Genomic DNA, 453,640 nt, shown 5'->3' on the forward strand with positions numbered 1-453,640 from the left:
TGCGCATTCTCGTCACCAATGACGACGGCATCAACGCCCCCGGCCTTGTCGCGCTGGAAGCCATTGCTGCCGAATTGTCGGACGATGTCTGGGTCGTGGCACCGGCGGAGGAACAGTCGGGCGCCGGCCACAGCCTGACGCTGTCGCAGCCGGTGCGCGTCCGCCAGATCAGCCCGCGCCGTTTTGCGGTGCGCGGCACGCCGACCGATTGCGTCATGCTGGCGCTGGGCGCGGTGATGAAGGACGCGCGGCCTGACCTCATCCTGTCGGGCGTCAACCGCGGCGGCAATCTGGCCGAGGACGTCACCTATTCGGGCACCGTCTCCGCGGCGATGGAAGGCTGCCTTGCCGGCATCCGCTCGATCGCGCTCAGCCAGGTGATGGCCGATTATGCCGAAGGGCGGGAGGATTTCACCACCGCCACCGCGCATGGCGCCGCGATCATCCGCCATATCCAGGGCATCGACTGGCCGGCGGGGGTGCTCATCAACATCAACTTCCCGCCGGTCGCCGCCGATGCCGTGCGCGGCGTGCGCGTCACCGAACAGGGGTTCCGCGATTACGGCAACATCCATCTGGTGGAACGCATCGATCCACGCGGCTTTCCCTATTACTGGCATGGTTTTGGCCGCGAAATGCCGGCGCCCGGGCATGAGACCGACCTGAAGGCGATGCACGAGGCATGCATTTCGGTGACGCCGCTGCATCTCGACATGACGCATTATCCGACGATGGCGGCGCTGAAGACGGCGCTCGGCCCGATGGCGACCTGACATGCGGGTGCGCGGCCCCGCCATCGCGGTGCTGGCGCTGCTCGTCGCCGGCTGCGCGACGACGCCGAAAAAGCCGGCCCCTGCGCGCGCCGCCGTGGCGGCGCCGGCCACAAAGCCGGCGCCGCCACGGTCGCGCTGGCAGGCGCGCAAGGTCGTCCCCGATGCCGAAACAACGCCGCAGGGCCGCGTCCATGTCGTCAAGCCGGGCGAAACCGGCATCGCCATCGCCATCGCCTATGGCGTGAAATGGGACCGGATTGTCGCGCTCAACAAGCTCAAGCCGCCCTATGTGCTGGAAGTCGGCGACCGGCTGCGGCTGCCCTCGGCGCGGCAGGTCGCGGCGCAGACGCCAGAGGAGCGGGCACGGGCCTTCAGCCTCGATATCGACGATCTCATCACCGGCAGCGAGCCGGCGATCGAAGGCCAGCTGGTCGCCGCCGCGCCGCCCGCGCCGCGCCCGCCGCGCAGCAGCGCCCCGCGTCCGTCGCCGGCCGCGCCGCGCGCTGCGCCCCGCGCCAATCCCAATCCGTCGGCGCCGGCTGTGGCGATCGGCGACGCGCCGCCCTTCCGCTGGCCGGTCGATGGCCGGGTGCTGTCTGCGTTCGGGGCCAAGCCCGGCGGCCGCTTCAACGACGGTGTCAATCTCAAGGCGTCGGCCGGCGCCCCGGTGCGCGCCGCCGCCGATGGCGTGGTGGCCTATGCAGGCGACGCCATTCCGGGCTTCGGCAACCTTGTCCTCATCAAGCACGCCGGCGGCTGGGTGACGGCCTATGGCCATGCCGAAGCGGTGCTGGTGGCGCGCGGTGCCAGGGTTTCGACCGGCGACGTCATCGCCCGCGCCGGATCGACCGGCGCCGTCAGCGAGCCTCAGGTCCATTTCGAAATCCGCCGCGGCCGCACCCCGGTCAACCCGGCGCGGGTGATCGGGGGGCAATAGGCTCGTCCCCGCGCCCGGGGGTGACGCCCGGTGACAGGCGGCCCGCGCTCGCGTAAGGCGCTGCGATGACCCTCACCCTCGAATCCGCGCCGCGCGTCGGCATGGTCTCGCTCGGCTGCCCCAAGGCGCTGGTCGATTCCGAACGCATCCTCACCCAGTTGCGCGCCGATGGCTATGCGCTGTCGGGGGATTATGCCGGCGCCGATGTCGTCATCGTCAACACCTGCGGCTTTCTCGACAGCGCCAAGGCCGAAAGCCTCGATGCCATCGGCGAGGCCATGGCCGAAAACGGCCAGGTCATCGTCACCGGCTGCATGGGCAACGAGGCGGACAGCATCCGCGCCCGCTTCCCGGGCGTCCTCGCCGTCACCGGCCCCCAGCAATATGCCGATGTCGTCGCCGCCGTCCGCACCGCCGCGCCGCCGGCGCGGTCGGCCTATCTCGACCTCATTCCCGATGCCGGGCTGAAGCTGACGCCGCGCCACTACAGCTATCTCAAGATCTCCGAAGGCTGCGACCACCGCTGCGCCTTCTGCATCATCCCCAGCATCCGCGGCGATCTCGCCAGTCGCCCGCCGGCGGCGATCCTGCGCGAAGCGGCGGCGCTGGTGGCGGGCGGAACGAAGGAACTGCTCGTCATCGCGCAGGACACCTCGGCCTATGGCGTCGACCTGCGCCATGAAGTCTCGTCGCTCGGCGGCCGCCCGCTGCGCGCCCATATCACCGACCTGGCGCGCGAACTGGGCCAGCTCGGCGCCTGGGTGCGGCTGCACTATATCTACCCCTATCCGCACGTCGACCAACTGATCGGGCTGATGGCGCAGGGGCTGGTGCTGCCTTATCTCGACATTCCCTTTCAGCACGCCAGCCCCGCTGTGCTGCGCGCCATGCGCCGCCCGGCCAACGACGCCAAGGTGCTGGATCGCATCCGCAAATGGCGCGGGCAGGTGCCCGATCTGGCGCTGCGCAGCACATTCGTCGTGGGCTTTCCCGGCGAAACCGAGGCCGATTTCCAGTATCTGCTCGATTGGCTCGCCGAAGCGCAAATCGATCGTGCCGGCTGCTTCAAATATGAAGCGGTCGCCGGCGCTGCGGCCAATGCGCTGCCCGGCGCCGTCCCGGAAGATGTGAAGGAGGCGCGCTGGCACCGCTTCATGGCGGCGCAATCGGCGCTGTCGGAAGCGCGACTGGCGGCCAAGGTCGGCCGCGATCTCGATGTGCTGATCGACGCCGTCGATGACGACGGCGGCGCTTCGGGCCGCAGCAAATATGACGCGCCGGAAATCGACGGCGAAGTCCATCTCCGCGATGCCGGCGGGCTTGCCGTCGGCGACATCGTCCGCGTCCGCATCGAGGAAACGGACGAGGCGGACCTGTTCGGCGTGCCGCTGGAAACCGCGCAGGCCGATTGATCGCGCCAATTAATCGGGAACATCTTCGGCCCTCGTCCGTTCCTTCATAGCCGGCGCACCAGCGCTGCCAAGTGGAGGATAACATGAGCCAATTCGTTGCGTCTGCGGTATTCGACAATGAGTCGGAAGCCGATCTCGCCGTCCGTGACCTGCGCAATGCCGGTGTCCCCGACAGCGCCCTTTCGATTATCGCTCAGCATGAGGGCAAGACCACCACAACCGATGGAACCGGCGAAGTCGAAGGCGATGGCAGCGTCATTCGCGGCCTGCTTGGCGGCGGTGCGCTCGGTGCCGGTCTTGCTGTTGCTGCGCTCGCCATTCCCGGCGTCGGTCCGCTCGCCGCTGCCGGCGCGATCGCCGCCTATGCCACCCCCGGCGCAATGGCTGCCGGCGCGGCACTCGGTGCCGTCGCCGGTGGCCTGAACGAAGGCCTGCAGAAGCACGGCGTCAGCTCCGACGATGCGACCTATTATGACGAGCGTATCGGCGGCGGCGGCACCCTTGTCGCAGTCGACGAGACGGCCACCGGCGTCAGCGCCGATCAGGTTCGCGAGATCCTGTACCGCAACGGTGGCCATAGCTCGGCTCAGTCGCGGATGGCGCCGGCTTACTAAGCCGACCACCTTTCGAACGGAATGCGCGGCGCGCAACCGTCGCGCATGTCTGCGTCCCGCACCGGCCAATCGCGTGCCGGCGGGATTGCAGGTGACGCCGTGGCCGCCGGTCCGCTAAACCATCGCGATGACCGATTTTGCCGCGCTGCTGATCCCCGACGATGGCGGACCCGCCACCGACCTGACCTTGGCCACCGCCGGCGGCTTCCGGTCGTGGCTGGGCAGCGCCGGGACCCGCACGCGGTCGCTGCTTGCAGCGCAGGGGTTCACGGCAAAGCCCGACACGCTTGCCATCCTGCCCGGCGACGATCCCGCCGACTGGTCGGCTATTGCCGGGATCGAGGCCGACCATGGCCCCTTCGCGCTGGCCGCCGCCGCCGCCGCCTTGCCCGGCGGCCGTTACCGACTGCGGACCACCGGCGATATGGGTGCGGTCGCCTTTCTCGGCTGGCTGCTCGCCCAGCACCGGTTCGAACGCTATCGCAAGGCCGGCGGCGACACCGCCCCGCGCGTGCTGCTGACCGGCGACATCGGCCGCATTACCGCCGCCGTGCGCCTCGCCGAGGCAACGGCGCTGGTGCGCGACCTCGTCGACACGCCGGCGTCGGACCTGGGGCCGGCGGCGCTCGCCGATGCGGTGATCGCCGAAGGCCGGCGCTGCAATGCCCGTGTCGACGTCATCACCGGAGAGGCCTTGCTCGGCGCCAATTTCCCCGCCGTCCATGCCGTCGGCCGTGCCGCATCACAGGCGCCGCGGATCATCGATCTTCATTGGGGCAATGCCGATCACCCGCGGCTGACGTTGGTCGGCAAGGGCGTCACCTTCGATTCGGGCGGGCTCAACATCAAGCCCGGCGGCGGCATGGCGCTGATGAAGAAGGACATGGGCGGTGCCGCCCATGCGCTGGCGCTGGCGCGGCTGGTGATGCAGGCCGATCTGCCGGTGCGGCTGCGGCTGATCGTCCCGGCGGTCGAAAACGCCATCGCCGGCAACGCCATGCGCCCCGGCGACATATTGGCGACGCGCGCCGGCAAGACCATCGAAGTGACCAACACCGATGCCGAGGGCAGGTTGATCCTCGCCGACGCGCTGACCCTGGCGGGGGAGGACAGTCCCGACCTGATCATCGATTTCGCCACCCTCACCGGCGCCGCGCGGGTGGCGCTGGGGCCGCAGCTGCCGGCGCTCTTCACCAACGACGAACGCCTCGCCGCCGATTTCGCCGCCGCGGCGGCAGCGGCGGGGGATCCGATCTGGCGGCTGCCGCTGTGGCCGGGGTACCGCGACATGCTGAAATCGTCGGTCGCCGACATGGTCAACGCCCCCGATGGCGGCTTTGCCGGTGCAGTAACGGCCGCGCTGTTCCTCGAAGCCTTTGTGGGCGAGGGGCAGCGCTGGGCGCATTTCGACACCTTCGCCTGGAACCCCGCACCGCGGCCGGGACGGCCGAAAGGCGGCGAGGCGCTGGGCCTTCGCGCCGCCTGGGCGCTGGTTCAGAAACGATTTCTTGAAAAAGAGTTTCCGGCTTGATGCAACCGACGACCCTTGCCAATGCTTTAAACGTTATGGGAGTGAACGTCATTCCCATAGGGTCGAGTGGTTCAAGGGAAATTCAAAGTGGACATGGTGTCGGGAGGACGCGACAGTCTGGGTCAATGGCGTCGGGCGTTGCTTCGTTATGTGCGTTCGGGACAGCCGGATCTGACCAACCGTCAGATGGCGTTGTTGCTGGTCGTGGGTCTGGAAGGTGGCTTGCATACCGTGCGTGGACTTGCGGCACGGCTGGGCGTTTCCAAGCCAGTGGTGACGCGCGCGCTCAACAGCCTGACAGGCCTCGGCCTCGTCTTGCGGCGCGTCGACGAGCGCGACCGACGCAGTGTCTTCATCGACCTGACGCCCAATGGCGAGGAGTTCCTGTCGGACTTCGCCGGCGTCATCGTCCATGACGACGAAGAGCCCAGCTGAGGGCGCAATCGTCGCATTGCGCAGGGCCGATCTGCGCGGACCACGCCCGCGGCTTGATCGGCGGCGCCATATCGTCACCGCCGACTTCGCCGATATCGCACTGGCGGGAACGGTTGCATCGGCCTGGTATGTCGATCCGGTGACGATGACCTGCATCGTCCCGCGCACCGCGCTGCGCAGCGCCGGCGATGCGGCGGCGGGCGCGGTCAGCGAATTGCTGTTCGGCGAGGACTTCGACCTGTTTGACACGGTCGGTGACTGGGGCCATGGCCGCAGCGCCCATGATCATTATACTGGCTGGGTGCCGATGGCGGCACTCGGCGACAAGGTCGGGACTGCCGCCCACAGCGTCACGGCGCGCGCGGCGCCGCTGTTCGCCGCCGCCGACATCAAGGCCGCGGTGCTTGCCGAACTGCCCTTCGGCGCGCGGGTCGACGGGGAATGGCAGGCCGATTTCCTTGCCCTGGCCAGCGGCGGCTATTTGCACCGTCGTCACCTCGCCCCGCCGCCTGCCACCCCGATCGCCGTCGCCCATGGCTTTGCCGGTGCCCCCTATCTGTGGGGCGGCCGCACCCCGTTCGGAATCGACTGTTCGGGGCTGGTGCAGGCGTCGCTCGCTGCGTGCGGGATCGCCGCACCGCGCGATTCGGACCAGCAGCGTGACACGCTGGGGCGCGCGGTCGCCTTTGCCGATCGCCAGGGCGGCGACCTTGTCTTCTTTCCCGGCCATGTCGGTATCCTGGTGGACGCCGATACGTTGTTCCACGCCAATGCCTATTGGATGACGACCCGCGCCGAACCGCTGGCCGATGTCATCGCCCGGCTGTCCGCCGCCGGCGTGGCACAGCCGGTGACGGCGGTGCGCCGGCTGTAGGCGCCGCCGCCGCGTCAGCCGGTCGGAATGGTGCCGCCGTCGATCACATGCTCCGTCCCGGTGATGCTCGCGGCGCGGTCGGAGGCGAGAAAGGCGATCAGGCTGGCGACCTCGTCGGGGCGGGACGGCCGGCCGATCGGGATGCCGCCGATCGATTCCATGATCATCCGCTTGCCGTGCGCAATGTCGCCGCCGGCCAGCCGCGCCGCCAGTGCGACCGACGCCTCGGTCTCGATCCAGCCGGGGGAAACGCGCACGACGCGCACGCCCATCGGCGCCACCTCCTTCGACAATGCCTTGCTGTAGGTGGAAAGCGCCGCCTTCGCCGCGGCATAGGCGGTCGTCGCCTCCGGCAGCGGCAGGCGATGCTGGATGGACGTGACATGGATGACGACGCCGGCGCCGCGCGCCGCCATTTCGGGCACCAGCGCGCGGTCGATCCGCACTGCCGGCATCAGGTTGAGGTCGAACGCGCGTTGCCAATCGGCATCGGCGAGCGCCGCATGGCCGCCCGCCGGCGCCGCGCGAGATCTTCGCACCGCTCGTGCTGCCGTTCCTGCAGCGCTTCCCCGCCGTCGCGATCGACCTGGTGACCGAAGGCCGGCTGGTCGATATCGTCGGCGACGGCTTCGATTTCGGCATCCGCAGCCGCGACCTGGTGCCCAGCGACATGATCGCCGTGCCGCTGGGGCCGCCGCGCCGCCACGTCGTCGTCGCCGCGCCTGCCTATGTCGCGGCGCACGGCCGGCCGCTGGTGCCGCCCGATCTCCACGCGCATGAATGTATCCGCATCCGGCTGCCCAATGGCGCGCTGCTCCACTGGCGCTTCGAAAAGGACGGTCGCCCGCTGCAGATCGACGTCCCCGGCCGGCTGACGCTCGACGAAGCAAGCCTGTCACGGATCGCGGTCCTCGACGCAGCGGGCATCGGCTTTTTCATGGAATCGGATGTCCGCGACGATCTCGCCGCCGGCCGCCTCGAACCGGTGCTCGCAGACTGGCTGCCCCGTCAGTCCCCGCTCTGCCTCTATTACCCCGGCCGCCGCCACCCCTCCGCCGCCTTCACCGCCTTCGTCGACATGGCGCGCGCTGCTGCGAAAGCCGCAGCCTGACCAGATCGCCGGGGACATCGCCGGGGCATTATGAAATATAACCAAATGAGTTATATTGTCGCAATGCGCGCGATCGCAAGGTTCAGTCCGCCGTATAGGCCAGCGCCGCTTCGGCGAGGTCGGCGAAAGCTCGGCGAACGGCGCCTGGATTTTCGATCCAGGGAAAGTGTCCGGCCCCAGCAATGGCGACGCGGCGCACGTGCGGACCTTTAAAGCGGGCATCATCCCAGCCCGATTGCCCAACGATGCGATCGTCGCTGCCGGCAAGGATCATTGTCGGCAGGCGGGCGGGCCACCAGTTTGCAACATAAGCACTGTCGAAGTTTGTGTCAGACCATTCCACCGCTTCCCGATTGTAAGGCATGCGCGCGAGAAGATTGCGACCCATCTCGAGGCCGGCCTTGTTGAAATTCCATTCGGCCGAAGCGACGCACAAAGCTCGCAGGTGCTCGGTAGTCGGCTGCGCGCTATAGGCATGGAGGGCGGCATCAAATGCCGGCAACGGTTCGCTGGCAACAGTGGCCTCGTAATGCGACCGCCAGTTGGCATCGGGCGCTGTGCTCAACAGGACGAGACCAGCCAGGCGCCTTTCGAGCGCCGGTGTCGACAGCAAGTACATTCCGCCCGTCGAGTGGCCGGCAAAAATCGGGTTAGGCAATGCATCCGCCGCCTCCAGCAGCACCTGCGGCCAGGCAGCGAATGGATCGCCCGCTTCAACATGGTTGGATCCATCGCCGGGCAGATCGACCGCCCAGCAGCTACCCGGCACGTCAAGTGCGTCGATCAGCTCGTGCAGGCTTTCCGATCCGAGCCCTGGACCGCCCGGCAGAAACAACCAGTTGAGGCGTCCCGGTCGTTCCGTTCGACGCCGCAATCGGACGCGCGACGGCGTGTAGCGTGTTTCCATGGCACATCTCTGCAAAGCGGCAATGATGCCTCAGTCCATCCTCCGCCAACGACCAGCCACACCGATGCGGCAAGCCCCATTCGGTGTGACGTTCGAGACCTTCGCCCTGATTGCCGGATCGCCTTACCTGGGTTTGACGAACTTCAGCGTCATGCGGTCGCTCTCGCCGATCGCGGCATATTTGGCCTTGTCGGTGTCGCCTTCGGCATAGTTGGGGGGCAGGGTCCAGACGCCCTTGGGGTAATCCTTGGTGTCCTTGGCGTTGGCGTTGACTTCCGACGCGCCGACATATTTGAAGCCGGCGTCCTCGGCGAGTTTGCGGACATAGGATGTCTTCATATAGCCGCTGGTCTTCATCAGATCGTCGCTCTTGTCCTCCGGCAACCGGTGCTCGACGATGCCGAGGACGCCGCCGGGCTTCAACGCCTTGTAGAACGCCTTGAAGGCGTCGGGGGCAAAGCCCGCCATCTGCCAGTTGTGGACATTGCGGAAGGTCAGCACCGCATCGGCGGAGCCGGCCGGCGCGATGTCATAGCTGTCCTTGCCGAAGGCGGTGACCTTGGCATTGCCATAGACGGCGGGCGCGGCAGCGAGCTTGTCCTTGAACCGCTGCACGCCGGCGGCCGCACCGGCGCTGGCGGCGGGGTTGTTGTGGGCGGCGATATACTGGCCCTTGCCGGCCAGCGCCGGCGCCAGGACGTCGGTGTACCAGCCACCCGCGGGCGAGATTTCGACCACCGTCATCGTCGGCACGATGCCGAAAAAGCCGAGCGTTTCGGCCGGATGGCGATAGACGTCGCGCGCCTTGGCTTCGGCCGTCCGGTGTGCCCCGGCGATGGCGGCGTCGAACGGTGCCGCGACGGCGGGGGCGGCGATCGCTGCGCCGGCAAGGCTCAACATGGCGAAAACGCGATTGGCTGACATGGTCACTCTCCCGATGAACTGGCCGTCACATAGCCGTTCGCGGCGGCCATCGCAAAGCATGGCTGGCGTTGCAGCGACGCCAAAAAGGACTAGGTCCGCCGCATGGATTTCGAAACGACCCTGTGGCTGCTCGGCGCCGGGCTGGTGCTGGCGCTGGTCGCGCTGGCGGGTGATTGGGCGCGGCGCCGGCAGCCGCTGGCCTGGCACGCCCATCTGCCGTGGAACGCCATCATCTTCATCGGCCTGGCGGTGGTGCTGTTCGGCGGCGTCCATCTGGTCGGGCTGCTGAAAGCCTGATCGCCTGCCAAACTATTGCAGGAACGGCGCCGCGACCTCGGGCGGCACGCGCACCGCCCGGCCGCTGGCCTGGTCGATCAACGCCCAGATCGTCAGCGCCCGGACGCGCAGCCGGCCATCGGCGCCGGTGATCTCCACCAGCCGGTCGAAGCGGGCGCCGCGCGGCGTGCCGACCCAGGTCGCCAGCGTCACCGTCTCGCCGGCAAGGGTGGGGCCCAGATAATCGATCTCGTGCCGGGTGACGACCCAGATGTACCGGGCGATATCGGCCGGCCGCGCCACCGCCTGCCAATGCCCGGTCGCGATATCCTGCACCCAGCGCAGGTAGACGGCGTTGTTGACATGGCCCAGCGCGTCGATGTCGGCGGCGGTCGCCGTCACCGTGCCGAAATGGGCGGTCCGGTCAGCCGGCGGCGGCATCACCGGCCAGCCCGAACTGCTGCAGGATGAAGGCATATTCCTCGGCGGTTTCCTCCAGCGCCGAAAACCGCCCGGACTTGCCGCCATGGCCGGCGCCCATGTTGGTCTTCAGCAGCAGCGGGTTGCTGCCGGTGCCGGTGGCACGCAGCCGGGCGACCCATTTCGCCGGCTCCCAATAGGTGACGCGCGGGTCGTTGAGCCCGGCGGTGACCAGCAGCGCCGGATAGGCCTGCGGCCGGACATTGTCATAGGGGCTATAGCTGCGGATCAGGTCGAACGCCGCCTTGTCGGTGATCGGGTTGCCCCATTCCGGCCATTCGCCGGGCGTCAGCGGCAGCGTGTCGTCGAGCATGGTGTTGAGCACGTCGACGAACGGCACATCGGCGACAACGGCACGCCACAACCCGGGGTCCGAATTGATGACGGCGCCCATCAGCTCGCCGCCGGCCGACCCGCCGCTGGCCGAAATCCGGCCTTCGCGCGCCAGCCCCTGGTCGATCAGTCCGCGCGCCACATCGACGAAGTCGTTGAAGGCGTTGGTGCGCTTCTCCAGCTTGCCGTCGAGATACCATTGATAGCCCAGGTCGTCGCCGCCGCGGATATGGGCGATGGCATAGGCGACGCCGCGGTCGAGCAGGCTGAGCCGGCTCGATGAGAACGCCGGCGGAATGGCGATGCCATAGGCGCCATAGCCGTAAAGATGCAGCTTGCCGCTGCCGTCGCGCGGCCAGTCGCGGCGATGGACCAGCGATACCGGGATCTGCGCACCGTCGCGGGCGATGACCGTCAGCCGTTCCGTGGTGTAAAGCCCGACATCGTAACCCGACGGCACCTCCTGCACCTTGCGGGTGACCAGCGTTCCGGTCGCGGTGTCGTAATCATAGACCGTGGCCGGCGTGACCATCGACGTATAGCTCAGCCGCAACAGCGGCGCGTCGGGCTCGGGGTTGCTGCCCAGGCTGGCGGCAAAGGCTGTTTCGGGAAAGGCGATCGCTTCGTCGCGGCCGTCGTTCCACAACAACCGGATCTGGTCGAGCCCGTCGCGCCGCCCCGTGACGGCGATGAAGCTGGTGAACGCCGACGCACCGCGCAGATAGTCGCGGTCCGACGCCGCGACCAGTTCGTGCCAGTCGCCGGGTGCCGCGATGCGCGCGGTGGCAAGGCGGAAATTGGGGTGGGTGTCGTTGGCGCGGATGACCAGGCTGTCGCCGCGCACATCGACTTCATATTGCACCCCCGGCTGGCGGGCGCGGACCAGCAGCGGCGGCGTTTCCGGCGCGTCCGTCGGCACCAGCCGGATTTCGCTGGTGACATGGTCGCTGGTGGCGATGACGAACCAGGCGCCGTCCTGGCTGCGGCCGACACCGACGCCGAAGCCGATATCGAGCACTTCCTCGTACAGCGTCGCATCCTCGGCCTCGCTGCCCAGCCGGTGCAGGCGAACGCGGAACCGGCGCCACTGGTCGTTAACTTCGGTCCAGGCCAGGCCGTGCGAATCGGCGGTCCACACCGGGGAGCCGACGCTGCGGTCGGTCACTGTCGCGATATCGGCGCCGCTGGCGAGGTCGCGGACCTTGAGGACAAAGCGTTCGTCCCCGGCGGTATCGACCGCATAGGCGAGGCGCCGGCCATCGGGGCTGACGGCGAGGCCGCCGAGGCGGAAATAGGCGTGGCCATCGGCCAGCGCGACCTCGTCGAGGATCAGCGCCGGCGCGCCGCCTGCCACCGGGCGCCGCCACCATTGGCGATATTGCGCGCCGGCGGCGAACGCCCACCAATATTCGTAATCGCCGTCCTTCACCGGCACGCTGGCGTCATCGGGTTTGACCCGGCCCTTCAGCTCCTCGAAAATCGTCGCGGTCAGCCCGGCCAGCGGCGCCATATGCGCTTCGAACCAGTCATTTTCGGCGGTGACATAGGCGAGGATGTCGGGGTCGCTGACCACCGGATAGCCGGGGTCCTTCAGCCAGAAAAACGGGTCCGCGATCGTCACGCCGTGCCAGGTGGCGCTGTGCGGACGCTGGTCGGCGACGGGCGGCGTTGCGGCTGGAGTCATCACGGGGCTTTCGGCAATGCTGGCGCCAGCCTGTCGGCCGGCTTATGCTCGGGCCAGCAAATAGGGTGGATAGACCGAATGTCCAATATCAAGGACCGTCTCGATGCACTGGCGGCACAGCTCGCCGCCGACCGGCTGACCGGCTTCGTCGTGCCGCTGACCGACGAGCATATGAGCGAATATGTCGGCGCCTATGCCCAGCGGCTCGAATGGCTGACCGGCTTCGGCGGCTCGGCGGGGTCGGCGGCGGTGCTCGGCAGCAAGGCAGCGATCTTCACCGATGGCCGCTACACGTTGCAGGTGCGCGAACAGGTGCCGGGCGACCTGTTCGAATATCAGGACGTCCCCAGGACCAGCGCGGCGCAATGGCTGGCCGAACATTCCGCGGCCGGCGACCGCATCGGCTATGATCCCTGGCTGCACACGCGCGGTTGGGTGGATGCGACGCGCCGGCTGCTCGCCGACAAGGGCGCCGAACTCGTCGCCGTCGCTGCCAACCCCATCGATCGCATCTGGGATGGCCGGCCGGCGCAGAGCCTCGCCCGGCTCGAAGTCCAGGCCGACGAACATGCCGGGCAGACGGCGGCCGACAAGCGTGCCGAGATCGGCCGCGCCCTGGCGGCGCGCGGCGCCGATGCCGTGGTCGTCGCGGCGCTCGATTCGATCGCCTGGCTGCTCAACATCCGCGGCCGCGACGTCAGCCGGACGCCGGTCGCGCTGGCCTTCGCCATCGTCCATGCCGATGCCGGCGTCGACCTGTTCATTGCGCCCGAAAAACTGTCGGAGGCGGTCCGCGCGCACCTGGGTCCCGATGTGCGGGTGCGGCCGCGCGCCGATTTCGCGCCGGCGCTCGCCGGCTTCGGCGGCCGGACGGTGGTCGCCGACCCCGCCAGTTGCGTCGCTGCGATCTTTGCCGCGCTTGCCGACGGCGGTGCCACCATCATCGAGGCGCGCGACCCGACCCTGCTTGCCAAGGCGGTCAAGAATCCGGTCGAAATCGCCGGCACCGTGGCAGCGCACCGCCGCGACGGCGCGGCGCTGACGCGCTTCCTCCACTGGTTCGACGGCGAAGCGCCCAAGGGCGGGCTGACCGAGATGTCGGCCGCGGCCAAGCTCAAGCAGTTCCGCGAACAGACCAATGTGCTGGAGGACCTGAGCTTCGACACGATTTCGGGGGCAGGGCCCAACGCCGCCATCCCGCACTATCGCGTGTCGGAGGAGAGCAGCCGGCCGATTGTCATGGACTCGATCTATCTGGTCGATTCGGGCGGCCAATATCGCGATGGCACCACCGATGTGACGCGGACGATGATCGTCGGCACCCCGACCGCCGAAATGAAGGACCGCTTCACCCGCGTGCTGAAGGGCCATATCGCGCTGGCGCGGGCGATTTTCCCGGCCGGCACCCGCGGCGTGCAGCTCGATGCGCTGGCGCGGCAATATCTGTGGGAGGCGGGCCTCGACTATGCCCATGGCACCGGCCATGGCGTCGGCAGCTATCTGTCGGTCCATGAAGGCCCGCAGCGCATCGCCGCGGCGTGGAGCAGCCAGCCCGGCAATGACGAGCCGCTGCTTGCCGGCATGATCCTGTCGAACGAGCCCGGATATTACAAGTCGGGCGAATATGGCATCCGCATCGAAAATCTGGTGCTAGTCGAGGAACGCCGGGTGCCGGGGGCGGAAAAGGATCTGCTCGGTTTCCGCGAACTGACGCTGGCGCCGATCGACCGCAACCTGATCGACACGGCGCTGCTGACAGCGGCGGAGCGGCAATGGGTCGACTTGTACCACGCCCGGGTCCGTGCCGAGATCGGACCGCAGCTCGACGACGCCGCCCGCGCCTGGTTGGCCGGCGCGACGGCGCCGCTTTGATGATGGCGCGACGGCGCCGCTTTGATGATGGCGCGACGGCGCCGCTTTTATAATGGCGCGACGGCGCCGCTTTTATAATGGCGCGACGGCGCCGCTCTGATGATGGCTGCGACGGCGCCGCATTGATGTTGGCTGCGACGCAAGGCCCGGCTTCGCGCGCCGCCCGACTATGCTAACGATGGCGAAACGGTTGATCGAGGAGTGACGCGATGCACAAGCCCCTGTTCGCTGCGGTGGTGATCGCCGCCGCCGGCCTGATTTCGGCGGCGGCGCCGCAATCGGCCTTCGACTTCAAGATGACGACGATCGACGGCAAGCCGATGCCGTTCAGCCAGTACAAGGGCAAGGTGCTGCTCGTCGTCAACACCGCGAGCATGTGCGGATATACGCCGCAATATGAAGGGCTGCAGGCGCTGCAGGACAAGTACAAGGGCCAGGGCTTCACCGTCATCGGCGTGCCGTCGAGCGACTTCGACCAGGAGCTGGGGTCCGACAAGGAGATCAAGAGCTTCTGCGAATCGAAGTTCGGTATCAAGTTCCCGATGTCGACCAAGTCGGCGGTCACCGGCGACAAGGCCGCGCCCTTCTATCGCTGGGCGGCGGCAACGCTGGGCGCCGACAAGGCGCCGAAGTGGAATTTCCACAAATATCTCGTCGGCCGCGATGGCAAGCTGATCGCCGCCTATCCGTCCAAGGTTGCACCGGGGTCGCCGGAACTGACCGGCGCCGTCACCCAGGCGATCGCCGCCAAAAGCTAGGGCCGGATCCCGGCAGCTAGGACTTGTCGACCGGCGGCGGTTCGCTCGTCGCACGGTCGCGGGCCTTGCGGCGTTGCAGATTGGCCCGCAGCGCCGCGGCGAGGCGCTCCTGCCGCGCCGCTTCGGCGCCCGATTGCGGATCTTTGGTCATCCGCCTCGCATAACCCGGGCTCGACATTCTTGACAGCCCCGTCCCCCTCCCCCATAGGCGCGGACCTTCGCCGGAATGCTGTCGTAGCTCAGTGGTAGAGCGCATCCTTGGTAAGGCTGAGGTCGGGAGTTCAATCCTCCCCGACAGCACCACCGGCGAAGCACCTGGCCCCGGCCCGCGCGACATGCGTGGGCAACACCGGCTTCGGCTCGTCGCATCGGCCGTGATTTTCCAACGATTTTGCTCGTCTCTGCCATCCGACAGCCTAGAATGGATGTGGTGGTAAATAGTCCCGGGGGGGACATGACGATGATACGACGCTGGCCCGCGGTGGCCGCACGGCAATGGCAGGCTCGCATCGGCTGGCAGGTCGGCTGCAATTTCACGCCGTCCTGCGCGATCAACCAGATCGAGATGTGGCAGGAAGCCAGTTTCGACCTGGCGGTGATCGAGCGGGAGCTCGATCTGGCCGCCGGCCTCGGCATGAACGCGGTCCGCGTCTACCTCCACGATCTGTTGTGGCTCGAGGATGCCGAAGGCTTTCTGCGCCGTATCGAGATCTTCCTGGCAGCCGCCTGGCGGCGCGGCATCCGCACGCTGCTGGTGCTGTTCGACAGCTGCTGGAACCAGGAACCGACGCTGGGCCCGCAGCAGGCGCCGCTGCCCGGCGTTCACAACAGCGGCTGGGTGCAGTCCCCCGGCCCGGCCGTGCTCGCCGATGCCAGCCAGCATCCGCGGCTGCAGGCCTATGTCGAAGCCGTCGTCGGGCGCTTTGCCGATGACGATCGGGTGCTGGCCTGGGACATCTGGAACGAACCCGACAATGGCCCCGACGTGGCGCTGTGCGATCCCGAAACACTCGCTGCAAAGGCGGCGCTGGTATTGCCGCTGCTGTCGCACGCCTTCGATTGGGCGCGCAGCCAGCGCCCGACGCAGCCGTTGACGAGCGGCATCTGGCTGGGGGACTGGTCATCGCGGCACCTGCTGTCCGACATCCAGGCCGTGCAGGTGGCGCGGTCGGACGTCATTTCCTTTCACAACTATGGCGACGCCGCCGATTTCGTCCGCCGCATTCGCTGGTTGCGCGCCTTCCGGCGCCCCTTGCTGTGCACCGAGTTCATGGCCCGGCCGACCGGCAGCACCTTTGAAGCGATCCTGCCCATCGCGCTCAAATACGGCGTCGCGGCATTCTGCTGGGGGCTGGTGAAAGGCAAGACGCAGACGCATCTGCCGTGGGACAGCTGGGCCACCCCCTATCTCGATGGCCCCCCCGGGCCCTGGTTCCACGACATTTTCGAAGCCGATGGCACGGCGCACGACCCCGCCGAGGTCGAGTTCATCCGCATGCTCACGGCAGTCGGGACCGCGCCGGCCGATCCGGCCCAGCTGGCCGCCTGAGCCGGCAGCCCGACGACGATACGCAGCACATCATTGGCGCGGCCGCAGCTTCAGCTCGGGTTCTGCAACCGGAACATGGTGTTCATGGCATCGGTGATCCCGGCGCGCAGCACGGCGTTGCGGGCATCATAGACGCGCGTCAGGCAGGCGACATCGCGGCCACAGGCCGACCGCTGGGCCAGGAATTGCATCGCATCGTCATGGCGGGCGCCGTTGGATCCCATCATCATCGGCACCCGCGAATAGGCGTACCACAGCCCGCCCATTTCGGAATCGCGGCTGGACAGCGCCGGCGTGGCGCAGACGGTGACCTCGTCGGGCGTGCGCGCCTTGCCGCAATCGAAGCTGGCGGCAGCGGCAGGGCCTGCCGCCACGCCGACGGCGACCACAAGGATTCGCAGGAACTGCGGACAAGTCATGGTTGGCGACCTTTCGACGGTGGGTTCCATGGTCGCCGAACCTCGCATCGTCACGCCCCCGATACAAGCAGTCCGATGATCTTGGCCGGCCTTTCCCGCCGCCAGTGGCAAGCATCGGCGCTGCTGCGGCAGTTGCGAAGGGCGGTTGATGCTGGCGGCTGGCGGCGAAGCGGAGTAAGACAGGGCAATATCGTTTTCACAAAGGTGCTGCCATGGGCTCGTTCAGCCTCGTTCACTGGGTCGTCCTTATCCTTGTCGTCATCCTGCTGTTCGGCCGCGGCCGCATTTCCGACCTGATGGGTGACTTCGCCAAGGGCATCAACAGCTTCAAGAAGGGGCTCGCCGACGGTGACACCCCGGCCAGTACCCCGACGACCGCACCGCCACCGCAGGTGACCAACACCGGCACCACCCCGGTGCAGCCAGTTGCCGACGAGGTTCGGCGCTAGGCGCATTCGCGCCGGGACAGCGACGTGTTTGGCATCGATTCCTCGGAACTGGCGGTCATCGCGCTGGTGGCGCTGCTCGTCATCGGCCCCAAGGACCTGCCGCGTGTCATGCGCATGGTCGGCGGCTGGGTCGCCAGGGGCCGGGCGATGACGCGCCATGTCCGCGCCGGCTTCGACACGATGATGCGCGAGGCCGAGCTCGAGGAAATGCAAAAGGCCTGGGCGGCGCAGAACGAGGCCATCATGAAGGCAACCGCGCTGCCTGACCCGATCGGCAATTCGATGGCCGGCATCGACCCGGCAAGCTGGGCGCTGCCCGACCCGATGGCCGCCGACGTGGCAGCGCTGCCGGCGCCGGCAGCGGCGGAAACCGTCACGCCGACGGTCGTCGAGCCTGTCGTTGTCGAGCCGGTGATCGCGGCCGACGCGCCGGTGAAAAAACCGCGCGCGCCGCGCAAGAAGAAAACGCCGGCGGCCGAGGCATGAGCGACGATGCCGATATCGAGGCGAGCAAGGCCCCGCTGCTCGATCATCTGATCGAACTGCGCGGCCGGCTGCTGAAGTCGCTGGCGGCGTTCGTCATCTGCTTCGGCATCGCCTTCACCCAGTCATCGCGGATCTTCGGCTTTCTGGTCCAGCCACTGGTCAAGGCCTATGGCGACGGCGTCGTCGGCAAGCTGATCTATACCAAGCTGTACGAGGCGTTTTTCGTCGAGGTGAAAGTCGCGGCCTTCGCTGCGTTCTGCATGGCCTTCCCGATCATTGCCAACCAGCTTTGGGCGTTCGTCGCCCCCGGCCTTTACCGCCGCGAAAAAAAGGCCTTCCTGCCCTTTCTGCTGGCCACGCCGGTGCTGTTCACCATGGGGGCCGCACTCGCCTATTATGTCGTGATGCCGGTGGCGTTCCGCTTTTTCCTGGGTTTTCAGTCGTCGTCCGCCGTCACCGGGATCAGCCAGGAAGCCTTGCCGGCGATGGGCGAATATCTCGACCTGGTGATGAACATGATCCTGGGCTTCGGCGTCGCGTTCCTGCTGCCGGTGCTGCTGATGCTCCTGGAACGCGCCGGCATCGTCACGCGGCTGCAACTGAAGGCCGGACGCCGCTATGCGATCGTCGGTGCCTTTGCGGTGTCGGCGGTGCTGACACCGCCCGATGTCTGGTCGCAGTTCGCCCTGGCGATCCCGATGATGCTGCTTTACGAAATCTCGATCATCGGCATCTGGCTGACGGAACGGCAGCGCGAACGCGACAAGGTGCGCGACGAAATTCCCGCCTGAAGCTGAAAGGCCTGAACGACGGCCAGACGGTACAGACAAAGGGCCGCATGTCGCCTTCCCGGCAGCATGCGACCCTTTGGCGTCAGCCTGGGTGGCGGACTTAGTTCTTCACGTCTTCGGCGGTCTTGGTGACGGCCTTGCCGGCCGAGCTGACGTCCTTGCCGGCACCGCTGACGGTGTTGCAGGCGGCCAGCGCGAGCGTTGCAGCAACGATGATCGAGACATTGATGGCGCGCATGATGGTTCCTGACTCTGCGGTTTCGCGCATGCATAACCGCGGGGCGGGGCAACGGTTCCATGACGTTTGCGACATGTGCCGGGTGACAGGCCGACCGGACGCTGGCATCACGGCTTCGTGGATTTTGGCCTTCCCCGACGCGACCCCCCGGCCGAGCTGGTGCCGCTGCTGCCGGCCGGGCTGGCGCCGGACCTGCTGGCAGCGGCAGTCGCGGCCTGGACGTCGGCGCCGTTCCTGAAGGGTCTGCTGCGCGGTCGGCGCCAGCTGCTCGCCGACATGGCGACCATCGGCGCCGATGCCGTGCTCGATGCGGCCTTCGCCGTGGCGCGCGACGCCGATCGCCCGGTCGCCGAACGCCTGCGCCGCGCCCGCGGCGATGTGGCGCTGGTCGTGGCGATCGCCGACCTGGCGGGGCGCTGGCCGCTGGAGCGTGTCACCGCGGCGTTGTCGGACTTTGCCGATCTGGCGATCGACACCGCGATCGGCGCGGCGCTGGCCGAACGCGGTGCCGCCAATGCCGGGCTGTCGGCGCTGGCGCTCGGCAAGCTGGGCAGCCACGAGCTCAACTATTCGTCGGATGTCGACCTGATCCTGGTCCACGACCCCGACGTGCTGCCGCGCCGCGCCCATGAGGAACCGGGCGAAGCGGCGGTGCGGATCGCGCGGCGGGCGGTGGCCCTCCTCGCCGACCAGACCCCCGATGGCTATGTGGCGCGTGTCGACCTGCGGCTGCGCCCGGCCAGCGAAATCACCCCGATCAGCCTGTCGGTGGCGGCCGCCGAACATTATTACCAGTCCGAAGCGCTGACCTGGGAACGGGTGGCCTTCATCCGGGCGCGCGCCGCCGGCGGCGATATCGCGTTGGGGCAGGGGCTGCTCGACGCTATCCGGCCGTTCGTCTGGCGGCGCAGCCTCGACTGGACGGCAGTGGGCGACATCCAGGCGGTATCGCTGCGCATCCGCGACCATTTCGAAGCCGGGCAGGTGATCGGCCCCGGGTTCGACGTCAAGCGCGGCCGCGGCGGCATCCGCGAGATCGAATTCTTCGCCCAGATCCACCAGCTGATCTGGGGCGGACGCAACCTGGCGCTGCGCTGCCCGGCAACGCTCGACGGGCTGGCGGCGCTGGCGGCGGCCGGGCATGTCGAAGCCGGCGAAGCGGCGCAGCTGGCGGAAAGCTATCGCTATCTGCGCACGCTCGAACATCGGCTGCAGATGCGGCGCGACGAACAGACCCATGCCGTGCCGCGACTCGCCGCCGACCGCACCGCCGTCGCGCTGCTCAGCGGCGCGCGCGACTGGGCGACGGTGGAACGCCGGCTCGGCACCGCCACCGCACCGGTCGCTGCGGCCTATGACCGGCTGATCGCGGCGGCCGTCCCCGACACCGCGGCCGTGCCCGCCGATGTCGCCCGCTGGGCAAAGCGCCACCAGCCGGCGATCGCCGGGCAGATCGTGCCGCTGGTGACGCGCTGGCGCGGCGGCACCCTGCGGGCGTTGCGCAGCGCCCCGGCGCGAGCAGCCTTCGAAGCAGTGCTGCCCGAACTGCTCGCCGGCATCGCCGGCGCCGCGGATCCCGCCATGGCGGCGTCGCGGCTCGACGGGTTTCTGGCGGCACTGCCGCAGGGGGCGCAGTTCTTTGCGCTGCTGGAAGCCAATCCCCGCCTTGTCGGGCTGTTGTCGCACCTGCTCGGCGTGGCGCCGGTGCTGGCCGATGCGCTGGCGCGGGATCCGGCGCTGTTCGATGTCATGCTGGCCCCCGATGCCTTTGCGCCGCTGCCCGATGTGGCGGCGCTGACCGCCGAGCTGGCGGGCTTTGCGGCGCCGGCGCCGGCGCTGGAGGATATCCTCGACCGGGTCCGGCGCTGGACCGGGGAGCGGCGGTTCCAGCTCGGCGCGCAACTGGTCGAAGGCCGCGCCGACCCGCTGGCGGTGGCGCGATCGCTGTCGGACCTCGCCGATGCGGCGCTGGCGGTCATCGTGCCGGCGGTCGCCGCCGACTTCGCGCGCCAGCACGGCCGGGTGCCGGGGGGCGAACCGGTGATCCTGGCGCTGGGGCGCTATGGCGGGCGGGCGCTCACCCACGCATCCGACCTCGACCTTGTCTATCTGTTCACCGGCAGCCACGAAACGGTCTCCGATGGCGACCGGCCGCTGCCGGCGACGCTGTATTTCAACCGGTTGGCGGCGCGGCTGACGGCGGCGCTGTCGGTGCCGACGGCGGCAGGGGCGCTGTACGAAGTCGATACCAGGCTGCGGCCCTGGGGAGCAAAGGGCATGCTGGCGCTGTCGGTGGACAGTTTCGCGCGCTATCAGGCCGAAGACGCCGATGACTGGGAACATATGGCGCTGACCCGGGCGCGGCCGGTCGGCGGCGGCGCGTCGGATACGGCCGCGGCGGCGATCGCGGCGACGCTGGCGCGGCCGCGCGAGGGCGAGGCGCTGCGCCGCGCGGTGCTGGCGATGCGCGCCGATATCGCCGCCGCCAAGCCGGCCAAGGGCGCCTTCGATGTCAAGCTGGCGCCGGGCGGCCTCGTCGACCTGGAATTCGTCGTGCATTTCCTGCAGCTGCGCGACCGCAGCGCCTTCGGCCCCGACGTGTCGGCGGCGATCGCCGTGCTGACCGCCGCGGGGCAGCTGCCCGACGGGCTGGCGGCGGCGCACGACCTGCTGACGCGGTTCCTGGTGCTGCTGCGGCTGGTGGCGCCGGGCGCATCGGTGCCCGCATCCTTTTCGCCCGCGGTGGAGGCGATGCTCGCCCGTGCCATGACGCCGGGCGGGGGCGCGGCATCCTTCGCCGATCTCGTGGCGCAGCTGGCACAGGCCAAGGCGCTGGTGCGACAGGCATTCCAGACCATCCTCAATACGAAAGGCCGTTGACATGACGCTTCCGGACATTGGCGATCCTGCCCCCGATTTCACCCTGGCCGGCGACACCGGGCCGATTCGGCTTGCCGACTTCGCCGGCCGCAAGCTGGTGCTGTATTTCTACCCCAAGGACGACACGCCCGGCTGCACGACCGAAGGCAAGGATTTTTCGGCCCTGCACGATGCGTTCGCGGCCACCGATACCGGCGTCGTCGGAGTCTCGCGCGAACCGGTGGCATCGAAGGCGAAGTTTCGCGCCAAGCATGGCCTGACCATCGCCCTGGGTGCCGATGACGATGGCGCGGTGACCGAAGCCTATGGCGTGTGGGTCGAAAAGAGCATGTACGGCAAGAAATACATGGGGATCGAGCGCACGACCCTGCTCATCAACCGCGGCGGCCGGGTGGCGCGGGTGTGGCGCAAGGTCAAGGTTCCGGGCCATGCCGCCGAGGTGCTGGCAGCGGCGCAGGCGCTTGACTGACGCCGGCGCGGCCCGTCGCTGGGGCCGCCACAGCCGCGATTGCGGCGATTCGAGGGCGGCCCATACGACCGAAAGTCGTTTTGGTTGCGTTCAAAAACACGTTTTTTTCGGCTCGTCGTGCGACGGCAACAGTTGGCCGGTCTTTGTCCGCCAACGGGTTGTTTGTCCCTGCCCGGTCTGTTTGTTTGCGGCGTGGCCGATGCTCAAAAGGTAGCGGTCGCACCGAAGGTCTTGGCGAAGTTCGGCGCCTTCGGATCGCATCATCGTCGTGAATGACTGTTATCGGGGGTTCGGCACGTGGCGAGACGGAATGGGGCCTTTCACCGGGTCAGCGTCAGCCTTGTGCGCCTGCTTCCGCCGCATGAGTTCACTTGGCACAGGCACGATGTTCAGGCCGACGGCCCGGGACGTGACCTGACAATCAAGGTGGGGACGCGAGCGCAGATTATGGCAATTGGGTCAGCAGTACTTGTCGCCGGCTGGTTGGGAGCGGCGACGTCGTCCCTGCTCTCCGGCAATGACGCCGTGGTCGCCGCCAAACAGGCCGAAGTCGCCCGCCTGCACAAGCAGGTGGTGGCAATGAAGGCGGAAACCGCCGCCTTGAAGGGCGATGTCGCCGCCCGCGCCGAAGCGCTCGAATCGCGGCAGGCATTCCTCACCGCCCTGCTTTCGAACAAGGGTGACCTTGGCCAGCTCGCCCGGATGCTGCCGCGCCAATCGCGGACATCGGGCCCCAGCAATCTCGACATGGTCCGCGACCTCGTCGCACCCCAGGCGGCCAAGCGCGGCAAGCGCGGCACGGTCCTGGCGGCGCTTCCCGCCCCCGACACCAACAGGATGGTCGAACCGTTCCGCCAGCTGGAAAGCCAGCAGCTGGCATTGGTCGACAAGGCCACCGGCGCTGCCCAGGCCAAGCTGCAGGACACCCAGGCCCTGATCCGCCGCCTCGGCCTCGATCCGTCGCGCTTCGTCGCGTCGAGCGACTGGAACGGCGCCACCAGCGCCGTCGGCGGCCCCTATATTCCGGTCAGCGCCGATGCCGAACCGCGCTTCAAGGACCTGTTCCTCAGCTGGAAGAAGCTCAACGCCATGCAATCGGCCGTGGCGGCGATCCCGGCCTATATGCCGGTCAAGGACTATCGCTACACCTCGGGCTTCGGCGTGCGCTACGATCCGTTCAACGGCGGCGCCGCGATGCACGCCGGCACCGACATGGCCGGCGCGCAAGGGGAACCGATCTATGCCGCCGCCAGCGGCATGGTGCGCCAGGCCGGCCGTGCCAATGGCTATGGCAACCTTGTCGAACTGTCGCACGGCAAGGGCATCGACACCCGCTACGGCCATCTTTCGGCGATTCTGGTCAAGCCCGGCGAGCGCGTGGTCCAGGGCCAGCTGATCGGGCGCATGGGGTCGACCGGTCGCTCCACCGGCACCCATCTCCATTATGAAGTCCGCATCGATGGCCGTGCCGTCAACCCGCGCCCGTTCCTCGAAGCGTCGAGCTATGTGCTCGCCGCGCAGAATTCCGGCACCGCCGTCGGCGGCGACGTCGGCCCGGTGCTCGAAGACGATGTCGTCACCGCATCGAACGACGGCCCGCGGATGACGCCGATCCGGTCTTTCCGCTGACGTCTTGCCGCCGGTTGCGGGCGCGCCACGGCGCGCCTACATTGGCGTGATGGATACCGCCCCCCGCCTGATGCCTGCTGCCGCCGCCCGCGTTGCGGTGATCGCGGCGCGACAGGGCAAGCCGGGGCTGAAGTTGCGCCTTGCCGTCGATGGCGGCGGCTGCGCCGGCTTCCAGTACAAGTTCGGGCTCGAATCGGACGCCGCCGCCGATGACCTGGCGGTCGAAACCGATGGCGTCACCATGTTGATCGACCCCGACACGCTGCCCTTCGTCGCCGGTGCCGAAGTCGATTATGTCGAAAAGATCGGCGCGGCCGCCTTCGAAGTGCGTAATCCCAATGCGGCGAGCGGCTGCGGCTGCGGGTCCAGCTTTTCGGTTTGAGGCGGCGCCGATCGCGCCTATGTTCGTTACGCCCCTGCATGGAGCGCGGACATGGCCGACATGGATTTCCCTGCAATCGCCGCGGAACAATGGCTCCACAGCGCGTCGGGCCTGCGCATCTTCACCCGGCATTGGCCGGCATCGGGCGCGGCTCGGGCGACGCTGGTGCTGTGCCATGGCGTCGCGACCATCAGGACCGGCTGGCGGGGCTGATCTGCGAAAGCATCGCGTTCCGCGTTTTTGCGCCCAACTTTGCGCTCAAGCTGCTGGAAGGCGCCAGCCATTTCGTTCCGCACGCGCATGTGCTGCGGCTCAAGATGGCGGATTTCTCGCGCGATCCGCAATGGGTCGCGGCGCTCGAGGCCGACCCGCTGACGCATGACGAGGTCCAGCCGGTCCAGACCGTCGCCGCCCTGGCGCGCGCCGGCGAACGGTTCGAGCGCGAATTCGGGCGCATAACCTTGCCCGTCCTCATCCTCCACGGCACCGCCGACAAGGCGACACGCCCCGACGGCAGCCAGCAGTTCTTCGACGAAGCCGGCTCGGCTGACAAAACGCTCAAACTCTACGAAGGCCATTACCACGACCTGCTCAACGATCTGGGCCGCGAGGCGGTGATGGCCGATATCCTCGGCTGGATCGACGCCCGCCTGCCGCGCTGAACGCCGCCGCGCTGACCCCTGCCGGGCAATCGCCCTTTCCGGCGACGCATGGTTGCGGCTAAGGTCCGCCGATGCGGATCGCCACTTTCAACATCAACGGCACCAACGCCCGGTTGCCGCGCCTGCTCGAATGGCTTGCGGAGGCGGCGCCGGATGTCGCCTGCCTGCAGGAAATCAAGATGCAGACCGAAAATTTCCCGGTCGATGTGCTGCGCGAGGCCGGTTACCATTGCCTTGTCCATGGCCAGAAGGGCTTCAACGGCGTGGCGATCCTCAGCCGCGAACCCGCGACCGAGACCCGGCGCGGCCTGCCCGGCGACGACAGCGACGAACAGGCGCGCTATCTGGAGGCAGACGTCGGCGGCATCCGGGTCGCGTCGATCTATCTGCCCAACGGCAACCCACAGCCGGGCCCCAAGTTCGATTACAAGCTGGCGTGGATGGCACGGCTGCAGGCCCATGCCGCGACGCTGCTCGCGACCGGCCAGCCCGTCGTGCTCGCCGGCGACTATAATGTCGTGCCCAACGACGACGACATCTGGTCGCCAGTGGCGCTGGCCGGCGACGCGCTGATGCAGCCCGAATCCCGCGCCGCCTATCGCGCGCTGCTGTGGGACGGCTGGACCGACGCGGTGCGGTGCCTGCACCCGCGCGGCGGTGTCTGGAGCTTCTGGGATTACCAGGCCGGCGCCTGGCCGCGCAACCATGGCTTTCGCATCGACCATCTGCTGCTCTCGCCGGCCGCCGCCGACCGGCTTGCCGACGCCGGGGTCGATCGCGCGGTGCGCGGCGCCGAAAAGGCCAGCGACCATGCCCCGGCCTGGGTGGTGCTGCGCTGACGGTGGCTACAGGCCGCGTTCGAAGACGCGGTAGGTGCGGGTGACCTTGCTATCGATGGCATCGGCGATCGATCGCATCGGGCCATTGTCATCGAGAATCCAGCCGATCTCGCCTTCGGTGGCGCCGAACTTGGCCACTGCGTCGCGCCGGATATATTCGATCATCTGGAACGCCATCAGCGACGCGACCCGGTGGCCCTGCAGGGTCTTGCGGATCCCCATCAACGGCACGCGGATGGTCCGCACCTTGGGCGCCCGCAGCCGCCACAACAGCTTCGCCCAGCCGAACGGAAACAGGTCGCCGCCCAGGTCGCGGGTCAATTCGTTGATATCGGGCAGCGAGATCATGAAGCCGACCGGCACGCCATCATATTCGGCGATGCGGATCAGGTCCTCGAAGACGATCGGCTTCAGCTTCTTGCCGACAAAGGCGACTTCGGCCGGCGTCAGCGGCACAAAGCCCCAATTGGTCGACCAGGCATCGTTCAAAATGTCGAGGATCAGCGCCGCTTCCTCGGCAAAGCGCGCCTTGTCGACCCTGCGGGTGACCAGCCGCGAATTGCGCTCGCTGGCAGCGACGATGCGCTGCACCATCTCGGGGAAAGGCTGGTCGATGCGCAACCCCCAGGTGTGAAGGTCCTTGATCCCGACATAGCCGTGCGCTTCGATCAGCCGGCGATAATAGGGCAAATGATGGCCCATCATCACCGTCGGCGCCCGGCTGAACCCTTCGACCAGCAGGCCCGGTTCGTCCCAGATCGACAGGCTGAACGGCCCCTGGGCGCGCGTCATGCCGCGGCTGCGCAGCCAGTCCTCGGCGGTCTGCAGCAAAAGATCGGCGACGGCCTGGTCGTCGATGGTTTCGAACATGCCCCAATGGCCGGTGCCGGCGCCGACATGCTCCTGCACCAGCCGGTCGACCTGGGCGGAAATGCGCCCCACCACCTTGCCGTCGCGGTGCGCCAGCCACAGCTGCGCCTTGCCATGTTCGAACCAGGGGTTGCCCTTGATCCCGCCGATGAGGGCATGGACTTCGGACCGCAGCGGCGGCACGAAATGCGGGTCGCCGGCGTAAAGCCGATAGGGCAGGTCCACGAACGCCTTGCGATCGGCGGCGGTCGCCACGGTGGTGATGGACAGCCCGCCGGGCATATGTCGCGCTCCAATGCGTTGAAACAGCCTGTGTAGCGCTGCAATGCGGCCGATTCGCGGCGTTATTCCTCGGTGCGGATCAGCACTGCCTCGCCGATCAGCAGGAACAGCAGGAACGGCGCCCACGCCGCCATCAATGGCGGCACCGTGCCGAAATTGCCCATCGCCAGCATGAAATTGTCGGCGACGAAAAAGGCAAAGCCCAGGAACATGCCGATGACGGCACGGACAAACAGCCGGCCCGATCGCGCCAGGCCGAAGGCGGCGACGGCACCCAGCAGCGGCATCAGCACGGTCGACAATGGCCCCGAAATCTTGTGCCAGGCCGCCGCGACGAGCGGATCGACCGGCTTGCCGGCGGCGCGCTGCTCGGCGATCTGCGGCCACAGCTCCCACAAGGGCACGAAGGCGGGGTTGATCGACGCGGTGGTGAATTGGCGCGGCACGACGCTGCTTTCGAAAAACAGCGTCGGCTCCACCGTCCGGCGACCGCTGCCGACATCGAACGACGTGACATCGGTCAATTGCCAGCCATTGGCGACGGGCCGCGCCGTCCCGGCCATGACGACACGGATCAGCCGGTCGTCGAGGCGATCATAGATTGTCACGCTCGACAACACGGTGTTGGCGCCGACGCCGCGCACGGTTTCGGCATGAAACAGGTCGTTGCCGCCGCGCACCCAGCTTTCGGTGGTCAGCAGCTTTTCGGGGGGCACCCTGGCATAGTCATTTTCCTGCCAGACCTTCAGGGTGCGGGTGGCGCGGGTGGTGACGGTTTCGTTGAAGGCGAAATTGGCGACCGCGACGCCGAACGCGGCGATCAGCAGCGGCAGCAGGATCTGGTGGGCCGACAGCCCCGCCGCCTTGAAGATCACCACCTCGCTGTTCTGGTTGAGCGTCGCCAGCGTGATCAGTGTCGCCAGCAGCACCGAAAAGGGCAGGAACAGCTGGATCAGCTGCGGCACGCGCAGCGACACATAGGTCCACAGCTCGGCCTCGCCATTGCCGGCAGCCGCCAGGATCTTGCCCGATTCGCCCAGAAGATCGAGCGATTCGAGGATGATGATCAGCCCGATCAGGAACGCCGCGGCGCGAATGATGAACATCCGCGCCGTGTACCAGGCGATGGTGCGGGAGGGGAAAAGCGCCATCAGCCGGCCGACAGGGCGTTGTCGCGCACATCGTCGCGGCGCAGCAATTTGCCGACGAGGCCGGACAGCGCCGCGGTGATCTTGCCCGACCAGCGGTCGAGCGCGCCGATCGGCTGGCCGCCCGGCACATAGGCAAGGGTGCGGTAGAGCCAGAGCGCCAGCGCCGTGAAGCCCAGGAACGGCACCCATTGCGCCAGCGCCGGGTCGATGCGGCCAAGGCTGCCCATGCGCTCGCCATATTCGGTGACCTTGTGGAAGGTGACGAGCATGATGATGCTGAGGAACACTCCCAGCGCCGAGGTCGAACGTTTCGGCGGCACCCCCAGCGCGACCGCAAGGAAGGGCAGGGTGAACATCACCACGCACTGCACCAGCCGGCGGTTGAAGGTGGCGCTGGCGTCGCGGCGCACCTCGGGGCTGGCGCTGGAATCCAGCAGGGTGCGGCCCAGTTCGGGCAGGGTGCGTTCCAGATTGCCTTCGCCGCGCTGGCGGAAATTGGTCATCGTCGGCAGGTTGACCGGCAGGTCGTGCTGGTCGAACGACAGCACCCGCGGCACGCCGCCGCCGGCGGGGGCGTGGACCAGCGTGCCGTTCTTCAGCCGTAGCAGGATGACGTCGGGGTCGTCGGTCGACAGGAAGGTGCCGCGCGCGGCGGTGACGGCGAGCACCTGCCCGTCCTTGCCGGCGGCACGGACGAACAGCCCGCGCAGATCGGCCCCCTGGCGCTTGCTCTCCTCGACCCGCAGCGTCATGCCCTTGCCCAGGCTGGCGAATTCGCCGACCTTGATCGACGCGCCAAGCGCACCCGATCGCAATTCGAAGCGCAGGTTTTCATAGGCGTAGCGCGACACCGGCTGCAGGAAGCCGACAATGCCAAAATTGATCAGCGCGAAGACGGTGGCGAACAGCATCGGCACCCGCAGCAGCCGGTTATAGCTGATGCCGACGGCGCGCAGCGCATCAAGCTCCGACGTCGTCGCCAGTTTGCGAAAGGCGAGGAGGATGCCCATCATCACGCCGATGGGGATGCCCAGCGACAGATATTCCGGCAGCAGGTTGCCGAGCATCCGCCAGACGACGCTGACCGGACCGCCCTCGTTCATCACGAAGTCGAACAGCCGCAACATGCGGTCGAGCAGCAGCAGCATCGCGGCGATGACCAGCGACGCCAGCAGGGGCACGATGATCAGCCGGACGAGATAACGGTCAAAGCGCGAAAGTGCGATCAAGGCGTGAAATGGTCCAGTCCCTTGATGTCGACACTGCCGCGCCCAAGTTTCGCCGCAAGCCTTCACCATGTTGCACGCACGCGTTGGCACGCTATGCCTGTCGCACGTTCGGCCAATCTATAGCCCGGTGAAGAGCCAAGGTCATGATGAAATTACTGGGGGGTGCGGCAACCGCCGCTGCCCTCGTCTTTGGCGCAGCAACGCCTTCGGCTGCCCAGACGCAGGTGCTCGGCACCGACGTGGCCGCCTGCGCGCCCGGCGCCGCCGGCCCGGCGGCGCTGGTCCGCGTGTCGGGGCTGAAGGACCGTGAAGGGCGGCTGCGGCTGCAATATTATTCGGACGACCCCAAGACCTTTCTCGCCAGCGGCGCCTTCATCCGTCGCCAGGAAGTGCCGATGACTCCCTATGGCGACATGGTGCTGTGCATCACCGTGCCGGCGCCCGGCGCCTATGCCTTTGTCGTCCTTCATGATCGCGACGAGGACGGCAAGCTGTCGATCTGGTCGGACGGCGTCGGTTTTTCCAACAACATCAAGCTGGCGCTGGCCAAGCCCAAGCTGGCGCCGATCCTGTACACCGTCGGACCCGGGGTAACGCCGATCCACATCATCATGAACTATCGCCGCGGCCTTTCGGTGCGGCCGTTGGCGCAATAGCGCCGCCACCGCAAAGGCGCCTAAGGACGTCGATGGCACTCCCCCGTCGCCCCACCGCCGCCGTTCCCCATGGCCGCCTGGCGCGGCTGGCCCGCTTCGGCGGCATGGCCGGCGGTATCGCCGGCGGCATGATCGCCGAAGGGGCGCGGCAATGGGCCACAGGGCAGAAGCCGACGGTGGCCGGGCTGCTGCTGACGCCGGCCAACGCCCTGCGCGTCACCCAGCAGCTGGCCAATTTGCGCGGCGCGGCGATGAAGATGGGGCAGCTACTGTCGATGGACAGCGGCGACTTCCTGCCGCCCGAGCTCGCCGAGATCATGGGTGCCCTGCGCGCCGACGCGACGCCGATGCCGCCGGCGCAGCTGCAGGCGGTGCTGGCCAAAAGCTGGGGCAAGGACTGGCGGCGGCAGTTCGAACGCTTCGACGTGCGGCCGATCGCGGCGGCCTCCATCGGCCAGGTCCACCGGGCGCGGACCCGCGATGGCCGCGACCTTGCCATCAAGGTGCAATATCCCGGCGTGCGCGACAGCATCGACAGCGATGTCGACAATGTCGCGACATTGATCCGCATGTCCGGCCTGGTGCCGGCGACGCTCGACGTGGCGCCGATGCTGGCGGAAGCCAAGCGCCAGCTCCACGAGGAAGCCGATTATGCCCGGGAAGGCGAATGTCTCGCCGAATTCGGCCGCCTGCTCGCCGACGCGCCGGATTATCGCGTGCCGCGCTTCCATGCCGACTTGTCGGGGCGCGACGTGCTGGCGATGGACTTCGTCGCCGGCGTGGCGATCGAGACGCTGGTCGACGCCCCGCAGGCCGAGCGCGACCGCGTGATGACGCTGATGATCGCGCTGTGCCTGCGCGAAATGTTCGAATTCCGGCTGATGCAGACCGACCCCAACTTCGCCAATTATCGCCACGATCCGGCGACCGGCCGGCTGGTGCTGCTCGATTTCGGCGCGACGCGGGCGTTTTCGGCGGCCATGATCGGCGACTATGCGGCGTTGCTGCGCGCCGGGATGGATGGCGACGCGGCCGGCGCACGCGACGCGATGCTGGCGATCGGGCTGTTCGACACTGCCGTTCCGGCCAAGCACCAGGCGGCGATCGCGACGATGTTCGACACCGCGTTCGCACCGCTGCGCGCCGACGGCCTGTTCGATTTCACCGACAATCGCATCGCCGCATCGGTGCGCGACGAAGGCATCGGCATCGCCGCCGACCGCGATTTCTGGCACATCCCGCCCATCGATGCGCTGTTCCTGCAACGCAAGTTCGCCGGGCTGTTCCTGCTCGGCAGCCGGCTCGGCGCCAAGGTCGACATGGCGGCGCTGCTGGCGCCCTACCGGCCGGCGTAGCCGCGATTCTGCGCCGCTGCGAGCCGCGGAGCCTGTCCTACACGAACCAGATCGGATATAGACGCAGTGTTCGTGCAACGCTCATCCGCACGCGCAATCGTCATCCCCGCGAAGGCGGGGATCCATCTCCCGATTGCGGAAGCCGGACCCCGCCGTCACATTCGTCAGAGGGAGCAGGATGAAGACCGCAATAGCGCCCAGCGTTGACCAGCCGCAAACCGCGCAGCCGACTGCCGACCAAAGTCCGACCCCCGATTCGGTGTGACTTTCGAGACTTTCTAAATTCCTGTTAACCTTTGCCCGCCGGTCAGTGCGGCGGAACCGCCTTCAGATAGGCCGCGATCGCCGCCCGGTCTTCCGGCGTCAGCTTCGCCATGTTGCGCTGGACCGCCGCCATCGACCCGCCGACCGAATCATATTCGGGGGTAAAGCCGGTTTCCAGATAATCGGCGATTTCGGCCGCCGACCAGCTGCCGATGCCGGCCGTGCCCGGTGTGATGTTGGGCACTTTGCCCGGCCCGTCGAGGCTGGCGGCGCCGGCGAGCCAGCGGCCGCGGTCAAGCCCGCCAAGCCCGCCGAGACCACGTGCCGTATGGCATTCGCCGCAATGGCCCGGGCCTTCGACCAGATACCGGCCGGCGCGCGCCGCGGCGGGTGCGCCGGCGGGAAGGGCGATCACCGGTTCGGCATCGCCCATGAAGGCCCGTTTCCACAGGCCGATCCCGCGGCGAATGTTGAACGGAAACGACAGGTCATTGGCATGGGCGTCGGTCGTCATGGGCGGCAGCGTCTTCATGAAGGCGAACAGGTCGGCGATGTCGCCGGGGGTCATCCGCTGGTACGATGCATAGGGGAAGGCCGGGTAAAGATGGCGACCGGCCGGATCGACGCCGCGCTGCATGGCATTGGCAAAATCGGCCAGCCGCCATCGGCCGATGCCATGGACCGGATCGGGGGAGATATTGGGCGCGTAAAAGGTCCCGAACGGCGTTTTCAGCGGCGCCCCGCCGCCGAGGCGGAGCTGGGCATCGCCGGTCGCCTTGGCTTCGGCATGGCACGACGCACAGCCGCCGGCCCAGAAGATCCGCTGGCCACGCGCCGCCACGCCGCTGGTTTCCGCGGCGATGCGGTCGGCCGGCAGGCGCTGCGGCGCCGTCGCCCACCAGAGCCCGGCGCCGATGACGGCAAGCACGGCGACAAGGATGGCGATCAACCGCACCGCGACGATCCCGCGCTATTTCTTGACGCGGAACGCCTCGTGGCAGCTTTTGCAATTGGCGGTGACAAGGCCGAACTGCTGGCCAAAGGCTTCCTTGGTGGTGACCTTGGCGGCGATGGCGTTGCCGGTGTCCTTTTCGAACTTGGCGAGCGCTGCCTTGAATTCTGCGGGCTTTTCCCAGATCGCCGGCGAGGCTTCGGACTTGGGCGTGATGCTGCCCTTGGGGAAATAATTGCCGAACTTGGTGGCGACGTCGTGCATGCCGACAAAGATCGCCTGCGCCTTGGCAGCGTCGAAGGGGATCTCCCCCTTCAGGATCTGCCCGCCGGCCTTGGCGTCCTTGCCGTTCTGCTCCATCAACTTCGAGCGCATCGCGGCCGCATCGTCCGCCGCAGCGGCCCAGCCGACCGAGGGGGCGACGAGCATGACGGCTGCGCAGGCGGCGACCAGCATCTTGGGACGAACCATGGCAAATCACTCCGGCAGTTGTGGCAACGGCCGATAATTGAACCCAGATTCGCCGCCGGCGCAACCGGCAAAGCGCGACTATTCGGCCGCCTGGGCAAAGAGGCCGGTCATCGTCGCGGCTTCGTCGAACCGGTCGAGGACGATTTCCAGCTGGTCGGCACTATGTTCGGCACACAGCGAACAGCGCAGCAGGAAGACGCCGACCGGCGTCGCCGGCGGGCGCGACATATTGACGTAGACGCCGAGGCCGATCATCGCCGCCCACATGCGCACGGTGGTTTCCTGGTCGGGCATCAGCACCGACACGATGGCGCTTTCGGGGGTTTCGGTCGCGAGGCGGAAGCCGCGTGCCTTCAGCCCGCCGTGCAGCTTGCGAGTCATGTCCCACAGCCGTGCGCGCTTGTCGCCGGCGTGCATCAGCTTGCGGATGGAGGTCGCGGCGCAGGCGACGACGGCCGGCGGCAACGACGCGGTGAAGGTATAGGGGCGGCAGACGAGGCGCAGGATCTCGAACTTGGGATGGTTCGACACGCAGAAGCCGCCGACCGTGCCGACCGATTTGGAAAAGGTGCCGACGACGAAATCGACATCATCGGCAACGCCGGCGGCTTCATAGACGCCGCGGCCGTTCTCGCCGAAAAAGCCCATGCCATGGGCTTCGTCGACGAGGACCATGCAATTGTGCGCCTTGGCGATGGCGACCAGTTCCTTCAGCGGCGCGATATCGCCGAGCATCGAATAGACGCCTTCGAGGATGACCAGCTTGCCGGCTTCGGGTGGCAGCCGGCGCAGGCGCTTTTCCAGGTCCTCGGCACTATTGTGCTTGAAGCGAACGATATCGGCATTGCCCAGATAGCAGCCGTCATAGATCGAGGCATGGCTGTCGGCATCGAGGATGACGAAGTCGCCCTTGCCGGCGAGCGTCGAGACCATGCCGAGATTGGCCTGATAGCCGGTCGAGAACACCATGGCATGGTCCATGCCGTAGAAATCCTTGAGCGCGTCCTCGCATTCCCTGTGGCCCTGGTAGGTGCCGTTGAGAACACGGCTGCCGGTGGTGCCGGCGCCGAAACGGGTCAGGGCGTCCTTGCCGGCAGCGATGACATCGGGGTCGAAGGTCATCCCCATGTAATTATAGGTGCCGAGCAGGATGGTGTCCTTGCCGTCGATGACCGCGACGGTCGGCGACTTGACCTCCTCCATGACGATCGCGAACGGGTCGCGGATGCCCGACGACAACAGGCCGGCGCGCTCGTTGATCAGCGGATCGAACTTGGAGAAGAGGTCGGTCACTTGGCGACCAGTTTCGTCACCGCGTCGGCGACCTGGCCGATGGTTTCAAGGTCGGGGAGCATGTTGAGCGGCATCACGATATCCCATTCGTCCTCCATGCTGGCGACAAGGTCCATCACCGTCAGCGAGTCCATCTCAAGGTCGCCGGCGAACGTCGTCGTTTCGGCAAGCGGCGCCTTCTTGAGGTTGAGCGGTTCGATAAGTTCGATGATGCGGGCGTAGACCTGCGCGCGGCTTGTCATGAAGACTCCTTTGATCGGCGGGCTTTGCCTTAACAAAATGTCCAAAGCGGGGCCAGTTCACACCCGGGTTCAAAGCCACGCTTTTGCACGAAAGCCGGCGACCGTGTCCGCAACGCCTTCGGCCAGGCCGATTTCCGGGCGCCACACTCCGGCCAGCGCGGCGTTGCCGCCACGCGCCACCCAATCGGGATGGGCGATGTATCGCGCCCGGTCGCGCGTCAATTTGGCGGACAGGCCGATCCGGGCGGCGACATGCAGCATCGACACCGGCAACGGGATGACCCGGACCCGCCGCCCGAGGGCGCCGCCGATGGCCTGGGCGAAATCGGCATGCGAATGACCGTTGGCAGCGCCATCGTCGATTTCCAGCAATCGGTGCGACGGGCCACCGCCGGCCAGCGCCAGCAGCGCGCCCGCCAGATCGTCGACGTGGAGCAGCGAGATCCGCCCCGGCGGCGCGATGTAGAGCCCGCGCGCCGCCAGCTTGTAGATGTCGCGCATTTCGGCATCGGCCGGCCCATAGACGCCCGGCGGGCGGACGATGACCCAGTCCAGCGCGCTCGCCATGACCAATTGTTCCGCGGCGGCCTTGGAGGCGCCATACATGGAAAGCTGCGCTTCGCGCGCCGCCAGGCTGGAGACATGGACGAACCGGCGCACGCCCGCCGCCTGCGCCGCCGCCAGCACCGTTGCCGTGCCGGCGACATTGGCGGCGTCGAAGACTTCGCGGGTCGGGGCACTGACGACGCCGGCGATATGGATGACGGCGCTGGCACCGTCACACAGGGCGGCAAGGGCGGCGGTGTCGGCAAGATCACCCGCGATCCAGCCAATGTCGGGCCTGGCGGGCCGGGGTGTGCGGGTCAGCGCGCGAACGGGGGTGTTGGCGAGGGCGAGCACCCGCTGGCCGACAAAGCCGGTGGCACCGGTAATGGCAATGGTCATGGCAATCGTGATGCCGTCACATCACGACCATGCCCGGTCGTCAGGCCGCCACGTCGAACGGCTGGATCTCGCCCGACAGATATTGCATCCGCGCCTTCGATCGGCTCAGCTTGCCCGATGAAGTCTTGGGCAGGGTCCGCGGCGGCACCAGTTCGACGACACACGACATGCCGGTGATGGCGCGCACCTTGGTGCGGATCGCTTCGCGCAAATTGTTGCGTTCCTCGACATCCGACGTCCGGCATTGCACCAGCACCGCCGGCGATTCCTCGCCCGATGGCGTGGTGATGGCAAAGGCGGCAATGTCACCGGCCTTGAAGCCCGGCAGTTGCTCGATCGCCCATTCGATGTCCTGCGGCCAATGGTTCTTGCCATTGATGATGATCATGTCCTTGGCGCGCCCGACGAGGAAGATCGACCCCGCGGACAGATAGCCCATGTCGCCGGTATCGAGCCAGCCATCGGGCGAAAGCGCCGCCGCCGTCGCTTCGGGATCGCGGAAATAGCCGGCCATGACGCCGAGGCCGCGGACGTAGATGCGGCCGATCCGGCGGTCGGGCAGCACAGCGCCTTCCTCGTCGCGGACTTCGATGGTCAGGCCGGGCACGGCCTTGCCGCAGTTGACGATGGCGCGATAGCGCGTCGGGCGGCGCGGCTTGTCCTTCAGGCCCGGGCGGGCATCGCTGCCGCCGGACAGGATGCGTTCGTCGATGAGATCGGACACGATGCCTTCGCCAAGCGGCATGATCGTCACCGCCAGCGTGGCTTCGGCGAGGCCATAGCTCGGCAGGAAGGCGCTGGCCTTGAAGCCGGCGGCGGCAAAGACGTCGACAAAGGCCTGCATGACTTCGGGGCGGATCATGTCGGCGCCATTGCCGGCAACGCGCCAGCGGGACAGGTCGAAACGCGCCGCGACGTCGATCGACGGCGAAATCCGGCGGGCGCAGATGTCGTAACCGAACGTCGGCGAATAGCTCAGCGTGTTGTGCGGGTTGCGGCTGATCAGCGTCAGCCAGCTGAGCGGACGGCGGGCAAAATCCTCGGTGGCGAGATAATCGACCGAAATCTGGTTGGCGAGCGGCGCCAGCATGCAGCCGACCAGCCCCATGTCATGATACCAGGGCAGCCACGAGACGACACGGTCGCCATGGCCGGCTTCCATGCAATGGGCATGGCCGGCGAGGTTGGCCAGCAACGCCTCGTGGGTCACCGATACGCCGTGCGGGAAGCGGGTGCTGCCGCTGGAATATTGCAGATAGGCGATATCGGTCGACCGCGCCTGGGGCAGCGGCGCATCGGGCGCCGTCTCGGCGAAATACACCGCCCAGTCAGCGGCGGTGCAAAGCCCCTGCGCCGCCTGTTCGACCATCGGGAACAGCCCTTCGGGCGACAGGACCAGGCGCGGGTCGCAGCTGCGCAGCTGGGTGGCAATCTGGTCGACATAGGCGTCGCGGCCGCCGAAACTTGTCGGCAACGGCAGCGGCACCGGCAGCGCGCCGGCGTAAATGGCGGCAAAGAAGGCGGCGGCAAAGCCTGGGCCGGTTTCGGCGATCAGCGCAACGCGGTCGCCGGGCGCGACGCCGTCGGCGATCAGCCGCAGCGCCTGGCGGCGCGCATCGGCAGCGATGGCGCGATAGGGATAGGCATGGACGAGATCGGCGCGGGCATCGTGAAAATTCATGCCCTTGTCGCCCAAGGCCGCATAGTCGAGGGCTTCGCCAAGGGTGGCAAAGGACGCCCGCTTGTAGGGCAGGGCATCGAAGGTCGGCGTCGCTTTCAGTTCCAGGCTCTTGTCCAAGCCCTGTCTCCCTTTGTCCCCGTCGGCGCACCGAAACGGCGGACGACGGATTTATGAATCGTCTCTGCCCCAGCCGGGCGTTTAAATTCCGGCCCGATCATGGCACAAACAAGGCATGACGAAAGAAAGCCACGACGGCGACGGCGAAAAACGCCCGCAGCGGCAAAAGCGACGCGAATATGCGCCGCGCGAACCCCGGCCCATCGATGCGGCGCAGTTGCAGGACATGGCGCTGGGCTATGCCGCGCGCTATGCGACGACGGCGGCCAAGCTGCGCCGCTATCTGGTACGCAAGCTGGGGGAACGGCTGTGGACGCCCGCCGACCCACCCGACATCGAGGCGCTGGTGCTGCGGCTGACCAGCCTCGGCTATGTCGACGACCGCGCCTATGCGGCGGCCAAGCAACGCGATCTAACGGCGCGCGGCTTCGGCGCCGGCCGGGTGCGGGGTGCGCTGTCGGCCGCCGGCGTGTCCAGGGATGATGCAGGTGCCGTGATGGCGCCGGAGGACGGAGCGCCCTGGGACCCCTATGCGCCGGCGATTGCCTTTGCCCGCCGCCGGCGCTTCGGACCATTCGCGCGCGACGGCGCCGGAACCGATCCGGCACGGCGGCAGCGGGAGATGGCGGCGATGGCGCGCGCCGGCCATGACTTCGGCGTGGCGCGGCGGGTGTTGGCGGCCGTGGATGCCGAAGCCGCCGCGGCGTTGACACAGGATGATTGAACGCTCGCTGGCGGCGGTCACATGAAAACGCCGCCGGGGTTGCCCCCGGCGGCGTGCTTCAGCCTTGCGCATTCAGCCGCGCGTCTCAGGCGTCCACGGTCGGCGGCGGCAGCGCCTTGGTGGACCGGAGCCGCTTGGCGCGCGGCGGTTTCTTCGCCGCCGGGACGATCTCGAACGCCAGGTCGTTGTCCTTCAGATGGACGCGGACTTCGCCGCCATGGACCAGCTTGCCGAACAGCAGTTCCTCGGCGAGCGGCTGCTTGATCTTTTCCTGGATCAGGCGGCCCATCGGGCGGGCACCGTACAGCTTGTCATAGCCGCGCTCGGTCAGCCAGCTCTTGGCTTCGTCGGTCAGGCCGATGTGGACGTCGCGCTCGGCAAGCTGGACCTCAAGCTCGAGGACGAACTTGTCGATGACGCGGGCGACAACTTCGGGCGGCAGGTAATCGAACGCCACGACCGCATCGAGACGGTTGCGGAATTCGGGGGTGAACATCCGCTTGATCGCCTCCTCGTCCTCCCCGACGCGCTGGGTGGAGCCGAACCCGACCCCTTCACGCGCCATGTCGGCGGCGCCGGCATTGGTCGTCATGATGAGGATGGTGTTGCGGAAATCGACCGTTTTGCCGTGGTGGTCGGTCAGCTTGCCATTGTCCATGACCTGCAACAGGATGTTGAACAGATCGGGGTGCGCCTTCTCGATCTCGTCGAGCAGCAGCACCGAATGCGGCTGCTGGTCGACGGCATCGGTGAGCAAGCCGCCCTGGTCGAAGCCGACATAGCCCGGGGGCGCACCGATCAGCCGCGAGACCGAGTGGCGCTCCATATATTCGGACATGTCGAAGCGCGTCAGCGGAATGCCGAGGATGGCGGCAAGCTGTTTGGCGACTTCGGTCTTGCCGACCCCGGTGGGGCCCGAGAACAGATAGCTGCCGATCGGCTTGTTGGGCTCGCGAAGGCCCGCGCGGCTGAGCTTGATCGCGCTCGCCACCCGTTCGATCGCCTTGTCCTGGCCAAAGACAACGCGCTTGAGATCGGCCTCGAGCGTGCCAAGCGCCTTCTTGTCGTCGGTCGAAACCGACTTCGGCGGGATGCGCGCCATCGTGGCGATCACCGCCTCGACCTCGCGGACGCCGATGGTCTTCTTGCGCTTGTTTTCGGGCACCAGCATCTGCGATGCGCCAGTCTCGTCGATGACGTCGATCGCCTTGTCGGGCAGCTTGCGGTCGTTGATGTAGCGCGCCGAAAGCTCGACCGCCGCCTTGATGGCTTCGGGCGTGTATTTCAGCTTGTGGTGTTCCTCATAGGACGGCCGCAGCCCCATCAGGATCTTGACGGTGTCCTCGATCGACGGCTCGTTGACGTCGATCTTCTGGAACCGGCGCAGCAGGGCGCGATCCTTCTCGAAGTGGTTGCGGAACTCCTTGTAGGTCGTCGAGCCGATGCAGCGGATGGCGCCCGAGGACAGCGCCGGCTTGAGCAGGTTCGATGCGTCCATGGCGCCGCCCGACGTCGCTCCGGCACCGATGACGGTGTGGATTTCGTCGATGAACAGCACGGCATGGGGCAGCTTTTCCAGCTCGTTGACGACGTTCTTCAGCCGTTCCTCAAAGTCACCGCGATAGCGCGTGCCGGCGAGCAGCGCGCCCATGTCGAGCGAGTAGATGACGGCGGGCAGCAGCACGTCGGGCACCGAGCCTTCGATGATCTTGCGCGCCAGGCCCTCGGCGATCGCCGTCTTGCCGACGCCGGGATCGCCGACATAGAGCGGGTTGTTCTTCGACCGGCGGCACAGGATCTGGATGGTGCGATCGACCTCGGCGTGACGGCCGATCAGCGGGTCGATCTTGCCGGTCTTGGCCTTTTCGTTGAGGTTGACGGTGAACTGCTTCAGCGCGGATTCGGCCTTGGCCTTGTCGCCCTTTTCGGATTTTTCCGACTTTTCGGCCTTTTCCGCCTTCTCGCCCTCGTCCCCGCCCGATCCCTTGACGGCGCGCGCTTCCGACTGGCCCGATTTGGCGATGCCATGGCTGATGAAGCTGACGGCGTCGAGGCGCGTCATGTCCTGCTGCTGCAGGAAGAAAACCGCATGGCTTTCGCGCTCGGAAAACAGCGCGACGAGGACATTGGCGCCGGTGACTTCCTCGCGCCCGGACGACTGGACGTGGAGGATGGCGCGCTGGACGACGCGCTGGAAGCCGGCGGTGGGCGACGGATCGACGCTGGCATCGGCCTTCAGCGCCGAAAGCTCGCTGTCGAGATAGCGTGCCAGCTGGCCCTGCAACTCGTCGACGTCGACGTTGCACGCCTTCAGCACGGCAAGACCGTGGGTATCGCTGGTCAGTGCCAGCAGCAGATGTTCGAGCGTGGCATATTCGTGGGTGCGGCGCGCGGCTTCGGCCAGCGCGTTGTGCAGCGTTTTTTCCAGCTCGCGGGTGAAAGAGGGCATGCCTGTCTCCGCTTGCGCACCGGGCGAAAGGCCCGGCGTCTTGAAGGGAATGTCACCCCGACCGTGCCAAACATCAAGGGGGCAATCAAAATGCCGCCGCCTGTGACATCACGGCACGGCGGCTGGCCGGTTAACGGCGGCTGCCAACCATCGAAAATCGGGTGTCGGGAGCGCTGCCGTTGCGGTATGGCCGCTCGGCAGATCGATGGGGACGACGATGATGATGCGCTGGATGCCGATGACAGCCGTGCTGATGGTTGCTGCGCCCGCGCTGGCGCAAGCGCCTGCCGCGGCGACAACGCCTTCGGCATCAACGGCGATGACTCCGGCGAAAATGCCGCCGGGCTATCTCGCCGGCAAGCCGCCGGTCGACATTCTGAAGCTGTTGCCGGCGCCGCCCGCTGCCGGCAGCGCCCAGGACATCGCCGATCGCACCGCCTATGCCGCCAGTGCAAAGGGCATCGGCGGCGCCGACTGGAAGGCGGCGACGGCCGAGATCAACCCGACAAGCCCCGAATTCATGGCGGCCCTGTCCTGTGCGGTCGGCACGAAATTGTCGCTGCAGGCGACGCCGGCAACGATGGCGATGGTCGCGCGCGCCGGGGTCGACCTGATCGGGCCGATGACCGTTGCCAAGCAGCATTATGCCCGGCCAAGGCCGTTCACGACCGACAAGGGCCAGGCATGCGATCCGGTGGCAGCCGATGGCGTCGGGGCGCGGCTGGGCTGGTCCTATCCCAGCGGCCATAGCGGCATCGGCTGGCTATGGGCGCTGGTCCTGTCCGATGCCGCGCCGGCGCGCGCGCCGGCGATCCGCAGCTTCGGACAGGCCACGGGTGACCTGCGGATCGCCTGCCGCGTCCACTGGCTCAGCGATGTCGAAAATGGCCGCATCCTCGCGACGACGGTCTATCAGCGCATCGCCGCCGAACCCGAATATCAGGCCGATCGGGAGCGCGCCGCGGCGGAGCTTGCCAAGGCACCCCGCCTCGATTGCGCCGGCCGCTGACGGCGACGGTCAATCGGCCAGGCGCACGCAGTCCCGGCCAGCGTTCTTGGCGTCGTACAATGCTGCATCGGCGGCCGACATCAAGGCTTCGCTGTCGTCGGTGATCGAGGTGGCGATGCCCACGCTGACGGTCAGATAGCCGAGCGGAGACCGGGGGTGAGCGACGTCGAGTGCCGTCACGGCGGCGCGGATACGCTCACCCAGTTCCAGCGCGGCTGCTGGGTCGCCCAGCCGCGTCAGCATGGCAAATTCCTCGCCGCCGATCCGGGCCACGGCGCTGCCCGGCGGCACCGCCGACCGGATCGCGCCGGCAAGGCGCCGCAAGGCGGTATCGCCCGCGCCATGGCCCAGGCTGTCGTTATAACCCTTGAACCAGTCGGCATCGATCATCATCACCGTGACCGGCAGCGGCTCACCACTCCGCGTGACGCCGGCGAGCGCGCGTTCGAAGCTGCGGCGATTGCCGAGCAACGTCAGCGGATCGGTCAGGCTGAGCCCGGCGGCGTGTTTGTGGGCGGCGACCAGGTCGGCAATGGACCGGCGATGGCGCATCTGGATCATCGCCATTCGCCAGCAATAAAGCAGGACCGCCGACATGCCGAGGGCCGGGCCGACCGGATCGCCGCGCAACCGTTCGGTCAGCACCGCGGCAAGGGTGGCGATGGGGATGATTGCCGGTGCGATGATCCCCACTGGCGCGGCCAGTTGCGTCAGGCCGCCCGGCAGCGATGCGGGTGGCACGCCGCGGAACAGGAAAAAGGCCAGCATCGGCAAGGCGCCGAACACCAGCCACGGCGAACCCGATGGCACCTGCCAGGTGACGAGGAAGAGATGATTGACCAGCAGCCCCGATGCCACATAAGTCAGCAGCATCGCTGCCACCGGACCGAACAGACCGCCGCCGGGGCGGTCCCGTTGCAGCAGCGCCACCAGCGTGGCGAGCACCGCCAGCGCGAGCGCCTGCAATTCCCGAATGGCATGGGTTTCGTTGACGGCCAGGGACGGCAGATCGGTCAGCGGGTTGCCGAGCATCAACAGGCTGACGGCGGCGAGATAGACCGCCGCCTGGGCGATATCCAGCCGCCATATCCGGCGATCGGCCTCGTCATCGATTCCGCAGGTCAGCATCAGCAGCAGCGGCACGCCGCGCGCCATGAACAGCACGCTGTCGATCAGCGCGTGACCCGAATCCGCTGCCACGATATCCTGCAGCACGAAGATTGCGACATAGGCGAGCGCCCAGAACAGCATCGCCGTCGCCAACAGCCACCACAAGGCACGGTTCTGCCGCTGCACGCGCGCCTGGCATGCGGCATAATGCCCGACCAGCAATGCCTGGCCGCCAAGCGCAACCACTGTGACCAGCACTTCATCGGGCCAGACAGAGCCTGCCACCAGTTGCACAAGAACAAGCAACAGCGACGCAGCGAGCCACGGCCCGACGCCGGCAAGAGCCGTTGGCGCGCACCATCCGAAACCGCTGGGAAGCGGTGGCAGGAGCCTGTTCGTCTTCACCTCAACCTTGCCGAATTGCCCCGTTGGCTCATGGCCACCCACCCCAAGCGGAGACGACGTAGCAGCGTCGCAGTTCCGCAACAATGGCACTCCTAATGCAACATAGTTAACAAGTGGAAACCTGCGTCAACGTGACGAGTGCGGCACGAGTCCTCGGTGTTGCGGCCTAGTATTGCGGTGCGGAGGCGCCATATCGAGGACGCAATCTGGCGCTATGGCGTCGCCGAGGCGTGATCTAGCCCGTTGTTTGGAAGCCCATGACGATCCAGTCCCCAAACCATGCCGCAACATTTGCACCGCAGTTGCGGGTCGCCGAGGATACGGCGATGATCCGTGCGGCGGCGCAAGTGACGCGTGACCTCGCCGCGGCGCGACCGGCGATCTATTGGGCCGATTTTCTCGGTTCGGCGCTGCTGGGCTATACCGGACTGGCGCTGGCCATGACGGCATCGGGCTGGCTGGCGGTGCTGGCCGGCGTCGTGGCGGTGCTCGCCTTGTATCGCGCCGGCCTTTTCACGCACGAGATCGCCCATCTGCGTCCAGGCGCCGTGCCGGGCTTCCGCACCGCCTGGAACTTCATCATCGGCGTGCCGCTGCTGGTGCCGTCGTTCATGTACGAGAATGTCCACAGCATCCACCACACGCGCATCCGTTATGGCACGGCCGAGGACCCTGAATATCTGCCCCTGGCGCTGATGAAGCCGTGGACGGTGCCGATGTTCGCCATCGTGGCGGTGCTGGCGCCGATCGCGCTGCTGCTGCGGTTCGGCATTCTTGCGCCGCTGTCGCTGGTCATTCCGCCGCTGCGCCGGATGCTGGTCGCGCGCTATTCGTCGCTGTCGATCAACCCCGAGTTTCGCCGACGGGCGCCGGAGGGGGCCTTTGCCCGCCATTGGGCAATCTGGGAAACCGCCGCCAGCCTTTGGGCAATGACGCTGCTCGCCCTGGTGGTCACCGGCGTGGTCCCGCTGCGGGAATTTGCCATTGCACTGGCCGTCGTATCGGCGGTTACGGTGCTCAACCAGGTCCGCACACTCGTTGCGCATCTTTGGGAAAATGACGGCGAGCAGCTGACAGTGACCGGCCAGTATCTGGACAGTGTCAACGTGCCGCCGCCGGGGCTCTTGCCTGCCCTTTGGGCCCCCGTCGGCCTGCGCTACCACGCGCTGCACCATTTGCTGCCCGGCGTGCCCTATCATGCGCTCGGCGAGGCGCATCGGCGGATCCAGGCGGCGGTACCCGCCGATTCGCCTTACCATGTGGCCAGCTACCCGGGCCTGACCGGGTTGGTGGTGCGGCTGGTCAGGGGCGGGCGCCGCCCCTGAGGCGGCTTACGCCGCGGCGTTGAAGGGCTTGTCCTTGTCGGGCCGCAGGTCGCCCGGCAGGCCGAGGACGCGCTCGGCGATGATGTTGCGCAAGATCTCGTCGGTGCCCCCGGCGATGCGCAGCCCGGCCGCGCCAAGGTAACTGCCCTGCAGCTTGGCGAGTTCGGGGTCGCCATCGGCGCCGGTGACAAAGCCGTCCCCGCCCGCGAGGTCGAGCGCGAAGCTCGCCATTTCCTGCATCGTCTTGGCGACGACGACCTTGGAAATGCTCTGCTCCGGCCCCGGCATCTGGCCGCGCGACAGGGCGGACAGGGCGCGCATCTGGGTCAGCTTGATGCCCTGGTCGTTGATATAGCTTTGCGCGATGCGTTGACGGACGTCACCCGCTTCGATGGCGGGACCGCCGACCGGCGCTTCGACACCGCGGGCGAGCTTCATCAGTGTTTCGTAACCCGGCGCATGGCGCGGCTTGCCGCCGACGGCGAGGCGTTCGTGCATGAGGGTGGTGAGCGCGACCTTCCAGCCGTTGCCGACATCGCCGAGCCGGTGCGTGTCCTTGACGCGGACGCCGGTGAAGAACACCTCGTTGAAGTCGCTGCCGCCCGACATCTGCTTGATGCCGCGCACCTCGACGCCGGGCGCCTTCATGTCGACGATGAACATCGTCAGGCCCTTGTGCTTGGGAACGCTCGGATCGGTGCGGGTGACGACGATGCCATAATCGCTGGCATGGGCGAAGCTGGTCCACACCTTCTGGCCGTCGATCACCCATTCGTCGCCATCCTGGACGGCACGGGTGCGGATGCCGGCAAGGTCGGACCCGGCCGAAGGTTCGGAGAACAGCTGGCACCAGACTTCATCGCCGACCAGCGCCTTGGGCACATAGCGTTCGGCAATTTCGGCCGAGCCATGGGTGAAGACCGTCGGAATGCACATGCCGAGCCCGATCGAATACAGGCCGGAGGGGGCGTGGAAGCGGCTTTCCTCCTGGCCGTAGATGATCGACTGCATCGGCCCCAGCCCCTGGCCGCCGAAGGCCTTTGGCCACGTGATGCCGGTATAGCCGGCGGCGAACTTCTTCGCCTGCCAGGCCTTGGAGCGCTGGATGAACTCATCGAGCTTCCACGCCGTTTCGGGGGGCTCCCGATATTCGGCGGCGTTGTCTTCCAGCCAGGCGCGCGCCTTGGCGCGATATTCGGCTTCTTGCGGAGTGTCGTTGAAGTCCATGAGTCGATCCTTCGAGGCGATGGCAGGAGTGTGCCCGGTGTCGGCCGGCGTTACGCTGCGGCGCGGTTACGCAGTTCGAGCGCGCGGACGAGCCGGTCCGCCCACCAGCCGCGCGCGGCGAGCGACGCGGTGAGGGCGCGGGCGCGGCGATAGTAGAATTGGCAATCGCTTTCCCAGGTGAAGCCGATGCCACCGTGCAGCTGGACGGTTTCCTCCGCCGTGAAGCTGAGCGCGTCGAGGCTGGCGACGCGGGCGGCGGCGGCGGCCTGACGGAGTTCGGCACCATCGGAGCCGATCATCGCGACACCATGGAGCGCGTGGGCGCGGGCGAGTTCGATCTTGATGAACATGTCGGCGCACTTGTGCTTGACGCCCTGGTAGCGTCCAATGGTCTGGCCGAAGGCGATGCGCGTCTTGGCATATTCGACCGTCATGTCCATCGCCGCCGAAGCGGTGCCGATCGCTTCATAGGCGAGGATGACGGCGGCGCGGTCGAGCCATGCCTGGTAGGCGGCAGGGTCGCCCAGGGGTTCGGCGGGGGTATTGGCGAGGGTCAGCCGGCCGTGGCGGCGGACCAGGTCGAGGGTTTCGACGGGTTCGACAAGGGCGTCGTTGAGGTCGACGATCCACAATGACGGGCCATCGGGGCCGGCGGCAGCGACGATGGCGAGATGCGCGCCGGGCAGGTCAGGGACCGGGGCCTTGCTGCCGGTCAGCGTGTGGCCGCTGGCGGTGGTGGCGACGGTGGCGGGGGTGACCGCGCCGGGCTCGTTCCAGGCGGGGACGGCGATCAGGCTGCCATCGGCGATGCCGGGGAAATATTTTGCCTGCTGCGCCTCGGTGCCGGCGATCAACAGCGCTTCGGTGGCGAGGAGGGTGGACACCAGTGGCACGACGGCAAGCGCGGCCCCTGCTGCTTCGGCGAGCTGGCAGCTTTCCTCGGCGCTCATCCCCAGGCCGCCATGCGCCTCGGGAACGCGCGCCGCGGTCCAGCCTAGATTGGCGATTTCGGCCCAGAGGCCGGCATCGAAATCAGGAGCGCCGGAGGCCATGGCCTTTCGCGCCGGCGCCGTGCCGGCCTTGTCGGCAAACAGCTTTTTCGCCTGTTCGCCAAGTGCCTTGGCATCGTCGGAAAAATCGAAATTCACGTCGCCGCTCCCCAAATGGTTGGCGGCAACTTACCTTAACGTCAACCGCAGACAACCCGCGCCTTTTAGGGGGTGCCGAGGCGAAACCGCGCGAGATGGTCGTAATGGGGGCGGCACGCATCGCGGATGATGGCAGCGTCGCCCGACACGCCGGGCAGGGGCGGCTCGCTGGCTTCGAAGCCTGTGGTTTCAAACACGCGCCCATACCAATGGCTGGCCCAGATGCCATCGCTGGCGCGGCCACCGGGTGCCCAGTGCAGCATGGCGGGGTCGAAAGCGATGCCCAGCGCCGCACACAGGGCCGTCAGCGTGCCGCGCGGGTCGCGCAGGACATCGGCGGAATCGATGACGGGGGGCGGCGACCCGCGCCGGTCGGCCTCGCGGTCGAACCAGGCGCGCTGCCGGGCATAGCCGAGCGCCTCGGCAGTGATGGTCTCGCGCTTGGCGGCATAGCTGCTGATGACCCGTTCGGGGGCCCGAATGAGAAAGGCGTGGGTGAAGCCGGGTAGGTCCGACGCGGCGGCCGGGCCGACCATGTGATGGACCATATGCTTCTGGTACCAGATCGGCGCCGAAGCCGGCCCGGCGAGCGTGGCGGCGACGCTGGTCCAGTCGCAGTCCATGTCGGCGATGATGTCGGCAGCCATTGGGTGGTCGTCGCCGGTCGCCTGCAGATAGGCGCCGTAAAAGGGCTCATCGCTGACGATCGTGTCGGCGCGCGCGCCGAAGCTGCGCATCATCGCCGTCGACAGGTTGCGCGGGCCGGACCACATGGCGATGCGCACCGTCACGCGCCACTGTCCTTCAGCGCGTTGTACAGATCGATCAGCCTGGCCGTCACCGGGCCCGGCAGCGGATGCGGCATCGATCGCCCGTCGATGGCGGCGACCGGCGTCAGGCCGCCGAAGGTGCCGGTGACAAAGGCCTCGCTGGCAGCGAGAAGATCGTCGGGGGCAAAATCGCCCTCGGTCACCGCCATCCCCGCTGCCCTCGCCACCGCCAGCACATTGGCGCGGGTGATGCCGTTGAAACAGAACGCCCCGGACGACGTGCGCAGTTCGCCGTCCACGACCCAGAAGAAGTTGGTGGCGTTGCAGCTGGCGATGTTCCCGGCCGGATCGCGCATCAGCGCTTCATCGGCGCCGGCGGCAATGGCTTCGTTGAGGGCGAGGATGAGCGGCAGGCGGCTGTGCGAATTGATCCGCATGTCGAACATGTCGGGCGGCGTGCAGCGGATACCGGCGGTGTGCAGCCGCAGCCCGGTGGTGCGCAGCGCCGGCGCGGGTTGCTTGTATTCGGCCAGGATGACGATCGTCGGCCGGCCCAGCGCATTGCGCGGATCCTGGTTGGCGGCCTTTTTTTCGCCGCGCGTGACCATCAGGCGCAGATGCGCGCCATCCTCCATGCCGTTCGCCGCGCAGGTTTCGGCGAGCGCCGCTGCAAATTCGGCGCGGGTCAATTGCATGTCGAGCCCGATCGCGGCGGCACTGGCGAACAGCCGGTCGAGATGGGCATCGAGGAACAACAGGCGGCCATGGTGGAGACGCAAGCCTTCCCAGACGCCATCGCCCAGGACGAACCCTGCGTCGAACACCGAGACCAGCGCCGCGGCGCGGTGCACCAGCGCGCCGTTGAGCCAGATCAGGAGGTTGTCGTTGCGCGGATCGGCGGCAAAATCCTGCGAGCCCGTCACCTGCACCTCATCGCTTGAACAGTTCGTCGGCGGCGGCACGGAAGCTGGCTGCCGCGGTGCGCTTGGCCCTCGCTCGCGCCAGTTCGGCCTCGAGCGCGGCGATGCGGTCGTCGAGCTCGGCGACCGACAGCTTGTCGAGGTCTTCGCGGGCCAGGTCCGCCAGGGTGTCGGCCTTGCGGCGCGGCAGGTCGGGGTCTTCGAACATGCAGCAGACGTTGACCGGCGCGGCGGGCAAGTCAATATCCGCGCATGACCATTCCCGCCACCATGACCGCCATCGACCCCAGCGCCGCGGGAGGCCCGGAGGTTTTGCAGCCCGTTACCCGGCCGGTGCCGACGCCGGAGCCGGGGCAGGTGCTCGTCAAGGTCGCTGCTGCCGGGGTCAACCGTCCCGATGTGCTGCAGCGCCAGGGGCTGTACCCGATGCCGCCGGGGGCACCGACGATCCCGGGGCTGGAGATTGCCGGGACGATCGTGGCGCTGGGGACCGATGTGACGCGCTGGCGGGTCGGCGATGCGGTCTGTGCGCTGGTGGCCGGCGGCGGCTATGCCGAATATTGCACGGCGCCGGCGGGCCAGTGCCTGGCGGTGCCGTCGGGCATGGCGCTGACCGATGCCGCCGGGCTGCCGGAAACCTGGTTCACCGTCTGGTCGAATGTCATGGACCGTGGCCATGCGCGCCCCGGTGAGACGCTGCTGGTGCATGGTGGCACGAGCGGCATTGGCGTGACAGCAATCCAGCTCGGCACGGCTCTGGGGATGACGGTGATCGTCACGGCGGGGAGCGGTGAAAAATGCGCCGCGGCGCTGGCGCTGGGCGCGGCGCACGCGATCGACTACAAGGCGCAGGATTTCGTCGCCGAAGTGGCGCGGATCACGGATGGGCGCGGCGTCGACCTGGTGCTCGACATGGTCGGCGGCGATTATGTGCCGCGCAATCTGCAGTGCCTCGCCGACGATGGCCGCCATGTCAGCATCGCCTTCCAGCGCGGCCCGCGCGCCGATCTCGACCTGGTGGCGGTGATGCGCAAGCGGCTGACGCTGACCGGATCGATGCTGCGGCCGCGTTCGGTGGCATTCAAGACCGCGATCGCCGAGACGCTGGAAGGCGTTATCTGGCCGGAGTTCGAGGCCGGGCGGATCGTGCCGGTGACCGACAAGGTCTTCCCGCTCGTCGAGGCAGCGGAAGCACATCGCCGGATGGAGGCGGGGACGCATGTGGGAAAGATCGTGCTGAGCGTCTGAGCGGCTGGCCTCCCCTCTCAACCGAGAGGCGATTTGGGCGGCCGCCGCCGGTAGAGCAGTGGCAACCAACGAGGGACCGCTCATGCTCAACCGGCTCGACGACTATCCCGTCCACCAGACGCCCGAGCCGCTGGCGGTGCTGGCGACGAGCGATCGCAATGCCTATGACCGGACCTGGTTCAACGGCTATGCGCCCGACGGCAGCTATTATTTCGGGCTGGGCATGGCGGTGTATCCGCACCGCGGCATCCTCGATTGCGCCTTCAGCACGGTGCGGCCGGGCCAGCGGCAGCATTGCTTTTATGGATCGCGGCGGGCGCCGGTGGAGCGCACCGAAATGGCGGTAGGGCCGTTCCGCATCGAAGTCGTCGAGCCGATGCGGCGGACGCGGGTCATCCTCGACGACAATGAGACCGGCATCGCCTGCGACCTGACCTTTTCCGCCCGGACGGCGGCCATCGAGGAAGCGCGGCAGACATTGTGGCAGAACGGCCGCCGGGTCATGGACGCGACGCGGTTTGACCAGTTCGGGCGATGGAGCGGCGTGGTGCGGACGCCCGATGGCGAGTGCCGCGTCGACGAAGCGGTGTGCCGGGGCACCAAGGACCGCAGCTGGGGCGTGCGCCGGGTGGGCGAGCCCGAAACCGGCGGTGCGCCGGCCATGCCCGGCGGCATCATGTTCCTGTGGGCGCCGCTGGTCTGGGACGACCATGTCACCCATGCGATCTTCTTCGACGGGCCGCAGGGGCAGGCGCTGGTGCGCGAAGGGATCGTCGCGCCGCTCTATGCCGCCGAGGCCGATATTCCCGGTACCGAGGATGGCCGCGACCAGCGGATGGCGACGGCGCGGCACAGGGTGGCCTATGTGCCGGGCACCCGGCTGGCACGCAGCGCCGAGATCGACCTGGTCGGGCATGACGGAGCCGTGCGCACGATCGCGCTGGAACCCCTTCTGCGCTTCCAGATGAAGGGGCTGGGCTATGGCCATCCGGTCTGGGGGCAGGGGATGTGGAAGGGCGAACTGGCGATCGGTGGGGAGAGCTTCGACGTCGCGGCGCTCGATTTGCTGGCGCCCGAAAATCTCCACGTCCAGCAGGTGGTGCGTGCCACCGACGGGGCGCGGACCGGGGTCGGCGTGCTCGAGCAAGTGGTGTTCGGGCCCTATGCGCCGGCAGGGTTTGCGTCGTTCCTGGACGGGGCGAAATAGGTCACAGCCAATAGCCGAAGCTGTCGTGGTCGGCGGCCTGTTCGCAGGCGCCCTGGGTCATCTTGAGGAACAGCGCATCGGCGCGGGGGGTGCGCTCGACGGACAGCGCCGAAAACACCCCCATGAGGATGCCGTGGAGGGTGAAGCGGCGATAATCGCGCCAGCAGGCGTCCCAGCCATAGCCGGTGACGCCGCGGCGCAGCAGCTCGGCATGGTAGAAGCGCACCAGTTCGGCTTCGTGCGCGCGCCGATCGGCCGGGGACAGGCCGGCCGAAAGGAAATAGGCGACATCGGTCAGGCCGGGGCCGGCGGTGACGGTCTGCCAGTCGAGCGTCGCCATGCGGCGACTGCCGTTGACGTCGAACATGATGTTGTCGAGGCGGAAATCGGCGTGCTGGACCGTGACCGGGGCGTCGTTGCCGGTGCGCATCGCGATGATGGCAGCGGGCAGGCGTTCGACCATGGCCAGATGTTCGGGCGGCAGCAGGCTTGAAAAACGCTCGCGGAACAGCCCGATGATGGTCGGCAGCATGGCATCGACCATCCCCGCCAGCGCCGCCGGGCGCACCGCCAGCCAGTCGAGCCCAGGCAGCGCCGGATCGCCCCAGCGCGGCCCATGGAGCGCGGCGGCCTCGGCCATGGCCGTGCGGGCGTCGTCGAGGCTGCATCCGGCAAGCTGGTCCCCCTGCCGGGCCGGCGCAAGGTCGGCGAGCAGCAGCACGAAATCGTCGCTGACAGGGTCGATCAGCGCCGCATAGGCGTGGGGGGTGTGGATGGCGACGCTGGCGGCGAGCTCACGGTAGAAGCTGACTTCGCGCAGATACAGAAGATGGTCGCTGCCCGATTTGCGGCTGACGGGATCATGCGCGGGGAATTTGCCGATGATGGCGGCGGGGGCTTCGGGCGGTGCATCGGCATAGTCGAGGGTGAAACGGTAGCTGTCCGCCACCAGTCCGTTGCCGACGGGGGCGCGGGTGAAGCTGGTGACGCGCCCGTGGGGCAAGGTGCCGGCGGTGCGGAGGGCGGTGGTCAGCCAGGCGGGGTCGATGGTGTCGGCGGTGCGCAAGTCCATCGGGGCATGATGGACCGGCGTCGCGGGCGGGGTTACCCGGTGCTTTGGGCAGGGTTATTGCGCCATTGCCGTGATGAGGCTGTGCCACTGCGTCAGCGCCGGGGCGATGGCGGCGAGTGGAATGCGCTCGTTGAGGCCATGGGCGAACTGGTCCTCGGGCTTCATGAACAGCGCGCTGACGCCATAGGAGGGAATACCGACGGCGCGGTAATAGACGCTGTCGCTGGCGCCGGCGTCCATTGCCGGGACCGGCACGATGCCCGGATGGGCGGCGGCGACGGCGCGAGTGACGGCGGCCATGACATCGGGTCGCAGCGGCGATGCGGGCGTCGATACCCATTCCTGCGCGGTTTCGACCTTGACCGCGGGGTCGGCGACGATGGTTTCGATTGTCTTGCGGGTCGCTTCGACACTGGTGCCCGGAAAAATGCGGCAGTTGACGGTCAGCGCCGCCTTTTGCGGCAAGGCGTTGGGGGCATGGCCGCCGGTCATCATCGTCGGGACGCAAGTGGTGGCGATCTGGCCGATGCTGGCCGGGTCGGCGCGCAGCGTCGCGATGGCGGCGGCATCGCCGGGGTTGCGGGCGAAGGCGACCATGGCGTTGCCGATGGCGCCGCCCTGTTTCTGCCCCTCGGCGGTCAGCGAGGCGCGGGTGATCTCGTTGATCTGCGGGGCAAAGCGATAGGCATCGACGCGGCTAGCCGCCGCCGCCAGCTGGGCGATCGCATTGGGGCTGGTCGGGCGGCTGCTGTGGCCGCCGGGGTTGGTGACGGTCAGCCGGTAGTCGGCATAGGTTTTCTCGGCCGCCGACAGTGAATAGCCGCTGGCGGCGCCGCCGGCATCGAGGCCGCCGCCGCCATCGCTGTTGAGCATCAGCGCGACACCGGCGGCCTTGGCCTCGGCGGCCTGTTTTTCCGCAGTGAGGCCGTCGGTCTCCTCGTCTCCTGACAGGAACAGGTGGATGTCGCGGTTCGGCCGGAAGCCTTCGCGCTTCATTGCTGCAAGGGTGGCAACGACCATCGACACGTCGAACTTGTTGTCACCCACGCCGCGGCCGAACAGATAACCCCCGTCTTCGGTGGCCGTGAAGGGGTCGCGCGCCCAGTCCTTGGGATCGGCTTCGACGACGTCCATGTGCCCGGTTATGGCGATCGGCGGACGGGTGCCGTTGCCTTTCCAGGCAAGATGGAGGTTGGCGGTTTCGCCGACAGGCGTGATGCGGATGTCCGCCGGCGCAAAACCCGCGGCGACCAGCTGCGATTTCAGGAAGTCGGCATAGGCCGGGACCTTGCCACGGCCCTTGACCGTATCGAACGCGACGCCCCGGGCGAGGAGCGCCCGAGCGTCGGCAACGGTCGCAGGGGCACCATGGGCAGGCGCGGCGGCAGCCAGCACCGCCGCGAGGACAATCGGGCGCAAGTCAGATACGGACGCGAACGGTCTGGCCCGGCGTGCCGGGGAAGTCCCGGAACAGCGCTTCGGCGAGGAGCGGCACGGCGTTGGTGGCGGCGCTGCGATCGTCATTGGCGGCGAGTTCCTTGGTGGCGCGGCCCTCCCAGATCTGGGTATTGTCGCTGCGGCGCTGGATGCGGACCGACAGGGTGGTGGTGCGCAGCGCCGGGTTGCGGCGGCTGCCGCCGACCGGCACCGCGACATTGGCGCCAAGGCCAGCGTTGTTGCCGATCGGCACGCCGACCCCGCCGCCCACCGTCACGCCGGGGCGGGTGACATTGCCCTGGGCATCGGCCTGGGTGATGTCCACCGTCGCGATATAATCGACCTGCGCGGCGGGCATCCCGGTCGAATAGCCAAGCCGGCGCATCTGGATGGCGACGGTTTCGGCGTGGGTGCGAAATTCCAGGTTGTTGGCCATGGCCGGATCGATCGCGACGACCGCGAGCGTGCCGCGGGTGATTGGCTGGTTGGTATGGAAGCGGGTGACGTCGGCATAAAGATTGTTGGAGCAGGCAGCGAGCGCCAGCATCGCCGCGGCGACGGGCACGGCGGCAAATTTCAAAGTCTTCATGGTTGTTCCCCCCGATAGCGGTGCGACATTATGTGCTCCAAACTACCAGACTGACGCGCGGTAGCAAGCCGTGGCCGTCACGATACCTGGCCGAGCGCATCGAAACGCGCGTCCTGCCATTCGCCGCTGGCGAGAACGGCGGCAAGCGTGTCCACGGCAATGCCGATATCGGCAAAGCGCGTGTAGAGCGCGGGAAAGCCGAAGCGCATCCGGTCCGGCGGCCGGCAATCGCCGATGACGCCATGGGCGATCAGCGCGGCCATGACCCTGCGTGCTTGCGGGTGGCGCAGGACGACCTGGGCGCCATGACGGAGCCGATGCGGCATTTCGACGGCAACGCCGGGGCAGCGCGCCGCGGCAAGGCGGGCGAAGCATTGCGCCAGCGCCGCCGACTTGGCTTCGGCTGCCGCCATGTCGACACCGGCGAAGGTGGCGACGCCGGCGGCAAGTGCCGCCATGGCAAGGACAGGCGGGGTGCCGGCAAGCAGTCGGCGGATGCCGGGGGCCGGCGACCAGTCGGCGGCGAACGCAAATGGCGCGGCATGGCCCATCCAGCCCTGCAGCGGCGGCTGCAGCGCCGCGTGGTGGCGGGCCGCGGCGAAGGCAAATGCCGGTGCACCGGGGCCGCCGTTCAGATATTTGTAGCCGCAACCCACCGCGAAATCGGCGTTGTCAGCATCGAGCGCGACCGCCAGCGCGCCGGCGGAATGGCTGAGATCCCACAGGATCAGCGCGCCTGCGGCATGGGCGGCGGCCGTCAAGGCCGCCATGTCATGGACGGCGCCGGTGCTGAAGTGAACATGGCTGAGGACGACGAGTGCGGTGTCGCCATCGATCGCGGCGGCGACATCGCCGCGTGGCACTGCCTCGCACCGCGCGCCGGTGGTGCGCGCCAGGCCATCGAGGATGTAGCGATCGGTGGGGAAATCACCGGCCTCGACGAGAATTTTCCGGCGGCCGGGGCGCAGCATCAGCGCGGCGCCGGCGAGCTTGTAGAGATTGACCGAAACCGAATCGCAGGCGATCACGCAGTCCGGCGGGGCGCCGATGATCGGGGCAATAGCGGCGCCGATGGTGGCGGGCAGGTCGATCCAGGCCTCGTCGTTCCAGCTGCGGATCAGCCCCGTGCCCCATTGGCGGGTGACGGCGTCGGCGAGCAGCGCCGGGGTCGCAGCCGGCAGCGGGCCGAGCGAGTTGCCATCCAGATAGACGATGCCGGCGGGCAGGGCGAAACGGGTGCGAAAGGGCGCGAGCGAGTCGGCGGCGTCGAGTGCCGACAGCATGGTTTCGTCGGCCGCTGCCGCCGGTTCGGCCGGCATCATGACCTGCTGGTGCGGGCAATGACGACGGCGGCGAGCGCGAGCAGCAGGATGGCGCCGGCTTCGAAGACGATGTTTTCGGGTGCCATGGTCTTGCCCTGCAGCACGATCAGCCGGGCGAGCGCGGTGATGGCGATGAAGATCGGATAGACGAACGGCGATTCCTTGCCGCCATAGAACACCGCGATCATGCCGATGACCTCGGTATAGAGGAACATCAGCAGGATATCGGCGAGGTTGACCGACCGCAGAGCGACGACGCGCTCGACTTCGAACGCGGCGGCGGCGAGCGTCATCACGGCGATGACGATCAGCAGCGTGCGTTCGATGGCGCGAAAGCCGCGCAGCGCCGAGGCGCGGGTGGCGGGATCGAGGCCTTCCTCATCCTTGCCGCCATGGTCGCCGCGGGGGGTGGGAGCATCGGCCATGGCCCACCTTATCAGGCGCCGTGCAGATGGCCAGTGGCGGGTTGCACGGGCGCGGCGCGCGGGTTACACTGTCAAGGCACAGCCGCTCCGGAAAGGGGCGGCTGTTTCCATTTTGAAACGTGAAGGTTGACCATGGCCGCTCCCACCCACCCGCTGATGCCGCACGCGACCGCTGCCTGGCTGGTCGACAATTCGGCGCTGACCTTCGAACAGATCGCCACATTCTGCGGGCTGCATATCCTCGAAGTCCAGGCGATTGCCGACGATACCGCAGCCACCAAGCTTGCGGGGCGCGACCCGGTGCGCAACGGCGAGCTGAGCCAGGGCGAGCTCGACCGCGGCCAGGCCAACCCGGATTATGCGCTGAAGCTGTCGCGCCAGCCCGAACAGTCGCGCCGCACCACCGGCCCGCGCTACACGCCGGTATCGAAACGGCAGGACAAGCCCGACGGCATCCTGTGGATCATCAAGAACCATCCCGAGATCACCGACAACCAGATTTCCAAGCTGATCGGCACGACCAAGACGACGATTGCCGCCATCCGCGACAAGAGCCACTGGAACTATGCCAATCTGCAGGCGCGCGACCCGGTGACGCTGGGCCTGGCAGGCCAGCGCGAAATGGACGCGCTGGTGGCGACGGCGGCGAAGAAGGCCGGCATCGACACCTCGCCCGATCTCGGCAAGCTGGGCGAGGACCGCGCCGCGCTGATCGAGCAGCTGCAGGCGGAACGGACCGCGGCCGAATATGTCAAGGAACATGGCGAGCCGGTCCAGCATGGCGGAACCGCGCTCGAACAGGGCGAGGCGCTGTTCCGGCGGTAACTGCGGCGATGCGGCACACGGCGTCTGCCGCGCGACCGTAGTTCTACCGGCTCGACTCGACGCACAGGGCCGGCCTAGGCCTGCCCGATGGCGAGAGGCGACGATTTGCACGATCACGCGGCGCCCGCCCGGGTGCCATGTGCCGGGTGCCGGGATGGCGCGGGTTTTTCCGCCCCGATCGCCATGGCGTTTCAGCCGATCGTCGACCTCGCGCTGGAACGCGTCCATGCCTATGAAGCGCTGGTCCGCGGGCCCGACAACGAAAGCGCGCAGAGCGTGCTTTCCAAGGTCAGCGAAGCCAATCGCTACGCCTTCGACCAGAAATGCCGGGTTGCCGCGATCGAGGGTGCCGTGGCAGCCGGCATTCTCGAAACCGATGCGCGCCTGTCGATCAACTTCCTGCCCAACGCGGTCTATTCGCCGCTGGCCTGCATCCAGCTGACCCTCGCGACGGCGCGGGCCAACGACTTCCCCACCGATCGGCTGATTTTCGAATTCACCGAGAACGAGCGCATGCCCGACCCGCGCCATGTGGCGGAGATCGTCCAAGCCTATCGCAAGATGGGCTTCGCCACCGCGCTCGACGATTTCGGCGCGGGCTTTGCCGGCCTCTCGCTGCTGGCCGCGATCCAGCCCGATATCATCAAGCTCGACCGGCAGTTGATCTGCGGGATCGACGCCAGCGCCGCAAAGCGCACCATCGTCGGGAATGTCGTGCGCATGAGCGGGGAACTGGGCGTGACGGTCATCGGCGAAGGCGTCGAGACGCCGGGCGAACTCGCGGTGCTCCGGCACCTCGGCGTTCGCTACGTGCAGGGATATCTGCTGGCCCGGCCGGCGTTCGCCGCCATCGTGCCGGTGTCCTTTCCCGTCGCGATCGCACCTGAAGACCCTTCGCCGGAATTGTCCATTTCCGTTCCCGGCATCGGCTGAAGCAGCAAATTGGGCGGTGCGCCGTAACGACGCCGGCCTGGAAAGACATGGGAAAACAGATGCAGAGCTTCGATGCGATTTCAACCGCCGCCTTGCACGGGATGGACGACGCCGGCCTCGACGCCTTGTCCTATGGCGTGATCGGGCTGGATCGCAACGGCCTTGTCGTCGTTTACAACGCCACCGAAGCGGCGCTTGCCGGATTGTCCCGGTCGCGGGTCGTCGGCGGGCAGTTTTTCGACAATATCGCCCAGTGCATGAACAATTTCATGGTGGCACAGCGTTTCGAGGACGAGCCCGAACTCGACGCCGTCATCGACTTCGTGCTGACGCTGCGGATGAAGCCGACCCCGGTCAAGCTGCGGCTGTTGCAAACCCGCGACGTCCCGTTGCGCTACGTCCTGGTCGAGCGTGACCTTGCCGGTCGTTGATGGCTGACATGGCCGACACGGATCTCGAGGATGCGCTGGAGCTGCTTTACGCATGCCCGGTCGGGATCGTGCAGGCCACGCTCGACGGCGGCATCGTCATGGTCAATCCGATGGCGATGAACCTGCTCCTGCCGATCTCCGCAGACGGCATCGTCGTCAACCTGTTCACCGTGCTCAACCGCTATTCACCGGAATTGCGCAGCAAGATCAGGGAGTTCACCGACCGACAGGGGACATTGTGCGAGAACCTTCGCATTTTCGTCAATGCGGCCGGCAAGAACGGCGCTGCCGATGCGCATGTGCTGTCGTGTACGCTCATCAAGATCAATGATCGCAAGATGATTGCCACGCTGTCGGACGTGTCGCAGCAGGTCGTCCAGGAAGGGCGGCTGCGGCAGGCCGAAACCTGGTTCGCCACCCTGATCGATTCGGTCAACGACTTTGCCGTCATCTCGCTCGATCGCCATGGCATCATCGACGGCGTCAACCCGGCCGCGGCCCTGCTGACCGGCGCCAGCCAGGAAGTGATGATCGGCCAGCGGCTCGACCGGTTCGACACGCCGGAACAGGGTGGATCGACCTATAGCGCGCTGGAGCAGATGGCGATCGCGCAGCGCGACGGCTGGCATCTCGACGAAGGCTGGCGCCAACGGGCGAATGGCGAGCGCTTCTGGTGTCAACGCCTGCTGGCGGCGCGCAGCGAGGACATGGTCCGGGGCGAGCGGATCGTTTCAGGCTATACCGTCGTCCTGCGCGACGTGACCCGCGGCGATTCCGACAGCGCGCGACTGAAGGAGATGCTGACCACCGACCACCTTACCGGGGCGTGCAATCGGGCGCACTTTTTCGAACTGGCCGAGCGGCAGCGAAGCCGGCGCAACCTCAACGAAGCGCCGCTTTCGATCATCGTTCTCGACATCGATTGCTTCAAGCAGATCAACGACAATCATGGCCATGCCGCCGGCGACACCACGCTGAAGCTGCTGACCCGATTGTGCCGCTCCCTGCTGCGCGCCACCGATACCTTTGCGCGCATGGGCGGCGAGGAGTTCGTCGTGCTGCTGCCGGGCATGGACCTGGACGGCTCCGTCCGCACGGCGGAACGGCTCCGCATCGCGATCGCCGCCATGCCGGTGCAACTTGGCGACGCGGTCATCAACATCACCGCCAGCTTCGGGTGCGCCGTCATGGACGGCAACGGCATTTCGCTCGCCGAGGCGCTCGAGGTGGCTGACCGTTGCCTGTACCGCGCCAAGCGCGGCGGCCGCAATCGCGTCGAGCCGGCGCTATCCTCGCCTGTATCGTCGCCGGTTGCGGTGACGTCGCCGGTGCCACGCGCCAGGCGTCGCCGGGCCGCCGATCTGACACCGCCGTGATTGTCGTCGCGGTCGGTCAGAACAGCGCCGCCACGACGGCGATGGCGCGTTCGGCTTCGCCGCGATCGGGGGTTTCGCTGTCGATGCCATAGCCCCACATGTCGCTGTCGCCGACATATTGGACAACGATGCCGTCGTTGCGCGGCAAGATCGAGACCGAGCGATAATAGAGGCCGTAACGGACCTCCGGTTGCGGCGCCAGCCAGGCGATCTGGCCGCGGACCGGGACGATGCTGTCATCGCGCATCAGCGCGCGGGCGCCGTAACCGGTGCAGTTGACCACCACCGGCTGCGACAGCCGGGCAAAGTCGGCGGGCGTTTCGAAATGCGCCTGCTCGATATGACCCCCTTCGATGAGGAAATCCTGCATCAACCGCTGGCCGAGCGCGGCGACGTTGAACTGCATCGACGTGCCGTGGCGGACGGTGTCGACCGGAAACGGATGCTGGGCGCGGGACAGGCTGCGGAACGGCGGCACGATATCGGCGATGCGCTCGCCATATTCGGCAAAGTGAATGGCGCCGGCGGGTCGCGGCGGGCGCGGGAGGCCGGGCGACAGCAGCGTGTAGCGGTCAGACCACACCACCGGATCGCCGGGGAGCCCGACATAGCTTTGGTGGATGGGGAAGCTGGCACGAGCCATCGCCTCCCACAGCGCCGGAAATTGCGCGGTGACGGCGTTGGCATCGGCGATGCGCGAATCGGGGGACCAGGTGCCGGTGGCGCGGGCGGAGCGGGTCTGCGGCAGGCGTTCCCGGGCATAGATGGTGACGCGGGCGCCGGCGCGCTGCAGCGTCAGCGCCGTGGTGATGCCGATGGCGCCGCAGCCGATGACGGCGATGTCCCGGCGGCCATCCGCCATGGCATTGCGCGCGGCAATGGCGGCGGCGCCCCAGGACAGCGACCAGCCGCTGCCGCCATGGCCATAATTGTGGACGACGCGCTTGCCCCCGATGGTTTCGATATCCATGCGCGGCCCGGCGGCGCGAAACGGGCGCAGGCAGACGGTGATATGGGTGATGCGGTCGGGGTCCATCCGCAGCGGCGCCAGCGGCTGCGGTGCGAAGCCGGGCGCGGCGGCAAGCCTGGGCGTCGCCGCGACGCAGCCCGACAGGCCAAGGCCGCCGATGCCGGCCATGAGCGTGCGGCGGCTGGTGATCATTCGCGGTCTCCGCTGAAGGGCAAGGCGAGTTCGGTGGGCGGTTCGCGATCGAGCAGGCCGGCGGCCTTCAGATCGGCGATGCCGGGCAGGTCGCGCCGGCTGGTCAGGTTGAAATGGACGAGAAAACCCGGCGTGGTGGCATATTGCAGCGGCCGGCCCGGGGTTTCGCGGCGGCCGGCGGGGCGGATCCAGCCCGCCTCAAGCAGCACGTCGATGGTGCCGGCGGAGACCGCGACGCCGCGGATTTCCTCGATTTCAGGGCGGGTGACGGGTTCGTGATAGGCGATGATGGCGAGTGTTTCGACCGCGGCGCGCGACAGTTTGCGCACCTGCTCGCGCGCCGGCCGCAGATGATGGGCAAGGTCGGCCGCGGTCTGGAACTGCCAGCGGCCGCCGCGTTCGACGAGGTTTATGCCGCCCGGCGCATAGCTGTCCGCCAGTTCGGCGAGCAGGGCGGGCAGGTCGCCGCGCTGGCCGACATGGGCGGCAATGTCGGCGAGGGTGAGCGGGGCGGCGGCAGCGAAGATCACTGCTTCGAGCGCGCGCAGGGTTTCGAAGTCGGTCACGGGCGCGCTGGCGATCCCCGCGTTGTCTGCAATGGGGCCGCCAGGGCCGTTCATCGCGCGCGCACCAATATCGGCGCGAAGGCGGCCCCCTGGCTGAGGCTGGCCTTGCCGAGCCGCGTCAGTTCCAGCGCGGCGACAAAGCTGCTGGCAAGCACCGAGCGGGCATAGCTTTCGTCGGAGAGGTCGTCGGGAAGGAAGCGCGACAATTCGGTCCAGTCGAGGCTGGCGCCGAGCAGGCGTTCAAGGCGTTCGATGGCTTCGTCGAGCGCCATGACCGGGCGGCGACGGACGACATGGACGTTGGCGTTGCTGCGCGCCTTGATGGCGCCATAGGCCGTGACGAGGTCGAAGTAGCTGGTATCGTAGCGCGCGATGGTTTCGCGCGTCAGACCTTCGGGGTTGGCGCGGGTGAACGTGTCCCAGCCGCGCTGCGGGCGGGCGAGGAGGCGGGCGCCCGCGTCGCGCATGGCATCGAGGCGCTGCAACTGGAACTGCAGCTTCAGCGCCAGGTCGTGCGGGTCGGGTTCCGCCTCGGGATCGGGGGGCAGCAGCAGCGCCGATTTGAGATAGGCGAGCCAGGCCGCCATGACGAGATAATCGGCGGCGAGTTCGAGGCTGAGCGCGCGGGCGTCGCGGATGAAGGCGAGATACTGGTCGACCAGCGCCAGAATGGAGATCTGCGCGAGATCGACCTTCTGGCTGCGGGCGAGGGCGAGCAGCAGGTCGAGCGGGCCTTCCCAGCTGCCGAGTTGCAGGACGAGCGTGCTGGCGCCGCTGCGGTGGGGAGCGTCGAAGGCGTCCGCCTCGGTCACGCAAGCGCCAGCAGGCGATCGCGGGCGTCGGCCCATTGGGCGGCAGGCGTGGCGTCGCCGGAGGCTATGCTGGCCATGGCGGCGTCGAGCCGGGCCCGGGCAGCCGCGCCGATCTCGGGAACCGCCTCGCAGACGGAGCGCATCTCGGCGAAGTCGCCGGAGCAATGGAGGGCGATGTCGCAGCCGGCGTCGAGGCAGGCGAGGGCGCGGGCGCCGAAGTCTGCGAGCGCATTGCTGCCCGCCGGATAGCCACCGGCGCTGGGGGCGCCAAGCGCCTTCATGCCGATATCGTCGGACATCAACAGATTCTGGAAGCCGATGTCGGTGCGGATGAGGTCGATGACGATCGGCGACAGGGTGGCGCAGCGATCGGGGTCGAGCGCGGTGTAGGTGACATGCGCGGTCATCGCCATCGGGGCCCAGTTCAGCGTCCGGAAGGGCCGGAAATCGCGCTCCAGTTCGGCGCGGCTCGCGGTGACGACGGGAAGTTCCAGATGGCTGTCGGCGGCGGCGCGGCCATGGCCCGGGATGTGCTTGACGACGCCGCAGACGCCGCCCTGCGCCAGGCCGTCGAGCGTCATGCGGCCGAGCGCCGCCACCTGCATCGGATCGGCGCCATAGGCACGGTCGCCGATGATGTCATGGCCGCCGGGATCGCGGACATCGAGCAGCGGCAGGCAATCGACGGTGATGCCGAGGTCGCGGAGCAGTGCGGCGAGCGACAGGGCGTTGAGGCGAGCAGCTTCCATCGCAGTGACCGGCGCCTTGTCGTACAACTGCGCAAAGACGTCGCCGGCGGGATATTCCGGCCAGTGCGGCGGGCGCAGGCGCGCGACCCGGCCGCCTTCCTGGTCGATCAGGATGGGCAGGGCGCGGCCGGCGAGATCGGTCAGGCTGGCGGTCAGCGCGCGGACCTGGTCCGGGGTGTCGATATTGCGTTTGAACAGGATATAGCCGGCCGGGTCGGCAGCGCGGAACAGCGCCGTTTCGTCGGGTGTGAGGGCGAGGCCTTCGAGGCCGAGGAAGGTCGGTTGCAAGGCGTTACTCCACGGCGGCGCAGGCGTCGCCGGCTGCCTTCAGCTTTGCGCAGGTGGCAGCGGTGTCGCCGCTGGCGGCCCGCAGGCGATACAGTGTCTTGCCGCCGCTTTCGACGGTGACGATGCGCTTGCCGGCCAGACCATGTTTGCCGGCGAGGCTGGCCCAGGCGGCGTTCGCCTTGTCCTCGCTCGAAAAGGCGCCGAGCTGGACGGTGCCGGCCTTGCCCGGATTCGCCTTGGCGGCATCGGGCCTGGCCGGTTCGGATCTTGCAGGGTCGGGCCGCGGCGCTTCGGCCCTTGGCGCGGCGGCGGCGGGGCGTGTCGGCGTCGGCGCCGGGCCTGGTGCCTGACCTGGCGCGGGCTTGGCCACCGGCGCTGGCGGCTTGACGGTCACCACCGATGCGGCGGGCGGCGTCGCGGTGCGCGGCGTCGCCGGCGCGATGATCGGGGGAATCGGATCGCTGACGCCTTCGGGGACCAGTTCGCGCGGCGCGCCGGTGGCACCGGGCGTTCCGGGACGCGGCAGCGGGGTTTCCGCCGCCAGATTGGGGTCGATATTGCTGCCCGTGTCGATGCCTTCGCCGGCCGTGTACATGCTGCCGTCGAGGCCATCGATCTTCATGCCGGCGGGGTCGGTGGGGGGGATCTTGTACGGTCCCGGCTCCGCCGTGATGACCGGTGCCTGTTCGGCATTCATATAGCCCTGGGTCGAACCGCCGTCCTTTTTCGACATCAGCAGGATAAGGCCGACCGCAGCGACCGTGGCGAGCGCCAGCACGATGAACAATGTCCAGAACAGCGATCGCCGGCTGACCACGGTGCGGGCCGCCGGTTGGGCTTCGGCGAGCCAGGGCGCGTCGTCATCATCGGCGCGGCGGGCCATCAGTGCAGCTCGTCGGCGGCTTCGACGCCCATCACCGCCAGGCCGTTGCGGATGACCTGGCCGACGGCATCGGCGAGGTGGAGGCGCGCGGCGGTCAATGCCGGGGCGTCGGCGCGGACGAAACGGCGCGCGGCGTCGTCATTGCCCATGTTCCACTGGGTGTGGAAGACAGCGGCGAGATCGCCGAGGTAAAAGGCGATGCGGTGCGGCTCGCGTGCGTCGGCCGCTTGTTCGACGATGCGCGGCCACAGCGCCGCGGTCTTGACCAGCGCCAGGTCGGCATCGTCGAGCAGGGCGAGGTCGGGCGGCGGCAGGTCGATGCCGGCCTCCTTCGCCTTGCGGCCGAGCGAGGCGATGCGGGCATGGGCGTACTGGACGTAGAAAACCGGATTGTCGCGCGATTGCTCGACGACCTTGGCAAAGTCGAAATCGAGTTGGGAATCGCTGCGCTTGGTCAGCATGATGAAGCGCACGACGTCCTTGCCGACCTCCTCCACCACATCGGCCAGCGTGACGAAATTGCCCGACCGCTTCGACATCTTCACCGGCTCGCCGGCGCGCAGCAGCTTGACCATCTGGACGATCTTGATGTCGAGCGGTACCTTGTTGTCGCTGAGTGCCCGCACCGCGGCCTGCATGCGTTTGACATAGCCGCCATGGTCGGCGCCGAACATGTCGACCAGCGCCGAATAGCCCCGCTCCAGCTTGTCCCAGTGATAGGCGACGTCGCCGGCGAAATAGGTCCAGCTGCCGTCCGATTTCTTCAGCGCGCGGTCGGTGTCGTCGCCGAACTGGCTGGCGCGGAACAAGGTCTGCGGGCGCGGTTCCCAATCATCGGCGGCCTCGCCCTTGGGCGCTTCGAGGACGCCTTCATAAATCAGCCCCTTGGCGTCGAGCGTGTCGAGCGCCTGCTGGACCCGGTCGCCCAAGGACGCTTCGGAAAAGAACACGTCCTGCTTGATGCCGAGCAGCAGCAGGTCGTCGCGGATGCGGTCCATCATCAGCGCGACGGTGCGGCTGCGGAACGCCGGCAGCCATTCGGCCTCGGGCGCGCCGACATAGCGCGGGCCGAAATCGGCGGCGAGCGCCTCGCCAACGGGGACCAGGTAATCGCCGGGGTAGAAGCCTTCGGGAATGGCGATGGTTTCGCCGAGCGCCTCACGATAGCGCAGGTGCGCCGATCGAGCGAGCGTGTCGACCTGGCCGCCGGCATCGTTGATATAATATTCGCGGGTCACGTCGAAACCGGCGAACTCCAGCGTCGCTGCCAGCGCATCGCCGACCACGGCGCCGCGACAATGGCCCATGTGCATGGGGCCGGTGGGGTTGGCCGATACATATTCGACATTGACCCGGTGGCCGCCGCCCATCGTCGACCGGCCATAATCGGCGCCGGCAGCGTGGATGGCGGTGATTTCGGCACGCCAGACATCGGGGCTGAGCCGCAGGTTGAGAAAGCCGGGCCCTGCCACCTCGGCCTGTGCGACGTCATCGAGACGGTTGAGCTTGAGCGCCAGCAGCATGGCGATATCGCGCGGTTTCATGCCGGCGGGCTTCGCCAGCACCATCGCCGCGTTCGTGGCGAGATCGCCATGGCTCGGGTCGCGGGGTGGTTCGACGGCGACGGCGCGCGTGTCGAGACCCGCCGGAAGGTCACCTTCCGCCATCAACGTGGCGAGGGCGGTGGCGACATGGGCAGCAAAACGCGGATAGAGGTTCAAGGCGGGGTCCGGTGCGGGAGGTTGCAAGTCCCTCCTACTGCCCGGCGCGGCTGGCGTCATCCCCCATGCTGTCTCGCACATGCAACAAAGCCGCCGCCCGCCCGTTGGCACGTTCATGTATGACTTCAACTCCTACCATCTGTTGCTTGCGGCGATCGGGACGGTGACGATCATCGCCTATTGGGTTCCGCGCTTTGTTTCGGGGCGCGAGCCGGCAGCGTCGGCGCTGCTGATCGGGCTGGGGCTTGCCGTGTTCGGACTTGTCCCGGGAATGCCGAAGGCCATTGACCCGATCAGCAACCCGGTGCCGTGGGAGCATATCAGCGAGGTCTGCGTCATCGTCGGCCTTTTCGGCGTCGGATTGAAGATCGACAACCTCCGCGGCTGGCGGCACTGGCGCCCAACGGCGCGACTGCTCGTGGTGGCCATGCCGCTGTCCATCGCCGCGGTGGCCGGTTTGGGATGGGCAATCGGCGGGATGACGTTCGCCGGGGCGTTGCTTCTGGGCGCGGTGCTGGCCCCCACCGACCCGGTGCTCGCCGGCGATGTGCAGGTCGGGCCACCGCGCGAGGGCGGCGAGCATCCGGTGCGCTTTGCACTGACAACCGAGGCGGGCCTCAATGACGGACTGGCCTTTCCTTTTGTCCACCTGGCGCTGACACTCGCGGTGGCGGGGGCGGTGACGCCGGACCTGATCGGCGAGTGGCTGTGGCGCGATGTCGTCTATCGGATCGTCGTCGGCGCCGGCTGCGGGGTCGCGCTGGGCTGGCTGCTGGGCCGCATATTGTTCATCCTGCCGCGGGAGAATTCGCTCGCCAAGACCGAAGCCGGGGTCATCGCGCTGGCCGGTGTGCTGGCGGCCTATGGCCTGACCGAGCTGGCCGAGGGCTATGGTTTCATCGCGGCCTTTCTTGCTGGCCTGACGTTGCGCCAAGCCGAAGCCGCGCACGAATTCCACGTCCGAATGCACGGTTTTTCGGAGAACATCGAGCATGCGCTGACCGCGCTGCTGCTCATCGGGCTGGGCGCTGCGCTTCCGTCGCTGCTGCCGGCGCTGGGCTGGACCGAGGCGGCGATCGGCCTCGCGCTGGTGTTCGTCGTGCGCCCGCTCGCAGCGTGGGTGGCGCTGAAGGGTGCGATGCACAAGACTCGCGAGCGCTCGGTCGTGGCATTCTATGGGGTGCGCGGTGTCGGCTCGATCTACTATCTTGCCTATGCCGGATCGCACATGCAGCTGCTCAACGAAGCGCAGCTTTGGGCGATCGTTGCCTTCACGGTCCTGCTGTCGACGATCGTCCACGGCTTCACCGCCGGCCTGGCCGTGGAGCGGGTGACCGGTGAGGCGCCGCCGGGAGGCGACACGGCGGCAGAGACCTGAGCCCGGACGTCGCCCGCAGTCCCCGATCAGGCGACCGTCTGCTCGATTGCCCCGAAGATCGAATGGTGGCGGTCATCGAGCATCTCGATCCGCACGACATCGCCCGGGGCCAGGAAGGGCGTTGCCGGCGCGCCGTTTTCGATCGTTTCGACCATGCGGACTTCGGCGATGCAGCTGTAGCCAGCGCCGCCGCTGGCGACGGGCTGGCCCGGGCCGCCATCGGGACCGCGGTTGGAAACGGTGCCTGAGCCGATGATGCTGCCGGCGGTGATGCTGCGCGTCTTGGCCAGATGCGCGATCAGCGTGCCGAAATCGAAGGTCATGTCGATGCCGGCATCGGCGCGGCCGAACGGCTGCCCGTTGAGATCGACACTGAGCACGCCGTGGAGCTTGCCGTCGCGCCAGCGGTCCCCAAGCGCGTCGGGGGTGACGAACACCGGCGACAAGGCGGAGGCGGGTTTCGACTGGACGAAGCCGAAGCCCTTGGCGAGTTCATCGGGGATGAGGCCGCGCAGCGACACGTCGTTGACGAGGCCGACAAGGCGGATGGCAGCCAGTGCCTGGTCGCGGCTTGCGCCTTGCGGCACATCGCCGGTGACGACAACGACTTCGGCCTCCAGGTCCAACCCCCAGCCGGCATCCTGGAACGGGATCGGGTCGCGGGGAGCGAGGAAGCGGTCGCTGCCGCCCTGGTACATCAGCGGGTCGGTCCAGAAGCTGGCAGGCAGTTCGGCGCCGCGCGCCTTCCGCACCAGTTCGACATGGTTCACATAAGCGCTGCCATCGGCCCATTGATAGGCGCGCGGCAGTGGCGCGGCGACATCGCGTTCGTGGAAGCGGCTGTGCGGGACAGCGTCATGCGCCAGGCTTTCGGCGACACCGCGCAGGATCGGTTCGGCATGATGCCAGTCGTCGAGTGCCGCCTGCAGGGTCGGGAACATTGGCGGCGGCGCCGCGCACCAGGCGAGATCGTCGGAGACGACGACGAGACGGCCATCCCGGCCGTGGCGGAGCGAGGCGAGTTTCATGCGGACAGTGGTGAACCTGCCACACGCTGCGCGCAAGACCCTGAAACGCCGGCGGCGGGCCCGATGGACCCGCCGCCTTCGACTTTCGAGACGCCAGGCTTAGGCGACGAGCGCGCGCTTGCGGCGGCGCATCGCGACGCCGACCAGCGAGAAGCCGGCGATGAGCATGGCCCAGCTGGCCGGTTCCGGAACGATCTCGGCGGCCGGGATCGGGTTCGGCTCGGCCGAGAACTGGCCGCCGGTGACGGCGCGGAAGCTGCGCAGCGCGCCGTTGGCAGCGGTGAACGCCGTCGGTGCAATGGCGGTGAGCGATGTGGCGCGATCAAGCTGCGCCATGGCGTCGATCGTCAGGAAGTCCGACGTGAAGCTGATGTCCGAGCCGTTGATGCCGGACGCGAAGCTGGCGCCCGAAGAGCCAAAACGGTTGGTCACCACATTGCCACCGGAGAAGGTGCCCGACAGCAGGTTGGAGCCCGCCGCATAGGTGGTGGTGATGAGGCCCGGCCCCGAGATGGTGATGTCGGAAGTCGAAACGAAGCTGAAGCTGCCGCTGAGACCCGGCTGGATATAGGCGTTGCCGAGGACCAGAACCGGGCTGTCCTTCGCCACGACAGCGTTCATCGTGTAAACGGCACTGATGTTGTTGACCATCGGCGCGATCAACGAGTTGATGAAGCTGAAGTTCACCACGACGCCACCCGGAACGGTCGCGTTGGGAGTCGACGTCGTATAATAGACGGCGTCGTTGGCGCGGTCGGCTGCCGTCCCCGAATTGATCCAACGGACATTGGTACCACCAGCCGAGCTGAACGTCGCGAAGGTGGTAAGCACGGCGGCTGCCGGCGTGGCGACCGAAAGACCGACGAGCGCAGCGAGCAACGGAAGATGCTTCATGATGACCGGTCCTTAATAATCGGCTAATATTTGGACAGTGCAAATATAGAATTGGAACAACCCAACTGTCCCAATACCAAGCAAGAACCATGCCAACTTACGAATTATCTTAAGTAGCTGATTGTTAATAGGGCGATGTGCTAATAAGGCGTTAAGCGTGTAAAGCCAGCCGACACTTTAGGTGGCATGGTCTTTTTTCAGGCGGCAAGCGTCGCTTCGGAGATCGCGAAAAGGGTGGCAGCGCCGCGGGTCACCGGTGCGGAGAGCGCGCCGACCTGGGGAAGCAACTGCTCGGCAAAAAAGCGGGCGGTGGTGATCTTGGCGGCGAGGAACGCGGCATCGCCGATGCCCGCATCGCGCTGCTTTTGTGCAGCCAGCGCCTGCTTGGCCAGCAGCCAGCCGCCGAGCGTCAACCCCATCATCCGCAAATAGGGGGTGGCCCCGGCGGCAACATCGTCGGCGTTGTTGGCGGCGGCGAGCCAGAGCGTGGCGGCCCTGGTCGCGGTGAGCGCATCGTCGAGCCAGGGCGCGAGGCCGGCAAGCTCCGCATTGGCGTTGAGGTCATGAAGCGTGTCGCCGATCTGGGCGAACAGCTCCTGCCAATGGGTGCCGCCGTCCATGCCGAGCTTGCGGCCGACAAGATCGAGTGCCTGGATGCCGTTGGTGCCTTCGTAGATCGGCGCAATGCGCGCGTCGCGCAGAAACTGGGCGGCGCCGGTTTCCTCGACATAGCCCATGCCGCCGAACACCTGCAGCGCCAGCGAGGCGACTTCCACGCCGACATCGGTCGCCCAGGCCTTGGAAATGGGGGTGAGCAGGTCGGCGAGGCCCGTTGCGGCGGCGTCGCCGGCGTGGCCGCGGTCGACGGCGGCGGCATTGAGATAGACCAGCGCGCGGGTGGCTTCGGTCAGTGCCCGGCAGGTCATCAGCGTGCGGCGGACATCGGCGTGATCGATGATGCGCACGGCCTCGCGGGACCCGCCGAACTTTGCCGACTGGACGCGCTGGCGGGCGAAGGCGACGGCATGCTGGGTGGCCGCCTCGGCAATGGCGACACCCTGCAGGCCGACCTGGACCCGGGCGTTGTTCATCATCGTGAACATGGCGCGCATCCCGGCACCTTCGGCGCCGACGAGATAGCCGACGCAGTTGTCGTTGTCGCCGAAGCTCATCGTGCAGGTCGGCGAGGCGTGGATGCCGAGCTTGTGTTCGAGCCCGGTGCAGATGAGGTCGTTGCGCGCCCCGTCGGGGAGGATCTTGGGGCACAGGAACAGGCTTATGCCCTTGGTGCCGGCCGGCGCATCGGGCAGGCGGGCAAGGACCAGGTGGACGATATTGTCGGCCGCGTCATGTTCGCCCCAGGTGATGTAGATCTTGGTGCCCTTGATGCGATAGCTGCCGTCGGCATGCGGCACGGCGCGAGTCTTCAGCGCGCCGACGTCGGACCCGGCGGAAGGCTCGGTCAGGTTCATCGTTCCGGTCCATTCGCCGCTGACGAGCCTGGCGAGATAGCGGTCCTGCAATTCGGGGCTGGCATGGGCCGCGAGCGCCTCGATGGCGCCCTGGCTGAGCATCATGCACAGGGCGAACGCCATGTTGGCGCTGGTCAATTGTTCCTGCACGGCGACAGCGACCGCGAAGGGCAGCCCCTGGCCGCCATGCGCCTCGGCGACGCCGAGCCCGGCCCAGCCACCCGCGACGTAGAGCCCATAGGCATCGGCAAAGCCCGGCGGCAGGGTGACGACGCCATCGGCCAGGCGGGCGCCGGCCTTGTCCCCGACGGCGTTGAGCGGTGCAAAGACGTTCGAGGCGAGCTTGCCCGATTCGGCGAGGATGGCATCGACCATGTCGGGCGTGGCGTTGGCGTAGGGCGGCAGCGCCGCGAGTCCCGGCACATCGGCGATGACGTCGAGCACGAAACGCTGTTCGGCAGCGGGGGCGGTATAGGTCATGGGCCAGGCCTTGGGGTTGTGACCGTCCCGCTATAGACGGGGGACATGACCGACAAAAGCCGCATCCGCCCTGCCGACGCCGCCGGCATTGCCGCGGCTGTCGCGGTGCTGCGCGCCGGGGGCATCGTCGCGGTGCCGACCGAAACCGTCTATGGCCTGGCAGGCCGGGCGTCGGACGCCGACGCGGTGGCGCGCATCTATGCCGCCAAGGGGCGACCGGGGTTCAACCCGTTGATCGTGCATGTCGCGGGGGTGGCGCAGGCCGAAACGCTGGTGGTTGTCGACGCGGTGGCGCGGGCGTTGATGGCGGAATATTGGCCGGGGCCGCTGACGCTGGTCCTGCCGCTGCGCGACGGCGCCGATGTGGCGGCGCCGGTGACGGCGGGGCTGGGCACGCTGGCGGTGCGCTGCCCGGCGCATCCGGTGATGCAGGCGCTTATCGCAGCGGTCGGACCGCTGGCAGCGCCATCCGCCAATGCATCGGGACGGATTTCCCCGACGCGGGCGGAGCATGTGGCGGGGTCGCTGGGGGACAGCGTCGGGCTGATCCTGGATGGCGGGCCGGCGCATGCGGGGGTGGAATCGACGATCGCGATGGTGGCGGATGGCGTGGTGCGCGTACTGCGCCCGGGTGCCGTGCTGTTGCCGCCGTCCGGCGCCGGGACCGACGCTGCGCGCGCGCCGGCCTTGCCGTCTCGCCATAATCCTCCGGCCTCGGGCGAGGTCGTGGCGCCGGGAATGCTGGCCTCGCATTATGCGCCGCGGCAACCCGTAAGGCTGGAGGCGGTGACGGCACTGCCCGGCGAGTTTCACATCGGCTTCGGGGCGGTAGCAGGGGACGTCAGCCTGTCGCCGGCAGGCGATGTGGTGGAGGCGGCGGCGCGGCTGTTCGAGCTGCTTCATGCCGCCGAAGCCAGCGGGCGCGCGGCGATTGCCGTGGCGCCGGTGCCGATGTCGGGGCTGGGGGTGGCGATCAATGACCGGCTGCAGCGGGCTGCGGCACCGAAATAGCTTGCGAATGGTTCGCAATAGCATATTCTGCCGGGGCTTCGGCCTTTGGGAGAATGGCGATGTACCTGGAATTTCGCGGCAACGAGGATGAGCCGCATTGGGGCCGGAACGGCCGGGTCGGCGCGCTGGCGCCGGGCGAACAGCGGATTTTATGGGCGGTGCGCCGGCTGGCGTTGATGCGGCCGCTGGGCGCGGCGCGGTGCCAGGCGGTGCACGTCGCCCTGCAACGCGATTTCGGCGACACCGGTCTGGGGATCGAACATCTGCTGCGCTGCTGGCTTGTCGGTCTGGCACGACACGCGACTCGGCGGGTGGTGCTCGGGGAACCGGCCTGTCCGATGTTGCTGCCCGACGAGGCACGCTTGTTGCTGGTGCTCCGCATGGCGGCGAGCGATCCGGACGTGGCGCGGGGTGGGCTGGAGGCGCTGGCCGGCACGCGCGGCGGCGCGGCGTTGCTGCCCCTGTTCGCCGGCGTTGCCCAGTTGATCCGGCGCTAGCGGAAAAATTTGGAATGACCCTTGCAAAAATTCGCTCAAGATATATCTTTGAGCCAATTCGGAAGCAAAGGGAGTTCGATATGCACAGCAACAGACATGAATGCGGACGTCACGGTGGGCGCCGGGCGCAACGGTTCGGCGGCCGGTTCGAGGCCTTCGCGCGCGAAATGGGCGAACAGATCGCCGGCGAGTTCGGCGGCGGGCGGCGGGGCGGGGGCCCGGGCGGCTTCGGCCGTGGTCGCGGCCGCGTCTTCGACAGCGCCGAACTCCGCCTCGTATTGCTGGCGATGATCGCCGAAGCGCCGCGCCATGGTTATGACCTGATCAAGGCGATCGAGGCCCGCAGCGGCGGCGTCTATGCGCCGTCGCCGGGCATGGTTTACCCGACCCTGACGCTGATCGCCGACGAAGGCCTTGTCGATGAAGTCGCCGACGGCAGTCGCAAGCGCTTTACCGTGACCGACGCTGGGCGTGCCGTGATCGACGCCGAGGCGGCGGTGATCGCCGACGCGATGGCGCGGCTGGAGGCGCTCGCCAAGCTGCGCGCGCCGACCGATGCGGCGCCGATCCGCCGGGCCATGCGCAACCTGCACAGCGCCGTCCACGGCCGACTGTCTGCAGACGGCGTCGACCGCGAGATCCAGTTGCAGGTCGCCGCAATCCTCGACGAAGCGGCCGGGCGGATCGAACGCCTGTAGGCGTTGGCGTGTTTTCTGACCCGGCGGATGGGACAGCTGACGGGAAAACACCCTAAGGCAGCGGATCGGGCTCGGATCCCGCCGGCTTTGGCACCGTCGGCGGCGCCTCTGTCGGGCTGGCCGCTGATGGCGGCGGTGGTGACGCAGGCGCCGCAAGCGGCGGCGGCGTCGGCAGTTTCGGGGCCGGCGGTGCGTCGGCTGTCGTTTCGGCGCGCGGCGGTGACGGTTCGGCGGCCGGCGGCACGGGCCTGACCAGCGGCGGCATCGCACTGGCGGGCAGGGGCATGACCGGCGGCCGGGCCTTTGCAGCCTCGGCCGCAGCGGCAGCGTCGATGGCGGCGGCTTCGGCGGCGGCCTTGGCGGCGCGTGCGGCGCGCGCGGCCTCGGCCTTGGCGGCTTCGGCAACCGGATCCAGCCCCAGCGATTCCATCGCCGCTTCGCCGTCGCGCTCGCGCAGCGCGAGAACCGCCATGATGGCCGCATCGGCGATGACTTCCAGCCCCAGGAACACGCCGATCAGCCCGGCCGACACCGTCGACCAGTTGAACATGACGATGAGGCCGAGGACAATCGAAACGGCACCCGACGCGATGATGTAGAGGAAATATCTGGACCGCCGCATCGAAAGGCCGGTCACCAGCTTGGCAGCGCCGCTGCCGAAGAACACCAGCGCCAGGATGAACACCAGCGATACCGGACCGACGGTGGTGGGGTCGCCGAACTTCATCGACACCCCGGCATAAACGAACAGCGCGCCGGTGACGGCAGGGACGATGATGAGCCGCAGCAGCCGCCGCGAGCGGAAGGCGATCGAGATGAACTGGATCGCGCCGGCGGCGAGCAGCAACCAGGGAATGATGCCGGCGGCGGCGGTGACGATGGTCACGGGGTTGAAGACGATGAACAGCCCGATGGCGCCGAGGATGCCGGCGAGGGTGGTTTGCAATCGCCAGTTCATGGCCGTGCCCTCCGGTTTATTGTGCAAGCACCTTGGCGCGCAGCCGCGCATGTTCCTCGGCAGTCAGGCTGCCGCCGGCCTTGAGGCGATCGAGCTTCTCGAGCTCGTCGGCGGCGCTGAACCCCACGAACGATCGGATCGAATCACGCGCCTCCACGGCGGCGTGGCGGCTGCGCCCGGCCATGCCGGCGCTCTGCGTCAGCAGATAGGCGAAAACGCCGAGATAGGGCAGGAACACCAGGAAGATGATCCACAGCACCTTGGCAAAACCGCCGATGTCATCCCGGCTGAAAAGGTCGCCGATCACTGTAATGAGCAGCCAGAACCACATGATGATGAAGAACACCATCAGCGCGCCGAAGAAGAAGGTTGCGATCGCCATTTGATGTCCCCCCGCGAGCCAAACAGCGATTGACGGCGATTTGGTTTCGCAGTTCTAACATTTGGGTCGATGCGAGGCAAATTGGAAAGGCGGACGCGGTGCGGGCATATTGCGCGACCGGGCGCCGGGGCATAGCGTCGGTCGCAACGGGGAGACGAACATGCGGCGATTGATCCTGGCCTTGCTGTTGGGTGCGGCACCGGCGGTGGCGTCCGCGCCGGCGCTGCCGGTGCGCGTCCTTGCCAATGGCGTTATCTATGACGGGTCGGGCGGCGCGCCCTATCCGGGATGGGTGGCGATATCGGGGGACCGGATCAGCGCGATCGGCCGCGGCGCGCCGCCTGCCGGCACGGCGGAGACCATCGACGTCAAGGGCCAGGCGATCGCGCCGGGGTTCGTCAACATGCTCAGCTGGGCGACCGAATCGCTGATCGCCGATGGCCGCGGGCAGAGCGACATCCGCCAGGGGGTGACGCTCGAGGTGATGGGCGAGGGCAATTCGATGGGGCCGCTCAACTCCGAGATGAAGGCGCGGATGGCGGCGCGGCAGGACGACATCAAGTTTCCGGTCAACTGGAACAGCCTGGGCGAATATCTGGCGATGCTGGAAAAGAAGGGCATTGCCCCCAATGTCGCCAGCTTCGTCGGCGCGACGACGGTGCGCGTCAATGAACTCGGCGAGAAGGACATCGACCCGACTCCCGAACAGCTGGACCGCATGCGCGGGCTGGTCCGTGCCGCGATGAACGAAGGCGCGCTCGGCGTCGGCTCGTCGCTGATCTACGCGCCGGCGGCCTATGCCGAGACCCCCGAACTGATCGCACTGGCCACCGAGAGCGCCAGGTGCGGCGGCATGTACATCAGCCACATGCGATCCGAAGGCGATCGCATCGAACCCGCGGTCGACGAACTGATCGAAATTGCCCGCAAGTCCGGCGGCCCGGCCGAAATCTATCACATGAAGATGTCGGGCCGGCAGAACTGGGGCAAGATGGACAGCATCATCGGCAAGATCGAGGCAGCGCGAAAGGACGGCGTCCGCATTACCGCCGACATGTACAACTACACCGCCGGGGCGACCGGGCTCGATGCCGCCATGCCGCTGTGGGTGCAGGATGGCGGGCTGGAAGCGTGGATCGAACGGTTGAAGGACCCGGCGATCCGTGCCCGGGTGAAGGCCGAAATGCTCGACGACAATGCACCAAGGGAAAATCTTGCACGGCGCGCCGGCAGCCCGGACAATGTGCTCTTGCTGGGGTTCCGGAACCCAAAGCTGAAGCCGCTGACCGGCAAGACACTGGGCGACGTCGCCAAACTGCGCGGCACCTCGCCGGAGGACACCGCCATCGACCTCGTCATCGAGGATGGCAGCCGGGTCGGCACCGCCTATTTCCTGATGGACGAAGCCAATGTGAAGCGTCAGGTCGGGCTGCCGTGGATGAGTTTCGGGTCCGACGCGGCGGCGCCTTCGGCCGAAGGCGTGTTCCTGCTGTCGAACGATCATCCGCGCGCCTATGGCAATGTCGCACGGCTGCTCGGCAAATATGTGCGCGAGGAAAAGGCGGCGACATTGCCCGATGCGATCCGCCGGCTGACGTCGCTGCCGACAACCAACCTCGGCATCAGGGACCGCGGCTTGCTCAAGCCCGGCTATTTCGCCGATGTCGTGGTGTTCGATCCGGCGACGATCGGGGACCATGCGACCTACCCCAAGCCCGCCCAATATGCGACCGGGGTGAACCAGGTGTTCGTCAACGGCACCCAGGTGTTGAAGGACGGTGAACCGACCGGCGCGGCGGCAGGGCGGTTCGTCAAGGGGCCGGGTGCCGGCAAATGCCCGGCATGAAGGCGTTGCTGGCGCAGGCCGCAGAGCTTGCCGCGCTGTTGAAGGCGCGGCGGCAGACAGTGGCGGTGGCGGAAAGTTCGACCGGCGGGCTGATCTCGGCGGCGCTGCTCGCGGTGCCGGGGGCGTCGGCCTATTATCTCGGGGGCGGGGTGATCTACACGCCACGGGCGCGGCACCGGCTGCTCGGGTTGCGCCGCGAGGATGTGCGCGGGCTGACCTCGGCGAGCGAGCCCTATGCGGCGCTGCTGGCGGAGACGGTGCGCCGCCAGTTCAGCGCGACCTGGGGGATTTCCGAAACCGGCGCATCGGGGCCGACCGGCAACCCCTATGGCGACGCTGCCGGCCACAGTTGCTTCGCCGTCGCCGGGACGTCGGTGGTGGCCCGGACGCTGGAAACCGGCCGGCCTGAGCGCTTCGACAACATGCTGGCGTTCGCCGCCGCCGCGCTGGCGCTGCTGGCGGAACAGGTGGCAGCGCAGGACTGACGCCCGAGTTGCATGGCGGGGCGGCATCCGGCACATGCGTCGGCATGATCCGCACCCTTGCCGCCCGCGTCGAGCGTTTTCCCGTCCGCGGCAGCTTCGTGATTGCGCGCGGCGCCAAGACGCATGTCGATGTTGCGGTCGCCGTGGTCGGCGATGGTCGGCAGGAAGGACGTGGCGAGGCCACCGCAATCTACTATCGCGGCGAAACGGCGGAAACGGTCGTCGCCGCCATCAATGCGCGGGCGGACGCTGTCGCGGCCGGCGCCGGCCGCGCCGACCTGCTCGGGCTGATGCCGCATGGCGCGGCGCGCAACGCGCTCGACGCGGCGCTGTGGGACCTGGAGGCCAAGGCGTCGGGCCAGCGCGTCTGGCAGCGGCTGGACCTGCCGCAGCCGCGGCCGTTGTTGACGGCGTTCACGATCAGCCTGGGCGAACCGGGTGCCATGGCCGCTGCCGCTGCATCCGCAGGGGGGCGCGAACTGCTCAAGATCAAGCTGGGCGGCGATGGCGGGCCCGATGCCGATGTCGAACGCATGGCGGCGGTGCGGGCGGCGGCGCCCGATGCGCGGCTGATCGTCGACGCCAATGAAGCCTGGGGCGGGACCGATATCGCGCGGACGGCGGCGGCGCTCGCGGGCCTTGGGGTCGAGCTCATCGAACAGCCGGTGCCGGCCGGGCAGGATGCGCTGCTCGATGGCGTGCGCTCGCCGGTGCCGCTGGCAGCGGACGAAAGCTGCCACGATCGCGCCAGCCTCGATGCCATCATCGGGCGCTACACCTATATCAACATCAAGCTCGACAAGGCCGGCGGGCTGACCGAGGCCCATGCGCTGGCGCATGCTGCGCGCCAGCGCGGGCTGGGGGTGATGACCGGCTGCATGTTGTCGACGTCGCTCGGCATTGCACCGGCATTCTATGTCGCGATGCAGGGTCAATATGCCGATCTCGACGGGCCGTTGCTGATCGAGGACCGGCCCGCCGGGCTGCGCTTCGAGGACAGCGATGTGTGGCCGCCCGAGCCGGAACTCTGGGGCTAGCAGGTCCGCCGACAAGAATTTACGCGCGCGCCGCCAGCTTGCGTTCCCAGGCGATGGCATCGGCGACGATGCGGTCGAGGTCGTCGAGTTTGGGCTCCCAGCCGAGCCGCGCCCGGATCGCGCTGGTATCGGCGACCAGCCGGGCCACGTCACCGGGGCGACGGGGCGCCGGCACGCGGCGCATCCGGCTGTTGGTGAAGCGATCGACGGCGTCGAGCACCTCCAGCACCGAGGCGCCATGGCCATAGCCGACGTTGAAGGTCAGGCTTTCGGCCGGGTCGGCGACCAGTGCGTCGAGCGCCACCAGATGCGCCGCGGCGAGATCGGTGATGTGGATATAGTCGCGTACGCCGGTTCCATCGGGGGTGGCGAAGTCATTGCCCGTCACGCTGATATGGTCGCGCTTGCCGGTCACGACTTCGGCGGCGATCTTGATGAGATGGGTCGCCTGTTTCGATACCTGCCCCGACCGGCCGGCAGGGTCGGCGCCGGCGACGTTGAAATAGCGCAGGACCGCGACATTGGCGGCGCCGGTGGCGGCAAGGTCGGCGAGTGCGCGCTCGGTCATCGCCTTGCTGGCGGCATAGGGGTTGACCGGCGCCATCGGCAGGCTTTCCGACAGCATGTCGAGGTCGAGCGCGCCATAGACCGTCGCGGTCGACGAGAACAGCAGATGGCGGACCCCGGCAGCCGTCGCGGCCGCAAAGAAGCGCACCGCCCGGCCGACATTGATGTCGTAATACAACAGCGGCTTTTCGACCGATTCGGGAACCGAGATCACCCCGGCGCAGTGGATGGCGGCGGTGATGCCGTGTTCGGCGACCAGCGCCTCGACCAGCGCGGTGTCGCCGCAATCGCCTTCGACGAATTTCGCGCCTTCGGGCACCAGCCATCGGTTGCCGGTGGAAAGATTGTCGAGAACCAGCACGTCGTCGCCGCGATCGAGCAGGGCGAGGGTGATGTGCGAGCCGATATAGCCGGCGCCGCCAGTCAGGAGGATCATGGTGTCATTCGGCCCCGTAAACGCTGATCGATTCGAAAAGAGCGGTGAGCCCCGCGCGTTCCGCCAGGGTCAATTCGGGACGCCAGATTTCGAACAAAAGGATAACGCGCATGGCGTCGCTGTCGTTCCACGCCTCATGCTCGATGCTGTCGTCGAAGATCAGCATCTTGCCGGCCTCGACATTGCGGGTCGTGTTGCCGACGCGCAACCGGCAATCGGGGGGCACGATCAGCGGCAAGTGACAGATCAGCCGCGTGTTGAGCATGCCGGTGTGCGGCGCGATATGGGTTCCCGGCGCCAGCAGGGAGAACAGCACCATCGGTGATCGCCCGGCGATCACCGGGATCGGCAGGTCGGCGATCGCCGCCATCGTTGCCGGGCAGCGCGCTGCGTTGGCGGCGACCGGCAGGCCGTGCTGGATGAGGTGGAAGGCGCTCCAGCGCGGATCGTCGAGCAGGCTGTGAGCCTTGGCCGGCCGGTCCCTTGGTGCTTCGACATAGGGCGCCGTGCCCGCACGATCGGCAAGCACCGCTTCAGCCTCGGTGCGGATCGCGGGAAATGCCGCTTCCAGCGCCGCCACCCAGGCAAAATCGGCGGGGTCATAAAAGGCCTGCTGCGGCAGGCCGGGAAAGTAGAAGCTGGTCGGTTCCTGCAGATAGGGGCGGGTCGCGCCGGCGACGATCGCCAGGCTTTCGGCAAAGCGTGGCCCGGCCGCGTCGCCATCGACCCCGGCGGCGGCGAGCGCCGCGTGCATTGCCGCAGTAAAGCGCCCGGCGATGGCAACGCGCTCGGCTTCTGCACGCTGCAGGCGCGCGACCAGATCGGCGGGCAGCTGCCCGATGCCGGCCGCTGCTGCCAGCGCCCGATCGTACCAGGCCGACGCGGCGCGATCATCGCCGTCGCGGGTGAAGATTTCCCCCTGCATGACCAGCGCATAGGGGTTGGCCGGATCAGCCGCGAGGACCTGCGCCAGCGCCGCGCGCGCCGCGGTCCGGTCGTCCTGCATGTCGCAGGACTGGGCCAGGAACAGCCAGATCTGCGGTGTCGCCCGGCCGCTGGCGGCGATCGCGTCGAACGCCGACCGCGCCGCAGCGGCATCGCCGCGCCGCAGCGCGTCGATCCCGCGATGGGCGATGGCTTCCAGCTGAGCCTTGGCGGGATCGGTCATGATGGGGGTGTAGAGCATCGGCAGTCGGCCGCAAGGTTGGTGACCATGGGGCGCGGCGCATTCGCCGCTTTGCGCAGCCTCGTCGCCCGCCTATCTTGCCGTCATGGCCAGCCGCCCCGATACTATTCCCAACCGCCGCGGCATCATCGATCGCCGGGCGCTGGTTGATCAGCTTGCAGAGGCAATGCCGGGCGCGCAGGGGTATGAGGCGCGGCGGGCCGTGCTGGCGACGACGCTGCGCGCGGCCCTGGCGCAAGGCCGGGCGGAACTCCATCGCCGTCTCCACAACACGCCGGCCAAGGGCCTGGAACTGGCGAGCGCCCAGGCGTTTCTGGTCGACCAGCTGTTGCGCATCCTGTTCGATTCGGTGGTCACCGACCTCTATCCGGCGACCAATCGCACGTCGTCGGAACGGCTGGCGCTGGTTGCCGTCGGTGGTTATGGCCGCGGCCAGATGGCGCCGCACAGCGACATCGACCTTTTGTTCCTGACGCCCTGGAAGCAGACGGCGTGGGGCGAGCAAGTCATCGAAACCATGCTCTACATGCTGTGGGACCTGGGATTGAAGGTCGGCCACGCCACGCGCTCGCTCGACGACATGATCAACATGTCGCGTGCCGATGTCACCATCCGCACCGCGCTGCTCGAATCGCGATTCGTCTGGGGTGACCAGAAATTGTACGAGGAAGGCGCTGCGCGGTTCCGCCGCGAAGTCGTCGCCGGCACGGCGCGTGCCTTCACGGCCGAAAAACTGGTGGAACGTGACGAACGCCACAAGCGGATGGGGGACAGCCGCTATGTCGTCGAACCCAATCTGAAGGAAGGCAAGGGCGGGCTGCGTGACCTTCACACGCTGTTCTGGATCGGAAAATATGCCTATCAGGTCGATACCATCGCCGAGCTGGTCGACAAGGGCCTGTTGACCGCCAACGAATTGCGCCAGTTCCGCCGCGCCGAGAGTTTTCTATGGGCGGTGCGCATCAACCTCCACGATATCGCGGGCCGGCCGGAGGAACGCCTGACCTTCGATGTCCAGCGGGAACTGGCCTCGCGGCTGCGCTATGCCGATCGCGGCGGCATGTCGGCGGTCGAGCGTTTCATGCGGCATTATTTTCTGGTGGCGAAGACGGTCGGCGACCTGACAGGGCTGTTCCTCGCCCATCTCGATGAAAGCTTCGCCAAGTCGAACTGGTTGCCGACGCTGACGCGGCGACCGTCGCGGTTGAACGGTTTCACCCTGCGCCGCAGCCAGATCGGCGTGCCGAGCGATGATTTCTTTCGCCAGGATCCGGTGCGGCTGGTCGAGATGTTCGCGCTCGCCGATCGCGAAAAGCTCGGCATTCACCCGCAGGCGATGCGTCAGGCCTCGCGCGACGCCGGGCTGATCAACGAGACCACCCGCCGCAGCCGCGCCGCCAACGCGCTGTTCCTACAGGTGCTGACCAGCCCCAACGACCCGGAGACTGTGCTGCGCTGGATGAACGAAGCCGGCATCTTCGGGCGTTTCGTTCCCGATTTCGGCCGGGTCGTGGCGCAGATGCAATATGACATGTATCATCATTATACGGTCGACGAACACACCATCCGCGCCATCGGCCTGCTGGCCCAGATCGAATCGGGCAAGCTGCTCGCCGAACACAAATTGTCGAGCGCGATCATCAAGCAGATCGCCTCGCGCCGCGTGCTCTATGTCGCGGTCCTGCTCCACGACATCGCCAAGGGGCGCGGCGGCGACCATAGCGAATTGGGCGGGGATATCGCCGACCGGCTGTGCCCGCGGCTGGGCCTGGGCGCTGCCGAAACCGAAACCGTCGCCTGGCTGGTGCGCAACCATCTGCTGATGTCGCGCACCGCGTTCAAGCGCGACCTTGCCGATTTCAAGACCATCCTCGATTTCGTCGAAAGCGTCGCCAGCCCGGAACGGTTGCGGCTGTTGCTGCTGCTCACCGTCGTCGATATCCGCGCCGTCGGGCCGGGGGTGTGGAACAACTGGAAGGGCCAACTGCTCCGCGACCTTTACGAGGCATCGGAGGAAGTGCTGCGGCTCGGCCACAAGCAGAAGGGCCGGACCGAGCGCATCGCGGTCAAGCAGGCGCGGCTGCGGGCGGCGCTGGGCTGGGATGATGCGACCTTCGGTCGTTACACGCGGCGCTTTGCCGACAGCTACTGGATTGCCGAAACCCCCGAGGCGCTCGCCGGCAATGCTGCGCTGGTCGCCGATGCCGATGCCCGCAGCCTGCCGCTGGCCATTGCGACCCTTCCCGACCCGTCGTCGGGGACCACTTTGGTCTCCATCTACGCTGCCGACCATCCCGGGCTGTTCTACCGCATCGCCGGCGCCATTTCGCTTGCCGGTGCCAATATTCTCGATGCCCGCATCCACACGACGCGCGACGGCCAGGCGATCGACAATTTCGTCGTCGCCGATCCGCTGGGCCGGCCGTTCGCCGAACCGTCGCAGCTGGCGCGGCTGACGCGCAGCATCGAAGATGTGCTGACAGGAAAGGTCCGGCTCGCCGACCGTCTGGCAGCGCGGCCGCTGGCCCGGCGCCGCGCCGAAGTGTTCAAGGTCGAACCCAATATCATCATCGACAACAAGGCTTCGAATCGCTACACGGTCATCGAGGTCGGCGCGGCCGATCGCCCCGCCTTGCTTTATGCGCTGACGCACGCGCTCTTCCAGAGCCGCGTCACCATCCATTCGGCGCATATCGCCACCTATGGCGAGCGCGCCACCGATACCTTCTACATCACCGACCTGACGGGCCAGAAGATCGACAGCGCATCGCGGCTGAAGGCGCTGGAACGGCGGCTCGTTGCCGTTGCCAGCAGCGCCAGCGCCCGGGTCGACAGCGTCGACGAACTGCAGGCGGCGGAATAGGTTATTGCGGAGTCGCGGGCGCCGTTTCGGACGGCGTGTCGGCCGAGATGGGGTCGGCCGATGTCGTCGCGCCCTCCTGCGTGCCCTTGGGCGACAGCAGGAACACCCAGACCATGGCAGCAATTGCCAATGCCAGCGACGCCATCAGCACGTAGCGGACGGTTCCCGTCACGCCGCCGCGGGCGCGATTGGTGGTAATGATCTTGGGCTTGTCGGCCATTGCGGGTCCTTTTGCAGCGGATATGCCTGTCAAACCCGCCAGATGCGGCATCGTTCCAGTTGGCAAACATTGACGGCCCGGACGCAACACCGCTTATACCCGGCGGCGGGAGATCACATATGACGACACCGAGCCTCGACGACTGGCAGAAAATGGCCGCCAAGGAGGTCAAGGGTGCCGACCTGACCTGGCCGACGCCAGAGGGGATCGACGTCAAGCCGCTGTATACCGCCGCCGACGTCGTGACCGACCCCGGCCTGCCCGGCCATGCGCCGTTCACCCGCGGCGTCCGTGCCACCATGTACGCCGGCCGGCCATGGACGATCCGCCAATATGCCGGGTTCAGCACCGCCGAGGCGTCGAACGCCTTCTACCGCCGCAACCTTGCCGGCGGCCAGAAGGGGCTGAGTGTCGCCTTCGACCTGGCCACCCACCGCGGCTATGACAGCGACCACCCGCGGGTTTCGGGCGATGTCGGCAAGGCCGGCGTCGCTATCGACAGTGTCGAGGACATGAAGCTGCTGTTCGACGGCATTCCGCTCGACCAGATGAGTGTCAGCATGACCATGAACGGCGCGGTGCTGCCGTGCCTGGCCTTTTACATCGTGGCGGCCGAGGAGGCCGGCGTCGCCCAGGAAAAGCTCGACGGCACCATCCAGAACGACATTCTGAAGGAGTTCATGGTCCGCAACACCTATATCTACCCGCCGGCGCCATCGATGCGGATCATCGCCGACATCATCGAATATACCTCGCAAAACATGCCCAAGTTCAACAGCATCAGCATTTCGGGTTATCATATGCTCGAAGCCGGGGCGACAGCGGTGCAGGAACTGGCGTTCACCCTCGCCGATGGCAAGGAATATGTCCGCGCCGCGCTGGCCAAGGGGCTGGCGGTCGACGACTTTGCCGGGCGGCTGAGCTTCTTCTTCGGCATCGGCATGAACTTCTTCATGGAAATCGCCAAGCTGCGCGCCGCGCGGACCTTGTGGGCGACGATCATGGCCGATTTCGGCGCGTCCCCACGCAGCCAGATGCTGCGCACCCATTGCCAGACGAGCGGGGTCAGCCTGCAGGAACAGGACCCCTATAACAACGTCATCCGCACCACGGTCGAAGCGATGGCCGCGGCGCTCGGCGGCACCCAGTCGCTCCACACCAATGCGCTCGATGAAGCGATTGCGCTGCCGACCGATTTTTCGGCGCGCATCGCCCGCAACACGCAGCTGGTGCTGCAGGAAGAAACCGGCATTACCCGCGTCGTCGATCCGCTGGGCGGCAGCTATTATGTCGAAGCGTTGACCGATGCGCTGGTGAAGGGCGCGCAGGCGCTGATCGACGAAGTCGAGTCATTGGGCGGCATGACGCGTGCGGTCGAAAGCGGCATGCCCAAGCTGGAAATCGAAAAGGCGGCGGCGGCCAAGCAGGCGCGGGTCGACATGGGCGAGGACGTCATCGTCGGCGTCAACAAATATCGGCCGGCCAGCGAGGAAAAGCTCGACATTCTCGATGTCGACAATGTCGCCGTCCGCGCCAGCCAGATCGAGCGGCTGGAGGCGATCCGCGCCCGCCGCGACCCCGCCGCGGTCGATGCGGCGCTGGCGGCGTTGCGCGACGGTGCAGCGGGCGACGCCAATCTGCTGGCCCTCGCCGTCGTCGCGGCGCGGGCAAGGGCAACGCTGGGCGAGATCAGCAGTGCGCTTGAGGATGTGTTCGGGCGCCACGCCGCGGTCGTGAAGATGGTCAAGGGCGTCTATGCCGATGCCTATAAGGGCGATCCCGCCTATATCCGCGTTGCCGAGGGCGTGGAGGCGTTCGAACGCCGCAAGGGCCGTGCGCCGCGCGTGCTGATCGTCAAGATGGGGCAGGACGGGCATGACCGCGGCGCCAAGGTCGTCGGCACGGCGCTGGCCGACCTGGGGTTCGACGCCACCGTTGGCCCGCTGTTCCAGACTCCCGAGGAAGCGCGCGACCTGGCATTGCAGCTCGATGTCGACATCGTCGCCGCCTCTTCGCTCGCCGCCGGGCACAAGACGCTGGTGCCGGCGCTCATCAGCGCGCTGAAGGACGCCGGCCGCGGCGATATCCGCGTCATCGCCGGCGGCGTCATTCCGGCGCAGGATTATGATTTCCTGCGCGACATCGGCACGGCGGCGATCTTTGGCCCCGGCACCAACATCGTCGAAAGCGCTGCCGAGCTGCTGCGGTTGCTGGGGCATAACCTGCCGCCGGCGGGCACGTCGCTCGCAGCAGAATAGGCAGGGGCTGAGCCCCTGCCCGGAGGCAAGCGCCATGGCAGAGTTCGACATCGACCATATCGAAGCCCTGTTGCAGGCCGCGGCGGCCGAGCGCGACACGCTGAGCTATGCCGGGCTGTTGCAGTCGCTCGGCCATGGCTTCACCCGGCCGAAAATGCGGGCGCTGTGCGTGGTGCTCGATGCCATCGATGCGCGCGCCGAGGCCGCGGGTCAGCCCGAGCTGGCGGCGCTGGTGGTGCGGGAAAGCGACCAGCTGCCGGGGCAGGGCTGGTGGATCGGCCGGAGCGATTATGCGGGTGCCTGGGAAGGCGCGCCGGCGCGGAAATATCTGCTCGTCGTCCAGCGCCGCGCCTTCGATTACTGGCAGGCGCGGGGTGCCCCTAAGGACGTCCTGTAACCTGCGGGCCCATCGGCGGCGGCGGGAATTCGAGCGCCGGGACCGCCGCACCGGGTGTGCCGGCGGTCAGGCTGGCGTACAGCGGCGGGCCGAGCGGGCCATAGGTGAGGGCTTCGACCGCCAGCAGCGTCGCGACCATGGTGCCGACGCCCCAACCCCAGGCGGGGTGGACGCGGCCGGTGCGGCGCAGGTCGGCGATGATGCCGGCCACCGGGAACAACAGCGTTGCGACAAAGGTCGCCTCGAACGCAAAGGGCGCCAGCAACGGCACCGGCAGCAGCCGCCCGAACGCCGGGCCGAGCAGCATCGACATGCCGCAGAAATGCAGCCGCCGGTGCCATTGCGTCTGCCGGCGCTTGACGATCGCGGCTGCCGACAACCCGGCAAAGGTGAAAAGGGTCAGCGGATCGAAAACGAGAAATTGCAACGGCACGAAGAAGAACGGCACCTGCCCTCGCCGCACCATGGCGAGGGTGACGAGGCAGCCGAGGACGAGCATGGCGACGATCCAGCCCGCCGCCACCCAGCCGAGCCGGCGGTGCAGCGCCCTGTTGCCGCGGCTGGCGAGAACGGTCTGCGAAACGTATATCCCGACCCAGCCCATGAATACGATGGCGTGGGCGTGCAGCAGCGGCGGCGCATTGAAGCTAGATCGCCCCATCGCCGCCTGCAGCGAAAAGCCGGCGACGACGACCGCCGCCATGGCGAATGCCGAAATGACAAAAAACCGATCGTCATTGCCGGCTGTCGCGCGCGGCACCCCCGCCATGGTCGCCATGTTTTCCGAAACCCCCGCTGCGGAATGAACGCCTCATACGTTAATATTGGCTTTCCGGCAATGGCGGGTGACGCGCCAGAAACCGGCCGGCCCGGCCTGTTCGGATGCCTTGGCTATATCATCGGCTTTGACGACATGGACGACGCCGAAGCCGGGCCGCTGCTCGTCGAACTCTACCAATGGCAAAGCCAGCAGCAGTTCCAGTATCGCCACCGCTGGCAGAAGGACATGCTGGTGATGTGGGACAATCGATCGCTGCTGCACGCAGCGACCGGCGGCTATGCGGGGCATGCGCGGCGGCTGCACCGCACCACCATCGCCGCGGCCTGCGTTTTCTCCTAGCTGTCGATCACGTCCGCGTCGGGCCGGTCGTCGCCCTTGGCGGTTTCCTCGTGCCAGACGCCATTTTCGTCTTCCCAGCTGATCGGCACGGTTTCCCCGCCCTGGTGCTGGCGTTCCGCGGCGCTGCGGGCGGCGGCGAGCGCATCGGCATGGCTGGCATAGGTTTCCGCCATCACGTCACCCAGCTTGTAGGTCCAGCCGCCATCGTGCTCGACGATCTGATAATGGATTTTGGTCATGGGTTTCTCCAGCTATGCTGCCACTGTATCGCACCGCGGCCTAGACTTGGAGCCTGTATATGTCGATCGTCGAATCCATCGCCGGGCGGAGCCGGGACCTTGGCGGCTTTTCGGTCTCGCGCGTCCTGCCCGCTCCGCAGCGGCGCAGCCTGGGGCCGTTCGTGTTTTTCGACGAGATGGGGCCGGCCGATTTTGCCGCCGGCCAGGGCATCGATGTCCGGCCGCACCCGCATATCGGTCTTGCCACCGTCACCTATCTGTTCGCCGGCGGCCTGTCGCATCGGGACAGCCTGGGCACCGTCATCGATATCGCGCCCGGCGCGGTCAACTGGATGACGGCAGGGCGCGGCATCGTCCATTCGGAACGCACGCCCGAAGCGCTGCGCACCGCCGGCCACCATATGCACGGCATCCAGTCGTGGGTGGCGCTGCCGGTTGCCGATGCCGAAGCGGAGCCGGCGTTTGTCCACCACCCGGCGGAATCGCTTCCCGTCGTCACCTTGCCCGGCGCGCGGTTGACGATCATCGCCGGCACCATGTTCGGCGCCAGCTCCCCGGTGCGTTTTCCGCATCCGATCATCTATGCCGAACTTCACCTCGATGCCGGCGCCAGCGTCGATCTCGACCCGGAATGGGGTGAGGTCGGGGTGTTCCCGGTCTCGGGCGATGCCCGCATCGGCGCTGCCGCGCTCACTCGCGGCAGTCTGGCCGTGGTCGACGGGGCATCGACGCTGTCCGCCGACACGCCGCTTCATGCGATGATCCTGGGGGGCGCCGCCTATCCGGAACCACGCCACATCGTCTGGAATTTCGTCAGCCATTCGAAGGACCGCATCACCCAGGCCGAACATGACTGGCGTGCCGACCGTTTTCCCCATGTCCCCGGCGAAACCGAGTTCATCCCGCTGCCGGAGGCACCGGCCCAGCCGCAACCGCCGGTCAACTATCCCTGAGCGTCCGCCGCGCGCAGCATCCGCCGCACCGCGGGGCGCAGCGCCAGCAGCAGCAGCGCCCCGCCGGCGATGATGCCGGCGTGCAGCAGCCAGAACCGTCCCGGCGTCCAGACCTCGTACAGGCCGCCGATCCGCCCGCTGACGGTCGCGCCGACGAACACCGCCATCGAATTGATGCCGATCATCATCGCGTTGAGCGACTTGGGCGCTGCCCGCGCGTAGAGCCCGACGGCAATCGGCGTGAAGAACACCCAGCCCCAGTTCGACAGCAGGTGAAAGCCGATCGCCCAGAGCAGCGGCACCGGCGCGGCGCCGAAGACGCTGCCCGATGCCGCCAGCCAGACCATGCCGCTGCCGAAGATCAGGCAGCCGATCGCCATCTTGGTGATGGCATCGGGTTCGCCTCCGCGCGCGGCCTGGCGTCGCCACAGCCACAAGGTGGGCGGCAGCAGCAGCCCCGGCGCAATGGCATCGAGGGCCTGAAACCAGGGGATCGGCACCTGCCAGCCAGCAACCGACATTTCGACATGATCGCGAACCCAGAGGTTATAGACGTTCCAGACCTGCGACTGGGCGATCCAGAACGCCGCCTGAACGAGCATGAGCAGCAACAGCAGGCGCACGGCCTACCATTCCGACCCCGTCAACGGCGGACGCGCCGCGCGCGCGACCCGCGGCGGATCCGGCGGCAGATGGCGGCCGCCGAGCGCATAGACGACCAGTCCGGCGAGCATGCCGAACCCTGCCAGGGCAAAGGCCAGGTGCCAGCCGAATTGCTGCCCCATCCAGCCGCAGACGATGGGCGCCGCGAACGCCCCGCAGTTGAGCGCGAAATAGTAAAGCTGCAGCCCGTCATCGCGCCGCCGGTCGTCGGGGCCGTACAGGGCCCCGACCTGCGAGAACAGGTTGGAATTGGCGCAGCCGGTGCCAAGCATCAGCAGCAGCAGCGCCAGCAGGAAACTGGCATCGAACGCCATGCAGAAATGCCCGGCGGTCATCAACAGGCAGCCGAGCATGATCGTGCGCCGCCGCCCCAGCAGCCGGTCGCCGATCAGCCCGCCGAACACCGGCGTGAAGCGCACCAGCCCGGCCCAGAGCCCGAACATCTGCACCGCAAAGGCCTGGGTCGACAATGGCCCGGTCACGCTTTCGATGGCGCGGCGGGTGGCATCGAGCCCAAGCACATGTTCGGCGTGGCCGGGAAGCAGCAGCTGGCCGACCATGTACAGCGTCAGCAATGCCTGCATGCCGTAAAGCGAGAAGGCTTCCCAGAATTGGGTCCCCGAAAGCCAGGCCAGGCCGCGTGGCTGGCCCAGAATATCGTCGTGTCGAGCGGGCAGCGCCGCGGTGGCGGTCATCCGGCACGGTCGCGTGCGGCGGCCTGGCGCGTCGGCACGAAGGGAGCGGGTCGGCCGGTGGCCAGCGCGGGGAGGGACATCGGTGCCGAATAGACGCTGTTTGTGCGCCGCTGCGCAACCCCCGGGATGACAACGCGGCGTCGCAATCGTTGCCCGGGGCAGTGGCCATCGCACGCGGCCGCCGCTACACTTGTGCCATGTTCATTCGCCTGACTCCCGACATTGCTGTCGCCGCTCAGATCGCGCCTGAAGATTGTGCCGCTGCAGCGGCGCAAGGCTATGTCGCGATCATCAGCAACCGCCCTGACGACGAAGTGCCGGGCCAGCCCAGTGCCGCCAAGATCGGCGCCGCCGCTGCAGAAGCAGGTTTGCGGTTCGCCCATATTCCGGTTGGCCCGGCCGGCATCGACGAGGCGGATATCGCCGCGATGGCGGCGGAACTGGCGGCGGGCGGGCCGGTGCTTGCCTATTGCCGGTCGGGAACGCGATCGACCAATTTGTGGGCGTTGGCGGCGGCGTCACGCGGCGGCGATGCCGATGCCATCGTCGCGGCAGCCGCTGCCGGCGGATATGATGTGTCGGGCATGGCGCCATTCCTGCGCAGCCTGGCGGCGCGGGCCTGACCCAATGGTGTGGACGTCGCTTTTCGGCATCGTCACCCTTGTCCTGCTGGCGCGCGCGCTCGGTTTCGGCGCGTCGCCGCTGCTCGCCGATGATGGCGATGCCCGGCGCATCGCTGCGGACGCCATCCATGGCTTCGCCCCCGCCGATGCCGTTGTGGCGCGCGATGGCCGCGGCGCGCTGGTTGCCGGGCAGGACGGCCGGGTCGCACTGGTACGGCCGCTGGGCGACCGCTGGGTGGTGCGGATCGTCAACGGCGCCGCGGCGGCGGTGACCGACGGCCGGCTGCGCGTGACCCCGGCGGAAACGATGTTTCCGCCCGCCGACCTCGATCTCGGCCCCGCCGCGGCTGCCTGGGCGCAACGCCTGTGACCTTTCCCGATCCCGTCCAGCTGGCGATCCCGGTGTTCATCATCGCGATCATTCTGGAGATGTTTTCCATCCGGTCCGGCGCGCGCGGCGCCTATGACTGGCGCGACACCGCGACCTCGCTGGTCATGGGCTTCGGCAACACCTTTGCCGCGGTGCTGTTCGGCGCGGGCGTTGTTGCCATGGGAGTCTGGCTGTACCAATTCCGGCTGTTCGACATCCCGCTGACCTGGTGGAGCCTGGCGCTGTGCCTGATCGGCGAAGACTTCAACTATTACTGGTTTCATCGCACCGCGCACCGGATTCGCTGGTTCTGGGCCAGCCATGTCATTCATCATTCGTCGCAGCACTATAATCTGTCGACGGCGCTGCGGCAGACCTGGACGGGGCAGATCTCGCTGAGTTTCCTGTTCCGCTTGCCGCTGTTCCTGCTCGGCTTTCCGCCGGCGATGATCCTGTTCTGCGGCGGGGTGAACCTCGTCTACCAGTTCTTCATCCATACCGAGACGGTACGGCGCCTGCCGTTCGGCCTCGAATGGCTGCTCAACACGCCGTCGCACCACCGCGCCCATCATGGCACCAATCCGCGCTACCTCGATCGCAATTTCGGCGGGATCTCGATCGTCTGGGACCGGTTGTTCGGCACCTTTGAAGCGGAGCGCGACGACGAGCCGGTGCGCTATGGCATCGTCAAGAACCTGGCCAGTTTCAACCCCTTGTGGGTGGCGGTGCATGAATGGGTGGCGATCGGCCGGGATGTTGCCACCGCACCCGACTGGCGGTCGCGCTGGCTGGCCGTCGCCGGGCCGCCGGGGGCGCTTTCGGGGGATACGGCGGAGCATATCCGGGAAAATTGGCAACGCCAGCACCCCGAATGGCGTTCGGCGCCCGAAGTCCCGGCCGCCGGAGGTGCCGCGCCGACGTGATCAGCCGAAGGGCGCTGTTCCGCGGCGCCGGCGGCGTCGCCCTGGTCGGGGCGGGCGCAGGTGTGGTGCGCGCTTTCGACCAGGGTCTCCTCCCCGGCCAGGGCGGTGCCGGGCTGGCGGCGTGGGACGACTGGCGGCTGCGGCGATACCAAGGGCCATTGGCACTGGTATCCGCCGGCCTGCTGGCCGCGAGCCCGCACAATACGCAGCCCTGGCATTTCGCCGTCGGCCGGCTGGGTGTCGACGTCTTCGAAGTCCCCGACCGCGATCTTGGCGCCATGGATCCCTTCGGACGGGAACGGTTGGCGGGGCTCGGCGGCGCCATCCACAATATGGCGCTGGCGGCGAGCAGCGTCGGTCGCATGGCGCGGGTCGCGCTGCTGCCCGATGCCGACAATATGCGCCATGTGGCGCGGATCGAGCTTGGTCCCGAAGGCGCGCGCACGGCGCCGCATCCGTTGCTCGACGCCGTTGCCGCGCGTCACACCCACCGCGGGCCGTGGACCAGGACAGCGCTGACCGATGCCGAGCTGGCGCGGGTACGCGCCTTTCCGACGCCGCCCGGACTGATGATCCCGATCTTCGCTGCGGCCTCGCCGCGGGGGCAGGCGTTTGCGGCGCAAACGCTGGAGGCGACCGCGGCGATCGTGGGCGACGCCGAAATGCTGGCCGATGGCCATGCCTGGTTCCGCCACAGCCGCCGCGACCTCGATCGGTTGAAGGACGGGCTCGGGCTCGCCACCGCTGGCCTGTCGCCGGGGCTGGCGTTTGCAGCCGCCATGCTGCCGCCGCAATCCGCCGCCGAATCGGCCCGTTACTGGCTGGCGGCCACCCGTGACACGGCCCTGCCGACCGCATCGGCCTTCGGGATGATCACCGTCGCCGACCCTTGGGACCGCCGCACGGCGTTGATGGCCGGCATGGCGTGGCAACGGCTGCACCTGCAGGCGACCGCAATGGGGCTGGTGGCGCAGCCGCTCAACCAACTGCCCGAAATGATCGACCGCGAACGCCAACTGCGCCGCGCACCGGGGTTCGCGCGCGCCGCCGGCCGCCTGCTCGATGACCCGATGCAGCGGCCGACCTTTGCGTTTCGGCTTGGCCGCGCCGCGGCGCCGGCGCCGGCAAGCGTGCGCCGCCAGGTCAGTGCGGTGATCGGGACGCCGGCCCGCATCGGCTATGACGTCGACCGGGCGCGTGCGGAATCGGCAGCGCAGGAACGCAGCCTGGCAGATCGGTTGCGGCGGCCCTAGACGACGACCGCCACCAACGGCTCAGCGCATCGTCGCCTTGCGGGTCAGGAAGTCGGGGATGCCTTCGGGGCCGAAACCGATGACGGTTTCGCCGTCGTCCTGGTTGCGGCGGTCCTCCCGGCGCGGGATTTCGCGGCTGCCGCGATAGGCGCGAATCGGATCGGCGACCGGCGCGCGGGGGGTGCGGGTGTCGACGCGCGGGGCCTCGACCCGCGGCGCGGGCGCGCGCGAGGGCCGGGCAGGCTCGGCGGCGCGCGGCGGCGCAACCGGGGCAGGGGCAGCCGATTCGGCCGCCGTGCCATTTGCATCGCTCTCGCGCTTGCGGCCGCGCCCGCCCCGGCGGCGGCGCTTGGGGGCGTCCGTGGCTTCGGCAGGGGTCGCTGTCTCGACAATATCGGCTTCGGGCGCCGCCACGACCGGAACCGCGATCTCGACAACCGTCCCCGGTGCCTCGGCCGCCGGTGGCCCGCCGTAGCGCTGGATCTTCTGCCGGATCAGCTTTTCGACTTCGGCGAGGTTGTCCGCTTCGGCTTCGGTGGCCAGTGTATAGGCAATGCCGGTGCGGCCGGCGCGGCCGGTGCGGCCGATGCGGTGGACATAATCCTCGGCATGATGCGGCACGTCATAGTTGACGACATGGCTGACACCCGGAATATCGAGGCCGCGAGCCGCAACGTCCGACGCGACGATGATGTTGATATCGCCCGATTTGAAGCGATCGAGCTCCTTGATCCGGTCCGACTGGTCCATGTCGCCATGGATCTGGCTGACGGCCATTCCCGACCGGCGCAGGCTGTCGACCAGTTCCTTGATGTCGCGCTTGCGGTTGCAGAAGATGATCGCGTTGCGCACCTCCGGGTCGGCGAGCAGCGTGCGAAGCGTCTCGCGCTTGCCGCGCGCCGTGGTTTCGACGACATATTGGGTGATCGAGACGTTGGTCGACGCCGGGCGCGCCACCTCGATCAGCCGCGGACTGTCCATGAAGCGGTCGGCGAGCTTCTTGATCGGCGGCGGCATGGTCGCCGAAAACAGCAGCGTCTGGCGCGGGCTGGGCAGCTTGGTGCAGATTTCCTCGATGTCAGGGATGAAGCCCATGTCGAGCATGCGGTCGGCTTCGTCGATGACGAGCAGGCTGCACTGGTTGAGCATGATCTTGCCACGGCCGAACAGGTCCATCAGCCGGCCCGGTGTCGCGATCAGCACGTCGACGCCCTTTTCCAGCGCCGCCAGCTGGTCGCCCATGCTGACGCCGCCGATGAGCAGCGCCATGCTGAGCTTGTGATATTTCCCGTATTTGTCGAAATTTTCGCTGACCTGCTGGGCCAGTTCGCGCGTCGGTTCAAGAATCAGCGAGCGCGGCATGCGGGCCCGGCTGCGGCCTTCGGCGAGAATATCGATCATCGGCAGCACGAACGACGCCGTCTTGCCGGTGCCGGTCTGGGCAACGCCGATGATGTCGCGGCCCATCAGGACCGGCGGGATCGCCTGGCGCTGGATGGGAGTCGGGTCGTTATAGCCGCTGTCAGCAACCGCACGGAGCAGTTCCTCCGACAGGCCGAGATCTGCAAAGCTCATCTGGTTCCCTGGCACCGGCGTCGGACACCCCGGGCGCTGGTTACCCGGCCCCTTGCGCGATAATGGACGCGAAAGTCAATCGAAAGCATGTGGCGTGCCGCTTGTTTGCGGGCATCTTCGCCAAAAACATGGGCGGAGCTTTCGCTCAGGTCCGTACGCGGCGGAGCTTGCGCTCCGCGCTCAAAAAAAGGGCGGAGCTTGCGCTCCGCCCAGTGCCATCAGGGTCCGGACCGGGCCCCAAACAGCGATCTGTCAGAATTTGAAGCCGATGGCCGCGCCATAGCGGCGGGGTTCCAGCGTGAAGATGTTGGTGAACAGGCCCGACGACTGGTCGGTGACGTACAGGCCGGTGGTGGCGCTGTTGTTGGTCAGGTTCTGCACATAGGCACGCAGATACCATCTGTCGTCGCGACCATTGACCTGCAGCTGGGCGTTGACGACTTCATAGCCCGGGATGCGGTTGACGAAGCCGTTGAAGATGCTGCCATAGCTTTCACCGGTATAGGCGAGGTCGGCGCGCGGGATGACCGTCATGCCGTTGCCGAGTTCGAACGTATATTGCGCGCCGGCCGAAAACTTGAACTGCGGCGCCTGCGGCAGTTCGTTGCCGCGGATATTGACTTCGACCCCGGCGTTGAGGACCTGGACCCCGGCGGCCGCAGCGTTGCCGGCCAGTGCCGAACAGATGCCGAAGGCACCGGTCGCGCCGTTGATGCCGCTGTCCGTGCCGAACGATGTCGGCGCCTGCAGGCCGAGCGTGGCGTTGACCGCCGCCACATAACCATTGGCACCTGCGGCGTTGCCGGCGACCGTGGGTATAACGGCGCAGTTCGACCCGTTGGTGATATCCTTGATGATGACAGCGTCGGCGCGACCACCCGACGGGTCGCGCGGGTTCGAAATGAACTTGTCCTCGCTGACCTTGGTGTGGAGGTAGCTGGCGTTGAAGTTCACCGCCAGGGCCCGGGTCGGCTGGATGACGAATTCACCCTCCAGCCCGTAGACGTTGGCGTTGACATTGTCGTTGACCGAAGTCCGGGCGACAATGCGGCTCAGCTGGAGCGCCTGGTACTTGTAGTAAAAGGCGGTGATGTTGGCGCGCAGCGTGCCGTCGAGGAACGTGTTCTTCGAACCGATTTCGAAGGCATCGATGAATTCGGGAGCGAATCCTTCGGCGACTTCAAAGATCGGCTGCAACGGCGGATTGATGCCGCCCGATTTATAGCCACGTGAATAGGAGGCATAGATCAGGCTTTCGTCGCTGATCTTGAAGTCGACCACGAAGCGACCGGTAAACTCGCCGAAGCTGACATCGCGTTCCTGCCAGAGCTGGTTGCCCGGCCGACCGGGATCGGCGTCGAAGGTGCCGACGAAGGGCGAATCGAACGCATTGGCAGTCCCGAACGGCACGAAGAAGCTGGCCAGCGTCGAACGGGCGCGGACATATTTCTTGTCGTTGTTGTAGCGCAGGCCGGCAGTGACCTTGATGCTGTCGTTGACGTTGAAGTAGGCCTCACCGAAGATCCCGTAGGATTTCAGCGTGGTTTCGTCGGTGTGGTTGCGGAAAAACGGCGTGCCGAGGTAGCCGGCGGGCAGGTTGCTGCCGAGTGCCGTTGCGCCGCCGAGCACGCCCGCCACGTAATCGATGCCGAAGCCGTTCACATAATAGCTGTTTTCCGGCAGCTTGCTGTCGAGATAGATGCCGCCGAGCAGGAAGTTGAAGGCGCCATCGAACTGGCTGGTGAAGATGCCTTCCACCGACCAGGTGCGACGTTCCTCGTTGGAGCGGTCGAAGTTGAGCGGCACGGCGCCGCAGACCTTCTGGCCGCCGTTGGGGCCGAAGGCGCCGGTGCCCGACGGTTCGGCGACCGACGTGCAATAAGGGCCATTGACGCCGCTGGGGTAAAGGGTCGGCGCGATGCGGTTGAAGACGGGAAGCGCGGTGGCAAGGCCGCCAAGCGCGGTCAGGCCGGGCTTGAAGAAGTTCGCGTCCTGCACGCCGAGGTTATAGTCGACGCTGCTGTCCACCGACGTCTTTTGGTAAAGGCCGGTGACCTGGAGCTTGCCGGGGCCGAAATCATGCTCGATTCGGGCCTGATATTGCTGCTCCATCGCCTTGTAGGTCGGTGTATAGGCCGTGCGAACTTCACGAACGTCGGTGGGTTCCTGGAAGTTGGAATAGGCATCCGGCCCGTAAAGGCTGCCGAGGCCGACCGATGACAGACCGGCGCCGAGCGCGGCGCCGCCCTGGATGCGCAGGAATTCGCGCGACGACAGCACGCCGACAAAGGTCGAATTGTTGTTGAGCTTGCCGTTTTCGAGCCGGCCAGGAAGGCAGCCCAGAACGCCGGTCGGGTCGCGCTGGCAGAGCTGTTTCTGAATGCGCGACCGGTCGTCGTCCTCCTTGAAATAATAGCCCATCAGGTCGATCCGGGTGTTTTCGGTCGGTTCCCACCGCACCGAACCGCGGATGCCGTACATGTCGCGGCCATCGATCCGGGTGTCGTTGTAGAGGTTCTTGGTATAGCCGTCGCGCTTCAGGTAAAATCCGGCGAGCCGGACGCCGAGGGTTTCGGTCAGCGGCACGTTGACCATGCCGCGCAGCCGCAGCGAATTGAAGGTGCCGTAATCGACTTCGCCGGCGGCGCCGATCTTGTTCAGGTCGGGCTTTGCGGTGACGAAGTTGATGACGCCCGATGTGGCATTGCGGCCGAACAGCGTGCCCTGCGGCCCGCGCAGCACTTCAACGCGCTCCATGTCGAAGAACTCGGCTTCGAACAGGCGGGTGCCGATCAGCGGGCTGCCGTTGACGTGAATGGCGGTGGCGCTGTCGCAGGTGACGCCGACGCAAAGGTCGCCGATGCCGCGGATGGTGAAGCTGGAACCGGTGAAATTGCCCTTGGTGAAGGTGATGTTGGGCAGGGTCAGCTGAAGGTCGGAACTGTTCTGGATCTGCTGGCGCTGCAGGGCTTCGGCGCCGAAGGCGGACACGGCGATCGGCACATCCTGCAGGCTCTGCGCCGTCCGTTGGGCGGTGACGACGATTTCCTCGATCCCGGTATTCGTCGCAGGTGCGGCAGCGGTCGCCTGGGCGAAGGCGGGCATCGCCATCAGGCCGAGAACGGAAACGCCGCCGACGAAGCCGGCACGCAGAGCAGTACAAGTGCGCATGTGGTTCTCCCCGAGTTGGTCCATGCCCACCCTGTGATCGGGCGGTGTCATGGCGCGAACACCGGATCGATGTTCGCTTGCCGACTATTTGGGGTCGGAAAAATTGCTTTGTCCAGCGCCGTTGCAAGATTGCGTGCTGCGCACTTACGCAAGGTTAAAGGCGTTGCATTGTTGCAACACTTATGCCGAAATAATCGGCTTCTCCCTCTTGTTATTGCTAGCGGCGGCGGGACTTTGGTCGACTCTTTTGCCCGACCGGCCGAACCGCGATGATGCTTGCGATCGGGCATTCTCCGCCCGACCGCGCGCCGATCGCGTCCCGTCCGGCGCACAACTGGCCGGCCTTTCCGCGGCGATAATAAAAGCCCTGGTAAAAACTCAGCGCCGGGCATTCGCGCGCCAGAAACAGCCGATACCGCCGGCCGTTCTTCATCGACAGTTCGATGGCGCGGTCACCGAACAGCTGTGCGCCGGCCAGGCCATCGACCGAAATGCAGCGATCGCGCCCGGCGCGGGGCGGAAATGGCCGCGTCGTCACCGGAATACCGGGCGCGATGGGAATGCGTGCCCAGGGTGTCTCGGGAGCAGGCGACAGGTCGGCGGGCGGTGGTGGAGCAGCAGGCGCGCCGAATGCCGCAGCCCCATTGGCCAGCGCAAGGGCGCAGACCGCCCCGGCGACCGTTCGGCGCAGGCAGGAATTATGAAGCAACATTGTTGAATTGCGTGGCGTTTGCCGATTGAACATGGGCTGAACCTGCGGTGTCGCGGCAGCGCGGTCAATCGGCACGTCGCCTGCCAGGACGATTCGGCGTCTTTCACCAGCGGAGGTTTTCGGGCAGGGGGCCGACATGTCGCAACGGATCCCCGAAACGGCCGCGATCGCCGCGCTGAAGGAGGCCGCCGGCCCCGGCAACTGGACGGCCGACCCCGAATTGCTGGCGCCGCACCTGCGCGACTGGCGGGGCCGGTACCAGGGCGCGACGCCGCTGATGCTGATGCCGCGATCGACGGCGCAGGTGGCAGCGATCGTGCGCGCTGCCGGCACGGCAAGGGTCGCACTGGTGCCGCAGGGCGGCAACACCGGGCTGGTCGGGGGCGGGATTCCGCCTGCCGATGGCAGTTCCATGCTGGTCAGCCTGGCGCGGATGAACCGGGTCCGCGCCATCGATCCCGACGGGCTGACGATGACCGTCGATGCCGGTGTCGTCCTGGAGGCGGTGCATATGGCGGCCGCGCAGGTCGGTTGCGCCTTTCCGCTGTCGCTGGCGGCAAAGGGCAGCGCCACCGTTGGCGGGTTGGTCGCCACCAATGCCGGCGGCGTCCAGGTGCTGCGCCACGGGACGATGCGCGCGCTGGTGGTCGGCATCGAGGCGGTGATGCCCGATGGCGGCATTCTCGACCAGCTGACCGGCCTTGCCAAGGACAACAGCGGCTATGACATCAAGCAGCTGCTGATCGGCGGGGAGGGCACGCTCGGCATCGTGACGGCTGCGGCGTTGCGGCTGGTGCCGGCGCCGGAGCATCGTGCCGTGGCCTGGGCCGGGGTGCCGGACCCGGCAGCGGCACTGGCGTTGCTGGTGCGGTTGCGCCAGGCGACCGGCGGCCAGGTCGAAAGTTTCGAGCTTGTTCCCGACATCGGGTTGCAACTGGTGCTGGCCCACATCCCCGGTGTGCGCGCGCCGCTGGCCGGCCGTCACCCCTGGCATGTCCTGATCGAACTCGCCGGTCCGGCGCCGCTCGATGCGCTGCTGGCCGAAACGCTTGCCGACGCCGGTGTGGCCGACGCGGTGATTGCGGCCTCGGCGGCGCAGGCGGCGGCGCTGTGGCGCCTGCGCGAGGCGCTGCCCGAGGCCGAGCGTCTTGAAGGACCCGCGGTGCACCATGATATTGCCGTGACGGTGGCATCCATGCCGGCGTTCGCGCTGGCCGCGGCCGCACAGGTGGAGGCAGAATTTGCCGGCGCACGGGTGATCGCCTTCGGGCACCTCGGCGACGGCAACCTCCATTTCAACGTGCGGCCGCCCAAAGGCTGCGACCAGGCGGCATGGCTGGAACCGCGGCGGGCGGCGATCACGGCGCGGGTCCATGCGCTGGTCGCGGCGGCCGGCGGGTCGATTTCGGCCGAACACGGCATCGGCGTGCTCAAGCGCGACGATCTTGCCCGCTTCGGCAACCCCGCCAAGCTGGCGGCGATGCGGGCCATCAAGGCCGCACTCGATCCGCTCGGCATAATGAACCCCGGCCGGGTTGTCTGACGCCTGCCGATCGCGTGCCGGATCTGCGACTTGCGCCGCGATGGAACCGCCCGTAGAGGTGCCGCCACCTGTTTTCCGATGGTTTGAGAAAGACGCTTTTCATGGCCAGCACGCCTGCCAACCAGCCCGACCAGAGCCTGCCGCTGTTTTACCGGTCGCTGGTGCCATTGTCGTCGCAGGCGCATGCCGATTTCGGGCTCAAGCCGCGCGAGAACCTGGGTTTCACCCGGGGCTCCCACGCCATTCCGGTCACCGTCGACGAATTCGCCATTTGCCAGCGCAGCTTCCCGATCGTCTTCGGCATCGGCGAAGCCGCGGCGCCGCTGGCCCTTGTCGGGCTGCAGGAGGGGCAGAATCTGTACCTCGGCGCGGACGACCAGTGGGATGCGAATGCTTATGTGCCCGCGTTCGTGCGCCGTTACCCCTTCATGCTGGCGCGGTTGCAGCCCGATTCCGAAGACCTGTCGCTGTGCTTCGACGACAGCTCGGGGCAGCTTGCGGCGGGCGCCGGCGAACCGATGTTCGTCAATGGCGAACTCAGCGAGACGACCCGGAACTGCCTGAATTTCTGCGAACAGTTCGAACAGGCCGTGATGCGCACGCGCGCCTTCATCGATGAACTGGCCAAATTGAACCTGCTGATGGACGGCGAAGTCACCATCCAGCGCGAGGGGCTGACCGAGCCGGCGGTATATCGCGGCTTCCGCATGGTCGACGAAAGCAAGTTGCAGAACCTGCGCGGCGACCAGGCGCGCAAGCTGGTCCAGAACGGGATGATGGGCCTGATCTATGCCCATCTGTTTTCGCTGGCGCTGATCTCCCCGCTGTTTGAACGCCAGTTCGCGGCGTCGACCCAGGCCTAAGGGCTGCGCGCAGCCGGTCCTGCGGCGCGCACCGCGCGGGGGCGCTACACCGCGGTTGCCATCGTCCTTCATTGGCTGACCGCGGTCATCGTGATCGGCAATCTGGCCGGCGGGCTGACGCTCGCCCGGTTTTTCGATAGTCCCGACCCGGCGATGGTGGCGTGGGGACGCACCATCATCGGCCTGCACAAGTCGCTCGGGCTGACGGTGATCGCGCTGACGCTGGTGCGCATCGCCTGGCGTCTGGGCCATGCGCGGCCGCCGCTGCCCGGGCACATGACGTCACTGGAACGCATGCTGGCGCGCGCGACGCACCTGTTGTTTTACGTCCTGCTGCTGGCGCTGCCGATCAGCGGCTGGGCGATGATGTCGACCGGCAGAACGGTGCGGCCGACCAGGGTCTTCGGCCTTGTCAGCATACCGCCGCTGCCCGTGACGCAACAACTCGGGGCCATGTTCGGCGATGGCCATGAACTGCTCGGATGGGCGATGCTGGCGACCATCGTCCTGCACATATCGGCGGCGGTGAAACACCAGTTTTTCGATCGCGACGAGCTGCTTGCCCGCATGCTGCCGTGAGGACGCCCTGCGGTGCGGCGTCCCGGCGCCGTCACCTTAACCTATGGTCATCAACGGTTTTTGTCCCGGCGGGTCGTTGACACGATATAGTGTCACATTTACCAAGATCCCCTCGTTGCGCTTTCATTTGCAAAGGTGGATTCATGATCGTTCGTCGCGTGGCCGTTGCCGGCCTTTTGGCCGGGGCCGCCGCCCCCGTCCTGGCCCAGGGTGCCGCAGCGCCGGCGGCCGACCTTCATGCCGATGTATCGCCCGACATCATCGTCACCGCGCCGTTCTCGCGTGATCGTGCGACCGTGCTGTCAGGAATCACCGTCCTGCAGGGCACCGAGCTGACCCGTCAGCTGCGCCCGACGATCGGCGATACGCTGTCGCGCCAGCCTGGTGTCAGTTCGACGAGCTTCGGCCCCAACGCCTCGCGGCCGATCCTGCGCGGCTTCCAGGGGGAGCGCGTCCGCATCCTCACCGATGGCATCGGCAGTTTCGACGTGTCGAACACATCGGTGGACCATGCCGTCATCATCAACCCGCAGTTCGCCGACCGGATCGAGATCCTGCGCGGACCCGCGTCGCTGCTCTACGGGTCCTCGGCGATCGGCGGTGTCGTCAATGTCATCGACAAGCGCATCCCGCGGGAGGTGCCGACCGAAGCCGTCCACCTCGACGTGCTCGGTACTTATGGCTCGGCCGCCAATGAACGCTCGACCGCCGGCGTCATCGAGGTGCCGATTGCCGACCATATCGTGGTTCACGCCGACGCCAGCTACAGCAAGACGGATGATCTCAAGATCGGCAATTTCGTCCTGTCGGCGCCGGCCCGGGCGGAAGCGCTGGCCAGCGCCGACCCGGCGGCCCAATCGCTGGCGTCGCTGAAGGACCGGCTGCCCAACACATCGTCGCGAACCTGGAACGTCGGCGCCGGTGCGGCCTATATCGACGAGAATGGCAGCCTGGGCATCGGCTATGGGCATTATGACAGCCTTTACGGCGTGCCGACGCGCTTCGATCTCGCCACGGGCGAGGGGGAAGCTGTCCGGCTCAAGGTCAGGCAGGACCGCTTCGACGTGCGCAGCGAGATCAACGTCGGCGGTGATGTCGTCGACGCGATCAAGGTGCGCGCCGGCTATGCCAAGTATCAGCATTCCGAACTGGAGGATGACGGCAGCATCGGAACCACCTTCTACAATCAGGGGCTGGAGGGCCGGGTCGAAGTCAGCCAGGCGCGGCGCAACATCGGATCGGGCACCTGGCGCGGCGGCACCGGTGTCCAGCTGTTCACGCGCGACTTCGACGTCATCGGCGACGAAGCCTTTATTCCGCGCAACAAGACCGTCCAGCTCGGGGTGTTCACCCTGCAGGAGTTCGATTTCGGGGCGTTGAAGGCTGAAGTGGCGGGGCGTTACGAGAATGCCAACGTCAAGGCGTCGGTCGGTGATTTCCGCGGCGCGCCGGTGTTCGTCAACCGCAGCTTCGACCTGTTCTCGGGCTCGGTCGGTGCCAGCTATGGCCTGTTCGGTGACTGGCGGCTGGGGGTGAACCTGTCGCATACCGAACGCGGCCCGGCCGCCGAGGAACTGCTCGCCAATGGTCCGCACGCCGGTACCCAGGCCTATGAGGTCGGCAACCCCGATTTCGTCAAGGAACGCGCCAACGGCGCCGAACTGATCCTGCGCGGCAAAGGCGAGGGCTATCGGTTCGAAGCGTCGGTATATTTCAACCGCTTCAACAACTATATCTACGAAACCCAGACCGGGATGATCGAAGACGACCTGCCGGTGTTCGAATTCCGGCAGGCGTCGGCGCGCTATCTGGGGGCCGAGGCACAGGGCGACATCACGATTGCCCGATTCGGCGAGACCGATCTGAAGGTCGATGCGCTTGCCGATTATACCGACGCGCGCTTGCTCGGCGGGCTGGGGCCGGTGCCGCGCATCCCCCCGTTCCGGGTGCTGGGCGGCGTCGGCCTTGCGAACGATCGCTGGGATGCGCGCGCCGAAGTGGAACACAGCAGCCGCCAGGCCAAGGTGGCGGCGTTCGAAACCGAAACCGCAGGCTTCACCATGGTCAACGCGGCTTTCAGCTTCAGGCCGTTCGCGACGCGCAAGGACACATCGATCGTCGTTTCGGCCAACAATATCTTCGATGTCGACGCGCGCCGGCACGCGTCCTTCCTGAAGGATTTTGCGCCCCTGGCAGGGCGCGACATCCGGGTGTCGTTGCGTTTCACCATCTGATCGGTGCGTCACCGCGCCCTGGGCAGAAAAATCTGCGCAGGGCGCGGCGCAGACCTTGCAACGCAACAATCCTCGCCTATTTCAGCAACACGAGCCGGCCCCTTTCCCCCTCGGGGTCCGCTCCTGTGATGACCGCTTCCCCCCTTGCGGTCATCTTCCCTGAACCTTCGCCGCCCTGCACATGCAGGGCGGCGATTTTTCATTCGGCGGCTTCGCGCCGCGGCGGATCGAGCCGCAGGATCGGTGCCGTGGCCACGATCAGCCGCGCGAGCCCGTGCATGGCCTCGGCAACGCGGCCGAAGCCGGGACCGGGGTGGAGGCTGGCGCCGTCCATGTAAAGGCTGCGGTCGATTTCGATCTGGATGGCGTGAACTCCGGCCGTCAGGTCGCCGTGGGTTTGAGTGGTGTGGCCGCCGGCGTAGGGGGTGTTGCGCGCCACCCGCCAGCCGAAACTGCCGAAATGCCGCTCGACAAGCCGCACCAGCGCCGGCGCCGCCGTCGTGCCGTGGCGATCGCCGAGAACGATTTGCGGTGGGCGGATACCGACGGGGGTCGGCATCGAATGACAGTCGATCAGGATGGCGTGGCCGTGGCGCCGCCGCGCACGATCAAGGCAATCGGCGATTGCCCGGTGCCAGGGCAGGTGCAGGCTGGTGACGCGCCGGGCAGCGTCGGCGGGCGCGAGTTTGCGCCCATATATGTCCTGGCCATGGGCGGCCAGACGCGGCACCACGCCCAGGCCGGCGGTCACCCGGTCGGTGATCCGCACCGGAATGGCCAGCGGCGCATCGAACATCGCCGGATCAAGCTCATCTGCGGCACGGTTGAGGTCGAGATAGGTGCGGGCAAAGCGCGCACGCAGCACCGGGGCGCAGGCGATGCCATCGAGCAACTGGTCGACAAGCCCGTCCTCGGTGCGGCGCAGCTGCATAAGCGATAAACGGGCAGCGGCGAGAAACGCTGGCGGATAGTCACGCCCCGAATGTGGCGACGCCAGAACCAGCGGCGATCGCCCGTCGCAATGGCCGGTGACGCTGAACCCCGGTTGGAGCGAATCGTTCATCGTCAACGTGTAATCGCTGCGAACGAATCGCGAAAGCGGCGTAACGTGCAAAAAGACTGATGTTCGGGGGTTGTCAGCGGCGGGATCGCGGATTACCAGCCTCCACAGCGTGGGCGCGTAGCTCAGTGGTAGAGCACTGTGTTGACATCGCAGGGGTCACAAGTTCAATCCTTGTCGTGCCCACCATTTCATTCACAGCGATGAAACAGAAAAGGCGGAGCCGGGTGGCTCCGCCTTTTTGATTGCAATGGGGCCAGCGGTCGCGCTGGCCCTTGTGCTGTCTTAATCCCGCGGGGGCGTGCCGCCGGTGCCGCTCGGCGTCGTGCCGGCGGTGCCATTGTTGCCAGGGCCCGAATTGCTGTTGCCCGGACCGGTGTTGAGATCACCAGCCATGCCCTGGTTCGCCATTGTGCCTGACGCCGGCATGCCATCGCCCGTTGTCGAACCCGCTGCGCCCGTCGACGGGGCCATCGGATCGCTGCTCGACGCCGACATGCTGTCGTTTGGCATCGTCGTCGTGCCGTCGGCTCCCGTCATGCCGGCCGTGCCTGCCGTGCCTGCCGTACCATCGGTCGCGGCACCTTCGCGTGACTGGCCGCAGGCCGCCACAGCCAGCAGGGCAGGGACAGCAAGATAGAAGGACATATTGCGCATTACAGTTACTCCACCAGGTGATACTCGCCGGATTAACGCGCCTCTTTGAAAATGGATGCGTGGTGAACAGCGGTATTTCAGCGTGTCCAATTCACGTCGTGCAATCAATCGCGTTCACTATATCGAATGTTATACAGCAATTTGGGTGTATACGCCCTGTAAGGATAAGAGGTTTGTCATCTAATCGACCCGTTGCGCCGGCATAAATATTGCCGGACTGGCTTTGCGGGCGGAGATTTCGTTGGCATGACGCATCGATAATAATGTTCTTGCTGTATATTTGACGGCTGAACCGACGGAACATTTGCTGTCTCGACAGGTTCTGAAATCGCGATGGCGATCGGCAAGTCCTGTCGCTCATGTCGATAATCATCTGTCGCTGTGAAACATTACGGAGATGCACCATGTTCATGCATAATAAGAAGCTACAATATACGGTACGCGTTTCGGAGCCGAACCCGGTCCTGGCTTCGCTTCTGCTTGAACAATTCGGCGGTCCGGACGGTGAACTGGCGGCAGCCATGCAGTATTTCAGCCAGGGCCTGGGCGAAGACGACCCGGGCCGCAAGGACATGTTGCTCGATATTGCTACCGAGGAACTCAGCCATCTTGAAGTCATCGGTTCGATTGTCGCGATGCTCAACAAAAATGTGAAGGCGCGGCTGTCGGAGGCAGCGATGTCGGAAGCGGAACTCTACCTTTCGCTCACGGCCGGCGGCAACAGCCACACCCAGTCGATCCTTTATGGCGGCGGCCCCGCCTTCACCAACTCGTCGGGCGTGCCGTGGACGTCGGCTTATGTCGACAGCCGCGGCGAACCGACCGCCGACCTGCGTTCGAACATCGCCGCCGAAAGCCGCGCCAAGATCGTCTATGAACGTCTGATCGCGATCACCGACGATCCTGGCATCAAGGAAGCCCTGGGTTTTCTGATGACCCGCGAAATCGCGCACCAGAAGTCGTTCGAAAAGGCGCTTTACGCCATTGCCGACAATTTTCCGGTCGGCAAGCTGCCCGGCATCGAGCGATTCAGCAACATGTATGTCAACACATCCCAGGGCGACGGCGATATGTCGGGCCCGTGGAATAGCGGGGACCAGTGGGAACGCCAGGACCCGCAGTCCGATTCGCTGCCGCTGGATGGCGGTGACGGGACGGCGACCATCGGCATGGCCGAGGACGACGTGGCGATTTACGAAAGCATGGCCGCACGGACCATGTCCGATCCGACGGCGGATCCGATAACCGGGGCCGATCTTGGCGCCGGCCCGGGCGCCGGCAAGACCAGCGACGCCGACATGGGCGGCGCTGCCGACATCCTCGACGCATCGAACATGGCCGATGCGATGACGGTCCGTCGGTGATGATGGACGGCGGGGGCATCTGCGCCCCCGCCATCGCTGCCTGCTGGGTCGGCCGGGCCCAGACGCTGCATCCCCGCCCCGGCCTATTCTGGAAGGATGAACAATGTCCCGCCTTGTCACTTTTGCCTTCGCCGGCCTGATCGCCACTTCGGCCGCCCAAGCGGCACCGACCACGGACGCCGGCAGCTATGTCGCCCAGGCCGGCGCCAGCGACCTCTACGAAAAGACCTCGAGCCAGCTTGTTCTCGCCAATGCCCAACGCGCGGATGTGCGCCGCTTTGCCCAGATGATGATCGACGACCATGGCAAGACCACGCAGCAGGTCGTGGCGGCTGCCAAGCAGGATCGGGTCACAGCCGGTCCGCCGGCGATGACTGCCGAACAGACCCAGATGATCAAGGACCTGCGCGCTGCGACCGGGGCGCAGCGCGAAAGCCTGTATGTCCAGCAGCAGGTCAAGGCGCACCAGCAGGCGTTGGACCTGCACCGCAGCTTCGCGAACGGCGGCAGCACCCCGATGCTGAAAAAGGTTGCAGGCGGCGCCGTGCCCATCATTCAAAAGCACGTCGAGATGGTGACAAACCTGGCCGCAGCCCCCGCCGTGACGCGTTGACACGACCCGGGCCCGGATAGTTCGGGAACCGGGCCCGGCTGAGTCTCGTTCGGCTTTTACGTCCTGACCGGAAAGTACGTTCCCCCGCATGTCGCCAATTTTTGCCGGCTTCCTTGCCAGCCTGATCGCAGGCCTTGCGACCGGTGTCGGCGCATTGCCGGTGCTGGCGATGCGCGGCGTCGATGCGGCGCGCCAGTCGCTGCTGCTCGGCTTTGCCGCGGGCGCAATGCTCGCAGCGTCGGTTTTCTCGCTGATCCTGCCCGGTTTCGAGCAGGCGCGCGTGATGGGCTCCGATATTGCCGATGCCACGCTGACGATGGCGGCGGCCGTGTTGATCGGCGGCTTTGCCATGTCGCAACTCGGCGCCCTGCTGCCGCAGATGGATTCCGGGCGGTTGGCGCCCGTTGCCGGGACATCGCAGCGCGCGCGCAGCGTCTGGCTGTTTGTCGCCGCGATCACCTTTCACAATATTCCCGAAGGCGCCGCCGTGGGCGTGGCCTTTGGCGGGGACAGCCTGCGGGCGGGTCTCCCCACTGCCATCGGCATCGGCATCCAGAACATGCCCGAAGGGCTTGCCGTTGCCGGCGCCCTGGTGGCGCTCGGCTACACCAGGCTGCGGGCGGTGCAGGTCGCCTTGGCAACGGGCCTTGTCGAGCCGATCGCGGGCCTTGCCGGTGCGCTCGTCGTCGCGGCGGCAACGTCGCTGTTGCCTTGGGGCCTGGGGATCGCGGCGGGCGCCATGTTGTTCATCGTCCTGTCCGAGATCGTGCCCGACCTCGACCTTGGCGTGCGTGTCGGGCAGCGCGGCGCGACCGCAGCGCTGGCGATCGGCTTGGCGCTGATGACATTTCTCGACACCGCGATCGTCTGACCCGGCGGCTGATCGCTGCCGTCAGGCTTTGGCCTCGAACAACCGTTTGAACCGGCGCGGCTGGCATCGCAGATATTGGTCCGGGGCGGCGACGGTTGCGCCGAGCTCGGCGGCGGCGTGCCAGGGCCAGCGCGGATCGTAGAGCATGGCGCGGGCGAGGGCGACCATGTCGGCATCGCCGCCGGCAATGATCGCTTCGGCATGTTCGGGGGCGGAGATCAGCCCGACCGCCACCACCGGCATCGCTGTCGCGTCCTTGACAGCGCGCGCCAGCGGCACCTGATAGCCGGGGCCGACAGGGATTGCCTGACGCGGGTCGAGCCCGCCGCTCGACACGTGGATGGCGGCGCAGCCGCGTGCTTCGAGCGCCTGCGCGAAGGCGATTGTCGATTCGATGTCCCAGCCGCCGGCGACCCAGTCGGTGCCGGAAACACGCATGGTCACGGGCTTGTCGGGGGCAAAGGCATCGCGCACCGCGTCATAAACCGCGAGCGGGAAGCGCATGCGGTTCGCCAGGCTGCCGCCATAGGCATCGTCGCGCCGGTTCGACAGCGGGGACAGGAACTGGTGCAGCAGATAGCCATGGGCGCCGTGCAACTGGATCGCATCGAGGCCCAGCCGGTCGGCCCGCCGCGCGGCGTCGGCAAAGGCGCGGGTGATTCGGGCCAGGCCATCGGCATCGAGCGCCAGCGGCGCCGTGTGATGGGCTTCGAAGGGCAGGGCCGACGGCGCCAGTGTCTGCCAGCCGTTGGCGGCGTCGGGGCCGATCTGGCCGCCACCATGCCAGGGCAAGTCACTCGATGCCTTTCGCCCGGCATGGCCGAGCTGGATGGCGATCGGCATGTCGGAATAGCGCCGCACGCCGTCGAGCACGCGCGCCATCGCGGCTTCGGTGGCGTCGTCCCACAGCCCGACATCGCCATAGGAGATTCGGCCCTCGGGCTCGACGGCAGTGGCCTCGATGGTCAGCAGCCCGGCGCCAGACAGGGCAAGACCGCCGAGATGCATGAGGTGCCAGTCGGTCATCGCGCCGTCGATCGCGGAATATTGGCACATCGGCGCGATGACGATGCGGTTGGGCAAGGTCGTGCCGCCGATGGTGATAGGCTCGAAAAGACGGGGTCCGCTCATGCTTCCGCTCCTTGGGCCGGTTCGGCTTTCGACGCCATCGCATTCGACTCGACGCCTGTTGTCGCGGCATCGGCGGCGGCGCGCTCGGCCAGCAGGCCATGGATCTGTGCCACCACGGCAGCGCCTTCGCCGACGGCGGCGGCAACGCGCTTCGTCGATCCGGCGCGCACATCGCCGATGGCAAACACGCCGGGCAGGCTGGTTTCCAGCGATCGGGGCCCGGCGCCGGTGATGACAAAGCCCTTGCCGTCGGTCTGGGCGCAGCCCTGCAGCCAGCCGGTATTGGGATCGGCGCCGATGAACAGGAACAGGTGGCGCATGGGGCGGGTGACGCTGGTGCTGTCGGCGATGTGCCGGAAGGTTGCCGATTGCAGACCCGCGGCGCTGTCCCCGCCCAGCGCCGCGACCTCGGCGCCGACATGGATTTCCACATTTGGCAGCGCGGCGATGCGATCGATGAGATATTGCGACATGGTTTCGGACAGATTGCGCCGAACGATCAGATGCAGGCGGTTGACCTGCGGCGCCAGGAACACCACCGCCTGGCCGGCGGAATTGCCGCCGCCGACCAGCGCCACATCCTCACCCGCACAAAGCCGCGCCTCGACCTGCGACACCCAATAGGAAACCCCGGCGCCTTCGAACATGGCCAGATTGGCGATGTCCGGCCGCCGATAGCGCGCACCGGAGGCGATGACGACGGTCCGGCTCCGCAGCTTGCGCCCTTCCGCCAGATCCAGCGCCAGCGGCAGGCCCGTGCAGTCGAGCGATTCGACGGCAACCGGAATGGCGATCTCGGCACCGAATTTCATCGCCTGGTTGAACGCGCGTCCCGCCAGCGCCTGCCCCGAGATGCCGGTCGGGAAGCCCAGATAATTCTCGATCCGCGCCGATGCCCCCGCCTGGCCGCCCAAGGCGCGTTCATCGAGAACCATCACCGAAAGGCCTTCCGATGCCGCATAGACCGCGGTGGCAAGCCCGGCGGGCCCGGCGCCGACGATGACGATGTCGTAAAGCTTGTCGGGATCGAGCGTCGGCGTCATCCCGAGGCAGGCCGCGACCTCCGCGTCGCTGGGTGTGCGCAGCAGATCGCCATTGGGGCAGACGACCAGCGGCAGTTCCTCGGTCGCGACGCCGAGCCGTTCGACCAGGGCCCGGCCTTCGGCGTCGGTGGCGACATCGAGCACCATGTTGGGATAGCCGCTGCGGGTCAGGAAGCCCTGCAGACGCACGACGGCCGCGCTGCCGGGGGCACCGATGATGATCGTGCCGGCGCCGCCTTCGGCGATCAAATTGACCCGGCGCAGGATGAGCGCGCGCATCAGCAGTTCGCCGACATCGGCCGATCCGACCATGAGCGCGCGCAGATGCGCCGCATCGAACGGCAACGCCGTGCATCCCTCGTCGCCGGCGTGGCCCGCGGCGATCGACGCGCGCCCGGCAAGCTGGTTGACCTCTCCGGTGAACTGGCCGACGTGATGGGTCGTCACCGGGGCGAGCCGGTCGAGCCCGTCGCGGCGCACGACATCGATGCTGCCGGCAAGGACGAGCCACGTCGGTGCATCCTGCTCGCCGATGTCATAGACCGATTCGCCCGGTGCGAAGCGTTGTTCGGCGCCGCTGGCAAAGCGCTGCGCAATGGCCATCTGGCCGGCATCGAGCACGGGAAACATCTGGTGTTCGCGTGGGCCGGTCATGGTGATATCGCTTTCTGCGCCGGTAAAGTGCCGGGTTGCGGTGGACGTTCCTACAGGACGGCGGCGCCGGCAATTATCCGTTGGTTTGGGTAGGATGGGCCAGTGACGCTGACGATGTTCGGGATCCGCAATTGCGACACGGTCAAAAAGGCGCGCGCCTGGCTCGATTCTGCCGGTGTCGCCCACGATTATCATGACTTCAAAAAGGCGGGTGTCGATGTGCCGACCCTGTCGGGTTGGGTCGCGGCGCTGGGCTGGGAAGCGGTCCTCAATCGGGCCGGCACGACCTTTCGCGGCCTGCCCGATGCCGACAAGGCGGGGATCGATGCCGCCAAGGCGATTACGTTGATGACCGCGCAGCCATCGATGATCAAACGGCCGGTCCTGATCGGCGCCGGACTGCTGCTGGTCGGGTTCAAACCCGAGCTTTATGCCGCGACATTTCCAAAATCCTGAAAAGACACTTCGACATTATCCGGTTTTTTCGCAGCCGCGATCGCGGCTAGAAACAGCGGCAAGCGAGATGGTTCGCGCCGCCACAGCGGGAAGGGAATTCGACAATGACGAAGGTTCTGGTCCTTTATTATTCGAGCTATGGTCACATCGAGACGATGGCCAATGCCGTCGCCGAAGGCGCTCGCGCCACCGGCGCCACCGTCGACATCAAGCGCGTCCCCGAGACCGCGCCCGAAGACGTCGCCCGCGCCGCCTATTTCAAGCTCGACCAGGCAGCGCCGGTTGCCACCGTTGCCGAACTGGAAAATTACGACGCCATCATCATCGGCGCGCCCACCCGCTTCGGGCGCATGCCGTCGCAGATGGCGGCATTCCTCGACCAGGCCGGCGGCCTGTGGGCGCGCGGCGCGCTCAACGGAAAGGTCGGCGGGGCTTTCACCTCGTCGGCATCGCAGCATGGCGGCAATGAAGTGACGCTCTTCTCGATCATCACCAACCTGCTGCATTTCGGCATGACCATCATCGGCCTGCCCTACAGCCATCAGGGCCAGATGGGCGTCGACGAGATCCGCGGCGGGTCGCCCTATGGTGCCACCACGGTCGCCGGCGGCAGCGGCGAACGCCAGCCGAGCGAAGCCGAGCTCGACGGCGCCCGCCACCAGGGCGAACTGATCGCCAAGGCGGCTGTCAAGCTGGTTGCCTGACACGTCCGACGCGGCGGCCCGGCGGGACTATGCGTCCTTCTGGGCCGCTGTTCGCGCAAAGAAGATGGTGACATGCACGCCCTCGCCGGGCTTCGACACGACATCGAGCACGGCCTTGGCATTTTCCCGCAGCGACCGGACGATGACCGCGCCCAGCTTGCCGTCGGTCGGCCAGCTGGTGCCGTCCGGCAGCCCGACGCCATCATCGGATACCACGACTCGGCAGCCGGTCTTGTCGGCGACGCTGGTCAGGCTGATGACGCCGCCCTTGCGCCCGACAAAGGCGTGTTTGAGGGCGTTGGTCATCAGCTCGTTGACCACCAGCCCCGCTGGCATGGCGACGTTGATCGACACCGGCCAGCTGTCGACCTTCAGTTCCAGCCGCAGTCCCTCGATGGCATGCGCCGCCATGACCGACGATGCGACCTGGCTGAGATAGACGCCGAGATCGACGGTTTCCGCCATGCCTTCGCCCGACAGCGCCTTGTACAGCAGCGCCAGGGCGCTGACCCGGCCGGCCAGCCGCTCGAAGCGGGCGCCGGTCTCGTCGTCGGGGATGCTGCGTGCCTCCATGCGGATCAGCGTGGTGATGATCTGCAGGTTGTTCTTAACCCGGTGCTGCAATTCCATCAGCAGCGCCGCCTTTTCGCGCAGTTCCTTGCGCGGGTCGATCGCGCCGCCGATGGTGCGGCGGGCCGCGAGTGCGACCAGGCGGAACAGCGGCGTGCCGTCCTCATCCTCGATGCTGTTCGACCAGGCATCGACTTCGATCGTGCGCTCCGGATCGGAGATGATGAACGAACCGATATAGTCGTCGCCATCATCGATCGCCTCGCCGAGGTCGGTCGGCTGGCCGGGGCCGGCGGCGACGCCGGGCAGCAGCGTCCAGTCGCCGCCGATGACATCGGCGGCCGTCAGTCCGGTCAACGCCTCGAATTCCAGATTGGCGTAAGTGATGGTTTCCGATGGATGGAGTTCGGATACGGCGATCGCGACCGGAACATGGTCCAGAAATTGCTTGAACCGTTCGTCCTCGAGCGCTTGCACCAGATCGGGTGTGGCGAGGATTTCGGTGATCGGGTCGGACTGGGTTTCTGGTTTCATCGGGACGTGCCTTGCTGCTCTTGTCGCTGGCCAAAGCGCCGCAGGTCGAGGCGCGCGACCATTTCGCCGGCCGAATCGTTCGGGCCGGGCTTGTCGTTATCGCCTAGTGCCGACAAAGGGCACTTCGGACAAGCGCGGGAGCGATCGCAATGCATTGGCTGGTAAAGTCGGAGCCGTTCAAATATTCCTGGGACATGCTGGTCCGCGACGGATCGACGACATGGGATGGCGTGCGCAACAACCAGGCCGCGATCTACCTGCGCACGATGGCCCTGGGCGAGGAGCTGTTCTTTTACCATAGCAACGAAGGCCTTGCCGTGGTCGGCGTCGCGCGCGTTTCGGGTGAACATTTCATCGATCCGACCGACCCGAAAGGGCGGTTTCCGGCGGTAACCATCGCTCCCGTGCGCGCCCTGGCACGCCCGGTGACCCTGGCAGCGATGAAGGCAGAGCCGCGGCTGGCGGAGATGGCGATGTTCCGCCAGTTCCGGCTGTCGGTGGCGCCGGTGACCGATGCCGAATGGGAGGTCATCCTGGCGATGGGCGGCGGCTGAAAGCCCGGCACCGGGCCGCGTGACGCTTGCCCTCTGCGACGCATGGGCGCAGGGGAGCGCCATGTCGACAACCTTCACCCTGGACACCGCCACCAGCCGCGCCCATCCGGTGCCCGAACCTGTCCGCCGGCTGACAGTGCCGGCCATCGCCAAACGCAAGGGCGGCGAACCAATCGTCATGCTGACCGCCTATACCGCGCGCATGGCGCAGTTGCTCGACAAGCATTGCGACATGCTGCTGGTCGGCGATTCGCTGGGGCAGGTGATCTATGGCCTCGATACCACCGTCAAGGTGACGCTGGACATGATGATCGCCCATGGTGCCGCGGTCGTGCGCGGCTCGTATCGGGCGGTCGTCGTCGTTGACATGCCGTTCGGCAGCTATGAAGCGTCGCCGCAACACGCCTTCGAAAGTGCGGCGCGGGTGATGAAGGAAACCGGTGCCGCCGCGGTGAAGCTGGAAGGCGGCGTTGCCATGGCGGAAACGGTGACGTTCCTGGCGCGCCGCGGCATCCCCGTTGTCGGCCATGTCGGGCTGACGCCGCAGGCGGTCAACGCGCTGGGTGGCTATGGTGCGCGTGGGCGCAGCGAAACCGAGGCCGCCACCATCCTGGCCGATGCGACGGCGATTGCCGATGCCGGCGCCTTCGCACTGGTCGTCGAAGGCGTCGTCGAAACGCTGGGCCGGCGGATCACCGAAACGGTCCGCTGCCCGACCATCGGCATCGGCGCCTCGCTGGCCTGTGACGGACAGGTGCTGGTCGTCGATGACATGCTCGGCATGTTCGAACGCGTGCCGCGCTTCGTCGAGCGCTTCGACGACCTGGCGGTGCGGATCGACGCCGCCGCTGCCTCCTATGCCGCCGCGGTGCGCGAGCGGCGGTTTCCGACCGAGAAACAACTTTATCTCTGATCGGTCATCGGGCATTCAGCCCGGCGACTTTAGCGGTTCCGCAACGAGCGGCGCACGCAACGCATTATCTGGAGCTTGCCGACCTTGGCCGTGACCCCCAGCAATCCCGACGATGCCTTTCTGCGCGAAGTCGACGAAGGCGTGCGCCGTGACCAGGTGGCGTCGCTTTGGCAGCGCTATGGCATCGTCTCCATCGTCGTCGTCGTCGTGCTGCTGGCAGCGCTTGCCGGCTGGCTGTGGTGGCGTGACCAGTCTGCGGGCAAGGCCGGGGTGGCCGGGGAAGAATTTGCACGTGCCGTCGAGCAGCTCGATGTCGGCGAAGGCGCCCGCGCGCGGCCGGTGCTCGATCGGCTGGCAACCGATGGTCCTGCCGGCTATGCGCCGCTGGCGCGCATGGTCCAGGCCTCGGATGCCGTCGCCAGCGGCGATACCGCGCGTGCCGTGAAGCTGCTCGATGCCGTGGCCGCCGACAGCAAGGTCGGCCAGCCGCTGCGCGATGCGGCGCTGATCAAGTCCGTCCGGCTGGGTTTCGACGGCTTGCCGCCGGCAACGGTCGTCGATCGGTTGAAGGGTCTTGCCGTTCCCGGCAACCCGTGGTTCGGCATCGCTGCCGAAATGACGGCGATCGCACAGCTGAAGGCGGGCAAGCCCGACGCCGCCAAGCCGCTGTTGACGGCGATCGTCCTCGACGAGAGCAATTCGCCGAGCATGCGGGGCCGCGCCGCCCAGTTGGCTTTGTCGCTGGGTGTCGACCAGCGCACGCTCAAGCTCGATGCGGCCGCGCCGTCCGCTGCGTCGGCATCAACCCCTGCGGCATCCCCGCAACCTGCACCATAAGGGCCGTTGCTTGAAACACCCCACACCCGCTTTCGCACTCATGCTCGCGCTGGCGCTCGGCGTGTCGGGCTGCGGTGTCTTCAAGAAGACCCAGCCCAAGTCGCAGACGGTCGGCGAACGTATCCCGGTGCTCAATTTCGAAACCCGGGCCCAGGCGGAAGCCGAACTCGCCGACCTCGTCGTCGTGTTGCCGACGCAGGAAGCCAATGCCGAATGGAGCCAGCCCGGCGGGTCGGCATCGAAGGCCAACGGACATCCGGCATTGCCGGAACGGATCAACACCGCCTGGACCGTCTCGATCGGCCAGGGCAGCACCGGCACGCGCCGGCTCAACGCCGGGCCAGTGGTGTCGGGCGGCCGTATCTTCACGATGGACACCGGCGGTGATGTCCGTGCCTTCGATGCGCGCACCGGGGCGCTGGCCTGGCAGGCGCGGATCACGCTGCCCGGCCGCAACAGCAATTCGGCCTTCGGTGGCGGCGTTTCGGTGGCCGATGGCCGGGTGTTCGCCACCACCGGCTATGGCATCATCGCGGCCTATGACACCGCCACCGGCAAGGAGCTTTGGCAGCAGAAGCTGGCCGAGCCGCTGCGCGGCGCACCATCGGTCTATGCCAACCGCGTCTATGCGCTGACCATCGACAACCAGCTATTCTCGCTTCAGGCGGACACCGGCGAAACCGCCTGGACCGTGTCCGGCACGGTGGAGGTCGCAGGGCTGCTCGGCGCGGCTGCGCCCGCCGTGGCGCAGGACACCGTCGTCGTCGGCTTTTCCAGCGGCGAGCTCAATGCGCTGCGCGCCGAAAACGGCCGCACCGTCTGGGCGGATGCGCTGGCTCGCACCGGGCGTTCGACGGCGATGGCGGCACTGTCGGACATCGACGCTTCGCCGGTCATCGACCGCGGCCGCGTCTATGCCATCGGCCATGGCGGCCGCATGGCGGCGCTGGAACTCGCCACCGGGCAGCGGGTGTGGGAACGCAATTTTGCCGGCACCTCCACGCCCTGGGTGGCCGGCGAGTTCGTCTATATCGTCACGCTGGAGGGGGAGGTCATCTGCATGACCCGCCGCGACGGTAAGGTGCGCTGGGTCCGCTCGCTCGACCGCTACAAGAAGCCCAAGAAGAAGACCGATCCGATCCAATGGTCGGGGCCGGTCCTTGCCGGCGACCGGCTGTTCGTTGTCGGTTCCAACCAGCAGATGGTCACGATTTCGCCGTACACGGGCGAGGTGACATCGACGACCAAACTCAAATCGGCCGCTTATCTGCCGCCGATCGTCGCCGACAACAGCCTCTATCTGCTCACCGACGACGGCAAGCTGACGGCCTGGCGCTGAGGGCCGCGCACGCCGTCATGGCGGACGCCGCCCGGTCCTGCTAAGGCCCGCCGCATGTCCAGCACCCACAGCCTGCCGCGGGTGGCCATCGTCGGTCGCCCCAATGTCGGCAAATCCACCCTGTTCAACCGTCTCGTCGGGCGCAAGCTCGCGCTTGTCGACGACACCCCCGGCGTCACCCGCGACCGCCGGGAGGGCGAGGCCAGGCTTTTCGACCTGCGCTTCACTATCGTCGATACGGCAGGGTTCGAGGATGCCGACGCCGCCAGCCTGGCCGGGCGCATGCGGCAGCAGACCGATCTTGCCGTCGGCGACGCCTGTGTGGCGTTGCTGGTCTTCGATGCCCGCGCCGGAATCACCCCGCTCGACAAGCATTTTGCCGATTGGCTGCGCCGCCGCGGCACGCCGCTGATCCTCGTCGCCAACAAGGCGGAAGGCCGGGCAGGGGAGCTGGGAGTCGCCGAAAGCTACCGCCTCGGCCTTGGTGACCCCATTCAGATTTCCGCCGAACATGGCGAGGGCATGGCCGATTTGTTCGAAGCCCTTGCCCCGCACATCGACGCACCGGTGGTCGAGTCCGATGACGACGTGCCGCCCGAGATGCCGGAAATACCCGATATTCCCGAAGGTCCGCTGAAGATGGCTATCGTCGGCCGTCCCAACGCCGGCAAATCGACGCTGATCAACACCTTGATCGGCGAAGCGCGGCTGGTTGTTGGCCCCGAAGCCGGCATCACCCGCGATTCCATTGCCATTCCCTGGGAGTATCACGGCCTTTCGGTCCGGCTCGTCGACACCGCGGGGTTGCGCAAGCGCGCCAAGGTCAGCGACAAGCTGGAAAAGATGTCCGCCGCCGATACCAAGCTGGCGGTCGATTTCGCCGAAGTCGTCGTGCTGCTGCTCGACGCGACGCTGGGGCTGGAGGCGCAGGACCTGCGGATCGCCGACATGGTGCTGTCCGAAGGCCGGGCGCTGGTCATCGCGCTGAACAAATGGGACGTGGCGCAGGACCAGTCGTCGCTGTTCCAGGGGGTGCGCAAGGCGCTCGACGATGGCCTGTCGCAGATCCGCGGCGTGCCGCTGGTGGCGCTGTCGGGACAGACCGGCAAGGGCCTCGACATCCTGATGAAGGCGGTCACCGAAACCCGCACCAAATGGTCTCGGCGGGTCTCGACCTCGCAACTCAACCGCTGGTTCGAAAGCGCGCTCGACCGCAACCCGCCGCCCGCCGCCGGCGGCACGCGCATCAAGCTCCGCTATGTTACCCAGGTGGCGGCGCGGCCGCCGAGCTTCATCATCTTCGGCAACCGCACCGACGATTTGCCCGCCAGCTATGGCCGCTATCTCGTCAACAGCCTGCGCGACGATCTCGATTTCGAAGGCGTGCCGATCCGGCTGAGTTTCCGGGGCGGCAAGAATCCGTTCGAAGGCCGGCCCCGGAAATAATCGCTGTGCTGACGCTCTACAGCTATTGGCGGTCGTCGGCGGCCTGGCGCGTGCGGCTGGCGCTGGCATGGAAGGGGCTGCCCGCCACCACCATCCCCATCGACCTGCGCGCCGGCGAGCAGTCGGCGCCCGATTATCTGGCGCGCAATCCACAGGGGTTGCTGCCCCTGCTGGTTGATGGCGACACCGCGCTCGGCCAGAGCCTGGCGATCATCGAATATCTCGACGAGGTCCACCCCGCACCGCCGTTGCTGCCCGCCGACGCCCTGGGCCGGGCGCGCGTGCGTGCTGCCGCGCTGATCGTCGCTGCCGATATCCACCCGGTCAACAATCTGCGCATCCAGACCTATCTGAAGGCGCTGGGTCACGACAGCCGCGCCGTCGATGGCTGGGCGCGCCACTGGATCGCCGACGGCTTCGACGCGCTCGATGCCTTTGCGGTGGCCCATGGCGGGCGGTTCCTCCATGGCGATGCGCTGTCGATCGCCGATCTTTGCCTGGTACCGCAGCTGTACAATGCCCGCCGCGTCGCGACCGATCTGAGGCGTTGGCCGCGCCTCCTCGCCATCGAAGCGGCAGTCAACAGCCTCGATTTTGCCGCGCCCGCCCATCCCGACAACCAGCCCGACGCGAGCCCTGCCTGATGTTCTTCCTGTCCGACAATGCCGCCTCGCCCTGCCCCGAAGTGCTCGATGCCGTGGTCGCAGCGGCGCCGGCGGCTGCCGCCGGCTATGATGGCGATGCCGTCTCGGCACAACTCGACGCCGAATTCGGCGCACTGTTCGGGCGCGCCTGCACCGTGTTGCCCGTCGGCACCGGTACCGCCGCCAATGCGCTGGCGCTGGCGGCCATGGTGCCGCCGTTCGGCGCGGTCGTCTGCCACAGCGAGGCGCACATCCATGTCGATGAATGCGGTGCACCGGAATTCTTCACTGGCGGCGCCAAGCTGCTGCTCGTGCCCGGCGGCGATGGCCGGCTGACCGCTTCGGGGATCGACACGGCGCTTGCCGGCCACCGCGGCGATGTCCACCAGGTCCAGGCCCGCGCGTTGTCGCTGACCCAGGCGACCGAAGCCGGCACCGTTTATGCCCCCGACGCGCTGGCGGCCCTTGGCGATCATGCCCGGGCGAAGGGCTGGCGCGTCCACCTCGACGGCGCGCGTTTCGCCAATGCCGTCGCGCATCTCGGTTGCGCTCCCGGTGACATCAGCTGGCGCGCGGGAGTCGATATCCTGTCGTTCGGGATGATCAAGAACGGCGGCATGACGGCCGAAGCGCTGGTCGTGTTCGCCCCCGAACTGGTGGCCGAGCTGCGTTTCCGCCGCAAGCGCGCCGGCCAGATGCCGTCCAAGGGCCGCTTCCAGGCGGCGCAGCTGCTGGCGATGGTCCGCGATGATGTCTGGCTGCGCAACGCCCGCGCCGCCAACGCCGGCGCGGCGCAACTGGCCGCCGCTGCTGCCGGGCGACTGCTCTATCCGGTGGAAGCCAACGAGGTCTTCGTCCAGCTTCGCCCCGGCGAGCCCGAGCGGCTGCGTGCGCAGGGCTTTTCCTTCTATGACTGGGGCGCGGCGGGGTCGAACGAGGCGCGTTTCGTCGTCGCCTGGGACACGCCGCCGGGCGATGTCGCGGCGTTGGCGGCGGCGCTCGGGTAGCGCTCTATCGCCGGCCGCCGCGACGTTCTAAGCCGCCGTCATGCACGCGCCCGCCGCCTCGCCACGAAGTCCGCTGCGCGTCGCCATCAGCTTCATCACCGTCACGCTGATCTGGGGCAGCACCTGGCTGGTCATCAAGACGCAACTGGGCGTCGTCCCCGTGTCGTGGTCGATCACCTGGCGGTTCCTTCTGGCCGGCACCATCATGGCCGGCGTGGCGCTGGTGTCGGGCAAGCGACTGTGGCTCTCGCCGCGCGGCCATGCCTTTGCGCTCGCTGTCGGGCTGATGCAGTTCTGCCTTAACTTCAACTTCGTCTATCGCGCCGAGGTGCATCTGGCGTCGGGGCTGGTGGCGTTGACCTTTGCGCTGCTCGTCATCCCCAATGCGGTGCTGTCGGCGTTGTTCCTCGGCACCCGCATCACGCCGGGCTTTGCGATTGGGAGCGGCATCGGCATCGCCGGGCTGGCGCTGGTCTTCGCGCGTGACCTGTTTGCCCCGGGCGCCGATGGCGGCGAGATCGGACTGGGCATGGCACTGGCGATCGCCGGCGTTCTCGCCGCCGGGGTGGCCAATGTCATGCAGGCCAGTGCCACCGGCCGCGCCCAGCCGCTGGAAGCGGGGCTGGCCTGGGCGATGTTCTATGGCACCGCGATCAACGCCGGTGTCGCCTGGGCGACAGCGGGACCGCCGGTGTTCGATGCGTCGCCAACCTATATCGCCGGTCTGGCCTATCTCGGCATCGTCGCCTCGGCGGTGGCCTTCAGCGTTTATTATGCGCTGATCCGGGAGATCGGTGCCGGCAAGGCGGCCTATTCCAGCGTCATCGTGCCGCTGGTGGCAATGTCGTTGTCGACGGCCTTCGAAGGCTATCGCTGGTCGGCGCTGGCCGTGGCCGGGGCGGGGCTGGCGCTGGTCGGCCTCGTCATCGCCTTGCGCAGCCGGGGTTGAAGCGCTTGGCCGGGCCCGCCGCTGCCGCTATCGTCCAGCCTGGAGGAAGACAATGACCCGGCGATGCGAAGATTGTGGGGTTCGGGACCGCGCCCTGTGCGGCAGTCTCGACGACGCCGAACTGGCGGCGCTGGCCCAGCTGGGCGTGCAGCGCACGCTGGCGCGCGGCGACACGCTGATGCGCGCCGGCGATCCGCCGCTGGTCTGCGCCAATCTGCAGCGCGGCGTGATGAAAATCAGCACGACGACGGCGGCGGGCGACGAGACGATCACCGGACTGTTGTATCCGGGGGATTTCGTCGGCCGGCCTTTTGCCGGCGCCATCGACCAGGATGTCGTGGCGGTCACCGAGGTCGAGCTCTGCGTCTTTCCGCGCGCCGCCTTCGAACGCGCGCTGACCAACCATGGCCGGATGGAACGGCTGCTGCTGCAGCGGACCCTGGCCGCGCTCGATCATGCCCGGCTGACCATGGTGCGCATGGCGCACGCCAGCGCAACGGCGCGGGTCGCGGGCTTCGTCGACGATATCGGCCGTCGCCAGGCCCCCGGATGTCGCCCCGGCGCAGCCCCGGCGTTCGACCTGCCGCTGAGCAGGGGCGAAATCGCCGAACTGCTGGGCCTGACGATCGAGACCGTCAGTCGGCAGATGAAGCACCTCGAAACCGCCGGCATGATCGAGCGGGTCGGGCGCCGCGGCGTCGTCGTCCGCAATGCGCCGGCCCTTGCTGCCGTGGCGACGACGGCGTAGGATTCTTGCATCGGTCGGTCGGCGCCGCCGCTCCCGACCCGGGGGAGATGCCGCATGAAAACGATCCTGGTGCCGATCGACGCCGATGAAGGCCAGGAGGCACGGCTGCAGGCAGCCTTCGACCTTGCCCGGGCCTGTTCAGGGCAGGTCGTCGCGGTGCAGGTCACGCCTTATGCCGCCTATGCCGTGGGCGACGCCGGGCTGGGCGCGTTTCCGATCACCTCGCTGATCGAGGCGGTCGAAGGCGAACGCCGGCGCGAGCGCACCGCCGTCGAAGCTCGGTTCGCGGCCGAAGCGGTCGAATGGCAATGGGTCGCGCGCGATGGCGACCTTGTCGATTCGCTCGCGATGCTGGCCCGGCTTGCCGATATCGTGGTGATGAACAGCGGGCCGTTCAGCGCCGCCGCCAGCGCCAAGATCGCCTTGACCGGCGACGTCGCGATCGGCGCGCCGACCCCGGTCCTCGCCGTGCCGCCAGCCAGTCGCGGGCTCATGGTCGCCGGTCCGGCGCTGGTGGCCTGGGACGGCTCGCAGGAGGCGGCGCTGGCGATGCGTGCCGCCATGCCGCTGCTGCGCATGGCGGCGTCGGTCACCGTGCTGACGGTCGAGGAGAAGAACCCCGACCTGCGCGCCCGTGATGCCGCCGCCTATATGGCGCGCCACGGCATCAACGCCGATGTCATGGAGCGTAGCGCCGATGGCGACAGCATCGAAACGGTGATCCGCGCCGTCCTGACGGAAACCGGCGTCACCTGGATGGTCCAGGGCGCCTATGGCCATTCCCGCCTGCGTCAGACGATCTTCGGCGGCGTCACCCGCGGCCTGCTCGGCGACGCGCCGGTGCCGATGCTGATCGCCCACTGACATCGTGTGAGACCGGTATTTTGACGCATATCAAGGTGGCCCGAAACCGCCGGTCCTAGACCTCGCCTGTCCACAATCGACGGGTGGGAGGACGACAATGAAACTCGAACTGTCCGAAAACGGGGGCGCAGGGCCGACGGTGGCGTCGCCGCCGATGCCGGTCGTCAGCGTGGCCGATGCACCGCCGCCATTGCGGTTCGACCTTCCGGCCCGGCTTTTCCTGCAGCTCGTCGTGGTCGCCATCGGCTATCTCGCCGTGATGGGGTTTGCCTTTCGCGGCGGCGCCGGGATCGGGCTGTTCTTCACCATCTTCGCGGTCGTGCTGGTTGCCTATTATGGCTTGCCGCTTCTGTTGGCGCGCGCTGGCGGCCGTGATACCGATGCCTATCCGCAGCGCGGCGCCTGGGGAATCGACACCGCCAGCGGTTACCTGACCGGCCGGGCCGCCTGGGCGCAGGTGATGACGGTGCCGTTGCTGATGCTCGGCTGGGCGGTATTGGTCGCGATCATCGCCTAACCGCGGCCTGGGCCCTATTCGGCCGCCAGAGGGCGATCGAGCGCCCTTGCGGCCCGCCACAGCTTTTCGATCGTCGCCGGCATCTCGATCTGGGTCCCGTCGAGCGCATCGATGATGGCGTTCATGATCGACGGCATGGCGCCGATGGTGCCCGCTTCGCCGCAGCCCTTGACGCCGAGCGGATTGGTCGGGCTCGGCGTGCCCAGCGTGTCGAAGCCGATCGCTGCCGGCATGTCGTCGGCGCGCGGCACGCCATAGTCCATGAAGCTGCCGGTGACGAGCTGGCCATCGTCCGAATAGACGATATCCTCCAGCAGCACCTGGCCCAGCCCCTGGGCGACGCCGCCATGGACCTGGCCTTCGACCAGCATCGGGTTGACCAGCTTGCCGAAGTCATCGACGAGCGAATAGCGGGTGACGGTGACCTTGCCGGTCGCAGGATCGAGCGACACCTCGGCGATGTGGCAGCCGTTGGGGAACGACGGCGCCGGCTTGCCGGTGGTATATTTGCTGCGTCCATCAAGCCCGCCGGGATGCGCGGCGGCAAGTTCGGCAAGGCTGCGCGTCGCGTTGGTGCCGCGGGCGCGGAACACGCCATCGGCATAATCGATTTCGGCGGCCTCCAGATCGGCACGCGCCAGTTCCAGCCCGCGTTCGATCAGGGCATCGGCCGATGCCAGCACGGCGCCGCCGCCAAACGCCATCGATCGCGAGCCGCCGGTGCCATGGCCTTCGTCGAGCCGGTCGGTATCGCCCTGGACGATGCGGATATCGTCCATGTCGATGCCCAGCCGCTCGCTGAGCACCTGTGCATAGGCGGTTTCATGGCCCTGGCCGTTGGACTGGGTGCCGACCGCCATTTCGACAATGCCATCGGCAGCAACGCGGACATCGGCATATTCGTCGCTGCCGCCGCCGCCGGCGATCTCGACATAATAAGCGATGCCGCGGCCCAGCCGCAGGCCCTTGGCGGCTGCCGCTGCCTTGCGGGCCGAAAAGCCCGCCCAATCGGCCTGGCGCAGCGCCTTTTCGAGCACGGCCGGGAAATTGCCGATATCGAAGGTCAGCCCGATTCCGTTGTCGTGTGGCAATTCGGCGGGCGTCAGCAGGTTGCGGCGGCGGATTTCGTCGACACCAAGCCCCAGTTCGCGCGCCGCGGCCTCGATCAGCCGTTCCATGACATAGGCCGATTCGGGTCGCCCGGCCCCGCGATAGGCATCGACCGGCGCGGTGTTGGTGACGACGCCATGGACGAGGTTGTGGATGACCGGGATGCGATAGACGCCGCCCATGATCTTGCCGCCAGCGACGGTCTGGATGGCGGGGCCATATTGCGCCTGATAGGCGCCGAGATCGGACCAGGTCTCCACCGCCAGCGCCGTGATCAGGCCCTGGTCGTCGAAGCCGAGCCGGGCTTCACTGACCATGGCGCGGCCATGGGTATCTGTCTGGAACGCGTCGCTGCGCTCCCCGGTCCATTTCACCGGCCGGCCGAGCGCCTTGGCGGCGTGGAGAACGAGCGGATATTCGGCATAGACGAAGGTCTTCATGCCGAACCCGCCGCCGACATCTCCGGTGACGATCTTGACCTTGTCGGGGGCGACCTTGAGGATCGGCCCCGCCAGCATCTGGCGCATCCCGGCGACGCCCTGGCTGCCCGTCGACAGGGTATAGACGCCGGTCGCCGGGTCATATTCGCCGAGCGCGGCGCGCACCTCCATCGACGTCGGCGCAACGCGATTCTGGACGATGCGCAGCGCGGTGACATGCGCGGAGCCGGCCAGCGCCGCCGCGGCCTTGTCGCCATCGCCTGCCGCCCAGTCGAACAGGCTGTTCGACTTCGCCGCGTCCCAGATCCTGGGAGCGCCCTCGGCAAGCGCCGCTTCGAGCGAGGCGACGACCGGAAGCTCGCTGTAATCGACCTCGATCGCTTCCGACCCGGCGCGCGCCGCCTCGCGGCTTTCGGCAACGACAAAGGCGACCGCGTCGCCGACGAAGCGGACGCGGGTGTCGGCGAGAAGGATGCGCGGCGTTTCGAGCGGCGCCGAGAAGGGCACCAGGCACGGCACCGGGCCATATTCGGCAATGTCCTGATATGTATAGACCGCGACGACGCCGGGCACCGCGCGCGCCGCGCTGGTATCGATCCCCCTGATCTCGGCATGGGCATAGGGGGACCGCAGCGTTACTCCGTACAACATGCCGTCACGCTGCAAGTCGTCGGTAAAATTGCCCTTGCCGGTCAACAGGCGAACATCTTCGACACGTTTGACCGACTGGCCTGCCCCGAACTTCATGACGTCATCTCCCCAAGACAGGCGCGCAGCCCATCGCGATAGTCAGGATAGCGCAAGTCATACCCCAAATCCCGCGTCATCTTGCCATTGGCGACACGGCGGCACTCGCCATAAAAGGCACGGCCCATCGGCGACAGCTGCGCCGCGTCGAGCGTCTGCAACGGGGCCGGTGCGACCCCCAGCAACTGCGCCGCAAAGGCGGTAACGGCCTCGCCGGGGGCAGGCTCGTCGTCGCAAAGATTGTAGATCCCCGGCGCGCCGCGGCGCAGGCTGGCAAGCATCGCGCCGACGATGTCATCGACATGGACGCGCGAAAACACATGGCCGGGCAGGTCGATGCGCGCCACCGGCCCGGCGCGCAGCCGGTCGAGCGCGCTCCGGCCGGGGCCATAGATGCCGGGCAGCCGAAAGACCCGCGCCTGCGGATGCAGGGCCTGCCAGGCCTCGTCGGCAGCGAGCCGCCCGGAGCGGCGACCGTTCAGCGGCGCGGCTTCGTCGACCCAGGCGCCGGCAGCGTCGCCATAAACTCCGGTCGATGACAGATAGCCGACCCAGCGCGCCGGGGCGGCAGCAATCGCATCGCCGTGCGCGACGAGCACCGGGTCGTCGCCGCTGGCTGCCGGCGGTACCGAGGACAGGATGTGCGTCGCTGCCGCGATCACGCCGGGCAGCGCCGGGTCGCCGAGTGTCAGCGTGTCCGGCCCGGGCCGCGAGCGGACGGCGGTCACGGCGCCGGGAAAGGCCGCCGCGAACCGCGCTGCCGTGTAACCGAGGCCGAGGACGAGGAGGTGCATGTCATCGGTTAGGCGCGCAGGCGACGATTCGGCAAGCTGTGGTGCGTGACCGCATTGCGGCGCGCGGCGGCTGTGATAGCTTGGTGTCGTCGGTGGATTGCAAAGGCTTGCGACGATGGTGTCCGTGCTGTTCCTGTTGCTGCAGAGCGCCGCGATGGTCCCGCCAAATGCTGCCGCAATCGATGATGACGGCACCATCACCGTCACGGCGACGCAGTTGCCCGACCTCGCCGCCCAGGCCGAAGCCTGTGCAAAACAGCTGTGCCCGACCCGCAAGGACATCGCCGTCACGGTCGCCTATGCTTCAGCGTTGTTCGACGAGGGGAATTACCGCGATGCCAAGCGCCTGTTGGCGGGCGCTGTCACCCGCACCAGGGACGCCGCCAAGGCCGAGCCCATCGCGGTTTCGACGCTGTATCAGGCGCAGGCGACGCTGGCGTCGCACGAAGGCGACCAGGATATCGTGCGCGATGCGACCTGGGCCAGCGCCAATGTGCTGCGCGAGGGGCTGCCGGACAATTCGCTGCCGCAATTGACCGCCGAATTGCGGCTGGCCGACTGGCAATTGCGCACCGGGGACAAGACCGGGGCGATCGCGCGCTATGCCGATATTGCCGCGCGTGCTGCGGCGGCCGGCCACGGCGCCATCGGCGATGTCGCGTCGCTGCGCCGGGCGGTAACGGTCGAATCGACCGGGCGCACCAGTGAAGCGATGGCGCTGCTCGACAGCCTCGCGGCGCGGCCGGGCGCGGATGCTGCCGAACTGCGCCGCGCAGCGCTTTCGACCGCGGCGCGGTTGGCGACGCGGGCGGGCAGGACGCAGCAGGCCGATGCCTATGTCGCGCTGCTGGCGGCCGAGCCGGGTGGAGCGGAACCCGTGCTGATATCGAGCGCCGAACTGCCACGTCCCGGCCGGCCCGATACGGCACCTTTTCTCGACGGCGTCGGGTTGGACCGCGGTGCCCGCGGGTCGGACCTGGCGGGGCTGCGCTGGGTCGATATCGGGTATCGGATCCTGCCCGACGGAAGGGTTGCGGATATCCGCTTCGTGCGCGGCTCGGCACGGCTGGCATGGGCGCAACCGTTGCTCGGCTATATCGGCAGCCGGCGCTATACCCCCTTTGCCGGCAGCGATGGCGTCCATCGCGTCGAACGCTACACGCTGACCGCCGACTATATGGTGCCCAGCGGCAGCCTGATCCGCCGCCGCCTGCGCAATCCGCGGTTCGAGGTGATGCCGATGACCGTTTCGGCGGCCGCCGAAACGGGGCACTAGGCTCGGCCCGCGCGGTCAGCGCACGTCGGGCTGGTCCAGATGCTCGGCTTTCCAGCGCATCGCCGTCAGCACGCGGGTGTGGCCCGAAGGGTGGTCGAAGAACAGCGCCTCCTCGATCGGGCCGGGCTCGATCTTGCGATATTGCGACAGCTTCATGGCGATGCTGGCAAAGGACTCGGGGGCGCGAGCGGCGTTGAGGCCGAAGCGATCGGCTTCCATTTCCTGCGTGCGGATGAGGGTGTTGGTGGCGGGCGTCAGCAGCACGCCGATGATGGTGACAAGGATGGAGACGATCGGCAGGATCGCCGGATCGTCAAGGCTGGTCACCCGCCAGCGCGGGCCGAACCGCGCCAGCATCCATGGCAGGGCAATGCTGAGGACGAGAAACACCACGGCCACGATCAGCGTGAAGGCGATGATCATCTTGGGGCCATGGTTGAGCACATAATGGCCAAGCTCATGCGCCATCACGGCGCGGATCTCGTCGGCCGGCTGCTTCATCAGATTGTCGTTGAGCGCGATGCGCGTGGTGCCGCCAAGCCCCGCGACATTGGCCGAAATCCGGTCGGTCTGGCGCGAGGCGTCGACCAGGAACACATTGTCGGCCGGCACGCCATTGGCGCGCGCCATCGACAGCACCGCGCTGCGCACCGGGCCATCGGGCAGGGGGACATATTTGTTGAACAGCGGTTCGACATACAGCGGCGCGATGGCGACGAAGAAGGCGATGCCGGCGATGGTGATCGCCGTGGCGCCGATCCACCAGCCGCGCGGCGAGCGGCGGATGGCGGCATGGATGCCGGTGAACAGCAGCGCGACGGCAAGGCTGCTGAGCGTCAACGCAAGCAGTTGCTCGCTGCCCCAGGCGGCGAAATCCTGGTTGAGCAGGCCATAGTGGCGTTCGCGAAAGAACCGCGTGTAGATCGTCCAGGGCAGCGCCATAAGTGCCGTCACCAGCAGATATACGATGGCGAACAGCCATGATTGCACGCCGCGCCGCCGGGTGAAGCGCGTCACCCGCGCCGACAGCGCCGCCGCCCAGCCGAACCGCAACAGGACGAGATCGACCGCGATGGCGACCAGCGCGCCCCACAGGATCAGCCAATAGCCGCCTTCGAAATAGGCGTCGGACTTGGCCCGTGCGGCGCCGTTCAGCGTTGCCATCCAGGCCCTGGTTGCCAGTTCGGGGTCGAACGCCATGCCGGCTCCTTGGAAATATGGTCGAAGCTGTTTTGTCGCGCGTCACGATGGTGACGGCAAGAGTTTGGACAATCGTCCCTGCAACAGGCAAAAGATGTTGATGTCCATGCTCGATGCCCGCACCGTTCTGCAGATGAACGAGGTCCGCCTGTCGGACTATCGCCCGCCCGACTGGCTGGTGCCGACGGTGGCACTCGACGTGCGACTCGACGTCGATCGCACGTTGGTCACGTCGCGGCTGACGGTGACGCGGAACGGCGACCATCGCCGGCCCTTGCGGCTCGATGGCCAGGACCTGGAGACGCGGCGGATCCTCGTCGATGGCGCTCCGGTCGAAGCCGTGCCCAATGGCGAGGAACTGGTGCTCGCCATTCCGGGCGATTCGGCGGTGGTCGAGATCGAGGTGGCGATCGCACCGCGGACCAACACGCGGTTGATGGGCCTCTACGGCAGCGACGATCTGCTGGTGACGCAGTGCGAGGCCGAAGGGTTTCGCCGCATCACCTGGTTCCCGGACCGGCCGGACGTTTTGTCGCTCTACACGGTGCGGCTGGAAGGGGACGCGGCGCAATTCCCGATCCTGCTGTCGAACGGCGATCGGGGTGCGGCGGAAACGCTCGACGGCGGCCGCCATGCCGTCACCTGGACCGATCCCTGGCCCAAGCCGAGCTATTTGTTTGCCATGGTCGGCGGGCAGTTGGCGGCGCTGCGCGACGAGTTCGTCACCATGAATGGCCGCCGGGTCGAGCTGGCGATCTGGACGGCCGCCGCCGATGTCGGCCGCTGCAGCCATGCGATGGCGGCGTTGAAGGCATCGATGGACTGGGACGAACGGATCTATGGCCGCGAATATGACCTCGACCAGTTCAACATCGTCGCGGTCAGCGATTTCAACGCCGGCGCAATGGAGAACAAGGGCCTCAACGTCTTCAATTCGAAATATATTCTCGCCGATTCCGAAACTGCGACCGACGCCGATTTCGACGCCGTCGCCGGCGTTGTCGCCCATGAATATTTCCACAACTGGACCGGCAACCGCGTGACCTGCCGGGACTGGTTCCAGCTCAGCCTGAAGGAAGGGCTGACGGTGTTCCGCGACCAGCAGTTTTCCGCGGACCAGGGCAGCGCCGCGGTGCGCCGTATCGACGATGTCCGCGCCCTGCGTGCCGTCCAGTTTCCCGAAGATGCCGGGCCGCATGCCCATCCGATCCGCCCTGACCATTATGTCGAGATCGGCAATTTCTACACGGCCACCGTCTACAACAAGGGTGCCGAAGTCATCCGCATGCTTCACACGCTGCTCGGCCGCGACGGCTTTCGCCGGGGCACCGACCTGTATTTCGAGCGGCATGACGGCCAGGCCGTGACCTGCGAGGACTGGGTTGCCGCAATGGAGGCCGCCACCGGTCGAAACCTGACACAGTTCCGCCGCTGGTACGACCAGGCCGGCACTCCGACGGTGACCGTGCACATGGCGCGCGCTGGACGGCAGTTGACCGTCAATCTCGCCCAGTCGCTGGCAGCAACCCCCGGCCAGCCGTCCAAGGCGATGATGCACATGCCGTTCCGGCTGGCGCTGATCGGGCGGGACAGCGGCCGGCGCATCGGCGACGAACGGCTTGTCGAACTGACCGCGGGCGAGACGCGGCTGGTTTTCGAAGATCTGGACGAGCCCGTGCTGCTGTCGCTCAACCGGGGTTTCTCGGCGCCGGTGAAGGTGGTCGCGCCCGCCAGTCGCGCCGATCTGGCGTTTCTGGCCGGCGCTGACGATGATCCCTTTGCGCGTTGGGAGGCGATGCAGCGGCTGTCGCTCGACGTGCTGGCCACCGACGACGACCCGCACGAGCTCGTCGATGCCATCGCGGCGACGCTGGCCGATGGCGCCGCCGGTCGCCTCGACCCGGCCTTTGTCGGGGAGGCGGTGCTGCTGCCGACCGAAGCCTTCATCGGCGACCAGGCCAGTGTCGTCGATGTCGAATCGATCCATCGGCGACGCGAGGCGGCGCGGGCCGCGATCGCGGCGGTGCTGGAGCCGCAATGGTGGCAGGCCTGGCACTGGCATTCGGGCACCGGCACGGCGCTCAACGCCGGCGCCAAGGGGGCGCGGCGGCTCGCCAATGTGGCGCTGGCCTATCTGGTCACCGCAGGCTCGGCCGAGGCGCTTGCTGCCGCCCGGCAGCAATATGACGGCGCGGCGACGATGACCGATCGCATCGGCGCGCTGTCGGCGCTGATCAACACCGACACCCCCGAGCGCGACGCCTGTCTGGCCGATTTCTACGATCGCTTTGCCGGCAACGGCGATGTCATCGACAAATGGTTCACCGTCCAGGCGCTCAGCACCCGTGCCGACACGCTCGAACAGGTGCAGGTGCTGTTGCGGCACAAGGATTTCACGCTGCACAATCCCAACCGGCTGCGTGCGCTGGTCGGGGCGTTCGCCGCCAACCAGCGGCGCTTCCATGCCGCCGACGGCAGCGGGTATCGCCTGCTCGCCGACCAGCTGCTGGCGGTCGATCGCATCAACCCGCAAAGCGCCGCGCGGCTGGCAGTGCCGCTGGGGCGCTGGCAGCGTTTCGATGCCGGCCGCGGCGCGCTGATGCAGGCGCAATTGCAGCGCATTGCCGGTACCGCCGGCGTCAGCAAGGACGTCATGGAGATGGCGACCCGCGCGTTGGCGTGACGGGGCAGGCGCATGACCGCCCCGCTGCCGCTGTTCCATCACCCTGATTACGTCGCGGCACTTCCCGCCGGCCATAGCTTCCCCATGTCGAAATATGCGCTGCTGCTCGATGCCTTGGCGGAGGCCGGGCAGGCGCTGGCGATCAGGGCCGCGGCGCCGATGCCGGCAGCGTGGGTGGAGGCGGTCCACGACCCGGCCTATGTCGCCGCGGTGCTCGCCGCCGCCGTGCCGCCGGAGCGCGAGCGGCGCATCGGCTTTCCGGTCACCGCCGATGTGGCGCGCCGCACGCTGGCGGTGGCGGGCGGGACCCATGCGGCAGCGCTTTGGGCATTGCGCAGCGGCTATGCCGCCAATGGCGCCGGCGGCAGCCACCATGCGCTGCCCGATGGCGGCGCCGGCTATTGCGTCACCAACGACCTCGCCATCGCCGCCAGCCGGCTGGTGGCAGAAGGCGACGCGACGCGCATCCTGATCGTCGACCTTGATGTGCACCAGGGCGATGGTACCGCCGTGATCTTCGCCGGGCGGGACGATGTGCTGACCTTTTCGATGCACGCCGAAAAGAACTTTCCGGTGCGCAAGGCGCGCGGCTTTCGCGATGTCGAACTTCCGGACGCCATGGGTGACGATGCCTATCTGGCGCTGCTTGCCGCCGAACTGCCGCCGTTGCTGGCGCTTCGGCCCGACCTCGTGCTGTTCCAGGCCGGAGTCGATCCGCACGCCGCCGACCGGCTGGGCCGGCTGGCGCTGACCGATGCCGGGCTGGCGGCGCGCGATGCCATGGTCGTCGGCGCCTGCCGGTCGCGCGGCATTCCGGTCGCCTCCACGCTGGGCGGCGGCTATGACGCCGATCGCATGGTGGTGGCGCGCCGCCATGCCGCGGGGCTGGTTGCGCAATGGGCGGCCGCAGCGCCGTTCCAGACGTGACCGGGGATCGGCGGGGGAAAGACGGCGACGGCCGCGTAGAGACCGATGTGAATGCGCTGCAACCTGCCATGATGCCGCCCGCCGGGCCACCGCCGCCATCGGCGACCTCGTTGCTGATGGCGCGACTGGTGGCAGGCGATGCGCGCGCCTTCGATGCGCTGGTCCGCGTCTTGCAGGGGCCGGCGCTGCGCCTGGCGGATCGCACGCTCAACGACCGTGCCGGTGCCGAGGACGTGGTGCAGCAGGCATTGACCCGGCTCTGGAGCCTTGCCGACCGGTTCGACCCGGCGCGCGGATCGGTGGAAGGCTGGTTTCGCCGCATCGTCGTCAATCTTTGTCTCGACCGTCGCCGCGCCATGCGCCCGGTGGTGCCCATCGACATGATCGGCGAAATGCCGAGCGACGCGCCCGATCCGCTCGCCAACGCCATCGCTGCCGACCAGAATGCCCGGCTAGCGTCGGCGATGGCACAGTTGCTGCCGCGCCAGCGCGTGGCGCTGGCGTTGTTCCATGGCGACGGCCTGTCGATGGCCGAAATCGCCGATGTCCTCGAAACAACGCCCAAGGCGGTCGAGGGATTGCTCGGCCGCGCCCGTATGGAATTAAAGAAGCTGATGGGACAGACTGCACCGTGACCCGAGACCGCGCCCTTGACATCATTGCCGCCTGCGGTGCCGACCCGGCGCGCTGGCCGGCCGATGAGCGTGCCGGTGTTCTCGCGCTCTCCGGCGATCCGGCGGTGGCCGCCGCGCTTGCCGAAGCGGCCCCGCTCGATGCGCTGCTGACGGAGTGGGCGCGGGCCGAGGGTCCGGTGCGGTCCTTCGACCCGGCCAAGCTGGTGCCGGCGCCGGCTGCCGCATCGGCCCCGGCGCCGCGCCGGCGCTGGTTTGCCGCGGGCGCGCTCGCTGCTGCCGTGGCGGCAGCGGTGGCGCTGACGCCGATGCGCCAGGCGACGTCCGGCACCGGTCAGCAGATCGCCAGTGTTTCCCCCCAAACGCCTGTGCCGTCGGCCACGGCGACCAGCGAGGCCGGCGATGCCGACTTTGCCTATGTGTTTACGCCGACAATTGATGAGGATGCCCTGATATGACGATGCCCCAACTTCGCGGCTTGCCGCGCCTGGCCCTGATCGGCGTGATGCTTGCCGGCACCGCCCCACTGGTCGCGCAGACGACGCCCGCGGCGCCGTCGGCCGCGACATCGGCCACACCCGACCGCGCCGCCGGCAAGCCCGGCTGGCACAAGGGCAAGCGCGGTGATCGCCGTCCCGGCGGCATGTTCGCAGGGCTCAGCGAGGCCGGTCGGGCGACGATGCGCGACGCGATGAAGGCCGGCGGCGACCCGCGCAGCGACCGCGACGCCGTCAAGGCGGCCCGTGACCGGATGCTGACGGTTCTCGATGCCGACCGGCTCGATGCCGGCGCGCTGAAGCGGGCGATGGACGATGAACGCCAGGCGGCCCAGGTCGGTCATGACAAGCGCCAGGCCGCGATGCTCGCCGGCTTCACCAAGCTGTCGACCGCGGACCGCAAGGCCTTTGTCGCCAACGCCCGTGCCATGAAGGACCGGATGGAAGCCCGCATCGGCAAGATGCGTGGCGGGCGCGGCCCCGGCGACATGCCGCCGCCGCCGATGTGAGGAAGGGAAAGGGGGGCCTCGGGTCCCCCTTTTCGGTTCAGCGCGGCGCTTTCCAACCGGTCTGCCGCGCGATCTCGTCCCACACCAGCGCCGCCAGCCGTGCTGCGACCGGCCCCGGAGCGCCGTCGCCGACGGGTCGGCCATCGATGGTGACGACCGGCAGCAGCGGCGCGGTGGTGGACGTCAGCAAGGCTTCATCGGCGGCCAACGCTTCGTCGAGCGTGAAGGGGCGCTCGACGACGGTGATCTGCGCGTCGCGCGCCAGCCGCAGCAGGGTGGCGCGGGCGATGCCGGGCAGGATATGCGCCGACAGCGGGTGGGTGATGATGGTGCCGTCGCGGACGATATAGGCATTCGTCGACCCGCCCTCGCGCACGTCGCCATCCGCGCTGACCAGCCAGCCTTCGAAGGCACCGGCGGCGCGCGCGTCCTGCTTGGCGAGGACATTGGCGAGCAGGCCGGTGGTCTTCAGGTCGACGCGCTGCCAGCGCATGTCGTTGACGGTGATGACGCCGACCCCCCGGGCCTGCTGGCCGATGCGCTGGGCAAAGTCGAAGCGCCGCACCGTCATCACCAGCGTCGGCCGGGCGTGGAGCGGGAACCCGTGGTCGCGGCGCGCGGTGCCGCGGCTCAGCTGCATGTAGAGCAGCGCGTCGCGGTGCCCGTTGACGGCAACCAGCCGCTGCGCCTGGGCCAGCAGTGCCGCATCCGACATCGAAAACTCGATGAACAGCGCCGCGCAGCCCCGGCGCAGCCGTGTCAGATGCCCGTCCCAATCGAGCATCCGGCCGTTCATCACCGCCGCCACCTCGTACAGCGCATCGGCAAATTGCAGCCCGCGGTCCTCGACATGGACATGGGCGTCGCGCAGCGGCACCAGGCGGCCGGCGACATAGGCAAGTTGCGGCATTTGGGCGCTTTCGTTCGGGGCGACGCCGGGGGTCATAGCCGCTAACAAGGGGCGATGTCAGCACCGCATCTCATCTGGTTTCGCAACGATCTGCGGCTTGGCGATCACGCTGCCGTGGCAGGGGCGGCGCGGGCCGGGCCGGTGGTGGCGCTGTACGTCCTCGACGACGAGGCGCCGGGCGACTGGCGGATGGGCGCGGCGCAGCGCTGGTGGCTGCACTACAGCCTGGCGGCACTGGCGCGGGATCTCGAAGCGCGCGGCGGCGCCTTGCTGCTGCGGCGCGGGGCTGCCGCCACGGTAGTGCCGGCGGTTGCCGCCGAAATCGGTGCCGCGGCCGTGCACACGCTGACCCATTACGAAGCCTGGGCCAAGGTGCAGGACGCCGCCATCGCCAAGGCGGTCACGCTGAAACGCTACCACGGCGCCCTGCTGGCGCCACCGGCGAGCGTGCTGGCGGGCAGCGGCGGCCGCTATCGCATTTTCACGCCCTGGTGGCGCAAGTTGCAGGAGCAGATGCCCCCGGCACGGCCGCAGCCGGCCCCCGAGATGACCTTTGCCAAGGCACCGGCGGGCGACACCATCCAGGATTGGCGCCTGTTGCCGGCCAAGCCCGACTGGGCCACCGGGTTCGACGTCTGGACACCGGGTGAAGCCGGCGCGGCGGCGCGGCTGGCGGACTTCCTCGAAGTCGCGTCCGATTATGACAAAGGCCGCAATCTGCCGTCGCAGGACGGGTCGTCGCGGCTGTCACCGCACCTGGCGCTGGGCGAGATCTCCATCCGCCAGGTCTGGCACGCGGTCGCCGATGCGGTGCCCGCGGCCCAGGCCGAGCCCTATCTGCGCGAGCTGGGTTGGCGCGACTTCGCCAGCAACATCCTCGACCAGTTTCCCGACCATGGCGATGTCCCGGGCCGCGCGGTGTTCGACGCGATCGCCTTTCGCGATGCGCCCGCGGATCTGGCGGCGTGGCAGCGGGGACGGACCGGCTATCCGATCGTCGACGCCGGAATGCGGCAGCTGTGGACCATCGGCTGGATGCACAACCGTGTCCGGATGATCGCGGCGTCGTTCCTGGTCAAGCATCTGCTGATCGACTGGCGCGTCGGCGAGCGGTGGTTCTGGGATTGTCTTGTCGATGCCGACATGGGCAATAATTCGCTCGGCTGGCAGTGGGTGATGGGATCGGGAGTCGATTCGTCCCCCTTCAACCGCGTGTTCGCACCGGTCACGCAAAGCGCCAAGTTCGACGCTGCCGCCTATATCCGCGAATGGGTGCCCGAGCTGGCCAATTTGCGCGACGCCGACATCCACGCGCCGTGGGAGGCAGAGCCGATGATGCTGCGCGCTGCCGGTGTCACGCTTGGCCGCACCTACCCGTACCCGATCGTGGGCCATGCCGAGGGCCGGGCGCGGGCGCTGGCGGCCTATGGTGCGGTGGCGGGCTGAGGCGCCGTGCGCCGCAGGCGATAGAGCAGGCTGGCCGCGGCCACGAACAGGGCAATGCCGGCCGCTTCCTGCCAGGTGCTCTGAAACCCGATCCAGATCATCGCCGCGCAGCCGGCCAGCGCGATCGCATGGAGGCCGGGGATCCGCACCGGTGGACCTGCCTGGGCGACATCACCGGCGCGCAGTTTCACCGCGGCGGCGCAACCGATCAGATAGATCAGCACGCAGAACAGCGTTGCCAATATGGCCAGTGTCGCAAAGCTGCCGGAAATCGTCAGGCTGGCGGCGATGGCGGCATGGGTGATGCTCGCCACCCAGGGCGCATGGGTGCGGGGATGGGTGCGGCCGATGGCGCCGGGCAAAAAGCCCTCCCGCGACAGCGCGAACAGCATGCGCGGCGTGAACAGCGAATCGCTGGCGGTGTAGCCCAGCATCGACATGGCAGCGCCGGCACCGACCAGGGCACCGAGCCACGGCGAAACCGTTGCCGCCGCCTGCGCCAGCGGCGCCTTCGAGCCGGCCAGTGCATCGCCGAGCAGGCCCTGCGCCACCAGCTGGACGATGATGCAGATCGCGGCATAGCCGAGCATGGCGGCGACAAGGGCGCGTGGAATGGTGCGCGCCGGATCGCGAACTTCGCCGGCGACGGCCAGCGATGCCTCGGTGCCGGTGAAGATGAAAATGCCGAGAATGGCGGCGCGGCCGATCTGGGCGCCGCCGTCGGGCATCGGCAGCGACAGGTTGGCCGGGTCGATGAACCAGACGCCGGCGGCGATCAGCAGGATCAGCGGCACCAGTTTCACGCCGGTCGCGATGGTGACGAACCGCGCCGCGATGCCGACACCGGCCGTGTTGATGGCGGCGAGCAGCGCAAACCAGGCAATGATGGCAAGGGTACGCACCGGCCCCGCAGCCATCGCAGGTACGACGGTGCCGATGACATCCGCCGCCCCCGCCGCCACGGCGCCGCACGCCAGCAGGGCGCTGACATAGTTGAAGGTGCCGGCGAGAAAACCCCAATAGGGGCCGAATGCGGCGTCGACGAAGCCGGCAATGCCGCCGCTGGTCGGCACGCGGCTGGCGCCTTCCGCGATGCAGATCATCACCGCGCCGACGGCAAGGCCGCAGCCGAGATAGGCCAGCGGCGCATAGCTCCCGACCGCGGCTGCCATCGGTGCGGGGACGTTGAAGATGCCGCTGCCGAGCAGGGTGCCGACGAAGGTTCCGACAAGTGCCAAAGGCCCGATCCGGCGCACCAGCCCGGCGTCGCGGCCGGCGGATGAAGGGACATTTGCCATGGGCGCGCAGAGTGTGCGTTGGCAGGTGCAGCGTCAATACCGGCCCAAAGGCCGGTGCGCGCCACGGTCGGGCGGGGTCAGCCGAGGTCGAAGACCAGCACTTCCGCACCCTCGTCCGACTCCAGTGTGAGGCTGTCGACCTCCGCGACCGCAAGCCCGTCGCCCTGCGCCAGTTGCTGCCCCGCGACCGACAGGCCGCCGCGCGCCACCTGCAACCAGGCGTTGCCCCGCGCGATCGGCACCGCAAGGCTGCCCCCCGACGCCAGCAGCGCCCGTGAAATCGTCGCATCGCTGTGAATGGTCACTTCGGCGGCGCCGCCGTCGGGGCTGGCGATCCGGTCGAGCCGGGTGTCACCAGGCGCTGCAATCGGAAGCGTCTTCTGCTCATACCCCGGTGCGATCCCGCGCTGGTTCGGCAACAGCCAGATCTGCAGCAGATGCACCGGGTCGGTCCGGGAGGCGTTGAATTCGGAATGTTCGATGCCGCTGCCCGCGCTCATCCGCTGGGCGTCGCCCGGCCGGATGACCGCGCCGGTGCCGAGGCTGTCCTTGTGCGCCAGCGCGCCATCGAGAATATAGGTGACGATCTCCATGTCGCTGTGGCCGTGCGTGGGAAAGCCGCCGCCGGCGGCCAGCCGGTCCTCGTTGATGACGCGCAGGCTGCGAAATCCCATGTATCGCGGGTCACGATAGTCGCCGAACGAAAAACTGTGCGCGGTGTCGAGCCAGCCGAAATCGAACTTGCCGCGCGCGTCGGAGGGGCGATGAAGCATTTTCATGGGGACAGGTCTCCGCGATCGATATCGTCCCGCTCTGGGGTGGTAATCTGCAGGAGTCCAGAGCGCCGGCCGATCGGCCGCATCGTGGCGGAACCGGTCGCGGCCTGCGGTGTTCAATGCGGCAAAGGAGATAGAAAATGATGAAGGCAGTTGTAATCGGTCTGGGGTTTGCAGGCCTGGCCTGGTGGCTGGGGCAGCGTGCTTCCGGCGCCATCAAGGATGCCGTCGGTGGCGCTCATACGCCCGATGGACAGGACAGCTCGGCGTCCTATCGTGCCGGAATCGCCGACGAAAACAGCATCCCGGACGCCGTTCGCGCCTTCTAGGGCGCGATCTCGGCGCCTTGCCAGTCGATCAGCCGGCCCGACCGGGCCGGTGTTGCGGCATCGATTACCGCCAGCAAGTGCAGGGCGGCGACGTCGGGTGTGAACAAGGTTCGGACGTTGCGCTGGAAAGGCTTCGACAAAGCGGTGTCGACGGTTCCCGGATGGAGCGCCAGGACGATCGATTCGGGATTTTTGCGCGCCTGCTCGATCGCGAGCGTGCGGATGAGCGCGTTGAGCGCCGCCTTCGACGCGCGATAGGCGTGCCAGCCGCCGAGCCTGTTATCGCTCGTCGATCCGACTCGCGCCGAAAGTGCGGCGAACACCGTCTTGCGGCCCTTGGGCAGCAGCGGCAGGAACGCCTGGGCGACGAGTGCAGGGCCGGTGGCATTGACGGCAAAGGCATGGGCGAAAGCCGAAGCCGACAAGGCCCGGAGGTCGCGTTCGGGCGCCATTGCCTGGTCGTGCAAAAGCCCAGTGGCGACGATGACCAGATCGGGCGGGCGGACGAGCGATGCCGCTGCGGCCGCGATGCTGGGCGGATCGGTGAGGTCGAACCCCGAGTGTCGCGACAGGCGGGTGACAAGGCCCACTCGCGCATCGGAGTCCAAGTGGTCGGCCAGCGCCGCCCCGATGCCCCCCGTCGCTCCGATGATAACGGCATGAAGATCGGCTGGGAAACTGGGGAGGCGGGTCATCGCACCGCCATAGGGCTACGGACCAGGCTGCGCGATACGACGCAATGCCGCTTGGGAAATGTCAGTCCTTTTCCATCGTGCACTGCAGCGGGTGCTGATGCTCCCGGGCAAAATCGATGACCTGGTTGACCTTGGTCTCCGCCACTTCATAGGTGAACACGCCGCAGATGCCGACCCCGCGCTGGTGCACGTGCAGCATCACCCGCGTTGCATCCTCGATGGTCATCTTGAAAAAGCGCTGAAGGGTCAGGACGACGAATTCCATCGGCGTATAGTCGTCGTTGAGCATCAGCACCTTGTACAGCGCCGGCTTGGCCGTGCGCGTCCGGGTCTTGGTGGCGACGCCGACTCCGGTGGTGCCACCGGCGCCGCCGGTGTCGTCCTCGCTGCTCGCAATGGGGATCATGATTGTCAAAGGGGGGCCTGCTCCGAAGGGGCTGCGCAGTTCCTATATACGATGGCCGCAGCCGTTAGAAAAGACCGTGCCGGCCTTTGCGGCGTCTTGCAGCAGCGGCATTCCCCGGAAACGCGAACGGGCGGGCGCGTCGCCGCGCCCGCCCGTCGATGACACGCCGAACGCTTACTTGGTGAAGGCGGTCTTCATCTTGTCGGTGGTGATGGCGACGCGGTTCTGGACCGGCTCCATCACTTCGCCCGAAAGCTTGACCATCATTTCGGTCATCTTGGAAAATTCCGAAACAGCGACGTCGAACTGCGTCTTGGCGAAATCGCTCTGGAGCTGGAACAGCTCGTTCGGGGTCTTGGCGCTGGTCATGGCGCGCGCGGCCGTCGTCGTGCTTTCGAAGCTCTTGCGCGACACTTCGCTGATATGCTGCGCCAGGGTTTCGAAACCGGCCGCTGCAGCGCGTGCCGAAGCGAGCAGCGCTTCGACATTGCCGCGCGCGACGTCGGTCATTTCCTCGATCGACTTCATGCTGGCTTCGGCGGCATCCTTGGCCTGGGCAGCGACCTGCTCCATGGCGGCCTTGCCGTTCGACATTGCCGATTCGGCGCTTTCGTTGAACTGGTTAACCGTGGATTTGACGGTCTCGCTGGTGTTTTCAAAGGCAGTGGCCATGACAGGTTCCTCGTAACTGGGGTTGGGAAGCGGGCTGATCGGGACAGATTTCAAAACAGGCAGTGGGCGCGGGGCGGCCGGGACCGCCTGGTCTTCGGCGGGAGCAGCTGCGTCCACGGTGACAGCCGTGTCTGCAACGGCTGTCGCACGCTCGGCAACGCTCGCTGCACCTTCGGACGCAACCGTCTTGGCGGCGCGGCCGGGGCGCGGACGCTTGATGGTGACGTTCTTGCTGCCGGTCATCGAATGCTCCAGCAATGCGACCGCAGGATGGTCTTGCTGCGATGCAACATAGCGCCGGATCGGACCGAAATCAAGACCTATGTTGCACCGCAACAATTGTCTGAGTTAACTGTTTGTTATGCGCCGGAGGAGCGTTGGTCGGGACTGCACAACGCCGGCCGTGCTGCTAGGGTCTGTGCCGCGTTGGAGGGGACAGACATGTGGCCACTGCTCGGGCTTGGCATCTTGATCATCGGCTTTGCCTTGCGGATCAATCCGCTGCTGGTGGTCGTCGCTGCGGCGTTCGGCAGTGGCATCGGCGCCGGCCTGACGCCGGTTGCGGTCGTTGCTGCCCTGGGCAAGGCGTATAACGGCAGCCGCTATGTGACGGTGCCCTGGCTGATCCTGCCGGTCATCGGGATGCTGGAACGCGCCGGATTGCGCGAACGGGCGCGGCAGATCGTCGGCGACATGGCAGCGGCGACCACCGGACGCCTGCTGCTGGTCTACATGATTTTCCGCCAGATCACCTCGGCGGTCGGGCTGACCGCGATTGCCGGCCATGCCCAGACGGTGCGCCCGCTGCTGGCACCGATGGCCGAGGCCGCGGCGGAGCGCGCCGATCCCGCCATTGGCCGCGCCGGGCGGATGCGAGTGCGGGCGATGGCTGCCGCGACCGACAATATCGGCATGTTCTTCGGCGAGGATATCTTTCTCGCCGTGGCGTCGATCCTGCTGATCAAGGGCTTTCTTGAAAGCCAGGGGATTATCGTGACGCCGTTGCAGCTCTCCGTCTGGGCGATCCCGACCGCTATTGCGGCCTTGCTGATCCACGGCGCACGGCTGTTGCGCATGGACCGCCGCCGATGATCGGCTTGCCCTTCGTCTATGCCGTCGCCGGGTCGGTCTTCGGGGCCTGGGCGGTGCTGACCTTGGCCGATCGTCGGCAGCCGCGGCGCTGGACCAGCGCCGCCTTCTGGGGATTGATCAGCCTCAGCTTCCTCGCCGGTGACCGGATCGGCGACCTTGGCAACGGTGTGCTGGTGCTGGCGCTGGTTGCCATCGGCGGCAGCGGATGGCTGGCGCGCGCCGAGCCGCCGACCACGAGCGATGCCGACCGCGCGGCAAGCGCCGCGGTGCGAGGCAACCGGCTGCTGCTGCCGGCGCTGATCGTGCCGACGGTGGCGCTGGCCGGGACGCTGGCGGCGCCCGTCCTGGGCTTTGTCGATCCCAAGCAGGTGACGCTGGTCTGCCTGGCCGCCGGCGCCATCATTGCCGTGGGGGTGACGATGTGGTGGCTGCGGCCGCCGCCGCTGGCGCCGCTGCAGGAGGGGCGGCGGCTGGTCTCGCAGATCGGCTGGGCGATCCTCCTGCCGCAGCTGCTTGCCAGCCTGGGCGCGGTGTTCGCGCTGTCGGGGGTCGGCACGATCATCGGCGGCAGCGTCGGCACGCTGATCCCCGATGGCGCGCGGTTCATTGCCGTGGCGGTGTTCACGCTCGGCATGGCGGGTTTCACCATGGTGATGGGCAATGCCTTTGCGGCGTTTCCGGTGATGATGGCGGCCGTCGGCCTGCCGGTGCTGGTGCAGGCACTCGGCGGCAACCCGGCGATCGTTGCTGCCATCGGCATGCTGGCGGGGTTCTGCGGGACGTTGCTGACGCCGATGGCGGCGAATTTCAACATCGTGCCGGCGGCGCTGCTGGAACTCGATGATCGCAGCGGTGTCATCAAGGCGCAGGTGGCAACGGCGCTGCCGCTGCTGGCGATCAACACCCTGCTGATATGGGGACTGGCATTTCGATGATCCTGGATGAATTGAGCGCGGCGACCCTGGCGCGGATCGCGCTGGGGCATGTGACGCGCGAATATCCGCACAAGCTGGACCATGTCATGGACGGCCCCGGCGATGCGCGGACGCCGCGCGACCTGCACCCGATGTTCTTCGGCAGCTTCGACTGGCACAGCTGCGTCCATGGCTGGTGGCTGCTGCTGCGGCTGTTGCGGCGATTTCCGGGCCATGCGGCGGCGGGCGACACAAGGGCACTGGCGGCGGAGATATTGACCGCCGACCATGCAGCAGCGGAACTGGCCTATCTCGCGGCGCCTTCGTCGCGCGGGTTCGAGCGGCCCTATGGCTGGGCCTGGCTGCTGGCGCTGCATGCCGAAGCAGCGCGGCACGACGACCCGCGCTTTGCCAAGGTGCTGGCGCCGCTGGCAACGGCCTTCGCCGAACGCACGCGCGCCTATCTGCCGCAGCTGACCTATCCGATCCGCACCGGCAGCCATGGCAACACCGGCTTTGCGTTGGTGCTGATGGCGGACTGGGCACGGGACCATGACCCGGAGCTGCTCACGTTGATGGCGGTGCGGGCGCGGGACTGGTTCGGCCGGGACCGTGATGCGCAGGTGTTCGAGCCCGATGGCGATGCGTTTCTGTCCCCCACGCTCACGGCCGCGCTGGCGATGGCGACGCTGTTGCCCCCGGCCGAGTTCCGCGCCTGGTTCGCCGCCTATCTGCCCGATGTGGCGCGGCAGGCGCCGGCGAGCCTGTTCACCCCGGCGCGAGTTAGCGATCGCAGCGACGGCAAGATCGCGCATCTCGATGGCCTCAATCTCAGCCGTGCCTGGTGCTGGACGGGCATTGCCGGGCGACTGGAGGGCGACGATGGGGTCATCCGGGGGACGGCGCGGGTGCATCTGGAGGCCGGGTTGCCGCATATCGCGGGCGATTATGCGGGCGAACATTGGCTGGCGACGTTCGCGCTGCTGGCGCTGGAGGGCCTGTAAACCTCTCCCCGCCGGGGAGAGGTTGAGAGACGGCGTAGCCGGCCCGGGAGAGGGGAGACTCTGTTGGAAAAGGCCCCTCTCCCGGCTCTGCGCCAGTCCGACCTCCCCCCGGCGGGGGAGGTGCTTAGACGCGTTCGATGATGATTGCCGGGGCCATGCCGCCGGCGGCGCACATCGTCACCAGGCCGCGCTTGAGGCCGCGGCGTTCGAGTTCGTCGAGGACGGTGCCGATCAGGATCGAGCCGGTGGCGCCGATCGGGTGGCCGAGCGCCATGGCGCCGCCGTTGACGTTGACCTTGTCACGGTCGAGGCCGAGATCGCGGATGAATTTTTCGGCGACGACGGCGAAGGCCTCGTTGATTTCCCACAGGTCGATATCGTCGACCGTCAGCCCGGCCTTGGCGAGCACCTTGCGGGCGGCGGGAACGGGGGCGTTGAGCATCAGCGTCGGGCAATCGCCGACATTGGCGGTGGCGACGATGCGGGCGCGCGGCTTCAGGCCGTGTGCTTCGGCATACTCTTTCGAAGCGAGCAGAATCGCGGCGGCGCCATCGACGACGCCGCTGGAATTGCCGGCGTGGTGAACGCCCGAAAATTCGAGGTCGGGATATTTGGCGTTGATCGACTGGCGGAAGGTCTGGCCGTCGGGCTGGATCGAGGCGTCGGCGACAGCGTCGAACGAGGCTTTCAGCCCGGCAAGGCCCTCGGCGGTCGTCTGCGGGCGCGGGAACTCTTCGTGATCGAGCGCGACCGAGCCATCTTCGTTGTAGACGGTGACCAGGCTCTTGTCGAAACGGCCTTCCTTGATGGCGATGTCGGCGCGGCGCTGGCTTTCGAGGCCGAGGGCATCGACGGCTTCGCGGCTGATGCCTTCCATGGCGGCGATGGCATCACCGCAGACGCCCTGGTGCGACTGGGGGTGGATCTTCTGCAGCGCGGTATTGCCCGATCCCATGCCCATCGGCTTGATGCCGGCGGCATATTCCTCGGCGCCGATGGTGGTGGTGTAGCTCATCATCTCGGTGCCGCCAGCGATGACCAGGTCCTCCATGCCGGACATGATCTGCGCGGCGGCCAGGTTGACGCTGGTGATGCCGCCGCCGCAGAAGCGATCGAGCGTCATGCCGCTGGCCTTGATGTCATAGCCCGCCGCCAGCGCCGACATGCGGCCGAGGTCGCCGCCCTGCTTGCCCTTTTGCGTTGAGGTCGACCAGATGATGTCGTCGACATCCGCAGTGTCGAGATTGTTGCGGTCCTTGAGCGCCTTCAGCACGGTGGCGGCAAGGTGCTGCGGGTGGAGGTGCGACAGCGCACCCTTGCCGGGCTTGCCGATGCCACGCGGGGTGCGGACAGCGTCGATGATATAGGCTTCGGGCATGTCGAGGTCCTCGATGGAAAATCCGACGCTGCACCATGGTCCGGCGCTTGCCAACTTAGCGAGACAGACAGGGCCGACGCATCGGGCCGGCAACGCGGGCACGGCGCAACGGCGCTTTCCAGCGCCGCCGAAGCGGTCTAGGGGCAGCGCCGATGACCCGCCGCGCGCCCTTTGCGAGCCTCGCCTTCAGCCTCGGCCTGTGCGCCGCGCTGCTGGCCCTGTGCCTGCGGTTGATGGCGCCGGTCGGCTGGATGCCGGTGGCATCGGGCAATGGCGTCATCTTCACCTTGTGCTCGGGGATCGGGTCGGAAATGCCGGATGTCGGCACATCCGGATCCCCCGATACCGCCGAAGCGCACCAGGCGCCCTGTGCGTTCAGCGGCATCGGCACGCCGGCACTGCCGGACCTGCCGCCGGACGTGGCGCTGGCGGTCTTTCTCGTCTTCATCGCGCTGGGGCTCGCCGCCGTCCCGCGCCTGCATATATTGGCGGTTGGCTGGCTGCGGCCACCGTTGCGCGGGCCGCCCTCGCGCGTTTGACGCGCCCTCGGGCTGCGCCCGAAGCATTGCTGCGCGTCTGACGCGCCGCCCCCAATTGCGCCCGGGCGCGTCACCTGATCCTGCTTCGTCTGCCTGGCCGCTGGCCGGGCTACACTGCCATTGGCGCGCGCCGCAATCGGCACCGCGCCCGATCGAGAGACATTCCCATGACCATGACCAACCGCCCGCTGCCGGGCGTTGCCGCCGTGCTGGCGCTGTTGACCGCCGCCATGGCGCCGGCCCCGGTGGCGGCGCAGCACGTCCGGGTCGCCGGCCTGACGCTCGCCAAGCCCTGGACGCGGGCCACCGCCGGCAAGGTCGGTGCCGGCTTCGTTGCCATCACCAATGCCGGAACGTCGCCGGACCGGCTGTTGTCCGCGACGTCCCCGGCCGCGAACAAGGTCGAGATCCACACGATGACGATGGATGGCGGCATCATGCGGATGCGGCCCTTGCCGGATGGCATCGCCGTGCCCGCGGGCGGGACAACCAGCCTGGCGCCGGGCGGCAACCATCTGATGCTGATCGGCCTGAAAGCGCCGCTGGTCGAAGGCACGCTGGTGCCGCTGACGCTCAACTTTGCCACGGCGGGGCCGGTCAAGGTCGCGCTGAAGGTCGCAGCGGCGGGTGCCATGGCGCCAGCCCCCGGCGATCAACAAGCCAAATGACGCCGACGCCCGCTGGTGCGGATCGGGCGCTGGGCTGCCGTGGCGATGGCGGCGCTGCTGAAACGCTCCAGTCTCAAACACTTCCCGGCGCAGCGCTGCCGCGCGCCGGTGACCTCAAATCCAAGGATATTCCATGTTTCATCGTTCGATTCTTCTTGCCGGCATCGCTGGCATGACCGCCATGCCGCTGCACGCCGAGGTGGCGGCCGACGCCTTTGTCACGGTGACGGCGACGGCGCAGCGCGATGCGGACGCCGCCGCTGCCCGCGAACGGATTGCCCGCACCCCCGGCGGTGCATCGGTGACCGAGGCGAGCGAATTCGCCGACCGGCTGGCGGTCAATTTCCGCGACACGCTGGCGTTCGCGCCGGGGGTGTTCGCCCAGTCGCGCTTCGGTGAGGAGGTGCGGCTGTCGATTCGCGGCTCGGGTATCGGCCGCGGCTTTCATTTGCGCGGCGTGACCTTGTTGCAGGATGGCGTGCCGATCAACCTGGCCGATGGCAGCGGCGATTTCCAGGAACTCGACCCGACGGTGTTCCAGCGGATCGAGGTCTATCGCGGCGCCAATGCGCTGCGCTTCGGCGCGTCGAGCCTGGGGGGCGCCATCAACGCGGTCACGCCGACCGGGCGCACAGCGCCGACGCTGGCGCTGCGGCTGGAAGGCGGCAGCTTCGGCACGGCACGCGCCACGGCGCAGGCGGGCCTTGCCGACGGGCCGGGCGATGGCTTTATCGCTGTCAGCTATCTGCGCGACGACGGCTATCGGGCGCAGAGCGCGCAGGAGAAGCTGCGGGTCAACGGCAATATCGGCTTGCAGTTGAGCGATGCCGTCGAGACGCGATTCTATGGTTCGATGAATTTCATCGACCAGCAGGTGCCGGGGACGCTGACGCGGGTGCAGGCGCTGACGACGCCGCGCGCAGCGCCCGCGACCAACATCGTCAACGCCTATGCCCGCGATATCCGCTCGCTGCGGGTGCAGAACAGGACCCGATTCGATCTCGGCGCGACTCGCATCGAGGCCGGTCTTTTCCTCAATGCCAAGGACCTGTTCCACCCGATCTTTCAGGTTATCGACCAGAAATCGACCGATTGGGGCGGCTATGCCCGGCTCGATACCGCCGGCAACGTTGCCGGCGTGAAGGTCGAGGCGACGCTGGGGACGACGCTGCGCACCGGCAAGACGGCGGCGAAGCAATATCTCAATATCGGCGGCCGGCGCGGGGCATTGACCGCCAATGTCGACCAGTTCGCCGATGCCTTCGACGGCTATGGCGAAGTGCGCGTCTATCCGGTCGCAACATTGGCGCTCGTCGGCGGTGCGCAGTTCACCCATGGCAAGCGGCGGGTGGACAACAAGCTCAACCCGGCGATGAATGCCGAGCGGTCGTTCGACGAATGGTCGCCCAAGATCGGGGCGATCTGGACGCCGGCACGCGATGTGCAGGTCTTTGCCAACTATAACCGCGCCGTCGAGATTCCGACCTTTTCAGAAATCGTCCAGGCGCCGATCGCCGGCTTCGTCCCGCTCGATCCGCAGCGCGGCTGGACGCTGGAGGTCGGCACGCGCGGGCGGACGGGCGTGCTGGCCTGGGACCTGTCGCTCTATCGCGCCGATCTGCGCGGCGAGTTGCTGGGTTTCACCGTCGATCCCGATGTGCCGGCGGCGACGTTCAACGCCGACCGGACCCGGCACCAGGGCATCGAGGCCGGGCTCGACATCGTCGTCGCATCCTGGATGACGCTGCGGCAGGTGTACCAGTACAATGACTTCACCTTCCGCGGCGATGCCCAGTATGGCAACAACCGCATCGCGGTGGTGCCGGAACATCTGTACCGGGCCGAAGTCCAGCTGGGCAACGAAACCGTCCGGGTGGCGCCGAATGTCGAATGGATCCCGCGCGGCGCCTTTGCCGATTATCGCAATACGGTGCGCAACCCCGGCTATGCATTGATCGGCGTCAGTGGTTCCGTCGCGGTGGCACAGGGCGTGCGGTTGTTCGCCGATGGCCGCAACCTGGCGAACAAACGCGGCATCGGCGATGTGTCGGCGGTGGTGCAGGCAACGCCGGCGTCGGCAATCTACTATCCGGTGGAAGGCCGGGCGGTGTTCGGCGGCATTCGCGCCGCGTTCTGAGGGATGGCGGCGGGTCGGGGGGCACGCGCTTGCCCCCCGGCGGGCTGCCGGTCTATCGTTGCCGACGGATGGACAAGGGATGGGCGATGCCGACCTGGCCGGCACTGGTGGTCTTTGGCGCGACGGTCGCCATCGGGCTCTACATGGGGCTGCAATATCTGCGCGGGGTGCGCAACAACCGCATGCTCGTCGGCGTCCATGTGCTGATCGGGGTGGCGGGGCTGGAAGTGTTCGCGCTGCTGCTGCGCGGCGCGCCCGATGGCACGCATCTGGCGGAAAGCCGCATGGGCCCGGCGTCGGCGCTGTTGCTGGCGGCGGCGCTGTTCACCGGCTTTCTGGTGCCCCTGATCGCAGCGCCGAAGCCGGCGGCGACGGGGCCGGCGCTGGCCGTGCATGCGGTGGCGGGGACGATCGGGTTCGGGGCATTGCTGCTGTGGGTGCTGGGGTAGGGCGGCAGCATCCCGGCCGTCCCGCGATCACGGGAGCGAGGACGGTGATCGATCCCGACCCGGCAACAACAGGCTGCCGTCGCCATAGCTGTAGAAGCGGTAGCCGCTGGCGATGGCATGGGCATAGGCCGACTGCATCGCATCCAGCCCCATCAGCGCGCTGACCAGCATGAACAGCGTCGATTTCGGCAAATGGAAGTTGGTGACCAGGCCATCGATGGCGCCGAAGCGATAGCCGGGGGTGATGAAGATCGCGGTATCGCCGCTGAACGGCTGGATGACGCCCCTTGCATCGACGGCGGATTCGAGCAGGCGCAACGCGGTGGTGCCGACGGCGATGACGCGGCCGCCGGCGGCGCGGGCGGCGTTGAGCCGGTCGGCCGTGGCGGCATCGATGCTGCCCCATTCGGCGTGCATGCGATGATCGTCGGTGTCGTCGGCCTTGACCGGCAGGAAGGTGCCGGCGCCGACATGGAGGGTGACGGTTTCGCGGCCGATGCCGGCCGCCGTCAGCCGATCCCAAAGCGCCGGCGTGAAGTGCAGCCCGGCGGTGGGTGCCGCCACGGCACCGTCGCGGGCGGCGTGCAGCGTCTGGTAATCACTGGCGTCGCGGGCGTCGGTGGGGCGTTTGGAGGCAATATAGGGCGGCAGCGGCATGGCGCCGGCGGCTGCCATGGCGGTATCGAGCGGGGCGTCGGCGGTGAACCGCCACAGGATCGCGCCCTCGTCATTGCGTTCCAGGACGGTGCCGGCCAGGCCGGCGCCGAAATCGACGCGGTCGCCGATGTGCAGGCGGCGGGCGTTCTTGACGAAGCTCCACCAGACATCGGCGGCTTCGCGCTTGTGCAGGGTCACGCCGATGCGGGCGTTGCCGCGCACTCCGTGGAACTGGGCCGGGATGACGCGGGTATCGTTGACGACGAGGACGTCGCCGGGGCGCAGCGCCTGCGGCAGATCGTGGAAGACGCTGTCGGCGAGCGGCTGCCCGGCGGCGACGACGAGCAGCCGGGCGGCATCGCGCGGCACCGCCGGGCGCAGCGCGATGCTGGCCTCGGGCAGGTCGAAATCGAAATCGGCGACGCGCATCGGGCGGTGCCGCCTATTGCGGCGGCGCGACCGGGTTGGTGGGCAGCGTCGCCTGCGGGATCGCCGCGGGCGCGAGGGGAGCGGACGGGATGGGGGTGGATGGGGCCGGCGGCGGCACATGGTCGGTTTCGATCGAGGCCTTCAGGATGCGCGTCGGCGTGGCAGGCGGTTCGCCGACGGCGATGGCATCGACGAACTTCATGCCCTCGATGACCCGGCCCCAGATCGTATAGGTCCGGTCGAGCTTCAGCACCGGTTGCAGGACGATGTAGAACTGGCTGTTGGCGCTGTCCTCCGATTGGGCGCGCGCCATGGCGAGCGCACCGCGGACGTGCGGCAGGTCGTTGAACTCGGCCTTCAGGTCGGGCAGTTTCGACCCGCCGGTGCCGGTGCCGGTGGGGTCGCCGCCCTGCGCCATGAAGCCTTCGATGACGCGATGGAACACCGTGCCGTCGTAGAAGCCCTGGCGGGCGAGGGTGCGGATGCGCTCGACATGCTTGGGTGCCACATCGGGGCGCATGACGATGCGGACGCGGCCGCCCGACGACAGGTCGAGGACGAGGACGTTTTCGGGCTCGATCTTGGTGACACTGCCGGCAATCGTCGGCGCCGGTCCCATCTTGGGCAGCACCGGCAGCGGCTTGAGGTCGGCCTTGGACGGACCGCCCTGCGCCATCGCCAGGCTGGCGGTGGCCAGCAGCACGAAGGCCAGGAAGCGCCGCAGCATCGACACGATCGTCATTGTTGCCCTCTCAGGCCGGTTTCGGCGACGCGAGCGACGACATCGGCGGCGACGCGCGGGGTGACGAACTTGCGGATATCACCGCCGTAGATGGCGATTTCCTTGACCAGCCGCGAAGCAATCGGCTGCAACGCGACATCGGCCATCAGGAACACCGTCTCGATGCGCGAATTGAGCTGCTGGTTCATCCCCGCCATCTGATATTCATATTCGAAATCGGCGACGGCGCGCAGGCCGCGGACGATCATGCTGGCGCCCTGGGCCTCGGCGAACTTCATCAGCAGCGCATCGAAATCGACGACATCGACATTGCCGATGCCTTCGACCTCGCGCTCAACCTGCGCCTTGCGTTCAGCGAGGGTGAACATCGGCGATTTCGACGGGTTGGTGGCAACGCCGATGACCAGCCGGTCGACCAGATGGGCGCCGCGCCGGATGATGTCCATATGGCCCAGCGTCAACGGGTCGAACGTCCCAGGGTAAACGCCGATACGCATGTGCAGACTATCCTATCGGTCGCGTTCGATGGCGAAGCGCGCGATGGCGCGCAGCAGGTCGGCCTCCTGGCCGAAATGCTGGAGATGGGCAATCGCCTGGTCGATCAGCATGGTGGCCTGGGTGCGGGCCCGCTCCACCCCGAGCAGCGACACGAAGGTCGCCTTGCCGGCGGCTTCGTCCTTGCCCACGGCCTTGCCGGTGTTGGCAGCGGAGCCTTCGACATCGAGGAGATCGTCGGCGATCTGGAAGGCAAGACCGAGGTCGCGGGCATAGCCGCGCAGCGGCGTGCGCTGGTCGGCGGGGACGCGGCCCATGATGGCACCGGCTTCGAGACAGAAGCCGATCAACGCGCCGGTCTTGAGCTGCTGCAGGCGGGTGACGCCGGCGAGGTCGTAGAGTTCATGCTCCGCCACCAGGTCCATCATCTGGCCACCGGCCATGCCGACGGGGCCGGACGCTTCGGCGAGTTCGATGACCAGTTCGGCACGCGCCAGCGCATCGTCATGGGTGGCGGGTTCGGCGAGGATCTGGAAGGCCAGCGCGTGCAGCGAGTCGCCGGCAAGGACGGCGGTCGCCTCGTCAAAGGCCTTGTGGACGGTCGGCTTGCCGCGGCGCATGTCGTCGTCGTCCATGCACGGCAGGTCGTCGTGGATCAGCGAATAGCAATGGACACATTCGATGGCGAGGGCGACGCGCAGCGCCTTGTCGCGATCGATGCCGAACAGGTCGCAGGCCGCGACGACCAGCAACGGCCGCATCCGCTTGCCGCCGCCGATGACCGCGTGGCGCATGGCGTTGAACAGGCGGGCGCGGCTGTCTTCCGGCACCGGCAGCAGCCGGTCGAAGCGCTGGTCCATCGCCTTGCCGATGGCGTCGAGCGCTGGTTTCAGGCTGATCGACGCTTGCACCATATCGACTTTCGAACTCATTGCTGTGCGGGCGTGCCGGCGGCATCGAACGGCCGGGTGCCGACAGCTTCCCCGGCGTCGTTCTGCTGGATGGCCTCGATCCGCGCCGTCGCCGATTTCAGCTTGGCGTCGCAATGGGCCTTCAACGACTGGCCCTCGGTATAGAGGGTGATCGAATCCTCGAGGCTGGCCTCACCGCTTTCCAGCCGCTGGACAATGGTTTCCAGGCGTTTCAACGCATCCTCGAACGAGAGGGCGGCGAGATCGGGGGCTTCCATGGGGCGTGTTTGAACGGGCGCGTGATGATGGTCAAGCGCGGGTATCAGCCCCTGTCATTGACCCAGATCATTTTCCGGTAAAGGCAGCGGGCCGTTTTTGCAGGAAGGCCGCGACGCCTTCGCCGAAATCGGCGCTGCGGCCGGCATGGAGCTGGTTGCGGCGTTCGACCATCAGCGCTTCGGTCAGCGTCTTGTCGAGGCTGTCGCGCAGCCCCTGGCGGATCAGCGTATAGGCGCGGGTCGGGCCCTTGGCCATCTTGGCGGCGATGGCGTTGACGGTGGTCATCAGCTCGGCATCGTCGACCGCCTTGTAGATCATGCCCCAATCCTCGGCGGTTTCGGCCGGCACGCGTTCGCCCAGCATCATCATCGCCTGGGCGCGTGCCTTGCCGGCGAGGCGTGGCAGCATCCAGGTCGAACCGACGTCCGGGACCAGCCCGATGTTGACGAACGCCTGGAGGAAATAGGCGGACTTTGCTGCCACGACGATGTCGCCGGCGAGCGCATAGGAGCAGCCCGCGCCGGCGGCGGCGCCGTTGACGGCGGTGATGAACGGCACCGGCAGCGCGAACAGCCGTTCGAGCAGCGGGTTGAAATGGGTTTCGAGCACCTTGCCGGCGTCGACGGGACCCGACGTGCGTTCTCCGCCGCCGCCGGCACCGCCCCCCGCCAGGTCGGCGCCCGAACAGAAGGCGCGGCCGGTGCCGGTCATCACCAGCACGCGGGCATCGGACACACCGTCGCGGATGGTGTCGACGGCGTGGATCATCTCCGCGATCACCCCGACATGCAGCGCATTCATCCGTTCCGGCCGGTTGATGGTCAGCGTGGCGACGCCATCGGCTTCGGTGAAAAGGATATGCTCATAGGCCATGGCGGACGCTCCCCGGCGTTGGTGGACGCTCGGGTGATAGGCTTTGTGACGCCGGGCGTAACCGGCAAAATCGTCAGCGCCGGGTTCAGCGCACCACGCAGCGAAAGCCGATATGGCAGGTCGAGGTGTCGATCGATTCGGCGTGGCGCGCGGCGGGGCGGTAGCGCCGGCAATAGCTGGGGGCGCACAGGAAACTGCCGCCTTTCAGCACCTTTTGCGGGATCGGCGCCGCCGGGTCGATGGTGCCGGCCTGCGGGCCGCGGGGGTTGCGGGGGATGCAGCAGGGCCGGGCCGGGTCGGCGGCATGGCGCGGCTGATACCAGTCCTGCGTCCATTCCCAGACATTGCCGATCAGGTCGAACACGCCATGGCCGTTGGCCGGATAGCTGGCGACGGGGGAGGTCGCCTCCCAGCCGTCCTCGCGGGTATTGCGGAACGGGAAGCGGCCTTGCCAGGTGTTGGCCATGTGGCGGCCGCCGGGACGGAACACCTCCCCCCAGGCATAGGTGGCGCCTTCCAGCCCGCCGCGCGCTGCATATTCGAACTCGGCTTCCGTCGGCAGGTCCTTGCCGGCCCAATCGGCATAGGCGCGTGCATCGGCATGGCTGACATGAACGACGGGATGGTCGCCGAGACCGGCGAGGGTCGAAGTCGGGCCATAGGGGTGGCGCCAGTCAGCGCCGCGGCACAATTCCCACCATTGCGACCAGTCGGCGGTATCGACCGGGCCCCGGGTCTTGCGGAACACCAGGCTGCCGGCAAACAGCATCTGCGGCAGCGCGGCGGGGTAATCTTCGGCGCGCGGCGCGATCTCCGCGGTGGTGACATGGCCGGTGGCGGCGACGAAGGCGGCAAAGTCGCGGTTGGTGACAGGCGTGCGGTCGATGCGAAAGGCATCGACTTCGACAAGATGCGACGGCGCTTCCTCCGGATAGCCATCATCGGCGCCCATCCGGAAGCGGCCGGCGGGGATGGCGACCATGGCATCCATCGGCGGTCAGCGCAGCTGGTCGACGATCTCGGCGAGCGCGGCGAGGCAATCACGGCCCAGCGCCTTGCTGCGTTCGGGCGACCAGCCGCGCAGCGGATCGGGAAGGTCGTTGTTGTCCTTGAACGGCATTTCCAGCGTCATCGCGAGGCAGCCGAAGCGTTCCGCCAGCGCATTGGTGCTCATCGTCAGATTGGCCTTGCCCGGGCCGGCCGGGGGGTAGCCGATGCGGGTCTGGAAATCGGGCGTCAGCCGCGCGAGGCGGGACTTGTAATCGGTCAGCAGTGCCAGCTGGCGGTCGGTGATCGACGGAATGCCTTCAAAGCCGGCGATGAAGACCTGGGGGATGGCCTCGTCACCATGCACATCCATGGCGAAATCGACGCCGCTGGCCTGCATCGCCGTGAGCACGGCAAGGACTTCGGGGGATTTTTCCGCCGTCGGCCCGGCCCATTCGCGGTTGAGGTTGGTGCCGGCGGCGTTGGTGCGCAGGTGGCCGCGCCGTGACCCGTCCGGGTTCATGTTGGGAATGATGTGGAAACTGGCGGCCGCGCGCAACTTGCGCGCGACCGGATCGGCCACGTCGACAAGCCGGTCGAGCGCGCCTTCCATCCACCATTCGGCCATGGTTTCGCCGGGGTGCTGGCGGGCATAAAGCCAGACCTGGCGCGGCCCGGTGCCGAGGCGGATGCGGTCGATCGACTGGCCATCGAGACTGTGCCCGACGATATCGGTGGCAACGCCTTCGCAGGCGCCGATGCGGGCAACCAGGTCGTGGTGCCGCTCCATCGAATAGGGGGCGAAATAAGCGAACCAAAGCGCGTCGGCAGCGGGGGTGATGTCGATGGTCAGCGTGCCGTTGCCGGCGGCAGCATCATACCGCGCCGGAGCGCGGGTCCAGGTCCGGCGGTCGGCGGAGACGGCGACCGCATAGTCGGGCCAGCCGCCGGGATAGGCGCTGCCGGCCAGGTCGACGATGCGGATGGTGCAGCGGGTGTCGCGGGCGCCGCTGAGGCGGAAATGGAACCATTGGTAAAAATCGGAATGGGCGTCGCGGCGAATGGCGAGTTCGATATCGTCCGGCCCGCCGAGGCGGCGGACCGTGATGTTGCCGCTGTCAAAGCCCGAATCGACGCCGATCATCAGCGCAGCTTGACGATGACGGTGCGGCCGCTTTCGCCGGGGAAATCGGCGAGCAGGGCGCGGCTGAGCGCCGGGACGGCCGCGGACAGGTTGGACGCCTGTTCGCGCGCCGGGACTTCCTGGATGGCGCGGCCTTCCCAGACGGCGCTGTTGTCCGATTCGCGGCGGATGCGCAGCTGCAGGACGTTGACGCGGACATCATTGTTGCGCGGCGCGCCGACCGGCACGTTGACGCCGCCGCCGATGCCGACGTTGCGGCCGAAGCTGCCGCCGCCGATGCCGATCTGGAACGGCGGCGGCCCGGGAATGCCGGCGCGCGTCGTCTGCTGGATGCTGAGGATGGCGAGATAGGCCGTCGGCGCCGTGGTGGTCGGGCGCAGCCCATGCGCCGCAAGGTCGCGCGAGACGATGTCGGCATAGGTGCGGAACTCAAGCGGCACGGCCGTGCCAGGGGCGGCCGCCTCGACCGAGGGCACGACACGGATGCTGTCGGACGGAATCGGCACGCCGAGATGGAAGCGCGTCACTTCGGCGGTCGGCGTGGTGGTGCAGCCGGCGAGAGCGACCAGTGCGGCGAGCGCGAGCAGCGGGGCCTTGGGCATCGTCATGTGCGTGATCCTCTTGCGATCTCTTGCAAGCCTGTTGGCACCAACCATGCGCGCCCGCAACGGCAGATGGCGTGCAAGGCGGCAAGCGGCGGCTGGAATCGCGAAAAACATTGACTTGGGGCGCTGCTGACCCTAACCGGCGCCTTCGCATTTCAGCCCGTTTTTGTCAGAGAAGTCCCATGAAGGTTCGCAACAGCCTCAAGTCGCTGAAAAATCGCCACCGCGACTGCCAGGTCGTGCGCCGGCATGGCCGCACCTATGTCATCAACAAGACCAACCGCCGCTTCAAGGCGCGCCAGGGCTGATCGATCGGCCTGAGATTTTGGCCTGAGCGATTGCCCCGGACGGGGTCGGCACGAGCATGACGAAGATCAAGGCGGTCGTCTTCGACGTCGGCGATGTCCTGTACGGCTGGGACATCGGTGCCCTTTATGCCAAGTTGATCGCCGATCCGGTGCGGCGCGACTGGTTCCTGCGCACCGTCGTGACGCCGGACTGGCATTTCCAGCATGACCGCGGACGGCCGAGTGCCGAGACGATCCCCGAACTCCAGGCCCAATATCCCGCCGAGGCCGAATTGATCGGCGTCTATGCCGATCGCTGGCTGGAAACGATCACCGGGCCGGTTCCCGGCATGCACGCGCTGGTTGCCGAACTGGCCGACGCCGGCGTGCCGCTGTTCGGCATCACCAACTTTGCCGCCGAATTCTGGGATCGCTTTCGCCCGACCGCGCCGATCTTCGACCTGTTCGGCGATATCGTCGTGTCGGGGGCCGAACAGATGTTCAAGCCGGAACCGGCGATCTATCGCCTGGCGCTCCAGCGCTTCGGGCTGGTGCCGGGCGAAGGGCTTTTTGTCGACGACCGCATCGAGAATGTCCGCGGCGGCGCGGCAGAGGGTTTTCCCGGGCATCATTTCAGCGGTGCCGCGCGGCTGCGCGAGCGGTTGGTCGCCGAAGGGCTGCTGGACCACCCCGGCCGGCGCGGCGTTCAGGCGGCGTAGAGTCGCCAGAAGGCGGTGACGGCCTTGTCGGCATGGCTGTCGATCGCGGCATCATCGGGTTCGGCGGCGATGCCGAGGACACGTTGCAGGTGCAGGGCGCCGCGGCACAAAGTCAGGAAGGTCTGGGCGGCGGCAAGGCTGTCGGGGATCGACAGGCCGGCGTCGCCAGCGCGCTGGTCGAGATGCGTGCCGAGCCGCGCCGCCGCCGCCGCCGGGCCCGCTTCATACAAGCGGGCGCCCAGCGCCGGCCAGCGCTGCGATTCGGCCGCGATGATCTGGAACATGCGGACGGTATAGTCCGACATGATCAGCCGGATATAGCCGACGGCGATGCTGCGCAGCGATTCGCGCAGCGGCAGGTCGGCGGGGGTGTCGAACACCGCCTCGCGGGTGCGGGCGCAGGTGTCGGCGATCAGTGCTTCGAACAGCGCCTCCTTGCTGTCGAAATAGCTGTAGAGCGTGCCCTTGGAGCCGCCGAGCCGCACCGCGATCTGCGACATCGACGCGCCCTCATAGCCTGATTCGAGAAACACCTGGCGAGCGACGTCGAGGATGGCATCGCGGCGCTGCGGATTGGCGGAGCGGGGTGCGGGTTCGGGCGCGTTGGCGGCCGGCTTCGCCTTGGCGCGCAGATAGGTGTCCAATTGTTCATGCATTGTCGTGTCATCCGTTGCGATCCCGCATTGACGCGGGGGCATAGCTAAGTCTAGTTGACACGAACCGTACGGTACGGTCAACGGTGCATCATGGTTCGACAGCTTCTCTTTTCGGCAGGGTTGCTCGGTCTGGCGGTTCTCGCCGGCTGCGTGGCGCCGTCGCCGGATGCGGCCATGCGCCCGCGTCCGGTATCGGGCACGGCGAGCCTGGCGGCGCCAGCCGCGGCCTGGCCCAAGGCCGAATGGTGGCGTGCCTACAAGGACCCGCAGCTCGACGCACTGATCGCCGAGGCGCTGGCCGGCAGCCCCGACGTCGCCGCTGCCGAAGCGCGGTTGCACCGCGCCGAGGCACTGGCGCGGCAGGCCGATGCGGCGCGGCAGCCGTCGCTGTCCGCAAATGCTTCGACCGGGTTCAACAAGCAGAGTTACAACAACGGTATCCCGCCCGAATTCGTGCCGCGCGGCTATAACAGCGTCGGCCGCGCGACGCTCGATTTCAACTGGGAGATCGATTTCTGGGGCAAGAACCGCGCGGCATCCGCGGCGGCCGGGGCCGATGCGCGCGCCGCGGTCGCCGATCGCGCCGCGGCCGAGGTAATGTTGTCGACATCGGTGGCGTCGACCTATGCCCAGCTGGCGCAACAGTTCGCCCAGCGCGCCGTGGCGGTCGACGCGATCCGGCTGCGCGAGGCGACGCTGGGCCAGGTCGAGCAGCGCGTCATCGGCGGGCTCGACACCCGCGCCGAGCTGAAGGCGGCCGAAGCAGGGGTCCCGGCGGCGCGCGGCGACGTCGCGGCGATCGACGAATCGATCGCTATCACCCGCCACGCGCTGGCCGCGCTGCTGGGCGCCGGTCCCGATCGCGGCGCCGCGATCACGCCGCCGCCGCGCGTGCAACTGGCGGCGTTCGGCCTGCCGGCGACGCTGGCGGCGGACATCGTCGGCCGCAAGCCGGAGATCGTCGCGGCACGCTGGCGGGCCGAGGCGGCGGCACAGCGCATCCATGTCGCCCGGGCGCAATTCTATCCCAACGTCAACCTGGCGGCGTTCTTCGGCTTCCAGTCGCTGGGGCTGGCCAATCTGGTCGATGCCGGGTCGGACATCGGCCAGGTCGGGCCGGCGTTCAGCCTGCCGATCTTCGACGGCGGCCGGCTGAAGGCCAATCTGCGCGGCCAGGAGGCCGATTATGCGCTGGCGGTGGCGGATTACGATGGCGCGGTGGCGCGCGCCCTGCAGGACATTGCCGATGCGGCGGCGAGCACACGCGCGCTGACCGGGCGGCTGGCCGAAGCCCGCGCGTCGCTGGCGGCGGAGGAGGAGGCGTACAAGGTGGCGCAGATCCGCTTCACCGGTGGCCTTGCGAATTACCAGTCGGTGCTGATCGTCGAGGACAATGTGCTGCAGCGCCGCCGCCAGCTCGCCGACCTGGAGGCGCGGGCCTTCACGCTCGATGTGGCGCTGGTGCGGGCGCTCGGCGGCGGTTTCACCACTGCCGACACCGTTCTGGCCGCGAAGTAAGGATTTGCCATGGCCGATGCCGACCCCCAGCTGACCGTCCCGCCCGAGGCCGCCGGTGCGGACCCGAAGGTTGCGGCGCGCGCGGCGACGCGCAAACGGCTGTTCCGCATCCTGGGCCTTGTGCTGCTGGTCGCGGCCATCGGCTATGCGCTTTACTGGTTCGTCATCGGCCGCAACAATGTGACGACCGACAATGCCTATGTCGGCGCCAACAGCGCGCAGGTGACGGCGCTGACATCGGCGGCGATCCTGCGCGTGCCGGTGATGGAAACCGACGTCGTGCGGGCAGGCGACGTGCTGGTGGAGCTCGATCCCGCCGATGCACGGCTGGCGCTGGCGCAGGCCGAGGCGCAGCTGGCGAGCGCCGAACGGCGGGTGGCCGGCTATTATGCGCAAGGGTCGGCGTTGCAGGCGCAGCTGAAGGCGCGCGGTGCCGATATCGGCGCCGCCGACGCACGGGTGGCGAGCGCCGAGGCCGATCTGAAGCGGGCGCGGATCAACCTGCAGCGGCGCCAGGCGATCCAGGCATCGGGCGCGGTGTCGGGTGACGAGCTGACCGCGGCGCAGAATGCCGAGGCGACGGCGATCGCGGCCGTGAGCGTCGCCCGGGCGGCGCGGGCCGAGGCACTGGCGCAGGTGGGTGCCGCCAAGGGCACCGAGGCCGTTAACACGGCGCTGATCGCCGGCAGCTCGGCGCGCGAGAACCCCGAAGTGCGCGCGGCCCGCGCGGCGGTGGACCGGGCGCGGCTCGACCTCGATCGCACGATCATCCGCGCACCGCTGGCCGGTGTCATCGCCCGCAAGAATGCCGATATCGGTCAGCGCGTGGCGCCGGGCACGGCGTTGATGACGATCGTCCCGGTCGAAACCGCCTTTGTCGATGCCAATTTCAAGGAAAGCCAGCTGCAGAAGGTGCGGGTCGGCCAGAAGGTGACGCTGACATCCGACCTCTACGGCAGCGACGTCGTCTATCATGGGCGGGTCAGCGGGCTGGGCGGCGGCACCGGGGCGGCGTTTGCGCTGATCCCGGCGCAGAACGCCAGCGGCAACTGGATCAAGGTCGTCCAGCGGCTGCCGGTGCGCATCCTGCTCGACCCCAAGGAACTGCGCGAACATCCGCTGCGCATCGGGCTGTCGATGGAAGCCGATATCGACGTGTCCGGCGCGAACTGACACCTGATCCGGGCGGAAGGCACAACATGATGGCGCGACTGCCGTTTTTCCGCCCCGTGCCGATCGTCCAGGCGCCGTTGCAGGGTTCGACGCTGTTCGTCGGCGGCGCGCTGTTGGCGCTCGCCAATTTCATGGTTGTTCTCGACACGACGATCGCCAATGTCTCGGTGCCCAACATCGCCGGGGCGCTGGCGGTGTCGCCGACCCAGGGCACCTGGGTCATCACCTCCTATTCGGTGGCGGAAGCGATTACCGTGCCGCTGACCGGCTGGCTGGCGACGCGGTTCGGCACCGTGCGGGTGTTCTGCATCGCCATGGCAGGTTTTGCGCTGTTTTCGGCGCTGTGCGGCATTGCACCGTCGCTGGGCGTGCTGGTGGCATTCCGCGTCGGCCAGGGGCTGTGCGGCGGGCCGATGATCCCGCTGTCGCAGGCGCTGCTGCTGCGTGTCTTCCCGCCCGAAAAGGCGCCCATGGCGATCGGGCTATGGGCGATGACGACCGTGGTGGCGCCGGTGGCCGGGCCGATCCTGGGCGGGGTGATTTCGGACAATTACCACTGGTCGTGGATCTTCTTCATCAACGTGCCGGTGGCGGTCGCGGTGACGATCCTGTCGTGGCAGACCTTCCGCAGCCGGGAGACGCCGACCCAGCGGCGGCCGGTCGATTTCGTCGGGCTGGGGCTGCTGGTGCTGTGGGTCGGGTCGATGCAGATCATGCTCGACAAGGGCAAGGAGCTCGACTGGTTCGGTTCGCCGGTGATCGTCAGCCTGGCCATCGTCGCGGTGATCGGCCTGGCAGCATTCCTGATCTGGGAATTGACGGCGGAAGATCCGATCGTCGACCTGCGCATTTTCCGGCACCGGGGGTTCACGGTCGGGGCGGTGACGCTGTCGCTGACCTTCGGCGCCTATTTCGCCAGCATCATCCTCATCCCTTTGTGGCTGCAGACGAGCATGGGCTATACCGCGACCTGGGCCGGCTATGCGACGGCGGGCGGCTTCCTGGCGATCTTCTTCTCGCCGATCGCGGCGCAGCTGGTCGGCAAGGTCGATCCGCGGCTGCTCACTTCGGCGGGCATCCTGTGGTTCGCCGGCGTCACCTTCTGGCGTTCGGGCTTCACGACGGAGGTGGATTTCCTCCACATCTTCCTGCCGGCGGTGGTGCTGGGCATCGGCGTGCCGTTCTTCTTCGTGCCGACGACGCGGATTGCGCTGGGCGCCGTCGAGCCGCGCGAGACGGCCTCGGCGGCCGGCCTGTCGAACTTCATGCGGACAACGGCGGCGGCGTTTGCCGCGTCGATCACCACCACTGCCTGGGACAATGCGACGACCTCGGCACGCGACAATCTGGCGGGCACGCTCAACGGGGTGGAGGCACAGATCGACGCGCTGGTCGCCGCCGGGCTTTCGGCGGAGCAGGCGCTGCGGCAGATCGATGGCTTTGTGCAGATGCAGGCGGTGATGCTGGCGACCGACCGGATCTTCCTGATCACCAGCGTCGTCTTTCTGGCGTCGGCGGCGTTCATCTGGCTGGCGCCGCGGCCGCGCGTGGCGGTCGCGCCGGGGGCGGCGCATTAGCGGCAATCTTCTATCCGCTCAGGATGAGCGGGGGTGATGCGGTTGCTTGAGAATCCCCCGCCGCCGCGGTGAAACGCCACGCCGGGAACGCGCCGTCGGCGCTGCGCATTTCGGCAGCGGATGGCAGGGAGCGTCACGATGGCGGACAAGAAGCTGAAGGTCGGGGACACGGTCGAATGGGATTCGGCCGGCGGTCATTCGCGCGGCACGGTGACGGCAAAGGTCACCAAGACGGCAAAGGTCAAGGGCCATGTCGCCAAGGCGACCCCCGACGATCCGCAGTATAAGGTCAGGTCGGAAAGCGGCGGCGAGGCGATCCACAAGCCCGGGGCGCTGAAGAAAACGAAGTGACGAGGCGCCGGCGCCGCGTCAGCGGCCGTTGAGCTCGTCCCCCGTCAGGCGAACGACATGAACGACGTTGGTGGTGCCGGGAGTCGAGAAGGGCACGCCCGCGATCAGCACGAGCGGGTCGCCGCCGCGGCCGATACCGGTGCGCAACGCCATGCGCTTGGCCTTTTCGACCATCTCCTCGAAGCTGGTGATGTCGCGGGTGACGACGGCATGGACGCCCCAGACCAGCCCCATGCGCCGCGCCGTTTCGATACGCGGCGTCAGGCACAGCACCGGCAAGGCGGCGCGTTCACGCGCGGCGCGGCGGGCGGTCGAGCCGGACAGGGTGAAGCAGACGATCGATCGCGCCTTGATGGTGTGGGAGATCGAGGCGGCGGCAGCCGAAATGGCGTCGGCGGTCGAGACGCCGGCGTCGCTGTCGCTGAAATGGACCCGGGCATAATAGCCGGGGTCGGCCTCCACCTCGCGGGCGATGGCGTCCATCATGGCGACGGCTTCGACCGGAAACTGGCCGGCGGCGCTTTCCGCCGACAGCATCACCGCATCGGCGCCGTCGTAGATGGCCGTGGCGACGTCCGACACTTCGGCGCGGGTCGGCGACGGGCTGACGATCATCGATTCGAGCATCTGGGTGGCGACAACGACGGGCTTGCCGAGCGCGCGGGCCATGGCGACGATGCGCTTTTGCGCCGGCGGCACCTGTTGCGGCGGCAGTTCGACGCCAAGGTCGCCGCGCGCCACCATGACGGCGTCGGCACGTTCGAGGATTTCGGCGAGGCGTTCGAGCGCGGCGGGCTTTTCGATCTTGGCGAGAAGCGCGGCGCGATTGCCGATGATGGCGCGCGCCTCCGCCACGTCCTCGGGCCGCTGGACGAAGCTGAGTGCCACCCAGTCGACACCCTGGTCGAGCGCGAAGGCGAGGTCGGCGCGGTCCTTGGGTGTCAGCGCCGGCAGCGGCACGACGACATCGGGAACATTGACCCCCTTGTTGTCGGAGATGCGGCCGCCGACTTCGACACGGCAGTCGATCGCATCGGTGGCGACCGCGGTGACGCGCAGCACCAGCTTGCCGTCGTCGATCAGCAGCCGGGCGCCGGGGCGCAGCGCGGCGAACAATTCCTTGTGGGGCAAATGCACCCGCGTGTCGTCACCAGGGGCAGCAACGCGGTCGAGCCGGAAGCCGCTGCCGTTGACCAGCGTCGCGCTGCCGCCGGCGAAGCGGCCGACGCGCAACTTGGGCCCCTGCAGGTCGGCGAGGATCGTCAGCGGCCGCCCGTGGCTTTTCTCCACGGCGCGAATCGCCGCGATCAGCGCTGCCTTTTCCGGCAGGGTGCCATGGCTCATATTGACTCGAAAGGCGTCGGCGCCGGCGGCGAGCAGCGCCGCGATGACGCTTTCGCTGTTCGATGCCGGTCCCAGCGTCGCCAGCACCTTGACGCGCCGGGCACGCGGTTCGAGATGAGCAGCCATGATGACCCTTTGTCGATTGCAAGCGGCTGCCCTTTAGCGGCCCTGCCGATGATCCGCCACGAAAGATGCAGCCGATGACCGATGCTTTTGCCGATGATGCCACCCGCGACCGGATCGAGGCCGCTGCCTTTCGCCGCCTCGTCCGCCTGTTGCAGGCGCGCACCGATGTCCAGAATGTCGATCTGATGGGGGCGGGCGGCTTCTGCCGCAACTGCCTGGGCGACTGGCTGCACGAAGCAGCGGCGGAGGCAGGGGTGCCGCTGGACCATGCCGCGGCGCGCACGCATGTCTATGGCATGCACCAGGCCGATTGGAAGGCGCAGCACCAGGGGGAAGCGACCGCCAAGCAACTGGCGCGGATGGCCGGATCGGTGGAGCGCAACAAGGCGGCAGGGTTGTAGGGGGCCAGTCCAGGGTCTAACTCCGCCGACGCGAATCCCATGGAGTTATCGATGAACGAGAATGTTTCCGCCGAGCAGCTGCGCCTGTTCATCGAGCGGATCGAGACGCTGGAAGAAGAGAAGAAGGGCATCGCCGACGACATCAAGGATGTCTATGCCGAGGCCAAGGGCACCGGGTTCGATACCAAGACGATGAAGGCCATCGTCCGGCTGCGCAAGATGGAAGCGGCGGCGCGGCAGGAGGCCGAAGCGCTGCTCGACACCTACAAGACCGCGCTCGGCCTGGTGGACTGACACCAGGGGCATGGCGGCGCCGCACCGACGTCGCTAGGATGGCCGAAACGGGATTCTCGGGGGGACCGCATGCAGACGCGATTGACCATCAACGGGGAGGCCCAGACGCGCGAGGTGGCGCCAGCGACCTTGCTCGTCGACCTGCTGCGCGACGAACTGGGGCTGACCGGCACCCACATCGGCTGCGACACCAGCCAGTGCGGCGCCTGCAACGTCCTGATCGACGGCAAGGCTGTGAAAAGCTGCACCATCCTGGCGGTGCAGGTCGATGGCGCCGCGGTCACGACGATCGAAGGGCTGGCGACCAAGGATCAGGATGGCGGCGACATGCTGCATCCGATGCAGGCGGCGTTCCGCGAGCATCATGGCCTGCAATGCGGCTTCTGCACGCCGGGAATGGTGATGGCGGGGCTGGAGATCGTGCGGCGCCACGGGCCGGCCGTGTCGGCGGAAACGATCGCGCATGACCTTGAGGGCAATCTGTGCCGCTGCACCGGCTATATGAACATCGTCAAGGCGATCGAGGCAGGCGCGCGCGCGATGGGCTCGGCACCCACCGGCGCGATTGGCTCGGCGCCCTCCGGCGCGATCGGGGAGACGGTGCATGCGTGATTTTGCCTATGCCCGGCCGGTCAGCCTCGCCGATGCCGCCAGTGCCTTTGCCGGCGGCGGGGAAGCGGCCTTCATCGCCGGTGGCCACACGCTTTTGCCGGCGATCAAGTCGCGGTTGCGGATGCCCGACACGCTCGTCGACCTGGCGGCAATTCCGGGGCTCGACGGGATCGTGCCGGACGGCGACCGGCTGTGGATCGGTGCGCTGACCACCCATGCGGCGGTGGCCGCCGGGGCCGGGGCGATCCCCGGGCTGGTGGCGATGGCCAATGTCATCGGCGACCAGCAGGTGCGCAACCGGGGGACCCTGGGCGGTGTCATCGCCAACAACGACCCGGCGGCGGATTATCCGGCGGCGGTGCTGGCATTGGACGGCATGATCGAAACCGACCGCGCCAGCTATGCCGCCGACGACTTTTTCCAGGGGATGTTCGCGACGGCCCTGGCCGATGGCGAGATCGTGACGCGCGTCGGCTTCCGCATGCCGCTGGCGTCGGGCTATGCCAAGTTCCGCAACCCGGCGTCGCGCTATGCCCTCGTCGGCGTGTTCGTCGCGCGCTTTGCCGATGGTGTCGGCGTGGCGGTGATCGGCGCCGGGCCGGGGGTGTTCCGCTGGACAGCGGCCGAGGCGGCGTTGACGGCCGACTTCAGCGCCGGGGCGGTGGCGGGGCTGGTGCTTGACGCGGACGATCTCAATTCCGATCTCCACGCCAGCGCCGAATTTCGGGCGCATCTGGCCGGCGTGATGCTGGCGCAAGCGGTGGGAGACGCCTGATGCCGGGACCATGGGACAAGTCCGACGCGAAGACCGGGCGGATGATCGTGACGACGACGCCGACGGTGGAGGGCAGGATGGCGACCGAATATCTCGGCCTTGTCACCGGCGAGGCGATCATGGGCGCCAATATCTTCCGGGACATGTTCGCCGGCATTCGCGACATCGTCGGCGGCCGGGCGGGGGCGTATGAGAATGTCCTGCGCGGCGGCCGCGACCAGGCGATTTCGGAACTGATCGAGGAAGCCCAGGCGCTGGGTGCGGATGCGGTGATCGGCGTCGCCTTCAGCTATTCGGCGATCGGCGCGAGCGATTCGATGTTGATGGTGGCGGTCAGCGGCACGGCGGTGAAGCTCGCCTGACGCGGGCACGCTGCCGAAACCCCGACGGCGTAGCCGAAACCTTGCGTTGGCGCCCCGCGCTGCACTAGAGGCTGCGGCATGGCTGGTCATTCCAAATTCAAGAACATCATGCACCGCAAGGGTGCGCAGGACAAAAAGCGCTCGTCGCTGTTTTCCAAGCTGAGCCGCGAAATTACCGTGGCGGCGAAGATGGGCCTGCCCGACCCGGCGATGAACGCGCGGCTGCGCGCCGCCGTCGTCACGGCGCGGCAGGGCGGGATGCCCAAGGACAATATCGACCGCGCCATCAAGAAGGCCGAAGGCACCGAAAGCGAGAATTATGAGGAAGTTCGCTACGAGTGTTTCGGCCCCGGCGGCGTGTCGCTGATCATCGAATCGCTGACCGACAATCGCAACCGCACCGCCACCAACGTCCGCACCGCGGTGTCGCGCAATGGCGGCAATCTGGGCGCGTCGGGCTCGGTCAGCCACGGCTTCGAACGGATGGGGTTGATCTCCTATCCGGCCAAGGTGGGGGATGCCGACAAGGTGTTCGAGGCGGCACTGGAAGCCGGGGCCGAAGATGTCCAGTCGACCGACGACGGGCACGAGATCTGGACGGCGGTCGACGGCATGCACGACGTCGCCAAGGCCCTGGAAAAGGTGCTGGGCGAGGCCGAGGGGATCAAGCTGGCGTGGAAGCCGGGGTTGATGGTCACCGTCAGCGAGGACGACGCCGCGCAGTTGCTCAAGCTGATCGATGCACTGGAAGACGATGACGACGTCCAGACGGTCTGGGGCAATTACGATGTTCCCGAAGACGTGCTGGCGAAGCTGTGAAATGGGCGGTGGCGACGCTGCTGGTGATGACCGCCGTGCCGGCCGCCGCTGACGAGAGCGCCGCGATCCGCGCCGCGCGGGCGCGCTACAATGCCGCGATTGCAGCGCACGACGCGCCGACGATCCGCACCATGTTCGTCGATGACTACAAGGGGATTGCCGGCAGCGGCGGCGAGCTGATTGCCGGCGGTGACGCCATGGCGGCGTATTTTGTCCAGGCGTTTCGCAACCCGGCGTTCCTGGGCTTCGTGCGCACCCCCGATGTCGTCACCCTTGCCGACCCGGGCGATCGCGCCATGGAGCGTGGCCATTGGCAGGGCCGCACGCGCACCGCGACCGGCGAGATGCGGCTGGGCGGCGAATATCTGGCGGTGTGGGTGCCGACGCCGGCGGGATGGCGCTTGCGCAGCGAAACCTTCGTCACCCTGTCGCGCGGTGAAGTGCCGGCCGCGCAATGACCGCGGCATGACCGGGCCATGATCGTTCTGGGACTCGACCCCGGCCTGGCTGCAACCGGCTGGGGCATCATCGAAGCGACCGGCAACCGGCTGCGCCACATCGGCCATGGCACGGTCAAGACCCGGCCGGGCGAACCGCTCGCCGACCGGCTGGCGGCCCTTTATGCCGGGCTGGAAAGCGTCATCGCGGCGCATGGCTGCGCGGCGGCGGCGATCGAGGAGGTGTTCGTCAACAGCAACCCGCAATCGACGCTGAAGCTGGGCCAGGCGCGCGGCGTCGTCATGCTGGCGGCGGCACGCGGTGGCCTGCCGGTGACCGAATATGCGACGCGGCTGGTGAAAAAGGCGATCGTCGGCGTCGGCAGCGCCGACAAGCTGCAGGTCCATGCCATGGTCGAGCGGCTGTTGCCGGGGACGAAGGTGACCGGAGCCGATGCCGCCGATGCGCTGGCGGTGGCGATTGCCCATGCGCATCTGGCGGCGACCGCCCGGCTGCAGGGCGCCGCATGATCGCGCGGCTGCGGGGATTGCTCGATTCGACCAGTGCCGACGCCTGTGTGGTCGATGTGAACGGCGTCGGCTATCTCGTCAGCGCGTCGGTGAAGACGCTGGGCAATCTCGGCGGCGTCGGCACGGCGGTGGTGCTGCATATCGAAACGCAGGTGCGCGAGGATGCGATCCAGCTGTTCGGCTTTGTCACCGAGGCCGAGCGCGACAGTTTCCGGCTGCTGACGACGGTGCAGGGGGTCGGCGGCCGGGTGGCGCTGGCGATCCTGTCGGTGCTGGGGCCGGATGAGCTGGCGCACGCCATTGCCGCGGGCGATACCGCGAGCATCGCGCGCGCCAATGGCGTGGGGCCCAAGCTGGCGGCGCGGATCGCCAATGAACTGAAAGGCAAGTTCGGCGTGGTCGCACTCGGCACCGCGGCGCCCTTGCCGGTCGGACTCGGCAAGGGCGCGGTCGCCGATGCGCTGTCGGCGCTTGCCGGGCTCGGCTTTCGGCCGATGGACGCCAGCCGGGCGGTGGCGGAGGCGCAGGCCGAGCTGGGCGATGGCGCGGCCGTTGGGGAGTTGATCCGGGTGGCCCTGAAGCGCAGCGCGCGCTGACAGTACTTCAGCGCAGCGCCCGCTGACACTCCTCGGCGCGCTGCGGCCGGTCAGCCGCCCCAGGCGTCGCCGTAGAGCCGCAGCAGGTTGGCGCCCATCACCTTGTCGATCCGCGCTGATGGCCAGCCGGCGGCAACCAGGGCGTCGGCCAGTTTCTTGTAGCGCAAATGGCTGTCGAGATCGGGAATGATGGTGAAGATGTCGGGGCCTTCGCCGGGGGCAGCGATGCCGAGCGCGCGGCGTTGCTTGTCGACCGCGGCGGCGCGGGCGCGGGCAGCGTCGTCGATCACCGTCTTGCCCAGGATCCCGTCGGTGCCGATGCTGACATGATCCTCCCCGCAGATGTTGACGGCATGAGTCATGTGGCGGACGAGGTCGGCGGCCATCGGCTTGCTGTTCGCCACCAGGAACGGCATCCAGTAGATGCCGACGACGCCGCCCTTGTCGGCGACGGCCTTGAGTTCGGTGTCCCAGACGTTGCGCGGGTTGTCGTGGAGTGCGCGGCAGCCGGTGTGGCTGATCACCATCGGGCGGGTGGCGGCGGCAATGGCTTCCCTGATCGTCTGCGCGCCGCCGTGCGACAGGTCGAGCAACTGGCGATTGGCCTCGATGCGGGCGATGGTGGCGCGGCCGAGCCGCGACAGACCGGCGTTGGCCGGCTCCAGCGCACCGTCGCCCGACAGGTTGCGCAGATTATAGGTCAGCTGGACGACGCGGATGCCGAGGCCCTGCATGGTGTCGAGGCGGTCGAGCTCGGCCCCCACCATCGCCGTGTCCTGGACGCAGCAGACGATGGCGATGCGACCCGCCGCCCGAGCAGCGCTTATATCGGCAGCGCTGCGGGCGATGGTGAACAGGGCAGGGTTGGCCGCCGCGATGCGGGCATGGAGCGCGGCGCCGGCGACCAGCGCATCCCAATTGCCGCGGCCATTGCCGACATCGCCGATGGTGACCTGGATCGCACCCAGCCCGCTTTCGCGATATTCGCGAATGGCGCGCGGAGTGAGTTCCAGCGCATCGTCCTTGCCATCGGGATCGCTGATCCCGGTCAGGCCATCAATGATGAGCGGCGGCGTGCCGCCACGCGCCAACGCTGGCACCGCGGCCGCCAGTCCGGCGCCCATCATCATCATCCGCCGCGTCAGCATATCGTCCCCCTGTCGAAGGACGATAGCCGCGCAACACAGTGTGGTACAACCGGGTGCAGGGTCCAATGCCCTGCCCGCCGGCGGCGCTTACGCCGGCTGCCCGTTGCCGCCGGTCGAACCGAAGATCTGGCCGGTGGAATAGCTGAGCATCGGGTCGGCGGCGGCGACGTAGAGGCCGGCGATTTCGGCCGGCTGGCCGGGACGCTTCATCGGCGATGTGCTGCCGAACGACTGCTGCTTTTCCGGCGTCGCGCCGCCGCTGACCTGAAGCGGCGTCCAGAACGGACCGGGGGCGACGGTGTTGACGCGGATGCCCCTGGGCGCCAGCTGCTTGGCCATGCCCTTGGTGAAGTTGAGCACCGCGGCGCGCGTGAGGGCATAGTCGACGATGTCGGCAGAGGGGTCGCCGGCCTGTTCCGACGAGGTGTTGACGATGACGGCACCCGACTGCATCCGGGCGACGGCAGCACGGGTCAGCCAGAACACCGCATAGACATTGGTCTTCATCGTCGCGTCGAAGTCCTCGTCGGAGATGTCGGCGATGCCGGGGCGGGTCTGCTGGCGTGCGGCATTGTTCACCAGAATGTCGAGGCCGCCAAGTTCCGACGCGGCACGGTCGACCAACTGCTTGCAGAATTCGGCGCTGCGCAGGTCGCCGGGCAGGGCAACCGCCTTGCGGCCGGCGGCGCGGATCAGTTCGATCACTTCGCGCGCATCGGGTTCCTCGGCCGGCAGATAGTTGATGGCGACATCGGCGCCCTCGCGGGCATAGGCGATCGCCGCGGCGCGACCGATGCCGCTGTCGCCGCCGGTGATGAGGGCGCGCTTGCCGGCGAGCCGGCCGGAGCCCTTGTAGGAGGTTTCCCCATGGTCGGGGCGCGGGTTCATCTTGCTGGCAAGGCCCGGCCAGGGCTGGCGCTGCTCGGGGAAGGGCGGTTTGGGGTAGGATGGCGGCGCCGGCGCGGTCTGGGCGCCACCGGCTTGCGCCATGGCGGGCGAACCGCCGGTAGCGGCCGCGGCGGCAAGGGCAGCGCCGGTAACAACGGTGCGGCGCGAGGCTGGTGTATCGATCATGATCAGTATCCCGGTTACGGTGAACAACGGGGTAACCGCCCCCGCCGGGCCGGGTTCCGGCGGTGCGGCGATTGGACAATCGGCGATGGCCCGCGGCGGCGAGTGCGGTTAGATACGCACGATGACCGACACGCCGCTCAGCCCGCTGCGCAAGCCCGACGACATCGATGCGGCACTGCGGCCCAAGACGCTTGCCGAATTCATCGGGCAGGAGGCATTGCGCGCCAATCTGGCGGTGTTTGTCGCGGCGGCGCGGGCGCGCGGCGAACCGCTCGACCATGTGTTGCTGCACGGGCCGCCGGGGCTCGGCAAGACGACGCTGGCGCAGATCGTCGCCAAGGAACTCGGGGTCGGCTTTCGCGCCACCAGTGGCCCGGTCATCGCCAAGGCCGGCGACCTGGCGGCGCTGCTGACCAATCTCGATCACCATGACGTGCTGTTCATCGATGAAATCCACCGCCTGTCGCCGGCGGTGGAGGAAATCCTCTATCCGGCGATGGAGGACCGGGTGCTCGACCTGATGATCGGCGAGGGGCCGAGCGCGCGGTCGGTGCGGATCGACCTGCCGCACTTCACGCTGGTGGGGGCGACGACGCGCGCCGGGTTGTTGACGACGCCGCTGCGCGACCGCTTCGGGATCCCGCTGCGGCTGGTTTTCTATACCGTCGATGAGCTGGAACGGGTGGTGACGCGGGCGGCGGCGCTGCTGCAGCTCGACCTGACGGCGGATGGCGCGCGGGAGATTGCCGGGCGGGCGCGGGGCACGCCGCGTATCGCCGGGCGGCTGTTGCGGCGGGTGCGCGACTTTGCTTCGGCCGCGGGGACAGCGACCGTCGACCGGACGGCGGCGGATCGCGCGCTCAACCGGTTGGAGGTCGACAATCTCGGGCTCGATGCGATGGACCGGCGCTATCTGATGATGATCGCCGATATCTACCGCGGCGGCCCGGTAGGGATCGAGACGCTCGCCGCCGGGCTGTCGGAAGCGCGCGACACGCTGGAGGAGGTCATCGAGCCATTCCTCATCCAGTCCGGCCTCGTCGCGCGAACGGCGCGCGGACGCATGCTCAACGCCGGGGCGTGGAAGCATCTGGGCATCGCCGCACCGGCTGGGCTGTCGCTGCAGCTGCCCCTGCTCGACGATGTGGACTGAGGCTTTCGCCGCGCTGCCGGCGGACCCGAGCGCGGCGTTGCCGACGGAAGGTATCGCGGCGCTGCCGGCGGAAGGCATTGCGGCGCTGCCGGCGATCGGCAGTTCGGTGCTGGTCGTCGGCGTGCTGGTGGTCGCAGTCACGGCGCTGGCGGATGCCGCGTCGCAGCGGCTGCGCATTCCCAATTCGATCCTGCTCTTGCTGGTCGGCGTGCTGCTGTCGTTCCTGCCGTTCATGCCGCAGGTGGTGATCGATCCCGAACTGGTGCTGATGCTGGCGTTGCCGCCGCTGATCTATACGTCGGGTGTCGGCATGAGCTGGCCAGGGTTTCGCCAGAATTTGCGGCCCATCCTGCTGCTCGCCATCGGGCTGGTGGTGGTCACCGCTGCGGCCGTTGCCGGCGCGGTCCACTGGCTGCTCGGCGTGCCCTGGGCGGTAGCGTTCATCCTGGGGGCAGTGGTGTCGCCGCCCGATCCGGTGGCGCCGATGGCGATCGCCCGCACCCTGTCCGTGCCGCAAAAGCTGCTCACCATCCTGGAGGGCGAAGGGCTGATCAACGATGCGACGGCGCTGATCCTGCTCAGCTTTGCAGTAACGGCAGCGGTGACGGGGACGTTCTCGCTGCCGGCGGCGCTGGTCGATTTTGTCGTGGTCATCCTCGCTGAGCTGGCGTGGGGCTATGCCGTCGGCTGGGCGCTGCTGCGGCTGCGCCACCGCGTCGGCAGCCCGCAGATCGAGATCATGCTGGCGCTGCTGACGCCGTTCGTCGCCTTCTGGCCGCCGCACTGGCTGGGCGGGTCGGGCGTCATCGCGGCGTTGGCAGCAGGGCTGTACGTCAGCTGGCAGGGGCCGCGCTTCATTTCGCCTGCGACGCGCCTGCAGGGCTATTTCGTCTGGGGGCTGATCGCCCATGGCCTTGAGGGGCTGGTGTTCGTGCTCACCGGGCTGCAGGCGCAGCGCATCGCGTCGGGGCTGGATCAGGGCGGCTGGCAGCGGGTCGCGGTCGCCGGCGCGGTGGTCAGCCTCGTCGTCATCGTCGTGCGCTTCCTGTGGGTATTTCCGGCGACCTATCTGCCGCGCTGGCTGTCGCCCGCGCTGCGCCGGCGCGACCCCTATCCGCCTTGGCAGCAGACCTTCTTCATCGGCTTCACCGGCATCCGCGGCGCCATTTCACTGGTCGCGGCGCTGTCGATCCCGTTCGTCGCCGGCGAGGCGGCCTTTCCGGAACGCGAATTGATCCTGTTCACCACCTTCTGCGTCATCGTGGTGACGCTGGTCGGGCAGGGGTTGAGCCTGCCCTGGCTGCTGCCCCGGCTGGGGCTGGTCGCGGCCGGTCGGGCTGAGGCGGCGGCGAACAAGGCGCGCGAGGTGCAGGCGCGGATCCTGGGGGTTGAGGCGGTGCTGGCGGCGCTCGACAAGCTGGCGGCGGCCGGGGCCGATCCCGCCGCCGTGGCGGTGCTGCGCCGTCACCATGGCGACCGGTTGGCCGAATATGTCGGCACCGCCGAAGCGCAGGCGAAGGGCAGCACGGTCGCCACCGACGCCCGCTTGCAGGCGCGGCTGATCCACGCCGAACGCCGGTGCATCGCGCGCCTTTATGCCGAGCGCCGCATCACCGACGACGCCCGCCGGCGCGTCGAGCGCGAGCTCGACCTGGAAGATGCGCGCAATCGCCATGCCCTTGAAAGCGCGACGGGCAACCGGCTCGCCGACCCGGAAATCGAAGCGCTGTTCTGATCAGGACCGCGTGCTGACCGGGTCGAGCACCGTGTCCCTCGCAACTGCCGCCAGCCGGGGATAGTCGGTGGTATAGTGCAGCCCGCGGCTTTCCTTGCGGGCGCGCGCCGAACGGACGATCAGATCGGCGACGTTTACGAGGTTGCGCAGCTCGATGAGATCGGGCGTGACGCGGAAATTGCCGTAATAGTCGGCGACTTCCTTGCGCAGCAGCTTGACCCGATGGGCGGCGCGTTCCAGCCGCTTGTCGGTGCGCACGATGCCGACATAGTCCCACATGAAGCGGCGCAGCTCGTCCCAATTATGGGCGACGACGACTTCCTCGTCGGAATCGGTGACACGGCTTTCGTCCCATGGACGGATGGCGGGAACGAGCCCCTGCGCATCCCAGCAGGCGCCGATATCGTCGGCAACCGCCTGGCCGAAGACCAGGCATTCGAGGATCGAATTCGACGCCAGGCGGTTGGCGCCATGAAGGCCCGACTGGGTGACTTCGCCCGCTGCCCACAGCCCGGCAAGGTCGGTGCGGCCGGCAAGATCGACCATCACGCCGCCGCAGGAATAATGCGCTGCCGGCACCACCGGGATCGGCTGGACCGTGCAATCGATGCCGAGCTCGATGAGGCGGGCGTGGATCATCGGGAAATGGTGCCGGACGAAATCGGCGCCGAGATGCGCGATATCGAGCAGGACATGGTCGAGGCCGAGGCGCTTCATTTCGGCGTCGATGGCACGGGCGACGACATCGCGGGGGGCGAGCTCGAGCCGGTCGTCGTAGCGCTGCATGAAGCGCGTGCCATCGGGGAGCTTGAGGTGGCCGCCTTCGCCGCGGGCGGCTTCGGTGATGAGGAAGTTCTTGACGGTGGGGTGGAACAGGCAGGTCGGGTGGAACTGGTTGAATTCCATGTTCGAAACGCGGCAGCCGGCGCGCCAGGCCATGGCGATGCCATCGCCCGTCGAGCCATCGGGATTGGTCGAATATTGATAGACCCGGCTGGCGCCGCCGGTAGCGAGCACCACTGCCTTGCCGACGAAACATTCGACCCGGCGGCTGGCGATGTTGAAGGCATAGACGCCGTGGCAGGCGCGCGCCGCAAAGCGTTCGCCTTCGACATGGGCGGAGGTGACGAGGTCGATCGCCACCATGCCGGGGACGAGCGTGATATTGGGGTGGGCGACGGCGGCGGCCTGCAGTGCCTGCTGCACGGCAAAGCCCGTGCTGTCATCGACATGGACGATGCGGCGGTGGCTGTGGCCGCCTTCGCGCGTCAGGTGCCAGCGTTCGGACAGCGTGTCGCCGGGGTTGAAGGGTACGCCCAATGCTGCCAGCCGGTCGATCGCGGCGGCGGCATTCTCGACGACGAATTCGACCGTGGCGCGGTGGTTGAGCCCGGCGCCGGCGACCATCGTGTCCTCGATGTGACTTTCGAAGGTGTCGCCGGCTTCGAGAACCGCGGCGATCCCGCCCTGCGCCCAGCTCGTCGAGCCGCCGTCGAGGTTGCCCTTGGCGAGGACGGCGACCTTGAAGCGCGTCGCCAAGGTGAGCGCGGCGGTCAGGCCGGCAGCGCCCGAGCCAAGGACGATGACGTCATAGATCTGGGCGTCTGGCGCGGGCGAGTCGGGCGTGAACGTGTCGGGCATCTGCGGGTATGCTCATGCTGGCGAGGCAGTTGGCCGGCAGGACGCTCCCCCCGGCCCCCTCCCTGGCAGGGAGGGGAGGCTAGCTGCGGGTGAGTTCGAGGAACACGTCTTCGAGATCGGCTTCCTGGGTGGAGACGTCGACGACGCCGAGGCCGGCGGCCGCCACGGCCGCCAGCACCTGGCCGGCGTTGCGGCTGCGTTTGTCATAGGTCAGCACCAGCATCCGGTCGCCCTTCAGTTCGGTGCGTTCCTCGAGCCCCGGCGGCACGTCCGCCAGATCGCGATCGACGGTGACGATCAGCTTCTTGTCGCCGGCGGTCGACAGCAACACCGAGGTCAGGTCGTTGGCGACGACCTGGCCGTTGTTGATGATGGCGATGCGATCGCACAGCGCCTCGGCTTCTTCCAGATAATGCGTCGTCAGGACAACGGTGGTGCCCTGGGCGTGGAGGGTGCGGACATAGTCCCACAGCTGCTGGCGCAGCTCGATATCGACGCCGGCGGTCGGCTCGTCGAGCACCAGCACCGGCGGGTTGTGGACCAGTGCCTTGGCGACCAGCAGCCGGCGTTTCATGCCGCCCGACAGGGTGCGCGAATAGACATGCGCCTTGTCCTCCAGGTGCACGGCGCGGAGCAGTTCCATGCTGCGGCGCTTCGCCTTAGGGACGCCGAACAGCCCGGCCTGGAGTTCCAGCGTTTCAAAGGGGGTGAAGAAGGCATCGAACACCAGTTCCTGCGGGACGATGCCGATGCTGGCCTTGGCGTTGCGCGGGTGGTCGGTGATGTCGAAGCCCCAGATGTCGGCGCGGCCGGCGGTCTTGTTGACGAGCCCGGCGAGGATGTTGATCATCGTCGACTTGCCGGCGCCATTGGGGCCGAGCAGTCCGAACATGCTGCCGCGCGGGATTTCGAGGTCGATGCCGCGCAGCGCCTGCTTGCCGCCGGCATAGGTCTTTTCCAGGCCGCGGATGGAAATGGCGGATTGCGTCATGCGTCGGGGATAGGCGTGGGCGCGGGGGCGGGCAAGGGGCGCTTTGTTGCAGGTGGATCACGCGAGCACGCAGGGGCGAAGCCCATGCCGACGTCAGACGAGGCGGCGGGGGAGTAGTCCCGCCGCCTCGCTGGCGGTCTTGCGCCTGTCGGCGCGCGGCGCGGCGACTAGAAGCGGTAGAGGCCCTCCACGCCGAACAGCCGCGGCAGGCCGCGAATGAAGGTCGGGATGCCGAACGACCCGCCGGTGTTGCCGGCATCGAGGACATAGTCCTTGTTGAGCAGGTTGGTCGCAAAGCCGAGCAGCTGCCATTTGCCGTCGGGGTCCTGGACGCCGGCGCGCAAATTGACCAGCGTGACCGGGCCTTGCGACGTGACCGGGTTGTTGGGCAGTTCGAAGAACACGCTGCTGCGATAGGTGACGGTGGGGGTCGCGAACAGCTCGATCCCGGGCGTCAGCGGCACGGTCAGCGTGCCGCCGGCGGCGCCCTGCCATTCCGACTGGAGGCGGAAGCGATCGCCCGAGAAGGTCGGATAGGCCGGGTTCTCATCGACGCGGGCGTCGATATAGGCGCCATTGGCGAACAGCTTGAGGTTGCTGCCGACACGTGCCGCGACTTCGGCCTCCACACCCTTGTTCGTCGCGCTGCCGGCGCTGACCGTCAGGTTGGGCAGGCCGGGGCGGACGAGGCTGACCTGGAAGTCCTTGTACTTCATGTAGAAGGCGCCGACGCTGCCCGAGATCGGGCCGGAGAAGAACTTCACCCCGGCTTCGTAGTTGGTGACGATTTCGGCGCCGACATCGGTGCGGTTGGGAAGGCCGCCGGCGCGCGCGCCGAGCTGCACCACCGGCGAGCGGCGACCGCGCGAATAGGTGGCGTAAAGATTGGCGAAATCGGTCGCCTTCCACAGGATGTTGGCACGCGGCAGAAAGGCCTGGAAATCGCCCTGCGCTTCGAAGGTTTCGCCCTTGGTGTCGATCTGGCCGGGCACCAGCGCCGCGCCCGACAGCACGGCGTTGGGAACGCGGGCGAAGAAGAAGCTGGTGCGGTCTTCGATCAGCAGGCGGGCGCCGGCGGTCAGTTCCAGGCTGGGCACCGGGATCCAGGTCACGTCGGCGAAGGTCGAATAGGTGGTGATACGCGCCGAATTCTTGAATTCGGAGCTGTAGGGGATGACCGTGGCCCGGCCGCCGGTGGCGATCGCCGTGGCGCGCGACGCGGTCACGACGCCGGCGGCGTTGATGCAGCCAAGGCCCGGAAACGCCGGCGCGGCCGTGCGTGCGGTGGCGCAGGCGAGGAACGTGCCTTCTTCCGACGAGAAGGGCACCCGCTGCGACCCGGTTTCGTGAAAGACGTTGAAGCCGGCAAAGGCGCGCAGGGTTTCGCCGGCATAGTTGATCCGGGTTTCGCTGCTGATCTGTTCGCCGCGGGCATCTTCGGCGAATTCGAGGAACCAGGCCTGGGTGCCGTCGGCATCGAAGACTTCGTTCGAATCGAAGCGGCGATAGCCGATGATCTGGGTGATGCTGGTGGTGTCGGACAGATTGTACCGCGCCGTCAGGTTGACGTCATAGACGTTGCGGACAAGCTCGGGCTCCGGCCCGCCGAGGACCGCCTCGCTGAGCGGCGAGCCCGAGACTTCGGCGAAGGTGAATGGCGAGGTGTTGCCGCCGGTCGGGGCATAGGTGCCCGATTTGAAGGCGGTGCCGGGTGCCCGCTGGCCGTCATAGGTGCCGACGAGGTCGATCAGCAGATCGTCCTTGTCATAGCGCAGCGACAGGCGCGCGCCATATTGGCCCTGGCCGTTCAGGTCGTCACGGACCGGGCCATTGGGCGTCTGCGAGCCCGGGCGGCCGGCGATATTCTCGACAACGCCGTCGCGCAGCTTCACCCCGAAGGCGAGGCGGGCGCTGAGCACATCGCCGCCGAGGTTGAAATAGCCATCGACCCGGCGCTGGTTGTAATTGCCATAGGCGGCACGCAGCGCGGCGCTGGTGGTCTTTTCGGGCTTGGCGGTGATGATGCTGACCGCGCCGACGGCAGCGGCGGTGCCGAACAGCGTTGCCTGCGGGCCCTTGACGACTTCGATGCGCTCAAGGTCGTACAGGTCGAAATATGACCCGCGCGAGCGGCTGACATCGACGCCATTGAGATAGACGGTGACGGCCGGTGCGCCCTGCGAGGATCCCGAGTCCGAGGTGACGCCGCGGATGACGAAGCCGGGGTTGTTGGGGCTCTGTTCCTGGATGTTGAGGCCGGGGACGAAGCCGGCCAGCTGGTCGAACTGGGTGACGCCAAGCTCGCGCAGCGTGGCGCCGCTGAAGGCGGTGATGGTGATCGGCACTTCCGAAATCCGCTGTTCGCGCTTCTGCGCGGTGACAACGATGTCGTTGCTGTCGCCGATGGCGTCGCTGGCGTCGGCCAGCTGGGTTGCGGTCTGTGCGGCGAGCGGCGCGGTGATAAGCAGGCTGGTGACAGCCGCCGACGCCAGAAGAACGTGTCGCATGAATTTGCCCCTGATTTGCGCAACGGGTGAATGAGCTGTTGCTGCGCTGCAGCGGGGCGATGACGCATCGACATGACCGGCGCGTTACGAAAGGATTGCGGTTCTGCGACAGTTTTGGCGTGGGCGCGAAGGCGCCGTGGTGTCGTGACTTGCTGCATCCGGCTTGTTAAGGAAGGGTCATGGAAACGATTCCGCCGCCCGAGATCTTTGTTGCCGATGCGGCCCGCGTCGTCTGCGACGGTGACGAGCACCGCGGGGATGGCCATCCCCGCGTCTGGCTGCAGATCGGCGCCGAAGGCCATGCCGACTGCGGCTATTGCGACCGCCGTTTCATCCTCGCCGGCGGCCCGGCGGATCGCCGTTAGTGCGGCCATTCGGCCTGCTGGCGGCTTTGTTGCCGGCGTTGACGGCCATCCCGGCGCAGGCCGCGGCAAATCCGCCCATGATCGTCATCAATGTCCTGCCCGGGGGCCAGCCGCACCTTCCGGCGCGGATCAAGGCGATCGACCTCGACACGCGCGTGGCGCTGAGCTTTGACACGGCGCTGGTCCTCAACACGCCGGCCGCGGAGCGCGCCGGGCTGAAGTCCTTTCCGCTCATCGGCAAGGGCAAGTTCGAAAACGCCATGATCCCCGGCGGCGAAGCGCGGTTCCGCTGGAACCTGTTCGGCGTCACCCCCGCCGGCGCGGCCAAGGGGACGGTGCCGGTGGTCTGGGTCGACAAGGCGGTTGCGGCCGATGCCGACGGCGTGCTGCCCGCATCGGTGATCAAGGCCGATCGGATCATCTTCGATTTGGGTCCGCAGGCGCCGGCGGCGAAGGTCCGCACCATCCTGCGCAAGAGCGGCGGCAGCGTGCTGATGAAGACCAGGATCGGCGATGAGACGATCAATGTCGCGCTGGAACTCAACTCGCCCGATACGGTTATGAACGCGCGGGCAGCGGCGGCGCTCGCCGGGGCCGGGCTGGTCAAACGCGCCGGGGACGTCGGCTTCTGGCGGCCGTTTCCCGGCGTGTCGCTGCCGTTCGAGCGGATGGTGCCGACTGCCGGTGCGGCCATTCTCGGCCTGCCGCTGGTGCGACCGGCGGTGCGGATCACCGAGGCGCAGGCCAGGGAGATCGATTCGCGCGCCAGGGCCGGCACCAGCACGGCCAGCGATGACGACGACGCCATTACCGTCACCGCCAGCCGCAAGCGCGGCCGCGACCCCTGGATCCTGATCGGCCGCGATGTGCTGAACCAGTGTTCGCGGATCGTCTTCGATCGGCCCGGCAAGGCGTGGGTGCTGACCTGCGCCTTTTGAGCCGTTGATGTCGCGTACCGGTTTCCATGGCCAGTCCGAGCCCCTATATCGGCCCCATGAGCAGCTTTGACCCCCAGACGATCTTCTATGGCGACAACGGGCTCGACCCCGGCCGCACCGAGCGGCTGGTCGCCGATGCGCTGAACGGCTGCGACGACGGCGAACTCTACCTGCAATATGCAGTGTCGGAGAGCTTTGCTTTCGACGACGGCCGGCTCAAGGCGGCGACCTTCGACACGCAGAAGGGTTTCGGCCTGCGCGGTGTCGCCGGCGAAATGACCGCCTTTGCCCATGCCAATGAATTGTCGGACGCGGCCATCCTGCGTGCTGCCGATACTATCCGCGTCGTGCGCGACGGCCATGGCGGGACGATGGCGCTGGCGCCGCAGCGGACCAATGCCAAACGCTATGGCGACGCCAACCCGCTCGACGGCATCGATTTTTCGAAGAAGGTCGCGCTGATGCAGACCATCGATGCTGCGGCACGGGCGCGTGACCCGCGGGTGGTGCAGGTGTCTGCCAGCCTGATCGGCAGCTGGAGCGTGGTCGAGATCATCCGCGCCGACGGTCACCGCGTCCGCGACGTGCGGCCGCTGGTCCGGCTCAATGTGCAGATCGTTGCCGAAAAGAACGGCCGGCGCGAAACCGGCGTTCATGGCCTTGGCGGACGCTATCTTTACGACAGCCTGTTCGACCCGGCGCAGTGGAACGGCGCCATCGACATTGCGCTGGCCAATGCGCTGGTCAACCTGGACGCGGTGGCGGCGCCGGCGGGCGAAATGACCGTCGTGCTCGGGCCGGGCTGGCCGGGCATCCTCCTCCACGAGGCCATAGGGCACGGGCTGGAAGGCGATTTCAACCGCAAGGGCACCAGCGCCTTTTCGGGCCGGATCGGCGAGCGTGTGGCGGCCAAGGGTGTCACCGTCGTCGATGACGGCAGCATCGACAACCGACGCGGCTCGCTGACCGTCGACGATGAAGGCACGCCGACCGAACGGACCGTGCTGATCGAGGACGGCATCCTGAAAGGCTATATGCAGGACCGGCTCAACGCGCGGCTGATGGGGGTGGCGCCGACGGGCAATGGCCGGCGCGAATCCTTCGCCCATGCGCCGATGGTGCGGATGACCAATACCTTCATGGAAAACGGCACCGAGGACCCCGGCGAAATCCTGCGGTCGGCGAAATCGGGCATCTATGCAAAAAGCTTCGGGGGCGGGCAGGTCGACATCACCAGCGGCAAGTTCGTGTTTTCGTGCACCGAGGCCTATCGCATCGAGAATGGCCGGATCGGCGCGCCGATCAAGGGCGCGACGCTGATCGGCAATGGCCCCGACGCGCTGACGCGGGTGCGGGCGATCGGCAACGACTTCGCGCTCGATGAAGGCGTCGGCATGTGCGGCAAGGGCGGGCAAAGCGTTCCCGCCGGCGTCGGCCAGCCGACCCTGCTGATCGAGGGGCTGACGGTCGGCGGCACGGCCGCATGATCGGCGCGCTTCCCTGAGCGGGGGGAGGCGGCGGACGGAGCAGGAGGGGGGACGGATGAGCGAATTTGCCGAGCGGATCGTCGAGAAGCAGGCGGCCTTCATCGCGCGCCAGCCGGTCTTCTTCGTGGCGACCGCGGCGCCCGACGCGCGCATCAATCTCAGCCCCAAGGGCATGGACACGTTTCGCGTGCTGACACCGAACCGCGTCGCCTGGCTCGATTATGGCGGGTCGGGAAACGAGACCAACGCGCATCTCCTGGCCGATGGCCGCATCACCGTGATGTTCTGCGCATTCGACCGGCCGGCGCTGATCTACCGGCTGTACGGGCGTGCCCGCGCGGTGCTGCCGCAGGATTCCGAGTGGGACGCGCTGTCCGCGCACTTCGCCATCGAACGCGGTGTCCGCCAGATTTTCGACATGGCGGTCGAATCGACACAGGAATCGTGTGGCTGGGCGGTGCCTGAAATGACGCTGAAGGCCGAACGCCAGACGCTGCGCAAATATCATGCGCAGGAAGACCCCGCCGAACGCCTGGTCAAATATGGCGACCGCGACCGCAGCATCGATGGGCTGCCGGTGCGCTCCCCCACCATGCTGCCCTATAACTGATGGCGCTGGTCACGCTGGAAACGCTGTTCGATCCGGTGGTTGCCGAGATCATGCGGATGCGGCTCGAAGCCGGCGGGATCGAGGCGGTGGTCTTCGATGCCGGCATCGCCTCGCTGATCGGGCCGGGATTGTCCGGGGTGCGGCTGATGGTGCTCGACGAGGATGCGGCGGCGGCACGGTCGTTGCTGGCCGCCACCGAATGAAGCTCGCACTGGCGCTGGGCGGCGGAGCCGGGCTCGGCTGGGCGCATATCGGCGTGCTGCACGCGCTGCACGAACGCGGCGTCACCATCGACGCAGTCAGCGGCACGTCGATCGGCGCGCTGGCGGCGGTGTGCCTGGCGGCGGACCGGGTCAATGTGCTGGAAGCGATCGCGCGTTCGGTCAACGCCCGGCAGGTGGTGCGCTTCATCGACATCGACCCGCGCCGGGGATCGATGCTGGGCGGACGGGCGGTGACGCGGCAGCTTCGCGACCATTTCGGCCATGGGCATCTGGAGGACCTGTTTGTCCCCGTGGCGGTGGTCGCCGCCGATCTGGTGACCGGCGACGAGGTGTCGATCACCCGCGGCAGCATTGTCGATGCCGTGCGCGCGTCGATTGCCATTCCGGGAGTGTTTCCGCCGGTGCGCAGCGGCGACATGCTGCTCGTCGATGGCGGCGTCATCACCCCCGTGCCGGTGCGCGCGGTGCGGGCGATCTCGTCGGCACCGGTGCTGGCGATCAACCTGCAAGGCGATTACCGCCGCCGGGCGGAAGCGTGCCTGCCGCCGGGCAAGACCGTGATGACGCCGTTCCGCGTCGGCCGTGCCGGGCTTTCGCTGCTGATGGCGCATGTGGCGCGGCAGAGCCTGGCGATCGACCCGCCCGATCTCGAGATCGCCCCGGCCATCGGCCATATCGACGTGCGCAACTTCACCCGCGGTCATGAACTGATCGAACTCGGCGCTGCGGCGATCGAAGCGAACTGGCCGGCGATCGCGGCGCTGATCGCACGCTGAACCGGGCGGGGCTGCTCAAAAACGCGCCACCGCCGCGACTTTGCCCGACAAATAAGCACAGGGCGCGCCGACTGTGGCCTGTCACACCAGCGTCATGTTGCACCGCAACGGTTGGCACGCTTCGTGCATGGTTAACTTCGGGCGCAAGGGGTGTCGCCGGGAGGGTTCATGAAGCTCGTCATCGCCGTGATCAAGCCGTTCAAGCTCGATGAAGTGCGGGAGGCGCTTTCGGCCGCCGGCGTGCAGGGCATGACGGTGACGGAGGTCAAGGGCTTTGGCCGGCAAAAGGGCCAGACCGAAATCTACCGCGGGGCCGAGTATACGACCAACATGGTTCCCAAGATCAAGATCGAGGTCGCCATCGAGGACAGCCAGGCGTCGCATGTCGTCGAGACGATCCAGCAGGCTGCGCACACCGGGTCGATCGGCGACGGCAAGATTTTCGTCATGGACATCGGCCAGGCGGTGCGCATCCGCACCGGCGAAACCAACGAAACCGCGCTGTAGAAGTGACTTTGGGCATGACCGGAGGGGGACAGATGAAATTTGACTTGAAGTCGCTGGGCCTGGCGCTTGCGGGGGCGGCGCTTGTGGCGGCGGCTCCGGCGCTGGCGCAAGAGGCAGCCGCTGCCGCGCCGGCGCCGGCCCCGGTGCCGAACAAGGGCGATACCGCCTTCATGATGGTGGCGACCGTCCTGGTGCTGCTGATGATCCTGCCCGGCCTGCAGCTGTTCTATGGCGGCCTGACCCGCAGCAAGAACATGCTGTCGACGATGACGCAGATCGGCGCCGCAACCTGCTTCGCGATGCTGATCTGGGTCGTCTACGGCTATTCGATGGCGTTCGGGCCCGACGCGTCGGACGGCCTCAAGCCCTATGTGTCGAGCTTCGACAAGCTGTTCCTCGCCGGTATCACCCCGGATTCGACCGCCGCTACCTTTACCGATGGCGTCGTCATTCCCGAATATGTCTTCGTCGCCTTTCAGATGACCTTTGCCGCGATAACCGTGTCACTGGTGCTGGGATCGGTGGTGGAGCGCATCAAATTTTCTGCGGTGATGGTGTTCACCCTGGTCTGGCTGACGCTCGTCTATTTCCCGATCGCGCACATGGTCTGGGCGGCCGGCGGCCTGTTCTTCGAAATGGGCGCGCTCGATTTCGCTGGTGGTACCGTTGTCCACATCAATGCCGGTGTCTCCGCGCTGGTCGCCGCGCTGATCCTGGGCAAGCGCATCGGCTACCAGAAGGATTCGATGGCGCCGCATTCGCTGACGCTGACCCTGGTCGGCACCGGCCTGCTGTGGGTTGGCTGGTTCGGCTTCAACGCCGGTTCCGCGCTGGAAGCCAATGGTTCGGCAGGTCTCGCGATGATCAACACCTTCGTCGCCACTGCCGCTGCGGCGCTTGCCTGGATGATCACCGAACGCGCTTTCGGCCACAAGCCGTCGTCGCTCGGCCTTGCATCGGGCATCATCGCCGGCCTGGTCGCGGTAACCCCGGCAGCCGGCAACTCGGGCCCCTTCGGCGCCATCTGCCTCGGCATCGTCGCGGCCGTTGTCTGCTACGTTTTCGTCGCGGTGGTGAAGCCCAAGCTCGGCTATGACGACTCGCTCGACGCCTTCGGCATCCATGGCGTGGGCGGCATCGTCGGCGCCATCGGCACCGGCATCGTCTATGCCCCCAGCCTCGGCGGGCCGGGCGGCGCCGACTTCGACATGGGCGCGCAGCTGGGCACCCAGTTCGCCGCCGTCGGCTTCACGATCGGCTGGGCCGCATTGGGCACCGTCGTCGCCATCTACTTTGCCAAGCTGATCACCGGGCTGCGCGTGTCCCCCGAAGTCGAGCGCGAAGGCCTCGACCTCGGCGAACACGGCGAACGCGCCTACAACAATTGATGCCGGTCTGCCGATAACGGCCGCATCTCAACAGGTTCCTCCCCAAGGAAACCGACTGGCCCGGAAGGCAACTTCCGGGCCTTTTTTTCGTGTTTCAGTTTGTTCCGAATACCACTTTAAATCACCAATTTACGTGATGTGGTGGACGGCCCCTGCACCAGCGAGATTGTGCGATGATGTGAGCGTTGAGCCCCGTCCAAGAGTCGATCCATGCAGCAGGATATCGTGACCGTTGGTGTTGATTTGGCGAAGATCGTCTTTCCCGGATACGCAATCGGCGAGGATGGCAAGGTGCTGGTTCGCCGGCAGCTCCGCTGAACCGAGGTGCTAAAGTTTCTCCATTCGTTGCCGCCTTGCCTGGTGAGTAGTGCGGCGTGCGCCTCCGCGCATCATTGGGGCCGGGAGCTTTTGGCGCTCGGGCATGATGTCCGGCTCATGCGGCCTGCCTACGTAAAGCCTTGGTGAAGCGCGGGAAGACCGACGCCGCCGATACGGAACCGTTCTGCGAGGCAGTGACCAGGCCGACGATGCGGTTCGTCGCGGTGAGAGTGTCGACCAGCAAGCGGTATTGATGCTTCACAGGACCCGCTATCTGCTGGTCCGGCAGCGGACCGCGCTGGTCAATGCACTTTGGGCGCATCTCGCGGAGTACGGCATTTTCGTCGGTAAAGACCGTGGCAAGTTAACTGCCCCAACGAAGCTGTTGCAAGCGGAGCAGCAAAAGTGCCTGCTCACGTGAGGTCGGCACTTCACACGATTGGAGCACACCTTCGCTCGCTGGCCAGCGAGATCGAACGGCTCGAGGCGCAGATACTCGCCTGACATCGCGACGACGAGACGAGCCGCCGTAACGCAAGCCAGTGACGATCGCGAGCGTTGGGCTCGCCAACAAGACAGCGCGCATCGCCTGGGCGGTGCTGGCGCGCAAGGATGTCTATGCGGCAGTCGCCGCGTGACCGCCGTCCCATCCGCGCGCTGAGACGAGCGGCAGGATGGTGTAAGGGCAGCTGAGTGGTGATGACAAACCGGTCAGACCGGGGATCGAACAAACCCAGGGGAGCAGAGCGCTTCGAGCGCGATGACGTGATTAGGGATCCGATCCGCGGACTTCATCAGGGCAAGCAGCCATGCGTGCTGCGCAAACGGGCCGAACACATGAATGCACCCGACCGGCGCTCATCGCAGCTCAAAACCTCTTGCACCGCAGGGCCGCCCATACCTGGCTCAGCAACCACATCATCGAACCATCTCGCCGGTGCACGGGCCGTCGATCACATCACGTCACTTGCAGGAGTGGCTCGCTTCATCTGATTCCCGCGAAGGCCGGCCATATAGAGCTATCGAAACAAGCTTGCCGATTTCGCAGAGAAGCCGGTCGGCGGCATATAGACCGCCACGACCTGCACGGACTGGAGCACGTCCAGCCGAAGGGTTCTGGGAGGGGAAGCGGACCGGCTTATTCGGTCATCGACAATCACCCCAGTGGTTGATATGCGCCCGCAAGCCAAATTTTCAGAAAGCGTAGCCTTGCCTAGAACTGCTCTCATTACCGGAGTTACCGGCCAGGATGGTGCCTACCTGTCCCAGCTGCTGCTTAACAAAGGTTACATCGTTCACGGGGTCAAGCGGCGCGCGTCGTTGTTTAATACAAGTCGCATAGACCATCTCTATACTGATCCCCATGAAGGCCCAACGAGGTTCTTTTTACATCACGGCGATCTGACAGATTCAACAAATTTGATACGTCTAGTCCAAGAGACGAAGCCAGACGAAATCTATAATCTTGCTGCACAAAGTCACGTGCAGGTCAGCTTTGAAACGCCTGAATATACCGCAAACGCAGACGGTATCGGTACACTTCGCCTTCTTGAGGCAATTCGAATTCTAGGACGAGAGAAGGCAACCAAATTTTATCAGGCGTCCACTTCTGAATTGTACGGCCTTGTTCAGGCAGTGCCCCAATCGGAAACAACACCGTTTTACCCCCGGTCGCCTTATGCCGCGGCGAAACTCTACGCCTACTGGATCACGGTAAACTATCGTGAAGCGTACGGGATGCACGCCACAAATGGGATATTGTTCAATCACGAAAGCCCACTACGCGGCGAAACTTTTGTTACACGCAAGATAACGCGTGCCGTTGCAGCGATCGAGTTGGGGCTGCAAAAGACGCTCTACCTTGGCAACCTTGATGCCAAGCGTGACTGGGGCCACGCGCGCGATTATGTCGAAGGAATGTGGCGGATCGTTCAACATGAGACCCCGGAAGATTGGGTGCTCGCGACCGGAGTGACAACCACGGTACGGCGATTCGTTGAGCTGGCGTTCAAGGAAATCGGCAGGGAGATCAACTGGTCAGGCGTCGGAGTCGACGAACAGGGACGTTGCGCTCGGTCCGGCGATGTACTTGTTGCCATCGACCCGGTTTATTTCCGTCCGACTGAGGTCGATCTTTTGCTCGGCGATCCGACCAAGGCGCGTACCCTCCTTGGTTGGGAGCACTCAACTTCAATGGAACAGCTTGTCGCCGAGATGGTAGCGTCTGATCGACAGGCTGCCGCGCGGCAGAAAGCCAATGTTTGATCTGGATGGCCGCCGGATATGGGTCGTCGGGCACCGCGGCATGGTCGGCAGCGCCATCGTTCGCCGCCTCGTCCGTGAGCCCGTTGACCTGTTAACGGCGCCGCGGGCAACGCTTGACCTGACCGAGCAGCAGGAAGTGCGCAGCTGGGTAAAGGCGAATCGGCCCGAGGTCGTCGTCCTGGCTGCCGCAAAAGTCGGCGGGATTGCGGCCAATGCCCGATATCCGGTCGATTTCCTTTATGATAACCTCACGATGCAAACCAATGTCATGCGAGCAGCGGCCGACGCCGGGGTACAAAAATTCCTGTTTCTGGGAAGTTCGTGCGTTTATCCCAAGTTCGCCGACCAGCCGATTCACGAATCGGCGCTGCTGACTGGTCCGCTTGAACCGACCAATCAATGGTATGCGGTTGCGAAGATCGCCGGCCTGAAGCTTGCCGAGGCCTATCGCGTCCAGCACGGACTCGACTTCATCAGCGCGATGCCGACAAACCTTTATGGGCCTGGCGACAATTACGACCTTGAATCGAGCCATGTCATCCCGGCGCTGCTGCGCAAGGCAGTCGAGGCCCGCGATGCCGGTGCCGAGACGATGATCGTCTGGGGTAGCGGGACGCCGCGGCGTGAGTTCATGCACGTCGATGACCTCGCCGACGCGCTGGTGTTCGTGCTGCGTCACTATTCAGACGCCGAGCATATCAACATCGGCTCGGGCGTTGATGTTACAATTGCTGAGCTGGCGCAGACGGTTTGCAACGTTGTCGGCTGCAATGCGACCTTGCAATTCGACAGCAGCCGGCCTGACGGCACGCCGCGCAAGCTGATGGATTCTGGCAAGCTATCGCGGCTCGGTTGGTCGTCGCGCATCAGTTTGCGTGACGGGTTGGTGGATGCGCTGCGTCATTTTCACACCGCGGACGCCGCGTGAGCGCGGTCGCGCCTGAGGTCGCCGCGGCAGAGTCGATCGATCGGTGAAGGTCACCGTCATCACCGTCGCCTGGAATGCGGCAGCGACGATTGGCGACACTGTGCGCTCGGTCGCCGCCCAGTCCCATGACGATCTGGAACACCTGATCATTGACGGGGCATCAACCGACGCCACCGCGGCTATTGTCGCCAGCGTAGCGTCGCCCCGAACTCGTTTCATCAGCGCTCCCGATCGCGGCCTCTACGACGCCATGAACAAGGGTATTGCGCAGGCTACAGGTGATCTGATCGGGTTTCTCAATGCCGATGACTTTTTCTGTCGCACCGACAGCGTCGCGCTGCTCGCGACAGCAGCCGGCGAACATGCCGCGGTGTCAGGCGGGGTAGCAATCGTACCGGCCGATAATTGCGATAAGCTCGTGCGGGCCTATCCATCGCAACCGTTCGCACCATGGATGTTGCGATTTGGCCATATGCCCCCGCACCCGGGTTTTTATACCAGCCGCGCCGCTTTCGATCGCGTCGGCGGCTTCGATCCCGCCATCCGTATCGGCGCCGATTTTGAATGGATGGTGCGGTTCTTTGGTGTGCATGGCCTCAAATCGGTGCCCATTCGTGAAACGCTGGTGACGCTGCGTGAAGGCGGGTTGTCGAACAGCGGATTTGCCAGCCGGCGCACGATCAATACCGAGGCGGTAACGTCGCTACGTCGTCACGGCATCGCCACCTCGGCGCCGCTGGTGTGGTCCAAATATGCTGCCAAGGTCCTGCAGTTCGGCATGTCAGCGTATCAATGGCCCGCGCCCGAACTTGTGCAATGGCCGGCAGCTCGAGATTAACAGTAACTAGCGTTAACCGAGGCTCGGTGGCCCTGCGCTTGCGAAAGATCGCGTGCCGTAGCGAAGCCGCGGAGTGTCCCGTCGACATCGGACGGTTGTCTTCGGGGTCCGCCCACGCCTGCGGTTCGCTGCACAAATCGCAGCAAGTCCTTCAAAAGGCCGTCGAGAAAATCCGGCGGCGCGATCAGCGGCAGATTATCGCAGGGAAGAATATAACGCGGCATGCGATGCAGCGGTTTTAGACCAGCTGAATTCAGCAGCGCGCTGCCGACCTGCCCTGCGTCGCTCGTCGGCTACGGCGGAACTTGAGCCGATGCGCGCCATTTCCATGCCCCATTCGTCGGGCATAGCGGGGTTGGCGTAAACCGCAGCACTGCCACCGACTTCGGGTAGCGACGTGAGCGGCGCGGCGATGACCGGGCAGTCATGGATCATTGCTTCGAGCAATGGCAAGCCAAAGCCCTCATAGGCCGATGGATAAAGCAGCGCCGTTGCGCCCTCGTATAGTCCCGCCAACCGGTCGTCGCCGCCGCCAATCTGATGCACTCGGCCGGCGAGGCCAGCAGCGGCAATGGTCGCGAGCTCTGCGTCATCAAAGGCACCGCCGCCGAAACACAGAAGTTCATGGCTGTCGAGCGCCGCGGCGCGAAGCCCGGCCACGGCAACGGCGAAGTTCTTGTAGGTGCCGCGGCGCCCGACGAAGAGGAAATAGGGTCGCTTGCGCAAAGCCGGCAACGGCCGATCGGACAGACGGCGGACGCCAAGCGGAATGACCAGCGATCGCGCCTCCAGCGCTGGCCATTTGTCGAGCATTTCGGCGCGGCTGCTGGCGGATATGCAAACGATTGCATCGGCGCGGCTCAATGCCCGATGCTTGATCCGCGTCTTCAGTGCCGTCAGCCGTGTCGCGCCGGCACCACCGCGTTCGTCCCACATGTCCATAAGTGTCTCGACACGCGAGACATGCCGGTTTGGCACGAGATCTAGCACAGGATAATAGGTACGGTGAACAACCGTCGCGTGCTGCGCGCGCACAGCTTTCACGAACCCGGGTTCGTTGCGTATCGATCCTGAAAGACGCCCGCCGCCAGTGACGGTGTGCGCGGCGAGCAGATGCGCCGCAATTGCCGGATCGTGGCGCGCATTGTCGAGAAGTTCGTTGGTGTAGCGCCCGGCCCATAGCCGCCAGTCGGTAGTGCCGCCTAGCGCGCGCATCAGCTCGATCATGCAGCGCGACACGCCGCCCGCCACCTGAGCAGAAAAAATATCGTGCGAGAACAGGATCATGCAGCGGCTTTCGACTTAGGCGGTGGATCGATGGGCAACGCCGTCGTCGATCGAGGACGAACGATTATGCGCTTGCCCGCCGCCGGGCAAATGGTATCGACGGGTTTCAATAGCGCTGATGTGCCGGCCGCTCGGTTGCTGACTTGGTGCGGTTCAAGACGAATTCAGCGCTCCATGTGGCACAGATAGCTCGAACGTGTGCTGTCTCAGGGCCCAGGATAGAGGCTATGCGACACAGAAAATGACTGATGGCTACGCCGATGGTCGACGTGCTGCAGCCTCGGCAGCTAAACCTTTTTCTGTTCTATTTCAATTCCTTGCAAGGCGATGTCGCGTGTAGCGGGTGGTCTGCCGTTGCCCTTACCGCACATGATCGGTCATTCAACCTCCGCCGCTGCAGTCATGCGGCGCGCAACTTCCGGCATCATTGTCTGGGCACGCCACCCGAGGCGCTCGGCGGCATGACTAGGGTCGGCGGCACTGCGGGCCAGGTCGGTCGGTCGGATAAGGCCGGGATCGGTGCGGACATGATCGCGCCAGTCGAGGCCAACGGAATCGAAGGCGGCAGCAACGAACGCTTCCAGCGAATGCGATTGGCCGGTGGCAACGATATAATCGTCGGGGACATCCTGCTGCAACATTTGCCACATGGCCTCGACAAACTCTGGCGCCCAACCCCAGTCCCGAACGATATCGAGCCGTCCGAGGATCAACGGCGCGCTGTCACCCGTAGCGATCCGGCGCGCCGCCGCGGCGATCTTGCTGGTCACAAAGCGGCGCGGGCGGTGCGGTGACTCATGGTTGAACAAGATGCCAGTGCAGGCAAAGATGCCGTAGGCTTCGCGATAATTGGCCACAAGCAGATGTGCCGACGTTTTGGCGACCCCGTAGGGGCTGCGCGGCCAAAACGGCGTCGCCTCTGTGGCGCGGCACCCATTCAAATCACCGAAGCATTCGCTCGATCCGGCGTGGTACAATTTGATCGCACGTCCCGTGAAGCGGATCGCCTCGAGCAGGTTGAGGGTGCCGAAGACGATGCTTTGAAGCGTTTCGACGGGAAGCTCGAACGATAGCCCCACCGAGCTTTGCCCGGCCAGGGCGTAGATTTCGGTTGCTTCGCTCTGCACCACGGCACCGAGTACGCTGCGAAAATCATCGGGCGCCATGGTTATAACCGTCACGCGGTCCTGGATGCCGAGACGGCGCAGGTTAGAGAAGCCATTGGACTGGGCATCGCGTGAAGTGCCAAAAACCCGATAGCCCTTTTCGAGCAGCAGCGCCGCAAGATAGCCACCATCCTGCCCGCCGATGCCACAAATCAGTGCCGTCTTCATGCTGTTCTCCGGGGATGCCGCCGTGCCTCACCGAGCGAATTCCGCCGCGAGATAGAGGAAGACCGGGTATCGTGTCCCCCGGCGAAGGTCAATTTATGCTGGACAGGGTTTGGGCGACAACCGATCCTATGCAAGCGCAACCTGTCGCTGTCGACCTCGCGGAAGACAACAATTCGATCAGACGATCGAAAGCCGACGATCGACGACTTGGCCCGCGACAGGCCCAGAGCTTTGAAGTTCGATGGGAAGATCGCGGCATGCGACGAATCAAGAGCCTGACGGAGCATTGAAACGGTGGCAGGGTGGATGAAGAACGGGTGGTTGTCGCGCCTGAGGTCGGCTGCATGGCGCGGCATCGGAGCATCGACTGCCTAGCCGACATTTGGGACGATCAATAGGCAAACGAGTTCCGCCCGCCCAAACCAGCTCGAAATCGTTGAGAACCGCGGCACGACCTTTGTGCGACTCGATCACTGTCGCTAGCGCGGTCAGTCTGTTCGGTGCGTCCAGGCAGGTGGCTTGTAAGAACCGATGCGGACTGATGATGCCAGCCAGCGCGTCAAGGCAGCGCGAACTGGCTGGCAAACGGTGGCACTGGTGACTGGCGCGGCACATCCTCGTTCCGTTGACACCTGATGCCTCCTTGGCTAACGACCGCACGGGCTCGCAAGGGCTACCATTTCCGCTTCGGCAGCTGCAGTTGAGTGGGATTTCGCGGTTCGTCGTTGGGTTTCCAGCTCCGAGGGAGGCTACCTTGGTCACGGTTAAAGGAAGTGCAGTTTGAAAGCAGTTATTCTAGCGGGCGGCCTTGGGACCCGGATTTCTGAAGAAACGCACTTGAAGCCGAAGCCGATGGTCGAAATCGGGGTCAGGCCTATACTGTGGCATATCATGAAGATTTACTCGCAGCATGGCATAAATGACTTCGTCATCTGCTGTGGGTATAAAGGCTATATTATTAAAGAGTATTTCGCCAATTATTTTTTGCACATGTCGAATGTGACCTTCGATATGTGTAATAATACTACGCAGATTCATAATAACAGTGCCGATCCATGGCGTGTGACCCTGGTCGATACCGGTGATGAAACTATGACCGGCGGGCGTTTGAGGCGCGTTGCCGATTACTTGAAGGACGAGGCGGATTTCTGCTTCACTTATGGCGATGGCGTCGCCGATATAGACATCACGGCACTCGTTAACTTCCATCGCAACCATGGTAAGTTGGCAACCGTAACTGCAGTGCAGCCACCGGGGCGTTATGGCGCGCTTGACATGGACGGCACTGCTGTTCGCGGCTTTGTTGAAAAACCGCGAGGCGATGGCGGTTGGATCAATGGCGGCTTCTTCGTGCTGTCGCCTAAATGCTTGGATTATATTGGGAACGATGCCTCGACTTGGGAGGCCGAGCCCCTGTCACAAATCGCTGCCGATGGCGAGCTCCAAGCGTATAGCCACGACGGCTTCTGGCAGCCGATGGACACCTTGCGCGACAAAAATCACCTCGAAGCTCTTTGGGCATCGGGCCTGGCACCTTGGAAGTGCTGGGCGTGACTGATCGATTCTGGGCCGGAAAATCGGTTTTCGTGACCGGGCACACTGGCTTCAAGGGTGGCTGGCTGGCACTTTGGCTCCACAGTATGGGTGCTCATGTCCATGGTTTTGCCTTGGTGCCCCCAACCGAACCGTCGCTGTTTGCCGTTGCCGAGGTGGAAAAGCGCCTCGCCAGCCACATCATCGGCGATATCCGCGACGCGGACATCCTGGCGGCGGCGTTGGTCGCTGCAAAGCCCGATATTGTGTTTCACTTGGCGGCGCAGCCGCTGGTGCGACGCTCGTATTCCGAACCCGAAGCAACCTTTGCCACTAACGTCATGGGGACGGTCAATCTTCTCCAGGCCGTTCGTGCCGCGCCTTCGGTGCGAGCCATTGTTAACGTTACAACCGACAAATGCTATGCCAACAACGAATGGCTGTGGCCTTATCGCGAAGGCGAAGCCCTAGGCGGCCACGATCCTTATTCGGCAAGCAAGGCCGCGTCTGAAATCGTTACCGGTGCCATGCGTGCTTCGTTCCTCGCTGGCGCCGGTGTGCGAGTCGCAACGGCACGGGCCGGCAATGTTATAGGCGGCGGTGACTGGGCCGAGGATCGGTTGCTGCCTGATTTTTTCCGCAGTGTGATGGCGGGCAAGTCGCTGAGCGTCCGTTATCCGGGCGCGACGCGGCCATGGCAGCATGTCCTTGAACCGCTGGCCGGCTATCTGGCGCTAGCCGAACGGCTCGCCACCGATGGCGAGGGCATCGACAATGCTTGGAATTTCGGCCCTGCCGATGAGGATGCCCGGCCCGTAGATTGGTTGCTGACCCGGCTATGCGCGCAACTGCCAGGCGCCGAGTGGCACTGCCTTGAGGGCGAGAAGGTGCATGAGGCGGGCTACCTTAAGCTCGATAGCAGTCGTGCGCGGCATCTGCTCGGCTGGACCCCGCGCTGGAAACTTGACGAGGCGCTGGCTGCAACGGTTGCTTGGCACCGAAAGTGGCAGGCAGGTGCCGACATGGCGACGGTGTGCCTTGACCAGATCCGCGACTATCGGGGCGCCTGATCGACGTGTCGCGATTCCAATGCATCGCCACGCCGATCGAGGGCGTCTTCGTGGTCGAACGGCAGCGGCTGGGTGATTCGCGCGGCTTTCTCAGCCGGCTGTTTTGCGCCGAAGAACTTGCCCAGGTTGGATTCACATTGCCAGTCGCGCAGATTAACCACACGCTTACGGAAACCTCCGGCACGCTGCGCGGCTTGCATTTCCAGCACCCGCCGGCGGCAGAGGACAAGTTAGTGTCGTGTCTCAGGGGCGCGGTTTTCGATGTCGCTGTCGACCTGCGCGCTGGCTCGCCAACGTTTCTGCACTGGCATGGTGTCGAGCTGTCTGCCGAAAACAATCGCGCTCTGATGATCCCGCAAGGTTGCGCCCATGGCTTTCAGGCGCTGGTTGATGGCACTGAACTGCTCTACCTGCACTCGCGAATGTATGCGCCGTCTGCGGAGGGCGGGCTCAATCCGCTGGATCCGCGGCTAGCAATCTCTTGGCCGTTGCCAGCCACCATCATGTCGCCGCGCGATGCGGGACACCAGCTCGTTGACGCCGAGTTTACCGGAGTTTCTACATGAAGTGCCGCCACTGCCATTCGGATGTCACGTTGCGGTTGATCGACCTCGGGTCGTCGCCGCCGTCCAACGCCTATCTGACCCGTGAGCGCCTTTTGACGGCCGAAAAATGGTTTCCGTTGGGGGTCTATGTCTGCACCCAGTGCTGGCTTGTGCAAACGCAGGACCATGCCGACGCCGCCGAGCTATTCGACTCTGAATACGCCTATTTCAGCAGTACATCGACAAGCTGGCTGGCGCATGCATCGGAGTACGTCGACGCAATGACGGGCCGCCTCGGGCTGGGTGCGGCATCGAAGGTCGTCGAGGTGGCTGCTAATGATGGCTATCTGCTGCAATATATTGCGGCCCGCGGTATTCCGTGCCTTGGCGTGGAACCGACCCGCAGTACTGCCGATGCTGCGCGCGCAAAGGGTATTGAGATTGTTGAAGAATTTTTCGGCGTATCGCTTGCCACCCGGCTCGTAGCTGAGGGCCATGCCGCAGATCTGACCGCCGCCAACAACGTGCTCGCGCATGTGCCCGACATAAATGACTTCGTCGGCGGATTTGCAGCGATACTCAAGCCCGATGGCGTCGCCACTTTCGAGTTTCCGCATCTTGCGCGGCTGATTGCAGATGCGCAGTTCGATACGATCTACCACGAGCATTTTTCCTATCTCTCGCTCCTTGCCGTGACGAAAATCTTCGCTGCCAACGGCCTGCAGGTCTTCGATGTCGAAACGATTTCCACACATGGCGGCAGCTTGAGGGTATTTGCACAGCGTGCCGATACCGGGAGGCGGCCCGAGGCAGCCGCTGTCGCTCGCATTCTCGGCGAAGAAACCGATGCCGGGATGGCGTCCAAAGCCTATTACATGGGCTTTCAAGCGCGCGCCGATGCCATCAAGGATGCGCTCGTGCGATTTCTCATCGACACCAAAGCGGCCGGCAAGTCCGTCGGAGCCTATGGGGCGGCAGCTAAGGGCAATACCCTGCTCAACTATGCTGGGATACGACCAGATCTTTTGCCCTTTGTCGTTGATCGCAGCGCCTCCAAACAAGGGAAGTTCATGCCTGGAAGCAGGATTCCAATCGTTGCGGAGGCGCATCTAAAGGCTGCAAAGCCAGATTACATCGTGATCTTGCCGTGGAATATCGCCGACGAAGTCATCGCGCAGCTCGATTATGCGTGTGAATGGGGCGCCAAATTCGTAACTGCGGTACCGGAAATCGTCGTCCGGTGAAGATTGCCGTAACCGGCGCGAGCGGCTTTGTCGGCCGCCATGTTATTTCTGCGCTGGCAAGCATGCCGGACACCGTCGTCACGGCGTCTTCTCGGCGTCGCGTGCCGGTGCCGGCGGGCGTTGACCATGTGGCGATGGACCTTGGTGATGCCGATACAGCCTTCGAACGCCTGGGATCGCCAGACGTCGTCATACATCTAGCGTGGGAAGGGCTGCCCAATTATCGTGATCGGCGTCATTTCGAGGTAGAGCTTCCGGCGCAATACCGTTTTCTGAAGGCACTGGTTACAGCCGGCCTGCCGTCTCTTGTGGTTGCCGGTACCTGCTATGAATATGGCATGGCCAGTGGCTGCCTGAAGGAGGATTTCGAGGGTCAGCCGTCCAATCCTTACGGCTTTGCCAAGCTGATGCTCCTGCGCCAGCTGCAGTTCCTGAAAGTCCAGTTGCCGTTTTCACTTAGCTGGGCACGTTTGTTCTACATGTGGGGTGAAGGACAGGCGCCTTCGTCGCTCTACCCGCTGCTCGCAGCCGCAGCAGCGCGTGGCGACCCGACTTTCCCGATGTCAGGCGGCGAGCAATTGCGCGATTACCTGCCGGTAAAAACAGTTGCACATCAGCTTGTTGCACTCGCCCGGGCGGGTGCGGATGCCGGCGTCGTCAACATTTGCTCCGGGGAGCCTGTCGCTATCCGTACCCTTGTTGAGCGTTGGATCGCTGAAAACGGCTGGCCGATCACTCCTGATCTTGGCAAATACCCCTATCCTGACTACGAGCCGCTGGCATTCTGGGGGTCGAACAAGCGTTTGCGCTCCGATCTCGCCACGGTCATCGCGATATCAGCGGGCGACCACCAGATCTTTAATCATAATACTGACAAGAGCCGCAAATCATGACCCCACAACGCAGCAATCCCGACACGATGCGGCAGGATCTCGGGATCATGTTTGCGGCACTTGCCGCCGGGCCCGAGGTCTACCAGCCTTCGAAGTTCTGGGAGCAACTTAACGAGCAGAACGTCGCTCAACTCGAAGCGCGCGGGCTCGGTAATTTCAAGCGCACGTTGGCGCAGAACTATTTTACCTGGGTTGTCGGTGTTCGGAGCCCGCTGTTTCAGCACCTTGCCGCAGCGATGACGGCTAGCGACTGGCGGCGCGTGATGTGGGGTTTGCCGATGTTCAGCCGGGAAAGCGACCTTGGGCTCCGGCGGTTCTACGAGAACCAGATATTCACAAGGATGGTATGGATCGTCGCCGAGCGTGTCGATCGGCTCAACGTGATGAAGTCGCTTCAGGAACCGGCTTTTGGAAATCCGTTTCGGATATTCTTCGAAGGCCGCCTTATTTCGCAGGATTTGGCAAACTCCGTAATTGAAATGTATGCGATCCTTGAGGCGCATATGCCGGCTCCGAATGACGCTTTTACGGTTTGCGAAATCGGAGCTGGTTACGGCCGCAACTGCTTCGTCTTTCGTTCCTTCTTCAAGCACTGCAAATATATAATAGCCGACATTCCGCCGGCCCTTTACGTTTCTCAGGCCTATATTTCGGAGGTTCTCCCGGACGCAAAGGTGATGCAGTTTCGGGAATTTTCCGATTTTTCGGAGATTGCCGCCGACTTTGCCGAGGCTGATGTTGTATTCCTGCTGCCGCACCAGGCCGCTCTACTGCCAAAGAAATCGGTCAATTATTTCGTAAATATATCCTCATTTCACGAAATGAACTTTGCACAGGTGGCGCATTACTTTGACATGGTAGATGAATTGACCTCAGGAAATTTTTATCTAAAGCAATGGACAAGTTTCTTTAATGCTCGCGATAAAATGACGATATCCGCTTCAGATTACAAGTATAAAAATAGTTGGCATCGAATTTACGATCGTACGCCTTCGACACATCCTTCATTTTTTGAAGCTCTGTTCAAGATAAACTGATTTTACTCCGCCGACGAAAATCAGGAATTGTATTTGGCCTCTGTAAAAACTAACATCACGACCAACCTGTTTGCCGCAGTTTGGGTAACTGTGCTTACAGCAGTTATCACTCCCGTCCAGATCAACCTGCTGGGCATCGAATCATACGGCCTGATTGGCTTCATTGCGACCTTGCAGATTGTATTTTCTGCTTTCGACTTGGGACTTTCGAGCACACTGACGCGCGAGATTGCTGCCGACACCTCGCCAGGACGCCGTGCGAGTTCGGAGCTTATCCGAACGGCATCGACGGTGTATTGGGGGCTCGCCGCGGCAATCGCGCTGACCCTGGGTCTATCGGCTGCAACCGTTGCGCGTCTCTGGTTCAACGCGGAAGCCTTGGCCAGCGACGATCTGGCTAGCGCGCTCTATCTCATCATTGCCTATCTCGCGCTGCGATGGCCGATTGCGCTTTACAGTGGCATCTTGGCGGGATTGCATCGACTCGATATCGTCAATCTCGTGAAGGTCATCACGGCGACGCTCCGCAACATCTCGGGTATCATCGTAATTTTCATCTGGCGCGATGTTCATGCGTTTTTATGGTGCCTAGCGGCAAACGCGCTCATCGAAATTGCCGCATATTGGTTCGCCGCCCTGCGAGCTTATCACACTTCGTCGTTCGGCTTTGGCATTTCAGGTCCCGCGCTCCGCTCGGTCTGGAAATTTTCGCTTAACATGGGAGCTATTTCGGTGCTCGCGCTGATTATCTCCCAACTTGACCGGCTGATGGCAAGCAAGCTGTTGCCACTCGATCAATTTGGCTATTATAGCCTTGCGTACAACACGGCTGCAGTAGCAACCATTGCATCTGCGGCAATCAGTTCGGCGATGTTGCCATCGTTTTCAGCATTGCAGGCCCCATCGGACCGCGCTGCGATCCTTAGACGCTATGCGGATGCAAACCGGGTGATCCTGTACGTCATGGGGTTGGCGACGTTCCCATTGATATTCTTTGGTGATGCAATCCTTCGCCTCTGGATCGGTCCGGCTGCGGCGCAGGGCGCCTATCCGGCTATGGCGATCCTAGCGCTCGCGTTCTGGGTCAACGGCATCGTATCCAATCCCTACAATATTGCCGTTGCCATGGGCCGACCCGATATTCCTCTGAGGGTAAGCGCATTCAGCGCTGTCCCTTACGCCGTGCTCCTATGGGTAGGAATCGGCCGGTACGGCGGGCCCGGTGCCGCTGGCGGCTGGCTGATCTTGATGGTCGCCTATGTTGCAGCGCTCATCCCAGTCGTTCACGCGCGCCTGTTGGACATTCCAATTATCGGTTCACTTCGCACGATAATATTGCCATTCGGCCTTCTCGGCGTCGGATCGTTCGGCCTGCCTTGGCTTGTCATTCGCAGTGATCCATCGTTTGTGCCGACAGTCACTTCGAGCGTCGGCGCTTTGACTGTCGCGGTCGCACTTTACGTTTCGATCGGCTACTGGCTAGTCGGCGAAAGCCTGCGATCGCAATTTCGGCGTTCCATTTTCGCCATTCGAAACTTTGGAGGACGCCATGCTTAGCCCTTCTGTCGGACTTTACACGATCGGCCACGACCTGGAACGTCGACGATGGTGGGCCAGTTGCGTCCTTTGGAAAGCTGTTGTCGCATGAATGCTCCCCAATGCCCGGCTTGCAATGGGTCTGGTGCGCCTTTCAAAACAGCGGGCGACTATAACCGCCGTGTATCGAATGCGGTGTTCCACTATTTCACCTGTTCCGCGTGCGGGCTTATTTTTTGTGATCCTGTGCCCAAGGATCTTGGCGCCTATTATCAGGATGATTATTACGACCTTCCGGCCGATCTGGCAGCGCATGATGCGCGGGCGCGGGCGCTGCAGCAGTGGAAGATCGACGAGGTTCTGACCTTTTCAAAAGGCGGGCGCCTTGCCGAGATTGGTCCGGCCTATGGTCTGTTCGCGTATCTGGCCAAGGCGGCGGGGTTCGATGTGACGGGTATCGAAATGGATGCGCGCTGCTGCAACTATTTGCGCGACGTGATCGGGGTCACCGCCGTGCACAGCGACAATGCTGCATTAGCGCTGCCGACGCTGGAGCCGTTCGATGTCATCGTGCTTTGGCAAGCGATCGAGCATCTGCCCAATTATCATGACGTGCTGCGCGCTGCCGCCGCCCAGCTCAAGCCGGGGGGTATTCTGGTCATCGATACGCCCAATCCGGCGGCATTCCAGTTCAAGGTGCTTGGACGCCGCTGGGTTCATCTGGACGCGCCGCGCCACGTCGTGCTGATCCCCGTGGAAACGCTCAAGGCTCAGGCAGATGCCGCCGGGCTTGATCCAATTCGACTCACCGCATCAAACGTAAGCGCCAACGGCTTCAACGGATGGGGCTGGGCGTTCACATTCAAGAATTATTTCGGCGACAATATAGTCGGGTCGGCAGTACATTTTGCCGGGCGTGTATTGGGCAAGCTGCTCATCCCGATCGAGCGCACCGGTTGGCGTGGCAGCACTTATACGGCGATTTTCCGCAAGCGAGCGATTCCATGAAGTTTTCGGTTCTCCTGCCCACGCGTAACCGGCTCGAATATCTTCGCTATGCGGTCGAGACGGTGCGGCAACAGGACTATGCCGATTGGGAAATCGTCATTTCTGACAATGATTCAGTCGATGACATCGCAGGCTATGTCGCCGAGCTTGCCGATCCGCGCATTGTATATCTGCGGACGCCGAGCTTCGTTCCGGTAACCGACAACTGGAACCATGCCCTCGGTGCGAGCAGCGGGGATTACGTCGTTATGCTCGGCGATGACGACGGCCTGCTACCCGGATATTTCTCTGGATTGATGGCAGCGATGGCCAATTTTCTCGATCCCGACTTCGTCTATGTCAGCGCACTTTTCTTTGCTTATCCGGGCGTCATGCCGGATGCCCCGGATGGCTTCTTGCGCACTGACCAGAACCGGTTCTTCTCGGGTGCCGCTCCCTATTGGCTGGATCCGGATACGGCACGCGGCATTGCGCGCGGCTATCTCGATTTTCGCATGCCGGTTGCGTCCAACATGCAATTTTCTTTGATCAGTCGCCGTACCATCAATGCAATGAAGGCCGCCGGGCCATTCTTTCAGTCTCCCTATCCGGATTTTTACGCGACGCCGGCGTTGTTCCTCACCTGCGACCGCATCCTGATCTATCCCAAGCCATTTGTTGTCATTGGCATCACGCCGAAATCCTATGGCTTCTTCCATTTCAATAACCGTTCCGGAGATGGTGTTGATTTTCTTAACAATAATGGCGCGCTTGCTGCCGACGACCTTGACGCAATCCGCCTGCCTGGAACGTCGTATAATGATAGTTGGCTGCTAGCTATGAAGGCACTCGAAGCCAGTTTCTCGGGCGCACGCGGTATGACGCCCGACATCCGCCGCTACCGCTTCTTGCAGATCGTGTATTGCTACAAACATGGCTATTTTGATCGCAGCATCGCTCCGGCCGCGCTTGCCACGCTTAAGGGGCGGATGACGACGGCCGAGCGCCTGACCTGGGGGATTGTCTTGCCGCTTGGTTTCAGCCTGTTGCGGCTGGTGCCGACTGGTCTGCGCGCTACGGTCATCGCCCGACTGCGGCGGATGATTGGCCAGCATCCGATTTCAGACGAGGCGGCCATCGCCACGCGCTTTGAAAACCTCCTTGATGTCTATGCGCAGATCAATGCGCATGGCATGCCGTCAGCCTGATTGTTATGGCACCGCTGCTCAGCCTCATCATCCCGACGCGGGAACGGGCCCATACGCTGGCTGCAACGTTGGCAACGGCGGTCGCAACCACCAGTGCTCGCCTGGAAATCATCGTCAGTGACAACGTCAGTGCTGATGACACCCATGCTGTCGTGACGCGCACGGGCGACAGCCGTGTTCGCTATGTCAATCCCGGCAGCCGCCAATCGATGTGCGGCAATTATGAGTTCGCGCTGGCGGCTGCAACGGGAACATATGTCATCATCATCGGCGATGATGATGCGGTCATTCCACAAGCGCTCGATCGGTTGATGGACCGACTCGCAGCTTTATCCGAGCCCGTCATTCACATGTGGCCACTGCATATCTACGACTGGCCGTCATCGGGGCGCCCGGCAAGTGTTGCCTATCTCGCACCCACCATCCCGCCGTCCGAGCTTGATCTCAAGGCCAAGGCGCGTGATGTTCTGCAGCGCGGTGGTTGGAAATACTACGAATTGCCGTCACCCTATCACGCAGCCATCCCGCGTGCGTTTCTGTCGGGGATTCGCGATCGGACCGGGCGGGTTTTTCACTCTACCCAGCCCGACGTTTTCACGGCTATGGCGATCCCTGCGTTTGCTGATCGCGCCATTAACATCGGCAGCGCAGTCACTTTCAACGGTCGCTCAGCGAAATCGAACGGCCTGGGCTTTGTGGAAAGGAAAGCGCGCGTCAATATTGATCGGTTCATCGCCGAATATGGCGATTACCGTTTTCATCCCAGTCTGCCGACCGGCGTTGCGGCAGCGGCCAACATGATCCCCGACGCGATCTTGCTCGCTGCCGAAATGTTTCCTGAAGTCTATGCCGGCACAGACTTCGACTATGGCGCGATGTGGGCATATATCTGCCGATTGGGTTTCATCTCGCACGGTGAAGTTCTGGCGCGCCGTGCCGAATTGCAGCGCGCGCATGATTTCAGCCTGGTTCGTTTCCTGTCCTTATCAGCGGTCCACCAAGCTGCGGTGGTGCGACGAAAGATGCTCAACGCCGCGACGCCGTTGGGTAGCCTCGCCCATGGCGTCCCCGACAGTATCGATGCTTTTGTTGCGGTACTGCAGCGCGACTTCGCTCCGGCGGCATGATAGCCACGCCGACGCCGGCCCCGCGGCTGCCGATCGCAGCACTGCTGTTGGCGCTTATCTTCATGCCGACTTTGGTGTTTTATGCCGGGTTGACTTCGTCGCTGGCGCTAGGCGCCGCCTTTGCCGCCCTTCTCATAATTGTGACAGTCGCGGCCTTCCCGATCGGCTTGCAACGCCCGCTGGCCACTACAACCTCCTGGTTTTTAGTTGTCTCCCTGGTCTTGACGCTGCATTTGTTAATCGCAGGGCTGTTGCGCCCGGTCGATATCCCGCATGCTCTCGGCTCCTATGCGCCCCTGCTGTTAATGGCCTTGGGCGGGTGCGCGCTTTCCGTTGCTGTGCAGAACGTGCCGTCGGCGCAGTTCGATGCCGCAATCAGAATTGGCTTCTGGGCGCTGGTGCTGGTGTCGCTGTTGCCGATAATCGGGCTCGACGTCGCGCGCATCTACGTCGGCCTAGGATACTATGCCAAGCCAGTCTTCCCGTTCACTGAGCCGTCGCATCTGGCGCTGATCCTGATGCCGTTCTTTCTCTATGTCTGCGTGACAGCACCGCTGCGCCAGCGCTTGTTCCTGCTCGGGCTCGGGCTGTTGCTTGTCATCATTCTCGAAAGCCTGGTGCTGGCTACTGGCTGGCTTCTCGTGGCGTTGATCTGCATGCGCGGCCTAGTGCTGCCAATGGCGATTGTCGGCATTCTCGGGGTTGTGCTGACGCAACTTGATCTCACCTACTATCTAGATCGGCTGGACTTCAGTGGCGACTCGCAGAACCTGTCAACGTTGGTTTATCTCCAAGGTTGGGAACTGATCGATGAAGCGCTGCGTGACACTCAAGGATGGGGCCAAGGTTTCCAGCAACTTGGGCTGCTCGGTACCGACTCGCCGATTTCGACGGTCATTTACGCGCTGATTGGCAATGACTCAAACTTGCGTGACGGCGGCTTCCTTACCGCAAAGATAGTCGGCGAGTTTGGGCTGCTTGGAATAGCATTGATTGCGGCACTGCTGGTCGTAATCGCTCGCTCGGCGCTGGCGCTACGCCGAGTTGCACGGCGCCCGACTCGGCAGAATCCGACCCTCGTGTTTGCCGATGCCGTGTTTATCGGCCTGTTTGTCGAACTTGCATTGCGTTCCACAAGCTATTTCTCAGGCAACGCCCTGTTGGTGGTAATGGCAGCACACTTGCGGTTCGGACAGCGCTCGTCTGCGGGCATGGCCTTCATCTCGACTGAGAAGCCAAGCGGTATTTCCACTGAAGGTTAACCAAAGTGGAGTTTGCGGCCGGCGACGTAGGGTATCTGCCCAACAGGTGACGCAGCGTTGTGGCTCGATGTTCGTAGGTTGTGCGACCAATCACGACCACCTGACGGTTTCCAACGCTCTAAATTGTCATCGATGGTAGCTGAAACTCGCCAGCTTTGAATTGGACTGACGCGCGGCGCCGAGCAGTCACGTCGTCTTCTCGCCGGTCGCCAGCGCCGCCCCTCTGCCGAACTGCTGCAATGGATGCGTGGCGAAGGCTGATCAGCCGGCTGACGATTGACGGCGCAGATACGCGATAAGGGGCAGCACGAATAGTGCGAGTCCTATCCACAGCGCCACCGCCGCAATGAAAGCCGCGGAAAGCACGATCCAAGGATTGGGCGTCGTAAAATTGGGAGATACCCATATATCACCAAACGCTTCGGCGGCGAATGATGCGTCTGAACTCGCCATCATCCGGGTTTTTTCGTAATTGCCTAACATCTGCGCCATCGATAGCCGGTATTCGACGACCTGAATCTCGGCGAGACGGCGTTCGAGATATTCAACATAGCGCGTTGACCGTTCCAACGAGCGTGCCCGCAAGAAGTTGTCAGCCTCAAAATTGATCCCGGCAAGAAGTTCGACCGCTACCTTGGGATCCGCATTAAGATAGGTGAGCCGGATTAAGGACTTTTTCTTGTCTTCCGCCACAAGAACGTTTTTTTCGATATAGTTTTGCAGGTCATGGCCGTCGGGTGGTGCCCAAGCCTTGATCGGTACCCCCAGCAGGCGCTTGACGCCATTGATGATGCTGCGAACGAACGATTGCGGCTCTCGCCATTGCTGCGCCGCAGGATCCCACGATTCCTTAAAGATGGCCTGCATCAGCGCCGCCCGCTCGCTCAGACTTTTGGCGACCGGATAGGAGGTCACGGCTTCGGCGTACATCGCAAATCCCGATCCAGCCTGGCTCGATAAATCGACGCCAACAAGCGAACCGAGGCTTGCAAGGTTACCAACTGGTTTCTGGCCGCTTTGATCGGCCGGTGTTAAAGCGAGGACAGCTGAGTATTTGTAGGTCGCGATATGAAGATAGCCGACCGCAAGCGAAAGCGAGACCACAACGAGGACGATGCCGAGCCAGCGATGTCGGCGCAGCTGAGTGATCCAGCCGATCAGTGCTGCCGCTTCCGGTGCCTCGGCCTCGCGGATCTGGGGCATTTGCGACATTGCGTTTCCATTAGATGGCCGCCTCAGCATGGCGGCGTCTGTCGATAGCCATGTCGCGTCTCGGTTGCTATAGCCTTGGATGTGTAGCCGTGCCGGTTTGTGAGGTGGACCGGGTACACTCGCCCCGCGAATCTGCGAGTGAGGGCCAGACAGGCGGGCGCTATGGTCACCGAAACCGATAGGCTTCAAACTCACTGATATTGGATCCCATTGTCTCAAACGGCCGGATCAATTCTACCTTCGCATGCCGTTCAGCCGAGACGTTTACATCAACTGCACGGCACAGGGCCCACCGTTGAAATGTCGCCCACGACGGAATTTGACCGTGTCGGTGCAAGCTCCAGCCGAAAAAATCATCTAATACGGATCATTAGCTACCTTCTTGCCCTCCCTCGCAAGAAGCCCGACTAACCAGTGCGGCGACGTTCGAGGCATTTTTTGTATTCAGACTGCCCCGGCTTTCGCGGTGAAGCTACGGCTCGACCATCCGGCTGACGGACGCTCGCCGCAAGCGCCATGGCGTTCTCGCAAAACAGTTTGTTTTGATATGAGGGGTGCGTCGGCACCTGCGCATCCGTTTCGCCCCTATTCGTCAGAGGCGAAGCCGCGTACTGACCGGGCCGGGACATCACCTGCATGACCCCAGTCAGGGCCGGTATCGCGTCGACCTTGTCGAGTTGTTGCCGCCACGTGGCCCGCATCGGTATCGGCAGCGCTGCGCTATCGACGTTAGCGATGGCGGCCGCAGGCGCGCTTGGGCGTTATGCGAGCTAGCACCGTCGCTTGGATAAGAAGCATCGGCGATAGCGCGTTTTTCTGTGGCGTCATCACGACAATGGCAAAATCCCGCCCTTTGTCGGCTTCGCGCCCTCTCGGTGGGCGTATAGGTGGTTCGATCGTGTCAGGTGGCGGACCAGCGCCTGTTCCGCGCCATCGGGGTTGTGTGCCTCGATATGGTCGATAACCTCGGCATGTTCGGCGAGCGTCCGCTCGCTATGGCCCTGCCAGATCAGCATGTGCGCATGATATTCGCGCAGCCAGCCCAGCATCATCTGGCTGACCGTGACATAGATGGGGTTGCCGGAGATCGCCGCGATGCGGGTGTGAAGGTCCATGTCGGCGCCCATGAAGGCTGTCGAGTCGCCGGCCAATTCGCCCTGCCGGGCACAGAGTGCGCGCAGGTCGGCAATATCGGCCGGCGTCGCGAGTTCGGCCGCGCGCCGGACCATGCCGCGTTCGAAAAACAACCTGGCGTCCTTGAGATGTTCGAGCGATTCCGGCGAGACCGACAGCAGCAACTGGGCAATCGGATCGAGCTGACGCATGGCCGATCCCGCGGTCAGCCGGCGGACCCGCGCGCGCTCCCCATGGTTGATCGTTACCAGTCCCATGTTGGCGAGCGCCTGCATGGCTTCGCGAATGGCGGGGCGGCCGACGCCGAAGCGGACCATCAGTTCGCGTTCCGAGGGCAGCGCCGCGCCAGGTGCCACTTCACCGCTCACGATCATCGCCTTCAGCCGATCGAACACCTCATCGGAAAGCTTGCGCCGGACGATCGGTTCTTGCGCTTCCGCACTCACGCCTGATCCTGCCTTTCGCTGCCGCGCCCGAACGATATCATTAACGCGAAAGCGTCGCTGGCAATAGCGACAGTTTCGCACATTCCGACGCCACGACACGGGATCCGCCGTGGTGGCCAGTGCCGGCGGCGTCGCGCATTACGGCCGCTGACGCCCTGTTTTCGCAGCGCGTTGACGGGGTCACCCGCCCAATATAATCATACGAATGACGGCCGTACGTACGGGCGGATGGTCCCGGGGCGGTTTCCGGCGGCAGCCCAGTCGTGGAGAAACTTGCGATGAACGGTATCGACCGTGCCATTCTGGCCGTGGCCATCGGGCTGGCCGCGATGCCGTTGCCGGCGCAGGCCCCTTTGCAGGCGCCTGTCCCGGCGCCGGTCCGCGACCCCCGGAACTGGCCGACGCCGGTCATGGACACGGTGCCGCCGGCACTGCCAGCACTCGCCCCGGGCGCGGTGCTGGTGCTGTCCAAGACCAACAGCTTTCGCGATCCCGATCAGATCGAGGCTGCGAAAAAGGTGCTGGTCGACCTTGTCGGCAAACAGCACCGCGATGTTTTCGAAACCGAAAATGCCGCGATCATGAACCCGCGTGATCTCGCGCGATTCTCGACGGTCGTGCTCAACAGCACCAGTGGCAACATCTTTACCGAAAGCCAGCGCGCCGCGTTCAAGGCCTGGATCGAGGCCGGCGGCGGCGTCGTGCTGCTCCATGGCGCCGGCGGTGATCCGGCATATGACTGGAAATGGTATCCCGAGACGCTGATCGGCGCGCAGTTCATCGGGCATACCGGACGTCCAAAGCAGTTCCAGCCGGCGGTGATCGACGTGCGCGACCGCAGCAATCCCGCCACCGCCGGGCTTCCCGAAAAATGGCAACGCACCGAGGAATGGTATTCCTTCGACCGCGTGCCGAGCGGTCCGACCACGCGCATCCTCGCCACGCTCGACGAGACCAGCTACGAACCCTTTCCGGAACGGACGCGCATGGGCGCGGTCCATCCGCTGATCTGGACGCATTGTGTCGGGCGTGGGCGGGTGTTCTTTTCGGCGCTGGGGCACAAGGCCGAAACCTATGCCGAGCCTCTTCACCAGCAGATGATCGACGGTGCCATTCGCTGGGCCGGCCGCAGCGCCGGCAGTGGTTGCTGATCAGGAGCCCCGAGCATGACCCCAGCCTCTTTTTCCGCCATCGGAGCCGGCAATCTGGCCGTGATTACCGGCGCCGCGAGCGGCATCGGGTTCGCAACGGCGGAGGCGCTTGGCGCCCTCGGCATGCGGGTGCTCCTCGTCGATCGCGCCGGCGAGGCGCTGGCCGCGGCGACCGCCGCCATCGATGGCGCCACGGCCTTTGCGGTGGACGTCGCCGATCGGACCGCGATGACGGCGTTGGCGGCGGCAATTGCCGAAACCCACGGCCCGGTTTCGGTATTGATGAACAATGCCGGGGTGGGCGGCGGCGGCGATGTGTTCGCCGCGCCCGAGGCGTGGGAGACGACGATCGGAACCAATTTGTTCGGGGTCCTCAACGGCGTGCAGGCGTTCGTTCCCGCCATGGTCGACAACGGCTTGCCGGGGTTGATCGTCAACACCGGGTCGAAACAGGGCATTACCCAGCCCCCCGGCAACACCGCCTACAACGTCAGCAAGGCCGGCGTGAAGGCGCTGAGCGAAGGCCTGGCCCATAGTCTGCGCGAACGCACCGGCGACCGGGTGACGGCGCACCTGCTGATCCCCGGCTTCACCTTTACCGGCATGACGCGTCCGGGTGCCGGCGCGAAGCCGGCCGCTGCCTGGACTTCGGAGCAGGTGGTCGAGCGGATGATGCAGGGCCTTGCGGCGGGCGATTTCTACATCCTTTGCCCTGACAACGAGACCACGCCGGAACAGGATGCGCGGCGCATCGCCTGGGCCGCCGGGGACATCATCGAGAACCGCCCGGCGCTGTCCCGCTGGCATCCCGATTGGGCGAGCCGTTTCGCCGACTTCATGCGCTTCTGACGTCGCCACGCACCTGCGGGGCGTGGTGCATCATGCCGCGGCAGCAGCTTGCCGGTGCGTCTGATCGCATGCCGGTGAGCGTCAGACCTTGCGCAGTCGCAGCGCCATCCATTGCCGGCCGGGCAGGGCTACCGTCGGCCGCGCCGGATCATGGACATCATAATCGTTAAGTTGCGACATGGCGAATACGCCGGCGACCGGGGAGATCGTCATGTTCCAGGTGTCGATCACGTCGATTCGATAGCGTTGCGCCGCCGCCGGGCCGCGTCCCGGCAGCGCAACCCGCCATTCGGTTGGCGATTCGGACCCGAAATATTTGAGATAATAGGCATTCGGAATGCCGGCGAGGTGATAATTCCACCATGGCTGGATCGCATCGATCCCCGGCGCCGGGCCATCTTCCATGATCTCGCGCAGGAACTTCAGCCGCGGTGCGCTGGTGCCGACCAGCCGGCCGCCCTGGCCGAGCCATGACCGATCGGCGTTCTGGTCCGGATCGAAGGTTTCACTGTGCCCGACATAGGTGCCGCCGATCAGGCCGTGCCAGAAGCGCTGGACCATCTCCTGGCCGGTCAGCGAACCCCAGCGCTTCGTCGAATTGCCCTCGTAGACGACTTCGTCGAATACCACCGGCTTCAACGTCATGGCCCGATGTAGTTCCGCGCGCAGATCGTCGAGCACGGCGGCGCCGTTCTGGACGCTGGCATGGGTTATCCAGGGCTTGCGGTGATCATAATAGGTGTTGATCTGATGGATCGAGCGCAGCCGGTCGTGCGGGTCGGCGGCAACCAGCACCCCGAACAGATGGTCCCAATCGGCCATCGTCTTGGTTTTGATATTGTCATATTCGTTCGCCATCGACCACCAGACATTGCGAAACGCGCCGAACCGGGCGGCGACATAGCGGATGTAGCGGGCGTCATCGGCGCGCTTCATGTCGGAATAGCCCCGTTTTTCGTCATAGGGGTGGAACAGGATGACATCGGCCTCGATGCCCAGCGCGCCGAGCCGGCGAATGCGATCTTCGAAGCGCCTGAAATAGGCCGGGTCGAACCGGGTCGGGTCCCATGCGTCGAGCGCGGCGCCGGTGCGTACGAACGGGTCGGTCGCCACCGACGGCACGTTGGGGAACACCAGCATCCGCATCTTGTTGAAGGGCCCGCCCTTCAGTGTCGCCAGCGTTTCGGCGCACTTCGCGTCGGACTGCAGCGCCCAGGAATAGCTGGTCGTGCCGATCTGGCGGAACGGCGTGCCATCGGCGTGGACGAAATGATATCCGTCCTTGCTGACGCGCACCGGGCCGTGGTTGCCGGCCCGCGGCGCAATGCAGGCGAACCGCCCGGAACGATTGTCGAGCGCGGGTGCATTGCTCGCCGTGCGCCAGACCCATGCGCCGGTGTCGGGCGGGCTGAAGCGGATGCGGTACACGCCATCGCCGTCGTAGAAACCGGGAACGCGGATCTGGCGGCCGCCCGATTCGAACACCGCTTCGAGCGTCACATCGTCGAACGGATTTCCGCGACCAGGGCCGTCGAGCGCAATCTCGTGGATCCCCCAGCGTTCGCAGTCACCGGTGGGCGCGGCAGCAAGGGCGGCGGGCATGGCGGCCGATGCACCGATTGCGACGCCGCCTGCCAGCACCGTCCGTCGTGATACCGTCACTGCACATCCTCCCCTCGGGCGCGCTGAAATGCGGTTCGCGCGCGTATGGCCTTGCCGGGTCTCGCCTAGCATACTAAGCTCGAAATAATAATATCATATACAGTTTGCCGGGGAATGTCGGCGGCTGGATACGGGACTCGGGGGGGCAATGACAGCGAGCGCCGACGGAATGACCAGTTCGCGCGAGGATTGGAAGAATACCATCCTCGCCGGGCTTGCCAACTATATCGACGCCGGCTCCATCGTCGCCGGCGGTGCGGCACTGGCGTTGTGGATGGAAGCCTACAAGATGAGCAACAGCCTCGTCGGGCTGGTCGGCGCGCTTGGGCCCAACGCCATCTCGGCCGGCATCGGCGCGCTTATCGGCGGCAGGCTGTGCGACCTGTTCGGCCGCAAGAAGATCTACCAATATGACATGCTGTTCTACGCCTTCGGCATGGCCTGGCTGGTGTTTGCCATCAACCCCTGGATGGTGGTCATCGGCTTCTTCCTCGTCGGCCTGGCCGTCGGTGCCGATATCCCCGCCTCCTGGTCGATGATTGCCGAAATGGCACCCGAAAAGCAGCGCGGCAAGCACAGCGGCGTCGCGCAGATGCTCTGGTATCTGGGCCCGGTCGTCGTGCTGCTGATGTTCTTGGTGCTGGAACCGCTCGGCCTGCTCGGCGCGCGGATCGTCTTCGCGCACCTGGCGCTGCTGGCGCTGGGGCTGACCTTCCTGCGATCGAGCATGCACGAATCGCAGCATTGGCTCGATGCCCAGGCCGCCAAGGCAGAGGCGCTGGCGGCACCGCCGGCCGTCGCCGCCGCACCGGTGGCATCCGCCGCTTCGTGGCGGACGCTGTTCACCCGCCAGCATTTCGGCTCCATGGCCTTTCTGATCGGCATGTATCTGTTCTGGAACCTGTGGGCCGGGACGAACGGCTTCTTCCTGCCTTATATCCTGCGCACCGTCGGCAATCAGGGCCAGTCGATGGCCGTCCTGCTGACCGCAATGAGCTTCCTTGTCGGCATGGCGTCGATCTACTTCGTCTTCATGAAGCTGGTCGACAAGGTCAATCAGCGGACGTTGTTCGGCATTTCGGCGTTGATCCAGGTCGTCGGCATGGCGCTGTTCGCGATCTTCCCGATGACCTTGCCGGTCGCCATGCTCCATATCTTCCTGATGGCATTCGGCGGCGGCTTCGGGGCGCAGTCCTTCTTCCAGCTCTGGAGCTCGGAGATGTTCCCGACGCTGCTGCGCAGCACCGCGCAGGGAGTCATGTTCGCCGTTGTGCGCATCACGCTCGGCTTCTGGTCGTTCTTCGTACCGATCCTGTCGAGCACCGGCTTCACCCGGCTCGCGTGGATCCTGACCGGATTCCTTGCGGTCAGCGGCCTTGTCGGGTTCATCTGGGCGCCGCGGAACGAGGGCAAGTCGCTTGACGAGCTGGAAGCGGCGATGGCGGCAAAAGGCTGAGCCCGGCGGTTTGACTGCGGGTGCCGCCTAGCGCGTTGGGGGGAGGTCCCGGTCCATGCGCATGGTCGCCACCGCGAACGGCGCCAGCGCGACGCGCCTGCCGTCGACAACGACCATTCGCGCCTCCGCGGTCAGGTTTGCCACGATCACGGCCGATGCCGTCGCCACCGCCTGGATCGTGTCGGGATGCGATGAGACACAGGCGAAGCGCATCCTGCCGGCGCAACCGGCGAGCGCCGCGATGGCCGCAAACAGCGGACGCCGCCCGTGCCTGCCGATCAATCCCAGCGGGCCGGTCAGGGTGCCGAAGGTCAGCAATTCGATGCCGCCCGCTTCGGTGGCCGCCGCATAGCCGATGGTCCAGGCCGCCGCAAACTGCCCGTCCTGCCGCGGATCGACCATCGCCATCGGCACGCGCTCGCGGGCGGGGTTGGGCATGGTGCGCGCACCATAGGGGTTCTGTCGCATCCCAATGGTGACGGGGCCGAGCCGATAGGCGGTTTCGCCCAGAAAGGCCCGCGCCGAACGCAGGATGGGCGCGATCGCGGCCAATGACTGCATTACACTCAGATCGTCGGCGGCATGGACGATGGGGCAGGTCGCATGGCTGACGAAATCGAGCCCTTGGAGCGGCGGCCGCTTGCGATTGAGTTCGGTAAAATAGCCAAAGGCACCGCCGCCGATCCGCAGCCCGGGAAAGGCGCGCCGTGCCGCCGCCTGAATGTCGGCGGGCGGCGGGCAGGCGGGCCAGGGGCTGCCCGGCGGCGTCGATTGCAGATCTGGGGCGGGATAGACCGCGACCGCGTCGAGCTGCAATCCGGCGCGCTTTGCCTGGTCGGCGACAGCGCTCAGTTCGGCATCGAGATCGCCGGTCGCGGCGATGACACATTCGAGCGTCAATCGGTGCGGCAGGCCGCTGACAGCGCGGGCCAGTCCCTTCATTTCGGCTGCGCCGTCCCCCGCAGACGCATTGTAACTGAGCAACAGGTCCTGCACGCCCAGGTCGCAAAGCGCATCGCGGCTGGTGACGCTGCTATCGGCCGTGTCCGGCGTGATGACCAGCCCGATGCGCGGCATCGTGCCGATCGGCGGTCCGATCGTGATTCTGATCGGTGCGGCGGTCGCCAAGGGACGGCGCTGCGCGCCGGTGACATCGACCCGCACGGCGTGGCGGCAGGTCGTTCCTGCAGCGATGGCATAGGGCCAGGGGAGGGCCAGCGGCCGCGCATAGGTCTTGTACGATGCGTCCGACCAGTTGCGCTGGTCCTCCATCTCGTAGGTGTCACCCTCGACCCGGCAGCTGACTGTCAGCCCATCCTGTTGATGGACCAGCGTCCGGATATCGGTGAACGGCTGCCAGGGGGCGATCAGCGCGGGAAACACGGCGGTTGTCGCCGATCCATCGCCATGCGCGATGCGGAGGGGATGGCCGGCGAGCGCTGCGGGATGGAGGACGCAGAAGCCCAGCCGATTGATCCGCAGGTCGTCGATCGCCCGCGCCTCGACGGTGAAGTCGATGCTGTCATCACGCACCATTATCCGGGCCGCATAGGCAAGACGCCCGCCATCGGGATCGATGCAATCGGCAGAATAGGCGATGCGGATTTCATCCCGGTCCGGATCGATGCGCAGGTCGCGGATCAGCGGCGGCACCGTCCCCCAGTCGCGGTCGCGAAGCAGATACTGGATGGCGCGCAACACTTCGGTTCCGTCCACGCAGATCGACCGCAGATTGCCGTCGACCAGATCGAAACGCAGGCGTCCCTTCTCGATGCGGCGTATCGCCGGTGGTGGTGTCGCCGTGCCGTAAAGTGCACGGACTTCCATGGCGTCGGGTGGGCTTGCGTCACTCATCATACCATCATACCATGCAGGCAAGACACAAGAAACGAAGGGCGGGGGATGGCAGCAATCGCGCTGTTCGGTGCAGGCGGCAAGATGGGTGTGCGACTGGCGCGCAATCTCGCTGCGGGTCACGACGATGTCCGCCATGTCGAAACCAGCGAAGCGGGCCGCGCCGGGCTGCGCGATGCGCTGGGGATCGAATGCGTGGAGATGGCGACAGCGCTCGATGGTGTCGAGGTTGTCATTCTCGCCGTGCCCGATACCCATGTCGGATCGGTCGCGCACAGGATCGCGCCGTTCCTCAAGCCAGCCACGATGATCATGGCGCTCGACGCCGCGGCGCCCTTTGCCGGCCATCTGCCGGTGCGGCCGGACCTGAGCTATTTCGTGACGCACCCCTGTCATCCGCCGATCTTCAACGACGAGACCGAGCCGGCCGCGCGCGACGATCGCTTCGGTGGCCTTCATGCCCGGCAAAGCATCGTCAACGCCTTGATGCAGGGTCCGGACGAACATTATGCGGTCGGCGAAGCGGTTGCCCGCACCATCTGGGCACCGATCCTGCGCTCGCACCGCGTGACAGTGGACCAGATGGCGCTGCTCGAGCCCGGCCTTTCGGAAACCGTGGTTGCCTCGCTGCTCGACACGATGCGCGAGGCAATGGACGAGGTGGTGGCGCGCGGCGTCCCGGCCGAAGCCGCGCGCGATTTCCTGCTCGGCCATATGAATGTCCTGGCGGCGGTGATCTTCAAGCATATTCCGGGGCAGTTTTCAGATGCCTGCAACAAGGCGATCACCTTCGGCAAGCCAACGATGCTGCGCGATGACTGGAAGCGGGTGTTCGACAAGGACGAGCTCGCCGCCAGCATCCGGCGCATAACCTGATTGCCCCCGGAACAACCCCGCGCGATCCCGTGTGCTGCCGCGCCGATTTCCTGGAGAGGTGGATGCCCGCCACGCCCCGTTTCAAACTGACGTCCGCCTGCATCGGAGTGGCCGCCTTGCTGGCTGCGATGCCGGCCGGCGCGACGGTTCCCGACTATCAGGCCAAGGTCGATGCCAAGCTGCGCGCGGTGCAGGCGGGCGTGGCGCAAGGGCCCTTCAAACCGGAATGGGACGCGCTGCGCCAGCGTTACCGCACGCCGGAATGGTTCCGCGACGCCAAGTTCGGCATCTTCATCCATTGGGGCCCCTATTCGGTGCCGGCGTTCGCCAATGAATGGTATTCGCGCAACATGTATGTGCCGGGCAACAAGGCCTATGAGCACCATTTGCAGACTTATGGCCCCCAGGCCAAGTTCGGCTACAAGGACTTCATTCCCCGGTTCAAGGCCGAACGGTTCGACCCCGACGCCTGGGTCAAGCTGTTCGCCGATGCCGGCGCGCGCTATGTCGTTCCCGTGGCCGAACATTGCGACGGTTTCGCCATGTACGATTCGGATTTTTCCGAATGGGATGCCTCGGAAATGGGCCCCAGGCGCGACACCACGGGGGAAATTGCCCGTGCCGCGCGCGCTGCCGGGATGCATTTCGGCCTGTCGTCGCACCGCGCCGAGCATTGGTGGTGGTATCACAAGGGCCGCAGCTTTCCGTCGGACGTCGGCAACCCCGAATTTGCCGGGCTCTACGGACCCGCGGCGCCCACAGGCCTGCCCTCGGATGATCCCGACAAATGGCCCGATGGCGGCCAGTTGCAGACCTGGATGCCGCCCGACAAGGCCTTCCTCGACGACTGGATGGTCCGCACGGCCGAATTGATCGACAAATATGATCCCGAGCTCATCTATTTCGACTGGTGGACCTCGGCGCCGAGCTTCGAACCGCTGATGCGCGACACCGCCGCTTATTATTACAACCGCACGGCCGCCAAGGGCAGACAAGGCATCATCGCCTACAAGGGGTCGCAGTTCGCCGAAGGCAGCGCGCTGTTCGACATGGAGCGCGGCAAGACCGACGCGCTCAAGCTGACGCCGTGGCAATCCGATACCTCGATCAGCGTCCACAGTTGGGGCTATGCCAAGGACGACAGCTATCGCACGGCGCCGTCGCTGATTGCCGACCTGATCGATATCGTCAGCAAGAACGGCAATCTGCTGCTCAATGTCGGCCCCAGGGCCGATGGCACCATGCCCCCGGAAATCGTCGAGGTGCTGCACGGCATGGGGGGCTGGCTGAAGATCAACGGCGAGGCGATCTATGAAACGCGGCCGTTCAAATTCTTCGGCGAAGGCACGACGCAATCGGGCCAGGTGCGCGTCGGCGGGCAGGTCGAGGAATCGGCGGTGAAGGGCTTCACCCCTGCCGACATCCGCTTCACCACCAGGGGCGACACCCTGTATGCGATGGGTCTGGCACGGCCGCTGGACGGCGCGGTGTTCATCAAGACGCTGTACGCCGGCAATCCCTATCTCGACGCGCCGATCAAGAGCATCGAACTGCTCGATGGCGGCAGGATCGACTGGGAACAGACACCCAGGGGTCTGTCGGTGAAGCTGCCGCCGGTCGGGGCAGGGGCCTATCCCTATGCGCTGAAAATCCGCGTCGGCTGAACGCTTGAATTGGGGGAAACGGTGTGATGCTTTGGCTCAGGAACCTGGGGCTGGGGAGCGTTCTGGCGGCAATCTCGGTCACGCCGGCGCTGGCGCAGGATATTGCCTTGCAGCCGTTCCCCGTGGATCACGCGGCGCGGGTCGATTCCGACGCCGATGCGCGCTTCCTGCTCGACGGCCCCGCCGGCAAATTTGGCTTCATCGAGGTGCGCGATGGCCATCTGTATCGGGGTGACGGCAAGCGCTTCCGCTGCTGGGGGGTCAATCTGACCGGCTGGACCATCGGCGGCGAGGAAATTCCGAATCACAAGGACGCCGAAGTCTATGCGGCGGCGCTGGCCCGGCTCGGGGTCAATTGCGTGCGGATGCACTTTCTCGACAAGCCCGATATCGCCCGCCCGCGGATGAACGAGGGCGCATCACGCGGCCCCAATGCCGGGCCGTTCACCCATACGCCGCGCGGATTGATCCGCCACGATGTCGACAATAGCCGGGAGTTCAATCCCGAACAGCTCGAACGGCTCGACTATTGGTTCAACGCGCTGAAGCAGCGCGGCATTTATGTGAATTTCAACCTCAATGTCGGCCGCGAGTTCAAGGCGGGTGACGGCGTGCCCGACGCCGACCTGCTCGCCCCGTTCAAGGCGTTCACCTATTTCGGCCCGGAACTGGTGGCGTTGCAGAAGGAATATGCCAAGCAGCTTCTGGGGCATCTGAACCCCTATACCAAGCTGCGCTACGCCGACGACCCGGCCGTCATGACCGTCGAAGTGGTGAACGAAAACTCGCTGCTCGAATTCTGGATGCGCAACTGGCTGCGCGGCGAGCGCGTGCCCGGGGGCAAGAACAGCCAGCTCGACATGACGCCGCATTATCAGGCGCTGTTGGTGAAACTGTACAACGACTGGCTGGGCCAGCACCGCAAGCCCGACGAGGTGGCGAGGCTGCGCCAGATGGCCGGGGTCGGCACCGGCCAGCCGGTACCGCTGATGCGGCGCGGTGACCACCCCGAGGCGCCGAAACTGCGCTTCGATGCGGAGCTGGAGTTCATCACCAGCGTCGAGATCGACTTTCACGCCGAGATGAAGCGGTTCCTGGAAGACGAGGTCGGCGTCAAGGCGCCGATCATGCCGCTGAACGATCACACCTATTTCGTTTCCAACCTGCCGCTGATGCGCACCGCGATGCAGGCCGATATGCTCGATGCGCATGTCTATTGGCAGCATCCCGCCATCTATGGCCGGCGCAACGAGCCGATGGTCAATTCCCCCGAACTGTCGATCATCCAGAAACTTGCGCGATCGGCGGCGGTGGGCAAGGCCTATACCGTCAGCGAGGTCAACCACCCCTATCCCAGCGATTATGGCTCGGAGATGATCCCGATCCTTGCGTCCTATGCGGCGCTGCAGGATTGGGATGCGATCTATTTCTACACGTTCGAAACCAAGATCAGCGGCGAAGTGAAACCGGCGATTGCCGACCATTTCGACATCACCCTCGATCCGGTGAAGATGGCGCAGATGCCGGCCGGCGCGATTATCTTCCTTCGCGGCGATGTGGCCGCTGCAAAAACGACGCTCACACGCTCCTATTCGACCGAGCAGATCAATGAATCGGCGCGCCTGCCGCGCGCCGACATGCCCTATTTCACGCCGGGCTTCGAGATGATGATCCCGCTGGTCCATGGCTCGCGCGTGGCATGCCTCGATTGCAAGTCCAGCCTGCCGGCCCCGTTGCCGGCGGCCAACCCTTTGGTGTCCGACACCGGCGAATTGCGCTGGCAGACCGACGCCGGCAAGGACGGGATCGTCAGTGTCGATACCCCGCGCAGCCAGGCGCTGGTCGGCTTCGTCAGCGCCAATCCGGGGGTCCAGACCCGCAACCTGGGCGCCGCCGATGTGCGCAACCGCTTTGCATCGATCACCCTGTCGTCGCTGGATGGCAAGCCGATGCATCTGTCGAACCGCATGCTGCTGACCACCACCGGCAAGGTGGAGAACAGCGGTACCAAATGGGACGAACGCCGCGCCATGCTGACCGACTGGGGCACGGCGCCGACGGTGATCGAGCCGATCACCGGCTGGATCCAGCTGAAGGACCTGGAGGGCGCGGTGGGGGTTTCGGCGCAGCCGCTCGATGGAGCAGGGCGGCCGATCGGCAAAGCGATCGGCGGCAAGATGATCGAGCCGGGCTGGGAGATCGCGGTCGGAACGCCGGCGACGACGAGCTATCTGGTGACGGTCGAGCGTTAGATTACCGGCAGCCCTGCGCGAGGATGACGGGCAGGGCGGCCTCGGCCATCGCCGTATAGCCGGCATCGTTGGGATGGAGATGGTCGCCGATCTGGCCGGACAGGCGCATGACGCCGGGCTGGCCGGGTTCGCCCATCGCCGTATCGAAATCGATCACGCCATCGAAGCGTTTGCGGTTGGCACGGATCCAGGCGTTGACCGCCTGCCGGCGCTGCTCGCCCGCCGCATCGGCATAGGCAGCGCCTTGATAGGGCAGCAGTGTGCCGAAAATAACGCGCAAGCCTCCCGCCCGTGCCCGCGCCAGCAACTGTTCATAGGCGGCGATCAGGGCGTCGGCGAGGGGCTGCCAATCAGCAGCGTCGCGGACCTTGCCGATGTCGTTGATGCCTTCGAGGATGACGACATGGGTGGCGCCGGGAACGGCCAGCACGTCGCGATCGAAGCGGGCAAGCGCACTGGGGCCGCGGCCGCTGTCGAGCAGGCGATTGCCGCTGATGCCCTGGTTGGCCACCGCCCAGCAGCGGCCGCCGGGGGCAGCGGCAAGCCTGCGGCCGAGCTGGTCGGGCCAGCTCATCGCCTTGCCGGGGGTCGCGCCGGCGCCCTCCGTGATCGAATCGCCGAACGTGACGAGGACGCGGGTCGCCGAGGCGCCGGTGACTTCGAGCGCGCTGGCGAGGCCCGAGGCGCGGGCGCGGCGCGGGGTGGGAAGCTCGCGCGCGGCGGTGGCATTGCCGGCGGCGATATCGACCATCTGGGCGTGGGCGGGCGGCGCCACGTCATCGGGGAACCACACCGAGATGGCCAGCCGCTCCCCGGCGCTGACAGGATAGTCGAACGGGTCCGACAACATGGGGGCGTGCGCCGGGATGCGTGCGGCGGTGTCACCGGCGAAGGTGAGGGGTCGAAGACTGTCGGGGACCGGCCCGCCGTCGGCATCGAGGCGCAGGATCGAAGCCGCGCCGATGCGCAGCGGTGTGTCCGCCAGTTCGTTGGTGAAGCGGACGCGCAGGCGCTTGCCGGTGACGGCCACGCGCAGATCCTGGCGCACGGTCTCGTCCTTGAAGGCCCGGCCAAGACCATCGCGTATCCCCGGTTCATAGCCGATCGGGGGGCCGGTCCAGGCGGGAATCCAGCGCTCGGCTGCGGTGGCCTGGGCGCTGCCGGACATCAGCAGCGCCAGGATGGGCAGGACCCTCACTTCGCTGCTTCCGGAAGCGTGAAAAGCGCGACGCCATGCGCCGGAACCTGGCCATCGTCCCAATCTCCGCCGGCGGCGCGCGCGCCCGCGGGCAGCCGCAGCGGATGGGCGCTTGTGCCGTGGTTGATGGCGATCAGCACGCGCTTGCCGGCGCCGCGCCGCTCGGCGATCTCGACATCGGGGTGCGTGTCGGCGACGATCGGGGCGACCTTTGCATCGGCGAGCAGACCGGTGGCGAGCGCCGCCATCGCCCCGGGTTCCAGCCAGGCACCGACATAGGTGATGCGGCCTTTCCCGACGTGGCGCGTGACGATTGCGGGCTTGTTGTCGAGCCAGCCGCCCTTGTCGTCGAAACGTGCCAGCACGCGCACATCGGGGGCAAGGGGCTCGAGTTCCTCGGCCCAGATCGAGACCTTGCCCGACACCGACCCGGTGATGCCGACCGGCGCGTCGAGCGCATAATATTGTGCCACCCGCGCACCGAGCAGGTCGGTCAGCGGCCCCGGCTGCGGCATCGGCCACAGTGCATTGGCGTCGTCGCGCATCCCTGAGCGCGGGCCGAGCACGACGTGGCCACCGCCGCGGACATAGGCTTCCAATGCGGTCGCCTCCGCCCGGGTCATGACCATCATGTTGGGTGCGACGACAAGGCGATAGGGCGTGAGGTCGGCCGACGATGAAACGATGCCGACCCCTTGCGACTGGACGCGCAGCGGGCGGTAGAAATCGGTGAAGGCCTTGATCGGATCGAAATCGCGGTGGTGGCGCTGCATGTCGATTGCCCAGCGGCTGTCGTAGGAAAATACCATCGCGACATCGGCGGTCGGTGCGGTATCGGCGAGCAGTGGCGCGGCCTTGACCAGTTCGGCCGAAACCTGCGCGATTTCCGGCTGGATCGGGTTGGGCTTGCCGTCCTGGCCGAGGACGGCGCCGTGATAGGTTTCCTGGCCATTGGCGGCCGGGCGCCACTGCCAGTAGAGCACGGCATCGGCGCCGTGGCCGACGGCCTGCCACGCCATCTCGCGGACCTGGCCGGGATCGAGGGCGCGATTGACCGGGGCCCAGTCCACCCGCCCGGGCTGGGTTTCCATCAACCAGAAATTGCGCTGCTTGTAGCCGCGCACCAGGTCGTGATTGGCGCCATTGGCCACCCAGTCCGGCCGGCCACCCTGGATGTAATTGTCCCAGGACGCGATATCGAGGTCCCGGTGCATGGCGAAATGATCGAAGCCGGCGTTCCAGTACATGGTGTTGGTGGTGACGAAGGCGCGGGCGTCGATGAGCGGCCGGATGGCGCGGGCCTGGCTCTGGACATAATCGACCCAGGTCGCGGTGGTGAAATGCCGGAAATCGAGCAGCAGGCCGGGATTGTGCTGGCCGGTGGCGCGCAGCGGCACCTGGGCGAAATCATTGTAGGACTGGCTCCAATATTGCGTGGTCCAGCGGCGGTTGAGTTCTTCGACGGTGCCGTATCGGGCCTTGAGAAAGGCGTGCCAGGCCGTGATGGATTGAGGGTCCCACGATGGCGGGCCGACTTCGTTGTCGATCTGCCAGCCGACAACCGACGTGTCATGGCCATAGCGCCGGGCCATTTCGGTGGCGACGCGCCGGGCGAAAGCGCGGTAGCGGGGGCTGGCAAAGGAGAAGTGCCGGCGGCCGCCATGACCGGCGCGGGTGCCGTTTTCATCGACGCGCAGCGTGTCCGGGTATTTCTGCGTCATCCACGCGGGCGGGGCCGCCGTCGGGGTGCCGATCACGACCATCAGGCCGTGGCGGCGGGCAGCGGCGATGGCGCGGTCCATCCAGCCGAAATCGAACTCGCCTTCGCGTGGCTCCATCCGGCTCCAAGCGAATTCGCCGATGCGCACGGTGTTGAAGCCGGTGTCGCGCATCATCTTCAGGTCGGTATCCCACCGCGTTTCGGGCCATTGTTCGGGATACCAGGCGACGCCGACGGCGATGGCGGGGCGATCGGCAAAGGCCGTGGCGCGGCTCGGGAACGGGGATTGGGCAGTGGCCGGCGCGGCCACGAGCGCGGCAGCCGTCAACGCCATCGCGGCCCAAATTCTGTTCACCACCCCCCCTTTCGCCGTTTCGCGTTTCCGCCATTTCTGCGCCCGGCGCCGCGCCCTGCCAAGCAAAAAACATAATTTAATATGACATTTCCCCGTCGCCCGGACGAGGCCGGCAGGGAGCGGCGTTGCGTATCCGACTGGTTGCTTGCTTATCCTTAAACGAAGCGCTTATTACTTTTTCGAGCTAGCCGGTCGGGCCTCGCGACTGGCGGAACAGGAACCAATGCTGGCGCGTGCCAATTTCAGTCGATTTGCCGGCGGGACCATGTCGAGCCACGACCAGGTCGCAAGCGCGCTTGGCGGTGAAATCCTGGCAGGCGTGTATCAACCGGGCCAGAAGCTGCCGACCGAAGCCGAGATGCTCGACCGGTTCGGCGTGTCGCGCACGGTGCTGCGTGAAGCCTTCAAGACGCTGACCGCCAAGGGCCTGATCGTGTCGCGGACGCGGGTGGGGACGACCGTGCTGGAAAGCGCGCACTGGAACTTCTTCGACGCCGATATTCTTGCCTGGAAGGTCGCCAAGGGTTTCGACATCGCTTTCGTTCGCGATCTTGCCGCCATTCGCGTGGCGATCGAACCCGCGGCCGCGGCCGCCGCCGCCGAAAAGGCGACGGCGGACGATATCGCGGCGATGCGGGCATGGGTGGCCCAGATGGCCACGGCGACCAGCAGCGCCAGCGATTTTGCCGAAGCTGATTTGGGATTTCATCGTGCCGTCGGCCAGGCCTCGGGCAATGTCCTGATGCGATCGCTGTCGGCAGTCATCGAAACCGCGCTGCTCGCGTCGTTCCGGATGAGCTCGCCGGTCCGCGAAACCGAGGCGCACGACGCCAGCGTGCGCGGCCACCAGCGCATCGTCGATGCAATCGAGGCGCGCGACGGCGAGGCGGCCGCGGCGGCAATGCGCTACATCATCGGTCATGGCGTCAGCCGCATCGAGCGCACCGGGCCGCCCTCTGCCGGGCGGTGATCGCGGCCCGGCGATGCCCCAGCTGTTATGATGACATGCTGTGTCTTGCGCGGTCGAATAGTCATACTATAAGCTGATTGCAATGGACGTGCCGCCCGGGAGAGGCGCGCGCCGACGGGAGAGAAATTTCATGATCGCCTTGGACAGCGCCGATATTTCGCGCCGCGAGTTGATGCACTGCGCGGCCTGCGCCACCGCGGTGACGTCGCTGTCGGCAGGGTCTGCGGCATTTGCCGCGACCGGCACGGCGCCGGCCGGCAAGGAAGCCGTCCGCGAATTTCCCTATGGCGCCGTCAAGCTGACCGGTGGACCCATCAAGGCCCAATATGATCACGTCCATGCGCATTATCTGGCGCTCGACAATGATCGCGTTCTGAAGGTCTTTCGCGAAAACGCCGGGCTGCCGGCCCCGGGACCGAACATGGGCGGCTGGTACGATCAGGACGGCTTTGTTCCCGGCCTGACGCTTGGGCAATATATCTCGGGGCTGGCGCGGATCGGGGCAGCGACCGGCGACAAGCAGTGCCATGACAAGGTGGCAGCACTCGTCGATGGCTTTGGCAAGGCGTTCGTCAAGGCGAGCAACCCCTACGCCGGGCCGCGCGCGCAGGCGCAATGGGCCGCCTATGTGATGGACAAATATGTCGTCGGAATGATCGACGCCTATCGGTTGAGCGGAGTCGAGCAGGCGAAGACGCTGCTGCCGATCATCATCGAAAAATGCCGGCCCTATATCTCCCCGGTATCGGTCGACCGCATCGGCAAGGTCGACCCGCCTTATGATGAAACCTACATCATGTCGGAGAACCTGTTCCACGTCGCCGACATCACCGGCGACGACAAGTATCGCCAGATGGCGGTCCATTACATGCTCGACAAGGAATGGTTCGATCCGCTGGCGGCCGGGCAGGATGTGCTGCCCGAAAAACACGCTTATAGCCACACCATCGCGCTGAGCTCGGGGGCACAGGCCTATCTTCACCTGGGGGACGAGAAATATCGCAAGGCGCTGGTCAATGCCTGGAAATACATGGAGCCGCAGCGCTTCGCGTCCGGCGGCTGGGGTCCCGAGGAGCAATTCGTCAAGCTGCACGAAGGCAAGCTGGCGGCGAGCCTGAAGAGCAGCAAGGCGCATTTCGAAACGCCGTGCGGCGCCTTCGCCGATCTCAAGCTGGCGCGCTACCTGGTACGCTTCACCGGCGAGCCGCAATATGGCGATGGGCTGGAGCGGACGCTCTACAATACCATGCTGGCGGCGCGGTTGCCGGACAGCGACGGCGGCTATCCCTATTATTCGGATTATGGCGCCGCCGGCGAGAAGCGTTACTATCATCAGAAGTGGCCGTGTTGTTCGGGGACGTTGGTGCAGGGCGTCGCCGACTATGTGCTCAACGCCTATTTCCATGATGATGCGAACTTGCTCGTCAGCCTCTACACCCCTTCGGAAGTCACCTGGGATCGCCCCGGCGGCGCTGTGGAAGTGGTCCAGGAAACCGACTATCCAGCCACCGACACCGTGCGGCTGACGGTGCGCAAGCCCGGCGACGGCAAGTTCGGCATGAAGCTGCGCATTCCGGCATGGACGAAGAATGCGACGCTGAAGGTCAACGGCACGCCGCAGGCGGTGACACCCGGCACGCTGGCGACGGTCAGCCGCAACTGGAAGGCCGGCGACACCATCGAACTGACCATTCCGCAGCCGCTCCGCACGCTGCCGATCGATGATCGCAACCCCGATCTGGCAGCGGTGATGCGCGGCGCGGTGATGTACGTCGGCATCAATCCCTGGCAGGGGATCGACGCCCAGACGATCGCCCTTCCAGGTGCGCTCGAACCGATGCCGGGCAGCGATGTCGCCTATCGCGCCAAGGTCGGGACACGCAATCTGGTGTTCATCCCCTATCATCAGGTCGATACCGAGCGTTCGACGACCTATTTCAAGACCGCCTGATGTCCGACGCGCGCATCTACGCCACCTACTGGATCGAAACCGCCTTTCCGCTCGAACAGGCGGCGGCGACGATGGCGGGGGAACAATCGACCGGCACATTCGTGCGGGTGCCGGGGGAAACCGACGAACTTCGCGCGGCGCATGCGGCGCGGGTGGAGGAAATTACCGAACTTGGCGAGGTGGCGCTGCCGTCGCTGCCGGGTTCGGGGCTGCCCAAGACGGGCGATGCAACCCGCCGCGCCGCGCGGGTGGTCGTGTCATGGCCGATCTCGAACATGGGGCTGTCGCTGCCCAACCTGCTGGCGACGATCAACGGCAATTTGTCCGAGCTCAAGGCATTTTCCGGTCTGCGGCTTCTCGATGTGAAACTGCCCGCCGAATTCCTGACCCGCTATCAGGGGCCGCAGTTCGGCGTTGCGGGCACGCGCACGCTGGCCGGCGTCCACGACCGGCCGATCATCGGGACGATCATCAAGCCCAGCGTCGGGCTGTCACCCGAAGCCACCGCGGACCAGGTGCGGGTGTTGGTGGAAGCCGGCGTCGATTTCATCAAGGACGACGAACTGCAGGCCGATGGCCCGCATTGCCCGTTCGAACAAAGGACCTCGGCGGTGATGCGTGTCATCAACGCCCATGCCGATCGCACCGGCAAGAAGGTGATGTACGCTGCCAATCTGACCGGCGAAATCGACGAGATGCTGGCGCGGCATGACCATGTGCTTGCGCAAGGCGGCACGTGCATCATGGCGAGCATGAACTCGATCGGTCTGCCGGCGATGAAGATGCTGCGTGCCCATAGCCAGTTGCCGATCCACGGCCATCGCAACGGCTGGGGAATGCTCGGCCGCTCCCCCGCCATCGGGATGAGCTATATCGCCTTCCAGAAGCTGTGGCGGCTGGCGGGGATCGACCACACCCATGTCAACGGCATCGCCAACAAGTTCTGCGAGTCCGATGACAGTGTGATCGCGTCGGCGCGCGAATGCCTGACGCCGATGTTCGACGCGCCGCATCCCGGCTGCGAGATCATGCCGGTCTTTTCCTCGGGCCAGTCGGCGCGACAGGCGGCGCCGACCTTTGCGGCGCTGGGTTCCGTCGATTGCATGTTTGCGGCGGGTGGCGGCATCATGGCGCATCCGGCCGGCCCCGCCGCCGGGGTGCGGGCGCTGCTGCAGGCCTGGGAGGCAGCGGTTGCCGGGGTGCCCGTGGCCGAGGCGGCCCGGCAGTCGCCCGAACTGGAGGCGGCGCTGGCGGCCTTCGGCGGGTGAGCCTGCTCTACGCATTCTACGGCGACGATTTCACCGGATCGACCGACGTTCTCGAACAGCTTGCCGAAGGCGGTGTGCCGGCGGTGCTGTTCCTGCGCGTGCCCGACGCGGCGTTGCGGGCGCGCTTTGCCGATGCGCGTGCCATCGGGATTGCCGGGGACAGTCGCAGCCGCTCGCCCGAATGGATGGATACGCATTTGCCGCCGGTCTATGCCGCGCTGGGGCAGTCGCCGATCGTTCACTACAAGACCTGCTCGACCTTCGACAGCGCGCCCCGGGTGGGATCGATCGGGCGTGCGCTCGATATCGGGCTGCGCAGCTTTGCCGGCCGTGCCGCGATCATCGTCGGGGCGCCGCATCTTCGCCGCTATGTGGCGTTCGGCACCCTGTTCGCCGCCGCGGGCGCCGACGTGTATCGCATCGACCGGCATCCGACGATGGCGCGCCATCCGGTGACACCGATGCATGAGGCCGATCTGGTGCGGCATCTGGCGGCGCAGACCGGCGCGCGTATCGGCATGGTGTCGCTCGAGGATTTGCACGGCGACCAGGCTCTGGCGGCCTTCGCGCGCGGCGATGCGGCGGCGATGCTGTTCGACGGCGTGACGATGGCCGATCTGACGAAAACAGGCGGGGTCTTGCGCCAGGCCGGGGTGCGCCTTGCCGTCGGCAGTTCGGGGGTCACGCGGGCGCTGGTGCTGGCGTGGCAGGCCGAAGGCGTGGTTGGTGCGCCTGTGGCCATCGCCGCAGCGGGGCCTGTCGATCGCCTGCTGGTGGTAAGCGGGAGCTGTTCCCCGGCCACCGCGCGCCAGATCGCGCGGGCGCCGCAGGATGGCTTTGCCACCGTCGCCACCGATGTGCCGGCGTTGCTTGCGGGATCGTCGACCGAGGAGACCCGGCTTGCCGATGCGGCGCTTGCGGCCCTGGCCGAGGGCAGCGGCGCGGTGATCCATTCCGCCGAAGGCCCGCTCGAAAATGCGATACAGGCGGCCGGAGAACGGCTCGGCGAAGCGCTCGGCCGGATTGCCGGGGACGTCGTTCGCCGCGCCGGGCTGAAGCGGCTGGTCTTTGCCGGCGGCGACACGTCGAGTCATGGCGTGGCGCAACTCGGCATCGATGCGCTGACCTGGGCGGCGCCGATCGAGCGCGGGGCGCCGCTGGTGCGGGCGCATGCCGCCGACGCGGCGATCGATGGGCTCGATCTGGTGTTGAAGGGTGGCCAGATGGGCGGCGACGACTTTTTCGCAGTGGTGCGGCGCGGGGGGTGAATTATTCCCCTTCTCCCGCAGGCGGGAGAGGGGATTACTGCTGCAGCACCGCCACGCCTTCGGCCGGCAGCGTCAGCTTGCGCACCTTGCCCCCGCCCAGCACATCCGTCATCGACCCCGGCAACGCCACGTCGCGCGCTTCCCGGCCGTGGTTGACGAGGATGGTGATGGTTCGGCCGCCGCCCTCTCGGGTCATCAGTTCGACATCGGCCGGCACGGCGAAAGCCCGCGTCACGCCGGCGTCGCGCAAGGCGGTGTCGATCAGCCGCTTCATCACCGCATCATCGACAAGCGCGCCGACATAGGTGATGCGGCCCTTGCCGGCCCTGCGGCTGATGACGGCGGGCTTGCCATCGAGCCAGCCATTGGCCTTGCCGTAGCGCAGCAGCACGTCGGTGTCGGGCGCTGCGGGGGATAGCTGTTCGGCCCAGACCACCGCCTTGCCATCGCCGGCTTCGATGGCTTCGTCGAGCGCGTGGAATTGTTCGACCTGGCCGCCGAGCAGATCGGCGAGCGGGCCCGGTTGACGACGGGTTTCGAGGCGGTTGAATTCGTCCTTCAGGCCCGAACGCGGGCCGAGGATGAGGTGGCCGCCGCCGCGCACATAGGCCGTCAACCGCGTCGCCATCGCATCGGTAATGATGTTGAGATTGGGCGCAACGACCAGCTTGTAGCCGGCCAGCGGTGCCGCGGCCGCCTCGACGATATCGACGGCGCCCAGCGCGTCCTTGAGCGGCCGATAGTAATCGAGAAGCACTTCGATCTGGTCGTAATCGCGGTGGTGCAACTGGAAATCGATCGCCCAGCGGCTGGGATAATCCTGAAGGATGGCGACCGGCGACACCGGTTGCGTGCCGGCCAGCGCCGCCGAGGCCTTCGCCATGTCACGGCCGATCTGCTGCACTTCGGGGTAGATCGGCAGCGGCTTGCCGTCGGGCCCGACGATCGAACCGTGCATCGTTTCCTGGCCGTTGCGGGCGTTGCGCCATTGCCAGTAGAGGATGGCGTCGGCGCCATGGCCGACCGCCTGCCACGCCAGCGCGCGGGTTTCGCCCGGGTAGAGCATGTTGCTGACGCCGGCCCAGTTGACGAAGCCGGGCTGGGTTTCCATCACCCAGAAGTTCTTGCGCTTCCAGCCGCGCACCAGGTCGTGCGAGGCGCCGGCGCGCCAGGGTTTGAGATGGCCGCTGCCGACATATTCGTCCCATGACGCGAAATCGAGATCGCGGTTCATCTCGTAGCGGTCGAAGCGATTGGCCCAGCCAAGGCCGCCGAAATTGATCGTGATGAACTGGTTGCCGCCGACCACCGCGCGGATGGCGTCGATCTGGTTCTGGTGAAAACCGCGCCACTGCGCCGTGATGAAACGCTTCAATTCGAGCATCCAGCCCGGGTTGGCGTGGTCGGTGTTGAACGGCACCTGCGACCAGTCGGTGTAGGTCTGCGACCAATAGGCGGTAGTCCAGGCCGCGTTGAGCCTGTCGAGACTGCCATAGCGCTGCTTCAGCCAGGCGACCCAGGCGGCGCGGGCTTCGGGATCATAGCTTTCGTCGGTCGGTTCGTTGCCGATCTGCCAGCCGATGACATTGGGCTCGTCCTTAAGCGCCCTGGCCATCTGCGTGACGATGGCGCGCGAGAGATCCCGATACCGGCGCGACGAGATCGAGAATTGCCGGCGCCCGCCGTGGCCGAGGGTTTTGCCGGTGCCATCGACCTGCAGGGTATCGGGATATTTCTGCGTCAGCCACGCCGGCGGTGTGTCGGTGGGCGTGCCGACGACGACTTTGAGCCCGTGTTTCGCCGCCAGCCGGGTGGCGCGCACCAGCCAGTCCATGTCGTACTGGCCTTCGGCCGGCTCCATCCGGCTCCAGGCATATTCGCCGATGCGCACGACATTGGCGCCGTGCGCCTTCATCAGGCGCAGGTCCTCGTCCCACGCGGCTTCGGGCCATTGTTCGGGGTACCAGGCGGAGCCGAGCCACAGCCGTTCGTGCGCGACGGCGGCGGCGGCAGGTGTCGCCTTGGCGACCTCTGCACCGGCCGGCGGCGCCGCCAGCATGGCAAGCGCGAGGGCGGGGGCGAGGGCGAATGGCAGCAGCTTCACTGGCTCGTTCCTGTCGTGGCGTCGTCGAGGACGAGCGCCCAGTCGTTGCCCGGCGCGGAGCGGCCCGGCGGCGTGAACAGCTGTTCGCCGCTGTTGGCAAAAGTGCCGACCGGCGTCGATGTGCCGGTGCGCGGGTCGAACCAGGTGGCGCGCACGTGCTTGCCGCTGATCTTGCCCATCGCCACGCGGAATGGCTTGCCGGTGTAGCTGTAGGCGATGGCGTAGCTGCGGCCGCGGGTCGCCGCGACGCGATCGTAGCGCGTGCCGTTGCCGATGATCAGCGACTGGTCGGGGACGCGATCGACGAAGGGACGCGACAGGACCAGATCCTTCAGATGGTGCATCTGCCTGGCACCATCGGCATCGATCGAATCGCGCCACGACAGCGTCGGCCAATAGGCGTTGGCGACGCCGCCGGCGGTGAAGAACTGCATGACGCTGTTTTCGCCATAGGTGTGGCCCATGGCACCCGCCAGCACCGACCACCAGGCATAGCGGCGGGCGTCGGCAGCGCCCCAGCGCGGTTCCTGCACCATGTCGAGGCCGTGCGGCATGTTCTCGTAGCTCGGTTCGCCATCGATCGTCGGCTTGGGCGGGCTGCGCGACAGATCGTCGGCGGAATAGACCCAATTGTCCTCGCCGCGCGCGTGGAGCATCGTGTCCTGCGCGTAGCTCATGTGCCCCGACTGATACATGTTGAAATCGAGCCACGCCGCATTGTGGAAGAACCACGACGAACTGGCGCGGCCAGCGGGGTGGAAGGTCATCAGATGGTTGCGGTCGACAGCCTTGATCGTGGTGCCGAGCACATCCCAGGTGCGCAGCGCCATTTCCGGGTATCGATCGCCGCCGTTGAGCCAGATGATGTTGGGCTTGTCCTTGTAGCGCTCGGCGACGAAGCGTCCGATGACAGGGGCGGTTTCGGTGGTGAGCAGGCGGAAATCCTGCAGATTGCCCCATACCGGCACCAGCGCCAGATAGATGCCATGGGCGGCAGCGCGATCGACGACCCAGTCGAGATGGTCCCAATAGTCGTATTCGCCGGGCTTTGCGGGATCATTGCCGGGCGTGACGCGCGGCTGCGTCAGATCACCGTCGACCAGGGCCGGGCCAGCGACGGGATTGGCCATTTGCGCCGTGTGGAGCACCATGACCTGCACGACATTGTAACCTTGGGCAGCGCGGGTTTTCAGATAATGTTCGGTGGCGTCCCGGTCGAGCTTGCCGAGCAGCAGCCAGCCGGTATCGCCGAGCCAGAAGAACGGCTTGCCGCCGGCCTCCAGCGTGCGACCATCGGCCGAAACCCTGAGCGGCGGGGTCTTGCCCTGCGCCGATGCGGGACCCGCGAGCGCCAGCGCGATGGCACCAAGGAGCGGAATGACCCTCATTGTGCCAACGCACCCGCCTTGAGGTCGAAGCCGCGCGTGCAATCGATGAAGGCAAAAATGCCGGCAGCAACGAGCACCATCGCCGCCACGCCTTGCAATGGCAGATTATAGTTGCCGGTGGCGGCGACGACATAGCCGAACGCCACCGAGCAGATGAAGCCGCCGAGGTTGCCGGCGGTGTTCATCACGCCGCTGGCCGTGCCGCCGTAACGTCCGCCGATCGCCATGCACATTGCCCAGGCTGCCGGCAGCATCAGGTCCATGACCATGAAGGCGGCGCCGGCAAAGGCGATGATCGCGACCTTGGAGGTAACGAGGCTCATCGCCACCAGCAGGGCCGCCGTGACGACGAGGCACGCCGACGCGATGATGCGATAGGCGCGGCCGATGCCGATGCGCTCCGCGAGCCGGTCGCACAACACGCCGCCGGCCAGATTGCCGACGATGCCGAGCAGGAAGGGGATCGAGCCATAGATCCCCATTTCGGCAACGGTGAAGCCGGCGCCCTTGACCATCCACGTCGGGAACCAGCCGAAGAAGAACCAGCTTCCGAAGGCGTAGAAGAAATAGGCGACCGTGATCAGCCAGAGCTGCGGCAGGCCGAGCAGCTTCTTCCACGGCGTGCCGGTGTGGCCGGCCATTTCATCCCGGCCGATTTCGGCGACTTCTTCCGGGGTGATCCCCGGCTGGTCGGCGGGATTGTCATGGAACCATCGCCACCAGGCAATTGCCCAGACGAAGCCGAGCAGGCCGAGGATGACGAACACCGCGCGCCAGCCGAACCAGATGTTGGCGGGCACGAGCAGCAGCGGCGCCAGCCCGCCGCCGAGGCGGCTGGCAGCCCAGATGACGCCCTGGCCGCGCGCGCGCTCCCGCGCCGGCAACCAGCGATAGAGCACGCCGGTCATGTTGGGATAGGCACCGGCAGCGCCGAGCCCGAACAGGAACCGCGCCGCGGCCAATTGCCAGAAGCTGCGGCACAGCGCGGTGATGGCGGTGAAGAACGACCACCAGATGGTGATGCGCCGCAATTCCTTGCGATAGCCATGCTTGTCGCCCATCGCGCCGGATGGAATTTCGAACACCGCATAGGCGATGACATAGGCACTGAGCACCCAGCCCCATTGTTCGGGGGAAATGTTCAGGTCCTTCTGGATCGTCGGGCCGGTGACGGCGATCGCCAGCCGGTCGATGAAGGTGATGACCGACAGGACCGCCAGAAAGCCGAGGACGATACGGCGTTTCTTCACCGTGGCCGGGCCTGCAGAATGTCGCGCACGCGTTCGATGCCGAGTTCCGGGCTGGCGAGGACGGGTGCGGCGACAGCGCCGGGCGGGAGCGCTGCGACCACGCGCGCCATCGATGCCTGGGCGAGCACGATGACGTCCATGCCCGCCATCGCGCCGGTCAGCGCTTCGCCGACGATGCGATCATGGGTGGCGCCGTCGCCGGCCATCACCGCGGCAAAGGCGCCGTCGCAGACATGCTCGACGATTTCGACGTCCTTGCCCTCTTCGGCCGCGACACGCCAGATGAGATCGGCGGTCGGTTGCAAGGTGGTCGGCAGCGTGGCGATGACGCCGATCCGGCGGCCGGTGGCGACGGCTTTCTCTGCCATGGGCCTGTCGACGCGCAGCACCGGCTGGTCATAAAGTTCGGCGGCCATGTCCACCGCACGCCCGATCGACGAGCAGGTGACCAGCGCGATGTCGCAGCCGGCGTCGAACGTGGAACCCACCAGCCGGATCACCTGGCGCATCGTCGCCTTTTGCAAATGGCCGGCGGCGATGGTGTTCTTGATCGTGCTTTCGTCGACGAAATGCAGAATGCGGACATCGGGGATCACCCGCGCCGCGATCTCGTTGAAGATCGGCGCGAGGACCGGTGAATTGTGGACGAGACCAAGGGTAGCCACGACAGGGTTCCTTTCTAAGCCAGGGCGAAATCATGGGTGCCCGAACCGATTTCGAAGCGGACGAGACCGGCGGCGCGCGCAAGGTTGCGGACGCGCGGATCCGCTTCGATCGACGCACCGAACAGGCACCAATGGCCTCGATCCGGCAGTTCGACTTCGGCCATCGTGTTTGCCGGGATGGTCAGACGAAAGTCGGTGAGGCCTTCGGCATCGCCGTCGGTTGCGGCTTCGATCGTGCCGACATGCGATTCATAGCGCGCCGATACACGGCCGATCGCCGGGTACCACAGCGGCCGCGCGGCGATGCGCGGAAAGCCCGGCGCCGCCGGCGCAATGCCTGCCAGCCGCCGGTAGAAAAAGCCGACGACCGCGCCGAAGGCATAGTGATTGTAGCTGTTCATCGACAGGTCGCCGGTATCGCCGTTCCAGCGTTCCCACATCGTTGTCGCGCCCTGTTCGGGCATATAGCCCCAGCTCGGATAGCCGGTCTGGAGCAGCAGCGCCGAGACTTCGGCGTGCAGGCCGGCATCGGCGAGAACATCGAGAAGATAGGGGGTGCCGAGAAAGCCGGTCGAAAGCTTCATGCCGCGCCGGCGGATGTCCGCGGCGAGCAACCGCGCGGCGGCGGCGCGCATGTCATCGGGCACCAGACCCATGTGCAGCGCGAGCACCTGGCTCGTCTGGCTGCCATTGCCGGCGGTACCATCGGCGGCGACGAATTCGGTGATGAAGGCGGCACGGATTGCGGCGTGGAGCGCAGCATAGCGGGCAGCCTCGGTGCGTCCGGTGGCGGCCGCCATCTCGGCCATCAGCTGCGCACACCATGCCCAATAGGCGGTGGCGCAGAGTGCGCGCGGGGTGGTTTCGTCGTCGGGCTGGATCGCATCGACCGACAGCCAGTCCCCCAGGTCAAGGCCGCGATCGTGGCGCCAGACATGGTCCGGGTTGCGGCGCTGAACAAAGTCCATCCAGCGCGTCATCGCCGCCCAGTTTTCGTCGATCACCGCAGTGTCGCCGTAGCGCTGCCAGAGCTGCCACGGCAGGATGATTCCGGCCTCGCTCCACCCCGCGGTGACGACATCGGGGAAGGATTGCGGCTGCGGCACCACGATCGGATAGGCGCCGTCGCCGCGCTGCGCTGCCCGGGCTTCGAGCAGGAAGCGCCGGATGAAGGGATCGACTTCCATGTTGAAGGCGGCGGCATCGAGGAAGACCTGGATGTCGCCCATCCAGCCCATGCGCTCGTCGCGCTGCGGGCAGTCGGTAGGGACGGAAAAGAAGTTGCTGCGCTGGCTCCAAAGGGCGTTGTTCCAGATCGTCTGGAGCAACGGCGCGTCGGGAAAGGCCATTGTGCCGGTTTCGCGACAGGCGCTGTGGACGATGATGCCTTCGACGGTCGCGGGTGTCGGGACGCCGGGAAAGCCGCTGATCTCGACGTAGCGAAAGCCGTGGTAGGTGAAGCTTGGCTCGAACACCTCGTCGCCGTTGCCGGCCAGCACGAAGCGATCGGTGGCGCGGGCGAGGCGCAGGTTCGACAGGTCGGCGGTGCCATCGGGGTTGAGCAGTTCGGCGAATTTGGCTGTGATCGTCGTGCCGGCCGGGCCGCGGGCCGTGATTCGCACCCAGCCGGAGAAATTCTGGCCAAAATCGAGGACGTAGCGGCCGGGCAAAGGCTCGGTGATGGTGGCTGCCAGCCGCGTCCCGGTGCGCTTCAGGGCAGGCGAAGTCTGGGCGACCAGGCGTGCGCCAGGCGCGAAACCGGGCTTCGCGAGTGGCCATTGCGAAGCGTCGAAGCCGGGGCGATCCCAGCCGGGCTGTTCGAGCCGCGCGTCGCGGGTTTCGCCATCATAGATTTCGGCGGCGGTGATGGCCGATGGAGCGGTGCGCCAATCGCCGCCGGTCGTCACCCATTCGCGGCTGCCATCGGCATAATCGACCCGAAGCTGGGCGCGGAAGCGGCGCGGGGCGGGGCCGAAGCCATAGCGCTCGATCCGCCAGCCGAAGGCACTGGCATACCAGCCGTCGCCGACGACGGCGCCAAGCGTGTTGGCGCCGACCGCGATCAACGCGGTGACATCATGGGTCTGGTAAAGGACATGGTCCGCCGCGACGCTCATTTCGGGCGCGAGGATGGCGTCGGAGACGGCACACCCGTTGATGCGGGCGTCATAAGCGCCGAGTGCGGTGGCGTAGAGCCGCGCCGCGACGACGGGCCTGTCGCAGGTGAAGTCGGTCCGCAGCAGCATCGCGGGTTCGGCGGGGCGGGGATCATTCTGGACATTGGCGGTGCTGGGGACAGCCGCGGCCCAGTCGTGGGTGTCGACGCCGGCGCGGGTCCAGCCTTCGGCGGGCGATGGCTCTACCCGCCAGTCGCTGCCGCTGACGATGCGATCGATGCTGCCATCGGCGCGATGGAGCCGGACGAGCGCTGCAAAGGCACCGCCATCGACCGGGAAGAATCCCACGGTATCGGCTTCGACCAGCGCGCAGACGCTGTTGCGGCCGGGCCGGACGGTGCCGGCATAGGGCGCCAGCGTTCCCCAGAACGGCAGGTTGGTGTCCCAGTCAAAATGCCAGTCGAGCGGCGACGCCTCGCCGTTGATCCAAACCCCGCGCAGATGGTCCTTGCCGGCAATCAGCACTTCGGCCAGCACAAGATCGGCGGGCGCGTCGAAGTCGATGCGGAAGGCGTGTGGCCGGTCGTCGAGCGCGGTCTCGCTCCACACCCAGGTAAGGTTCGCGGCACGATCGGCGGCGGCAGCGCCATCCTCGGCCTCGATCCAGTCGGCGTGCCAGTCGCCGGCGGTCAGCAGGCCCGTCTCGAACCAGGCCGGCGCCGACCTGGCGATATTGCCGGCCGCATCCGCCACTTCCACCGACCACCAGATGCGCTGCATCGACGCCAGCGCCGGCCCCCCATAGGGCAAGTCAAAGCTCGCACTGGAGGCGATGTCGCCACTGTCCCAGAGCAGATCTCCGGCCGCCAGCGCCGTCGCGCTTGTCGCAGCGCGGAGCCGGTAGCGCGTCTGAAGCACGTCGTCGGCGTCGCTTTCGATCCGCCACGACAGCCGTGGCCGTGCGACCTCGGTGCCGAGCAGGTCGACGCTGTATTCGGTGCGAAGATCGACGACCTGGAGGGTCACAACGTCAGGCCGAGGCGATACAGCCGGTTGCCGTTGCCGGCGAACATGGCGCGGCGCTCATCGTCGGAGAAGGCCGCCGTGATGTCGTCATAGGCGCGCAAATGCGCGTCGAAACTGCCGAACAGCTTGTCGGTCGGGAAGTCGCTGGCGAACATGGCGCGTTCGATGCCGAACAGGTCGATCGTTTCCAGCACATAGCGCCGGGCAAAATCGTGCGACCAGGGCCGCTGGGCGAAGCCCATGCCCGAAATCTTGGCGGCGACATGGGGCAGCGCCGCCAGCATGGCCATGCCCCGACGCCATTCGCCCCAGCCGTCCGGATCGCCGGGAACCACCATGCCGGTGTGATTGAGGACGACCTGGATATCGGGGTGCCGTGCGATCAGGCCGGCCAGATGGGCGAATTGCCCCGGATAGGCTTGGAGATCGAAGCTGAGACCGTGGTTCCGCAACAACCCGAAGCCACGCATCCAGGCATCGGATGTGGTGATATCGGATGGCGTGTAGCTGCGCCGTGGGTCGGGATGCCAGTTGACGATATGCCGGATGCCGCGAACGTTGCGGTGGGCGCAGTGCGCTGCCAGCACGGCTTCGACATCGGGGCTTTCGAGCGCTGCGAAGGCGACGATGCCGTTCGGCATGCCGTCGCGATCGGCCATGCCCTGCAGCCATGCGGTTTCCGTCAGCGCATCGGCAGCGTCGGCGCCGGCTTCGACATGGACGATGCCGCGCACGTCCCAGCCCGCCGCATCGCTGCGATAGTCCTCGAGCCCATAGTCCCGCGCAATGGCTGCGACGCTGCCGTTCGGCCCGGAATCGGCAAACGGCGGCGTCAGCCACGGATAGCGGATGAGCGACAGGTCCCACAAATGGACATGGGCGTCGACGAAGGGCGGGCGGCCGGCCATGTCAGTAGGTCGCGCGCCCGCCTGACGTATCGAAGACCGCGCCTGTCGAAAAACTCGCTTCCGTGCTGGCGAGGAAGCAGATCATCGCGGCATTTTCGTCGACGGTGCCGAAGCGGCCGATCGGGATTTTCGACAGCATGAAGTCGATGTGCGTCTGCGTCATCTGGTCGAAGATCGCGGTCTTGACCGCGGCCGGCGTGACGGCGTTGACCGTGATGTTGGTCTGCGCAAGTTCCTTGCCGAGCGATTTCGTCAGCCCGATCACCGCGGCCTTGGATGCGGAATAGGCCGACGCATTGGGGTTGCCCTCCTTGCCCGCGACCGAGGCCACATTGACGATGCGGCCATAGCCATTGGCTTTCATGTGCGGAATGACCGCCTTGTTGCAGAAGAAGGTGCCGTTGACGTTCACCGCCATCACCTGCTGCCAGGCGTCCGACGGATAGGTTTCCACGGTCGCGTTGGGGCCGGTGATGCCCGCCGAGACGACCAGAATGTCCAGCCGGCCGAACCTGGCCATCACCGCGGCCGCGGCGGCGACAACCTGCGCTTCGTCGGATTGATCGACCCGGCTGGTCTGGGCTGCGAAGGCGCATTCGCCGAGCGCCGTTTCCGAAATATCCCAGACGCTGACCAGCGCGCCTTCGGCGGCGAGGCGTTCCGCGGTGGCGCGGCCGATGCCTGCAGCGCCGCCGGTGACGACAGCCACCTGGCCCGCGAACCGGCCGGTGAAGACCTCGCTCATCGTGCAGCTTCCCAGGCGACGAAGGTCTGGCGCTGCTGCCCAAGTTTCTCAATGCCGAGTTCGACGACGTCGCCGGCTTTCAGATACCAGGGCTCGGGCTTCTGGCCGAGCCCGACGCCCGGCGGTGTTCCGGTGGTGATGATGTCGCCAGGCAGCAGCGTCATGAACTGCGAGCAATAGGCGATGATCTGCGCGACGGTGAAGATCATCGTCTTGCTGCTGCCGTTCTGCATCTTGCGGCCGTTGACCGACAGCCACATGCCGAGCGCCTGCGGATCGCCGACCTCGTCGGCGGTGACCATCCACGGCCCGACCGGGCCGAAAGTGGGGAAGCCCTTGCCCTTGTCCCAGGTCAGTCCGCGCTCGATCTGCCAGTGGCGTTCGGAGACGTCGTTGACGACGCAATAGCCGGCGACATGATCGAGCGCATCGGCTTCGGAGACATAGGACGCCGCGGTGCCGATGACGACGCCCAGTTCGACTTCCCAGTCGGTCTTGCGCGAATCCTTCGGGATGGTGACGGGGTCATTGGGCCCCTGGATGCAGCTTACCCATTTCTGGAACACCACCGGCTCATCGGGCACCGGCAGGTTCGATTCGGCGGCGTGATCGGCGAAATTGGTGCCGATGGCGATGAACTGGCGGGTGCCGGCGACGCACGGGCCATAGCGGACATCGGCGGCGACCAGCGGCAATGTCGCAGGGTCGATCGCCGCCAGCCGGGCGAGGCTATCGGGGCCGAGCGCATCGGGGCCGATATCGGCGATATGGGCCGACAGGTCGCGGACGCGGCCGTCGCTGTCGACGACACCGGGCTTTTCGGCGCCGGGGGCGCCATGACGGCAGAGTTTCATGGCGGTTTCCTCAGTTCGGATAGGGACGGTGGAGAGCGATGTCGCGGTTGAGTTCGACACCGAAGCCGGGCTTGTCGAGTTCGGACGCGCGGATCTTGCCGCGCACCGGGACGGGCTCGCCTAGCAGTTGCGGCGCGAACATCGGCACGACTTCGGTGGGTCCCGGATGCATCATCAGGAATTCGGCAAAGGGCGAATTGTGCCGGGTGATGACGAAATGATAGCTGTAGACCGAGGACCCGTGCGGGACCATCATCACGCCCTTGCTGTCGGCATAAGCCCCGATCTTCATCAGCTCGGTGACGCCGCCGCACCAGCCCACATCGGGCTGGATGATGTCGCAGCATTCCATGTCCATCAGCATGCGAAAGCCCCAGCGCGTCGCTTCATGTTCGCCGGTGGTGACGAGCAGGCCCTTGGGCGCGTTCTTCTTCAGCTGCGCATACCCCCAGTAATCGTCGGGGCTCAGCGCTTCCTCGATCCATTTCAGGCCGCATTCGTCCCAGGCCCGGTGTGCAAGCCGGGTGGCATAGTCGATGTCGAGGCTCATCCAGCAATCGAGCATCAGCCAGAAATCATCCCCGCAGCGCGACCGCATCTCGGCAAGGTCGGCGATGTTCTTGTGCAGTCCCTCGATGCCTTCGGCCGGGCCATGGTGGAGCGGCAGCTTGCCGCCGATGAAGCCCAGCTCCTTGGCAATGTCGGGGCGGGCGCCGGTGGCATAGAATTGGAGTTCGTCGCGCACCGCGCCGCCGAGCATGTGATAGACCGGCTCCTGCCGCAGCTTGCCGAGCAGATCCCACAGCGCCAGGTCGACCCCGGAGATGGCGTTCACGACGAGGCCCTTGCGGCCATAATATTGGGTCGAGAAATACATCTGGTCCCAGATCTTCTCATAGTCCGCCGGGCTGCGACCCACGAGGAAGCGGCTGAGGTGCTTTTCGACGATGAAGGCCGCCGGTTCGCCGCCGGTGGTGACGGCAAAGCCGATCGTGCCGTCATCGGCCTCGAGTTCCACGACGAGCGTGCCGAGGACGTTGATGCCGAAACTCTGCCGTGACTGGCGATATTCCGGGTAGCGCGCCATCGGCGTCGCGATGTGATCGTCGATCCAGTGGCCGGCGCCCTGGTCGTGGTAATCGGCGCCGCCGCCGCGGACGGTGAAAGCGCGGACATGCTTGATCTTGGGCAGGTTCACCACTGGCATTTCCTATTGCACCGGTGCGCGGGCGGCATCATCGAGAACGAGCACCCAGTCATTGCCCGGCGCGGTCTCGCCAGGCGGATCGAAGCGGCGCACGCCGCTGTTGGGGAAAGTGCCGATCGCCGTGGTGGTGCCGTCGCGCGGTGAAAACCAGGCGGCGCGCACATCCTTGCCGGCGATGGCGCCCATCCGCATCGTGAACGGCCGACCCGTATAGCTATAGGCATAGGCATAGGCCTTGCCGCGGCTGGCGAGCACCCGATCGTAGCGGGTGCCATTGTCGGTGACGAGCGACTGGTCGGGCACGCGGTCGAGCATCGGGCGCGATTCGATCAGCGCCTTCACATGCTGCATCTGGTCGGCGCCCGGTGCGCGCGGTGCCGCGAGCGCCTGCTGCCAGGGAATATCGGCTTCGAAATTGCGGGTGTCGGCGCCCGGCAGGAAGAACTGCATGACGTTGTTTTCGCCATAGTTGTGGCCGAAGGCACCCGCCATCACCGCCCACCAGGCATAGCGGCGGGCGTCGGCGGCGCGCCAGAATGGCTGCGGCGCCTTTTCGTGCAGACCATGGGGAATATTCTCGTAGCTCGGTTCCCCGTCGATCGTCGGCTTCACCGGCAGCCGGGCCCAGTCTTCGGCGATATAGCGCCAATTGTCCTCGGCCTTGGCGTTCGGCCCTTCCTGCGCATAGGAACGGTGCCCCGATTGCAGCATGTTGAAGTCGAGCCAAGGGGCATCGTGCCATTGCCACGACGAGTCGGTCCGCCCGATCGGGTGGAAAGTCATCAGCTGCTTCGGTGCGATCGACTTGATCGTCGTGCCCAGCGCATCCCAGACGGCGGTATTGACTTCGGACCGCGTGTCGCCGCCGTTCAGCCAGATGATGTTGGGCCGCCTGCCATAGCGTTCGGCCAGAAAGCGGCCATAGGCCGGGGCATTGGCGGTGGTCAGCACCTTGCCTGTGGCAATGTCACCCCAGGCGGGCACCAGCGCAAGATAAAGGCCGAGTTGCTCGGCGCGCGTCGCAACCCAGTCGAGATGGTCCCAGTAATCATATGCGTCGGGCTTTGCCGGGTCATCGCCGGGCGTCGTGCGCGGCCGCGCCGGATCGCCGTCGACCAATGCCGGTGCACCATTGCGGCCGGTCGTTTTCGCGGTGTGGAGCACCATGATCTGGATGACATTGAAGCCTTGGCGCTTGCGCGTCTGGAGATAGGTTTCCGTCTCCGCGCGGTCGACACGGCTGAGCAGCAGCCAGCCGGTGTCGCCCAACCAGAAGAAGGGCTTGTCGCCGGCCACGAGGAACCGACCGTTCGGCGCGACCGCAAGTTCCGGGGTCGCCGCCGCGGCGGGCAGCGCAACCACCACAGCCAGGGTAGCAAGGAGGATCGCACTGGTCTTCATCTGCAGACGCCCCCCCTTCGGCCCGCATTGTCAGCGGCGCGTTTCGCGACTCTCATTGTATAATAGTATTATTCAGTCAACTGTCGGTGGTGGAAAATCGGCCGGCGAGGCGGATCGGCACGGGACCGCCGGTGGCCCAGTCGATCAGTTCGATGGTGTGGACGACCGGGGTGGCCGTGCGCTGGCCGATCTGCGTCGCGCAGCCGATATTGCCGGTTGCGATGACATCGGCGTCGAGGCGCGCCAGATTCGCCACCTTGCGATCCCCGAGCTGGCCGGCGATGTCGGGCTGCAGGATGTTGTAGGTGCCGGCCGAGCCGCAGCACAAATGGGCATCGGCGGGTGTCCGCACGGTGAAGCCGGCCCTGGCCAGCAGGCGCTTTGGGGCATCGACGATCTTCTGGCCATGCTGCAGCGAGCAGGCGGGGTGATAGGCGACGGTCAGCCCGCGCGCGTCGCCCGCCGGCAGGTCGCAATCGACCAGCACTTCGCTGATGTCCCGCGCCAGCGCCGATACGCGCGCGGCCTTGTCGGCATAGTCGGCGTCATCGCGCAGCATGAAGCCGTAATTCTTGATCGTCGTGCCGCAGCCGGAGGTGGTCACGACGATCGCTATCAGTCCGCCTTCCTCGATTTCGCGTGTCCAGGCATCGACGTTGCGCCGGGCGGCGGTAAGGGCGTCGGCCTCGCGGCCCATGTGGTGGACAAGCGCGCCGCAGCATTGTTCGCCCGGCGCGAACACGACATCGAGGCCGGCGCGGTTGAGCAGGCGGATAGCCGCCGCGCGAAACTCCGGGCGCAGGACCGGCTCGGCGCAGCCCTGAAGCAGCGCGACCCGGCCGCGGGTAGCGACGGCCTTTGTGGACTGGGCCGGGACGGGCGGTGCGAGGCTGCGGGGCGCGAGGGCGAGCATGGCGGCGACCGGCTTCAACGCGTCGAAGCGGGCGAGAAGCGGCGCCAGCGGGCGACCCAGCGCGGCCGCCCTGACCGCGAGGCGGAAGCGGCCGGGCGAAGGCAGGACCCAGGCGAGGAGACCGCGCACGGCCCGGTCGGTCCAGCGGCGCTGGTGGTGATCGTTGATATAGGCACGCGCGTGATCGACGAGATGCATGTAGTTCACGCCCGACGGGCAGGTCGTCATGCACGACAGGCACGACAGGCAGCGGTCGATATGCTTGACGACTTCGGCGCTCGGCACGCGCTCGTTCTCGAGCATGTCCTTGATCAGGTAGATGCGCCCGCGCGGGCTGTCGAGTTCATCGCCGAGCAGCAGATAGGTCGGGCAGGTCGCGGTGCAGAAGCCGCAATGGACACATTTGCGGATGACGCCTTCGGACGCGGCCATGGCCGGATCGGCGCGCTGTTCGGGCGTGAAATCTGTCTGCATCTAGAATCGCCCGATTTCGAAGACGCCATCCGGGTCGAACGCGCGCCGCACGCGGCTTTCCAGCTGCGCCAGCGGGGCCGGCTGCGGGTGCAGGGCGGGCACGGCGGCGCGCATTGCGGCACTGGCACGGACCAGCATGGCATGGCCGCCCGCCGCGGCCGCCGCCTGGCGGACCTGCGCCGCGTCGCTGTCGCTCGCCAGCCACACGAGACCGCCGGCCCAGTCGAACAGCCAATCGGCATTCGGAATTGCAGCGACAACGCCGGGTGCCCGGCTGGCGGGGACAATGATGCGCCACAGCGGGCGTTCGGCGGGCAGCGGGGCGGCGGTACGGACGGCCAGCCAAAGGGCCGCCGCCGCCGTGTCGTCGAGCGGGGTCAGCCCGGCCACGACCGGACCGAGCATCGCCGCGCGCGCCGCGATCGAGCCGGGAAAGCCGTCGAGCCGGATCGCCGTTGCGGGCGCGCCATTCCAGCGCGGCAGGTGCGCGGCAGCCGTCACCTCGGCCGGGGCGCCGAGCGCCCGCGCCATTGCGGCGACGGCGGCCGACGGATCGAGGCCGGTCGTGACCCAGGTCTGCTGCGCACGCGGTGCGGGCAGGACTTTCAGGGTCAGCTCGGTCAGCGCCACCAGTCGTCCCCAGCTGCCGGTGACGAGTTTGGGAAGGTCATAGCCGGTCACGTTCTTGACGACCTTGGCGCCGGCAACGAAGCGCTCGCCGCGCCCCGAAACGGCAGTAAAGCCGAGCAGATGGTCGCGCGCCGCGCCGCGGCTGAGGCGCGCCGGGCCGGCGATACCCGCCGCGATCACGCCGCCGATCGTTGCCTGGCCGGGCGCGCCACCCAGGATCGCTGCATGATCGAACGGATCGAAGGCGAGCATCTGGCCCTGGCCGGCGACCAGCGCCTGCACCGCGGCGAGCGGGGTCGCGGCGCCGACGGTCAGCACCAGTTCGGGCGGGTCATAATCGACGATACCGGCAAAGCCGCGCATGTCGACGACCGTGGCGCCGGGCGTTTCCGCACCGATCCCGTCCTTGCTGCCGCCGCCGCGCAGGCGAAGCGCGCCGCCGGCGGCAAGGATAGCGCACAGGTCATCGATGCCGGCCGGGCGCAACATGTTAGAAGCGCGGCAGGTCGGGGAAGGGCAGCTTGCCGTTGTGGACGTGCATGGCGCCAAGTTCGGCACAGCGATGCAGCAACGGAAACACCTTGCCCGGATTGAGCAGCAGTTCCGGATCGAAGGCGGACTTGACGTGGCTCTGTTGCGCCAGGTCGGCGGGCGAGAACATCAACGGCATCAGGTCGCGCTTTTCGACGCCGACCCCATGCTCGCCGGTCAGCACGCCACCCACCTCGACGCACAGCCGCAGGATATCGGCACCGAACGCTTCGGCGGTGGCGAGCTGGCCGGGCTGGTTGGCGTCATAAAGGATCAGCGGATGCAGATTGCCGTCGCCGGCGTGGAACACGTTGATGACCCCCAGGCCATGGCGTTCGGACAGCGCGCGCATCCGTGTCAGCACTTCGGGCAGGCAGCGGCGCGGGATGGTGCCGTCCATGCACAGATAATCGGGCGCCAGGCGGCCGGCCGCGGGGAAGGCGGCCTTTCGGCCCGCCCAGAAGGCGGCGCGTTCGGCATCGTCGGTGGAAATGCGGATCGAAACCGCGCCATTGGCCAGCGCGATGGCCTCCACCTCGTCGATCAAATGGCTGCATTCCGCCGCCGGTCCATCGAGTTCGACGATCAGCAGCGCCGCCACGTCGAGCGGATAGCCGACGTTGACGAACGCTTCGGCAGCGTGGACGGCGGGCTGATCCATCATTTCCATCCCCGCCGGGATGATCCCCGCGGCAATCACGTCGGCAACGCATTTGCCGCCGCTTTCGACGGTGGGAAAGCCGATCAGCAGGGCGCGCGCTGTCTCGGGCTTCGGCAGCAGCCGCACGGTGACCTCGGTCACCACCCCGAGCAAGCCTTCGGAACCGACCACCACGCCGAGCAGGTCGAGCCCCTGAGCTTCGAGGCCGCGGCCGCCGAGCCGCAAAATCTCGCCCTCGATCGTCACCAGTTCGACACCAAGGACGTTGTTGGTGGTCAGGCCATATTTCAGGCAATGCACCCCGCCCGAGTTTTCGGCGATGTTGCCGCCGATGGTGCAGGCAATCTGGCTCGACGGGTCGGGGGCATAATAGAAGCCGGCGTCCTCCACCGCGCGGGTGATGGCGAGGTTGGTGACCCCCGGCTGGACCACTGCGAGCCGGTCGGCATAATCGATGTCGAGGATGCGGTTGAACCGCGCCATGCCCATCAGCACCCCGTCGGCGAGGGGCAGCGCGCCGCCGGACAGCGACGTGCCGGCGCCGCGCGGCACGACCTTCACCCGGTTGGCATGGCACCAGCGCAGGATCGCCGCGACCTGTTCGACGGTCTGCGGCAGCACGACGACCATCGGCGGCTGGCGATAGGCGGTCAGCGCGTCGGATTCATAAGGCCGAAGCGCGTCGGCATGGTCGATGACGCCGTCACCCGGAACGATGGCGCGCAAGGCCGCGACAATGTCACCGCGCCGTGCCAGCACGCCCGCATCGGGTTCGGGCATGCACAACGACATTATTGCAGGTTCACGAACATGCCGCCATCGACGAGCAACGCGGCACCGGTGACATAGGCGGCCATGTCGGACGCGAGGAAGACGATCGGGCCGACAAGATCGTCGGGCATGCCGAGGCGGCCGAGCGGCGTGCGTTCCTCCATGTAATGGCGCTTGGCATCGTCGGCGAGATCGTCCTTGTTGATTTCGGTCAGAATGGTGCCGGGCAGCACCGAGTTGCAGCGGATCCCGTGTTTGCCGAGCGCGATGGCCGCCGACTGCATCAGCGAATGGACCCCGGCCTTGGTCGGCGTATAGTGCGTCTGGAATTCACCCCCGACAAGCGCCGAGATCGACGAGACGGCGACGATGGCACCGCCCCCGCCCTGGCGAACCATCTGATTGGCGGCCGCCTGCACCATGTAATAGGCGCCGTGGAGGTTGACGCGAAAGGTGCGATCCACCGTTTCGACGGGCATGTCGAGAAAGGCATGGAAGGGGCAGATGCCGGCGTTGGAGACCAGCACATCGACATGCCCGAACGCGTCGACCGCCTTCGCCACGAAGTCCGCCGCGGTCTCCGGCAGGGCAACATCGCCCTTCACCGCCAGGCCGCGCTGCCCCAGCGCCTCGATCTCCGCAATGCACGACAGCGCCTTGTCGTCGCTCGATGCATAGTTGATCGCGACATCGGCGCCATGCCGTGCGGCGCCGATGGCGGCGGCCCGGCCGATGCCGGTCGATCCGCCGGTCACCAGCACCGTCTTGCCCTGCAGAAGCTTCATGTCATGTCCCTGGCAATAATCGACCGGTCGATGGCGTCGATCCGGTTCACTCCGGTCAGCGTCATTGCGACCGTCATTTCCCTGGCGATCAGTTCCAGCAGGCGCGTTACCCCCGCTTCGCCCTGTGCCGCCATTGCGTAAACCCAGGCGCGGCCGAGCAACACCCCCTGCGCCCCCAGCGCCAGCAGGCGCACGACATCGAGGCCATTGCGGACCCCGCCATCGGCAAGCACGGTCAGCGCGCCGCCGACCGCATCGGCGATTGCGGGGAGGGAGCGGGCGGTCGACATGACGCCATCGAGCTGCCGCCCGCCATGGTTCGACACCACGATGCCATCGGCGCCGATCGCCACCGCTTCGCGCGCGTCCTGCGGATCGAGAATGCCCTTCAGGATCAGCGGCCCGTCCCATTCGGCGCGGATCCAGTCCAGATCCTTCCACTGGATCGACGGGTCGAAATTCGCGCCGAGCCAGCCCATGTAATCGTTCAGCCCGCTCTTGTCGCCAAGCACGGCCTTGAGATTGCCCAGCGTATGCGGCCGGCCGCGCAGACCGACATCGATCGCCCAGCGCGGGTGGGTCATCGCCTGCACCAGCCGGCGCAGCGGCGCATGGGGGCCCGACATGCCCGAATGGGCATCACGATAGCGCGCGCCGGGAACCGGCATGTCGACGGTGAACACCATCGCCGTCGCGCCGGCCGCCTTGGCGCGGGCAATCAGTTCCTTCATGAATCCGCGATCGCGGATGACATAGAGCTGGAACCAGAAGGGGTCGGCGATCCGCCCGACTTCCTCGATCGGGCAGATCGACACCGTCGACAGGCACATGGGGATGCCGGCGGCGCGGGCGGCGCGTGCCGCCTGTACCTCCCCGCGGCGCGCATACATGCCGCTGATCCCCACCGGGCCCAGCGCCACCGGCAACGCCAGCTTGTGCCCGAACAAGGTGGTGCCGAGATCAATCGACGCCACGTCGCGCAGCACCCGCTGCCGGAGCGCGATGCCGGCCAGGTCGCTGACGTTGCGGCGCAGCGTTTCCTCGACATAGGCGCCGCCATCCGCATAATCGAACAGGAAACGCGGCAGCCGCCGCCGTGCCGCCTCGCGGAAATCGGCGGCCGAAGCGATGATCATCGGCGGCGCCCGGCGCCGTGCGCTGCCCGGGCGAGCAGCGCAGCCTTTGCGGCGAGGACCGGACCCTTTGTCATCAGTAGGAGGTGAACAGCGCCTGGCGGGCGAGGTTGAGCGCCGTCACCGCGTCCTGGGCATCCTGCGCCTCCTGCATCGCCGCAAAATCGAGCTTGTCGAGGGCGCGTTCGACCGCCTTGAGAAAGCCGATCGCCGAGTTTGCCGCCGCAACCGAATCCTCGCGGAAGGGGAACTGGTCGAGCTGCCAGACGCCTTCCCAGCCGTTCTTGCGCAACGTGTAGAAAAATTCGAACAATTCGATCGGGTGGACCGATCCGGCGATCAGATCATCGTCCCAGCTGCGCAGATTGTCGTTCACGTCCATGCCGAACAGGCGACCATGATCGATGGCGAGTTGCGCCGCATCGGCCGGGCTTTCGCCGCCATAGAGCGAATGGCCGAAATCGAGCAGGATGCCGACATTGGGCAGGCCCATCCGCTCGATGCCGAGCAGGGTGCGCGCGACACTGTCATAGCTCATGTGGACCCGCGGCTCGCGCGGCTTGTATTCGATGACGAATTTCAGGTCGGGGTTCTGCGACGCCAGTTCGGCGATGCCCTCGACGCTCATCTGCCACAGCTTCTTGTGATCGACCTGGAAGGGGTAATCCCAGCCGTCCTGGCCTGGCCAGAGCTTCACATAATCGGCGCCGAAGTGGCGCACGACCCTGGCCGCGTCGTTGCACATTTCATTGGCGAGCTTGCGGATGCCGGGGTCGGGGTTGGTGAAGGCACCCTTGGCGAACTGGCGGGTGTAGATTTCGGGGGTAATGCCGATGACCGACAGGTTGTTGCGCTTCAGCGCCGCATCGACGGTATCGAGCCCCAGGCTGGTGTCGACGAACGGATAGTTGATGTCGACCACCGACAGGTCGTCGACCTGCCCCGCGAGGTCGATCATCTCGACAAGCGACCGCGCCGGGCCATAGCCATCGGTGGCGTAGCGATCGACATAGGTGGCGAAATGCCAGATTCCGGCACCGTAACGTTGCGTGCTCATGCTGTCTCCCTCATCCCGGTGGAATCGACGGTCGCGGCGCCGGTGCGCCCGCCGCCCTGAATGTGTCAGGCGATGATCACCTCCACGCCGATCGCTTCGATCGCGGCGCGGTCCGCCGCCTGGATGCCCGCGTCGGTGATCAGCACATGCACCCGGTCGAGCCCGCACAGGGACGAGAAGGACCGCAGGCCGATCTTGCTCGAATCGGCGACGAGATAGACGCGCCCGGCCGCCTCGATCATGGCGCGCTTGACCGCGATATCGGACAGGGCAGGGTAGGTCAGCCCGGCGTCGATATCGAGCGCGGCCGTCGCCAGGAACAGTTTCTGGAAAAACAGCCCCTTGAAATAGTCCGCAGAGCGCTCGCCACTCAGCGAAAGCGTCGGCGCCTTGAAATGGCCGCCGGTCATATGGACTTCGAACCCGGCTTCGCCGCCGAGCATCAGCGCGATGTTGAGCGCGTTGGTGATGACCGTCATGTCCCGGCGTTGCAGCAGGTTGGCGGCAACTTCGGTTGTCGTCGACCCCGAATCGAGCACGATCGTCTCGCCGTCATTGACGAGCTGCGCCGCAGCCCGGCCGATGCGCTGCTTGGCCTCCATGTTGTCCCGATGGTGCAGGGCCATTTCGCGAACCTGCTGCGACACCGACTTGAGAAAGGCGCCGCCATGTTCGCGGGTGATATGGCCGTCGATTTCGAGCTTCTCGAGGTCCTGCCGCATCGTCACCTCCGACACGTCGAAGGCATCGGCCAGGGTTCGGACGCGAGCGCTGCCTTCCTCCTGCAGCCATTCGAGAATCTTCTTGCGGCGCGTTTCGGCAAGCAGCCGGGTGGGCGACTGGGACTTCATGCGAGCAGGCTCAAAAGGCCGCACCCGGGAAGCGTCCGGGGCGGACCACCGCCCGCGCCGCGACCCGGCATGACGCGCACTCGGCAAGACCTTCCACTGTCGCATCTCCCAGGCTGCCACTTCGATCGGCAGTCATTCCTTGGCTAACTGGTATCGCGGGGTTGCGTAATTTGTCAATTTTGATCGGTTGGCATCCCGAACGAAAAAATACGAAAGCAAATTGTTTGCGAATGCGCTCGAACTGGCGTAGTGATGATACCGGGAGAACACCGATGGGGAAGCTGCAGACGCAGTGTGCGGTCGTCCAGGCCGAAACACGCGCGCAACCGATGGCACTGCGAGTCGAGCACGTCCGCGCGAAAGCGAACTGGATGCGGCGCCGGCTGCTGCGCATGATCGTCGATGCCGGGCAGGGCCATCCGGGTGGCGACCTGTCGGCGACCGATATCGTCGCGTCGCTGTATTTCGACACGCTGCGGATCGATCCGCTCAGCCCGAACGCCCCCGGCCGCGATCGTTTCGTCCTGAGCAAGGGGCATTGCACCGGGGCGCTTTACACCGCGCTGGCCGGTGCCGGCTTTTTTCCGGAAGCCGACCTCGATACCTATCTCAAGCCCAATTCGCGCCTCAATGGCCACCCCAACCGCACCTATCTGCCGGGCGTCGAAACCAACACCGGCCCGCTGGGGCACGGCCTGCCGGTTGCCGTGGGCATTGCAGTTGCCGGGCAGATCGATGCGGCGGGCTATCGCGTGTTCGTCGTCACCGGCGATGGCGAGTTGCAGGAAGGCAGCATGTGGGAAGCGGCGATGTTCGCCGGCCACCGCGGCCTCGGCAATCTCACGGTGATCGTCGATCGCAACCGCCTGCAACAGGGTGCGCGCACCGAGGATACCAACGCCCTCGAGCCGCTGGTCGACAAATGGCGGGCCTTTGGATGGGACGTCTTCGAAATCGATGGGCATGACGTCGCCGCCCTATTGACGGCGTTCGACGACGCGGCCCTGCCGCGCAGCCGGCCGCGGGTGCTGATCGCCAACACGGTAAAGGGCCAGGGTGTCAGCTTCATGCGCGACCAGGCAAGCTGGCACCATGGCGTCCCCAGCGCTGCCCAATATGCCCAGGCGATCGCCGAGCTCGAAGCGGAGCAGGCGAAGTGAGCGCCGCTGCACCCGCCGCCGGTCTCCACGACTGCCGCGAAGCCTATGTCCGCGCCATCGCCGAACTCGCCGCCGAGGACGATCGCATCGTCGCCGTCGTCAACGATTCGGTCGGGTCGTCGAAACTAGGGGCGTTTCGCGATCGCTTCCCGACCCGGCTGATCAACGTCGGCATCGCCGAGCAGAACATGGTCGGCGTCGGTGCCGGTCTCGCCAATGGCGGCAAGATCCCGTTCGTCAGCGGCGCCGCATGTTTCCTGACGGCACGCGCGATGGAGCAGATCAAGGTCGATTGCGCCTATAGCCAGGCCAATGTGAAGCTGTGCGGCATTTCGAGCGGCGTCGCCTATGGCGAGCTTGGTGCGACGCACCACAGCATCGAGGACATCGCCTGGCTGCGGGCGATCGACAAGCTGACCATCATCGTGCCGTCGGATCCGTGGGAAACCGCCGCTGCGATCAAGGCCGCCGCCGCCTGGGATGGCCCGGTGTTCCTACGCATCAGCCGCATGCCGGTGCCGGACATCGCGCGCACGGCCGGCGCGGCCTTCGTCATCGGCAGGGCCGAAACGCTGCGCAGCGGCGATGATGTGGCGATCGTCGCGACCGGCACACTCGTCCACCGCGCCATCGCTGCCGCCGAAGCGCTCGCTGCCGAAGGAGTTTCGGCGCGGGTGATCAACATGGCCACGGTGGCGCCGATCGATACCGACGCGCTGGCGGCGGCCGCGGCAACCGGGGCGATCGTCACGGCGGAGGAAGGGCTGGCGACCGGCGGTCTTGGCGGCGCAGTTGCGGAATATTGCGCGCGGAACCACCCGGTGCCGATGCAGATGATCGGCTTTCCGGGGTTCCTGCCGACGGGTTCGGCCGACTGGCTGATGGAAAATTTCGGCCTGACGGCGCACGGCATCGCCGCTGCGGCGCGCGATGTGATCGCCCGGAAGCGCTGATGTCCGGCCCCTGCGTCCTCGCCATCGATCAGGGCACGACCAACACCAAGGCGCTGCTCGTCGCGCCCGATGGTTCGGTGCGCCTGTCTCGGACGCGGGCGATGGCGGTCGAACATCCCCGGCCCGGCTGGTGCCAGCAATCGGCGACGGACATCTGGGATACCGTTGCCGCGCTGATCGCCGAATGCGTTGGCGCCGCCGATGGCGCGGAGATCGCCGCGCTGGCGATTTCGAACCAGCGTGAAACGATCGTGGTGTGGGACGCCGAAACCGGACGCCCGATTGGCCCCGCGATCATCTGGCAATGCCGCCGTTCCGCCGATCGCTGCGTGGCGCTGCGTGGGGGCGGACACGAACCCGATGTCGTGGCGCGCAGTGGCCTGGCACTCGACCCGTTGTTCCCGGCCGGCAAGATCGCCTGGCTGCTCGATTCGGTCCCCGGCGCCCGGCGCCGCGCCGAAGCCGGCGGATTGCGCTGCGGGACGATCGATAGCTGGCTGTTGTGGAACCTGACCGGCGGCGCAGTGCACGCGACCGATCATGGCAATGCCTCGCGCACCCAGCTGTTCAACCTCGAAACCCTCAACTGGGATGCCGAACTCGCGCATCTGTTCGATGTGCCGTTGCAACTGCTGCCGGTGGTCATGCCGTCGGACAGTCGGTTCGGGTCGGTCGCGCCCGGTCTGACAGCCCTGCCCGACAACACGCCGATCCATGCGATGATAGGCGACAGCCATGCCGCGCTGTTTGCCCATGCCGCCGGCGGGGCACGTGCGAAGGTAACGATCGGCACCGGCAGTTCGCTGATGATCGCGACCGCGGGCCGGGTGCGGTCATTGCACGGCCTGTCGAGCACGATCGCCTGGAGCCGGGGGTCGTCCGTCCAGCATGCACTCGAAGGCAATATCGCCGTTTCGGGCCATGCCGTGGCATTTGCCGCCGATCTCCTGGGACTTGCCGACGAGGCGGCGCTGACCCGACTGGCCGCCAGTGTCGATTCGAGCGCCGGAGTCGTGTTCGTGCCCGCGCTCGCGGGCCTTGGCGCGCCGCACTGGTGCACCGAGGCGCGCGGCGTGATCAGCGGCCTGTCGCTGGGCTCCCGGCCGGCGCACATCGCCCGCGCCACGCTCGAAGCGGTGGCGCTGCAGATCGGCGATGTCGTCGCGGCGCTCGATGCCGATCTGGGCATGGCGCTTGCCGACCTGTCCGTCGACGGCGGTGCGGCGCGCAACAGCCTGTTGATGCAGTTGCTGGCCGATCTGCTCGACCGTTCGGTGGTGCAACCGGCGATCGTCGAAGCCAGTGCGCTGGGCGCAGCGCGGCTCGCCTTCGAAGCGCTGGGGATGGGCCTGGCCCGGCACGACGATGGCCAGGCGAAACGGTTCACGCCGGCCATTTCTGCTGATCAGCGGCAGCGCGTCACGAGCCGCTGGAACGATGCGGTGGCGAGCGCCAGGCGCGACGCCGCAGAACACGGGGCGATATTGCGAAGGGAGCGCCCCGAGCCCGTCACGTAACGTCAACCACAAAAAACAAAAAAGGGGAGTGAATCATGACACCGTCGAACTCGATTCCGCATATCGCGATGTTGCGCAGCATACTGCTGGGCTCATGCGTCCTGACGCTCGCTGCGTCCAACGCGGCATCCGCACAGGAAACACCGCTGTCACCGGCAGCGCCGGTCGGTGCGGCGCAGGCCGATGCGGCGCCGGAAACCGACATCGTCATCACCGGCAGCCGCATCCGGAACGCGACGCTGACATCGCCGTCGCCGCTGCAGGTGGTGACGGCCGAGACGATCCAGAACACCGGCGCGACCAACATCCAGGACGTGCTGTCGCTGATCCCCGCCGTGGGCATCCCGAGCCAGACTCGCGTTGCCAACGCCGGCGATACCAATCCGGGTCTTTCGACGATCAACCTGCGCAACCTCGGCACCGACCGCACGCTGGTGCTGATCGACGGTCGCCGCACCGTCGCGGGCATCCCCGGGACCGCCCAGGTCGATATCGGCATGATCCCCCCGCAGTTCATCGAGCGGGTCGACGTGCTGACCGGCGGCGCGTCGGCCGTCTACGGGTCCGATGCCATCGCCGGCGTCGTCAACTTTGTCTACAAGAAGAACTTCGAAGGGCTCCAGGCCAATGCCCAGGCGGGCATTTCGGAGCTTGGTGACGACAAGCGCTACAATATCAATGCGACATTCGGCCAGAATTTTGCCGATGGCCGCGGCAATTTCATGATCTTCGGCGGCTACAACCACGAAGGCAATGTGCCCAACACCAAGCGCGAGAGGACGGCGTCGCAGTTCGCCAGCCTCGGCAATCTCCAGCGTGTGGGCGGCAACAGCGATCTCAACCTCACCGCGGCGCAGAACCTGTTCCAGCGCTTCGCGTCGCCGTCGAACGTCGGGCCGGGCGGCATCTTCAACTTCGGCGGCGTTGGCAGCCGGCTGATCCTGCCCGATGGTTCGCTCGATACCTTCCCGGCCATCACCCGCACGACCGTCAACGATCCGGCCACCATCGCCAAGGTCGAGCGCTTCGGCTACAATCCCGCTCCCGTCGGACAACAGGCATCACCGTCCGACCAGTTCACGGCGGCGATGCGCGCGCACTATGACGTGACCGACAATCTCAACCTGTTTGCCGAAACCACCTTTTCGACCTTCAAGACGGTAGGTCGCCGCGAAGCCTCGCCGATGCGGACGGACAGCGCACTGGGCGCGTTCACCGGCACCAACGGTTTCTACCCGATCCAGTTCGCGGTCCGCGATCCTGCCACAGGCCAGTCGGTCATCCTCAACAACCCGCTGGTGCCGACATCGGTCTTCAATGCGGCGGACAACCGCGCCAACAACGATGCGATCAACTCCAAGGACGTCAGCTTCCTTCTTCGCACGACGGGCTTCGGCGACGGGACGCGCAGCACGCCGACCGAGCGCGACAATTTCCGTGGCGTGCTGGGCGGCGAGTTGAAGCTGGGCGGCGACTGGACGGCCGACGCCTATTATCAATATGGCTTCACCAAGCAGACGCAGGGCATGACCGGCCTCGCCGATCTCAACCGCCTCGCCCAGTCGTTGCAGGCGATCCCCGACGTGTTCGACTTCAACAACAACGGCAACCGGACCGAGGCGATCTGCGTCGACGCCAACGCCCGGGCGCAGGGTTGCGTCCCGGTCAACGTCTATGGCCTCAATGCCGATGGCACGAGCAAGATTTCGCCCGCCGCGGCCGCCTATCTGCAGACCGAGCTGAGCCGCCAGTCGAAGCAAGTGCTGCAGAGTGCGGCGCTGAACGTCGGCGGCACTTTGTTCCAGCTGCCGGCCGGGCCTGTCCAGGTGGTGCTGGGCGCCGAGTGGCGCAACGAATCGAGCAGTGACGATTTCGATCCGCTGACCAACACGGCGCGCAACGGCTATGTCCAGTTGCTCGATACGTCGGGCAGTTTCAACGTCAAGGAAGCCTATGGCGAAGTCGTCGTGCCGATCCTGCGCGACACGCCGTTCTTCCAGAACCTGACCCTGCGCGGCGCCGCGCGCGTTTCCGATTATTCGACCGTCGGAACCTTTTCGGCGTGGAACATCGGCGGTGACTGGGCGCCGGTCGAGGACATCCGGTTCCGGGCGGTCTATGCGAGCGCCGTCCGCGCGCCGAATATCGGCGAATTGTTCGCTGCCTCGGCCGCTGGGATCATCACCATCAACGATCCGTGCCAGGGGGTGACGCTGACAGCGACGAGCGCGCTTGCCCAGAACTGCCGCGCCAATCCCGGCGTGCTCGCCAACATCCAGCAGAACGGGTCGTTCACCCTGACGTCGTCGGACACGGCGGGCGTCGGCAGCATCACCGCCGCCAATCCCGACATCCGGCAGGAAACCGGCAAGACGCTGACGCTGGGCATGGTGCTCAACCCGCGGTCGATCGATGCGCTGCGCAACTTCACCTTCAGTGTCGATTATTTCGACATCCGGCTGGAGGACGCGATCAATCGGCTCCAGGCGGCCACGGTGCTCAACAAATGCTACCTCAATGGCTTGCCGGAATTCTGCCAGTTCATCGAACGGCGCCAGCAGCCGTCGGGGGCGTTCAGCGCCGGTTCGGTCGAGCAGGTCACGCGCGGCCTGATCAACAGCGGCGGGTCGTTCGCCCGCGGCCTCGACTTTACCTTCAGCTACAACACCAGCCTGTTCGATGGTACCGGCTCGATCGGCGGCAGCTGGACGCATCTGCTCAAGCAGGGCCAGATCCAGCTCGCCGGCGACGCCTATGACAACACCATGGGCGAAATCGGGACGCCGCGCGATTCGGGCAACCTCACGATCGGTTGGGAAAACCGGAACTTCGGCTTCACCTTCATCAACGAATATGTCGGCAAGCAGATGTTCGACTTCGAAAATTATCAGACCGGCTTCCGCCTGGCCGATGGTTCGTTGCCCGATCAGAAGCTGTTCACGATCGCGTCGAAAATCTATTCGAGCCTGCAGGTCCGGTACAAGGGCATCGAGCACTTCGAGCTTTATGCCGGTGTCAACAACCTGTTCGACGTCGATCAGCCACCGCTGTGGGTCGGGACGCCGAACGGCAGCCCCAACGCGGTCTGGGACATCATCGGCCGCCGCTATTATGCCGGTGTCCGCGCCAAATTCTGATCGTTCAGACCTTCTTCCCCCCGTGGGGCGGCGCTTGCGCCGCCCCTTTTTCTATGTGCGACATTTCCGAACGGCCGATCAGGCGACTGACGTCGTCGCGAGCATGGCATCGGCGCGCGCCAGGACCCGCAGCGGCAGACCGGCAGCGGCGGCGCGGGCAAGCGCCAGGCTGGTGGGCGCCGAAATCGTCACCAGCATCGGGCAATGGGCCAGCGCGGCCTTTTCGACCAGTTCGTAGGAGCAGCGCGACGAGAGCAGGGCAAAGCCGTTGTCCCATTCCAGGCCCTGACGCAGCATGGCACCGATCAACTTGTCGAAGGCGTTGTGGCGGCCGACGTCCTCGCGCACCAGGCGGATCGCGCCATCGACGGCGACCGCCGCCGCGGCGTGGACGGCGCCGGTGGCGCGATTGAGCGGCTGGTGATCGCCCAGCGCCGCAAGTGCGCGAAAGATCGCGGCGTCATCGGCGTGCGATCGCTCGGTAATGGCAGGCAGCGGCCGCAGCGCCTGTTCCAGATTTTCGATTCCGCACAGGCCGCACGACGATTCCGCGATGCGATGGCGCACGCGTTCGCCCACCCGGTCGGCGACATGCGCGGCGAGCGTCAGCCGCAGCAAGATGCCGTCGGGCCGGGTGTGGCTGCTGACGTCGATCAGCTCAGCGGCGCCATCGATGAGCCGTTCTGCCCGCGCGAAGCCGAACGCCAGGTCGTCGAGATGCGCCGGTGTGGCCATGAGCACGGCATAGCCGATGCCGTTGACCTCGATGGCGATCGGCACTTCCTCAGCGATGGCGCGGTGGATGCGTTGCACCTTGGCATCGGGTTCGATGCGGCGAAATTCGGTCTCGATCTTCATGATGTCCGTGTCTGCACCGTCGTGACTGCCATCGCTATCTCATAGGCCACGCGGTTGCGGCGACGAAGCCGATCGCAGCGCCATTGTCACGGAACGATCGGCGACCCGCGGCGTTCATGAACATTGTGCAATATCCGGCCGCGGACGGGGACCCATGATGACAGCCTATTGCGGCCCGCCGCCGACCCCGCTGGACTGGCTGGCGCAATGGAATTTCGACCCCCTTGTGATCGGCGGACTGGCGCTGTTGCTGGTCGGCGGCTATCGGCTGGCCGCTGCGACCCACCGCACGATGGTTGTTGCAGCCGTTGCGGTGCTCGCATTGTTGTTCGTGTCGCCGTTGTGCGGCCTCACGACAGCCCTGTTCTCGGCACGCGCCCTGCATCACCTGCTGCTGGTGACTGTGGCGGCGCCACTGCTTGCGCTGGCGTTTCCGCATGGCCGGCGTGCCGCCACCGGCGGACCTTTCCTATTGGCGACCGCGGTCTTCTGGGCCTGGCACATCCCTGTGCTCTATGGGGCGGCGCTGGCCGATACCGGCCTCTACTGGCTGATGCAGGCGAGCCTCCTTGCGACGGCGGTGGTGTTCTGGCGCGCGGTGTTCTCGCCGGGTGAGACGGCGGGCGCGCTGATCGCAGTGATCGGTGCCACGGCCCAGATGGGCCTGCTCGGTGCCTTGCTGGCGTTCGCACCGCTGCCGCTTTACGCGCCGCACCTCGCATCGACCCTGCCATGGGGCCTGGGTCCGCTGGCCGACCAGCAGCTGGCGGGAATGATCATGTGGGTTCCCGGGATGCTGCCTTACGGCATCGCGGCCGCGGTGCTGGCGCGGCGCGGTTGGCGGCTGGCGGCGACATGACGCTGCTGGTGGCGCTCAAGTTCGTCCACATCGCGACGCTTGTCATCTGGTGCGCCGGGCTGCTGGCGCTGCCGATCATGCTGGCCGGCGACCATCGCGACCAGTCGCAGGCCGAATACACGCGACTGCGGTTGACGCTGCAATATGCCTATATCGGTGTCGTGACGCCGGCGGCCGTGATCGCGGTCGGTGCCGGGACGGCGTTGATCTTTCTCGCCGGCGTCTTTGTCCCCTGGATGTTCGCCAAGCTGGTCGCGGTGGGCTTTCTGGTCGGGCTGCACGGCCTGACCGGCCATGCCATCATTGCCGTGGGCGAGACGCCGAACGACGCGCGGCTGCGCTATGCCGTGCCGCGCATCGTCGCAGCGCTGGGCCTGATGGCGGTCACGCTGCTGCTCGTGCTGGCCAAGCCGGACATTTCGCTCGACCTGGTTCCGGGCTGGCTGAGGCAGCCGCTCGCGCTTCAATTGCCTCTTGATGCGGTGCCGATGTGATAATCGAAGACCAGCTTGCCGCCGTGCCAGCCGGTGATGGCCGTCGCGCCGACCGCAAGGGCGGATACCAATATGCCCCAGGGCAGAACCGCCTGTTCATAACCGCCCAGGCGAAGGCCCCAGTTGGCGCCGAGCACGGACAGCAGCATCATTGCAAAGACGAAGTGCGACCAGCTTGCGGCGCGCCGGCGAATGCCCGGCACGGCCAGCAGCTCGACCGTTCCGGCAATGCCCGCCAGCACGCCGAAGATGAACGCCATGCCGCATGCCCACAGCCCGGCACGCGCCCAGAAGACATCGCCGGTCAGCCAATAGAAGCCATCGGCACCCAGCGCACCAAAGGCCATCGCAACGGGAAACGCGACCAGCATGGCGTGGATCGGGTGGCCGGCGATGGCGATCTTCGACGAGGTGTTGTCGAAATCGGCATGGGCGCGAACCGGGTCGATCAGCTGGGGCGGAATATTGTCGGGCACGGAGGACTCCTTTGTTGATCCCGCAACGCATGCTGCTGGCACTTTGTTGCACGCCCGGACTTGCCGGCTGCGCCGGGCCCCTGTCGACGCTCGCGCCCGGCGGCCCGGCGGCGGCGTCGATCGCGACGCTCTGGTGGGTGATGCTGGCGGGTGCGGTCGCCATCTTCGTGTTCACCATGGGCCTGTTCGCCCTGGCTTATCGATCGAAGGCGCATGGCGATCCATCGGTGCGCGTCTGGATCAAGGGCCTGGGGATCGCCTTTCCGACGACGGTGCTGATGGCCCTGCTGCTATATGGTCTGGTGGTCGGTGAGAAACTCCAGGCCGTCCCGGCCGCCGATGTCGTCGAAGTCGCAGCGACCGGGCGGCAATGGGAATGGCATTTTTGGCAGCCGCTGGCCGATGGGCGCAGCGTCGAGACTGTCGGTGTTCTCCACATTCCGGCGGGCCGGCCGATCGATGTCGTGGTGCGATCCGACGATGTGATCCACAGTTTCTGGGTGCCGATGCTGGCCGGCAAGATGGACGCCATTCCCGGCAAGACCAACCGGCTGCGGCTGATGGCGCGACAGCCGGGACGCTATGAAGGCGTGTGTGCCGAATTCTGCGGCCTTGGCCATACCGGCAACCGCTTCGTGGTGGTCGCGCACGACCGGGCCGGCTGGGCGGCCTTGCCGGGGGCGCTCTCGTGACCGCGCTGCGTCGCCACCGGGCGCTTCATGCGATCTGGGACCGCGGGCCCGGCTGGCGCGGTGCGCTGGCAACGGTCAACCACACCGATGTCGGCCGGCGGTTCATCATCACGGCCTTCGTGTTCTTCTGCATCGGCGGCGTGCTGTCGATGTTGATCCGCGCGCAGCTGGCGACGCCGGGAAGTGCGTTCGTCGGCCCCGCCGTCTACAACCAGATCTTCACGATGCACGGCAGCATCATGATGTTCCTGTTCGCCATCCCGATGATCGAGGGGCTGGCCTTCTACATGCTGCCCAAGCTGCTGGGCGGCCGCGACATGGCGTTTCCGCGCCTGTCGGCCTTTGGTTACTGGTGCTATCTGTTCGGCGGCACCATCCTGATCCTGGCCCTGTTGTTCGGGGTGGCGCCGGACGGTGGCTGGTTCATGTACACGCCGCTGTCGTCCAAGGTCTACACGCCCGGGATCAATGCGGATATCTGGCTGATCGGCGTCACTTTCGTCGAAGTGTCGGCGATGGCAGCGGCGATCGAAATCCTCGTTTCGATCCTGAAGTTGCGTACGGCGGGCATGCGGATCGACCGCATGCCGCTGTTCGCCTGGTACATGCTCGTCACGGCGTTGATGATGCTGATCGGCTTTCCGCCGCTGATCATGGGGTCGATCCTGCTCGAGGTGGAGCGCGCCTTTGACTGGCCGTTCTTCAACCCCGATCGCGGCGGTGACCCACTGCTGTGGCAGCATCTGTTCTGGCTATTCGGCCACCCCGAAGTCTACATCATCTTCCTGCCTGCGGCGGGGGTCGTCTCCACCGTCCTGCCGGTCATGGCGCGCACTCGGATCCTGGGATACGGGTGGATCATCGCGGCGATCCTGGCGCTGGCGATCCTCAGCTTCGGGCTGTGGGTGCACCACATGTTCACGACCGGCATTCCGCACATGGCGCTGGGGTTCTTTTCGGCCGCGTCGGCACTGGTCGCCATCCCGACGGGAATCCAGATCTTTGCCTGGATCGGCACCCTGTGGTCGGGGCGGCCCGACCTCAAGCTGCCGATGCTGTATATCTTCGGCTTTTTCGTCGTCTTCATCATCGGCGGGCTGACCGGTGTCATGCTGGCGATGGTGCCGTTCAACTGGCAGGCGCATGATACGGCGTTCGTCACGGCACATCTTCATTATGTGCTGGTCGGCGGCTTCATCTTCCCGATGCTCGCCGGCGCCGCCTATTGGCTGCCGCATTTCACCGGCCGCCGGCCCGTCAAGCGGCTCGGCGAGGCGGCTTTCTGGCTGATCTTCGTCGGCTTCAACCTGACCTTCTTCATGATGCACATGGTCGGGTTGCTCGGCCAGCCGCGGCGCATCTACAGCTATCCCGAAACGATGGGCTGGACCGGCTATAATCTGCTGTCGTCGGTCGGCAGCTTCGTCATGGCGTTCGGTTTTGCGCTGTTCGCCATCGATGTGGCGCTGCAGATTTACCTCGGCCGGCGGACGCGGCGCAACCTGTGGGCGGCGGGAACGCTCGAATGGGCCATGCTGCTGCCGCCGCCGACCTATAATTTCGCCAGCCTGCCGCGGGTCACCGACCATGATCCGCTCGCCGACAGCCCGGGCCTGGCGACATCGCTGGCCCGCGGCGAAGGCTATCTGGCGGAGCCCCGGCACGGCTGGCGCGAGACGCTGGGCGGCGACATGCTGACCGGCCGGCCCGAATATATCGTGCTGCTGCCCGGCAACACGCTGTTGCCGCTGGTCATGGGGTTCCTCACCGGCGGGTTCTTCCTGTCGATCCTCGCCGGCATCTACTGGCTGGCGCCGGTGTTCCTCGCGGCGGTCGCGGCGTGCGGGTGGCGCTGGGCGTGGACGCTCGGCAGCCGGACCGACCTTGGCCCGCAGGCGGCGGGCTGCGGCGTGTCGCTGCCGACCCAGGGCGAGGCGCCGGGTTCACCCGGGCATTGGGGCAGCGTCTTCGCGGTCGTCGCCGACGGGACTTTGTTCGCGACCCTGTTGTTCGGCTATGCCTATCTGTGGACGATTGCCGGCGGCTGGCCGCCACCGCAGCTGATGTCCCCGGGTGTGGTCGGTGCGGCGCTTGCGGTCGTGGCGGTGGCGCTGGCCAGCTTCGCGGCACGCCGCGCGGTTGCCGATGGTGCAGCGCTCGCAGTGCGGCGCCTTGCGCTGGCGACGATGATGGCCGCGCAGGGCGCGGCGCTGGCGCTGCTGGTGCTGGAAATCGCCACCGGGATGCCGGCGCCGACCGGCCATGCCTATGCCGCGACGATCATGGTGCTGATGCTTTATGCGGCGGTCCACCTCGCGCTGGCGCTGCTGCTCGCGGCCTTTGCCTTTGCGCGGGTCGGGGCCGGCTATGTGTCCGACCGGCGGACGGCCGAAGTACGGATCGCGGCGATGTGGCAGGATTATGCGGCCGTGGCGACGTTGGTCGTGCTGCTCGCCACCAAGCTGCCGGCGGTGCTGGCATGATCGCGCTGCTGCGGGTTCTCGCCGGGCTGGCGGGTTGGGCGGCCGGGTTTTCGCTGCTTTACGGCGTTCATGGCCTCGCCTGCGCCCGCGGCTGGTGGGCAATCGATATCGGTCCCGTTGATCTGCAGCGCGTGCTGCTGGTCGCCGCCTGGCTGGGCAGCGTCGCGGTCATCGGCGTGTGGACGCGCCTGGTGTTCCGGGCGCCGGCAGGGGCGCTGCCGCTGCTCGACTGGCTGACGCGCGCGTCCGCCGTGGTCGGGCTCGTCGCGATGCTGGTGTCCGGTCTGCCGGTGGCCGTGTCGCGGCAATGCGGTGCCGATTCGCTGCCGCCGGCGGGAACGCCCGGCGCCGCGGTCGGTTTCCATACCATGGGTGCCGACCGCCGGGCCGTTGCCCATCGGGTCATCAGGGACGTCGGGGAGATGACAGCCATGCCAGATTCGTCTGCCCGCAGCGATTTTTGCTGATGCCGGACGCAGCAGCCCCCGCGGTCGCCGAAAGTGTCGACCTGCGCGCGCCCGATGCGATCGCTGCCGAGGCAAGCGAGAAGGGGGAGGCCAAGGCGCAGCTCGATTTCGGCGTGCTGGCGATCCTGGCGCTGCTTGCCGGCGTCTATATCAGCTTTGGCGGCCTGTTCGCGATCGTGGCGCTGGCGGGCGCCGATGGAGTCACGGCATTCGGGGCGGCGCAACTGCTGGCCGGCCTGGCCTTTTCGCTCGGGCTGATCCTGGTGCTGCTGGCCGGCGCCGAGCTGTTCACCGGCAACACGCTGCTGATCGTCGCCTGGGCGCAAGGCAAGGTGGCGATGGCGGCGGTGCTGCGCGCACTGGGTCTCGCCTATGGCTTCAACTTCGCCGGGTCGCTGATCGTTGCCGCGATCGTCGTGGCTGCCGGCGTGCACATGGCGGGCGGCGGCGCCGTCGGTATCGCCGCGCTCGAAATGGCCGATGGCAAGGCGAAGCTGGCGTTCGGCCCGGCGCTGGCGAGCGGCATCCTCGCCAACATGCTGGTCTGCCTCGCCGTCTGGCTTTCGTTCGGGGCGCGCAGCGCTGCCGACAAGATCCTGGTGATCATTCCCCCGATCACGGCTTTCGTCTCCGCCGGGCTGGAACATTCGATTGCCAACATGTTCATCCTGCCCTTCGCCTGGGGCGTGAAGCAGTTCGCCGATCCCGGGTTCTGGACGATGACCGGCGCGACGGCGGCGCAATATGCAGCGGTCACGCCGTCTGCATTCATCGGCAATCTCGTTCCGGTGACAATCGGCAACATCATCGGCGGGTTCGCGGTGGGGGCAGGCTATTGGTTTGCCTATCTGCGTCCCCGGCCGCGGTGACCGGGCGATGAAAACGTCTTTTGCAGCGCGTAGGAGGTTTGGATGAACGGCCCCAAGGACGAGCCCGAGATCGAGGATTATGACGGTCCGGCAGGTGGCTATGGCTCGCTGGAATCGGTCGGTCGTTACCTGATCTCCGAACAGGTGCCCGACGCCATTGTGACCCTGGGGCATCAGAACAAGCCCGACGGCTTCATGTGCGTGTCTTGCGCCTGGGCCAAGCCGGCCGAACCGCAACCGTTCGAATATTGCGAGAATGGCGCCAAGGCGACGGTGTGGGAGGTCACCCGCAAGCGCACCGACCAGGCGTTTTTCGAGACGCACACGATGGCCGAGCTGGCCGACTGCCGCGACCACGACCTCGAGGAAGCCGGCCGGTTGACCATGCCCATGCGCTGGGATCCGGAAACCGACAAATATCGCCCGGTGACATGGCGCGCCGCCTTCGACGAGATCGGGGCCGAACTTGCGGCCTTGCAGGACGATCCCGACCAGACGATCTTCTACGCCAGCGGCCGCGCCAGCCTGGAAGCCAGCTACATGTTCCAGCTGCTGGCGCGGCTGTACGGCACCAACAACCTGCCCGACAGTTCCAACATGTGCCATGAATCGACCAGCGTGGCGCTGCCGGAAAGCATCGGCGTGTCGGTCGGCACGGTGACGCTGCAGGATTTCGAGACGACCGAGCTGATGATCTATCTCGGCCACAATGTCGCGACCAACGCGCCGCGCATGCTGCACCAGTTTCAGGACGCCAAGAAGCGCGGTGCGAGCATCATCAGCATCAACCCGCTGCGTGAGCGCGGGCTGGAGCGGTTCACCGACCCGCAATCTCCCAAGCAGATGCTGACACTGGGGGAGACGGTCATTTCGGATACCATCCTGCAGGTCGCGGTCGGCGGCGACATCGCCGCGCTGACCGGCATCTGCAAGGCGCTGGTGGACATGGACGACGCCTGCGAGCGCGTCGGCAAGGCCGGCCCGACCGACCGCGAGGCGTTGCTGGCCGAAACCGAGGACGACGGCGGCTTCAGCATCAAGGCCGGTGCCGCGGCGGCGACATCGCGGCGCGTCCTCGATCATGACTTCATCGCCGAACACACCCAGGGGTTCGCGGCCTTTGCCGATTACTGCCGGGCTGCCGACTGGGCGGAAATCGAGCAGGTGTCACGGCTTTCGCGCGCCGAGCTCGAGGCGGTGGCCACCCAATATGCGGCGGTCGACAAGGTCATGGGCATTTACGGCATGGGCCTGACCCAGCACGTCCATGGCACCGAAACCGTCCAGATGCTGGTCAACCTGCTGCTGCTGCGCGGCAATATCGGCAAATCCGGCGCCGGGATCTGCCCGGTGCGCGGCCATTCCAACGTCCAGGGCCAGCGCACGGTCGGGATCACCGAAAAGCCCGAACTGGCGCCGCTCGACAGGTTGAAGGAACTTTACGACTTCGAACCGCCGCGGCACGAAGGCTATACGACGGTGACCGGCTGCGAGGCGATGATCGACGGCAAGGTCAAGGCCTTCATCGCGCTGGGCGGCAATTTCACCCGCGCGGTGCCCGACATTCCGCGCGTCGAGGCGGCGTGGCAGAAGCTGCGCCTGACCGTGGCGATCGCCACCAAGCTCAACCGCAGCCATGTCGTCCATGGCGAAGTGTCGTATCTGCTGCCGTGCCTCGGCCGGATCGAGATCGACCAGCAGGCGACTGGCCCGCAGGCGGTGTCGATCGAAAGCAGCCTGGCGCAATTCCACGGATCGAAGGGCCGTGTCACGCCGGCGTCCCCCGATCTGTTGTCCGAACCCGCGATCATTGCCAATATCGCCGTCGCCGCATTGCCCGAAAACCCGAAGGTGCCGTGGCGCGAATGGACGGAAGATTATTCGAAAATCCGCAAGGCCATCGAGAAAACCTGGCCGGCAACCTTTGAAGGGCTCGATGCCGGCATGTTCACCCCAGGGGGCATAACCCGGCCGGTGGCGGCCCGCGAGCGCAAATGGAACACCCGCAGCGGCAAGGCGAATTTCCTGGTGCCGACCGGCATGTTCGCCGGCACGACCGAAAACTATGGCGGCGAGGGCGTGCTGCAGCTGACCACGGTGCGCAGCAACGACCAGTTCAACACCACGATCTATGGCTATCACGACCGGTTCCGCGGCGTGAAGGGCACGCGCATGGTGGTCTTCATGAACGCGGCGGATATCGCGGCACAGGGCTTTGCCGATGAACAGCTTGTCGACCTGACGACCGCGATCGATGACGGACATCACCGCGTCGTGCGCGGGCTGCAGATCGTTCCCTACGACATCCCGCGCGGCAGCTGCGCCGCCTATTTTCCCGAAACGACGCCGCTGGTGCCGCTTCAGCACCATGACCTGCACGCCCACACCCCGGCCTACAAGGCGATCCCGGTTCGCATATCGGCGTCGACGATGGTGAAGGAGCGGGCGGAGTGACTTGCCCGGGCGCGCGATCGCGCGCCCGGTGTCGTTACCAGGTCAGGTCGGCGAGCAACCCGGCATAGACTTCGATACCATCCCAGAGATTGCCGATTCGCAGATTCTCGTTCCGGGCGTGCTGGTTGTCGTCGTAGTTGGCGATGCTGACGCCGACCATCGGCACTTTCAGCTGGTCGACGATCTCGGCGAAGGCCGAACTGCCGCCCATGATCGGCAGCTTGATGACGTCTTCGCCCGTTGTGCGGCCGATCGAGCCCGCCACCGCCACCGCGGCCGGCGTATCGAGCCGGGTCATCGTGGCGACGGCGCCGCCGTCATCCCAGTTCAGGCGCAGCACCTTGGGGTGGGCAAGGCGCGTCGCCGCATCGGGCGTGTCGCGCACGATGAACCAGCCCTGCCGGGTCAGATAGGCTTCGGTCAGCGCCTTGACGCGCGCCGGGGTCTGGCCGGGCGTCAGCCGGAAATCGACCGAGGCGCTGGCTTCGGTGGCGATTGCGTTGGCGGCGTTGGGGCCATCATCGCCGGCATGGATGGCGCGCACGTTGAGCGTTGGCGACAGATAGCCATCGGCCAGGCGGGGCGGGCCGATGGTGCGGCCAAGGCCGAGCGCGGTCTTCAGTTCGGGCTCCACCGGCGGCATGGCCGCGAGCGCTGCCTTTTCGGCAGCGGTCACCGGGGCCACGTCGTCGTAGAAGCCGGAAATCTTGATGTGGCCGGCATCGTCGCGCAGACTCATCACGAAATCGGCGATCATGACGGCGGGGCTGGGCGCCCAGCTGCCGTAATGGCCATCGTGCAGCGGCTTGTTGGGGCCATAGACCGTGGCGGCAAAGCTGGTGATGCCCCGGTTGCCACCGTTGATCTGCTGGCGGCCGGACTGGTGCATCGGCCCGTCACCGAAGATCAGCAGGTCACCGCGCAGCAGCGCCAGATTCTGGGCAACGATCTTGGGGAAGTTCGGCGATCCCTGCTCCTCCTCCCCCTCGTACAGCAGTTTGATGTTCACCGTCGGCGCGATGCCGCTCGCCTTCAGGGCATCGAGCGCGCTGATCATCGCCTGGATTGGCGCCTTGTCGTCGCCCGCCGATCGGGCATAGATCCGCCAGTCGGGATCGATCGGTCCCTTGATGGACGCCAGGTCGCCGACGGGGGCGCTGGCCGGTGGCGCCGTCCGCAGGGTCGGGGTGAAGGGTGGTGACAGCCAGCCCTTCTGGTTGATCGGCTGGCCGTCGTAATGCGCGTAGAACACTACCGTCCGCTTCGCCCCCGGCGTCAGCCGCTCGGCATAGATCGAGGGCGGGGTGCCCGGCGCCGCGCGCAGCAGCTGGGTGCGAAAGCCGCGCTTCGCCAGCAGGGCCGAGATCGCCGTCGCATTGGTTTCGACGTCGGGGAGCGTCGTGGCGACATTGGGCATCGCCAGCATGGTGGAGAAGTCCTGCAGGATCTGGCGTTCATTGGCCTGTCGCCACTTGCGCACTTCGGCCTGGGGCGAGGCCGCGGCGGCCGGCAGGGCTGTCACCATGGCGCAACAGGACAGGAGAATCAGGATTTTGGGATGCATCGTCGCATCTTGCAGACGATGCCCGCCGGGGTCCAGCCCGTTTGCGGGCTTGCCCGTCAAAAGCCGGCGGCAAGCGTCAATTCCAGGCGTCGCCGCCGGGGATTGCCCAGGATCATCGTCCGTCAGCTGGCGCGGCAGCCGCCGGCCATCGACGCGCACCGGCGTTGCCCGCGCGCCGAACCGCCGCGCCGCTACGCGAATGTCGCCGAGACCGACAAAATTCGCAGTTTCCGTCAAAGGCAGGGCTTTGGCTGCCGCTTAGGATGGCGACAACGGCGCGACCGAATGATCCGCCCGACGCATCCAGCCAAGCCGACGTTCCAACCCATCCGTCCAGTCAGGGAGCAGACCATGACCAAGGTTCTCATCGCCTTTTATTCGCGCAGCGGGGTCACCGAGGCGCTGGCCCGCGCGATCGCGGACGGGGCCGCCGCCAAGGGTGCCGAGGTCCGCCTGCGCCGCGCCCGCGAGTTCGTGTCCGCCGAAACGATGGCACTGGCAACGGGCTGGGCGGAAGCGGCCGCGGCGATGAACGCCCGCCATGCGGCGCCGACCGAAGCCGACGCCGAATGGGCCGACGCCATCATCTTCGGCTCGCCGACGCGCTTCGGCGGCGTCGCTGCCGAGCTCAAGGCCTATATCGACAGCCTGGGGGGCTTGTGGTTCCAGGGCAAGCTCAACGGCAAGGTCGGATCGGCCTTCACCTCCTCGTCGACCGTCCATGGTGGCAATGAAGCCACGATCCTGTCGCTGTTCAATCCGATGGCGCATCTGGGCCTGGTCATCGTGCCGACCGGCTATGCCGATCCGGCGCTGTTTCGCGCCGGCACGCCCTATGGCGCGTCGTCGGTGTCGTGGAACGAAGCAACGCCGCCGACTGCCGACGACCTGGAGGTCGCCCGCTTCCAAGGTGGCCGCGTCGCCTCCATCGCCGGCGACCTTGCCGCCGGCCGCGCCAATGCCGCCCGCGACGCGGCCATCGACGAGGCCGGGCGAGAAAGCTTTCCGGCCAGCGACCCGGCAGCCACGCTCGTCTGACCCCCGCGTGCGATGCCTTCGAGGATTGTCAGCCTTCATCGGTTCGGCCAAGCGGCGATCGTGCACCGTAACGACCGTTGTTCCCCGGCACGACATGGTGCCGACGGACTACGCCGCTGGAGGAGACCATGAACGCACCGGTCGATCGACCCCATGGGATCGATCGCAACCTTGTCGGGCGATGGCAGGCGGAGGCGCTGCACGTGACCGGCGGCGACACGCCGGCGCGGGTGTTGACCTGCGCGGCAGCGGCGGCGCTGGCGGCGACCATTTTCTGGATCGACACTTTCACCAACATCACCGGCGCCGTCGCGGTCCTCTACGTGCTCGTCATCCTTCTGGCCGGCCGGGCGCTGGCGCGGCGCGGCATCATCGCCGTGGCGGCCGCGTGCATGCTGCTCGGCATTGCCAGCTTTGCGCGCAACCATGGCGCGTCGGCGGATGCCGCGGCATGGCTGCGGCTGATCTTCAGCCTGGCGGCGCTGGCGGTGACGGCGGTGCTGACGCTGGCCAACATCGCTTCGACGCTGATCCTCAGCGCCCAGGCCCGGCTGCTCGATGTCACCGATGATGCGATCATCCTGCGCACGCCCGAAGGGCGGATCCTGTTGTGGAACCGGGGGGCCGAGCGGCTGTACGGCTGGACCGGCGACGCGGTGCTGGGGCGCGACGCCCGGACCCTTCTCGACAGCCGCTTCGACGTCGCCGACCGCGATTCGGCGCTTGCCGCGGGTAACCGAGATGCCGCGCTTGCCGCGGCTGGCCGGGACATCGCGCTTGCCGCGGCGGGCGCCTGGCGCGGCGCGATCCACCAGCGCTGCCACGATGGCCGGATCGTCACCGTCGATGCCCGCTGGCAGGTGCAGCGCGACCGGCACGGGGCGATCTCGACGATCCTTGAAACCCATACCGACATCACCGCCCGCAAGGCCGCCGATGCCGCGCTCGTCGCCAGTGAAAGCCGCTATCGCACCATCTTCGATACGCTCGCCGTCGCCGTCTGGGAACATGACCTGCGGCCGGTCAAGGCCGTCGTCGACGATCTGCGCGCCCAGGGCGTCGCCGACATGGCGGCCCATCTCGAAGCGCATCCGGAGATCGTGGCCGCGACCCGCCGGCGCGTGCATATATCCGATGCCAACGAAACCGCGGTGACGATGATGCGCGCCCCCGACAAACAGGCGGTGTTCCGCTATCTCGATGATTTCGTGCTGCCTTCGGACGCCGGCTTTCGCGGCTGCATGGTCGCCATCGCCGAAGGGCGGCCGCGCTTCGAGACCCAGGCGCAGATCCGCACCATGGCCGGCGATGTCCTCGATGTCATCGTGGCGCTCACCTTCCCGCCGGCCGGCACCGGCCTCGAACGCGTCCAGGCGAGCATTTTCGACGTCACCGAGCGCAACCGCATGCAGGCCGCGCTCGATACCGCGCGCGAGGAGCTGGAACAGGCGATGCGCACCGCGACGCTCGGCGAAGTGTCGGTATCGATCGCCCATGAAATCAACCAGCCGCTGTCGGCCATCCGCACCTCCGCCGGCGCGGCGCGCCGCTGGTTGCTGCGCGACCCGCCGGCGCTGGGCGAGACCCGCACCGCGCTGGAAGACGTCATGGCGGCTGCCGAACATGCCGGCGAAGTCGTCAAGCGCGTGCGCGGCCTGCTGACCAACACCCCCACCGAGCGGCTGCCGGTGGCGATCGACGCCATGGTGGCGCACGCGGCCGAGCTGGTCGAGCGCGAGCTGGCCGCCGACGATGTCGCCATCGCGCTGCGGCTCGCGGCGCCAACGGCGGTCGTCCATGGCGACCGGGTGCTGCTGCAGCAGTGCATCATCAACCTTGTCGTCAACGCCAAGCAGGCCATGGCATCGACGGCGGACCGACGGGTGACCGTCGTCACCGCCATCGCCGATGGCCATGCCGTCATCGCGGTTCGCGACAGCGGGCCGGGGTTTGCCGACGCGCTTGTCGACAAGGCGTTCGACACCTTCTTCACGACCAAGTCGGACGGCATGGGGCTGGGCCTCGCCATCTGTCGGTCGACGGTGCGGGCGCATGACGGCACCATCGGGGTCGGCGCCCGCCCGCCCGAAGGCGGCGCCAATATCGAGATCCGGCTGCCGCTGGCGGGGTGACCCGCGGCGCCGGTTGCCGGCCTTGCCATGCGCCGGGCACCCTCAACCTGCGTATAGGTGCGCCAGCCGCAAGCACTAGCCGGCTTCAACCGCTGTTGAATGGCACGCGCGCTGCCGGCGCCTATGATCGGCGTGTCAGATCCCATCGAAAGGCGATGCCATGCAGCAATCTTCGTCCCCCGACCTGCCGCCCGCAGGGGTGCTGGTCGCAGCGCTCCTAGTCGCCGATGTGCAGGCGGCGCTGGGCCGCGACAGCGCGATGGTCCGGCGCTGCCTGACCCAATTGTCCGGCCTGCTGGCGACCGGGCCCGCCGGCCATCGCCCCGCCGTCGATGCCCCGCGATCGGCCCCGGCCGCAACCGGCGGCCTCGCCAACTGGCAGGTCACCGCCATTACTGCGCATGTCGAGGCGCATTATCACCGGTCGATCGGTATTGCCGAACTCGCCGCGCTGGCCAACCTCAGCGAAGGCCATTTCTGCCGGTCGTTCAAGGCGCATTTCGGCCGGACGCCGCATAGATATGTCGTCGCGCGTCGGGTTGCGCACGCCCAGCGGCTGATGGTGACGACGCATGAATCGCTCAGCTTGATCGCCTTCGGCTGCGGCTTCACCGACCAGGCGCATCTGACGCGCATCTTCCGCCGCGATGTCGGCGATACGCCCTCGGCCTGGCGGTCCCGGTCGCGCCCGGTGAATTGACGCTTTTTTCGGTGTACGGCAGCGGCATGACAGGACAGGAACGAGTGACCGTGGGCGCCGCTGACGCAAATACCGATGCCGGCGGAGCGGGCCGGCCGCTGCCGCTGGCGCTGACCGGCGGCATGGCAGTCGCCGCCGGGGTCGCGGTCGCCAACATCTATTACAACCAGCCGATGCTGGGCGTGATGATGGCGGAGCTGCCGCATCCGGTGACCGCCTTCATCCCGACCGCGACGCAGCTCGGCTATGCCGCCGGGCTGTTCCTGCTGGTGCCGCTCGGCGACCTCTTCGAGCGCCGGCGCATCATCCTGTTCCAGTTCGGGCTGCTGGCGCTGGCGCTGGTCGCGGCGGCGCTGGCGCCCGATGCGGTGCTGCTGCTGGTGGCGTCGGTCCTGGTCGGCATCGCTGCCACCGTCGCGCAGCAGATCGTGCCGCTGGCGGCGCATCTCGCCCCGCCGGCGCAGCGCGGCGCGACCGTCGGCACGGTAATGGCGGGGCTTTTGTGCGGTATCCTGCTCAGCCGCACGCTGGCGGGGTTCGTCGCGACCCATCTCGGCTGGCGCGACATGTTCTGGCTGGGGGTGCCGATGGCGCTGCTGGCCATGGCACTGATGGCGGCGCTGCTGCCGCACAGCCGGCCGCAACCGACGCTCGGCTATACAGCGCTGCTCGCCTCGCTCGGTGGCCTGTGGCGCGAGTTTCCGGCGCTGCGGCTGGCGGCGGTTACCCAGGGCCTGTTGTTCGGTGCCTTCACCGCGTTCTGGACGGTTCTGGCGCTCTATCTCCAACAGCCCCGCTTCGGGATGGGGGCCGAGGTCGCCGGGCTGTTCGGCATCGTCGGTGCCGTCGGCATCGTCGCGGCGCCGATTGCCGGCCGCATCGCCGACCGCCGCGGTCCGCATCGCGTCATTGCCCTGGGCGCCGCGCTGACCCTTGCCGCCTGGCTGATCTTCGGGCTGTGGATCGGCATTGCCGGGCTGGTGGTAGGGGTCATCATCCTCGATTTCGCCGTGCAGAGCGCGCTGGTCTCCAACCAGCACATCATCTTCGCGCTGCGGCCCGAGGCGCGGGCGCGGATCAACACGATCTTCACCGGCGCGATGTTCGTCGGTGGCGCCATCGGGTCGGCGGCGGCAACCGCGGCCTGGCAGGCCGGCGGCTGGAACCGGGTCGCCATGCTCGGTGCCGGCCTGGCGCTGGCGGCGACCTTGCTGCAGCTCGCCAGCCTGCGCCGGGCGCGCTAGACGCGCATTGCCATCGCCGGTGGCTCGGTCGGCGGGCTGTTCGCCGCAACCCTGCTGGCCCGCGCCGGCGCCGATACATAGCCGCCGTCGATCGATGCCGGCACGACATCGGCGATGACCGGGCAGGCCGGCGGGGTGCGCTGCGCACATGCCGCCAGCAGGCCGAAAAGGCCAAAGGCGAGATGCGGTCGCATGGTCAGTGCGCGACGCCCTGGCGGCAGCTTTCGAACAGGAACCAGGCGCGGCGCTCGGTCTCGTCGATCCACACTTCCAGAAGGCTGGCGGTGGCGACGTCGCCATAGCTGTCGCACATCTCGTGGACCCGGCGCATCTCGGCGACGAGCTGCTTGTTGTCGCCCTGCAACTCGGCGAGCATGTCGAAGGGTTCGACATAATCGGCATTGTTGTCGAGGATGCGCTGGCGCCCGGCGATGTCCGAGATGGAACGGATCGTCGTGCCGCCGAGCTTGCGGGCGCGTTCCGCGATCGGGTCGGTCATCGCGAAGATCTGGTCGCTCTGGTCGTCGAGCATCAGGTGATAGTCGCGGAAATTGGGGCCGCTCATGTGCCAGTGGAAGTTCTTGGTCTTCAGATAGAGCGCGAACACATCGGCCAGCAGCGCGCCGAGCCCGGCCGAAATGTCGCGCGTGGCATCGGCGCCGAGGTCGGTTGGCGTGCCGAGAAACATCTGTGCGACCTTGTCCGAATATGCGGCCATGATTCTACTCCCTTCCAGGGTTTGCAGGTGCGGGTGGATGGCGACAGGGATAGGCCGTTGCGGCGGCGATCCAATCCATCTCATGGTTTAGGGTGACCCATCCGTGCGACCGGCGGCGCTCTGGCGCCTGCTGCGACCTCGGCCGCGATTTGCCCGGCGCGACGCCGTCGGTCAGGCATTGCCCGGTGACGGGACGACGCGATTTGCGCAGTCCGGCGCGATCTTGCACCGCCAGCGCACAGAGTCGCCGATCGCGCGCGCCGGCGCCTGAGGCCCGTGTCGCTGCGTGCCGCGTCTCAACCGAGCCGGTAATAGGTGGTGAAAAAGAACAGCAGCCGCCCACCGAGGGCGACGAGCAGCAGCCCGGCCTGGACGTTCCGGCGGGCGCTGAAAGCGCCGATTGCGCAGATTGCCAGCAAAATCCCGGTCTGCAGCAGATAGGGCAGCCCCAGCCCGGACACATAGGCCGCGCCCTTGATCTGGCCATCGCCGATATCGAGGATCGCGGTGAACGCGACCAGCCCGAAGAACCAGCGCCGGCGCGCCAGGAAATAATCATCATACCCCGGCCATTCGGCCATGTCGGCGGGGAACAGCAGCGCGCAGATCATGAAATAACAGGCGGCATAGCCGAAGACGAACAAATAGGTGGCAAAGGTCCAGTCGCGCAGATGGCTGAGGCCATATTCCCACCACCAGAAGCCGACGACCGACAGCAGCGCCCACAATGTCCAGCCGAGGTGCACCCACCAGATCCGGCGGCGGTACGGATGTTCGGCCAGATTGGCGAAGCCCTGCAGCAACTTGCCGATGCTGAGACCGAGAATGACGCCGATCAGGACGCGGATGTGGACGAACTGGTCGCTGTTGGCATGGTCGACGGGCAGGGTGGCGGTCATCGTACGCCCGTCCGACAACCGATCGCTGCCGCCCGATATTTCCTCATCGCCACTGTCCCCCGATCACGCGCGGGCACAGGCTTATGCGCCGATGGCGGTCATTTCCAGCCGTTTGCGCCGCCGTGTCGATCGATCGCCCGCGCTTTTGCATCGGCAGCCCCGCCGTGGCATTATTGGCCATGGTCGCGGACCGTGGACGGACGACCGCAAAGACGTGGGGGAACGACGATGCTGCAGCCTGTTGCCATGGCACTGGTCCTTGCTCTTGCGCTGCCTGCCGCGCTGGCGGCGCAGGAACGTCCGGCCGCCGATGTCGCGCGCGACGCGGCACGCAAGCCCGACGCGATGGTGGCCTTTGCCGGGGTCAAGCCCGGCGACACGGTTGCCGACATGATCCCCGGCGCCGGCTATTTCACCCGGGTGTTCTCGCGGGCGGTCGGCCCCGGGGGCAAGGTGTTCGCCATCATCCCGGCGCAGGCCGAAGCCGCCTATCCCGAACCCAGCAAGGCGATCCGCGCCATGGCGGGCGGCGGCTGGCCGAACGTGGCGGTGGTCAGCTCGCCGCTCGATCCGGCGGTTGTCGGCAAGCTCGACCTGTTCTGGACGGCGCAGAACTACCATGACCTGCACAACAGCCAGACGCCCGAACAGGTCATCGCCTTCAACAAGGCGGTGTTCGCGGCGCTGAAACCGGGTGGCACCTATGTGATCGTCGATCATGCCGGGCGCGACGGCAGCGGCCGGACCGAAACCAAGACGCTGCACCGCATCGACCCGGCGGTCATCCGGTCCGAAGCCGAGGCGGCAGGTTTCCGCTTCGACGGCGAAAGCCCGGCGCTGCGTAACTCCGCCGACCCCAGGACCGCCAATGTCTTCGACCCGGCGATCCGCGGCAAGACCGACCAGATCGCCTATCGCTTCCGCAAGCCCTGAAGCGGCAAGTCCCGAAGCGGCAAGCCCGCGGTTGCGTCGCTGAAGGGGCGCTGGCATTGCGGTGCGGTCCTGATCACGGAGTTTTCATGCCCACCCTTGTCCTGCTGCGCCACGGCCAATCGGCCTGGAACCTGGAAAATCGCTTCACCGGCTGGTGGGACGTCAACCTGACCGACAAGGGCATTGCCGAGGCGACCGCCGCCGGCACCGCAATGGCGGCGGCGGGGCTTGATTTCGACATCGCCTTCACCAGCGTGCAGACGCGGGCAATCCGCACGCTCAACCTGGCGCTGGAAGCGATGGACCGGCTGTGGCTGCCGGTGACGAAGAACTGGCAGCTGAACGAGCGCCACTATGGCGGGCTGACCGGCCTCGACAAGGCCGAGACGGCGGCCGAGCATGGCGACGACCAGGTCAGGATCTGGCGGCGAAGCTTCGACGTGCCGCCGCCGCCGCTGGCGCCCGGGTCGCCGTACGACCTGTCGGCGGACCGGCGCTATGCCGGCATCGCAATCCCCGCCGCCGAAAGCCTGAAGGACACGATTGCCCGGGTGCTGCCCTATTGGGAAGGGGCAATCGTGCCCGAACTGCGCGCCGGCAAGCGGGTCATCGTCGCCGCCCATGGCAATTCGCTGCGGGCGCTGGTCAAGCATCTGTCCGGCATCTCCGACGCCGATATCGTCAGCGAGGAAATCCCGACCGGCCGGCCGATGGTCTATGACCTTGCCGATGATCTGACGGCGATCGGGCGGCGCTACCTTTAATGGCCGGCGGCTAGCGGCCGGCGACACCTGGCCCGAAGACCTCCGCCAGCGATAGCTGTTCGGGAAGGATGTAGACAACGCCGCCGTCGGACCGGAACAGCGGCTCGACGCTGTCGGCGAAGAACTCCGGCGGCACGTTGATGCAGCCGAACGAAATCCGGTTGTCGGCCGCGGTGGGGCTGGCGAGCCGTTCGCGCCGGCGGTCGCGCGCCGTGCCGGCGACCACCGGGTGGAGCGAAATCGCGTCGGCGTAATGGACCCAGAGGATCTTGTGCCCGGCGGTATTGGTGCCGAGTTCGGCATCGAAGCGGCCCGCGGGCGTGGTGCGTTCGGCCGGCGTGATCGTCGCCAGCGGCCGGTCACCGATGCCGGGGACGGACCGGTCGCCGCGGGCGAGGCCCAGCAGCGCTGCCGATCGGGCGCGCGGCGTGCCATCGGCGTCGAAGACCAGCACCTGCGCCGCGACCTTGTCGACGATCGCGAACGGCCGGCCGTGGCTGTCTTTGGTGGCGATCACCCAGGCCGCAAGGGTCGCAACCGGACCTGATATGGCTGCCGCTGGCGACGCGGGGGAGGCGCCGCCAGCGGCAGGTGTGGCGAGGGCGAGAGCGAATGCCAGCGCCAGGGCCGCGCTGGTTTTGCACCGGTATCGGGGGGCGACCCGGTGCCCGTCTCTCGCCACGCACGCCACAGCTCAGTTGCGGTCCGGCTTGGGCGCAAGCATGCGCCGGCCGACCGCCGTTCCGGGCGCGGTTCCGGTGCCCTGACCGACACCTTGGCCGACACCCTGACCCATAGTGGGGGCCGTGGCCTGACTGGCCTGCGGACCCGCGCCCGAACTTGTACCCTGACCGACAGGCGCCATCCCGCTGCCGAACGACGGCGCAGCAACGCCGGCGTCGGGTGCGACCGCGGCCTGCATCGCCGCCGGCATCAGCACGCCGCCGCCGAGCACGGCGAACTGGACGCCCGGCGCCGGGCCGACCGGCGCCGTGCCCTGGCCCTGGCCGACATCGCCGTCGAGCGGCGTGCTGTTGGTAGGGCCGTCGCTGCCGACGAACCGCAGGCCTTCGCCGGTCACGTCATCCGGAGTCGGGCTGATGGGGGTCGGGCTGATTGGAGTCGGGCTGATCGGGGTCGGGCTGATCGGAGTCGGGCTGATCGGAGTGGGATTGTCCGGCGTCGGCGTTGGCGTTGGCGTCGGCGTCGGTGTCGGCGTCGGGGTGGGTGTCGGCGTCGGGCTCGACCCGGCGGTGACCGTCAGCTGCCCCGGAGTATAGGTGGTCGAATAGTTGGTCGGCACATAGCTGCCGCCGACAGCGCCGCTGGCGTTGATCGGATAGGGGCCGGCGGCGGCGGTTTCGGGGGTGCCGGTGCTCGACAGGGTGACCGCGGTGATGGTGTCGCCGTTGCGCAGGCCGGCAGCGGCGAATTCGGTGCCGGCAAAGACCAGCGCCGTTCCGGCGACCTTCGATCGATCGGTGACGGTCACCTGCAGCGGCGCCGGGGTGACGGTGAGCGCACCATCGACATAGGTCACTGCATAGTTGCCGGGGGTGTAGGTGCCGCCGCCGGCACCGCTTCCGGTAATCGCATAGGGGCTGCCGACCACGCTGGCGCGCGGATCGGTGCCGACGCTGGCCGGGGTGAAGGTGCCGACGGTGTCACCGTTGCGCAGGCCCGTCGCCACAAAGGCAGTAGGGGACAGGGTCAGGCTGTCACCATAGACCTTGCTGGCGTTGCCGGCGGTGATGACCAGCGCCGCCGGAACCAGCGTCAGCGCGCCGTTGACATAGGTCGTCGTGTAGTTGGACGCGACAAAGCTGCCGCCCGCGGCGTTGCTGGGGATGATCGGATAGGGCCCGCCGGCGACGCTGGCATTGGCCGGCGACCCGGCGCTGACCAGCGTCGCGGTGCCGATGGTGTCGCCATTCAACAGGCCGGCGGCGGTGAATTCGGTGCCGGCGAAGGTCCGGACGTCGCCATAGGCCTTGACGGCATTGTCGGCAGTGACCGTCAGCAGCGCCGGGGTGACGGCGAGGACGCCATTGACATAGGTGACGTTGTAGTTGGACACGCTGAAGGTGCCGCCGGTGGCGTTGCTGGGCACGATCGCATAGGGGCCGCCCGCCACGCTGGCGGTGGCCGGCGCGCCGGCACTGGCCAGGCTGGCAGTGCCGATGGTTTCCCCGTTCACCAGTCCGGCAGAGGTGAATTCGGTGCCGCTGAAGGTGGTTGCCTGGCCATAGGCCTTGCTGGCGTTGGCGGCGGTGACGGTCAGTGCAGCGGGGGTGACCGAGGCCGTGGTGACCCCCGCTGCAGTGAACAACGCATACGCCCCCTGATCGGCCCCCGCGAGGCCGACTCCACTGAAAGTGACCGGCTTCAACGTGCCGACATTGGGATTGTCGAAATTGGCGGTGCCGCCGCTCAGCCGCACGTCCCGGGTGCCGCCGACGGTGGGGTCCCCGGCGCGGAAGGTCATCACCGCCGGCGTGGTACCGTCATAGACCTTGTCGAGCGCGCCGACGAAGACCCACATGTACGCGGTGAACCCCGTATAGTCGTTGGGGGCGCCATAGCCGTTTTCCGGCGAATAATAGATCGTCTTGTCGGTCGAGGTGACCGGGAACAGCGGGTTGAGCCGCACGGTGCCGCCATTGAGGCCGCCCGAACCATCGGCATCGGCGACGAACAGCACCGACCCGCCGGCGCTGGCGGTGACGGCGGCGTTCTGTAGAATGTCATGGCCGGCGTTGACGACGATGGCGGAGCCGAGCGCGCTGGCGGTGAGGGCGGCGTTGATCTGGACATCGTTGCCGGCGGTGGCGACGAAGCGCGACCCGCCGGTGCTGGCGGTGATGGCGTCGTTGAGGAAGATGTCGTTGCCCGCGCGCAGTTCCAGCGTTTGCGGCGTCGTCCAGGTCACCGCGTCGGCCACGGTGATGTCGCGGTCGGCGACGATCAGCCGGTTGCTGCTCGCCAGGCTGATCGTCACCTGCGACGGCGTTTCGTCGCCGCCGGCAATGGCGATGCGATAGTCGACCGGGTCGAGCAGCCACAGCCCGGTGGCGCCGGCGGTCGACCGTGTATCGACCAGCGCCGTGGTGGCGAGGCCGACCTGCTTGCCGGAGGTTTCGACAAGCCCGCCCGGGCCGGTGGCGCCGCGCGCCGTGATGGTGCCGGCGATATCGGTCCGGCCGTCCGACCAGGCGATGACGGTGCCGCCGGCGCCGCTGCCGGTCGCATCGGCGCGGACGACGGTGGCAGCGCCAAGGTCGAGCCCGGCGGCATTGCGCACCGATGCGTCCTTGCCCTGATAGCCGCCGCCGAGCAGCACGGTGCCGCCGCCGGTGGTGCCCGAGGCATCGATGCGCGCCGAGGTGAGCAGAACCTGGTCGCCGGTGGCGACGATCCGTCCGCCCGCTTCGCCGGCACCGCCGCCCGACGCGTCGAGGCTGCCGGCGACGTCGACGCTGCCGCCGTCGCCGAGCAGCATGATGACGCCGCCGCGGCTGCCGACCGAACGCGCCTCGACGATCCCGCTGTTGTTGACGACGGTGCGCACCAGGCTGTTGGCGGCATTCGCGGTCATGATGACCTGGCCGCCATCGGCACGCAGGATGCCGCCGTTGCGCGCCTCCGCACCGACGGCGGCGCGATCGACGACGACGCTGAGCAGGCCGGTGCCGGTGACATCGAGGATGATGCTGCTGCCGGCGGCGAGCGCCACCGAGCCCAGCCGTGCCGCGATCAGCCCCTGGTTGCTGACGGTCGCGCCGAGCAGCGCGACATGGCCGCCATTGGCGGTGATCGTGCCGTTGTTGACGACGCTGCCGCCGCCCCCGGCAAAGCGGTGATTGCCGGCGAGGAAGTCGGCATCGGCGATGCTCAGCGTCGAGGCGACGAGCCCTGCGACATTGACCTGTGCGCCCTGGCCGAACAGCACGCCGTTGGGGTTGACGACAAATACCTGGCCATTGGCGTTGAGCGCGCCGAGGATGGCGGTGGGGTCCTGGCCGACGACGCGGTTGAGGGCGATCGCCTGGGCGTTGGGCTGGACGAAGGTGACGGCCTCGCGCGCGCCGATGCCGAAGCTCTGCCAGTTGATGATGGCGTTCTGGCTCGACTGGTTGACCGTCATCGCGCCGGCGCCGGCGGTGATGCCGGCGGCGCCGGCAACGACCTCACCGCCACCGGGCAGCGCCGCGGCCGGGCTGCTCAGCCCGACCAGCAGTGCAGCCGCAATGCCGCTTCCGAGCAGGAGCAGGGGTCGGTGGCGGCGCGGACGGACGGACGGGGTACGCATGACTGGTTCCTGTTCAGAAAAGCTTGGTGATCTGGACCCAGATCTGGCCCATCTTGTCCGGCTGGGACATCACGGGGGTATTGCCGAGACGGCGGGCATAGGAGGCGCGGACGAGGAAATTGTTGGGCGCCGACCAGCTGATGCCGCCGCCGCCGCCGGTCAGATTGGCGCTGTTGACGCCGGCGGCGTAGCGGTTGCGATTAAAGGTGATGCCGCCATTGTCGATGAAGCCGAACAGCTGGACATCACCGGGAACGCTGCGCGACAGCGCGCCGAGCAGCAGCCGCAGTTCGGCGGTGGCGATATAGCCCTGGTCCCCGAACGCCTCCCCCTCGGGATAGGCGCGCACGCCATAGGCGCCGCCGAGCTGCATCTTTTCGGAAATGTCGAGGTTTTTCGACGCGATCTGGCCGCGCGCCGCGAGATAGAGCGACAGCGGCCCGGACAGGGTCTGCAGGCGCCCGGCAGCGAGGTTGAGCTTGGTGAAGCCGCCCTGCGTCCGGCCGGTCTGCGCATCGAGCGCCAGCACCGCCGGGGTGCGGATATCGAGGCTGCCGATGCTGACGATCGCCGAATAAAAGCCCGACCCGCCGCCGCCCAAGCTGTCGCGCCAGTCGCCGGACAGGCCGAGGAAGCCGACGGTCGAATGCTTGTTGCTGGACGCGCCGACGCTCGCCACCCGGTCGTTGAACATCTTGTAGTCGAGACCGGCGAGCAGGTTCAGATTGTAGTTGTACGACCGGATCGCCGGATAGCTGGCAAAGACGCTGGCGATGTCGGCGGACCCGCTGGCATCGAGGCTTTCGAATTCGCGGTGGAGGCGATAGTCGAGCCGGGCATAGGCAACGCCGATGGTCGCGGCGCCGAGCGGAGCCTGATAGGCGCCGCGCACATAGGTCAGGCCGCGGTCCGACACCAGGCCGCGCACCGATACGACGTCGCCGATGCCGAGCGGGTTGGCGAGGTTGATCTGGCCACCGGCGCGGAAATAGCCGGTGTAGCGATTGCCGCCATTGTCGGCCTCGACGCTGCCGAAGACGCGGCGACCGGGCAGGACGTCGACGGCAAGGTCCGAGGTGCCGACATCGGTGCCCGGCGACAGTGTCGATTTGACCGCGACGCCGGGAAGGTCCGACAGCAGCAGCAGGCGGCGTTCGAGCGGCGCATTGGCGACGACGTCGCCGGCATCGAGCCCGGCCAGACGCTGCCGCACGACCCGGTCGGCGACGCCGCTGCTGTTGGCGACGCCGACCTTGCCATAGCGGCCCTCGATGACGGCAATCGTCACGGTGCCGCCGGCAAGCGACTGCGCCGGCACATAGGCCTGGGCGACGAAATAACCCCGGGCGCTGTAAAAGGCGGTGATCCGCGCGGCCATCGCCTGCAGATCGCCCAGCGACAGATTGGCGTTGGGCGCAAAGCCGGTGGCGGCGAGCAGCGTCGGTTCATCGAACAGCGTCTGGCCGGTGATGCGCAGGGCAGCGACGGGAAAGGCCGGCCCCGTGTCGAGCGGCCCGGTGCGGGAGCCGGGCCGCTCAACGCTTATGTCCGGCGTGCCGACACGCGGCGCAGGCGCCGGTGGCAATTGCTGCAACTGGCCACCTGCGCTGGGCAGTTGCTGCGCAACGGCAGCAGTCCCGAAGGCAGCGCCGAGCAGCAGCAGGGAAGGTCGCAGACCGGAGATCAAAACCAATACCTTGATACGAGCCGCAGCGGGAACCGCCTGCGGAAACAAACAAACCGACTTTGGTAACGAAGTTGCCAGTACGGACCGGCGCCCCCTCCGAACCTGCATTGCGTACCGGCACTGTCTGTAAACATGACCCTAACAAACAGCTGTGGAATCTACGGTGCCGCGATGTTATTTATTCATTAACCATCATTGTAATTCTGTTGGTCTTCAAACGCATGGCCGCGTTACATGAAAATGCTGCTTGTATTCACAGCCAAACAGGTTGCTGTTAAATATGCGTCCACTAGGGGCAGGGCGCGCAGGAACGAGCATTGGGCAGCGAGACCATCTACATCCTCGACGATGACCATTCGGTGCGGACATCATTGGGTTTTTTTCTTGCCAACGCCGGATTTGCGACGCGGTCGTTCGCCGATGCCGCGAGCTTTCTGGACGCGGCGGACAGTTTGAGCCCGGGGTGTGTGCTGCTCGACCTGCGCATGCCCGAAATCGACGGCTTCGAAGTGCTCGAACGGCTTGCGACCAAACGCGCCGCGCTGCCCGTCGTCGTCATGACGGGCCATGGCGATGTCGGCACGGCCGTCCGTGCCATGAAGCTCGGCGCGCTCGACTTTGTCGAGAAACCCTATGAGGAAAACATGCTGCTCGGCATCCTGGCGCGCGTCTTCATGCTGCTCGACAACCAGGTCCGCGACCTCGGACGCCAGGCGGAGATGCGCGCCCGCATCGCCCGGCTGACCGATCGCGAGCGCGAAGTGCTCGTCGGGCTGCTCGCCGGCCGCGCCAACAAGCTGATCGCCTATGACCTCGGCATCAGCGTTCGCACCGTCGAGATGCACCGATCGGCGATGATGGAGCGGCTGGGCGTGCGCAGCCTGGTCGAGGCGCTGCGGATCGCCATCGCCGCCGGCCTGGCGCTGCCGCCGGCCGCTGCCGACAGCCATGTCAGCGTCGCGTCATGACCGCGTCCGACGCCGATCTGGCGGCCGATGCCAGCCCCGTCACCACGGGGCTGGACAGCCTCGACTATATCCTGTCGGGCGGCTATGCTGCCAACCGCTGCCACCTCATCGAAGGCCAGCCCGGATCGGGCAAGACGACGCTGGCGATGCAGTTCCTCATCGCCGGCCAGGCCCGCGGCGAAAAATGCCTGTTCATCACCATTTCCGAAAGCCCGTTCGAACTGCTGCACGTCGCGCGCAGCCACGGCCTGTCGCTCGACGGCATCGACATTGTGGAGTGCGTCCCGCCCGAACTCAGCCTCGATCCCGAAAGCTACCAGTCGATCGTCCACGCCTCCGAACTCGAACTCGGCGAAACGGTGCGCGGCGTGATGGCGGCGGTGGTCGCCAGCCGGCCGACGCTCGTTGTCCTCGACAGCCTGTCGGAAGTGCGGCTGCTCGCCCAGGGCGCGCTGCGCTACCGCCGCCAGGTGCTGGCGCTGAAGCATTTTTTCTTCCAGCAGAATTGCACGGTGCTGCTGCTCGACGACCTGACCGTGCGCGAGGATGACCTGACGCTGCACAGCATCGCCCATGGCGTGGTCCGGCTGGAACAGCTGGCCATGGATTATGGCGCCGAACGCCGGCGGCTGCGGGTGTTCAAGATGCGCGGCCGCGCCTTCCACGGTGGCTTTCACGATTTCGTCATCGCCCATGGCGGGCTCAACGTGTTTCCGCGCCTGATCGCCTCCGACGATGTGGCCGCCCGGCCGGCCCGCCGGCCGGCCAGCACCGGCATCGCGGCGCTCGATTCGCTGACGGGCGGCGGTCTCGACGAAGGCACGACGACGCTGATCCAGGGGCCGTCGGGCACCGGCAAGTCGACCCTGGCGCTGCAATGCGTCCGCGAACGGCTGGAACGCGGCGAGACGGTGTTGTTCGTCAGTTTCGAGGAGACGGTAACCACCTTCCGGCGCCGTGCCGCCAGCGTCGGCATCGGTGTGGAGGCGTATCTCGCCAGCGGCGTTCTGCGCTTCGTCCATGTCGACCCGGCGGAAACGTCGGCCGGCCAGATTTCCGACATGGTGCGCAATTCGGTGCGCGACGACGTGACCTCGGTGATCCTCGATTCGCTATCGGGTTATCAGCACGCGCTGCGCGACGAACATTATCTGCTGCTGCACATGCACGAGCTGCTGACCTTCCTCAACCAGCAGGCGGTGGTGACGATCGTCGTGCTGGCGCAGGCCGGGGTGGTCGGCACGCTGGCGCCGCCGTTCGACATGACCTATCTCGCCGATACCGTGCTGCTGCTGCGCTTCTTCGAAGCCGGCGGCGAAATGCGGCGCGCGGTGTCGGTCATCAAGAAGCGGATCGGATCGCACGAGCGGATGATGCGCGAGCTGTTCCTCGACAGCCAGGGCGTCCAGGTCGGGCCGGCGCTCCCCGGCTTCCAGAATATCATGTCGAGCCGCCCGATCTATACCGGCAGCACGCCGTTGCTGCAGGCACGTGACGGCGCCGCAAGCGCTTGAGCGCGTTCGACCGGCTGCTCATTCTTGCTCCCCGCGGCCGCGATGCCCAGGTCATCGTCGACCAGCTCGCGGGTGCCGACAAGGTCGCCAGCATCGCGACGGCGGCAGAGATTGTGGAGGCAGTGCGCGGCGGCGTGCTCGGCGTCGCCGTCGTTACCGATGAAGGCATGTCGGGCTTCGACAGGGCAGCGCTCGCCGGCGCGCTGGCCGACCAGCCACCGTGGTCCGACGTGCCGTTCGTCGTGCTGACCCGGCGCGAATTCGGCGGCTGGACGCGCGCCCAGCTGGTGGCGTTGCTCGGCAACGTCACCATCCTCGAACGGCCGCTGCACCGTGACGTGCTGATCAGCAGCGTCCGCTCGGCCCTGCGCGCCCGCGCGCGCCAGCGCCGGTCGGAGGCGTATCTGCGCGACCGCGAGGCGGCCGAGGCGCAGGTTCGCGAACTGGCGGCGACGCTGGAGGCGCGGGTGCTGGAACGCACCGACGCACTGCGCCGCGCCCTGGCCGAACGCGACCAGAGCGAGCGGCGTCTGCGCGATAGCGAGGCATTGTATCGCTACACCGTCGAGCTGACCGGGCAGACGCCATGGACGGCGGCGGCCGATGGCCGCCTGCTGAGCATCGGCTCGCACCGGGTCGGCGCAGCCGGCGCCGCGCCCGATTGGCGCCAGCTCGTCCATCGCGACGACCTCAAGGCGATGCTCGATGGCTGGGCCGTCGCCATCGCCTCGGCGCAGCCGTTCCAGGCAGAGTTCCGGGCCCGCGGCGCCGATGGCGTGTTCAGCTGGAACCGCGCCCGCGCCGCGCCGCGAATGGCCGCCGACGGCACGGTGATGCGCTGGTACGGCACGCTCGAGAATATCGACGACCGGCGCACGGCCGCGACTCGCCTGCGCCAGTTGCAGGCCGAACTGATCCATGTCTCGCGGCTGAGTGCCATGGGCGCGATGGCGTCGACCCTGGCGCATGAACTCAACCAGCCGCTGGCCGCGATCACCAACTATGTCCGCGGCATCCGGCTGATCTTGCCCAACCATCCCGAGGACCAGCCGATCCGCGATGCGCTCGACGCCGCCGATGACAGCGCGGTGCGCGCCGGCGAAATCGTCCGGCGGGTGCGCGAGCTGGTGACCAAGGGCGAAACCGCGCGCCGGGCGGAGGACCTGGCGACGCTGGTGCGCGAAGCCTGCAGCCTGGCGATGATCGATGCCCGGCTGTCGGGTATCGACATCCGCATGGCATTGTCGACCGCGCCGATCGCGGTGATGGTCGATCGCATCCAGATCCAGCAGGTGCTGCTCAACCTGCTGCGCAACGCCGCGGAAGCGGTGGCCGACAGTGGCGAACGCTGGATCCGCGTCAGCACCAACATGCGCGCGCCCGGCTTTGCCCATGTGCTGGTCGAAGACAGCGGCCCTGGCGTGGCGGCGACGGCAGCGGCGCGCCTGTTCGGATCGTTCAACACCACCAAAGGCGACGGCATGGGGATGGGCCTGTCGATCAGCCGGACGATCATCGAGGCGCATGGCGGCAGCATCTGGCATCGCCGCGCGCCGGCGGGCGGTGCGATCTTCGGCTTCTCGCTGCTCAGGACCGCGGCGAACGCTCCGACGGCGCACTGAAGGCGCGGACCAGCGCCAGCATCCGGTCGACATCGCGGCGCCTGCCGGCCAGCGCGTTGTGAACCGTCTCGGCAACGAACAGCGAACGCCCGCAATAGCCCAGCGACCAACGGTCGAAACCGGGCGCCCTGACCCGGCGCCGATCGACGATGACGAGCTGGTGATGACGCGCATCGCTGGCGATCCGCCCCATCGTCGCGTCGACGGCAAGGGCATGGCCTTCCAGGGTCTGCACGAAGTGGCCGCCGGTGAACAGCAGCGCGCCGGTGATGCCGTTGCGAAGGTTCGCCGTGTCGGCACGCGCCACGATTGCCGCCACCGCGGCGCCGCTGTCCCCGGCCGGAATCAGGCTTTCGCTGATAAAGGTCATGTTGATCAGCGCGTTCGGGCGCACTGGGCAACTCGTCGCCGCGGTCACCCTTTGGCTCCTCGAAAGCCTGCACTTTCGTTCAGCCAGACCGGGCTCGCCAGCTGTGGGAACTACGGTTGCGGCTGCTCGACAAAGGACCAGTCGAGCGTCTCGCCGGCGTGGAACGGCACGACGCTGCCGATCCGGTCGGGAACGGTCACCGGCGTGCGCGCCAGCGTCACGGTGCCGTCGTTGCGTGGCAGGCCGTAGAAATCGGCGCCGAAATTGCTGGCAAAACCCTCCAGCCGATCGAGCGCGCCGTCTTCGGCGAAGCTGCGGGCATAGCTTTCCAGCGCGAACGGCGCGTTGAACACGCCGGCACAGCCACAGGCCGTCTCCTTGGTCGGCGCCGCATGGGGCGCCGAATCGGTGCCGAGGAAGAATTTGGGGTTTGCCGATGTCGCGGCGCGGCGCAGCGCCTGCTGGTGGGTGGCGCGCTTCAGCACCGGCAGGCAGTACAGGTGCGGGCGGATCCCGCCTTCGAACATCGCATTGCGGTTGATGGCGAGGTGATGCGGCGTGATCGTCGCTGCGACATTGGCGGGCGCGCTTTCGACAAAGGCGACCGCTTCGGCAGTGGTGATGTGTTCGAGGACGATCTTCAGCGCCGGAAAATCGCGGACCAGCGGCGCCAGCGTGCGATCGATGAACACCGCCTCGCGGTCGAAGATGTCGACATGGGCATCGGTGACTTCGCCATGGACGAGCAGCGGCAGGCCGATGCGCTGCATGGTGTCGAGCGCTGCATGGATGTGGCGGACGTCGGTGACACCATGCGCCGAATTGGTGGTGGCATTGGCGGGGTACAGCTTGGCGGCGGTGAACACCCCTTCGGCATGGCCGCGGGCGAGTTCATCGGGGCCGATGCCGTCGGTCAGATAGGCGGTCATCAGCGGGGTGAAGTCATGCGCCGGGCCGACGGCGGCGCGGATGCGGTCGCGATAGGCAGCGGCGGCAGCGACGGTCGTGACCGGCGGCTTGAGGTTCGGCATGACGATGGCGCGGGCGAACTGCCGCGCCGTGGCGCCCGCCACTTCGGCAAGCATTGCATCGTCGCGCAGGTGGACGTGCCAGTCGTCCGGGCGGCGGATCGTCAGGGTGTCGGCCGCCATCGGCATCACATCGCGGCGATATCGGGCAGCACGATCGGATCGGGCGCGACATAGCCGAGCGCCGGCGACAGCGCGCTGTACGACAGTGCCGACCGGATTTCCGGGCCGCGGGCCAGCGCGGTCACGCCCAGCTTGCCCTTGGGCACTTCCAGCGCATAGCGGCCGACCAGGCCGGCTGCGTTGCAAAAGGCATATTGCGCGTCGAGCGTCGAATAACTGTTGTAGGTGCGGGTCGTGTACTCGTCGAACTTGTTGATCGCCCGGGCCTTGTCGGTCCGGCGGAAATGGCCGACCATGGTCGCCTGGGCGCGCGACAGCTCTTCCGAATGGGCCTGCAGGAAGCTGTTGTAATTCTTGGTGGTGCGCAGGAACTGCGAATATTGGCACTGCAAGGCGGCGACGTTCATGGCGGCGCGCAGGTTCCACACGGCATTGGCTTCCAGCTCGGCCGGAGTCGGCTTCACCAGGATGACGGCCTTGGGCACCATGAACCCGCCGGGGCGCTTGACCTCGGGAACCTCGACGACCGGCTCGGGCACGACGGCCGCTGTCTTCTTGGCGGCCGACTTCGTGGCAGGCTTGGCGGGCGCCTTGGCGGCGGCTTTCTTGGTGGCTGGCTTGGCCGCCGGTGCCGCGGCGGCGGGCGTTGCAACGGCGAGGATCGCGAGTGTCAGAACTGTCGGTCGAAGACGCATGTTACGCAAATCCCCAGGTCCATTCCATCATGGCAAAAGCAGCGTCGGCCGACTGTGGCACCGGCCAGGTGCGGCATCGGCGAGACGGGCATCGGCCATGCCAATGCCACGCCCGCCGCTGCGCCGCAATCAGCCCAGGATGCTGCCAAGCTGCATCGCCACCGACATGTCGCCTTCAACCTTCAGCTTGCCCATCATGAATGCCATCTGGGCGTTCTGCTTGCCCTGGGCGATGTCCATGAAATCGGCCATCGAGACCTTGACGGTGCAATCGGTGGGTTCATTGGCGTTGTCGACGACCGGGGGTGCGACCTTGTCGTCGATGCGCACCAGGCCGTCCGGGCCGAAGTCGAACTTGACCGACTTCTTGAAGTTGCCGCCTGCGCCGATGCGGGTCTTCATCTGGTCGGTGATTGCGTCGAGGCTCATGCTGTGTCCTTCCCAAAACGGTCCGCGGAATGGCATGCCCCCATAAAAAAAGGGCCACCTTGCGGTGGCCCCTTCCTAAACATCCCGAGCGGGATGTCGAGATTACTTATTCTCTTCGGTCGTCGTGGTGCTGCTCGTGGTGGTCGAGTCCGTCGCCGGCGCCATGGCGTCAGCAGCGGGGGCCATCGCATCGGCTGCACCAGCGGCCGGAGCAGTCGCCATGGCATCGGCCGGGGCAGCGTCAGCGGCAGGTGCCGGGGTCGCCATCGCGTCGGTTGCCGGAGCGGCTTCAGTCGTGGTCGTGGTCGTGGTGTCGGTGGTGGTCTCAGCCTTCTTTTCGCCGCAAGCGACGACGAACAGGGCAACACCAGCAACCAGAGCGGCGGTCTTCAGCTTCGAAACGACTTCAGCCATCGTAATCTCCTTTAAGGTTGAGCCCTTGGACCCAGGACGGGTTGGGTCGGTTCAGTCCCTTATCCCCCAACACGGGTAGGCTTTAGCGAAAAAGCGTCACGGCCTCAAGTGCCTTGATCGCGGCCCGTCGTGAAGTCTGCAAGCATCGTCGCAAATGTTTCGGCCAGCGCAGCGTCGATATCCGCCAGCCGCGACGTGCCGCCGATCGCGGCAAGGCTGGTGACCGGTTCGGGCAGGCCACAGGGCACGATACCGCCGAAATGCGTCAGGTCCGGGTCGATGTTGATGGCAAGGCCGTGATAGCTGACCCAGCGGCGCACGCGCACGCCGATGGCGGCGATCTTGGCGGTGCCCGCCGGCGTATCGGTCCACACGCCGACCTTGCCGGCGATGACGCGGCCGGCGACGCCATGGACCGCCAGCGCCGCGATCACCCAGTTTTCCAGCGCCGCGACGAAGCGCCGGATGTCGCGCCCGCGCCGCCCGAGGTCGAGCAGGACATAGACGACGCGCTGGCCGGGGCCATGATAGGTATGCTTGCCGCCGCGCCCGGTGGCGAACACCGGAAAATCATGCGGGCGCAGCAGGTCGGCGGGCACGGCGCTGGTGCCGGCGGTGTAAAGCGGCGGATGCTCGACCAGCCAGATCAGTTCCCCGGCGGTGCCGGCATGGATGGCGGCAACGCGCGCCTCCATCGCCGCGACGGCGGCGGCATAGTCGGTCAGCCCCGGTTCGACCCGCCATTCGGGCAATATCATCACAGCCCGCGCACGAAGTCCCGCAGGTCGGCCAGGAACAGCTCCGGCTCCTCCAGGCTGGCAAAATGCCCGCCGCGCGGCATGTCGGTCCAGTGGACGACATTATAGCCGCGCTCCACCATCGGGCGCGGTGGGAACAGCAGCAGGTCGCGCGGAAAGCTGGCGACGCCCGTCGGCACCGCGATGCGCCGCCCGGCGGGAATGGCAAAGCCGCCTTCCAGGAACATGCCGCGATACAGCCAGGTCGCGGTCAAAAAGCTGCGCGTCGTCAGATAGATCATGATGTTGGTCAGCATCGTGTCGAAATCGAACGGCGGATCGTCGTAATCGCCCGGCACATCGGACCAGCCGACGAACTTTTCCGAAAACCACGCCGCGACCCCCATCGGCGAATCCATCATCGCGAAACCCAGCGATTGCGGCTTCGTGCCCTGCAGCTGCAGATAGGCGGTCTCCGTCTCGCGGATCGCCACCGCCTTTTGCAGCCAGGCGACATCTTCCGGCGTCTCCGGGTGCATGTCGGCGGGGCGCAGGCCGAAGCCGCTGATATGCAGCGCCTCGACCCGCGCTGAATCGAGCCCGACCCAGCCGCCAATGACACAGCCCCAGTCCCCGCCCTGATAGATGTAGCGGTCGTGGCCGAGGCAGCCCATCAGCGTGTCGTACAGCCCGGCGATGGCGCGCGGCCCCAGCGGCGCCTTGGGCCGGTCCGACCAGCCATAGCCGGGCAGCGACGGCGCGACGACATGGAAGGCCGGTGCCGACGGGTCCTCCGGGTCAGCCAGCCGGTCGATGATCGCGTCGAACTCGACGATCGATCCCGGCCAGCCATGGGCGATGAGCAGCGGCCGGGCGTCGGCGCGGGGCGAGCGCCGGTAGATGGCGTGAAGGTGGAAGCCGTCGCCGACATCGACGCGGACATGCGGGTGGCGGTTGAGCCGCGCCACCGCCGCCGGCCAGTCATAATGGTCCAGCCAATAGGTGCGCAGCCGTTCCATGTAATCGCGGTTGGCGCCGTGCTTCCAGCTGCGGCTGGGGCCGTCGCCGGCGTCCGGGTCGACCGGTTCCTCGAAGAAGCGAAAGGCGCCGACGCGTTGCCGGACCAGCGCCATTTCGAGCGGATTGACCGGGATTTCGAACGGCGTCGCCGCTGCGGTCATGCGGCGATGCCCAGCTTGCGCGCCAAGATGCGGCGTTCGGCGATCAGGTCGGCGGCCTTTTCGGCGACCATGATCGTCGGCGCATTGGTGTTGCCCGACACCAGATACGGCATCACCGAGGCGTCGACGACGCGCAGCCCCTCGACGCCGTTGACGCGCAGATGGCCGTCGACCACGGCATCGGCATCGACGCCCATGCGGCAGGTGCCGACGGGGTGATAGATGGTTTCGCCCCATTCGCGCATCGCGGCGATGGTCGACTGGCGGTCGCGGCCGGCCTCGCCGGGCCAGGTTTCGCGGATGCGATAGGCGTCGAATGCCGGCTGGCGGCCGATCTCGCGCGCCATTTCCACGCCGCGATACAGGGTTTCGACATCCTCCGGCGCCGTCAGGTAGCGCGGGTCGATCGCCGGATGGGCGAGCGGGTCCGGGGAGGCGAGGCGGACGGTGCCGCGACTTTCGGGGCGCAGCTGGCAGATGTGCATCTGATAGCCATGGCTGGGGTTCATCGCGCCGCGACCATGGGGGGCGCCGCGATAGGGCATGAAATGGATCTGCAGGTCGGGCGCCGCCAGCCCCTCGCGGCTCGACAGGAAGGCGCCGGTGGGCGTCGGCATATGGGCGCCGTTGCCGGTCTTGCCGAACACCCATTGGCCGAGCGCCCTGATCTTGTTGACCAGCGTCGAATTGCCGTTGAGCGTGATCGGTTGCGAACAGTCATATTGCACGATCATGTCGAGATGATCCTGCAGATTGCCGCCGACATCGGGGCTGTCGTGGAGCACGGGGACGCCCATCGCCTTCAGATGCGCCGCCGGGCCGATGCCGGACAGCATCAGCAGCTGCGGTGAGTTGACGGCGCCGCCGCACAGGATGACTTCGCGCGCCCGGGCGGTTTCGGCGCGGCCGGCACGCTTGTAGGCGATGCCGTCGGCGCGCCGGCCGTCGAAGGTGACGCGCTCGACCTGGACATTGTCGCGGATTTCCAGATTGGGCCGCGCCTTCACCGCCGGCGTCAGATAGGCCTTGGCGGCGGAAAAACGGCTGCCGTTCTTGATCGTCGCGTCGTAGAAGCCGGCGCCTTCGAACTGGGGGCCGTTGAAATCGCTGGTGCGGCTATAGCCCGCCTGTTCGGCGGCATCGAGGAACACGTCGTTGAGGATGTGCGGCAGTGCCCCCCGCGTCGAGGTGTGGAGCGGCCCGCCGGTGCCGTGAAATTCATTCTCGCCGCGATCGCTGTCCTCCGCCTTGCGAAAATAGGGCAGCACATCGGCCCAGCCCCAGCCGGTCAGGCCCAATTGCGCCCAGCGGTCGTAATCGCTGCTGTGGCCGCGGATATAGACCATGCCGTTGATCGACGACGAGCCGCCGAGCGCCCGGCCGCGCGGCCAGTAGAGCTTGCGGTCGTTCATCGCTGTCTGCGGCTCGGTCCAGAACCCCCAGTCGAAGGGGCTCGCCTTGTCGGGGGGGATGATCTGGGCAATGCCGCCGGGCATCTGGATCATCATGCTGTTGTCACGGCCGCCGGCTTCGATCAGCAGCACCCGCGACGTCGGGTCGGCCGACAGCCGGTTGGCGAGGACGCAGCCGGCGGAGCCGGCGCCGACGATGATGAAATCCCAGATTTGCGTGCCCGTCTCGGCCACCGGCGTACTCCCCAAAATATCGCTTTCGCTCAGCCTAGCCGAGCGCGCCGCCAACGCAAACGGGGCAAACTATCAGGCTGGCGCGATATCGAAGCGGAAGATCGTTCCGTCCCAGCTGAAATGGCTGCGCTCGGCGGTTTCGACATGGGTCAGCGCCGGGTGGCTGGTGATGGCGCGCTGCCAGAAGGCCCGGGCGCCGCGGTTCCGGCGCATGACGGCGGCCTCCCAGCGGCCGGGGTGGCGGCTGAACAGCGTCTGCGCGGCGGCGGTGCCCACCCCCGACCGCCGGTATTTCCGCATCACGAAGAATTCGGCGATGTTGCGATCGACCGGCGTGGCACCGTGCGGCGCGGCGTTGAGCAGGGCAAACCCCGCCAGCCGGCCATCGACGCGGAACAGCATCGGCACATGGTCGCCGGCCTGCCACCAGCGATACAGCGGAAAATCGACGACATAGCGGCCATCGTCGGCAACATCGCCATAGGATGTGCCGGCGTGAAGTTCCGAAAAATCGTGGATGTAGAGCTGGACGAGATTTTCCAGCGCCGGGCGTTCGGCCGGGCTGGCGACGGTGATGGCCAGACCGGTCACGGGGCCGGTCACGCGGGCTGCGCCGGATGCGCCGGATGCCAGGTCTTCAACGGCACATCGCCATCGGCGAGCGCTGCCGGATCGACGACGCTGCCGGCCTCGACCAGCGCCTTGCCCTGGACATAGTCGCGCACCGCATTGACGCAATCGAGCGCGATCACCGCCCCTGCCTTGAGGTAGACGATGCTGAACGACCGCGCCGCCACATCGCCGCGCAGCACGGTGGTGTCATAGCCCGTCGACACGCCGACGGTCTGCAACCGCAGGTCATACTGGTTCGACCAGAACCACGGCACGGCATGATAGGGCCGCGGGTTGCCGGTCAGCAGCCGCGCCGCCGTCGTGGCCATGTCATTGGCATTCTGCACCGATTCGAGCCGGATGCGGGCGCCGCCGGCAAAGGCGTTGGCGTGCGCTGCGCAATCGCCGATGGCCAGGACATGCGGCAGGCTGGTGCGGCAATGGTCGTCGACAGCGACGCCGCCGGGCGGGCTGTCGGCCATCGCCGCCCCCGCGGCCGCCAGCGGCGCCACCGCCGGGACGATGCCGATACCGACGATGACGAGGTCGGCAGCGACCAGCTCGCCGTCCGCCAGCACGACGCCGGTGGCGCGGCCCGCCGTCCCGCTGACCGCCGCCACGGTGACGCCGGTGCGGACGTCGACGCCATGGGCGCGGTGTTCGGCTTCGTAAAAGGCCGACAGCACCGGCCCGGCGACGCGCGCCAGCACCCGGTCGAGCGCTTCCAGCACCACGACCGCCTTGCCGAGTTTCGACAGCACCGCCGCCGCTTCCAGCCCGATATAGCCGCCGCCGACGATGGCGATGCGGTGCGCGCCGGCAAGTTCTGCCTGCAACGCCGCGACATCGGCATGGGTGCGGATGGCATGGACGCCGCTGTAATCATGGCCGTCGCAGGTCAACCGCCGCGGCCCGCCGCCCGCCGCCCAGATGAGGTCGCCATAGCCGAAGGTTTCGCCGGTGCCGGTGGTGACCGTCCGCGCCGCCGGGTCGACGGCGATCACCTTCTGCCCGGTCAGCATCGTGACATTGCGGTCCACCCAGAACGCTGCCGGGCGGAGCAGCATGCGGGCGAAGTCCTTTTCCCCCGCCAGATAATCCTTCGACAGCGGCGGCCGTTCATAGGGCAGCTCGGGCTCCTCGCCGATCATCGCGATGCTGCCGGCAAAGCCGAGCTGGCGCAGCTGCACGGCCGCCTGCGCGCCGCCATGGCCGGCGCCGACGATGATGATGTCGAACGTCGTCATGCCGTGGCACTTTCCTTGACGCGGGCGAACACGGCGCCAAGCTCGGCGACGCTGGCACGGTCGAGCGCGCCGTCACCCACCGCCCGCTCGTCCCATAGCCAGCTTTGCGCCGGGTCGTCGTGCATCGTCCATTCGGGGAACAGCCGGGCCTCGACGGCGGCCAGCGACAGCTGCCTGACCGCCAGGTGACGATTGTCGCGCCTGATCCGGGCAAAGGTCGCCAGCAACGCCGGCTCGGGCCCCTCCAGCAGCTGCAGATACAGGTCGCCGCGGACGATCAGGGCGCCCGTCAGCCCGTCGCGGGCGTTGTTGCGGCGTGCCTGCAGCAGGATGCCGTTCAGCATGGCGTCGTCGAAGCCGAAGGGCTGCGAATAATAGATAAGCTGCGTCAGCGTCATGCGAGGCCCCCGGACCGTGTGGCCGCCACCATGCCTTACCCGCGCCGTGGCGCAAAGCCGCCCTTCACAATCATCGCCCGCGCTGCCACAGCTGCACCATGGATCTGTCGCGACATCCGGATGCCGCCGCCTGGGGGCATCTCGTCCGCCGCACGCCGCTGGTGCGGCGGTTGCTGGCGCACAATCCGTCGCCGTTCACCTATACCGGCACCGGAACCTTCGTCGTCGGCGCCGGCGGCACCGTCGCGGTCATCGATCCGGGCCCTGCCGATCCGGCGCATGTCGCCGCGCTGGTCGCGGCCCTGCGCGGCGAGACCGTCAGCCACATCGTCATCACCCATACCCACATGGACCACAGCCCGGCGGCGCCGGCGCTGAAGGCCGCCACCGGCGCGATGATTGTCGGCTGCGCGCCGCTGGCACTCGCCGACGATGGCCCGCGCGCCGATGCCGGCTTCGATGCCGGCTATGCCCCCGACCAGGTGCTGGCGGACGGTGACAGCGTTGCGGGGCCGGGCTGGACGCTGACGGCGGTGGCGACGCCGGGCCATACCTCCAACCACCTCTGCTTCGCGCTGCCGGAGGAAAAGGCGCTGTTCAGCGGCGACCATGTCATGGGCTGGTCGACGACCGTCGTCGCGCCGCCGGATGGCGACATGGCGGCCTATATGGCCAGCCTGAAAAAGCTGCTCGACCGCGACGACGCCATCTACCACCCGACGCACGGCGAGCCGGTGACCGACCCGCAGCGCTTCGTCCGCGGCCTCATCACCCACCGCAAGCAGCGCGAGACGCAGATCCTGAAGCTGCTCGGCGCCGGCCCCCAGACGATCCCGGCGATGGTGGCGGTGATGTACGCCATGGTCGACAAGGGCCTCCACCCCGCCGCCGGCCGATCGGTGCTGGCCCATCTCATCGACCTGCGCAACCGCGGCCTGGTGGCGGATACCGGCGCCGAATGGCGCCTGCGCTGAAACCTCTCCCGCCTGCGGGAGAGGTCGAGAGACGGCGAAGCCGGCCCGGGTGAGGGTGCTCCGCCTCGGAGATGACGCACACCCTCACCCGCCGCGCTGGCGCGCGAGTCGCCTCTCCCGCAGGCGGGAGAGGGTGACGCCGTCCGTTCCACCCCCTATATCCGCCAAAATCCTGGAGCACTTCACGCATGGACGCACGTCTCAACCCGCTGGGCGGCCTCGGTATCCCGGCGCTCGACCTGAAGGCCGAGATCAACCGGCTGCGGACCGAAAAGAACGCCGTCATCCTCGCGCATTATTACCAGGACCCGGCGCTGCAGGACATTGCCGACTTCGTCGGTGACAGCCTCGACCTCAGCCGCAAGGCGGCGGACACCGATGCCGATGTCATCGCCTTTTGCGGCGTCAAGTTCATGGCCGAAGTCGCCAAGATCCTGTCGCCGCAGAAGACCGTCGTGCTGCCCGACCTCAAGGCCGGCTGCAGCCTCGAGGACTCGTGCCCGCCTGAAGATTTCGCGCGCTTCCGCCGCGCCCACCCCGACCACATCAGCCTGACCTATATCAACTGCTCGGCCGCGGTGAAGGCGGAGAGCGACATTATCGTGACGTCCTCCTCGGCCGAAAAGATCATCAACCAGTTGCCCGCCGACCAGAAGATCCTGTTCGCCCCCGACAAGCATCTCGGCGCCTGGCTCAACCGCAAGACCGGCCGCGACATGCTGCTGTGGGACGGCACCTGCATCGTCCACGAACGCTTTTCGGTGACCGAACTCCTGAAGCTCAAGGCGCAGCACCCGGCAGCGCCGGTGCTCGCCCACCCCGAATGCCCGGTCGGCATCCTCGACCTCGCACACTATGTCGGCGCGACCAGCGGCATCCTCAACTATGCGCTCAACAGCCCGGAACCGGTGGTGATCGTCGCCACCGAGCCCAATATCATCCATCAGATGCAGTTGAAGGCGCCGCACAAGACTTTCATCGGTGCGCCGGGCGCCGACGGCAATTGCGGCTGCAACATGTGCCCGTTCATGGCGCTCAACACGATGGAAAAACTGTATCTTTCGCTGCGCAACCTGTCGCCGCAGATCGAGGTGCCCGAGGATGTGCGCGTCAAGGCCAAGGTCTCGCTCGACCGCATGCTGGCGATGGCCGGCGCGGTGACGGCGGTGCGGGTGACGGGGGACTAGGCGCGGGGCATCGAACGCCGGCGATTCTCGCCCGCTAGAGCACCACCACCGGCGTGAAGCCGCCGAAGATCATCCGTTTGGCATCGAACGGCATGGGATTGACCGCCGGGTCCATGCGCGGATCCGACATGCTTTCGTCCATCATCCACGCCATCGCCGCGTCGCGCGTCGCCTTGTCGGGCCATTCGATCCAGCTGAAGACGACGCTTTCCTCGGGCGTCGCCTGCACGGCGCGGCGGAAATCGGTGACCTTGCCGTCGGGCACATCGTCTTCCCAGCATTCGAAGATCCGCGTCGCGCCTTTTTCGATGAACACCGGATCGGCCCTGGCCGCATGGTCGATAAAGGCCTGGCGGTTGGCGGTCGGCACCGCGATGACGAAGCCGTCGATATAGCTCATGGTCCTCTCCCGATGTTCAGGCGGTACTGGATTGCCGCGATCATAGCGCAATTCGGCGCACATTGCTTCTCCTCCGCCTGTCTTGTGGGCGCCTGGAAGCGGCAGGCCGGCTTGCCTATCCCGGCCCGGCCCCGCAAAAGAGGCGCCATGCCCGGACCTGCCCCCCATCCCACCGGCCGCGCCTGATGGACACGCCTGTCGCGCCCGAAAACCGAACCGGCCGGGGGCTGCGGATGTCGCCGATCTATCGCTGGTGGCGCCGATCGATCGTCGAGCCTGTCGACCACGAAGCCGTGTTTGCGCGCGTGCTCGACGAAAGCGGCCCGTCCGCCCGCTACATCTTCATGATCATGATGTCGGCCGGCATCGCCGTGCTCGGCCTGCTGCTGTCGTCGCCGGCCGTGGTCATCGGGGCGATGCTCATTTCCCCGCTGATGAGCCCGATCCTGGGGCTGGGATTCGCGCTGGCGCTGTTCGATTTCCGCGAGCTGCGCCGGGCGCTGTCGGCGCTGGTCCTCGGCACCGTCGCCGCGCTGCTGTTCACGGCGCTGATCGTGTCGCTGTCGCCGCTGCAGGCGCCGACCCCCGAAATCCTGGCGCGGACCAGCCCCAATCTGTTCGATCTGCTCGTCGCGCTGTTCGCGGCGCTGGCCGGCACCTTCGCCATCATCCGCGGGCGCGGTGAAACCATCGTCGGGGTGGCGATCGCGACGGCGCTGATGCCGCCGCTCGCCGTCGTCGGCTATGGCCTCGCCACCCGCAGCATGCCGATCATGGGCGGCGCGCTCGCGTTGTTCGTCACCAACTTCGTCACCATCGCGCTTGCCGCCATGGTCACGGCGCGCTTCTATGGCTTCGGCCACCATCTGTCGCGCCGGCAAAGCTGGGCGCAGACGGTCATCCTGATCCTCGTGTTCGTCGGCATGTCGATCCCGCTCGGCATTTCGCTGACCCGGATCGCCGGCGAGGCGGTGACCGCCGGCAAGGTCCGCACCTTCCTGTCGGGCCGCTTCGGCGACCGGGCGCGCGTCACCCAGCTCGATATCGATTTCAGCCATGCGCCGCTGTCGGTCCGCTCCGTCGTCATCGCGCCGCGCTCGCGGGCGATCAGCAGCGCCCAGCTGCAGGACGATCTCGGTGACGTGCTCGGCCGGCCGGTCTCGCTGCAGATCGATCAGGTCCTGCTCGATCCGGGGGCCGGCGCGGTCGAAACCCAGCGCGCCGAGCTGCAATCGGCATCGGCCAACGCCGCCCGGGACATCGCCGCCGCCGCTGCGGTCACCCGGCTGGTGGCGATGGCGGCCGGTGTGCCCGAAGATGCGGTGACCATCGATCGCGACCATCGCCGGGTGACGGCCTTTGCGGCGGCGCTGCCGGGGGCGCCGCTCGAAGCCTATTTCACCATCGAACAACGGGCCAGCACCGCCGCCGAAGGCTGGGTGGTGACGCTGGTTCCCCCCGTCACGGCGCTGCCGCGAATCGCCTTTGCCAACAATGTCGACACGCTCGATCCGGCAGCGGTCCGCGCCGTCGACCTGTCGATCTGGGCAGCCCGGCACTGGAACAGCCCGGCGCTGGGGGTTCCCGGCCTGCCGGCCGACGCGGCCGCCGTCCGCCAACCGACGCTGGCGCAGCGGCGGGCACTGGCGATCGCCAGCGTGCTGCGCGAACAGGGCATCACCGCCGTGCCGGCGCCGGCGGCGGGCCAGGCGTTCCAGCTCCTGCTGGGCGTGCCGCAGCCGCGGCCAGAGGCAGCAGGGCCGCCCGCTTGAAATCGCCCGCACGGCGATTCCGCCCCTTGCCGAACCGCGCCAGTCCCCCGATAGCCACGGTGCGGCGGCGTTGTTGCGGACAGGTGATTTTCGGATGAAACAGCGTGCGTGCGGCACGGCGGGCGTGCAGCCGGCGCGGCAAGCGGCGCGCTGACCCGTGCCCGACGCAGTCCTCAGTGCGCTCGTCCTCGTCTGCGCGCTCGCCATGTTCGTGTCCGAACGGATCCGGCACGACCTGGTCGCCTTGCTGGCGCTGCTGGCGTGCGTGCTGCTGGGCCTGGTGCCGCCCGGGGCCGCCTTTTCGGGCTTTTCGGACCCGGCCGTGATCGCGGTCGCGGCGATCCTGGTGGTCGGCCGCGCCGTCGAACTGTCGGGGGTCGCGGCGAGCATCGCCCGCGTCGCCATCCCCGCCCGCGCCGGCTTCGGGGTCCGCCTGTCGGGATTGCTCGTCGTCGCGGCGCTGCTCTCGGCCTTCATGAACAACATCGCGGCGCTGGTCATCACCATGCCCATCGCCACGGCCATCGCCCGCCAGGCAAAGCGATCGCCGGCGGCAACGCTGATGCCGCTGGCCTTTGCGACCATTCTCGGCGGCATGACGACGTTGATCGGCACGCCCGCCAACCTCATTCTGTCCTCGGTGCGCGAACAGTCGCTCGGTTCGCCGTTCGGCTTTTTCACCATGACTCCCGTCGGCGTCGCCGTCGCGGTGGTCGGGCTCGGTTATCTGGTGCTGGTCGGGTGGCGGCTGCTGCCGGTGCGGGCGTCGGCCGAACGCGAATCGCGGCCGCCGTGGCGCGTCTATGAACTCGCCGTGCCGGCAGGGTTCGGATCGGTGTCGATGCAGGCGCTGCGCCATCAGCTGCGGGGCGCAGCGACGCGGTTGCTGGCGGTCACCCGGTCGGGGGCGGGGGTGTCGCTGGACCATGATTTGCCGGTGGAACCGCAGGACCGGCTGCTGCTGCTGTCGCGCAACAACCAGTGGGAAACCGCCGAGACCATGGGGCTGGTCGCCGATGCCCAGCCGGGGGTGTCGGCCGATGCCGTCACCGCGCGGGTGGTGGTGGCGCACGGCTCGCTTCTCATCGGCCTGCCGCACGCCGATGTCGCGCTGCGCAGCGACAATCGCGTTTCGGTCGTCGGCGCCGGCCCGCGCGCCGCCCGGCTCCGGATGCCGCTGCGCAGCCTGTCGATCGAGGCCGGCGACCAGCTTTTCGTGCGCGGGGAACCAGCAGCGATCGCCAGCTTCGCGACCCGCGCCCGCCTGCTGGAAATCGACCGCATCGACCCCGTCCCGGTGGCGAAGGTGACGGCGGGGCTGATCCTGGCGGTGTTCGGCATCGCCATCGCCGCCATCGTCTTCGGCGGCGTGTCCCCCGCCATCGCCTTTGTCGCCGCCGCCATCGTTCTCGCCGCGACCCGGCTGATCCCGACCGGCGAAATCTATCGCTCGATCGACTGGAGCGTCATCGTGCTGCTCGGCGCGATGATTCCGGTCGGCGAAAGCTTCCAGACCAGCGGCGCCGCCGCCATTGCCGCCCGCCTGCTCAGCCAGTCGCTTGCCGACATGCCGCTGTTCGTCATCCTGGCCGCGGTGTGCAGCGTCACCATGCTGCTGTCGATCTTCCTCAACAATGTCGCGACCGCGATCATCATGGGGCCATTGGCGATCGACGTGGCGCAGCTGCTCGGTGTCGCGCCCGACGCCGCGCTGCTGGCGGTGCTGATCGGCGCCTCGGCCGACTTCCTCACCCCGATCGGCCATCAGAACAATCTGCTGGTGATGGGGCCGGGGGGCTATCGCTTCACCGATTACGCGCGCGTCGGCGGCATCCTCGTCGTGCTCGTCATCTGCGTCGCTGCCGCCACCCTGACGTTCCTCTATGGCTGACGCCGGCCGCACGACTTTTGTTGGTGCCCCGGCTGACGCCGGCCGCACGACTTTTGTTGGTGCGCCGGCTGACGCCGGCCGCACGGCGCTTGTTGATCGCCGCCCGCCCCGGTAACGGAGCCCCATGATCCCCGATTTCGACATCGCCGCCTTTGTTGGCGCCACCCTTGCCGAGGACATGGGCGCCGGCGGCGACCGCACGTCGGCGGCGGTCATCCCGGCGGGTGCGGTGCTGACCGCGGTGATGGACAGCCGCGATCCCGTCACCGTCGCCGGACTGCCCCTGGCCGCCGCCTTCTTCCGCGCCCTCGATGCCGATTGCCGCATCGAAACGCTGGTCGGGGAGGGGGAAAGCGTGGCCGCCGGAACCGACCTGATGCGGATCACCGGCAACGCCCGGGCGCTGCTCACCGCCGAACGCTCGGCGCTCAACACCGTCCAGCACCTGACCGGTATCGCGACGCTGACACGCACCTATGTCGATGCCATCGCCGGGACGGGGGCAACCCTGCTCGATACCAGGAAGACGCTGCCCGGCCTGCGGATCCTCGAAAAATACGCGACCCGGATGGGCGGGGCGACCAACCACCGGATGCGGCTGGATGACGGCGTGATGATCAAGGACAATCACATCGCCGTCGCCGGCGGAGTCGATGCCGCGGTGCGCGCGGCCAAGGCGGCGGGGCTGGCGGGCGTCGTCGTGGAGGTCGACACCCTCGACCAGATCGCACCGGCGCTCGCTGCCGGCGCCGACCGCCTGCTGCTCGACAATATGGGGCCCGACATGCTGCGCGCGGCGGTCGCGCTCGTCGCCGGGCGCGTGCCGACCGAGGCGTCGGGCGGCGTCAACCTGCAGACCATCCGCGCCATCGCCGAAACCGGCGTGGACTATATTTCCGTCGGCCGCATCACCCAGAGCGCGCCGGCCGCGGACATCGGCCTCGACTTCGGCTGATCCACTTTCATTCGTCACCCCCGCGCAGGCGGGGGTCCATCTCCGGGTCTCGGGCGATGGACCTCCGCCTGCGCGGGGGTGAGGAAATGTTCCAGACGCGGGATGAGCGGGATTGTGGCTTCAATCAGCTCCTAATCCAGCGAGAACGGATCCTCCTGCGCCGGCCGCGTCAAATGCCGCCGCTGGACGTTCATTTCGGCATGGGCGGGGCCGAGCAGCCGCGCGCGCTGGCGGTCGGCCTCGGCGGCGACCTTTTCCGTGGTGAAGACGCATTCGTCAAGGATGGCGCGGCGTTCCGACGGCGTCGCGATCTCGCAGCGGTCGAGACATTCCGCCACATGTTCGGGCACCCGGCGGCGGATGCGCACGGCCAGGTCGCCGGCATCGCTGTCCCAGGCGCCGCGATCGACCGTGGCGAGGAACAGCCGGCAGCTTTCACGGGCGACGGCCACGCGCGACACAGCCCAGTCGGCATTGCCGGCGAGCGCCTCCCATGCCGCATCGAGCGCCGGGTCGGGGGATTCGACGCGCCCGCGCGGCGTCCGGATGCGGCGGGTCGGCCGCGACGGCGCCGGGGTGGCGGTTGCTTCGACATCGTAACGCGCGCGGTCGCGGCGCCGGCGCGCCGCCGACTTGCGCATCGATTCAAAGATCACCAGCAACGCCGCCGTGCCCAGGATCGCCGCACCGGCGCCGCCGTGGATCAGCGCGCTGAAGCCCAGGCCGCCGAGCACCGCGAACGCCAGCGACACCAGCCGCGCGCGGACGAACAGCACGACGCCGGCGGTCGCCAGCAGCATGACGCCGATGGCGACCACCGCGAACATCAGCAGCGTGAGCAGCAGGAACGGCATCACGTCAGGCGCGGGTCTTGTCGAGGTGGCGGCGCACGAGCCGGATGTTGCGGCTGTTCGACCGGAACAGAAGGTCGAAGACATTGCCCGCCACCGGTATCGACCCGAGCGCGGTATCGACACCGACATTCATCAGCATGCGAGCGATGGTGCGCTTCGGCATGCCGAGATTGCGCGCCTCCCAGACCAGGTACAGCCCCATGACGCCGGCCACCGCATCGCCGGCGAGCGGCACCAGGCCCAGCACCGCATCGAGGCCGACGGCACGGTTGATCCCCGGAATGACGAAGGCGCGTTCCAGCACATGTTCCAGCGCGTCGATGCGCAACCGCGCGGCGGCGGCATCACGGGCGACATAACGCCGGGCCGTAGCGGCATAGGAGGCGGGAAAAGTGGCGGCCGTCACGGTCGCAGGTCTCCAGCGGCGAAATGCCGTCAACCCGATGTGGCCCCGATATCCGCGAATTCAAGAATGGCGTGCCGTCACTGCCATTCCATGAACAGCGCGGTGAACGTCAAAGTGTCGATGACGCCGTGCAGCAGGATGAGCGGCCACAGGTTGCGCCTGAACAGCAGGAACATGACGCCGAACGCGAGGCCGATACCCCCCGTCACCACCGCGCCGCGCAGCCCCTGGTAATAGAAATGGCCGTAACCGAAGATCACGGCGGAGACAAAGACTGCCGCAAGCGCGCCGGCCCGGCCGCCGCCGAACGCCGCGCCAAGCCGGGTGATGAGATAGCCGCGAAAGAACATCTCCTCGCCAAAGGCCGCCGCCGTCCAGACGATCGCCAGCCACAGCAGATAATGCGGCAGGCTGCCGGCGACATCGCCCCACCGGTCCTCGACCCCGCCCGAGACTTCGCGCAGGAAATCCAGCCCGATCGCCGGCCCGCCGATGGTGGTGATGGCCACGACAAGGGCAAAGGCCGGCAGCGCCAGCAGCGCCTGGGGAACGACCATCAGCCAGGCCCGAACCCCGCGCAACCGGCGCAGGCCCATCGCGGACCAGTCGACACCCCTGGAGCGCATGTACAGGGTGAGAAGCGCAAGCGTCAGCAGCAGCGAGGCCGGCCCCGCATAGCGCCACAACACCAGGCTCATCAGATATCTGGACAGGAATGTGAAGGCGACGAAAGCCGTCACCTCGGCGAGGATGCCGACGCGGGAAGCCGGCATCGCGCCGCTGCGGATGGCGAGGGGGTCCATCGCCCCCATGTGTATTACCTATATAACACTGTCAACGCGACTGCGTGCTAAATCGCGCCCGTCAGTGCAGCGGGCAGGGCGCCTTCGTTGGCGGCGCGCAGGCGTTCGATCGAAACACCCGCCACACGGTTGCCGCCGGTGGTGCCGATCCGCCGCGCCGGCTGGTCGGGGCTGACATCGGCGGGCAGGGTGACGAGATAGCGGCCCTGGCCCTCCCCGAACGCAGCCGCCGCATCGGGCAGCGCATCGGCGTCGAGGACGGCCCCGATGTTGCCGGCCAGCGCCATGCGCGCCAGCGCGACGAGCACGCCGCCGCCCGACACGTCATGGACAGCGGTGGCGGTCCCGGCAGCGATCAGCGCCGCGACCGCGTCGCCGGCGGCGCGTTCTGCGGCGAGGTCGACCGGCGGCGGCGGGCCGTCCTCGCGGCCATGGCATTCGCGCAGCCACAGCGACTGGCCGAGATGGCCGCTTTCGGCGCCGACCAGCCAGATCGCCTCGCCCTCGGCCTTGAACGCCAGCGTCATCTGCCGGTCGTAATCGGCGATGAGCCCGACGCCGCCGACCGCCGGCGTCGGCAGAATCCCGACACCGTTGGTTTCATTGAACAAACTCACATTGCCCGACACCACCGGAAAGTCGAGCGCGCGGCACGCTTCCGCCATCCCCTCGATGCAGCCGACGAACTGCCCCATGATTTCGGGCCGCGTCGGCGCGCCGAAGTTCATGCAGTCGGTGATCGCCAGCGGCCGCGCGCCGACCGCAACCAGGTTGCGCCACGCTTCCGCCACCGCCTGCCGGCCGCCCTCCACCGGGTCGGCGAAGCAATAGCGCGGCGTGCAATCGGTGGTGATCGCCAGCGCCTTTTTCGTGCCATGCACCCGCACCACCGCCGCATCGCCGCCCGGGCGCTGAACGGTGTCGGCGCCGACCATATGGTCGTACTGCTCCCAGATCCAGCGCTTGGAGGCGAGGTCCGGGCACGCCATCAGCGCCAGCAGATCGGCGCCCAGGTCGGCCGATTCCGGCACATCGGCCAACGGCGCGCGCTTCGGCGTCGGCACCCACGGCCGGTCGTATTTCGGCGCGGCATCGGCCAGCGGCGCCAGCGGGATCTCGCCCACGGTCTCGCCATGGAAGGTCAGCGTCAGCGTGCCGCCTTCGACGACTTCGCCGATCACCGCGAAATCCAGCTCCCACTTCCTGAAGATCGCTTCCGCAAAGGCTTCGCGGCCGGGCTTGAGCACCATCAGCATGCGCTCCTGGCTTTCGCTCAGCATCATTTCATAGGGCGTCATCCGCGTCTCGCGCACCGGCACCTTGTCGAGGTCCAGCCGCAGCCCGACGCCGCCCTTCGACGCCATTTCGACGCTCGACGAGGTCAGGCCCGCGGCGCCCATGTCCTGGATGGCGACGATCGCGTCCGACGCCATCAGCTCCAGGCACGCCTCGATCAGCAGCTTCTCGGTGAACGGGTCGCCGACCTGCACCGTCGGCCGTTTGTCCTCGCTGGCGTCGTCGAATTCGGCCGATGCCATGGTGGCGCCATGGATGCCGTCGCGGCCGGTCTTGCTGCCGACATAGACGACGCTGTTGCCGATGCCGGCGGCGGCCGAATAGAAAATCTTGTCCTGGCGGGCCACGCCGACCGTCATCGCGTTGACGATGATGTTGCCGTTGTACGCCTTGTGGAAATTGGTCTCCCCGCCGACGGTCGGCACGCCGACGCAATTGCCATAGCCGCCGATCCCGGCGACGACGCCCTTGATCAGATGGCGCATCTTGGGCGCGTCGATCTCGCCGAAGCGCAGCGCATTCATGTTGGCGACCGGCCGCGCCCCCATGGTGAAGACATCGCGCAGGATGCCGCCGACGCCGGTGGCGGCGCCCTGGTACGGCTCGATGAAGCTGGGGTGGTTGTGCGATTCCATCTTGAAGATGGCGGCATCGCCATCGCCGATGTCGATGACCCCGGCGTTCTCGCCCGGCCCGCAGATCACCCAGGGCGCCTTCGTCGGCAGCTTGGCAAGGTGCAGCCGCGACGATTTGTAGGAACAATGTTCCGACCACATCACCGAGAAGATGCCGAGTTCGAGCATGTTGGGAACCCGCCCCATGGAGGCGACGACCCGGTCATATTCGTCCGGGGTAAAGCCATGGTCGGCGACGATCTGGGGGGTGATTTCGGGGGCCGGGTGGGTCATGGCGCGGGCGATAACGGATAGCACCGGATTTGTCATTCCCCCGCAATGAAGTTCATGTTATGTTCTCACATCATTCGGGGAGAAACAGGATGACGACCAAAGCGATTGCCGACGATGTCGTGGCGATGTCGAAGGCGGGGAACATCGAGGGCATCGGCCCGAAATACTGGGCAGACGACATTGTCAGCATCGAGGCCATGGACGGCCCGATGGGTCGCATCGAGGGCAGGGCCGGGGTCGATGCCAAGGGCGAATGGTGGTCCGGCGCGCACGAGATCCACGGCGCCGAAACCCATGGCCCCTGGGTCAACGGCGACCAGTTCAGCGTCCGCTGGGTCATGGACGTGACGCAAAAAGACAGCGGCACCCGCCTGACGATCGACGAGATCGCGCTTTACACGGTCCGCGACGGCAAGATCGTCGAGGAAAAGTTCTTCTATTGAGGACGGTGGCTGTTGCGGGGTCAGGTCCGGGTCAGGGCATAGGCCGTGGTGGCGACGCCAACCCCGACCAGTGCTGCCACCAGCGCCACCAGCCGCCGCCGGTTGCCCGCCCGCCCGACAAAGCGCCCGATGACCCCGTCATCGCGCTTGCCACCGACCGCCCAGACCAGCAGCGCGAACCACAGCAGGAACGACACCATCGACAGCACATTGAGCCCCGCGATCAGCCGCCGCTCGGGATGCTGCCGGGCAACGGCAATGATCGTCGGCACGAAGTTGAAGACGAGCACCGCGACAAGGGCGATGCCGAACAACATGAGCCTGCCGATGTCCATGATCCGCCTCCGCGTTTCACCGGATCAAGCTTAATCCTTCGGCGTGTGGCGGACAAGACGACGGGACGCGGCCGGGCCACGCAAGCGCCTCGCCCGAAAACAGGTGCCCCATCAAACGCAGTCGTCCGATCGCGCCGCGCAGGGCATCGAAACCGGCCGCTGTTTGCGGGGCTGCAGGTGGCGACGAAACGACGTCAATGGTCGCGCGTCGCGGCATCGGCCCGCCACGTCACATCTGCGGCGAGCAGGGCGGTCATGGTCGGTGCGATGCAGTTCTGCATCTCCTGCACTGTCCTTACCGCGGGAACACAGGCAAGCACGGCGTTGCAAACGGCATCGTCCAGCAGGGGATCGCCGCTCCGGCGCTTGAAATGGCACCGCGTCGTGCCGGTCCTGCGATCGATCTTCGTCGTCATCCGCAGACGCTTCAGCCGCTCCATTCGCTGCGCGGTGACGACGATGTCGCCCGTCTCTGCCGGCACGGCCGCGGCCTGCGTCAATAGAAGTGCAGCGAGAAGAATCATCGACGTGCGCCGATCGTGTACACGAAGCGAACGCCAACATTATCGATTCCAGGGTTCTGGCTGGAAAAGAGTTGGCGGTGGCTGAAATGCTCCCACGTCGCCTCCACTGCCCAGTGCCGGTTCAGCCGGACCCCGACCGATGCGTTGGGATTGAAGAGAAGGCGCGAGCCGAAGGACGTGCGCCTGCGATAAACATCATATCGTCGCTGCGCGTCTCGGGCAGGCAGGCCTGCTTCGAAGGGATCCGGCGTGAAACGATAGCCGTCATGCACGGTGAGACCGATCCCGAATTGACCATAGACCCGGTTTTGCAAGACGTGCTGGCGCCATTCGGCACCCACGCTGGCGAAACTCGTGCGGCCATCCGTATTGATCTGCAATTTGCCGGTCAGTCGCGGTTTCAACGCAATGGACAAAGGTGCGCTGCGATAGACCAGTTGGATATCGACAGTTCCATCCTCTTCGCTGCCTTCATAAATCTGGCCGCCGGGCAGCGTGGGCAAATCGAATATCAGTTGTCCGCCAAGAGGATGAAAATTCGCACCATGTCGCAATAGGCCGATGGCGACTTCGGGTCCGGCCCGTTGCAGTGGCGCTTCCGCATCGAAATCGTGCTCCTGCGATGCCGCCGATGCAGCGGCGAGCGTCATTGCGGCGCCAAAGACGCTCTTCCAGCCGATCATCCATTCCCCTTCAAGGAAGCCGTCGCACAACCGACGTTGATCGTGTAAAATAGCAATATATGTTCGTCAAACAGAAAGAAATAGGTGTCTGACAGATATTCACTCCCGCTGTGGAAGGCGCGTGTCTGTCGGTGGGCCGGCATCGCATTCATCCTGGTGGCGGCATTGTGGGGCCTGGCCGCCACCGCGCAGGCCATTGTTCCGGGATGGACCCTGTCCTGCAGCGACGAGCGGGGATGCCGGCAGTCGGCGGATCTCATCCGACTGCTGCCAGCAAGGGAGCAGGTTGCGGTACGGGATCACCCTGCCGCGGAAGCGCACCTTGCCGCCCATGCTGCCCGGCCCGCCGTGCGCATGGGCCTGGCAGCACTCACGCTGCTCGACGAGGGGTTGCTGGTTTTCCTGTTCCTGGCTGTCGGCCTGACGTTGCTCCGGCTTGGCAAACGCGGCGAACATGTGCTGGTGCGCGCCTTGCCATGGTTGAAACGCGGTGCATTCGCGGCGATGCTCTGGGCGGTCGCGCAGCCGCTGACGGATAGCTTGCGGGCCATGCTCCTGTTTCCCGGTACGCCGAGCGGTGCGTCCTGGTTTGTCGGCATCGACCTCACTGTTGCCGGGCCTGCGCTGCTGTTCGCGGTCGCCGCCTATGCGACCACCTGGGCACTGGAGGCGGGCATTTGCGCCGAGCGCGATCTGGCCGATTTCATCTGATGCCGGTCATTGTCAGTCTCGACGTGATGCTCGCCCGGCGCAAGGTCCGTTCCAAGGAACTGGCCGAAGCGATCGGCATCACGGAATCGAACTTGTCGTTGTTAAAGTCGGGAAAGGTGAAGGGGGTCCGCTTTTCCACACTTGCCGCGATCTGTCGTTATCTCGGGTGCCAGCCGGGGGACATTCTCGCCTATGAGCCGTCGGACGACGATCTGCATCCCGACGCCAATGAATAACCGGCCGTCCTCGCCTGTCGCCCTGTCCTACACGAACCAGAAAGGTTAAGAAGTCCGGCCAGATGCTCTTTGAACCGTATGGAACGCGATACGTGCGTCTTGCTCTAGCCTCTTGCGAGGCAGGGGGCGGGGCGGCGGCAGGCCGCTGCTACCCGCCGAAATGCCTCATCTTCCCACGAAAGCGGCATCGTGCACGGCATCGGCCCTCGACAAGCGAGGCACGCCGCCGCCTTTACATTCATAAAATCGATCACAGCGTCAATCAGACATCCGAAAAAGACGCAAATCGGTGTGACTTTCGAGACTTTCGGGCGCGAATATGATCAGGGAATCGATAACAGCCTCGCCAACGCGCATGCCGCGTTCAGCCCCCAGGATCGACCCGCAACGCCGCCGTTTGCCGGCGCCCGTTCGCCAAAAACCCCGCTTGGGCAATTCCCCGCCCGGCGCTATGGTTGCGCTGCAACATGGGCAGGGACGATGAATGCCGCGCACGCGACCGGACGGCAAGAAAACCCAGATCGTCGTTGTCGGCGGTGGGGCAGGGGGGCTGGAGCTTGTCACCAAGCTCGGCGCCAACCTGTCGCGCCAGGATTTCGACATCATCCTTGTTGATCGCAACGCCACCCATATCTGGAAGCCGCTGCTGCACGAGGTCGCGGCCGGGTCGCTCGATGCCAATCTCGACGAGGTCGGCTATCGCGGCCATGCCTTTCGCTGGGGTTACCGCTATTTCGACGGCGCGCTGGAGGATATCGACCGCGCCGCCAAGCAGATCGTCGTCGCGCCGATCATCGATGAGGATGGCAACGAGGTCATCGGGCGGCATCGCATCCGCTATGACTATCTGGTGATGGCGGTCGGGTCGGTGTCGAACGACTTCGGCACGCCGGGCGTGCGGGAGAATACCATCTCGCTCGATACCCGCGCCGATGCCGACCGCTTCCGCCGGCGGCTGCTCAACCAGTGCTTGCGCGTCTCGCGCCAGATGACCGCCGACCCCGACGCCGAATCCTATGCCCGCGTCGCCATCGTCGGCGGCGGCGCCACCGGCGTCGAGCTGGCGGCGGAACTCTATTCGGCGGCCACGGCGCTGGGCTTCTACGGGCTGGAGGTCTTTGATGAAAAGCGCCTGCAGGTGACGCTGATCGAGGCCGGGCCGCGCATCCTGCCGGCGCTGCCCGACAAGCTGGCGGCCTCCGCCACTGCCGAGCTCGAAGCGCTGGGCGTCCGGGTGCTCGCCAACACGCCGGTAACGTCGGCGACACCCGAGGCGATCATCACCAAAAGCGGGGAGGTCATCGGCGCCGACATCATGGTCTGGGCCGCGGGTGTGAAGGGGGCGCCGTTCCTGGCCAACATCGGCGGGCTGGAAACGACGCGCAACAACCAGCTGGTCGTCGGGTCGACGCTGCAGACGACGCTCGACGACTGCATCTTCGCCATCGGCGACTGCGCCTATTATGTGCCGGAGGGGCAGGGCCGGCCGATTCCGCCGCGTGCCCAGGCGGCACACCAGATGGCGACGACGGTCTATCACAACCTGCGCGCCGCCATCGCCGGCAAGCCGATGCGCGACTTCGTCTATCGCGACAAGGGCTCGCTGGTCAGCCTGGCGCGCTACACCACCGTCGGCAGCCTGATGGGCAATCTCGTCGGCGGCCGCATGGCGATCGAGGGCCGGCTGGCGCGGCTGGTCTATACCTCGCTGTACCGCATGCACCTGCTCGCCATCCATGGCTGGGTGAAGGGTTTTTCGCTGCTGCTCGTCGGGCACGTCAACCAGGTCGTCCGCCCCCAGCTGAAGCTGCACTGACGCCTTATTCGTGAAACTCGGCGAGTTCCGGGATGCGGGTGAAGGCGATGCGCGGGCCCTGTGACCGCGACGCGCCCGCGGCATCATGGCCCAGGGTGACGGCATCGCGGCCGAAGCGGGCGTTGACCTTGTCCATGGCGACCGACAGCGCCAGTCGGCGCGCCGCATCGGCGGCGGAAGGGGTGGAGGGGCCATCGAACAGGCCCGGCGCGGAGGCGCCCTGGAACAAATCGTGTTGGACCGCACCGGCGTCGCCGAGCTCGCCAAGGACGATGCTGACCTGGAGATAGCGCTGCGGGCCGAACTCGCCGCGCATGCGATGCCAGAGCGTGTCGAGCCGTTCGAGCAGCGTCACCGTGTCCATGACCTGCGGCAGCCGCAGCCCGGACGACCATTTGGCCGGCTTTTCGCCGAACCGGGCTTCCGCCTTGACCGCCAGGCCGATCCAGCCGGCGGTGCGTTCGGCGCGGCGCAACCGGGTCGCGGCCTTGGCGGCGAGGCGGCGGGCGACCAGCCGCGCCCGGTCGGGGCTGCGCTTGTCGGGGCCGAGCACATGGCTGTGGCCGATGCTGCGCTGCTGCGTCGGCACTTCGGCGACATCGGCGCCCTGCAACAGCCAGTGCATGCGTTCCCCCCAGACGCTGCCCCAGGCCAGGCGCGCCTCGCGCGGGGTCAGCGCCAGCAACCGTTCCATGGTGACGATGCCGGCAGCGGCCAGTCGGCGTTCCATGTTGCGGCCGACGCCCGGGATGTCGGACAGTTTCAGCGTCGCCAGCCGCGCCGCCAGCGTTTCGGGCGGCAGGATGGTCAGGCCGTCGGGCTTCTGCATGTCCGCCGCCATCTTGGCGAGCAGCCGGTTGGGGGCGACTCCGATCGACACCGTCAGGCATTCGCCGACATGGGCGCGGATGCCGGCCTTGATGCGCGCGGCGAGGGCGGTGACGGCGGCCGGTGCATTTTCATTGTCGAGCAGGCGGCAGGCGACCTCGTCGATCGAGCAGACGGCGGTGACGGGGACATGGCGCTCCACCTCGGCGATGATGGCGTGGTGGAAGCGGACATATTCGCCATGGCGGGCCGGGACGACGCGAATGTCGCGGCACAGCGCGCGTGCTTCGTGGATCTTGGTGCCGGTGCGGATGCCGAATTTCTTGGCTTCGTAGCTGGCGGCAATGGCGCTGGTCGAATCGCTGTCGACGGGGGCGACGACGACCGGCTGGCCACGCAGCGACGGGTCAAGCTGTTGCTCGACATGCGCAAAATAGCTGTTGAGGTCGAGATACAGCCAGCGGAGCGATGCCGTCACCATGGCGGGTGCATAGCACGGCAGGAACATTAGGGGAACACGGCAACACCCCTATCGGCACGGCGCGCGAGCCATTAACCCCGGCGGCGTGAACAGCGTGACCAACCGCGGCGTCTTCTGGATGATCCTGTCCTGCACGGCCTTTGCGTCGATGTGGGTGCTGATCCGCTATGCCTCGCGCGAAGTGCACGCCTTCCAGATCGTGTTTTTCCGCTGCGCGATCGGCACGCTGGTGCTGTTGCCGATGATGCTGCGCAACCCAGGGCTGATCCGGCTGTCGCGGCTGACCGCCAATCTGCGCCGCGCTGCGTCGGGGTTCATCGCCACCATGGGCACCTTCTATGCGGTGGCGCACGCGCCGCTGGCGACGGCGTTGAGCATCAACTACACGGCGCCGCTGTTCGCCACGGCGGGCGCCGTGCTGTTCCTGGGCGAAAAGATCCATTTTCGCCGGGTGGCGGCGCTGGCGGCGGGCTTTGCCGGCATGTTGATCGTCGTGCGGCCGGGCGCCCTGCCGCTGACGCCGGGGGTGCTCGCGGCGGTGATCTCGGCCGTCTCGACGGCGTTTTCGATCGTCGCCATCCGCCAGCTGGTGGCGACCGACGACAGCCGGGCGGTGGCGTCCTGGACGTTCATCCTGATGACGCCGCCCAGCTTTATCGCGGCGCTGTTCGTCTGGCGCTGGCCGCCGGCCGATGTCTGGCCGCTGCTGGTCGCTATCGGCTGCGCGGCGGCGGTGGGGCAGCTGGCGATGAACAAGGCCTTTTCGCTCGCCGAAGCCTCGGCGGTGCTGCCCTATGACTTCGTTCGCTTCGGGCTGGTGACGCTGGCCGGCATCGCGCTGTTCGGCGAACGGGTCGACCAGATGACTATCCTCGGCGGCGTCGTCATTTTCGGCGCCACGGTCTATCTGGCGGTGCGCGAACGCCAGGTGGCGCGGGCGTTGCTGGCGGCGTCGGTGCCCGAACGGCCGGATTGACCCATCTGTTTTGAAGGTTGCCGCTTGCGGAAACCCTTCCCATAGAGAGGCCGAATTCTTTGGGAGAGCGATGATGGAACTTGCAGGTTTGTCGGCCGTGGTCACCGGCGGCGCATCGGGGCTGGGCGAAGCGACGGCGCGCGCGCTCGCGGCACAGGGCGTCAAGGTCGCCATCTTCGACATGAACGCCGAAAAGGGCGAAGCCGTCGCCGCGGACATCGGCGGTGTGTTCTGCAACGTCAACGTCACCAGCGACGAATCGGTCGATGCGGGCTTTGCCAAGGCACGCGCCGCGATCGGCCAGGAACGCATTTTGATCAACTGCGCCGGCACCGGCAACGCCGCCAAGACCGCCAGCCGCAGCCGCGAAACGGGGGAAATCAAGCATTTCCCGCTCGACGCCTTCAACATGATCATCCAGATCAACCTCGTCGGCACCTTCCGCTGCGTCGCCAAGTCGGCGGCGGGGATGCTGACCCTGCCGGCACTGGCGGACGGCGAGCGCGGCGCGATCGTCAATACGGCGTCGGTGGCGGCCGAAGACGGCCAGATGGGCCAGGCCGCCTATTCGGCGTCGAAGGGCGGCGTCGTAGGCATGACCCTGCCGATCGCGCGCGACCTGATGAGCGAAGGCATCCGCGTCAACACCATCCTGCCCGGCATCTTCAACACGCCGCTGATGAACGGCGCGCCGCAGAATGTGAAAGACGCGCTCGCCGCCTCGGTGCCGTTCCCGAAGCGGCTCGGCAACCCCAGCGAATATGCGTCGCTGGCAGTGGAGATGTGCCGCAATTCCTATTTCAACGGCGAGGATGTGCGGATCGACGGCGCCATCCGGATGGCGCCCCGCTGAGTCGCAGCGCCGCGCGCGCGTAGCGAAGCGCTACGCGCCGACAGGCGCAAGACCGGCCGGCGGGGCGGCGGGGCCTTCCCCGCCGAACCCGTCCGACGCCAGCATGGGCTTTGCCCATGCGCCCTTTCAATCGGCCATGAGCTTTGCCCATGCCCCTCGACCTCAACCCTCACCCATCGATCGCTTTCGCCAGCGCAAAGTCCCGCGCCGAAAGCCCGCCGGCGTCGTGCGTCGTCAGCCGGACATCGACCTTGTTGTAGACATTCGACCATTCCGGATGATGGTCGGCCTTTTCCGCCAGCAGCGCGACGCGCGACATGAAGGCAAAGGCTGTGACGAAATCGGCGAAGCGATACTGCCGCTCGATCCCGTCGCCGTTCCGGGTCCAGCCCGGCACATCGGGCAGCGCGGCGGTGATTTCGGCGTCGTTCAGTCTGGCGATCATTTTGGGGCCTCGTATCGGACAATCGCGTGCGGTATCAGCCGGCGATGACCAGCCGTCAAACGCTCAGCCCGACTCTTGCCGACATCGAGGCGCTGGCGCAGGCCGCGGTGGAGCGCCTGCCGCCGCTGTTCCGCGACCATCTCGGCCATGTCCTGCTGCGCGTCGAGGATTTCCCCGATGCCGAGGTGATGGCCGAGATGGGGCTGGAGAGCGAATGGGAGATCCTGGGGCTGTACCAGGGCCGCCATGTCGGGATGAAGGGCGACGAGCCATCGGGTGTGCTGCCCGACATGATCTTCCTGTATCGCCGGCCGTTGCTCGATGAATGGTGCGAGGGCGAGGACAGCCTGGAAGCAATCGTCACCCATGTGCTTGTCCATGAGGTCGGCCATCATTTCGGGCTGAGCGATGACGCCATGGAAGCGATCGAGGCCGCAACGAATTGACGCGCGCCGCCCAGGTGCAATAGCGTTGAAATGCTGCAAGGCAGTTTTCGTCGCGGGGGCGCGGCCGTCGGGGGGCCATCGCATGGCAAAGCCATTTCGGGACTATCACAACCAGTTGCTGGCCGCGATCGGCACGCCCGGCGACTATAATCCGGCATGGGGCGACGTGGCACGCGGGGTCGCCGACCTGGTGACGATGCAGGGCTTCGACGCGCGGCGGGTCGGGATTCCGGCCGCGATCCGCACCCGCATGGTAACACCGCGCGGCGAAAAGCGCCGCACCGAGGCAGCGATGCTGCGCGCCGCCGCCCAGGCGCCGGAGGGCGCGACCGGGCCGGCGGCGACCGCCGGTGCCGCGCGCGCGCTGGCGCTGAAAACGGTGCGGCACCTCTACATGCAGCAGTCGTTCGGCAAGCAGAAGGTGTGGATATTGTCGCTGCCGGAATCGCTGCGGGCGTTTCCGGTCGAATTCGCCAACAGTTCCGCCGACACCGTCGACAAGGTGCTCGACAGCGGCGGGGAACGCTTTTCGGCCAAGGCGATCAGCGACCTGGGGGAGGCGTGCCAACTGGCGCTGGCCTGGGTCGGCCGGGCGATGATCGTCGCCGGGGCGCCGCTGCTGCCCGAACATCGCAAGCTGTTCCACCGCTGGTTCGTGCCCGCCGGCACGCCGGACGAGGCCACCAAGATCACCGACCATGCCGCACGGCTGCTGCCGCAGCTGCAGCGCATCGCCGCCGGGTTGAAGACCGGCCAGGTGATCCTGACCGATTCGCCGCACGAACGCGGCACGGCGAGCGGGCTGGAGCATGCCGAAGGCTTTGGCTATTTCAACGACCTGATCGCGATCCATATCGAAAAGGGTTTTTTCAGCACCGCCAACACCTTGAGCGGCAAGACCAACTGGGCGCGGGTGCTGGTCCATGAACTCAGCCATCTTTATGCCCGCACCGTCGACCATGCCTATTCCTGGCAGGGGCTGCTGCCGCGCGACGACGATGCCCTGACCCATGCCAATGGCGCCCATGTGCGCCGCGACCCGAAATTTCCGGCGGTGCGCACCCTGACGCTGGAGCAGTGCCGCACCAATGCCGACAGCTGGGCGTTCTTCGTCGCCGATGCCGCCGGGGCGTTGACGGCGGGTGATCGCATGCAGGCGCTCGGCGCGCGCTTGTATGACAGCATCGGTGAGCGCATGGACCCGGCAACGGCGGTGGCATTGCGATCGCGTGCGGCGTGAACAGCGGCGGGCGACCGCGCTGGCACGGTATCGCGCGATCCTGCCTCGCCGGTATCGCGATTGCCGCCTGCCAGGCGGCGAAGGATGACAGCGCCATGACCACCTCGTCCGATCGCGATTCCCCGGCGGCCGTTGTCAGCCGGTTGCCACCGGCACGGGTCGCGCCGGTGACCATCGGCGCCACCACCTATCGCCAGGTCGTCGGATCGACGACTCCGGAACCCGGGCAATTGGGCGGCATGCTGGGCGCTTTCGCCAGCGATGGCGCGCCTCTGTGGCGGCTGAAGATCTATGACAACCGGCGCCAGGGCGACCTGGAGGGCGATGTCCAGGACGTCTATTTCCGGTCGATGCGCGCCGATGATGCCGGCGGGCTGGTCATCGAGAACGAGGATGGCGCGCGGTTTCGCGTCGATGTGACGGCACGGACGGTGACGCCGCTACCGGCCGGGGCAAGCGGTGCGGCGGCGGATGCGGGCCTGCGACCCGACTGACGGTCACCGCACCGTCAACCGGGCGCGGTCGAAGACATGGCGGCCATCGGTGAGCGCGATGACATGGACACCCGGAACCGGGGCCCACAGTGCAGTCGCCGTGCCGCCATCGTGGCGCGTCGCCAGCGGCCGGCCGTCGATGGTCAACGACAAAGCGGCAGGGCCGGTGCGGGCGCGGATGGTGACGCGCTGGCGCGCCGGCGGAATATCGGGATCGAGCGCGACGACGCTGCCATCGGCGGGCGCCAGCAGGCGCGGCCGCGCGGCGGCGGGATCGGTGGCGGTGAAACGCGCCATTTCGGTGCCGGCGAGGAACAGCTCGTCGCGCGGCGGTTCGATGGCGGGGACGAAGCTGACCCGCTGGCGAACGATGCCGGGGGGCAGGCGAAACGCGCCGCCGGGGCGGGCGGCATGGAGGCCCTGCAGGATCGCCGCCCAGGCCGGGGCGGCGCCGCTGGTGCCCGACACGCCGACCATCGGATCGCCTTCGAAATTGCCGACCCAGACGCCGACGGTGAAACGGTCCGAAAAGCCGATGCACCAATTGTCGCGCAGCGCCTTCGACGTGCCGGTCTTGACCGCGGCGGGGAAGGGCAGGACGAGGCCATTGTCCTCCCCGAACGTGGCGGTGCGGGCGGCCGGGTCCGACAGGATATCGCGGATGATCGCGGCGGCGCCGGCGTCGATTGCCTGGCGGTCGGCGGCCGGGGCGCCGGGGGTGATGCGGAGCAGCGACCAGCGGCCACCGCGAGCCAGCGCACGGAACGCGGCGGCCTGTTCGACAAGGCTGACTTCGGCCGAGCCCAGCGCCAGCGAAAAGCCGTAGTAATCGCCGTCGCGGGTGATGCCGGCATAGCCGATGTCGAACAGCCGCTCGCGAAAGCCGTCGACGCCGACGAGCAGCAAGGTGCGGACGGCAGGGACGTTGAGGCTGTTGCCCAGAGCCGAGCGGACGCTGACGGGTCCGCGAAACTGGCGGTCGTAGTTCTGCGGGACGTACAGCCCCGAGGCGGTATCGAGATCGACGGGCGAATCGTCGAGCACCGAGGCGGCGGTGAGCAGGCGGCGTTCGAGGGCGAGGGCGTAAAGTTGCGGCTTCAGCGTCGATCCGGCCTGGCGCTGGGCAGTGACGCCATCGACGCTGGCCGCGGTTGACGCGGGGCCAGCGGAGCCGACCCAGGCGAGGATGTCGCCGCTGGCATTGTCGACGACGATCGCGGCGCCGTCGCGCGCGCCGCGGGCGCTGAGCGCCGCCATCTGGCGGGTGAGGGCGGCGGTGGCAAGGCGCTGGACGTCGGCATCGATGGTGGTGGCGACATCGCCGCGCGTGCCGGGGACAAGCAGCCGGTTGGCGAGCTGCGGCGCCAGGTCGGGGGCGGCGATGGGCGCGCGCGGGCCGAGCAGGCGATCGGCGGTGAGGGCGATGCGCGCGCACGCCAGGTCCGGCGCGGTGCGGCAGGCGCGGGCCGTCACGGTGGCGGGCGGCGCCTGGGGGGAGCGGGCGAGCGCGGTGAGGACGGCTGCCTCGGCGGCGTCGATGGCCGCGGGGGCGTGGCCGGCAAGGCCCCGCGCCGCGGCGTCGATGCCGACAAGGTCGCCGCGAAAGGGCAGAAGGTTGAGCCAGGCTTCGAGGATCTGGTCCTTGGTCCAGCGGCGTTCGAGGGCGACCGCGGCGCGGCCCTGCATGATCTTCTGCCGCCAGCTGCGGGTGCCGGCGCTGCCGAGCGTCGGGTCGAGCAGCGCCGTAAGCTGCATGGTGATGGTGCTGGCGCCGCGGTTGGCGCGGCCTTCGGCGCGATCGCGAACGCTGGCGGCGACGGCGCGCCAGTCGATGCCGGCGTGTTCGGCAAAGCGCCGGTCTTCGGCGGCGACGATGCGGTTGCGCAGCGCCGGGCTGATGTCGGCGAGCGGCACCCAGGCGAGGCGGCGCTGGTTGGGGTCGGTGCGGCGGACGGCGAGGACACGGCCGTCGCGGGCGAGCAGCCGCGCCTCGCTGGTGGCGCTGGCGCTGCGGGCACCGGCGAAATCCGGCGGGGCGAGCGGCGTGGTGGCGATGAGGAGGATGAGGGTGGCAGCGACGAGGACGAGAAGCAGGCAGGCGGTTCTGGTCATCTAGCGGGGGGCGACGGTAAGCGGCGCATTGGGCAGCAGCGCGAGCATTTCGGGGCTGTAGAGCGCTTCGACGCGCGTCGGCGGCATCCGGAAGCGGCCGGTGCTGCCGAGGCGCACGGTGTAGCTGTAGCTGACCGGCGCGCGGCCGAGCGCGGCATAATGGGCGTGAACGGCATCGCCGCGCCGCTCGACGAAGCTGGGGCTGGTGCCGGTGCTGGCGTCCTCGCCGAGCATCTGCGACCGGCCGCCCATCGACCCGCCGAGGATGGTCGCGCCGGCGGGGACGGGATCGTTGATCACCACCCATTCGACCGGCGCGCGGGGCGTGACGGTGACGGTGACACGGACGACATCACCGCGGGTCCAGCGACCGGGGGTGGCCTGTGACACGGCGGCGATGCTCCGGCTGGCCGAAAAGCCGCTGGTGAACGCCGTCGTCAGCGGCACCGCGGCGCGGGCGGTGACGATCACCCAGGGTTCGCCGCTGCCCTGGTGGGTGACGGTCAGCGGCGTCTGGGCGGCGGGCCAGGGCAGCGTCTGCGGCGGTGGCGGCGCCGTCCAGACGAAATCGCGGCTGGCGGTGCCAATGCGGACGCTGGTGGTGCCGGTGACGGGGGCCGCCTCGAACCGCCGGGTGAAGTCGCGCATCGCCAATGTGCCGCGGGCGTTGGCGATCGTGGTGTCCCAATGGCCCTGGCGCTGGCGCAGCATCAATGCGCGGGCCAGCAGCGGCACGTCGGCGCGCCAGCCAGGCCGCGGCACGGCAAAGCCCACAAGGCGCGCGGCAGTGGCATCGGCCGAGGTCAGCAGTCCGGCTCTGTCGTCCTGCCGCAGGCGCAGCGTCGTGCCCTGGCGGTCGAGCCGGCTGCGCAGCACCGCTTCCGCCCGGGCGCCGGCGGTGCGCGCGGCGGGGGTGGCGACGCGGTCGGTGATGGTGAGGAAGTCGATGATCGTCGCCGTCGGCCAATTGTCCGGCGCGACGGTGATGGTGTCGACCAGCGCCGGCGGCAGCGCGCCGGCGGTCGCCAGCGCGGCAAGCGCCGCCATCCGCGTCGGAATGTCGAGCGTGCCGCCGGTCTGGCCACCGACACTTGTGGTCAGCCCGGCGATCAGGCGATTGCGCGGCGCGGCGGGCAGCGGCCAGCCACTGGCGGCGGACAGATCGAGGATATAGGCGCTGAGCCCGACATCGCCGCGCAGCCATTCGCCGGGGAAAAAGCGCGCCAACCCGTCGCTGTCGAGATAGCCGGCAAGCGCTTGCGCGGCACTCTCCCATCCGGCGCGATCGCCGGTGGCGACGGCGCGCGACAGCCGTTGTTCGATACAGTCATAGGGGTAGGCGGCCATATAGCGGCGCACGCCGGGCAGGTCGCCACCCAGGCTGCGGCTGACGGCGATGTCGATGCCGCCGCGTCCGGGCAGTGCACCAGCGGGCGCGGCGACGGGGACGGCAGCGCCGCCCGGCTGCATCAGGCTGGCCTGAAGGACCTGGTCGGGAACGGCGGGCAGCACCGTCTGGGTCACGCGGACCGCGTCATGGGCGGAGGCGGATCGGGCGTCGATGGCCCAGACCACCGGGCCCTTCACGGGCGCGACGATGCGCCAGGCGACATTGGCGGCGCCGCCGGCGGGAATGTCGCGGTCCTGGGGTGGCAGGGTGATGGCGCCGGCGGTGCCGGTCAGGCGGACGCGCATTGGCGCCGCGGTCGCGTTGCGGGCGAGGGCGGTGGCGACATAATCATCGCCGTCGCGGACCAGCGGCGGGATGCCAGGCAGGATCTGCAGGTCCTGCGTCGTGCGAATGGTCGTGCTGCCGGTGCCGAACAGGTCCGCGCCGCCGGTGGCGATGGCAACGAGGCGGAAGCCCGACAGCGAACCGTTGAGGCGGAACGGAACAGTGGCGCGGCCCTGCGCATCGATCGGCACGACGGCCTGCCACAGCAGCACCGGGTTGAAATCGCGCCGCGACAGGCCGGCCATGTCGCCACCGCCGCCGCCGGCAGCGACGGCCTTGCGGCCGTAATGGCGCTTGCCGACAACCTGCGTCTGCGCCGTCGCCATGACGACCGCGAGCGGGCGCGGCGCCATCATCGCGGTCAGCACGTCCCAGCTGTCGTTGGGGCGCAATTGCAGCAGCGCCTCGTCGATGGCGGCGAAGGTGATCGCACTGTCTTTCGGCAGGGTGCGTCCGGCCGGCGGGGTGACGGTGACGGTCGCCGTCGCCGCGCTGCGGACATTATAGGCCGGCTTGTCGCTGGCGACCGTGACCGCCAGCCGGTGTGCATCCCAGCCGACCTGAAGCGTAGCGATGCCGAGGCGATAGCTCGGCTTGGCAAGGTCGACCAGCGACGTCGGTGACGCGGCCTCGCGGCTCAGCCAGGGCAGGTTCCAGCGGCGGGCGAGATCCGCCAGCCACAGCCGCCAGCCGGCGACGCGGCCGCGCACCGCCAGCACCGAGACATGGACATTCGGCGCATAGCCGGGCTGCATCTTCACTTCGACAACCGGGTTCGATCCCGACAGCGTCGTGACGAAACTGTCGATCACCCCGTCGCGCAGCACGCTGACGAGCGCCGTCGCCTCGCGGAACGGCATGCGCACCTGCAACCGGGCGGTGCCGCCGGCGGCGATGCTGCGCGCCTCGGGCACCACGTCCATGCGGTCGCCATTGTCACCGCCGAACCACCAGTCGTCGCTGCCCGCCAGCCACACCGATGTGGTGGCGCGCGCGATGTGCCCGGCATCGTCGCGCGTCTCGGCGGCGGCAACGACTTCTCCCGACACGCCCGCGTCGAGGGTGCACGCGACCAGGCCCAGCGCGTCGCTGCTGCCCGAACAGCGCGCATCCAGTGCCTTGGTCTCGCGGCTGTTGTCATAGCTGTAGAAGCCGCCGATCAGCCGCTTGCGATAGCTGTAGGTCTCGCGGCTGAACAGCTGGACGCTGACCTTGCGGCCGGCAACAGGCTTGCCGTCCAGATCGAGGACGACGAGCTTCAGCCGCAGGTCGTTGGCCTTGGCCATCCAGCCATCGGTGCGGATGCCGACGCGCAGGCCGGCGGGTTCGAGCGCGACCCTTGTGCCGGTGGTGGCGACTTCGCCATTGGCGTCGTCATAATCCATTTCGGCGATCAATTGCGACGGGGTGGTGATGGCACCGAGATCGCCGACGACGACGCGCGCCACGCCATTGGCCGCCAGCGTGACGGGTTCGACGCGGGCGCGCAACGGGGCCGCGGCAGCAGCGTCCGCGTCGCCGCCGATCGGCACGATTCCGGGCGTCAACACCTCGGCGGCGAAGGTCCAGTCGTCATAACCGGGGACGGTGACGGTGCGCGGCGCGACGCTGGTGCGCAGCTTCACCGGCGCATGGGCGACGCCGCCGCCCGACAAATAGGTCAGCGCCAGGTCGAGCGGCACGGTTGCCGGGGCCACCTGCTTGCCGGCCGGCCCGGACACGCGGGCGCGGATGGTCGGCAGGCGAAAATCCTCGATCGAAAACCGCCCGGCGGTGATCGGCTCGCCCGGCGCCTCGCGCCCCGCCACTGTCGCCGTGCCGGGCAGTTCGACGGCATAATCGCCCAGCGGTGCGCTGGCCGGCGCCGTCCAGGTCGCGGCGCCGCTGGCGGCCATCGGCGTGGTGAAGGTGGCATCCGACCCCAAATGGCGCAGCGTCAGCACCGCGGCCCGGGCCGGCACCGGCGCGAAGCCCGCATCGACACGTTGCCTGGCGATCAGCTTCATGTTGATGGTTTCGCCGGCGCGCAGCAGCGTGCGGTCGAAGACGGCGTGGACGGCGAGCCGGTCGAAGCCCCAGCCCTGGGGAATGTTGAAGTCGCCGGCCTGAATGCCGTTGCCCCAGGTCGACAGGGTGAAGCTCATGTCGTCGGCGGTGCGGGCGCTGACCAGCAGCGCATGGTCGGTGCCGTATGTGCAGCTGCCATAGCTGACGGGCGGGGGCAGCACGTCACCGATCGGCGCGCGGCCCTGCGCGTCGCTGCGGCCCTGCCACAGCGTTTTTCCGGTGCAGCTGTCGGTTATGGCGATGGCGGCGTTGGCGACAGGGGCGGCGTTGCTGAGACGCGTCACCCAGGCCAGGCTGCGGCCGCGACCCCATTGGAAATGCACCGCCATGTCGGTGACCAGCGCGCCGGTGGCGACATAGCGGGTCTTGCCCGGCCCGAGCAGCGCCGCGCCGAGGACGGGCGACGCCAGTTCGATGACATGGAAGCCGCGTGTCGCGATCGGGATGCCGACAACTTCGAAGGCGCGCGGGTCCTTGTCGCGCGGGATGGCAAAGGCGCGCGCCCGGGCGGCGGCGGGGATCAACGGGGTGCTGCGGGTGGTTTCGACCGAGCGCTTGTTGCCGCTGCCGGCGACGGGGACCTGGATGAAGGTGCGATTTTCCGAATCGGCAAGGCGTTGCAGCCAGGCGGCGATGGCAGCATCGCCCGTCAGCGTCATGTCGCGGCCGCCGATGGCGCGCGCCGGAAGCGGGTTTTCGACACCGCGCAGGGTGACCGGCAGGACGCCTCCCTCGGCGGCCTCCAAGATGCCGAAGGTCGCGGCGAACTTCGCCAGGGGCGGGAAATCGCCGGTGCGGATGGCGAGCGGGAAACGCGCGGCGTTGGCCAGCGGGCGGCCGGCGTCATCGACAAGATCGGCGGGCAATTCGATGCGATAATCGCTGCCTTCGGCGAACGGGCCCTTGAAGATGACCGCATCGAGCGTGGTCGTGCGCGCCGTCGGCGCCAGCGGCGCGAGGCTGCGGCCGTCGGGGCCGACCAGCCGCGCGGCAAGTGCCGTGGCGGTCGGCACCTCCCCCCGGAAGGCGAGGCGCATCGGTTCGAGCGGCGAACAGGCGGCCGCCGCGTTGACCCGCGAACATTCGAACGCTGCGGTGAAGGCCGCGCGCACCTTGAAATCCAGCCGCCTGGCGACGCCGGCCGCCAGGCCATTGGCGGTGACGACGTCCTTGCCCCAGCTGATCGTCAGCCGGCCGCCCGCGGGCAGGGCGCGGCGGCATTTTGCAGCGACGACCGTGCCGCGCGGCGGCATCGGGTCATCGCCATATTCGGCCTTGCGCAGGCCCGCGGCAACGAGCAGCTGGCGGACCTGCCAATCCTGCCCAGCGCCGTTGAGGATGGTGTCGCGCGTCGCATCGGGCAGGATGTCGAGCGGCACCGCCTCCCCGACGCCATCGATCAGGCAGGCGGCATGCGCCGCGACGCTTGCGGATGTGGGCGGGGCGTTGAGCGCGAGCAGGAAGACCTGGTCTTCGGCGATCAGTCCGCCATCGGGCGAGGGGGTGGCGGCGCGGATCGTCGGCCCGCCGGTCGAAAAGCCGAACTGCCGATCGCCACCGACGAGCGCACCGGCGGCGTCGCGCAGCCCGGGCTTGAGGTCGAAATTGCACCGCTGGCCGCCAGCGAGGGCACGCGGGAAATCGACCACCCAGCTCTGGCTGTCGGCCCAGCGCGCAGTGGCGCCGGCAAGGCAGTTGCCGGTGGCGGGCGCCGGCGCGCGCGGGTCCCCCAATGCCACCATCGGTGTCGAAAAATGCAGTGTCGCCTGCTCCGGGCCTTCGACATTGCCGGCGGGGGTGATGCGATCGACCCGGGGCAGCGGCGCGCTGACGGCGGCAACGCCCAGGGCCGCACCGGCCATCGCCAGCGCTGCTGCCACCAGCCAGCCGGGACGGGGTTGCCTCATGTGCCGATCATGGCGCGGCGGGCGGGCGGCGGCAAGATGGCCTGGCCGATTCGGCCGGTGTGCGGACCGCGGTTTTGGCGATTGCGGGCGGTGCGCTATGCGGGGGGCCGAGGGGTGCACAGATGGATGCAATGCGGCGACGGGTGCTGGCGGCAGGAGCGGCGGTGGTTGCCGCCGGCGCGACGGCGGGGTGTACGCGGCTGGGGGTGTTGAACGGTGCCAATGCGCTGATCCCGGGCGATGGCGGCGTGGCGCTGCTGGCGTCGGAAATCGCCTATGGCGGCGATCCGCGCCAACGGCTCGATATCTATGGGCCGCCGCAGGCGCGGGGGTTGCCGGTGATCGTCTTTTTCTATGGCGGCAGCTGGTCGAGCGGCGCGCGCGGTGATTATGGTTTTGCAGCGCGGGCCCTGGCGGCGCAGGGGTTCATTGTCGTCGTGCCGGATTATCGGCTGGTGCCGGCGGCGCGTTTCCCCGCCTTTGTCGAGGATGGTGCCGCCGCGACGCAATGGACGGCGGCCAATGTCGCGCGCCATGGCGGCGACCCGCGGCGCATTGCCGTGGCCGGGCACAGTGCCGGCGCCTATATCGCGATGATGCTGGCGCTCGACCGGGGCCGGGGTGCGGCCGGGGTCATCAAGTCGGTGGCGACCCTGGCGGGCCCGTTCGATTTTTCGCCGTTCGTGCCGGGCGGCGCGGCGGCGGCGGCGTTCGGCGGTACGCCGGACATCGCCGCCACCCAGCCGATCAATTTCGCGCGCGGCGACGCGCCGGCGATGCTGCTGTTGACCGGGGACGCCGATACGACCGTGCAGCCGCGCAATTCCCGGGTGCTGGCGGCCAGGGTGACCGGCCTTGGCGGCAAGGCGCAGCTGGTCGAATATGCCGGCATCGGCCATATCGGCATCTTGCTGGCGATGTCGAAGCCGTTTCGCGGCAAGGCACCGGTGGTGCGCGACATCGCGGTGTTCCTGCACGCGGCGCTGGCCGGCACAGGATAGAGGACGGTGCGGGGCGTGGGCCCCGCACCGTCATGGTTCAGGCGACGACGCTGCGCCCGGAGCGGCGGGTACGGACCGCAGCGCCGACAAGGATGAAGCCGAAGACCAGCTGCGCCCAGGTGGTGGGTTCCGGAACGGCGGCGAGCGTGGAACCGAACGTCATCGCGTCGGGCGTCAGGCTGTCGAGCGGCAGCATGCTGGCGAGCAGCGCGAGATCTTCGAGGGCGAAATCCGGCAGCGGCTCCTCGAACAGGCTGATGGCGTTGGAGATGTCGGCGCCATCGAGGCTGCCGAGCAAGGCCAGCGTCTGGGCGCCGAGCGGCGGCCGGTCGCCGACGGTGTTGTTCTCGATGATGTTGTTGTTGCCATCGATGTTCATCGACGTCCGCCACCTGGCGCCAGGCAGGGTGGTAAGCGTGTTGTTGGTGAAGATGCTGTTATCGCAATTGCCACAGGCGATGCCCTGGGGGAACGACGTGGCGATGGTGTTGCCGATCATGGTGATGCGCAGGCCGCCACCGGCGCTGGCATTGAACGAGGTCAGCCCCTGTGTCGGGCCGTTGACATAATTGTTGGTCAGCGAGATGTCGGATTGGCGCGGATTGCCGAGGATGCTCCACAGCTGGATGCAATCGGGATGGGCACCGGCCGACGGCGCGCCATTGGTGCAACGGTTGGCCGTGGCGGTGACGCGGTGGCTGTCGGCGATATTGATGCCATCGCTGGTCATGCCGATGAAGCGGCTGCTGCTGATGCGGACGTCAGTGGAGGCAGTGATGCCGATGCCGAGGCGCAGGTTCTGGAAATTGCCGGCCGAGACGCTGATCCCCCGCGAGCCGGCCGTGGTGATGCCGACGCCGGTGCCGCGGCCGGTGCCGACGAAGAACACGCGCGAAAAGTTGACGTCGCTGCTGTTGTAGAGGCCGACCGCGCGCCCGGTGCGCATCTCCTGGGTCCTCGAGCCATAGGTGCCGCCGAGGAAATTGACCTTCGACACGTTCTTGATGGTCAGGGTGTCGGTGAATGTCGCCTGGGTCGCGTCGATGGTCACCGCCTTGGTGAAACTGCGATTCTGCAGGACCATATCTTTGACGGTCCCGACCACCTTGATGGTGTCGCCATCCTTTGCCCTTGCGAACACCGCAGCCAGGTTGGTGCCATTGGCCGTCAGCACAGCAGCGTGAAGAGGCGCAGCGCTTGTTGCCAACATGGCTAGCGCCAACGCAAAGCGTTTCCTGATCATGTGTCCGTGTCCCTTTGTTTTGCAATTGTTTGCAACCGGCTCCCCGCAAAGCCGGCTTGACCTGTAGGGTGATAAAATGAATCGAAGATGAGCGCGTTGGGTTAATAAAGGTGAATGTGCTTTCGGGGTAACAACCTCGTATTGTTACCAAATGCTCTATGCGAAAGGGGTATGCGACCGACAGGTGCTTGCGTCGGACGACCGGTTGAGCGCATGACAGATCATGCCCAGCCGACCGCTTTTCGTGACCCAGTTTTACGAGGGATTCCTAACCGATCCCGCCCTGTTGGCAGCGCTTGCGCACAGCTGTCGCAGCCTCGCACGCGATGACATGGCGGGGCGGCGTTGGGCGCGCGACAATGGCTATTCTGGGTACACGTCCTACGCTTCGCTGAACGATTTGCCGGCGCGCGATCCGGCGTTCGCCGACCTGAAACGGCGTCTGGATGGGCATGTGCGTGCTTTTGCCGCAGAGGCTGCGATGGAACTAAATGGCCGCAAGCCGCGACTCGACAGTTTGTGGGTCAACATCCTGAAGCCCGGCGGCGCCCATTCCGGGCATATTCATCCGCACAGCATCATTTCGGGGACGGTCTATATCGAGGTTCCCCCAGGCGCCGGCGGGTTGAAGCTGGAGGATCCGCGGTTGCCGATGCTGATGAACGCACCGGGCCGCAGTGCCGATGCGCCCGAGGCATTGCAGACGTTCGTCTATGCGACGCCGCAGCCCGGCACGATCTACCTGTGGGAAAGCTGGCTGCGCCATGAAGTGCCCGCGAGCCGGGCCAAGGCGGAGCGGATCAGCGTCAGCTTCAACTATAGCTGAGCCGGCACCCCTTCGTTCAGCCAGGTCGCCAGCGGCGCCCAGAGCAGCGCCGGCGCGCGGCGGCTGACAACCATGCCGACATGGCCTGCATCGAGGCGCAGCGCCGTTCCCGGACCATCGCTGGTCAGCGCCGTCGCCGGCGGCACGATATGGTCGTGGCCGGCGAGGATATCGAGCACCGGGCAGGCGAGGTGGGCAATGTCGATGCGCGTGCCGGCAATCGTCCAGTCGCCGCGGCCGCTGGCATCGGCAGCGAACAGCGTTTCGGCGAGATCGCGGGTGGCGGTGATCGAAAGCGGCACGCCGCCATTGGCCCAGTCTTCCAGTTGCACGAACGCGCGCGGGTCGGCATCGGACGCGGCAAAGGCTTCGTATTTGGCAGCGAGACCGGCGGGGTCGAGCGACCAGAATGCCGGTTGCAGTAGGTCCATCGGCACCGCGCCGAACTGTTCCGCCAGGGGTTCGGCACCGCGCCACCAGGCGGCAAGGCCGTCGCGCGCCGGGGCATCATAGCCGCCGAAGTGCCAGGGCGTGGCGAGCAGCGCCAGCCGGTCGACGCGTGGCCCCAGCAGCGTCGCGGCGGCAATCGCCAGCGTCCCGCCCAGGCAATAGCCGGCAAGCGCAACCGGCGCGCCAAGGCCGGCAACGAGCGGCACCAGCCGCAGCGCGACCGTATCGGCCAGGCCCAACCCCTCGGGTTCGCCCCAATCGACGACCAGCGGCCGCAGCCCGGCCATCGCCAGCGCGTCGGTGAGCGAGTTGCCCGGCGCCAGATCGAGAATATCGGGCGGGTTGATCAGCGACGGCACGATCACGACCGGGCGACCGCTGCCGCCATGATCCCGCAGTGTCACATGCCCGATGCGGGCGATGGCAGGGCGCTGGCGGCGGGGCGGGGCGACAGGCGCTGCCTGGTAACGCCGCAATCCGGCCAGGACACGGTCAAGGCGCGCCGGGTCGTCCCGGCAGGCGGTGGTGACGGCAGCGAGGAAGACCGGCAGCGGATGGGGGCCGCGGCGGCGCGTCCCGGCCGGGCGTTGGTCACTTTCGAGCGCAGTCTGGCCATTGCGTTGCGATGCAGCATGTGGATGTGTTACGAATAGATTTTCGGTATTGTCAGGAAGATTCATGGCCATTGCCCCGTCCAATACCGGCTCCGGCGCTGCAGCCAAGGGCGATACGCCGAAGCAAGGCGCCGGTGCATCGGTGGTCATCAAGAAATACGCCAACCGCCGGCTGTATAACACCGAAACCAGCAGTTACATCACGCTTGAGCACCTTGCGGCGATGACCCGCGAAGGCCGCGATTTCCAGGTCTTCGACGCCCGCACCGGCGAGGACATTACCCGCAGCGTGCTGACGCAGATCGTCATGGAGGAAGAGGCAACCGGCCAGACGATGTTGCCCGTGCCTTTCCTGCGCCAGATCATCGCCATGTATGGTGATTCGATGCAGGCAATGGTGCCGCATTATCTGGAAGCATCGATGGCGGCCTTTGCCGAGAACCAGGACAAGTTCCGCAGCGCGGCGCTGAAACCGTTCGAGCAGCTCGCCAAGCAGAATCTGGCGCTGTTCCAGGCCGCGACGTCGATGCTGACTACGGGTCTGGTTCCCGGGGCGACGCCGGCGGCTCGTCCGGCCTCGCCCGCGCCTTCGCCGGCGGCAGCGCCCAGCGACAGTGAAATGGCGCAGTTGAAGTCCCAGTTGGCCGCCTTGCAGGCGCGCCTCGACGGCATGGGCAAGGACTGATCGCAGCCGCGGCGTCGGTTTGATCGTTTCGACACCGGGCAATATTGCACCGCAATTCTTCGTTAAAGGCTCCGCTGGCGGCTTGCCGACCGCCGGCCCCGCCGCTATGAGCGCGTCCGGGGGATTGGTGTCCGATCATGGGCATTTGCCGGGGTGGACTGCCGACGCGAGAGGCATCGGGAGCTTGCACGGGCAACAATGCCGATTGTCGGATCGATCCGGAGATGGGGAGTTTTCGGCATGGAATCGCTGATCGCGGCGCGCGGAAATGACGATGAGAATCCGGTGGCGGCCCGGTTGGCCGCTGTCGACTTGCCGCCCGATTATCGGCCGTCGTCCGATGAAGACTTCATGTCGGTGCAGCAGCTGGCCTATTTCCGCCGCAAGCTGCTCGAGTGGAAGGACTCGATCCTGCGCGAATCGTCGGCGACGCTCGAAACGCTGAAGGCCGAGCCGATGCGCGAGCCCGACGTGACCGACCGCGCAGCGAGCGAAACCGACTGGGGGATCGAACTGCGCACCCGTGACCGCCAGCGCAAGGTCATCAGCAAGATCGACGCGGCGCTGCGCCGGATCGAAAATGGCGAATATGGCTATTGCGAAGTCACGGGCGAGCCGATCTCGCTGCAGCGGCTGGAGGCTCGGCCGATTGCCACGATGACGCTGGAAGCGCAGGAGCGTCATGAGCGCGACGAAAAGATCACGCGCGAGGAATAGGCCACAGGCCGGGCAAGCGGTTTGCGCATCACGCAGCCGGCGCGGTACACCCCGCGCCGGCGCGACGGATCAGTGAAGGCGGTTGATTTCTTCCTTCAGCTTCAGCTTCTCGCGCTTCAATTGGGCCAGAAGCGCCTGGTCAGGCAGCGGCCGCCGGGTTTCGGCATGAACCGACGCCTCCAGGGCGGCATGGCGGGCATTGAGGGTGGCGAGATGGGCATTGGCCATCGGATACTCCCTTGAAAAGCGATAGCGCCGGGGGCGGCGCGGAGTCGCGGGTCGCAAAGTCAACCACACAATCGCCGCGAAGTCCAAGGCTTGGATAACGGGCCGAAATGACCGCGCGGTGGGCCGTGCAACGTGCGAGTTGGCAGTGGCGGGTGCGAGCGATAAGGGTGGTCCCCACGGTCAGCCAGGGGGTCAGCGGTGGACGAGGACGAGATTCGGGCGCGGATCGAAATGGCCCGGCGTGACCACCGCGACCTCGATGCCGCCATCGAGGCGCTGCGCATGATGCCGATGGTCGACATGATCCAGCTGCAACGCTTCAAGAAGCGCAAGTTGAAGCTGCGCGACGAGATCGCGCTGCTGGAGGATTTGCTGATCCCCGACATTATCGCCTGAGCCGCCCGTATCTGATAAGGCGTCGCGATGCGCGTGTGTGTTCTGGTGTTAACGACCGCTGTCATGCTTGTCGGATGCGCGACCGGCGGCGCGCGCGGCAGCTCGGCCTTGCAAGGCTGCTATGATGCCGCCAACGGCCTTGTGGCGGTCGCGCCGGGTCTTGCGGCCTGCAATCGCGCCATCGCCGCCACCGGATTGCCCGACGAACTGCGCGCCGCGACGCTGGTCAATCGCGGCATCGTTCGCATGAATGCACGGCAATATGACTCGGCGATTGCCGATTATGACGCCGCGCTGGCGCTGGCGCCGGGCAATGCCGACGCATGGCTCGACAAGGGCATTGCGTTGGTGCGCATGGGTGGGCGCGATGCAGAGGCGCTGACGGTGCTGACCACTGCGCTCGACCATGATCCCCGCAAACCGGAGCTGGTCTATTACCACCGTGCGGCAGCGAACGAGAATCTGGGGCGGCTTCGTGCCGCCTATGAGGATTATGCCGAGGCGGCGCAGCTGGCGCCCGGCTGGTCCGAACCGACCATGCAATTGCAGCGGTTCAAGTTCATCAGGCGCAAGGCCCTGGCCGGGTAGGGCATTGGCTGGATACGTCGGCCGACGATTCGATCTCGACGGCAAAAGACCGGGGGCGCGTTGCGGCGGCCCCCGGCCTGCTTCGATGTCGGATTATTCGGCGGCCAGGCGGCTTTCGACCGTCACCGGCGGCAGTGCTTCACCGATCGCGACCTTGCGCGGCTTCTTGTGCTCGGGGATCTCGCGCACAAGCTCGATGTTGAGCAGGCCGTCGGCGTAGCTGGCGCCGGTAACCTTGATGGTGTCGGCGAGCTGGAAGCGACGCTCGAAGGCGCGCTTGGCGATGCCGCGATGGAGAAAGACGCGCTCTTCACCATTCTCGACTTCGGAGCCGGCGTTGCCGGTCACGATCAGGGTGTTTTCCTGGACCGTCAGATCGAGCTCGTTCTGACCGAAACCGGCCACGGCCATGGCGATCCGATAGGCGCCATCACCAAGCTTTTCAATGTTATAGGGCGGATAGCCAGTTTCACTGCCGTCAACCCGGCCGGCAAATTCGACGAGGCGGTTGAGGTTTTCATAGCCGATCGACGAGCGCAGCAGCGGGGCGATGTCAAAGGTACGCATGGCATGTCCTTTCGTTAAGCGATGTGCCGTTTCCAATGTCCCCGCCCTGTCGGGCCGGGGGCGGTCGCGATCCCATCTGGCAATCGCGACACGCCGGATTTGGGAACGGCAGGCATGGCTTCAAGAGGCGCTGCCGGAATTTTTTGTCCGGATTTCGCGATCAGAGGGTGCGGATCAGGGTGCGGACGACCGCGAGCCAGGGGGCGTCGGCGATCACCTGCTGGCGGGCGCCCGGCGTCAGCGGCAGGACCTGAAGACGGCTGCCATCGACCGCCACGAGCCGACCGAAGACGAAGCGTCCCACGGGACGCGGCACCAGCACGTCGCGGTTGATGGCGCGGCCATAGTCGGCAGCGGCGAGATTTTCCGCCCATAGGACGTCGCCGGCGCGATATTCGCCCTGCGCTGCTTCGACCAGAATACCGACCTGGGCCGAGGTCGGCGCCGGCGGCACCACGGTCAGCGGCTTGCGCGGGGCCTGGGCGCCATCGGTGGCGAGGATCGCTGCAACAGCGATGTCGGGACGGTCGGCCAGCGTGACGAGTTCGGACGATTCGACCCCGAGCGCCGCGGCGATGCGGTTGAGCCAGCCGACCGACACAGTGCGGGTTCCGGTTTCAAGCCTGCCGATTGTCTGGGCCGTGGTCGGTGGCACGCAGTTTTCGGCCACATCGAGCAAGGTCAGCCCCTTGGCTTTGCGCACTTCGCGGATTCGCGTCAACATCATTCCGGCTCCCCTAAACCCCACAGGTTTCCCCTGTCCTACAGCGCGATGGTTATGGCAAGCGAAAAACATAACCAGGATGGAGTTATACCCCCATGGCGCGAAAATTTCCTTCTCGCACCGAAACGTTGCCAATAAGTGACCAAGATGTCATGCCGTTAGCTGACAACCGGCTGTTGGGCGAAAGGCGGCTTTGTGCCGGCGACAGGGTCGATCGCACCATCGTGACGGTCAACCTTGCGGAGTCGCCGCTCGCCTGGCTGGTTCGTCGGAATATGGTTACGGCCGTGCAGTTCGAGGCCGGCGAGCGATTGCGCGGCGACTTCATGCGTGCCGGCCAGGCGCCGCGGATCACCATGCGCTGGGACCCGGCCCCCACCAGCCGATCGGCGCCCGGCGCGAATGACCCGACGACGGCGCAAATCGGCGCGAGGCAGCGCTTCGACGCGGCGATCGCGGCCGCAGGGCCGGGTCTGGGCGATGTCCTGTGGCGGGTGGTGTGCATGGGGGAGGGGCTGGAAACGGCGGAGCGCGCGCTGGGCTGGCCGAGCCGCGCCGGCAAGCTGGTATTGACGCTGGCGCTCGATCGATTGGCCGGGCACTATGGTCTTGTCTGAGTATCGCGAAGGATTGTTCATGCGTGCATTGCTGATTTTGCCCCTGCTGGCGCTGACGGTGGGGGGGCTTGTCACGGGTGCGTGCGCGGCACCCGGCGCCAAGGGCGAATCACTGGGTCGCAGCGGGGGCGCCATGCCGCAGACGATGATCGAAACCCCGCTGACGAGCGCCTCCGGCGACGTGTTGGGCCAGGTCCGGTTGTTGCAGGAAGCCGCTGGCACCCGGGTCATCGCCAATGTGAAGGGGCTGCCGCCGGGCGAATACGCCATTCACATCCACGCCGTGGGCAGTTGCGTCGGGCCGGACTTCACCAGTGCGGGCGGCCATTTCAACCCCGAATCACGGCAGCATGGCACCGACAATCCGGCCGGATCGCACGCCGGCGACCTTCCCAACATCAGCGTGGCGGCTGCCACTGCTGGCGTCAGCGAAGGCAGCATCGACGCGGTGCGACCCGGTCTGCGGTTGCGGGACGGCACCGCACCGCTGTTCGACGCCGATGGCGCCGCGGTGGTCGTCCACGCCAAGCCGGACGATTACAAGACCGATCCGACCGGCAATGCCGGCAGTCGCCTGTTGTGCGCAGTGGTCGCGCCGCCGAAAAAATAGGCGGCAGCACGATGGGGATGCAGAGGATGCGTGGGGCGATCGACGGGGATCGAACCCGCAACCTCCGGCACCCCAACCATCGCGCGTAGACGAAAACTGGCGCACGACGGCCATCGCTGATCGGGCGGATCCTCCGCTTGACCGTAGGAGTTTCACCTTTCTGCCGCGATCTAAGGACCGGCATCTTGCCGGCAGCGCTAACGCAGCGCGTCGAGCACACCGCTGGCCATCGCCGCCTTCACATGGTCGATGAAGGCGCGCAGCTTGGGGAGCATCTGGCCATGGTCGGGGTAATGCAGAAAAAGCCCCGGGCTCGTCGGTGCATATTGGCACAAGACAACCTCCAGCGTGCCGGCGGCGATCTGATCGGCGACGAGGGGCTCGCTGACCTGCGCAAGGCCGAGGCCGCGAGTCGCCATTGCGATGATGGCGGGATAATTGTTGACCATGACCCGGCCCTTTACCGCCACATCGACGCTGCGCGTGCCGTCGCTCAACCGCCATGGCATGATCGCGCCATTGCCGGTCAGCCGCTGCCGGATGCAGTCATGCGCTTTCAGGTCGGCAAGGCCCTGCGGACGGCCGCGCCGGTCGAGGTAATCCGGCGCGCCGACGATGATGTAACGAAACGGCCCTGACAGGCGGAAGCAGATCATGTCGGCTTCGAGAAGTTCGCCGATGCGGATGCCGGCATCATGGCCGCTGGCAGCAAGATCGACCCGGGCATCCTCGACAATGATCTCGACATCGACATCGGGATAGCGCGCGCAGAAATCGGCGAGGATCGGTTCGATCAGCAAGGGCACGACCGCCTCGGGCATGTTGAGCCGCAACAGCCCGGCAGGCCGTTCGCCGAGGGTGCGGGCATTTTCCCAGGCGCCGATCAGGCTGGTCCAGGCCGGTGCCGCCTGGTTGCGCAGCACGGCGCCCGCCTCGGTGAGCCCCACCGAGCGCGTCGTGCGGATGAACAGCGGCACGCCCATGCGCTCTTCGAGTTGGCGGACCGTCTGGCTGATCGCAGAAGCCGAAATGCCAAGGTCCTCGGCAGCGGCACGAAATGACTGGCGCTCGGCGACGCGCAGAAAGGCTTCGACGCCATCGAGCAGGTGCCGCGGGATTATGTAGTTCCGCTTCATAAGCCGACCAGGATTATCCGGATTATCCTGGTTTCGAGTGTCGCTTAAAACCTGGGCATCGGCAAGACGATCCAGCCCGCCGAAACAACCAAAGGATGTTCGCGATGATCAGTCTTTTCAACCTCGACCGTTTTGCCATCGTCGGCCTTGTCCTGACGGCAACAATGCCCTTCATCGCTTTGAGCCCCGCCGACGCCGCGCCGGTTGACTGTACCGTCGAAGCCCAGGCGATCGAGGCCTTGTCGCTGCGTGCCGAAGCCGGTGGCGTGTCGTCGCAGGCAACTGCCAGGGCGCTGCGGACGGCACGGCTCGCCCAGAAAATCTGCAACGAAGGCGGCCGCCACGAAGCCGCGAAGAAGTTCGATCTGGCGCGCGCGCAGCTCGGCAGCGACGTGGAACTCGCCGATCGGCGCTGAGGGCGGATAGCGCTGACATGGCCGGCTGCGGCCAGCAGGGCCCTTAGCGCAACATCAACGTTGCGCGCTGCTGGCTCGGGAGAAACGACGAGCCTATTGGGGGCAATGAATACCAGCCAGCTCGTGGCCCCAGGATGCTTGCCGGTTGTTCCCTGAACCGGGGCTAACCAAGCCCGGCTCTGCGCCTTGCAGCGAGTCGATCTGTGGCGGGCCAGGGTTCGATGGCGCACGACCCGGTGCCAGGATCGTGCCAGGCCACTGCGCCCGGTCGATCAATCACGCCGCGGGGCGGTCCTGGCATAGACGGTCGCGCAGTTCGCGTTTCAGGAACTTGCCGCTGGCGTTGCGTGGCAGCGAGTCTGTCATGAACCAGATGTGGCGCGGTACCTTGTAGTTCGCGATATGGCCTTCGCAGAAGCCGCGCAGCTCCGCGTCATCCAGGACCTCGCCGGGTTTCAGCACGATCGCCGCGCCCACTTCCTCGCCCAGCCGGTGGTCGGGGACGCCGAACACGCAGCATTCGGCGATGGCGGAGTGGCGATAAATGGCGGCTTCGACCTCGGCGCAATAAACGTTCTCGCCGCCGCGCAGCACCATGTCCTTCTTGCGATCAACGATGAATATGAAGCCATCCTCGTCGATGCGGGCGATGTCGCCGGTGTGCAGCCAGCCGTCGGTGATGGCGGCGGCGGTCGCTTCGGGGCGGTTGATATAGCCCTTGATGACCGCGGCGCCCTTCACCCAAAGTTCGCCGGTTTCGCCCGGCGGCACGGTGTTGCCTTCCTCATCGACGCACTTCGCTTCGTAAGCGGGCATGGCGGGGCCGGCGCTGTCGGGCTTGTCGACAAAGAAGTCGCCAGCAACGGAGGTGATGATGCCGCAGGTTTCGGTCATGCCGTAGCCTGTGCTCGGTCGGGCGCTCACCACCTTCTCCTCGATCTTGTGCACCAGATCCGGCGGCACCTGCGCGCCGCCGCCCGAAAGCGCCGTCAGGCTCGAAAGATCGGTCGTGGCGAAATCGGGGTGGTTGATCAGTTCGCGCGCCATCACTGGCACGCCGCCGATGGATGTCACGCGTTCCTGCGCGATGATGCGCAGCGCTTCGCCGGCGTCCCAGCGGTACATCAGCACGATGGTGCCGCCGGCTGCCGTCGTCGCATAGGCGCCACAGTTGTTGGCGGTGACATGGAACAGGGGAGTCGTCAGCAGGGACACCGGCGCCGGCGGCGCGGCCGGCGGCGCGACGCCGGTGGCACGCTGCGTCGCCAGCGCCGTGGACGCGCCGGCATAGAGCATGTTGAACAAATTGGTGATGCATCCGCGATGGGTCAGCTGGGCGCCCTTGGGAAACCCGGTGGTGCCCGACGTGTAGAAGATGCAGGCATCGGCATCGGCATCGATCACGACTTCCGGCATGGCACCGCGGTGGGCGATGACATCGGCGAAAGACATCACATCGGACTCGGGCCCACGCAGCCGTACGCCGACGAGCGTTACGCCGGGCAGTGGCTCGGCGATCTCCTTGTAGCGGTCGAGCCGCTCGGCATCTAGAAAGAGTGCTTTCGGCGCCGAATCCGCCAGCGCATAGGCCATTTCCTCGGCGGTCCACCAGGCGTTCATGCCGACGACGGCGATGCCGGAGCAGACGCAGGCCCAATAGATCAGCAGCCATTCGGGATAGTTGCGCATGGCGATCGCCACCCGGTCGCCCGGCTTGATCCCCCGTGCCGCCAGCCAGGCAGCGATGGCGTCAACGCGGGCGTGGGCCTGGGCATAGGTAAGCCGTTCGTCGCGATAGATGAGATAGGTTCTGTCGGCGAATGGCAGGGTCGATTGCCACAATGCCCGCACATCGGGCAGCGCATGGCGATAGGCGCGGATGGCGATGCCATTGACGTCGGTGTGGACAATCTCAAACGTTCCACCTGGGCCCGTCAGTTCCTCGCGCGCTTTCGCCAGTTCAGCGTAGTGCATGGCTCTCCCCAGAGTGTGCTTCTTGTCTGTCAGTGATACACGCGCCCCGGTGCCCGGTAAGCTATCTAGAGCCACTGGAAGCGACATTGCCCGCCGTGTCTGGCCTGATCAACGGCGACGGCATCAACGGCGACGGCATCAACGGCGACGGCATCAACGGCGACGGCTTGCCGTCATTGCGCCGTCAGATGTCACAAAGAGTCGTCCCGCTGCGGTATCACCGACGGCCGCAGAGCGCAGGCGATGCCGGCACCGATCAACGCAATGCCCGCAAAGTGAAACCACCGAACCGCTTCGCCCAGAAACAGCACGGCGAGGAACGCCCCCATGACCGGCATGATGTTGAGATAGAGGCCGGCAGCGGCAGATCCGAGAAGCTCGACGCCGCGATTGAAGAACAAATAGGCAATCAGCGAAGGGAACAGGCAGACATAGGCAATCGCCAGCCAGCTTTCTGGACGAGGCTCGATCAATCGCCCGCTGGCGACCTCCGCGAGATACAGCGGCAGCAACGCAACAACACCAATGGCAATTGTCGCCGCCAGAAAACTGAGCGGGTGCACCTGTGGCCGCCTGCGCAGCAAAACCGAATAGAGCGACCAGATAACGACCGCAGCGCCGATGATGACATCGCCCCGATTGAAATCGAGCGTCCGCAGCATCGATGCGTTCCCTTGCGACAGGATCACCAGCGCCCCGGCAAGAGACAGGCAGATGCCGAGCAATTGCGGCAGACGTGTTTTTTCGGCGAACAGGATTGCACCGAGCAGAATAATCAACCCGGGTTGAAGCGATTGCAGCAGCAGCCCGTTGACGGCGCTTGTTGTTTGCAGGCCGGTGTAGAGGAGCGAATTGAACGCGCCGATACCCAGCACACCGAGCAACAGAACAATCTTCCATGCGCGGCGGAGCCGGCCGGCATCGCGGCGGAGATGCGGCCAGGCAAAGGGCATCAGGATCAGCAGCGCCAGCCCCCAGCGCCAGAACGAAAGAGCGAAGGGCGGAACCACCTCGCGTGCACTTCGTGCGACGATCGCGTTGCCTGCCCAGAACAGGGCGGTGAACGTCAGGAGGACGTAGGGCGCCGCCCACAGCCGCGCGGCGGTTCGTACGACGGCCGATGAGCGGGACTGTGGCGGAACCTGCGGCACGAAAGGCTAGCGACCGGGGACCGCTGGCGGAAAGACGTCAGCGATTGCCTCCAGCGCACACCGGTCATCATTGGCAGAACCACCAGCTCCGGCGACGCCGATCCCACCGATCACACTGCCGCCAGCAGTGATGGGCTGGCCACCGCCGACCAGCAGCAATTCGGCCATGGTTGTCAGATTTCGCGATGTCGGATCCGATGCGGCTCGGGCGGCGAGGGCGGTCGTGCTGCTTTTTGTCGACAGCGCCGTGAATGCCTTGCGCTGTGCTGCAACGGTGTTGTGCGGCCCGACATCATCACCGCGCTGCAGTGCCACGAGGTTGCCGCCTCGATCGACCACCGCAACCGCTGCTTCCCGACCGATTCTGGTACACGCGGCAATGGCCGCACTCGCCAGCCGGTTGGCGAGCACGAGCGACACGGTGCCACGCTCCAGCGGCGAACCGGGGGCGGAAAGCGCGGTGGCCGACGCAAGGATCAGAAAAGCGCCGGACATGATCAATTTCCCCGATAGGTCGAATAGCCATGGGGACTTGCCACAACCGGTACGTGATAGTGCCCCGTCGGATCGCTGACGTCAAAGGCCGGTGCGATAGCCAGGTCGACGCTGCTTCCACCCTGATTATCTGCAGCGGGCCGCAACGGCGCTGACGCGGTCATGTTCCAGTGAACCCCAGTCCAACGACGAGATGCGGCGTAACCCCTTGGGCGCGTTGGGGCGATCGACGGGGATTGAACCCGCAACCTCCGGTACCACAAACCGGCGCTCTAACCAATTGAGCTACGACCGCCACGCAATCGCGGCGGGCCATTGCCGCCGCGAGACAGGAGCGAATAGAGGAGGCGGCGCGCGCGTGCAAGCCACCGCGAAGCGGCGCCCGGCCAGCCGGCGACTTTTGCGGCTTTCGCCGCAGCCGTTGTTCGATTATTGCGTCCCTCAGTAATTTCCTGAACGGACGAGTTGCGCCATGATTTTCGACGCCGTTGATTTCGACGCCCATGAGGCGGTGCATTTTGCCACGGATGAAGCCACCGGGCTGACAGCGATCATCGCGCTCCATTCGACCCACCTGGGGCCGGCCGCCGGTGGCACGCGCTGGTGGTCCTATGCTGATGACGCGGCGGCGCTGACCGATGCACTGCGGCTGTCGCGCGGGATGAGCTACAAGAATGCCATGGCCGGCCTGCCAATGGGCGGCGGCAAGGGCGTCATCATCAAGGATGCGCCGAAGACCGAGGCGATGCTGGAAGCCTTTGGCGATGTCATCGAATCGCTGGGCGGGCGCTATGTGACGGCCGAGGATGTCGGCATGTCGGATCAGGACATGACCGTGATCGCGCGGCGCACGCGCCATGTGTCGGGGTTGCCGGTCGCGGCCGGCGCGGTGGGCGGCAACCCGGGGCCGTCGACGGCGGAAGGGATCTTCGTCGGCATGCGCGCCGCCGTCGCCCACAAGCTGGGGCGCCATGATTTCAAGGGCGTGCATGTCGCCATCCAGGGGCTTGGCAGCGTCGGCGGCGCGCTGGCGGAAAAGCTGGCGGTGGCCGGTGCCGTGCTGACGCTCGCCGATGTCGATGCGGCGCGGGCTGCGGCCTATGCGGCGCGACTGGGCGCCACCGCGGTCGACGTGACGGCGATCACCCGGGTCGCGGCGGATGTGTTCAGCCCCAATGCGCTGGGGGCGGTGCTCGATGCGCCGACCATCGCCGGATTGCAGGTCGCGGTCGTGGCGGGTGCTGCCAACAACCAGTTGGCGACGCCCAACGACGGCGCGGCGCTGGCGGCCCGCGGCATCCTTTACGCGCCCGACTATGTCATCAACGCCGGCGGGATCATCAGTGTCGTTGCCGAATATCTGGGCCATGGCGACCCGGCCGAAGTGGCGCGGGCGATTGCCGCGATCGAAGGCCGGCTCGCCGATATCTTCGTGACCGCCGACCGGATCGCCATGCCGACCGACATGGTGGCGGATTCGATGGCGCGCAAGTTGATCGGTCGGGGATAGGCCGGATCTCGCTTCGGGGCGCGCGCTTCCGGAAATCGCTAATAGTCGCGTTTCCACCGGATGCTCGCGCTCGTCCCGCCTAATGTCGACACTTCGGACAGGATCGACAGCGAACGGGTGAGCGAGACTTCGATCCGGGTGGCGGTATAGCCCTGCGCATCGGTGGCGAGTTCGACATAGACATTGCGGCCGATATACTGGCCGGCGGCGATCGAGGTGCGGCGGCCGGTGGCGATATCGGCCGGCAGGATGCGCAGCCGGTCGATTCCGAGTCCCTTGCGCACCAGGTTGATGGGGTTGAGCCCGGCGCCGTTGCCGCCGCGCAGCGTGGCGAGCGCCCCGGCGAGCTGCACCGCTTCGGGTGCCGACAGGTTGGTGACCGATTCGCCGAACAGGATGCGGCTGAGCACTTCGTCTTCGGGCAGGGCAGGCACCGAGCTGAAGGCGATCGTCGGCCGTTGCGCCGTTCCGGTGATGTCGAGCTGGGCCGTGAAGCCGCTGGCGGTGCTGCTGGCGCTGATGTTGATGGTCGGGTCGGGCGGAAAGCCCCCCTGGAAGCGCAGGTCGCCGCGGGTCAGCGTGAAGCGCTTGCCGGCAAAGTCGTAATCGCCGCGCACCAGTTCCACCCGCCCGGTCAGTTCGGGCGCGGTGACCGGCCCGCGCACCTTCAAGTCCGCCTGCCATTCGGATTCGAGGCCCATGCCGGACACGAACAGCCGGCGATCGGCCGTGACACCCAGGTTGAGCAGCCAGCGGGTCGGCGCCACATAGACATTGACGCGGCGACCCAGGACATGGGTGTTGATCTCGCGCACCGGCAGCACCGGCACTTCCACAGCGGCGGAGCGGCCGATGCGATAGCGGGCATTGTCGACGCGCAACTGCCCCGAAATGACGCCGCCATATTCGTCGGTGGCGATGCGGACATTGCCGGTGGCGGTGGCGGAGAGGTCGTCGCGCTTGACCAGCGCCGCGTTCTTCAGTTGTAGGCGGATGTCCATCGGGAAGCTGCGCGCTGCCGCCAGGTCGATGCCGCCGGTGCCCGAGATGGTGCCGTTGCCGACCCGCCCGCCGAAGCGCACGAGTTCGAGCCGCGACTGGGTGAAGCGGGCATCGAGCGAGGCCTGGTCGATGACGGCGCCGAGCAGCGTCGCTTCGACCCGCGCGCCTTCGCTGCGTGCCGTGCCGGTCAGCTGCGGATTGCCGAGGATGCCGCCGACATCGGCCGAAATCGCGATGGGGCCGCGCACATCGACCCCGTTGACGCCGGCGAGGCCCCAGACCGCTTCGGCCGGGCCCTGGTAACGCAATTGGGCGAAGACCGGGCTGGCGAACAGGCGTTCGACCAGCGGCTCCTCGCCCGGCGGAATCGGCCCGATACGCATCTGGGCGCGGCCTTCCACCTTGCCGCCGCGGACGATGACGGCGCGAGCCGTGGTGGCATTGGCATCGAGCGAGGCGTTGATGCCGATGTCGATGGGCGCGGACACCGAGGCGATGCCGGCGCGCGACAGCGCGTTGATGCGCAACGCCGCGGCACCAACGGGCACGCCGGCATCGGTCAGCGCCACATCGATGGTGCCCGACACCCGGCCGCTGACATCGATGTTGGGCCAGGCGATGGTGAGCAGGGCGAGGGAGACGCGGTCGAAGGTCGCCTTCAAGGCATTGCGATCGCCGAACGCGCCGGACACGACCAGCTTGCCTTCAGGCGTGACGATGGTGACCGGCGCCAGTGACCAGCCGCCGGGTGTCCGGTTCAGCAACGCCGGCGCCGACAGGGTGATCGGGCGGCCATCGAGCGTTCCGGAGGCGTTGAGGGTGATATGCTCGGGGTCGAAATCGGCGTCGAGCTTTGCCGTGAACGGAATGTCGGTGCGACCCTTGACGGTGCTGCTGGCGCGGCCCCGGCCATTGGCGAACGCGATCGTGCCGGCGGTCGATTCGATGACAAGGTCGCCGCGCCTGATGTCGCCGAAGCTGAAACTACCGTTGAGGCTAAGGCCTTCGGCTGGCAGCAGCACCGCCAGTTTCAGACTGCCGGTGTCGATCGTCACCGGCGTGGCAAGGTTGATCTGCGCCTGGGCCGCGGTGGCGGTAATGTCGGCGCGCTGGACCCCGTCCTGCGCACTGAGCGCGACGACAGCGGCAAGGCCCTTGCCGGTGACATCGATGCGGCCGGCAAACGGGCCTTCGGCGGTTTGTTCGAGCGTGCCGCTGCCGATCAGCCCCGCCAGGCTCAACCGGGTCAGGTCGATCGCCAGCGGACCGGCGCCGGCCCGGATGATGCCGGTGCCGGCGATGGCGCCATAGCTGGTCTGGCCCTGGGCATCGAAGCTCCAGCCCTGCGGGGTGCCGGCGATCCGCGCGGTGACAGCGGCGAGCCCGATGCCGAGCCCGGGCTTGGCGAGGGTGACATCGATGACCGGCTTGGCCAGCGGCCCGGCAACAGCCAAGGTGAAGCGACCATAAGCGCGCGATACGCCGGTGGCGTTGGCACGAACGATGCCTTTGGCGGACAGGCTGCCGCTGCCGGTGGCGTTGAGCCCCGGCGAGACGAGGCGGAAACTGCGGATTGTGATTGACTGGTCGCCGGCCACGGCGATGTCGGCGGTGAGCGTCGGCAGGCCTTCGGTCAATGCCGCGATGCCGGCATTGTCGAGCCGGGTGACACGGATCCGCACCGGGCCGGTGACGCCGGGCCCGGTGGGACTGGACGCGATACGCAGATCGGCAGTGACATCGGCGAGTCCGATGCCGGGGATCGCGAGCTTTTGCACCACCGCCGAGGTGGTGACGAGGAACAGGCCGGTCGTCGGGTTGAACAGCAAGGTGACCGTGCCGCTGAAGCGGTCGCTGCGATAGCGGATCTTGTCGCCCGTCAGCACGCCATTGCCCCAGCGCAGCGCACCATCGATCCGCACATTGGTGAGGAACGGCGTGGCGGCGTCACCCAGTCCGGTGATTCGGCTGGCGCTCGCGGCGACGGGAATGAGCAGCGGCACGGTGCCGCCGCGAATGATGCCGGCGGCGCGCAGGTCGGTGGCGACGGTGGTCCCCCAGCCGAGGCTGTCGGCGGTCACCCGATAATCGATCAGCGGGCTGCGGAACGTGCCGGCAAGACGCGCGGTCAGGCGGACGTCGCGGCCGGACACGCGCGGGTCGATGGCGGCGGGTTGCAGCAGGCGCGCCGTGACGGCAACATCGTCGAGGCGTTCGTCGGTATAGTTGACGCTGCCCCTGACCCGAATATCGATGGCGGCGCTGGCAAAGGCGGCGTTGATCGCAGCCTCGCCATCGGCGATCTGGGCGCTGGCATCGATGGTCAGCTGCGGCGCCGTCAACCGCGCCGGCAGGCCGGTGAGGATGGCGCCGGGCATCGCTGTGCCGTTGGCTGCAAACAGGCCCGACTTGCCGGTGATGGCAATGGCCGCGATCGGCTTTCCGCCCAGGCTGGCGTCGAGCCGGCCGGCCCAGTTCGACCATTTGCCATCACCCTGCAGCCGCGCATCGAGCGGTGCCGGCAGGCCGAGCAGCGCGACGATGGCGCCGCCGGCCGGCGCCGCGATCAGGCCGTCCATGTCGAACTTGTCGGCATCGGGTTCGGTATCAAGGTGGAGGCGCAGCGTGTCGCCGCTGCCCCGGGCGGTTTCGCCCAGCGTAAGCACCGTCAGGTCGACGAGCGCGCGGCCGGCGCGGATGGTGGCATTGCCGCCGGCGCCGAGCGTCCGCAGCTTGCCGGTTACCGGTGGTTCCAGCACCAGCCGATCGATGCGAAACCGGCCGATGGCAAAGTTGAAATCCGGAAAGAAGGTCTTGGATGTCGACGGGTTGAACCGGGGCAGGCGGAGCAGCCGGAATTCCGGCGTGGTGATGCGGCTGGCCGTGAACGTCTTCGACACAAGGTCGAGCGGACGCCAGTCGAGATCGACCCGCGGGATGACGGCGAACACGCCCGTCGGGTCGGAAAGCGTCATGCCGTGGATGGTCGCAGCGCCGAACAGCGAGCCGTCGATGCGATCGACATGGACGGTCAGGCCGATTTCCGTGCGGATTTTCGGCAACTGGCTGGCGGCGAAGGCGCGGCCACTGTCGGTGTCCAACCAGCGGATGGCGCCGTAGACGAGCAGCGCCAGCGCCAGTGTCGCAAGGACAGCAAAGGACAGGACGCGCGCGATACTGCCGCCGGGCGCGAAACGCGGGCTGGCGGCGTCTTGCGCCATCAGAACGCCTGGCCGATCGACACGTAGAAGGCGATCTTGGGGTCATAGACCTGGCGGTTGATCGGCGTCGCGATATCGATGCGGACAGGGCCGAAGCTGGTGAAATAGCGGACGCCGATGCCGGCGCCGAAGCGCAGATTGTTGAAGCCGGGCACCGTGTCCTGATCGACATTGCCGGCATCGAGGAATGCAACGACGCCCAGGTCATTGCCGAACGCCTGGAAGCGGTAACGTCCTTCCACCGATGCCTCGGTAAGGCTGTTGCCGCCGGTCGGCGTACCGTCGTCGGCGCGCGGGCCGACTCCCTGGAAATTGAAGCCGCGCACCGAGCCGCCGCCGCCCGCGTAAAAGCGGCGATCGGGGGCGATGCGGCCGCGGCTGGCGCCGATGATCGACCCGACATGCAGCCGCCCGGCAAGCACGAAATCCCCGAACGGCAGATAGCCGGTGCCTTCGAACTGCGCCTTCACATAGTTGAGGTAGCTGCCGCTGCGCAGCGTCAATTCGGGCGACAGCCGGCCGGTCAGGCGGAAACCGCGCGTCGGATCGAGCAGATTGTCCGACCGGTCCCAGGTGACGATGCCGGGAAAGGCGAGGATGAAAAAGGTGTTGTTGGGGTCGTTCGGCGCCGAACGGTCGCGCTGGCGGGTGACGAGGAATTCGCTGCCCAGTGCATAGGTCCATGGCTTCTGCCAGTTGAGGTTCGACACGCGATCGACACGCGCGCTGACCTCGAAGGTCGTGGCGTTGAAGGCGTCCTGTTGTTCGGCGGACAGGCCGGTGCGCAGCGTCAGGGTCTGGTCGCGGCGTTTCCAGTCGCTGCGGCGGAATTCGGTGGCAACCACCTGTTCGCGTTCGGCAGCGATGCCGCGGAAGGTGAGGGCACCCTGCGGCGGGAACATGTTGCGGTTGGTCCAGCTGCCCTCCAGGCGCAGCCCCTGGCCGGTCGAATAGCCGCCGCTGGCCGACACGGTACGCGTCGGCGCGGCCTCGGTGGTCACGACCAGGTCGACGACCTGGGTGCCATCGGCCGTCGGCGTGCCGGCGGCGACGGGCCTGATCGACACCGTGCCGAACAAGGTGGTGTGGATCATCGCGCGGCGCAGATCGTCACGCAGCGCGCCATTATAGGGGTCGCCAGGGCCGAAGCGGGCGAGGCGGGCGACATCGCTGTCCCGCATGCCCTGGGCTTCGCCTTCGATGCGGATGGTGCCGAACACACCGCGCGGGCCAAGGTCGATGGTCTGCACCAGCGTCGCCGTGCGGGTGGCGTGGTCGATGACGATGTCGGGCTTTCCGACCACCGGGAACGGAAATCCGGCGTCGGCGATCTGGACGGCAAGGCCCTCCTGCGCCGTGGTCACGCGCAACGCATCAACCGGGTCACCCGCGGCGACTCCGAGCCAGGGCTTGACGATTTCGGCGGGTGCCGGCCCCGTGGCATCGGCCGGCGCAACGACATTTACCGAGGCGAACGTGTACAGGGGGCCCGGATCGACGGTCAGCACGACACGCGACGGGCCATTGGCAGTTGCCGGCGGATTGACCTTGACGACGGTGTTGCCGCCATAATGGCCGACCGAGCGCAGCAACTGGTCGATCAGGTCGCGGTCTTCCGCGCTGCGGCGGTTGATCTGCGCGATGTTGGTTTCGTCGCCTGCATTGGCCTTGAGCACCGACAAGCGGCGAAAGCTGTCGGCAAGGCCGAGCGGATCGAGGCCGACGACCTCGACCGTGTAGCGGATGCTGGCAGCGGCAGGGGGTGGTTCGGCATCGGCGGTGGATTCAACCGTCGGCCATTCGACGCTGCCGGCCATCGGCGCGAAATCCTTCGGGTCGAGGCCGAGCATGGGAAGGGTGGCGGGGGCCGCGGGTGCCGCCGCCGGGGGTTCCTGCGCGCGCGCCGCCGGCGCGGGCGTAACGATGACAGCGAGAACGGCGAGGACGCTTCCGCACGGACGGCGGATCCCGATGATAGCTGGCAGCGTCACACCGACCGTCCTAGCCCAGCGATTTGCCTGCGCAAAGCGGTGCGACGGCACAAAAGTTGGCAGGATGGGGTGCTGCGTGCCAAAGCAGCGAGATGCCCATCGTTCCCGAACCGATCCCCGTCACCCGCCCGCCCCGGCGTGGCGGCGGCTGCCTGATTGCTGCCGGGCTCATTCTGGGACCGATCATCGGCCTGGTGTTCGGAGAAGTGTCGATCGGGCTGGTCGCCGGCGGGGTGATCGGCGTCATCGCGGCGGTGGTGATGACGGTACGCGACGGCCGTTAGACGGGGGGTCAGACCAGCCTGCGGCCGACCCAGACAACGCGGCCGATGACATTGACTCCGGCCGGGTCGCAATCGTCCCAGCTCGGATAGGCGTCATTGTCGCTGCGGATCGCCAGGCGCCGCGTCGCGGGGTTGACGGACAGGCGCTTGACCAGCAGCGCGTCGTCGGTGCGCAAGACGTAGATGCCGTCGCGCAGCCGTTCGCGATCGGCGGTATCGACCAGGATCTGGTCTCCATCGGCGAGCGTCGGCAGCATCGAATCGCCGGTGACGCTGATCACCGACAAGGCGGCGGGGTTGCCGCTGGCGACGCTGCGCACCCAGGTCGATTGAAAGGCCAGGGCAGTCAGCGGGCTTTCGTCGTCTGCCACGGCGCCGCTGCCGGCCGACGCGCCGATGGCGAGGCGCGGGATCAGCACATAATCCTCGGCACGCTGGATGAGATCGGGGCGGGCGACGACAGCGCGGCCATTGTCGTCGGGTCCGCCGAGCAGACGTTCGGCGATGCCGAAATGCTGCGCGATGACACGCCGATCCGTTTCCGACAGGCGGCGGGGAACGCCGCGCTTGACGAACTGCTGGATATAGGTCGGATTGCGGCCGAGACGCCGCGACAGCGAGGCATAATCCTCACCGCGCGACGCAATCAGCTCGTCCAACCGCTTGCGGATGGCGATACTGTCCATGTTTTCACGAACCTCCTCTCCCGGCTCGCTTACCGCAACCATAGCATAGTTTTTTGCCTAGACTAGTAGGATTTGCCGACGGATAAATTGGCACCGTCGCCGAATCGAGGGACATGACAGGCGGCGGCGGGGGAAGGGAACAGCTGATGACATTATTGATGGTCGTTGAGAAGCACTTACGCGCAAAAGCGCTGTCGCCATCACGATTCGGGCGCCAAGTATCTGGCGATCCACGCTTTGTCTTTGATCTGCGACGCGGTCGGGAGCCTCGTCCGGCGACGACCGCCCGGGTTCTTGCCTATATTGCCGGCGCAGAAGCGGCAATTGCCAATGCGCGCGGCGCCAATTCGGATGGGGACCGGATCTGATGCAGATGATCACCAGCCATGTGGCCAATGCGATCCGCCGTCGAATCGACGAACTGGTTGCCAGCGATACGGTGGATAGGGAAAAACCGACTCTCATCGTCGAGGCGTGTCGACAGACCGACTGGGCAAGCCTGACGTTTGTCGGCGCGCTGGTCGAACTCGATCTTCGGCTGGAGGGTGGCCGCGAGGCGGTGGCCGCAGCGATTGCGACCTTGTGCAATCGCCTGCCCGACAGCGACATTCCCGTTGCTGGCCATTTCGTCGCCGACATCCAGGTGGTGGCCGGAGCGGATGCCACCTTCGCAGCAGGGGACGGCGTCGTTCGCACCCTGCGGATCGAGGCGCTTTGCATCCGCGATTGACGGTTAGGCCTGGCGTGCGACGGAAGATCGCATCAGGCACCAAAACTGAGTGATGCTCGAATAGCCCTTGCAGCCGGGCGCGATGTCGCTTCAATATGAGCGCCGATCAAATCGAGATGGCCGTGGGACTGCGGTCATGGGGTGGGCAGGGGTGCGCGGGTGATGGCCAAGGTCGGCGTGGTATCGACAGTGCTGCTGCTTGCCGGCTGTGCGGCATCCCCGCAGCCGGCAGTCATCGCCGATGAGCGGCCGGTGCCGGTGCGGCTGGCGGCGGCGACCAGTGACAGCGGCGAACAGCGGCTCGCCGTCAGCGGGACGGTTCGCATCAAGCGCGAGACGGCGCTGGCCTTCAATGCCGCCGGGCGGATCGCTGCGATTGCCGTGCGCGAAGGCGATCCGGTCCGCGCCGGCCAGGTGCTGGCCAGGCTCGATCCCACCGGGCTCGACGCGTCGCAGGCCTCGGCGCGCGCGGAGGCGGTGCGGGCGGATGCCGATTACCGGCGGTTGCAGACCCTGTTCGACAAGGGCTGGGTGACGGCACCGCGCCTCGAGACGGCGCGGGCCAGTGCCGCGGCGGCGGCGGCACGGGTCAGGCAAACCGGGTTCGATGTCGGGTTGGCTGTCATTCGCGCGCCGTCGTCTGGGACGGTGCTGCGCCGGCCGGCAGAGCCCGGACAGATCGTCAGCCCCGGTGCCACCGTGCTGATCATCGGCGAAGCCAATAGCGGCCATGTGCTGCGCGTACCGATCGCCGACGCCGACCTCGGCCGGGTGCGGCTGGGGCAGCTTGCTGCCGTCACCGTGCCGGCGGTCGGCCCGCAGCCGATGGCGGCGCGCGTGTCCGAAATCGGCGCGCGCGGGGACGATGGGTCCGGCACCTTTCGCGTCGAAATGGCGTTGCCGGCGCGGCCGGGGCTGAAATCCGGCATGATCGGCAAGGCAGTGCTGCGCTTTGGCGGCATCGGGCCGGGCGTCGCGCGCGGCGGCGTGGTCATGGTGCCGGCGAGCGCGATATTTTCCGCGCGCGCCGATGAAGGCTTTGTCTATGTTCATGACAGCGCCGCCGGCCAGGTGCGATTGCGCCAGGTGGCGCTGGGGCGCGTCGGCGATGCCGGGGTGCAGGTGACGGGCGGCCTGCGCGCCGGGGAGCAGGTCGTCGTCTCCGGTCCCGACCGGCTGCGCGACGGCACCCGGGTCGCCATCGCGGCTGCCGCCCGCGCACGCGGCTGACGGGATGGGATTCATCGATTTCGCGGTCAAGCGCTGGCAGATCACGCTGGTCGCCTTTGCCCTGCTGTTCGCCATCGGGCTGTCGGCCTTCCTGACCATCCCACGGTCGGTCGATCCGCACTTTCCGTCGCCGTTCGTCAACATCATCGCGACCGTGCCGGGCGCCGAGCCGTCCGACATGGAGACGACGATCGCCAAGCCGATCGAAGATGTCCTCCAGGGGCTCGACGGCATCGTTCGTGTCCAGTCGCGATCGACCGATTCGACCGCCGTCATCACGGCCGAATTCAGTTGGAGCGGCGACCCTGAGCGCAATTACGACGAGGTGGTGCGCGAGGTGAACGCCATCCGCTCGACTTTGCCGTCGGCGCTGCAGCGGCTCGAATTCCAGAAGACGCGGACGACGGAAGCTGCCGTGCTGCAATTTGCGCTTGTCAGCGACACCGCCAGCTATCGCCGGCTGGAAAAGCTGGCGAAGGACCTGCGCGAGCGGATGAACAGGGTGCCGGGGGTGCGCAACTCGCGCGCCTGGGCCATTCCGACGCCGGAGGTGCGCGTGGCGATCGACAGCGGCCGACTGGCGCAGCTGGGTCTGCCGGTGACCGCCATCACCGACGCGCTGCGCGCCGGATCGACCGACCTGCCGCCGGGCGCGGTGCAATCGGGCGACCAGCGGTTGAACGTCCAGGCCGGCGGCGCCTTTCGCAGCGTCGACGAGGTCGCCGATGTGCCGGTGCGGGCGGCGAATGGCACCGTGGTGCGCGTCAAGGACGTCGCCGGCGTCGGCTGGGATTACGAGGAACAGCCCCATTACGCCCGCTACAATGGCAAGCGCGCCGTCTGGGTGACGATCACCCAGAAAGACGGCCTCAATGTGCTCGACATCCGCAACAGCGCCATTGCGGCGGCCCAGGACTATCGCAAGCTCCTGCCGCCAGACGTGCAGCTGGAAACCGGCTTCGACCAGTCGTTCGATATTGCCCGCAAGCTCGACCAGCTGGGGCGCGACTTCGCCATCGCGTTGGCGATCGTGCTGATCACGCTGCTGCCGCTCGGCTGGCGGGCGTCTCTGGTGGTGATGGTCTCCGTGCCGTTGTCGCTGATGATCGGCGTCGCGGTGCTGGCGACGCTGGGCTTCACGCTCAACCAGCTGGCGATCGCCGGCTTCATCATCGCGCTGGGGCTTCTGGTGGATGACTCGATCGTCGTCACCGAAAATATCGCCCGACACTTGCGGATGGGGGAGGGCCGGCAAAAGGCGGCGCTTTCGGGCACGCGCGAGATCGCCGTAGCGGTGATCGGCTGCACCTTCGTGCTGCTGTTCGCCTTCCTGCCGCTGGCCTTCCTGCCCGAAGGCGCCGGCAAGTTCACGCGCTCGCTGCCGGTGGCGGTGCTGGGGACGGTGGCGGCGTCGTTGCTGGTGTCGCTGACCATCGTGCCGTTTCTCGCCAGTCGCATCCTGCCGGCAAACGAGCCTGAGCACGGCAACCGCTTCCTCCAGGCCATCCAGAACGGCATCCAGCGCTTTTATGCACCGGTACTGCACTGGTCGCTGACAAGGCCGTGGCGGGCGATGGCGGTGGCAACGGTGATCGTGGTGTCCGGCTTTGCCTTGGTGCCGTTCATCGGATCGAGCCTGTTCCCGCCGGCCGACGCATCCTATTTCCTCGTCACCGTCACGGCGCCGGAAGGGGCGGCGATAACCCAGACCGATCGGGCTGTCCGCCTGGTCGAGCAGGCGACGCGCGGCGAACCCGATGTCACGCAGGTGCTCGCCAATGTCGGGCGCGGCAATCCGCAGATCTTCTACAACCAGCGCAGTTTCGACCAGCGCACCAATATCGGCGAAGTGCTGGTCAATCTGAAGCAATGGGATCCGGTCGCGGGCCCGGCGCTGGTCGAGCGGCTGCGCCAGCGCTTCGCCGCCGGTCCCGATGCGCAATATGTGCTGAAGGTGTTCCAGAACGGCCCACCGGTCGATGCGCCGATCCTGGTCAAGGTCGTCGGGCCCGATCTCGACGTGCTTAAGCGGCTGGCGGGCGAGGTCGAGGCGGTGATGCGGCGGGTGCCGGGGACACGCGATGTCAGCAACCCGGTTGCAGTCGACCAGCCGCGACTGGAACTCGGCCTCGATACCGGCAAGGCGGCGCTGCTGGGTGTCCAGCCCGGGGCGCCGCGCCGGGCGCTGCGGCTGGCGCTCGCCGGCGAGGCGGCGGGGCGGCTGCGCGACCGCGAGGGCGACAGCTATAATGTCGTGGTGCGACTTCCACTCGACCGGCGGCACGAGGTCTCGGCGCTCGACGATGTCTATGTCGCCGCGAGCAACGGCGCCATTCCGCTGCGCGAGATCGCGACGCCGCGGCTCGATTCGGCGCCGCCGCGGATCAACCGCGAACGTCAGCAGCGGACGGTGTCGGTCCAGTCGCAAGTTGCCGACGGCTTCCTGACAGCCAAGGTCAACACCGCCGTCTATGCCGCTTTGAAGGCGATCGAATTGCCGCCGGGCTACAGCTTCGATGAAGGCGGCGAAGCCGAGGTTGCGGCGCGCAGCTTCGGTGGGCTTGGGCCGATCATCGCCATTGCGGTGTTCGGGATCCTGGGGGTGCTGGTCATCGAATTCGGCCGGTTCCGCGAGACGGCGGTGGTCGCCGGCGTCATCCCGCTCGGAATTTTCGGCGGGCTGGTGGCGCTGTTCGTGACCGGCAATTCGATCAGCTACACCGCCGTCATCGGCTTCATCGCGTTGATCGGGATCGAGATCAAGAACTCCATCCTGCTCGTCGATTTCACCACCCAGCTGCGCCGCCAGGGCCTGGGGCTGCGCGACGCGATCGAACGCGCCGGCGAAGTGCGCTTCCTTCCGGTGCTGCTGACCTCGGTGACCGCGATCGGCGGGTTGCTGCCCCTCGCTCTCTCCGGATCGGGCCTTTACGGGCCGCTGGCCTGGGTCATCATCGGCGGGCTGATATCGTCGACGCTGCTCAGCCGGATCGTGACGCCGGTGATGTACCTGCTGATCGTGCGCGGCGCGGCGCCGGAACCGGCCTGAGGGGCCATTTCGCTCAGTCGAAAGGATAGCGACTTCGATGGCGCACCGCCCGAATTGGTGATTGACGAACATACCAACTGGTCGGTATGTTTTTCTCATGTCCGCACGAACCCGCCTGCTCAACGCTGCCACCGCCATCATCCGGCGTCAGGGGTTCGCGGGGACATCCGTCGATGGGCTTTGCGGGGTGGCCGGTGTGACCAAGGGGGCGTTTTTCCACCATTTCGCCTCCAAGGAAGCGCTGGGGGTCGCAGCGGCGGAGCATTGGTCGGAAACGACCGGCGCGCTGTTCGCCGGCGGCGACTGGCATCGCCACGCCGATCCGCTGCAGCGCATTTTCGGCTATATCGACTTTCGGGCAGCGTTGATCGCCGGCGCCCCGGCTGAGTTCACCTGCCTCGCCGGCACCATGGTGCAGGAAGCGCACGAGAGCAGCCCTGCCATCCGCGATGCCTGCCGGCGCAGCATCTTCGGCCATGCGGCGACGCTGGAAGCGGATTTTGCCGCGGCCATGGCAGCACATGGTGTCACCGGCACCACCGCCGAAAGCCTGGCGCTGCACACCCAGGCGGTGCTGCAGGGCGGCTTCATCCTTTCGAAAGCCACTGGCGACACGGCGCCGTCGCTGGCCGGGATCGACCATCTGCGCCGTTACCTGACCTTGCTTTTTGGGGAGAAATGCAATGACGGAGACAATGGACGCCCGGTTGACGGGGGTGACGCCGCACATCGTCTGCAATGACGCGGCGGCAGCGATCGCATTCTACAAGGCGGCGTTCGGAGCCACCGAAATGATGCGACTGCCGGGTCCCGATGGCCGGCTGTACCACGCCTCGGTGATGATCAACGGCGGCTTGCTGATGCTTGTCGACGAATTTCCCGAAATGCCTGTTGCCGCGCCCACGACGCTGAACGGCAGCTCCGTCACGCTGCACCTGTACAGCGACGATGCCACGGCCGCGATCGCCCGTGCCGCTGCGGCCGGAGCGACGGTAACGATGGAGGCCCAGCCGATGTTCTGGGGCGACATGTACGGTATGGTCACCGACCCGTTCGGCCATGTCTGGGCCATCGCGACGCCGATGGGGCCACCCAAGACGGCTGACGAACTCGCCGCCGCCATGGCGGGCGCCTGACCATGGCGGGCCATATCACCCCCTGTTTCTGGTTCGCCAGCGAAGCCGAAGCCGCCGCCCGCCATTATGTCGGCATCTTCGACGATGCAGCGCTGGGCCATGTTTCGCGTTATGGTGCCGACATGCCGGTGGCCGAAGGCACGGTTCTGTTTGCCCAGTTCACCCTGCGCGGCCAGCCGTATATGGCGCTCAACACCGGCCGGCCGATCGCCTTCAACGAAGGCATTTCGCTTTCGGTCGATTGCGCGACGCAGGCCGAAATCGACCATCATTGGGACGCGCTGCTCGCCGATGGCGGTGCACCCGTGCAATGCGGCTGGCTGACTGACCGCTTTGGGGTCAGCTGGCAGATCGTGCCGCGCATGATGGACGAATGGATGCGGACTGGCACCGCCGGGCAGGTGGCACGGCTGATGGCGGCGATGATGGACATGGTGAAGCTCGACATTGCCGCCCTGCAGCGCGCGTTCGAAGGAGAATGACGATGACCGATGCCCCTGACGCGCTGTTCGAACTGGCAGTCGAGCGGCATTTCGACGTGCCGCCGACGGCGATCTGGCAGGCCTGGACCGACCATCTGACCGAATGGTGGTGCCCGCGGCCATGGACAACCGAGATCATCGACTGGGACATGCGGGCCGGCGGCGCGGCGCATGTGACGATGCACGGGCCGGACGGTGGCATCAGCGACATGCCGGGCGTGTTCCTGGAGGTGACCGAGCCGAACCGCATCGTGTTCACCAACGCGTTTACCGCGGGGTGGCGGCCGCAGAAGCCGTTCATGGTCGGCATTTTCGAGTTCACCGACGATGGTGCCGGCGGCAGCCATTATCGTGCCGCCGCGCGCCACTGGGACAAGGCGGCGATGGACGAGCATGCCGCAATGGGGTTCGAACAGGGCTGGGGTGTCGTTGCCGACCAGTTGCTGGAGGTGGCGCGGCGCATCGCTGGCAGATGATGGCTTTACAGATCCTGCGCCGGTCGACGACGATGTCGGTAGGGGACAACATTGCCATTTGGTAATGTTGTTGCTAGACGGCCGTCCACCGATACAGGAGTAGCCAATGCCCAAGTTTGCCGCCGGCGTCGTGCGTTTCCAGCGCGACGTTTATCCGCACAAGCAGGAATTCTATGACACGCTGAGCACGGGTCAGGCACCAGAGGCGCTTTTCATCACCTGTTCCGATTCGCGGATTGAACTGGGTACGCTGACCCAGGCGCAACCGGGCGATCTGTTCGTTGTCCGTAATGCCGGCAACATCGTGCCACCACACAGCAATTCGACCGGGGCAACGACGGCCGCGATCGAATTCGCTGTCGGTGCCTTGAAGGTGTCGCACATCGTCATCTGCGGGCACACCGATTGCGGCGCAATGAAGGGTGCGGTGGCACCTGACAAGCTCGATTCGCTGCCGCATGTCCGCGCGTGGCTGGGCTATGCTCGCGCGGCAGTCGAAATTGTTGCGGCGATTGGCAACGACTTGACCGACCAGGAGCGTATGCTGCTGCTGCTGGAACAGAATGTCATTCTGCAGTTGCAGCATTTGAAAACCCACCCGACGGTGGCAGTGGCGCTCGCAACGGGCTCTTTGCAACTGCACGGCTGGGTTTACGACATCAAGGCTGGTGAAGTGTATGCCTATGATGAGGAAATCGGCGACTTCAAGCCGGTGAGCGAGCGCTACGCCGAGCAGATGAAAGAGTTTCTTTCGGCTGATCTGCACGATCATGGCTGACGCCATGACCAGCGTCTGACGCTGGCGGGGAAGCGACCTTGCCCAGGCGAGTCAAACCGTCTGGGCGCCCCGCACCAGCCGGCCGGGCAGGGCACCCGTCGGCACGCCGCGGCGATAGGTGACCTTGCCACTCTTGATCGTCACCGCATAGCCATCGGCAAGCTGGCGCAGGCGTTTGCCGCCCGCCGGCAGGTCGCGGACCATCGCCGGCGCGTGGAGCACAAGACCGTCCAGATCGATGACATTGAGATCGGCCTTGTAGCCGGGCGCAAGCAGGCCGCGGTCGCCAAGGCCGACGGCGGCGGCCGGGACGGCGGTGAGCGAGCGGATGGCGGCGGGCAGCGGCACGGCGCGGTCGGGGCCTGCATCGCGGACGAAGTGCGTCAGGTAGAAGGTCGGGAAGCTGGCATCGCAGATCAGGCCGTAATGCGCCCCGCCGTCGCCCAGGCCGATGATGGTATCGGGGTGGGTGCACATCTCGCGCGCCGCATCGAGGTTGCCGTCGCGGTAGTTGGCGCCGGGCAGGAACAGGATGTTGCGGCCGTCATTTTCGATCAGCAGGTCATAGGCGACTTCGGCGGCCGTCCGCCCCTGGCGTTCGGCGATCCGGTCGAGCCGATCGTCCGGAGCAGGGTCATAGACCGGCGGTTCGCCCATCAGGTAGGTCGCGGTGGAGGCAGCGACGATCTGCAGGAAAAACGGATTGGTGTCGTCAGGCGCTTCCGCCAACAGGCGGGCGCGCAGCGCGGGTTCACGCAACGCCGCGACCTTTTCGGCCAGCGGCAGGTCGGCGAGCGGCCGGAAGCTCGGGTGGAGCGAAAAGGGGTGGAACGACAGGTCGAGCCCGAACAGCAACCCGACGGGTCGCGGGTAGACCTGGCCATGGATGGTGACGCCGTCGGCATTGGCAGTTTCGAGCGCGCGCAGATATTTGCGCCAGCCGTCCGCGTCGCCGGTCGCCATCTGCAGCAGCGAAAACGACAGCGGCCGGCCCGCCGCCTCGGCGACGCGGCGCATCAGTGCGAACTCGTCATCAGCCTCGCCGAAAATGTCGGCAATGAGCTGATAGACGCCGGCGCCCGCGTCGCGCAGCCCCGCGGCGAGCGCCAGCAACTCGTCCTCGGGCGAATTGAGGCTGGGCGCGAGCTCCCCGGCGCGGGTCCGGTGCAACATGTTGCGCGACGTGGTGACACCGAGCGCACCGGCACGGATCGCTTCGGCGGTCAGCGCCCGCATCTGGGCCAGGTCGGCATCGGTCGGCGGCTCGCGTCGCGCACCCCGCTCGCCCATCACATAGACGCGCAGCGCCGAATGCGGCAGCTGCGCCGCGACGTCGATATCGAGCTGGCGGGCGGCAAGTGCGTCGAGATAGTCGGGAAACGTCTCCCAGTTCCACGGCAGGCCGGCGGTCATCACCACTTCCGGAATGTCCTCGACGCCTTCCATCAGCGCTACCAGCATGGCGTGCTGGTCAGGCTTGCACGGCGCGAAGCCGACGCCGCAATTGCCCATGACGACCGACGTGACGCCATGGCCCGATGACGGCGTCATCCGCTGTTCCCAGGTTGCCTGCCCGTCATAATGGGTGTGGACATCGACGAATCCGGGCGTGACGATATGACCGGTCGCGTCGATTTCTTCGGCGGCGCTGCCGGTCACGCTGCCGATGGCGACGATGCAATCCCCGCTGATGGCGACATCGCCGATGCGCCCGGGGGCGCCCGATCCGTCATGGATTTCGCCGCCGCGGATGATCAGGTCATAATCGGCCATGTCGCTCTCCCAGGATCATTGGCTACCACGGGCGGGCGGGGCCGGCACCGGCCGCAATGAACAGGGAACCGATGAACAGGGCAGCGATGAACAGGGCACCCACGAACAGGGCGCCGTTGCGTGGCCGCGCCCCTGCGACTATCCATCCTGAATGAAACGCTTTACCGGCCAAGACCGATCGATCACCGACAAATGGCGCCCCGCGACGCTGGCGGTGCGCGGCGGCACGATGCGGTCCGATTTCGGCGAGACCTCCGAAGCGATCTTCATGACTTCGGGCTATGCCTATGACAATGCCGAGGAAGCGGCGGCGCGGTTCCGCGGCGACCGGCCCGGGATGACCTATAGCCGCTTGCAGAATCCGACGACGGACATGCTCGAAAAGCGGCTGGCACTGCTGGAAGGCGCCGAAGCCGCGCGCGCCACGACGACAGGCATGGCAGCGATGAGCGCGGCGTTGATGAGCACGCTGTCGGCGGGCGACCATCTTGTCGCCGGGCGCTCGCTGTTCGGGTCGTGCCGGGTGCTGGTCGATACGATTTTGCCGCGCTTCGGCATTCAGACGACGACCGTCGACGCGACCGACACCGACGCCTGGGCGCGGGCGCGGCGGCCCAATACCCGCGCCTTCTTTCTCGAAACGCCGTCGAACCCGGGGCTCGAAGTGTCCGACCTGCGGGCAATCGCCGATATCGGCCATGATGCCGGCGCGCTGGTCATCGTCGACAATGCCTTTGCCTCGCCGATCGTCCAGCGACCGATGGACCATGGCGCCGACATCGTCGCCTATTCGGCAACGAAGCTGATGGACGGGCAGGGGCGGGTGCTCGCCGGCGCCGTGCTCGGCAGCGAAAAATGGATGAACGACGTCTATCTTGCCTATGCCCGCCACACCGGCCCCAATCTGTCGCCGTTCAACGCCTGGGTCGTGCTGAAGTCGCTGGAAACGCTCGATCTGCGCGTGCGGCGGTCGTGCGAGAATGCGCTCAAGGTCGCGACATTTCTCGAAGCGCGGATGCCGCGGGTGCTTTACCCCGGCCTCGCCTCGCACCCGCAGCATGCGCTGGCGATGCGCCAGATGGCGGCAGGCGGCACGATCGTCGCGCTGTTCCTCGATGGCGGACGGCCCCAGGCGCACGGGCTGCTCGATGCGCTGGAACTGATCGACATTTCCAACAACCTCGGCGATTCGCGCAGCCTGATGACGCATCCGGCATCGACGACCCATTATGCGGTGACCGCCGAGGTGCGCGACCAGATGGGGATCACCGAGGGCATGTTGCGCCTGTCGATCGGCCTCGAGGACCCGCAGGACCTGATCGACGATCTCGACCAGGCGCTGCGGCACATCGGGCTTTGATGATCGGTCTGATCTTTCCCTATGCGGCGACCACCGGCGCGGTGACGGTGCGGGTGGCGCCGCGCTATCTCGACGAGCAATCGGACCCGATCCGCGGCTATCATGTCTGGGCCTATCAGGTGCGGATCGAAAATGCCGCCGATACGGCGGTGCAGCTCATGTCCCGCCATTGGGTGATCATCGATGGCGACGGCCGGGTGGAGGAAGTGTCGGGCGATGGCGTCGTCGGCGTCCAGCCGGTCATCGGCGCCGGCCAGGCCTATGACTATGTCTCCGGCTGCCCGCTGCCGACGCCATCGGGTACGATGCACGGATATTACACGCTGCGGCAGGGCGCGGCGCGTTTTGACGTGACCATCCCGGCCTTTGCGCTGGAAACCCCCCGCGTGCGACCGGCGGCGCACTGACATGAAGCGCACGCATTTGCCGCTCAACGCCCTGCGTGTCTTCGACGCGGCGGCGCGGCACCTCAGCTTCACCAAGGCGGCGGACGAACTGGCCGTCACCCCGGCGGCGGTGGGTCAGCAGATCCGGGCGCTGGAGGACACGCTGGGCGTCGTGCTGTTCAAGCGGATGACGCGCAACCTCGAGCTGACCCCCGAGGCGACACGGGCCTTGCCGGCGCTGCGGGCCGGGTTCCTTCAGTTCGAGGAATCGGTGCGCATCCTGCAGGACGGCCAGAGTTCCAAGGTGCTGACGATCGCGGCGCCGCGCGACCTGATGGCGAAATGGCTGGGGCCGCGGCTGGCAGCCTATGGCGCACGCCATCCCGATGTGCGTTTCGTCGTCGCCGGCATCGACGGCACCCCCGATGTGTTGCCGGATTTCACCCAGGCCAATCTCGACCTGGCGATCGTCTTCTGCGGCGAGCCGGCGGACGAAGGCATCCATGGCCGACCAATCGGTGCCGAGACGCTGGTGACCGTGGCCGGGCCGGCGGCCGAGCCGCGCATCGCCCATCCTGCCGATCCGGAAGCGCCCGGCATCACGGTTGCCGATGCCGGGCTGGCAATCGATGCCGCCGCGGCGGGACTGGGCTGCGCCCTTGTACCGGCAACGCTGGCTGCCGCCGATCTGGCGGCCGGCCGCGTGGCCCTGGTGGGCACGCCTGCGCCGAGCATGCGGTCCTACTGGCTGGTGGCGCCGACCCCGCAATGGCGCCAGGCCAAGGTGCGGGCAATGGTCGAGTTCCTGCGCGGCTGAGGCGATGTTGCCCATGGCTCCCGCCTGGCCGCCGGATTAAAAGCACGTCACGGCGCACGGTCGCAGCAGTGGAAACTTGATTGCGCGCCGCGTGTTGGTAGTTTAGCGGGCTGAAGGGGATCAACCATGGGATTGAGCATGAACAAGTCGATTTTTGTTGCTGCCGCTGTTGCTGCCGGTGTCGTGTCGATGCCGGCCTTTGCCCAGGCGATGCCTGCCGGCAATGCCGCAGCCGGTGAAAAGGTTTTCGCGCAGTGCAAGACCTGCCACGTCACGGACAAGGGCGTGAACCGCGTCGGGCCGTCGCTGTTCGGCGTCGTCGGCCGCAAGGCCGGTACGGTTCCGGGTTACAAATATTCGGCCGCAAACCTCAAGAGCGGCCTGACCTGGACGCCGGCGCAGCTCAACACCTATCTCGAAGCGCCGCAGAAGGTCATCAAGGGCACCAAGATGGCATTTGGCGGCCTGAAGAAGCCGCAAGATCGCGCCGACGTCATCGCATTCCTCGCGACCAAGAAGTAAGGCGCAGCGCCGCGCGCGCGTAGCCAAACGCTACGCGCCGACAGGCGCCAGCCCGATCGGCGGGCGGTGGCGTTCTCCACCGAGCCCGTTGGGCGCCAGCATGGGCTTTGCCCATGCCACCTTTGGAACGGCCGGCGACACTCTCGCCGGCCGTTTTCCTGTGCATATTGCATCGACCCACGCCGAGCGGCATTCTTGGGCCAGGAGGGTCAGGATGTTCGCTGCCTTGCTTGCGACTATGGCGCTCGCTGCGACCGACGTGCCACCGGTGCCTGGCCTGTGCACGGCGCCTGTGCCAGCCGACCGCGATACGCCCGGCTGCTACAGCACGGGGGCAATCGCAATCGCGGCAGCGCCCGACGCGCTCCACTGGCAGGTGCATCAGTTCCCGACGACGGCGGCGGCCGCGGCCGAGGCGGGCCGGCACCGCTGGGCCAGTGTCGCCCAGGCGCATTCGCGCGCCTGGCTACATGTGCTGGGGCCAGCCGACGAGGTGGTCGCCGGCGGCACGCGGCGCGCGCTGATCGGCCCGCTGGCGCCGCCACCCGGCCCGGTGACGGCGCATTTCGCCGAAGCGATCTTTCCGCCCGGCATGCAGACGCGGGTCCATTCGCACCCGGGCCCCGAAGCCTTTTATGTCGTCGAAGGCGAGCAGTGCATGGAAACGCCGACCGACCGCGCGACGGTGCGCGCCGGCGGCACCTATATCGTGACGAGCGGGCCGCATCTGCAGGCGGCGCCGCGCGGCCGTCGCAACCTGGTGCTGATCCTGGCGCCCAGGGGCCAGCCGGCTGTCGTGCTGGGGGGCGATTGGCAGCCGAGCGGCTATTGCGCCTCCTGAACGAAGCCGGGGCCGTTCCCTCCCGCACCGCACCATGCTAGGGCGCTGCCCATGCTGACCATGAACAACGTCACCGTGCGCCTTGGCGGCCGGACCATCCTCGACAGTGCCACTGCCACGCTGCCGCCGCGCGGGCGGATCGGGCTGATCGGCCGCAACGGCGCCGGCAAATCGACGTTGATGAAAGTCATCGCCGGGACGCTCGACCCCGACAGCGGCAGCGTCGACATGCCCAAGAGCGCCCGGCTCGGCTATGTCGCGCAGGAAGCGCCGGCGGGGCAGGGCACGCCGTTCGAAACCGTCCTCGCCGCCGATGTCGAACGCGCCGCGCTGATGGCGGAGGAAGAAGCCGGCCATGTCGAGCCACACCGGCTGGCGGAGATCCACGACCGGCTGATCGCCATCGATGCCTATACGGCCGCGGCGCGCGCCAGCCGCATCCTCGTGGGCCTGGGCTTCGACGAGGCAGCGCAGCATCGCCCGCTCGACAGCTATTCGGGCGGCTGGCGGATGCGCGTCGCGCTGGCCGCGCTGCTGTTCTCGCAGCCCGACCTGCTGCTGCTCGACGAGCCGTCCAACCACCTCGACCTCGAAGCGACGATGTGGCTCGAATCCTTCCTGAAAACCTATCGCGCGACGATCGTGGTCATCAGCCACGAACGCGACCTGCTCAACAACGTCGTCGATCATATCCTGCATCTCGAGCAGGGCAAGATCACCCTCTACCCCGGCGGCTATGACGATTTCGAACGCCAGCGTGCCGAGCGGCTGGCGCAACTGGCAAGCGCGCGCGAGGCGCAGGCGACGCAGCGCGCCAAGTTGCAGGATTATGTGGCGCGCAATTCGGCGCGTGCGTCGACCGCCAAGCAGGCCCAGTCGCGGCAGAAGGCGCTGGCCAAGATGCAGCCGATTGCCGAGGCGGTGACCGACCCGACGCTGGTCTTCAACTTCCCGTCGCCGCCACCGCTGAAGCCGCCGCTGGTGCAGATCGAATATGCCAGCGTCGGCTATAACGACAAGCCGGTGCTCGAACATGTCGACCTGCGGCTCGATCCCGATGACCGGCTGGCGCTGCTCGGGCGCAACGGCAATGGCAAGACGACGCTGGCCCGGTTGCTGTCGGGGCAGTTGAAGGCGATGGCGGGCAGCGTCGCGGCGCCGGGCAAGCTGCGGGTCGGCTATTTCACCCAGTATCAGGTCGAGGAGCTGGACAGCGACGACACGCCGCTGGAGCATATGAGCCGGCTGATGCGCGGCGCCAACCCGAGCCAGGTGCGGGCGCAGCTGGGCCGCTTCGGGTTTTCGGGGGGCATGGCGGAACAGAAGGTCGGCAAGATGTCGGGCGGTGAAAAGGCGCGGCTGGCGCTGGCGCTGATCACCCGTGACGCACCGCACCTGCTGATCCTCGACGAGCCGACCAACCACCTCGATGTCGATACGCGCGAAGCGCTGGTGCAGGCGCTCAACGACTATGACGGGGCTGTGGTTGTGGTGAGCCATGACCGCCACATGATCGAAGCGAGCGCCGACAGGCTGGTGCTGGTCGATGCCGGGCGAGCGGTCGAATTCGCCGGCTCGCTCGACGACTATACCGACTCTATCCTTGGCAAGTCGCCGGCGGCGCCCGAAGGCAGCAAGGGCAAGGGCAGCGGCAACAAGAAGGACGACCGCAAGGCCGCGGCGGCGGCGCGCGAAGCCTCTGCGGGGCTGCGCAAGGCGATCAAGGATGCCGAGGCGGAAACGGCGCGGCTGACGGCGCGGATTGCCGAGATCGATGCCGCTCTGGCTGACCCCAAGGCCGCCAATGCGTCGGACCGCCACCGCCCGGCGAGCGACCTGATGCGGCTGCGCGGCGAAGCGGACAAGGCCCGCGCGGCAAGCGAAGCGAAATGGCTGGCGGCGAGCGAAGCGCTGGAAGGCGCCGCGTCATAGCGGCTCGCTGCCCGCCGGATCGGCCGCGCTGGTCGAGCCGGATCGTCCGGCCTTCGCACGCCGAACGATGCGACTACCCGAGCATCTCGTTTGCCGCGGTGACGATCTGGGTCGGAATGTACGGCTTTTTGAAGAAGCGGGCGCCTTCCACCAGGTCGGGAATGTCGGGGGCATAGCCGGTGGCGTAGATGACGCCGATGCCCGGGCGCAGGGCGCGGGCCTCGCGCGCGATGGTCCAGCCGGTCATCGGGGTCACCAGCTTGATATCGGTGAACAGCAGTTCGATCGGCGTTTCGCTGGCGAGATGGGCGAGGGCGGTCTCGCCACTGTCGGCTGTCAGCACCGCGAACCCGGCGTCTTCGAGGTCGATGACGAGCATTTCGCGGACAAGGGGTTCGTCTTCGACGACAAGGATGGTTTTGGGCATGACTGCTATCGGCCTTCCATGGCGCGGGGGAGATAAACGCTGATCGTGGCACCTTCGCCGGGGGCACTGTCGATCGTGACACTGCCTTTCGACTGGGTGACAAAGCCATAGACCTGGCTGAGGCCGAGGCCGGAGCCGCGACCCAGCGTCTTGGTCGTGAAAAAGGGTTCGAAGATGCGCTCGCGCGTCGCCTCGTCCATGCCCTGGCCGGTATCGGTGACCTGCAGGACCACGCGGTCCCCGTCGGGATCCGGCTGGTTGCGCGTCAACACCCGCAACTGGCCACCATGGCGCATGGCGTCGCGGGCGTTGACGAGCAGGTTGAGGACGGCGTTTTCCGCCTGGCCGGTATCGATCTGGACAGGCCAGAGGTCGGGCGCCAGCGCGACATCGACCGTGATCGACGGGTCGATCATGCTGTTGAAAAGCGTCAGGATACGATCGGTGATCGCGTTCAGGTCCGACAGCGCCGGCAGCAGCGGCTGCTGGCGGGCAAAGGCCAGCAACTGGTCGGTCAGCCGCGCCGCCGATTGCGCGCCGGTCATGGCATTTTCCAAGGCCGGCAGGGTAATCGAATCTTGGCCCGACAGGCGCCGGGCACGATCGATATTGCCGATCACGACGGTCAGCAGATTGTTGAAATCATGCGCGATTCCGGCTGTCAGCTGGCCGACGGCGTCCATCTTCTGGGCCTGGCGCAGCATGGCTTCGGCGCGCATGCGTTCTTCGGTTTGCGCTGCCAGCGCCGCCAGCGCCGTGTCGCGCTCGTCGATCCGCAATTGCAATGCCGCATTCGCCGCCTCCAGCTGCGCTGGCGACGGCAGCGCCAGCGTGCGCGGCAACAGCGGCCACAGCGCCACGGCGGTGGCGACGGAGATGATCGCGGTCGCCAGCTTCAGCAGCGCCTGGGCGCCATAGTCGGGGTTCCACAGCGTCCAGATCGCCATGAAATGGGTGGCGCCGCACGCCAGGATGAACGCCACGAACAGCCAGGCGATCCACCGGAACCGCATGTCCGGCCGCCGCGTCAGGAACACGGCGAGTGCAACGGGGATGGAGAAATAGGACAGGCCGATGACGGCATCGGCAAGGACGTGCGTCCAGATCAGCACCGGATCCCACAACAGGCAATAGCCGTGCGGCGCCAGCCCCGTCGACCCGAGGAGCTTTTGCAGATACGCGACCATTCTCCCCCTGTGCTCCTGTCGCGTGAATGATATTGCGAATGCGTATTAAGGCCCGGAAACGTGCGAACTCCTAACGGGTTCCCGCAGAAAACGCATCATGCATCAAGGGCTTCGGCATCGACGCGGTCAGCATGCGCCTGGATGAAGGCAAAGCGGTGTTCCGGATGGCGCCCCATCAGCCGCTCGACAAGGTCGACAACGGCCGCACGCGCGTCGACGCCATCGGGCAGCACGACGCGCAACAGGGTGCGTTTGGCGGGGTCCATGGTCGTTTCGCGCAACTGTTGCGGCGCCATTTCGCCCAGCCCCTTGAAACGCCCGACCTCGATCTTGGTCTTGCCCTTGAAAATCGTGTCGAGCAGTTCCAGCCGGTGGGCGTCGTCGCGGGCATAGGCAACGGTGCCGCCGGCGGCGAGGCGATAGAGCGGCGGCAGGGCGAGATAGAGCCTGCCGTCGCGCACCAGCCCCGGCATTTCCTGGAAGAAAAAGGTCATCAGCAGCGTCGCGATATGCGCGCCATCGACATCGGCGTCGGTCATGATGACGATGCGTTCATAGCGCAGCGCAGCGGCGTTGTATTGACCACGCGTGCCGCAACCGAGCGCCTGGATGAGGTCGGCAACCTCGCTGTTGGCGCCGATCTTGGCGGCGTTGGCGCTGGCGACGTTGAGGATCTTGCCGCGAATCGGCAGGATCGCCTGGGTCATGCGCTCGCGCGCCTGCTTGGCACTGCCGCCCGCCGAATCGCCTTCGACGATGAACAGCTCGGTGCCGGCGGCGTCGTCGCGGGCGCAGTCGGTCAGCTTGCCCGGCAGGCGCAGGTTGCGTTTGCTGGTGGCGGTCTTGCGCTTGACGTTGAGCTCGGCACGGCGGCGTAGCCGGTCCTCCATCCGCTCGACCACAAAGGCGAGCAGGGCCCGCCCGCGATCGCCCGATCCGGTCAGCCAATGATCGAAATGGTCCTTGATGGCGTTTTCGACGAGCCGGGTCGCTTCGGGCGAGGTCAGCCGGTCCTTGGTCTGGCTCTGGAACTGCGGGTCGCGGATGAACAGCGACAGCATGATTTCGGCGCCGGTGAAAACATCCTCGCCGGAAAGCTCGCCGGCCTTCTTGTTGCCGGTAAGGGTGGCGAAGTTGCGCAGGCCCTTGGTCAGCGCGGTGCGCAGGCCGGTTTCATGGGTGCCGCCGTCGGGCGTGGGAATGGTGTTGCAATAGAAACTGGCGGCGCCCTCGCCATATTGCGGCCAGGCGCAGGCCCATTCGACCGCGCCCTTGCCATCGGCAAGATCGGCGCGGCCGGCAAACAGGTCGGGCGTCACCATCTCGCGGTCGGCAAGGCGTTCGCGCAGATGGTCGGCGAGGCCGCCGGGAAACTGGAAGACGGCGGTGTCGGGCGTGTCGCCATCGGCGATGAACGACCGCCAGCGGATCTCGACGCCGCCGAACAGATAGGCCTTGGAGCGCGCGAGCTTGTACAGGCGGGAAGGGCGGAACCGGGCATCGGTGCCGAAGATCTGCGTGTCGGGCAGGAACCGGATCGTCGTGCCGCGGCGGTTGGGGGCCGCACCGACCTTTTCCAGCGTCGTGACCGGCAGCCCGCGCGAAAAGCGCTGTGCGTGGAGTTCGCGGTTGCGCGCCACTTCGACGGTCATGTCCGACGACAGCGCATTGACGACCGAAATGCCGACGCCGTGGAGGCCGCCCGACGTGGCATAGGCCTTGCCGGAGAATTTTCCGCCCGAATGGAGCATGGTCATGATGACTTCCAGCGCCGATTTGTCCGGAAAGCGCGGATGCGGGTCGATCGGGATGCCGCGGCCATTGTCGGCGATGGTCAGGCTGCCATCGGCCTCCAGCGTCACTTCGATGCGGCTGGCATGGCCGGCAACGGCCTCGTCCATTGCGTTGTCGAGCACTTCCGCGGCGAGGTGATGAAGTGCACGCTCATCGGTGCCGCCGATATACATGCCCGGGCGCCGGCGGACGGGTTCGAGACCCTCCAGAACCTCGATATGGCTGGCGTCATAGTCGCTGGGGGCCGCGGTGGCGGCGAACAAATCGCTCATGGCCGGGTTATAGGAGGGCGGGCATGCCGCGAACAGGGGGGAAGAACAGGGAGCGAACGCGCCACACCAGGCGCTGCCCTCGTATTTTTACGGTCCATGCATTTTTGGCTTGCAAATCGCTGTGCTGCAGTGCACAAAGATCAGGCCATCATGGCGATCCTCCCCAAGGATAAACTTCAAGGGCCGGTGCAAACGCACCGGCCCTTTTTTCTTGGAGAATGACGGTTTTTTGACAGCTTTACGGCCACAAGACGGCGAAGTGGCGCGTTCAGCTGTCCGGCCGACTGCAATGTTGCGCTGCAATAGCGAGCGCTAACATTATTTGGCATTTTTTAACGCAGGATCGCGCCCTGGCGCGCCTGCCGACGCGAAAACGCCCGGGACAAGCCCGGGCGCGGGTGAATCGCAACGCATTCCAAGCGACCGCGAGTCGGGCCGCGGCGTCTGCCGCCGCGGCCCGCCCCTGGCCGTCAGACGCTGTAGTACATGTCGAATTCGACCGGTGCCGGCGTCATTTCCCAACGCATAACATCCTGCATCTTCACTTCGATGTACGAATCGATCTGGTCGTCGGTGAAGACCCCACCCTTGGTGAAGACAGCGCGCGACCGGTCGAGCGCCCCCAGAGCTTCACGCAGCGAGGCGCAGACCGTCGGGACCTTCTTCAGTTCCTTCGGCGGCAGGTCATAGAGGTTCTTGTCCATCGGCGCGCCCGGATGGATGCGGTTTTCAATGCCGTCCAGCCCGGCCATCAGCAGCGCCGTGTAGCAGAGATAGGGATTGGCCATGGCATCGGGGAAGCGGACTTCGACGCGCTTCGCCTTGCCGCCGCTGCCATAGGGGATGCGGCACGAGGCCGAGCGGTTGCGCGACGAATAGGCGAGCAGCACTGGCGCTTCGAAGCCCGGGACCAGCCGCTTGTAGCTGTTGGTCGACGGGTTGGTGAAGGCGTTGCAGGCCTTGGCGTGCTTTATGATACCGCCGATGAAGAACAGCGCCAGTTCCGAAAGGCCGGCATAGCCATCGCCGGCGAACAGCGGCGTCTTGCCGTTCCAGATCGACAAATGGGTGTGCATGCCGCTGCCATTGTCGTCCTTGATCGGCTTGGGCATGAACGTCGCGGTCTTGCCATAGGCATGGGCGACCTGGTGGACGACATATTTGTAGACCTGCATGCGGTCGGCCGTCGTCGTCAGCGTGCCGAAGGTCAGGCCGAGCTCGTGCTGGGCGGCGGCGACTTCATGGTGATGCTTGTCGCAAGGCAGCCCCATTTCGATCATCGTCGCAACCATCTCGCCGCGCAGATCGACGGCGCTGTCGACCGGGGCGACGGGAAAATACCCGCCCTTGACGCGCGGGCGGTGCGCCATGTTGCCGCCTTCATAGACCTTGCCCGAATTGCCCGGCAGCTCGATGTCGTCGAGATGGTAGAAGCCTTCGCCGTAGCCGAGGCCGAAGCGGACATCGTCGAAAACGAAGAATTCGGCTTCCGGCCCGATGTAGATGGTGTCGCCGATGCCGGTCGACTTGAGATAGGCTTCCCCGCGCTTGGCGGTCGAGCGCGGATCGCGGCTGTAGAGCTGGCCCGTCGACGGTTCGACCACATCGCAGACCAGGATCAGCATCGGCGTCGCCGAGAACGGATCGATGTAGACTGCCTCGAGGTCGGGCATGAGGATCATGTCGGATTCGTTGATCGCCTTCCAGCCTTCGATCGACGAACCGTCGAACATGAAGCCGTCGGTCAGCATGTCTTCATCGATGACGCTGGAAACCATGGTCAGGTGCTGCCACTTGCCCTTGGGATCGGTGAACCGCAGATCGACCCATTCGATCTCCTTTTCCTTGATCATGTCGAGGATGCCGGCGACGAGCTTTGCCATGAAATCAGTCCCTTGGTTTTCGTTTAAGAAGAAACACTGCGATCAGATCGCGTCGGAATCGCGCTCTCCGGTGCGGATGCGGACGGCACTTTCGATCGGCGATACGAAGATCTTGCCGTCGCCGATGCGGCCGGTGCGCGCAGCGTTGGCGATCGCCTCCACGACGCGTTCGACCTGGTCGTCATCGACGACGATCTCCAGCCGCACCTTGGGCAGGAAATCGACGACATATTCGGCGCCGCGATACAGCTCGGTATGGCCCTTCTGGCGGCCGAACCCCTTGGCTTCCGTAACCGTTATTCCCGATACGCCGACTTCGTGCAGCGCTTCCTTCACTTCGTCGAGCTTGAAGGGCTTGATGACCGCCTCGATCTTTTTCACCACACACCCCGTTGTTTTGCCATTCGAGAAGCAATTTTCATGCCAGCCGGACCATAGCGCAGGAATCCGGGGAGAAACGCAAATTTTGCCGGGTATTTCCGCCCGATCCTTGCGCAAAACACCAGCGACTGCCCGAAAAACGGGCATCGGCCATGAAAATCATACTGTCGTGGCGTAGCCGCCGTCGACCGTGAGCACGCTGCCGCACAGGAATGCCGACGCCCGGCTGCCCAGGAACAAAGCGACGCCGCCCATGTCGTCGGCATCGCCCCGCCGCTGCATCGGCGTTGCTGCCAGCGATCCGGCGGCAAACTCCTCGGCGATGGCCGCGGTCATTTTCGACGGGAAGTACCCCGGCGCAATTGCGTTGACGGCAATGTGTCGGCCCGCGAGGTTCTTCGCCATCATCCGGGTCAGGTGCAGCACGGCGGCCTTGGAAGCGGCGTAGCTGTAGGTTTCGATCCCCGACACATGCTGCCCGTCGATCGAGCCGATGTTGATCACCCGGGCATAATCATCGGGCCGGGCCGCCGCCTCGAGCAGCCCGATCAGGCGCTGGGTCAGGAAGAAGACCGACTTGACGTTGATGTCCATGACCTTGTCCCAACCGGATTCCGGGAAACTGTCGAAGTCCGCGCCCCAGGATGCGCCGGCGTTGTTGAACAGCACATCGACCTTCGGTGTCAGCCTGGCGACCTCGGCGGCAAAACGGTCGATTTCGGCCATCTGCGAAAGGTCGGCGGGGATTGCATGGGCGGCGCTGCCGAGCTGCGCTGCCAGGCCTTCGACATCGCTGGCCTTGCGGCTGGTCAGGATAACCGTCGCGCCATTGTCGACATAGGCGCGGGCGATCATCTCGCCGATGCCGCGGCTGCCGCCGGTGATGACGACGGTCTTGCCGGCGACGGAAAAGAGCTGGTCGATCTTCAAGGGGGGGCCTTTCGGGGTCAGACAGGTTCGCCGGCCGCACGGGCGCGGGCGAGCGATGTGGATTCGGCGCGCGGCAGGCCGCGGATGGCAAGGACCAGCAGCAGCCAGACCACCGGGGCGGCAAGGAAGGTGCAGCGGATCGCGAATTGCAGGTCTCCGGTGGCGTCGCTGATCAGCCCGACGACATAGGGGCCGTTGCCCAGCCCCAGCATCGTCGTGCCGAGGAAGAACATCGCGCCGGCCGTGCCGCGCATGCGCGGCAGCACCAGGTCCTGCATCGATGCGGTGACGCCGCCGAGCCAGAAGGTGCTGATCAGGTTGGTGAGGAAGATGGCGATGTAGAAGGCGTTGAGGTCCTGCGTCCAGAAGGCGAAGATCGACACCGGCAGCGGCAGGATCGACGCGAGCAGCGACACGACCAGCCGGCCGCTCGGCGACCGCTTGCGCCAGGCGTCGCCGATGATGCCTCCCAGCGACGTGCCGACCCAGCCGCCGATCGCCGAACCAAGGCCCAGGAACAGCCCCGCGGTTGCCGGCGTCGCGCCCAGGTTGCGAAAGGCGTAGATATAGACCCAGGCCCCGACGGCGTAGCTGCCGAAGGAGATCAGTGTCCCGGCGCCGGCGGCCTGCAGGAAGGTCGGGGTGCCCCAGGTCAGCGCGAACAGCGGCTTGTCACGGACGGCGAGCGACTGCGCCCAGCTGGTGACGCCGTAAACGCCAAGGGCCATCGACGCCCATTGGATGGCATTCGACGTCAGGGGGATGCCGCCGATGCGGGCCAGCACTTTCAACTTTTCCGCCGGTATCAGCGAATCGGTCCACATCGTCAGCAGGATGGCGGCGATGACAACCGCCACGATGGCCAGCAGATTGGCGCGGATGACTCCGGCGCTGGCACCGGCACGGCGCAGCCCGATCAGTGTGAAGGGCGGCAGCACCGTGCCCAGTTCGGCGATGGTCTTGCGGAACGGGTGCGGCTCGCGCGGGCCGGCCGGCAGGCCATCGGCATAGCCGCGCGGCGGCTCCTTCAACGTCAGCACGAGCAGCGCCAACAGCACACCGGGCAGGCCGATGATGAGGAACGCCGCCTGCCAGCCGGCGAGGCCGAGCGGGGCCGTGCCGGGCGCAAAGGCATTGTTCCAGCCTTCGACGACGACGCCGCTGATGGCGAACGACAGGCCGGCGCCGATGAAGATGCCGCTGGAATAGATCGCCAGCGCGGTGGCGCGCCGCGCCTTGGGAAACCAGTCGCTGATCAGCGAATAGGCGGCCGGGCTGGCGCTCGCCTCTCCCACGCCGACGCCGACGCGGGCGGCGGCGAGCCCGCCGAAATTGGTCGCAAAGCCCGACAGCGCCGTCATTCCCGACCAGACGGCGAGGCCGAGCGCGATGGTGCGGGTGCGCAGCCACGTGTCCGCCAGCTTGCCCAGCGCCAGGCCGAACAGACCGTAGAAAAGCGCAAAGACCGTTCCGGACAACAGCCCCAGCTGCCCATCCGAAAGCCCCAGGTCCTTCTGGATATAGGGCCCCAGGATGGTCAGGATCGACCGGTCGATGAAGTTGAAGATATAGACGACCATCAGGACGCCCAGCACATATTTGGCATAGGCGCCGCCAACGGGCGGCAGGCCGGGGCGGGCGACGTCAGCTGCAGTCGATGACGTCTCGCGGCCGGTCATGCATATCCCCACGGCTACGGCCTTTGCGGCCTTGTTGACCTTGGGTAGCAGCGGCGGGGCAGGGTGGAAAGATGCCGCGCATCCACCGGCACAAAAGGCGGTGAAAGGTTCGGGGCGGTCAGTCGGCGGCGCGCGCGATCGCCGATGCCGGGGCCTGTGCGGCGCTGACGCCGATGGCCATGGTCGCGGTTGCCGCGGCTATGACGAGCAGCGGTCGGCGATAGCGGCGCAACATGCCACGGCCCCAGGCGCCCAGCCTGGCGACGACATTGCTGAAACTGGCCTCATAGGGATCCATCACAGCCACCGATCGATCGAGTTTGCAATCGGAAGGCGGCCAGATCGACGCTCCCGGCACAGCAATGCGGCGCAAGGCGCGGAAATCATTAGACCCCCGATTCGCAGCCGTGGATATCACCATTCGGTCGCTGATGCCATGGCTGTTGCGATGGCGATACGACCCGTGGGACCAGCCGATCCTTGACCAATAAGGTGATGCCAAAGGACGCGGTCTTACAATGGTGGCGGCACCACCCTAGATTGCAGCCATTCCGGAGGAGGATTTCATGTCGAACTTGGCAGTCGTGACGTTGGCGGGCGGGTGCTTCTGGTGCACCGAGGCGGTTTTCAATGAATTGCGCGGGGTCGAAAGCGTGGTTTCGGGTTATATCGGCGGCAGCGTCGACCACCCGACCTATGAGCAGGTTTGCAGCGGCCGGACGGGCCATGCCGAAGCCGTGCGTATCGCCTATGACCCCGACGTTGTCGGGCTGGACGACTTGCTCGACATTTTCTTCCACACCCATGACCCGACGACGCTCAATCGTCAGGGCGCGGACACCGGCACCCAGTATCGGTCGGCGATCTTCCCGGCCGATGCTGCCCAGCGTGACGCGGCGGAAGCCGCGATCCGCCGCAACCAGGCGGTGTGGGACGCACCGATCGTGACCACGATCGAACCCGACAGCACCTGGTATCCCGCCGAGGATTATCACCAGCGCTATTTCGAGCGGAACGGCACCGCCAACGGCTATTGCGCCGCGGTGGTGGCGCCCAAGCTGGCCAAGTTCCGCAAGGGCTATGCGGCACGGTTGAAGCGCACCGCAGCGAGCGTGTAGCGGAGCGTCAGGTTGCCAGGCGCAAGACGGGTCGGCGGGGTCTTCCCCGCCGACACCGGCTTATTTGGCGCGATACCGCCCGTACCAATCCGTCACCGCCAGGATCGATGCCAGCCACTGCGACGGCCGCCCCATGCCATGGCCCGCCTCCGGCAGGCGCACCATTCGCGCGTCGATACCGCGAACCTTGAGCGCCTGGTAATAGGCTTCGGTTTGGGCGATCGGGGTGCGCCAGTCGGCGTCGCCGTCGATCAGCAGCGTCGGAGTCTTGACGCTGCCGACCATGCTCAGCGTCGATCGCTTCCAATAGTCCTCGTGATTGTCCCAGGGCCGGCCCGGCACCCAGTTCTGCAGCGTCACCGCGACGATATCCGATGTCAGCCCCTGCACCGTCCAGTCGGTGACCGGGCGCAGCGCCGCCGCGGCGCGGAAGCGGTCGGTCTTGGCGATGGCGTTGGTGGTCAGCACGCCGCCGCCCGAACCGCCGCCGATGAACAGGTTGTTGGCGTCGACATAGGGGCGTTTGACCATCTCATCGACGCCGGACATCAGGTCGGCATGGTCGTCGCCGGGGTAGCTGCCGCCGCGCGACGGATCGATGCCGTTGGCAAAGGCCTCGCCATAGCCGATCGAGCCGCGCGGGTTGGAAAACAGCACGATATAGCCGGCAGCGGCATAGATCTGGTGGGTGACCGAGAAATAGGGGCCATAGTCGCCATTGGGGCCGCCGTGGATCTCCAGTGCGAGCGGGTATTTCTTGGCGGGGTCGAAGTCCGGCGGATACTGCACCCAGCCTTCGATGGGCAGGGCGCCGACGCTCGAGCGCCAGGTGACTCGTTCCAGCTTGCCGATGCTCTTGCTGGCGCGCCAGTCGGCGTTGAAATCGACCTTGCCGACCAGATGGCCCTGCCGCTCGATGGCGAGTGCCGCCGGCCGATCCGCCTCGGCGCTGGTATAGGCGAAGGTGCCATTGCCTTCCGACCAGTTACCGCCGGAGGAGGGCAGATACAGCCGCGTGCCGCCGACCTTTTCGACAATCACCATCGGCCCGAACTTGTCGGTATCGGCGTTGACCGAAACCCGCGCCACGCGGGTGAAGCCGGCATCATTGTAGAAGATATACAGACCCTTGCCGTCCTTTGCCCATTTGGCGTCGATGATCGGGCGGTCGAGCCGGGCCGTCAGGTTCCGCGCCGGGCCGCCGGCCATGGGCCGGATCCACAAATCGGGCTGGATGTAGAATTTGGTGCTGGTCGGCGCGCCGACCCAGGCGATCATCTTGCCGTCGGGCGACACTGCAGGCTGTTCCTCGCTGCCATCGATGTCGGTCAGCCGCACCGGGGCACCGCCGCTTGCCGCGATGCTGTAGAGGTCCGATTCGGCTGGCAGCATGTCGGCGCCGGGGCGCAGCCGTGTCGCATAGACAATGCGCTCGCCGTCGGGGGTCCATTCGATTGCCGTGCTGGAAATCTGGTCGGTGTCGCCCTTGGTCAATTGCACCGGCGCGGCGCCATCAAGGGTGGTGACGAACAACTGCTCGGCGCCCGGCGCGATATAGCCGCTGCCGTCGTTGCGATAGCGGAAGCTGTCGATGACCTTGGGCGCCGTCGCCCAGGTTGCGCCTTCGGGCTTTGCCGGCATGCCGGGGATGGTCACGACCGGCGATTCGACCCGGCCGACAAAGGCAATGCGGCTGCCATCGGGCGACCAGGCGATGCCGCGAGGACCGACCTTGCCGCTGGTGACCATCCGCGCCGTGCCGGTGGCGATGTCCATGACCCAGAGCTGCGGCTTGCCTAGGAACGGCGCAACATAGGCGATGCGCTTGCCATCGGGGGACCATTCGGCGCCACCGGCCTTGGTGGCGGCACCGGCCAGCAGCCGCTGGTCGATCTTTGTACCGCTGACCGTCGCCAGCCACAGCTCCCCGGTGCGGGTGTCGCTCTGGATGTCGAAGGCGGCACGGGTGAAGACGACATGGTTGCCATCGGGCGACACCTTGGGGTCGGTGACCATCGACAGGCGGTAAAGGTCGGCGGCTTCGAAGGGTGTGGCGGCGATCGCCGGCGTCGCGGCAGCAAGCAGCAGGGCAAGGAGATGGGGCTTCACCGGCGGTCCTGTCGGTTTTGAGGATGGCTGCCGCCTTATTCCCGGTCATGCTGGCCATTGCCAGAGCCCCGATCAGGATTTGCCGAAAAATGACCACGCAATTCGACCAGTGGCGCGCCCGTTCCCCCTATTATGACGAAAGCCATGAGGCGGTGGCTCAGAGCGTCCGGCGGTTCATGGCGCAGGAAGTGCTGCCCCACATCGACCGATGGGAGGCGGAAGGCGAACTGCCGCGATCGCTGCACCGAAAGGCGGCGGAGGCCGGCGTGCTCGGGCTCAACTATCCGGAGGAATTCGGCGGGCACAGCGAGGGCTTCGACATTTTCCATTCGCTGACCCAGTCGGAGGAGATGGCGGCCGCGGGCGCCGGCGGGCTGGGCGCGTCGCTGATGACCCATGGCATCGGACTGCCGCCGATCCTGGCGCTCGGCAGCGCGGATATGAAGCGCCGGATCGCCCCCGCGGTGCTGTCGGGCGACAAGATCATCGCACTGGCGATCACCGAGCCATCGGGCGGCTCCGACGTTGCGCAACTCCGGACCAAGGCGGTGCTGACCGGCAACAAATATGTCGTCAACGGGTCGAAGATGTTCATCACCTCGGGGATGCGCGCCGACTATATGACCGTGGCGGTGCGTACCGGCGGGGACGGCATGGGCGGCATCTCGCTGATGCTGATCGAAACCGACCGCCCCGGTGTCTCGCGGACCCGGCTCGACAAGATGGGCTGGCGCTGTTCGGACACGGCCGCCGTGCATTTCGACAATGTCGAAGTGCCGCCGGAAAACCTCATCGGGCCGGAAAACGGCGGCTTTGCCGGTATCATGCGCAATTTCAACGGTGAGCGGCTGGGCATGGCGCATGGCTGTTGCGCCATGGCGCGGGTGGCGCTGGCCGAGGCGGTCGAATGGGCGACGACGCGCGAAACCTTCGGCAAGCGGCTGGCGCAGCATCAATCCATCCGCATCAAGCTGGCGGATTGCGCCCGGCAGATCGCCGCCACCCAAGCCTGGGTCGATCTTTGTGCCTGGCAGGTCAAGACGGGCAAGGGCCTGCCCGCCGATTTCGCCATGCTGAAGGTGCAGGCGACGCGCATGCTCGAACATGTCGCGCGCGAGGCGGCGCAAGTCTTGGGCGGCGCCAGCTACATCACCGGGTCGAAGGTGGAGCGCATCTATCGCGAGGTCCGCGTCAACGCCATCGGCGGCGGCAGCGAGGAGATCATGCTCGATCTGGCGGGGCGCCAGCTGGGTTACAACTGACCCAGCCGAAGCTGGCGTCATTCCGCCGCCAGCGGCCGCGGCATTGCCGGCCGCACCGCCGCGCGCCGCACCCGCCGCGCTGCCTGCGTCGCCAGCGGCGGCAGGCTGACAAGCACTTCCAGCCCGCCGACATCGCGGTTGCGCGCCACGATGTTGCCGCCATGCGCGGCGGCGATCAGCCGCGCCAGCGCCAGCCCGAGGCCCAGGCCGCCGGTCTGGCGGTTGCGCGAAGGCTCGCCCCGCTTGAACGGCTTGAACACCTCGTCGACCATGTCGGGGTCGAGGCCGGGGCCGCGGTCGGCGACTCCCAGCGTCAGCATTCGCCCGATGCTGTTGACCCGGACTTCGGCGGCACCGGCGTAGATAATGGCGTTGTCCACCAGATTTTGCAGCATCCGCCCCAGCGCCAGCGCGTCGCCATCGACAATCGCCTTTGCCGGTCCGGGCGCCAGCGTCACCGGCAGGTCCATCGCCCTTGCATCGGCGACCACCCGCCCGGCGATCGCCATCAGGTCGACGGGCGTGCGCGCGCCGATCTTGTTGCCATGGCGGATGAAGCCGATCGTCGCCTCCACCATCGCGCGCATCTGGTCGATATCGGCCTGTACCGCCTCGCGCAGCGGCGCCGGCGCCGCTTCCATGCGAAAGGCGATGCGGGTCAGCGGCGTGCGCAGGTCATGGGCGATCGCGCCGATCATGGCGGTGCGTTCCGCCATGGTCTCCGCGACCCGTCCCTGCATCTTGGTCAGCGCTTCGGCGGCCAGCCGCAACTCGGTCGATCCTTCGGCTGGCACCGCAGGCGCGGCATTGTCGGCGCCGACCCGTTCTGCGGCGTCGGCAAAGCGCCGGATCGGCGCCGTCAATTGCCGCGCGAAAATATAGGCAAGCGGAAGAGTCACCAGCACCGACAGCAGGAACGCCATGATCTGCCGCCGCTGATAGCGTGTGACGAGCGGCCGCGGCGGCGTCTCGACAACGATCCACCGGCCATCGGCGCCCTTCATCGCGGCAAATACGGTGTTGTAGAATTGCGCCTGGCCCAGCCGCAGCGGCACCCCGGCCTCGGTGCGGTAGCGGAACGGAAAGTTGGTCTGGTCGGTGCGATACACCAGCGCCACCTGGTCGACCGGCCGGCCGACGCGCGCTGCGAGCGCCCTGGTCAATCCGGGATCGCTGCGCAGGTCGGTCCCCGGGCGTGGCGGCGTCGCGGCGGTGGACAGGCGCAGCAGCGGGTCTGTCGGCGGCGTGCCGGGATGGTGTTCGGCGACGACCAGCGCTTCGGCAAGATCGTGCATCGAAAAGAAGTCCAGCCGCGGCATCGGCAATGCCCAGGTCAGGAACACGCTGACGATCGCCGATGCCAGCAGGCTGAGCGTCAGCATAACCAGGGTCTGCCACAGGATCGGCAGGCGACCGACCGTGGCGACCATCCCGCCGGCGCGGCTGATCACGCCGCTTCCGGCGTGACGGCGAGCATATAGCCTTCGTTGCGGACCGTGCGGATCAGGTTTTCCGGGTCGAGCTTGCGGCGCAGCCGGCTGATCGTCACATCGATCGCGCGGTCGAAGATATCCGCCGATGCGCCGTGCGCCGCGTCGAGCAACTGGTCGCGCGACAACACCGTCTGCGGCGTTTCGAGCAACACCTTGAGGACGCGAAACTCGGCATCGGTCAACTGGGTCGATGGCGCCGTCGCATGGCTCAACCGCCGGGCGATGACATCGAGCCGCCAGCCGCCGAAGCGGAAGTCGCGGTTGCCGACCGCGAGCCGCACCTCGTCCCGCCGGCGCAGCACGGCGCGGATGCGGGCCAGAAGTTCGCGCGGGTTGCAGGGCTTCGCCAGATAGTCGTCGGCGCCCAGCTCAAGCCCCTCGATCCGGTCGTGCTCGTCGCCCATCGCCGACAGCACGATGATGCCCGGGCGGTTGGGGCCGTCGATGCGGCGCAGGACCGACAGCCCATCCTCGCCCGGCATCATCAGGTCGAGCAGGATCAGATCGACGGGCGATTCGCCCAGCCGCGCGGTAAGCCCGCCGGCATCGGCGGCGGTGACAACGTCGAAATGATGCTCGCGCAGGAATCCGCCGATCAGCGACCGCAGGTCCGGATCATCGTCGACGACCACGACTCGCGGCGTTGCCGCCGCTCTCGGCTGGTCGGACGCAATCCCCATGATGCGATGGTCATTTATGCCCGGATGTGAGTCAAGGGCCACGCCGGAACGGGCGCGGACTGCGGCGAAACCGCTCGCGCCGCCATGGCCGTAGTTGTCTATCCTCGGCGGACTGCCTAAACGGCGCTATCGCTGGTTCAGATGCAAGGGAGCGGTCGCTGTCGGAGTTTCCACCTGCTGCGTCGCCGCCCGATACGGCGACCGCCGCTTCGCCGTTGACCGCCGCAGGCGCGCCGCGCGCCGGCATGAAGCAATGGATCGGCGCCGTTCTCGGCCTCGTCGTGCTCGGCCTTGCGATCTGGGGCCTGAAGATGATCGCCGGCCAGGTGACCCTGGCCGAAGTTATCGCCGATGTCCGCAATACGCCGACTCACCTCATTGCCCTTGCGGCGCTTTCAGCGGCCGCGTCCTATGTCGTTCTGGTCGGCTATGACTGGCTGGCAACGCAGCATCTCGGCTATCGGTTGACCTGGCCGACGCTGGCGGCTGCCAGCTTTGCCAGCTTCACCATGAGTCACACGCTGGGCGTTACCGTGCTCACCGGCGGCACCGTGCGCTATCGCATCTATACCCGCGTCGGCGTGCGCGCCGCCGATATCGCCATGATCATCCTGCTGTGCGGCTGGACCTTCTGGCTGGGCATTGTTGCGGTGGCGGGGCTGGGGCTGGTCATTTCGCCCGACCTGGCAACGCCGTTCAAGGACATTGCGCCAAGCGCCGAACGCTGGGCCGGTGCATTGCTGCTCGCCGGCACGCTGGGCTATCTGGCGCTGGCGACCTGGTGGCGCCGCGAATTCCGCCTGTTCAACTATCGTTTCCATATTCCCGACGGGCGCGAAACGCTGCTGCAGATCGGCATCGGCGCCATCGACCTCGCCTTTGCCGGCGGCGCGCTCTACCTGTTGCTGCCCGACATGGGTGCGCCGGGGCTGCTGACCTTCCTGACCATCTATGCCGTGGCGATGGTGACCGGCGCGCTCAGCCATTCGCCAGGCGGGCTCGGCGTCTTCGAAGGCGTCATCCTGCTGTTGATGCCGCTGGCACCCAAGGCCGGGGTCCTGGCAGCGCTGGTGATGTTCCGGCTGATCTACACGTACATCCCGTTCCTGCTCGGGCTGATCGTGATCGCGGTCATGGAATGGCGCGCCTTGCGGGCGCGGCGGCGCGGGGTCGTTGCTGTTTCAGGCGCTCCGTAAAAGCTGCTATTTCAATGCCGTGTGCGATTCGTCAGCCATGTCGCGCGGGCAAGGAACCGATGCTGAAAACATTAAAGCTCGATGACGAAGCTGGCCGGTTGGCAGCGCTGCAGCGCTACGACATTCTCGACACAGGCATCGAGGATGAATTCGAACAGCTCGTGCAACTCGTGCAGCGTGTCTTCGACATGCCGATGGCGGCGATCACGCTGGTCGACAGCGAACGGCAATGGTTCAAGGCGCGGCGGGGGCTCGACGTGTCGGAAACGCCGCGGCCGATCGCCTTTTGCCATCACACTATCGCCACGGCCGATGTCCTTGCGGTCGAAGACACGCTTGCGGATCCGCGCTTTGCCGCTTCACCACTGGTGCTGGGTGATCCCAACATCCGCAGCTATCTGGGCGCACCACTACGCACGCCCGATGGCTATCACGTCGGTGCACTGTGCATCATCAGTGATGAAGTCCGACGCTTTTCTCCGGAAGATCTGGAGATCCTGCGCCGATTTTCCGATCTTGTCGTCTCGCAGATGGAGTTGCGGCAACTGGCAAGTCGCGACAGCCTGACGGACACGCTGACCCGGCGGGCGTTCGACCAGGCCGTCTCGGGCGCCTTGCAAACGCAGCGCCACAGCGGCGCCGGCCATGCCGTCGCCATTCTTGATATCGATCACTTCAAGCGCGTCAACGACAGCTATGGCCATAAATGCGGCGACGATGTTTTGAAGGCCGTGGCGGATCGGTTGCGCGCCGCACTTCCCGCCGAAGCCATCATCGGCCGGCTGGGTGGGGAGGAATTCGGCGTGTTGCTGGACCTCTCCGACGCGTTATCGCTGGTTGCCGCGGGGGAATGCGTGCGCAGCGCCGTGGCCAGCGTCAGGATTGCCGCGATCCCCGATTCCGGAGTGACCGTCAGCGTCGGCCTTGCGCTGCTGACGCCGGGCGACACCACCGAAAGCTGGATGGATCGCGCCGATGTGGCGCTGTACGCTGCCAAGGCCGCCGGGCGCGACCGGGTGATGCTTGGCTGACGCTATCGGTCGGTCTGTGACGCCAGCGCCGCCGCCGCGCGCCGCTGCCAGGCCGGCGTCAGGCCGGGCAGTGTGGTCAGTTCGGCAATCGCGGCCACGGTGCCGCCGCGCCCGGCTGCAAAGGCTGCGAAACGTGCCACTGTCCAATCGGGGTTCGGCCGGTCGACCACTTCATGCCGGTCACCCGGGGCGATGATGCCGGGTTCGACGACGCGGTAGTACCAGCCGCAGCGGCCGGACCGGACCATGGCGCGCACGACGCGCGTCGTCCCGAGCACGGCGGCGAAGGTGCTGCACGGTTCGCGGATCTGGGCGATCTGCAAAAGGGCGGTGCCGCAGCGGACCATGTCGCCGATGCACAGGCTGGACTCGTCCTGGCCGGCGACGACCAGGTTTTCGCCCATGGCGCCGGGGCCGAAGCGATCGGCAATGTCGGGCAGTTCGGCGCGCCAGCCGGCATAACCGCTGGCCGGATAGCCATAGACGGCCTTTTCGGGCCCGCCATGGACCCGCCGGTTGCCCTGTTCGTCGCCCGCCAGCCCCAGCGGCAGCACCGCAACGGGGCCCGCAACGGCGGTTTTCCGATAGGCGGTCATCAGCCCGGCACCGCCGCGGCCGGCGTTGGCCAGCCGTGCGACCTTGCCGATATGGACGGCGAGAAGCTGGCCCGGTGTGTGCATTTTTCCTCTTGCAATTCTGCGGCTTCACTCTGACATTGGCGTCGGTGTTCAACAACACGAAAGGAGGTGATCCAGTGTCTCATTGTCTCATGCTTGGTTCCGAAGCGCTGGTGGTTGCGGTGGGAATCGCAACAATCTGAGAAGACACCGCCTTTCGGTCTAACAAGCCGACAATGCGGGAAGGGCCGCCGGGCAACCGGCGGCCCTTCTTTTTGCCCGGCCGGTCTCCCTCGACAGTCGCCTGTCAGCGACCCTTCCACTCCGGCTTGCGCTTTTGTGCGAAAGCCAGCGGCCCTTCGCGAACGTCATCGGATTTCCACAAGGCCGCGACCGCCGGATGCGCCATCTGCCCGTCATAGGCCGCCTGCAGCGAAGCCGTGTCGAGGCTGCGGCTGACCACCTGCTTCGACGCGCGCACCGACATCGGCGAAAGCTCGCAGATTTGCGCCGCGAGCGCCTTGGCAGCGCCCATCAACGCATCGGGCGCCACCACGTCATGAACGAACCCCAGCGCCTTGCCTTCGGCGGCGGATACGGTGCGGCCGGTCAGGATCATGCCCATGGCGCGCTTGACGCCGATGCTGCGCGGCAGCCGATGCAATCCGCCGGCGAGCGCCGCCAGCCCGACCTTTGGTTCCGGCAAGGCGAAGCTGGCAGCGTCCGATGCCAGGATGATGTCGCACGCCAGCGCGATTTCAAAGCCGCCGCCCATGGCAACGCCGTTGACGGCTGCAATCACCGGCTTGTCGAGATCCCAGCGCGACGTCAGCCCCGCGAAACCCGTCGCCGGCACGGTGATCGCATTGCCTTCGGCCTGCCAGCGCAGATCGTTTCCGGCGGAAAAGGCGCGGGGGCCGGCGCCGGTCAGGACGGCGACCCACAGCTCCGGGTCGGCCGCGAAATCGTCGAACACCTGCGCCAGCTCGGCATTGGCCGGCGGATGCAGCGCGTTCATCCGGTCGGGCCGGTTCATGGTCACGATCAGCGTGCGGCCGTCGCGTTCGATGGTGCAATGTTCGTATATGCTCATGCGCAATCCTTCTGCCTGCATGATGCACCGTGCCGCGGCCTCGCAGCCCGCGCCATTCACGCTTCCGACAGGTGGCGCCAGCTATCGGCCGCACAAAGGAAAAGGCCCGGATCTTTCGATCCGGGCACTTCCGTGACGAGACTGGAAACAGGAGGATGAACCGTCCGACCGAGGTATTTCCCCCACCCTGGTCGGACGGGCGATCGCTTTCACGACCAGCGCATCCCATGATCTTGCGATCAATCGGCCTTGCGACCGTTCTTCCCTGAACCTTCGCCCGGACCGCCTTGTCCCGCCGAATGTCCTGATGCGGTGGTTACGCCACACCCCTCGCCATGTCATCGGATTTGTTCCGGTTTTTTAGGTGGTTCGATACTTCCTCGGGGGACTGTTGCCAGCTTGCAACAATCTGTCCATCTGCTCTGGCCGGCACCGGCGTTGCACGGCCCTGCGACCATGCTACACGCCCTTGGCATACGCTTTTCAGAAGGTTTCCGGTCTTGCGCCTGTCCCGTTACTTCCTCCCCGTGCTCAAGGAAACGCCGGGCGATGCCCAGGTGGTGTCACACCAGCTGATGCTGCGCGCCGGCATGATTCGGCAGACCGCGGCCGGCATCTATGCCTGGCTGCCGCTCGGCCTGCGCGTCCTCCAGAAGATCGCGCAGATCGTTCGCGAGGAGCAGGACCGCGCCGGCGCCATCGAGGTGATGATGCCGACCATCCAGTCCGCCGAGCTGTGGAAACAATCCGGGCGGTACGAAGCCTATGGTCCCGAGATGCTGCGCATTACCGATCGCCATGATCGCGAGATGCTGTTCAGCCCGACGGCGGAGGAATTGTTCACCACCATCTTCCACAATGGCGCCAAATCCTATCGCGACCTGCCGCGCAACCTGTACCAGATCCAGTGGAAGTTCCGCGACGAGGTTCGCCCGCGCTTCGGTGTGCTGCGCGGCCGCGAGTTCCTGATGAAGGATGCCTATAGCTTCGACGTGGATTTTGCCGGCGCTCGCCACAGCTATAATCGCATGTTCATCGCCTATATGCGCACCTTCGCGCGCATGGGCCTCGAAGCGATCCCGATGCAGGCGGACACCGGCCCGATCGGCGGGGACCTGTCCCATGAATTCATCGTCCTGGCGCCGACCGGGGAGAGCGACGTCTTCTACCATGAAAACTGGCTGCAGCCGCGCGACACCGCCGCCGTCGACGCCGATGATGCGGCGGGACTCGAAGCCTTTATCGACGGCCTCAACGCCGATTATGCCGCCACCGACGAAAAGCGCGATCCGGCTGCCGAAGCGGCCGCCGGGGACAAGCTGCAGCAGTCGAAGGGCATCGAGGTCGGCCAGGTCTTCTACTTCGGCGACAAATACACCAAGGCGATGGGTGTTACCGTCCAAGGTGCCGACGGCACCCCCATTACGCCGTTGATGGGCAGCTATGGCATCGGCGTTTCGCGGCTGATGGGCGCCATCATCGAGGCACGCCATGACAAGGACGGCATCATCTGGCCCGACGCCGTGGCGCCGTACAAGGTGGTGCTGATCAACCTGCGCGTCGACGATGCCGCCTGCCTCGCGGCGGCCGATGACCTCTACGCGCGGTTGACCGCCGCCGGCGTCGAGGTGCTCTACGACGACCGCGACGAACGCGGCGGCGCCAAATTCGCCACGGCCGACCTGATCGGCGTGCCGTGGCAACTGGTGGTGGGGCCCAAGGGCATCGCCAACGGCGTCGTCGAGCTGAAGCGGCGCGGCGGCGACAAGATCGAGATCGGCATCGACGCCGCGGTGGAGCGGCTGACGGCGTGATCACCCGCTACGAGCGCATGATCGCGAAGCGCTACCTGCTGCCGGGGCGGGGGGAAGGCTTCATCTTCCTCGTCGCCAGCATCAGCCTGGTGGCGGTCGCGCTCGGGGTCGCGGCGCTGATCGCGGTGATGAGCGTGATGAACGGCTTTCGAGCCGAATTGTTCGACAAGATCCTCGGGTTGAACGGCCATGCCGTCGTCCAGGGCTATGGCGGGCGGATCGAGGCGTGGCAGCCACTGCAGGCCAGGCTGAAGGCCCTGCCCGGCGTGGTTTCGGCAACGCCGTTGATCGAGCAGCCGCTCATGGGCAGCTTTGGCGGGCGCGTCGAAGGCGTGCTGGTGCGCGGCATGACGATGGAGGATATCGCCGGCAGCCGCATCATCACCGACAATGTCCGTGCCGGAACGCTCACCCGCCTGCAGCCCGGCACCAACACCGTCGCCATCGGCGCGCGGCTGGCCGAGGCGCTCGGCGTCCGCGTCGGCGACCAGATTTCGCTGATCAACCCCCAGGGCGAATCGACGCCGTTCGGCACCGTGCCGCGCATCGTCGCCTATACGATCGCGGCCGTCTTCGAAGTCGGCATCTATGATTACGACAAGGCCTTTGTCGTCATGCCGATGGCCAATGCCCAGACGCTGCTGCGGCTCGGCGATGCCGTCGGCATGATCGAGGTGGTCACCGACAACCCGGACCGTGTCGGCGAAATCCTGGCGCCGATCGTGCCGGAGATCGCCGGCCAGGCGGTGGTCAACGACTGGAAGACGACCAATTCGGCACTGTTCTCGGCGCTCGTGGTCGAACGCACCGTGATGTTCTGGGTGTTGTCGATCATCATCCTCGTTGCCGTCTTCAACATCCTGTCGTCGCTCATCATGCTGGTCCGCGCCAAGACCCGCGATATCGCCATCCTGCGCACAATGGGGGCCAGCCGGATCGCGCTGATGCGGGTGTTCATGACCGTCGGCACGCTGATCGGCGGGCTCGGCATCGCGCTCGGCTGCGTGCTCGGCTTCGCGCTGCTGTATTTCCGCGCCGGCATCGTCGCCGGCGTCGGCCGGTTGACGGGCACCAATTTGTGGGACCCGTCGGTGCGCTACCTGACCGAGCTGCCGGCCAAGACCGACCCAGCAGAGGTCATCGGCATCGTCCTTCTGGCGCTGCTGCTCAGCTTTCTCGCGACCTTGTACCCGGCGTGGAAGGCGGCGAGCACCGATCCCGTCCAGGTGCTGCGTTATGAGTGATCCCGTCCTCGCCGTCGAAGACCTGCGCCGCAGCTTCACCCAGGGCTCGGCCACGATCGATGTGTTGCGCGGCGTCGACCTGGCAGTCCGGCCTGGCGAGATCGTCGCGCTGCTGGGCCCGTCAGGGTCGGGCAAATCGACCTTGTTGCAGGCGGTCGGCCTGCTGGAAGGCGGCTTCCAGGGGCGCATCAGCATCGCCGGCGAACGCGTCGAAGCGCTCGACAACGCCGGGCGCACCCGGGTGCGGCGCGATTCGCTCGGCTTCGTCTATCAGTTCCACCATCTGCTGCCCGATTTCAGCGCGCGCGAAAATGTGCTGCTGGCAGGGCTCGTCGCCGGGCACAGCGAGAAGGCCGCCAGCGCGCGGGCCGACCAGCTGCTGACCGATCTCGGGCTAGGCAGCCGGCTGACGCATCGTCCGTCGCAACTGTCGGGCGGCGAGCAGCAACGCGTCGCGGTGGCACGGGCGCTCGCCAACCGGCCGGTGCTGGTCCTTGCCGATGAACCCACCGGCAATCTCGACGAGGCGACTGCCGCAAAGGTGCTGGCGGAATTTCTGGCGCTGGTCCGCGGACAGGGCTCGGCGGCGCTGGTGGCGACGCACAATGTCGCACTGGCGCGCGCAATGGACCGGGTGGTGACGCTCCACGAGGGCCGGCTGGCGGCGGCCTGATCCCTACGAGGGGCGAGCCGCGAACACCCCACTCGCGGTCCGCTTCGCCGTCTCTCGACCTCGCCCGCAAGCGGGAGAGGCGGGTTCAACCGATCAGTGCTGCGTCTCGGGCATTTCGATCACCAGTCCGTCTAGGTCGTCGCTGGCAAGGATCTGGCAGGCCAAGCGGCTGTTGTCGCGCTTGCCGTCGGCAAGGTCGAGCATCGCATCTTCCATCTCGTTGGGCGTGCCGGTCTTTCCCGTCCAGGCGCCATCGACATAGACGTGGCAGGTGGCGCAGGCGGCATTGCCGCCGCAATCGCCGTCGATGCCGGGCACGCCGTTGCTGATCGCGCCTTCCATCAGGGAAACGCCATTGGCAACCTCTACGCTGTGCGCGGTGCCATTGAATTCGACATAGGTGATGCGTGCCATTGCTGGTCCTGTTCGTGCGATGAAGGGGCGATCAGGCCGGGATGCGGACCATCAGCGATTTGTAGCCCTTGACGAAGGCCGATGGCACCCGCTCGGGCTCGCTGACGACCTCGATATTGTCGAAGCGCGCCAGGATTTCCTCCCACAGGATCTTCAACTGTAGTTCGGCCAGCCGGTTGCCGACGCAGCGGTGGATGCCGAAGCCGAAGGACATGTGCTGGCGCGCGCGCGGCCGGTCGATGATGAAGGCGTCGGGGTTTTCGATGGCGCGTTCATCGCGATTGCCCGAGGCGTACCACATCACCACCTTGTCGCCCTTGGCGATGTGCTGACCACCCAGGATGGTGTCCTCAAGCGCGGTGCGGCGCATGTGCGCCAGCGGCGTCTGGTAACGGATGATCTCGCTGACCATCGGTTCGATGAGGCCGTGGTTGGCGCGCAACTTGGCATATTCGGCCGGATTGTCGTTGAGGAACTTGAGGCCCCCGGTGATCGAATTGCGTGTCGTGTCGTTGCCGCCGACGATCAGCAGCACGAGATTGCCCATGAACTCCATCGGCGGCATGTTGCGCGTCGCCGGATTGTGGGCGAGCATCGAGATCAGGTCGCCCTTGGGCTCGGGGTCGTTGACCCGATCGTTCCACAACCCCATGAATTCCTGCAACATGCCGAGCAGCGCCGCCTGGCGCTCCTCCTTCTGCAAGTTGCCCGGCACTTCGGGATCGGCGGTGGCGATGTCCGACCACCAGGTCAGCTTGCGGCGATGTTCCTGCGGAAAATCGAACAGCGTCGCCAGCATGCGGCTGGTCAGTTCGATCGAAACGCGGTCGACCCAGTCGAATTCCTCGCCGCGCGGCAGGCCGTCGAGAACCTCCTGCGTGCGGCTGCGGATCAGCGCTTCGAACGCCTGCAGGTTGGACCCCGAAACGATCGGGTTGACCGCCTTGCGCTGCACATCATGCTTGGGCTGATCCATGGCGATGAACATCGGCATGATGAAATCCTGGTCCATGTCGAATAGCGTGATGCCGCCGAGATGGGCGTCTGACGAAAAGATCTGGTGGTTGGTGTCGACCGCCATGATGTCGGCCCAGCGCGTGACCGACCAATAGCCGCGGTGGCGGTTGGCGTTGACGCCGGTAAAGTGAACCGGCGCTTCGTCGCGCAGCCGCTTGAAGAAGGTCCAGTGCGTGTCGGTTTCCCAATACATCGGGTCGGCGATGTCGACCTCGTCGAGCGGTGCGGTCGCGAGATATTCGCGCAGCGATTCGGCGCTGTAATCCTTCAGCGGCGGGCGGCGGCGCGGCGGCAACGGCCAGACATATTCATAATCCTCGCGGGATACCGTGTGGCTGATCGGCGCTTCGGCGCCCAGGCTCGGTTGCGTGGCCATCGCTGTCTCTCCCATAACCGATCCCGTTGCAGCGAGATTCGGCTCCATCCCCGATCACGTTGCTACACTACGTGTAATTCAAGTGCTACTCATATTCTAGGTTGCGGCGCGCCCTTGCAAGGACCTTTCGAGATGGCCGATCTAGCGGAAGTGGTAGCTGCCATCGCGGCACGCGGGGCGGAAGCGACCGACCGCGGCCGCGTCGCCGACTATATTCCCGAACTCGCCAAAGTGTCGGCCGGCCATTTCGGCATTGCCGTGGTCACGGCCGCCGGTGCGGAACATGTTGCCGGCGATGCCGACACCCCATTCTCCATCCAGTCGGTCAGCAAGGTCTTCGCGCTTGTCGAGGCGCTGTGCCGCCATGGTGAAGGCGTCTGGGACAGGGTGGGGCGGGAGCCTTCGGGCAGCGCCTTCAACTCGATCATCCAGCTCGAGCTGGAACAGGGCCGTCCCCGCAACCCCTTCATCAACGCCGGCGCCATCGCCGTCAGCGACCTGATCGCTGCCAGTTGCGAACCCGGCGCCGCCATCGGCGCCATCTTGGCGCGCGTCCGCGCGCTGGCCGGAGATGACAGCATCGCCGTCGACGCCGCCGTCGCCTGGTCGGAAGCCGTGACCGGCTATCGCAACGCCGCGCTGGCCAATTACATGCGGTCGTTCGGCACCATTGCCGGGCCGGTCGATGCCACGCTCAGCGTCTATTTCCAGCAATGCGCCATTGCCATGTCGTGCCGCCAGCTGGCGCGCGCCGGGCGCTTCCTCGCCGCCGGCGGTGTGCAGGACGGTGTTGTCATCGTCTCCCCCGAACGCGCCCGCCGCATCAATGCGCTGATGCTGACCTGCGGCCATTATGATGCGTCGGGTGATTTCGCCTTCCGTGTCGGCCTGCCGGCAAAATCGGGCGTCGGCGGCGGCATCCTCGCCATCGCGCCGGGCCGCGCCAGCATCGCCGTCTGGTCGCCGGGCCTCAGCCCGCAGGGCAATTCGTTGCTCGGCACGGCGGCGCTGGAGCAACTGGCGCAGGCGATGGGCTGGAGCGTGTTCAACCCCGATCTGTAGCGACAGGCGCGAACCGGCTCAGCGGTAGGCGAGGATCAGGCGCGCCTTGCGCTGCAGGTAAAGCGTGCTCTTGCGGCTCAACCTGCCGCCATCCTGCGCTTCCAGAACCAGCGCCTCCTCGCGAAGCGCGACGGCGCGGGCCAGCTTCTCCGCGCGGACTGCCGCCGTCTCCTTGGGTGGCAGCGGGTCGCGTCCCTCCATCGAACTGCGTTCGGTGCTGTAGTTCGGCATGTTCATAGACGGCTGGGGATTGGAGAGCGACTGGGCAAAGGCCATGCCGGGGACCAGCAGCGCAGCAGCAGCAATCATGATTTTCACGTCACCGTCCTTCACTTGCACGAAGTCCTTGTGGCGATACGGTAACATGACAGCAGACAGGGGATCAACCGCGGTGCCTCGGTCTATCCCACCAACGCCAGTCGCGGCGGGTCGAGCGCCTGCGACACGACCCGCTCCGCGCCGAACGCGCGCGACAGCCGACTGAGTGTTTCGACATCGACAAGATAATCACCGCCCAGCCGCACCCGCGCCACGCCAGCCGCGGTCGGCACCGTCGCCACCAGTTCGCCGCGACCCTTGCCGCGGACCGCGGCGACCAGCGCCGCCAGCTGTGCTGCGTCGTCAGCGCTCTCCAGCGCCACCACCAGCCGGCTGCGCGTCCGCTTCGCCATTTCGGCCAGCATCGTTATCCCGCGCATGGTGATTCGCGGCACATCCTCGCCCTCGCGCCATTGCAGTTCGGCCTGGACGAGCACCGCGGCCGCTTCGCCGCCGATCGCCTCGATCCGCGCCTGCGTGTCTTCCTCGAAGCAGCTCGCCACATATTGGCCCGACCGGTCGGACAGGGTGACGAGCAGATAGCGGTTGCCGCGCCCCGTTTGGGGCGTTCGCCAGCGCACCTCCTCGATCAGCCCGGCCATGACGACACCGCGCCGGCCACCGCCCGCCGGCGCCGGCAGCGCCGCCACTTCGGCAAAGCTGAGGGCGCCATTGGCATCGAGCACCGGCCGCCACGCCTCGACCGGGTGGCCGGAGAAATAAAAGCCGAAGGCCTCCTTTTCCTGCGCCATGGTCTCGGCCAGCGTCCAGCTGGCGCTGGCCGGCACCAGCATCGCGAGACCGCCATCGTCGACAAACCCCGTCGCCTCGCCGAACAGCGCCGTCTGGGCCGACTCGCGCGCCGCCTGCGCCGATTGCGCCGTTCCCAGAATGGCTTCCGCCAGCAGGTGCACACCGGCGCGATTGGCGGCGATCCCGTCAAAACAGCCGGCGGCGATCAGGCTTTCGAGCTGGCGCTTGTTGAGCAGGCGCGGGTCGACCGACTTGGAAAAGGCCGGCAGGCCCGAATAACCGGCGCCGCGTCCGGCGACGACGACTTCCATCGCCTTTTCGCCGACATTCTTCAGCGCCGCCAGCGCATAGCGCACGCAACCGTCCTCGACGCTGAAATCGGCCTGCGAGGCGTTGATGCAAGGCGGCAGCAGCTTGACGCCGCAGCGCCGCGCATCGTCGGTGAAGGCGGCCAGCCGATCGGTGTTGGTGATGTCATAGGCCATCGACGCGGCGAAGAATTCGACCGGATGGTGCGCCTTCAGCCAGGCGGTCTGGAAGCTGACCAGTGCATAGGCGGCGGCGTGCGACTTGTTGAAGCCGTAGTTGGCGAATTTGAGAACCAGGTCGAAAATGGCGCTGGCAGTCGCCTTTTCGATGCCGTTGGTGGCAGCGCCTTCGGCAAAACGCTCCTTCTGCGCCACCATTTCGGCGTGGATCTTCTTGCCCATCGCCCGGCGCAGCAGATCGGCTTCACCCAGGCTATAGCCGGCCAGCGTCCGAGCGATCTGCATCACCTGTTCCTGGTAGACGATGATGCCATAGGTCTCCCGCAGGATCGGCTCCATCATCGGATGCAGCAGCGCCACCGCCTCGCGCTTGTGCTTGCGATTGGCGAAGGACGGGATGTTGTCCATCGGTCCCGGCCGGTACAGCGCGCCCAGCGCGACGATATCGGCGAAACAATCGGGCCGGACCTGGCCCAGCGCCCGCCGCATGCCTTCCGATTCGAACTGGAACACACCGACCGTATCGGCCCGCGCCAGCAGCGCATAGACCGCCGGGTCGTCGAGCGGCAGGTCGAGCCAGTCGACCTCGACGCCGCGGTTTTTCAAAAGCTTGGCCGCGCGGTCGAGCACCGAAAGCGTCTTCAGCCCGAGAAAGTCGAACTTGACCAGCCCGGCCTTTTCGACCGCCTTCATTTCGAACTGCGTCACCGCCATGTCCGACCGCGGGTCGCGGTACAGGGGCACCAGCTGGCTGAGCGGCCGATCGCCGATGACGACGCCGGCGGCATGGGTCGAGCTGTGGCGCGGCAGGCCCTCCAGCTGCAGCGCGATCTCGATCAGCCGCTTGACCTTGGGGTCGCGGTCGCGCTCGGCGATGAATTCGGGAACGCCCGGATAGCGTTTGCCGTCCTTGTCCTTGCCGATGCCGAGCGTGCGCGCGAGCGTCCAGGGGTCGGTCGGGTGATTCGGCACCAGCTTGGACAAGCGGTCGGTCTGGCCATAGGGCATTTGCAGAACCCGGCCGACGTCCTTCAACACGGCGCGCGCCTTCATCTTCCCGAAGGTGATGATCTGCGCCACCTGGGCGTCGCCATAGCGTTGCTGCACATAGCGGATGACCTCGCCGCGGCGCGTTTCGCAAAAATCGATATCGAAGTCGGGCATCGACACGCGGTCGGGGTTGAGGAAGCGCTCGAACAGCAGCCCATGTTCGAGCGGATCCAGATCGGTGATTGTCAGCGCCCAGGCGACGACCGAGCCGGCGCCCGACCCGCGCCCCGGACCGACCGGGATACCCTGTGCCTTGGCCCAGCCGATGAAGTCGGCAACGATGAGGAAATAGCCTGGAAAGCCCATGGCGTTGATGACGCCAAGTTCGAAGGCCAGCCGCTCGCGATAGGGCAGGGCGGCCTCGCCGGTGATGCCGCGCGCCGCCAATCGCTTGTCGAGTCCCGCTTCCGCAGCGGCGACCAGCGCCGGGTCCTCCGAGGCACCGCCTTCGGCCATGCGCGGCAGGATCGGCTTGCGCGCCGGCGCGGCGACGGCGCAGCGCTGGGCGATGACGAGCGTGTTGGCGATCGCTTCGGGCAGGTCGGCGAAGGCCCGGCGCATCTCGTCGGCGGACTTCAGCCGGTGCTCGGGGTTCGACTTGCGGCGATCCTCCGCCTCGACATAGGCCGAATCGGCGATGCACAGCAGCGCGTCGTGCGCCAGGTGCACCCGCGCTTCGAGGAACTTGACCGGGTTCGTGGCGACGATCGGCAGGTCGCGCGCCGCCGCCAGCCGCAACAACCCGGCTTCGGCGCGCTGCTCGATGGCATCGCCGCAGCGCGACAGCTCGATGTAAAGACGGCCGGGGAACAGCCGCACCAGCGCCTCGGCATAGGCATCGACGTTCTGGCCATCGGCCAGCAGCCGCGCCAGCGCGCCATCGGCACCAGCAGTCAGGCACAGCAAGCCCGTCGTGCGGTCTTCGAAATCCGCCAGCTTCAAATGCGGGTCGTCGCTGGGGTCGACTCCCAGATGCGCCTGGCTGACCAGCGCGATCAAATTGGTGTAGCCGCCGGCATCCTGCGCGAACAGCACCAGCCAGTCGTGCACCGGCCGGGTCAGCGCGGTGCGCGTTCCGGGCCGCTCCACCGGCACCATCGCACCGATGACAGGCTGCACGCCGGCATCCTTGGCGGCAGCCGAAAAATCCATGGCGGCGAACATGTTGCCGCGGTCGGCGAGGCCTGCGGCAGGGAACAGCCCGCGCCGGCAGGCCTTGGCCAGATCGTCGGGCTGAATCGCGCCTTCCAGCATCGAATAGGCCGATTGCAGGCGCAGATGGACAAATCCGCTATGGGCGCTGGTCGACGGCATCGCACCATTGTCGGCCAAACCGCGCCGCAGCGATAGGCGGCAATGCGGCGCGCTGCATCAATTCTGGGGATAATTGGCCCGGTCGATCCGCGCGCTGACGATGGCGAGCAACAGGGCAACGGCTGCCGCGACCCAAAGGCCCGCCAGCCCCAGCGCCGGCCAGACGGCGGCGCCCGCCACCGCGCCGCCGACCATCGCCGCCCACAGGGCCAGATAGGGCAGCCACGCCCAGCCTGCGCCCCCGATCAGCATGTTGGCGAGGCGCTGGCCCGTCTTGACGAGGTTTCCGGTCATGTAGGTCAGGCTGATGCGGACTTCGCCATCGGCCTCGAACACGGTGTTCTCTGCGCCCATGGCAAAGGCGGTGGCGACGAACGCCGGCCATGGCCAGCCATTGCCCGCCAGCGCGGCCGCCGAGGCCAATATCGTCGCCAGCAGCAGCAGCACGGCCGGTCGGTGCCAGGTCCCGGCAGCCCGGCCCGTCAATGTGCCGGTCATCACCCCCACGACAAACGCCAGGATCAGGCTGGCGGCGATCACGGCGTCACCGCCATTGCCGGCCAGCCCGACCCCGAGCCGGGTCGAATTGCCGGTCATGAACGACAGGAAGAAGCCGCCAGTAGCAAGGAAGCCGGTGCCATCGACGAAACCCGCCAGTCCGGCGAGGCCGGTGGCGAGAAACTGGTTGCGGCGGTCAATGGCGATCATGCCCGACCCTAGACGATCATGCGCCGCGCTGCCTAACGCCGTGCACGGCGCCACAGCAGGGCGCCCGCCACCAGCCCCAGCAGCGCCGCCGCCCAGCCCAGCACCGGCCGCAGCCGCGGCCACAGCAGGTCGTCCATCGCATTGTCCATGATCTGCTGCGGCGCGCTGTAGCCCGCGGGCATCGGCAGCACCTTTTCGGCCGCGGCCCAATTCCGGTAATCCGCCTTCATGGCTTTGAAAGTGGCCGGCCGCGCCGATGCCAGATCGTTGGTTTCGCCGGGATCGGCAATGATATCGAACAGATGCCAGTGACCGTCGCCATAAGGTGGCAGGTTCTTCACCAGCTTGAGATTGCCCTTCCACAACACGGCATTGCCCGACAGTTCATACCCCAGGGCTTCGTCGGCCCCGCGCACCCCCATGCTGCCGCCGCCGAGCATCGGCGCAAGGCTGTGGCCCGTCATCGCGGCCGCCGGCGCCGCGCCGGCAAACTGCAACAGCGTCGGCGCCACGTCGACGACATGGGCAAAGCCGCCGGCGACCGCGCCGCGGGCTATCGCCGGGTTGCCCGGCCAGGCAATGATCATCGGCACCCGCAGGCCGCCCTCGCTGGCGGTGAACTTGTACCCGCGCAGCGGCGCCGACGCGGCACTGGCGAAACCGGCGCCGATGGCGGTCAGTGAACCTGGCCGCCCCTGTTGCATTGTCCGCTGGTCGTAGTTGAAGATGGCGTTGGCGCGCGGCACCGGGGACGCCATCGGGTCGGTCGCTTCGGCGCCATTGTCCGACAGAAAGACGAACACGCTGTTGTCATAGCGGTCGGTGGCCTTCAGATGCGCGACGAGCCGCCCGACCTCCCGGTCCATCGCCGTCGCCATGCCGGCATAGGCTTCCATGGCGCCGCGCCGCTGCGCCTGTTCGGCCGGAAACTGACCGGCCCAGTCCGGGGTCGAAGCCATCGTCACCATCGCCATCCCCGCCGGCATCACGCCCCTGGCAATGGCGCCGTCGCGCCGGGCCGCGCGCAATGCCGTCCAGCCGGCGTCGTAGCGGCCGCGATAGCGGGCGATATCGGCGTCGGGCGCCTGCAACGGAATGTGATTGGCAAGAAAATTGACCGAGGCAAAGAACGGCTTCGCCCGGTCGCCGCCATCGAGATAGGCGATCATCCTGTCCACGATGAATCGCGACGAATAAAAGTCCCTTGGCAGTTGCGCCGGCTTGCCGTCCTCGGTCCAGTCCGCCTTGCCGTAAAGCAACAGATTGGGTTTGTTCTCGAAATTATCGGCGCCCGATTGCGACAAGGCAAAGGCGCGGTCGTATCCGCGTCCGGTCGGCAGCGTGTCGGGGGTGTGGCCCAGATGCCATTTCCCGGTCAGATAGGTGCGATAGCCGGCCGCGCGCAGGCGTTCCGCCAGCGTCGCCACCCGGTTGCTGAGGACGGTTTCATAACCCGGCTTGCCGCGATGAGCCGGTGGGATGGTCTCGGGCATGTTGCCAAGCCCCGCCCGATGGCTCGACACGCCGGTCTGCAACATGGCGCGCGTCGGCGCGCAGGATCCGGCGACATGGAAGTTGGAAAAGCGCACGCCGGCAGCCGCCAGCGCGTCGATGTTCGGAGTCGCGATCTCCCCGCCGAATGCCCCGACGTCGGTGAAGCCCCAGTCATCGGCGACCAGGACGACGATATTGGGCCGTTGCTGGCTTGCACCGGGCGCAGCCGTGGTCAGCAACAGCGCGGCCAGGGCGCCCCGGACTCTCACATCAGGCGCCCGGCCGTGGTCGCCGTGCCGTTCGCCGGCAGGGTGAAGATCATCCCGTCCTCGCCCACGGTGATCGGCCCGTCGAAACGCCGCGCCGCATCGCCGAGAAATGCCGGATAGGCAAAGCGGAACGGCATCGGCGGCACGACATGGTTGAGTACAAGCTGGCGTGCACCGGCCGTGCGCGCTGCATCGGCGGCCTGTTCGGGGCTGCTGTGGTAATTCAGGATATCGCGTGTCACCTGCGCCGTGTTGGCGACACCGCGCGCCACCAGGGCATCGGTCAGGCGCGCGACGAGTGCTGGCTGCAGGGCTTCATGGACCAGCAGATCGGCGCCGCGCGCTGCCGCCGCCACCGATGGCGATGGCGCCGTATCGCCGCTGATGACCACCGAGCGGCCCTTGTAGTCGAACCGATAGCCGACCGCCGGCGAGACGGGACCGTGGTCGACGGGAAAGGCCGTCACGCGCACATCCTGGTCGTCGAGCACCACCACCGGCGCCGCGCCGAAGGCGAAAGGCATCGCCACGCCGCCGGCACCCCCCGGGGGCATGATTGCCGCGCCGTGATGCGCGGTGCGATAGCCGTTGTCGCGAGCATAAGCCTGGTTGAATCCGGCGACGACCGCCTCGACGCCCGTCGGCCCGGCGACCGGCAGCGGCGACAGGTTCGGCCTGGCCGACCAGCGCATCAACAGCATCGGGCCCATGCCGTCGATATGGTCCGAATGGAAATGGGTCAGGAACAACCGATCGATACGCCCGGTCGGCAGCCCCATCAGCAGCAGGTTGCGCGCGGCGCCTTCGCCGGCATCGACGACATAGATGTGGCGGCCGGCGATGATCATCGTGCAGGGGCCGGCGCGGGTCGGGTCGGGAAGCGGCGACCCCGTCCCGCAGAGAATGACGTGCAGCCCGTCAGGCAGGCCCGCAGTGGCGTCGCGGCCGGCGCGTTCCTGGGCGACGCGGGTGAGCAGCAGCGTACCGAGCTGCGGCTGGAACAACCAGACGCCGAGGCCCGCGGCGGCGATGATGGCCATGACACCGATCATCACGGCGCCGATCGTCCGCCAGCCTGCCTTCCCCATGCCGTCCAGCCCTCTCGCGCCTGTCGCAAACATGGCGGAAATAATTGGCGCACGCAATGCCGAAACCTTGTCGGGCTGGCTGGCCTGCGCTAACATGCTATCACTGCGGCATGGCCGGACAAAGGGGAGGGTGGCGTGCGGACCGTCTTGCGCATCGTCATCGGGCTGATCGGCCTGTTCAATATCGCCATCGGGCTGGGATTCCTGCTCGCCCCCGACCGGCTGGGGCTGGCGTTCTTCCTGCAGCCGATGGGCAGCCAGGGGCTGGCGACGATGCGCGCCGACTTCACCGGCTTCTTCATCGGCGCCGCCACTTTCGCCCTTGTCGGGGCGATCACGGCGCAGGCGCGGCCGCTGCTGGTGCCGATCCTGATGCTCGGGCTGGCGCTGCTCGGCCGCTTCATCAGCCTGGCCGTTGACGGCATGGCGCCGACAGCGGTGCAGCCGATGGTGGTGGAGGCGGTGATGATCACGCTGCTGGTGCTCGGCTGGCGCAATTTCGATCGGCCCGGTCGGTGAGGCTCTGGGCCAAGCTGCTGCTCGGCACGCTGGTTGTCGGCGCCGCCGGGCTGTTCGCGTCGCGCGATTACATCAAGCTGCACATGGCCGGATGGATGGCGGGGCCGGTGGCGCCGAACCGGCCGGTGGCATGGGCGCAAGGCCCCGCCACCGCGCCGGCAGGCCAGCGCCCGCCCAACATCATCCTCATCATCGCCGACGACCTCGGCATCAACGACATCAGCCTGACCGGCAGCGGCGTCGCCGGGGTGAAGACCCCCAACATCGACGCCATCGGTCGACAGGGTGTCGTCTTTGCCAATGGCTATGCCGGCAATGCCACCTGCGCACCGTCGCGCGCCGCGCTGATGACCGGGCGCTATGCGACGCGCTTCGGTTATGAATTCACGCCGACCGACCCAAACATACCGAAATGGTTCCCGATCGAACAGTTCCGGGTCGACCATATGTTCGCCCGCAATATTGCCCATATGGACAGCGATTCGGTCCACAAGCCGATTTTCGATGAGGAAGCCGCCGCCAATTCGGCATTGCCCGGCGGCAAGGGCATGCCGGCATCCGAAATCACCATCGCCGAACAGCTTAAATCGCGTGGCTATCACACCATTCACCTCGGCAAATGGCACCTGGGCGAAGCGAAGGGCATGCGGCCCGAGCAACAGGGGTTCGACGAAAGCCTGGGCTTCATGATCGGCGGCATGAAATTCCTGCCCGAAGGTGACGCCGATGTCGTCAATTCGCGGCAGGATTTCGACCCGATCGACAAATATCTCTGGGCCAATCTGCCCTTCGCCGTGCAGTTCAACGGCGGACCGCGCTTTGCCCCCGACCGGTACATGACCGACTATCTCACCGAAGCAGCGCTCGCCGGCATTCGCGCCAACCGCAACCGGCCGTTCTTTCTCTATCTTGCCTATAACGCGCCGCACACGCCGCTGCAGGCGCTGAAATCGGATTATGACGCGCTGCCGCAGATCAAGGACCATCGCTTGCGAGTCTATGCGGCGATGATCCGTGCCCTCGACCGCGGCGTCGGCAAGGTGCTTGCCGAACTGAAGGCCCAGCGTCTCGACGACAACAGCATCGTCATCTTTTCGTCGGACAATGGCGGTGCCAATTACATCGGATTGCCCGATATCAACCGTCCCTATCGCGGCTGGAAGGCGACCTTCTTCGAAGGCGGCACCAAGGTGCCGTTCATGATGCGCTGGCCCGGCACCATTGCAGCGGGCAGTCGCTTTGCGCCGCCGGTCAGCCACTTCGATATTTATGCGACGGCAAGCGCCGCCGCAGGGGCGGCACTGCCCGCCGGACGCGTGATCGATGGTGTCGACCTGCGCCCCTATGTGGCTGGCGACAAGGTCGGCATGCCCCACCAGACCTTGTTCTGGCGCAGCGGCGCCTATCGCGTGGTACGGGATGGCGACTGGAAGCTGCAGTCGCTCGACCTGCCGCGCCAGGACCTGCTTTATGATTTGAAGGTCGATCCTACTGAAAAAAAGGATGTTGCCGCTGCCAATCCGGCAAAAGTGACCGAATTGCTCGCCAAGTTGAAGGCGCATGACGCCCAACAAATGCCACCGGCCTGGGCGTCGCTCGTCAAGGCGCCGATTGCCATAGATCGGCCGCTTGGAACCCCGTCTGTTTCGGGGGAGGCCTATGTCTATTGGTCGAACTGAGAATATTTGTTAAGTATGGCCGATGCTCATGGAAGACACTCAACCGCAAACCGATGGCCGCCGTCGCCGCTCGCAACAAAGCCGTGACCGGATCGTCGCCGCGATGATGGCGCTGGTCGAGGAGGGGCAGATCAGCCCCATCGCCGAACAGGTGGCAGAGCGCGCCCAGGTCGGATTGCGCAGCGTCTTTCGCCATTTCAATGACATGGAGAGCCTTTTTGCTGAAATGGCGGTGCGTCTGACCCGGCATTACCAGGGGGCTCTGGTGCCCTTTGCCAGCGGCGACTGGAAGGGCCAGCTGTTCGAGGCCATGGATCGGCGCATCGACATCTACGAGAAGCTGCTGCCGTACAAGCGCGCGGCCGACGCCCACCGCCATAGTTCGCCCGCCTTGCAGGCCAATCACTCCGAAACATCGCGCCTGCTGCGCGCCCGGTTGCGCAACATGCTGCCGCCCGCGCTGGACGACGACGCAGTGGCCATCGAAACGCTCGATTTCCTGCTCAGTTTCGACAGCTGGCAGCGGTTGCGCGTCGAACAGAATCTGTCGCCCGAGGTGGCGCGCGCCGTCATCGAGGGCCAGGTGAAGGCATTCGTCGCCGCCTGACGACGGCGCAGTTTACGCCGGCATTATTGTTGCGGCCGCGAATTCCGCGCGCGGCCTTACCGGGTCCGGTTGCATCAAGGCCAGCAGGCAACATGCCGCTGGAGTATCGAAATGATTCAGACACCATGGCTCGGGAAACACGCTGTCCGGAATCCGTGTCATATCCGCAACAGCCGTTCAAAACCGGTAAATTCATGCTGCAGCGCAGCTATACAAGGCCGTTCCGAACGGCCTAATGTTACGACTGTTGCACTGACCGGAACCCCGCCGTCCGAAGGATGGTCGAGAGGAGCGGCAGGCAGTTGGGAGAGGGACATTCAACCCCCAGCAGAGGGAAAATGTCTCATGCGTCATGTCTTCACCAGCGCCGCCGCGTTCATGGCGATCGCCATCGCTTCGCCTGCGCTTGCCGCGGACGAGCCCGAACCCGATTTCAAGATTTCGGGCTTTGGAGCCGTCGTCACCGATTATCGTGTCCGCGGCGTCTCGCAGTCGGACAAGGGATTCGCCGCCCAGGCGGGTGTCACCGTCGGCCATAGCAGCGGGCTCTATGCCGGCTTCTTCTCGTCCAGCCTTGCCGGCTGGGGCACCTTCGGCGGTCCGAACATCGAATTCGATCTCATCGGCGGCTACAAGCGCGCCATCGGCAACGGTGCCTTCGACCTCGGCCTCACCTGGTACATGTTCCCGGGCGGCGCCAAGCTGACCGATTTCGCCGAGCCCTATTTCAAGGTCAGCGGCACGGCGGGCCCGGTTTCGCTGCTCGGCGGCGTCGCCTATGCGCCCAAGCAGAAGTCGCTCGGCCGATGGTTTTTCACCGGCGCCGATTATGCCGCCGGCGTTCCCAACGCGCCCGATGCCAAGAACGACAACCTCTATCTCTGGGGTGACTTCGCGACCGGCATCCCGTCCACGCCGATCACCGTCAAGGCGCATATCGGCTATTCGGACGGCAACCCGGGCCTCGGGCCCAACGGCACCAGCGTCGCGCCGACCGGCAAATATTGGGATTGGCTGATCGGCGTCGATTATGTCGTCGGCCCGGTCACGCTGGGGGTTGCCTATGTCGATACCGACATCAGCGTGCGCGATGCGCTCTATCTTCAGCCGAGCTTCTCCTCGACCAAGGATGGCTCGTCGATTGCAGGCAGCAAGATCCTGTTTTCGATCACCGGCGCTTTCTAGCCATAGACTGTGAAAACCGGGCCGCGGCAGCCGCTGCGGCCCTTCCCATTTCCCCCTTCACAACTTAACGTCCGGCGCTTGCCTGTCTCCGGGGGAGCGCCAGTTTGAACGATCCGCTTGTCGGCATCATCATGGGATCGACGTCCGATTGGGCGACGATGACCCACGCCGCCGAAACGCTTGCCGCACTCGGCGTTGCGCACGAAACCCGTGTCGTCAGTGCCCATCGCACACCGCAGCGGCTGTATGATTACGCCGGCGGCGCCGCCGCGCGCGGGTTGCAGGTCATCATCGCCGGCGCTGGCGGTGCCGCGCATCTGCCGGGCATGGCGGCCGCGATGACGCGGCTGCCCGTACTCGGCGTGCCGGTCGAATCGAAGGCGCTGAGCGGCATGGACAGCCTGTTGTCGATCGTCCAGATGCCCGCCGGCATCCCGGTCGGAACGCTTGCCATTGGCAAGGCCGGCGCCATCAACGCGGCGCTGCTGGCGGCGGCGATGCTGGCCAATGGCGATGCCGCACTGGCCGAGCGCCTCGACGCCTGGCGCCAGGCGCAGACCGATGCCGTGGCGCAAGCCCCCGAATGACGGTTTCAGCATGATCGAACCGGGATCGACGATCGGCATATTGGGCGGCGGCCAGCTCGGGCGAATGCTCGCGCTGTCGGCAGCCTCGATGGGCTATCGCGTTCATGTGCTGGCACCGGAGGCGGAGCTGCCGGCCGGCGATGTCGCGGCACAGGTCACGCGCGCCGAATATGGTGACCTGGCCGCACTCGACCGCTTTGCCGCGAGCGTCGATGTCGTCACCTTCGAATTCGAAAATGTCGACACGCTGGCGATCCGCCATCTCGCCGCGCAGGTTCCCGTGCGTCCGGGCGTCGCCAGCCTTGAAGTGGCGCAGGACCGGCTGGCGGAAAAGACCTTTGTTGCCGGGCTGGGTGGTCGCCCGACGCCGTTCCGCGCCGTCGATGATCGCCACGGGCTCGATGCGGCGCTGGCCGATCTGGGCTGCCCGGCAGTGCTCAAGACCCGGCGGTTCGGCTATGACGGCAAGGGCCAGGTTCGGCTGCGCTCGCCGGACGAGGCCGATGCAGCCTTCGCAGCGATCGGCGGCCAGCCCGCCGTGCTGGAAGCCTGGGTGACCTATTCGCACGAATTTTCGGTCGTGCTGGCACGCGGGGCGACCGGCGATATCGCGGTCTGGCCGGTGCCGCACAATGTCCATGTCGCCGGCGTGCTCGATACGTCGCAGGTTCCGGCGCCGGCCGAAATCCTCGCCCAGGCGGCCGAGGCGGAGGCGCTGGCGCGCCGCGTCGCCGATGCGCTCGGCCATGTCGGGGTGCTGACGCTGGAATTCTTCGCCACCGCCGATGGCCCGTGCTTCAACGAAATGGCGCCGCGCGTCCACAACAGCGGCCATTGGACGATCGAAGGCGCGCGCGCGTCGCAGTTTGAAAACCATATTCGCGCCATCTGCGGCCTGCCGCTGGGGTCCACCGAGATGACGGCGCCTTCGGTGCTGATGCGCAACCTGCTGGGGGACGATGTCCATGACTGGCATCAGATCCTCGCCGATGCCCGCGCCCATCTTCATCTGTACGGCAAGAGCGCGGTCAAGCCCGGTCGCAAGATGGGCCATGTGACGTGGCTCTGAAGGCGGCGGCAGCGCCCGCCGGGGAACGGCGGGCGCTGCTGTTCGTCTTCGTCACCGTCCTGATCGACGCCATCGGCTTCGGCGTCGTCATCCCGGTCTTCCCCGGGCTCATCGTGCAATGGACCGGGCGCAGCCTGGCCGGCGCCGCCGAAATCGCCGGCTGGATCAGCTTTCTCTACGCCGCTGTGCAGTTCCTCTGCGGTCCCGTCATCGGCGGGCTGTCGGATCGCTTCGGCCGCCGCCCGGTGCTGCTCGCCAGCCTGTTCGCCTTCGGCGTCGATTATCTGGTCATGGCGATGGCACCGAACCTCTGGTGGCTGGTGGCGACGCGCGTCATCGCCGGCGTCACCGGCGCCACCTTTCCGACCGCCTATGCCTATATCGCGGATATCTCGACGCCGGAACGCCGCAGCGCCAATTTCGGCATCATCGGCATGGCCTTCGGCTTCGGCTTCATCATCGGCCCGGCGCTCGGCGGCATCGTCGCGCAGTTCGGCGACCGTGTTCCGTTTCTGGTTGCCGGCGGCCTGGCCTTTGCCAACGCTGCCTATGGCTGGCTGGTGCTGCCCGAAAGCCTTGCACCGGCCAACCGGCGGCCGTTCGACATCCGCCGTGCCAACCCGATCGGCGCGCTGTCGCGCCTGCGCTCGGCGCATCCACGCGTGCTGCTGCTCGCCATCACCGTCTTCATCTGGGCGATGAGCTATCAGTCGCTCTATTCGGTATGGAGCTTCTTCGGCATCGAACGCTTCGGCTGGACCCCGGCGCAGGTCGGCTGGAGCCTTGCCGCGGTCGGCGTCAGCGGTGCGCTGGTGCAGGGGGTGCTCAGCCGGCGGCTCATTCCACGCTTCGGCCAGCGCAACATCATCATTGCCGGCGCGCTGTCGGGCATGGCGGGTTACACCCTCTATGCCTTCGCCTGGTCGGGCTGGGTGGTTTACGTCGGCATCGCCGTGGCGGCGCTGCAGGGGCTGGTCTTTCCCTGCCTCCAGGGCCTGATGTCTGCCGATGTGTCGGCGCGGGAGCAGGGCGAATTGCAGGGCGCGATCACCAGCATCCAGGCGCTCAGCGCGATCATGGGGCCACCGCTGATGACATCGACCTTTGCGTGGTTTTCCGGCGGCGGCAGCCAGATCTATTTCCCCGGCGCCCCCTTCCTGCTGTCCACCGCCTTTGCCGGGCTGGCCTTGGCGATGTTCTTCCAGGCGGTCGCACGCGGCGCCGGGCGGCCGGCCGAGGCCTAACGCACCACGATCGGCAGCCCCAGCTTCTGCAACTGCGGCTCCACGACCTTGCGATCGCCGACGACGACCCAGGTGAAATTGTCGGTCGAAAGCAGCTTTGCCGCTTCGTTGAGCTGCGCTGGGGTCAGTGCCTGCAGGCGCGGCACCAGCTTGCCGTAATAATCGTCGCCGCGCGCATAAATGGCATTCTTCTCGATCGCGCCGAGCAACGCCGCGCCGCTTTCGAAGTCACCGGGGAGCGATCGCACCGTGTTGTCGATCGTCGCATCGCGCTCGGCCGCGGTGATCGGCTGGGCGCCGGCCAATGCCTTCACATCGGCGATCATCGCGGCGATCGAATCGCCGGTGCGATCGGCCTGCACCGGCGCCACGATCTGCGCCGTCACCCGGTCCTGCGCATCGCCGACACCGCTCGACACGCCATAGGCCCAGCTCTTGTTCTCGCGGATGTCCATGTTGAGGCGGGAACTGAACAGGCCACCCAAAATGTCGTTGGCGGCGCGCAGCGCGATCGGGTCGTCCATTCCCTTGGTCGGCAGGACGACGCCGCCGCGGATGAAGCTCTGCGGGCTGCCGGGGCGATCGACGAGGATGATCCGCCCGCCGCGCGGCACGGTAACCGGCGGAAACTGCTTGTCCCCCTTGGCGACCTTGGCATCCGGCTGCCAGGTCCCGAAACTTTCCTCCAGCAGCGGCTTCAACTCCGCCATGGTGATGTCGCCGACAACGAACAGCCGGGCATTGTCGGGGCGAATCCACGCCTTGTGCCAGCGCACGATATCGTCGCGCGTCACCGCCTTCACGCCGGCGGCGGTGCCGCTGCCGCTCGACGGCACGCCATAGGGGTGTGCGGCGCCGTACAGCTCCACGGGCAGGATGCGGCGGGTGATGCTGTTGGGGTCGGCCTCCTCCAATGCGATGCCGGTCAGCACCTGGCCGCGCACCCGCTCGATTTCCGCCGGCTTGAAGTCGGGCCGCTGGACGATGTCGGCGAACAGGGCGAGGCTGGCGGCAAGATTGGGCTTGACCGCGTCGAGGACGATCCGGGTCCGGTCGGGCCCGGCGCTGGCGCCGATGGCGGCGCCCAGCCGCTCGCGCGCCTCGGCGATCTGCGGCCCGGTCATCCCGGCGGCCCCTTCATCGAGCAGGCCCAGCCCGAGGCCCTGCACACCGAGCTTTGCCCGGTCGTCGGCGGCATAGCCGGCGTCGAACGACAGCGCCATGCGCACCAGCGGCACCGATTGGCGCTGCACCAGTTCGACCTGCATGCCGTTCGCCAGCGTCGCGCGTTCGACGGCGGGAACCGTCAGCGAAGGCGTGCCGCCGATTGCCGGCGGCGCGGCGCGGGGGGCGATGGCGATTGCCGGTGCCGGGACGGGCGGAGTCGTCGCCGGGGTCGAATCCTCGGCCTTGGGCCGCGTCCCGGGCAGCACCGTCAGCCGATAGTCGCCGCGCCCGAGCCATTTGGCCGCTGCCGCCTTGACGCTCGCCGGCGTTGCGGCCGCATAGGCGGCGAGCTCCTTCTTGTAGAAATCGGGATCGCCGGCATAGACCGCGCCTTCGGCCAGCGTCACCGCCTTGCCGCCGAAACCCCCCACCGCTTCCAGCCCGCGGATGGTGCCGGTAACGTTGCGGGTTGCAACGCGACTGACTTCGTCGGCGGTCGGGCCGTTGTTGACGAAATCGGCGATGGCACGGTCGATGATCGCGTCGACGGCCTTGGGGTCGGCGCCCTTGGCCAGGGTGACGGCGATATTGGCCATGGAGATTTTTTCGAACGGCTGGGCGCCGCCCGAAACCGCGACCGCCAGCTTCTTGTCGCGCACCAGTTCATTGTACAGGCGCGACGAGCCACCACCGGCCAGGATTGTCAGCGCCACATCGACAAGGGCGGTGTCGCCGTCGAGCCGGCCGGGGATGACCCAGTTGCGATCGAGCTGCGGCGTCGGGATCTGGTCGTACATCGTCTCGGTACGTGTCGTCGTCCACACCGGCACCGGCGCGTCATAGCGCTTGATGGTGGGCCCGGCCGGAATGTCGCCGAAGAACTTCTCCACAAGGGGCCGGGCGGTGGCGACGTCGATGTCGCCGGCGAGCACCAGCACGGCGTTGCCGGGGCCATAGTTGGCCTTGAACCAGCTGCGCACATCGGCCATCGACGCCGCGTCGAGGTCGGCCATGCTGCCGATGGTCGAATGGCGATAGGGGTGGCCTTCCGGGAACATCGCCTTCAGCTTGGCATATTCGGTCAGCCCCAGCGGGTCATTGTCACCCTGGCGCTTTTCATTCTGGACGACGCCGCGCTGCACATCGAGCTGCTGTTGCGTCACCGCGCCGAGCAGATGCCCCATCCGGTCGCTTTCATAGTAGAGCGCCAGCGGCAGCGCCGGGGTCGGGACGTTCTGGAAATAATTGGTCCGGTCGAACCAGGTCGTGCCGTTCAACTGGGTCGCGCCGACGCCTTCCAGCGTCTTGATATAGGACCCCTTGTTGTTCTCGCTGCCGCCGAACATCAGATGTTCGAACAGATGCGCAAAGCCGGTCTTGCCCGCCGGCTCGTCCTTCGACCCGATGTGATACCAGACGCTGACCGCGACGATCGGCGCCTTGCGATCGGTGTGAACGATGACCCGCAACCCGTTGGGCAGGGTGAAGCTCTCATAGGGAATGTCGACCGACTTGACGAGTTCGGCGACCGGCGCCGGTGCGGGCAGGGCGGCAAGCCCCGGCGTGGTCAGCGCAGTGGCGAGAAGCAGGCCGGCAACGATCTGAAAGCGCATGTGAGTTCCTGTTGCAATCCTGGCCCCAAGGGCAGGTGAGAGACCATCGGCAATTGCCATCGCCGCGGTCGATTTAATCCGCCATGAACGCCCCGGCGGGACCCGGGAAAACCACCGGGCTGGCACTGCCATCGGCGCCCAGCGCCGGCGCGGCGCCGAGCAACAGCGCCGCGCCGATCAAGTCTCGCATTGGGTCATCCTGTCAGGGGAAGCTGCCCGCACTTCAGCCGAGCGAGGTCAGCGCGTCAACCGTCAGGATCTGCGGCAATTCCCGGTCGCGGCCGTCGGCGCCATAAAAGACATAGACCGGCACCCCGGCGCGGCCGCGTTCGGCGAGCCATTTGGAGATCACCGCATCGCCGCGCGTCCAGTCGCCTTCCAGCACGGTGATCCCCTTGGCCCGGAACGTCCGGGCGACTTCGGCATCGGCCATCGCGCCGCGTTCGTTGACCTTGCAGGTCAGGCACCAGTCGGCGGTCATGTAAAGGAACACCGGCTTGCGGCTCGACCGCAGCGCCGCCAGCCGTTCCGGCGTATAGGGTTCGGCCATCAGGCCGGCGGGGGCGGAGGTGCCCCTGGCCTGCGCCGCCGGCTCGCCGACCGGCAGCAGCAGGATCGCGGCCACCCCGGCGGCAATGGCGGCGCTTGCCGGCAGCCAGCCACCGCCGCCGCCGCCATGCTGGCGACTGCCCAGCCACCACAGCAACAGCCCGGTGATCAACGCCCCGGCAACGCCCGCCGTCATCCCTTCGACGCCCGCCTGCCGCCCCAGCACCCAGGCCAGCGCCAGCGCCGTCAGGAACATCGGCACGGACAATATGGCGCGCAGCCGGTTCATCCACGCGCCGGGCCTGGGCAGGCGCCGGCGCAGCGCCGGGATGAAGCCGATGGCAAGAAAGGGCAGCGCCAGCCCCAGGCCGAGCCCGGCAAACACCGCCAGCGCCGCCACCGGCGGCAGCACCAGTGCAGCCCCCAGCGCGCCCGCCATGAACGGCCCGGTGCACGGCGTCGCCACGAACGCCGCCAGCGCCCCGGTGGCGAAACTGCCGAGCGCGCCGCCCTTGCGGATCGTCTCGTCGCCCAGCGACCCGGTCGACGCCGTAATCTCGAACACCCCGGCGAGATTGAGCGCGATGGCGGTGACCAGCAGAAGCAGGAAGGTGATGACGCGCGGATCCTGCAACTGGAACGCCCAGCCGACCTGCGATCCGGCCGCGCGCAGCAACAGCACGAGCCCGCCGAGCGCCGTGCAGACCAGCACGATACCGGCGGTATAGGCCAGCGCGTCGCGGCGGGCGCTGCCGGCGTCGACATTGGCCTTGCTCAGGCTCAGCGCCTTCAGGCTCAGGATCGGGAACACGCACGGCATGATGTTGAGGATGATGCCGCCGACGATGGCGGCAAGCAGGATGGGCAGCAACGTCGGGGCGGCGGCGATCGGGTCGTCCGGCTTGCCGAGCGGCAAGCCGGCAGCCGGCACGGCGCCCGGGTTCGCGGTGATCGCAAAGCCCAGGGCATGGTCCATGTCGGATTGCACGACGCGCAGCACGCCGGTGACCGGGCCCGATGGCGGCGGCGTGGCGGCGGCGGTTTCGATCCGCAGCGCCTCGCCGGCAATGGTTACCGTCTGCGGCGCGGCAAAATCGACGACGCCTTCCTTTTCGGGGAAGAAATAGGCCGCCGTCACCTTGTCGGTGCTGCCGAACGGCACGGACAGCACGAAACGGCCACCATCGGCCTTCCATGTCGCGGGCCATTGGACCGGCTTGGGAACGGCCGCCCGCGCCGCGGCGATGCGAAAGCCCATGTCCGGGTCGGTGTCGCCCTTGCCGATCGTCAGCGGCAGCGTGACGGTGGCGCTTTCGGGGACGCATTGTTCCATGCTGCACACCAGCCAGTCGGCCTTGACCTTGACCGGAAACGCCGTGCCCTTGGCCATGTCCGCCGGCGGCGTGACCGTTGTCAGCAGCACATTGGCATTGGGATAGACATAGTTCATCAGCCCCGACACGACCAAGGTTTCGGGCAGCGGATACGCCAGCGGCCCGGGCTGTGCGGTGCCGGCAGGGACCGTCCATTCGACCCGCGTCGGCGCGCCGGCGTCGCCCGGGTTCGACCAATAGGTATGCCAGCCGGGCTTGGGCGTCAGCACCAGCCCGATCGCAACCGGCTGGCCGGCCGCCGGCGTGGTGCTTTCGGCGATGATCTCGATGCGGGTGTTGGGCTGCTGCGAAAAGCTCTGGGCCGTCGCCGGAACAGCGAGAAGCGCAATGAGGATCAGTAGCAGGGGGCGAATCATTGCGCCGTTATGCCTGCATTGCTGCGGGTGCGAAAGCGCGGCGGTTTCGACGGTAGAATGGCAAAAAAATGGCGTGGGAAAGCCCACGCCATCGGAAGGGTTTGGTGGCGGAACGCCACGGCCCGGTTTGGCCCCGATCCGCGCCGAAGCAGACTTCGGCGCGGCCGTGTTCGAACTTAACGCTTCGAGAACTGGAAGCTCTTGCGCGCCTTGGCCTTGCCGTACTTCTTGCGCTCCACGACGCGCGGATCGCGGGTCAGGAAGCCGGCCTGCTTGACCGTCGTGCGCAGCGTCGGCTCATAGCGGGTGAGCGCGACCGAAATGCCGTGCTTGACCGCACCGGCCTGGCCCGAAAGGCCACCGCCGACGACGGTGCACATCACGTCGAACTGGTCGCGGCGATCGGTCACGTCGAACGGCTGGTTGATGACGAGGCGCAGTGTCGGCCGGGCGAAATACACCGTCTGGTCGCGACCGTTGACGATGATCTTGCCGGTGCCGGGCTTCAGCCAGACGCGGGCGATGGCGTTCTTGCGCTTGCCGGTCGCATAGGCGCGGCCCTGGGCGTCGATTTCCTGCGGGCGCAGCGGCGCCGGCGGGCCGCCGCCGCCGGTGTGGACCGGACGTTCGGACGGTGTGTTGGCGGCGCCCTGGTTGAAGGTGCCATCCTGCATGCCGCCCAGATCGGACAGCGACTGACGCGTATCGGACATTAGTTGGCAGCCTTCTCAGCGGTAAGGGTCGAGTTCTTGCGGTTCATCGCGGCAACATCGACGATTTCGGGGTTCTGGGCGGTGTGCGGGTGCTCGCTGCCCTTGAAGACGCGCAGGTTGCGCATCTGCTGGCGGCCGAGCGGACCACGGGGAACCATGCGCTCCACGGCCTTGACGAGGACGCGTTCCGGGAAACGGCCTTCCAGGATCTTGGCCGGCGAGGTTTCCTTGATGCCGCCCGGGTGGCCGGTGTGGCGATAATAGACCTTGTCGGTCGCCTTCTTGCCGGTGAAGCGCACCTTTTCGGCATTGATGACGATGATGTTGTCACCGCAATCGACGTGCGGGGTGTACGACGGCTTGTGCTTGCCGCGCAGGCGGTTGGCGATGATCGAGGCAAGGCGACCGACGACAAGCCCTTCGGCGTCGATGATCAGCCATTTCTTCTCGACCTCGGCGGGTTTGATCGAGGCGGTTGAGCGGGTGAGCATGATGAAATATCCGGCAAAAAAGCGAAACGGCCGGGGCGACACCCCAGCCGGATGACGCGCATATCGCGGAAACGCCCGATTGCGTCAAGCATTTCCGGGGTTTTTGGACGTGGTATCAAGATACCGTACGGTTTCGTCTGCCGCCAGATAATGCCGCAACCATTCGCGCAGCCGCGGCACCGCCTCTGCGTCGTCGATGAAGTCGGCGACCGGCATCAGCGCCCAATCCTGGCCCTCGTCGCCGAACTGCACGCTCGCCACCTCCTCGGCGGTCAGGCGGACGGCGAGGAAATGCGACACCGTCGCGCCGTCGCCCAGGAGATAGGCGCGGCGATAGTGGATTCGTGCCGACGGCACGACGATTCCGAATTCTTCCGCCAATTCGCGCAGTGCGCAATCTTCGGGACTTTCGTCGCCCTCCCGACCGCCGCCGGGAAGGTCGATCATGCCGGGAAACGGCAGTTCCGGCCGGTCGTCGCGCCGATAGGCGAGCAAGCCGCCGTCATGCAACGCTGCCAGCTTGGCACCGCCGAAATCCGCGCCGTCCCATCTCATGATGCAGTGGAATAGGCCTGAAGATGGCCCAGGGCGATCGTTTCCAGGGCCTTGGCGTGCGTCGCCGCCAGCACGACTTCGGGCGCGAAGCCGGCGACCCGCGCCTCTTCCCACCGCGCTGCACACAGGCACCAGCGGTCGCCGGGGACGAGCCCCGGAAAGCCATACTCCGGTCGCGGCGTGCTCAGATCGTTGCCCTGCGCCGCGCTGAAAGCGAGAAATTCGGCCGTTACTTCGGCGCACACGACATGGCGGCCATTGTCGGCGGCATCGGTGTTGCAGCAGCCATCGCGCGTCCAGCCGGTGAGCGGTTCGACCGAGCATAGGTCGAGCGCGCCGCCAAGGACGTTGGTTGCCGTCATCTGCGCGTCCCCTGCATCGACCAATGCGCCGCCCATATTGTGGCTGCCACCAGCAGCGCCCCGCATGCCTGGTGCGCCACGCCGAGCGGAATCGCAACGCCGCTCAGCACCGTTGCGACGCCCAGGGCGAATTGCGCGACGACAAGGCCGCCCAGCGCCAGTGCACGCGCACCCGCGCCGGCGCGCCAGAGCCGCACCGCGATCAGCAACGCCGACGCAGCGACAACCCAGGCCAGCGAGCGGTGGAGAAAATGGACCGTGGCCGGGCTGTCGATCAGGTCGCGCGCCGTCGTCACCAGGCCCTGCGGTACCAGCACTCCGAACATCAGCGGCCAGCTATCGGACACATGGCCGGCGCGCATGCCGGCAACGAATGCGCCCCAGATGATCTGCACCGCGAGCAGCAGTGCGAACGGCACCACCCAGCGGTGCGGGCGATCCCCGGACGGAGTGCCGGACCGCAGCAGGTCGAGTGCCGTCCAGATGCAGCCGGCCATGATCGTCAGCGCCACCCCCAGGTGCACCGCCAGCCGTTCATGCGCCACCTCGGTCCGCCCTACGAGGCCCGACGATACCATCCACCAGCCGATGGTGCCCTGCAGCGCGCCGAGCATCAGCAGCGCCAGCAGGCGCGGCTTGTAGCCATCTGGGATTGCTTTCTTCACCCAGAACCACAGCAGCGGCACCGCAAATGCCAGTCCGATCACCCGTCCCAGCAGACGATGCACATATTCCCAGAAGAAAATGCCCTGGAACTCGGCCATGGTCATGCCGCGGTTCATCAGCTGATATTGCGAGGACGCCTTGTAAGCTTCGAACTGCGCGGCCCAGGCCGCCTCGCCGATGGGCGGCAGCGTCCCCGACACCACATCCCAACGGGTGATCGAGAGCCCCGATTCGGTCAACCGGGTGATGCCGCCGACAACGACCATGGCAAAGACCAGCCCGGCCACGGCGAGCAGCCAGACCGCCACGGCACGCGGCCGGGCGGCGGCGAGGGGCAGGGGCGGGAAAGTCGGGGCGGCGGCGCTGGCCATGCCGGCCCTTTGCCACCATCGCACGGCGCCGCCAAGCGCGGTATCGTCGCGGTCAGGTCGAAGGGATGCCGGAAATGACGATCGCGGCCGTCACGAAGACGATCACCGCTTCGAAATAGGATCGTATCGCCAGCCACGCGGCACGCCCGGTCCCGCAACCGAGGCTGCTGCGGAACTGCAGGGTCTGCACGCCGAGATACCAAAGGGTGATCAGCACAGCACCGATTTCTCCGATCATGACCGGCAGTGCGCCGCCACGCTGGATCAGGATGACCGAGGTTGCGAGCCCCAGGGCATAGACAGCAGCAAGATAGCACTGGCCGTAGAAGGGAGCCCGCAGATATTTCCGTTCCGGCGGATGTCCCTTGGCAGCGACGTAGCGCCAGGCCGCGAACAGGGGCAGCAGCGCATACAGCATCGATCGCGCCACGATCAGATTTTCGTCGGATGCGGTGATCGCGCGTGCGGCCGCAGTCTTGGCGGTCAGGACCGGCAGGCCGAGCACCAGTTCCACGCCGTGCAGCAGCGCGATGGTGACAAGAAGAAACAGCGGCGGGCTTAGTGTGTCGGTGTAGCGATCGGTGACCGCCTCGGTCTGCTCGTGGTTGGAATAGCGCACCATGGCCAAGGGCGTCGTGATGACGCGCCACAATGTCAGCGGGTAATAAATGATCCAGGACAGCAGCTCGAAAAGCAGGTCCTCGAAGGATTTCAACAGTTTCAGAAAATCCATGTCGAAGTTGTACGAGGTTTCGCAAGGGTGTCAAAGTCCTTGAACGGCAACCGAAATGACCGCGCCGCGTTTGTCGTTAAGGCGAAGGCACCGCCGAAGGGGAAGGGAAATTCATGCATACGGCACTTTATGCACTGGTCGCTGCCGCAGCTGTCTTGCCGGCCGCAGCAATGTCACAGGATACGCCGTCGGGCCTGAAGGATCTCGTCGGCGCCAGGGCCGGCCAGTCCGAAGGCGAGCTCGGCCGCCGCGGTTACGTCCTTGTCCGAACGCAGACAGACGATGATCGCAAATGGACCTTCTGGTTCAACGCCGCCTATGGCCGCTGTGTCTCGATCGCGACGATCGAAGGTCGCTATCAGTCGATCGTCGAAACGCCGGTCGTCGATTGCCAGGGTGGCAACCAACAGCAATCCTCCGCCAATGTCGGCAATCAGCAGCCGCCGGCTTACGCAGGCAACAGCCCGCAGACGGGCCAGCAGCAGGGCGCTCGCTACACGGTCGATGGCCGCCCGGTCGATCTCGGGCTGGTCTGTTTCGGCGAGGGGCATCGCCCCGCGATTGCCAACCGCTCCGAATGGGTGTGGAATTCCGACCGCGACCGCTACGACTACGGGACCCGCTCCGAACTGACATCCGAAAGCGTCGACGCCACAGTGACGTTGCAACTGTGGGAGAATGGCGGCCGGATCCGTTTGCCCAAGGAACTTGTGCCGATCATCCACTCCGGCGCAAATGACGGCTGGTGGGCGTTGAACGACGTTGTAGCGATGCCCGATGTCATCACCGCCAGCTATCGGCTCAACGGGCTCAACAAGCCCAAAGTGTCCATGGACCGCCGTTCGGGGCGGATTTCGATCCGCGGTGTCTCGCCTTACGAATTCACCGGCCAGTGCGACGTGATCGATGGCGAGGACCACCGCCGCTTCTAGGGGCCGGCCGCCACGAGTTTCGCCTTGCGCATCGGCATGAGATATTATATCTCCATCCAATGCCAAGGCGTTTCAGCTCCTTTCTCGACAAGTCGGCCATGACCTTGTCGGGCCTGTGCCTGGTCCATTGCCTCGTCGGCGCGCTGGCGCTGACGATGTTCGCTGCCGGCGGCGCGTGGCTGAACCATGATGTCCACCTCGTCGGACTGGCGGTGGCATTGCCATTGGCCGCGGTGGCGTTGTGGCGGGGCGTCGCGCTTCACGGCCGTATCGGGGTGGCGCTGCTCGGCGTGCTCGGCATCGGCCTGATGGGGACGTCGCTGTTCATCGCGCACGGTGCCAGTGCCGAGGTGCTGGTGTCGGTGGCGGGCGTCGCCCTGCTCGGGGCGGCCCATTACTGGAACCTGCGCGCCTCCCGCGTCTGACTTGCAGCCCGCCGCCCAAGCGCCGATATAGGCGCCATGGCCACTGCCCATGATCACGATCACAGCGACCGGTCCGGCGCCGCGTTGACCGCCGCCGCCGAACGCGCGCTGGTCGGGGCCGGCGAACAATGGACGACGATGCGCGCCGCGGTGTTTTCGGCCCTGACGTCGTTCGACAAGCCGGCCAGCGCCTATGACGTGACCGACGCCGTCAGCACCGCCCAGGGCCGGCGGGTCGCCGCCAACAGTGTCTACCGGATCCTCGACCTGTTCGTGGCCAATAATGTCGCGATGCGGGTGGAAAGCGCCAACGCCTATCTGGCCAACGCCCATCCGGATTGCCTCCACGACTGCATCTTCCTTGTCTGCGATACCTGCGGCCGGGCGACGCATGTCGATGACGATCAGCTGTCGGCGCGAATCCGTGAAACCGCCCGTGCAACCGGCTTCCGTCCGGAAAAGCCGGTCATCGAAGTGCGCGGACGCTGCGGCGACTGCGCAGCGCCGGCCGCCGCTGCCATGCGTTCCATCGACAGCGCGGGCACAAAGCGCTAGCACTGTCATAAGGACTCCATAAATCCGGCGGACATTGGTGACACAAAGACCTCACACCCCACTTCTCGACACGGTCAATGTACCGGCAGACATGAAGCGGTTGAGTCAGGAACAATTGCGCCAGCTCGCCGACGAGTTGCGCACCGAAATGATCGATGTTGTGTCGACGACCGGCGGCCATCTGGGCGCCGGGCTCGGCGTCATCGAACTGACGGTCGCGCTTCATTATGTTTTCGATACGCCCGACGACCGGTTGATCTGGGACGTTGGCCACCAGGCCTATCCGCACAAGATCCTGACCGGTCGGCGCGATCGCATCCGCTCCTTGCGTCAGGGCGGCGGCCTGTCGGGCTTCACCAAGCGCGCCGAAAGCGAATATGATCCGTTCGGCGCCGCGCACAGCTCGACCTCGATTTCGGCTGCCATCGGCTTTGCTGTCGCCAACAAGCTGAAGGATCAGCCGGGCAAGGCCATTGCTGTCATCGGCGACGGTTCGATGTCCGCCGGCATGGCCTATGAAGCGATGAACAATGCCGCCCAGGCCGGCAACCGGCTGGTCGTCATCCTCAACGACAACGACATGAGCATCGCGCCGCCGGTCGGCGCGCTTTCCGCCTATCTGTCGCGGCTGCTGTCGTCACGCAAGTTCCTGGAATTGCGCGAAGCCATCAAGGGCATCGCCAAAAAGGCGCTGCCGCCACCGCTCAGCCGCGCCGCGGCGCGCGCCGAGGAATATGCCCGCGGCATGGCGCAAGGCGGCGGCACCCTGTTCGAAGAACTCGGTTTTTACTATGTCGGGCCGATCGACGGCCACAACCTCGAACATCTGTTGCCGGTGCTCGAAAATGTCCGCGATGCGGCCGAAGGCCCGATGCTGATCCATGTCGTCACGCAGAAGGGCAAGGGCTATGCCCCCGCCGAAGCGGCGCCCGACAAATATCATGGCGTGCAGAAGTTCGATGTCATCTCGGGCGCCCAGCACAAGTCGACGCCCAAGGCGCCGGCCTATCAGAATGTCTTCGGGGACGCGCTGATCGCCGAAGGCAAGCGCGACCCGCGCATCGTCGCCATCACCGCCGCCATGCCGTCGGGTACCGGGGTCGATCGCTTCAACAAGGCGTTTCCGGACCGCACCTTCGATGTCGGCATTGCCGAACAACATGCGGTGACGTTCGCCGCCGGGCTCGCCGCCCAGGGCATGCGGCCGTTCTGCGCCATCTACAGCACCTTCCTGCAGCGCGCCTATGACCAGGTCGTGCACGACGTGGCGATCCAGAACTTGCCGGTGCGCTTTGCCATCGACCGGGCCGGGCTGGTCGGCGCCGATGGCTGCACCCATGCCGGCGCCTTCGACGTTGCCTATCTGGCGACCCTGCCGAACATGGTCGTCATGGCAGCGTCGGACGAGAATGAACTCGCCAACATGGTCCACACCATGGCGCTTCACGACGATGGCCCGATCGCGGTGCGCTATCCGCGCGGCGAGGGCACTGGTGTCGCCATCCAGGCGGTGCCGACGCGGCTGCCGATCGGCAAGGGCCACATCGTGCGCGAAGGCAAGACCGTCGCCATCCTGTCGCTCGGCACCCGCCTTCAGGAAGCCGAAAAGGCCGCCGACGAGCTGGAGACAAAGGGCCTGTCGACCACTATTGCCGACATGCGATTTGCCAAGCCGCTCGACCAGGAGCTGATCCGCAGGCTGGCGGCCACCCACGAAGTGCTGGTGACGATCGAGGAAGGCGCCGCCGGCGGCTTCGGGGCGCATGTGCTGACCTGGCTCAGCGACGAGGGCCTGACCGACGCCGGGCTCAAGGTGCGCACCTTGCGCTTGCCCGACATCTTCCAGGACCATGACAATCCGGCGAAGCAATATGCCGAGGCGGGGCTGGACGCACCTGCCATCGTGGCGACCGTCCTGGAGGCCTTGCGGCACAATTCGGTGGGTTTCGTCGGCGGCCAGCGGGCCTGACCCCACTGCCGCAGGCGTGTGACGTCTCTCGACATGCGTGGGCGGCGTCCCCTATGCCGCATTGCAATATGCACGCGCCCGTTGTCTCCCCGAATCGCGTTCCGACCCGTGGGGAGATCCTGCTGCTCGGAACGCTGACGGCGTTCGGCGCGCTGACCATCGACCTTTACCTGCCGACATTGCCCAGCATCGCGCGCAGTTTCGCCGTCGCGCCGGCAACGGTGCAGCTGACGTTCAGTGCCTTTTTCATCGGCATGGCGATCGGGCAGCTTTTTTACGGTCCGCTCAGCGATCGAATCGGCCGGCGGCCGGCCATTCTCATCGGCTGCGTCGTCTATGTCGCGGCCAGTCTCGCCTGCACGCTGGCGCCATCGATCAACTGGCTCATCGCCGGACGTTTTGCCCAGGCGCTCGGCTGCTGTGCCGGGATGGTCGTGGCGCGGGCGGTGGTGCGTGACCGCTACGACCATCGCGATTCGGCGCGGATCTTCTCGCTGCTCGTCCTTGTCCTGGCGGTCGCGCCGCTGGTCGCGCCGACGTTGGGTGGCTGGCTGGCGCAGGCCTTTTCCTGGCGCGCGGTGTTTTTCGTGCTGGCGGTGTTCGGTCTCGCGGTCGGGACCGTGGTGTGGTTCCGCCTCGATGAAAGCAGGTCGCCGGCGACCGAGGCCAAGGCGCGGGGCGAATCGGTCATCGGCGCCTATTTCGACCTGCTGCGCAGCCGTCGCCTGCTCGGCTACACGCTGGTGTCGGCGTGCAATGGCGCGACCCTGTTCAGCTATATCGCCACGGCGCCCGACCTCGTCATCGATATCTGGGGCTTCACACAACACCAGTTCGGGCTGATCTTTGCCATCATCGCCGTCGGTGTCATCGGCTCCAGCCAGGTCAATCGGCAGCTGCTGTTGCGGCACGCGCCCGACCGAATTCTCGGCGTCGCCTGCATCTTTGCCGTCGGTTTCGGTGCCGCGCTGCTCACCGCCGCGCTGCTCGATGCATCGAAATGGTGGATCATGGCCGGGCTGTTTGCGGTGCTGACATCCAACGGCTTCATCGCCGCCAACGCCCTTGCCGGGGCGCTCAATGTCGATCCGCTGCGCGCGGGCACAACGTCGGGCCTGTTCGGCGCCGCCAACTTCGCACTCGGCGCGGTGGCTTCGGCAGCGGCGGCGGCGCTGCACGACAATACGGCGGTCCCGGTCGCCATGGTCATCACCACCGCGCTGGTCGCCGGCGCCGCGGCATATTATTTTCTCGCCCAGCCCCGGCATGGCAATTCGGTGTGACTTTCGGGACTTTCGACGCAAAGGCCTTTCTGCTCGCGCTGGCTGTCGTCGCTGTCTGGGGCACCAATTTCGTCGTCATCCGGCTGGGGCTCGATGCCCTGCCGCCGCTGCTGTTCGCGGCACTTCGCTTCACGCTGGCGGCGTTGCCGATGGTGTTCTTCCTGCGCCGGCCGGCGGTGCCGTGGCGCGATCTGGCGGCCTATGGCGTGCTGATCGGCGTTGGCCAGTTCGGGCTGTTGTTCATCGCCATCGATGGCTGGATCGCGCCGGGGCTGGCGTCGCTGGTCGTGCAGGTCCAGGTCGTGTTCACCATCGGGCTGGCGATGCGCGGCACCGGGGAACGCCTGGTGCCGGTGCAATATGCGGCGCTGGCGCTGGCGGTGGCGGGCATCGCCATCATCCTTACGCACACCGGCGGCACCACGACGCCGCTCGGCGTGGCGCTGGTGGTCGGCGCGGCGCTCGGCTGGGCGCTCGGCAACATGGTGCAGCGGCGCGCCGGCCGGGTCGACATGCTGGGCTTTGTCGTCTGGTCGAGCCTGTTCGCCATCCCGCCGCTGTTCGCCCTCGCCTTTGTGTTCGAAGGCGCGCCGCGGATCGCCGAAGCGCTCGGGGCTGCCGGGCCGCAGGTCTGGGCGGTCATCGCCTGGCAGGCGGTCGGCAACACCATGTTCGGCTATGGCGCCTGGGGCTGGCTGCTGGCGCGCTATCCGGCGTCGTCGGTGGCACCCATGGCGCTGCTGGTGCCGGTGTTCGGCATGGGGTCGGCGGCACTCTGGCTCGGCGAACCGCTGCCGGGCTGGAAGCTGCTCGCCGCGCTGTGCATCGTCGGCGGGCTCGCGGTCAACATGTTCGGCCCAAGGCTGTTGGCGCGGCGCGTCGCGACGTCGGCGGGGGGCTAACCCCGCGCCGTGAAATTATACGGCTCGGTCTTTGCCGCCGCCGCCTGCCACGCCGGCCGTGCCTGCAGCCGGGTCACATAGGCCGGAATGTTGGGGAAGTGCGCACCGAGCCCCTGTGCAGCGGCAATCTCAGCCACGAAGCTCATCATCACATCGGCGCCCGACAGGGTGTTTTCGACCAGCCAGTCATTGCTGCCCAGGCTTTGCGAAAAATAGGCGACATGCGCGCCGATCTGATCCTGGATCCGCGGTTGCAACGGCGCGGCGGCATCGCCCAGCCGCGCCGTGTACAGCGCGAGAAGAAACGGCGTCATCGCCGAGCCTTCGGCGAAGTGCAGCCATTCGAGATAGGTTTCGTGCGCGTCGCTGCCGGGGGCAGGGGCCATGCGGCCGCCGCCATGGCGGCGAATGACATAGTCGGTGATCGCCCCCGATTCGGTCACGACCCGGCCATCGTCGTCGATCACCGGCGACTTGCCGAGCGGATGGATGGCCTTGAGCTCGGGCGGCGCCAGGTTGGTGGTCAGGTCGCGGGTATAGGCCTTGATCTGATAGGGAACCGCCAGTTCCTCGAGCAGCCACAAGATGCGCTGCGACCGGCTGTTGTTGAGATGGTGGACGGTGATCATCGGCGGTTCCTTTTGCTTGCGGCACTGGTAGCGCCATTCCGCGCGGGACGAAAATCGCATATTGCACAGCCATGGCGATCATCATCCCCGAAGCCGAGCTGGTCGAAAGCTTCATCCGCGCCTCGGGGCCGGGCGGGCAGAACGTCAACAAGGTGTCGACCGCGGTGCAATTGCGTTTCGACGTGCGCGCTTCGCCCAGCCTGCCCGACGATGTCGCCGTGCGCCTGATGCGGCTCGCCGGCAGCCGGATGACCCGGGATGGCGTCATCATCATCACCGCCGACCGGTTTCGCACCCAGGATCGCAACCGCGCCGATGCGCGCGAGCGCCTTGCCGCGCTGGTGGCACAGGCCGCCGTGCGCCCCGTCAAGCGACGGCCGACCAAGCCCAGCGCCGGATCGAAGGAGCGCCGGTTGACCGGCAAGGCGGTGCGATCGGGCGTGAAAGCGGGCCGCACAAAAGTTCATCATTCCGATTGAACCATTCGCGCGCACGGGTGTTAAGATCGTACCTCTTTCAAAACGAGTGTGCCGTCCCCAATTGAAGGCCGGCGTTCGAATATCGCCCACGAAAGGAACTCTCATGGCTATCAATTCCGAAGGTATCGAAGGCACGTTCAACGAAGGCGTCGGCAAGGTCGAAGGCAAGATCGGCAGCGTGCTCGGCGATACCCAGACCCAGGCCGAAGGCAAGGTGACCGAGCTCAAGGGCAAGGCCGAACAGGCCATCGGCAAGGGCAAGGAAATCTACGAAAAGGCGACCGATACGGTTCGCGAATATGCCGACAAGGCCCCGGAGCAGATCCGCGAAGCCCGTGAGAAGGCCGCTCGTGCGGCTGAAGAAGCCACCACCAAGGCACGCCATGCCGTTCAGGAACAGCCGATCGCTGTTCTTGCCGGCGGTATCGCCCTGGGCTTCGTGGTCGGCTGGCTGGTCAGCGGCCGCAAGGACTAAGCCAGTCGATGTGGCGTCCGCAACGGGCGCCATCGGCTCGCGAGCACGTCAAGCCGCGTCTTCCCTCTCGATGGGGGAAGGCGCGGCATTGTCGTCTCTTGCCTTGGCCGTGCGCAGCGTGATGATCGCGACACCGATCAAGGTCAACGCGCCGCCGATCAGCATCTGTGTCGTTATCGGCGTGTTGAACACGATGACGGCGATGATGACCGACAGCAGCGGCGTCGGCAGCGTGAGCGGCGAAACTGTCGCCACCGGGTAGCGCTGGAAGAGCCAGCTCATGCCGCCGTGCCCGAGCAACGACGACAGCAGCCCGGAGAACAGCAGGCAACCCCAGGTCAGCCACGACAGACTGGCGATGTTGCCCAACCTCTGCGGCTCGAAAATCGCGGCTGCGCCTGCGAGGATTGGCACGCTGACCGCCGCCAGCCAGGCGTGGATGGTCAACACCGGCACACCGGCAAGTTTTCGGAACAGCAGGTTGCCCATCGCCCAGCAGAGCGCGGCAGCGACTGTGAGCCACAGGGCAATGCTTTCATCGGCGATGGCAGGGTCGAAGCCCATGACGGCGACTCCGGCAAAGCAGAGCGCCACCGCCGTGATGCGCGGCCAGCGAATACGCTCCTTGTAAATCAGCACGGCGAGGATGAGGCTGAACGGGACTCCCAATTGTCCGGCGATCGCCAGTGCCGACACATTCTGTGCGAGCGCAAAACTCAGCGAGCCCAACCCCATGAACAGGGCACCGGCGACAAAGCCGGTTATCAACACCCACAGCATCCGACCCGGCAGCCAGCGCAGCCACGGCAGGGTGACAACGAGGACGATGGCGTAACGCAGCAGCACGGCTGTCAGCGGCCCTGCGGCTTCCACGGCCAGCTTCACCGGAACGATGTTGAAGGCCCAGATCAGATCGATGAACAGGATCAGCGCCAGATGCTCGCGCTTCACCGGCCGGCCGCCCGGCCGATTTTCTGGCCGTTGTCCTTGCCGGTGACCCGGGCATAGGCGGCGTTGATGATCGCCATGCGGCTTTCGGCGACGCGAATGAACTCGGCCGGCACGCCTTCGGCGAGATGGCGATCTGGGTGATATTGGCGCACCAGGTCATGATAGGCTCGCCGCAATGTCGCCGCGTCCGCCCCCGGCGTCACCCCCAGCACGGCCCAGTCGTCCGCCGCCGACCCGACATCGGCCGGCGCCAGATGCCGCGCCCGCACTCGCGCCGTCGCCGCTGCATCGAATCCCAGCCGCGCCGCCACCGCGTCGAGATAGGCGATCTCGGCTGGATGAAAACCATCCACCGCCGCGATCAGCCACAGGGCATCGAGCAGATCCTCGAGGACCGGCGACCCGGCGCCGAGCAGGGTCGCCGCTTGGTCCGCATAGGCTTCGAAACCCGCCATCGACTGTTTGGCGAGGTCATAGAAGCGGCGGGCATTGTCCGCCTCGCGCTGTTCGACGTGGAACAGGCGCTGGAAGGTGGCGAATTCCGCAGCGCTCGCCTCGCCATCGGCACGCGCCATTTTTGCAGCCAGCGCGATCGCGGCGATAGTGAAGGCGACACGCCGCCGGTCGGGACTGGCGGTGCGGCGAATTCCGAGGTCCAGCGCCCCGCCCGCCGCCGCGCCGGCAAGCGCGCCGAGCGGCCCGCCAAGCAGCAGCCCGGCCGCGGCGCCCGCCAGCGCAACCCAGACACTCATCGAAAAAGGACTCCGTTCACCAGCGCTTCTTAGGCGATCGGATCGAAGGGGTCACCGTGCCCGCCGATGTTAATGCCTCAGTTCCAGCGAATGCCGTCGGCGGTCGCCGTGACAGCCGCACCGGCGCGAACGGCTGCGGCGGCCACCATGGCCGCAACGGCTGCGCGGCTGTCGGTCGGGGTTTCGCCCGCCAAGGCCGCCAAGACGGAGTCGGGCAGCGTGCGTGCCGCGTCCCACCGCACACCCGACGCATCGACGGTAACGGCGCTTCCGCGCGCCAGATCGGCCAGCAACATCGCAGCGCCTGCCACCAGAGCCGCTTCGGGTCCGCTGGCATCGCCGGGCCGTTCCCAGGTCAATGGCGTGCCGTCGATCCCGTCGCGTACCAGCCTTTCGAGCGCTGTGCCCGACATCGCCGCACCGCCGGGGGCAAACGCCGCGCGGATCAGCCGCAGCCGGGCGACCAGTCGCTTGGCGCCGTCCTGGACCAACCCGTTGATCTCGGCATCCCCGGTGGGGCCAAGCAACTCGCTCGCCGTCATGACGGTCGCAGCGGGTGTGGCGAGGTCGTGGCACAGCCATTTGCTCAGCAGCGCGGGCAAGTCGGTCATGGCAATGGCTCCTGGTCGGGCGTTGGCATCGGCCGCCGCAGGCCCAATGCCAGCAAACGTCCGTCACCGCCCTGTGTTAATTCGAATTCCAAGCGGTCGCCCGGCTCGAGCCGGTCGATGGCAGCCGCGGTCAGCGCCGACACATGGACGAACACGTCACAGGGACCAAGATCCGGCGTGATGAAACCGAAGCCCTTGGCGGCATTGAACCATTTGACGGCGCCACTGGCCATCAGGCGGACAGCAGCTGCACCGGCAGGAACCGCCCGTGGACGCAGCCGTCGTCGCGCGGATCGTCGGCTTCGCGCTGGCCCACGACCTCCCACCCCGTCACGGCGCCATCGGCGAGGATCAGCCACAGCTGCCCGTTGTGGACGGCCCGCGCTGCATCGCGTGGCGACGGTTCGGCGCTGCCATTGGGATGGCTGTGATAATGTCCGATCACATGGCGCTGCTCCGCGCGCACATCACGCTGGGTGCGCATCAGCGTGCCGGGGTCGATCTCGAAACTGGTGGCAGGGTGCGGGCTGACATTCCGGGCTGGCACCACCGCCTCGATGAGGCCCGGTTTGCCGGTCACGAGCCCGCAGCATTCGTGCGGATGTGCCTTCTGCGCCTCAGTCTGAAGCGATTCGAACACCCCGCTTGATATTCTGATGATCATTCCAACATGGCTAAGTCATGGGGGCCGAAAAGTCGATAAACGTCATCTTGCCGGCCTCCGCAGCGGGGCTGCGCATCGACCGTGCCCTCGCCATGGCGCTGCCCGAGCACAGCCGGGAGCGGCTGAAGGCCATGGTCGGCGGCGGCCGTGTCGCCGGTGCCGCCGGGACGATCTGGGACCCGGCGCAGAAGATGAAGGGCGGCGAGGCGCTGACCTTGGTCATTGCCGCGCCGCGTCCCTCCACGACGCTCGCGCAGGATATTCCCCTTACCATCGTATATGAAGACAGCGCGCTGCTGGTGGTGGATAAACCCGCTGGCCTGGTCGTGCACCCGGCCGCAGGGAACTTCGATGGCACCATGGTCAACGCGCTCCTCCACCATTGTGCCGGCCGCCTGTCGGGTATCGGCGGGGTCGCGCGTCCGGGAATCGTGCATCGGATCGACAAGGACACGTCGGGGTTGCTCGTCGTCGCCAAGACCGATCCCGCACACGAATTCCTGTCGCGCCAGTTCGCGGCGCATAGTGTCGACCGCCGCTACACCGCTGTCGTGGCGGGCGTGCCGGCGCCGCCCGCGGGCCGGATCGAAGGCGCATTGGCGCGGTCGCCGGCCAATCGTCAGAAGATGGCAATCGTTGCAGCGGGGCGCGGCAAGCACGCCGTGACGCATTATCGCACGGTGCGCGCCTTTGCGCGGTCGGCCCAGCTCGAATGTCGCCTTGAAACCGGGCGGACCCACCAGATCCGTGTTCACATGTCATCTATTGGCCATGCTCTGCTCGGCGATGCGACCTATGGTCGGACCCCGGGCAGCCTTGCGGCGTTGCTGCAGGACCTGGGCTTCGCCCGCCAGGCCCTGCATGCGGCGACGCTGGGGTTTGTCCATCCGACGACACAAGAAAAACTGTCTTTCGAATCCGCCCTGCCGGCGGATATAGTGGAGTTAATCGGTCGTCTTTCAGACGCTGAACCAGAGTGAAGGGGTTACCATGGCAAATCTTCCCGCAGTCAAAACCAGCATCCCGGCACTTGGCGGTGAAGCCGGCCTCAACCGCTATCTGTCCGAGATCCGGAAATTCCCGCTGTTGGCGCCCGAACAGGAATATATGCTCGCCAAGCGCTGGGAAGAGCATCAGGATCCCGAAGCGGCGGCAAAGCTCGTCACCAGCCATCTGCGGCTCGTTGCCAAGATCGCCATGGGTTATCGCGGGTATGGTCTGCCCGTCGCCGAACTGATCAGCGAAGGCAACATCGGCCTCATCCAGGGCGTCAAGAAGTTCGATGCCGAAAAGGGTTTTCGCCTCGCCACCTATGCGATGTGGTGGATCCGCGCCTCGATCCAGGAATATATCCTGCGGTCGTGGAGCCTTGTGAAGATCGGCACGACGGCAGCCCAGAAAAAGCTGTTCTTCAACCTGCGCCGTTTGAAGGGCAAGCTCAACGCCATGGAAGACGGCGACCTGCGCGGGGCCGATGTCGAAAAGATCGCGACGACCTTGGGTGTGACCGAGGACGAGGTCATTTCGATGAACCGCCGCATGTCGATGGGCGGCGACACGTCGCTCAATGCGCCGTTGCGCGAGGAAGGCGAGGGGGAATGGCAGGATTGGCTTGCCGACACCGGGCCGTTGCAGGACGAGATGGTCGCCGATGAACAGGAACGCGACCAGCGCCATGCGCTGCTGACGTCGGCGATGGATGCGCTCAACGAGCGTGAGAAGCATATCCTGACGCAGCGTCGCCTGATCGATGAACCACTGACGCTCGAGGAACTGTCGCAAAGCTATGGGATCAGCCGCGAGCGTGTTCGCCAGATCGAAGTCCGCGCGTTCGAAAAACTGACCAAGGCGATGCACAGCCTGGCAAATGAGCGTCACCTGCTGCCCGAACCTGCCTGATACGACGCCGGCCGCGCGGCCACTGTTGACCTTCAGGCAGCAAAGCCGACAAGGTCGGCAGTGCCGGCAGGCGCGGCAGCAATGGGTTCGGGGGCAAGGTGGCCGCAGCGAGACGGAGCATGACAGGCCGGGTTGCCATCTTCCTGGCCAAGCTGGTGGCTGTGTTTGTGGTGGCGTCCGTGCTGTGGGTCGTGGCCTATCGCTTTCTCCCCGTGCCGATCACCTGGCCGATGGCGCGCGATGCCATTGCCGGCAAGCATGTCGAGCGGGACTGGGTGCCGCTGACGGCAATGGCCGCCGCCGTGCCGCGTGCCGCGATCGGCGCCGAAGACGCGCGCTTTTGCGACCATAATGGCTTTGATCTGGCAGCAATGGAGGCCGCCGCCGCGCGCAATGCCAAGGCGGCGGCCAAAGGCAGCGCCAAGGTTCGTGGTGGCTCGACGATTAGCCAGCAGACGGCAAAGAACGCCTTTCTCTGGCCGGGGCGATCCTATGTGCGAAAGGCGCTGGAAGCCTGGTTCACGGTGCTGATCGAAACGATCTGGGGCAAGCCGCGGATCATGGAAGTCTATCTCAACATCGCCGAGATGGGCCCCGGCATCTACGGTGTGGAGGCAGCGGCGCGGCATTATTTCAACACCAGTGCCGCCAATCTGACCACGGCGCAGTCCGCGCGCCTTGCCGCCGTTCTGCCACAACCGGTCAAGCGCGACGCGGCCAACCCCGGCCGCATGGTCAAACGCTATGCCAAAAGGATCGAGCGCCGGGCGCGGGTCGTCAGGACCGAAGGCATCGACCACTGCCTGGCCTGAACGGGCAAAAAGCAAAGGTCGCGGCGCCGAGGAGGCGATCTCAATAAGGCGATTGATTATGGTGGACGCACCAGGGTTCGAACCTGGGACCCGCTGATTAAGAGTCATGCCGATCTTCAATGAAATCAACGTCCATTCCAACATTTCACGGTTTGTTCCCATGTGCCGTATCAATAGGTTACGAGCCGTGTTGGAATGGGTTCAATGTGCCTGACAGGGCTTATTCGGCCCACGCTGTCGATTGTCAAAGCAAGCTCGACTAGCACCGGGTCCCCTACTTGCATCTAAAATGGGGCGCGTGACGGTCGCCATCGGGATGGGCAGAAAGAACTGCGCTCTTGGTGCTGTGGCAGCGATAAGGCAAGGCCGCTGGCCGCTTAGCGTGCTTTCTGCCACGTTAGTCCCCGAAGGAACGACCGGTGCGCGAAACACTCGCGCTTTTTTGGCAAACTTGATCTGCGTCGGAGCCCGAATGCTTGTCGGTGGGCTTCCTAAACGGTCGTCGATTTGATGAAACCGCAAAGCACAGAGTGATGCGCCTTAGCCTACATTCGATCTGTGCTGTTATTGAATCTTGGCGTGAGCGTTGTGGCCCGGTACGGTTTCATCCAGCGAAGGGTGCCATTGCTCGGCTGCGTTTGGCGATTTCGCCAACTTCCGTGGTATACGAGTAGGAGCCCTCCGCTTCCGAGGGTTTCAGGGGGGACGACGTGGGAATTACCGAGTGGCTCGGTCACGCATTAATCTATTTCTTCACTAAGATTCCGATCATCGGCGATGCGATGGCAGCTTTTCTTGCTGTCGCCCTTATCGGGACAGCCTTTGTGATAGCGCTGCGCTACAAGCGTGATCATCACGAACCCCTTGCAAAAGCGATCGAGGCGAGGGTCCGTCTTCTTGATGAGGTGACGGGTGGGAGCATGGCAGACGTCGATCTGGCGCGCGTGGAGTTTGCACGCCGGTTCAACGACATCGATGAACAAATGATGCAGGCGGACCATCCCGAAACCCTTCCACTTCGCAGAACATGGGAAGAGTACAGGGAAACGATCGTTGATCCGGCTGCGGACGTCTTAAAGAACTCTGCCCGTCCTGAGCATTTTTTCGCAAACATCGGGGACCATCACCGTGGCCTGAACTGGTTTGCGAATATCTTCATTGCTATCGGTCTGCTCATTACCTTCCTGGGAATCATTGCCGCTCTCTCCACTCTCGACTTTAGTGGAGGCGTTGATGCGATGCAGGAGCGTCTTAATGAGTTAATGAAAGTAGCCGGTGCAAAATTCTGGGCCTCGGTCGGCGGCATCGTCGCATCAATCGTATTGCGATCTTACGACTACCGGTTTGGCAAGCGGATCAACGACGGCCTCTCTGCGCTCTGCGACAAGCTTGAGCATGGTATGGTATACCTACCACCACAGCGCATCGCGAGTGATCAGCTCGAGCAACTGAAAGAGCAGACGCCGGCTCTTAGGGCATTTTCCGAGCAGCTGGCGGCTGCACTCGACGGCGCACTCGAAAAGCAGATGGCGCCCATGATCACCTATCTTGGTTCCATCCAGCAGGGCATCGATAAGATTAGTGGTGGCGGTGGCGAGGCCGTTCGTGATGCAATTGCTACAGGCGCAGGCGTGGAAATGGCGGGGTTAGCTGAAGCTATCGCGGCCATGACTGCGTCGATGGTCACAATGTCAGAGCGCCTTGACAAGCAAACCGGCGAGTCTGATCGCCAGATTGAGGAAGCGGTGCGCAGGTTTGGTCAAGCGTCCGAAGAGATGCGGGCCGCATTTGGTGACCTCAATCGAAACTTTGGAGTCGTTGCTGACCGCATGCGTGATGAGAACGAGCAGGCTAGTGCTCTCGCCCGCCAGCGCATGGATGAGCTGCTCAGCAGTCTCGGCAGCACCCTCGACGACATGAAGGCCGGCCTCGCTGCTGCGGCTGGCCAACTTGGGCAGGCGTCGGCTCGAGCTGCAAATGATGCGGCGCAAATCGGCCAGGAGGCGATGGAGAAGTCATTCGCTGAATTCGTAGAGCGCTTTAACGGGGCGGGTGGGCCTCTTGTTACCAGTATGAAGGACGCTGGAAGTGCGATCTCGGGTTCAGCCGACCGGCTGTCCAGCGCGCAAAGCGCGATAGGTGACCACGCGCGCGCCATCGAGCAAGTGGCCGCCCGCTCAGGTGATTTGGCGACAGCGTTCGGCACTGTGGCCAATGATGTACAGGCTGCCGCCGCCCCCGTACGCCAGTCTGCTCTCTCAATCGCGGAAGCTGTCAAATCGGTGGAAGCCGTCATTTCCAAGGATGCACAATCGTCCGAGAACGCGCGCCAGGAAATGCGCCAGCTCGCAGCAGCGCTTAATCAAACTGCAACCGCAGCGTCTTCGGCTTGGTCAGAATACCGAGCTCGTTTTGAGGACGTCGATCGGTCGCTCGGAGAGGCCATAGATAAAATCACCGATGCCGCCGTCAATCATGCCTCAAGTCTCAATGACCGCGTCGGTCAGATTGACAAGGCGCTCGGCGAGGGCGTTGCCCAGCTTGCTGGCGCACTTGAGCCTTTGGCAAACCTTAGAGACACGGTTGAAGAGCTGGCAGCTGTGCTTGCCAATCGAAACCGGGAAGCTGCTGAATAATGGATGGCGCTGTTCGCAGGAAGCCGCCCGAAGAAGGCGAAAGCTACTTTATGTCCATGACGGACATGATGGTCGGCTTGCTTCTCATCTTTATCATTTTGCTGGCCTATTTCGCCCTCAACCTGCAGTCCAAGACCGAAGAGTTGACGGGCGCTAACCGAACCCGCGAAGTGATCCTGAACGGGTTGAAACAGGCGCTCAAAAACAAGGGGTTGCAGGTCGAAATCGATACCAAGACAGGCGTCCTTCGTCTCCCCGATGACGTGCTCTTTGAAAAGGGAAGTTGGGATCTAACTGACAGCGGGCAGGCGGCTATCAGCAAGGTCGCCAGCGCCATGGTTGAGGTGTTGCCATGCTACACCACGTCGAACCGGTGCAAAGGGACGCGTTCACCACACCTTATCGACGCAGTCTTTGTTGAGGGGCACACCGATTCAGACGCCATGTACGGCGAGATGAATAACTACGGCCTGTCTGCGAGACGGGCTGAAATCACGTTCACCATGCTGCAGCGCAATCAGGCCGCGCTACGAGAATTCCTCAATAAGCCGCCTGGGGAACCCGGCTCTGCTCCTATCCTGGGCCTAAGCGGCTATGGACCAGATCGACCCATCGCTGATGGGGACAGTGAAGCGGCGAAAAAGCGTAATCGCCGCATCGACTTGCGCTTTCTTATGACAACACCGAACGCTGGTATGGACAAGGACATCCTGAGGCGACGGCAGTGAGCTTTCTGCGTTCTTCGATTGCTCGGATGGACGCGCTTGCGTCGGCAGGCCTGGCCAAGCCCCCGACAACGCAGCCTGAGTTGCGGCGGCAACTCGCCAAGTTCGACACCAATGTCGGCGCAGCGGAGCCAACCGTTGATCTGAAGCCCTTCTTACGTGGCGCTGTGCAAACCGGCGCTCACGCGCTGCCGCGCTTCCAGCTGAACCGGGTGCTTCGCGGGGCTTGGTGTGATGCAGAGTTTGACGATCTTGGGTCCGCCGCCCTGGATCGCGCAGTTGGCGATCTGCGACGCAGTTCCGATCAGGCCGTAATCGATGGATATCTCACCTATTTTCCAAAAGACCGCCCGATCATCGGCAAGCTTGCCGCCGCCGCCTCCAGCGCTGCCCAGCGATACGAATGGACTTGGCGTGACCGGAACATGCGGTGGAGTTTGTTCACGCCGGGCCAAGGTCCGTCAAAAGTCGCGCTTGATTTCATATCGCGCGATACTGCCGGCATCGAGCAGCTGCTAAGAGGTACTGGTCTTGGCACCAACCTGGCTGCGAGTGGTTTCGGCCAGGCAACATTCGCGCAAGCTTGCGTGGCCACAGCGGGATTACCGTCTAGGCACGCTGTAGGAGCACAGCGCAACATACTGGCTCTATTTGATAAAGACGCGCTGGCGGGACAACTCGAACTGGTTGTGCGAGCCTTGTTAGAGCCTTGGATAAGCGAAAAGCCGGATCCTGAGCATCGCAAGGCAATCTCGGCGTTTCTCCTCGATCAGGTCGGGGACCCGCGACTTCAGCGAACCCGTTGGGCTAGGATTGTCAATTCTTTGGCAGAGACGATTGGAGAAGCAAGAGCGCGCGAGATTGCGCAGGTGTTCAAGCGCTGGCTGACAGAAGTTGCTATGCGCGAATTCTTTCGCGCTATCGCCAAGACCACCGATAGGCCTGACCAGTGGGCTCAGCGCGAGAAGTTCTGGATGGCCTATCTCGACGAAGGCCTCGTCACTGATGCTTGGCCAGCCCTTGGCATCCGCGCGCGCAACCGGATCGAGGAAATTATCCGGCAAAGCGGCGAACGGCCGGAATATGGCATCATTCGTGGCGGAACCGCCTCATCGTCTTCAATCATCATGCGGATAGGCGATCTCCGGATCGCTGAGTGGAGTGACAGTGGGTCGTGTCGCTTTTGGAGTGACAGCGATCCCGGTGCGCCACCACTATATGCGAAGACGTATGACGGCGGAAAACTGCGTACCACCGCCGGCCGGGCGGATTTCGAGTTTGAGTCGCACGTTCCCGCCAGCCCGGGCTGGGAGACCAAATTTGCAGGCATAATACACCGCCGAACGTCAATATCGCATCCGCGGTCCGGAAAAGGTCGTGCCCGAAACTGGAACGATAAGTGGTGACGACCAAGTTTATCGCAACCCAACGGAGCGACGGCGGCGAGGCGATCACTCTGTCGCGCGAACACCAGAAGGGACTGTTTCGGCGTGCGTCAAGCGAGAAGGTCCCGGTTTCAGAGTGGCCCAAGGTGGCACCCGAAGCAGGGCAAGCGGCATTGGCTCTTGCACGATCATACGATGACGATGGCCAAATTATCGAGCAGGAGAGCGAGATCGCCCTTCCAGCGCATGTCGTTGCGCGATTGGACGAGGCCGATGCCTTTGCGTTGGGATTGCCGCCAGCCACTTACCTGACCCTGCAGCTCAATTCAGACGGTTCACTTTCCGAAGGAACCATCAAGGTAAACACGAGATGGGTTCGCCGGGGTGGGTCGCCCGTTCGTGCCGACATTGTGGGAGCACGTGTTCGCGAAGGCGGACGGGTCAGCCGGATGCCCGAGCCAATCTTTTCGGTTTTCAACGCTGCGCTTGCCGTTAATGCCGCTGATGATCCTGACTCACGCCGAGCGGCCTTTGCGTATCTTCGCGAGCAGCTTGGTGATGAGATCGGCGCCGGCATTGAAGCTGACGGGTTTCTTGAAAGAATCCGCATCGCATATGCCTCCAACTTCTCCTTGAACGCCAAAACAGATCACGGCCGCTTCGATTTTGATCCGATACTCTTCTCGAGGAGTGTGGGCGAAGCACCGGATGGAGATCTGATCGATGAAGCCGATGCGTCGCTGCTGACCGCTCAGGACAACCAGCATTTCCAACGCAGGTTTAGGAGTCAGGAAGGGGGGCGGCGCAGTTACCTTTTATCAGATGGAACGCTGCTGTTCCTTGATCCATTGCTGGGGAAAGCTCTAGACATCGTTCGTACCAAGCAGGCGGGCACGTCGCGGGAAAGGCGCGAATTCTTGCGCTCGCCGCAGCGCATCCTACGCGAAGAGCTCGACCTCGACGCGAGTGGAGACGACGAAGCCGCCGATCGACTCTTCATCGAGACCCAGCAATTCTCGGAGCGCGTCAGCGGCATTGAGGTTTGGCAGAAACCAGTCCTGCCCTGGATTAAACCGAAGCTCAACACGTGGCTGCCAGAAGACTTTGGCCTGCGGATTGGCGATCCTCCTAATGCGCGTCATATCGAACTGGCGCCGGGCGATGCAGAAGTTCTTGCCGGCACGGTTAAAGCCGCCATTGAATCCGGTAATGAGACCGTTGCATGGCGCAATGAAGATATCCCTGCAACACCAGCTACTCTCGGGGCGGCGCGCGCTGTCGCTGATCTTGAAAGGCAGATTGCCTCGGAACGTGATGGGCAGACGCTCAGTGGCGGTGCGCGTGAAAGCGTCGAGATCCTGTTCCTCCAGGTTGGGGCTAATTTCGAGCAACTCGACTACGCTCGCCTGCCCCGGTCAAAACCAGAATCGGTGCCGTTCATCGTCCCATCGCTTCCCCAAGGTCTGAAATCGGAGCCGAAGCCTCACCAGGTAGACGCGTTCTCTTGGCTGACAGAAGCTTGGGAGCGTCGGATGCCAGGCATCCTCCTTGCTGATGACATGGGGCTAGGCAAGACATTCCAGGCGCTGATGTTCCTTCTATGGCTGCGGAGCAACTCTGCTCACGCAAAGCCTGTTCTGATCGTTGCGCCGACCGGCCTGCTCAAGAATTGGCAAGCAGAGCTAGCGCAACATGTCGAGGCCGGCCTCATGGGGCCGGTCGTCGAGGCGTTTGGGACAAACTTGCAGAGCTTTCGGCTCGACGCTGGGAGCGACATCCGCGGTGGTACCTCGCGGCTGGATTCGGCCATGTGGGAAGGCGCAGGAATCGTCCTTACGACCTACGAGACGATGCGTGACTATCACATTAGCTTCGCGCGCATTCCGTTTGACGTGATTGTCTACGACGAGGTTCAGAAGCTGAAGAATCCTGCCAGCCAGATGACCCGGGCAGCCAAGGCGTTAAACGGCCGTCTCCAGATTGCCATGACCGGCACACCGGTCGAGAACAGGCTTCAGGATCTCTGGTCGATTGCTGATACGGTTTATCCGGGCTTTCTCGGATCCAGTCGAGAGTTTGAAAGCAACTTCCCATCGAACGATCTCGATCGCTTGTCTGAACTTCAACACCGGCTGATCGACCGCGATGATGAACTACCGCCCTTCATGCTTCGGCGCATGAAGGACGAAATTTTGACGGGGTTGCCCAAGAAGAGTGCTCGCAAGTACGCGGTCGAGATGCCGCCAGTACAAGCCGAGGCCTATGATCTCGTGCTCGCCCGTGCACGGGCGCTGCGGCAAAGCGGCGAGCAAGGTGCGATGTTGAAGGTGCTGCATATGCTGCGCGGCACATCGCTCCATCCATCGCCGCCACGAGGCATTGTCGATATCGATGAGTATATCGCGCAGTCCGCTCGCCTGAAGAAGACCTTCGAAATTCTCGAAGATCTCCAGAAGCGGGGGGAAAAGACACTAATCTTCTGCGAAGACCTTGAAATGCAGACCTTTCTCGCAATGGCGATTCAGGAGCGCTTCAACCTTGAACGCAGACCTATGTGCATCAGTGGGAAGGTGGCCGGACACAAGCGGCAGGACATGGTCAACACCTTTCAGGGATCGCCGGTCCCGTTCGACGTTCTCATTCTCTCTCCAAAGGCCGGCGGTGTGGGCCTTACGATTACAGCCGCTAACAATGTTATACACCTGTCGAGGTGGTGGAACCCAGCTGTCGAAGACCAGGCAACCGACAGGGCCTATCGTATCGGTCAAACACGGCCGGTTACGATTCACATCCCGATGGCTATCCATCCGGACTCGGCGATTGGCCCATCGAGCTTCGATCAGCGCCTTGATGCCCTCATGGAGCGGAAGCGCTCGTTGTGCCGCGGTTTGCTCATGCCGCCGGAAAGCGAACATGACGTTGAGGAGTTGCTCTGTGACGTTCTCGACGGGCATCGGGTTCAAACAGGGGATCAGAAAGCAAATTCTGCAGGCGAAGGCGCAAGTCGACTAATTCTCGAAGAGTCTGACACCGACAACATTCGGACAATCTCCTTAGCCGGCGCCGAGCCAGGCCGTGTCGATCTCGATCTTGCTGAGGAAAGCTCCAAGCCCGCTGCGCCTTTGGATGATGCAGAGCGCAAGGGTGCTAAAGACGAAGAGCCGCTTGCTAATGAACCAAATCCCCAGGCCGACAAGGACCTGGCGGCTCGATCCGAGGTGCTCGACGGAGGTGCCCCGGACGCAGGTGAAAAGGCGTTTACTTCGACCAAGGCTGGCCAATCGGCTTCGCGCCCAATCTTGTCGGTGCGAACGCCCGTTGATGCGGCAGAGGCACGAGTATCATATGTTCAGCGCGTGGTTTTTGAGCAATACGGACCACGCGACTGGGCCATATTCGAGCAGTATGCCCGCGACGCGGCCATAGCGCGGCTCGAGGTTCAGGATCCATATTGCTGCGCAGATGAGCAGGCGCGGGGACGCCTCGTCAACTTTATCGGTCGGTTTCAGCAGCTCGCTTCGGACATCGCTGCCGTTCATATTGTGGCGTTCGACGCGGACTCGGTTCAGACAAGAGACGTTGAGAGCACAAACGATCAGCGCAAGGATCTTGAACAGCGTTGGAATCGCCTGCTCTCGTCTGTGCCGCTGCACCTTTCACAGAAGTCGCGGCGATCCGTTGGCGATTTGCACGACCGCTACGTCAAGGCCAGGCTTGGCAATGGGGATACCGTCATCTGGGACTTGGGCCGCGGAATTGACGGGGTCATGAACGCCCGCTGGTCCTGCGTCGTCAATGCCTTCTATGACCGGTCGGCGCCGGGATCACAGTTGGTTCACTGAACGCCCAATCTGCCAAATTTGTGACCGGCTTCCAATTTGGGGCGCCTTCAAGCGAGATCCCGAGCGGTGCCGGTTCAAGTGATGACCACGTAGCCAGCCCCGCGGGCACTCACAATTGCGTTGAATTGGGCCAGTTTAGACAATTGCTTCGTGACTTCTGCGCCAAAATCAAACCGTGCAAATGATGGCGTCCGCCAAGGACCAAAGCCTTGATCAAGGATGATGCGAACCGCGTGATTTTGCGCAAAGTGCAACGTCAGCACCCGCCCGTGTCCGGCATTGCGATCATCGAGTTTGACGTCAAAACCAGCAGCCTCAAGCAAGCCGATAAGCACCTCGTCGCGGTCTTCGGCAAACTGCCAATCATGATCGGGCGCAAATGGCTGCCGGTCATTCGGGCGAAGTGGATTGGTGATGATTCCGGCGGAGATTTTCCCCTGACTGCCAAATTCCTCGTGGATGCCTTTTATCGCGTCGGTGAGAAGACGGACACTGAGCGGTGTCTGCAAGTATCGGTCATTGTACGTAATGCGTGCCAGGGGGCCTAAGCCCCCAGCGGCTCGAATGTGCGGAGCAAGCAGTGTCGCAAAGCGGCTACCGAAGCCGATCAGATCTCCGTCCAGTTCCTTGGAAAGTTCAAGATACTGAGTGCCCGATGCGGGCAGCAAGCTGTCGAGTACAAGCCCGACACTCAGTGGTGCAGGCTCAGCCGTAATTCTGACGGCAGCATGTCCCCAATCGGGCGACAGATTGCGGGCATGAAGATCACGCGTCACCCACGCGTACGGCCGTGCTCCATCATTTTGGGCAACGGTGATGGCGCCATTGGAATAGACAGGCGCCTTGCCGACCCTCAGGTCGAGGTTGAGTGCTTTGGCGGCATCGCGTAGGGCAAGCCGAGCCGCAGGGTCGAGTTTGTCCAGCCATGCCTGTTCAATCACCAAGCGCACCCGCTTGCCTTTCGTGGTGATCTTTTGGACCGTTGCCTCAAAGAGACCGCGACCTACGTAAGCGACATCCGTTTCAGGACCAGCCCAGACCGTAACTGTCTGGGCACCACCTTCAACCGCGTCCACCAGCGCGTCAGCCACGGACGGGCAATGGCGCGCATCGGGTGCCGCCATGTCGGCTTCATCGATACGTCCGAGCGCCTCAAGAGTGGTCCTGGCCCAGCTCAACGCAGCTTGCCTGTCGATGCTCTCTTGGTGCTTGAACAAGTCCACCGTCAGCACGCAAGCGGAGCAGCCTTTGACGCAGCCGGGCTCTTGGCAGTCTAAAATTTGTGCCGCCTCATGCAGCAGCTCTTCGAACCATCGCACCGCATTTGGCGCGAAGCCTGCCCCACCGGCGGCGCGATCGAAAAGGAATAGCGAGTGGGTTTTCTGCCCCAAGATGCTGCGTGCAGATCGTACGGCAATCCCGATTTCGTTAGTTTCAATTCCTAAGCGCCGGCAGAGGGCTTCTCGTAACGCTGCAACCGCAGCCCAGGCAGCGCCTTCATTCTCGAGACCAACAGGCTGGAGCTCGGTAACATCAGTGGCCGCCTCATACCCAAGCGCGATGGGAGTGGTGATCTTGAACGACTTCTCGTTGCCTGGGCATAGGCCGGCGGCATTTCGGCGCGTACCGCGCAAGGGGGCGTGATCCAGCAATGCCTTGGTACCGCTCACAACCGCGGACACGGGCTCAGCTCGGCCACATTCAAGGCAAATATGGTAGCCCTTGTGACCCACCCCGCGGGATGAGAAAAACACCAGGCCATCTGCGCTTGCACGCATCCGGCCAAGCTCTGGGGTCACAAATTTTTGCCAGACCGTGTTGCGAACAACGATTTGTTCCGGCTCCGGTTCGACGTAGCGTACTTGGTCGGTATCAGCGTGTGGCTTTTCCGCCATATCGACGATGAAGCCGGTCGGTTCAAGAAAACGTCGGCTCGCACCATTGGGAAGCTCCTCGCGGCAAGACGGGCACGCGTCAGGAACGACAGGCGAACAATCGGCGGCCCCGCAGGACGGGCAAGCCCAGAAGATCCGGAGCGACTGCACCTCCCGGGCCTGCGCATCATCAGACGGGCGCTGCCAGTTGAGAGTGACACCTGCGGATCGATAAACGAGCCCATTGACGACGATCTCGGAGCCAGGCGCGTAGTCCCTGATAGCGATATCGAGAGTTCGGGAAGGGTAGCTGCGCCGCCGCTGGTTGCCCTCATCCTGCTGGTCCGTGCTGTCGTACGCAGCGTCATTTCCTGGTTTGTCCTCATGGACAAAGGGCACCACAGCTGTTGGCATCCCATGCGCGGGCAAAAACCCGCGGACGACCAACTCCTTTAGCAGGTTCTCGCGCGTCAACCGCTTGAGCTGATACTCAAGGCCAGCACGGCCTTCTGGGACATCGACGCTGGCGATCTGAGCCTGCATTAGCTCCCATTCGGTCACGAAGCTGGCAGCAACCTCCTCAAGCATGCTGGCTGCCGCCACGAAGAGCGACTGATCGCGATCGAGGGCTGTCCCGGTTACCAGACGACCCACTTCGTTGTGGAGTTCGCTCCAAGTGCTGGGAGCCCCCAGCCACGCAATGCAGGTTCGAACCGGGCTAGCTTCGATCGGAGGTGTACCGGATGTCTCGGGGCAGCCGAAGAAATCGCCTGCGCGCGTCTTTAGGGCTTCACCGCCTGCGCTCGCGAACCAGCGCGCGAGCAATAAAGCGTTGATATGCCGTTGGACGATGCGGCGGCTATCAAGTCGGACCTGCGGTGCGCGCGTTTGACGACTGAGATAGCCGGCAGGATCGCGAAAAGCTTCCCGATCGAGCGGAGTGTCACGCGTGTAAGTCAGCGAACTGGCAAACCCTTGGCGCCGCCGACCGACACGGCCGACCCGCTGGCGGTAGCTGGCAAGCGATGGGGGTACGTTTGTCATCATCACGGCAGAAACCGAGCCGATGTCGACGCCCATTTCCATGGTGGTCGAGCAGTTGAGGATGTTGATCTCGCCGCGTTTGAACTCCGTCTCGAACTGCCGCAGCCGGTAGGCTGGCTGCTGGGCCGAATGCTCGGCTGCGCGCATGTAAGGCGACAGAACAGCCACGCGATCGTGCAAGTTGGTCCAAACCCCGACGTCCCTTAGCGTCTTCACCTGCTCATCGTCTGATAGCCAGGCTCGTATTGCCAGCACGCCATCTGCGTTGGGGAAAGACACCGGCAGCTGCGGAAGCTGGATTATAGACGGGGATGTGTCGGCTGTTTTCAGCCCATCTCGATGGCCATAGGGACTGTAACCCAAGACAGTGGCCGGCAGCACCTGGCCGGTCACCGGACACAGCCATGCATCGGTGACCGGCGCAATCCGTGCTTTGGCGAAATCCAAAGCGTAGCCCGGTTGTTGCTGCGATGACAAAATGGGGCGCAGGGCAAGCCAGGCGGAATTCAGGATACTGTTGATATCGCGCCGATCTTCTCCCTTGTCATGATCAAGCTGCAAGGCTTTTTCGAGGGCAAGAACCAGGTTGGACGGCAATCCGCCGGGCTTGTTGATTTGGGGCCAAGCAAGTTCCCGCCTCGCTTGGCTTGTCTCACCTGGGGGCAGCAACGTCGAAAGCGGCGTTTGCGACCCGAGCCAGTGCACGTCGTTCCAATCGGCTCGAATGACGGCTTGAGCCCGCACAACTGTATCGATCATGACGTAGAGCAGGTCTCGCCAATCACCGACGCCTTTCCCTTTGGCCTGCAGCTCGGGCGGAACGATCTTCACGTTGTCCACGGCATCGAAGCGTAGGCGCGCCAAGCCCATCGTCTCCGGCGTACTGCCGCGGCGCGGCCGGCGATTGAATTCGCGGAGAAGAAGAAACTCGGCAAAGGCGATCGGGTCCTTGCCATAACGATCCTCTCGCGGGCCCCAGACCTTGGCCATCCAATGATGAATCTCGGGAAGGGCGGCGAAATGCTTGCGGAACTCAGGCCAGGCAATCCCACCGAGGTTGGGCTGTAACTTCTGAGCCAAGTCAGCTTCACGTGCCTTGATCATGTCCTTGAGATCGGAAGGCGCGCTTGCTCCTAACTTCAGCGCAAGGCCTTCGAGGGTGGCGATCTCACTTCGGATGGTCCCGATTTCAGGATCCTCGTCGCTGCCAGCAGCCATGCTGCCTTGGACAGAATGATAAATGATCCCTCTGACGAAGGCTCTTTCTGACGTTGTCTGCAAGCTGGCAGCAAAACGCGCGGAACCTTGCCGGCTGTCTGTGAACGACAAGAGTTGGCGCCCATCTGCGGGCGCCCTGTAGGCCCCTGGCGTCTCTACCTTTCGCGGCTCTACGCCTTCCAGCAGGACCGGGGCAGCGTTGCCAATTAGATAGGGGGCGCCGAAACGGATCGGCCGCAGAACAATGCTACGCTTGGGGGTAGCAGACGCATTGCATGCTCCGCAGCTTTCCGTCTGATAGATGGGGTAGGTGTGGGTGGCAGAAGTTGAACTGTCGTGGCGCACACCGGACATCGGCTCGACATAGGCATCGCGGGCTCCACTCAGTCGGCGCACCCCGACGGACTGGCGCAGTGCATCGTAGCTCGATGCGGTATTTTCGTCTTGGTCTTGGTCATCGTCGCCGTCATCGACAAACTCGCGTTCCCTAAGCGCTGCGAATTCGTCCAGAACGGGCGGGGTGTAGCGGGCCTGCAATCGCCCTTCTCGTTCTTCGCAGTCCAGATACGGCTCGCCGCATTCACTGCAGGTGAGAATCTCTAGAACCGGCGCCTTGCATGTCGCGCAGTTGTCAGTGCGCTCCACTGATATGGCTCCATAGGGCCATCCAGCTGGCTGGTCAGCGCAGTTGGGATTTATACAACTCCAAAGGCCCGGCACCGCGCGCAAGAACCCGTGAATGCGCAGCGGCAGCAGCGGCCCACGCTGGCGATCTTGATCGTTTGCGATGGCCTCGATGACTTGGTCGAGCGGCTGTCCGACCGGTTTCAAAAGCCGGGCAGCCTGCGCCAGCGGTACGGGCTTGCATTCAGCTTCCCGAATAAATGCCTGAACAGCTGGACTAGCCGCGACGCGGTCTCGGTTTGTCAGGTCGACTGTGCTCAGAGACGACGAGAGGGCGGGCTCCGGCAGCAGTATTTCTTCACGTTTGCCTAGTACGACATGGACTTTGCGCTCATCTGTGCCCGAAATATCCCGCAAGAACCGCCGCAGCTCGTCAGTGACATCCATCCCTTCGCCGCCGATCGTGGCCGATGTCGCCACGAACCGCACTTGCTCGGCGGTCACACCAAACGTCAGCAGGACCCGCCGTAGCAGAAGTGCAATCTCGGCGGCCGATGAACCCACATAGCTGTGTGCCTCGTCGATGATAATCCAGCGCAACGTGCCCTGGCTTTTCTCAATCAGCGGCCGATCGATCCGGCGCACGAGCATATACTCGAGCATGGCAACGTTAGTCACAAGGATAGGCGGCGGATCACTGCGAAGCGTTGCGCGATCAAGCACTTGTTCAGGCCGAACCTTGTCTTGGGCCCGCAATCTTTCCTGCGTCAAACCATTGTAGAGGCCAAAACGCACCTTGCCATCGAACGGGGCGGTCCACGCTCGCAGTCGTTCTTGCTGGCTCGCAATCAGGGCATTCAGGGGATAGAGAGCGATTGCCCGCACACCCTGCAATCGACCGGCCTGCTCAGCTTCACAGGCAAGATCGTGCAGCAGCGGCATCACGAAGCATTCGGTTTTGCCAGAACCTGTGCCGCTCGACACCAGCACTGAACGCCGATCGGGTGCCGTCAAATGTTCCCAAGCAGCGATCTGGTGGCGGTATGGCTGGGCATCGGGCGGAAAGCGATACTCACCTGCGCTCTCGCTCGAAATCGCGCTAATAACTTTGGGGTGGAGAAGGGAGCCCGCGCAATCGGCAAAGGTGCGTCCCTCCACTTCAAATGGCGCAGCGCCTTCGATCACCGGCTCGCGCACGAGCGCGCCTTCACTCACATCGCGTGATCCTAACCGGCGGCGGATTTCAGCAGCCAGCGCGCGGTGATTGAGCCCTGACCGGCCGAGGACGGCTTCAACGGTCCGCTCCCGGATCAACTCCATGGTCTTTAATGGGCCCGTTACAGGGCGCATTGGCAGCATCGGAGCATCTGTTTCAGCCACTCACGAATATCCTTGCAGGGAGACGGCAAACGCCTCTGAGAACCAAGTGGGAAAGGTCCGTTCGATCAACTTAAAGTGCTGAATATCACTTGGCGTAGGGTTCCACTCGCCGCGGACAGCGAGGGCTGCGGCACAAGGTGCGTCCAGCGTGTCGTAATACTGCTGGTTAAATCGCTGGAAGTAGGCAGGCAGCGCCGTGGCGAGACGGGCCCTGTATCGTGTGCCGTGGGTAGTTTGGATCTGTTGCACTGCATGTCGCATGAAGGCCTGTGCGGCATCCCCTAGCGGGACGGCATCGCATTCGCCGAGCACCGGCGCCAGCAACGGCTGGCGTTCGCTGATGGCCTTCCTCGCCATTTCAATGCGCTGCAGGGAAAAGCGTGGGGCATCAGCGCCCAAATCCTTGAACAGTTCCATACTGGCCTGGCCAAAGGCTTGTTCGGCAGCTTTCCAATGGCATTTGGCGATCGTGAACCAGGCAAAAGGCAAGCCAAAAGCCAGGCCCATCACCGCATCGCGCTGATCCGGCTGCGCGCAATATGCGAGGCGGGCCAGGACGTCCGGAAATGCCGGCAGCTTGGTAAGCACGTTAAAGGTTACAGGGGGCAGGCCCTTCAGGCTTTCCACCAGCTTGAGCAATTCCGCCAAGGCAGCAGCTGATTCCGGTTCATCGCTTCCAGCAAGTTTCAAGAATTCGGCCAGCGCCTGATCTTGAGCAGCGCCGAAAGGGGCCGCCATTGCCTGCGCGAGTATACCAACGGGCGCTGATCCCGATGGCACCGTCCGGACATATTGGGGCCGGGTCAACACGCGGGTTTCGCGACGCAGATAGACCAGCCAATCGCCGTGCAACTCGTCGGGCAGTGCGATCGGCCGGTGATTGCTGTCACTGAGCAATGAGTATGGGCCAAAGCTTTGTTCAACGAGCGGATCGAGGAACGATCTTCCCCAAAGCTCAACGCTGTCGTCCACGATCGCCTCGCTCGCGACAAAGCGAGTGCCTTCCTTCTTCAATTCTAAAGGAAATTGCCGGACGTGCCAGTTAGTGTTGATCCCGTTGTTCATGTCGAGGACCACCTCAGCGTCGATCGAGGTCGGCAGCAACACACTTGCAATGTCCAATGCGATCGCGCTCATCGGCATTTCTCGCGAGAATGACCACGACATCTCAGCGCGGATCGACGACTTGGGGTCGCGCAAGTGCGCAAGCAGGACCATGTCCCCTTGATCGACCGCCACCAAGCCAGACAGGTCATCGATGGTCAATATAGACCTGTGGGGCAGGATGCGACCATCCCAAGTCGCAATAGAAGCTTCGACCGGATAGGCGATCGTCACCATCAGTGGCGTCGCGCTTTGCCAGTCAATCTTGGCCGAAAAGCAGTGCGCCATAGTTGGCACAGGCTTTGGCAGCCAGCGGTCCCCTTTTGCGGAAGCCTGGACCGGTGCGTCGCCGGCGGGAGAAATGGCGACACCTTCAAAGCCCGTTAGCTCGAATTCAGCGCCGCTGCTCTTGAAGACGGTCGTGATGTTCGCGGTTACGGGCAAGACTGCGACACGCCGGCGGTCGACCATGATCCCGTCTTGACGCAGGCCAAGCTCATAATGGCCGATTGGCAAACTAGCGGGCGCCGGCTTCCACAAGCTGCTTCCTAGTTGCCGGACCACCAGGTTTCCCTCGGCTGATTTGGAGACGTGCGGCGGTCCTGCAAAAAGGTCGACATCTCCCTCAACGGACGCCCACCGCGGGTGACTGCCAATGAGATCTATTCTGGCCGCCTGATCCTTCGATTGCCCGCACAAGACCTTGTAAATGTCATTGGTCGGGTCAGTGAGACGCGCGCCGCCTGTGACCCGCCAAATTTTGGTTTGACCGACCCCGGCACCGAGGTCGGTGATACTGCCTTGGTCCGTCGCAAACACCGCCCAGTTGGCTGGCACTTGCAGGAAAAGCTCAGACTGGCGATAACTACCCGAACCCGAGCCCACGACGCGCAATGCCCGTGGTACGTCGATATCGCCCTCTTCGAGTACGCATACCAAAAGCTGACCGCGGCGGGGCTTCCCACCCGGTAAGTCGACTTGAGAGATGAGTCGGCTTCCGGCTCGCAAATCGATCTGCAGTGCACAATTGAAGGGTAGAGGCCTAATGCCTCGTGCGTCCCGACTTGACCTTACGCTCCAAGTGTTTGCGTCGAATGCGGGCGGGTCAAAGAGTGCCAATTCACCCGGCAAATGCTTGGCCATCGCACCGGCTGCGAAGGCGCGAAGGCGTCCATGCGACTTATCAACTGACGCCATATTTGCGGCTGATATTTCGCCATCCAGGACAAGCCTGACAGCTTCCCGCCAAGCTCCCTCAAATGGATCGCGAAGTAGAAATCTTTCAACGGTGACGACCGATCCCTTGATGGCCTCGACCTGGATCAGCGCTTCGATAAGCTTGTCAGCTTCAGCTTCCCCCGTCGAGATCGGTAGGACGTTGTGCCAATTTGGCTGGTTGAGTTTCAACCAGGAGGCGAGCGGCATACCCTCTGCGTTCGCCGCTGGTTCATAGTCGCGCCGCACCTTGACGATTGCGAACGCTAGGTCAGCGCAAAGCTGGATGAACTCCTGGTCTTTGAAGACGCCTGGCAGATTGATAGCTTGCTCCTCAGCGAGCGCCAGTGCGTCGATTTCATTGGTTGCTGCAGACCGCATCAGGCGCTGCACGATCGCCTCGAGGATAGCTTTGGCCCAACCTTGTGCACCTGCTGCGACCGCATATGCCGGGAACCCGCCTTCCCTGGCTAACGTGGCCAGATATTGATTGCTGGTCTGGCTATAAACCGGCCGGCCCCACTGCTTAAGACCAGAGCGCGTGATATCGCGGAGCACGTTCTGCTCAATCTGGCCCGGCTGGGGCAGCCCAAGAACGGATGTAAGGCTATCCCAATTCCGAGAGCCCCCACGATAGGACCTGCGGAACCATTCCGATGCCCAAAGCGCAAACAGCCCGGGATTATAACCAGTGTCTAGGCGCTTGTAGCTTCGGTGCTGAGCCAAATCCGCCTGCAAGGCCGAGAAGTTGTTAGCGGTCAACCGGTAACCATGGAGTCTGCGCCCATCCGGCGCTGGAAGGCCATAAGCGGTGGCAAAGGGCGTCTTCGGTGTGGATGTCTGTGCGTTGTCCGATGAGTTCGACTTGGGAGTTACGCCGGGCGTCGCATTGCCCTTCAAGGCATTCCGGCGAACAGCGACGGCAAAGCGCCACTTGCGTGCCCCAGAGCCCAACGCTTCTAGATCCTTGTCGATCGAGTCCAGCTCGTCCAGGGCAAGGGCTGCCGCGATGCGAGCCCGCCAATAATCGTCTGAATTAAGTGTTTCCTGCTCGCCGTCCATACTGCTCCCCCCGGCCTTTGCTCTCGATAGGCTTTAGTCCTTTGATGTCAATTCGTTGATGGTGGGACGCCCGCGCATCAGCAAATTCTGTGTTGAACTTTCTGGAGTGCCAGATTTCCCCTTTTGACTTGCTCGCCTATTCCGGAAACCCGAGCAGGAGATTTGTACTTTGTAATCGCTAGCCGATCCGTTCAGCAGCGATAACGCGACGTACACAGCGCTAAAGACGTGTCTTCAATTCGCGGAATCTCTGGTACCGCTCAACCGCCGGTGAGACAGGCTTTGTCAAACGCCGCTTCGAGGCCAGTGTTGGAGCCGCGAACGCCAGCAACCACCTTCTTCGCCCATTCAAAATACTCCCAGCGCCTTTCGTCCGACCAGTCCGCCGGTGGCGTGGTGGCGAGGTCGCGCAGGTTGCAGGTCTTGTCGGCGAGCTTGACCAGTTTGGCTCGCGGCGAGGCACGCGCGGCGTGCTCGATCTGCAATAGCTTGCGCTCGGCTTTGTCGAGCGACTTTTCGTCAGTCACCTCGGCGACGACGTCGGCGATCTCGCGGCCAAAGGCGCCGACCAGCTCCTCGTATGAACCTGTCACGCTGCAGGCATTGCATCGATCTCGAAAACGTGTGCCAAAGCAGGCATCTGAGGGGGCCAGTTGTTCTGATGAGAAAACCTAAAACCGTTCAGGGTCTGACCGACCTGGGCCGCGTTCGCTTGTCGAAGAGCTTCTTTCTGCGCGATTTCTTGTATTCGGATATCGCCGCCATTCACGGACTTTCGAACATCCCCGACGATCCTGATTTAGCTATCAAGACTGGAACACGCCTTTGCGAGGATATTCTCGAGCCCCTTCAGGACACGTTTGGGCGGATCGCCATCCGGTCGGCGTACCGCTCCGCCCAGGTTAACGGATTGGGCAACCAGATGATGCGCGAAGGGAAGGGCGGCTATAACTGCGCGACAAACGCTGACAATGCCGCCGGCCATATCTGGGATATGGCTGCTGCCGACGGCAGGATCGGCGCCACCGCCTGCATCGTCGTTCCGGCATTCTGGGACGCATTTCAGGAACCCGGAGACTGGCAGAAGCTCGCCTGGTGGGTCCACGATCATTTGCCCTACTCCGGGATGTATTTTTTCCCGAAGTTTTGGGCGTTCAATGTGACATGGAGCGATCAGCCAAAGAGACAAATCAGGAGCTATCCCGTGCCGACAGGTACGTTGACCAAGATGGGCATGGAAAACAATTTGGGCAGTCACGAGGATCAGTGGCGCGGCATAGTCGATATATCGCAATCAGTACGCAGTCTTGTATCGGAGATTCACGCAGGTCGAAATCCGCTCTAAAATCTAATACGGTATTTCGCAATCGTCGAAATCGATGGGATTTGGACTGCTTGGTGTAATTGAGCTGCTTTCTGTACGGGGATTTGGGTTCAGGATTTCAGGTCGTCGGAAGACCAGTTCCGCCATAAGTTTCGAGGTATGACGGCACCGAGGGTAGTTCGAGCAGCCCCGGAATTCGCCGTATCGGCCCGATATTTTTTTGAGGGTGCCAACCCTGCAAGTTGGACAATAAACGGCCCTTTCCCCATCGACTGCCTCAATTGCAATACAACCGTCGGTTTCCATCTCGATCAGGAATCGAGAGACTTGGTCAAGGCCGGTATAAATCCAGACTTCTCGCCTCGCACGCGTCAGGGCCACATAAAAGAGGCGCCGTTCTTCAGCCATAGGGAAGGGATCGGGTGCTGGCATCGGGATTTGCAAGAGACTGTCGTCTTGGATCTGGCTTGGGAAGCCTTTTGGCCCTTCTTTCACATTTAGAAGCACAACAAACTCTGCCCAGCCCCTTCGCTGAGTGGATCGTCCGGAAGTCTATCGCCAGCCTGTCTCTAAACATCCGCTGCCATCGCGCGATTTCGGCGGGCTTGTCCGACCTATATCGGCCAAGGATCATCACGCGGACGAGATTGCTCGTTCCAGAATGGTGGTTCGCATCCGCCGAATGATATGCCTTGTTGAGCTGGCTTTCCAGATGTCGGGAGGCAGTGTCAACGCCGGCAAAGCCAAAGGCGAACACAGATTGTCCCTTCAGCAGGCTTGTAGTTTTAACTTCCTTCTTAATTTGAGCCGGGTTCTTCTGAATAAATGCACTCGATGCGTCGCAGAGGGTTTGAGGAAACCGGAACGTTGTTCCCAAAGCCAAGCGACTTGAATTCGAGAAATTGCGTTCAAATTCGTTCATGACCGATATGTCGGCGCCAGCAAACCGGTTGATGCCCTGCCAATCGTCTCCGACAGCACAGAGGTGAATTCCCTCACGTTGCGCTGTCAACGCTTTGAGGAGCCGGATGCGTGCACGGGAACTGTCTTGGAACTCGTCGGCCAAAACCATCTGGAAGGGGCTAACGTACCGGCCGGATTCGACATGGGCGGCAGCTTCTAGGAGCATGTCATCGAAGTCTATGCTCTGCTCCCGTTCAAGCCTTCGCTGCCACTCGCCCGCGATTGCAAGGTAGAGCGACAGAAAGGTACGAATGCGAGCGGGGAAGCCTGTCTGGCAGTAGCGGTCCGCCGCGACCTGGAGCGCCGCGGTTGTGAGGCCGTTGCCTTTGACGTGCTGCTGGAAGACGCGGACGAGACGCGCCATCGAACGGTTGTCCATTGGCAATGGTGACTGTGGTCGAATGGAGTGATCGCGCTTTGGATCAAGCCCGTGCTTTCGCAATTCGGCTTCGAGTAATCGTGGCATATCGCCGTCGACAAACTGCTGGAATGTCGTCTCAAAAAGCTTGGTGCCTTGCTGCTTGTGGAGGTCGCGCTTCCAGGCAACACCATCCATATAGCCTACGAACTTCTCAAAACTCGCACCGTTTGATTTTATGGCGAAATGCTCATGGTAAAGGTTGATGTCAGGATAGAAAAAATCAGGTCGGTATTGACCATGGTACTTGTCGGCCGTTTCGTGTTCATACGGCCTTTCATATTCAAAACGAATGCCCCGGAAGTAGAGCCAGTTGGCGATGGTGCGTTCGCCTTCACTTTTGACGACTATGCCACTTGCGGTCCGAAAACCTGCGACGCCGTTTGCATAGGAATCGGGTGTTTCATCGTCACCGGGATTCAAAATGTCACGTGCGTATATGGTTTGAAAGTCATCCCAGGCGGCGGCGAATTTTGAGTCGCTGCGCTCTAAAAAAGTGATGATCTCGCTGACAGTTGCCACATCCTGGCCTGGCTCTGCCCATCGAGCAAGAGAAGGCTTTTTTCCCGTTGCAGTGCCGATGACGTGCAACCCGAAAGCATGAAACGTCTCTGCGACGACCCGATCAACTTTCTCGAAAAGCGCCAGGCGTTTTTTTACTCGTTGCTTGAGCTCGATCGCAGCATCTTTGTTGAAGGCCAGCATTAGGATCTGATCAGGCTCCGCCAGCCCTTGCTTCATGGCGTACCCTGCCTTGGCCACCATTGTAGAGGTTTTACCAGAGCCTGCGGCGGCAACGACCTGCACAGCGTCATCCATGCAAATGCAGGCATCCATCTGCTCATCCGTGAGTGGAGCCTCCTCGACGGTTGAAAAATACTCCTGAAGTTTGATCTTTTGATCGACCAGAAACTTCTCGTTGTGCGCTGCGAATTCAGCGAGCAATGCTTTGAGTTTCCACGACCTATTGAGATTCGAATGGACGGTTCCAGTGTCAAACCCGGGTAGTGGAAAGCCCGCCATGATCCGATGAGCCGTACTTTGCGGAATCCACCGTGAGCGATCAACGCTCGGTTCCCATCGCGCGCGCCAGAGCTTCTGCTCGTTGTCCTGTTTCTGGCGCCACTCGGCTTCGTTGAAGCGTACAGGTTGAAATCCGCCAGATGACGAGCGCTTGCTGTCTAAGCCAAAAAGGCCGTCGGCAACGACTGCAGCAGCCGCAAGGACAAGCCACTCAATCACAATTCCGTCCAGACGAATTTAGAGCCCGTCACGCGCGAAGATCATCGAGAAATTCCGATCCCGGGCGGACGGCGCTAACCATCAACCCATCGCGTGCCCGGGTGCAAGCCACGTAAAGCAGATGTCGTTCGGTATCGTATGCGGTGGCAAGGTCGGCGTCGTCACCAACGGCTCGTAAGCGTTCCGGATCAGGCAGGGCATCTTCGTCGCAAGCCATTACAGCTACGGATTTGAATTCAAGTCCCTTGACATCGTGCATCAACGCGATGACCGGTGAAGCCGCGTTGCGCGGGTCGAAGCCAGCCATTGAGATCGCCGCTCGTGCCCTTTTTAGCTGGGCATTTCCGCGAACAAGGACAGCGACTTCCGATGCCATTGCGCCCGTGGTGCAGGCGGTCTCGATGAACTTTGCAACGCCTGCAATTTCCGCTTCTTGGTCCGCGAACAGAGACACGCTCGGCACCGGCCCATCGAACACCGAGACAGTACCCCTGCGGCCGTCTTCGACACCGTCCATGTCGGCAATAGTCGCCGGCAGCAGGCGGTCAGCGGAAACGCGGATCTGGTGTGAAGTGCGATAACAAACCTTGAGGCAGTGGCTACGCCCGCGGACATCAATCCCGAGCTTCGCCCAGGAAAACGGCAGATGAAAGATGCGCTGCCCGAGATCGCCGGCAAAGAACAGCGCTTCGCTGCGGCCCTCTCCAGCCTTCGCCAGGAAGCGTGCTTGCGGCACAGTCAGGTCCTGCGCCTCATCGACAACGATATGTGTGAACGGCAGCTTCCCGATCGCCGCGGTGCTCAATTGCCCGTAGATCTCCGGCCAGGTTGTCAACTTGCGCTGCGCCAAACGTTCACGCACGAAATCGAACACCGCCCAAGCTGCAGTCCGTTGCCGCAAGCCGAGACGTGTCTTGCGTCCAATCCTGGGCACCTCCGCATAGGCAGCTTCCGAACTGACCTGCCAGGCATCCACCACCTCGTCCCACTCGTCGAACAGGAATTCAGCCGTCATACAGCTTTCGGGATCAGCATCGAGCGCTGCCTTGATGGCTGCTTGTACTTGGCTCGCTGTTGCTAGGTTCGGTTGACCAAAGGCACGTGAGAAAAGCTCATAGGCTGCCTGATCGAGCGCTCGCACTGTAACTCTGGATCTGACCGCGATCTCCGCTTCGGTCAGGATGTGCAGCTTGCCTTCCAAGGCCGTTGCCAGAGACTTGGAGAAAGTTGTCAGCAGGACGTGCGCGCCTTCATCCTCTCGGGCCAGATGGACAGCCCGGTGCAACGCCACAATCGTCTTGCCGGTGCCTGCCGAACCCGCCACGCGCGCCGGGCCTGACCATTTCCGTTCCACCAGCGCCCGTTGTGCCGGATGTAGGAAAACCGCCCATTTTTCGAATGGCTGATCGAGCGCGGCCCGCAGTTCCTCGATGTTGTCGACAGTTCGAAATCGGCGTTGGGCATCCGGGTGGGTGAACGGATCGGCATCGACAGCCTTCACCGCAATATGGTCCTCCAATCGCCCGCCGGTGGCGTAATCTGTGAGGGCTTCCGCGGCTTCGGCGGGTAGCTTTGCATAAAGCTGCACCACGTCGTCGAGCTTTGTTTCCCTGACTAGCTTCAGCCAGTCCCGCGGCACACCGACATCGAGCATCTGGTCGTCGGTCAGAGCAGAGAACGGGTAGCTTGCAGGTGCCGGCTTCGTCTTCGTCTCGATCGGCAGCGCAGCCGAAATGGTCGGCACAACAGGCGCAGCATCGACGACGATCGGCATTTCGACAAACTGCATCGCGCCGGTGCGTTCATGGGCCACGACACGTTTTCGTTCTGCCCACCAATATGCGGCGTCATGATGATCAACGTACGCCAGCAGTGTCGTCTCACCCTCCTTGTAGAGAATGATGCGCAGGTCACCGCTGACGCGCACCGACCAAAACCCAGGCGCCTTTTCTATCCGGTGCATCTGAAGGCCATTGCCGCGAGGATCGAGCTGCAGATCGAACGCTGCCAGTTTGGCCTGCTTCTGTTCGGGCGCCGCCAGACGCCCAAGCGCGTCGGTGAACGTAGAGGCGTAGAGCAAGGTCATGTTTTCACGTCATCGTCTTCGTACTTGCCGACCACCCAGATGAAGCTTTGGATGTCGATATTGTCTCTTGCCTCCAGCGAGCTGATCGCAGCGCGCGTCGCGCCGACGAGGTCAAGCAGGCTTTCATAGGTTTGAGCGTTGATCTCGGCCTTGTAGTCATCGTGAAAATGGTGGCCAACGCGCTCCGAAAAGTCGACCGTCACGAGTGGTTTCAAGAACATGTGCTGCTGGAAATCCCAAAGATTAGGGAAATACGTCGCCATCGGCCATGAAATCCGGCCATGCGGCTGAACGGCCTTGTCCATGCCACGGCCACCATCTGCAAAATCCCCAAATGCGAAGCGGGCAGCAGACCGCAGGAAGGCGCCGCCATTCGAGCCGTTCAGCACATCTTTCAGGCGCATGGATTCGAACTGGGAGAGGAGGTTGATCCAGCAGCGTGCATGGGCGACGCGCTGAGCATCGTCATCGCTGGCATTCATAGCGGCATCGAGCGGCAATACCTTTGCCAATGCCAGTGCTGCATCCACCTTATAGGTTCGCTCCATTGCGACATTCGTGTTGCCGCGGAGACCGTCCGGCATAAAATCGCAGAAGCGCCTCATGGCGCCGTCGAAGCCGACATAATGAGGATGCAATTTGCCGGCCTCGTTGCGCAGCCGGGCAATCAATCGTTGTTCGTTGTTGTCGTGAAACACCTAGGAACGCTTGCCGGCAAGGATCACGACGCCGGCAAATCCATACTGCTTGTCGGGCTGCCATCGAATCGTCGCGTTACCTTGCGGGATTTCTCTACTCACCATTCCACACCCCCAGAACCGTCATCAGCCGCCATATCCGCTTCAGGCTCGCTCGTGCATTTGGATCACCATCGCCGCCAAGCGATCGGCGGAATGGCCCGGAAGGTGCGTCTGAAAGCTTTCGGCCAAAGCCGCATAATACCAGAGCGTGCCGTCCTTCTCGCCGGTGAACCGGTCCCACACACTCGGCCCGGTGCTGGCCAGATCGGCAAGGATCGCGCCGATATTGTGCGTCTTGTCGGCCAACGAGACGAGCAGCGATGCCGGCGGCTTGTGTGCCAAGCTGGCAATATAGGCCTCCTTGCGCGCCCGCCACGGCGGTTTCGGTTCCGTGTCGGAATCGGTGCAATGATCTACGATGTCGGCAACCCGATCGCCATAGCGCGCGCGGATGTCGGCCAGCCGTTCCGGCCCTCCCTGGTCTTCCACTGCGTCGTGGAGCAGCGCTGCGATAGCCTGGTCCTCATCGGCACCGGCTTCCAGTGCGAGCGACGCCACACCAAGTAGGTGCGAGACATAGGGAATGCCTGAACCCTTGCGAATTTGCTCTCGGTGAATGCGGCTGGCGTAGGCGAGGGCGTCGTCAAATCGGTCGGTCAGCATTGTTCGGCCCCATGTTGTTCGATCAGCGCGTCAGACGCGCACTATAAATGCACGATGTCGACATTGCCCCAATGTCCCCGCAGATACTCCGCGACCAGCCGGCGATGGCAGTTGTGCGGCTTGTCCTCGCTGCACAGCAGGCATGCGCCATCGAGCATTGCCGGATCGAGCTTCTCGATCTTGCGCGACTCCATCAGGCCGAGAAACTCCCGCTCATAGGCGCTCCAATCGCCCTTTTCCTTCTTATAGCGGTCGAGCATTTCCTGCGTCGGTGCCAGCTGCGGCAAATGGCGATAATCCATCGCCGCCAATTCCTTGGAAAACCATTTCAGATCGTCGCGTTTTGCAAAGCCAGCGAGTTGCGAGACGTTGTTCAAGCGTACGTCCGCCAGCAGCCGCGCCTTGCTGCGGCGCAGCCGGTCGAAGAAATGCTGGGCGGTCGATTTGGTGAAACCGATGGTGAAAATCTTCATTCGGCTGCTGACACCTCGTCTGGTCGCTCGTAGGCGATCTTGTCCGCTTGCATCTTATAGGCGCGGTCCGTCAGCTCGGCGGGCGATGCGAACAGGTCATGCTCGTCGATGCGCAATTCTTTCATCAACCGGGACATGGCCGTAGCATGGTCTTCGATCGCGCCATCGGGGCCGATGTGCTTCACCCCTACGCCAGCATCGACCAGAGAACGCGAAACCAGGATGGTGCGATGGCACGTCACCGGGTCCTTTTCGGCACACATCAGCGCGATGCGATGGCCCGCCGCCCCCTTCAACACGCGTTCGATACCGGTCTTGAACAACGCACTTTCGGCTAGCCGCTCGTAGCTGACTTGGCCGTCGACGTAATGCCGTGGATCGTCCGACCGAGCGCCGAGCTCCTTCCCGAGAAACGCATAGGAAATGCCGGCGCGCTTCAGCGCTTCCTTCAACGGCTCGCGATTGAACTGCGGGTTGAAGCGGCTGTAGGGCGATGACCGCACATCTCCGATGGCAGTCACACCCGCGGATTGCAGCAGGTGAAGGAACACTTCTTCCGAGTGGGTCGAATGCCCGACTGTGAAAACGTCCGTCATCCAAGGCGCTCCGGCGTGATGATGCCTGCCACCAGCTTATACACGAACCGCTCCGCTTGTCCCTCCGGCGCCCATGCTTCGGCAACGGAACAACAAAGAAGTCCATGCCCGATTTCCCGTCGTTCACCGACACGCAGGTTGAAGGCGGGGTCTGTTGCACGCAGACAATAGCCAACCCCGTTGTAGGTAAAGCTGGCGCGGGTCCTTGGCTTTGCAACGCCGCCCCACCCCTCATCGCTACCTACCAGCGTGCAATCCTGCACTTCGATCAGCAGAAGTGAATGGTCAAACCCGTTGGCTACCGCTTCAGACATCTCGTCGAAAAGGCCATTTCTAGTCGATAGCCTATTTTCCCAAAGCGTCGCCGGCGCGTCCAGACATTGGCGGGCCTCAATAAACGATACTGTCCCCAATCTCGCCCAACGCCCGGTCTTAAGTCGGTTCTCGGTCTGACACCCGATCGGGAAGGACCGCCCAACCGGCACGCTCAGGACATCTCCAACCTTTGCCGGATCGCCGGGCCCAACAACACGATCATACGCCGTGATCGCGTGATGGGCCTCGCTGGTCAGCGGGCGTACCCATTGCTCTGTATCGATATCCTTGCCCGCGTAGCAGAACCCGCCAGGGCGAGCCGACGCCGCGAGGCAGACCATTCGTATGTTGGTCATGCGCCGGGTTCACGCTCAAATCGGGGCGGAAGCGGGAAGAAGCGATCGCCTAGCGTTGGACCCGCGGCTGTCCAGTATGATCTCAGCGGCAGTTGTTCCATTTGATCTCCCGATGGCTCCATATGGTCTTGCATGACGAGAGGAAGGCGCCCGACCTCGTCTTCCAGCACTCCCAGCAACTCGGCCAGCCAGCCAGCATAGGCCCAATCCCGCCCCCTGCACCGCGCCGAGATCTCTGGGAAGCGCACAATGAACTTCTCTGCCAACTGCCGGGCCGTGTCATTCTTGGCGTCGGTCCAGTGGAAATACTCGTTTTCCGATGCCGAATAATACTGGATGCTGGGCTCGGCCTCCCCCGGGATGAACGCCGGGTTGATCCGCGAAAACGCTCCGGCCGGTGCAATCCATACCCGGTACGACAGGTGCATGTTCGGCATGAACCGCGCCCACTGATAGCCCATGCGGTGCATTTCGCTGACCATGCGGATGACGCGCAATGATCGCCGAATCTGCGAGATCGGCCCCTTCGTCACATCAAACCCCCAAAACCTTCATCACTTCATCCCCCAGGTGGTTGATGACCTTCACGGCCACCCGGCCAGAGTCCGGGCGTGGGAAGGGGCGGCTGCGGGTGCGTTTCAGGCTGGCCCAGGCGTCTTCGTCGATCTCGGCTTTCAACGTCGTCTTCAGCGCCTTGTAGGGGTCGTTGGCGCCGGGGAAATAGGCGTGGCGAACGAAGAAGCTTTCGTAGTTGTAGTCGGTGTCGATGAACCAGACGGCGATTTCGTCGGCGCTGGTGCTTTCGATGGCGCCGGCCTTGTACATGTCGATGCCGGCGACTTCGATGCTGACCATGCCATCACCTTCGTCATGCACCTTGATGTCGGGTTCGCCGAACACGGTGAACAGGTTGCCGGCACCGGTGTCGGCGAGTTCGGGCATGTGGAGATCGGGGTTGATGCGCGCCTTGAGCACGGTCAGCGCGCCCATCTTTTCAAACTCCCCGGCATGGGCGTCGAAGTTGAAGGCAACGGCGACCATCAGCTCGAAACCCGCCTCGGCAGCCTCGCGCGCCGCGGCAGTAAGGGCAGGGCGGGAGACGGTGCCATATTCGGGGCCGATCAGGATGGCTGCGCGCTTTTGTGCGCCGGCATTGTCGGTGAACTGCCCTTCGGCGCAGATATGGTCGCCGGGCCAGCCCTTCAGTGCGTCGAACTTGATGCGGTCTTCCTTGTGCGGCTGTTGCACCCCGGCCTTCTTCAGCGCCGACAGGATGGTTTCGGTGAAGTCCAGGCTTTCGCGTGTGGCACCGGCCGGGGCGCGGCCTTCGGCGGCCTCCATCTGGTCGAACAGGCTGTCATCGATATCGACAGCGGGGACGCGGTGGGGGGACAGGCTCTCGACCGTGAAGGGACCCGCAACGCGGACGCGGCCCTTGTCGTCATAGGGTTGGTCATAGAGATATTCGGTTTCAGCCTTCGCGGCGATGGATGCGTCAATTTCCTTCTGGCGACTGATGCGTGCCATGTTCCAATACCGCATCAGGTTTTTGAGCTTGATCCGGTTCTCATACTCGAAGCCCCGGTCCTCGATTGGGACTTGCTCGAGCAAGCTTCGAACGGCAGCGACATTCAGCTTCACCATGCTGTCGGCATATTCGGCTTGGAATTTGTCAGTTTCGATCATCCAGATCGGCAGAGGGCTGGCCCATTCTCCCTGAATGTCCGCGT

General features: G+C 66.3%; 426 protein-coding genes, 4 tRNA genes and 1 pseudogene (2 of these 431 cut by a window edge). 229 read left to right on the forward strand and 202 right to left on the reverse strand.

Features of this window, described 5'->3' with window-relative positions; translation table 11 throughout:
- The 7 genes from surE to GGQ62_RS13845 form a co-directional block, all read left to right on the forward strand.
- Window positions 1-773: the 3' portion of a 5'/3'-nucleotidase SurE gene (gene surE / locus GGQ62_RS13815; protein WP_152578145.1), read on the forward strand. The gene continues 1 nt to the left of window position 1, outside the view; the window shows 773 of its 774 coding nt (coding positions 2-774); its start codon straddles the left edge of the window (only 2 of its three bases are visible, at window positions 1-2); it ends in the stop codon at window positions 771-773.
- A 1-nt stretch (window position 774) separates the two neighbouring features.
- A complete protein-coding gene (locus tag GGQ62_RS13820; RefSeq protein ID WP_167649682.1) occupies window positions 775-1,710 on the forward strand; it encodes a M23 family metallopeptidase in 936 nt (311 codons plus the stop codon).
- 65 nt (window positions 1,711-1,775) lie between these two features.
- Window positions 1,776-3,122: a 30S ribosomal protein S12 methylthiotransferase RimO gene (gene rimO / locus GGQ62_RS13825; RefSeq protein WP_152578143.1), complete on the forward strand. Its 1,347-nt coding sequence runs from the start codon at window positions 1,776-1,778 to the stop codon at window positions 3,120-3,122.
- Window positions 3,123-3,205: 83 nt separating this feature from the next.
- Window positions 3,206-3,736: a hypothetical protein gene (locus GGQ62_RS13830; RefSeq protein ID WP_152578142.1), complete on the forward strand. Its 531-nt coding sequence runs from the start codon at window positions 3,206-3,208 to the stop codon at window positions 3,734-3,736.
- A gap of 127 nt (window positions 3,737-3,863) precedes the next feature.
- Window positions 3,864-5,267, forward strand: coding sequence for a leucyl aminopeptidase family protein (locus GGQ62_RS13835; RefSeq protein ID WP_152578141.1), 1,404 nt, complete (start codon window positions 3,864-3,866; stop codon window positions 5,265-5,267).
- Window positions 5,268-5,360: 93 nt separating this feature from the next.
- Window positions 5,361-5,702 (forward strand): MarR family transcriptional regulator, encoded by a 342-nt coding sequence (locus tag GGQ62_RS13840; protein ID WP_152578292.1) that lies wholly within the window; start codon window positions 5,361-5,363, stop codon window positions 5,700-5,702.
- A gap of 16 nt (window positions 5,703-5,718) precedes the next feature.
- Window positions 5,719-6,576, forward strand: coding sequence for a C40 family peptidase (locus tag GGQ62_RS13845; protein ID WP_243446173.1), 858 nt, complete (start codon window positions 5,719-5,721; stop codon window positions 6,574-6,576).
- A 14-nt stretch (window positions 6,577-6,590) separates the two neighbouring features.
- Here GGQ62_RS13845 and GGQ62_RS16480 read toward each other — a convergent pair whose 3' ends face one another.
- The gene (locus GGQ62_RS16480) at window positions 6,591-7,115 is read right to left on the reverse strand and encodes an oxidoreductase (protein WP_243446665.1); all 525 of its coding nucleotides are present in this window, start codon (window positions 7,113-7,115) and stop codon (window positions 6,591-6,593) included.
- Window positions 7,116-7,120: 5 nt separating this feature from the next.
- On the opposite strand from GGQ62_RS16480, the gene GGQ62_RS16485 reads away from it, so the two are divergent.
- Window positions 7,121-7,687, forward strand: a complete 567-nt coding sequence (locus tag GGQ62_RS16485) for a LysR substrate-binding domain-containing protein (protein ID WP_341533746.1) — start codon at window positions 7,121-7,123, stop codon at window positions 7,685-7,687.
- Window positions 7,688-7,769: 82 nt separating this feature from the next.
- Here GGQ62_RS16485 and GGQ62_RS13860 read toward each other — a convergent pair whose 3' ends face one another.
- Both GGQ62_RS13860 and GGQ62_RS13865 read right to left on the reverse strand, forming a co-directional pair.
- Window positions 7,770-8,594: an alpha/beta fold hydrolase gene (locus GGQ62_RS13860; protein WP_152578138.1), complete on the reverse strand. Its 825-nt coding sequence runs from the start codon at window positions 8,592-8,594 to the stop codon at window positions 7,770-7,772.
- A gap of 123 nt (window positions 8,595-8,717) precedes the next feature.
- Window positions 8,718-9,518, reverse strand: coding sequence for a class I SAM-dependent methyltransferase (locus tag GGQ62_RS13865; protein WP_152578137.1), 801 nt, complete (start codon window positions 9,516-9,518; stop codon window positions 8,718-8,720).
- Window positions 9,519-9,620: 102 nt separating this feature from the next.
- On the opposite strand from GGQ62_RS13865, the gene GGQ62_RS13870 reads away from it, so the two are divergent.
- Window positions 9,621-9,815, forward strand: coding sequence for a hypothetical protein (locus GGQ62_RS13870; RefSeq protein ID WP_152578136.1), 195 nt, complete (start codon window positions 9,621-9,623; stop codon window positions 9,813-9,815).
- Window positions 9,816-9,827: 12 nt separating this feature from the next.
- On the opposite strand, the gene GGQ62_RS13875 is transcribed toward GGQ62_RS13870, so the two are convergent.
- Both GGQ62_RS13875 and GGQ62_RS13880 read right to left on the reverse strand, forming a co-directional pair.
- Window positions 9,828-10,235, reverse strand: coding sequence for an acyl-CoA thioesterase (locus GGQ62_RS13875; RefSeq protein WP_152578135.1), 408 nt, complete (start codon window positions 10,233-10,235; stop codon window positions 9,828-9,830).
- The gene (locus tag GGQ62_RS13880) at window positions 10,219-12,291 is read right to left on the reverse strand and encodes a S9 family peptidase (protein ID WP_152578134.1); all 2,073 of its coding nucleotides are present in this window, start codon (window positions 12,289-12,291) and stop codon (window positions 10,219-10,221) included. The genes GGQ62_RS13875 and GGQ62_RS13880 overlap by 17 nt, the downstream gene beginning before the upstream one ends.
- A 78-nt stretch (window positions 12,292-12,369) precedes the next feature.
- On the opposite strand from GGQ62_RS13880, the gene GGQ62_RS13885 reads away from it, so the two are divergent.
- Both GGQ62_RS13885 and GGQ62_RS13890 read left to right on the forward strand, forming a co-directional pair.
- A complete protein-coding gene (locus GGQ62_RS13885) occupies window positions 12,370-14,163 on the forward strand; it encodes an aminopeptidase P family protein (protein ID WP_152578133.1) in 1,794 nt (597 codons plus the stop codon).
- A gap of 209 nt (window positions 14,164-14,372) precedes the next feature.
- Window positions 14,373-14,921 carry a glutathione peroxidase gene (locus tag GGQ62_RS13890; RefSeq protein ID WP_152578132.1) on the forward strand — a complete coding sequence of 183 codons (549 nt, stop codon included), beginning with the start codon at window positions 14,373-14,375 and terminating at the stop codon, window positions 14,919-14,921.
- Between the two features lie 16 nt (window positions 14,922-14,937).
- Here the strand turns inward: GGQ62_RS13890 and GGQ62_RS16640 are convergent, their stop codons facing one another.
- A complete protein-coding gene (locus tag GGQ62_RS16640) occupies window positions 14,938-15,072 on the reverse strand; it encodes a hypothetical protein (protein ID WP_279379635.1) in 135 nt (44 codons plus the stop codon).
- Window positions 15,073-15,149: 77 nt separating this feature from the next.
- Between GGQ62_RS16640 and GGQ62_RS13895 the strand changes: the two genes are divergently transcribed.
- Window positions 15,150-15,224 (forward strand) — tRNA-Thr (locus GGQ62_RS13895).
- Window positions 15,225-15,375: 151 nt separating this feature from the next.
- Window positions 15,376-16,470: a glycoside hydrolase 5 family protein gene (locus GGQ62_RS13900; protein WP_243446172.1), complete on the forward strand. Its 1,095-nt coding sequence runs from the start codon at window positions 15,376-15,378 to the stop codon at window positions 16,468-16,470.
- A gap of 50 nt (window positions 16,471-16,520) precedes the next feature.
- Here the strand turns inward: GGQ62_RS13900 and GGQ62_RS13905 are convergent, their stop codons facing one another.
- Window positions 16,521-16,889 (reverse strand): lysozyme inhibitor LprI family protein, encoded by a 369-nt coding sequence (locus GGQ62_RS13905; protein WP_152578131.1) that lies wholly within the window; start codon window positions 16,887-16,889, stop codon window positions 16,521-16,523.
- 212 nt (window positions 16,890-17,101) lie between these two features.
- On the opposite strand from GGQ62_RS13905, the gene GGQ62_RS13910 reads away from it, so the two are divergent.
- From GGQ62_RS13910 to tatC, 3 genes are read left to right on the forward strand one after another with little or no spacing between them, the layout of a single operon-like run.
- The gene (locus GGQ62_RS13910) at window positions 17,102-17,338 is read left to right on the forward strand and encodes a twin-arginine translocase TatA/TatE family subunit (protein ID WP_152578130.1); all 237 of its coding nucleotides are present in this window, start codon (window positions 17,102-17,104) and stop codon (window positions 17,336-17,338) included.
- Window positions 17,339-17,362: 24 nt separating this feature from the next.
- A complete protein-coding gene (tatB, locus tag GGQ62_RS13915) occupies window positions 17,363-17,824 on the forward strand; it encodes a Sec-independent protein translocase protein TatB (RefSeq protein WP_152578129.1) in 462 nt (153 codons plus the stop codon).
- Window positions 17,821-18,615, forward strand: coding sequence for a twin-arginine translocase subunit TatC (gene tatC, locus GGQ62_RS13920; protein WP_152578128.1), 795 nt, complete (start codon window positions 17,821-17,823; stop codon window positions 18,613-18,615). The genes tatB and tatC overlap by 4 nt, the downstream gene beginning before the upstream one ends.
- Window positions 18,616-18,715: 100 nt before the next feature.
- Here tatC and GGQ62_RS13925 read toward each other — a convergent pair whose 3' ends face one another.
- Window positions 18,716-18,853 (reverse strand): entericidin A/B family lipoprotein, encoded by a 138-nt coding sequence (locus GGQ62_RS13925; RefSeq protein ID WP_152578127.1) that lies wholly within the window; start codon window positions 18,851-18,853, stop codon window positions 18,716-18,718.
- A gap of 117 nt (window positions 18,854-18,970) precedes the next feature.
- Between GGQ62_RS13925 and glnE the strand changes: the two genes are divergently transcribed.
- From glnE to GGQ62_RS13955, 7 genes are all read left to right on the forward strand, one after another.
- A complete protein-coding gene (gene glnE, locus GGQ62_RS13930; RefSeq protein WP_152578126.1) occupies window positions 18,971-21,733 on the forward strand; it encodes a bifunctional [glutamate--ammonia ligase]-adenylyl-L-tyrosine phosphorylase/[glutamate--ammonia-ligase] adenylyltransferase in 2,763 nt (920 codons plus the stop codon).
- A gap of 1 nt (window position 21,734) precedes the next feature.
- Window positions 21,735-22,202 carry a peroxiredoxin gene (locus tag GGQ62_RS13935; RefSeq protein WP_152578125.1) on the forward strand — a complete coding sequence of 156 codons (468 nt, stop codon included), beginning with the start codon at window positions 21,735-21,737 and terminating at the stop codon, window positions 22,200-22,202.
- A gap of 447 nt (window positions 22,203-22,649) precedes the next feature.
- The gene (locus GGQ62_RS13940; RefSeq protein ID WP_152578124.1) at window positions 22,650-23,831 is read left to right on the forward strand and encodes a M23 family metallopeptidase; all 1,182 of its coding nucleotides are present in this window, start codon (window positions 22,650-22,652) and stop codon (window positions 23,829-23,831) included.
- 49 nt (window positions 23,832-23,880) lie between these two features.
- Window positions 23,881-24,213, forward strand: a complete 333-nt coding sequence (gene erpA / locus GGQ62_RS13945) for an iron-sulfur cluster insertion protein ErpA (RefSeq protein ID WP_152578123.1) — start codon at window positions 23,881-23,883, stop codon at window positions 24,211-24,213.
- Window positions 24,214-24,264: 51 nt separating this feature from the next.
- Window positions 24,265-24,426 (forward strand): hypothetical protein, encoded by a 162-nt coding sequence (locus GGQ62_RS16490; RefSeq protein WP_243446171.1) that lies wholly within the window; start codon window positions 24,265-24,267, stop codon window positions 24,424-24,426.
- Entirely contained in the window at window positions 24,384-24,875 is a 492-nt protein-coding gene (locus tag GGQ62_RS13950; RefSeq protein ID WP_243446664.1) for a serine aminopeptidase domain-containing protein, read from the forward strand. The genes GGQ62_RS16490 and GGQ62_RS13950 overlap by 43 nt, the downstream gene beginning before the upstream one ends.
- A gap of 71 nt (window positions 24,876-24,946) precedes the next feature.
- A complete protein-coding gene (locus tag GGQ62_RS13955) occupies window positions 24,947-25,714 on the forward strand; it encodes an exodeoxyribonuclease III (protein WP_152578121.1) in 768 nt (255 codons plus the stop codon).
- Between the two features lie 6 nt (window positions 25,715-25,720).
- Here the strand turns inward: GGQ62_RS13955 and GGQ62_RS13960 are convergent, their stop codons facing one another.
- From GGQ62_RS13960 to GGQ62_RS13970, 3 genes are all read right to left on the reverse strand, one after another.
- Window positions 25,721-26,866, reverse strand: coding sequence for an N-acetyltransferase (locus tag GGQ62_RS13960; RefSeq protein ID WP_152578120.1), 1,146 nt, complete (start codon window positions 26,864-26,866; stop codon window positions 25,721-25,723).
- A gap of 62 nt (window positions 26,867-26,928) precedes the next feature.
- Window positions 26,929-28,017, reverse strand: coding sequence for an LPS export ABC transporter permease LptG (gene lptG, locus GGQ62_RS13965; RefSeq protein WP_152578119.1), 1,089 nt, complete (start codon window positions 28,015-28,017; stop codon window positions 26,929-26,931).
- Entirely contained in the window at window positions 28,017-29,246 is a 1,230-nt protein-coding gene (locus GGQ62_RS13970; protein ID WP_243446170.1) for an LptF/LptG family permease, read from the reverse strand. The genes lptG and GGQ62_RS13970 overlap by 1 nt, the downstream gene beginning before the upstream one ends.
- A 143-nt stretch (window positions 29,247-29,389) precedes the next feature.
- Between GGQ62_RS13970 and GGQ62_RS13975 the strand changes: the two genes are divergently transcribed.
- On the forward strand, window positions 29,390-29,902 hold the full coding sequence (locus tag GGQ62_RS13975) for a DUF2141 domain-containing protein (protein ID WP_152578117.1): 513 nt from the start codon (window positions 29,390-29,392) through the stop codon (window positions 29,900-29,902).
- Window positions 29,903-29,934: 32 nt separating this feature from the next.
- Complete coding sequence (locus GGQ62_RS13980) at window positions 29,935-31,257, forward strand: ABC1 kinase family protein (protein WP_152578116.1); 1,323 nt, start codon at window positions 29,935-29,937, stop codon at window positions 31,255-31,257.
- Between the two features lie 307 nt (window positions 31,258-31,564).
- Here GGQ62_RS13980 and GGQ62_RS13985 read toward each other — a convergent pair whose 3' ends face one another.
- The 6 genes from GGQ62_RS13985 to GGQ62_RS14010 form a co-directional block, all read right to left on the reverse strand.
- The gene (locus GGQ62_RS13985; protein WP_152578115.1) at window positions 31,565-32,476 is read right to left on the reverse strand and encodes a cytochrome c; all 912 of its coding nucleotides are present in this window, start codon (window positions 32,474-32,476) and stop codon (window positions 31,565-31,567) included.
- 15 nt (window positions 32,477-32,491) lie between these two features.
- A complete protein-coding gene (locus GGQ62_RS13990; RefSeq protein WP_152578114.1) occupies window positions 32,492-32,944 on the reverse strand; it encodes a c-type cytochrome in 453 nt (150 codons plus the stop codon).
- A gap of 78 nt (window positions 32,945-33,022) precedes the next feature.
- Window positions 33,023-34,237 carry a serine palmitoyltransferase gene (gene spt / locus GGQ62_RS13995; protein ID WP_152578113.1) on the reverse strand — a complete coding sequence of 405 codons (1,215 nt, stop codon included), beginning with the start codon at window positions 34,235-34,237 and terminating at the stop codon, window positions 33,023-33,025.
- A complete protein-coding gene (locus GGQ62_RS14000) occupies window positions 34,234-34,479 on the reverse strand; it encodes an acyl carrier protein (protein ID WP_152578112.1) in 246 nt (81 codons plus the stop codon). The genes spt and GGQ62_RS14000 overlap by 4 nt, the downstream gene beginning before the upstream one ends.
- A gap of 69 nt (window positions 34,480-34,548) precedes the next feature.
- Complete coding sequence (locus tag GGQ62_RS14005) at window positions 34,549-35,424, reverse strand: NAD-dependent epimerase/dehydratase family protein (RefSeq protein WP_152578111.1); 876 nt, start codon at window positions 35,422-35,424, stop codon at window positions 34,549-34,551.
- A gap of 40 nt (window positions 35,425-35,464) precedes the next feature.
- Complete coding sequence (locus GGQ62_RS14010; protein ID WP_243446169.1) at window positions 35,465-37,222, reverse strand: fatty acyl-AMP ligase; 1,758 nt, start codon at window positions 37,220-37,222, stop codon at window positions 35,465-35,467.
- Between the two features lie 115 nt (window positions 37,223-37,337).
- On the opposite strand from GGQ62_RS14010, the gene GGQ62_RS14015 reads away from it, so the two are divergent.
- On the forward strand, window positions 37,338-37,946 hold the full coding sequence (locus tag GGQ62_RS14015) for a regulatory protein RecX (RefSeq protein WP_152578110.1): 609 nt from the start codon (window positions 37,338-37,340) through the stop codon (window positions 37,944-37,946).
- A gap of 85 nt (window positions 37,947-38,031) precedes the next feature.
- On the opposite strand, the gene clpA is transcribed toward GGQ62_RS14015, so the two are convergent.
- Complete coding sequence (gene clpA, locus GGQ62_RS14020) at window positions 38,032-40,395, reverse strand: ATP-dependent Clp protease ATP-binding subunit ClpA (RefSeq protein ID WP_152578109.1); 2,364 nt, start codon at window positions 40,393-40,395, stop codon at window positions 38,032-38,034.
- Window positions 40,396-40,600: 205 nt separating this feature from the next.
- Here clpA and GGQ62_RS14025 point away from each other — a divergent pair, with 205 nt between their 5' ends.
- Window positions 40,601-41,404: a phosphatase PAP2 family protein gene (locus GGQ62_RS14025; RefSeq protein WP_152578108.1), complete on the forward strand. Its 804-nt coding sequence runs from the start codon at window positions 40,601-40,603 to the stop codon at window positions 41,402-41,404.
- A 9-nt stretch (window positions 41,405-41,413) separates the two neighbouring features.
- Here GGQ62_RS14025 and GGQ62_RS14030 read toward each other — a convergent pair whose 3' ends face one another.
- Window positions 41,414-42,820, reverse strand: a complete 1,407-nt coding sequence (locus GGQ62_RS14030) for a GGDEF domain-containing protein (RefSeq protein ID WP_152578107.1) — start codon at window positions 42,818-42,820, stop codon at window positions 41,414-41,416.
- A gap of 356 nt (window positions 42,821-43,176) precedes the next feature.
- Here GGQ62_RS14030 and GGQ62_RS14035 point away from each other — a divergent pair, with 356 nt between their 5' ends.
- Window positions 43,177-44,244 carry a fatty acid desaturase family protein gene (locus GGQ62_RS14035; protein WP_152578106.1) on the forward strand — a complete coding sequence of 356 codons (1,068 nt, stop codon included), beginning with the start codon at window positions 43,177-43,179 and terminating at the stop codon, window positions 44,242-44,244.
- A gap of 6 nt (window positions 44,245-44,250) precedes the next feature.
- Here the strand turns inward: GGQ62_RS14035 and GGQ62_RS14040 are convergent, their stop codons facing one another.
- The 5 genes from GGQ62_RS14040 to GGQ62_RS14060 form a co-directional block, all read right to left on the reverse strand.
- On the reverse strand, window positions 44,251-45,471 hold the full coding sequence (locus GGQ62_RS14040; protein WP_152578105.1) for an acyl-CoA dehydrogenase family protein: 1,221 nt from the start codon (window positions 45,469-45,471) through the stop codon (window positions 44,251-44,253).
- Between the two features lie 50 nt (window positions 45,472-45,521).
- On the reverse strand, window positions 45,522-46,619 hold the full coding sequence (locus tag GGQ62_RS14045) for an acyl-CoA dehydrogenase family protein (protein WP_152578104.1): 1,098 nt from the start codon (window positions 46,617-46,619) through the stop codon (window positions 45,522-45,524).
- A gap of 65 nt (window positions 46,620-46,684) precedes the next feature.
- Window positions 46,685-47,410 (reverse strand): sulfotransferase-like domain-containing protein, encoded by a 726-nt coding sequence (locus GGQ62_RS14050; protein ID WP_152578103.1) that lies wholly within the window; start codon window positions 47,408-47,410, stop codon window positions 46,685-46,687.
- Entirely contained in the window at window positions 47,407-48,312 is a 906-nt protein-coding gene (locus GGQ62_RS14055) for an aminotransferase class IV (protein ID WP_243446663.1), read from the reverse strand. Before GGQ62_RS14055 ends, GGQ62_RS14050 begins: the two co-directional genes overlap by 4 nt.
- A 7-nt stretch (window positions 48,313-48,319) precedes the next feature.
- Window positions 48,320-48,517, reverse strand: coding sequence for a DUF1192 family protein (locus tag GGQ62_RS14060; protein ID WP_152578101.1), 198 nt, complete (start codon window positions 48,515-48,517; stop codon window positions 48,320-48,322).
- Window positions 48,518-48,561: 44 nt separating this feature from the next.
- Here GGQ62_RS14060 and GGQ62_RS14065 point away from each other — a divergent pair, with 44 nt between their 5' ends.
- Window positions 48,562-49,557 (forward strand): NAD(P)H-quinone oxidoreductase, encoded by a 996-nt coding sequence (locus GGQ62_RS14065; protein ID WP_152578100.1) that lies wholly within the window; start codon window positions 48,562-48,564, stop codon window positions 49,555-49,557.
- 82 nt (window positions 49,558-49,639) lie between these two features.
- The gene (locus tag GGQ62_RS14070; RefSeq protein ID WP_152578099.1) at window positions 49,640-50,764 is read left to right on the forward strand and encodes an Rv3169 family protein; all 1,125 of its coding nucleotides are present in this window, start codon (window positions 49,640-49,642) and stop codon (window positions 50,762-50,764) included.
- A gap of 1 nt (window position 50,765) precedes the next feature.
- Here GGQ62_RS14070 and GGQ62_RS14075 read toward each other — a convergent pair whose 3' ends face one another.
- From GGQ62_RS14075 to GGQ62_RS14095, 5 genes are all read right to left on the reverse strand, one after another.
- Complete coding sequence (locus GGQ62_RS14075; protein ID WP_152578098.1) at window positions 50,766-51,836, reverse strand: aminoglycoside phosphotransferase family protein; 1,071 nt, start codon at window positions 51,834-51,836, stop codon at window positions 50,766-50,768.
- A gap of 54 nt (window positions 51,837-51,890) precedes the next feature.
- Window positions 51,891-53,255: a M20/M25/M40 family metallo-hydrolase gene (locus tag GGQ62_RS14080; RefSeq protein ID WP_243446168.1), complete on the reverse strand. Its 1,365-nt coding sequence runs from the start codon at window positions 53,253-53,255 to the stop codon at window positions 51,891-51,893.
- 1 nt (window position 53,256) lies between these two features.
- Window positions 53,257-53,862, reverse strand: a complete 606-nt coding sequence (locus GGQ62_RS14085; RefSeq protein WP_152578096.1) for a DUF4136 domain-containing protein — start codon at window positions 53,860-53,862, stop codon at window positions 53,257-53,259.
- 77 nt (window positions 53,863-53,939) lie between these two features.
- Window positions 53,940-55,184, reverse strand: coding sequence for a kynureninase (kynU, locus tag GGQ62_RS14090; RefSeq protein WP_243446167.1), 1,245 nt, complete (start codon window positions 55,182-55,184; stop codon window positions 53,940-53,942).
- Entirely contained in the window at window positions 55,181-55,609 is a 429-nt protein-coding gene (locus GGQ62_RS14095; protein WP_152578095.1) for a phosphate-starvation-inducible protein PsiE, read from the reverse strand. The genes kynU and GGQ62_RS14095 overlap by 4 nt, the downstream gene beginning before the upstream one ends.
- A 132-nt stretch (window positions 55,610-55,741) precedes the next feature.
- On the opposite strand from GGQ62_RS14095, the gene GGQ62_RS14100 reads away from it, so the two are divergent.
- The 4 genes from GGQ62_RS14100 to GGQ62_RS14115 all read left to right on the forward strand — a co-directional run bounded on the left by GGQ62_RS14100 (window position 55,742) and on the right by GGQ62_RS14115 (window position 59,174).
- Window positions 55,742-56,434, forward strand: a complete 693-nt coding sequence (locus tag GGQ62_RS14100) for a cell cycle transcriptional regulator TrcR (RefSeq protein WP_152578094.1) — start codon at window positions 55,742-55,744, stop codon at window positions 56,432-56,434.
- A gap of 183 nt (window positions 56,435-56,617) precedes the next feature.
- A complete protein-coding gene (locus GGQ62_RS14105; RefSeq protein ID WP_152578093.1) occupies window positions 56,618-57,367 on the forward strand; it encodes an EAL domain-containing protein in 750 nt (249 codons plus the stop codon).
- Between the two features lie 47 nt (window positions 57,368-57,414).
- On the forward strand, window positions 57,415-57,798 hold the full coding sequence (locus GGQ62_RS14110; RefSeq protein ID WP_243446166.1) for a PAS domain-containing protein: 384 nt from the start codon (window positions 57,415-57,417) through the stop codon (window positions 57,796-57,798).
- A gap of 8 nt (window positions 57,799-57,806) precedes the next feature.
- Window positions 57,807-59,174 carry a sensor domain-containing diguanylate cyclase gene (locus GGQ62_RS14115; protein ID WP_167649683.1) on the forward strand — a complete coding sequence of 456 codons (1,368 nt, stop codon included), beginning with the start codon at window positions 57,807-57,809 and terminating at the stop codon, window positions 59,172-59,174.
- A gap of 16 nt (window positions 59,175-59,190) precedes the next feature.
- Here the strand turns inward: GGQ62_RS14115 and GGQ62_RS14120 are convergent, their stop codons facing one another.
- The 6 genes from GGQ62_RS14120 to argS are packed head-to-tail and all read right to left on the reverse strand — an operon-like array spanning window position 59,191 to window position 65,355.
- On the reverse strand, window positions 59,191-60,336 hold the full coding sequence (locus GGQ62_RS14120) for an NAD(P)/FAD-dependent oxidoreductase (protein ID WP_152578091.1): 1,146 nt from the start codon (window positions 60,334-60,336) through the stop codon (window positions 59,191-59,193).
- The gene (scpB, locus tag GGQ62_RS14125; RefSeq protein ID WP_243446662.1) at window positions 60,333-60,902 is read right to left on the reverse strand and encodes an SMC-Scp complex subunit ScpB; all 570 of its coding nucleotides are present in this window, start codon (window positions 60,900-60,902) and stop codon (window positions 60,333-60,335) included. Before scpB ends, GGQ62_RS14120 begins: the two co-directional genes overlap by 4 nt.
- Window positions 60,903-60,952: 50 nt before the next feature.
- Entirely contained in the window at window positions 60,953-61,750 is a 798-nt protein-coding gene (locus GGQ62_RS14130; protein WP_152578089.1) for a segregation and condensation protein A, read from the reverse strand.
- Window positions 61,711-62,751, reverse strand: a complete 1,041-nt coding sequence (locus GGQ62_RS14135) for a glycoside hydrolase family 3 N-terminal domain-containing protein (RefSeq protein ID WP_152578088.1) — start codon at window positions 62,749-62,751, stop codon at window positions 61,711-61,713. Before GGQ62_RS14135 ends, GGQ62_RS14130 begins: the two co-directional genes overlap by 40 nt.
- 4 nt (window positions 62,752-62,755) lie before the next feature.
- Window positions 62,756-63,634 carry an SPOR domain-containing protein gene (locus tag GGQ62_RS14140; RefSeq protein WP_243446165.1) on the reverse strand — a complete coding sequence of 293 codons (879 nt, stop codon included), beginning with the start codon at window positions 63,632-63,634 and terminating at the stop codon, window positions 62,756-62,758.
- Window positions 63,634-65,355: an arginine--tRNA ligase gene (gene argS, locus GGQ62_RS14145; RefSeq protein WP_152578087.1), complete on the reverse strand. Its 1,722-nt coding sequence runs from the start codon at window positions 65,353-65,355 to the stop codon at window positions 63,634-63,636. Before argS ends, GGQ62_RS14140 begins: the two co-directional genes overlap by 1 nt.
- Window positions 65,356-65,470: 115 nt before the next feature.
- Between argS and GGQ62_RS14150 the strand changes: the two genes are divergently transcribed.
- A complete protein-coding gene (locus tag GGQ62_RS14150; RefSeq protein WP_152578086.1) occupies window positions 65,471-66,733 on the forward strand; it encodes a cation:proton antiporter in 1,263 nt (420 codons plus the stop codon).
- 26 nt (window positions 66,734-66,759) lie between these two features.
- Here GGQ62_RS14150 and GGQ62_RS14155 read toward each other — a convergent pair whose 3' ends face one another.
- The 3 genes from GGQ62_RS14155 to GGQ62_RS14165 all read right to left on the reverse strand — a co-directional run bounded on the left by GGQ62_RS14155 (window position 66,760) and on the right by GGQ62_RS14165 (window position 70,607).
- Window positions 66,760-67,761, reverse strand: a complete 1,002-nt coding sequence (locus tag GGQ62_RS14155) for a fumarylacetoacetate hydrolase family protein (RefSeq protein ID WP_167649684.1) — start codon at window positions 67,759-67,761, stop codon at window positions 66,760-66,762.
- 99 nt (window positions 67,762-67,860) lie between these two features.
- Window positions 67,861-68,655, reverse strand: coding sequence for a PEPxxWA-CTERM sorting domain-containing protein (locus GGQ62_RS14160; RefSeq protein WP_243446164.1), 795 nt, complete (start codon window positions 68,653-68,655; stop codon window positions 67,861-67,863).
- 197 nt (window positions 68,656-68,852) lie between these two features.
- A complete protein-coding gene (locus tag GGQ62_RS14165; RefSeq protein ID WP_152578084.1) occupies window positions 68,853-70,607 on the reverse strand; it encodes an acyl-CoA dehydrogenase in 1,755 nt (584 codons plus the stop codon).
- Between the two features lie 45 nt (window positions 70,608-70,652).
- On the opposite strand from GGQ62_RS14165, the gene GGQ62_RS14170 reads away from it, so the two are divergent.
- The gene (locus tag GGQ62_RS14170) at window positions 70,653-71,618 is read left to right on the forward strand and encodes an L-threonylcarbamoyladenylate synthase (RefSeq protein ID WP_152578083.1); all 966 of its coding nucleotides are present in this window, start codon (window positions 70,653-70,655) and stop codon (window positions 71,616-71,618) included.
- Between the two features lie 59 nt (window positions 71,619-71,677).
- Window positions 71,678-72,115 (forward strand): hypothetical protein, encoded by a 438-nt coding sequence (locus GGQ62_RS14175; RefSeq protein WP_152578082.1) that lies wholly within the window; start codon window positions 71,678-71,680, stop codon window positions 72,113-72,115.
- Between the two features lie 35 nt (window positions 72,116-72,150).
- On the opposite strand, the gene GGQ62_RS16135 is transcribed toward GGQ62_RS14175, so the two are convergent.
- On the reverse strand, window positions 72,151-72,426 hold the full coding sequence (locus GGQ62_RS16135; protein ID WP_207790510.1) for a hypothetical protein: 276 nt from the start codon (window positions 72,424-72,426) through the stop codon (window positions 72,151-72,153).
- Here GGQ62_RS16135 and GGQ62_RS14180 point away from each other — a divergent pair.
- On the forward strand, window positions 72,403-72,813 hold the full coding sequence (locus GGQ62_RS14180) for a PadR family transcriptional regulator (protein ID WP_207790509.1): 411 nt from the start codon (window positions 72,403-72,405) through the stop codon (window positions 72,811-72,813). The genes GGQ62_RS16135 and GGQ62_RS14180 overlap by 24 nt on opposite strands.
- 52 nt (window positions 72,814-72,865) lie before the next feature.
- Here GGQ62_RS14180 and GGQ62_RS14185 read toward each other — a convergent pair whose 3' ends face one another.
- Window positions 72,866-73,771, reverse strand: a complete 906-nt coding sequence (locus tag GGQ62_RS14185; protein ID WP_152578080.1) for an HdeD family acid-resistance protein — start codon at window positions 73,769-73,771, stop codon at window positions 72,866-72,868.
- Window positions 73,772-73,787: 16 nt separating this feature from the next.
- Window positions 73,788-74,153, reverse strand: a complete 366-nt coding sequence (locus GGQ62_RS14190; RefSeq protein ID WP_152578079.1) for an SHOCT domain-containing protein — start codon at window positions 74,151-74,153, stop codon at window positions 73,788-73,790.
- Window positions 74,154-74,313: 160 nt separating this feature from the next.
- Between GGQ62_RS14190 and GGQ62_RS14195 the strand changes: the two genes are divergently transcribed.
- The 3 genes from GGQ62_RS14195 to dgcA are packed head-to-tail and all read left to right on the forward strand — an operon-like array spanning window position 74,314 to window position 77,521.
- Window positions 74,314-75,999, forward strand: coding sequence for an N-acyl-D-amino-acid deacylase family protein (locus tag GGQ62_RS14195; protein ID WP_152578078.1), 1,686 nt, complete (start codon window positions 74,314-74,316; stop codon window positions 75,997-75,999).
- Window positions 75,987-76,484 carry a CinA family protein gene (locus GGQ62_RS14200; RefSeq protein WP_243446163.1) on the forward strand — a complete coding sequence of 166 codons (498 nt, stop codon included), beginning with the start codon at window positions 75,987-75,989 and terminating at the stop codon, window positions 76,482-76,484. The genes GGQ62_RS14195 and GGQ62_RS14200 overlap by 13 nt, the downstream gene beginning before the upstream one ends.
- A gap of 44 nt (window positions 76,485-76,528) precedes the next feature.
- Window positions 76,529-77,521 carry an N-acetyl-D-Glu racemase DgcA gene (dgcA, locus tag GGQ62_RS14205; RefSeq protein ID WP_152578077.1) on the forward strand — a complete coding sequence of 331 codons (993 nt, stop codon included), beginning with the start codon at window positions 76,529-76,531 and terminating at the stop codon, window positions 77,519-77,521.
- 19 nt (window positions 77,522-77,540) lie between these two features.
- Here the strand turns inward: dgcA and galE are convergent, their stop codons facing one another.
- The gene (gene galE / locus GGQ62_RS14210; protein WP_152578076.1) at window positions 77,541-78,524 is read right to left on the reverse strand and encodes a UDP-glucose 4-epimerase GalE; all 984 of its coding nucleotides are present in this window, start codon (window positions 78,522-78,524) and stop codon (window positions 77,541-77,543) included.
- A 4-nt stretch (window positions 78,525-78,528) separates the two neighbouring features.
- On the reverse strand, window positions 78,529-79,692 hold the full coding sequence (locus GGQ62_RS14215) for an aspartyl/asparaginyl beta-hydroxylase domain-containing protein (RefSeq protein WP_152578075.1): 1,164 nt from the start codon (window positions 79,690-79,692) through the stop codon (window positions 78,529-78,531).
- Window positions 79,693-79,795: 103 nt separating this feature from the next.
- On the opposite strand from GGQ62_RS14215, the gene GGQ62_RS14220 reads away from it, so the two are divergent.
- Window positions 79,796-82,573 carry a [protein-PII] uridylyltransferase gene (locus GGQ62_RS14220; protein ID WP_152578074.1) on the forward strand — a complete coding sequence of 926 codons (2,778 nt, stop codon included), beginning with the start codon at window positions 79,796-79,798 and terminating at the stop codon, window positions 82,571-82,573.
- A gap of 1 nt (window position 82,574) precedes the next feature.
- On the opposite strand, the gene GGQ62_RS14225 is transcribed toward GGQ62_RS14220, so the two are convergent.
- Entirely contained in the window at window positions 82,575-82,793 is a 219-nt protein-coding gene (locus GGQ62_RS14225; protein ID WP_152578073.1) for a hypothetical protein, read from the reverse strand.
- 119 nt (window positions 82,794-82,912) lie between these two features.
- Here GGQ62_RS14225 and scpA point away from each other — a divergent pair, with 119 nt between their 5' ends.
- Window positions 82,913-85,051, forward strand: a complete 2,139-nt coding sequence (scpA, locus tag GGQ62_RS14230) for a methylmalonyl-CoA mutase (protein WP_152578072.1) — start codon at window positions 82,913-82,915, stop codon at window positions 85,049-85,051.
- Between the two features lie 34 nt (window positions 85,052-85,085).
- A complete protein-coding gene (locus GGQ62_RS14235) occupies window positions 85,086-85,448 on the forward strand; it encodes a ribose-phosphate pyrophosphokinase (RefSeq protein ID WP_152578071.1) in 363 nt (120 codons plus the stop codon).
- On the opposite strand, the gene GGQ62_RS14240 is transcribed toward GGQ62_RS14235, so the two are convergent.
- Window positions 85,432-86,226 carry a hypothetical protein gene (locus GGQ62_RS14240; RefSeq protein ID WP_243446161.1) on the reverse strand — a complete coding sequence of 265 codons (795 nt, stop codon included), beginning with the start codon at window positions 86,224-86,226 and terminating at the stop codon, window positions 85,432-85,434. The genes GGQ62_RS14235 and GGQ62_RS14240 overlap by 17 nt on opposite strands.
- 24 nt (window positions 86,227-86,250) lie before the next feature.
- Here GGQ62_RS14240 and GGQ62_RS14245 point away from each other — a divergent pair, with 24 nt between their 5' ends.
- On the forward strand, window positions 86,251-86,568 hold the full coding sequence (locus GGQ62_RS14245; RefSeq protein ID WP_243446160.1) for a TauD/TfdA dioxygenase family protein: 318 nt from the start codon (window positions 86,251-86,253) through the stop codon (window positions 86,566-86,568).
- On the opposite strand, the gene GGQ62_RS14250 is transcribed toward GGQ62_RS14245, so the two are convergent.
- Window positions 86,565-86,807: a DUF2188 domain-containing protein gene (locus tag GGQ62_RS14250; protein ID WP_152578070.1), complete on the reverse strand. Its 243-nt coding sequence runs from the start codon at window positions 86,805-86,807 to the stop codon at window positions 86,565-86,567. The genes GGQ62_RS14245 and GGQ62_RS14250 overlap by 4 nt on opposite strands.
- A gap of 59 nt (window positions 86,808-86,866) precedes the next feature.
- On the opposite strand from GGQ62_RS14250, the gene GGQ62_RS14255 reads away from it, so the two are divergent.
- Window positions 86,867-87,760 (forward strand): pirin family protein, encoded by an 894-nt coding sequence (locus tag GGQ62_RS14255; protein WP_152578069.1) that lies wholly within the window; start codon window positions 86,867-86,869, stop codon window positions 87,758-87,760.
- On the opposite strand, the gene GGQ62_RS14260 is transcribed toward GGQ62_RS14255, so the two are convergent.
- Window positions 87,751-88,362 carry a POT-type proton-dependent oligopeptide transporter gene (locus GGQ62_RS14260; protein WP_243446209.1) on the reverse strand — a complete coding sequence of 204 codons (612 nt, stop codon included), beginning with the start codon at window positions 88,360-88,362 and terminating at the stop codon, window positions 87,751-87,753. The genes GGQ62_RS14255 and GGQ62_RS14260 overlap by 10 nt on opposite strands.
- Before the next feature lie 24 nt (window positions 88,363-88,386).
- Window positions 88,387-89,118: a POT-type proton-dependent oligopeptide transporter gene (locus tag GGQ62_RS14265; RefSeq protein WP_152578067.1), complete on the reverse strand. Its 732-nt coding sequence runs from the start codon at window positions 89,116-89,118 to the stop codon at window positions 88,387-88,389.
- Between the two features lie 161 nt (window positions 89,119-89,279).
- On the opposite strand from GGQ62_RS14265, the gene GGQ62_RS14270 reads away from it, so the two are divergent.
- From GGQ62_RS14270 to GGQ62_RS14285, 4 genes are read left to right on the forward strand one after another with little or no spacing between them, the layout of a single operon-like run.
- Window positions 89,280-89,741: a protein tyrosine phosphatase family protein gene (locus GGQ62_RS14270; RefSeq protein ID WP_341533745.1), complete on the forward strand. Its 462-nt coding sequence runs from the start codon at window positions 89,280-89,282 to the stop codon at window positions 89,739-89,741.
- Between the two features lie 4 nt (window positions 89,742-89,745).
- Complete coding sequence (locus GGQ62_RS14275; RefSeq protein WP_152578066.1) at window positions 89,746-90,111, forward strand: hypothetical protein; 366 nt, start codon at window positions 89,746-89,748, stop codon at window positions 90,109-90,111.
- Window positions 90,108-91,034 carry a sterol desaturase family protein gene (locus GGQ62_RS14280; protein ID WP_243446660.1) on the forward strand — a complete coding sequence of 309 codons (927 nt, stop codon included), beginning with the start codon at window positions 90,108-90,110 and terminating at the stop codon, window positions 91,032-91,034. The genes GGQ62_RS14275 and GGQ62_RS14280 overlap by 4 nt, the downstream gene beginning before the upstream one ends.
- Complete coding sequence (locus tag GGQ62_RS14285; RefSeq protein WP_152578065.1) at window positions 91,031-92,287, forward strand: nitroreductase family protein; 1,257 nt, start codon at window positions 91,031-91,033, stop codon at window positions 92,285-92,287. Before GGQ62_RS14280 ends, GGQ62_RS14285 begins: the two co-directional genes overlap by 4 nt.
- Window positions 92,288-92,308: 21 nt before the next feature.
- On the opposite strand, the gene GGQ62_RS14290 is transcribed toward GGQ62_RS14285, so the two are convergent.
- The 3 genes from GGQ62_RS14290 to GGQ62_RS14300 form a co-directional block, all read right to left on the reverse strand.
- Window positions 92,309-93,862 (reverse strand): DEAD/DEAH box helicase, encoded by a 1,554-nt coding sequence (locus GGQ62_RS14290; protein WP_152578064.1) that lies wholly within the window; start codon window positions 93,860-93,862, stop codon window positions 92,309-92,311.
- 252 nt (window positions 93,863-94,114) lie between these two features.
- Window positions 94,115-97,033, reverse strand: a complete 2,919-nt coding sequence (locus GGQ62_RS14295; RefSeq protein ID WP_424022217.1) for a TonB-dependent receptor — start codon at window positions 97,031-97,033, stop codon at window positions 94,115-94,117.
- Between the two features lie 217 nt (window positions 97,034-97,250).
- Window positions 97,251-97,745, reverse strand: a complete 495-nt coding sequence (locus tag GGQ62_RS14300; RefSeq protein ID WP_152578063.1) for a hypothetical protein — start codon at window positions 97,743-97,745, stop codon at window positions 97,251-97,253.
- A 136-nt stretch (window positions 97,746-97,881) separates the two neighbouring features.
- On the opposite strand from GGQ62_RS14300, the gene GGQ62_RS14305 reads away from it, so the two are divergent.
- The 4 genes from GGQ62_RS14305 to GGQ62_RS14320 all read left to right on the forward strand — a co-directional run bounded on the left by GGQ62_RS14305 (window position 97,882) and on the right by GGQ62_RS14320 (window position 102,964).
- The gene (locus GGQ62_RS14305) at window positions 97,882-99,288 is read left to right on the forward strand and encodes an FAD-binding oxidoreductase (RefSeq protein ID WP_152578062.1); all 1,407 of its coding nucleotides are present in this window, start codon (window positions 97,882-97,884) and stop codon (window positions 99,286-99,288) included.
- 101 nt (window positions 99,289-99,389) lie between these two features.
- A complete protein-coding gene (locus tag GGQ62_RS14310) occupies window positions 99,390-100,151 on the forward strand; it encodes a SapC family protein (protein WP_152578061.1) in 762 nt (253 codons plus the stop codon).
- A 3-nt stretch (window positions 100,152-100,154) separates the two neighbouring features.
- Complete coding sequence (locus GGQ62_RS14315) at window positions 100,155-100,730, forward strand: cytochrome b (RefSeq protein ID WP_152578060.1); 576 nt, start codon at window positions 100,155-100,157, stop codon at window positions 100,728-100,730.
- A gap of 143 nt (window positions 100,731-100,873) precedes the next feature.
- Entirely contained in the window at window positions 100,874-102,964 is a 2,091-nt protein-coding gene (locus GGQ62_RS14320) for a TonB-dependent receptor (RefSeq protein ID WP_153401340.1), read from the forward strand.
- Window positions 102,965-103,163: 199 nt separating this feature from the next.
- Here the strand turns inward: GGQ62_RS14320 and GGQ62_RS14325 are convergent, their stop codons facing one another.
- Window positions 103,164-104,027 carry an N-formylglutamate amidohydrolase gene (locus GGQ62_RS14325; protein ID WP_152578059.1) on the reverse strand — a complete coding sequence of 288 codons (864 nt, stop codon included), beginning with the start codon at window positions 104,025-104,027 and terminating at the stop codon, window positions 103,164-103,166.
- Between the two features lie 111 nt (window positions 104,028-104,138).
- Between GGQ62_RS14325 and GGQ62_RS14330 the strand changes: the two genes are divergently transcribed.
- A tRNA-Val gene (locus GGQ62_RS14330) sits at window positions 104,139-104,213 on the forward strand.
- A gap of 96 nt (window positions 104,214-104,309) precedes the next feature.
- On the opposite strand, the gene GGQ62_RS14335 is transcribed toward GGQ62_RS14330, so the two are convergent.
- Complete coding sequence (locus GGQ62_RS14335) at window positions 104,310-104,681, reverse strand: hypothetical protein (RefSeq protein WP_152578058.1); 372 nt, start codon at window positions 104,679-104,681, stop codon at window positions 104,310-104,312.
- A 404-nt stretch (window positions 104,682-105,085) separates the two neighbouring features.
- On the opposite strand from GGQ62_RS14335, the gene GGQ62_RS14340 reads away from it, so the two are divergent.
- The 3 genes from GGQ62_RS14340 (at window position 105,086) to GGQ62_RS14350 (ending at window position 107,529) form a co-directional block, all read left to right on the forward strand.
- The gene (locus GGQ62_RS14340; RefSeq protein ID WP_152578057.1) at window positions 105,086-106,045 is read left to right on the forward strand and encodes a manganese catalase family protein; all 960 of its coding nucleotides are present in this window, start codon (window positions 105,086-105,088) and stop codon (window positions 106,043-106,045) included.
- A 103-nt stretch (window positions 106,046-106,148) separates the two neighbouring features.
- Window positions 106,149-106,658, forward strand: coding sequence for a DUF4142 domain-containing protein (locus tag GGQ62_RS14345; RefSeq protein ID WP_152578056.1), 510 nt, complete (start codon window positions 106,149-106,151; stop codon window positions 106,656-106,658).
- 88 nt (window positions 106,659-106,746) lie between these two features.
- Window positions 106,747-107,529, forward strand: coding sequence for a ZIP family metal transporter (locus GGQ62_RS14350; protein ID WP_152578055.1), 783 nt, complete (start codon window positions 106,747-106,749; stop codon window positions 107,527-107,529).
- A 21-nt stretch (window positions 107,530-107,550) separates the two neighbouring features.
- On the opposite strand, the gene GGQ62_RS14355 is transcribed toward GGQ62_RS14350, so the two are convergent.
- Together GGQ62_RS14355 and GGQ62_RS14360 are read right to left on the reverse strand one after the other, a co-directional pair.
- A complete protein-coding gene (locus GGQ62_RS14355) occupies window positions 107,551-108,660 on the reverse strand; it encodes an NADH:flavin oxidoreductase/NADH oxidase (protein WP_152578054.1) in 1,110 nt (369 codons plus the stop codon).
- On the reverse strand, window positions 108,657-110,357 hold the full coding sequence (locus tag GGQ62_RS14360) for an FAD-dependent oxidoreductase (RefSeq protein WP_152578053.1): 1,701 nt from the start codon (window positions 110,355-110,357) through the stop codon (window positions 108,657-108,659). The genes GGQ62_RS14355 and GGQ62_RS14360 overlap by 4 nt, the downstream gene beginning before the upstream one ends.
- 102 nt (window positions 110,358-110,459) lie before the next feature.
- Here GGQ62_RS14360 and GGQ62_RS14365 point away from each other — a divergent pair, with 102 nt between their 5' ends.
- The gene (locus GGQ62_RS14365; protein ID WP_152578052.1) at window positions 110,460-110,813 is read left to right on the forward strand and encodes an arsenate reductase; all 354 of its coding nucleotides are present in this window, start codon (window positions 110,460-110,462) and stop codon (window positions 110,811-110,813) included.
- A 104-nt stretch (window positions 110,814-110,917) separates the two neighbouring features.
- A complete protein-coding gene (gene wrbA, locus GGQ62_RS14370) occupies window positions 110,918-111,517 on the forward strand; it encodes an NAD(P)H:quinone oxidoreductase (protein WP_152578051.1) in 600 nt (199 codons plus the stop codon).
- Between the two features lie 27 nt (window positions 111,518-111,544).
- Here wrbA (GGQ62_RS14370) and GGQ62_RS14375 read toward each other — a convergent pair whose 3' ends face one another.
- Window positions 111,545-112,621, reverse strand: a complete 1,077-nt coding sequence (locus tag GGQ62_RS14375; protein ID WP_152578050.1) for a sensor histidine kinase — start codon at window positions 112,619-112,621, stop codon at window positions 111,545-111,547.
- 149 nt (window positions 112,622-112,770) lie between these two features.
- On the opposite strand from GGQ62_RS14375, the gene GGQ62_RS14380 reads away from it, so the two are divergent.
- The 11 genes from GGQ62_RS14380 to GGQ62_RS14430 all read left to right on the forward strand — a co-directional run bounded on the left by GGQ62_RS14380 (window position 112,771) and on the right by GGQ62_RS14430 (window position 122,439).
- Window positions 112,771-113,175, forward strand: a complete 405-nt coding sequence (locus GGQ62_RS14380) for an EVE domain-containing protein (protein WP_152578049.1) — start codon at window positions 112,771-112,773, stop codon at window positions 113,173-113,175.
- A gap of 61 nt (window positions 113,176-113,236) precedes the next feature.
- Window positions 113,237-114,088, forward strand: a complete 852-nt coding sequence (panB, locus tag GGQ62_RS14385) for a 3-methyl-2-oxobutanoate hydroxymethyltransferase (protein WP_152578048.1) — start codon at window positions 113,237-113,239, stop codon at window positions 114,086-114,088.
- Window positions 114,089-114,178: 90 nt separating this feature from the next.
- Entirely contained in the window at window positions 114,179-114,925 is a 747-nt protein-coding gene (locus GGQ62_RS14390) for a tetratricopeptide repeat protein (RefSeq protein ID WP_167649685.1), read from the forward strand.
- A 40-nt stretch (window positions 114,926-114,965) separates the two neighbouring features.
- Window positions 114,966-116,264: an outer membrane protein assembly factor BamB family protein gene (locus tag GGQ62_RS14395; protein ID WP_194163379.1), complete on the forward strand. Its 1,299-nt coding sequence runs from the start codon at window positions 114,966-114,968 to the stop codon at window positions 116,262-116,264.
- 54 nt (window positions 116,265-116,318) lie between these two features.
- Complete coding sequence (der, locus tag GGQ62_RS14400) at window positions 116,319-117,710, forward strand: ribosome biogenesis GTPase Der (protein ID WP_167649686.1); 1,392 nt, start codon at window positions 116,319-116,321, stop codon at window positions 117,708-117,710.
- A 5-nt stretch (window positions 117,711-117,715) separates the two neighbouring features.
- The gene (gene maiA, locus GGQ62_RS14405; RefSeq protein WP_341533744.1) at window positions 117,716-118,354 is read left to right on the forward strand and encodes a maleylacetoacetate isomerase; all 639 of its coding nucleotides are present in this window, start codon (window positions 117,716-117,718) and stop codon (window positions 118,352-118,354) included.
- Window positions 118,354-119,361 (forward strand): threonine aldolase family protein, encoded by a 1,008-nt coding sequence (locus tag GGQ62_RS14410; protein WP_152578044.1) that lies wholly within the window; start codon window positions 118,354-118,356, stop codon window positions 119,359-119,361. Before maiA ends, GGQ62_RS14410 begins: the two co-directional genes overlap by 1 nt.
- A gap of 40 nt (window positions 119,362-119,401) precedes the next feature.
- Entirely contained in the window at window positions 119,402-120,310 is a 909-nt protein-coding gene (locus GGQ62_RS14415; protein WP_152578043.1) for a DMT family transporter, read from the forward strand.
- Between the two features lie 52 nt (window positions 120,311-120,362).
- On the forward strand, window positions 120,363-121,058 hold the full coding sequence (locus GGQ62_RS14420) for a Crp/Fnr family transcriptional regulator (protein ID WP_152578042.1): 696 nt from the start codon (window positions 120,363-120,365) through the stop codon (window positions 121,056-121,058).
- Between the two features lie 54 nt (window positions 121,059-121,112).
- Window positions 121,113-121,922, forward strand: a complete 810-nt coding sequence (locus GGQ62_RS14425; protein WP_152578041.1) for a universal stress protein — start codon at window positions 121,113-121,115, stop codon at window positions 121,920-121,922.
- A 97-nt stretch (window positions 121,923-122,019) separates the two neighbouring features.
- The gene (locus tag GGQ62_RS14430) at window positions 122,020-122,439 is read left to right on the forward strand and encodes a hypothetical protein (RefSeq protein WP_152578040.1); all 420 of its coding nucleotides are present in this window, start codon (window positions 122,020-122,022) and stop codon (window positions 122,437-122,439) included.
- Window positions 122,440-122,453: 14 nt separating this feature from the next.
- Here GGQ62_RS14430 and GGQ62_RS14435 read toward each other — a convergent pair whose 3' ends face one another.
- Both GGQ62_RS14435 and GGQ62_RS14440 read right to left on the reverse strand, forming a co-directional pair.
- The gene (locus GGQ62_RS14435; protein ID WP_152578039.1) at window positions 122,454-124,736 is read right to left on the reverse strand and encodes a xanthine dehydrogenase family protein molybdopterin-binding subunit; all 2,283 of its coding nucleotides are present in this window, start codon (window positions 124,734-124,736) and stop codon (window positions 122,454-122,456) included.
- Complete coding sequence (locus GGQ62_RS14440; protein WP_152578038.1) at window positions 124,733-125,530, reverse strand: Rossmann-fold NAD(P)-binding domain-containing protein; 798 nt, start codon at window positions 125,528-125,530, stop codon at window positions 124,733-124,735. Before GGQ62_RS14440 ends, GGQ62_RS14435 begins: the two co-directional genes overlap by 4 nt.
- A 115-nt stretch (window positions 125,531-125,645) precedes the next feature.
- Between GGQ62_RS14440 and GGQ62_RS14445 the strand changes: the two genes are divergently transcribed.
- The gene (locus GGQ62_RS14445) at window positions 125,646-126,806 is read left to right on the forward strand and encodes a hypothetical protein (RefSeq protein WP_152578037.1); all 1,161 of its coding nucleotides are present in this window, start codon (window positions 125,646-125,648) and stop codon (window positions 126,804-126,806) included.
- A 15-nt stretch (window positions 126,807-126,821) separates the two neighbouring features.
- Here the strand turns inward: GGQ62_RS14445 and GGQ62_RS14450 are convergent, their stop codons facing one another.
- Window positions 126,822-128,006: a M48 family metalloprotease gene (locus GGQ62_RS14450; RefSeq protein WP_152578036.1), complete on the reverse strand. Its 1,185-nt coding sequence runs from the start codon at window positions 128,004-128,006 to the stop codon at window positions 126,822-126,824.
- A 106-nt stretch (window positions 128,007-128,112) separates the two neighbouring features.
- Here GGQ62_RS14450 and pepN point away from each other — a divergent pair, with 106 nt between their 5' ends.
- From pepN to GGQ62_RS14475, 5 genes are all read left to right on the forward strand, one after another.
- Window positions 128,113-130,689 carry an aminopeptidase N gene (pepN, locus tag GGQ62_RS14455; RefSeq protein WP_152578278.1) on the forward strand — a complete coding sequence of 859 codons (2,577 nt, stop codon included), beginning with the start codon at window positions 128,113-128,115 and terminating at the stop codon, window positions 130,687-130,689.
- A gap of 12 nt (window positions 130,690-130,701) precedes the next feature.
- Window positions 130,702-131,616: a histone deacetylase family protein gene (locus tag GGQ62_RS14460; RefSeq protein WP_152578035.1), complete on the forward strand. Its 915-nt coding sequence runs from the start codon at window positions 130,702-130,704 to the stop codon at window positions 131,614-131,616.
- Window positions 131,617-131,684: 68 nt separating this feature from the next.
- Complete coding sequence (locus tag GGQ62_RS14465) at window positions 131,685-132,251, forward strand: sigma-70 family RNA polymerase sigma factor (protein WP_167649687.1); 567 nt, start codon at window positions 131,685-131,687, stop codon at window positions 132,249-132,251.
- Window positions 132,248-132,706: a hypothetical protein gene (locus GGQ62_RS14470; protein WP_152578033.1), complete on the forward strand. Its 459-nt coding sequence runs from the start codon at window positions 132,248-132,250 to the stop codon at window positions 132,704-132,706. The genes GGQ62_RS14465 and GGQ62_RS14470 overlap by 4 nt, the downstream gene beginning before the upstream one ends.
- Window positions 132,703-133,254: a periplasmic heavy metal sensor gene (locus GGQ62_RS14475; protein WP_152578032.1), complete on the forward strand. Its 552-nt coding sequence runs from the start codon at window positions 132,703-132,705 to the stop codon at window positions 133,252-133,254. The genes GGQ62_RS14470 and GGQ62_RS14475 overlap by 4 nt, the downstream gene beginning before the upstream one ends.
- 37 nt (window positions 133,255-133,291) lie before the next feature.
- Here the strand turns inward: GGQ62_RS14475 and GGQ62_RS14480 are convergent, their stop codons facing one another.
- A complete protein-coding gene (locus GGQ62_RS14480; protein ID WP_152578031.1) occupies window positions 133,292-134,164 on the reverse strand; it encodes a D-amino-acid transaminase in 873 nt (290 codons plus the stop codon).
- A gap of 54 nt (window positions 134,165-134,218) precedes the next feature.
- Between GGQ62_RS14480 and GGQ62_RS14485 the strand changes: the two genes are divergently transcribed.
- Window positions 134,219-135,610: a cryptochrome/photolyase family protein gene (locus GGQ62_RS14485; protein ID WP_152578030.1), complete on the forward strand. Its 1,392-nt coding sequence runs from the start codon at window positions 134,219-134,221 to the stop codon at window positions 135,608-135,610.
- Here GGQ62_RS14485 and GGQ62_RS14490 read toward each other — a convergent pair.
- Both GGQ62_RS14490 and GGQ62_RS14495 read right to left on the reverse strand, forming a co-directional pair.
- Window positions 135,589-136,908 carry an APC family permease gene (locus GGQ62_RS14490; protein WP_152578029.1) on the reverse strand — a complete coding sequence of 440 codons (1,320 nt, stop codon included), beginning with the start codon at window positions 136,906-136,908 and terminating at the stop codon, window positions 135,589-135,591. The genes GGQ62_RS14485 and GGQ62_RS14490 overlap by 22 nt on opposite strands.
- Window positions 136,909-136,985: 77 nt before the next feature.
- Window positions 136,986-137,687, reverse strand: a complete 702-nt coding sequence (locus tag GGQ62_RS14495) for a pirin family protein (protein WP_167649688.1) — start codon at window positions 137,685-137,687, stop codon at window positions 136,986-136,988.
- 137 nt (window positions 137,688-137,824) lie between these two features.
- Here GGQ62_RS14495 and GGQ62_RS14500 point away from each other — a divergent pair, with 137 nt between their 5' ends.
- On the forward strand, window positions 137,825-138,013 hold the full coding sequence (locus GGQ62_RS14500) for a hypothetical protein (RefSeq protein WP_152578028.1): 189 nt from the start codon (window positions 137,825-137,827) through the stop codon (window positions 138,011-138,013).
- Here the strand turns inward: GGQ62_RS14500 and GGQ62_RS14505 are convergent.
- The 3 genes from GGQ62_RS14505 to GGQ62_RS14515 form a co-directional block, all read right to left on the reverse strand.
- Window positions 138,010-138,708, reverse strand: a complete 699-nt coding sequence (locus GGQ62_RS14505; protein ID WP_152578027.1) for an SDR family NAD(P)-dependent oxidoreductase — start codon at window positions 138,706-138,708, stop codon at window positions 138,010-138,012. The genes GGQ62_RS14500 and GGQ62_RS14505 overlap by 4 nt on opposite strands.
- 61 nt (window positions 138,709-138,769) lie before the next feature.
- Window positions 138,770-139,114, reverse strand: a complete 345-nt coding sequence (gene clpS / locus GGQ62_RS14510; RefSeq protein ID WP_152578026.1) for an ATP-dependent Clp protease adapter ClpS — start codon at window positions 139,112-139,114, stop codon at window positions 138,770-138,772.
- Between the two features lie 174 nt (window positions 139,115-139,288).
- Entirely contained in the window at window positions 139,289-140,029 is a 741-nt protein-coding gene (locus GGQ62_RS14515; protein ID WP_152578025.1) for a phasin family protein, read from the reverse strand.
- A gap of 198 nt (window positions 140,030-140,227) precedes the next feature.
- Between GGQ62_RS14515 and GGQ62_RS14520 the strand changes: the two genes are divergently transcribed.
- The 3 genes from GGQ62_RS14520 to GGQ62_RS14530 are packed head-to-tail and all read left to right on the forward strand — an operon-like array spanning window position 140,228 to window position 142,796.
- Window positions 140,228-140,878: a DUF969 domain-containing protein gene (locus GGQ62_RS14520; protein ID WP_152578024.1), complete on the forward strand. Its 651-nt coding sequence runs from the start codon at window positions 140,228-140,230 to the stop codon at window positions 140,876-140,878.
- A complete protein-coding gene (locus GGQ62_RS14525; RefSeq protein ID WP_152578023.1) occupies window positions 140,875-141,813 on the forward strand; it encodes a DUF979 domain-containing protein in 939 nt (312 codons plus the stop codon). Before GGQ62_RS14520 ends, GGQ62_RS14525 begins: the two co-directional genes overlap by 4 nt.
- Window positions 141,810-142,796 carry a DUF2891 domain-containing protein gene (locus GGQ62_RS14530; protein WP_152578022.1) on the forward strand — a complete coding sequence of 329 codons (987 nt, stop codon included), beginning with the start codon at window positions 141,810-141,812 and terminating at the stop codon, window positions 142,794-142,796. Before GGQ62_RS14525 ends, GGQ62_RS14530 begins: the two co-directional genes overlap by 4 nt.
- Window positions 142,797-142,920: 124 nt before the next feature.
- On the opposite strand, the gene GGQ62_RS14535 is transcribed toward GGQ62_RS14530, so the two are convergent.
- The gene (locus GGQ62_RS14535; RefSeq protein ID WP_167649712.1) at window positions 142,921-144,174 is read right to left on the reverse strand and encodes an acetyl-CoA C-acetyltransferase; all 1,254 of its coding nucleotides are present in this window, start codon (window positions 144,172-144,174) and stop codon (window positions 142,921-142,923) included.
- 152 nt (window positions 144,175-144,326) lie between these two features.
- Here GGQ62_RS14535 and GGQ62_RS14540 point away from each other — a divergent pair, with 152 nt between their 5' ends.
- The 5 genes from GGQ62_RS14540 to GGQ62_RS14560 all read left to right on the forward strand — a co-directional run bounded on the left by GGQ62_RS14540 (window position 144,327) and on the right by GGQ62_RS14560 (window position 147,967).
- The gene (locus GGQ62_RS14540) at window positions 144,327-144,713 is read left to right on the forward strand and encodes a hypothetical protein (protein ID WP_152578021.1); all 387 of its coding nucleotides are present in this window, start codon (window positions 144,327-144,329) and stop codon (window positions 144,711-144,713) included.
- Between the two features lie 173 nt (window positions 144,714-144,886).
- The gene (locus GGQ62_RS14545; protein WP_152578275.1) at window positions 144,887-145,381 is read left to right on the forward strand and encodes a copper chaperone PCu(A)C; all 495 of its coding nucleotides are present in this window, start codon (window positions 144,887-144,889) and stop codon (window positions 145,379-145,381) included.
- The gene (locus GGQ62_RS14550; protein ID WP_167649689.1) at window positions 145,378-145,557 is read left to right on the forward strand and encodes a hypothetical protein; all 180 of its coding nucleotides are present in this window, start codon (window positions 145,378-145,380) and stop codon (window positions 145,555-145,557) included. The genes GGQ62_RS14545 and GGQ62_RS14550 overlap by 4 nt, the downstream gene beginning before the upstream one ends.
- Entirely contained in the window at window positions 145,554-147,518 is a 1,965-nt protein-coding gene (locus tag GGQ62_RS14555; protein ID WP_243446157.1) for a TonB-dependent receptor family protein, read from the forward strand. The genes GGQ62_RS14550 and GGQ62_RS14555 overlap by 4 nt, the downstream gene beginning before the upstream one ends.
- Before the next feature lie 68 nt (window positions 147,519-147,586).
- Window positions 147,587-147,967 (forward strand): hypothetical protein, encoded by a 381-nt coding sequence (locus GGQ62_RS14560; protein WP_152578019.1) that lies wholly within the window; start codon window positions 147,587-147,589, stop codon window positions 147,965-147,967.
- Between the two features lie 27 nt (window positions 147,968-147,994).
- Here GGQ62_RS14560 and queA read toward each other — a convergent pair whose 3' ends face one another.
- The 9 genes from queA to GGQ62_RS14605 all read right to left on the reverse strand — a co-directional run bounded on the left by queA (window position 147,995) and on the right by GGQ62_RS14605 (window position 155,092).
- Window positions 147,995-149,053: a tRNA preQ1(34) S-adenosylmethionine ribosyltransferase-isomerase QueA gene (gene queA / locus GGQ62_RS14565; protein WP_167649690.1), complete on the reverse strand. Its 1,059-nt coding sequence runs from the start codon at window positions 149,051-149,053 to the stop codon at window positions 147,995-147,997.
- 13 nt (window positions 149,054-149,066) lie between these two features.
- On the reverse strand, window positions 149,067-149,795 hold the full coding sequence (locus GGQ62_RS14570) for a peptidylprolyl isomerase (protein ID WP_152578017.1): 729 nt from the start codon (window positions 149,793-149,795) through the stop codon (window positions 149,067-149,069).
- Window positions 149,792-150,292, reverse strand: coding sequence for a pantetheine-phosphate adenylyltransferase (gene coaD / locus GGQ62_RS14575; protein ID WP_481133107.1), 501 nt, complete (start codon window positions 150,290-150,292; stop codon window positions 149,792-149,794). The genes GGQ62_RS14570 and coaD overlap by 4 nt, the downstream gene beginning before the upstream one ends.
- A 12-nt stretch (window positions 150,293-150,304) precedes the next feature.
- Complete coding sequence (locus GGQ62_RS14580; protein WP_152578274.1) at window positions 150,305-151,204, reverse strand: polyprenyl synthetase family protein; 900 nt, start codon at window positions 151,202-151,204, stop codon at window positions 150,305-150,307.
- A 14-nt stretch (window positions 151,205-151,218) separates the two neighbouring features.
- A complete protein-coding gene (locus GGQ62_RS14585; RefSeq protein ID WP_152578015.1) occupies window positions 151,219-151,479 on the reverse strand; it encodes an exodeoxyribonuclease VII small subunit in 261 nt (86 codons plus the stop codon).
- Window positions 151,480-151,546: 67 nt separating this feature from the next.
- Window positions 151,547-152,353, reverse strand: a complete 807-nt coding sequence (locus tag GGQ62_RS14590) for an enoyl-CoA hydratase-related protein (protein ID WP_152578014.1) — start codon at window positions 152,351-152,353, stop codon at window positions 151,547-151,549.
- 85 nt (window positions 152,354-152,438) lie between these two features.
- Complete coding sequence (locus GGQ62_RS14595; protein WP_167649713.1) at window positions 152,439-153,335, reverse strand: formylglycine-generating enzyme family protein; 897 nt, start codon at window positions 153,333-153,335, stop codon at window positions 152,439-152,441.
- Between the two features lie 15 nt (window positions 153,336-153,350).
- On the reverse strand, window positions 153,351-154,484 hold the full coding sequence (locus GGQ62_RS14600) for a M14 family metallopeptidase (RefSeq protein ID WP_152578013.1): 1,134 nt from the start codon (window positions 154,482-154,484) through the stop codon (window positions 153,351-153,353).
- The gene (locus tag GGQ62_RS14605) at window positions 154,484-155,092 is read right to left on the reverse strand and encodes a DUF4136 domain-containing protein (protein ID WP_167649691.1); all 609 of its coding nucleotides are present in this window, start codon (window positions 155,090-155,092) and stop codon (window positions 154,484-154,486) included. The genes GGQ62_RS14600 and GGQ62_RS14605 overlap by 1 nt, the downstream gene beginning before the upstream one ends.
- Before the next feature lie 179 nt (window positions 155,093-155,271).
- Between GGQ62_RS14605 and ykgO the strand changes: the two genes are divergently transcribed.
- Both ykgO and GGQ62_RS14615 read left to right on the forward strand, forming a co-directional pair.
- On the forward strand, window positions 155,272-155,397 hold the full coding sequence (ykgO, locus tag GGQ62_RS14610; protein ID WP_152578011.1) for a type B 50S ribosomal protein L36: 126 nt from the start codon (window positions 155,272-155,274) through the stop codon (window positions 155,395-155,397).
- Window positions 155,398-155,453: 56 nt separating this feature from the next.
- Window positions 155,454-156,095 (forward strand): HAD family hydrolase, encoded by a 642-nt coding sequence (locus GGQ62_RS14615; RefSeq protein WP_152578010.1) that lies wholly within the window; start codon window positions 155,454-155,456, stop codon window positions 156,093-156,095.
- Here GGQ62_RS14615 and GGQ62_RS14620 read toward each other — a convergent pair.
- A complete protein-coding gene (locus GGQ62_RS14620; RefSeq protein ID WP_167649692.1) occupies window positions 156,083-156,751 on the reverse strand; it encodes a TetR/AcrR family transcriptional regulator in 669 nt (222 codons plus the stop codon). The two genes, GGQ62_RS14615 and GGQ62_RS14620, sit on opposite strands and share 13 nt — an antisense overlap.
- A 90-nt stretch (window positions 156,752-156,841) precedes the next feature.
- Between GGQ62_RS14620 and GGQ62_RS14625 the strand changes: the two genes are divergently transcribed.
- The 4 genes from GGQ62_RS14625 to GGQ62_RS14640 all read left to right on the forward strand — a co-directional run bounded on the left by GGQ62_RS14625 (window position 156,842) and on the right by GGQ62_RS14640 (window position 161,370).
- Window positions 156,842-158,269 carry an efflux transporter outer membrane subunit gene (locus GGQ62_RS14625; RefSeq protein ID WP_152578008.1) on the forward strand — a complete coding sequence of 476 codons (1,428 nt, stop codon included), beginning with the start codon at window positions 156,842-156,844 and terminating at the stop codon, window positions 158,267-158,269.
- A gap of 9 nt (window positions 158,270-158,278) precedes the next feature.
- Window positions 158,279-159,442 carry an HlyD family efflux transporter periplasmic adaptor subunit gene (locus tag GGQ62_RS14630; protein ID WP_152578007.1) on the forward strand — a complete coding sequence of 388 codons (1,164 nt, stop codon included), beginning with the start codon at window positions 158,279-158,281 and terminating at the stop codon, window positions 159,440-159,442.
- A 26-nt stretch (window positions 159,443-159,468) separates the two neighbouring features.
- Complete coding sequence (locus GGQ62_RS14635; RefSeq protein WP_243446156.1) at window positions 159,469-161,019, forward strand: DHA2 family efflux MFS transporter permease subunit; 1,551 nt, start codon at window positions 159,469-159,471, stop codon at window positions 161,017-161,019.
- Window positions 161,020-161,157: 138 nt separating this feature from the next.
- The gene (locus GGQ62_RS14640) at window positions 161,158-161,370 is read left to right on the forward strand and encodes a hypervirulence associated TUDOR domain-containing protein (protein WP_152578006.1); all 213 of its coding nucleotides are present in this window, start codon (window positions 161,158-161,160) and stop codon (window positions 161,368-161,370) included.
- A gap of 18 nt (window positions 161,371-161,388) precedes the next feature.
- Here GGQ62_RS14640 and pyk read toward each other — a convergent pair whose 3' ends face one another.
- The gene (pyk, locus tag GGQ62_RS14645) at window positions 161,389-162,840 is read right to left on the reverse strand and encodes a pyruvate kinase (protein ID WP_152578005.1); all 1,452 of its coding nucleotides are present in this window, start codon (window positions 162,838-162,840) and stop codon (window positions 161,389-161,391) included.
- A 74-nt stretch (window positions 162,841-162,914) separates the two neighbouring features.
- On the opposite strand from pyk, the gene GGQ62_RS14650 reads away from it, so the two are divergent.
- The 9 genes from GGQ62_RS14650 to ruvA all read left to right on the forward strand — a co-directional run bounded on the left by GGQ62_RS14650 (window position 162,915) and on the right by ruvA (window position 167,667).
- Window positions 162,915-163,241 (forward strand): DUF1244 domain-containing protein, encoded by a 327-nt coding sequence (locus tag GGQ62_RS14650; RefSeq protein WP_152578004.1) that lies wholly within the window; start codon window positions 162,915-162,917, stop codon window positions 163,239-163,241.
- Between the two features lie 51 nt (window positions 163,242-163,292).
- Window positions 163,293-163,535, forward strand: a complete 243-nt coding sequence (locus GGQ62_RS14655; protein ID WP_152578003.1) for a DUF2312 domain-containing protein — start codon at window positions 163,293-163,295, stop codon at window positions 163,533-163,535.
- Between the two features lie 69 nt (window positions 163,536-163,604).
- Entirely contained in the window at window positions 163,605-164,147 is a 543-nt protein-coding gene (locus GGQ62_RS14660) for a (2Fe-2S)-binding protein (RefSeq protein WP_152578002.1), read from the forward strand.
- Window positions 164,140-164,922, forward strand: coding sequence for an FAD binding domain-containing protein (locus GGQ62_RS14665; protein WP_152578001.1), 783 nt, complete (start codon window positions 164,140-164,142; stop codon window positions 164,920-164,922). The genes GGQ62_RS14660 and GGQ62_RS14665 overlap by 8 nt, the downstream gene beginning before the upstream one ends.
- Before the next feature lie 41 nt (window positions 164,923-164,963).
- Entirely contained in the window at window positions 164,964-165,284 is a 321-nt protein-coding gene (locus tag GGQ62_RS14670) for a heavy metal-binding domain-containing protein (RefSeq protein ID WP_152578271.1), read from the forward strand.
- A gap of 78 nt (window positions 165,285-165,362) precedes the next feature.
- Entirely contained in the window at window positions 165,363-166,103 is a 741-nt protein-coding gene (locus tag GGQ62_RS14675) for a YebC/PmpR family DNA-binding transcriptional regulator (RefSeq protein WP_152578000.1), read from the forward strand.
- Window positions 166,100-166,561 carry a DUF4440 domain-containing protein gene (locus tag GGQ62_RS14680; RefSeq protein ID WP_152577999.1) on the forward strand — a complete coding sequence of 154 codons (462 nt, stop codon included), beginning with the start codon at window positions 166,100-166,102 and terminating at the stop codon, window positions 166,559-166,561. Before GGQ62_RS14675 ends, GGQ62_RS14680 begins: the two co-directional genes overlap by 4 nt.
- An 18-nt stretch (window positions 166,562-166,579) precedes the next feature.
- Complete coding sequence (gene ruvC / locus GGQ62_RS14685) at window positions 166,580-167,071, forward strand: crossover junction endodeoxyribonuclease RuvC (RefSeq protein WP_152577998.1); 492 nt, start codon at window positions 166,580-166,582, stop codon at window positions 167,069-167,071.
- On the forward strand, window positions 167,068-167,667 hold the full coding sequence (gene ruvA / locus GGQ62_RS14690) for a Holliday junction branch migration protein RuvA (protein ID WP_152577997.1): 600 nt from the start codon (window positions 167,068-167,070) through the stop codon (window positions 167,665-167,667). The genes ruvC and ruvA overlap by 4 nt, the downstream gene beginning before the upstream one ends.
- 50 nt (window positions 167,668-167,717) lie before the next feature.
- Here the strand turns inward: ruvA and GGQ62_RS14695 are convergent, their stop codons facing one another.
- Window positions 167,718-168,815 carry a dipeptidase gene (locus GGQ62_RS14695; protein WP_152577996.1) on the reverse strand — a complete coding sequence of 366 codons (1,098 nt, stop codon included), beginning with the start codon at window positions 168,813-168,815 and terminating at the stop codon, window positions 167,718-167,720.
- 87 nt (window positions 168,816-168,902) lie between these two features.
- A complete protein-coding gene (locus tag GGQ62_RS14700) occupies window positions 168,903-169,889 on the reverse strand; it encodes an SDR family oxidoreductase (RefSeq protein ID WP_152577995.1) in 987 nt (328 codons plus the stop codon).
- Window positions 169,890-170,010: 121 nt separating this feature from the next.
- Between GGQ62_RS14700 and ruvB the strand changes: the two genes are divergently transcribed.
- Together ruvB and GGQ62_RS14710 are read left to right on the forward strand one after the other, a co-directional pair.
- A complete protein-coding gene (gene ruvB / locus GGQ62_RS14705) occupies window positions 170,011-171,042 on the forward strand; it encodes a Holliday junction branch migration DNA helicase RuvB (protein WP_152577994.1) in 1,032 nt (343 codons plus the stop codon).
- Entirely contained in the window at window positions 171,032-172,777 is a 1,746-nt protein-coding gene (locus tag GGQ62_RS14710; RefSeq protein WP_152577993.1) for a Na+/H+ antiporter, read from the forward strand. The genes ruvB and GGQ62_RS14710 overlap by 11 nt, the downstream gene beginning before the upstream one ends.
- On the opposite strand, the gene nadB is transcribed toward GGQ62_RS14710, so the two are convergent.
- The 3 genes from nadB to GGQ62_RS14725 all read right to left on the reverse strand — a co-directional run bounded on the left by nadB (window position 172,778) and on the right by GGQ62_RS14725 (window position 177,916).
- Entirely contained in the window at window positions 172,778-174,418 is a 1,641-nt protein-coding gene (gene nadB, locus GGQ62_RS14715; RefSeq protein ID WP_152577992.1) for an L-aspartate oxidase, read from the reverse strand.
- A gap of 79 nt (window positions 174,419-174,497) precedes the next feature.
- The gene (locus tag GGQ62_RS14720) at window positions 174,498-175,409 is read right to left on the reverse strand and encodes an ABC transporter ATP-binding protein (RefSeq protein WP_152577991.1); all 912 of its coding nucleotides are present in this window, start codon (window positions 175,407-175,409) and stop codon (window positions 174,498-174,500) included.
- A 167-nt stretch (window positions 175,410-175,576) separates the two neighbouring features.
- Window positions 175,577-177,916, reverse strand: a complete 2,340-nt coding sequence (locus GGQ62_RS14725) for a TonB-dependent receptor (protein WP_152577990.1) — start codon at window positions 177,914-177,916, stop codon at window positions 175,577-175,579.
- Between the two features lie 179 nt (window positions 177,917-178,095).
- Between GGQ62_RS14725 and GGQ62_RS14730 the strand changes: the two genes are divergently transcribed.
- The 12 genes and pseudogenes from GGQ62_RS14730 to GGQ62_RS14785 all read left to right on the forward strand — a co-directional run bounded on the left by GGQ62_RS14730 (window position 178,096) and on the right by GGQ62_RS14785 (window position 188,560).
- Window positions 178,096-178,281 carry a zinc-finger domain-containing protein gene (locus GGQ62_RS14730; protein WP_152577989.1) on the forward strand — a complete coding sequence of 62 codons (186 nt, stop codon included), beginning with the start codon at window positions 178,096-178,098 and terminating at the stop codon, window positions 178,279-178,281.
- Window positions 178,282-178,358: 77 nt separating this feature from the next.
- Entirely contained in the window at window positions 178,359-179,219 is an 861-nt protein-coding gene (locus tag GGQ62_RS14735; RefSeq protein WP_152577988.1) for a hypothetical protein, read from the forward strand.
- Window positions 179,220-179,275: 56 nt separating this feature from the next.
- Complete coding sequence (gene tldD / locus GGQ62_RS14740) at window positions 179,276-180,706, forward strand: metalloprotease TldD (RefSeq protein ID WP_152577987.1); 1,431 nt, start codon at window positions 179,276-179,278, stop codon at window positions 180,704-180,706.
- Between the two features lie 55 nt (window positions 180,707-180,761).
- The gene (locus GGQ62_RS14745; protein ID WP_152577986.1) at window positions 180,762-181,316 is read left to right on the forward strand and encodes a pyridoxamine 5'-phosphate oxidase family protein; all 555 of its coding nucleotides are present in this window, start codon (window positions 180,762-180,764) and stop codon (window positions 181,314-181,316) included.
- The gene (locus GGQ62_RS14750; protein ID WP_152577985.1) at window positions 181,316-181,519 is read left to right on the forward strand and encodes a putative signal transducing protein; all 204 of its coding nucleotides are present in this window, start codon (window positions 181,316-181,318) and stop codon (window positions 181,517-181,519) included. Before GGQ62_RS14745 ends, GGQ62_RS14750 begins: the two co-directional genes overlap by 1 nt.
- Window positions 181,516-182,316, forward strand: coding sequence for a patatin-like phospholipase family protein (locus GGQ62_RS14755; RefSeq protein WP_152577984.1), 801 nt, complete (start codon window positions 181,516-181,518; stop codon window positions 182,314-182,316). Before GGQ62_RS14750 ends, GGQ62_RS14755 begins: the two co-directional genes overlap by 4 nt.
- 168 nt (window positions 182,317-182,484) lie before the next feature.
- Window positions 182,485-182,823, forward strand: coding sequence for a P-II family nitrogen regulator (locus GGQ62_RS14760; RefSeq protein WP_152577983.1), 339 nt, complete (start codon window positions 182,485-182,487; stop codon window positions 182,821-182,823).
- A gap of 32 nt (window positions 182,824-182,855) precedes the next feature.
- A complete protein-coding gene (locus GGQ62_RS14765; RefSeq protein ID WP_152577982.1) occupies window positions 182,856-184,211 on the forward strand; it encodes an ammonium transporter in 1,356 nt (451 codons plus the stop codon).
- Window positions 184,212-184,421: 210 nt separating this feature from the next.
- Window positions 184,422-184,869: pseudogene (locus GGQ62_RS16790) on the forward strand (IS110 family transposase); the annotation flags it as partial.
- A gap of 833 nt (window positions 184,870-185,702) precedes the next feature.
- Complete coding sequence (gene gmd, locus GGQ62_RS14775) at window positions 185,703-186,794, forward strand: GDP-mannose 4,6-dehydratase (RefSeq protein WP_152578270.1); 1,092 nt, start codon at window positions 185,703-185,705, stop codon at window positions 186,792-186,794.
- Window positions 186,787-187,722 (forward strand): GDP-L-fucose synthase family protein, encoded by a 936-nt coding sequence (locus GGQ62_RS14780; RefSeq protein ID WP_279379634.1) that lies wholly within the window; start codon window positions 186,787-186,789, stop codon window positions 187,720-187,722. The genes gmd and GGQ62_RS14780 overlap by 8 nt, the downstream gene beginning before the upstream one ends.
- A 43-nt stretch (window positions 187,723-187,765) precedes the next feature.
- Window positions 187,766-188,560 carry a glycosyltransferase family 2 protein gene (locus GGQ62_RS14785; protein WP_152577981.1) on the forward strand — a complete coding sequence of 265 codons (795 nt, stop codon included), beginning with the start codon at window positions 187,766-187,768 and terminating at the stop codon, window positions 188,558-188,560.
- A 195-nt stretch (window positions 188,561-188,755) separates the two neighbouring features.
- Here GGQ62_RS14785 and GGQ62_RS14790 read toward each other — a convergent pair whose 3' ends face one another.
- Window positions 188,756-189,847 (reverse strand): glycosyltransferase family 4 protein, encoded by a 1,092-nt coding sequence (locus GGQ62_RS14790; RefSeq protein WP_152577980.1) that lies wholly within the window; start codon window positions 189,845-189,847, stop codon window positions 188,756-188,758.
- Window positions 189,848-190,224: 377 nt separating this feature from the next.
- Window positions 190,225-191,181, reverse strand: coding sequence for a GDP-mannose 4,6-dehydratase (locus tag GGQ62_RS14795; protein WP_152577979.1), 957 nt, complete (start codon window positions 191,179-191,181; stop codon window positions 190,225-190,227).
- A 780-nt stretch (window positions 191,182-191,961) separates the two neighbouring features.
- Here GGQ62_RS14795 and rfbF point away from each other — a divergent pair.
- Genes rfbF through GGQ62_RS14850 form a run of 11 tightly spaced genes read left to right on the forward strand, consistent with a single transcriptional unit; the run spans window position 191,962 to window position 203,623 of the window.
- On the forward strand, window positions 191,962-192,735 hold the full coding sequence (gene rfbF, locus GGQ62_RS14800) for a glucose-1-phosphate cytidylyltransferase (protein WP_152577978.1): 774 nt from the start codon (window positions 191,962-191,964) through the stop codon (window positions 192,733-192,735).
- Window positions 192,732-193,784, forward strand: a complete 1,053-nt coding sequence (gene rfbG / locus GGQ62_RS14805) for a CDP-glucose 4,6-dehydratase (RefSeq protein WP_152577977.1) — start codon at window positions 192,732-192,734, stop codon at window positions 193,782-193,784. Before rfbF ends, rfbG begins: the two co-directional genes overlap by 4 nt.
- 5 nt (window positions 193,785-193,789) lie before the next feature.
- A complete protein-coding gene (locus tag GGQ62_RS14810; RefSeq protein WP_152577976.1) occupies window positions 193,790-194,350 on the forward strand; it encodes a dTDP-4-dehydrorhamnose 3,5-epimerase family protein in 561 nt (186 codons plus the stop codon).
- Window positions 194,347-195,573: a class I SAM-dependent methyltransferase gene (locus GGQ62_RS14815; protein WP_152577975.1), complete on the forward strand. Its 1,227-nt coding sequence runs from the start codon at window positions 194,347-194,349 to the stop codon at window positions 195,571-195,573. Before GGQ62_RS14810 ends, GGQ62_RS14815 begins: the two co-directional genes overlap by 4 nt.
- Window positions 195,570-196,466, forward strand: a complete 897-nt coding sequence (locus GGQ62_RS14820; RefSeq protein ID WP_207790508.1) for an NAD-dependent epimerase/dehydratase family protein — start codon at window positions 195,570-195,572, stop codon at window positions 196,464-196,466. The genes GGQ62_RS14815 and GGQ62_RS14820 overlap by 4 nt, the downstream gene beginning before the upstream one ends.
- Window positions 196,463-197,503 (forward strand): putative sugar O-methyltransferase, encoded by a 1,041-nt coding sequence (locus GGQ62_RS14825; RefSeq protein ID WP_152577973.1) that lies wholly within the window; start codon window positions 196,463-196,465, stop codon window positions 197,501-197,503. The genes GGQ62_RS14820 and GGQ62_RS14825 overlap by 4 nt, the downstream gene beginning before the upstream one ends.
- A 33-nt stretch (window positions 197,504-197,536) precedes the next feature.
- Window positions 197,537-199,060, forward strand: a complete 1,524-nt coding sequence (locus tag GGQ62_RS14830) for an oligosaccharide flippase family protein (protein ID WP_167649693.1) — start codon at window positions 197,537-197,539, stop codon at window positions 199,058-199,060.
- Between the two features lie 48 nt (window positions 199,061-199,108).
- Window positions 199,109-200,047 (forward strand): class I SAM-dependent methyltransferase, encoded by a 939-nt coding sequence (locus tag GGQ62_RS14835; protein WP_152577971.1) that lies wholly within the window; start codon window positions 199,109-199,111, stop codon window positions 200,045-200,047.
- Complete coding sequence (locus GGQ62_RS14840; RefSeq protein ID WP_167649694.1) at window positions 200,044-201,234, forward strand: glycosyltransferase family 2 protein; 1,191 nt, start codon at window positions 200,044-200,046, stop codon at window positions 201,232-201,234. The genes GGQ62_RS14835 and GGQ62_RS14840 overlap by 4 nt, the downstream gene beginning before the upstream one ends.
- Before the next feature lie 5 nt (window positions 201,235-201,239).
- Window positions 201,240-202,361, forward strand: coding sequence for a glycosyltransferase family 2 protein (locus GGQ62_RS14845; protein ID WP_152577969.1), 1,122 nt, complete (start codon window positions 201,240-201,242; stop codon window positions 202,359-202,361).
- Window positions 202,358-203,623, forward strand: coding sequence for a hypothetical protein (locus GGQ62_RS14850; RefSeq protein ID WP_152577968.1), 1,266 nt, complete (start codon window positions 202,358-202,360; stop codon window positions 203,621-203,623). Before GGQ62_RS14845 ends, GGQ62_RS14850 begins: the two co-directional genes overlap by 4 nt.
- A gap of 261 nt (window positions 203,624-203,884) precedes the next feature.
- Here GGQ62_RS14850 and GGQ62_RS14855 read toward each other — a convergent pair whose 3' ends face one another.
- Both GGQ62_RS14855 and GGQ62_RS14860 read right to left on the reverse strand, forming a co-directional pair.
- The gene (locus GGQ62_RS14855; RefSeq protein ID WP_167649695.1) at window positions 203,885-204,835 is read right to left on the reverse strand and encodes a GumC domain-containing protein; all 951 of its coding nucleotides are present in this window, start codon (window positions 204,833-204,835) and stop codon (window positions 203,885-203,887) included.
- An 827-nt stretch (window positions 204,836-205,662) separates the two neighbouring features.
- Entirely contained in the window at window positions 205,663-206,415 is a 753-nt protein-coding gene (locus GGQ62_RS14860) for a transcriptional regulator NanR (RefSeq protein ID WP_152577966.1), read from the reverse strand.
- Window positions 206,416-206,693: 278 nt separating this feature from the next.
- Here GGQ62_RS14860 and GGQ62_RS14865 point away from each other — a divergent pair, with 278 nt between their 5' ends.
- Both GGQ62_RS14865 and GGQ62_RS14870 read left to right on the forward strand, forming a co-directional pair.
- Entirely contained in the window at window positions 206,694-207,566 is an 873-nt protein-coding gene (locus GGQ62_RS14865) for a ThuA domain-containing protein (protein WP_152577965.1), read from the forward strand.
- Window positions 207,567-207,581: 15 nt separating this feature from the next.
- Window positions 207,582-208,415: an SDR family NAD(P)-dependent oxidoreductase gene (locus tag GGQ62_RS14870; protein WP_152577964.1), complete on the forward strand. Its 834-nt coding sequence runs from the start codon at window positions 207,582-207,584 to the stop codon at window positions 208,413-208,415.
- A gap of 81 nt (window positions 208,416-208,496) precedes the next feature.
- On the opposite strand, the gene GGQ62_RS14875 is transcribed toward GGQ62_RS14870, so the two are convergent.
- Window positions 208,497-210,077, reverse strand: a complete 1,581-nt coding sequence (locus GGQ62_RS14875) for a DUF5060 domain-containing protein (RefSeq protein WP_152577963.1) — start codon at window positions 210,075-210,077, stop codon at window positions 208,497-208,499.
- Between the two features lie 169 nt (window positions 210,078-210,246).
- Between GGQ62_RS14875 and GGQ62_RS14880 the strand changes: the two genes are divergently transcribed.
- The gene (locus tag GGQ62_RS14880) at window positions 210,247-211,533 is read left to right on the forward strand and encodes an MFS transporter (RefSeq protein WP_194163378.1); all 1,287 of its coding nucleotides are present in this window, start codon (window positions 210,247-210,249) and stop codon (window positions 211,531-211,533) included.
- Window positions 211,534-211,560: 27 nt separating this feature from the next.
- Here the strand turns inward: GGQ62_RS14880 and GGQ62_RS14885 are convergent, their stop codons facing one another.
- Window positions 211,561-213,387: a D-apionate lactonase family protein gene (locus GGQ62_RS14885; protein WP_152577961.1), complete on the reverse strand. Its 1,827-nt coding sequence runs from the start codon at window positions 213,385-213,387 to the stop codon at window positions 211,561-211,563.
- Window positions 213,388-213,435: 48 nt separating this feature from the next.
- Between GGQ62_RS14885 and GGQ62_RS14890 the strand changes: the two genes are divergently transcribed.
- The 3 genes from GGQ62_RS14890 to GGQ62_RS14900 all read left to right on the forward strand — a co-directional run bounded on the left by GGQ62_RS14890 (window position 213,436) and on the right by GGQ62_RS14900 (window position 218,179).
- The gene (locus GGQ62_RS14890; RefSeq protein ID WP_152577960.1) at window positions 213,436-214,263 is read left to right on the forward strand and encodes a phosphogluconate dehydrogenase C-terminal domain-containing protein; all 828 of its coding nucleotides are present in this window, start codon (window positions 213,436-213,438) and stop codon (window positions 214,261-214,263) included.
- Window positions 214,264-214,325: 62 nt separating this feature from the next.
- Window positions 214,326-215,927 (forward strand): alpha-L-fucosidase, encoded by a 1,602-nt coding sequence (locus GGQ62_RS14895; protein ID WP_207790507.1) that lies wholly within the window; start codon window positions 214,326-214,328, stop codon window positions 215,925-215,927.
- 26 nt (window positions 215,928-215,953) lie between these two features.
- Window positions 215,954-218,179, forward strand: coding sequence for a hypothetical protein (locus tag GGQ62_RS14900; RefSeq protein WP_152577959.1), 2,226 nt, complete (start codon window positions 215,954-215,956; stop codon window positions 218,177-218,179).
- Window position 218,180: 1 nt separating this feature from the next.
- On the opposite strand, the gene GGQ62_RS14905 is transcribed toward GGQ62_RS14900, so the two are convergent.
- Together GGQ62_RS14905 and GGQ62_RS14910 are read right to left on the reverse strand one after the other, a co-directional pair.
- Window positions 218,181-219,377 carry an SGNH/GDSL hydrolase family protein gene (locus GGQ62_RS14905; protein ID WP_243446657.1) on the reverse strand — a complete coding sequence of 399 codons (1,197 nt, stop codon included), beginning with the start codon at window positions 219,375-219,377 and terminating at the stop codon, window positions 218,181-218,183.
- Window positions 219,374-221,452, reverse strand: coding sequence for a beta-galactosidase (locus tag GGQ62_RS14910; RefSeq protein ID WP_243446656.1), 2,079 nt, complete (start codon window positions 221,450-221,452; stop codon window positions 219,374-219,376). Before GGQ62_RS14910 ends, GGQ62_RS14905 begins: the two co-directional genes overlap by 4 nt.
- Window positions 221,453-221,717: 265 nt before the next feature.
- Between GGQ62_RS14910 and GGQ62_RS14915 the strand changes: the two genes are divergently transcribed.
- The 4 genes from GGQ62_RS14915 to GGQ62_RS14930 all read left to right on the forward strand — a co-directional run bounded on the left by GGQ62_RS14915 (window position 221,718) and on the right by GGQ62_RS14930 (window position 226,909).
- The gene (locus tag GGQ62_RS14915; protein ID WP_243446155.1) at window positions 221,718-222,422 is read left to right on the forward strand and encodes a FadR/GntR family transcriptional regulator; all 705 of its coding nucleotides are present in this window, start codon (window positions 221,718-221,720) and stop codon (window positions 222,420-222,422) included.
- A 130-nt stretch (window positions 222,423-222,552) separates the two neighbouring features.
- On the forward strand, window positions 222,553-224,373 hold the full coding sequence (locus GGQ62_RS14920) for a beta-L-arabinofuranosidase domain-containing protein (RefSeq protein WP_167649696.1): 1,821 nt from the start codon (window positions 222,553-222,555) through the stop codon (window positions 224,371-224,373).
- Window positions 224,373-225,641, forward strand: coding sequence for a ribulose-bisphosphate carboxylase large subunit family protein (locus GGQ62_RS14925; protein WP_152577956.1), 1,269 nt, complete (start codon window positions 224,373-224,375; stop codon window positions 225,639-225,641). Before GGQ62_RS14920 ends, GGQ62_RS14925 begins: the two co-directional genes overlap by 1 nt.
- The gene (locus GGQ62_RS14930; protein WP_152577955.1) at window positions 225,638-226,909 is read left to right on the forward strand and encodes a four-carbon acid sugar kinase family protein; all 1,272 of its coding nucleotides are present in this window, start codon (window positions 225,638-225,640) and stop codon (window positions 226,907-226,909) included. Before GGQ62_RS14925 ends, GGQ62_RS14930 begins: the two co-directional genes overlap by 4 nt.
- A gap of 34 nt (window positions 226,910-226,943) precedes the next feature.
- Here the strand turns inward: GGQ62_RS14930 and GGQ62_RS14935 are convergent, their stop codons facing one another.
- The 17 genes from GGQ62_RS14935 to GGQ62_RS15015 form a co-directional block, all read right to left on the reverse strand.
- Window positions 226,944-229,013, reverse strand: coding sequence for a beta-galactosidase (locus GGQ62_RS14935; RefSeq protein ID WP_243446655.1), 2,070 nt, complete (start codon window positions 229,011-229,013; stop codon window positions 226,944-226,946).
- Window positions 229,010-230,401: a glycoside hydrolase family 140 protein gene (locus GGQ62_RS14940; RefSeq protein ID WP_152577954.1), complete on the reverse strand. Its 1,392-nt coding sequence runs from the start codon at window positions 230,399-230,401 to the stop codon at window positions 229,010-229,012. The genes GGQ62_RS14935 and GGQ62_RS14940 overlap by 4 nt, the downstream gene beginning before the upstream one ends.
- Window positions 230,398-231,651: an MFS transporter gene (locus tag GGQ62_RS14945; RefSeq protein WP_153401326.1), complete on the reverse strand. Its 1,254-nt coding sequence runs from the start codon at window positions 231,649-231,651 to the stop codon at window positions 230,398-230,400. The genes GGQ62_RS14940 and GGQ62_RS14945 overlap by 4 nt, the downstream gene beginning before the upstream one ends.
- Window positions 231,648-232,316, reverse strand: coding sequence for an aspartate/glutamate racemase family protein (locus tag GGQ62_RS14950; protein ID WP_152577952.1), 669 nt, complete (start codon window positions 232,314-232,316; stop codon window positions 231,648-231,650). The genes GGQ62_RS14945 and GGQ62_RS14950 overlap by 4 nt, the downstream gene beginning before the upstream one ends.
- A gap of 14 nt (window positions 232,317-232,330) precedes the next feature.
- Complete coding sequence (locus GGQ62_RS14955; protein ID WP_152577951.1) at window positions 232,331-235,459, reverse strand: alpha-L-rhamnosidase; 3,129 nt, start codon at window positions 235,457-235,459, stop codon at window positions 232,331-232,333.
- Window positions 235,456-236,367: an amidohydrolase family protein gene (locus tag GGQ62_RS14960; RefSeq protein ID WP_152577950.1), complete on the reverse strand. Its 912-nt coding sequence runs from the start codon at window positions 236,365-236,367 to the stop codon at window positions 235,456-235,458. The genes GGQ62_RS14955 and GGQ62_RS14960 overlap by 4 nt, the downstream gene beginning before the upstream one ends.
- Window position 236,368: 1 nt before the next feature.
- Window positions 236,369-237,112, reverse strand: a complete 744-nt coding sequence (locus GGQ62_RS14965) for an SDR family NAD(P)-dependent oxidoreductase (protein ID WP_152577949.1) — start codon at window positions 237,110-237,112, stop codon at window positions 236,369-236,371.
- Entirely contained in the window at window positions 237,109-237,966 is an 858-nt protein-coding gene (locus GGQ62_RS14970) for a fumarylacetoacetate hydrolase family protein (protein ID WP_152577948.1), read from the reverse strand. Before GGQ62_RS14970 ends, GGQ62_RS14965 begins: the two co-directional genes overlap by 4 nt.
- Before the next feature lie 10 nt (window positions 237,967-237,976).
- Complete coding sequence (gene rhmD / locus GGQ62_RS14975) at window positions 237,977-239,173, reverse strand: L-rhamnonate dehydratase (protein WP_152577947.1); 1,197 nt, start codon at window positions 239,171-239,173, stop codon at window positions 237,977-237,979.
- A gap of 3 nt (window positions 239,174-239,176) precedes the next feature.
- A complete protein-coding gene (locus tag GGQ62_RS14980) occupies window positions 239,177-240,574 on the reverse strand; it encodes a glycoside hydrolase family 140 protein (protein ID WP_152577946.1) in 1,398 nt (465 codons plus the stop codon).
- Window positions 240,575-240,650: 76 nt separating this feature from the next.
- Window positions 240,651-241,961, reverse strand: coding sequence for a glycolate oxidase subunit GlcF (gene glcF, locus GGQ62_RS14985; protein WP_152577945.1), 1,311 nt, complete (start codon window positions 241,959-241,961; stop codon window positions 240,651-240,653).
- Window positions 241,962-243,080 carry an FAD-binding protein gene (locus GGQ62_RS14990; protein ID WP_152577944.1) on the reverse strand — a complete coding sequence of 373 codons (1,119 nt, stop codon included), beginning with the start codon at window positions 243,078-243,080 and terminating at the stop codon, window positions 241,962-241,964.
- A gap of 1 nt (window position 243,081) precedes the next feature.
- On the reverse strand, window positions 243,082-244,563 hold the full coding sequence (locus GGQ62_RS14995; RefSeq protein ID WP_243446154.1) for an FAD-linked oxidase C-terminal domain-containing protein: 1,482 nt from the start codon (window positions 244,561-244,563) through the stop codon (window positions 243,082-243,084).
- Between the two features lie 11 nt (window positions 244,564-244,574).
- Window positions 244,575-245,339, reverse strand: a complete 765-nt coding sequence (locus GGQ62_RS15000; protein WP_152577942.1) for an L-rhamnose 1-dehydrogenase Lra1 — start codon at window positions 245,337-245,339, stop codon at window positions 244,575-244,577.
- Window positions 245,336-246,475 (reverse strand): FMN-dependent L-lactate dehydrogenase LldD, encoded by a 1,140-nt coding sequence (lldD, locus tag GGQ62_RS15005; RefSeq protein ID WP_152577941.1) that lies wholly within the window; start codon window positions 246,473-246,475, stop codon window positions 245,336-245,338. Before lldD ends, GGQ62_RS15000 begins: the two co-directional genes overlap by 4 nt.
- A gap of 73 nt (window positions 246,476-246,548) precedes the next feature.
- Window positions 246,549-247,529 (reverse strand): sugar phosphate isomerase/epimerase family protein, encoded by a 981-nt coding sequence (locus GGQ62_RS15010; protein WP_152577940.1) that lies wholly within the window; start codon window positions 247,527-247,529, stop codon window positions 246,549-246,551.
- A gap of 65 nt (window positions 247,530-247,594) precedes the next feature.
- Window positions 247,595-248,380: a DeoR/GlpR family DNA-binding transcription regulator gene (locus GGQ62_RS15015; RefSeq protein WP_207790506.1), complete on the reverse strand. Its 786-nt coding sequence runs from the start codon at window positions 248,378-248,380 to the stop codon at window positions 247,595-247,597.
- Window positions 248,381-248,652: 272 nt separating this feature from the next.
- Here GGQ62_RS15015 and GGQ62_RS15020 point away from each other — a divergent pair, with 272 nt between their 5' ends.
- Genes GGQ62_RS15020 through GGQ62_RS15035 form a run of 4 tightly spaced genes read left to right on the forward strand, consistent with a single transcriptional unit; the run spans window position 248,653 to window position 255,147 of the window.
- Window positions 248,653-249,540, forward strand: a complete 888-nt coding sequence (locus GGQ62_RS15020; protein WP_243446153.1) for a transketolase — start codon at window positions 248,653-248,655, stop codon at window positions 249,538-249,540.
- Complete coding sequence (locus tag GGQ62_RS15025) at window positions 249,537-250,493, forward strand: transketolase family protein (RefSeq protein WP_152577939.1); 957 nt, start codon at window positions 249,537-249,539, stop codon at window positions 250,491-250,493. Before GGQ62_RS15020 ends, GGQ62_RS15025 begins: the two co-directional genes overlap by 4 nt.
- The gene (locus GGQ62_RS15030; protein ID WP_152577938.1) at window positions 250,493-252,010 is read left to right on the forward strand and encodes an FGGY family carbohydrate kinase; all 1,518 of its coding nucleotides are present in this window, start codon (window positions 250,493-250,495) and stop codon (window positions 252,008-252,010) included. Before GGQ62_RS15025 ends, GGQ62_RS15030 begins: the two co-directional genes overlap by 1 nt.
- Before the next feature lie 35 nt (window positions 252,011-252,045).
- Window positions 252,046-255,147 carry a TonB-dependent receptor plug domain-containing protein gene (locus tag GGQ62_RS15035; protein WP_152577937.1) on the forward strand — a complete coding sequence of 1,034 codons (3,102 nt, stop codon included), beginning with the start codon at window positions 252,046-252,048 and terminating at the stop codon, window positions 255,145-255,147.
- A gap of 78 nt (window positions 255,148-255,225) precedes the next feature.
- Here the strand turns inward: GGQ62_RS15035 and fdhD are convergent, their stop codons facing one another.
- On the reverse strand, window positions 255,226-256,005 hold the full coding sequence (gene fdhD / locus GGQ62_RS15040) for a formate dehydrogenase accessory sulfurtransferase FdhD (RefSeq protein WP_152577936.1): 780 nt from the start codon (window positions 256,003-256,005) through the stop codon (window positions 255,226-255,228).
- Between the two features lie 154 nt (window positions 256,006-256,159).
- Here fdhD and GGQ62_RS15045 point away from each other — a divergent pair, with 154 nt between their 5' ends.
- Window positions 256,160-256,864 carry a cytochrome c oxidase assembly protein gene (locus GGQ62_RS15045; RefSeq protein ID WP_152577935.1) on the forward strand — a complete coding sequence of 235 codons (705 nt, stop codon included), beginning with the start codon at window positions 256,160-256,162 and terminating at the stop codon, window positions 256,862-256,864.
- Window positions 256,861-257,358, forward strand: coding sequence for a CopD family protein (locus tag GGQ62_RS15050; RefSeq protein ID WP_152577934.1), 498 nt, complete (start codon window positions 256,861-256,863; stop codon window positions 257,356-257,358). The genes GGQ62_RS15045 and GGQ62_RS15050 overlap by 4 nt, the downstream gene beginning before the upstream one ends.
- Here the strand turns inward: GGQ62_RS15050 and GGQ62_RS15055 are convergent.
- The gene (locus GGQ62_RS15055) at window positions 257,328-257,834 is read right to left on the reverse strand and encodes a DUF2231 domain-containing protein (protein ID WP_243446654.1); all 507 of its coding nucleotides are present in this window, start codon (window positions 257,832-257,834) and stop codon (window positions 257,328-257,330) included. The two genes, GGQ62_RS15050 and GGQ62_RS15055, sit on opposite strands and share 31 nt — an antisense overlap.
- Before the next feature lie 14 nt (window positions 257,835-257,848).
- On the opposite strand from GGQ62_RS15055, the gene GGQ62_RS15060 reads away from it, so the two are divergent.
- From GGQ62_RS15060 to GGQ62_RS15080, 5 genes are read left to right on the forward strand one after another with little or no spacing between them, the layout of a single operon-like run.
- Window positions 257,849-258,526 carry a cytochrome c oxidase subunit II gene (locus GGQ62_RS15060; RefSeq protein WP_243446152.1) on the forward strand — a complete coding sequence of 226 codons (678 nt, stop codon included), beginning with the start codon at window positions 257,849-257,851 and terminating at the stop codon, window positions 258,524-258,526.
- Window positions 258,523-261,009, forward strand: a complete 2,487-nt coding sequence (ctaD, locus tag GGQ62_RS15065) for a cytochrome c oxidase subunit I (RefSeq protein WP_152577933.1) — start codon at window positions 258,523-258,525, stop codon at window positions 261,007-261,009. The genes GGQ62_RS15060 and ctaD overlap by 4 nt, the downstream gene beginning before the upstream one ends.
- Window positions 261,006-261,476 (forward strand): hypothetical protein, encoded by a 471-nt coding sequence (locus tag GGQ62_RS16140; RefSeq protein ID WP_194163376.1) that lies wholly within the window; start codon window positions 261,006-261,008, stop codon window positions 261,474-261,476. Before ctaD ends, GGQ62_RS16140 begins: the two co-directional genes overlap by 4 nt.
- Window positions 261,476-262,345 (forward strand): formate/nitrite transporter family protein, encoded by an 870-nt coding sequence (locus tag GGQ62_RS15075; protein ID WP_167649697.1) that lies wholly within the window; start codon window positions 261,476-261,478, stop codon window positions 262,343-262,345. Before GGQ62_RS16140 ends, GGQ62_RS15075 begins: the two co-directional genes overlap by 1 nt.
- Before the next feature lie 42 nt (window positions 262,346-262,387).
- Window positions 262,388-264,799, forward strand: coding sequence for an FdhF/YdeP family oxidoreductase (locus GGQ62_RS15080; RefSeq protein ID WP_152577931.1), 2,412 nt, complete (start codon window positions 262,388-262,390; stop codon window positions 264,797-264,799).
- 34 nt (window positions 264,800-264,833) lie between these two features.
- On the opposite strand, the gene GGQ62_RS15085 is transcribed toward GGQ62_RS15080, so the two are convergent.
- Window positions 264,834-266,324 (reverse strand): M20/M25/M40 family metallo-hydrolase, encoded by a 1,491-nt coding sequence (locus GGQ62_RS15085; RefSeq protein ID WP_167649698.1) that lies wholly within the window; start codon window positions 266,322-266,324, stop codon window positions 264,834-264,836.
- A gap of 390 nt (window positions 266,325-266,714) precedes the next feature.
- On the opposite strand from GGQ62_RS15085, the gene wrbA (GGQ62_RS15090) reads away from it, so the two are divergent.
- The 4 genes from wrbA (GGQ62_RS15090) (at window position 266,715) to GGQ62_RS15105 (ending at window position 271,477) form a co-directional block, all read left to right on the forward strand.
- Window positions 266,715-267,401, forward strand: a complete 687-nt coding sequence (wrbA, locus tag GGQ62_RS15090) for an NAD(P)H:quinone oxidoreductase (RefSeq protein ID WP_152577929.1) — start codon at window positions 266,715-266,717, stop codon at window positions 267,399-267,401.
- Between the two features lie 128 nt (window positions 267,402-267,529).
- On the forward strand, window positions 267,530-269,533 hold the full coding sequence (locus GGQ62_RS15095; RefSeq protein ID WP_152577928.1) for a PAS domain-containing sensor histidine kinase: 2,004 nt from the start codon (window positions 267,530-267,532) through the stop codon (window positions 269,531-269,533).
- Window positions 269,534-269,693: 160 nt separating this feature from the next.
- Window positions 269,694-270,233: a helix-turn-helix domain-containing protein gene (locus GGQ62_RS15100; protein WP_152577927.1), complete on the forward strand. Its 540-nt coding sequence runs from the start codon at window positions 269,694-269,696 to the stop codon at window positions 270,231-270,233.
- A gap of 122 nt (window positions 270,234-270,355) precedes the next feature.
- On the forward strand, window positions 270,356-271,477 hold the full coding sequence (locus GGQ62_RS15105; RefSeq protein ID WP_207790514.1) for an MFS transporter: 1,122 nt from the start codon (window positions 270,356-270,358) through the stop codon (window positions 271,475-271,477).
- Here GGQ62_RS15105 and GGQ62_RS15110 read toward each other — a convergent pair.
- From GGQ62_RS15110 to GGQ62_RS15120, 3 genes are all read right to left on the reverse strand, one after another.
- On the reverse strand, window positions 271,474-271,671 hold the full coding sequence (locus tag GGQ62_RS15110; protein ID WP_152577925.1) for a hypothetical protein: 198 nt from the start codon (window positions 271,669-271,671) through the stop codon (window positions 271,474-271,476). The two genes, GGQ62_RS15105 and GGQ62_RS15110, sit on opposite strands and share 4 nt — an antisense overlap.
- Window positions 271,672-271,673: 2 nt before the next feature.
- Complete coding sequence (locus tag GGQ62_RS15115; RefSeq protein WP_152577924.1) at window positions 271,674-272,195, reverse strand: Dps family protein; 522 nt, start codon at window positions 272,193-272,195, stop codon at window positions 271,674-271,676.
- Between the two features lie 296 nt (window positions 272,196-272,491).
- On the reverse strand, window positions 272,492-273,094 hold the full coding sequence (locus GGQ62_RS15120) for a hypothetical protein (RefSeq protein WP_152577923.1): 603 nt from the start codon (window positions 273,092-273,094) through the stop codon (window positions 272,492-272,494).
- 228 nt (window positions 273,095-273,322) lie between these two features.
- Here GGQ62_RS15120 and GGQ62_RS15125 point away from each other — a divergent pair, with 228 nt between their 5' ends.
- Both GGQ62_RS15125 and gpmA read left to right on the forward strand, forming a co-directional pair.
- Window positions 273,323-274,027, forward strand: coding sequence for a class I SAM-dependent methyltransferase (locus GGQ62_RS15125; protein ID WP_152577922.1), 705 nt, complete (start codon window positions 273,323-273,325; stop codon window positions 274,025-274,027).
- An 86-nt stretch (window positions 274,028-274,113) separates the two neighbouring features.
- On the forward strand, window positions 274,114-274,791 hold the full coding sequence (gene gpmA / locus GGQ62_RS15130; RefSeq protein ID WP_152577921.1) for a 2,3-diphosphoglycerate-dependent phosphoglycerate mutase: 678 nt from the start codon (window positions 274,114-274,116) through the stop codon (window positions 274,789-274,791).
- Between the two features lie 10 nt (window positions 274,792-274,801).
- Here gpmA and GGQ62_RS15135 read toward each other — a convergent pair whose 3' ends face one another.
- The 3 genes from GGQ62_RS15135 to GGQ62_RS15145 form a co-directional block, all read right to left on the reverse strand.
- Window positions 274,802-275,308, reverse strand: a complete 507-nt coding sequence (locus GGQ62_RS15135) for a L,D-transpeptidase (RefSeq protein ID WP_243446653.1) — start codon at window positions 275,306-275,308, stop codon at window positions 274,802-274,804.
- Between the two features lie 177 nt (window positions 275,309-275,485).
- Entirely contained in the window at window positions 275,486-279,100 is a 3,615-nt protein-coding gene (locus GGQ62_RS15140; RefSeq protein ID WP_152577920.1) for an MBG domain-containing protein, read from the reverse strand.
- Window positions 279,101-279,113: 13 nt separating this feature from the next.
- Window positions 279,114-280,787 carry a ShlB/FhaC/HecB family hemolysin secretion/activation protein gene (locus GGQ62_RS15145; protein WP_243446151.1) on the reverse strand — a complete coding sequence of 558 codons (1,674 nt, stop codon included), beginning with the start codon at window positions 280,785-280,787 and terminating at the stop codon, window positions 279,114-279,116.
- Window positions 280,788-281,104: 317 nt separating this feature from the next.
- On the opposite strand from GGQ62_RS15145, the gene GGQ62_RS15150 reads away from it, so the two are divergent.
- The 3 genes from GGQ62_RS15150 to GGQ62_RS15160 are packed head-to-tail and all read left to right on the forward strand — an operon-like array spanning window position 281,105 to window position 284,891.
- Window positions 281,105-281,755, forward strand: coding sequence for a response regulator transcription factor (locus GGQ62_RS15150; RefSeq protein WP_152577918.1), 651 nt, complete (start codon window positions 281,105-281,107; stop codon window positions 281,753-281,755).
- Window positions 281,752-283,269, forward strand: coding sequence for an ATPase domain-containing protein (locus GGQ62_RS15155; RefSeq protein WP_152577917.1), 1,518 nt, complete (start codon window positions 281,752-281,754; stop codon window positions 283,267-283,269). The genes GGQ62_RS15150 and GGQ62_RS15155 overlap by 4 nt, the downstream gene beginning before the upstream one ends.
- The gene (locus GGQ62_RS15160) at window positions 283,266-284,891 is read left to right on the forward strand and encodes a sensor histidine kinase (RefSeq protein ID WP_152577916.1); all 1,626 of its coding nucleotides are present in this window, start codon (window positions 283,266-283,268) and stop codon (window positions 284,889-284,891) included. The genes GGQ62_RS15155 and GGQ62_RS15160 overlap by 4 nt, the downstream gene beginning before the upstream one ends.
- Here GGQ62_RS15160 and GGQ62_RS15165 read toward each other — a convergent pair.
- From GGQ62_RS15165 to GGQ62_RS15215, 11 genes are all read right to left on the reverse strand, one after another.
- Entirely contained in the window at window positions 284,857-285,261 is a 405-nt protein-coding gene (locus tag GGQ62_RS15165) for a BLUF domain-containing protein (protein WP_152577915.1), read from the reverse strand. The two genes, GGQ62_RS15160 and GGQ62_RS15165, sit on opposite strands and share 35 nt — an antisense overlap.
- A gap of 110 nt (window positions 285,262-285,371) precedes the next feature.
- Window positions 285,372-286,412: a dihydroorotase gene (gene pyrC, locus GGQ62_RS15170; protein ID WP_152577914.1), complete on the reverse strand. Its 1,041-nt coding sequence runs from the start codon at window positions 286,410-286,412 to the stop codon at window positions 285,372-285,374.
- Between the two features lie 5 nt (window positions 286,413-286,417).
- On the reverse strand, window positions 286,418-287,107 hold the full coding sequence (locus tag GGQ62_RS15175) for a hypothetical protein (protein WP_152577913.1): 690 nt from the start codon (window positions 287,105-287,107) through the stop codon (window positions 286,418-286,420).
- A gap of 129 nt (window positions 287,108-287,236) precedes the next feature.
- Window positions 287,237-287,536 carry an SCP2 sterol-binding domain-containing protein gene (locus GGQ62_RS15180; RefSeq protein ID WP_152577912.1) on the reverse strand — a complete coding sequence of 100 codons (300 nt, stop codon included), beginning with the start codon at window positions 287,534-287,536 and terminating at the stop codon, window positions 287,237-287,239.
- A gap of 102 nt (window positions 287,537-287,638) precedes the next feature.
- Window positions 287,639-287,950: a hypothetical protein gene (locus tag GGQ62_RS15185; RefSeq protein ID WP_152577911.1), complete on the reverse strand. Its 312-nt coding sequence runs from the start codon at window positions 287,948-287,950 to the stop codon at window positions 287,639-287,641.
- 104 nt (window positions 287,951-288,054) lie between these two features.
- Window positions 288,055-288,708 carry a lipoyl(octanoyl) transferase LipB gene (lipB, locus tag GGQ62_RS15190; RefSeq protein ID WP_152578260.1) on the reverse strand — a complete coding sequence of 218 codons (654 nt, stop codon included), beginning with the start codon at window positions 288,706-288,708 and terminating at the stop codon, window positions 288,055-288,057.
- Window positions 288,708-289,868: an epoxide hydrolase family protein gene (locus tag GGQ62_RS15195; protein ID WP_152577910.1), complete on the reverse strand. Its 1,161-nt coding sequence runs from the start codon at window positions 289,866-289,868 to the stop codon at window positions 288,708-288,710. The genes lipB and GGQ62_RS15195 overlap by 1 nt, the downstream gene beginning before the upstream one ends.
- The gene (locus GGQ62_RS15200) at window positions 289,865-291,514 is read right to left on the reverse strand and encodes a GMC family oxidoreductase (RefSeq protein WP_152577909.1); all 1,650 of its coding nucleotides are present in this window, start codon (window positions 291,512-291,514) and stop codon (window positions 289,865-289,867) included. Before GGQ62_RS15200 ends, GGQ62_RS15195 begins: the two co-directional genes overlap by 4 nt.
- A gap of 72 nt (window positions 291,515-291,586) precedes the next feature.
- On the reverse strand, window positions 291,587-292,117 hold the full coding sequence (locus GGQ62_RS16645) for a GNAT family N-acetyltransferase (RefSeq protein ID WP_152577908.1): 531 nt from the start codon (window positions 292,115-292,117) through the stop codon (window positions 291,587-291,589).
- Window positions 292,114-293,373 (reverse strand): NAD(P)/FAD-dependent oxidoreductase, encoded by a 1,260-nt coding sequence (locus GGQ62_RS15210; RefSeq protein WP_152577907.1) that lies wholly within the window; start codon window positions 293,371-293,373, stop codon window positions 292,114-292,116. Before GGQ62_RS15210 ends, GGQ62_RS16645 begins: the two co-directional genes overlap by 4 nt.
- The gene (locus tag GGQ62_RS15215) at window positions 293,370-293,771 is read right to left on the reverse strand and encodes a BLUF domain-containing protein (RefSeq protein WP_152577906.1); all 402 of its coding nucleotides are present in this window, start codon (window positions 293,769-293,771) and stop codon (window positions 293,370-293,372) included. Before GGQ62_RS15215 ends, GGQ62_RS15210 begins: the two co-directional genes overlap by 4 nt.
- A gap of 98 nt (window positions 293,772-293,869) precedes the next feature.
- Here GGQ62_RS15215 and GGQ62_RS15220 point away from each other — a divergent pair, with 98 nt between their 5' ends.
- Entirely contained in the window at window positions 293,870-294,745 is an 876-nt protein-coding gene (locus GGQ62_RS15220) for an MBL fold metallo-hydrolase (protein WP_152577905.1), read from the forward strand.
- A 188-nt stretch (window positions 294,746-294,933) separates the two neighbouring features.
- Complete coding sequence (nadA, locus tag GGQ62_RS15225) at window positions 294,934-295,932, forward strand: quinolinate synthase NadA (protein WP_152577904.1); 999 nt, start codon at window positions 294,934-294,936, stop codon at window positions 295,930-295,932.
- 34 nt (window positions 295,933-295,966) lie between these two features.
- Here nadA and GGQ62_RS15230 read toward each other — a convergent pair whose 3' ends face one another.
- The gene (locus GGQ62_RS15230; protein WP_152577903.1) at window positions 295,967-296,332 is read right to left on the reverse strand and encodes a DUF1428 domain-containing protein; all 366 of its coding nucleotides are present in this window, start codon (window positions 296,330-296,332) and stop codon (window positions 295,967-295,969) included.
- Between the two features lie 185 nt (window positions 296,333-296,517).
- Between GGQ62_RS15230 and GGQ62_RS15235 the strand changes: the two genes are divergently transcribed.
- The 3 genes from GGQ62_RS15235 (at window position 296,518) to nadC (ending at window position 300,950) form a co-directional block, all read left to right on the forward strand.
- Window positions 296,518-298,104, forward strand: coding sequence for a DUF389 domain-containing protein (locus GGQ62_RS15235; RefSeq protein WP_243446150.1), 1,587 nt, complete (start codon window positions 296,518-296,520; stop codon window positions 298,102-298,104).
- Window positions 298,105-298,261: 157 nt separating this feature from the next.
- Complete coding sequence (locus tag GGQ62_RS15240) at window positions 298,262-299,995, forward strand: SLC13 family permease (protein WP_152577902.1); 1,734 nt, start codon at window positions 298,262-298,264, stop codon at window positions 299,993-299,995.
- Between the two features lie 124 nt (window positions 299,996-300,119).
- Window positions 300,120-300,950, forward strand: coding sequence for a carboxylating nicotinate-nucleotide diphosphorylase (gene nadC, locus GGQ62_RS15245; protein ID WP_152577901.1), 831 nt, complete (start codon window positions 300,120-300,122; stop codon window positions 300,948-300,950).
- Window positions 300,951-301,081: 131 nt separating this feature from the next.
- Here the strand turns inward: nadC and GGQ62_RS15250 are convergent, their stop codons facing one another.
- The 4 genes from GGQ62_RS15250 to purL all read right to left on the reverse strand — a co-directional run bounded on the left by GGQ62_RS15250 (window position 301,082) and on the right by purL (window position 305,217).
- The gene (locus GGQ62_RS15250) at window positions 301,082-301,807 is read right to left on the reverse strand and encodes a hypothetical protein (protein WP_152577900.1); all 726 of its coding nucleotides are present in this window, start codon (window positions 301,805-301,807) and stop codon (window positions 301,082-301,084) included.
- Window position 301,808: 1 nt separating this feature from the next.
- Window positions 301,809-302,210, reverse strand: a complete 402-nt coding sequence (locus tag GGQ62_RS15255) for a DUF4112 domain-containing protein (RefSeq protein WP_152577899.1) — start codon at window positions 302,208-302,210, stop codon at window positions 301,809-301,811.
- 77 nt (window positions 302,211-302,287) lie between these two features.
- On the reverse strand, window positions 302,288-303,013 hold the full coding sequence (locus GGQ62_RS15260; RefSeq protein WP_243446149.1) for a CPBP family intramembrane glutamic endopeptidase: 726 nt from the start codon (window positions 303,011-303,013) through the stop codon (window positions 302,288-302,290).
- A gap of 47 nt (window positions 303,014-303,060) precedes the next feature.
- Window positions 303,061-305,217, reverse strand: a complete 2,157-nt coding sequence (gene purL / locus GGQ62_RS15265; RefSeq protein WP_152577898.1) for a phosphoribosylformylglycinamidine synthase subunit PurL — start codon at window positions 305,215-305,217, stop codon at window positions 303,061-303,063.
- An 89-nt stretch (window positions 305,218-305,306) separates the two neighbouring features.
- Between purL and GGQ62_RS15270 the strand changes: the two genes are divergently transcribed.
- Window positions 305,307-305,660, forward strand: coding sequence for a nuclear transport factor 2 family protein (locus GGQ62_RS15270; protein ID WP_152577897.1), 354 nt, complete (start codon window positions 305,307-305,309; stop codon window positions 305,658-305,660).
- 20 nt (window positions 305,661-305,680) lie between these two features.
- Here GGQ62_RS15270 and GGQ62_RS15275 read toward each other — a convergent pair whose 3' ends face one another.
- From GGQ62_RS15275 to GGQ62_RS15285, 3 genes are all read right to left on the reverse strand, one after another.
- Window positions 305,681-305,995 carry a superinfection immunity protein gene (locus GGQ62_RS15275; protein ID WP_152577896.1) on the reverse strand — a complete coding sequence of 105 codons (315 nt, stop codon included), beginning with the start codon at window positions 305,993-305,995 and terminating at the stop codon, window positions 305,681-305,683.
- 194 nt (window positions 305,996-306,189) lie between these two features.
- On the reverse strand, window positions 306,190-306,519 hold the full coding sequence (locus GGQ62_RS15280) for a hypothetical protein (protein WP_194163375.1): 330 nt from the start codon (window positions 306,517-306,519) through the stop codon (window positions 306,190-306,192).
- Window positions 306,516-307,202 (reverse strand): acyloxyacyl hydrolase, encoded by a 687-nt coding sequence (locus GGQ62_RS15285; protein ID WP_152577895.1) that lies wholly within the window; start codon window positions 307,200-307,202, stop codon window positions 306,516-306,518. The genes GGQ62_RS15280 and GGQ62_RS15285 overlap by 4 nt, the downstream gene beginning before the upstream one ends.
- A gap of 84 nt (window positions 307,203-307,286) precedes the next feature.
- Between GGQ62_RS15285 and GGQ62_RS15290 the strand changes: the two genes are divergently transcribed.
- From GGQ62_RS15290 to GGQ62_RS15300, 3 genes are all read left to right on the forward strand, one after another.
- Entirely contained in the window at window positions 307,287-307,913 is a 627-nt protein-coding gene (locus tag GGQ62_RS15290; protein ID WP_152577894.1) for a hypothetical protein, read from the forward strand.
- Complete coding sequence (locus GGQ62_RS15295) at window positions 307,913-308,149, forward strand: helix-turn-helix domain-containing protein (protein WP_152577893.1); 237 nt, start codon at window positions 307,913-307,915, stop codon at window positions 308,147-308,149. The genes GGQ62_RS15290 and GGQ62_RS15295 overlap by 1 nt, the downstream gene beginning before the upstream one ends.
- Before the next feature lie 484 nt (window positions 308,150-308,633).
- On the forward strand, window positions 308,634-309,965 hold the full coding sequence (locus GGQ62_RS15300; RefSeq protein WP_152577892.1) for an NAD(P)/FAD-dependent oxidoreductase: 1,332 nt from the start codon (window positions 308,634-308,636) through the stop codon (window positions 309,963-309,965).
- Between the two features lie 4 nt (window positions 309,966-309,969).
- Here GGQ62_RS15300 and GGQ62_RS15305 read toward each other — a convergent pair whose 3' ends face one another.
- Entirely contained in the window at window positions 309,970-311,301 is a 1,332-nt protein-coding gene (locus tag GGQ62_RS15305) for a Y-family DNA polymerase (RefSeq protein ID WP_243446148.1), read from the reverse strand.
- Between the two features lie 58 nt (window positions 311,302-311,359).
- Here GGQ62_RS15305 and GGQ62_RS16720 point away from each other — a divergent pair, with 58 nt between their 5' ends.
- On the forward strand, window positions 311,360-312,250 hold the full coding sequence (locus GGQ62_RS16720; RefSeq protein ID WP_152577891.1) for a DMT family transporter: 891 nt from the start codon (window positions 311,360-311,362) through the stop codon (window positions 312,248-312,250).
- Between the two features lie 73 nt (window positions 312,251-312,323).
- Entirely contained in the window at window positions 312,324-313,103 is a 780-nt protein-coding gene (locus GGQ62_RS15315; RefSeq protein WP_152578256.1) for an SDR family NAD(P)-dependent oxidoreductase, read from the forward strand.
- 169 nt (window positions 313,104-313,272) lie between these two features.
- Here GGQ62_RS15315 and GGQ62_RS15320 read toward each other — a convergent pair whose 3' ends face one another.
- Window positions 313,273-313,548 carry a 4a-hydroxytetrahydrobiopterin dehydratase gene (locus GGQ62_RS15320; RefSeq protein WP_152577890.1) on the reverse strand — a complete coding sequence of 92 codons (276 nt, stop codon included), beginning with the start codon at window positions 313,546-313,548 and terminating at the stop codon, window positions 313,273-313,275.
- A 44-nt stretch (window positions 313,549-313,592) separates the two neighbouring features.
- Between GGQ62_RS15320 and GGQ62_RS15325 the strand changes: the two genes are divergently transcribed.
- The 3 genes from GGQ62_RS15325 (at window position 313,593) to GGQ62_RS15335 (ending at window position 315,728) form a co-directional block, all read left to right on the forward strand.
- Window positions 313,593-313,994: a metallopeptidase family protein gene (locus tag GGQ62_RS15325; RefSeq protein ID WP_152577889.1), complete on the forward strand. Its 402-nt coding sequence runs from the start codon at window positions 313,593-313,595 to the stop codon at window positions 313,992-313,994.
- An 82-nt stretch (window positions 313,995-314,076) separates the two neighbouring features.
- Entirely contained in the window at window positions 314,077-315,234 is a 1,158-nt protein-coding gene (locus GGQ62_RS15330; RefSeq protein WP_167649699.1) for a M35 family metallo-endopeptidase, read from the forward strand.
- A 95-nt stretch (window positions 315,235-315,329) separates the two neighbouring features.
- On the forward strand, window positions 315,330-315,728 hold the full coding sequence (locus tag GGQ62_RS15335; RefSeq protein WP_152577887.1) for a hypothetical protein: 399 nt from the start codon (window positions 315,330-315,332) through the stop codon (window positions 315,726-315,728).
- 3 nt (window positions 315,729-315,731) lie between these two features.
- Here the strand turns inward: GGQ62_RS15335 and pbpC are convergent, their stop codons facing one another.
- Window positions 315,732-317,840, reverse strand: a complete 2,109-nt coding sequence (gene pbpC, locus GGQ62_RS15340) for a penicillin-binding protein 1C (RefSeq protein ID WP_152577886.1) — start codon at window positions 317,838-317,840, stop codon at window positions 315,732-315,734.
- Window positions 317,841-323,549, reverse strand: coding sequence for an alpha-2-macroglobulin family protein (locus GGQ62_RS15345; RefSeq protein WP_152577885.1), 5,709 nt, complete (start codon window positions 323,547-323,549; stop codon window positions 317,841-317,843).
- 122 nt (window positions 323,550-323,671) lie between these two features.
- On the opposite strand from GGQ62_RS15345, the gene GGQ62_RS15350 reads away from it, so the two are divergent.
- The gene (locus tag GGQ62_RS15350; protein ID WP_243446147.1) at window positions 323,672-324,550 is read left to right on the forward strand and encodes an alpha/beta hydrolase; all 879 of its coding nucleotides are present in this window, start codon (window positions 323,672-323,674) and stop codon (window positions 324,548-324,550) included.
- Between the two features lie 37 nt (window positions 324,551-324,587).
- Here GGQ62_RS15350 and GGQ62_RS15355 read toward each other — a convergent pair whose 3' ends face one another.
- Window positions 324,588-325,760, reverse strand: coding sequence for a PEPxxWA-CTERM sorting domain-containing protein (locus GGQ62_RS15355; protein WP_167649700.1), 1,173 nt, complete (start codon window positions 325,758-325,760; stop codon window positions 324,588-324,590).
- 256 nt (window positions 325,761-326,016) lie between these two features.
- Between GGQ62_RS15355 and GGQ62_RS15360 the strand changes: the two genes are divergently transcribed.
- The gene (locus GGQ62_RS15360) at window positions 326,017-326,619 is read left to right on the forward strand and encodes a TIGR02466 family protein (RefSeq protein ID WP_152577883.1); all 603 of its coding nucleotides are present in this window, start codon (window positions 326,017-326,019) and stop codon (window positions 326,617-326,619) included.
- On the opposite strand, the gene GGQ62_RS15365 is transcribed toward GGQ62_RS15360, so the two are convergent.
- Entirely contained in the window at window positions 326,610-327,473 is an 864-nt protein-coding gene (locus GGQ62_RS15365) for an alpha/beta fold hydrolase (protein WP_243446652.1), read from the reverse strand. The two genes, GGQ62_RS15360 and GGQ62_RS15365, sit on opposite strands and share 10 nt — an antisense overlap.
- Between GGQ62_RS15365 and GGQ62_RS15370 the strand changes: the two genes are divergently transcribed.
- The 3 genes from GGQ62_RS15370 to dksA all read left to right on the forward strand — a co-directional run bounded on the left by GGQ62_RS15370 (window position 327,474) and on the right by dksA (window position 329,085).
- Window positions 327,474-327,722 carry a hypothetical protein gene (locus tag GGQ62_RS15370; RefSeq protein ID WP_167649678.1) on the forward strand — a complete coding sequence of 83 codons (249 nt, stop codon included), beginning with the start codon at window positions 327,474-327,476 and terminating at the stop codon, window positions 327,720-327,722. It begins immediately after the preceding gene.
- A 25-nt stretch (window positions 327,723-327,747) separates the two neighbouring features.
- A complete protein-coding gene (gene phaR, locus GGQ62_RS15375; protein ID WP_152577882.1) occupies window positions 327,748-328,368 on the forward strand; it encodes a polyhydroxyalkanoate synthesis repressor PhaR in 621 nt (206 codons plus the stop codon).
- A 240-nt stretch (window positions 328,369-328,608) separates the two neighbouring features.
- On the forward strand, window positions 328,609-329,085 hold the full coding sequence (gene dksA / locus GGQ62_RS15380) for an RNA polymerase-binding protein DksA (RefSeq protein ID WP_153401317.1): 477 nt from the start codon (window positions 328,609-328,611) through the stop codon (window positions 329,083-329,085).
- Between the two features lie 69 nt (window positions 329,086-329,154).
- On the opposite strand, the gene GGQ62_RS15385 is transcribed toward dksA, so the two are convergent.
- On the reverse strand, window positions 329,155-329,313 hold the full coding sequence (locus GGQ62_RS15385; protein ID WP_152577881.1) for a YdcH family protein: 159 nt from the start codon (window positions 329,311-329,313) through the stop codon (window positions 329,155-329,157).
- Between the two features lie 198 nt (window positions 329,314-329,511).
- Here GGQ62_RS15385 and GGQ62_RS15390 point away from each other — a divergent pair, with 198 nt between their 5' ends.
- Both GGQ62_RS15390 and GGQ62_RS15395 read left to right on the forward strand, forming a co-directional pair.
- Window positions 329,512-329,709, forward strand: a complete 198-nt coding sequence (locus GGQ62_RS15390) for a YdcH family protein (RefSeq protein ID WP_152577880.1) — start codon at window positions 329,512-329,514, stop codon at window positions 329,707-329,709.
- A gap of 63 nt (window positions 329,710-329,772) precedes the next feature.
- On the forward strand, window positions 329,773-330,297 hold the full coding sequence (locus GGQ62_RS15395; RefSeq protein WP_167649701.1) for a tetratricopeptide repeat protein: 525 nt from the start codon (window positions 329,773-329,775) through the stop codon (window positions 330,295-330,297).
- A gap of 93 nt (window positions 330,298-330,390) precedes the next feature.
- Here GGQ62_RS15395 and GGQ62_RS15400 read toward each other — a convergent pair whose 3' ends face one another.
- Entirely contained in the window at window positions 330,391-330,864 is a 474-nt protein-coding gene (locus GGQ62_RS15400) for an Hsp20 family protein (RefSeq protein ID WP_152578252.1), read from the reverse strand.
- A 160-nt stretch (window positions 330,865-331,024) separates the two neighbouring features.
- Window positions 331,025-331,588 (reverse strand): helix-turn-helix domain-containing protein, encoded by a 564-nt coding sequence (locus tag GGQ62_RS15405; RefSeq protein WP_152578251.1) that lies wholly within the window; start codon window positions 331,586-331,588, stop codon window positions 331,025-331,027.
- Window positions 331,589-331,683: 95 nt separating this feature from the next.
- Here GGQ62_RS15405 and GGQ62_RS15410 point away from each other — a divergent pair, with 95 nt between their 5' ends.
- Both GGQ62_RS15410 and GGQ62_RS15415 read left to right on the forward strand, forming a co-directional pair.
- On the forward strand, window positions 331,684-332,205 hold the full coding sequence (locus tag GGQ62_RS15410; RefSeq protein WP_243446146.1) for a DUF6456 domain-containing protein: 522 nt from the start codon (window positions 331,684-331,686) through the stop codon (window positions 332,203-332,205).
- 19 nt (window positions 332,206-332,224) lie between these two features.
- A complete protein-coding gene (locus GGQ62_RS15415; RefSeq protein ID WP_152577878.1) occupies window positions 332,225-332,815 on the forward strand; it encodes a superoxide dismutase family protein in 591 nt (196 codons plus the stop codon).
- A gap of 197 nt (window positions 332,816-333,012) precedes the next feature.
- On the opposite strand, the gene GGQ62_RS15420 is transcribed toward GGQ62_RS15415, so the two are convergent.
- Window positions 333,013-333,951, reverse strand: a complete 939-nt coding sequence (locus tag GGQ62_RS15420; protein WP_152577877.1) for a LysR family transcriptional regulator — start codon at window positions 333,949-333,951, stop codon at window positions 333,013-333,015.
- A 104-nt stretch (window positions 333,952-334,055) separates the two neighbouring features.
- Here GGQ62_RS15420 and GGQ62_RS15425 point away from each other — a divergent pair, with 104 nt between their 5' ends.
- Entirely contained in the window at window positions 334,056-334,367 is a 312-nt protein-coding gene (locus tag GGQ62_RS15425; RefSeq protein WP_167649702.1) for a hypothetical protein, read from the forward strand.
- A 276-nt stretch (window positions 334,368-334,643) separates the two neighbouring features.
- Here the strand turns inward: GGQ62_RS15425 and GGQ62_RS15430 are convergent, their stop codons facing one another.
- The 5 genes from GGQ62_RS15430 to GGQ62_RS15450 form a co-directional block, all read right to left on the reverse strand.
- Complete coding sequence (locus GGQ62_RS15430; protein WP_167649703.1) at window positions 334,644-336,341, reverse strand: class I adenylate-forming enzyme family protein; 1,698 nt, start codon at window positions 336,339-336,341, stop codon at window positions 334,644-334,646.
- 191 nt (window positions 336,342-336,532) lie between these two features.
- Window positions 336,533-337,492 (reverse strand): DMT family transporter, encoded by a 960-nt coding sequence (locus tag GGQ62_RS15435; protein WP_152577874.1) that lies wholly within the window; start codon window positions 337,490-337,492, stop codon window positions 336,533-336,535.
- A gap of 6 nt (window positions 337,493-337,498) precedes the next feature.
- Window positions 337,499-337,987 (reverse strand): GlcG/HbpS family heme-binding protein, encoded by a 489-nt coding sequence (locus GGQ62_RS15440; RefSeq protein WP_152577873.1) that lies wholly within the window; start codon window positions 337,985-337,987, stop codon window positions 337,499-337,501.
- A gap of 2 nt (window positions 337,988-337,989) precedes the next feature.
- Window positions 337,990-338,151 carry a hydroxyisourate hydrolase gene (locus GGQ62_RS16500; RefSeq protein WP_243446145.1) on the reverse strand — a complete coding sequence of 54 codons (162 nt, stop codon included), beginning with the start codon at window positions 338,149-338,151 and terminating at the stop codon, window positions 337,990-337,992.
- A gap of 54 nt (window positions 338,152-338,205) precedes the next feature.
- Window positions 338,206-338,282, reverse strand: a tRNA-His gene (locus tag GGQ62_RS15450).
- A gap of 177 nt (window positions 338,283-338,459) precedes the next feature.
- Between GGQ62_RS15450 and GGQ62_RS15455 the strand changes: the two genes are divergently transcribed.
- On the forward strand, window positions 338,460-339,497 hold the full coding sequence (locus GGQ62_RS15455; protein WP_152577872.1) for a Leu/Phe/Val dehydrogenase: 1,038 nt from the start codon (window positions 338,460-338,462) through the stop codon (window positions 339,495-339,497).
- A 38-nt stretch (window positions 339,498-339,535) separates the two neighbouring features.
- On the opposite strand, the gene GGQ62_RS15460 is transcribed toward GGQ62_RS15455, so the two are convergent.
- Window positions 339,536-343,720 (reverse strand): translocation/assembly module TamB domain-containing protein, encoded by a 4,185-nt coding sequence (locus tag GGQ62_RS15460; RefSeq protein ID WP_152577871.1) that lies wholly within the window; start codon window positions 343,718-343,720, stop codon window positions 339,536-339,538.
- Complete coding sequence (locus GGQ62_RS15465; RefSeq protein ID WP_152577870.1) at window positions 343,720-345,711, reverse strand: autotransporter assembly complex protein TamA; 1,992 nt, start codon at window positions 345,709-345,711, stop codon at window positions 343,720-343,722. The genes GGQ62_RS15460 and GGQ62_RS15465 overlap by 1 nt, the downstream gene beginning before the upstream one ends.
- A gap of 92 nt (window positions 345,712-345,803) precedes the next feature.
- On the opposite strand from GGQ62_RS15465, the gene GGQ62_RS15470 reads away from it, so the two are divergent.
- A complete protein-coding gene (locus GGQ62_RS15470) occupies window positions 345,804-345,995 on the forward strand; it encodes a hypothetical protein (RefSeq protein WP_152577869.1) in 192 nt (63 codons plus the stop codon).
- Window positions 345,996-346,003: 8 nt separating this feature from the next.
- On the opposite strand, the gene GGQ62_RS15475 is transcribed toward GGQ62_RS15470, so the two are convergent.
- Window positions 346,004-346,681 (reverse strand): S24 family peptidase, encoded by a 678-nt coding sequence (locus GGQ62_RS15475; RefSeq protein ID WP_152577868.1) that lies wholly within the window; start codon window positions 346,679-346,681, stop codon window positions 346,004-346,006.
- Between the two features lie 146 nt (window positions 346,682-346,827).
- Between GGQ62_RS15475 and GGQ62_RS15480 the strand changes: the two genes are divergently transcribed.
- The 9 genes from GGQ62_RS15480 to GGQ62_RS15520 all read left to right on the forward strand — a co-directional run bounded on the left by GGQ62_RS15480 (window position 346,828) and on the right by GGQ62_RS15520 (window position 354,562).
- Window positions 346,828-347,049: a hypothetical protein gene (locus GGQ62_RS15480; RefSeq protein ID WP_152577867.1), complete on the forward strand. Its 222-nt coding sequence runs from the start codon at window positions 346,828-346,830 to the stop codon at window positions 347,047-347,049.
- Window positions 347,049-347,411 (forward strand): hypothetical protein, encoded by a 363-nt coding sequence (locus GGQ62_RS15485; protein ID WP_152577866.1) that lies wholly within the window; start codon window positions 347,049-347,051, stop codon window positions 347,409-347,411. Before GGQ62_RS15480 ends, GGQ62_RS15485 begins: the two co-directional genes overlap by 1 nt.
- 162 nt (window positions 347,412-347,573) lie before the next feature.
- The gene (locus GGQ62_RS15490) at window positions 347,574-348,641 is read left to right on the forward strand and encodes an efflux RND transporter periplasmic adaptor subunit (protein ID WP_152577865.1); all 1,068 of its coding nucleotides are present in this window, start codon (window positions 347,574-347,576) and stop codon (window positions 348,639-348,641) included.
- A gap of 4 nt (window positions 348,642-348,645) precedes the next feature.
- Window positions 348,646-351,690: an efflux RND transporter permease subunit gene (locus tag GGQ62_RS15495; RefSeq protein WP_152577864.1), complete on the forward strand. Its 3,045-nt coding sequence runs from the start codon at window positions 348,646-348,648 to the stop codon at window positions 351,688-351,690.
- A gap of 97 nt (window positions 351,691-351,787) precedes the next feature.
- The gene (locus tag GGQ62_RS15500; RefSeq protein WP_152577863.1) at window positions 351,788-352,432 is read left to right on the forward strand and encodes a TetR/AcrR family transcriptional regulator; all 645 of its coding nucleotides are present in this window, start codon (window positions 351,788-351,790) and stop codon (window positions 352,430-352,432) included.
- The gene (locus GGQ62_RS15505; protein ID WP_152577862.1) at window positions 352,374-352,826 is read left to right on the forward strand and encodes a VOC family protein; all 453 of its coding nucleotides are present in this window, start codon (window positions 352,374-352,376) and stop codon (window positions 352,824-352,826) included. Before GGQ62_RS15500 ends, GGQ62_RS15505 begins: the two co-directional genes overlap by 59 nt.
- 2 nt (window positions 352,827-352,828) lie before the next feature.
- A complete protein-coding gene (locus GGQ62_RS15510; RefSeq protein WP_152577861.1) occupies window positions 352,829-353,308 on the forward strand; it encodes a VOC family protein in 480 nt (159 codons plus the stop codon).
- 2 nt (window positions 353,309-353,310) lie between these two features.
- Window positions 353,311-353,784, forward strand: a complete 474-nt coding sequence (locus GGQ62_RS15515; protein ID WP_152577860.1) for an SRPBCC family protein — start codon at window positions 353,311-353,313, stop codon at window positions 353,782-353,784.
- A gap of 106 nt (window positions 353,785-353,890) precedes the next feature.
- Complete coding sequence (locus tag GGQ62_RS15520; protein ID WP_152577859.1) at window positions 353,891-354,562, forward strand: carbonic anhydrase; 672 nt, start codon at window positions 353,891-353,893, stop codon at window positions 354,560-354,562.
- Between the two features lie 51 nt (window positions 354,563-354,613).
- On the opposite strand, the gene GGQ62_RS15525 is transcribed toward GGQ62_RS15520, so the two are convergent.
- Complete coding sequence (locus GGQ62_RS15525; protein WP_152577858.1) at window positions 354,614-356,335, reverse strand: N-acyl-D-amino-acid deacylase family protein; 1,722 nt, start codon at window positions 356,333-356,335, stop codon at window positions 354,614-354,616.
- A 151-nt stretch (window positions 356,336-356,486) separates the two neighbouring features.
- Between GGQ62_RS15525 and metZ the strand changes: the two genes are divergently transcribed.
- The 6 genes from metZ (at window position 356,487) to GGQ62_RS15555 (ending at window position 362,193) form a co-directional block, all read left to right on the forward strand.
- Entirely contained in the window at window positions 356,487-357,695 is a 1,209-nt protein-coding gene (gene metZ / locus GGQ62_RS15530; protein WP_152577857.1) for an O-succinylhomoserine sulfhydrylase, read from the forward strand.
- Entirely contained in the window at window positions 357,695-358,102 is a 408-nt protein-coding gene (gene apaG, locus GGQ62_RS15535; protein WP_152577856.1) for a Co2+/Mg2+ efflux protein ApaG, read from the forward strand. The genes metZ and apaG overlap by 1 nt, the downstream gene beginning before the upstream one ends.
- A 1-nt stretch (window position 358,103) precedes the next feature.
- Window positions 358,104-358,898 (forward strand): LysR substrate-binding domain-containing protein, encoded by a 795-nt coding sequence (locus tag GGQ62_RS15540; RefSeq protein ID WP_152577855.1) that lies wholly within the window; start codon window positions 358,104-358,106, stop codon window positions 358,896-358,898.
- 138 nt (window positions 358,899-359,036) lie between these two features.
- Window positions 359,037-359,420 carry a c-type cytochrome gene (locus tag GGQ62_RS15545; protein ID WP_152577854.1) on the forward strand — a complete coding sequence of 128 codons (384 nt, stop codon included), beginning with the start codon at window positions 359,037-359,039 and terminating at the stop codon, window positions 359,418-359,420.
- A 214-nt stretch (window positions 359,421-359,634) separates the two neighbouring features.
- Window positions 359,635-360,261 carry a cupin domain-containing protein gene (locus GGQ62_RS15550; protein ID WP_152577853.1) on the forward strand — a complete coding sequence of 209 codons (627 nt, stop codon included), beginning with the start codon at window positions 359,635-359,637 and terminating at the stop codon, window positions 360,259-360,261.
- Between the two features lie 51 nt (window positions 360,262-360,312).
- Entirely contained in the window at window positions 360,313-362,193 is a 1,881-nt protein-coding gene (locus GGQ62_RS15555; RefSeq protein WP_152577852.1) for an ABC-F family ATP-binding cassette domain-containing protein, read from the forward strand.
- A 73-nt stretch (window positions 362,194-362,266) separates the two neighbouring features.
- On the opposite strand, the gene GGQ62_RS15560 is transcribed toward GGQ62_RS15555, so the two are convergent.
- From GGQ62_RS15560 to GGQ62_RS15595, 8 genes are all read right to left on the reverse strand, one after another.
- Window positions 362,267-362,620, reverse strand: coding sequence for a response regulator (locus tag GGQ62_RS15560; protein ID WP_152577851.1), 354 nt, complete (start codon window positions 362,618-362,620; stop codon window positions 362,267-362,269).
- Between the two features lie 5 nt (window positions 362,621-362,625).
- A complete protein-coding gene (locus GGQ62_RS15565; protein WP_152577850.1) occupies window positions 362,626-363,807 on the reverse strand; it encodes a sensor histidine kinase in 1,182 nt (393 codons plus the stop codon).
- A 95-nt stretch (window positions 363,808-363,902) separates the two neighbouring features.
- Window positions 363,903-365,873: a DNA topoisomerase IV subunit B gene (parE, locus tag GGQ62_RS15570; protein ID WP_167649704.1), complete on the reverse strand. Its 1,971-nt coding sequence runs from the start codon at window positions 365,871-365,873 to the stop codon at window positions 363,903-363,905.
- Between the two features lie 470 nt (window positions 365,874-366,343).
- Complete coding sequence (gene glnA, locus GGQ62_RS15575) at window positions 366,344-367,756, reverse strand: type I glutamate--ammonia ligase (protein WP_152577848.1); 1,413 nt, start codon at window positions 367,754-367,756, stop codon at window positions 366,344-366,346.
- Window positions 367,757-367,798: 42 nt separating this feature from the next.
- The gene (locus GGQ62_RS16505; protein WP_152577847.1) at window positions 367,799-368,137 is read right to left on the reverse strand and encodes a P-II family nitrogen regulator; all 339 of its coding nucleotides are present in this window, start codon (window positions 368,135-368,137) and stop codon (window positions 367,799-367,801) included.
- 159 nt (window positions 368,138-368,296) lie between these two features.
- Complete coding sequence (locus GGQ62_RS15585; protein ID WP_152577846.1) at window positions 368,297-369,067, reverse strand: SDR family oxidoreductase; 771 nt, start codon at window positions 369,065-369,067, stop codon at window positions 368,297-368,299.
- Between the two features lie 17 nt (window positions 369,068-369,084).
- Window positions 369,085-370,746 (reverse strand): spinster family MFS transporter, encoded by a 1,662-nt coding sequence (locus tag GGQ62_RS15590; RefSeq protein ID WP_152577845.1) that lies wholly within the window; start codon window positions 370,744-370,746, stop codon window positions 369,085-369,087.
- 118 nt (window positions 370,747-370,864) lie between these two features.
- Window positions 370,865-371,053: a hypothetical protein gene (locus tag GGQ62_RS15595; protein ID WP_152577844.1), complete on the reverse strand. Its 189-nt coding sequence runs from the start codon at window positions 371,051-371,053 to the stop codon at window positions 370,865-370,867.
- Between the two features lie 259 nt (window positions 371,054-371,312).
- Here GGQ62_RS15595 and msrA point away from each other — a divergent pair, with 259 nt between their 5' ends.
- Window positions 371,313-371,864: a peptide-methionine (S)-S-oxide reductase MsrA gene (gene msrA, locus GGQ62_RS15600; protein ID WP_152577843.1), complete on the forward strand. Its 552-nt coding sequence runs from the start codon at window positions 371,313-371,315 to the stop codon at window positions 371,862-371,864.
- A gap of 60 nt (window positions 371,865-371,924) precedes the next feature.
- On the opposite strand, the gene GGQ62_RS16725 is transcribed toward msrA, so the two are convergent.
- A complete protein-coding gene (locus tag GGQ62_RS16725; RefSeq protein ID WP_152577842.1) occupies window positions 371,925-373,973 on the reverse strand; it encodes a S9 family peptidase in 2,049 nt (682 codons plus the stop codon).
- A gap of 89 nt (window positions 373,974-374,062) precedes the next feature.
- Between GGQ62_RS16725 and GGQ62_RS15610 the strand changes: the two genes are divergently transcribed.
- Entirely contained in the window at window positions 374,063-375,235 is a 1,173-nt protein-coding gene (locus GGQ62_RS15610) for an acyl-CoA dehydrogenase family protein (RefSeq protein WP_152577841.1), read from the forward strand.
- A gap of 17 nt (window positions 375,236-375,252) precedes the next feature.
- Here GGQ62_RS15610 and GGQ62_RS15615 read toward each other — a convergent pair whose 3' ends face one another.
- Both GGQ62_RS15615 and GGQ62_RS15620 read right to left on the reverse strand, forming a co-directional pair.
- Window positions 375,253-376,686, reverse strand: coding sequence for an ATP-binding protein (locus GGQ62_RS15615; protein WP_243446651.1), 1,434 nt, complete (start codon window positions 376,684-376,686; stop codon window positions 375,253-375,255).
- A complete protein-coding gene (locus tag GGQ62_RS15620) occupies window positions 376,683-377,408 on the reverse strand; it encodes a response regulator (protein ID WP_152577840.1) in 726 nt (241 codons plus the stop codon). The genes GGQ62_RS15615 and GGQ62_RS15620 overlap by 4 nt, the downstream gene beginning before the upstream one ends.
- 245 nt (window positions 377,409-377,653) lie before the next feature.
- Between GGQ62_RS15620 and GGQ62_RS15625 the strand changes: the two genes are divergently transcribed.
- Entirely contained in the window at window positions 377,654-378,604 is a 951-nt protein-coding gene (locus GGQ62_RS15625) for a lysylphosphatidylglycerol synthase domain-containing protein (RefSeq protein WP_152577839.1), read from the forward strand.
- Between the two features lie 59 nt (window positions 378,605-378,663).
- The gene (locus GGQ62_RS15630; RefSeq protein ID WP_167649705.1) at window positions 378,664-379,635 is read left to right on the forward strand and encodes a GGDEF domain-containing protein; all 972 of its coding nucleotides are present in this window, start codon (window positions 378,664-378,666) and stop codon (window positions 379,633-379,635) included.
- A 2-nt stretch (window positions 379,636-379,637) separates the two neighbouring features.
- On the opposite strand, the gene GGQ62_RS15635 is transcribed toward GGQ62_RS15630, so the two are convergent.
- A complete protein-coding gene (locus GGQ62_RS15635) occupies window positions 379,638-380,315 on the reverse strand; it encodes an MOSC domain-containing protein (RefSeq protein WP_152577837.1) in 678 nt (225 codons plus the stop codon).
- Between the two features lie 244 nt (window positions 380,316-380,559).
- A complete protein-coding gene (locus GGQ62_RS15640; RefSeq protein WP_167649706.1) occupies window positions 380,560-381,345 on the reverse strand; it encodes an enoyl-CoA hydratase-related protein in 786 nt (261 codons plus the stop codon).
- Window positions 381,346-381,845: 500 nt separating this feature from the next.
- Between GGQ62_RS15640 and proS the strand changes: the two genes are divergently transcribed.
- From proS to GGQ62_RS15655, 3 genes are read left to right on the forward strand one after another with little or no spacing between them, the layout of a single operon-like run.
- A complete protein-coding gene (gene proS, locus GGQ62_RS15645; protein ID WP_152577835.1) occupies window positions 381,846-383,159 on the forward strand; it encodes a proline--tRNA ligase in 1,314 nt (437 codons plus the stop codon).
- 17 nt (window positions 383,160-383,176) lie between these two features.
- The gene (locus GGQ62_RS15650; protein ID WP_152578248.1) at window positions 383,177-384,403 is read left to right on the forward strand and encodes a lipoprotein-releasing ABC transporter permease subunit; all 1,227 of its coding nucleotides are present in this window, start codon (window positions 383,177-383,179) and stop codon (window positions 384,401-384,403) included.
- Window positions 384,396-385,076 carry an ABC transporter ATP-binding protein gene (locus GGQ62_RS15655; protein WP_152577834.1) on the forward strand — a complete coding sequence of 227 codons (681 nt, stop codon included), beginning with the start codon at window positions 384,396-384,398 and terminating at the stop codon, window positions 385,074-385,076. Before GGQ62_RS15650 ends, GGQ62_RS15655 begins: the two co-directional genes overlap by 8 nt.
- Before the next feature lie 93 nt (window positions 385,077-385,169).
- On the opposite strand, the gene GGQ62_RS15660 is transcribed toward GGQ62_RS15655, so the two are convergent.
- Together GGQ62_RS15660 and GGQ62_RS15665 are read right to left on the reverse strand one after the other, a co-directional pair.
- On the reverse strand, window positions 385,170-385,490 hold the full coding sequence (locus tag GGQ62_RS15660; protein ID WP_152577833.1) for a 2Fe-2S iron-sulfur cluster-binding protein: 321 nt from the start codon (window positions 385,488-385,490) through the stop codon (window positions 385,170-385,172).
- Between the two features lie 31 nt (window positions 385,491-385,521).
- Complete coding sequence (locus GGQ62_RS15665; protein WP_152577832.1) at window positions 385,522-386,883, reverse strand: cytochrome P450; 1,362 nt, start codon at window positions 386,881-386,883, stop codon at window positions 385,522-385,524.
- Between the two features lie 132 nt (window positions 386,884-387,015).
- Between GGQ62_RS15665 and GGQ62_RS15670 the strand changes: the two genes are divergently transcribed.
- Window positions 387,016-387,945 (forward strand): glutaminase, encoded by a 930-nt coding sequence (locus GGQ62_RS15670; protein WP_152577831.1) that lies wholly within the window; start codon window positions 387,016-387,018, stop codon window positions 387,943-387,945.
- A gap of 18 nt (window positions 387,946-387,963) precedes the next feature.
- Here the strand turns inward: GGQ62_RS15670 and GGQ62_RS15675 are convergent, their stop codons facing one another.
- The 5 genes from GGQ62_RS15675 to GGQ62_RS15695 all read right to left on the reverse strand — a co-directional run bounded on the left by GGQ62_RS15675 (window position 387,964) and on the right by GGQ62_RS15695 (window position 395,427).
- Complete coding sequence (locus GGQ62_RS15675; protein WP_152577830.1) at window positions 387,964-388,263, reverse strand: hypothetical protein; 300 nt, start codon at window positions 388,261-388,263, stop codon at window positions 387,964-387,966.
- A gap of 83 nt (window positions 388,264-388,346) precedes the next feature.
- Window positions 388,347-391,868 (reverse strand): DNA polymerase III subunit alpha, encoded by a 3,522-nt coding sequence (gene dnaE / locus GGQ62_RS15680; RefSeq protein ID WP_152577829.1) that lies wholly within the window; start codon window positions 391,866-391,868, stop codon window positions 388,347-388,349.
- A 57-nt stretch (window positions 391,869-391,925) separates the two neighbouring features.
- A complete protein-coding gene (locus GGQ62_RS15685) occupies window positions 391,926-392,576 on the reverse strand; it encodes a YoaK family protein (protein ID WP_152577828.1) in 651 nt (216 codons plus the stop codon).
- A gap of 32 nt (window positions 392,577-392,608) precedes the next feature.
- Window positions 392,609-394,309 (reverse strand): arylsulfatase, encoded by a 1,701-nt coding sequence (locus tag GGQ62_RS15690; RefSeq protein WP_243446185.1) that lies wholly within the window; start codon window positions 394,307-394,309, stop codon window positions 392,609-392,611.
- 26 nt (window positions 394,310-394,335) lie between these two features.
- Window positions 394,336-395,427: an MBL fold metallo-hydrolase gene (locus tag GGQ62_RS15695; protein ID WP_152577826.1), complete on the reverse strand. Its 1,092-nt coding sequence runs from the start codon at window positions 395,425-395,427 to the stop codon at window positions 394,336-394,338.
- A 135-nt stretch (window positions 395,428-395,562) separates the two neighbouring features.
- On the opposite strand from GGQ62_RS15695, the gene GGQ62_RS15700 reads away from it, so the two are divergent.
- From GGQ62_RS15700 to GGQ62_RS15730, 7 genes are all read left to right on the forward strand, one after another.
- The gene (locus GGQ62_RS15700; RefSeq protein ID WP_152577825.1) at window positions 395,563-395,946 is read left to right on the forward strand and encodes a DUF4345 family protein; all 384 of its coding nucleotides are present in this window, start codon (window positions 395,563-395,565) and stop codon (window positions 395,944-395,946) included.
- The gene (locus GGQ62_RS15705) at window positions 395,943-397,625 is read left to right on the forward strand and encodes a sulfatase-like hydrolase/transferase (RefSeq protein WP_243446650.1); all 1,683 of its coding nucleotides are present in this window, start codon (window positions 395,943-395,945) and stop codon (window positions 397,623-397,625) included. Before GGQ62_RS15700 ends, GGQ62_RS15705 begins: the two co-directional genes overlap by 4 nt.
- 106 nt (window positions 397,626-397,731) lie before the next feature.
- Window positions 397,732-398,232: a TetR/AcrR family transcriptional regulator gene (locus tag GGQ62_RS15710; RefSeq protein WP_167649707.1), complete on the forward strand. Its 501-nt coding sequence runs from the start codon at window positions 397,732-397,734 to the stop codon at window positions 398,230-398,232.
- A 345-nt stretch (window positions 398,233-398,577) separates the two neighbouring features.
- Window positions 398,578-399,417 (forward strand): TorF family putative porin, encoded by an 840-nt coding sequence (locus GGQ62_RS15715; RefSeq protein WP_152577823.1) that lies wholly within the window; start codon window positions 398,578-398,580, stop codon window positions 399,415-399,417.
- A 131-nt stretch (window positions 399,418-399,548) separates the two neighbouring features.
- The gene (gene purE, locus GGQ62_RS15720) at window positions 399,549-400,004 is read left to right on the forward strand and encodes a 5-(carboxyamino)imidazole ribonucleotide mutase (RefSeq protein ID WP_152578246.1); all 456 of its coding nucleotides are present in this window, start codon (window positions 399,549-399,551) and stop codon (window positions 400,002-400,004) included.
- 10 nt (window positions 400,005-400,014) lie between these two features.
- Window positions 400,015-401,073 carry a 5-(carboxyamino)imidazole ribonucleotide synthase gene (locus GGQ62_RS15725; protein WP_152577822.1) on the forward strand — a complete coding sequence of 353 codons (1,059 nt, stop codon included), beginning with the start codon at window positions 400,015-400,017 and terminating at the stop codon, window positions 401,071-401,073.
- On the forward strand, window positions 401,064-402,317 hold the full coding sequence (locus GGQ62_RS15730; protein WP_243446649.1) for a TCR/Tet family MFS transporter: 1,254 nt from the start codon (window positions 401,064-401,066) through the stop codon (window positions 402,315-402,317). Before GGQ62_RS15725 ends, GGQ62_RS15730 begins: the two co-directional genes overlap by 10 nt.
- Here the strand turns inward: GGQ62_RS15730 and GGQ62_RS15735 are convergent.
- The 8 genes from GGQ62_RS15735 to GGQ62_RS15770 form a co-directional block, all read right to left on the reverse strand.
- Window positions 402,314-405,097 (reverse strand): M16 family metallopeptidase, encoded by a 2,784-nt coding sequence (locus GGQ62_RS15735; RefSeq protein ID WP_152577821.1) that lies wholly within the window; start codon window positions 405,095-405,097, stop codon window positions 402,314-402,316. The two genes, GGQ62_RS15730 and GGQ62_RS15735, sit on opposite strands and share 4 nt — an antisense overlap.
- Window positions 405,098-405,320: 223 nt before the next feature.
- Window positions 405,321-407,396 carry a protein-disulfide reductase DsbD family protein gene (locus GGQ62_RS15740; RefSeq protein WP_152577820.1) on the reverse strand — a complete coding sequence of 692 codons (2,076 nt, stop codon included), beginning with the start codon at window positions 407,394-407,396 and terminating at the stop codon, window positions 405,321-405,323.
- 176 nt (window positions 407,397-407,572) lie between these two features.
- The gene (gene rpsI, locus GGQ62_RS15745; protein ID WP_152577819.1) at window positions 407,573-408,109 is read right to left on the reverse strand and encodes a 30S ribosomal protein S9; all 537 of its coding nucleotides are present in this window, start codon (window positions 408,107-408,109) and stop codon (window positions 407,573-407,575) included.
- Complete coding sequence (rplM, locus tag GGQ62_RS15750; RefSeq protein WP_152577818.1) at window positions 408,109-408,600, reverse strand: 50S ribosomal protein L13; 492 nt, start codon at window positions 408,598-408,600, stop codon at window positions 408,109-408,111. The genes rpsI and rplM overlap by 1 nt, the downstream gene beginning before the upstream one ends.
- Window positions 408,601-408,684: 84 nt before the next feature.
- Window positions 408,685-409,155 (reverse strand): NUDIX domain-containing protein, encoded by a 471-nt coding sequence (locus GGQ62_RS15755; protein ID WP_152577817.1) that lies wholly within the window; start codon window positions 409,153-409,155, stop codon window positions 408,685-408,687.
- Window positions 409,152-409,517: a DUF2237 family protein gene (locus GGQ62_RS15760; protein WP_152577816.1), complete on the reverse strand. Its 366-nt coding sequence runs from the start codon at window positions 409,515-409,517 to the stop codon at window positions 409,152-409,154. The genes GGQ62_RS15755 and GGQ62_RS15760 overlap by 4 nt, the downstream gene beginning before the upstream one ends.
- A complete protein-coding gene (locus GGQ62_RS15765; RefSeq protein WP_152577815.1) occupies window positions 409,514-410,554 on the reverse strand; it encodes a COX15/CtaA family protein in 1,041 nt (346 codons plus the stop codon). The genes GGQ62_RS15760 and GGQ62_RS15765 overlap by 4 nt, the downstream gene beginning before the upstream one ends.
- 52 nt (window positions 410,555-410,606) lie before the next feature.
- Window positions 410,607-411,287, reverse strand: coding sequence for a hypothetical protein (locus GGQ62_RS15770; RefSeq protein WP_152577814.1), 681 nt, complete (start codon window positions 411,285-411,287; stop codon window positions 410,607-410,609).
- A gap of 113 nt (window positions 411,288-411,400) precedes the next feature.
- Between GGQ62_RS15770 and GGQ62_RS15775 the strand changes: the two genes are divergently transcribed.
- The 6 genes from GGQ62_RS15775 to GGQ62_RS15800 all read left to right on the forward strand — a co-directional run bounded on the left by GGQ62_RS15775 (window position 411,401) and on the right by GGQ62_RS15800 (window position 417,353).
- On the forward strand, window positions 411,401-412,219 hold the full coding sequence (locus tag GGQ62_RS15775) for a hypothetical protein (RefSeq protein WP_152577813.1): 819 nt from the start codon (window positions 411,401-411,403) through the stop codon (window positions 412,217-412,219).
- Between the two features lie 59 nt (window positions 412,220-412,278).
- The gene (locus GGQ62_RS15780) at window positions 412,279-412,644 is read left to right on the forward strand and encodes a MerC domain-containing protein (protein WP_152577812.1); all 366 of its coding nucleotides are present in this window, start codon (window positions 412,279-412,281) and stop codon (window positions 412,642-412,644) included.
- 36 nt (window positions 412,645-412,680) lie between these two features.
- Entirely contained in the window at window positions 412,681-413,199 is a 519-nt protein-coding gene (locus GGQ62_RS15785; RefSeq protein WP_152577811.1) for a Fur family transcriptional regulator, read from the forward strand.
- A 37-nt stretch (window positions 413,200-413,236) separates the two neighbouring features.
- On the forward strand, window positions 413,237-415,168 hold the full coding sequence (dxs, locus tag GGQ62_RS15790) for a 1-deoxy-D-xylulose-5-phosphate synthase (RefSeq protein WP_152577810.1): 1,932 nt from the start codon (window positions 413,237-413,239) through the stop codon (window positions 415,166-415,168).
- A gap of 68 nt (window positions 415,169-415,236) precedes the next feature.
- Entirely contained in the window at window positions 415,237-416,451 is a 1,215-nt protein-coding gene (locus tag GGQ62_RS15795; RefSeq protein WP_152577809.1) for a multidrug effflux MFS transporter, read from the forward strand.
- Window positions 416,448-417,353, forward strand: a complete 906-nt coding sequence (locus GGQ62_RS15800) for an EamA family transporter (protein WP_152577808.1) — start codon at window positions 416,448-416,450, stop codon at window positions 417,351-417,353. The genes GGQ62_RS15795 and GGQ62_RS15800 overlap by 4 nt, the downstream gene beginning before the upstream one ends.
- Here GGQ62_RS15800 and GGQ62_RS15805 read toward each other — a convergent pair.
- Window positions 417,350-417,982 carry a glutathione S-transferase family protein gene (locus GGQ62_RS15805; protein ID WP_152577807.1) on the reverse strand — a complete coding sequence of 211 codons (633 nt, stop codon included), beginning with the start codon at window positions 417,980-417,982 and terminating at the stop codon, window positions 417,350-417,352. The genes GGQ62_RS15800 and GGQ62_RS15805 overlap by 4 nt on opposite strands.
- A 71-nt stretch (window positions 417,983-418,053) precedes the next feature.
- Between GGQ62_RS15805 and arfB the strand changes: the two genes are divergently transcribed.
- On the forward strand, window positions 418,054-418,461 hold the full coding sequence (gene arfB, locus GGQ62_RS15810) for an alternative ribosome rescue aminoacyl-tRNA hydrolase ArfB (RefSeq protein WP_152577806.1): 408 nt from the start codon (window positions 418,054-418,056) through the stop codon (window positions 418,459-418,461).
- A 103-nt stretch (window positions 418,462-418,564) separates the two neighbouring features.
- Window positions 418,565-418,936, forward strand: a complete 372-nt coding sequence (locus GGQ62_RS15815) for a CsbD family protein (protein WP_152577805.1) — start codon at window positions 418,565-418,567, stop codon at window positions 418,934-418,936.
- 48 nt (window positions 418,937-418,984) lie between these two features.
- Here GGQ62_RS15815 and GGQ62_RS15820 read toward each other — a convergent pair whose 3' ends face one another.
- The 5 genes from GGQ62_RS15820 to GGQ62_RS15840 form a co-directional block, all read right to left on the reverse strand.
- Complete coding sequence (locus GGQ62_RS15820) at window positions 418,985-419,887, reverse strand: DMT family transporter (RefSeq protein WP_152577804.1); 903 nt, start codon at window positions 419,885-419,887, stop codon at window positions 418,985-418,987.
- Window positions 419,884-420,639 (reverse strand): J domain-containing protein, encoded by a 756-nt coding sequence (locus tag GGQ62_RS15825; protein ID WP_152577803.1) that lies wholly within the window; start codon window positions 420,637-420,639, stop codon window positions 419,884-419,886. Before GGQ62_RS15825 ends, GGQ62_RS15820 begins: the two co-directional genes overlap by 4 nt.
- Before the next feature lie 77 nt (window positions 420,640-420,716).
- The gene (locus GGQ62_RS15830; protein ID WP_152577802.1) at window positions 420,717-421,250 is read right to left on the reverse strand and encodes a hypothetical protein; all 534 of its coding nucleotides are present in this window, start codon (window positions 421,248-421,250) and stop codon (window positions 420,717-420,719) included.
- Window positions 421,247-421,483: a cold-shock protein gene (locus tag GGQ62_RS15835; RefSeq protein WP_152577801.1), complete on the reverse strand. Its 237-nt coding sequence runs from the start codon at window positions 421,481-421,483 to the stop codon at window positions 421,247-421,249. Before GGQ62_RS15835 ends, GGQ62_RS15830 begins: the two co-directional genes overlap by 4 nt.
- Window positions 421,483-421,914 carry a M67 family metallopeptidase gene (locus tag GGQ62_RS15840; RefSeq protein WP_152577800.1) on the reverse strand — a complete coding sequence of 144 codons (432 nt, stop codon included), beginning with the start codon at window positions 421,912-421,914 and terminating at the stop codon, window positions 421,483-421,485. Before GGQ62_RS15840 ends, GGQ62_RS15835 begins: the two co-directional genes overlap by 1 nt.
- 17 nt (window positions 421,915-421,931) lie before the next feature.
- Between GGQ62_RS15840 and GGQ62_RS15845 the strand changes: the two genes are divergently transcribed.
- The 3 genes from GGQ62_RS15845 to mtgA all read left to right on the forward strand — a co-directional run bounded on the left by GGQ62_RS15845 (window position 421,932) and on the right by mtgA (window position 424,625).
- Window positions 421,932-422,894 (forward strand): RluA family pseudouridine synthase, encoded by a 963-nt coding sequence (locus GGQ62_RS15845; protein WP_152577799.1) that lies wholly within the window; start codon window positions 421,932-421,934, stop codon window positions 422,892-422,894.
- A gap of 10 nt (window positions 422,895-422,904) precedes the next feature.
- Window positions 422,905-423,813, forward strand: a complete 909-nt coding sequence (rpoH, locus tag GGQ62_RS15850) for an RNA polymerase sigma factor RpoH (RefSeq protein ID WP_152577798.1) — start codon at window positions 422,905-422,907, stop codon at window positions 423,811-423,813.
- Between the two features lie 119 nt (window positions 423,814-423,932).
- Window positions 423,933-424,625: a monofunctional biosynthetic peptidoglycan transglycosylase gene (mtgA, locus tag GGQ62_RS15855; protein WP_152577797.1), complete on the forward strand. Its 693-nt coding sequence runs from the start codon at window positions 423,933-423,935 to the stop codon at window positions 424,623-424,625.
- Between the two features lie 59 nt (window positions 424,626-424,684).
- Here the strand turns inward: mtgA and GGQ62_RS15860 are convergent.
- Window positions 424,685-424,759 (reverse strand) — tRNA-Lys (locus GGQ62_RS15860).
- A 576-nt stretch (window positions 424,760-425,335) separates the two neighbouring features.
- Between GGQ62_RS15860 and zorA the strand changes: the two genes are divergently transcribed.
- Genes zorA through GGQ62_RS15880 form a run of 4 tightly spaced genes read left to right on the forward strand, consistent with a single transcriptional unit; the run spans window position 425,336 to window position 433,213 of the window.
- On the forward strand, window positions 425,336-427,261 hold the full coding sequence (zorA, locus tag GGQ62_RS15865) for an anti-phage ZorAB system protein ZorA (RefSeq protein WP_152577796.1): 1,926 nt from the start codon (window positions 425,336-425,338) through the stop codon (window positions 427,259-427,261).
- Entirely contained in the window at window positions 427,261-427,989 is a 729-nt protein-coding gene (locus GGQ62_RS15870; RefSeq protein WP_152577795.1) for an OmpA/MotB family protein, read from the forward strand. The genes zorA and GGQ62_RS15870 overlap by 1 nt, the downstream gene beginning before the upstream one ends.
- On the forward strand, window positions 427,986-429,392 hold the full coding sequence (locus GGQ62_RS15875; protein WP_243446648.1) for an EH signature domain-containing protein: 1,407 nt from the start codon (window positions 427,986-427,988) through the stop codon (window positions 429,390-429,392). The genes GGQ62_RS15870 and GGQ62_RS15875 overlap by 4 nt, the downstream gene beginning before the upstream one ends.
- A complete protein-coding gene (locus GGQ62_RS15880) occupies window positions 429,386-433,213 on the forward strand; it encodes a DEAD/DEAH box helicase (protein ID WP_152577794.1) in 3,828 nt (1,275 codons plus the stop codon). The genes GGQ62_RS15875 and GGQ62_RS15880 overlap by 7 nt, the downstream gene beginning before the upstream one ends.
- Before the next feature lie 74 nt (window positions 433,214-433,287).
- Here the strand turns inward: GGQ62_RS15880 and GGQ62_RS15885 are convergent, their stop codons facing one another.
- The 3 genes from GGQ62_RS15885 to GGQ62_RS15895 all read right to left on the reverse strand — a co-directional run bounded on the left by GGQ62_RS15885 (window position 433,288) and on the right by GGQ62_RS15895 (window position 443,327).
- Window positions 433,288-439,293, reverse strand: a complete 6,006-nt coding sequence (locus tag GGQ62_RS15885) for a DEAD/DEAH box helicase (RefSeq protein WP_167649709.1) — start codon at window positions 439,291-439,293, stop codon at window positions 433,288-433,290.
- A 60-nt stretch (window positions 439,294-439,353) separates the two neighbouring features.
- Window positions 439,354-442,734, reverse strand: coding sequence for an STY4851/ECs_5259 family protein (locus GGQ62_RS15890; RefSeq protein ID WP_152577792.1), 3,381 nt, complete (start codon window positions 442,732-442,734; stop codon window positions 439,354-439,356).
- Between the two features lie 260 nt (window positions 442,735-442,994).
- Entirely contained in the window at window positions 442,995-443,327 is a 333-nt protein-coding gene (locus GGQ62_RS15895; RefSeq protein WP_207790504.1) for an HD domain-containing protein, read from the reverse strand.
- A 68-nt stretch (window positions 443,328-443,395) separates the two neighbouring features.
- Between GGQ62_RS15895 and GGQ62_RS15900 the strand changes: the two genes are divergently transcribed.
- Window positions 443,396-444,079 carry a hypothetical protein gene (locus GGQ62_RS15900; protein ID WP_243446143.1) on the forward strand — a complete coding sequence of 228 codons (684 nt, stop codon included), beginning with the start codon at window positions 443,396-443,398 and terminating at the stop codon, window positions 444,077-444,079.
- Window positions 444,080-444,082: 3 nt separating this feature from the next.
- Here GGQ62_RS15900 and GGQ62_RS16780 read toward each other — a convergent pair whose 3' ends face one another.
- The 10 genes from GGQ62_RS16780 to GGQ62_RS15950 all read right to left on the reverse strand — a co-directional run.
- Window positions 444,083-444,565, reverse strand: coding sequence for a topoisomerase DNA-binding C4 zinc finger domain-containing protein (locus GGQ62_RS16780; RefSeq protein WP_152577790.1), 483 nt, complete (start codon window positions 444,563-444,565; stop codon window positions 444,083-444,085).
- Window positions 444,459-446,681, reverse strand: a complete 2,223-nt coding sequence (locus GGQ62_RS15910) for a UvrD-helicase domain-containing protein (RefSeq protein ID WP_152577789.1) — start codon at window positions 446,679-446,681, stop codon at window positions 444,459-444,461. Before GGQ62_RS15910 ends, GGQ62_RS16780 begins: the two co-directional genes overlap by 107 nt.
- Window positions 446,682-446,709: 28 nt before the next feature.
- Window positions 446,710-448,767 (reverse strand): UvrD-helicase domain-containing protein, encoded by a 2,058-nt coding sequence (locus GGQ62_RS15915; protein ID WP_152577788.1) that lies wholly within the window; start codon window positions 448,765-448,767, stop codon window positions 446,710-446,712.
- A complete protein-coding gene (locus GGQ62_RS15920) occupies window positions 448,764-449,465 on the reverse strand; it encodes a hypothetical protein (RefSeq protein ID WP_152577787.1) in 702 nt (233 codons plus the stop codon). Before GGQ62_RS15920 ends, GGQ62_RS15915 begins: the two co-directional genes overlap by 4 nt.
- Window positions 449,466-449,609: 144 nt before the next feature.
- Window positions 449,610-450,170 (reverse strand): HD domain-containing protein, encoded by a 561-nt coding sequence (locus tag GGQ62_RS15925; RefSeq protein WP_152577786.1) that lies wholly within the window; start codon window positions 450,168-450,170, stop codon window positions 449,610-449,612.
- 41 nt (window positions 450,171-450,211) lie between these two features.
- Window positions 450,212-450,643, reverse strand: coding sequence for a DUF488 domain-containing protein (locus GGQ62_RS15930; RefSeq protein ID WP_152577785.1), 432 nt, complete (start codon window positions 450,641-450,643; stop codon window positions 450,212-450,214).
- Window positions 450,640-451,239, reverse strand: coding sequence for a DUF488 domain-containing protein (locus tag GGQ62_RS15935; RefSeq protein WP_152577784.1), 600 nt, complete (start codon window positions 451,237-451,239; stop codon window positions 450,640-450,642). Before GGQ62_RS15935 ends, GGQ62_RS15930 begins: the two co-directional genes overlap by 4 nt.
- Window positions 451,236-451,910: a dual OB domain-containing protein gene (locus GGQ62_RS15940; protein WP_152577783.1), complete on the reverse strand. Its 675-nt coding sequence runs from the start codon at window positions 451,908-451,910 to the stop codon at window positions 451,236-451,238. The genes GGQ62_RS15935 and GGQ62_RS15940 overlap by 4 nt, the downstream gene beginning before the upstream one ends.
- Window positions 451,907-452,407 carry a hypothetical protein gene (locus GGQ62_RS15945; RefSeq protein ID WP_153401311.1) on the reverse strand — a complete coding sequence of 167 codons (501 nt, stop codon included), beginning with the start codon at window positions 452,405-452,407 and terminating at the stop codon, window positions 451,907-451,909. Before GGQ62_RS15945 ends, GGQ62_RS15940 begins: the two co-directional genes overlap by 4 nt.
- A 37-nt stretch (window positions 452,408-452,444) precedes the next feature.
- Window positions 452,445-453,640, reverse strand: the 3' end of a protein-coding gene (locus tag GGQ62_RS15950; RefSeq protein ID WP_152577781.1) for a site-specific DNA-methyltransferase. The gene runs 1,669 nt beyond the window's last position; only the last 1,196 of its 2,865 coding nucleotides appear in the window; its start codon lies beyond the right edge, outside the window; it ends in the stop codon at window positions 452,445-452,447.

It is taken from the genome of Polymorphobacter fuscus, assembly GCF_011927825.1.
Lineage (GTDB): Bacteria > Pseudomonadota > Alphaproteobacteria > Sphingomonadales > Sphingomonadaceae > Sandarakinorhabdus > Sandarakinorhabdus fusca.

Coding starts and splice junctions, on each gene's coding strand:
- GGQ62_RS13820 (WP_167649682.1), top strand. CDS start 775: ATGCGGGTGCGCGGCCCCGCCATCGCGGTGCTGGCGCTGCTCGTCGCC.
- rimO (WP_152578143.1), top strand. CDS start 1,776: ATGACCCTCACCCTCGAATCCGCGCCGCGCGTCGGCATGGTCTCGCTC.
- GGQ62_RS13830 (WP_152578142.1), top strand. CDS start 3,206: ATGAGCCAATTCGTTGCGTCTGCGGTATTCGACAATGAGTCGGAAGCC.
- GGQ62_RS13835 (WP_152578141.1), top strand. CDS start 3,864: ATGACCGATTTTGCCGCGCTGCTGATCCCCGACGATGGCGGACCCGCC.
- GGQ62_RS13840 (WP_152578292.1), top strand. CDS start 5,361: ATGGTGTCGGGAGGACGCGACAGTCTGGGTCAATGGCGTCGGGCGTTG.
- GGQ62_RS13860 (WP_152578138.1), bottom strand. CDS start 8,594: ATGGAAACACGCTACACGCCGTCGCGCGTCCGATTGCGGCGTCGAACG.
- GGQ62_RS13865 (WP_152578137.1), bottom strand. CDS start 9,518: ATGTCAGCCAATCGCGTTTTCGCCATGTTGAGCCTTGCCGGCGCAGCG.
- GGQ62_RS13870 (WP_152578136.1), top strand. CDS start 9,621: ATGGATTTCGAAACGACCCTGTGGCTGCTCGGCGCCGGGCTGGTGCTG.
- GGQ62_RS13875 (WP_152578135.1), bottom strand. CDS start 10,235: ATGCCGCCGCCGGCTGACCGGACCGCCCATTTCGGCACGGTGACGGCG.
- GGQ62_RS13880 (WP_152578134.1), bottom strand. CDS start 12,291: ATGACTCCAGCCGCAACGCCGCCCGTCGCCGACCAGCGTCCGCACAGC.
- GGQ62_RS13885 (WP_152578133.1), top strand. CDS start 12,370: ATGTCCAATATCAAGGACCGTCTCGATGCACTGGCGGCACAGCTCGCC.
- GGQ62_RS13890 (WP_152578132.1), top strand. CDS start 14,373: ATGCACAAGCCCCTGTTCGCTGCGGTGGTGATCGCCGCCGCCGGCCTG.
- GGQ62_RS16640 (WP_279379635.1), bottom strand. CDS start 15,072: ATGACCAAAGATCCGCAATCGGGCGCCGAAGCGGCGCGGCAGGAGCGC.
- GGQ62_RS13900 (WP_243446172.1), top strand. CDS start 15,376: ATGACGATGATACGACGCTGGCCCGCGGTGGCCGCACGGCAATGGCAG.
- GGQ62_RS13905 (WP_152578131.1), bottom strand. CDS start 16,889: ATGACTTGTCCGCAGTTCCTGCGAATCCTTGTGGTCGCCGTCGGCGTG.
- GGQ62_RS13910 (WP_152578130.1), top strand. CDS start 17,102: ATGGGCTCGTTCAGCCTCGTTCACTGGGTCGTCCTTATCCTTGTCGTC.
- tatC (WP_152578128.1), top strand. CDS start 17,821: ATGAGCGACGATGCCGATATCGAGGCGAGCAAGGCCCCGCTGCTCGAT.
- GGQ62_RS13925 (WP_152578127.1), bottom strand. CDS start 18,853: ATGCGCGCCATCAATGTCTCGATCATCGTTGCTGCAACGCTCGCGCTG.
- GGQ62_RS13935 (WP_152578125.1), top strand. CDS start 21,735: ATGACGCTTCCGGACATTGGCGATCCTGCCCCCGATTTCACCCTGGCC.
- GGQ62_RS13940 (WP_152578124.1), top strand. CDS start 22,650: ATGGCAATTGGGTCAGCAGTACTTGTCGCCGGCTGGTTGGGAGCGGCG.
- erpA (WP_152578123.1), top strand. CDS start 23,881: ATGGATACCGCCCCCCGCCTGATGCCTGCTGCCGCCGCCCGCGTTGCG.
- GGQ62_RS16490 (WP_243446171.1), top strand. CDS start 24,265: ATGGCCGACATGGATTTCCCTGCAATCGCCGCGGAACAATGGCTCCAC.
- GGQ62_RS13955 (WP_152578121.1), top strand. CDS start 24,947: ATGCGGATCGCCACTTTCAACATCAACGGCACCAACGCCCGGTTGCCG.
- GGQ62_RS13960 (WP_152578120.1), bottom strand. CDS start 26,866: ATGCCCGGCGGGCTGTCCATCACCACCGTGGCGACCGCCGCCGATCGC.
- lptG (WP_152578119.1), bottom strand. CDS start 28,017: ATGGCGCTTTTCCCCTCCCGCACCATCGCCTGGTACACGGCGCGGATG.
- GGQ62_RS13975 (WP_152578117.1), top strand. CDS start 29,390: ATGATGAAATTACTGGGGGGTGCGGCAACCGCCGCTGCCCTCGTCTTT.
- GGQ62_RS13980 (WP_152578116.1), top strand. CDS start 29,935: ATGGCACTCCCCCGTCGCCCCACCGCCGCCGTTCCCCATGGCCGCCTG.
- GGQ62_RS13990 (WP_152578114.1), bottom strand. CDS start 32,944: ATGGTTCGTCCCAAGATGCTGGTCGCCGCCTGCGCAGCCGTCATGCTC.
- GGQ62_RS14000 (WP_152578112.1), bottom strand. CDS start 34,479: ATGACAAGCCGCGCGCAGGTCTACGCCCGCATCATCGAACTTATCGAA.
- GGQ62_RS14005 (WP_152578111.1), bottom strand. CDS start 35,424: ATGACCATTGCCATTACCGGTGCCACCGGCTTTGTCGGCCAGCGGGTG.
- GGQ62_RS14015 (WP_152578110.1), top strand. CDS start 37,338: ATGACGAAAGAAAGCCACGACGGCGACGGCGAAAAACGCCCGCAGCGG.
- clpA (WP_152578109.1), bottom strand. CDS start 40,395: ATGCCCTCTTTCACCCGCGAGCTGGAAAAAACGCTGCACAACGCGCTG.
- GGQ62_RS14025 (WP_152578108.1), top strand. CDS start 40,601: ATGGGGACGACGATGATGATGCGCTGGATGCCGATGACAGCCGTGCTG.
- GGQ62_RS14035 (WP_152578106.1), top strand. CDS start 43,177: ATGACGATCCAGTCCCCAAACCATGCCGCAACATTTGCACCGCAGTTG.
- GGQ62_RS14040 (WP_152578105.1), bottom strand. CDS start 45,471: ATGGACTTCAACGACACTCCGCAAGAAGCCGAATATCGCGCCAAGGCG.
- GGQ62_RS14060 (WP_152578101.1), bottom strand. CDS start 48,517: ATGTTCGAAGACCCCGACCTGCCGCGCCGCAAGGCCGACACCCTGGCG.
- GGQ62_RS14065 (WP_152578100.1), top strand. CDS start 48,562: ATGACCATTCCCGCCACCATGACCGCCATCGACCCCAGCGCCGCGGGA.
- GGQ62_RS14070 (WP_152578099.1), top strand. CDS start 49,640: ATGCTCAACCGGCTCGACGACTATCCCGTCCACCAGACGCCCGAGCCG.
- GGQ62_RS14075 (WP_152578098.1), bottom strand. CDS start 51,836: ATGGACTTGCGCACCGCCGACACCATCGACCCCGCCTGGCTGACCACC.
- GGQ62_RS14085 (WP_152578096.1), bottom strand. CDS start 53,862: ATGAAGACTTTGAAATTTGCCGCCGTGCCCGTCGCCGCGGCGATGCTG.
- kynU (WP_243446167.1), bottom strand. CDS start 55,184: ATGATGCCGGCCGAACCGGCGGCAGCGGCCGACGAAACCATGCTGTCG.
- GGQ62_RS14095 (WP_152578095.1), bottom strand. CDS start 55,609: ATGGCCGATGCTCCCACCCCCCGCGGCGACCATGGCGGCAAGGATGAG.
- GGQ62_RS14100 (WP_152578094.1), top strand. CDS start 55,742: ATGGCCGCTCCCACCCACCCGCTGATGCCGCACGCGACCGCTGCCTGG.
- GGQ62_RS14105 (WP_152578093.1), top strand. CDS start 56,618: ATGGCGTTTCAGCCGATCGTCGACCTCGCGCTGGAACGCGTCCATGCC.
- GGQ62_RS14110 (WP_243446166.1), top strand. CDS start 57,415: ATGGGAAAACAGATGCAGAGCTTCGATGCGATTTCAACCGCCGCCTTG.
- GGQ62_RS14115 (WP_167649683.1), top strand. CDS start 57,807: ATGGCCGACACGGATCTCGAGGATGCGCTGGAGCTGCTTTACGCATGC.
- GGQ62_RS14120 (WP_152578091.1), bottom strand. CDS start 60,336: ATGATCACCAGCCGCCGCACGCTCATGGCCGGCATCGGCGGCCTTGGC.
- GGQ62_RS14130 (WP_152578089.1), bottom strand. CDS start 61,750: ATGGGCCGACGCCCGCGATCGCCTGCTGGCGCTTGCGTGACCGAGGCG.
- GGQ62_RS14140 (WP_243446165.1), bottom strand. CDS start 63,634: ATGGCCCGCCGCGCCGATGATGACGACGCGCCCTGGCTCGCCGAAGCC.
- GGQ62_RS14150 (WP_152578086.1), top strand. CDS start 65,471: ATGTATGACTTCAACTCCTACCATCTGTTGCTTGCGGCGATCGGGACG.
- GGQ62_RS14155 (WP_167649684.1), bottom strand. CDS start 67,761: ATGAAACTCGCCTCGCTCCGCCACGGCCGGGATGGCCGTCTCGTCGTC.
- GGQ62_RS14160 (WP_243446164.1), bottom strand. CDS start 68,655: ATGAAGCATCTTCCGTTGCTCGCTGCGCTCGTCGGTCTTTCGGTCGCC.
- GGQ62_RS14165 (WP_152578084.1), bottom strand. CDS start 70,607: ATGACCTATACCGCCCCCGCTGCCGAACAGCGTTTCGTGCTCGACGTC.
- GGQ62_RS14170 (WP_152578083.1), top strand. CDS start 70,653: ATGACCGACAAAAGCCGCATCCGCCCTGCCGACGCCGCCGGCATTGCC.
- GGQ62_RS14175 (WP_152578082.1), top strand. CDS start 71,678: ATGTACCTGGAATTTCGCGGCAACGAGGATGAGCCGCATTGGGGCCGG.
- GGQ62_RS14180 (WP_207790509.1), top strand. CDS start 72,403: ATGATCGCCGAAGCGCCGCGCCATGGTTATGACCTGATCAAGGCGATC.
- GGQ62_RS16135 (WP_207790510.1), bottom strand. CDS start 72,426: ATGGCGCGGCGCTTCGGCGATCATCGCCAGCAATACGAGGCGGAGTTC.
- GGQ62_RS14185 (WP_152578080.1), bottom strand. CDS start 73,771: ATGAACTGGCGATTGCAAACCACCCTCGCCGGCATCCTCGGCGCCATC.
- GGQ62_RS14190 (WP_152578079.1), bottom strand. CDS start 74,153: ATGGCGATCGCAACCTTCTTCTTCGGCGCGCTGATGGTGTTCTTCATC.
- GGQ62_RS14195 (WP_152578078.1), top strand. CDS start 74,314: ATGCGGCGATTGATCCTGGCCTTGCTGTTGGGTGCGGCACCGGCGGTG.
- GGQ62_RS14200 (WP_243446163.1), top strand. CDS start 75,987: ATGCCCGGCATGAAGGCGTTGCTGGCGCAGGCCGCAGAGCTTGCCGCG.
- dgcA (WP_152578077.1), top strand. CDS start 76,529: ATGATCCGCACCCTTGCCGCCCGCGTCGAGCGTTTTCCCGTCCGCGGC.
- galE (WP_152578076.1), bottom strand. CDS start 78,524: ATGATCCTCCTGACTGGCGGCGCCGGCTATATCGGCTCGCACATCACC.
- GGQ62_RS14215 (WP_152578075.1), bottom strand. CDS start 79,692: ATGACCGATCCCGCCAAGGCTCAGCTGGAAGCCATCGCCCATCGCGGG.
- GGQ62_RS14220 (WP_152578074.1), top strand. CDS start 79,796: ATGGCCAGCCGCCCCGATACTATTCCCAACCGCCGCGGCATCATCGAT.
- GGQ62_RS14225 (WP_152578073.1), bottom strand. CDS start 82,793: ATGGCCGACAAGCCCAAGATCATTACCACCAATCGCGCCCGCGGCGGC.
- scpA (WP_152578072.1), top strand. CDS start 82,913: ATGACGACACCGAGCCTCGACGACTGGCAGAAAATGGCCGCCAAGGAG.
- GGQ62_RS14235 (WP_152578071.1), top strand. CDS start 85,086: ATGGCAGAGTTCGACATCGACCATATCGAAGCCCTGTTGCAGGCCGCG.
- GGQ62_RS14240 (WP_243446161.1), bottom strand. CDS start 86,226: ATGGCGACCATGGCGGGGGTGCCGCGCGCGACAGCCGGCAATGACGAT.
- GGQ62_RS14245 (WP_243446160.1), top strand. CDS start 86,251: ATGAACGCCTCATACGTTAATATTGGCTTTCCGGCAATGGCGGGTGAC.
- GGQ62_RS14250 (WP_152578070.1), bottom strand. CDS start 86,807: ATGACCAAAATCCATTATCAGATCGTCGAGCACGATGGCGGCTGGACC.
- GGQ62_RS14255 (WP_152578069.1), top strand. CDS start 86,867: ATGTCGATCGTCGAATCCATCGCCGGGCGGAGCCGGGACCTTGGCGGC.
- GGQ62_RS14260 (WP_243446209.1), bottom strand. CDS start 88,362: ATGCTCGTTCAGGCGGCGTTCTGGATCGCCCAGTCGCAGGTCTGGAAC.
- GGQ62_RS14265 (WP_152578067.1), bottom strand. CDS start 89,118: ATGACCGCCACCGCGGCGCTGCCCGCTCGACACGACGATATTCTGGGC.
- GGQ62_RS14275 (WP_152578066.1), top strand. CDS start 89,746: ATGGTGTGGACGTCGCTTTTCGGCATCGTCACCCTTGTCCTGCTGGCG.
- GGQ62_RS14290 (WP_152578064.1), bottom strand. CDS start 93,862: ATGAGCTTTGCAGATCTCGGCCTGTCGGAGGAACTGCTCCGTGCGGTT.
- GGQ62_RS14295 (WP_424022217.1), bottom strand. CDS start 97,033: ATGCGCACTTGTACTGCTCTGCGTGCCGGCTTCGTCGGCGGCGTTTCC.
- GGQ62_RS14300 (WP_152578063.1), bottom strand. CDS start 97,745: ATGTTGCTTCATAATTCCTGCCTGCGCCGAACGGTCGCCGGGGCGGTC.
- GGQ62_RS14305 (WP_152578062.1), top strand. CDS start 97,882: ATGTCGCAACGGATCCCCGAAACGGCCGCGATCGCCGCGCTGAAGGAG.
- GGQ62_RS14310 (WP_152578061.1), top strand. CDS start 99,390: ATGGCCAGCACGCCTGCCAACCAGCCCGACCAGAGCCTGCCGCTGTTT.
- GGQ62_RS14320 (WP_153401340.1), top strand. CDS start 100,874: ATGATCGTTCGTCGCGTGGCCGTTGCCGGCCTTTTGGCCGGGGCCGCC.
- GGQ62_RS14325 (WP_152578059.1), bottom strand. CDS start 104,027: ATGAACGATTCGCTCCAACCGGGGTTCAGCGTCACCGGCCATTGCGAC.
- GGQ62_RS14335 (WP_152578058.1), bottom strand. CDS start 104,681: ATGCGCAATATGTCCTTCTATCTTGCTGTCCCTGCCCTGCTGGCTGTG.
- GGQ62_RS14340 (WP_152578057.1), top strand. CDS start 105,086: ATGTTCATGCATAATAAGAAGCTACAATATACGGTACGCGTTTCGGAG.
- GGQ62_RS14345 (WP_152578056.1), top strand. CDS start 106,149: ATGTCCCGCCTTGTCACTTTTGCCTTCGCCGGCCTGATCGCCACTTCG.
- GGQ62_RS14350 (WP_152578055.1), top strand. CDS start 106,747: ATGTCGCCAATTTTTGCCGGCTTCCTTGCCAGCCTGATCGCAGGCCTT.
- GGQ62_RS14355 (WP_152578054.1), bottom strand. CDS start 108,660: ATGAGCGGACCCCGTCTTTTCGAGCCTATCACCATCGGCGGCACGACC.
- GGQ62_RS14360 (WP_152578053.1), bottom strand. CDS start 110,357: ATGACCGGCCCACGCGAACACCAGATGTTTCCCGTGCTCGATGCCGGC.
- wrbA (WP_152578051.1), top strand. CDS start 110,918: ATGACGAAGGTTCTGGTCCTTTATTATTCGAGCTATGGTCACATCGAG.
- GGQ62_RS14375 (WP_152578050.1), bottom strand. CDS start 112,621: ATGAAACCAGAAACCCAGTCCGACCCGATCACCGAAATCCTCGCCACA.
- GGQ62_RS14380 (WP_152578049.1), top strand. CDS start 112,771: ATGCATTGGCTGGTAAAGTCGGAGCCGTTCAAATATTCCTGGGACATG.
- panB (WP_152578048.1), top strand. CDS start 113,237: ATGTCGACAACCTTCACCCTGGACACCGCCACCAGCCGCGCCCATCCG.
- GGQ62_RS14395 (WP_194163379.1), top strand. CDS start 114,966: ATGCTCGCGCTGGCGCTCGGCGTGTCGGGCTGCGGTGTCTTCAAGAAG.
- der (WP_167649686.1), top strand. CDS start 116,319: ATGTCCAGCACCCACAGCCTGCCGCGGGTGGCCATCGTCGGTCGCCCC.
- GGQ62_RS14410 (WP_152578044.1), top strand. CDS start 118,354: ATGTTCTTCCTGTCCGACAATGCCGCCTCGCCCTGCCCCGAAGTGCTC.
- GGQ62_RS14415 (WP_152578043.1), top strand. CDS start 119,402: ATGCACGCGCCCGCCGCCTCGCCACGAAGTCCGCTGCGCGTCGCCATC.
- GGQ62_RS14420 (WP_152578042.1), top strand. CDS start 120,363: ATGACCCGGCGATGCGAAGATTGTGGGGTTCGGGACCGCGCCCTGTGC.
- GGQ62_RS14425 (WP_152578041.1), top strand. CDS start 121,113: ATGAAAACGATCCTGGTGCCGATCGACGCCGATGAAGGCCAGGAGGCA.
- GGQ62_RS14430 (WP_152578040.1), top strand. CDS start 122,020: ATGAAACTCGAACTGTCCGAAAACGGGGGCGCAGGGCCGACGGTGGCG.
- GGQ62_RS14435 (WP_152578039.1), bottom strand. CDS start 124,736: ATGAAGTTCGGGGCAGGCCAGTCGGTCAAACGTGTCGAAGATGTTCGC.
- GGQ62_RS14440 (WP_152578038.1), bottom strand. CDS start 125,530: ATGCACCTCCTCGTCCTCGGCCTCGGTTACACGGCAGCGCGGTTCGCG.
- GGQ62_RS14445 (WP_152578037.1), top strand. CDS start 125,646: ATGGTGTCCGTGCTGTTCCTGTTGCTGCAGAGCGCCGCGATGGTCCCG.
- GGQ62_RS14450 (WP_152578036.1), bottom strand. CDS start 128,006: ATGGCGTTCGACCCCGAACTGGCAACCAGGGCCTGGATGGCAACGCTG.
- pepN (WP_152578278.1), top strand. CDS start 128,113: ATGCTCGATGCCCGCACCGTTCTGCAGATGAACGAGGTCCGCCTGTCG.
- GGQ62_RS14460 (WP_152578035.1), top strand. CDS start 130,702: ATGACCGCCCCGCTGCCGCTGTTCCATCACCCTGATTACGTCGCGGCA.
- GGQ62_RS14465 (WP_167649687.1), top strand. CDS start 131,685: ATGATGCCGCCCGCCGGGCCACCGCCGCCATCGGCGACCTCGTTGCTG.
- GGQ62_RS14475 (WP_152578032.1), top strand. CDS start 132,703: ATGACGATGCCCCAACTTCGCGGCTTGCCGCGCCTGGCCCTGATCGGC.
- GGQ62_RS14480 (WP_152578031.1), bottom strand. CDS start 134,164: ATGCCGCAACTTGCCTATGTCGCCGGCCGCCTGGTGCCGCTGCGCGAC.
- GGQ62_RS14485 (WP_152578030.1), top strand. CDS start 134,219: ATGTCAGCACCGCATCTCATCTGGTTTCGCAACGATCTGCGGCTTGGC.
- GGQ62_RS14490 (WP_152578029.1), bottom strand. CDS start 136,908: ATGGCAAATGTCCCTTCATCCGCCGGCCGCGACGCCGGGCTGGTGCGC.
- GGQ62_RS14495 (WP_167649688.1), bottom strand. CDS start 137,687: ATGAAAATGCTTCATCGCCCCTCCGACGCGCGCGGCAAGTTCGATTTC.
- GGQ62_RS14500 (WP_152578028.1), top strand. CDS start 137,825: ATGATGAAGGCAGTTGTAATCGGTCTGGGGTTTGCAGGCCTGGCCTGG.
- GGQ62_RS14505 (WP_152578027.1), bottom strand. CDS start 138,708: ATGACCCGCCTCCCCAGTTTCCCAGCCGATCTTCATGCCGTTATCATC.
- clpS (WP_152578026.1), bottom strand. CDS start 139,114: ATGATCCCCATTGCGAGCAGCGAGGACGACACCGGCGGCGCCGGTGGC.
- GGQ62_RS14515 (WP_152578025.1), bottom strand. CDS start 140,029: ATGACCGGCAGCAAGAACGTCACCATCAAGCGTCCGCGCCCCGGCCGC.
- GGQ62_RS14520 (WP_152578024.1), top strand. CDS start 140,228: ATGTGGCCACTGCTCGGGCTTGGCATCTTGATCATCGGCTTTGCCTTG.
- GGQ62_RS14525 (WP_152578023.1), top strand. CDS start 140,875: ATGATCGGCTTGCCCTTCGTCTATGCCGTCGCCGGGTCGGTCTTCGGG.
- GGQ62_RS14530 (WP_152578022.1), top strand. CDS start 141,810: ATGATCCTGGATGAATTGAGCGCGGCGACCCTGGCGCGGATCGCGCTG.
- GGQ62_RS14535 (WP_167649712.1), bottom strand. CDS start 144,174: ATGCCCGAAGCCTATATCATCGACGCTGTCCGCACCCCGCGTGGCATC.
- GGQ62_RS14540 (WP_152578021.1), top strand. CDS start 144,327: ATGACCCGCCGCGCGCCCTTTGCGAGCCTCGCCTTCAGCCTCGGCCTG.
- GGQ62_RS14545 (WP_152578275.1), top strand. CDS start 144,887: ATGACCAACCGCCCGCTGCCGGGCGTTGCCGCCGTGCTGGCGCTGTTG.
- GGQ62_RS14550 (WP_167649689.1), top strand. CDS start 145,378: ATGACGCCGACGCCCGCTGGTGCGGATCGGGCGCTGGGCTGCCGTGGC.
- GGQ62_RS14555 (WP_243446157.1), top strand. CDS start 145,554: ATGACCGCCATGCCGCTGCACGCCGAGGTGGCGGCCGACGCCTTTGTC.
- GGQ62_RS14560 (WP_152578019.1), top strand. CDS start 147,587: ATGGACAAGGGATGGGCGATGCCGACCTGGCCGGCACTGGTGGTCTTT.
- queA (WP_167649690.1), bottom strand. CDS start 149,053: ATGCGCGTCGCCGATTTCGATTTCGACCTGCCCGAGGCCAGCATCGCG.
- GGQ62_RS14570 (WP_152578017.1), bottom strand. CDS start 149,795: ATGACGATCGTGTCGATGCTGCGGCGCTTCCTGGCCTTCGTGCTGCTG.
- coaD (WP_481133107.1), bottom strand. CDS start 150,292: ATGCGTATCGGCGTTTACCCTGGGACGTTCGACCCGTTGACGCTGGGC.
- GGQ62_RS14580 (WP_152578274.1), bottom strand. CDS start 151,204: ATGGTGCAAGCGTCGATCAGCCTGAAACCAGCGCTCGACGCCATCGGC.
- GGQ62_RS14585 (WP_152578015.1), bottom strand. CDS start 151,479: ATGGAAGCCCCCGATCTCGCCGCCCTCTCGTTCGAGGATGCGTTGAAA.
- GGQ62_RS14590 (WP_152578014.1), bottom strand. CDS start 152,353: ATGGCCTATGAGCATATCCTTTTCACCGAAGCCGATGGCGTCGCCACG.
- GGQ62_RS14595 (WP_167649713.1), bottom strand. CDS start 153,335: ATGGTCGCCATCCCCGCCGGCCGCTTCCGGATGGGCGCCGATGATGGC.
- GGQ62_RS14600 (WP_152578013.1), bottom strand. CDS start 154,484: ATGATCGGCGTCGATTCGGGCTTTGACAGCGGCAACATCACGGTCCGC.
- GGQ62_RS14605 (WP_167649691.1), bottom strand. CDS start 155,092: ATGACGATGCCCAAGGCCCCGCTGCTCGCGCTCGCCGCACTGGTCGCT.
- ykgO (WP_152578011.1), top strand. CDS start 155,272: ATGAAGGTTCGCAACAGCCTCAAGTCGCTGAAAAATCGCCACCGCGAC.
- GGQ62_RS14615 (WP_152578010.1), top strand. CDS start 155,454: ATGACGAAGATCAAGGCGGTCGTCTTCGACGTCGGCGATGTCCTGTAC.
- GGQ62_RS14620 (WP_167649692.1), bottom strand. CDS start 156,751: ATGCATGAACAATTGGACACCTATCTGCGCGCCAAGGCGAAGCCGGCC.
- GGQ62_RS14625 (WP_152578008.1), top strand. CDS start 156,842: ATGGTTCGACAGCTTCTCTTTTCGGCAGGGTTGCTCGGTCTGGCGGTT.
- GGQ62_RS14630 (WP_152578007.1), top strand. CDS start 158,279: ATGGCCGATGCCGACCCCCAGCTGACCGTCCCGCCCGAGGCCGCCGGT.
- GGQ62_RS14635 (WP_243446156.1), top strand. CDS start 159,469: ATGATGGCGCGACTGCCGTTTTTCCGCCCCGTGCCGATCGTCCAGGCG.
- GGQ62_RS14640 (WP_152578006.1), top strand. CDS start 161,158: ATGGCGGACAAGAAGCTGAAGGTCGGGGACACGGTCGAATGGGATTCG.
- pyk (WP_152578005.1), bottom strand. CDS start 162,840: ATGGCTGCTCATCTCGAACCGCGTGCCCGGCGCGTCAAGGTGCTGGCG.
- GGQ62_RS14650 (WP_152578004.1), top strand. CDS start 162,915: ATGACCGATGCTTTTGCCGATGATGCCACCCGCGACCGGATCGAGGCC.
- GGQ62_RS14655 (WP_152578003.1), top strand. CDS start 163,293: ATGAACGAGAATGTTTCCGCCGAGCAGCTGCGCCTGTTCATCGAGCGG.
- GGQ62_RS14660 (WP_152578002.1), top strand. CDS start 163,605: ATGCAGACGCGATTGACCATCAACGGGGAGGCCCAGACGCGCGAGGTG.
- GGQ62_RS14665 (WP_152578001.1), top strand. CDS start 164,140: ATGCGTGATTTTGCCTATGCCCGGCCGGTCAGCCTCGCCGATGCCGCC.
- GGQ62_RS14670 (WP_152578271.1), top strand. CDS start 164,964: ATGATCGTGACGACGACGCCGACGGTGGAGGGCAGGATGGCGACCGAA.
- GGQ62_RS14675 (WP_152578000.1), top strand. CDS start 165,363: ATGGCTGGTCATTCCAAATTCAAGAACATCATGCACCGCAAGGGTGCG.
- ruvC (WP_152577998.1), top strand. CDS start 166,580: ATGATCGTTCTGGGACTCGACCCCGGCCTGGCTGCAACCGGCTGGGGC.
- ruvA (WP_152577997.1), top strand. CDS start 167,068: ATGATCGCGCGGCTGCGGGGATTGCTCGATTCGACCAGTGCCGACGCC.
- GGQ62_RS14695 (WP_152577996.1), bottom strand. CDS start 168,815: ATGCTGACGCGGCGGATGATGATGATGGGCGCCGGACTGGCGGCCGCG.
- GGQ62_RS14700 (WP_152577995.1), bottom strand. CDS start 169,889: ATGATCGATACACCAGCCTCGCGCCGCACCGTTGTTACCGGCGCTGCC.
- ruvB (WP_152577994.1), top strand. CDS start 170,011: ATGACCGACACGCCGCTCAGCCCGCTGCGCAAGCCCGACGACATCGAT.
- GGQ62_RS14710 (WP_152577993.1), top strand. CDS start 171,032: ATGTGGACTGAGGCTTTCGCCGCGCTGCCGGCGGACCCGAGCGCGGCG.
- nadB (WP_152577992.1), bottom strand. CDS start 174,418: ATGCCCGACACGTTCACGCCCGACTCGCCCGCGCCAGACGCCCAGATC.
- GGQ62_RS14720 (WP_152577991.1), bottom strand. CDS start 175,409: ATGACGCAATCCGCCATTTCCATCCGCGGCCTGGAAAAGACCTATGCC.
- GGQ62_RS14725 (WP_152577990.1), bottom strand. CDS start 177,916: ATGCGACACGTTCTTCTGGCGTCGGCGGCTGTCACCAGCCTGCTTATC.
- GGQ62_RS14730 (WP_152577989.1), top strand. CDS start 178,096: ATGGAAACGATTCCGCCGCCCGAGATCTTTGTTGCCGATGCGGCCCGC.
- GGQ62_RS14735 (WP_152577988.1), top strand. CDS start 178,359: ATGATCGTCATCAATGTCCTGCCCGGGGGCCAGCCGCACCTTCCGGCG.
- tldD (WP_152577987.1), top strand. CDS start 179,276: ATGAGCAGCTTTGACCCCCAGACGATCTTCTATGGCGACAACGGGCTC.
- GGQ62_RS14745 (WP_152577986.1), top strand. CDS start 180,762: ATGAGCGAATTTGCCGAGCGGATCGTCGAGAAGCAGGCGGCCTTCATC.
- GGQ62_RS14750 (WP_152577985.1), top strand. CDS start 181,316: ATGGCGCTGGTCACGCTGGAAACGCTGTTCGATCCGGTGGTTGCCGAG.
- GGQ62_RS14755 (WP_152577984.1), top strand. CDS start 181,516: ATGAAGCTCGCACTGGCGCTGGGCGGCGGAGCCGGGCTCGGCTGGGCG.
- GGQ62_RS14760 (WP_152577983.1), top strand. CDS start 182,485: ATGAAGCTCGTCATCGCCGTGATCAAGCCGTTCAAGCTCGATGAAGTG.
- GGQ62_RS14765 (WP_152577982.1), top strand. CDS start 182,856: ATGAAATTTGACTTGAAGTCGCTGGGCCTGGCGCTTGCGGGGGCGGCG.
- gmd (WP_152578270.1), top strand. CDS start 185,703: ATGCGCCCGCAAGCCAAATTTTCAGAAAGCGTAGCCTTGCCTAGAACT.
- GGQ62_RS14780 (WP_279379634.1), top strand. CDS start 186,787: ATGTTTGATCTGGATGGCCGCCGGATATGGGTCGTCGGGCACCGCGGC.
- GGQ62_RS14790 (WP_152577980.1), bottom strand. CDS start 189,847: ATGATCCTGTTCTCGCACGATATTTTTTCTGCTCAGGTGGCGGGCGGC.
- GGQ62_RS14795 (WP_152577979.1), bottom strand. CDS start 191,181: ATGAAGACGGCACTGATTTGTGGCATCGGCGGGCAGGATGGTGGCTAT.
- GGQ62_RS14815 (WP_152577975.1), top strand. CDS start 194,347: ATGAAGTGCCGCCACTGCCATTCGGATGTCACGTTGCGGTTGATCGAC.
- GGQ62_RS14825 (WP_152577973.1), top strand. CDS start 196,463: ATGACCCCACAACGCAGCAATCCCGACACGATGCGGCAGGATCTCGGG.
- GGQ62_RS14835 (WP_152577971.1), top strand. CDS start 199,109: ATGGTGGGCCAGTTGCGTCCTTTGGAAAGCTGTTGTCGCATGAATGCT.
- GGQ62_RS14840 (WP_167649694.1), top strand. CDS start 200,044: ATGAAGTTTTCGGTTCTCCTGCCCACGCGTAACCGGCTCGAATATCTT.
- GGQ62_RS14845 (WP_152577969.1), top strand. CDS start 201,240: ATGGCACCGCTGCTCAGCCTCATCATCCCGACGCGGGAACGGGCCCAT.
- GGQ62_RS14850 (WP_152577968.1), top strand. CDS start 202,358: ATGATAGCCACGCCGACGCCGGCCCCGCGGCTGCCGATCGCAGCACTG.
- GGQ62_RS14855 (WP_167649695.1), bottom strand. CDS start 204,835: ATGTCGCAAATGCCCCAGATCCGCGAGGCCGAGGCACCGGAAGCGGCA.
- GGQ62_RS14865 (WP_152577965.1), top strand. CDS start 206,694: ATGAACGGTATCGACCGTGCCATTCTGGCCGTGGCCATCGGGCTGGCC.
- GGQ62_RS14870 (WP_152577964.1), top strand. CDS start 207,582: ATGACCCCAGCCTCTTTTTCCGCCATCGGAGCCGGCAATCTGGCCGTG.
- GGQ62_RS14880 (WP_194163378.1), top strand. CDS start 210,247: ATGACCAGTTCGCGCGAGGATTGGAAGAATACCATCCTCGCCGGGCTT.
- GGQ62_RS14885 (WP_152577961.1), bottom strand. CDS start 213,387: ATGAGTGACGCAAGCCCACCCGACGCCATGGAAGTCCGTGCACTTTAC.
- GGQ62_RS14890 (WP_152577960.1), top strand. CDS start 213,436: ATGGCAGCAATCGCGCTGTTCGGTGCAGGCGGCAAGATGGGTGTGCGA.
- GGQ62_RS14895 (WP_207790507.1), top strand. CDS start 214,326: ATGCCCGCCACGCCCCGTTTCAAACTGACGTCCGCCTGCATCGGAGTG.
- GGQ62_RS14900 (WP_152577959.1), top strand. CDS start 215,954: ATGCTTTGGCTCAGGAACCTGGGGCTGGGGAGCGTTCTGGCGGCAATC.
- GGQ62_RS14915 (WP_243446155.1), top strand. CDS start 221,718: ATGTCGAGCCACGACCAGGTCGCAAGCGCGCTTGGCGGTGAAATCCTG.
- GGQ62_RS14920 (WP_167649696.1), top strand. CDS start 222,553: ATGATCGCCTTGGACAGCGCCGATATTTCGCGCCGCGAGTTGATGCAC.
- GGQ62_RS14925 (WP_152577956.1), top strand. CDS start 224,373: ATGTCCGACGCGCGCATCTACGCCACCTACTGGATCGAAACCGCCTTT.
- GGQ62_RS14940 (WP_152577954.1), bottom strand. CDS start 230,401: ATGAGGGTCATTCCGCTCCTTGGTGCCATCGCGCTGGCGCTCGCGGGT.
- GGQ62_RS14960 (WP_152577950.1), bottom strand. CDS start 236,367: ATGGCCGGCCGCCCGCCCTTCGTCGACGCCCATGTCCATTTGTGGGAC.
- GGQ62_RS14965 (WP_152577949.1), bottom strand. CDS start 237,112: ATGAGCGAGGTCTTCACCGGCCGGTTCGCGGGCCAGGTGGCTGTCGTC.
- GGQ62_RS14970 (WP_152577948.1), bottom strand. CDS start 237,966: ATGAAACTCTGCCGTCATGGCGCCCCCGGCGCCGAAAAGCCCGGTGTC.
- rhmD (WP_152577947.1), bottom strand. CDS start 239,173: ATGCCAGTGGTGAACCTGCCCAAGATCAAGCATGTCCGCGCTTTCACC.
- GGQ62_RS14980 (WP_152577946.1), bottom strand. CDS start 240,574: ATGAAGACCAGTGCGATCCTCCTTGCTACCCTGGCTGTGGTGGTTGCG.
- glcF (WP_152577945.1), bottom strand. CDS start 241,961: ATGCAGACAGATTTCACGCCCGAACAGCGCGCCGATCCGGCCATGGCC.
- GGQ62_RS14990 (WP_152577944.1), bottom strand. CDS start 243,080: ATGTTGCGCCCGGCCGGCATCGATGACCTGTGCGCTATCCTTGCCGCC.
- GGQ62_RS14995 (WP_243446154.1), bottom strand. CDS start 244,563: ATGCCCGAACCCGATGCGGGCGTGCTGGCACGGCGCGGTGACATTGTC.
- GGQ62_RS15000 (WP_152577942.1), bottom strand. CDS start 245,339: ATGAAGCTTCTGCAGGGCAAGACGGTGCTGGTGACCGGCGGATCGACC.
- lldD (WP_152577941.1), bottom strand. CDS start 246,475: ATGATCATCGCTTCGGCCGCCGATTTCCGCGAGGCGGCACGGCGGCGG.
- GGQ62_RS15010 (WP_152577940.1), bottom strand. CDS start 247,529: ATGAGCACGCAACGTTACGGTGCCGGAATCTGGCATTTCGCCACCTAT.
- GGQ62_RS15015 (WP_207790506.1), bottom strand. CDS start 248,380: ATGAAGTCCCAGTCGCCCACCCGGCTGCTTGCCGAAACGCGCCGCAAG.
- GGQ62_RS15020 (WP_243446153.1), top strand. CDS start 248,653: ATGGGGAAGCTGCAGACGCAGTGTGCGGTCGTCCAGGCCGAAACACGC.
- GGQ62_RS15030 (WP_152577938.1), top strand. CDS start 250,493: ATGTCCGGCCCCTGCGTCCTCGCCATCGATCAGGGCACGACCAACACC.
- GGQ62_RS15035 (WP_152577937.1), top strand. CDS start 252,046: ATGACACCGTCGAACTCGATTCCGCATATCGCGATGTTGCGCAGCATA.
- fdhD (WP_152577936.1), bottom strand. CDS start 256,005: ATGAAGATCGAGACCGAATTTCGCCGCATCGAACCCGATGCCAAGGTG.
- GGQ62_RS15045 (WP_152577935.1), top strand. CDS start 256,160: ATGATGACAGCCTATTGCGGCCCGCCGCCGACCCCGCTGGACTGGCTG.
- GGQ62_RS15050 (WP_152577934.1), top strand. CDS start 256,861: ATGACGCTGCTGGTGGCGCTCAAGTTCGTCCACATCGCGACGCTTGTC.
- GGQ62_RS16140 (WP_194163376.1), top strand. CDS start 261,006: ATGATCGCGCTGCTGCGGGTTCTCGCCGGGCTGGCGGGTTGGGCGGCC.
- GGQ62_RS15075 (WP_167649697.1), top strand. CDS start 261,476: ATGCCGGACGCAGCAGCCCCCGCGGTCGCCGAAAGTGTCGACCTGCGC.
- GGQ62_RS15080 (WP_152577931.1), top strand. CDS start 262,388: ATGAACGGCCCCAAGGACGAGCCCGAGATCGAGGATTATGACGGTCCG.
- GGQ62_RS15085 (WP_167649698.1), bottom strand. CDS start 266,324: ATGGTGACAGCCCTGCCGGCCGCCGCGGCCTCGCCCCAGGCCGAAGTG.
- wrbA (WP_152577929.1), top strand. CDS start 266,715: ATGACCAAGGTTCTCATCGCCTTTTATTCGCGCAGCGGGGTCACCGAG.
- GGQ62_RS15095 (WP_152577928.1), top strand. CDS start 267,530: ATGAACGCACCGGTCGATCGACCCCATGGGATCGATCGCAACCTTGTC.
- GGQ62_RS15100 (WP_152577927.1), top strand. CDS start 269,694: ATGCAGCAATCTTCGTCCCCCGACCTGCCGCCCGCAGGGGTGCTGGTC.
- GGQ62_RS15105 (WP_207790514.1), top strand. CDS start 270,356: ATGGCAGTCGCCGCCGGGGTCGCGGTCGCCAACATCTATTACAACCAG.
- GGQ62_RS15110 (WP_152577925.1), bottom strand. CDS start 271,671: ATGCGACCGCATCTCGCCTTTGGCCTTTTCGGCCTGCTGGCGGCATGT.
- GGQ62_RS15115 (WP_152577924.1), bottom strand. CDS start 272,195: ATGGCCGCATATTCGGACAAGGTCGCACAGATGTTTCTCGGCACGCCA.
- GGQ62_RS15120 (WP_152577923.1), bottom strand. CDS start 273,094: ATGACCGCCACCCTGCCCGTCGACCATGCCAACAGCGACCAGTTCGTC.
- GGQ62_RS15125 (WP_152577922.1), top strand. CDS start 273,323: ATGCTGCAGCCTGTTGCCATGGCACTGGTCCTTGCTCTTGCGCTGCCT.
- gpmA (WP_152577921.1), top strand. CDS start 274,114: ATGCCCACCCTTGTCCTGCTGCGCCACGGCCAATCGGCCTGGAACCTG.
- GGQ62_RS15140 (WP_152577920.1), bottom strand. CDS start 279,100: ATGCGTACCCCGTCCGTCCGTCCGCGCCGCCACCGACCCCTGCTCCTG.
- GGQ62_RS15155 (WP_152577917.1), top strand. CDS start 281,752: ATGACCGCGTCCGACGCCGATCTGGCGGCCGATGCCAGCCCCGTCACC.
- GGQ62_RS15165 (WP_152577915.1), bottom strand. CDS start 285,261: ATGACCTTTATCAGCGAAAGCCTGATTCCGGCCGGGGACAGCGGCGCC.
- pyrC (WP_152577914.1), bottom strand. CDS start 286,412: ATGGCGGCCGACACCCTGACGATCCGCCGCCCGGACGACTGGCACGTC.
- GGQ62_RS15175 (WP_152577913.1), bottom strand. CDS start 287,107: ATGCGTCTTCGACCGACAGTTCTGACACTCGCGATCCTCGCCGTTGCA.
- GGQ62_RS15180 (WP_152577912.1), bottom strand. CDS start 287,536: ATGAGCCTCGACGCAATCACCGACCAGATGAAGACCCGCATCGGCGCA.
- GGQ62_RS15185 (WP_152577911.1), bottom strand. CDS start 287,950: ATGGCTGAAGTCGTTTCGAAGCTGAAGACCGCCGCTCTGGTTGCTGGT.
- lipB (WP_152578260.1), bottom strand. CDS start 288,708: ATGATATTGCCCGAATGGCGGGTCGAACCGGGGCTGACCGACTATGCC.
- GGQ62_RS15195 (WP_152577910.1), bottom strand. CDS start 289,868: ATGACCGCAGCGGCGACGCCGTTCGAAATCCCGGTCAATCCGCTCGAA.
- GGQ62_RS15210 (WP_152577907.1), bottom strand. CDS start 293,373: ATGACGACGTTCGACATCATCATCGTCGGCGCCGGCCATGGCGGCGCG.
- GGQ62_RS15215 (WP_152577906.1), bottom strand. CDS start 293,771: ATGACGCTGACGCAGCTTATCTATTATTCGCAGCCCTTCGGCTTCGAC.
- GGQ62_RS15220 (WP_152577905.1), top strand. CDS start 293,870: ATGGATCTGTCGCGACATCCGGATGCCGCCGCCTGGGGGCATCTCGTC.
- nadA (WP_152577904.1), top strand. CDS start 294,934: ATGGACGCACGTCTCAACCCGCTGGGCGGCCTCGGTATCCCGGCGCTC.
- GGQ62_RS15230 (WP_152577903.1), bottom strand. CDS start 296,332: ATGAGCTATATCGACGGCTTCGTCATCGCGGTGCCGACCGCCAACCGC.
- GGQ62_RS15235 (WP_243446150.1), top strand. CDS start 296,518: ATGGACACGCCTGTCGCGCCCGAAAACCGAACCGGCCGGGGGCTGCGG.
- nadC (WP_152577901.1), top strand. CDS start 300,120: ATGATCCCCGATTTCGACATCGCCGCCTTTGTTGGCGCCACCCTTGCC.
- GGQ62_RS15260 (WP_243446149.1), bottom strand. CDS start 303,013: ATGGACCCCCTCGCCATCCGCAGCGGCGCGATGCCGGCTTCCCGCGTC.
- purL (WP_152577898.1), bottom strand. CDS start 305,217: ATGACCCACCCGGCCCCCGAAATCACCCCCCAGATCGTCGCCGACCAT.
- GGQ62_RS15270 (WP_152577897.1), top strand. CDS start 305,307: ATGACGACCAAAGCGATTGCCGACGATGTCGTGGCGATGTCGAAGGCG.
- GGQ62_RS15275 (WP_152577896.1), bottom strand. CDS start 305,995: ATGGACATCGGCAGGCTCATGTTGTTCGGCATCGCCCTTGTCGCGGTG.
- GGQ62_RS15280 (WP_194163375.1), bottom strand. CDS start 306,519: ATGATTCTTCTCGCTGCACTTCTATTGACGCAGGCCGCGGCCGTGCCG.
- GGQ62_RS15285 (WP_152577895.1), bottom strand. CDS start 307,202: ATGATCGGCTGGAAGAGCGTCTTTGGCGCCGCAATGACGCTCGCCGCT.
- GGQ62_RS15295 (WP_152577893.1), top strand. CDS start 307,913: ATGCCGGTCATTGTCAGTCTCGACGTGATGCTCGCCCGGCGCAAGGTC.
- GGQ62_RS15300 (WP_152577892.1), top strand. CDS start 308,634: ATGCCGCGCACGCGACCGGACGGCAAGAAAACCCAGATCGTCGTTGTC.
- GGQ62_RS15305 (WP_243446148.1), bottom strand. CDS start 311,301: ATGTTCCTGCCGTGCTATGCACCCGCCATGGTGACGGCATCGCTCCGC.
- GGQ62_RS15315 (WP_152578256.1), top strand. CDS start 312,324: ATGGAACTTGCAGGTTTGTCGGCCGTGGTCACCGGCGGCGCATCGGGG.
- GGQ62_RS15320 (WP_152577890.1), bottom strand. CDS start 313,548: ATGATCGCCAGACTGAACGACGCCGAAATCACCGCCGCGCTGCCCGAT.
- GGQ62_RS15325 (WP_152577889.1), top strand. CDS start 313,593: ATGACCAGCCGTCAAACGCTCAGCCCGACTCTTGCCGACATCGAGGCG.
- GGQ62_RS15330 (WP_167649699.1), top strand. CDS start 314,077: ATGGCAAAGCCATTTCGGGACTATCACAACCAGTTGCTGGCCGCGATC.
- GGQ62_RS15335 (WP_152577887.1), top strand. CDS start 315,330: ATGACCACCTCGTCCGATCGCGATTCCCCGGCGGCCGTTGTCAGCCGG.
- pbpC (WP_152577886.1), bottom strand. CDS start 317,840: ATGACCAGAACCGCCTGCCTGCTTCTCGTCCTCGTCGCTGCCACCCTC.
- GGQ62_RS15345 (WP_152577885.1), bottom strand. CDS start 323,549: ATGAGGCAACCCCGTCCCGGCTGGCTGGTGGCAGCAGCGCTGGCGATG.
- GGQ62_RS15350 (WP_243446147.1), top strand. CDS start 323,672: ATGGATGCAATGCGGCGACGGGTGCTGGCGGCAGGAGCGGCGGTGGTT.
- GGQ62_RS15355 (WP_167649700.1), bottom strand. CDS start 325,760: ATGTTGGCAACAAGCGCTGCGCCTCTTCACGCTGCTGTGCTGACGGCC.
- GGQ62_RS15360 (WP_152577883.1), top strand. CDS start 326,017: ATGCCCAGCCGACCGCTTTTCGTGACCCAGTTTTACGAGGGATTCCTA.
- GGQ62_RS15370 (WP_167649678.1), top strand. CDS start 327,474: ATGCCCGATGCGGGCGATGGCAGGGCGCTGGCGGCGGGGCGGGGCGAC.
- phaR (WP_152577882.1), top strand. CDS start 327,748: ATGGCCATTGCCCCGTCCAATACCGGCTCCGGCGCTGCAGCCAAGGGC.
- dksA (WP_153401317.1), top strand. CDS start 328,609: ATGGAATCGCTGATCGCGGCGCGCGGAAATGACGATGAGAATCCGGTG.
- GGQ62_RS15385 (WP_152577881.1), bottom strand. CDS start 329,313: ATGGCCAATGCCCATCTCGCCACCCTCAATGCCCGCCATGCCGCCCTG.
- GGQ62_RS15395 (WP_167649701.1), top strand. CDS start 329,773: ATGCTTGTCGGATGCGCGACCGGCGGCGCGCGCGGCAGCTCGGCCTTG.
- GGQ62_RS15400 (WP_152578252.1), bottom strand. CDS start 330,864: ATGCGTACCTTTGACATCGCCCCGCTGCTGCGCTCGTCGATCGGCTAT.
- GGQ62_RS15405 (WP_152578251.1), bottom strand. CDS start 331,588: ATGTTGACGCGAATCCGCGAAGTGCGCAAAGCCAAGGGGCTGACCTTG.
- GGQ62_RS15410 (WP_243446146.1), top strand. CDS start 331,684: ATGGCGCGAAAATTTCCTTCTCGCACCGAAACGTTGCCAATAAGTGAC.
- GGQ62_RS15415 (WP_152577878.1), top strand. CDS start 332,225: ATGCGTGCATTGCTGATTTTGCCCCTGCTGGCGCTGACGGTGGGGGGG.
- GGQ62_RS15420 (WP_152577877.1), bottom strand. CDS start 333,951: ATGAAGCGGAACTACATAATCCCGCGGCACCTGCTCGATGGCGTCGAA.
- GGQ62_RS15425 (WP_167649702.1), top strand. CDS start 334,056: ATGATCAGTCTTTTCAACCTCGACCGTTTTGCCATCGTCGGCCTTGTC.
- GGQ62_RS15430 (WP_167649703.1), bottom strand. CDS start 336,341: ATGCACTACGCTGAACTGGCGAAAGCGCGCGAGGAACTGACGGGCCCA.
- GGQ62_RS15440 (WP_152577873.1), bottom strand. CDS start 337,987: ATGTCCGGCGCTTTTCTGATCCTTGCGTCGGCCACCGCGCTTTCCGCC.
- GGQ62_RS16500 (WP_243446145.1), bottom strand. CDS start 338,151: ATGACCGCGTCAGCGCCGTTGCGGCCCGCTGCAGATAATCAGGGTGGA.
- GGQ62_RS15455 (WP_152577872.1), top strand. CDS start 338,460: ATGATTTTCGACGCCGTTGATTTCGACGCCCATGAGGCGGTGCATTTT.
- GGQ62_RS15460 (WP_152577871.1), bottom strand. CDS start 343,720: ATGGCGCAAGACGCCGCCAGCCCGCGTTTCGCGCCCGGCGGCAGTATC.
- GGQ62_RS15470 (WP_152577869.1), top strand. CDS start 345,804: ATGCCCATCGTTCCCGAACCGATCCCCGTCACCCGCCCGCCCCGGCGT.
- GGQ62_RS15475 (WP_152577868.1), bottom strand. CDS start 346,681: ATGGACAGTATCGCCATCCGCAAGCGGTTGGACGAGCTGATTGCGTCG.
- GGQ62_RS15480 (WP_152577867.1), top strand. CDS start 346,828: ATGACATTATTGATGGTCGTTGAGAAGCACTTACGCGCAAAAGCGCTG.
- GGQ62_RS15485 (WP_152577866.1), top strand. CDS start 347,049: ATGCAGATGATCACCAGCCATGTGGCCAATGCGATCCGCCGTCGAATC.
- GGQ62_RS15490 (WP_152577865.1), top strand. CDS start 347,574: ATGGCCAAGGTCGGCGTGGTATCGACAGTGCTGCTGCTTGCCGGCTGT.
- GGQ62_RS15495 (WP_152577864.1), top strand. CDS start 348,646: ATGGGATTCATCGATTTCGCGGTCAAGCGCTGGCAGATCACGCTGGTC.
- GGQ62_RS15500 (WP_152577863.1), top strand. CDS start 351,788: ATGTCCGCACGAACCCGCCTGCTCAACGCTGCCACCGCCATCATCCGG.
- GGQ62_RS15505 (WP_152577862.1), top strand. CDS start 352,374: ATGACGGAGACAATGGACGCCCGGTTGACGGGGGTGACGCCGCACATC.
- GGQ62_RS15510 (WP_152577861.1), top strand. CDS start 352,829: ATGGCGGGCCATATCACCCCCTGTTTCTGGTTCGCCAGCGAAGCCGAA.
- GGQ62_RS15515 (WP_152577860.1), top strand. CDS start 353,311: ATGACCGATGCCCCTGACGCGCTGTTCGAACTGGCAGTCGAGCGGCAT.
- GGQ62_RS15520 (WP_152577859.1), top strand. CDS start 353,891: ATGCCCAAGTTTGCCGCCGGCGTCGTGCGTTTCCAGCGCGACGTTTAT.
- GGQ62_RS15525 (WP_152577858.1), bottom strand. CDS start 356,335: ATGGCCGATTATGACCTGATCATCCGCGGCGGCGAAATCCATGACGGA.
- metZ (WP_152577857.1), top strand. CDS start 356,487: ATGAAACGCTTTACCGGCCAAGACCGATCGATCACCGACAAATGGCGC.
- apaG (WP_152577856.1), top strand. CDS start 357,695: ATGATCGGTCTGATCTTTCCCTATGCGGCGACCACCGGCGCGGTGACG.
- GGQ62_RS15540 (WP_152577855.1), top strand. CDS start 358,104: ATGAAGCGCACGCATTTGCCGCTCAACGCCCTGCGTGTCTTCGACGCG.
- GGQ62_RS15545 (WP_152577854.1), top strand. CDS start 359,037: ATGAACAAGTCGATTTTTGTTGCTGCCGCTGTTGCTGCCGGTGTCGTG.
- GGQ62_RS15550 (WP_152577853.1), top strand. CDS start 359,635: ATGTTCGCTGCCTTGCTTGCGACTATGGCGCTCGCTGCGACCGACGTG.
- GGQ62_RS15555 (WP_152577852.1), top strand. CDS start 360,313: ATGCTGACCATGAACAACGTCACCGTGCGCCTTGGCGGCCGGACCATC.
- GGQ62_RS15560 (WP_152577851.1), bottom strand. CDS start 362,620: ATGCCCAAAACCATCCTTGTCGTCGAAGACGAACCCCTTGTCCGCGAA.
- GGQ62_RS15565 (WP_152577850.1), bottom strand. CDS start 363,807: ATGGTCGCGTATCTGCAAAAGCTCCTCGGGTCGACGGGGCTGGCGCCG.
- parE (WP_167649704.1), bottom strand. CDS start 365,873: ATGAGCGATTTGTTCGCCGCCACCGCGGCCCCCAGCGACTATGACGCC.
- glnA (WP_152577848.1), bottom strand. CDS start 367,756: ATGGCAAAGCTCGTCGCCGGCATCCTCGACATGATCAAGGAAAAGGAG.
- GGQ62_RS15590 (WP_152577845.1), bottom strand. CDS start 370,746: ATGACCGGCCGCGAGACGTCATCGACTGCAGCTGACGTCGCCCGCCCC.
- msrA (WP_152577843.1), top strand. CDS start 371,313: ATGTCGAACTTGGCAGTCGTGACGTTGGCGGGCGGGTGCTTCTGGTGC.
- GGQ62_RS15610 (WP_152577841.1), top strand. CDS start 374,063: ATGACCACGCAATTCGACCAGTGGCGCGCCCGTTCCCCCTATTATGAC.
- GGQ62_RS15620 (WP_152577840.1), bottom strand. CDS start 377,408: ATGGGGATTGCGTCCGACCAGCCGAGAGCGGCGGCAACGCCGCGAGTC.
- GGQ62_RS15625 (WP_152577839.1), top strand. CDS start 377,654: ATGAAGCAATGGATCGGCGCCGTTCTCGGCCTCGTCGTGCTCGGCCTT.
- GGQ62_RS15630 (WP_167649705.1), top strand. CDS start 378,664: ATGCTGAAAACATTAAAGCTCGATGACGAAGCTGGCCGGTTGGCAGCG.
- GGQ62_RS15635 (WP_152577837.1), bottom strand. CDS start 380,315: ATGCACACACCGGGCCAGCTTCTCGCCGTCCATATCGGCAAGGTCGCA.
- GGQ62_RS15640 (WP_167649706.1), bottom strand. CDS start 381,345: ATGAGCATATACGAACATTGCACCATCGAACGCGACGGCCGCACGCTG.
- GGQ62_RS15650 (WP_152578248.1), top strand. CDS start 383,177: ATGATCGCGAAGCGCTACCTGCTGCCGGGGCGGGGGGAAGGCTTCATC.
- GGQ62_RS15655 (WP_152577834.1), top strand. CDS start 384,396: ATGAGTGATCCCGTCCTCGCCGTCGAAGACCTGCGCCGCAGCTTCACC.
- GGQ62_RS15660 (WP_152577833.1), bottom strand. CDS start 385,490: ATGGCACGCATCACCTATGTCGAATTCAATGGCACCGCGCACAGCGTA.
- GGQ62_RS15665 (WP_152577832.1), bottom strand. CDS start 386,883: ATGGCCACGCAACCGAGCCTGGGCGCCGAAGCGCCGATCAGCCACACG.
- GGQ62_RS15670 (WP_152577831.1), top strand. CDS start 387,016: ATGGCCGATCTAGCGGAAGTGGTAGCTGCCATCGCGGCACGCGGGGCG.
- dnaE (WP_152577829.1), bottom strand. CDS start 391,868: ATGCCGTCGACCAGCGCCCATAGCGGATTTGTCCATCTGCGCCTGCAA.
- GGQ62_RS15685 (WP_152577828.1), bottom strand. CDS start 392,576: ATGATCGCCATTGACCGCCGCAACCAGTTTCTCGCCACCGGCCTCGCC.
- GGQ62_RS15695 (WP_152577826.1), bottom strand. CDS start 395,427: ATGGGGAAGGCAGGCTGGCGGACGATCGGCGCCGTGATGATCGGTGTC.
- GGQ62_RS15710 (WP_167649707.1), top strand. CDS start 397,732: ATGGCGCTGGTCGAGGAGGGGCAGATCAGCCCCATCGCCGAACAGGTG.
- GGQ62_RS15715 (WP_152577823.1), top strand. CDS start 398,578: ATGCGTCATGTCTTCACCAGCGCCGCCGCGTTCATGGCGATCGCCATC.
- purE (WP_152578246.1), top strand. CDS start 399,549: ATGGGATCGACGTCCGATTGGGCGACGATGACCCACGCCGCCGAAACG.
- GGQ62_RS15725 (WP_152577822.1), top strand. CDS start 400,015: ATGATCGAACCGGGATCGACGATCGGCATATTGGGCGGCGGCCAGCTC.
- GGQ62_RS15735 (WP_152577821.1), bottom strand. CDS start 405,097: ATGCGCTTTCAGATCGTTGCCGGCCTGCTTCTCGCCACTGCGCTGACC.
- GGQ62_RS15740 (WP_152577820.1), bottom strand. CDS start 407,396: ATGATTCGCCCCCTGCTACTGATCCTCATTGCGCTTCTCGCTGTTCCG.
- rpsI (WP_152577819.1), bottom strand. CDS start 408,109: ATGTCCGATACGCGTCAGTCGCTGTCCGATCTGGGCGGCATGCAGGAT.
- rplM (WP_152577818.1), bottom strand. CDS start 408,600: ATGCTCACCCGCTCAACCGCCTCGATCAAACCCGCCGAGGTCGAGAAG.
- GGQ62_RS15755 (WP_152577817.1), bottom strand. CDS start 409,155: ATGAGATGGGACGGCGCGGATTTCGGCGGTGCCAAGCTGGCAGCGTTG.
- GGQ62_RS15760 (WP_152577816.1), bottom strand. CDS start 409,517: ATGACGGCAACCAACGTCCTTGGCGGCGCGCTCGACCTATGCTCGGTC.
- GGQ62_RS15765 (WP_152577815.1), bottom strand. CDS start 410,554: ATGGCCAGCGCCGCCGCCCCGACTTTCCCGCCCCTGCCCCTCGCCGCC.
- GGQ62_RS15770 (WP_152577814.1), bottom strand. CDS start 411,287: ATGGATTTTCTGAAACTGTTGAAATCCTTCGAGGACCTGCTTTTCGAG.
- GGQ62_RS15775 (WP_152577813.1), top strand. CDS start 411,401: ATGCATACGGCACTTTATGCACTGGTCGCTGCCGCAGCTGTCTTGCCG.
- GGQ62_RS15780 (WP_152577812.1), top strand. CDS start 412,279: ATGCCAAGGCGTTTCAGCTCCTTTCTCGACAAGTCGGCCATGACCTTG.
- GGQ62_RS15785 (WP_152577811.1), top strand. CDS start 412,681: ATGGCCACTGCCCATGATCACGATCACAGCGACCGGTCCGGCGCCGCG.
- GGQ62_RS15795 (WP_152577809.1), top strand. CDS start 415,237: ATGCACGCGCCCGTTGTCTCCCCGAATCGCGTTCCGACCCGTGGGGAG.
- GGQ62_RS15805 (WP_152577807.1), bottom strand. CDS start 417,982: ATGATCACCGTCCACCATCTCAACAACAGCCGGTCGCAGCGCATCTTG.
- arfB (WP_152577806.1), top strand. CDS start 418,054: ATGGCGATCATCATCCCCGAAGCCGAGCTGGTCGAAAGCTTCATCCGC.
- GGQ62_RS15815 (WP_152577805.1), top strand. CDS start 418,565: ATGGCTATCAATTCCGAAGGTATCGAAGGCACGTTCAACGAAGGCGTC.
- GGQ62_RS15825 (WP_152577803.1), bottom strand. CDS start 420,639: ATGAGTGTCTGGGTTGCGCTGGCGGGCGCCGCGGCCGGGCTGCTGCTT.
- GGQ62_RS15830 (WP_152577802.1), bottom strand. CDS start 421,250: ATGACCGACTTGCCCGCGCTGCTGAGCAAATGGCTGTGCCACGACCTC.
- GGQ62_RS15835 (WP_152577801.1), bottom strand. CDS start 421,483: ATGGCCAGTGGCGCCGTCAAATGGTTCAATGCCGCCAAGGGCTTCGGT.
- GGQ62_RS15840 (WP_152577800.1), bottom strand. CDS start 421,914: ATGATCATCAGAATATCAAGCGGGGTGTTCGAATCGCTTCAGACTGAG.
- GGQ62_RS15845 (WP_152577799.1), top strand. CDS start 421,932: ATGGGGGCCGAAAAGTCGATAAACGTCATCTTGCCGGCCTCCGCAGCG.
- rpoH (WP_152577798.1), top strand. CDS start 422,905: ATGGCAAATCTTCCCGCAGTCAAAACCAGCATCCCGGCACTTGGCGGT.
- mtgA (WP_152577797.1), top strand. CDS start 423,933: ATGACAGGCCGGGTTGCCATCTTCCTGGCCAAGCTGGTGGCTGTGTTT.
- GGQ62_RS15870 (WP_152577795.1), top strand. CDS start 427,261: ATGGATGGCGCTGTTCGCAGGAAGCCGCCCGAAGAAGGCGAAAGCTAC.
- GGQ62_RS15885 (WP_167649709.1), bottom strand. CDS start 439,293: ATGGAGTTGATCCGGGAGCGGACCGTTGAAGCCGTCCTCGGCCGGTCA.
- GGQ62_RS15890 (WP_152577792.1), bottom strand. CDS start 442,734: ATGGACGGCGAGCAGGAAACACTTAATTCAGACGATTATTGGCGGGCT.
- GGQ62_RS15900 (WP_243446143.1), top strand. CDS start 443,396: ATGAGAAAACCTAAAACCGTTCAGGGTCTGACCGACCTGGGCCGCGTT.
- GGQ62_RS15915 (WP_152577788.1), bottom strand. CDS start 448,767: ATGACCTTGCTCTACGCCTCTACGTTCACCGACGCGCTTGGGCGTCTG.
- GGQ62_RS15925 (WP_152577786.1), bottom strand. CDS start 450,170: ATGCTGACCGACCGATTTGACGACGCCCTCGCCTACGCCAGCCGCATT.
- GGQ62_RS15930 (WP_152577785.1), bottom strand. CDS start 450,643: ATGAAGATTTTCACCATCGGTTTCACCAAATCGACCGCCCAGCATTTC.
- GGQ62_RS15935 (WP_152577784.1), bottom strand. CDS start 451,239: ATGACGGACGTTTTCACAGTCGGGCATTCGACCCACTCGGAAGAAGTG.
- GGQ62_RS15940 (WP_152577783.1), bottom strand. CDS start 451,910: ATGACCAACATACGAATGGTCTGCCTCGCGGCGTCGGCTCGCCCTGGC.